Source organism: Microbacterium aurantiacum, from assembly GCF_040532595.1.
Classification (GTDB): domain Bacteria; phylum Actinomycetota; class Actinomycetes; order Actinomycetales; family Microbacteriaceae; genus Microbacterium; species Microbacterium chocolatum_B.
Genome location: NZ_JBEVYX010000001.1, coordinates 1670339 through 2126412, shown reverse-complemented (window position 1 = coordinate 2126412; position 456074 = coordinate 1670339). Strand labels below are relative to the sequence as shown.

At 70.1% G+C, this 456074-nt stretch carries 405 protein-coding genes, 2 pseudogenes and 1 riboswitch (2 of these 408 running past the window's edge); of the genes and pseudogenes, 170 read left to right on the top strand and 237 right to left on the bottom strand.

Annotated elements, in window-relative coordinates:
- From ABXJ56_RS09990 to coaA, 3 genes are all read right to left on the bottom strand, one after another.
- A protein-coding gene (locus tag ABXJ56_RS09990; RefSeq protein ID WP_353999520.1) for an LPXTG cell wall anchor domain-containing protein crosses the window boundary here: on the bottom strand, window positions 1-3879 show its 5' portion. Its footprint begins 1473 nt before the window's first position; the window shows 3879 of its 5352 coding nt (coding positions 1-3879); its start codon is at window positions 3877-3879; the stop codon falls past the left edge of the window.
- Between the two features lie 332 nt (window positions 3880-4211).
- Entirely contained in the window at window positions 4212-6065 is a 1854-nt protein-coding gene (gene glmS, locus ABXJ56_RS09985; RefSeq protein WP_353999519.1) for a glutamine--fructose-6-phosphate transaminase (isomerizing), read from the bottom strand.
- Between the two features lie 253 nt (window positions 6066-6318).
- The gene (coaA, locus tag ABXJ56_RS09980; RefSeq protein ID WP_053548550.1) at window positions 6319-7281 is read right to left on the bottom strand and encodes a type I pantothenate kinase; all 963 of its coding nucleotides are present in this window, start codon (window positions 7279-7281) and stop codon (window positions 6319-6321) included.
- Window positions 7282-7422: 141 nt separating this feature from the next.
- Here coaA and ABXJ56_RS09975 point away from each other — a divergent pair, with 141 nt between their 5' ends.
- The 4 genes from ABXJ56_RS09975 to ABXJ56_RS09960 all read left to right on the top strand — a co-directional run bounded on the left by ABXJ56_RS09975 (window position 7423) and on the right by ABXJ56_RS09960 (window position 11444).
- Window positions 7423-8364 carry a Ppx/GppA phosphatase family protein gene (locus ABXJ56_RS09975; protein WP_353999518.1) on the top strand — a complete coding sequence of 314 codons (942 nt, stop codon included), beginning with the start codon at window positions 7423-7425 and terminating at the stop codon, window positions 8362-8364.
- A gap of 183 nt (window positions 8365-8547) precedes the next feature.
- Window positions 8548-9318, top strand: a complete 771-nt coding sequence (locus ABXJ56_RS09970) for a TetR/AcrR family transcriptional regulator (RefSeq protein ID WP_353999517.1) — start codon at window positions 8548-8550, stop codon at window positions 9316-9318.
- A 375-nt stretch (window positions 9319-9693) separates the two neighbouring features.
- Window positions 9694-10212: a hypothetical protein gene (locus tag ABXJ56_RS09965; RefSeq protein WP_353999516.1), complete on the top strand. Its 519-nt coding sequence runs from the start codon at window positions 9694-9696 to the stop codon at window positions 10210-10212.
- A gap of 308 nt (window positions 10213-10520) precedes the next feature.
- The gene (locus ABXJ56_RS09960) at window positions 10521-11444 is read left to right on the top strand and encodes a TetR/AcrR family transcriptional regulator (RefSeq protein WP_353999515.1); all 924 of its coding nucleotides are present in this window, start codon (window positions 10521-10523) and stop codon (window positions 11442-11444) included.
- A gap of 171 nt (window positions 11445-11615) precedes the next feature.
- Here ABXJ56_RS09960 and glmM read toward each other — a convergent pair whose 3' ends face one another.
- The 4 genes from glmM to ABXJ56_RS09940 form a co-directional block, all read right to left on the bottom strand.
- A complete protein-coding gene (gene glmM / locus ABXJ56_RS09955; RefSeq protein ID WP_353999514.1) occupies window positions 11616-12977 on the bottom strand; it encodes a phosphoglucosamine mutase in 1362 nt (453 codons plus the stop codon).
- A 14-nt stretch (window positions 12978-12991) separates the two neighbouring features.
- Window positions 12992-13465 (bottom strand): 30S ribosomal protein S9, encoded by a 474-nt coding sequence (gene rpsI, locus ABXJ56_RS09950; protein WP_353999513.1) that lies wholly within the window; start codon window positions 13463-13465, stop codon window positions 12992-12994.
- Between the two features lie 25 nt (window positions 13466-13490).
- Window positions 13491-13937 (bottom strand): 50S ribosomal protein L13, encoded by a 447-nt coding sequence (gene rplM, locus ABXJ56_RS09945; RefSeq protein WP_353999512.1) that lies wholly within the window; start codon window positions 13935-13937, stop codon window positions 13491-13493.
- A gap of 393 nt (window positions 13938-14330) precedes the next feature.
- A complete protein-coding gene (locus ABXJ56_RS09940; protein WP_353999511.1) occupies window positions 14331-18521 on the bottom strand; it encodes a DUF5979 domain-containing protein in 4191 nt (1396 codons plus the stop codon).
- 682 nt (window positions 18522-19203) lie between these two features.
- Between ABXJ56_RS09940 and ABXJ56_RS09935 the strand changes: the two genes are divergently transcribed.
- Entirely contained in the window at window positions 19204-20223 is a 1020-nt protein-coding gene (locus tag ABXJ56_RS09935; RefSeq protein ID WP_353999510.1) for a serine hydrolase domain-containing protein, read from the top strand.
- On the opposite strand, the gene ABXJ56_RS09930 is transcribed toward ABXJ56_RS09935, so the two are convergent.
- The 7 genes from ABXJ56_RS09930 to thiM form a co-directional block, all read right to left on the bottom strand.
- On the bottom strand, window positions 20202-21416 hold the full coding sequence (locus ABXJ56_RS09930) for a hypothetical protein (protein ID WP_353999509.1): 1215 nt from the start codon (window positions 21414-21416) through the stop codon (window positions 20202-20204). The genes ABXJ56_RS09935 and ABXJ56_RS09930 overlap by 22 nt on opposite strands.
- A 355-nt stretch (window positions 21417-21771) precedes the next feature.
- Window positions 21772-23163: a DUF2254 domain-containing protein gene (locus tag ABXJ56_RS09925; protein ID WP_353999508.1), complete on the bottom strand. Its 1392-nt coding sequence runs from the start codon at window positions 23161-23163 to the stop codon at window positions 21772-21774.
- A 942-nt stretch (window positions 23164-24105) separates the two neighbouring features.
- On the bottom strand, window positions 24106-24837 hold the full coding sequence (locus tag ABXJ56_RS09920; RefSeq protein ID WP_353999507.1) for a CPBP family glutamic-type intramembrane protease: 732 nt from the start codon (window positions 24835-24837) through the stop codon (window positions 24106-24108).
- 25 nt (window positions 24838-24862) lie between these two features.
- Window positions 24863-25408 (bottom strand): hypothetical protein, encoded by a 546-nt coding sequence (locus ABXJ56_RS09915; RefSeq protein WP_353999506.1) that lies wholly within the window; start codon window positions 25406-25408, stop codon window positions 24863-24865.
- A 104-nt stretch (window positions 25409-25512) separates the two neighbouring features.
- On the bottom strand, window positions 25513-27105 hold the full coding sequence (locus ABXJ56_RS09910; protein WP_435404974.1) for a bifunctional hydroxymethylpyrimidine kinase/phosphomethylpyrimidine kinase: 1593 nt from the start codon (window positions 27103-27105) through the stop codon (window positions 25513-25515).
- 26 nt (window positions 27106-27131) lie between these two features.
- Window positions 27132-27803 carry a thiamine phosphate synthase gene (thiE, locus tag ABXJ56_RS09905; RefSeq protein WP_353999504.1) on the bottom strand — a complete coding sequence of 224 codons (672 nt, stop codon included), beginning with the start codon at window positions 27801-27803 and terminating at the stop codon, window positions 27132-27134.
- Entirely contained in the window at window positions 27800-28636 is an 837-nt protein-coding gene (thiM, locus tag ABXJ56_RS09900; RefSeq protein ID WP_353999503.1) for a hydroxyethylthiazole kinase, read from the bottom strand. The genes thiE and thiM overlap by 4 nt, the downstream gene beginning before the upstream one ends.
- Window positions 28628-28719: riboswitch (TPP riboswitch) on the bottom strand. Its footprint overlaps the gene before it by 9 nt.
- Before the next feature lie 362 nt (window positions 28720-29081).
- Between thiM and ABXJ56_RS09895 the strand changes: the two genes are divergently transcribed.
- Entirely contained in the window at window positions 29082-29261 is a 180-nt protein-coding gene (locus ABXJ56_RS09895) for a hypothetical protein (protein ID WP_353999502.1), read from the top strand.
- Window positions 29262-29383: 122 nt separating this feature from the next.
- Here ABXJ56_RS09895 and ABXJ56_RS09890 read toward each other — a convergent pair whose 3' ends face one another.
- From ABXJ56_RS09890 to ABXJ56_RS09865, 6 genes are all read right to left on the bottom strand, one after another.
- Window positions 29384-30142: an FAD:protein FMN transferase gene (locus ABXJ56_RS09890; protein WP_353999501.1), complete on the bottom strand. Its 759-nt coding sequence runs from the start codon at window positions 30140-30142 to the stop codon at window positions 29384-29386.
- 47 nt (window positions 30143-30189) lie between these two features.
- Window positions 30190-30735, bottom strand: a complete 546-nt coding sequence (locus ABXJ56_RS09885) for an FMN-binding protein (protein WP_353999500.1) — start codon at window positions 30733-30735, stop codon at window positions 30190-30192.
- A gap of 41 nt (window positions 30736-30776) precedes the next feature.
- Window positions 30777-32216 carry a ferredoxin reductase family protein gene (locus tag ABXJ56_RS09880; protein ID WP_353999499.1) on the bottom strand — a complete coding sequence of 480 codons (1440 nt, stop codon included), beginning with the start codon at window positions 32214-32216 and terminating at the stop codon, window positions 30777-30779.
- Window positions 32213-32644, bottom strand: a complete 432-nt coding sequence (locus ABXJ56_RS09875) for a hypothetical protein (protein WP_353999498.1) — start codon at window positions 32642-32644, stop codon at window positions 32213-32215. The genes ABXJ56_RS09880 and ABXJ56_RS09875 overlap by 4 nt, the downstream gene beginning before the upstream one ends.
- A 120-nt stretch (window positions 32645-32764) precedes the next feature.
- Window positions 32765-33772: a sensor histidine kinase gene (locus tag ABXJ56_RS09870; protein WP_353999497.1), complete on the bottom strand. Its 1008-nt coding sequence runs from the start codon at window positions 33770-33772 to the stop codon at window positions 32765-32767.
- The gene (locus ABXJ56_RS09865; protein WP_353999496.1) at window positions 33769-34449 is read right to left on the bottom strand and encodes a response regulator transcription factor; all 681 of its coding nucleotides are present in this window, start codon (window positions 34447-34449) and stop codon (window positions 33769-33771) included. Before ABXJ56_RS09865 ends, ABXJ56_RS09870 begins: the two co-directional genes overlap by 4 nt.
- Window positions 34450-34636: 187 nt before the next feature.
- Here ABXJ56_RS09865 and ABXJ56_RS09860 point away from each other — a divergent pair, with 187 nt between their 5' ends.
- Window positions 34637-35344 carry a VIT1/CCC1 transporter family protein gene (locus tag ABXJ56_RS09860; RefSeq protein WP_353999495.1) on the top strand — a complete coding sequence of 236 codons (708 nt, stop codon included), beginning with the start codon at window positions 34637-34639 and terminating at the stop codon, window positions 35342-35344.
- Between the two features lie 132 nt (window positions 35345-35476).
- On the opposite strand, the gene ABXJ56_RS09855 is transcribed toward ABXJ56_RS09860, so the two are convergent.
- From ABXJ56_RS09855 to ABXJ56_RS09830, 6 genes are all read right to left on the bottom strand, one after another.
- A complete protein-coding gene (locus ABXJ56_RS09855; protein WP_353999494.1) occupies window positions 35477-35983 on the bottom strand; it encodes a DUF6328 family protein in 507 nt (168 codons plus the stop codon).
- A gap of 268 nt (window positions 35984-36251) precedes the next feature.
- Window positions 36252-36803: a hypothetical protein gene (locus ABXJ56_RS09850; protein ID WP_353999493.1), complete on the bottom strand. Its 552-nt coding sequence runs from the start codon at window positions 36801-36803 to the stop codon at window positions 36252-36254.
- Window positions 36804-36978: 175 nt separating this feature from the next.
- Window positions 36979-37599 (bottom strand): TetR/AcrR family transcriptional regulator, encoded by a 621-nt coding sequence (locus ABXJ56_RS09845; RefSeq protein ID WP_353999492.1) that lies wholly within the window; start codon window positions 37597-37599, stop codon window positions 36979-36981.
- Between the two features lie 55 nt (window positions 37600-37654).
- Window positions 37655-38971: an ABC transporter permease gene (locus ABXJ56_RS09840; RefSeq protein WP_353999491.1), complete on the bottom strand. Its 1317-nt coding sequence runs from the start codon at window positions 38969-38971 to the stop codon at window positions 37655-37657.
- A complete protein-coding gene (locus tag ABXJ56_RS09835) occupies window positions 38968-39684 on the bottom strand; it encodes an ABC transporter ATP-binding protein (RefSeq protein ID WP_353999490.1) in 717 nt (238 codons plus the stop codon). The genes ABXJ56_RS09840 and ABXJ56_RS09835 overlap by 4 nt, the downstream gene beginning before the upstream one ends.
- Window positions 39685-39822: 138 nt before the next feature.
- The gene (locus tag ABXJ56_RS09830) at window positions 39823-40692 is read right to left on the bottom strand and encodes a type II CAAX endopeptidase family protein (protein WP_353999489.1); all 870 of its coding nucleotides are present in this window, start codon (window positions 40690-40692) and stop codon (window positions 39823-39825) included.
- 33 nt (window positions 40693-40725) lie between these two features.
- Between ABXJ56_RS09830 and ABXJ56_RS09825 the strand changes: the two genes are divergently transcribed.
- From ABXJ56_RS09825 to ABXJ56_RS09730, 20 genes are all read left to right on the top strand, one after another.
- Window positions 40726-41325, top strand: a complete 600-nt coding sequence (locus ABXJ56_RS09825) for a low molecular weight phosphatase family protein (RefSeq protein WP_353999488.1) — start codon at window positions 40726-40728, stop codon at window positions 41323-41325.
- Between the two features lie 190 nt (window positions 41326-41515).
- Entirely contained in the window at window positions 41516-42019 is a 504-nt protein-coding gene (locus tag ABXJ56_RS09820) for an Asp23/Gls24 family envelope stress response protein (protein WP_353999487.1), read from the top strand.
- Window positions 42016-42204 (top strand): DUF2273 domain-containing protein, encoded by a 189-nt coding sequence (locus ABXJ56_RS09815; protein ID WP_353999486.1) that lies wholly within the window; start codon window positions 42016-42018, stop codon window positions 42202-42204. The genes ABXJ56_RS09820 and ABXJ56_RS09815 overlap by 4 nt, the downstream gene beginning before the upstream one ends.
- Window positions 42201-42542, top strand: a complete 342-nt coding sequence (locus tag ABXJ56_RS09810) for a hypothetical protein (RefSeq protein WP_353999485.1) — start codon at window positions 42201-42203, stop codon at window positions 42540-42542. Before ABXJ56_RS09815 ends, ABXJ56_RS09810 begins: the two co-directional genes overlap by 4 nt.
- Window positions 42539-43135, top strand: coding sequence for a DUF6286 domain-containing protein (locus tag ABXJ56_RS09805; protein ID WP_353999484.1), 597 nt, complete (start codon window positions 42539-42541; stop codon window positions 43133-43135). The genes ABXJ56_RS09810 and ABXJ56_RS09805 overlap by 4 nt, the downstream gene beginning before the upstream one ends.
- Window positions 43132-43746: a hypothetical protein gene (locus ABXJ56_RS09800; RefSeq protein WP_353999483.1), complete on the top strand. Its 615-nt coding sequence runs from the start codon at window positions 43132-43134 to the stop codon at window positions 43744-43746. Before ABXJ56_RS09805 ends, ABXJ56_RS09800 begins: the two co-directional genes overlap by 4 nt.
- 12 nt (window positions 43747-43758) lie before the next feature.
- Window positions 43759-43941 (top strand): hypothetical protein, encoded by a 183-nt coding sequence (locus tag ABXJ56_RS09795; RefSeq protein WP_353999482.1) that lies wholly within the window; start codon window positions 43759-43761, stop codon window positions 43939-43941.
- An 8-nt stretch (window positions 43942-43949) separates the two neighbouring features.
- On the top strand, window positions 43950-44258 hold the full coding sequence (locus tag ABXJ56_RS09790; RefSeq protein ID WP_353999481.1) for a hypothetical protein: 309 nt from the start codon (window positions 43950-43952) through the stop codon (window positions 44256-44258).
- A gap of 73 nt (window positions 44259-44331) precedes the next feature.
- Window positions 44332-44595 carry a GlsB/YeaQ/YmgE family stress response membrane protein gene (locus ABXJ56_RS09785; protein ID WP_353999480.1) on the top strand — a complete coding sequence of 88 codons (264 nt, stop codon included), beginning with the start codon at window positions 44332-44334 and terminating at the stop codon, window positions 44593-44595.
- A 217-nt stretch (window positions 44596-44812) separates the two neighbouring features.
- Window positions 44813-45829, top strand: a complete 1017-nt coding sequence (locus ABXJ56_RS09780) for a LacI family DNA-binding transcriptional regulator (RefSeq protein WP_353999479.1) — start codon at window positions 44813-44815, stop codon at window positions 45827-45829.
- Window positions 45830-45893: 64 nt separating this feature from the next.
- A complete protein-coding gene (locus tag ABXJ56_RS09775; RefSeq protein WP_353999478.1) occupies window positions 45894-47558 on the top strand; it encodes an ABC transporter substrate-binding protein in 1665 nt (554 codons plus the stop codon).
- Window positions 47559-47620: 62 nt separating this feature from the next.
- Window positions 47621-48598: an ABC transporter permease gene (locus ABXJ56_RS09770; protein ID WP_353999477.1), complete on the top strand. Its 978-nt coding sequence runs from the start codon at window positions 47621-47623 to the stop codon at window positions 48596-48598.
- A gap of 11 nt (window positions 48599-48609) precedes the next feature.
- Window positions 48610-49620, top strand: coding sequence for an ABC transporter permease (locus tag ABXJ56_RS09765; RefSeq protein WP_435404973.1), 1011 nt, complete (start codon window positions 48610-48612; stop codon window positions 49618-49620).
- Window positions 49617-50534 (top strand): ABC transporter ATP-binding protein, encoded by a 918-nt coding sequence (locus ABXJ56_RS09760; RefSeq protein ID WP_353999476.1) that lies wholly within the window; start codon window positions 49617-49619, stop codon window positions 50532-50534. The genes ABXJ56_RS09765 and ABXJ56_RS09760 overlap by 4 nt, the downstream gene beginning before the upstream one ends.
- The gene (locus ABXJ56_RS09755; protein ID WP_353999475.1) at window positions 50531-51580 is read left to right on the top strand and encodes an ATP-binding cassette domain-containing protein; all 1050 of its coding nucleotides are present in this window, start codon (window positions 50531-50533) and stop codon (window positions 51578-51580) included. Before ABXJ56_RS09760 ends, ABXJ56_RS09755 begins: the two co-directional genes overlap by 4 nt.
- A complete protein-coding gene (locus ABXJ56_RS09750) occupies window positions 51577-53076 on the top strand; it encodes a glycoside hydrolase family 32 protein (RefSeq protein WP_353999474.1) in 1500 nt (499 codons plus the stop codon). The genes ABXJ56_RS09755 and ABXJ56_RS09750 overlap by 4 nt, the downstream gene beginning before the upstream one ends.
- A gap of 41 nt (window positions 53077-53117) precedes the next feature.
- Window positions 53118-54530, top strand: coding sequence for a glycoside hydrolase family 32 protein (locus tag ABXJ56_RS09745; RefSeq protein WP_353999473.1), 1413 nt, complete (start codon window positions 53118-53120; stop codon window positions 54528-54530).
- A gap of 130 nt (window positions 54531-54660) precedes the next feature.
- Entirely contained in the window at window positions 54661-55410 is a 750-nt protein-coding gene (locus tag ABXJ56_RS09740; RefSeq protein WP_353999472.1) for an EAL domain-containing protein, read from the top strand.
- Window positions 55411-55504: 94 nt separating this feature from the next.
- Window positions 55505-56341, top strand: coding sequence for an alpha/beta fold hydrolase (locus ABXJ56_RS09735; RefSeq protein ID WP_353999471.1), 837 nt, complete (start codon window positions 55505-55507; stop codon window positions 56339-56341).
- Complete coding sequence (locus ABXJ56_RS09730) at window positions 56338-57702, top strand: diguanylate cyclase (RefSeq protein ID WP_353999470.1); 1365 nt, start codon at window positions 56338-56340, stop codon at window positions 57700-57702. The genes ABXJ56_RS09735 and ABXJ56_RS09730 overlap by 4 nt, the downstream gene beginning before the upstream one ends.
- Here ABXJ56_RS09730 and ABXJ56_RS09725 read toward each other — a convergent pair.
- On the bottom strand, window positions 57683-58282 hold the full coding sequence (locus ABXJ56_RS09725) for a TetR/AcrR family transcriptional regulator (protein ID WP_353999469.1): 600 nt from the start codon (window positions 58280-58282) through the stop codon (window positions 57683-57685). The genes ABXJ56_RS09730 and ABXJ56_RS09725 overlap by 20 nt on opposite strands.
- 4 nt (window positions 58283-58286) lie before the next feature.
- Window positions 58287-58871 carry a sugar O-acetyltransferase gene (locus ABXJ56_RS09720; protein ID WP_353999468.1) on the bottom strand — a complete coding sequence of 195 codons (585 nt, stop codon included), beginning with the start codon at window positions 58869-58871 and terminating at the stop codon, window positions 58287-58289.
- 107 nt (window positions 58872-58978) lie between these two features.
- Here ABXJ56_RS09720 and ABXJ56_RS09715 point away from each other — a divergent pair, with 107 nt between their 5' ends.
- Window positions 58979-60229, top strand: a complete 1251-nt coding sequence (locus ABXJ56_RS09715) for an MFS transporter (RefSeq protein ID WP_353999467.1) — start codon at window positions 58979-58981, stop codon at window positions 60227-60229.
- On the opposite strand, the gene ABXJ56_RS09710 is transcribed toward ABXJ56_RS09715, so the two are convergent.
- Together ABXJ56_RS09710 and ABXJ56_RS09705 are read right to left on the bottom strand one after the other, a co-directional pair.
- Window positions 60216-61238: a TerC family protein gene (locus ABXJ56_RS09710; RefSeq protein WP_353999466.1), complete on the bottom strand. Its 1023-nt coding sequence runs from the start codon at window positions 61236-61238 to the stop codon at window positions 60216-60218. The genes ABXJ56_RS09715 and ABXJ56_RS09710 overlap by 14 nt on opposite strands.
- A gap of 171 nt (window positions 61239-61409) precedes the next feature.
- Window positions 61410-61712: a helix-turn-helix transcriptional regulator gene (locus tag ABXJ56_RS09705; protein ID WP_353999465.1), complete on the bottom strand. Its 303-nt coding sequence runs from the start codon at window positions 61710-61712 to the stop codon at window positions 61410-61412.
- A 106-nt stretch (window positions 61713-61818) separates the two neighbouring features.
- Between ABXJ56_RS09705 and ABXJ56_RS09700 the strand changes: the two genes are divergently transcribed.
- The 4 genes from ABXJ56_RS09700 to ABXJ56_RS09685 are packed head-to-tail and all read left to right on the top strand — an operon-like array spanning window position 61819 to window position 67011.
- Window positions 61819-63342, top strand: a complete 1524-nt coding sequence (locus ABXJ56_RS09700; protein WP_353999464.1) for a proton-conducting transporter transmembrane domain-containing protein — start codon at window positions 61819-61821, stop codon at window positions 63340-63342.
- Window positions 63339-65861, top strand: coding sequence for a DUF2309 domain-containing protein (locus ABXJ56_RS09695; RefSeq protein ID WP_353999463.1), 2523 nt, complete (start codon window positions 63339-63341; stop codon window positions 65859-65861). Before ABXJ56_RS09700 ends, ABXJ56_RS09695 begins: the two co-directional genes overlap by 4 nt.
- Complete coding sequence (locus ABXJ56_RS09690; RefSeq protein WP_053548601.1) at window positions 65861-66178, top strand: P-II family nitrogen regulator; 318 nt, start codon at window positions 65861-65863, stop codon at window positions 66176-66178. The genes ABXJ56_RS09695 and ABXJ56_RS09690 overlap by 1 nt, the downstream gene beginning before the upstream one ends.
- Complete coding sequence (locus tag ABXJ56_RS09685; protein ID WP_353999462.1) at window positions 66175-67011, top strand: DUF6671 family protein; 837 nt, start codon at window positions 66175-66177, stop codon at window positions 67009-67011. Before ABXJ56_RS09690 ends, ABXJ56_RS09685 begins: the two co-directional genes overlap by 4 nt.
- A 34-nt stretch (window positions 67012-67045) precedes the next feature.
- Here the strand turns inward: ABXJ56_RS09685 and ABXJ56_RS09680 are convergent, their stop codons facing one another.
- The 4 genes from ABXJ56_RS09680 to ABXJ56_RS09665 all read right to left on the bottom strand — a co-directional run bounded on the left by ABXJ56_RS09680 (window position 67046) and on the right by ABXJ56_RS09665 (window position 71152).
- Window positions 67046-67990, bottom strand: a complete 945-nt coding sequence (locus tag ABXJ56_RS09680) for a glycoside hydrolase family 43 protein (protein ID WP_353999461.1) — start codon at window positions 67988-67990, stop codon at window positions 67046-67048.
- Window positions 67987-68820 carry a carbohydrate ABC transporter permease gene (locus tag ABXJ56_RS09675; RefSeq protein ID WP_353999460.1) on the bottom strand — a complete coding sequence of 278 codons (834 nt, stop codon included), beginning with the start codon at window positions 68818-68820 and terminating at the stop codon, window positions 67987-67989. Before ABXJ56_RS09675 ends, ABXJ56_RS09680 begins: the two co-directional genes overlap by 4 nt.
- Window positions 68821-68894: 74 nt before the next feature.
- The gene (locus tag ABXJ56_RS09670; protein ID WP_353999459.1) at window positions 68895-69854 is read right to left on the bottom strand and encodes a carbohydrate ABC transporter permease; all 960 of its coding nucleotides are present in this window, start codon (window positions 69852-69854) and stop codon (window positions 68895-68897) included.
- The gene (locus ABXJ56_RS09665; RefSeq protein WP_353999458.1) at window positions 69851-71152 is read right to left on the bottom strand and encodes an ABC transporter substrate-binding protein; all 1302 of its coding nucleotides are present in this window, start codon (window positions 71150-71152) and stop codon (window positions 69851-69853) included. The genes ABXJ56_RS09670 and ABXJ56_RS09665 overlap by 4 nt, the downstream gene beginning before the upstream one ends.
- Before the next feature lie 138 nt (window positions 71153-71290).
- Here ABXJ56_RS09665 and ABXJ56_RS09660 point away from each other — a divergent pair, with 138 nt between their 5' ends.
- The 5 genes from ABXJ56_RS09660 to ABXJ56_RS09640 all read left to right on the top strand — a co-directional run bounded on the left by ABXJ56_RS09660 (window position 71291) and on the right by ABXJ56_RS09640 (window position 78456).
- On the top strand, window positions 71291-72310 hold the full coding sequence (locus ABXJ56_RS09660; protein WP_353999457.1) for a LacI family DNA-binding transcriptional regulator: 1020 nt from the start codon (window positions 71291-71293) through the stop codon (window positions 72308-72310).
- A 37-nt stretch (window positions 72311-72347) separates the two neighbouring features.
- Window positions 72348-74183: a glycoside hydrolase family 2 protein gene (locus ABXJ56_RS09655; RefSeq protein WP_353999456.1), complete on the top strand. Its 1836-nt coding sequence runs from the start codon at window positions 72348-72350 to the stop codon at window positions 74181-74183.
- Window positions 74184-74300: 117 nt separating this feature from the next.
- Window positions 74301-75860 carry a polysaccharide biosynthesis tyrosine autokinase gene (locus ABXJ56_RS09650; protein WP_353999455.1) on the top strand — a complete coding sequence of 520 codons (1560 nt, stop codon included), beginning with the start codon at window positions 74301-74303 and terminating at the stop codon, window positions 75858-75860.
- An 8-nt stretch (window positions 75861-75868) separates the two neighbouring features.
- Window positions 75869-76765, top strand: a complete 897-nt coding sequence (locus tag ABXJ56_RS09645; RefSeq protein WP_353999454.1) for a hypothetical protein — start codon at window positions 75869-75871, stop codon at window positions 76763-76765.
- Entirely contained in the window at window positions 76762-78456 is a 1695-nt protein-coding gene (locus ABXJ56_RS09640) for a sugar transferase (RefSeq protein ID WP_353999453.1), read from the top strand. The genes ABXJ56_RS09645 and ABXJ56_RS09640 overlap by 4 nt, the downstream gene beginning before the upstream one ends.
- A gap of 708 nt (window positions 78457-79164) precedes the next feature.
- On the opposite strand, the gene ABXJ56_RS09635 is transcribed toward ABXJ56_RS09640, so the two are convergent.
- The 5 genes from ABXJ56_RS09635 to ABXJ56_RS09615 form a co-directional block, all read right to left on the bottom strand.
- Complete coding sequence (locus ABXJ56_RS09635; protein WP_353999452.1) at window positions 79165-80382, bottom strand: hypothetical protein; 1218 nt, start codon at window positions 80380-80382, stop codon at window positions 79165-79167.
- Between the two features lie 247 nt (window positions 80383-80629).
- Window positions 80630-81700 (bottom strand): hypothetical protein, encoded by a 1071-nt coding sequence (locus ABXJ56_RS09630; protein WP_353999451.1) that lies wholly within the window; start codon window positions 81698-81700, stop codon window positions 80630-80632.
- Window positions 81701-81702: 2 nt separating this feature from the next.
- Window positions 81703-82899 carry a lipopolysaccharide biosynthesis protein gene (locus tag ABXJ56_RS09625; RefSeq protein WP_353999450.1) on the bottom strand — a complete coding sequence of 399 codons (1197 nt, stop codon included), beginning with the start codon at window positions 82897-82899 and terminating at the stop codon, window positions 81703-81705.
- Complete coding sequence (locus ABXJ56_RS09620; protein ID WP_353999449.1) at window positions 82896-83948, bottom strand: glycosyltransferase; 1053 nt, start codon at window positions 83946-83948, stop codon at window positions 82896-82898. The genes ABXJ56_RS09625 and ABXJ56_RS09620 overlap by 4 nt, the downstream gene beginning before the upstream one ends.
- The gene (locus tag ABXJ56_RS09615; RefSeq protein ID WP_353999448.1) at window positions 83945-85087 is read right to left on the bottom strand and encodes a glycosyltransferase; all 1143 of its coding nucleotides are present in this window, start codon (window positions 85085-85087) and stop codon (window positions 83945-83947) included. The genes ABXJ56_RS09620 and ABXJ56_RS09615 overlap by 4 nt, the downstream gene beginning before the upstream one ends.
- A 753-nt stretch (window positions 85088-85840) precedes the next feature.
- On the opposite strand from ABXJ56_RS09615, the gene ABXJ56_RS09610 reads away from it, so the two are divergent.
- From ABXJ56_RS09610 to ABXJ56_RS09590, 5 genes are all read left to right on the top strand, one after another.
- Entirely contained in the window at window positions 85841-87118 is a 1278-nt protein-coding gene (locus ABXJ56_RS09610) for a glycosyltransferase family 4 protein (RefSeq protein ID WP_353999995.1), read from the top strand.
- A 24-nt stretch (window positions 87119-87142) separates the two neighbouring features.
- Window positions 87143-88189 (top strand): GDP-mannose 4,6-dehydratase, encoded by a 1047-nt coding sequence (gene gmd / locus ABXJ56_RS09605; protein ID WP_353999447.1) that lies wholly within the window; start codon window positions 87143-87145, stop codon window positions 88187-88189.
- Window positions 88186-89169, top strand: a complete 984-nt coding sequence (locus tag ABXJ56_RS09600; protein WP_353999446.1) for a GDP-L-fucose synthase family protein — start codon at window positions 88186-88188, stop codon at window positions 89167-89169. The genes gmd and ABXJ56_RS09600 overlap by 4 nt, the downstream gene beginning before the upstream one ends.
- 24 nt (window positions 89170-89193) lie before the next feature.
- On the top strand, window positions 89194-89478 hold the full coding sequence (locus ABXJ56_RS09595) for a Dabb family protein (RefSeq protein ID WP_353999445.1): 285 nt from the start codon (window positions 89194-89196) through the stop codon (window positions 89476-89478).
- A gap of 113 nt (window positions 89479-89591) precedes the next feature.
- Window positions 89592-91604, top strand: coding sequence for an acyltransferase family protein (locus ABXJ56_RS09590; protein ID WP_353999444.1), 2013 nt, complete (start codon window positions 89592-89594; stop codon window positions 91602-91604).
- An 18-nt stretch (window positions 91605-91622) separates the two neighbouring features.
- Here the strand turns inward: ABXJ56_RS09590 and ABXJ56_RS09585 are convergent, their stop codons facing one another.
- The 11 genes from ABXJ56_RS09585 to ABXJ56_RS09535 all read right to left on the bottom strand — a co-directional run bounded on the left by ABXJ56_RS09585 (window position 91623) and on the right by ABXJ56_RS09535 (window position 104662).
- Complete coding sequence (locus tag ABXJ56_RS09585) at window positions 91623-92489, bottom strand: universal stress protein (protein ID WP_353999443.1); 867 nt, start codon at window positions 92487-92489, stop codon at window positions 91623-91625.
- Between the two features lie 144 nt (window positions 92490-92633).
- Window positions 92634-93809 (bottom strand): DUF4185 domain-containing protein, encoded by a 1176-nt coding sequence (locus ABXJ56_RS09580; protein WP_353999442.1) that lies wholly within the window; start codon window positions 93807-93809, stop codon window positions 92634-92636.
- 59 nt (window positions 93810-93868) lie between these two features.
- A complete protein-coding gene (locus tag ABXJ56_RS09575; protein WP_353999441.1) occupies window positions 93869-95986 on the bottom strand; it encodes a hypothetical protein in 2118 nt (705 codons plus the stop codon).
- 13 nt (window positions 95987-95999) lie between these two features.
- Window positions 96000-96809, bottom strand: a complete 810-nt coding sequence (locus ABXJ56_RS09570; RefSeq protein WP_353999440.1) for a carbohydrate ABC transporter permease — start codon at window positions 96807-96809, stop codon at window positions 96000-96002.
- A gap of 2 nt (window positions 96810-96811) precedes the next feature.
- Complete coding sequence (locus ABXJ56_RS09565; protein ID WP_353999439.1) at window positions 96812-97687, bottom strand: carbohydrate ABC transporter permease; 876 nt, start codon at window positions 97685-97687, stop codon at window positions 96812-96814.
- A 3-nt stretch (window positions 97688-97690) separates the two neighbouring features.
- Window positions 97691-98962: an ABC transporter substrate-binding protein gene (locus tag ABXJ56_RS09560; RefSeq protein ID WP_353999438.1), complete on the bottom strand. Its 1272-nt coding sequence runs from the start codon at window positions 98960-98962 to the stop codon at window positions 97691-97693.
- A 103-nt stretch (window positions 98963-99065) separates the two neighbouring features.
- Entirely contained in the window at window positions 99066-100940 is a 1875-nt protein-coding gene (locus ABXJ56_RS09555; RefSeq protein WP_353999437.1) for a class I mannose-6-phosphate isomerase, read from the bottom strand.
- Window positions 100937-101902, bottom strand: a complete 966-nt coding sequence (locus tag ABXJ56_RS09550) for an ROK family protein (protein ID WP_353999436.1) — start codon at window positions 101900-101902, stop codon at window positions 100937-100939. Before ABXJ56_RS09550 ends, ABXJ56_RS09555 begins: the two co-directional genes overlap by 4 nt.
- A 72-nt stretch (window positions 101903-101974) precedes the next feature.
- The gene (locus tag ABXJ56_RS09545) at window positions 101975-102970 is read right to left on the bottom strand and encodes a LacI family DNA-binding transcriptional regulator (RefSeq protein WP_353999435.1); all 996 of its coding nucleotides are present in this window, start codon (window positions 102968-102970) and stop codon (window positions 101975-101977) included.
- Between the two features lie 172 nt (window positions 102971-103142).
- Window positions 103143-103556, bottom strand: coding sequence for a GlcG/HbpS family heme-binding protein (locus ABXJ56_RS09540; protein WP_353999434.1), 414 nt, complete (start codon window positions 103554-103556; stop codon window positions 103143-103145).
- Between the two features lie 41 nt (window positions 103557-103597).
- Window positions 103598-104662, bottom strand: a complete 1065-nt coding sequence (locus ABXJ56_RS09535; RefSeq protein WP_353999433.1) for a Gfo/Idh/MocA family protein — start codon at window positions 104660-104662, stop codon at window positions 103598-103600.
- A gap of 14 nt (window positions 104663-104676) precedes the next feature.
- Between ABXJ56_RS09535 and ABXJ56_RS09530 the strand changes: the two genes are divergently transcribed.
- On the top strand, window positions 104677-106107 hold the full coding sequence (locus tag ABXJ56_RS09530; protein ID WP_353999432.1) for an ROK family transcriptional regulator: 1431 nt from the start codon (window positions 104677-104679) through the stop codon (window positions 106105-106107).
- An 86-nt stretch (window positions 106108-106193) separates the two neighbouring features.
- On the opposite strand, the gene ABXJ56_RS09525 is transcribed toward ABXJ56_RS09530, so the two are convergent.
- The 7 genes from ABXJ56_RS09525 to ABXJ56_RS09495 form a co-directional block, all read right to left on the bottom strand.
- Entirely contained in the window at window positions 106194-106919 is a 726-nt protein-coding gene (locus ABXJ56_RS09525) for a cysteine hydrolase family protein (RefSeq protein ID WP_353999431.1), read from the bottom strand.
- A 31-nt stretch (window positions 106920-106950) separates the two neighbouring features.
- The gene (locus ABXJ56_RS09520) at window positions 106951-107649 is read right to left on the bottom strand and encodes a gluconate 2-dehydrogenase subunit 3 family protein (protein WP_353999430.1); all 699 of its coding nucleotides are present in this window, start codon (window positions 107647-107649) and stop codon (window positions 106951-106953) included.
- A gap of 20 nt (window positions 107650-107669) precedes the next feature.
- Window positions 107670-109355, bottom strand: coding sequence for a GMC family oxidoreductase (locus ABXJ56_RS09515; RefSeq protein WP_353999429.1), 1686 nt, complete (start codon window positions 109353-109355; stop codon window positions 107670-107672).
- A gap of 91 nt (window positions 109356-109446) precedes the next feature.
- Window positions 109447-110622, bottom strand: a complete 1176-nt coding sequence (locus tag ABXJ56_RS09510) for a sugar ABC transporter substrate-binding protein (protein WP_353999428.1) — start codon at window positions 110620-110622, stop codon at window positions 109447-109449.
- A gap of 47 nt (window positions 110623-110669) precedes the next feature.
- A complete protein-coding gene (locus ABXJ56_RS09505; protein ID WP_353999427.1) occupies window positions 110670-111704 on the bottom strand; it encodes an ABC transporter permease in 1035 nt (344 codons plus the stop codon).
- Window positions 111704-112726 (bottom strand): ABC transporter permease, encoded by a 1023-nt coding sequence (locus ABXJ56_RS09500; RefSeq protein ID WP_353999426.1) that lies wholly within the window; start codon window positions 112724-112726, stop codon window positions 111704-111706. The genes ABXJ56_RS09505 and ABXJ56_RS09500 overlap by 1 nt, the downstream gene beginning before the upstream one ends.
- Window positions 112723-114318, bottom strand: a complete 1596-nt coding sequence (locus ABXJ56_RS09495) for a sugar ABC transporter ATP-binding protein (protein WP_353999425.1) — start codon at window positions 114316-114318, stop codon at window positions 112723-112725. Before ABXJ56_RS09495 ends, ABXJ56_RS09500 begins: the two co-directional genes overlap by 4 nt.
- Before the next feature lie 404 nt (window positions 114319-114722).
- Here ABXJ56_RS09495 and ABXJ56_RS09490 point away from each other — a divergent pair, with 404 nt between their 5' ends.
- The gene (locus ABXJ56_RS09490; protein WP_353999424.1) at window positions 114723-115307 is read left to right on the top strand and encodes a hypothetical protein; all 585 of its coding nucleotides are present in this window, start codon (window positions 114723-114725) and stop codon (window positions 115305-115307) included.
- Between the two features lie 7 nt (window positions 115308-115314).
- Here the strand turns inward: ABXJ56_RS09490 and ABXJ56_RS09485 are convergent, their stop codons facing one another.
- Window positions 115315-116094: a FadR/GntR family transcriptional regulator gene (locus ABXJ56_RS09485; RefSeq protein ID WP_353999423.1), complete on the bottom strand. Its 780-nt coding sequence runs from the start codon at window positions 116092-116094 to the stop codon at window positions 115315-115317.
- A gap of 107 nt (window positions 116095-116201) precedes the next feature.
- Between ABXJ56_RS09485 and ABXJ56_RS09480 the strand changes: the two genes are divergently transcribed.
- Genes ABXJ56_RS09480 through ABXJ56_RS09460 form a run of 5 tightly spaced genes read left to right on the top strand, consistent with a single transcriptional unit; the run spans window position 116202 to window position 122061 of the window.
- The gene (locus ABXJ56_RS09480; protein ID WP_353999422.1) at window positions 116202-117290 is read left to right on the top strand and encodes a sugar ABC transporter substrate-binding protein; all 1089 of its coding nucleotides are present in this window, start codon (window positions 116202-116204) and stop codon (window positions 117288-117290) included.
- Window positions 117291-117292: 2 nt separating this feature from the next.
- A complete protein-coding gene (locus ABXJ56_RS09475; protein ID WP_353999421.1) occupies window positions 117293-118810 on the top strand; it encodes a sugar ABC transporter ATP-binding protein in 1518 nt (505 codons plus the stop codon).
- The gene (locus ABXJ56_RS09470; RefSeq protein WP_353999420.1) at window positions 118807-119784 is read left to right on the top strand and encodes an ABC transporter permease; all 978 of its coding nucleotides are present in this window, start codon (window positions 118807-118809) and stop codon (window positions 119782-119784) included. Before ABXJ56_RS09475 ends, ABXJ56_RS09470 begins: the two co-directional genes overlap by 4 nt.
- Before the next feature lie 52 nt (window positions 119785-119836).
- Window positions 119837-121333, top strand: coding sequence for an amidase (locus ABXJ56_RS09465; protein ID WP_353999419.1), 1497 nt, complete (start codon window positions 119837-119839; stop codon window positions 121331-121333).
- Complete coding sequence (locus ABXJ56_RS09460; RefSeq protein ID WP_353999418.1) at window positions 121330-122061, top strand: 5-oxoprolinase subunit PxpA; 732 nt, start codon at window positions 121330-121332, stop codon at window positions 122059-122061. Before ABXJ56_RS09465 ends, ABXJ56_RS09460 begins: the two co-directional genes overlap by 4 nt.
- Window positions 122062-122145: 84 nt before the next feature.
- On the opposite strand, the gene ABXJ56_RS09455 is transcribed toward ABXJ56_RS09460, so the two are convergent.
- Window positions 122146-122916 carry an immunoglobulin domain-containing protein gene (locus tag ABXJ56_RS09455; protein WP_353999417.1) on the bottom strand — a complete coding sequence of 257 codons (771 nt, stop codon included), beginning with the start codon at window positions 122914-122916 and terminating at the stop codon, window positions 122146-122148.
- Between the two features lie 214 nt (window positions 122917-123130).
- Window positions 123131-123469 carry a hypothetical protein gene (locus tag ABXJ56_RS09450; RefSeq protein WP_353999416.1) on the bottom strand — a complete coding sequence of 113 codons (339 nt, stop codon included), beginning with the start codon at window positions 123467-123469 and terminating at the stop codon, window positions 123131-123133.
- A gap of 245 nt (window positions 123470-123714) precedes the next feature.
- Here ABXJ56_RS09450 and ABXJ56_RS09445 point away from each other — a divergent pair, with 245 nt between their 5' ends.
- The gene (locus ABXJ56_RS09445; RefSeq protein ID WP_353999415.1) at window positions 123715-125100 is read left to right on the top strand and encodes an HNH endonuclease signature motif containing protein; all 1386 of its coding nucleotides are present in this window, start codon (window positions 123715-123717) and stop codon (window positions 125098-125100) included.
- A gap of 115 nt (window positions 125101-125215) precedes the next feature.
- Complete coding sequence (locus tag ABXJ56_RS09440; RefSeq protein ID WP_353999414.1) at window positions 125216-125902, top strand: hypothetical protein; 687 nt, start codon at window positions 125216-125218, stop codon at window positions 125900-125902.
- A gap of 199 nt (window positions 125903-126101) precedes the next feature.
- Here the strand turns inward: ABXJ56_RS09440 and ABXJ56_RS09435 are convergent, their stop codons facing one another.
- Together ABXJ56_RS09435 and ABXJ56_RS09430 are read right to left on the bottom strand one after the other, a co-directional pair.
- Entirely contained in the window at window positions 126102-130475 is a 4374-nt protein-coding gene (locus ABXJ56_RS09435) for a hypothetical protein (protein ID WP_353999413.1), read from the bottom strand.
- Between the two features lie 321 nt (window positions 130476-130796).
- A complete protein-coding gene (locus tag ABXJ56_RS09430; protein WP_353999412.1) occupies window positions 130797-133478 on the bottom strand; it encodes a LuxR C-terminal-related transcriptional regulator in 2682 nt (893 codons plus the stop codon).
- 299 nt (window positions 133479-133777) lie between these two features.
- On the opposite strand from ABXJ56_RS09430, the gene ABXJ56_RS09425 reads away from it, so the two are divergent.
- The 3 genes from ABXJ56_RS09425 to ABXJ56_RS09415 all read left to right on the top strand — a co-directional run bounded on the left by ABXJ56_RS09425 (window position 133778) and on the right by ABXJ56_RS09415 (window position 135675).
- Window positions 133778-134308: an NADPH-dependent FMN reductase gene (locus ABXJ56_RS09425; RefSeq protein ID WP_353999411.1), complete on the top strand. Its 531-nt coding sequence runs from the start codon at window positions 133778-133780 to the stop codon at window positions 134306-134308.
- Window positions 134308-134811, top strand: coding sequence for a flavin reductase family protein (locus ABXJ56_RS09420; RefSeq protein ID WP_353999410.1), 504 nt, complete (start codon window positions 134308-134310; stop codon window positions 134809-134811). Before ABXJ56_RS09425 ends, ABXJ56_RS09420 begins: the two co-directional genes overlap by 1 nt.
- Before the next feature lie 126 nt (window positions 134812-134937).
- Entirely contained in the window at window positions 134938-135675 is a 738-nt protein-coding gene (locus ABXJ56_RS09415) for a GntR family transcriptional regulator (RefSeq protein WP_353999409.1), read from the top strand.
- 49 nt (window positions 135676-135724) lie between these two features.
- On the opposite strand, the gene ABXJ56_RS09410 is transcribed toward ABXJ56_RS09415, so the two are convergent.
- The 9 genes from ABXJ56_RS09410 to ABXJ56_RS09370 all read right to left on the bottom strand — a co-directional run bounded on the left by ABXJ56_RS09410 (window position 135725) and on the right by ABXJ56_RS09370 (window position 146204).
- Entirely contained in the window at window positions 135725-137059 is a 1335-nt protein-coding gene (locus tag ABXJ56_RS09410; RefSeq protein WP_353999408.1) for an NtaA/DmoA family FMN-dependent monooxygenase, read from the bottom strand.
- Window positions 137060-137084: 25 nt separating this feature from the next.
- Complete coding sequence (locus ABXJ56_RS09405; RefSeq protein ID WP_353999407.1) at window positions 137085-137798, bottom strand: ABC transporter ATP-binding protein; 714 nt, start codon at window positions 137796-137798, stop codon at window positions 137085-137087.
- 71 nt (window positions 137799-137869) lie between these two features.
- Window positions 137870-138736, bottom strand: coding sequence for an ABC transporter ATP-binding protein (locus ABXJ56_RS09400; RefSeq protein WP_353999406.1), 867 nt, complete (start codon window positions 138734-138736; stop codon window positions 137870-137872).
- A complete protein-coding gene (locus ABXJ56_RS09395; RefSeq protein WP_353999405.1) occupies window positions 138733-140376 on the bottom strand; it encodes an ABC transporter substrate-binding protein in 1644 nt (547 codons plus the stop codon). Before ABXJ56_RS09395 ends, ABXJ56_RS09400 begins: the two co-directional genes overlap by 4 nt.
- A 67-nt stretch (window positions 140377-140443) precedes the next feature.
- A complete protein-coding gene (locus ABXJ56_RS09390; protein WP_353999404.1) occupies window positions 140444-141319 on the bottom strand; it encodes an ABC transporter permease in 876 nt (291 codons plus the stop codon).
- Window positions 141319-142425, bottom strand: coding sequence for an ABC transporter permease (locus tag ABXJ56_RS09385; protein ID WP_353999403.1), 1107 nt, complete (start codon window positions 142423-142425; stop codon window positions 141319-141321). The genes ABXJ56_RS09390 and ABXJ56_RS09385 overlap by 1 nt, the downstream gene beginning before the upstream one ends.
- A 265-nt stretch (window positions 142426-142690) precedes the next feature.
- Window positions 142691-143938 carry a 2-hydroxyacyl-CoA dehydratase family protein gene (locus tag ABXJ56_RS09380; RefSeq protein WP_353999402.1) on the bottom strand — a complete coding sequence of 416 codons (1248 nt, stop codon included), beginning with the start codon at window positions 143936-143938 and terminating at the stop codon, window positions 142691-142693.
- Window positions 143935-144969, bottom strand: a complete 1035-nt coding sequence (locus ABXJ56_RS09375) for a 2-hydroxyacyl-CoA dehydratase family protein (RefSeq protein ID WP_353999401.1) — start codon at window positions 144967-144969, stop codon at window positions 143935-143937. Before ABXJ56_RS09375 ends, ABXJ56_RS09380 begins: the two co-directional genes overlap by 4 nt.
- Window positions 144966-146204: a CaiB/BaiF CoA transferase family protein gene (locus ABXJ56_RS09370; RefSeq protein ID WP_353999400.1), complete on the bottom strand. Its 1239-nt coding sequence runs from the start codon at window positions 146202-146204 to the stop codon at window positions 144966-144968. The genes ABXJ56_RS09375 and ABXJ56_RS09370 overlap by 4 nt, the downstream gene beginning before the upstream one ends.
- A 146-nt stretch (window positions 146205-146350) precedes the next feature.
- Between ABXJ56_RS09370 and ABXJ56_RS09365 the strand changes: the two genes are divergently transcribed.
- Window positions 146351-147262: a PaaX family transcriptional regulator gene (locus ABXJ56_RS09365; protein WP_353999399.1), complete on the top strand. Its 912-nt coding sequence runs from the start codon at window positions 146351-146353 to the stop codon at window positions 147260-147262.
- A gap of 3 nt (window positions 147263-147265) precedes the next feature.
- On the opposite strand, the gene ABXJ56_RS09360 is transcribed toward ABXJ56_RS09365, so the two are convergent.
- From ABXJ56_RS09360 to ABXJ56_RS09305, 12 genes are all read right to left on the bottom strand, one after another.
- Window positions 147266-148447 (bottom strand): cytochrome P450, encoded by a 1182-nt coding sequence (locus tag ABXJ56_RS09360; RefSeq protein ID WP_353999398.1) that lies wholly within the window; start codon window positions 148445-148447, stop codon window positions 147266-147268.
- Between the two features lie 13 nt (window positions 148448-148460).
- The gene (locus ABXJ56_RS09355; protein ID WP_353999397.1) at window positions 148461-149702 is read right to left on the bottom strand and encodes a cytochrome P450; all 1242 of its coding nucleotides are present in this window, start codon (window positions 149700-149702) and stop codon (window positions 148461-148463) included.
- Between the two features lie 7 nt (window positions 149703-149709).
- Complete coding sequence (locus ABXJ56_RS09350; RefSeq protein ID WP_353999396.1) at window positions 149710-150756, bottom strand: ABC transporter substrate-binding protein; 1047 nt, start codon at window positions 150754-150756, stop codon at window positions 149710-149712.
- Between the two features lie 132 nt (window positions 150757-150888).
- Window positions 150889-152643 (bottom strand): ABC transporter permease, encoded by a 1755-nt coding sequence (locus tag ABXJ56_RS09345; RefSeq protein WP_353999395.1) that lies wholly within the window; start codon window positions 152641-152643, stop codon window positions 150889-150891.
- 3 nt (window positions 152644-152646) lie between these two features.
- Entirely contained in the window at window positions 152647-153825 is a 1179-nt protein-coding gene (locus tag ABXJ56_RS09340) for an ABC transporter ATP-binding protein (protein WP_353999394.1), read from the bottom strand.
- Between the two features lie 215 nt (window positions 153826-154040).
- Window positions 154041-154826 carry a glucose 1-dehydrogenase gene (locus tag ABXJ56_RS09335; RefSeq protein ID WP_353999393.1) on the bottom strand — a complete coding sequence of 262 codons (786 nt, stop codon included), beginning with the start codon at window positions 154824-154826 and terminating at the stop codon, window positions 154041-154043.
- A 149-nt stretch (window positions 154827-154975) separates the two neighbouring features.
- Window positions 154976-155386: a DUF1428 family protein gene (locus tag ABXJ56_RS09330; RefSeq protein ID WP_353999392.1), complete on the bottom strand. Its 411-nt coding sequence runs from the start codon at window positions 155384-155386 to the stop codon at window positions 154976-154978.
- 32 nt (window positions 155387-155418) lie between these two features.
- A complete protein-coding gene (locus ABXJ56_RS09325; protein ID WP_353999391.1) occupies window positions 155419-156075 on the bottom strand; it encodes a response regulator transcription factor in 657 nt (218 codons plus the stop codon).
- A complete protein-coding gene (locus ABXJ56_RS09320; RefSeq protein WP_353999390.1) occupies window positions 156072-157376 on the bottom strand; it encodes a sensor histidine kinase in 1305 nt (434 codons plus the stop codon). Before ABXJ56_RS09320 ends, ABXJ56_RS09325 begins: the two co-directional genes overlap by 4 nt.
- Before the next feature lie 117 nt (window positions 157377-157493).
- Window positions 157494-157733, bottom strand: a complete 240-nt coding sequence (locus ABXJ56_RS09315; protein ID WP_353999389.1) for a hypothetical protein — start codon at window positions 157731-157733, stop codon at window positions 157494-157496.
- Between the two features lie 108 nt (window positions 157734-157841).
- Complete coding sequence (locus ABXJ56_RS09310; protein ID WP_353999388.1) at window positions 157842-158465, bottom strand: putative glycolipid-binding domain-containing protein; 624 nt, start codon at window positions 158463-158465, stop codon at window positions 157842-157844.
- Window positions 158462-159004, bottom strand: coding sequence for an NlpC/P60 family protein (locus tag ABXJ56_RS09305; RefSeq protein ID WP_353999387.1), 543 nt, complete (start codon window positions 159002-159004; stop codon window positions 158462-158464). The genes ABXJ56_RS09310 and ABXJ56_RS09305 overlap by 4 nt, the downstream gene beginning before the upstream one ends.
- A 127-nt stretch (window positions 159005-159131) precedes the next feature.
- Here ABXJ56_RS09305 and ABXJ56_RS09300 point away from each other — a divergent pair, with 127 nt between their 5' ends.
- Window positions 159132-160544, top strand: coding sequence for an HNH endonuclease signature motif containing protein (locus tag ABXJ56_RS09300; protein ID WP_353999386.1), 1413 nt, complete (start codon window positions 159132-159134; stop codon window positions 160542-160544).
- Window positions 160545-160815: 271 nt separating this feature from the next.
- Here ABXJ56_RS09300 and ABXJ56_RS09295 read toward each other — a convergent pair whose 3' ends face one another.
- Genes ABXJ56_RS09295 through ABXJ56_RS09265 form a run of 7 tightly spaced genes read right to left on the bottom strand, consistent with a single transcriptional unit; the run spans window position 160816 to window position 169606 of the window.
- Window positions 160816-162027 (bottom strand): acyltransferase family protein, encoded by a 1212-nt coding sequence (locus tag ABXJ56_RS09295; protein ID WP_353999385.1) that lies wholly within the window; start codon window positions 162025-162027, stop codon window positions 160816-160818.
- A gap of 10 nt (window positions 162028-162037) precedes the next feature.
- A complete protein-coding gene (locus ABXJ56_RS09290) occupies window positions 162038-163537 on the bottom strand; it encodes a S8 family serine peptidase (protein WP_353999384.1) in 1500 nt (499 codons plus the stop codon).
- Window positions 163534-165672, bottom strand: coding sequence for a glycosyltransferase (locus ABXJ56_RS09285; protein ID WP_353999383.1), 2139 nt, complete (start codon window positions 165670-165672; stop codon window positions 163534-163536). The genes ABXJ56_RS09290 and ABXJ56_RS09285 overlap by 4 nt, the downstream gene beginning before the upstream one ends.
- Window positions 165669-166199, bottom strand: coding sequence for an acyltransferase (locus tag ABXJ56_RS09280; RefSeq protein ID WP_353999382.1), 531 nt, complete (start codon window positions 166197-166199; stop codon window positions 165669-165671). Before ABXJ56_RS09280 ends, ABXJ56_RS09285 begins: the two co-directional genes overlap by 4 nt.
- Window positions 166196-167500, bottom strand: coding sequence for a wax ester/triacylglycerol synthase domain-containing protein (locus tag ABXJ56_RS09275; protein ID WP_353999381.1), 1305 nt, complete (start codon window positions 167498-167500; stop codon window positions 166196-166198). The genes ABXJ56_RS09280 and ABXJ56_RS09275 overlap by 4 nt, the downstream gene beginning before the upstream one ends.
- Window position 167501: 1 nt before the next feature.
- On the bottom strand, window positions 167502-168437 hold the full coding sequence (locus tag ABXJ56_RS09270) for a glycosyltransferase family 2 protein (protein WP_353999380.1): 936 nt from the start codon (window positions 168435-168437) through the stop codon (window positions 167502-167504).
- On the bottom strand, window positions 168434-169606 hold the full coding sequence (locus ABXJ56_RS09265; RefSeq protein WP_353999379.1) for a glycosyltransferase family 4 protein: 1173 nt from the start codon (window positions 169604-169606) through the stop codon (window positions 168434-168436). The genes ABXJ56_RS09270 and ABXJ56_RS09265 overlap by 4 nt, the downstream gene beginning before the upstream one ends.
- A 292-nt stretch (window positions 169607-169898) precedes the next feature.
- On the opposite strand from ABXJ56_RS09265, the gene ABXJ56_RS09260 reads away from it, so the two are divergent.
- The 5 genes from ABXJ56_RS09260 to ABXJ56_RS09240 are packed head-to-tail and all read left to right on the top strand — an operon-like array spanning window position 169899 to window position 175504.
- The gene (locus ABXJ56_RS09260) at window positions 169899-170753 is read left to right on the top strand and encodes a hypothetical protein (protein ID WP_353999378.1); all 855 of its coding nucleotides are present in this window, start codon (window positions 169899-169901) and stop codon (window positions 170751-170753) included.
- Window positions 170754-170767: 14 nt separating this feature from the next.
- Window positions 170768-172303: an O-antigen ligase family protein gene (locus ABXJ56_RS09255; RefSeq protein WP_353999377.1), complete on the top strand. Its 1536-nt coding sequence runs from the start codon at window positions 170768-170770 to the stop codon at window positions 172301-172303.
- Entirely contained in the window at window positions 172300-173157 is an 858-nt protein-coding gene (locus ABXJ56_RS09250) for a glycosyltransferase (RefSeq protein WP_353999376.1), read from the top strand. Before ABXJ56_RS09255 ends, ABXJ56_RS09250 begins: the two co-directional genes overlap by 4 nt.
- A complete protein-coding gene (locus tag ABXJ56_RS09245; RefSeq protein WP_353999375.1) occupies window positions 173154-174623 on the top strand; it encodes a lipopolysaccharide biosynthesis protein in 1470 nt (489 codons plus the stop codon). The genes ABXJ56_RS09250 and ABXJ56_RS09245 overlap by 4 nt, the downstream gene beginning before the upstream one ends.
- A gap of 26 nt (window positions 174624-174649) precedes the next feature.
- On the top strand, window positions 174650-175504 hold the full coding sequence (locus tag ABXJ56_RS09240) for an SGNH/GDSL hydrolase family protein (protein WP_353999374.1): 855 nt from the start codon (window positions 174650-174652) through the stop codon (window positions 175502-175504).
- Here ABXJ56_RS09240 and ABXJ56_RS09235 read toward each other — a convergent pair.
- The 6 genes from ABXJ56_RS09235 to ABXJ56_RS09210 all read right to left on the bottom strand — a co-directional run bounded on the left by ABXJ56_RS09235 (window position 175501) and on the right by ABXJ56_RS09210 (window position 182490).
- The gene (locus tag ABXJ56_RS09235) at window positions 175501-176499 is read right to left on the bottom strand and encodes a glycosyltransferase (protein ID WP_353999373.1); all 999 of its coding nucleotides are present in this window, start codon (window positions 176497-176499) and stop codon (window positions 175501-175503) included. The two genes, ABXJ56_RS09240 and ABXJ56_RS09235, sit on opposite strands and share 4 nt — an antisense overlap.
- Before the next feature lie 58 nt (window positions 176500-176557).
- Window positions 176558-178030 carry a sugar transferase gene (locus ABXJ56_RS09230; RefSeq protein ID WP_353999372.1) on the bottom strand — a complete coding sequence of 491 codons (1473 nt, stop codon included), beginning with the start codon at window positions 178028-178030 and terminating at the stop codon, window positions 176558-176560.
- A 155-nt stretch (window positions 178031-178185) separates the two neighbouring features.
- A complete protein-coding gene (locus tag ABXJ56_RS09225) occupies window positions 178186-179388 on the bottom strand; it encodes a glycosyltransferase (RefSeq protein ID WP_353999371.1) in 1203 nt (400 codons plus the stop codon).
- Window positions 179385-179942 (bottom strand): acyltransferase, encoded by a 558-nt coding sequence (locus ABXJ56_RS09220; protein ID WP_353999370.1) that lies wholly within the window; start codon window positions 179940-179942, stop codon window positions 179385-179387. Before ABXJ56_RS09220 ends, ABXJ56_RS09225 begins: the two co-directional genes overlap by 4 nt.
- An 8-nt stretch (window positions 179943-179950) precedes the next feature.
- Window positions 179951-181225, bottom strand: a complete 1275-nt coding sequence (locus ABXJ56_RS09215; protein WP_353999369.1) for a polysaccharide pyruvyl transferase family protein — start codon at window positions 181223-181225, stop codon at window positions 179951-179953.
- 29 nt (window positions 181226-181254) lie between these two features.
- Window positions 181255-182490, bottom strand: coding sequence for a hypothetical protein (locus tag ABXJ56_RS09210; protein ID WP_353999368.1), 1236 nt, complete (start codon window positions 182488-182490; stop codon window positions 181255-181257).
- A gap of 402 nt (window positions 182491-182892) precedes the next feature.
- On the opposite strand from ABXJ56_RS09210, the gene ABXJ56_RS09205 reads away from it, so the two are divergent.
- The 3 genes from ABXJ56_RS09205 to ABXJ56_RS09195 are packed head-to-tail and all read left to right on the top strand — an operon-like array spanning window position 182893 to window position 184130.
- On the top strand, window positions 182893-183342 hold the full coding sequence (locus ABXJ56_RS09205; protein WP_353999367.1) for a MarR family winged helix-turn-helix transcriptional regulator: 450 nt from the start codon (window positions 182893-182895) through the stop codon (window positions 183340-183342).
- Between the two features lie 46 nt (window positions 183343-183388).
- The gene (locus ABXJ56_RS09200; RefSeq protein ID WP_353999366.1) at window positions 183389-183811 is read left to right on the top strand and encodes an organic hydroperoxide resistance protein; all 423 of its coding nucleotides are present in this window, start codon (window positions 183389-183391) and stop codon (window positions 183809-183811) included.
- A 58-nt stretch (window positions 183812-183869) separates the two neighbouring features.
- Complete coding sequence (locus tag ABXJ56_RS09195) at window positions 183870-184130, top strand: DUF3072 domain-containing protein (RefSeq protein ID WP_353999365.1); 261 nt, start codon at window positions 183870-183872, stop codon at window positions 184128-184130.
- 16 nt (window positions 184131-184146) lie between these two features.
- On the opposite strand, the gene ABXJ56_RS09190 is transcribed toward ABXJ56_RS09195, so the two are convergent.
- The 4 genes from ABXJ56_RS09190 to ABXJ56_RS09175 form a co-directional block, all read right to left on the bottom strand.
- The gene (locus ABXJ56_RS09190; protein WP_353999364.1) at window positions 184147-184830 is read right to left on the bottom strand and encodes a hypothetical protein; all 684 of its coding nucleotides are present in this window, start codon (window positions 184828-184830) and stop codon (window positions 184147-184149) included.
- Window positions 184831-184833: 3 nt separating this feature from the next.
- Complete coding sequence (locus ABXJ56_RS09185) at window positions 184834-185502, bottom strand: hypothetical protein (RefSeq protein ID WP_353999363.1); 669 nt, start codon at window positions 185500-185502, stop codon at window positions 184834-184836.
- A gap of 96 nt (window positions 185503-185598) precedes the next feature.
- The gene (locus ABXJ56_RS09180) at window positions 185599-187029 is read right to left on the bottom strand and encodes a dihydrolipoyl dehydrogenase family protein (protein WP_353999362.1); all 1431 of its coding nucleotides are present in this window, start codon (window positions 187027-187029) and stop codon (window positions 185599-185601) included.
- A 71-nt stretch (window positions 187030-187100) separates the two neighbouring features.
- On the bottom strand, window positions 187101-187454 hold the full coding sequence (locus ABXJ56_RS09175) for a winged helix-turn-helix transcriptional regulator (RefSeq protein WP_353999361.1): 354 nt from the start codon (window positions 187452-187454) through the stop codon (window positions 187101-187103).
- Window positions 187455-187532: 78 nt separating this feature from the next.
- On the opposite strand from ABXJ56_RS09175, the gene ABXJ56_RS09170 reads away from it, so the two are divergent.
- The 4 genes from ABXJ56_RS09170 to ABXJ56_RS09155 all read left to right on the top strand — a co-directional run bounded on the left by ABXJ56_RS09170 (window position 187533) and on the right by ABXJ56_RS09155 (window position 190507).
- Window positions 187533-188183, top strand: a complete 651-nt coding sequence (locus ABXJ56_RS09170; RefSeq protein ID WP_353999360.1) for an FMN-dependent NADH-azoreductase — start codon at window positions 187533-187535, stop codon at window positions 188181-188183.
- 75 nt (window positions 188184-188258) lie between these two features.
- Window positions 188259-188972, top strand: coding sequence for a spermidine synthase (locus tag ABXJ56_RS09165; RefSeq protein WP_353999359.1), 714 nt, complete (start codon window positions 188259-188261; stop codon window positions 188970-188972).
- A gap of 98 nt (window positions 188973-189070) precedes the next feature.
- Entirely contained in the window at window positions 189071-189940 is an 870-nt protein-coding gene (locus ABXJ56_RS09160; RefSeq protein ID WP_353999358.1) for an AraC family transcriptional regulator, read from the top strand.
- 126 nt (window positions 189941-190066) lie between these two features.
- A complete protein-coding gene (locus tag ABXJ56_RS09155; protein ID WP_353999357.1) occupies window positions 190067-190507 on the top strand; it encodes a VanZ family protein in 441 nt (146 codons plus the stop codon).
- Window positions 190508-190601: 94 nt separating this feature from the next.
- Here the strand turns inward: ABXJ56_RS09155 and ABXJ56_RS09150 are convergent, their stop codons facing one another.
- Entirely contained in the window at window positions 190602-191084 is a 483-nt protein-coding gene (locus ABXJ56_RS09150; RefSeq protein WP_353999356.1) for a DUF4916 domain-containing protein, read from the bottom strand.
- A 127-nt stretch (window positions 191085-191211) separates the two neighbouring features.
- On the opposite strand from ABXJ56_RS09150, the gene ABXJ56_RS09145 reads away from it, so the two are divergent.
- Together ABXJ56_RS09145 and ABXJ56_RS09140 are read left to right on the top strand one after the other, a co-directional pair.
- Complete coding sequence (locus ABXJ56_RS09145; RefSeq protein ID WP_353999355.1) at window positions 191212-195003, top strand: chitinase N-terminal domain-containing protein; 3792 nt, start codon at window positions 191212-191214, stop codon at window positions 195001-195003.
- Window positions 195004-195094: 91 nt separating this feature from the next.
- Window positions 195095-195295, top strand: a complete 201-nt coding sequence (locus ABXJ56_RS09140; protein ID WP_353999354.1) for a hypothetical protein — start codon at window positions 195095-195097, stop codon at window positions 195293-195295.
- Window positions 195296-195310: 15 nt separating this feature from the next.
- Here ABXJ56_RS09140 and ABXJ56_RS09135 read toward each other — a convergent pair whose 3' ends face one another.
- Window positions 195311-196159: a tryptophan-rich sensory protein gene (locus ABXJ56_RS09135; protein WP_353999353.1), complete on the bottom strand. Its 849-nt coding sequence runs from the start codon at window positions 196157-196159 to the stop codon at window positions 195311-195313.
- Window positions 196160-196316: 157 nt separating this feature from the next.
- Here ABXJ56_RS09135 and ABXJ56_RS09130 point away from each other — a divergent pair, with 157 nt between their 5' ends.
- Window positions 196317-197024, top strand: a complete 708-nt coding sequence (locus ABXJ56_RS09130) for a GOLPH3/VPS74 family protein (RefSeq protein ID WP_353999352.1) — start codon at window positions 196317-196319, stop codon at window positions 197022-197024.
- A 19-nt stretch (window positions 197025-197043) separates the two neighbouring features.
- On the opposite strand, the gene ABXJ56_RS09125 is transcribed toward ABXJ56_RS09130, so the two are convergent.
- The gene (locus tag ABXJ56_RS09125) at window positions 197044-198540 is read right to left on the bottom strand and encodes a protein adenylyltransferase SelO (protein WP_353999351.1); all 1497 of its coding nucleotides are present in this window, start codon (window positions 198538-198540) and stop codon (window positions 197044-197046) included.
- 33 nt (window positions 198541-198573) lie between these two features.
- Complete coding sequence (locus ABXJ56_RS09120) at window positions 198574-201081, bottom strand: helix-turn-helix transcriptional regulator (protein WP_353999350.1); 2508 nt, start codon at window positions 201079-201081, stop codon at window positions 198574-198576.
- Window positions 201082-201375: 294 nt separating this feature from the next.
- Between ABXJ56_RS09120 and ABXJ56_RS09115 the strand changes: the two genes are divergently transcribed.
- From ABXJ56_RS09115 to ABXJ56_RS09080, 8 genes are all read left to right on the top strand, one after another.
- A complete protein-coding gene (locus ABXJ56_RS09115) occupies window positions 201376-202059 on the top strand; it encodes a SipW-dependent-type signal peptide-containing protein (protein WP_353999349.1) in 684 nt (227 codons plus the stop codon).
- A complete protein-coding gene (locus ABXJ56_RS09110) occupies window positions 202056-202694 on the top strand; it encodes a signal peptidase I (RefSeq protein WP_353999348.1) in 639 nt (212 codons plus the stop codon). Before ABXJ56_RS09115 ends, ABXJ56_RS09110 begins: the two co-directional genes overlap by 4 nt.
- Window positions 202695-202705: 11 nt before the next feature.
- Entirely contained in the window at window positions 202706-203440 is a 735-nt protein-coding gene (locus tag ABXJ56_RS09105) for a hypothetical protein (RefSeq protein ID WP_353999347.1), read from the top strand.
- A gap of 8 nt (window positions 203441-203448) precedes the next feature.
- The gene (locus tag ABXJ56_RS09100; protein WP_353999346.1) at window positions 203449-205170 is read left to right on the top strand and encodes a choice-of-anchor G family protein; all 1722 of its coding nucleotides are present in this window, start codon (window positions 203449-203451) and stop codon (window positions 205168-205170) included.
- 128 nt (window positions 205171-205298) lie between these two features.
- A complete protein-coding gene (locus ABXJ56_RS09095) occupies window positions 205299-209069 on the top strand; it encodes a phosphodiester glycosidase family protein (protein WP_353999345.1) in 3771 nt (1256 codons plus the stop codon).
- 151 nt (window positions 209070-209220) lie between these two features.
- Entirely contained in the window at window positions 209221-209364 is a 144-nt protein-coding gene (locus ABXJ56_RS09090) for a hypothetical protein (RefSeq protein ID WP_353999344.1), read from the top strand.
- 50 nt (window positions 209365-209414) lie between these two features.
- Entirely contained in the window at window positions 209415-209774 is a 360-nt protein-coding gene (locus ABXJ56_RS09085) for a hypothetical protein (protein WP_353999343.1), read from the top strand.
- Window positions 209774-210502: a MerR family transcriptional regulator gene (locus ABXJ56_RS09080; protein ID WP_353999342.1), complete on the top strand. Its 729-nt coding sequence runs from the start codon at window positions 209774-209776 to the stop codon at window positions 210500-210502. Before ABXJ56_RS09085 ends, ABXJ56_RS09080 begins: the two co-directional genes overlap by 1 nt.
- Window positions 210503-210509: 7 nt before the next feature.
- Here ABXJ56_RS09080 and ABXJ56_RS09075 read toward each other — a convergent pair whose 3' ends face one another.
- Together ABXJ56_RS09075 and ABXJ56_RS09070 are read right to left on the bottom strand one after the other, a co-directional pair.
- Complete coding sequence (locus ABXJ56_RS09075; protein ID WP_353999341.1) at window positions 210510-211682, bottom strand: GDSL-type esterase/lipase family protein; 1173 nt, start codon at window positions 211680-211682, stop codon at window positions 210510-210512.
- Between the two features lies 1 nt (window position 211683).
- The gene (locus ABXJ56_RS09070) at window positions 211684-212286 is read right to left on the bottom strand and encodes a small multidrug efflux protein (RefSeq protein ID WP_353999340.1); all 603 of its coding nucleotides are present in this window, start codon (window positions 212284-212286) and stop codon (window positions 211684-211686) included.
- Between the two features lie 85 nt (window positions 212287-212371).
- Between ABXJ56_RS09070 and ABXJ56_RS09065 the strand changes: the two genes are divergently transcribed.
- A complete protein-coding gene (locus ABXJ56_RS09065) occupies window positions 212372-212914 on the top strand; it encodes a cysteine hydrolase family protein (protein WP_353999339.1) in 543 nt (180 codons plus the stop codon).
- A gap of 17 nt (window positions 212915-212931) precedes the next feature.
- Here the strand turns inward: ABXJ56_RS09065 and ABXJ56_RS09060 are convergent, their stop codons facing one another.
- From ABXJ56_RS09060 to ABXJ56_RS09045, 4 genes are all read right to left on the bottom strand, one after another.
- Window positions 212932-214119 (bottom strand): glycosyltransferase, encoded by a 1188-nt coding sequence (locus tag ABXJ56_RS09060; protein WP_435404990.1) that lies wholly within the window; start codon window positions 214117-214119, stop codon window positions 212932-212934.
- A 2-nt stretch (window positions 214120-214121) separates the two neighbouring features.
- A complete protein-coding gene (locus ABXJ56_RS09055) occupies window positions 214122-214697 on the bottom strand; it encodes a helix-turn-helix domain-containing protein (RefSeq protein WP_353999337.1) in 576 nt (191 codons plus the stop codon).
- Window positions 214698-214850: 153 nt separating this feature from the next.
- Window positions 214851-215279: a YdeI/OmpD-associated family protein gene (locus ABXJ56_RS09050; protein ID WP_353999336.1), complete on the bottom strand. Its 429-nt coding sequence runs from the start codon at window positions 215277-215279 to the stop codon at window positions 214851-214853.
- 44 nt (window positions 215280-215323) lie between these two features.
- Entirely contained in the window at window positions 215324-215848 is a 525-nt protein-coding gene (locus ABXJ56_RS09045) for a hypothetical protein (protein WP_353999335.1), read from the bottom strand.
- A 28-nt stretch (window positions 215849-215876) separates the two neighbouring features.
- On the opposite strand from ABXJ56_RS09045, the gene ABXJ56_RS09040 reads away from it, so the two are divergent.
- Complete coding sequence (locus ABXJ56_RS09040) at window positions 215877-216341, top strand: GNAT family N-acetyltransferase (RefSeq protein WP_353999334.1); 465 nt, start codon at window positions 215877-215879, stop codon at window positions 216339-216341.
- A 24-nt stretch (window positions 216342-216365) separates the two neighbouring features.
- Here the strand turns inward: ABXJ56_RS09040 and ABXJ56_RS09035 are convergent, their stop codons facing one another.
- The gene (locus tag ABXJ56_RS09035) at window positions 216366-217316 is read right to left on the bottom strand and encodes a diacylglycerol/lipid kinase family protein (RefSeq protein WP_353999333.1); all 951 of its coding nucleotides are present in this window, start codon (window positions 217314-217316) and stop codon (window positions 216366-216368) included.
- Between the two features lie 51 nt (window positions 217317-217367).
- Complete coding sequence (locus ABXJ56_RS09030) at window positions 217368-218174, bottom strand: DeoR/GlpR family DNA-binding transcription regulator (RefSeq protein WP_353999332.1); 807 nt, start codon at window positions 218172-218174, stop codon at window positions 217368-217370.
- A 205-nt stretch (window positions 218175-218379) separates the two neighbouring features.
- Between ABXJ56_RS09030 and ABXJ56_RS09025 the strand changes: the two genes are divergently transcribed.
- The 6 genes from ABXJ56_RS09025 (at window position 218380) to ABXJ56_RS09000 (ending at window position 224808) form a co-directional block, all read left to right on the top strand.
- Window positions 218380-219684: an ABC transporter substrate-binding protein gene (locus ABXJ56_RS09025; protein WP_353999331.1), complete on the top strand. Its 1305-nt coding sequence runs from the start codon at window positions 218380-218382 to the stop codon at window positions 219682-219684.
- Window positions 219685-219815: 131 nt separating this feature from the next.
- Window positions 219816-220745 (top strand): carbohydrate ABC transporter permease, encoded by a 930-nt coding sequence (locus tag ABXJ56_RS09020; RefSeq protein WP_353999330.1) that lies wholly within the window; start codon window positions 219816-219818, stop codon window positions 220743-220745.
- A gap of 1 nt (window position 220746) precedes the next feature.
- On the top strand, window positions 220747-221652 hold the full coding sequence (locus ABXJ56_RS09015; protein ID WP_353999329.1) for a carbohydrate ABC transporter permease: 906 nt from the start codon (window positions 220747-220749) through the stop codon (window positions 221650-221652).
- A gap of 42 nt (window positions 221653-221694) precedes the next feature.
- Window positions 221695-222558, top strand: a complete 864-nt coding sequence (locus ABXJ56_RS09010; RefSeq protein WP_353999328.1) for a ketose-bisphosphate aldolase — start codon at window positions 221695-221697, stop codon at window positions 222556-222558.
- A gap of 43 nt (window positions 222559-222601) precedes the next feature.
- Entirely contained in the window at window positions 222602-223813 is a 1212-nt protein-coding gene (locus tag ABXJ56_RS09005) for an ADP-dependent glucokinase/phosphofructokinase (RefSeq protein WP_353999327.1), read from the top strand.
- Window positions 223810-224808 (top strand): class I mannose-6-phosphate isomerase, encoded by a 999-nt coding sequence (locus ABXJ56_RS09000; protein WP_353999326.1) that lies wholly within the window; start codon window positions 223810-223812, stop codon window positions 224806-224808. The genes ABXJ56_RS09005 and ABXJ56_RS09000 overlap by 4 nt, the downstream gene beginning before the upstream one ends.
- A gap of 14 nt (window positions 224809-224822) precedes the next feature.
- Here the strand turns inward: ABXJ56_RS09000 and ABXJ56_RS08995 are convergent, their stop codons facing one another.
- The 4 genes from ABXJ56_RS08995 to ABXJ56_RS08980 are packed head-to-tail and all read right to left on the bottom strand — an operon-like array spanning window position 224823 to window position 229881.
- Window positions 224823-225752 (bottom strand): carbohydrate ABC transporter permease, encoded by a 930-nt coding sequence (locus tag ABXJ56_RS08995; RefSeq protein WP_353999325.1) that lies wholly within the window; start codon window positions 225750-225752, stop codon window positions 224823-224825.
- Window positions 225749-226867: a carbohydrate ABC transporter permease gene (locus tag ABXJ56_RS08990; RefSeq protein WP_353999324.1), complete on the bottom strand. Its 1119-nt coding sequence runs from the start codon at window positions 226865-226867 to the stop codon at window positions 225749-225751. Before ABXJ56_RS08990 ends, ABXJ56_RS08995 begins: the two co-directional genes overlap by 4 nt.
- Window positions 226868-226885: 18 nt before the next feature.
- Complete coding sequence (locus ABXJ56_RS08985) at window positions 226886-228205, bottom strand: extracellular solute-binding protein (protein WP_353999323.1); 1320 nt, start codon at window positions 228203-228205, stop codon at window positions 226886-226888.
- A 44-nt stretch (window positions 228206-228249) separates the two neighbouring features.
- Window positions 228250-229881 carry a GH39 family glycosyl hydrolase gene (locus ABXJ56_RS08980; RefSeq protein ID WP_353999322.1) on the bottom strand — a complete coding sequence of 544 codons (1632 nt, stop codon included), beginning with the start codon at window positions 229879-229881 and terminating at the stop codon, window positions 228250-228252.
- A 168-nt stretch (window positions 229882-230049) separates the two neighbouring features.
- Here ABXJ56_RS08980 and ABXJ56_RS08975 point away from each other — a divergent pair, with 168 nt between their 5' ends.
- Window positions 230050-231084: a LacI family DNA-binding transcriptional regulator gene (locus ABXJ56_RS08975; protein WP_353999321.1), complete on the top strand. Its 1035-nt coding sequence runs from the start codon at window positions 230050-230052 to the stop codon at window positions 231082-231084.
- 11 nt (window positions 231085-231095) lie between these two features.
- Here ABXJ56_RS08975 and ABXJ56_RS08970 read toward each other — a convergent pair whose 3' ends face one another.
- Both ABXJ56_RS08970 and ABXJ56_RS08965 read right to left on the bottom strand, forming a co-directional pair.
- Window positions 231096-231536: a MarR family winged helix-turn-helix transcriptional regulator gene (locus ABXJ56_RS08970; RefSeq protein WP_353999320.1), complete on the bottom strand. Its 441-nt coding sequence runs from the start codon at window positions 231534-231536 to the stop codon at window positions 231096-231098.
- Between the two features lie 13 nt (window positions 231537-231549).
- Window positions 231550-232182, bottom strand: coding sequence for an NAD(P)-dependent oxidoreductase (locus ABXJ56_RS08965; protein WP_353999319.1), 633 nt, complete (start codon window positions 232180-232182; stop codon window positions 231550-231552).
- 71 nt (window positions 232183-232253) lie between these two features.
- Between ABXJ56_RS08965 and ABXJ56_RS08960 the strand changes: the two genes are divergently transcribed.
- Window positions 232254-233273, top strand: a complete 1020-nt coding sequence (locus ABXJ56_RS08960; protein ID WP_353999318.1) for a DUF998 domain-containing protein — start codon at window positions 232254-232256, stop codon at window positions 233271-233273.
- 23 nt (window positions 233274-233296) lie between these two features.
- Here the strand turns inward: ABXJ56_RS08960 and ABXJ56_RS08955 are convergent, their stop codons facing one another.
- Together ABXJ56_RS08955 and ABXJ56_RS08950 are read right to left on the bottom strand one after the other, a co-directional pair.
- Entirely contained in the window at window positions 233297-233800 is a 504-nt protein-coding gene (locus tag ABXJ56_RS08955; protein ID WP_353999317.1) for a hypothetical protein, read from the bottom strand.
- Complete coding sequence (locus ABXJ56_RS08950) at window positions 233797-235065, bottom strand: glycoside hydrolase family 32 protein (RefSeq protein ID WP_353999316.1); 1269 nt, start codon at window positions 235063-235065, stop codon at window positions 233797-233799. The genes ABXJ56_RS08955 and ABXJ56_RS08950 overlap by 4 nt, the downstream gene beginning before the upstream one ends.
- 213 nt (window positions 235066-235278) lie before the next feature.
- On the opposite strand from ABXJ56_RS08950, the gene ABXJ56_RS08945 reads away from it, so the two are divergent.
- The gene (locus ABXJ56_RS08945; protein WP_353999315.1) at window positions 235279-235710 is read left to right on the top strand and encodes a hypothetical protein; all 432 of its coding nucleotides are present in this window, start codon (window positions 235279-235281) and stop codon (window positions 235708-235710) included.
- A gap of 13 nt (window positions 235711-235723) precedes the next feature.
- On the opposite strand, the gene ABXJ56_RS08940 is transcribed toward ABXJ56_RS08945, so the two are convergent.
- The 6 genes from ABXJ56_RS08940 to ABXJ56_RS08915 are packed head-to-tail and all read right to left on the bottom strand — an operon-like array spanning window position 235724 to window position 245434.
- Complete coding sequence (locus ABXJ56_RS08940; protein ID WP_353999314.1) at window positions 235724-238489, bottom strand: alpha-L-rhamnosidase; 2766 nt, start codon at window positions 238487-238489, stop codon at window positions 235724-235726.
- Window positions 238486-240300 carry a glycoside hydrolase family 3 protein gene (locus ABXJ56_RS08935; RefSeq protein ID WP_353999313.1) on the bottom strand — a complete coding sequence of 605 codons (1815 nt, stop codon included), beginning with the start codon at window positions 240298-240300 and terminating at the stop codon, window positions 238486-238488. Before ABXJ56_RS08935 ends, ABXJ56_RS08940 begins: the two co-directional genes overlap by 4 nt.
- Entirely contained in the window at window positions 240297-241145 is an 849-nt protein-coding gene (locus ABXJ56_RS08930) for an ATP-binding cassette domain-containing protein (RefSeq protein ID WP_353999312.1), read from the bottom strand. Before ABXJ56_RS08930 ends, ABXJ56_RS08935 begins: the two co-directional genes overlap by 4 nt.
- Window positions 241142-242911, bottom strand: a complete 1770-nt coding sequence (locus ABXJ56_RS08925) for a dipeptide/oligopeptide/nickel ABC transporter permease/ATP-binding protein (RefSeq protein ID WP_353999311.1) — start codon at window positions 242909-242911, stop codon at window positions 241142-241144. The genes ABXJ56_RS08930 and ABXJ56_RS08925 overlap by 4 nt, the downstream gene beginning before the upstream one ends.
- A complete protein-coding gene (locus tag ABXJ56_RS08920; protein ID WP_353999310.1) occupies window positions 242911-243852 on the bottom strand; it encodes an ABC transporter permease in 942 nt (313 codons plus the stop codon). The genes ABXJ56_RS08925 and ABXJ56_RS08920 overlap by 1 nt, the downstream gene beginning before the upstream one ends.
- 55 nt (window positions 243853-243907) lie before the next feature.
- Window positions 243908-245434 carry an ABC transporter substrate-binding protein gene (locus ABXJ56_RS08915; RefSeq protein WP_353999309.1) on the bottom strand — a complete coding sequence of 509 codons (1527 nt, stop codon included), beginning with the start codon at window positions 245432-245434 and terminating at the stop codon, window positions 243908-243910.
- A gap of 113 nt (window positions 245435-245547) precedes the next feature.
- Between ABXJ56_RS08915 and ABXJ56_RS08910 the strand changes: the two genes are divergently transcribed.
- Window positions 245548-246147, top strand: coding sequence for a TetR/AcrR family transcriptional regulator (locus ABXJ56_RS08910; RefSeq protein ID WP_353999308.1), 600 nt, complete (start codon window positions 245548-245550; stop codon window positions 246145-246147).
- An 11-nt stretch (window positions 246148-246158) separates the two neighbouring features.
- Here the strand turns inward: ABXJ56_RS08910 and ABXJ56_RS08905 are convergent, their stop codons facing one another.
- On the bottom strand, window positions 246159-246977 hold the full coding sequence (locus tag ABXJ56_RS08905) for a nitrilase-related carbon-nitrogen hydrolase (protein WP_353999307.1): 819 nt from the start codon (window positions 246975-246977) through the stop codon (window positions 246159-246161).
- A gap of 129 nt (window positions 246978-247106) precedes the next feature.
- On the opposite strand from ABXJ56_RS08905, the gene ABXJ56_RS08900 reads away from it, so the two are divergent.
- From ABXJ56_RS08900 to ABXJ56_RS08885, 4 genes are read left to right on the top strand one after another with little or no spacing between them, the layout of a single operon-like run.
- Window positions 247107-247343 carry a hypothetical protein gene (locus ABXJ56_RS08900; protein WP_353999306.1) on the top strand — a complete coding sequence of 79 codons (237 nt, stop codon included), beginning with the start codon at window positions 247107-247109 and terminating at the stop codon, window positions 247341-247343.
- The gene (locus tag ABXJ56_RS08895) at window positions 247340-248824 is read left to right on the top strand and encodes a purine-cytosine permease family protein (RefSeq protein ID WP_353999305.1); all 1485 of its coding nucleotides are present in this window, start codon (window positions 247340-247342) and stop codon (window positions 248822-248824) included. The genes ABXJ56_RS08900 and ABXJ56_RS08895 overlap by 4 nt, the downstream gene beginning before the upstream one ends.
- On the top strand, window positions 248821-249921 hold the full coding sequence (locus tag ABXJ56_RS08890; RefSeq protein ID WP_353999304.1) for a Zn-dependent alcohol dehydrogenase: 1101 nt from the start codon (window positions 248821-248823) through the stop codon (window positions 249919-249921). The genes ABXJ56_RS08895 and ABXJ56_RS08890 overlap by 4 nt, the downstream gene beginning before the upstream one ends.
- Before the next feature lie 15 nt (window positions 249922-249936).
- Window positions 249937-250560, top strand: coding sequence for a TetR/AcrR family transcriptional regulator (locus ABXJ56_RS08885; RefSeq protein WP_353999303.1), 624 nt, complete (start codon window positions 249937-249939; stop codon window positions 250558-250560).
- 106 nt (window positions 250561-250666) lie between these two features.
- Here the strand turns inward: ABXJ56_RS08885 and ABXJ56_RS08880 are convergent, their stop codons facing one another.
- Both ABXJ56_RS08880 and ABXJ56_RS08875 read right to left on the bottom strand, forming a co-directional pair.
- On the bottom strand, window positions 250667-251266 hold the full coding sequence (locus ABXJ56_RS08880) for a hypothetical protein (protein ID WP_353999302.1): 600 nt from the start codon (window positions 251264-251266) through the stop codon (window positions 250667-250669).
- 166 nt (window positions 251267-251432) lie between these two features.
- Window positions 251433-253160 (bottom strand): sigma-70 family RNA polymerase sigma factor, encoded by a 1728-nt coding sequence (locus ABXJ56_RS08875; RefSeq protein ID WP_353999301.1) that lies wholly within the window; start codon window positions 253158-253160, stop codon window positions 251433-251435.
- A 159-nt stretch (window positions 253161-253319) separates the two neighbouring features.
- On the opposite strand from ABXJ56_RS08875, the gene ABXJ56_RS08870 reads away from it, so the two are divergent.
- The 3 genes from ABXJ56_RS08870 to ABXJ56_RS08860 all read left to right on the top strand — a co-directional run bounded on the left by ABXJ56_RS08870 (window position 253320) and on the right by ABXJ56_RS08860 (window position 257057).
- On the top strand, window positions 253320-254630 hold the full coding sequence (locus tag ABXJ56_RS08870) for a UDP-glucose dehydrogenase family protein (protein WP_353999300.1): 1311 nt from the start codon (window positions 253320-253322) through the stop codon (window positions 254628-254630).
- A 20-nt stretch (window positions 254631-254650) separates the two neighbouring features.
- On the top strand, window positions 254651-256444 hold the full coding sequence (locus ABXJ56_RS08865) for a DUF4012 domain-containing protein (RefSeq protein WP_353999299.1): 1794 nt from the start codon (window positions 254651-254653) through the stop codon (window positions 256442-256444).
- 70 nt (window positions 256445-256514) lie between these two features.
- Complete coding sequence (locus ABXJ56_RS08860; protein ID WP_353999298.1) at window positions 256515-257057, top strand: cell wall protein; 543 nt, start codon at window positions 256515-256517, stop codon at window positions 257055-257057.
- Window positions 257058-257066: 9 nt separating this feature from the next.
- Here ABXJ56_RS08860 and ABXJ56_RS08855 read toward each other — a convergent pair whose 3' ends face one another.
- A complete protein-coding gene (locus ABXJ56_RS08855; protein WP_353999297.1) occupies window positions 257067-257522 on the bottom strand; it encodes a VanZ family protein in 456 nt (151 codons plus the stop codon).
- Between the two features lie 554 nt (window positions 257523-258076).
- Here ABXJ56_RS08855 and ABXJ56_RS08850 point away from each other — a divergent pair.
- Together ABXJ56_RS08850 and ABXJ56_RS08845 are read left to right on the top strand one after the other, a co-directional pair.
- Window positions 258077-258835, top strand: coding sequence for a cohesin domain-containing protein (locus ABXJ56_RS08850; protein WP_353999296.1), 759 nt, complete (start codon window positions 258077-258079; stop codon window positions 258833-258835).
- The gene (locus ABXJ56_RS08845) at window positions 258832-260739 is read left to right on the top strand and encodes an amidase family protein (protein WP_353999295.1); all 1908 of its coding nucleotides are present in this window, start codon (window positions 258832-258834) and stop codon (window positions 260737-260739) included. Before ABXJ56_RS08850 ends, ABXJ56_RS08845 begins: the two co-directional genes overlap by 4 nt.
- Before the next feature lie 62 nt (window positions 260740-260801).
- On the opposite strand, the gene ABXJ56_RS08840 is transcribed toward ABXJ56_RS08845, so the two are convergent.
- The 4 genes from ABXJ56_RS08840 to truA form a co-directional block, all read right to left on the bottom strand.
- Window positions 260802-262364: a chitinase gene (locus ABXJ56_RS08840; protein WP_353999294.1), complete on the bottom strand. Its 1563-nt coding sequence runs from the start codon at window positions 262362-262364 to the stop codon at window positions 260802-260804.
- A complete protein-coding gene (locus ABXJ56_RS08835) occupies window positions 262361-264691 on the bottom strand; it encodes a glycosyltransferase family 2 protein (protein WP_353999293.1) in 2331 nt (776 codons plus the stop codon). Before ABXJ56_RS08835 ends, ABXJ56_RS08840 begins: the two co-directional genes overlap by 4 nt.
- Window positions 264692-264779: 88 nt before the next feature.
- The gene (locus ABXJ56_RS08830) at window positions 264780-265502 is read right to left on the bottom strand and encodes an endonuclease/exonuclease/phosphatase family protein (RefSeq protein ID WP_353999292.1); all 723 of its coding nucleotides are present in this window, start codon (window positions 265500-265502) and stop codon (window positions 264780-264782) included.
- An 89-nt stretch (window positions 265503-265591) separates the two neighbouring features.
- The gene (truA, locus tag ABXJ56_RS08825; RefSeq protein ID WP_353999291.1) at window positions 265592-266431 is read right to left on the bottom strand and encodes a tRNA pseudouridine(38-40) synthase TruA; all 840 of its coding nucleotides are present in this window, start codon (window positions 266429-266431) and stop codon (window positions 265592-265594) included.
- A 37-nt stretch (window positions 266432-266468) separates the two neighbouring features.
- Between truA and ABXJ56_RS08820 the strand changes: the two genes are divergently transcribed.
- On the top strand, window positions 266469-267473 hold the full coding sequence (locus tag ABXJ56_RS08820) for a glycoside hydrolase family 6 protein (RefSeq protein ID WP_353999290.1): 1005 nt from the start codon (window positions 266469-266471) through the stop codon (window positions 267471-267473).
- Between the two features lie 169 nt (window positions 267474-267642).
- The gene (locus ABXJ56_RS08815; RefSeq protein WP_353999289.1) at window positions 267643-268623 is read left to right on the top strand and encodes a response regulator transcription factor; all 981 of its coding nucleotides are present in this window, start codon (window positions 267643-267645) and stop codon (window positions 268621-268623) included.
- A gap of 35 nt (window positions 268624-268658) precedes the next feature.
- On the opposite strand, the gene ABXJ56_RS08810 is transcribed toward ABXJ56_RS08815, so the two are convergent.
- Entirely contained in the window at window positions 268659-270140 is a 1482-nt protein-coding gene (locus ABXJ56_RS08810) for a glycosyltransferase family 2 protein (protein ID WP_353999288.1), read from the bottom strand.
- A gap of 101 nt (window positions 270141-270241) precedes the next feature.
- Here ABXJ56_RS08810 and ABXJ56_RS08805 point away from each other — a divergent pair, with 101 nt between their 5' ends.
- Both ABXJ56_RS08805 and ABXJ56_RS08800 read left to right on the top strand, forming a co-directional pair.
- Window positions 270242-271870 carry an ATP-binding protein gene (locus ABXJ56_RS08805; protein WP_353999287.1) on the top strand — a complete coding sequence of 543 codons (1629 nt, stop codon included), beginning with the start codon at window positions 270242-270244 and terminating at the stop codon, window positions 271868-271870.
- Window positions 271870-273042 (top strand): hypothetical protein, encoded by a 1173-nt coding sequence (locus tag ABXJ56_RS08800; RefSeq protein ID WP_353999286.1) that lies wholly within the window; start codon window positions 271870-271872, stop codon window positions 273040-273042. The genes ABXJ56_RS08805 and ABXJ56_RS08800 overlap by 1 nt, the downstream gene beginning before the upstream one ends.
- On the opposite strand, the gene ABXJ56_RS08795 is transcribed toward ABXJ56_RS08800, so the two are convergent.
- Together ABXJ56_RS08795 and ABXJ56_RS08790 are read right to left on the bottom strand one after the other, a co-directional pair.
- A complete protein-coding gene (locus ABXJ56_RS08795; protein ID WP_353999285.1) occupies window positions 273020-273637 on the bottom strand; it encodes a hypothetical protein in 618 nt (205 codons plus the stop codon). The genes ABXJ56_RS08800 and ABXJ56_RS08795 overlap by 23 nt on opposite strands.
- A 43-nt stretch (window positions 273638-273680) precedes the next feature.
- A complete protein-coding gene (locus ABXJ56_RS08790; protein WP_353999284.1) occupies window positions 273681-274541 on the bottom strand; it encodes a universal stress protein in 861 nt (286 codons plus the stop codon).
- Between the two features lie 143 nt (window positions 274542-274684).
- Between ABXJ56_RS08790 and ABXJ56_RS08785 the strand changes: the two genes are divergently transcribed.
- Window positions 274685-276622, top strand: coding sequence for an acyltransferase family protein (locus ABXJ56_RS08785; protein ID WP_353999283.1), 1938 nt, complete (start codon window positions 274685-274687; stop codon window positions 276620-276622).
- A 46-nt stretch (window positions 276623-276668) separates the two neighbouring features.
- On the opposite strand, the gene ABXJ56_RS08780 is transcribed toward ABXJ56_RS08785, so the two are convergent.
- From ABXJ56_RS08780 to ABXJ56_RS08610, 35 genes are all read right to left on the bottom strand, one after another.
- Entirely contained in the window at window positions 276669-277625 is a 957-nt protein-coding gene (locus tag ABXJ56_RS08780) for a GNAT family N-acetyltransferase (protein ID WP_353999282.1), read from the bottom strand.
- A gap of 72 nt (window positions 277626-277697) precedes the next feature.
- A complete protein-coding gene (gene rplQ, locus ABXJ56_RS08775) occupies window positions 277698-278264 on the bottom strand; it encodes a 50S ribosomal protein L17 (RefSeq protein WP_353999281.1) in 567 nt (188 codons plus the stop codon).
- 45 nt (window positions 278265-278309) lie between these two features.
- Complete coding sequence (locus tag ABXJ56_RS08770) at window positions 278310-279299, bottom strand: DNA-directed RNA polymerase subunit alpha (protein ID WP_353999280.1); 990 nt, start codon at window positions 279297-279299, stop codon at window positions 278310-278312.
- A 138-nt stretch (window positions 279300-279437) separates the two neighbouring features.
- Window positions 279438-279836 (bottom strand): 30S ribosomal protein S11, encoded by a 399-nt coding sequence (rpsK, locus tag ABXJ56_RS08765; protein WP_013583990.1) that lies wholly within the window; start codon window positions 279834-279836, stop codon window positions 279438-279440.
- Between the two features lie 31 nt (window positions 279837-279867).
- The gene (gene rpsM / locus ABXJ56_RS08760) at window positions 279868-280242 is read right to left on the bottom strand and encodes a 30S ribosomal protein S13 (protein WP_353999279.1); all 375 of its coding nucleotides are present in this window, start codon (window positions 280240-280242) and stop codon (window positions 279868-279870) included.
- Window positions 280243-280522: 280 nt separating this feature from the next.
- Window positions 280523-280639, bottom strand: coding sequence for a 50S ribosomal protein L36 (gene rpmJ / locus ABXJ56_RS08755; protein WP_005050492.1), 117 nt, complete (start codon window positions 280637-280639; stop codon window positions 280523-280525).
- A gap of 67 nt (window positions 280640-280706) precedes the next feature.
- A complete protein-coding gene (infA, locus tag ABXJ56_RS08750) occupies window positions 280707-280928 on the bottom strand; it encodes a translation initiation factor IF-1 (protein WP_017201569.1) in 222 nt (73 codons plus the stop codon).
- A 151-nt stretch (window positions 280929-281079) separates the two neighbouring features.
- Window positions 281080-281763: a DsbA family protein gene (locus tag ABXJ56_RS08745; RefSeq protein ID WP_353999278.1), complete on the bottom strand. Its 684-nt coding sequence runs from the start codon at window positions 281761-281763 to the stop codon at window positions 281080-281082.
- 41 nt (window positions 281764-281804) lie between these two features.
- Complete coding sequence (map, locus tag ABXJ56_RS08740; RefSeq protein ID WP_353999277.1) at window positions 281805-282644, bottom strand: type I methionyl aminopeptidase; 840 nt, start codon at window positions 282642-282644, stop codon at window positions 281805-281807.
- Window positions 282645-282646: 2 nt separating this feature from the next.
- Window positions 282647-283237: an adenylate kinase gene (locus ABXJ56_RS08735; protein ID WP_353999276.1), complete on the bottom strand. Its 591-nt coding sequence runs from the start codon at window positions 283235-283237 to the stop codon at window positions 282647-282649.
- Window positions 283234-284556, bottom strand: a complete 1323-nt coding sequence (gene secY / locus ABXJ56_RS08730; protein WP_353999275.1) for a preprotein translocase subunit SecY — start codon at window positions 284554-284556, stop codon at window positions 283234-283236. The genes ABXJ56_RS08735 and secY overlap by 4 nt, the downstream gene beginning before the upstream one ends.
- Window positions 284557-284698: 142 nt before the next feature.
- The gene (gene rplO / locus ABXJ56_RS08725; protein WP_353999274.1) at window positions 284699-285268 is read right to left on the bottom strand and encodes a 50S ribosomal protein L15; all 570 of its coding nucleotides are present in this window, start codon (window positions 285266-285268) and stop codon (window positions 284699-284701) included.
- Complete coding sequence (gene rpmD / locus ABXJ56_RS08720) at window positions 285268-285453, bottom strand: 50S ribosomal protein L30 (protein WP_020098644.1); 186 nt, start codon at window positions 285451-285453, stop codon at window positions 285268-285270. The genes rplO and rpmD overlap by 1 nt, the downstream gene beginning before the upstream one ends.
- Window positions 285453-286142, bottom strand: coding sequence for a 30S ribosomal protein S5 (gene rpsE / locus ABXJ56_RS08715; RefSeq protein ID WP_353999273.1), 690 nt, complete (start codon window positions 286140-286142; stop codon window positions 285453-285455). The genes rpmD and rpsE overlap by 1 nt, the downstream gene beginning before the upstream one ends.
- Window positions 286139-286498 (bottom strand): 50S ribosomal protein L18, encoded by a 360-nt coding sequence (gene rplR, locus ABXJ56_RS08710; protein ID WP_053546362.1) that lies wholly within the window; start codon window positions 286496-286498, stop codon window positions 286139-286141. The genes rpsE and rplR overlap by 4 nt, the downstream gene beginning before the upstream one ends.
- Before the next feature lie 2 nt (window positions 286499-286500).
- On the bottom strand, window positions 286501-287037 hold the full coding sequence (rplF, locus tag ABXJ56_RS08705) for a 50S ribosomal protein L6 (RefSeq protein ID WP_353999272.1): 537 nt from the start codon (window positions 287035-287037) through the stop codon (window positions 286501-286503).
- A gap of 6 nt (window positions 287038-287043) precedes the next feature.
- Window positions 287044-287442, bottom strand: coding sequence for a 30S ribosomal protein S8 (rpsH, locus tag ABXJ56_RS08700; protein ID WP_053546364.1), 399 nt, complete (start codon window positions 287440-287442; stop codon window positions 287044-287046).
- Window positions 287443-287533: 91 nt separating this feature from the next.
- A complete protein-coding gene (gene rplE / locus ABXJ56_RS08695) occupies window positions 287534-288127 on the bottom strand; it encodes a 50S ribosomal protein L5 (protein WP_353999271.1) in 594 nt (197 codons plus the stop codon).
- A complete protein-coding gene (rplX, locus tag ABXJ56_RS08690; RefSeq protein ID WP_053546366.1) occupies window positions 288127-288486 on the bottom strand; it encodes a 50S ribosomal protein L24 in 360 nt (119 codons plus the stop codon). Before rplX ends, rplE begins: the two co-directional genes overlap by 1 nt.
- A 4-nt stretch (window positions 288487-288490) precedes the next feature.
- Entirely contained in the window at window positions 288491-288859 is a 369-nt protein-coding gene (gene rplN, locus ABXJ56_RS08685) for a 50S ribosomal protein L14 (protein ID WP_053546367.1), read from the bottom strand.
- Between the two features lie 3 nt (window positions 288860-288862).
- Window positions 288863-289192 (bottom strand): 30S ribosomal protein S17, encoded by a 330-nt coding sequence (rpsQ, locus tag ABXJ56_RS08680; protein WP_053546368.1) that lies wholly within the window; start codon window positions 289190-289192, stop codon window positions 288863-288865.
- Window positions 289192-289506: a 50S ribosomal protein L29 gene (gene rpmC / locus ABXJ56_RS08675; RefSeq protein WP_353999270.1), complete on the bottom strand. Its 315-nt coding sequence runs from the start codon at window positions 289504-289506 to the stop codon at window positions 289192-289194. Before rpmC ends, rpsQ begins: the two co-directional genes overlap by 1 nt.
- On the bottom strand, window positions 289506-289925 hold the full coding sequence (gene rplP, locus ABXJ56_RS08670; protein WP_067354305.1) for a 50S ribosomal protein L16: 420 nt from the start codon (window positions 289923-289925) through the stop codon (window positions 289506-289508). The genes rpmC and rplP overlap by 1 nt, the downstream gene beginning before the upstream one ends.
- Window positions 289925-290683: a 30S ribosomal protein S3 gene (rpsC, locus tag ABXJ56_RS08665; protein ID WP_053546370.1), complete on the bottom strand. Its 759-nt coding sequence runs from the start codon at window positions 290681-290683 to the stop codon at window positions 289925-289927. Before rpsC ends, rplP begins: the two co-directional genes overlap by 1 nt.
- On the bottom strand, window positions 290683-291078 hold the full coding sequence (rplV, locus tag ABXJ56_RS08660) for a 50S ribosomal protein L22 (protein ID WP_053546371.1): 396 nt from the start codon (window positions 291076-291078) through the stop codon (window positions 290683-290685). The genes rpsC and rplV overlap by 1 nt, the downstream gene beginning before the upstream one ends.
- Window positions 291079-291104: 26 nt before the next feature.
- Window positions 291105-291386, bottom strand: a complete 282-nt coding sequence (gene rpsS / locus ABXJ56_RS08655; RefSeq protein ID WP_184750200.1) for a 30S ribosomal protein S19 — start codon at window positions 291384-291386, stop codon at window positions 291105-291107.
- Window positions 291387-291398: 12 nt separating this feature from the next.
- A complete protein-coding gene (gene rplB / locus ABXJ56_RS08650) occupies window positions 291399-292238 on the bottom strand; it encodes a 50S ribosomal protein L2 (RefSeq protein WP_053546373.1) in 840 nt (279 codons plus the stop codon).
- Between the two features lie 25 nt (window positions 292239-292263).
- On the bottom strand, window positions 292264-292584 hold the full coding sequence (gene rplW, locus ABXJ56_RS08645) for a 50S ribosomal protein L23 (protein ID WP_053546374.1): 321 nt from the start codon (window positions 292582-292584) through the stop codon (window positions 292264-292266).
- Window positions 292581-293240 carry a 50S ribosomal protein L4 gene (gene rplD / locus ABXJ56_RS08640; RefSeq protein ID WP_236967967.1) on the bottom strand — a complete coding sequence of 220 codons (660 nt, stop codon included), beginning with the start codon at window positions 293238-293240 and terminating at the stop codon, window positions 292581-292583. The genes rplW and rplD overlap by 4 nt, the downstream gene beginning before the upstream one ends.
- Window positions 293241-293242: 2 nt before the next feature.
- Window positions 293243-293902, bottom strand: coding sequence for a 50S ribosomal protein L3 (gene rplC, locus ABXJ56_RS08635; RefSeq protein WP_053546376.1), 660 nt, complete (start codon window positions 293900-293902; stop codon window positions 293243-293245).
- Window positions 293903-293912: 10 nt separating this feature from the next.
- Window positions 293913-294221, bottom strand: a complete 309-nt coding sequence (gene rpsJ / locus ABXJ56_RS08630) for a 30S ribosomal protein S10 (RefSeq protein ID WP_013584016.1) — start codon at window positions 294219-294221, stop codon at window positions 293913-293915.
- A gap of 452 nt (window positions 294222-294673) precedes the next feature.
- Window positions 294674-294889 (bottom strand): Rv0909 family putative TA system antitoxin, encoded by a 216-nt coding sequence (locus ABXJ56_RS08625; RefSeq protein WP_353999269.1) that lies wholly within the window; start codon window positions 294887-294889, stop codon window positions 294674-294676.
- Window positions 294890-294932: 43 nt separating this feature from the next.
- Entirely contained in the window at window positions 294933-295931 is a 999-nt protein-coding gene (locus ABXJ56_RS08620; RefSeq protein ID WP_353999268.1) for a class C sortase, read from the bottom strand.
- A gap of 76 nt (window positions 295932-296007) precedes the next feature.
- Window positions 296008-297489, bottom strand: a complete 1482-nt coding sequence (locus ABXJ56_RS08615) for a SpaH/EbpB family LPXTG-anchored major pilin (RefSeq protein ID WP_353999267.1) — start codon at window positions 297487-297489, stop codon at window positions 296008-296010.
- Between the two features lie 128 nt (window positions 297490-297617).
- Complete coding sequence (locus ABXJ56_RS08610) at window positions 297618-300623, bottom strand: prealbumin-like fold domain-containing protein (RefSeq protein WP_353999266.1); 3006 nt, start codon at window positions 300621-300623, stop codon at window positions 297618-297620.
- A gap of 507 nt (window positions 300624-301130) precedes the next feature.
- Between ABXJ56_RS08610 and ABXJ56_RS08605 the strand changes: the two genes are divergently transcribed.
- Together ABXJ56_RS08605 and ABXJ56_RS08600 are read left to right on the top strand one after the other, a co-directional pair.
- Entirely contained in the window at window positions 301131-302222 is a 1092-nt protein-coding gene (locus tag ABXJ56_RS08605) for a glycosyltransferase family 2 protein (protein ID WP_353999265.1), read from the top strand.
- A gap of 19 nt (window positions 302223-302241) precedes the next feature.
- Window positions 302242-302394: a hypothetical protein gene (locus tag ABXJ56_RS08600; RefSeq protein ID WP_156305084.1), complete on the top strand. Its 153-nt coding sequence runs from the start codon at window positions 302242-302244 to the stop codon at window positions 302392-302394.
- A 54-nt stretch (window positions 302395-302448) separates the two neighbouring features.
- On the opposite strand, the gene tuf is transcribed toward ABXJ56_RS08600, so the two are convergent.
- The 14 genes from tuf to ABXJ56_RS08530 form a co-directional block, all read right to left on the bottom strand.
- Entirely contained in the window at window positions 302449-303642 is a 1194-nt protein-coding gene (gene tuf / locus ABXJ56_RS08595) for an elongation factor Tu (RefSeq protein WP_353999264.1), read from the bottom strand.
- A 156-nt stretch (window positions 303643-303798) separates the two neighbouring features.
- Window positions 303799-305913, bottom strand: a complete 2115-nt coding sequence (fusA, locus tag ABXJ56_RS08590) for an elongation factor G (protein ID WP_353999263.1) — start codon at window positions 305911-305913, stop codon at window positions 303799-303801.
- A gap of 74 nt (window positions 305914-305987) precedes the next feature.
- Complete coding sequence (gene rpsG, locus ABXJ56_RS08585; protein ID WP_053546383.1) at window positions 305988-306458, bottom strand: 30S ribosomal protein S7; 471 nt, start codon at window positions 306456-306458, stop codon at window positions 305988-305990.
- Between the two features lie 5 nt (window positions 306459-306463).
- Window positions 306464-306832, bottom strand: coding sequence for a 30S ribosomal protein S12 (gene rpsL / locus ABXJ56_RS08580; RefSeq protein WP_018187369.1), 369 nt, complete (start codon window positions 306830-306832; stop codon window positions 306464-306466).
- A gap of 275 nt (window positions 306833-307107) precedes the next feature.
- Window positions 307108-307638 carry a hypothetical protein gene (locus tag ABXJ56_RS08575; protein ID WP_353999262.1) on the bottom strand — a complete coding sequence of 177 codons (531 nt, stop codon included), beginning with the start codon at window positions 307636-307638 and terminating at the stop codon, window positions 307108-307110.
- On the bottom strand, window positions 307635-309503 hold the full coding sequence (locus ABXJ56_RS08570; protein ID WP_353999261.1) for a DUF5684 domain-containing protein: 1869 nt from the start codon (window positions 309501-309503) through the stop codon (window positions 307635-307637). Before ABXJ56_RS08570 ends, ABXJ56_RS08575 begins: the two co-directional genes overlap by 4 nt.
- Complete coding sequence (locus ABXJ56_RS08565; protein WP_353999260.1) at window positions 309503-311965, bottom strand: DUF3488 and transglutaminase-like domain-containing protein; 2463 nt, start codon at window positions 311963-311965, stop codon at window positions 309503-309505. Before ABXJ56_RS08565 ends, ABXJ56_RS08570 begins: the two co-directional genes overlap by 1 nt.
- Window positions 311962-313332: a DUF58 domain-containing protein gene (locus tag ABXJ56_RS08560; RefSeq protein ID WP_353999259.1), complete on the bottom strand. Its 1371-nt coding sequence runs from the start codon at window positions 313330-313332 to the stop codon at window positions 311962-311964. Before ABXJ56_RS08560 ends, ABXJ56_RS08565 begins: the two co-directional genes overlap by 4 nt.
- Window positions 313329-314294, bottom strand: a complete 966-nt coding sequence (locus ABXJ56_RS08555; RefSeq protein WP_353999258.1) for an AAA family ATPase — start codon at window positions 314292-314294, stop codon at window positions 313329-313331. The genes ABXJ56_RS08560 and ABXJ56_RS08555 overlap by 4 nt, the downstream gene beginning before the upstream one ends.
- Before the next feature lie 49 nt (window positions 314295-314343).
- Window positions 314344-320319 carry an Ig-like domain-containing protein gene (locus ABXJ56_RS08550; RefSeq protein ID WP_353999257.1) on the bottom strand — a complete coding sequence of 1992 codons (5976 nt, stop codon included), beginning with the start codon at window positions 320317-320319 and terminating at the stop codon, window positions 314344-314346.
- Entirely contained in the window at window positions 320319-321461 is a 1143-nt protein-coding gene (locus tag ABXJ56_RS08545; protein ID WP_353999256.1) for a serine/threonine-protein kinase, read from the bottom strand. The genes ABXJ56_RS08550 and ABXJ56_RS08545 overlap by 1 nt, the downstream gene beginning before the upstream one ends.
- Before the next feature lie 108 nt (window positions 321462-321569).
- Window positions 321570-322223 (bottom strand): spermidine/putrescine ABC transporter substrate-binding protein, encoded by a 654-nt coding sequence (locus tag ABXJ56_RS08540; protein WP_353999994.1) that lies wholly within the window; start codon window positions 322221-322223, stop codon window positions 321570-321572.
- 58 nt (window positions 322224-322281) lie between these two features.
- Window positions 322282-322779, bottom strand: a complete 498-nt coding sequence (locus ABXJ56_RS08535; protein WP_353999255.1) for a hypothetical protein — start codon at window positions 322777-322779, stop codon at window positions 322282-322284.
- Window positions 322776-323843, bottom strand: a complete 1068-nt coding sequence (locus ABXJ56_RS08530) for an ABC transporter (RefSeq protein WP_353999254.1) — start codon at window positions 323841-323843, stop codon at window positions 322776-322778. Before ABXJ56_RS08530 ends, ABXJ56_RS08535 begins: the two co-directional genes overlap by 4 nt.
- A gap of 134 nt (window positions 323844-323977) precedes the next feature.
- Here ABXJ56_RS08530 and ABXJ56_RS08525 point away from each other — a divergent pair, with 134 nt between their 5' ends.
- A complete protein-coding gene (locus ABXJ56_RS08525; RefSeq protein WP_353999253.1) occupies window positions 323978-324565 on the top strand; it encodes a hypothetical protein in 588 nt (195 codons plus the stop codon).
- A 10-nt stretch (window positions 324566-324575) separates the two neighbouring features.
- Here ABXJ56_RS08525 and ABXJ56_RS08520 read toward each other — a convergent pair whose 3' ends face one another.
- Window positions 324576-325211: a hypothetical protein gene (locus tag ABXJ56_RS08520; protein ID WP_353999252.1), complete on the bottom strand. Its 636-nt coding sequence runs from the start codon at window positions 325209-325211 to the stop codon at window positions 324576-324578.
- Window positions 325212-325487: 276 nt separating this feature from the next.
- On the opposite strand from ABXJ56_RS08520, the gene ABXJ56_RS08515 reads away from it, so the two are divergent.
- The gene (locus tag ABXJ56_RS08515; RefSeq protein ID WP_353999251.1) at window positions 325488-330473 is read left to right on the top strand and encodes an ExeM/NucH family extracellular endonuclease; all 4986 of its coding nucleotides are present in this window, start codon (window positions 325488-325490) and stop codon (window positions 330471-330473) included.
- A gap of 606 nt (window positions 330474-331079) precedes the next feature.
- On the opposite strand, the gene rpoC is transcribed toward ABXJ56_RS08515, so the two are convergent.
- The 4 genes from rpoC to ABXJ56_RS08495 form a co-directional block, all read right to left on the bottom strand.
- A complete protein-coding gene (gene rpoC / locus ABXJ56_RS08510; protein WP_353999250.1) occupies window positions 331080-334955 on the bottom strand; it encodes a DNA-directed RNA polymerase subunit beta' in 3876 nt (1291 codons plus the stop codon).
- Window positions 334956-335001: 46 nt separating this feature from the next.
- On the bottom strand, window positions 335002-338499 hold the full coding sequence (gene rpoB, locus ABXJ56_RS08505; protein WP_353999249.1) for a DNA-directed RNA polymerase subunit beta: 3498 nt from the start codon (window positions 338497-338499) through the stop codon (window positions 335002-335004).
- A gap of 249 nt (window positions 338500-338748) precedes the next feature.
- Entirely contained in the window at window positions 338749-340353 is a 1605-nt protein-coding gene (locus tag ABXJ56_RS08500) for a 5-oxoprolinase/urea amidolyase family protein (RefSeq protein ID WP_353999248.1), read from the bottom strand.
- Window positions 340347-341102, bottom strand: a complete 756-nt coding sequence (locus tag ABXJ56_RS08495) for a 5-oxoprolinase subunit PxpA (protein WP_353999247.1) — start codon at window positions 341100-341102, stop codon at window positions 340347-340349. The genes ABXJ56_RS08500 and ABXJ56_RS08495 overlap by 7 nt, the downstream gene beginning before the upstream one ends.
- A 52-nt stretch (window positions 341103-341154) precedes the next feature.
- Between ABXJ56_RS08495 and ABXJ56_RS08490 the strand changes: the two genes are divergently transcribed.
- From ABXJ56_RS08490 to ABXJ56_RS08480, 3 genes are all read left to right on the top strand, one after another.
- Window positions 341155-342015 carry a spermidine synthase gene (locus ABXJ56_RS08490; protein ID WP_353999246.1) on the top strand — a complete coding sequence of 287 codons (861 nt, stop codon included), beginning with the start codon at window positions 341155-341157 and terminating at the stop codon, window positions 342013-342015.
- 76 nt (window positions 342016-342091) lie between these two features.
- Window positions 342092-342619, top strand: coding sequence for a tetratricopeptide repeat protein (locus ABXJ56_RS08485; protein WP_353999245.1), 528 nt, complete (start codon window positions 342092-342094; stop codon window positions 342617-342619).
- 34 nt (window positions 342620-342653) lie between these two features.
- Window positions 342654-343142, top strand: a complete 489-nt coding sequence (locus tag ABXJ56_RS08480) for a SprT-like domain-containing protein (protein ID WP_353999244.1) — start codon at window positions 342654-342656, stop codon at window positions 343140-343142.
- Here ABXJ56_RS08480 and ABXJ56_RS08475 read toward each other — a convergent pair.
- Window positions 343129-343770: a 2-phosphosulfolactate phosphatase gene (locus ABXJ56_RS08475; RefSeq protein WP_353999243.1), complete on the bottom strand. Its 642-nt coding sequence runs from the start codon at window positions 343768-343770 to the stop codon at window positions 343129-343131. The two genes, ABXJ56_RS08480 and ABXJ56_RS08475, sit on opposite strands and share 14 nt — an antisense overlap.
- A 69-nt stretch (window positions 343771-343839) precedes the next feature.
- Between ABXJ56_RS08475 and ABXJ56_RS08470 the strand changes: the two genes are divergently transcribed.
- Window positions 343840-344370: a hypothetical protein gene (locus ABXJ56_RS08470; RefSeq protein WP_353999242.1), complete on the top strand. Its 531-nt coding sequence runs from the start codon at window positions 343840-343842 to the stop codon at window positions 344368-344370.
- Window positions 344371-344454: 84 nt separating this feature from the next.
- Here ABXJ56_RS08470 and ABXJ56_RS08465 read toward each other — a convergent pair whose 3' ends face one another.
- The 4 genes from ABXJ56_RS08465 to ABXJ56_RS08450 all read right to left on the bottom strand — a co-directional run bounded on the left by ABXJ56_RS08465 (window position 344455) and on the right by ABXJ56_RS08450 (window position 348772).
- Window positions 344455-345966, bottom strand: a complete 1512-nt coding sequence (locus tag ABXJ56_RS08465) for an ABC transporter permease (RefSeq protein WP_353999241.1) — start codon at window positions 345964-345966, stop codon at window positions 344455-344457.
- Window positions 345963-346781: an ABC transporter ATP-binding protein gene (locus ABXJ56_RS08460; protein WP_353999240.1), complete on the bottom strand. Its 819-nt coding sequence runs from the start codon at window positions 346779-346781 to the stop codon at window positions 345963-345965. The genes ABXJ56_RS08465 and ABXJ56_RS08460 overlap by 4 nt, the downstream gene beginning before the upstream one ends.
- 96 nt (window positions 346782-346877) lie before the next feature.
- On the bottom strand, window positions 346878-347534 hold the full coding sequence (locus tag ABXJ56_RS08455; protein ID WP_353999239.1) for a response regulator transcription factor: 657 nt from the start codon (window positions 347532-347534) through the stop codon (window positions 346878-346880).
- Complete coding sequence (locus ABXJ56_RS08450) at window positions 347531-348772, bottom strand: sensor histidine kinase (protein ID WP_353999238.1); 1242 nt, start codon at window positions 348770-348772, stop codon at window positions 347531-347533. Before ABXJ56_RS08450 ends, ABXJ56_RS08455 begins: the two co-directional genes overlap by 4 nt.
- Before the next feature lie 196 nt (window positions 348773-348968).
- Here ABXJ56_RS08450 and ABXJ56_RS08445 point away from each other — a divergent pair, with 196 nt between their 5' ends.
- The 7 genes from ABXJ56_RS08445 to ABXJ56_RS08415 all read left to right on the top strand — a co-directional run bounded on the left by ABXJ56_RS08445 (window position 348969) and on the right by ABXJ56_RS08415 (window position 356175).
- Entirely contained in the window at window positions 348969-349817 is an 849-nt protein-coding gene (locus ABXJ56_RS08445) for a nitrilase-related carbon-nitrogen hydrolase (protein WP_353999237.1), read from the top strand.
- An 11-nt stretch (window positions 349818-349828) separates the two neighbouring features.
- Complete coding sequence (gene hydA, locus ABXJ56_RS08440) at window positions 349829-351265, top strand: dihydropyrimidinase (protein WP_353999236.1); 1437 nt, start codon at window positions 349829-349831, stop codon at window positions 351263-351265.
- A gap of 10 nt (window positions 351266-351275) precedes the next feature.
- Window positions 351276-352292, top strand: coding sequence for a TIGR03842 family LLM class F420-dependent oxidoreductase (locus tag ABXJ56_RS08435; protein WP_353999235.1), 1017 nt, complete (start codon window positions 351276-351278; stop codon window positions 352290-352292).
- A 35-nt stretch (window positions 352293-352327) separates the two neighbouring features.
- Window positions 352328-353236 (top strand): ABC transporter permease, encoded by a 909-nt coding sequence (locus ABXJ56_RS08430; RefSeq protein ID WP_435404989.1) that lies wholly within the window; start codon window positions 352328-352330, stop codon window positions 353234-353236.
- Entirely contained in the window at window positions 353233-354069 is an 837-nt protein-coding gene (locus ABXJ56_RS08425; RefSeq protein WP_353999233.1) for an ABC transporter ATP-binding protein, read from the top strand. Before ABXJ56_RS08430 ends, ABXJ56_RS08425 begins: the two co-directional genes overlap by 4 nt.
- Entirely contained in the window at window positions 354066-354923 is an 858-nt protein-coding gene (locus ABXJ56_RS08420) for an ABC transporter permease (protein ID WP_353999232.1), read from the top strand. Before ABXJ56_RS08425 ends, ABXJ56_RS08420 begins: the two co-directional genes overlap by 4 nt.
- Before the next feature lie 79 nt (window positions 354924-355002).
- A complete protein-coding gene (locus tag ABXJ56_RS08415; RefSeq protein ID WP_353999231.1) occupies window positions 355003-356175 on the top strand; it encodes an ABC transporter substrate-binding protein in 1173 nt (390 codons plus the stop codon).
- 27 nt (window positions 356176-356202) lie between these two features.
- On the opposite strand, the gene ABXJ56_RS08410 is transcribed toward ABXJ56_RS08415, so the two are convergent.
- Window positions 356203-356811 (bottom strand): response regulator transcription factor, encoded by a 609-nt coding sequence (locus ABXJ56_RS08410; protein WP_353999230.1) that lies wholly within the window; start codon window positions 356809-356811, stop codon window positions 356203-356205.
- A complete protein-coding gene (locus ABXJ56_RS08405) occupies window positions 356808-358043 on the bottom strand; it encodes a sensor histidine kinase (RefSeq protein WP_353999229.1) in 1236 nt (411 codons plus the stop codon). Before ABXJ56_RS08405 ends, ABXJ56_RS08410 begins: the two co-directional genes overlap by 4 nt.
- Window positions 358044-358210: 167 nt before the next feature.
- Here ABXJ56_RS08405 and ABXJ56_RS08400 point away from each other — a divergent pair, with 167 nt between their 5' ends.
- Window positions 358211-358696, top strand: coding sequence for a hypothetical protein (locus ABXJ56_RS08400; RefSeq protein WP_353999228.1), 486 nt, complete (start codon window positions 358211-358213; stop codon window positions 358694-358696).
- A gap of 93 nt (window positions 358697-358789) precedes the next feature.
- Here ABXJ56_RS08400 and ABXJ56_RS08395 read toward each other — a convergent pair whose 3' ends face one another.
- Window positions 358790-359761: a diacylglycerol/lipid kinase family protein gene (locus tag ABXJ56_RS08395; protein WP_353999227.1), complete on the bottom strand. Its 972-nt coding sequence runs from the start codon at window positions 359759-359761 to the stop codon at window positions 358790-358792.
- An 83-nt stretch (window positions 359762-359844) separates the two neighbouring features.
- Window positions 359845-360291 carry an Lrp/AsnC family transcriptional regulator gene (locus ABXJ56_RS08390; RefSeq protein WP_353999993.1) on the bottom strand — a complete coding sequence of 149 codons (447 nt, stop codon included), beginning with the start codon at window positions 360289-360291 and terminating at the stop codon, window positions 359845-359847.
- A gap of 183 nt (window positions 360292-360474) precedes the next feature.
- Here ABXJ56_RS08390 and ABXJ56_RS08385 point away from each other — a divergent pair, with 183 nt between their 5' ends.
- Genes ABXJ56_RS08385 through ABXJ56_RS08375 form a run of 3 tightly spaced genes read left to right on the top strand, consistent with a single transcriptional unit; the run spans window position 360475 to window position 363707 of the window.
- Window positions 360475-361902 carry a DUF6421 family protein gene (locus ABXJ56_RS08385; RefSeq protein ID WP_353999226.1) on the top strand — a complete coding sequence of 476 codons (1428 nt, stop codon included), beginning with the start codon at window positions 360475-360477 and terminating at the stop codon, window positions 361900-361902.
- A complete protein-coding gene (locus ABXJ56_RS08380; RefSeq protein WP_353999225.1) occupies window positions 361899-362609 on the top strand; it encodes an SDR family NAD(P)-dependent oxidoreductase in 711 nt (236 codons plus the stop codon). The genes ABXJ56_RS08385 and ABXJ56_RS08380 overlap by 4 nt, the downstream gene beginning before the upstream one ends.
- Window positions 362610-362642: 33 nt before the next feature.
- Window positions 362643-363707: a threonine aldolase family protein gene (locus ABXJ56_RS08375; protein WP_353999224.1), complete on the top strand. Its 1065-nt coding sequence runs from the start codon at window positions 362643-362645 to the stop codon at window positions 363705-363707.
- Window positions 363708-363732: 25 nt separating this feature from the next.
- Here the strand turns inward: ABXJ56_RS08375 and ABXJ56_RS08370 are convergent, their stop codons facing one another.
- The 5 genes from ABXJ56_RS08370 to ABXJ56_RS08350 all read right to left on the bottom strand — a co-directional run bounded on the left by ABXJ56_RS08370 (window position 363733) and on the right by ABXJ56_RS08350 (window position 368327).
- The gene (locus ABXJ56_RS08370) at window positions 363733-364578 is read right to left on the bottom strand and encodes an ABC transporter permease (RefSeq protein WP_353999223.1); all 846 of its coding nucleotides are present in this window, start codon (window positions 364576-364578) and stop codon (window positions 363733-363735) included.
- Window positions 364565-365518: an ABC transporter ATP-binding protein gene (locus ABXJ56_RS08365; protein WP_353999992.1), complete on the bottom strand. Its 954-nt coding sequence runs from the start codon at window positions 365516-365518 to the stop codon at window positions 364565-364567. Before ABXJ56_RS08365 ends, ABXJ56_RS08370 begins: the two co-directional genes overlap by 14 nt.
- Before the next feature lie 74 nt (window positions 365519-365592).
- Entirely contained in the window at window positions 365593-366768 is a 1176-nt protein-coding gene (locus ABXJ56_RS08360) for a LolA family protein (protein ID WP_353999222.1), read from the bottom strand.
- 51 nt (window positions 366769-366819) lie between these two features.
- Window positions 366820-367653, bottom strand: a complete 834-nt coding sequence (locus tag ABXJ56_RS08355) for an AlbA family DNA-binding domain-containing protein (protein ID WP_353999221.1) — start codon at window positions 367651-367653, stop codon at window positions 366820-366822.
- 59 nt (window positions 367654-367712) lie between these two features.
- On the bottom strand, window positions 367713-368327 hold the full coding sequence (locus tag ABXJ56_RS08350) for an NUDIX hydrolase family protein (protein ID WP_353999220.1): 615 nt from the start codon (window positions 368325-368327) through the stop codon (window positions 367713-367715).
- A 61-nt stretch (window positions 368328-368388) separates the two neighbouring features.
- Here ABXJ56_RS08350 and ABXJ56_RS08345 point away from each other — a divergent pair, with 61 nt between their 5' ends.
- The 15 genes from ABXJ56_RS08345 (at window position 368389) to ABXJ56_RS08275 (ending at window position 388058) form a co-directional block, all read left to right on the top strand.
- Window positions 368389-369045 (top strand): alpha/beta hydrolase, encoded by a 657-nt coding sequence (locus ABXJ56_RS08345; protein ID WP_353999219.1) that lies wholly within the window; start codon window positions 368389-368391, stop codon window positions 369043-369045.
- A gap of 266 nt (window positions 369046-369311) precedes the next feature.
- Window positions 369312-371000 (top strand): ABC-F family ATP-binding cassette domain-containing protein, encoded by a 1689-nt coding sequence (locus ABXJ56_RS08340; protein WP_353999218.1) that lies wholly within the window; start codon window positions 369312-369314, stop codon window positions 370998-371000.
- 315 nt (window positions 371001-371315) lie between these two features.
- Window positions 371316-376094 (top strand): ATP-dependent helicase, encoded by a 4779-nt coding sequence (locus ABXJ56_RS08335; RefSeq protein ID WP_353999217.1) that lies wholly within the window; start codon window positions 371316-371318, stop codon window positions 376092-376094.
- Window positions 376087-376944 (top strand): DNA-formamidopyrimidine glycosylase family protein, encoded by an 858-nt coding sequence (locus ABXJ56_RS08330; protein ID WP_353999216.1) that lies wholly within the window; start codon window positions 376087-376089, stop codon window positions 376942-376944. The genes ABXJ56_RS08335 and ABXJ56_RS08330 overlap by 8 nt, the downstream gene beginning before the upstream one ends.
- A 247-nt stretch (window positions 376945-377191) precedes the next feature.
- On the top strand, window positions 377192-378361 hold the full coding sequence (locus ABXJ56_RS08325) for an ABC transporter ATP-binding protein (protein ID WP_353999215.1): 1170 nt from the start codon (window positions 377192-377194) through the stop codon (window positions 378359-378361).
- Window positions 378362-378452: 91 nt separating this feature from the next.
- Window positions 378453-379637, top strand: a complete 1185-nt coding sequence (locus ABXJ56_RS08320) for an ABC transporter substrate-binding protein (RefSeq protein ID WP_353999214.1) — start codon at window positions 378453-378455, stop codon at window positions 379635-379637.
- The gene (locus ABXJ56_RS08315) at window positions 379630-380574 is read left to right on the top strand and encodes an ABC transporter permease (protein ID WP_353999213.1); all 945 of its coding nucleotides are present in this window, start codon (window positions 379630-379632) and stop codon (window positions 380572-380574) included. The genes ABXJ56_RS08320 and ABXJ56_RS08315 overlap by 8 nt, the downstream gene beginning before the upstream one ends.
- Window positions 380571-381476 (top strand): ABC transporter permease, encoded by a 906-nt coding sequence (locus tag ABXJ56_RS08310; protein ID WP_353999212.1) that lies wholly within the window; start codon window positions 380571-380573, stop codon window positions 381474-381476. Before ABXJ56_RS08315 ends, ABXJ56_RS08310 begins: the two co-directional genes overlap by 4 nt.
- Window positions 381477-381515: 39 nt before the next feature.
- On the top strand, window positions 381516-383171 hold the full coding sequence (locus ABXJ56_RS08305) for an amidohydrolase (protein ID WP_353999211.1): 1656 nt from the start codon (window positions 381516-381518) through the stop codon (window positions 383169-383171).
- Window positions 383172-383283: 112 nt separating this feature from the next.
- Window positions 383284-384720 (top strand): NAD(P)/FAD-dependent oxidoreductase, encoded by a 1437-nt coding sequence (locus ABXJ56_RS08300; protein ID WP_353999210.1) that lies wholly within the window; start codon window positions 383284-383286, stop codon window positions 384718-384720.
- Window positions 384717-385070: a cupin domain-containing protein gene (locus ABXJ56_RS08295; protein WP_353999209.1), complete on the top strand. Its 354-nt coding sequence runs from the start codon at window positions 384717-384719 to the stop codon at window positions 385068-385070. Before ABXJ56_RS08300 ends, ABXJ56_RS08295 begins: the two co-directional genes overlap by 4 nt.
- Window positions 385071-385188: 118 nt before the next feature.
- Window positions 385189-386184 carry an endonuclease/exonuclease/phosphatase family protein gene (locus ABXJ56_RS08290; RefSeq protein WP_353999208.1) on the top strand — a complete coding sequence of 332 codons (996 nt, stop codon included), beginning with the start codon at window positions 385189-385191 and terminating at the stop codon, window positions 386182-386184.
- A gap of 13 nt (window positions 386185-386197) precedes the next feature.
- On the top strand, window positions 386198-387019 hold the full coding sequence (locus ABXJ56_RS08285) for a hypothetical protein (RefSeq protein ID WP_353999207.1): 822 nt from the start codon (window positions 386198-386200) through the stop codon (window positions 387017-387019).
- A 34-nt stretch (window positions 387020-387053) separates the two neighbouring features.
- A complete protein-coding gene (locus ABXJ56_RS08280; RefSeq protein WP_353999206.1) occupies window positions 387054-387410 on the top strand; it encodes a hypothetical protein in 357 nt (118 codons plus the stop codon).
- Between the two features lie 51 nt (window positions 387411-387461).
- A complete protein-coding gene (locus ABXJ56_RS08275) occupies window positions 387462-388058 on the top strand; it encodes a dihydrofolate reductase family protein (protein WP_353999205.1) in 597 nt (198 codons plus the stop codon).
- Here the strand turns inward: ABXJ56_RS08275 and ABXJ56_RS08270 are convergent, their stop codons facing one another.
- Window positions 388059-388790 (bottom strand): alpha/beta fold hydrolase, encoded by a 732-nt coding sequence (locus ABXJ56_RS08270; RefSeq protein WP_353999204.1) that lies wholly within the window; start codon window positions 388788-388790, stop codon window positions 388059-388061.
- A 70-nt stretch (window positions 388791-388860) separates the two neighbouring features.
- Here ABXJ56_RS08270 and ABXJ56_RS08265 point away from each other — a divergent pair, with 70 nt between their 5' ends.
- Window positions 388861-389577: a helix-turn-helix transcriptional regulator gene (locus tag ABXJ56_RS08265; protein ID WP_353999203.1), complete on the top strand. Its 717-nt coding sequence runs from the start codon at window positions 388861-388863 to the stop codon at window positions 389575-389577.
- Here the strand turns inward: ABXJ56_RS08265 and ABXJ56_RS08260 are convergent.
- Complete coding sequence (locus ABXJ56_RS08260; RefSeq protein WP_353999202.1) at window positions 389574-391238, bottom strand: PucR family transcriptional regulator; 1665 nt, start codon at window positions 391236-391238, stop codon at window positions 389574-389576. The genes ABXJ56_RS08265 and ABXJ56_RS08260 overlap by 4 nt on opposite strands.
- An 89-nt stretch (window positions 391239-391327) precedes the next feature.
- Between ABXJ56_RS08260 and ABXJ56_RS08255 the strand changes: the two genes are divergently transcribed.
- The 4 genes from ABXJ56_RS08255 (at window position 391328) to ABXJ56_RS08240 (ending at window position 395417) form a co-directional block, all read left to right on the top strand.
- Complete coding sequence (locus ABXJ56_RS08255; protein ID WP_353999201.1) at window positions 391328-392815, top strand: CoA-acylating methylmalonate-semialdehyde dehydrogenase; 1488 nt, start codon at window positions 391328-391330, stop codon at window positions 392813-392815.
- 54 nt (window positions 392816-392869) lie between these two features.
- The gene (locus tag ABXJ56_RS08250) at window positions 392870-394231 is read left to right on the top strand and encodes an aspartate aminotransferase family protein (protein WP_353999200.1); all 1362 of its coding nucleotides are present in this window, start codon (window positions 392870-392872) and stop codon (window positions 394229-394231) included.
- A 162-nt stretch (window positions 394232-394393) separates the two neighbouring features.
- Complete coding sequence (locus ABXJ56_RS08245) at window positions 394394-394801, top strand: transferase (protein ID WP_053546441.1); 408 nt, start codon at window positions 394394-394396, stop codon at window positions 394799-394801.
- A gap of 37 nt (window positions 394802-394838) precedes the next feature.
- On the top strand, window positions 394839-395417 hold the full coding sequence (locus ABXJ56_RS08240; RefSeq protein ID WP_353999199.1) for a thermonuclease family protein: 579 nt from the start codon (window positions 394839-394841) through the stop codon (window positions 395415-395417).
- Window positions 395418-395475: 58 nt separating this feature from the next.
- Here ABXJ56_RS08240 and ABXJ56_RS08235 read toward each other — a convergent pair whose 3' ends face one another.
- Window positions 395476-395901 (bottom strand): DUF1304 domain-containing protein, encoded by a 426-nt coding sequence (locus ABXJ56_RS08235; protein ID WP_353999198.1) that lies wholly within the window; start codon window positions 395899-395901, stop codon window positions 395476-395478.
- Here ABXJ56_RS08235 and ABXJ56_RS08230 point away from each other — a divergent pair.
- Entirely contained in the window at window positions 395900-396703 is an 804-nt protein-coding gene (locus tag ABXJ56_RS08230) for a LysR family substrate-binding domain-containing protein (RefSeq protein WP_353999197.1), read from the top strand. The two genes, ABXJ56_RS08235 and ABXJ56_RS08230, sit on opposite strands and share 2 nt — an antisense overlap.
- Before the next feature lie 747 nt (window positions 396704-397450).
- Here ABXJ56_RS08230 and ABXJ56_RS08225 read toward each other — a convergent pair.
- The 4 genes from ABXJ56_RS08225 to ABXJ56_RS08210 are packed head-to-tail and all read right to left on the bottom strand — an operon-like array spanning window position 397451 to window position 402794.
- Window positions 397451-399979, bottom strand: coding sequence for a CHAT domain-containing protein (locus ABXJ56_RS08225; RefSeq protein ID WP_353999196.1), 2529 nt, complete (start codon window positions 399977-399979; stop codon window positions 397451-397453).
- Between the two features lie 60 nt (window positions 399980-400039).
- The gene (locus tag ABXJ56_RS08220) at window positions 400040-401665 is read right to left on the bottom strand and encodes a S8 family peptidase (RefSeq protein ID WP_353999195.1); all 1626 of its coding nucleotides are present in this window, start codon (window positions 401663-401665) and stop codon (window positions 400040-400042) included.
- A gap of 51 nt (window positions 401666-401716) precedes the next feature.
- Window positions 401717-402187, bottom strand: a complete 471-nt coding sequence (locus tag ABXJ56_RS08215) for a hypothetical protein (protein ID WP_353999194.1) — start codon at window positions 402185-402187, stop codon at window positions 401717-401719.
- A gap of 1 nt (window position 402188) precedes the next feature.
- Window positions 402189-402794 carry an RNA polymerase sigma factor gene (locus tag ABXJ56_RS08210; protein WP_353999193.1) on the bottom strand — a complete coding sequence of 202 codons (606 nt, stop codon included), beginning with the start codon at window positions 402792-402794 and terminating at the stop codon, window positions 402189-402191.
- 102 nt (window positions 402795-402896) lie between these two features.
- Between ABXJ56_RS08210 and ABXJ56_RS08205 the strand changes: the two genes are divergently transcribed.
- Window positions 402897-403637: a GMP synthase gene (locus ABXJ56_RS08205; protein ID WP_353999192.1), complete on the top strand. Its 741-nt coding sequence runs from the start codon at window positions 402897-402899 to the stop codon at window positions 403635-403637.
- A gap of 34 nt (window positions 403638-403671) precedes the next feature.
- Here the strand turns inward: ABXJ56_RS08205 and ABXJ56_RS08200 are convergent, their stop codons facing one another.
- The 7 genes from ABXJ56_RS08200 to xylA all read right to left on the bottom strand — a co-directional run bounded on the left by ABXJ56_RS08200 (window position 403672) and on the right by xylA (window position 410519).
- Entirely contained in the window at window positions 403672-404475 is an 804-nt protein-coding gene (locus ABXJ56_RS08200; RefSeq protein WP_353999191.1) for a tryptophan-rich sensory protein, read from the bottom strand.
- A 63-nt stretch (window positions 404476-404538) separates the two neighbouring features.
- On the bottom strand, window positions 404539-405051 hold the full coding sequence (locus ABXJ56_RS08195) for a glutaminase (protein WP_353999190.1): 513 nt from the start codon (window positions 405049-405051) through the stop codon (window positions 404539-404541).
- Window positions 405048-406250, bottom strand: coding sequence for a cation:proton antiporter (locus tag ABXJ56_RS08190; protein ID WP_353999189.1), 1203 nt, complete (start codon window positions 406248-406250; stop codon window positions 405048-405050). The genes ABXJ56_RS08195 and ABXJ56_RS08190 overlap by 4 nt, the downstream gene beginning before the upstream one ends.
- Before the next feature lie 65 nt (window positions 406251-406315).
- On the bottom strand, window positions 406316-407014 hold the full coding sequence (locus ABXJ56_RS08185) for a GTP pyrophosphokinase (protein WP_353999188.1): 699 nt from the start codon (window positions 407012-407014) through the stop codon (window positions 406316-406318).
- Window positions 407015-407037: 23 nt separating this feature from the next.
- Window positions 407038-407919 (bottom strand): transposase, encoded by an 882-nt coding sequence (locus tag ABXJ56_RS08180; protein WP_353999187.1) that lies wholly within the window; start codon window positions 407917-407919, stop codon window positions 407038-407040.
- 76 nt (window positions 407920-407995) lie between these two features.
- On the bottom strand, window positions 407996-409309 hold the full coding sequence (gene xylB, locus ABXJ56_RS08175) for a xylulokinase (protein ID WP_353999186.1): 1314 nt from the start codon (window positions 409307-409309) through the stop codon (window positions 407996-407998).
- A gap of 1 nt (window position 409310) precedes the next feature.
- The gene (gene xylA / locus ABXJ56_RS08170; RefSeq protein ID WP_353999185.1) at window positions 409311-410519 is read right to left on the bottom strand and encodes a xylose isomerase; all 1209 of its coding nucleotides are present in this window, start codon (window positions 410517-410519) and stop codon (window positions 409311-409313) included.
- 116 nt (window positions 410520-410635) lie between these two features.
- Here xylA and ABXJ56_RS08165 point away from each other — a divergent pair, with 116 nt between their 5' ends.
- The 8 genes from ABXJ56_RS08165 to ABXJ56_RS08130 all read left to right on the top strand — a co-directional run bounded on the left by ABXJ56_RS08165 (window position 410636) and on the right by ABXJ56_RS08130 (window position 427522).
- The gene (locus ABXJ56_RS08165) at window positions 410636-411643 is read left to right on the top strand and encodes a LacI family DNA-binding transcriptional regulator (RefSeq protein ID WP_353999184.1); all 1008 of its coding nucleotides are present in this window, start codon (window positions 410636-410638) and stop codon (window positions 411641-411643) included.
- Between the two features lie 1576 nt (window positions 411644-413219).
- Window positions 413220-413561, top strand: a complete 342-nt coding sequence (locus ABXJ56_RS08160) for a substrate-binding domain-containing protein (protein WP_353999183.1) — start codon at window positions 413220-413222, stop codon at window positions 413559-413561.
- A gap of 154 nt (window positions 413562-413715) precedes the next feature.
- A complete protein-coding gene (locus tag ABXJ56_RS08155) occupies window positions 413716-414369 on the top strand; it encodes a hypothetical protein (RefSeq protein WP_353999182.1) in 654 nt (217 codons plus the stop codon).
- A 738-nt stretch (window positions 414370-415107) separates the two neighbouring features.
- On the top strand, window positions 415108-416379 hold the full coding sequence (locus ABXJ56_RS08150) for a hypothetical protein (RefSeq protein ID WP_353999181.1): 1272 nt from the start codon (window positions 415108-415110) through the stop codon (window positions 416377-416379).
- Window positions 416380-416601: 222 nt separating this feature from the next.
- A complete protein-coding gene (locus tag ABXJ56_RS08145; protein ID WP_353999180.1) occupies window positions 416602-421266 on the top strand; it encodes an ATP-binding protein in 4665 nt (1554 codons plus the stop codon).
- 86 nt (window positions 421267-421352) lie between these two features.
- The gene (locus ABXJ56_RS08140; protein ID WP_353999179.1) at window positions 421353-422543 is read left to right on the top strand and encodes a hypothetical protein; all 1191 of its coding nucleotides are present in this window, start codon (window positions 421353-421355) and stop codon (window positions 422541-422543) included.
- 309 nt (window positions 422544-422852) lie between these two features.
- Window positions 422853-426233: an endo-1,4-beta-xylanase gene (locus tag ABXJ56_RS08135; RefSeq protein WP_353999178.1), complete on the top strand. Its 3381-nt coding sequence runs from the start codon at window positions 422853-422855 to the stop codon at window positions 426231-426233.
- A 59-nt stretch (window positions 426234-426292) separates the two neighbouring features.
- Window positions 426293-427522 carry an ROK family protein gene (locus tag ABXJ56_RS08130; RefSeq protein ID WP_353999177.1) on the top strand — a complete coding sequence of 410 codons (1230 nt, stop codon included), beginning with the start codon at window positions 426293-426295 and terminating at the stop codon, window positions 427520-427522.
- Here the strand turns inward: ABXJ56_RS08130 and ABXJ56_RS08125 are convergent.
- A complete protein-coding gene (locus tag ABXJ56_RS08125) occupies window positions 427494-428492 on the bottom strand; it encodes a LacI family DNA-binding transcriptional regulator (RefSeq protein WP_353999176.1) in 999 nt (332 codons plus the stop codon). The genes ABXJ56_RS08130 and ABXJ56_RS08125 overlap by 29 nt on opposite strands.
- 168 nt (window positions 428493-428660) lie before the next feature.
- On the opposite strand from ABXJ56_RS08125, the gene ABXJ56_RS08120 reads away from it, so the two are divergent.
- From ABXJ56_RS08120 to ABXJ56_RS08095, 6 genes and pseudogenes are all read left to right on the top strand, one after another.
- Entirely contained in the window at window positions 428661-429953 is a 1293-nt protein-coding gene (locus ABXJ56_RS08120; protein WP_353999175.1) for an ABC transporter substrate-binding protein, read from the top strand.
- A gap of 2 nt (window positions 429954-429955) precedes the next feature.
- Window positions 429956-430969: a carbohydrate ABC transporter permease gene (locus ABXJ56_RS08115; protein WP_353999174.1), complete on the top strand. Its 1014-nt coding sequence runs from the start codon at window positions 429956-429958 to the stop codon at window positions 430967-430969.
- Complete coding sequence (locus ABXJ56_RS08110) at window positions 430966-431859, top strand: carbohydrate ABC transporter permease (protein ID WP_435404966.1); 894 nt, start codon at window positions 430966-430968, stop codon at window positions 431857-431859. The genes ABXJ56_RS08115 and ABXJ56_RS08110 overlap by 4 nt, the downstream gene beginning before the upstream one ends.
- Before the next feature lie 103 nt (window positions 431860-431962).
- Window positions 431963-434257: a beta-glucosidase gene (locus tag ABXJ56_RS08105; protein WP_353999990.1), complete on the top strand. Its 2295-nt coding sequence runs from the start codon at window positions 431963-431965 to the stop codon at window positions 434255-434257.
- A 126-nt stretch (window positions 434258-434383) separates the two neighbouring features.
- Window positions 434384-435787: an aspartate aminotransferase family protein gene (locus ABXJ56_RS08100; RefSeq protein WP_353999173.1), complete on the top strand. Its 1404-nt coding sequence runs from the start codon at window positions 434384-434386 to the stop codon at window positions 435785-435787.
- 77 nt (window positions 435788-435864) lie between these two features.
- Window positions 435865-436167 (top strand): annotated as a pseudogene (locus tag ABXJ56_RS08095) (hypothetical protein); the annotation flags it as partial.
- 191 nt (window positions 436168-436358) lie between these two features.
- On the opposite strand, the gene ABXJ56_RS08090 reads toward ABXJ56_RS08095, so the two are convergent.
- The gene (locus tag ABXJ56_RS08090) at window positions 436359-436676 is read right to left on the bottom strand and encodes an ATP-dependent DNA ligase (RefSeq protein ID WP_353999172.1); all 318 of its coding nucleotides are present in this window, start codon (window positions 436674-436676) and stop codon (window positions 436359-436361) included.
- Between the two features lie 119 nt (window positions 436677-436795).
- Here ABXJ56_RS08090 and ABXJ56_RS08085 point away from each other — a divergent pair, with 119 nt between their 5' ends.
- Window positions 436796-437875 (top strand): SDR family NAD(P)-dependent oxidoreductase, encoded by a 1080-nt coding sequence (locus tag ABXJ56_RS08085; RefSeq protein WP_353999171.1) that lies wholly within the window; start codon window positions 436796-436798, stop codon window positions 437873-437875.
- 51 nt (window positions 437876-437926) lie between these two features.
- Here ABXJ56_RS08085 and ABXJ56_RS08080 read toward each other — a convergent pair whose 3' ends face one another.
- The 11 genes and pseudogenes from ABXJ56_RS08080 to ABXJ56_RS08030 all read right to left on the bottom strand — a co-directional run bounded on the left by ABXJ56_RS08080 (window position 437927) and on the right by ABXJ56_RS08030 (window position 446729).
- Window positions 437927-439486 (bottom strand): SLC13 family permease, encoded by a 1560-nt coding sequence (locus tag ABXJ56_RS08080; protein WP_353999170.1) that lies wholly within the window; start codon window positions 439484-439486, stop codon window positions 437927-437929.
- A 93-nt stretch (window positions 439487-439579) separates the two neighbouring features.
- The gene (locus ABXJ56_RS08075; protein ID WP_353999169.1) at window positions 439580-440752 is read right to left on the bottom strand and encodes a cystathionine gamma-synthase; all 1173 of its coding nucleotides are present in this window, start codon (window positions 440750-440752) and stop codon (window positions 439580-439582) included.
- A 140-nt stretch (window positions 440753-440892) separates the two neighbouring features.
- Window positions 440893-441840 (bottom strand): annotated as a pseudogene (locus ABXJ56_RS08070) (PLP-dependent cysteine synthase family protein); the annotation flags it as partial.
- Window positions 441841-442260: 420 nt separating this feature from the next.
- On the bottom strand, window positions 442261-443121 hold the full coding sequence (locus ABXJ56_RS08065; protein ID WP_353999168.1) for an SDR family oxidoreductase: 861 nt from the start codon (window positions 443119-443121) through the stop codon (window positions 442261-442263).
- Window positions 443122-443206: 85 nt separating this feature from the next.
- Complete coding sequence (locus tag ABXJ56_RS08060; protein WP_353999167.1) at window positions 443207-443554, bottom strand: hypothetical protein; 348 nt, start codon at window positions 443552-443554, stop codon at window positions 443207-443209.
- Window positions 443555-443597: 43 nt separating this feature from the next.
- Entirely contained in the window at window positions 443598-443813 is a 216-nt protein-coding gene (locus tag ABXJ56_RS08055; protein ID WP_353999166.1) for a hypothetical protein, read from the bottom strand.
- An 86-nt stretch (window positions 443814-443899) separates the two neighbouring features.
- A complete protein-coding gene (locus ABXJ56_RS08050; RefSeq protein WP_353999165.1) occupies window positions 443900-444163 on the bottom strand; it encodes a hypothetical protein in 264 nt (87 codons plus the stop codon).
- Window positions 444150-444482, bottom strand: coding sequence for an ATP-dependent DNA ligase (locus ABXJ56_RS08045; protein WP_353999164.1), 333 nt, complete (start codon window positions 444480-444482; stop codon window positions 444150-444152). The genes ABXJ56_RS08050 and ABXJ56_RS08045 overlap by 14 nt, the downstream gene beginning before the upstream one ends.
- 175 nt (window positions 444483-444657) lie before the next feature.
- Window positions 444658-444960: a hypothetical protein gene (locus ABXJ56_RS08040; protein WP_353999163.1), complete on the bottom strand. Its 303-nt coding sequence runs from the start codon at window positions 444958-444960 to the stop codon at window positions 444658-444660.
- Between the two features lie 7 nt (window positions 444961-444967).
- On the bottom strand, window positions 444968-446143 hold the full coding sequence (locus ABXJ56_RS08035) for an alcohol dehydrogenase catalytic domain-containing protein (RefSeq protein ID WP_353999162.1): 1176 nt from the start codon (window positions 446141-446143) through the stop codon (window positions 444968-444970).
- Window positions 446144-446276: 133 nt separating this feature from the next.
- Window positions 446277-446729, bottom strand: coding sequence for an SRPBCC family protein (locus tag ABXJ56_RS08030; RefSeq protein ID WP_353999161.1), 453 nt, complete (start codon window positions 446727-446729; stop codon window positions 446277-446279).
- A gap of 199 nt (window positions 446730-446928) precedes the next feature.
- Between ABXJ56_RS08030 and ABXJ56_RS08025 the strand changes: the two genes are divergently transcribed.
- Together ABXJ56_RS08025 and ABXJ56_RS08020 are read left to right on the top strand one after the other, a co-directional pair.
- The gene (locus tag ABXJ56_RS08025) at window positions 446929-447240 is read left to right on the top strand and encodes a sugar ABC transporter ATPase (protein ID WP_353999160.1); all 312 of its coding nucleotides are present in this window, start codon (window positions 446929-446931) and stop codon (window positions 447238-447240) included.
- Between the two features lie 41 nt (window positions 447241-447281).
- Window positions 447282-447524 (top strand): hypothetical protein, encoded by a 243-nt coding sequence (locus tag ABXJ56_RS08020; RefSeq protein ID WP_353999159.1) that lies wholly within the window; start codon window positions 447282-447284, stop codon window positions 447522-447524.
- A 42-nt stretch (window positions 447525-447566) separates the two neighbouring features.
- Here the strand turns inward: ABXJ56_RS08020 and ABXJ56_RS08015 are convergent, their stop codons facing one another.
- Window positions 447567-448532: an intradiol ring-cleavage dioxygenase gene (locus ABXJ56_RS08015; protein WP_353999158.1), complete on the bottom strand. Its 966-nt coding sequence runs from the start codon at window positions 448530-448532 to the stop codon at window positions 447567-447569.
- Between the two features lie 114 nt (window positions 448533-448646).
- A complete protein-coding gene (msuE, locus tag ABXJ56_RS08010; RefSeq protein WP_353999157.1) occupies window positions 448647-449276 on the bottom strand; it encodes an FMN reductase in 630 nt (209 codons plus the stop codon).
- A gap of 215 nt (window positions 449277-449491) precedes the next feature.
- Between msuE and ABXJ56_RS08005 the strand changes: the two genes are divergently transcribed.
- Window positions 449492-449836 carry a hypothetical protein gene (locus tag ABXJ56_RS08005; RefSeq protein WP_353999156.1) on the top strand — a complete coding sequence of 115 codons (345 nt, stop codon included), beginning with the start codon at window positions 449492-449494 and terminating at the stop codon, window positions 449834-449836.
- A gap of 45 nt (window positions 449837-449881) precedes the next feature.
- Here ABXJ56_RS08005 and ABXJ56_RS08000 read toward each other — a convergent pair whose 3' ends face one another.
- Together ABXJ56_RS08000 and ABXJ56_RS07995 are read right to left on the bottom strand one after the other, a co-directional pair.
- Window positions 449882-450703, bottom strand: coding sequence for an ABC transporter permease (locus ABXJ56_RS08000; protein WP_353999989.1), 822 nt, complete (start codon window positions 450701-450703; stop codon window positions 449882-449884).
- Window positions 450704-450756: 53 nt separating this feature from the next.
- Window positions 450757-451731 carry an ATP-binding cassette domain-containing protein gene (locus ABXJ56_RS07995; RefSeq protein WP_353999155.1) on the bottom strand — a complete coding sequence of 325 codons (975 nt, stop codon included), beginning with the start codon at window positions 451729-451731 and terminating at the stop codon, window positions 450757-450759.
- 146 nt (window positions 451732-451877) lie between these two features.
- Between ABXJ56_RS07995 and ABXJ56_RS07990 the strand changes: the two genes are divergently transcribed.
- The 3 genes from ABXJ56_RS07990 to ABXJ56_RS07980 are packed head-to-tail and all read left to right on the top strand — an operon-like array spanning window position 451878 to window position 453905.
- Complete coding sequence (locus ABXJ56_RS07990) at window positions 451878-452447, top strand: NADPH-dependent FMN reductase (RefSeq protein ID WP_353999154.1); 570 nt, start codon at window positions 451878-451880, stop codon at window positions 452445-452447.
- Window positions 452448-452455: 8 nt separating this feature from the next.
- Window positions 452456-452812: a TraR/DksA family transcriptional regulator gene (locus ABXJ56_RS07985; RefSeq protein ID WP_353999153.1), complete on the top strand. Its 357-nt coding sequence runs from the start codon at window positions 452456-452458 to the stop codon at window positions 452810-452812.
- Window positions 452813-452816: 4 nt separating this feature from the next.
- On the top strand, window positions 452817-453905 hold the full coding sequence (locus ABXJ56_RS07980) for a YihY/virulence factor BrkB family protein (protein WP_353999152.1): 1089 nt from the start codon (window positions 452817-452819) through the stop codon (window positions 453903-453905).
- Window positions 453906-453929: 24 nt separating this feature from the next.
- Here ABXJ56_RS07980 and ABXJ56_RS07975 read toward each other — a convergent pair whose 3' ends face one another.
- On the bottom strand, window positions 453930-454349 hold the full coding sequence (locus ABXJ56_RS07975; RefSeq protein WP_353999151.1) for a PRC-barrel domain-containing protein: 420 nt from the start codon (window positions 454347-454349) through the stop codon (window positions 453930-453932).
- 218 nt (window positions 454350-454567) lie between these two features.
- Here ABXJ56_RS07975 and ABXJ56_RS07970 point away from each other — a divergent pair, with 218 nt between their 5' ends.
- The 3 genes in view from ABXJ56_RS07970 to ABXJ56_RS07960 are tightly spaced (at most 10 nt apart) and all read left to right on the top strand, a layout consistent with a single transcriptional unit that may run on beyond the window.
- Entirely contained in the window at window positions 454568-455104 is a 537-nt protein-coding gene (locus ABXJ56_RS07970; RefSeq protein WP_353999150.1) for a thioredoxin family protein, read from the top strand.
- Between the two features lie 10 nt (window positions 455105-455114).
- Window positions 455115-455855 (top strand): cytochrome c biogenesis CcdA family protein, encoded by a 741-nt coding sequence (locus tag ABXJ56_RS07965; RefSeq protein WP_353999149.1) that lies wholly within the window; start codon window positions 455115-455117, stop codon window positions 455853-455855.
- Window positions 455845-456074, top strand: the beginning of a protein-coding gene (locus ABXJ56_RS07960; protein WP_353999148.1) for a response regulator transcription factor. Its footprint extends 574 nt past the window's final position; only the first 230 of its 804 coding nucleotides appear in the window; the start codon lies at window positions 455845-455847; the stop codon falls past the right edge of the window. The genes ABXJ56_RS07965 and ABXJ56_RS07960 overlap by 11 nt, the downstream gene beginning before the upstream one ends.

The following is a 456074-nucleotide window of genomic DNA, read 5'->3' as shown; positions in this document are numbered from 1 at the left end:
GGCCGGGTCGGCGCGCTCCCACTGCGCCATGTCCTCGGCGATGTTCACGACGTCACCGGTGTGGAAGAGGTACTGGAGGTTCAGGTCCGCCCGCTCCGCCAGAAGGTACTCGTGCATGGCGAGCTGGTGGTGGTAGAACGTCTCGTTGTAGTACTGGGTGTCGGACTCCCACGCGAAGGTGAAGTCGTACTCCGCGCGCGGGGTGTCCTCCGGGTGGTTCGGCTCGATGACGCTGTCCCGCGCCGAGAGGTTCTCCCCGGCGAAGCCCTCCGAGTGCTGCACCAGCACGGTGACGACCCCGTCGGCGACGTGACCGGCGACCGGCACCATCGCCTCGAGCGTGAACGCGGTGGGCGCCCCGTCGGTGGTCAGCGCGCGGTCGAACTCGTGCCACGCGCCGTCGGTGCCGAGGACGTACAGGAGCACCTTCGCGTCGGCGTTGGCCGAGCCGTCCCAGCGCACCCGCACGCGGGCGTCGTCACCGGCCTCGGCCGGAACCGCCACCTCGAACAGCTGGTACGGGAACGCGGTGTCGGAGGTCTGCGTGGCCGCATCCTCGTCCCAGCGGCCGATCTGCGCGGCCTCCTCCGCCGTCAGCGCGCGGGCGGCGCTCCGGTCGGTCGCGAGCGCCGTGCCAGTCTCGCCGGTGAACGCCTGGATGCCCTCGCCGATCGCGGGACGATACGCCTCGCGGAACGCCACATCCAGCACGTCGCCGGTCGGGTCGGTCGCGCGGGCGGTGAGGTCGATCTCCTCGTCGTCGGTGAACACCGCACCGTCCTCCGGCGAGAGGAGCTCGTTGCCGGGCTCCTCGACCGGGGTCGCGAACACGACGGTGCGCTCGGCGACGTTGCCCGCGGCATCCGTCGCCCGGAACAGCACCGTGTGGTCGCCGTCGCCGAGCGAAAGGGACCCGGTCCGGTACGGCAGCTCGATCGCGCGCCCGTCGAGGGTGGCGGTGAGCGCCGCGACGCCGGCTCCGGCATCCGTCGCCTGACCGTCGATGACGAACTCGCCCTGGTACAGGCGGCCCTCCTCGAGGTCGGTGGTGATCTCCGGCGCCGTGTTGTCGACGTTCACGGCGACCTCGACGCTGTTCTCACCGGATGCCGCGCCCACGCGGTGCGGGCCGTCGGCGACGGTCGTGGTGTCCCACGTGTAGCCGACCGCGGTGCGCGCGTCCGCGGGGATGGTGAAGGTGCCGTCGAAGTTGTCGAGGCGCCCGGTGCTGTCACCCATCGGCAGGATGCGGGTGGGATCGTCGTAGCCGGCCGGGGTGAGGGTGCGACCGTCGGGCAGGATGAGGCGGACGCCGCGGATCGAGAAGTCGTCGTTGTTCTCGTTCAGGTCGATGCCGGGCTTGGCCTTGGTCCCGGCCCAGACCCCGATCGTGACCTCGTCGCCTTCGAGGTACGACACCGGGACCTCGACCGAGATGGTCTCCCAGTTCGCGTAGGTGCCGCGCTCGAAGATGTGCAGGACGTCGTCGCCGATGAGCACGCCGTTGCGGAAGAGGTTGTCGGTGCCGCTCGCCTCGAAGGCGAACACCGCGGGGCGCTCGATGCGCGGGGCGGCCTCGACTTCGGTGCCGTCGATCGAGAGGCGGAGGTCGGTCGGATAGACCGTGCCGCCCGCGGCGACGTCCACCTGTCCGGCGAGCCACTGGCCGTCCTCGAGCTGCAGTCGCACCGGGGAGGTGTCGACGCCGGCGACGGCGACGCGGGTCGTCTCGGTCTCGGTCTGGTTACGGCCGTCCCGCGCGATCACGCGGTACTCGAACCACGCCTTGCCGGTGAGGTCGACCGCGGGGATCACGTAGCGGTACGTCTGCCCGTCACGATCGGCGAGCAGGTCGAAGCGGGTCGGCGCCTGATCGAGGTTGCTCTTCACCTCGAGGGTGACCGTCCGCACCTGCGCGTCGTCGGTGATGGTGTGGACGATCGGGAAGTCCGCACCGGGCGCGATCTCGGCGGCCGTGGTGTCGGTGACGACCGGGGCCGTGGTGTCGGCGGGAGCGATCATGAGTCCCGGCTCGACCTGCTCGGCGTAGACGGCGCCAGGGGTCGCGGCCGCGGTGCCGAGCTTCGTCTGCATCGTGAGGTCGGCGCGTCCGGCGGCGTACTGCACCGGCTGGTCCGCGGTGGTGTCGTCGACGCCCCCGAGGTTGTAGTACGCGCGGTTGACGCCGAAGCCGGTGTTGGTGACGATCTCGAGACCGCGGGGCGAGCCGTTGGCCATGCCGCCGGAGGCGATCTCGAAGAGCGACTCGTCCGCCACGAGCGTGCTGCCGAAGTGGGTGTTGAAGTCCGCGGCGGTGAGGGCGTCGTTCGCGCCGTTCTTGATCCAGAAGACGATCGTGCCGCCGGAGGGGATGACCGCGTTCCGGTTCGTCGCGGGCCAGAGCACCGCGTTGGAGTTCGTGAGGTCCTCGAGCGGATACAGGTACTTCAGGCTGTAGTCGCGGAAGTCGATCGGCTCGGTCGTGGCGTTGTAGACCTCGATGAACTCGTACGCGTCGGCGCCGGCGATGTTCGCGGTGTCGGGCGCGACCTCGGTGATCTGCAGCGGCGCCGTGACGAGAGTCGGGTCGGGCTCGCGGACGATCGGGGCGGGGACGAGCGCCTCCGGGTCGACGATGCCCGGGGTCGCCGGGGCGAGCTCGCGGAGGGTGGCCATCGCGGTCGAGGCGCCGTCGGAGGGCAGGCGGTAGTCGACGCCGAGGCCGTTGCCGACCTGGGCGGCGAGGTAGCGCGCCTCGCTCAGGACGGTGTCGCCGGCCTGCAGCCGGATGCCGCGCTCGGCGCTGTTGGCGAAGCCGGCCTGACCCGTGACCGGGATGACGGTGTAGTCGGCGGCGGCGGTGGCGTCACCGGCCTCGGCGGCGTAGAACGCGCGGAAGTCGGCGTCGGTGAGGCCGTCGGTGTTCGGGGAGTACTGCAGCCAGAGCACCGCCACACCCCCGGCGGGGATCACGGCACCCGCGGGGTAGGCGAGGTCCTTCTCGGCGGTGAGGTAGTCGTAGACGACGCGGACTCCGGCATCCGTCAGATCGATGTCGCGCGCGGTGGTGTTGACGATCTCGACGAACTCGTACGCGTCGGCGCCGACGTTGTTCGGCGCGAACTCGGTGACGAGGAGGTCACGGGCGACGAGCGGTTCCGCGACGGGTTCCTCGGGCTCCTCGGGGGCGGGCGGGGTCAGCGTGCCCTCGTTCAGGATGCCGGGGGTCGGCGCCGCGAGGGTCTGCAGGACCGCGGCGCTCGTGCCGGCCGCCGGCGCCTGGAAGACGACGCCCTGGTCGGTGGCGAATCCGCCCGACGGGGCGAAGGAGCGGCTGATCTCGGCACCCGGCGTCGCGATGCGGATGCCGCGGTTGCCGCCGTTGGCGATGCCCGCCTGCCCCTCGACGCGGACGACGTCGTACGCGGCATCCGGCTGGGTGGCGGCGAAGTGCGCCCGGAAGTCGTCGACCGAGCGGGCGAAGCTGTCCACCGTGGACGTCGTGTAGCTCAGCCAGAAGACCACCGTCTCGCCGGCGTCGATCGTCGTTCCGGACGGGATCGTGAGGCGGACGTCGGAGCCGCGGTCATCGGAGTCGCCGAAGATGTACGAGAATCCCACGCCCTCGGCGTCGAGGTCGATCGCCCGGTCCGAGGAGTTGTGCACCTCGAAGAACTCGTAGTCGTCGTAGCCGACGTTGTCGCCGACGATCTCGGTGACGAGGAGGTCCGGGATGCCGGCCGTGGCGGTGAGGGCGCTTCTCTCGGCGGCGGCGGCGGGGACGGAGAGCCCGACGAGGCCGAGGACGAGGGCCGGCGCGAGGGTGGCGGCGAGGACGGAGCGGGAGGTGCGGGCGGAGCGGGAACGCAGGCGTGACATGAATCGCTTTCGTGTGGGGGTTCCCCGTCACGCTAGGGATCCCGCCCACCGGGAGCGGTCGCCGCGGTGAACCGCCGGTGAACGCCCCGCGAACGTCGCGTGCGCGGCGTCGGGATGCGGTTGGCGGGGCGTCCCGCCGAGAACGCGGGAGATTTCGCCGTTCCGGACGGATGCCGCGGCCCGCCGCCGCGTGTCGTCCCGCGTTTTCGACGCGGGAGCCGCGGTTCGGCGCGGCGGACGGTGAAACGCCGGGGTGAAATCGACGTCACGGGCGGCCACAGGGGCTCTGCACGTCGGTTTCGCCCCGGCGTTTCACGCCGAGCGCCTCGCGCCTACTCGACGGTGACGGACTTGGCGAGGTTGCGCGGCTGGTCCACGTCCAGGCCCTTGGCCGTCGCGAGTCCCATCGCGAAGATGTGCAGCGGCACGACCGCGAGCAGCGACTGCGTGATCGCACCGGTCAGGGGGATGCGCAGCACCTCGTCCGAGATCGGCAGGACTGCGGCATCCCCTTCCTCAGCCACCGCGATGACGCGGGCGCCGCGGGCGTGGATCTCGCGGATGTTCGACACGACCTTCGAGTGCAGCACCGGCGACTCGCGCGGCGAGGGCACCACGACGAAGACGGGCTGGCCGGGCTCGATGAGCGCGATCGGTCCGTGCTTGAGCTCGCCCGCCGCGAAGCCCTCGGCGTGGATGTAGGAGATCTCTTTGAGCTTCAGCGCACCCTCGAGGGCGATCGGGTAGCCGACGTGACGGCCGAGGAAGAGCACCGAGCGGGTGTCGGCCATCCAGTGCGCGAACTGCTCGATGTGCGGCTGCTCCTCATCGAGGATCTGCTGGATCTTCTCCGGGATCTGCTCGAGCTCGGCGACCTGCTCGGCCACCTGCTCGGCGGTCAGCTCTCCGCGGACCGTCGCGATGTGCAGGGCGAGGAGGTTCAGCGCGGTGATCTGGGCGACGAACGCCTTCGTCGAGGCGACGGCGACCTCGGGTCCGGCGTGCGTGTAGACGATCGCATCGGACTCGCGCGGGATCGTCGCGCCCTGGGTGTTGCAGATCGACAGCGTCTTCGCGCCGCGCTCGCGGGCGTACTTCACCGCCATGAGCGTGTCCATCGTCTCGCCGGACTGGCTGATCGAGATGACCAGGGTGTCGGGGCCGATGACGGGGTTCCGGTAGTGGAACTCGTGCGCGAGGTCGACGTCGACGGGCACGCGCGCCCACTCCTCGAGGGCGTACTTGCCGACCATGCCGGCGTAGGCGGCGGTTCCGGCGGCGATGACCACGATGCGCGAGATCCCCCGGAAGAGGTCGTCGAGTCCGTCGAGCTCGGGGATCGCCACGGCGCCGTCACGGATGCGGCCGCGCAGCGTGTTCGCGACGGCCTCGGGCTCCTCCGAGACCTCCTTGGCCATGAAGCTCGACCAGCCGCCCTTCTCCGCGGCGGCGGCGTCCCACGTCACCTCGAACGGCTCGACCTCGACGGCGTCGCCGGCGAAGTCGGTGACGGTGACACCCTCGGGGGTGATCGCGACGATCTGGTCCTGGCCGATGGCGAGGGCGTTGCGGGTGTGCTCGACGAAGGCCGCGACATCCGATCCGAGGAAGTTCTCGCCCTCGCCGAGTCCGATCACGAGGGGCGAGTTGCGTCGCGCACCGACGACGAGACCGGGGTGGTCGGTGTGGACGGCGAGGAGCGTGAAGGCACCCTCGAGGCGGCCGACGGTGGCGCGGAAGGCGGCCTCGAGGTCGCCGTCGTGGGTGCGGTACTCGCGGGCGAGGAGCGCCGCGGCGACCTCGGTGTCGGTCTCGCTGAGGAAGACGTGGCCCTCTTCGAGGAGCTCTTCCTTGAGCGGGGCGTAGTTCTCCACGATGCCGTTGTGGATGACGGCGAGCTTGTCGTCGTCGGCGAGGTGGGGGTGGGCGTTGGCGTCGGTCGGTCCGCCGTGGGTCGCCCAGCGGGTGTGGCCGATGCCGGTCGTGCCGGCGGGCAGGGGGTGGGACTCGAGGTCGTCGCGGAGGACGGCGAGCTTGCCGGCCTTCTTGCGCATGCCGAGGTCGCCGCCGTCGTCGATGACGGCGATGCCGGCGGAGTCGTATCCCCGGTACTCCAGGCGCGACAGACCCGCGAGGAGGATGGACTGGCTGGGCCGCGGGCCCACGTAACCGACGATTCCGCACATGGGCCCAATCCTAGATCTGAGGAGGGTGGGAGCTTGCCGCATGCCCCGCGGGGCGGGTGCGCGAGGCATGCCGTACGCAACTCCTCAGATCCGGCGCGGCGCCCCCCAAACAACCCGATCGGGCCGCGTCGCGCGCGGATCGGAGGAGTTCGGTACGCGGCGGATGCCGCACCCGCGCCCATGCGGCCCGCCCGACGCCGTCCGACCCCGCTGCCCGAGGCCCGCCCGACGCCGTCCGGCGAGCGCCGGAGGGTCAGAGCTTGCGGAGGAGGACCCGCTCGACGGTGTGGTCGGCGGCCTTCTGCAGCACGAGCGACGCACGGTGCCGGGTGGGCAGGACGTTCTCGACCAGGTTCGGGAGGTTGATGGAGTTCCAGAACCCCAGGGCGGTGGACTCCGCCTCGGCGTCGTCGAGTTCGGCGTACACGTTGAAGTACGAATTCGGGTTCGCGAAGGCGCCGCTCCGCAGCTTCATGAAGCGCTCGACGTACCACTGGGCGATGTGGGCGGGGTCGGCGTCGACGTACACCGAGAAGTCGAACAGCTCACTCACCGCGACGTCGTTCGGTGCGGGCGGCGGCTGCAGCACGTTCAGTCCCTCGACGATGACGACGTCCGGCCGGCGCACCGTGATGGACGCGTTCGGCACGATGTCGTAGTGCATGTGCGAGTAGAACGGCGCGCGCACCTCGTCGGCCCCGCTCTTGACGTCGGTGAGGAAGGAGACCAGGGCGCGCCGGTCGTAGGACTCGGGGAACCCCTTGCGCGACATGAGTCCGCGACGCTCGAGCTCCTCGTTCGGGTAGAGGAACCCGTCGGTGGTGACCAGGGCGACCCGCGGTGTCCCCGGCCAGCGGCTCATGAGCTCGCGGAGCAGGCGCGCGATCGTCGACTTGCCGACGGCGACCGACCCCGCGACGCCGACGACGAAGGGCGTGGTGGTGTCGGGCTCGCGGAGGAACTCGGACGTGTCCGCCCCGAGCCGCTTCGTCGTCTCGGCGTAGAGCGACAGCAGGCGGCTGAGCGGGAGGTAGACGTGCTTGACCTCGTCGAGATCGAGCCGGTCGCCGAGCCCCCGGATCTGCAGCAGCTCGGTCTCGGACAGCGGCTGCGCCATCCCCGCCGCCAGCCGCGCCCAGTCGTCCCGGGCGATCTCGCGGTACAGCGACAGCGCCGTGGGCGCGGGTGCGCTCGCGAGCGCGTCTTCTGTCGACATCGCGCCCATCGTAGTCGCGCGGCGGGCGCGCGCCGTGCCCGATCCGACGCGCGTCGCGCGCGGCATCCGTCTCCCCCGCCCTCTCTCGCTTCCCGCGCCGCGCGACGGGCGCCGGATGCCGCGCCCACTACGCTGAAGCGCGTGCGCCTGGGAGTCCTCGACATCGGCTCGAACACCGTCCATCTGCTCGTCGCCGACGTCCGACCCGGTGGCCGGCCGCTCGCCACGACGAGTCAGCGAACGGTCCTGCGCCTCATGCGCTACCTCGGACCGGACGGCGCGATCACCGAGGAGGGTGTCGCCGCCCTCGAGCGCGCGGTCGCCGATGCCCGCGCCGTCGCGACGAAGGAGGGTGTCGACGAGCTCCTCGCCACCGCCACGAGCGCGGTGCGCGAGGCCGCGAACGGCGTCGAGGTGATCGCCCGCATCGAGGCCGCGCTCGGTCAGCCTCTCCAGGTGCTCGGCGGCGAGACCGAGGCCCGCTACACCTTCCTCGCCGTCCGCCGCTGGTTCGGGTGGTCGGCGGGTCAGATCCTGCTGTTCGACATCGGCGGAGGATCGCTCGAGATCGCCGCCGGGGCGGATGAACTTCCGGATGCCGCGGTGTCGGTCCCGCTCGGGGCGGGACGCATGACCGTGCAGTTCCTGCCGTCCGACCCACCCGACATGGCCGATATCGGTCGGCTGCGCGAGCACGCTGCGGAGACCCTGGCACCGGTGGTGGACATGCTCCGCGGCCACCCGCGTCCGGATCACGTCGTGGGGTCGTCCAAGGCGATCCGGTCGCTCGCGAAGCTCGCCGGCGTCCCGATGCCGGGGTGGTCCGGCATCGAGCGCATGGTGCTGCCGCGTAAAGAACTGAAGGCATGGATCCCGCGGCTCGCACGCATCCCCGCTGAGGCGCGGCAGGAGCTCCCCGGAATCACGGCCGACCGCACCTTCCAGATCGTCGCCGGCGCGGTGGTGCTGCATCAGGCCATGAAGGCACTCGACATCGACGAACTCGAGACCTCGCCCTGGGCCCTGCGCGAAGGGGTGCTGCTTCGGTACATCGAGTCGCTGTCCTGGCACCCGGCATCCTGAGCCGCCGCTACACCCCCTGAACGCATGGCGTCGCGGGCGGCGCGCCCGTCGCGCGCACCCCCTGATGCGTCTGCGCGGATCGGCCTAGGATGGGGCATCCGCGTGACGACTCCGCCCACGGTTCCATCGACAGACATCTCGCAGAGGACCGCATGCCCACCCTTCCTTCGCTCCGCCCCGCCCATGGCTGACTCGAGCGCGGCGGCGGGCCGCCCTCGCGCCGCGCGGATCCCGCAGGAGGAGCTGCGCGAGCGGCTTCTCGCCGAGGCCGAGCGCATGCTCGACGGCCGCGGCCTCGGCGTGAACGCCTACCCGCTCAACATGGAGGACCTCATCCGCCAGGTCGGGGTGCCGCGCAGCTCCGCATTCCACGCGTTCGGCAGCAAGGAGAACCTCTTCTTCCAGCTCGCCCTGCGGCTGCTCTCGCCGTCGAGCCCGCTCGCCACACGCTTCGCGGGGCTCTTGACCGACAGCGTCGAGGCGGTCGTCGCCGAGAACGGCGCCCTGATGACGGATGCCGAGGGCAGACACGCCCTGCTCCGGGAGAGTGTGCGGCGGGCCCTCCCGCAGATGCACGAGACCCTCGTGCGCGCCCCGCGGTGGCGGACGTTCCGCGCCCTGTCGATGTCGCTGGACAGCTTCCCCGATTCCGAGCGCGACGAGCTGCGCGCCCGTCTCGGCACCATCCAGGAGATCTACCTCGACACGATGGCCGCCGCCTACGCTGCGACGTTCGAGCGCTTCGGCGTGCGGATGCGCCCGGGCCTCTCCATCGCCCATTTCGTGACCTCGGCGTCCTCGACGCTCGAGGGCGTGGCGACCGGTCCGGCGTTCGGTCAGCCGCTCACCGCGGAGTGGGTCGGTCTCCCGGGCATTGACGGCGCCGACGTGCAGTGGCACCTCTCGGCGATCGCGTTGATGGCGCTCGTCGACGGGATGACCGAAGCGGTCTGAGCACCGAAGCGGATGCCGCGGCGAGACGGATGCCGGGGCGGGCGGATGCCGGGGCGGAGAGAGCGGCCGGAACGGGGGCTGGTCCGGTATCCACTCCCCAGAGAACACCGGACCAGCCGCACATGAGCCTTACTCCCCAGCAACGGCTCGACGCTCGAAGGCGTCGGGCACGACTCACGGCTCGTCGAGAGTAAGTGACCCGACCGACCGCGGGCAATGGCGCGGAGACGACCTGAGGGAAATCTTGGGGCAGCATTCAGGTTCCGCGAGCCCACGGGCCTCCCGCGGGGTATCAGGCGGGTGCCACAATGCTCCTCATCGGCAGGCGAGCCCTGCTGCACGCCTGCCGACACCTCGCCGACACCTGGAGCCCTCATGCGATCACCCGACCCGCACACCCCTTCCCGCGCCCTTCGCCGCCCGCTCCTGCTCGTCGCCGCGACGGCGGTGGCGGCATCCGCTCTCCTCCTCTCCGGATGCACCAACCCGATCGACCAGCTCGTCCAGGGCGGCGTGCAGGACGGCGTCGAGCGCATCATCGAGGAGCAGACCGGGTCCGACATCGAGATCGACACCGGCGGGGGCGCGTCGCTCCCCGAGGGGTGGCCCGCCGAGATCCCGGTTCCGGAGGGCAGCCCGATGTTCTCGATGGCGGCCGAGGGCGGGTATCAGGCGACCTTCGAGGTGACGGATGCCGCGGAGGGTGAGCGCATCAAGGATCAGCTCGTCGCCGACGGCTACGTCATGGAGGGCGAGACCGACATGGGCCAGATGAAGATCTGGATCCTCGCCGGGCCGGAGTGGCGGGTGTCGCTGTCGGCGATCCTGCCCGACGAGGGAGACACGAGCACGCCGCCGAGCCTGACCTACCTGGTCTCGCCGGTCACGAGCTGACCCGGCCGGCGGCCGATCGACCGCTTCGCAGAAGAAGAGCCGACCCGGCGCGATGGCCCCCCGGTCATCACGCCGGGTCAGCAACGCGGCCGAATGCTCACCCCCAGGCCTATGCGTCGAATTCGACCGCGTAGACAGCAAACATCGGCAGGAACGAGACTAGACGAAGAACCACCCCGATTCAAGACTTTGGATTCACAGTCCATAGGTTCATGACCTCGGGTTACGGTTCTCGGACTGCGGGCGTCCCGAAACGCCCGCGGTACGCCCTCGCCCACACGTTCCACGCACCCGAATCGAAGCCCAGAATGGTCCCTTCCGCGTCCCCCCGCGCGCCCCGCACCCCCGCCTCCGACACGACCGCAGCTGCCGAGGCCCCCGACAGCCGCACAGGCGCCGAGGGCCCCGCACGCCCTCCGCGTGCACCCCGCCTCAGCCGCGAGGAGCTGCGCACGCGCGTCCTCGCGGCCGCCCACGACATGCTCGGCGACGACGGACTCACCGTCGGGCTGCACCACCTCAACATGGAAGAGCTGATCCGTCGCGTGGGAGTCCCCCGCAGCTCGGCGTTCGCCGCGTTCGGCGGCAAGGAGCAGCTCATGACCGATCTGATGGTCGACACCCTCCGCCCCCGCCTCGCCGACGGAGGAGCCCTGTCGATCGCCTCCGACGGATCCGTCGCCGAGGTGCGCCGCGTCCTCGCCGAGAACGCGCATCGGATGACGGATGCCGCGGGCCGACCCGACCCGGCCGGCGGCACGGTCGTGCTCCGCGAGGCGGTGCGGGTGGCGCTGGTCCGGAACTTCCACGACACGATGGGCTCGTCCGAGTGGAAGAGCTACATGGCCCTGTCCGTCTCGGTCAACAGCCTGCCCGAGAACCGTCGGGAGGTCGTCGGCGACGTCCTCCGCGAGACCGACACCGTCTTCCTCGAGCGGATGGCGCGGTTCTACGAGCAGATCTTCGCCGTGGTCCACCGCCGTCCGCGCCCGGGCGTCACGTACCGCCAGCTGGTCACCGCAGGGGCATCCGTCGTCGAGGGTCTCGTGAGCCGCGCGCTGATCGGCTCGGAGTCGTTCTCGGACGACATGAGCGGCCCGGGACTCGACGGCGACGAGGTGCCGTGGTCTCTCGTCGCGACGGCGTTCTGGGCGCTCGTGGAGGGTCTGAGCGAGGAGATCCCCGTCTCGCGCGCCGGCGCACCCGAGCACGACGGCGTCCTGAGCCGCTGACCCCCGGGGCCTCCGCTCCACTTCCGCGCCGTCGGTGGCGCCCTCCTGCGGGTCGCGCAACGCGACACCCGCAGGAAGGCGCCACCGAGGGCGGTTCACGTGTCGCCTCTTGCGGGTCGCGCAGCGCGACATCCGCAAGAGGCGACAAGTGAACGGAGGGGAACCGGTTCGTCAGAGGGCGAGGCGCTCGCGCACGACCGCGGCAAGGGTCTCCGCATGACGCTTCGCGTCGTCCTCGGAGGCCGCCTCGACCATGACGCGCACGAGCGGCTCGGTGCCGGACGGGCGCAGCAGCACCCGCCCCGCGTCGCCGAGTTCGGCGGTGGCGGCGGCGACGGCATCCGTGAGTCCCGGATCGTCCGAGACACGCGTGCGATCGACGCCGGAGACGTTGATGAGCACCTGCGGGTAGACCGTCATCACCGACGCGAGCTCGGCGAGGGTCTTGCCCTGGCGCACCATCTCGGCGGCGAGGTGCAGGCCCGTGAGGAGGCCGTCGCCGGTCGTGGCGTAGTCGCTCATGATGACGTGGCCGGACTGCTCGCCGCCGAGCGAGAAGCCGCCCTCGTTCATGCGCTCGAGGACGTACCTGTCTCCGACGGCCGTCGTCTCGACGCGGATGCCGTGCTCGGCCATCGCGCGATGCAGGCCCAGGTTGCTCATGACGGTCGTGACGAGCGTGTCGTCGACGAGGCGTCCGCGGTCCTTCAGGGCGACCGCGAGGATCGCCATGATCTGGTCGCCGTCGACGATGCGCCCCTGGGCGTCCACCGCGAGGCACCGGTCGGCGTCGCCGTCGTGCGCGATGCCGAGGTCGGCGCCGGCGTCGACGACCGCGCGGGCGAGCTGGTCGAGGTGGGTCGACCCGACACCGTCGTTGATGTTGAGGCCGTCCGGGTCGGCGCCGATGACGGTGACCTCGGCCCCGGCGTCGCGGAAGGTCTCCGGCGACACTCCGGATGCCGCGCCGTGCGCGCAGTCGAGCACGACGTGCAGTCCGTCGAGGGTGTTCGGAAGCGACCCGAGCAGGTGCACGACGTAGCGGTCCTCGGCGTCGGCGAATCGACGGATGCGGCCGACGGCGGCCCCCGTCGGCTGGAGCTTCGGCTGGGTCAGCGCCTCTTCGATGCGCCTCTCGACGACATCCGGGAGCTTCACTCCCCCGCTGGCGAAGATCTTGATGCCGTTATCGGGGGCGGGATTGTGGGACGCCGAGATCATCACGCCGAAGTCGGCGTCGACGTCGCCGACGAGGAAGGCCGCAGCCGGGGTCGGGAGCGTACCGGCATCGAGCACGTCGACGCCGGACGAGGCGAGGCCCGCTTCGACCGCGGCGCTCAGGAAGTGCCCCGAGATGCGCGGGTCGCGCGCGACGACGGCCGTGAGGCGCTTGCCGGCTGCCCGGCGCGCCTCGGCCGTACGCCCCTGGCCCAGGACGACCGCGGTCGCCTGGGCCAGGGTGAGTGCGAGTTCGGCGGTGAGGACCTCGCCGTTGGCGAGGCCACGCACACCGTCCGTGCCGAATAGAGGCATCGGAACCCGCGTGATCAGCGCTTCGAGTACTGAGGCGCCTTACGGGCCTTCTTGAGACCGGCCTTCTTGCGCTCCTTGACGCGCGCGTCGCGCGACAGGAAGCCGGCCTTCTTCAGCGTCGGGCGGTTGTTCTCGACGTCGATCTCGTTGAGCGCACGGGCGATGCCCAGGCGCAGCGCGCCGGCCTGACCCGAGGGGCCACCGCCGTGGATGCGCGCGATGACGTCGTACGCGCCCGCGAGGTTCAGGACCGTGAAGGGGTCGGTGACCAGCTGCTGGTGCAGCTTGTTCGGGAAGTAGTCCTCGAACGAGCGGCCGTTGATGGTGATGGTGCCGGTGCCGGGGACCAGGCGCACGCGCGCGATCGCCTGCTTGCGGCGGCCGACGGCCGCACCGGGAACCGAGAGCACGGGGCGCTCGGTCGCGACGGCGGTCTCGTCGACCGGGGTCTCGGTCGAGAAGTTGGTGGATTCTTCGATGTTCGCCACGAGTATGTCCTTGTCTGTGCGGCGCTTACTGGGCGACCTGGTCGAGGGTGTACGTCTTGGGCTGCTGAGCCGCGTGCGGGTGCTCGGCACCGACGTAGACCTTCAGCTTCGACAGCTGCTGGCGACCCAGGCTGTTCTTGGGGAGCATGCCGCGGACGGCCTTCTCCACGGCGCGGACGGGGTTCTTCTCGAGGAGCTCGGAGTAGGTGACCGACTTCAGGCCGCCCGGGTAGCCCGAGTGGCGGTAGGCCTTCTTCTGCTCGAGCTTCTGGCCGGTCAGGGCCACCTTGTCGGCGTTGATGATGACGACGAAGTCGCCGGTGTCGACGTGAGGGGCGAAGGTCGGCTTGTGCTTCCCGCGGAGGAGGGCGGCCGCGTGCGAGGCGAGGCGTCCGAGGACGACGTCGTTCGCGTCGATGACCAGCCACTCGCGCTGGATTTCACCAGTCTTCGGGGTGTAGGTGCGCGTCACAGTAGTGCTGCTTTCTTGATCGAACGGAGAGGTTCGTGAATCCCACTCCGGGGTCCTTCCGGTGGGGAAGAAAACCAGTGGAGGGCTCACGTTCGCGGTGCCGGGTCAGCTGAGCCGGACACCAAAGGTCAACCTTACGGCATCCCGGGGCGCCGGCCAAACCGGCGGCGGGCCGGGCCGGCGGTTTGGGTGGGCCGGGGCGGGGCGGGCGGGGGGGGGCGGGGGGGGGGGGGGGGGGGGGGCCGGGGCGTAACTCCTCAGAAACGCCACGATCCGGGCCGGAAAGGTGCCCTGCGGCATCTCTCCGGCCCGGATCGGAGGAGTTCGGTACAGCGTCAGCCGGTCACCCGGGCGTCAGCCGGCCACGCCGGGCGTCAGCCGGTCACCCCGGCCTCAGACGATCGCCCGGGTGCGGCGCACCCGGAGGATCACCAGCGCGGCGCCCGCGGCGAGCAGCAGCGCACCGAGGACGGCGATCGTGCTCCACACGAACGTCCCACCGGTGACGGCGAGCGCCGGAACCTCGTCGATCGTGTTGGTGAGGGTGATCTCCGCCGTCCCCGCCTCGCGCGCGGCCAGCTCGACGGTCGCCGTGGCACCGTCGGCCGCGAGGGTGACGGTGTCGTCCTCGACGGCCCAGGACGCCCCGGCCCAGCGGACGGTGTCCGGCAGAGTCGCTTCCCGTTCGACGAGGGTGAGCTCGACGCCGATCGGCAGGTCGGCGACGACCGTCTCCGCCCCGGCGCGCACCTCGACGGCGCGCTCCTGCGCGTCACCCAGGAGGTCGGTCCACGTCACGGTCACCGGGAAGACCGTGCCCGCGGGCACCTCGCCCGCCCCGGCGCCGTCCAGCGCCTTCACCAGCGTGAGGTCGCCCAGGGTCGGTACCGCGGTGTTCACGAGGCCGATCGCGGCATCCGTCGCCGCCTGGATCGTCACCAGAGCCGAGCCGTCCTCGAGCACACGGATGCCGTCGCCCGACCACTCCGGAAGCGCCCACGTGAAGCTCGCCCCGTGCGCGGGGTCGATCTCGGTGAGGGTCACCTCCGTCAGGTGCGGCAGGTCCTGACCCAGCGCGACGGGGGTGCCGTCCGTGGGGACGGTCAGTTCGACCGACTGCGCCGTCTCGCCGGCATCCGTCCACTCCGTCCAGGAGGCCACGACCGTGACCGTCTCGGGAAGATCGGGGTGGTCGGCGCGGATCCCCTCGACGGACTTCGCCACCGTCAGGGTGCCCGGGGCCCAGTTCGCCTCGTTCAGCACGGTGACCAGCGTCGAGTCCGACTGCAGGTCCGACACGATGACCGTCGCGCTGCCGTCGCCGTTGTCGCCGACGTTCGTGCCGGTGATGACGATGTCGCCCCAGCTGACGGTCGGGATGCCGGGGCGCTCGCCCTCGGTCAGGGTGACGACCGTGCCCGCGGGCAGCTCCTCCCCCAGCGACGTCGGCTCGACGGCGTTGATCTCGAGCTCGCGCGTCTGGGTCTCGCCCTCGGCGTCGGTCCACGTCGCGGTGACGGGGAAGGTGACGCCGGGGTCGACCTCGTCGGCGGCGGCTCCGGCGATCCCCTTCAGGATCCGGATGCCAGCGGTCGACGTCGCGGCGTGGTTCTCCAGCGACACGAGGGCCTCCGCGTCACGCCCGATGACGACCTTCGCACTCTCGCCGTCGACGGTGACACCGGCGCCGGACCACACCGGCGCGCCCCACGCGATGCTCGAGCCGTCGACGAGCGGCGTCTCGGTGAGCGTCACGACGGTGCCGATGAGGAGGTTCTCGCCGAGGGGCACCGGGGTGCCGTCGACCGGGACGATCAGCGTCTTCTGTCCGTCGACGCCGTCCTGGGTCCATGTCGCGGTGACGGTGACGTCGGCGGGGACGGCGGGGTTCTCGGCCTGCGCGCCCGTCACGGTCTTCTCGAGGAGGAACGTGCCGACCGTGCGCTCGACGGTGTTCACGACCGAGATCACGCCGGCCTCGGTGGCGAAACCGGGCTCGACCAGGATGCTCTCGGGCGTGATGGTCGCCGGCGACCAGGTCAGGATGTCGTCGTCCTCGGGCAGCGTCTCGCTGAGGGTGACGGTCGCCCCGACCGGCAGGTCGGCCAGGACGTAGGGCTCACCCGCGGTGACGGTGAACGTCCGGTCCTTCTGGGCGGGGAACCCCTCGCCGAGCGCCGAGACGTCGATCGCCGCGGTCAGGCTGTAGCGCTGCCCGGGGTCGACCCGGTCGGCCGCGCCGCCCTCGACCGACTTCGTCACCTCGAGCGATCCGAGCTGCGCGGTATTGGTGAGGGAGACGTCGATGTTCGCACCCGGGGTGAGGGATGCCGTGGCGACCGCCCCGTCCTCGCTCACCGCGACATGCTCGGCCGCGGCGAAGCGGGGGGTGCCGAACGTGACCCCCGGAACGCTCGGGAACGTCGGCTCGCTGAGCTCGGCGGTCCAGCCGGTTCCGCGGGAGTTCGGACCGCTGACGGGGTCGCCGTTCAGCGGGACGCGCAGGTCGTACTCGATCTGCACGGTGCCCTGCGGGTCGATCTCCTTCACGTGGACGGTGAAGACGGTGTCGTCGGCGACGAACGCGGCACCGGGGGTGTCGGCGAGGCTCTTGGCGATCGAGACCGAGCCGCGCGTGACGCCTTCGCCGGTTCCGCTGCCGCGGTTGTTCTGCACGACCGACTGCGTGTAGGTCAGGCCGTTCAGCTCGGCGGTGTTGCCGTAGCGCGTGCCCGGGGCATCCATTCCTCCGCTGGTGGTGCAGGTGGTGTACGTGACGAGGTACTGGTATTCGCGGCTGAACCCGGTCTCGGTGCCGCCGCCGGGGAGCGCAAGGGTCGGACGCGGCACGACGACCGTGAACTGCGGCTCGCCCGTCTCCGGGTCGACGCCGAGGGTCGCCGTCGCGCTCTCGGTGAGATCGACGGTCGGCAGGCCCCCGCCCGCGATCTGGTCGATCGCCTGCACCCGCAGGCCCAGGCGCGCGGCCACGTCCTCACCCGTGCCGCACACCTCGTGCGCGCCGGTGAGGGTGTCGACGATCGTGAGGTCGCTCTCGAGCGCGGCGAGCTTCTGGCCCGGAACGCGGACGCTCCAGTTCATCGTCGTCTGCGGGAAGTAGCGGATGCCGTCGAGGGTGACCGCGGAGGTGTTCACCGCACCGCCCTTGCCCTCCGAGCGGCCGGGGACCTTGGTCTCGGTGCCGGCCGTGGCGAGGTCGACAGTCGCGGAGTTGCCGAAGGCGGTGCCGGACTCGGGCAGACCGTCGGTCGTGGCGTAGGTCTCGTAGGTGATGAGATACAGGTGCTGCAGCGGCTGGAACGCGAACTCCGCGCCCTCCTTGATCGCGAGCGACGCCTCGAAGGATCCCGCGGTCGTGGACACCGGAGTGATGTCGAGCTGGTTGGTGATCTCGCGCTGACGGACGGTGCTCGGGCCGTAACGCTCGTAGACGCGGATGCCGGACACCGTGGTGTCGCGGACCTCGTGGGGTCCGGTGAGTGTGTCGGCGAGGGTGAAGGCGTCCTTGCCGACGAGGTGGTCGCCGGAGACGGTGACCGTCCAGCGTATGGTGCCGTTGCGCTGCGCGCCGCCGAGGACGGAACCGGACTTGGTGATGGTGCCGGAGAACGCCCAGTCCTGGGTCACGCCGATGACGCCGGAGCGCTGCCCGCGCTCACCGAACGCGGCGATGAACGCCTCGTTCTCGTAGACGGTGCCCTTCGGGTCGATCTCGCCGTCGGGGGTGCAGGTCGTGTAGGTGATCCGGTACGTGACGGTGCGCTCGAAGCCGCCCTCGGGGGCGGTGAGGTCGATGGCGAAGTCGTAGGGGGCCTCGACATCCGTCGCGATCGCGGCGATCGAGGTGACGTCGGTGGTGGTGGATCCGCGGACGGTCTGGACGCGCAGCCGCGACGGGTCGCAGAGGACGTGATTGTCGCCGAGGTCATCGAGGATGCGGACCGTGTCGTTGCCGGCGAGGCTGGCGCCGGGGACGTTGATCGTCCACGTCATCGACCACTTGTCGGCATTGAGCGAGCCGGACTTGTCCCAGTCCGTGGGCAGGACGATGCCGTCCGAGATGCCGCCGTCACCGGGGAGATCGACCAGGACGAGCTCCCCGTTGAGGTTGAACTCGAGCGCCTCCTCGGTCGTGGCGAGGACGGCCTCGATCTCGAGCTCGAACGTGCCCTTGACCTGCTCGGGGCGGTCGATGACGGCATCCGACAGCGTGCATTCGGCGATGCCGGTGGCGGGATCGGTGAGGCATGAGCCCCAGATCGTGCCGTCGGCCCCGAGGAGCTGGAACGGGATCGCCTCGGGGAACGCGAGCTCCGGCGGGAGGCCGACCGTGAAGGTGTCCCCCGGCTGCGGGTCGGCGTTCGTGGCGTCCCATGCGCCCTTCAGGGTCAGGATGTCGCCGATCGTGGCCTGGCCGCCGTCGATGCTCTCGACGGTGACCGGGGAGACGACAATGGCGGGATTCGGCGCGGCGATCGCGGCGGGTGCGCCGACGATCACCCCCGAGAAGACGACGGCAGCGGCAGCGAGGGCGCCGATCCATCTCGACAAATGCGTACGCACGTGTTTCACCTTTGTTCCGGGTCGTATTCCGTACCGCGGGCGCGACGATTAGCGCCTCGGATAAGGCGCATTTCCTCACAATCCCGAACGGCATTGTGCGCGAGAAGCGCACGACGAAGAGACCCTTCATGGTGCGTCATCGCTGCGGCGCGCCAGGCCGAGCGGCGCCGCACGACACCCCCAGGTGTGGCACGGCGAGAATTCCCCCGGCGCTGATCGCGCGCTTCTGTCGAACTTATCGGCTCCCATGCACGCATGCGCAATTCACGGCGTGTCTCAGTTTCCCCTCAAGACAGCCTTTCTCCCGCGCAAGAATTCGCGGCGAATTCATCGGTGCCCCGTCACGAAATGGGTGGATTCGCGTCTTATCTCCGAGGGAAATGACCCCCCTGCGGGGGTCACCACCGCCGACGCCGGCGGCTCCCCGGTGACGTGCCGGTGGCGGCGGATCGCGACCGGCACGGCGTGCGCGTGGCGCGGCATGCGGCCCGCGACGGCGTGCGCGTGGCGCGGCATGCGGCCCGCGGCCCGCGGCGGCGTACCGTACGTAACTCCTCAAAATGGACGTGATCGCGCCCCGCAGGGTGCCTGATGACACGCGTCGGGCCCGGATCGGAGGAGCCCGGCACGGCCGGGGCGGCGCACTCGACACCGGAAAGCCCTTTCTGGATAGGGTCGGACGATGGCCATCACAGACTTCCCCGCCCTGTTCGCCGCCCTCGACGACGCCGCGCGCGGTTCGGGCTTCGACGGCGTCGTGTCGGTCGACGTCGACGGCGACCTCGTGGGAGCGCGCGCGTACGGCTTCGCCGACCGCGCCTTCGGCGTCGCCAACACGGTCGACACGCGATTCGGCGTCGCGAGCATCGCCAAGGGGTTCACCGCCGTCGCGGTGCGGGCGCTGATCGCCGACGGCACTCTCTCCGCCGACACCGCGGTCCGCGGCATCCTTCGCGATGACCTGCCCCTCATCGACGATGCGGTCACGGTCGAGCAGCTGCTCACCCACACCTCCGGGATCGGCGACTACCTCGACGAATCCGGAGACGGCGAGGTGACCGACTACGTCCTCGACGTTCCCACCCATCGCCTCGACACGACCGAGGCGTTCCTCGCGGTGCTCGACGGGCGCCCCCAGGTCTCCGCGCCCGGCACCGCGTTCGCGTACAACAACAGCGGCTACGTCGTGCTCGCCCTGGTCGCCGAGCGCGCGAGCGGCATCCCGTTCCACGATCTGGTGGAGCAGCGCGTCTTCGCCCCCGCCGGGATGGAGCGAAGCGGATATCTCCGCATGGACACCCTCCCCGGCGACGCCGCGCGCGGCTACCTCTTCGATGATGACGACGACCGCACGAACGTCCTCCACCTTCCCGTGCGCGGCAGCGGCGACGGCGGCGTGTACACGACCGCGGCCGACCTCAGCCGGTTCTGGCGGGCGCTCTCGGACGGAACCCTGCTGCCGAAGGATGCCACGGACGACCTCGTGCGTCCGCGCGAGACCGTCGATGAGGAAGACCTGCGCTACGGCGCGGGGTTCTGGCTCGACCTCGACGGGCCGGGCATGCTCCTCGAGGGATACGACGCCGGCGTCTCGGGCCGGTCACGATTCGATCCCGAGACGCGCGCGACCGTGTCGATCGTCGCGAACACGTCCGAGGGTGCGTGGCCCGTGATCGAGCGCTACGTCGAGCTCACCGGCTGACGCCGAACCCGCTCGTCGAGCCGCTCGCGCTCCCAGGTCGGAACGCGCAGGAAGTAGTCGTGCGAGAAGAGGTCGATAGGCACGTCGACCTCGGACTGCGTCGGGTCGACGAGCTCGTGCGGCAGGTCCGTCTGCGCGAAGGTCGTGCGCGAGCGCGGCGGGCGGACGCGGCTCGCGAGCGTGTCGGCCAGCACGACGAGATCGAACCGGGTGCGCAGGACGATGACCCGATCGACGGCGCGGCGGATCGCCGCCCATTCCTCCGGCATCCGCTCGACCGCCGGCGCGTGCATCAGCACCAGCACGCGGATGCGCTGGCCGACGGATGCCGCGTTCAACGCGACCGTGCCGCCATGGCTGTGGGCGTAGACGACGTCGAGGGTGTCGGCATCCGTCGCGGCGGAGGCCCAGGCGATGAGCGCGCCGCCGGCGGCGCGGCGGGCGGCCTCGGAATACTGTCCGGACCAGGTGAAGAAGCCCGGCCCGTCGTAGAGGTTCCGGCCGACGCGCGCGCCGAAGTAGGCGTGCAGCGGCGCGCCCGGGACATACCAGCGCGAGCCCGTGTCGCCGAGCAGCGCGAACGTGCCGTGCACGGTGGTGCTGACCGCGGTGCGCGAGCGGGTGGGGACGGTAGGCGCGGCGGGGGTCTCGGGAATCGCGGGAGTGCGCGCGGCGGCCGGTGCGGCGGGGGCGGCGGCCGGTGCGGCGGGGGCGGCGGCTGTCGCGGCGATCGCCCGCGCAAGCGGATCGGCGGATCGGGTGAGCCGCGCGAGCGCGGTCACCGCCCCGGGGTGGTCCGGCATCATCGCGTGGAGGGAGGCGGCCGCCGCCGCGGCCTCGACGGGGGCGGTGTCGCGGAGGCGACCGGCGAGCAGGCGGGTGAGGCTGACGGGGTCGCCCGTCGCGGCGATCCGCGCGTGCAACGCCGCAGCAGCGGGAAGGTCGATCGGGTCGTCCGCGGGAGCGTGTGTCCCGTGCGGGTCCGGCGGGCCGACGGCCGGCGCGTCGAGCGCGTCGCCCTCGGGAGGGGCTCCGCTCACCGACGACGTCGCCATGAGAAGGTACTGCGCCGCGCGAGAGAAGGCGGCGGTGTCCGCGACCACCTCAGGCGACGCGACCGCCGACGCAGCGGCCCGCGCGTCCGCCGCGGCTGACGCGAACGCGGCCATGCCGCGCGGAATCTCCCGACTCATGCCGCTCCTTCCGGTCCTCAGCCTCGTACGTCGCGCCCGTCTCCCCGGCACGCCGTACCGAACTCCTCCGATTCGGAGCAGAAACCTCCGGAACCGGCTCTTCCGGCCCGCAGCCCGCTGAGTCGACGGAGTTCGGTTCGTCTCCGCCCGGTGACCGGCAGGTGCCGGCCCGGAGACGAGCCCGATCCCGCCTGCCGCCGCGACAGCGGGTGCACCGACCGTCGTGTACCGAACTCCTCCGATCCGGGTCCGAAACCGCCGAAACCGGCCTGCCCAGCCCGCACACGGACGGAATCGAGGAGTTCGGCCCGCCTCGACCCCGCGACCGGCCGGCATCCGGCCGTCGGGCGACCGGTCACAGCCCGTGCCGCGCACGTACCGCGGCGATGGCGGACAGCCCGCGCTCCGTCGACGCCGGGTCCGATCCCGACCCGGGTCCCGTCTGCGCGGCGAGGGCGTCGAGTTGGCGGGTCAGCGCGGCGCGGACCGCGGCATCCGTACTGAGCGTGGCGATCTCGTCGACCGCCTGCACGAACCGCGCGACCACGGCCGGATGTTCCCCGCCGTAGTGGCGCACCGGGCTCAGAGCCGCGTCGACCTGCTCATCGGCGCCGGGTGAGACCGTGAGCACGCGTGGTGCCCCGTCTTCCCCGGCCAGCACGCGCGGGAACACGGGCATGTCGACGACGCGCGTCACGATCGCGCTCAGATGCCCGAGCGCGTGGACGGCCGTGGTCGGATCGTTCACGCCGGGCGACAGCGCCCGCAGTCCGATGTCGACGATCTGTTCGACCCCGTAGTCGATGTCTTCGGAGGCGGTCCGCTCGTACCCGATCCCGTACGCCGCGCGGATCGCGTCATCGATCTCGGCCTGCCGCTCCCCCGCGCGGCGCTCGGAACCCGGGGTGGAATGGGGTTGGACATCCCACCATGCCGCGAGCGGCATCCCCGCCACGATGTTCGCGCCGACGCGCACGCGTTCCTCGATGACGAGGTCGTGATCGCTCGCGATCTCGACGAGACGCGCGTGACCGTGCGCGGTGACGAATCCGCTCGATGTCGATTTCGTGAGGTGCGACGCGTCGGGACGGATGCCGGGCTCTCGCGCGCCCTGCGCCGCGCGATTGCGGGCCGAGACCCGGTCGATGGTGCGGTCGGTGTCGGCGTGGATGTCTTTGAGCATCGTCTCGACCCGCAGCTGCGCGGCGAGGTGCGCGAGGAAGAAGACGAGGGTGCCGACGCTCACGAGCGTCAAGACGAATGCGAGGGTGACCGAGATGCGTGGGACGAATTCCGGGATCTGCTCGGTATCGGACCGCACCGACCGGAGGACCGTGAGGGAGTAGGCGAAGGTTCCGAGGAAGGCGGCGAGCGTCCAGTGCACCTGGCGATCGCGGGCGAAGAGGCGCAGGACACGAGGAGACGCCTGACTGCTGGCGAGCTGCAGTGCCACCACGGTGAGTGAGAACGTCAGCGACGTCACGGTGATCAGCGACCCGGCGATCGAGGACAGGACGGTGCGGGCCGTCTCCGCGCCGCCGTTGAAGACGAGCGAGTCGACGGTGTCGGGGAGGGATTCGTCGACGACGATGTCGAGCTGCGGCATCACGATGCCGACGAGGACCGCGAGCACGACGACGGTGAACGGCACCGGCCACAGCCGAGACTCGATCGACTCGTTCACCCGCGCCCACCACCCCCGTCGCCGCGCGTCGGTTCCGGAAGTGGCGCGGGTGGAGGAGCTCATGGCTCGATCCTCTCCCGGGCCGTCGACGGATGCCGGACCCTTGCGGACCGGTGATGCGAGGGGTAGCGGGCGGCGGGGGCCGGTCCGTAGGGCCGGGCGGCCGGCGGGGGCCGGGGCCGGCGCGGGCGGCGGGTTGGCGCCGGTCGGCGTACCGGACTCCTCAGATTCGAGCGTCCCCGCACGGAGACGGGCATGTCCGGCGGTGGTCGCCCCGAAAAGGAGGAGTTCGGTACGCGCGCACACCGATATCGGATCGTTGAACCGCCTCGCGGCCCACGCCCCGGCATCCGGGCGTACAGTTCTCGCACGGAGGATGCCCGATCCTCCCGCTGGATACCCCTGGGGAGGGGGATCTGTGATGGACGACGTCGTCTCCGCAGTCATTTTCATCGCCGCCGCGATCGCGCTCTGGATCGCCGGAGCGGTCATCGTCGGCATCCTGATCGGCGGCATCATCCGTCGCCGAGATAGGTGACGTCCGGGCCGCTCGCCCGCGCGTCCTCACGGGACAGGTGGGCGCGGTCGCGCGGACGGAACTCCTCAGAAGCGCCGGCCGCGCGACCGAAAGACCCCGGGAAGCGACCTCGCGCCCCGAAAAGGAGGAGTTCGGTACGGCACGGCGCCCGCTCGGCACGGCGCCCGCTCGGCACGGCGCCCACTCGACACGGCGCCCACTCGACACGGCGCCCACTCGACACGGCGCCCGCCCGACACGGGCGAGACGGCCGACCGCACCGGCGATGACCCTCAGGCAAAAATGAAGCGGCCCGCGGTGGGGGGCCGCGGGCCGCTGTCCGTCCGGATGATACGAGTCGCACCCGAAGCGACGATCGAGGACGGACATGAAGAGCAGGCTGGGGTCCGTGCTCTTGGGCTCCAGCCTACGCACCGGTCATCGCCGACGTCTGTAGGCCTTTCGGGGGACAAAACGGCCCAAAGCGGTTAGAGAATGATGAGAAGGATGCCGATCGCGTTGAAGAGGGCGTGCGCGACGAGGGCTCCTCCGATGCGTCCGGTGGCGAGCGCGAGGACGCCGCACCCGATGCCGATGCCGACCGTCCCGACGAGGAGACCCGCGGGCGCGAACGGCCCGAGCGTCACCAGGTGCAGCGCGACGAACGCCGCTGTCGACACGGCCACCGCGACCACCGACGCGAGCCCGCGCCCGAGGGCGCCCGACGCGTCGACGAGGGCGCGCAGCATCAGCCCGCGGAAGAAGACCTCCTCCACCACGGGTGCCACCACCACCGCCCCGAGCACGCTGACCGCGACGACGCCCGCCGACGCGCCGAACGGACCGCCGAGGGTTCCCGTCGTCGGTTCGACCACCTCGACGGCGGCGCGCACGACGAGCGCGATGCCCACACCCAGGGCGGCGTCACTCCATCGCCACGGGCGGATGCCGAGCACCCGCGTGATCGCGCCGCGCCCTGCCCACCGCGCGGCGACGACTGCACCCGCGGTGAGCGGAACCGCGACGAAGGCGAGGGCCAAGAGCTGTCGTTCGAGATCGCCGAGTGCCCAGAACCAGCCGGCGCCGGCACCGTCCGCACCCGCACCGTCGTCGGTCCACAGCAGGAGGGCCGCGGTCAGGAGCCACGCGCCTGCCGCGACGGCGAGCGCAAACGACGGCCGGGTGTAGGCCACCCGGCCGTCGTTCGTGAGCGTGGTCACCGCGGGGTGCGCGGAGCCGACGAGGTCAGACGCGCGATGCGCGGCGACGGGCAGCCGCCGCAGCGACCGCGATACCGCCGACGCCGAGCGCGCCGACGCCGAGCCACAGGGCAGCTCCCGGGACGCCGCCGCCGGTGGCGGGCAGGCCGCCCTCGGATCCGGTGCCGCCGGAGGCCGAGCCCTCGACGACGGTGATCGCCAGCGAGTCGGTGAAGGAACCGAACTCGCCGCCGTCCTGCGTGACGGTGATCTCGTACTCGGCCGCGGTCGGCGGGGTGAAGGTCGCCGAGGTCTCACCGTTCACGACATCCTTCGTGACGGATGCCGAGCTCACCGCGGACGCGGAGACCGAGGTGAGGGTCACGCCCTGGACGACGCCGGGGCCGGTGACGGTGAAGGTGGCGGGAAAATCGTCGTTGAACGCGACGCAGTTGATCGTGGCCGACTGGCCGACGGCGACGGTTCCGGGGCTGACGGTGCAGCCGATGTCGACGGGATAGGCGTGGGCCGCGGAAGCGCCGGTCAGAACGATGGCACCGGCAACTGCGACAGCCGCGAGGGATTTCTTCATGGGGAGTTCCGTATCTTTTGGGGAGTGGTTGTGTAGCGACCCTCGGGCAGGTCTATGTCCGAGCAACCATAGCGACTCTCAGGAAAAACGCAGAATCGCCGCAGTTACAACCCGGTAACGATCGCGTGCCGCTGCCGTGACGCATGCGCGCGCATGCTTCCGGCCTCGGCGAAGAACGCCACCTCGTGCCGGGCCGAACGCTGGAACGCTTCGAGCATCGCCGCGCGCGTCGGCTCGTCCGCGCCCGCCGCGGCTCTCGTCGCGAGTGCTATCGCCCGTTCGGTGGATGCGGCGAACGCCACGTCACCGTAGGTGTCGAGCCAGGAGCGATAGGGGTGTTCGGCATGGGAGAGAGCATGCAGGCGGGTTCCGACATCCTGATACAGCCAGAAGCAGGGCAGGAGTGCCGCGATGAGCACGCCGTAGTCGCCCCGCGCGGCGACGGCGAGCAGGTGGTCGAGGTACGCGATCGTGACGGGCGCCGGGGCGACGGCATCCGCTCCCGGCGTGCGATCGAGGCGAACGCCGGCCGCGACCTCCCCCGCCATCTCCTCCCCCAGCCAGCTCGCGTGCAGCTGCATCTCGGCGGCGAGCGCCCCGTGCGCGCCCAGCGCCCAGAACGCCTGCGCCTCCTGATCGGGCGCGAGGCGGCTGGCTTCGGCGAGCACCCGCGCGTAGTCGCGGAGATACAGCGCATCCTGGGCGAGGTAGGCCGTGAACTCGTCGCGGGCGAGTGTGCCGTCACCGAGCCCGCGGACGAACGGCAGCGCATCGATCGCGGCACGCTCGGCCGCGATCGCGTCCCACCACTCCGCGCGCACCTCCGCGGCGGTCGGTCGGGTCGAGAGCCCGCCGCGCGTCCAGAGCCCCGCGAAATGGCTGACGGGGCCGTTCCCGCTCCCGACCTCGAGCTCCGCGCCGTGCCGGATGCTCTCGGCCAGCCAGCGCTTGCTTTCCGCCGTCGCCGTCGTCCAGTTCCCCGACTGCGCGACGCGGGTCGCCAGGGCCGCCGACAGCGAGCAGCCGGTGCCGTGCGTGTTCGTCGTGTCGATCCGGACGCCGGCGAACTCCACCACGTCGCCGCCGGGAAGCACGAGCGCGTCCGGCATCCGCTGCCCGGCGTTCCCGTCCTCGAGGTGGCCGCCCTTGGCGAGGACCCGTACCCGGTGCCGATCCGCGACGCGCGCTGCCTGCGCGAGAACGCCGGCCCAGTCCGTCGCGACCGGTTCGCCCGCGAGGATCGCCAGCTCCGGGATGTTCGGCGTCACCAGATCGACCTGCGCCGCCAGCTCCCGGAGTGCCGTCTCGGCTTCGCGATCGAGCAGGCGGTCACCGCTCGTGGCGATCATCACCGGGTCCAGCACGACCACCGGCGGACGCACCCGGGTCAGCCACTCCTCGACCGCGCGGATGACCTCGACCGTGCCGAGCATCCCGATCTTGACCGCGTCGATCGCGACGTCGTCCGAGACGGCATCCAATTGCTCCGTGAGGAATTCCACCGGCGGCATATGCACCGACCGCACACCGCGCGTGTTCTGCGCGACGAGCGCCGTGACGGCCGCCATGCCGTAGCCGCCGTTCGCCGCGATGCTCTTCAGGTCGGCGTGGATGCCCGCACCGCCGGTCGGATCCGTGCCGGCGATACTGAGCACCCGGGGTACAGCCCGGGGTCCGGCGCGAGGGGTATCGCGCATCCCCGCCTCGCGTCCGCCCGCCCCGCTCATCCGCCGACCTCCCACGCGCGACGCAGCTCTCGGGCAGCGGATGCCGGGTCCGCCGCCGCGCACACCGCCGACACCACCGCGGCACCGGCAGCGCCCGCCGATCGCAGCTGCGGCAGGTCGGCAGCGGTGACGCCCCCGATCGCGACGGACGGCACCGCGACGGATGCCGCGAGCTCGGCGAACCGCGCATGCCCGAGCGGTGCGGGGGCATCCTTCTTCGTCTGCGTGGCGTGAAGGGCGCCGATGCCGACGTAGTCGATGCGCGCGGGACTCGAGGCGGCGTCGGCGAGCTGCGCCGGCGTCGCGGCGCTGAGTCCGAGCACGGCGTCGCCGCCGATCAACTCGCGCACGACCGGCGCGGGCAGGTCGGACTGGCCGACGTGCACGCCGTGCGCGCGGCCTGCGAATCCACTCGGGAAGGCGCGGCGCGCGGCGAGATAGACGTCGACGCGGTCGTTGACGAGCAGCGCGACCTCGTCGGGCAGCGCCTCGGCCAGACGGACGACGGTGTCGAGGAACGCCGCCGCCGCGGCATCCTTCTCCCGCACCTGCACCGCGGTGACCCCGCCCCGCGCGGCGGCGACGGCGAGGTCGACGAGGTCGTGTCCGGCATCCGTCGCCTGGCGCGTGTCGGTGACGAGGTAGACGGACAGGTCGAGACGGGTCACGCGCCCGCCTCCCCGGTCGCGTCGGTCGAGATGACCGCAGAGCGCCGCAGGGCATCGCCGTCGACCTCGGCGAGCGCGTCGAGGAAGCCCACCGCGAAGCTGCCGGGACCGCCCGCCCGCGCGGCCGCGCGCTGCGCGGCGACCGTGTACACCGTGATCGCGGCGACCGTGGTCGCAAGGCGGTCGTCGTCGACGGCGGCGAATGCGGCCATCACCGCGCCGAGGGCGCAGCCGCCGCCGGTGACCTGCGTCAGCAGCGGGGTGCCGTTGGAGATCCGGACGCTCTCGCGTCCGTCGGTCACGAGGTCGACCGGCCCCGAGACCGCGACGACGCCACCCGTCTGCGCGGCGAGGGCGCGGGCGTGCGGCTCGGCCGCGGCGAGATCGTCGGCGGCGTCGACGCCCCGTCCGCCCGCACCGGTGCCCCCGACCGCGATGATCTCGGAGGCGTTCCCGCGGATGATCGTCGGCCCGGCATCCCGCAGCTCGAAGCCGAGCGGCGTCCGGACCGGGAGCGCACCGACGGCGACCGGGTCGAGGACCCACGGGGTCCCGGCATCCGTCGCCGATGCCACCGCCTCGCGCATCGCGGTGCGCTGCTCGGCGGTGGGGGTCCCGAGGTTCACGAGCAGCCCCGAGGCGATGCCCGCGAAGGGTCCGGCCTCGTCGGGGATGTCGACCATCGCGGCCGACGCCCCGAGGGCGAGCAGGGCGTTGGCGGTGAAGTTCACCACGACGCTGTTGGTGATGCAGTGCACGAGCGGCGCGGACTCCCGCACCGCCTCGAGCGCATCGACGGAGAATTCGAGCAGGTGCTGTGGCGTGCGCGTCATGCGCGACATCCCTTCGCTAGTACGAACTAGATCAGGTTCGACGGGTGTTCTCTCAGCCCCGCGGGGCACCCCGTGTCACGTGTTGCGCTCCACCCTACCGAGGCTTCGGATGCCGGGGCCCGGCGGGGCGGGACGGCGCCGCAACGCGGTGAAGAACGCGGGAGATTCGGCCGTGCCGGCGGCGTGTCACGGCCGGAAGCGTCGATTTCTCCCCGGGGTTTCACGAGGTCCGGCCCAGACCACCCCCGACTGGCATCCTCTACGGCGCGCCGAGGCGGCCGATGCCGTCGCGCCATCCTCGGCCGTCTCCTGTCAAGAACGCGGGATGCCCGGGCCCCGGCACCCAGCCGCACGCCCCGAAGCGGCCGCTCGCCCCGCGTTCTTCACCGCGTGGACCGGCGCACGGCCCCTGGCCCCGCGGGCCCCGCCGGGTTACTCTCGCGGCATGCCCTCCGACCCGCGCCGCCCGTCGTTCTTCGCCCGCGTCCGGCAGTTCTTCTGGCCGGCGACCGAGACCTACGACACGCGCCGGACGGGCGGTGCCGAGCCCGGCATGCCGCAGCCGCACCACGACCCCGCCACCGACCAGCGCCGCAACGGCAGTATCGGCGGCCACGGCGGCTGATCGGGCAACACCCAGAGACGCACCCGCCGTGAAACCCTGGGGCGATCCGGTCACTCCAGCCCTGTTCCCGGCCCGAAATGGCCGGTTTCACCCCAGGCTTTCACGTCGACCGGAGACGACTATCACGCGGCGACGTGGGTCGAGGTCACCTCGACCCCACCGAGAAAGCGTCGCACCCGCCCGTCCGGGCTCACCACGACACCCGACGCCTCCGGGATCCGCCCCACCCAGGACAGGTCCTCGAAACCCGCCACCACGGCGGCAGTGGCGAACACGTCGGCGCGGGCGAGGCTGTCGGCGACGACCGTCGCGGACGCCACACCTGCCGCTGCAATACCCGTGCGCGGGTCGACGATGTGGGCACCCCGCTCCGCGGTTCCGGATGTCGCGACGGCACCGGTGCGCACCGGAACCGTCGCGATCACCCGCGCGGTGTCCGCGGGGTCGACGATGCCGACGTTCCATGTCCAGTCCGCGCCTGCCGCTGTGAACAGCTGCATGTCACCGCCGACGGTGAGACCCGCGGCGATCACGCTCCCCGGTCGGTCGAGCAGCGGCGCGAGCCACGCCCGTGCCGCGCGCTCGACGGCCCATCCCTTGACGAGCCCGGTCGGGTCGAACACCCCCGCGATCGCCGCGCGGAAGAGCCCTCCCGTCTCGCGCTCGGCCGCCGCGCACGCGGTGACGACCTCGGAGTAGAGCGGGTCCGCGTCGGCGACCTCGAGTTCGCCGCGGGCGATACGGCGGAGGTCGGAATCGTCTCGATACGTGGAGAAGACCCGATCCGCTCGCTGAAGTTCGGCCATGCACCCGTGGACAGCCTCGGTGAACGCGACGGGCGTGACCTCGCCGATCACGTGGATGCTCGCGGTGGTTCCCATCACCGGAGCGGCATGCACGTGCCGAGGCGTACGTCGCCACTGCCCGTTCATGACCGCGCCTGGTCGAGCGCGCTCTGCAGGGACTGGGTGTATCCGTCGCTGGTGTACGTGGCGCCGGACACCATGTCGATCTCGGCGGACTGCGCGTCGATCGTCTCGGACACGAGCACCGGGAGGGCGCGCTCGTTGATCTGACGGTCGCGCGAGTTCCCAGACGGATACTGCGGCACCTGCACGTCGGTGATCTGCCCACCCGCCACCGTGATCTGCACCTGGACCGGGCCGTAGCGTGTGCTCCCCGCGGTGCCGGTGAAGGTGCCGTCCGTGAGCCCCGTGCTCGCGGCCGCGGATGCCGCATCCGTCGCACCCGCCCCCGCATCGGTCGCACCCGTCGCGGCCCCCGACTCCGTCGCGGCCGCAGACCCTGAGGCCGTCCCGTCCGATCCGGGCGTCGCCGCCGTGGCGTCCGCTGCTGCGGACGTACTCGCGGTGTCGAGCGCGGCGGCCGGTGCTTCGACGTGGGACGTGCGGTACCCGAAGAGCAGCACGAGGCCGCTCAGGGTGACCAGGACGCTGTAGATGATCTTCTTCATGACGAGCTCCAGATGTCGATCCGGCGGCGTTCGGATGCCGGTCAGATGCTGAACGATTCGGTGTGGATGCGCGCCCGCGGAACGCCCGCGGCGCGGAGGTCGGCGACGACGGCGTCCATCCACGCGGGCGGTCCGCAGACGTAGGCGTCGTAGTGCTGCAGGTCGGGTGCGAGGTGGCGCAGCGCCTCACGCCCGCTCCACCGTGCGTGCGTGGACGGGAGCCACGTCGATCCGGATGCCGCACGACGCCCGGTCAGCGGCACGTGCCGCACTCCCCGCTCCCGCACGAGCCGCGCAGTGGCGTCGGCGCGCAGCGCTGCGCCCGTGGTGGAGTCCCGGGTGATCAGCGTCGCAGCGCCGGGCGCGTAGGTCTCCACCTCCAGCAACGACACGAGCGGAGCGACGCCTGCGCCCGCGCCGATCATCAGCAGTTTGGGGGCGGTGCGCGCCTCGCCGGTGAGGTGCCCGTAGGGTCCCTCGACGAGGACCCGCGTCCCGGGCTGCAGCCGCGCGAGTCGCGCGGTTCCGTCTCCGACGACGTGGGCCGAGATCGACAGACGTTCCCCGGTGGGAGCGGCCGACAGCGAGAACGGGTGCCCTCGGGTCCAGCCCGGTCCGTCGAGGAACCGCCAGACGAAGAACTGTCCGGCCCGCGCCCGGAGCCCATCGAGCCCGCGTCCGCGCATGTGAACCGTGACTCCTGCGTCGCCGTCGGCCTCGACATCCGTCACACGGATGCCGTGACGCACCGACCGCGCGAGCGGCAGACCGATCCGGAAGACCAGCACCGCCGCGGCGGCCGCGGCCCACAGCGTCCACCAGTACACCGTGGCCGCGGGCGACGCGGTGAAATCGGCGCCGGTCCACAGTTGGTGCGGCAGGGCGACGCCGACGCCCAGGTAGGCGTAGAGGTGCAGCAGGTGCCACGACTCGTAGCGGAGGCGGCGGCGCGCGCGGCGGATCGAGGTGACGGTGACACCGATGACGAGGAGGGTCCCGACCGTCGCGAGGAGCATGCCCGGGTAGTCCCAGACGAACTCCCACAGCTGCGCGAGCGGGCTGATTCCGGCCGCGATGGCGTACCCCGCCACCAGCAGCGCGATGTGGGCCAGCATGAGCCAGAACGACCAGAAGCCGGTGGTGCGATGGGCACGAGTGAGGGCATCGCGACCGAATCCGCGCTCGAACAACGGCACGCGGGCCATGAGCAGCACCTGATACAGCAGCAGGTTCGACGCCACGAGCCCGGCGAGGCGGCCGAGCGTGTTCAGCGCCTCCGCGCCGCCGGCCAGAACGGCGTCGATGCCTCCGCCGAGCACCCACAGCAGTGCCACAAACAGGCTGGTGCCCCAGAGGAACAGCACCGCGCCCAGGTTCCAGGCGGCGATGGTGCGGCGCCGCGCGCCGAGGGGAACGGATGCCGGCAGGGTCGGCGCCGCGGGGTCGGTCGGGGCGGTCGGGGCGAAGGTCGGCGCGGTCATGGTGTTCCTCGATCCCTACGATCCGTCGGTGTCGGCGCGGCGTCGTCGGCGTCGTAAGCCGGGCCGTCGCCGTCGCCCCGGGCGTCGTCGTCGTGGTCCCCGTACGGGCGCTCGCCGTCGTCGTGCGGTCGCTCCCCCAACCTTCCGACACCGTCGCCTGCGGGCCGGTCGGATCGCTCACCGACCGATGTCGCGGATCCGCTCGCGGCGGAGATCCCCCAGCCCCCGGCGAAGCCGACACCGAGGAGGAGCACGCTGGCCACCGACGCAGCGGTGATCAGCTGCCACCGCGGCCTCGGCGGTCGCGGCGAGGGGCTCGCAGCGGTGCCGCGGACGTTCGCGTCGCGTGCGTCGGCGGGGTCCGCGGGCAGCGGATCCTCGGGGCTCCGGGACGGCACGGTAGGGGTGTCATCGGGTGTGTATGCCATGACGACCACGGTCTCCGGCGCATCCCAAGACGACGCAAAGAAAGCCGCGCTCACAGCGAACGCAAGGGTTCGCCAGGCGGATCCCTCAGGAGCGGCTCCCGGGGTGAGCGCCGTCGCGGGTCAGCGCGCCACCGGAAGCGTCAGCAGGAACGAGGTGCCCGCGGCGGAGGTCGACTCGAGAGCGACCGATCCCCCGAAGCGGTCGGCGATGTCACGGACGAGCGCGAGGCCCAACCCGTGCCCGCCGGACTCGATCGCCCCGATATCCGCCCGCGCGAAGCGATCGAAGATGCGGGCGGGATCGATTCCGGTGATGCCCGGGCCGGAGTCGATGACGCGGATCTCGATCCCCGCATTCGTCCCGGCGGCGCGAATGCGGACCTCCGATCCGGCAGGGGCGTACTTGAGCGCGTTGTCGCCGAGAGCAGCCAGAGCGCGGACCACGGCGACGCGGTCGGCAGCCACCGCGAGGCCGTCGGCGACCTCCGCCACGAGCGCCACCCGGCGTTCCTCCGCCCGCGGGGCGAGGAGCGCCAGTGCGTCCTGGACCGCGGGAGCCAGGTCGGTGCGGGCGCCACCCGCTCCCACCTGGGCGCCGGCGGACTCGGCCGAGAGGAGCAGGTCCGAGAGGACGGCATCCATCGCCTCGGTGTCCCGGCGGAGATCGCCGAGCACCGCGCCGACGTCGCCCCCGCGCTCGGCGCGGTGCTGCGCGAGCTGCACGCGACTGGACAGGGTCGTGAGGGGTGTCCGCAGCTCGTGGCTCGCGTCGGCGACGAAGGTCCGCTGCACCTCCAGCGCCTCGGCGAGGGGCTGAGCGGCGCGGCGTGCGACGTACCAGCCGATGACGGCCAGCACGACGACGCCGATCACCCCGACCAGGATCGACAGGGGAATGGCGTCGTCGAGGTCGATCACGCGGCCGCCGCGCTCACCGTGCTCCTCGAACTCCGCGCCCGGCGGCCGCGGTTCTTCGCGCGAACTCGCGAACAGGCCCGCGACGGTCACCGTGGTGAGGATCGCCATCACTGCCGCCGAGGCCAGTCCCACCCACAGCCCGGCGCGGAGCGCGGCGCGCTGCACCCGCCGGCGATCCGCCTCGATCGCGGCATCCGTCCGCCCGGTCATCGCGGACCTGCCGCGCGATAGCCGCGAGCCCGGACCGTCTCGATGATCTCCGGCGTACTCTTGCGGCGGAGGTAGTGCACGTACGTGTCGACTGTTGCCGCGGACCCGCCGGGGAAGACCGCGTCGAGGATCTCTTCGCGCGAGAACACGTGGTCGGGGCTCGAGGAGAGCAGCTCGAGGACGGCGGTCTCGGCCGAGGTCAACGAGACCCGCAGCTCCGTCGGTGAGTAGAGGGCCTGGCTCGCGGGGGTGAACAGCCAGTCGCCGAGCTGCCGTCGATCGCCGGCGCCGCGGGCCCGGCGGAGCGCCCGGAGACGCGCTCGGAGCTCGGCGAAGTCGAACGGCTTGACGAGGTAGTCATCCGCTCCGGCATCCAGCCCCGACACCCGATCGTCTACGGACCCGAGCGCGGTGAGCATGAGGAGGGGCGTGGTGATCCGGGCGGTGCGGACCGCAGCTATCAGCTCAGTCCCCGACATCGCAGGGAGCCGCCGGTCAATCACCATGGCGTCGTATCGGCGATGGAGAGCGAGATCAAGGCCTGCCTCTGCACCCGCGGCGTGGTCGACGTCGTACTCGTCGCTGAGGACCTCGACCGCGATCTGGGCGATCTCGGGCTCGTCCTCGACGTAGAGGAGACGGGGACGCTCCGCGGCGCGGCCGGACAGGGTGGACACGTTCTCAGTATCCTCACCCCGCTGACGATCGGCTATGCGTGGGCGAGGTGAAAAACGCGGGAGATTCCGGCCGATCGGGGTGCATCCGGGCCACGGGGTGTCGATTCATCCCCGGGCTTTCACACCTATCGATCTCCAGTGGCGCTGGCGGCACCTGCGACGCCCGCCGCGGGTCTATCGTGAGCGCATGGCAGGGCATGCGGACGAACCGCACGGCGCGGGTATCGCGGGACGGTTGAACTGGCTGCGGGCTGCGGTCCTCGGAGCCAACGACGGGATCGTCTCGGTCGCGGCGATCGCCGTCGGCGTGGCCGCCGCCACGCCCGACCTCGCCGCGATCGTCCCGGCATCCTCCGCGGCGCTCGTCGGCGGTGCGATCTCGATGGCGCTCGGCGAGTACGTTTCGGTGAGCAGCCAGAGCGACAGCGAGAAGGCGCTGATCTCGAAGGAGCGCGAAGAGCTGCGGAGGATGCCCGCCGAGGAGCTCGATGAACTCACCGAGCTGTATCGCGCGCAGGGCCTGTCGGAGGCGACCGCGCGCCAGGTGGCGGTCGAGCTGACCGAGCGCGACGCGCTTCGCGCCCACCTCGCCGCCGAACTCCACATCGATCCCGACGACCTGGTGAGTCCGTGGCGGGCCGCGATGGCGTCCGCGCTCGCGTTCGTGAGCGGCGGCATCCTGCCGTTCCTGACGATCCTCCTCCCGGAGTCCGTGCGGATCCCCGTGACCTTCGCGCTCGTCATGGTCGCCCTGGCCGCCACCGGAGCCCTCGGCGCGAAACTCGGCGGCGCGCGGCCGCTGCGGGGCACGCTGCGGGTGGTGATCGGAGGGGCGATCGCTCTCGCCGCGACCTTCGCGATCGGCGCTCTGCTGAACACGGCCGGCATCGTCTAGCCGGGCCGTCATCGCCGGTCGGCCTCCCAGTCCTGGTCCCGGTCCCCGGTGCCGGTCTCGGTGAAACCCTGGGGTGATTCGGTCACTCCGGCGCCGTTCCCGGCCTGACATGGCCGGTTTCACCCCAGGGTTTCACGACAAGCGGTCGACACCGGTCGCCGAGGCAACCGGGCCGGGTCGGGTCACCGCCCACAGCGCGACTCCCGCCCCCACTCCGAGACCGAGAGCCACGAAACCGGCCACCCGCGAGAGGGTGAAGTCGAAGATCAGGCTGCAGACCCCGGCGACCAGGAGGCTGACGACGACCGTGTTGGCGATGAGGTACCGGTTGGCGATCCGGACGACGTCGACCTTCTGATGCCGCCGGAACCGCGATCGGTGCAGCACCACCGGCACGAGACCGAGGAAGGTCGCGGCGGCAGCCAGCGCCACCAGCGTCAGGTACAGCCCGAGCTGGTAGGCGTCGAGGTCCTCGAACCGCGACTGGAACGCCACCGCGAGCAGAAACCCGCTGATCAGCTGGGTTCCGGTCTGGGTCACCCGCAGTTCCTGCAGGATCTCGTTCCAGTTGCGGTCGGCCCGCTCGTTCGCCGATTCGTCGCGCCCGTCGGGCGACACGTCGTCGCTCCGCTCGCTCATGGCCGCGATCATAGCCACGCGTGCCCCGCCGGCGCCGCCCGTTCGTGTGAAAGCGCGGGGTGATTCCGGGCCTTCGCCGTCACTTCCAGAGCGAAGTGGCCGATTTCACCCCACGGTTTCACGTGAGAGGCACGTGAACCCCGGGCCACGGCCGCCCGCCGTCGCGACACCCACACCGTCGCGACACCCCGACCCCGACACCCCGCCGCCGGGCACGACGAAGCCCCCGGGTCTCCCCGGGGGCTTCGTCGAATGCGTTCCGAGAACGTCAGCTCTGGACGGCTGCCGCGCGGCGACGTGCCACGGCGGCGGCGACGGCGATGCCGCCGAGGCCGAGGGCCCCGACGCCGAGCCAGACGACCTCACCGGCGACCGAGCCACCGGTGACGGCGAGGCCGCCGCCCGAGGCCGAGCCGCCCGTTCCCGTGCCGGACGCGGCCGGGAGGGTCTCGCTGGCGACCGTGGTGCCGTCGGCGTCCACGACCGTGATCGAGTACGACGCGGTCTGCGGCGGGGTGAAGGTGGCCGAGACGGCGCCGTCCTCGCCGGCGGTCTTGGTGACCGAGGCGGAAGCGGATGCCGAAGCCGAGGCGACCGAGGCGATCACACCGGGGGTGACCCCGGGGCCGGCGACGGTGAAGGTGGTGGGGCCGGCGGGCAGGCCGACGCAGGAGATGACGGAGGGCGTGCCCGCGGTGAACGCGGCGGGCGAGACCGTGCAACCCGCTTCGGGGTCGACGGGGTAGGCGAATGCCGGGGTTGCGGAGCCGAGCGCGATGACGCCGGCAACCGCAAGAGCGGCGGCTGTCTTCTTGAGCATGGGACTCCTCTGAGTCTCGAGAGTGCTGATTGCTGGGGAGGTGTACTTCGATAATCAGTACGGTCGGGACTACGGCGGCCCACGCCCAACCTTAGCGGCAGCTGAATGCCGCCTGTGTTACATGACGGTAAACATCGCCTGAGGTCGCCGCGGCGGCCGAATCATCCTCGAAACCTCACCCGAGCTTGCCGAGCACCCGCCCGAGCTGCTCCTGGATGGCCGCCGGGTCGATGACCGGGGCCTCCCCGGCCATGACCTGTCGCGCCCAGGCTGTGCCGATGTGCCGCATGAGCCCGGCGAGCAGGTGCACGATCAGCTCGGCCTCCGCGTCGCGATCGGCGTCGCTCTCGTCCGGCCACTGGGTGCGCAGCCGCAGCCGCAGGATCTCGACCAGCTCCCCCTCGAGGCCCGACAGCCGCTCCATCTGCCGCGCCATGAGTGCCGGTGTCGTCCCGACCGCCTGGATGCGCCGCGCGAGGAACGCCGGGTCGGCCTGCACGTCCGGCGGGGCCATCGCGACGACCCCGGCGAGTCCCGCGAGCAGAGGACCGTCCGAGACGATGAACTCCCGCGCCGCCCGCTCGTCGATCGCCGGAGGCTCGGGGCCGAGGAGGGCGGCATCCTTCGTCTTGAAGTGGTTGAAGAACGTCCGCTGGCTGACACCGGCCCGCTCGCAGATCATGTCGACCGTCACCGCGTCGTAGCCGTGCGCGAGCACGAGCTCGGTCGCGGCCCGCTCGATCGCGCCGCGCTTCTCGAGCGCGTCGCGTCGCAGGCGCGGCGGTGGGGTCGACATGATCCACGAACTCCTCAGTGATCGAAGCGATCGAAGCGACCGAATCGATCGGACGTCACTCGTACCGTAGCGACTCGATCGGGTCCTGCCGGGCGGCGCGGCGCGCGGGCAGCGCTCCCGAGACGAACGCGATCGCCATGATCACCAGCACCACGGTCAGCACCGTGGTCGGCTCGAACAGCAGGATCTGGAGGCCCGGCAGGTCCGCGAGCAGCGTGCTCGCCCCGGCCGAGATCGCCGAGCCGACACCGATCGCAGCGAGCGCCCCGAGCGCGGCGCCGAGCAGCCCGATGATGACCGCCTCGAGGCTGAACAGCCCGAACACGCGGCCGTTCGACATGCCCATGGCCTTCATGAGTCCGATCTCGCGGGTGCGCTCCTGCACGCTCATCAGCAGGGTGTTGACGATGCCGAAGGATGCCGCGAGCAGCGCGATCGCCGCGAACGCGCTCAGCACCCCGATGATCCCGTTGATGACGGTCTGGATGACACCCAGCTGGTCTTCCACGGTCTGTCCGGTGAGATCGGATGCCGAAAGCTCCGCCTTCACGTCGGCGATCGTCTCGTCCGACACGGCGCCGTCGGCATCCGTCTCCAGGGTCGCGACCGCGATCGGCCACGCTCCGGGCTGGCCCGGGACGGCCTGTGCGTCGGCGATCTCGTCGACGAGCGCGGCGTTCGCGCCGGCGCCGGCGGCCAGGAGGCTCTCGCGGGCGATGCCGACGACCTCGGCCGTGGTCTCCTGCGAGGCCCGCTCGACGTCGGTGTACCCGAGGGTGACGGTGGCGCCGATGGCGTCGTCGGCCGAGTCGAATCCGAACGCCGCGACGTAGTCCTCGGGCAGGACGACCTGGGCGTCGCCGCTCTCGGCGTCGAGCTGGGCACCCGCGACGAGGTCGCTCCGCCCGATCGACGAGGTCGGGTTGACGGTCACCTCGAACCGATCCGCCGCGTCCGCCGAGCCGGACGACCCCGTCCCCGCCCCCGCCGCGATCCAGTCGACGGCGATCTGGCTGACCGCCTCGACCCGCTGGACGCCGTCGATCGCGGCGATCGCGTCGAGGTCGTCGTCGTTGAGCAGCGTGCCGGATCCGAGCGGGTTCGCCGCGCCCGCTTGCTCGCGCCCGTCGGGGTCGTACTCCGCGGGGCCGTCGCCCTCGGGCACAACGGCGGCGGGGCTCACGAGCAGGATGTCGCCCGTGCTGACGGTCGCGACCTGGCGCTCGACGTAGTCGTTGACGCCCGCGCCGAGGGCGGTGGTGAGGGTGAGGGTGAAGGCGCCGACGAAGAGGCTCAGCACTGTGAGGGTGGTCCGCAGGCGGCTGCGGAAGGCGTTGCGTCCGGCCGAGCGGACGAGGTCGGCGGTCTTCACGCGGCCACCCCCGCGGTCTGCTCGGCGACGATGCGTCCGTCGGCGATGGTGACCGACCGGTAGCAGCGCGCGGCGAGGTCGGCGTCGTGGGTGACGACGACGAGGGTGATGCCGCGGTCGCGGCGGAGGTCGAAGAGGATCTGCTCCACCTGCGCACCCGTCGCGCTGTCGAGGTTGCCGGTGGGCTCGTCGGCGAAGATCACCGAGGGTTCGCCCACGAGGGCGCGGGCGATGACGACGCGCTGTTTCTGTCCGCCCGAGAGGTCGGTGGCGCGGTTCTTCGCCTTGTCGGCGAGGCCGAGCGCGTCGAGCGCCTCCATCGTGCGCACGCGGCGCTCCTTCGCCGGCATCCCGGCGATGACGAGGGGCAGGCTCACGTTCTCGAACACGGACTGCGTGGCCGTGAGGAAGAACTGCTGGAACACGAAGCCGAACTCGGCGTTCCGCAGACGGTTGAGCTCGCGCACCGACAGGGTCGCGGCATCCGTTCCGTTCACTTCGACTCGGCCGGAGGTCGGCCGGTCGAGCAGGGCGAGCAGGTGCATGAGCGTGGACTTGCCGGATCCCGACTTTCCGACGATCGCGAGCGACTGCCCGCGTTCGACGGAGAGGTCGACGCCGCGGAGGGCGTGGAAGGCGGTGTCGCCGCGCCCGTAGGTGCGGGTGAGCGCGTGCGTCCGCAGGACGGCCGGCGGGGGTTCGGACAGGGGCATCTCGCTTCTCCTTTTCAGTGCCTGCGTCTTAAAGTGCAGTCACTGCAATATAGAGGCGCACGGATGCCGCCCGCCACCGTTTCGGGGCGCACCGACGAAACGCTGGGTATTCACACAGCGAGCGAGCGAGCGGCGGGCTCAGCCGAAGAGTGTGCCCACCAGCGCCAGCGCGACGAAGACCGCGTTGTACGTGACGTGCAGGAGCACCGCGGCCCAGATCCGGCCGGTGAGGAGCACGAGGGCTCCGCCGACGCCGGCGACGAGGACGAGCCCGACGACCGCGTCGACGCCGAGCGCGCCGGCGAGACCGTGGACGAGCACGAACGCGCCGGTCGTCACGAGCAGCGCGCCGATGCCGGCGGCGAGCTTTCCGACCGGGCGGCGGAGCACCGTGTAGAGGGCGACAAGCACGACGCCGTGGAAGAAGAACTCCTCGAGCACGGGGGCGATGAGCACCGCGCCGAAGCCGTCGACGACCAGCCAGGTCGAGGGCAGCTGCCCGTCGAAGACCGCATAGGAGGGGAATGCGGTGTCTCCCCCGCTCGCGGCGACACCGCCCTGGATGAACCGGATCATCACGCCCAGCGTGATGCCGAAGAGCAGATCGACCGGCCGGAAGCGCAGCAGCCCCGCCGGGCGCGACCGCGCGAAGCCCCACACGACCGGGACGGCGAGCGCGATCCACAGCACGACCGCCGCGAGCACGGTCGCTCCCGGCAGCACGACGCCGATCGCGGCCGAGCCGAGCAGCCCCGCGCCGAGGGAGAACAGCGCGATCGCGAGGAGGCCCTCGCGCCAGCGCGCGACGGTGGACCCGCCCTGGCGCCAGTCGTTCCGGCGCATGCGACGGCGGCGCGAGCGCGGAGCCGCGGCATCCGCCCGCTCATCGACCTCTGCGGACACGGCACCCATCTCGGCAGCATCCGCCGCAGGCACCGCCTCGGCGGTGTCGGTCTCGGTCGCCTCGGCGGTGTCGGTCTCGGTCGCCTCGCTAGTCTGGTCCGGCACGCGCCCACGCTACCCTGCCCCGGAGGCCCCGCCATGTTCGAGATCCTCACGGTGTGCACCGGCAACATCTGCCGCTCGCCGCTCGCGCAGCTGTTGCTCGACGCGCAGCTCGCCCCGCTCGGCGCCCGGGTCACCAGCGCCGGCACCCGCGGCGCCGCCGACGCGACAATGACTGCCGAGGCGATCCAGCTGGCGACGGATGCCGGCATCCCCCGCGAATCCGCGACCGCCCACCGCGCGCGCTACCTGACCGAGGCGATGACGGACGGCCCCGACCTCCTGCTGGCGATGACGCGCGAGCACCGCCGCACTCTCGCCGAGTATGCGCCGGGGCGCCTGCGCCACACCTTCACCGTGCGGGAGTTCGCGCGCCTGGCGGCGACCCTCGACGACGCCACGATCAGAGAGGCAGCGGATGCGGCGGGCCCCGAGCCCCGCGATCGGGTGCGTGCGATGGCGGCGGCCGTCGCGTCGTACCGCGGAGTGGCCGAGCCGCTCGCCGACCCCGCCGATGACGACGTCGTCGACCCGTACCGCCGGTCGTGGCAGACCTACCAGCTGTCGTCGCAGCAGCTGACGCCCGCGGTCGACGAGGTCGTCCGCGCCGTCCGCCTGGCCGTCGCCCCCGCCTGACCCCCCGAGAAGTCTCAGACCTCGAAAAGACGCCCTCACCAGGCGAAAGTTCCCGACCACGCACGCGGTCGGGAACTTTTTTGTGACGTTTTCCTCCCTGGGTGACTCCTATCCCCGAAGCGAACAACAGCCGCTTCGAGGCGCTGGCGCGAGACGCCGCGCCCTCAGACATCGATAAGAGGAGAGATTCATGGCTGACACTAAGAACGACACCACCACCCCCACCCCCGCCGAGGTCACCCCCGCGGCCCCCGCCGGTCGCGTCGACCGTCCGGCCTCCGCGACCACCGCGGCCGGCACCACGCAGGCCACCAGCGGCGGGTCGACCACGATCGCCGACCACGTCGTGGCGAAGGTCGCCGGCATCGCCGCCCGTGAGGTCCGCGGCGTCTACGCCCTCGGCGGCGGCGGAGCCCGCGCCTTCGGTGCGATCCGCGACGCCGTCAACGCCACCGACCTGACGCAAGGTGTGCGCGTCGAGGTGGGCCAGACCCAGGCCGCGGCCGATCTCACGATCGTCGTGGAGTACCCGACGCCGATCCACGCCGTCGCCGCCGAGGTCCGCTCCACCGTCGCCGGTGCGATCACCCGCCTCACCGGCCTCGAGGTCGTCGAGGTCAACATCGAGGTCAACGACATCCACGTTCCGGGTGACGACAACGACGATGACGACACCGAGGCGCGTGTCGCATGAACGCCACCGTCATCGGCGCCCTGATGGGTGCAGTGCTCGCATTCGCGGCCCTCGTGTTCGGATTCTGGGGCTTCCTGCTGGTCGCCCTGTTCATGGGAGTCGGCGCGCTCGTCGGCCGTTTCGCCTCCGGCAAGGTCGACGTCCGCGGACTGACCGACGCCCTGACCGGACGCCGGTCGTCGTGAGCGGGGCCGCCCCGGGCCGGATCGTCGTCCGTGACCGGGTGACACAGAAGGTCACCGAGGCGGTTGCCGCATCGATCATCGGCGTGGACCGGGAACAGGTCAGCGCCACCGTGAGCGGCTCCCGTGGAGCCCTCGGGGTGCAGCTGCGGTCCCCGTTCCCGGTCCCGCCGCTCGACGACACCGCTGCGATCGCCGCCGCCGGCCCGGTCCTCGACCGGGCGGCGGAGGTGCAGACGGATGTCGCGCACCGCCTCGCCGAGATCCTCGGCCGGAAAGTCGTCCGGGTCGACGTCACCATCACGGGTGCCGTCACCCCCACCAGAAGGAGAGTCCAGTGAGCAGTCCCGTCCTCCGACGGGTCGTGCGCCGCGAGACCCACTCGCCCCGCACGGTCGCGATGATCGTCGCGGTGATCGTGGTGATCCTCGCGCTCGTCTACGTCGGCACCGAGATCGTCCTGAGCGTCCTCGGTCAGCCCGCACTCCTCCTGGGCCCGGCCGCCGCCTTCACGGGCGTCGTGGGTCTTCCCACCGACATCCCCGCGGGCATCAGCATCGCAGCCGGCGGGGTGATCGCCCTCCTCGGCGTGATCCTCGTCATTCTCGCGGTGACGCCCGGACGCCTGTCCAAGCACGCTCTCACTCCCGCGGGCGAGGCGAAGGACGACCGCGCGATCGTGGCCGACAACGGCGTGATCGCGGCATCCGTCGCCCAGCGCATCAGCGAGAACACCGGCCTTCCGCGCGACCAGGTGCGCGTGGGTGTCGCCCACCGCCACGTGGACGTGACCATCACCCCCGGGTTCGGCGAGCAGATCGACCGTGACGAGATCCGTCGCGTGGCGGATGCCGAGCTCCAGTCGTACGGGCTCGCCCCGGCCGTCCGCACCTCGGTGCGGGTCGAGCAGAAGAAGGAAGAGGTCGTGCGATGAACAGCACCAATCGAGCCCTCAACCGCATCGTCCTGCTGATCCTCGGGATCGTGCTTGTGGGCATCGGCGGAATCGTCGCCACCGCGGCATCCGTTCCCGTCGTCGCCGACACGTGGGTCACCTCGGCCGAGGCCGTGCAGCAGTGGGCGACCGGCGCGTGGGAGTCCACGCAGATCGCCGGCACGCAGCTCACCTGGGTGGCCGTGGCCCTGCTGGCCGCCTTCGTCCTGCTGATCGCCCTGCTCATCACGCTCGTCGTCCGCGGCGTCCGCGGCCGTCGCCAGACCGCCTTCGGCGCCACCGGCTCGAACGGCGAGGCAGGTCGCGTCACCGTGACCGAGGGCTTCGCCAGCGACCTGCTGAAGAACGCCCTCACCGAGCGCGACGAGATCCTCACCGCGAAGGTGACCGCCAGCGAGATCAAGAAGCAGCCGGTGCTGCACGTGAGCGTCACCCCCCGGCAGAACACCTCGCCGGTCGCCGTCGCCGAGACGGTCGACCAGCTGGTGACGAACCTCGCCGCCCTCACCGGACGGCAGCTGCCGACCTACATCTCGGTCCACTCCGGCCTCCGGGCCCGCCTGGCACACGACCAGCGGCGCCTCAGCTAAGGAGCACCACCCATGCGCAACACCATCATCATCGTCGGCGTCGTCGCGATCGGCGCGTACGCTCTCGGCCGCTGGAACGACCCCGAGGTCCGCAAGGAGCGCGAGCGTCAGGCGAAGCAGCTCGCCAAGAAGTACAAGCGCACCACGAAGGACCTCGAGAAGAAGTCCAAGAAGCTCAAGAAGAAGTTCAGCTGAGGAGCATCATGACCAACGCAGACAACACCCCCACCGAGAACATCGTCGACGACACCAAGGACACGCTCCGGAGGGCCGCCCGTGACGCCGCCGCGTCGACCGAGTCGTTCGGCGACGACATGGCGGATGCCGGAGCGAAGGTCGCCGACCGGATCTCCGACGCCGCCGACGCCCTGAGGGGCAAGAACGACACCGTCGACACCGTGATCGACAAGGCGACCGGCTTCGTCAAGGACCACCCGACGCTGACCAAGGTCATCGGCGCCGTCGCGATCGCGGTCGTCGCCTCGGGCATCGCCCGGCGCATGAGCCGCTGATCGGGCTCCTGCTCACGCCCGGCATCCGCTCACTCCCCGCACCCATCCACCAGGCACATACAAGGAGCACCCCATGGGCTTCATCGGATTCCTCATCCTCGGCCTTCTCGCCGGCGCCATCGCCAAGCTGATCCTCCCGGGCAAGCAGGGCGGCGGCTGGTTCATCACGCTGATCCTCGGCGTCGTCGGTGCCCTCCTCGGCGGATGGCTCGGCGGCCTCATCTTCGGCGTCAACCTCAACGAGTTCTTCTCGCTCTCGACGTGGGCGCTCGCCATCGGCGGGTCGCTCATCGTCCTGCTGATCTACGGCCTGATCTTCGGCCGTAAGAAGGCCTGACACCCACCCGCAGTCATGCCGCGCCGCGCGCGGGCGATATCCGAACGGATGCCGCCCGCGCGCGGTTTTTCCGTTCCCGGCGGGCACCGGCACCGTCTCGAGATCTCGCCGCGGCTGCGGTCTTGACGTTGCCGACTAACGCGGGTTAGTCTGTCCAGCATCCCCGGCTAACCCGCGTTAGTCGATTCGGAATCCGCCACCGACGAAGAGGCTCGACGTGTCGAAGACGACCCGCAAACAGATCACGATGAAGGATGTCGCGCTCCGCGCCGGCGTCTCGCGCACCGCGGTCTCGTTCGTCCTGAACGACCGCCACTCCGTCACCCTCAGCGAAGAGACCCGCGACCGCGTGCTCGCGGCGGCGTCCGCACTCGGCTACCGCCGGAACGCCAGCGCCCGCGCCCTCGCCCAGCAGCGCAGCGACTGGTACGGACTGGTCACCGAAATCGTCACGGCCCCCTTCGCGGTGAACGTGATCAAGGGCGCGCAGGATCGCGCACTCGTCGACGAGAAGTACCTCCTCATCGCCTCGACCGAGTCCGACCCGGCCGTGGAGCAGGCCGCGATCGAACGCCTCCTCGAGCAGCGCGTCGAGGGCATCATCTACGCCGCGACGTGGCACCGCGCCGTCACGCTCCCCGAGATCGCCCGGGAGGTGCCGACGGTCCTGGTGAACTGCTTCGACGCCGAGGGACGCTTCCCCGCGGTCGTCCCCGACGAGCACGCCGGCGGGCGTCGGGCGACCGAGCGGCTCCTCGCCGCCGGGCACCGCCGCATCGGGCTGATCAACCTCGACCCCGCCATTCCGGCCGCCGTCGGCCGACGCCTCGGGTACCACGAAGTGCTGCGGGAGGCGGGGATCACTCCGGACGAGAACCTCGAGATCCCGGGGCACGCCACGGCGCACGGCGGCTACGACGCGGCATCCGCTCTGCTGGATCTCGCCGACCCGCCCACGGCGATCTTCTGCGCGAACGACCGCATGGCGATGGGCGCGTACGACGCCATTAAAGAACGTGGTCTGCGCATCCCCCACGATGTCGCCGTCATCGGCTTCGACAATCAGGAACTCATCGCGGAGTACCTGAGGCCGGCACTGACGACGGTTGCACTGCCCTTCGAACAGATGGGCGCCCTCGGCGTGGATCTCCTCGCCGCCACCATCGCGGGTGAGTCGACCGCCACGGAAACCGTGACGGTCGACTGCCCGCTCCTCGAACGCGTGTCGGTGTGACTGGACATCTCGACCGACACGCTCTCCCTTCCGCTGGACAGCAGAAGAAAGGAACTCCATCATCATGACATCACAGCGAAAAGCGTTCCTCGCCGCGATCGGACTCGCAGCCTCCGCGGCGCTCGCCCTCTCCGGGTGCGCCGCGGGCGGTGACGCGGCCGAGACCCTCGACGGGTCGCAGCTCCTGACGATCCCCCGCGAGGACATGGGGACCTTCGACCGGAACTTCAACCCCTTCGCCAACCCCGACTTTCCGATGACGCAGCAGGCGATCTACGAGTCGATGCTCGTCTACAACCCCGCCAACGGCGAGACGACGCCGTGGCTCGCGACCGACTGGGAAGTCGACCCCGACAGCACCGGTATCACCTACACCCTTCGCGAGGGCGTGCTGTGGTCCGACGGCGAGCCGTTTGTCGCCGACGATGTCGTGGTCTCGTTCGATCTGCAGCGCGAGCTGCGGGGCGGATTCGACTACATCGACGAGGTCACCGCGGTCGACGAGCAGACCGTGCGGTTCGACTTCTCCGAGCCGTTCTCTCCGGCGCTGCTCGACATCGGACAACAGTCGATCGCCCCGGCCCATGTGTGGTCGGAGGTGGAGGATCCCACGACCTTCGCCAACGAGGACCCCGTCGGCACGGGCCCGTACACCGAGGTCGCGAGCTTCCAGACGCAGTCGTTCGACCTGACGAAGAACCCGAACTACTGGCAACCCGAAGCGCAGAAGATCGAAGGCATCCGCGTGCTCGCGTTCGCCGGCAACGACGGCGCGAACCTCGCCGCCGCGAACGGCGACGTCGACTGGGCGCCGCAGTTCATCCCGAACATCGACGAGGCGTACGTCGCGAAAGACCCCGAGAACCGCTTCTACTGGTTCCCGCCGACGGGCTCGATGATCAACTGGCAGTTCAACACCACGCTCGAGCCGTTCGACGACCCGAACGTGCGGAAGGCGCTGTCGATGGCCGTCGACCGCGAGCAGGTCACCGCGATCGGCATGCAGGGCTACACGACACCCGCCGACTGCACCGGACTCTCGGGGGCGTACGACGCGTGGCGCGACGAGGCGGTGGTCGAAGACTGCTCCTGGACCGAGCGCGACCTCGAGGGCGCCGGAGAGCTGCTGGATGCCGCGGGCATCACCCTGAACACCGACGGCCAGCGCGTGCTCCCCAATGGCAGCCCCTTCTCCTTCGCCTACGCGGTCGGCTCGACCTCGAGCGACTGGGTGTCGGTGGGCAACGTGATCGCCCAGAACCTCGCCGACATCGGCGTCACCGTGACGGTCGACGCGAAGGACTGGGGCGAGGTCTCGGCCAGCTACGAGAACGGCACGTTCGAGTCGGGCATCGTGTGGTCGGCGGGCGCTCCCACGCCGTACCAGTTCTACCGCGGCATCATGTCGACCGAGACGGTCAAGCCCGTCGGCGAGCAGACCTTCGAGAACTACCACCGCTACGGCAACGAGGAGGCCGACGTCCTGCTCGACGAGTTCGCGGCGGCATCCGACGAGGCGTCCCAGCGGCAGATCATGAACGAGCTCCAGGCGCTCTTCGCCGACGTGGCTCCGGTGGCGCCGCTCTTCCCCGGCCCGGAGTGGGGCGCGGCGAGCACCGAGCGCTTCACCGGCTGGCCGACGGAAGAGAACCCGTACGCCACGCTGTCGACCCGCTCGCGCACCACGGTGCTCGTGCTGACCACTCTCGAACCGGTCGTCACCGACTGAGACCGCCGTCGTCCTGCCGCGTCCGCCACGGGCGCGGCAGGATCCCGGCGAGGAGCCGACACATGAACTACATTCTGCGGCGCTTCGGGTTCTACCTCGCGGCGTTCTGGGTGTCGATCACCCTCAACTTCTTCCTCCCCCGCCTCATGCCGGGCGACCCCGTCTCGCGGATGGTCGCGCGCCTGCAGGGCGAGATCCGCCCCGATCAGATCGAGGCGCTGCGCACCTCGTTCGGCCTCAGCGACGCACCGCTGTGGGAGCAGTACGCCCGCTACATCGGGCAGATCTTCACCGGAGACCTGGGCTTCTCGATCTCGCGCTTCCCCACCCCGGTGGTGGATGTCATCGGCAGCGTCATCGGCTGGACCTTCCTCCTCGGGTTCGTCTCGCTGATCATCGCGGTGATCATCGGCAACGTCCTCGGCATCCTCGCCGCGTGGCGGCGGGGCAGCGTCCTGGATTCCGCGGTGCCGCCGGTGCTGATCTTCATCGGATCGTTCCCCTACTTCTGGCTCGCCATGGGCCTGCTCTACGTGTTCGGGGTCACCCTCGGCTGGTTCCCGCTCCGTCACGCGTTCGCCGTCGGCAGCACGCCGGAGCTCTCCTTCGCCTTCATCGGCGACGTGGCGTACCACCTCGTGCTCCCAGCCACCTCGATCGTGCTGGTCTCGATCGGTGGATGGATGCTGGGCATGCGCAACACGATGATCGCCACGAACGCCGAGGACTACATCGTCATGGCGGAGGCGAAGGGCCTCCGCCCGAACCGGATCATCTACCGGTACGCAGCCCGCAACGCCCTGTTGCCGTCGGTGACGGCGTTCGGGATGTCGCTCGGCTTCATCGTCGGCGGCGCGCTGCTGACCGAGGTCGTCTTCGCCTACCCCGGCGTCGGCTATCAGCTCCTGTCGGCGGTGCAGAACCTCGACTACCCGCTGATGCAGGGGCTCTTCCTCACGATCACCACCGCCGTGCTGATCGCCAACTTCTTTGTCGACATCGTGTACGTGCGGCTGGATCCGCGCGTGCGCGTCAGCTGATCGGAGGCGTCATGTCACTGGCACAAGACCCGCGCGCGATGGCCGAGCTCGACCTCGGCACTCCCCCGGCGCCCGACGGCCGCACCGTCACGGCGTCCCCGCCCCCGCGTCGTCGCACCGGTCGCGGCTTCATCCGCGGCCTCTTCCGCAACGGCAAGGCGATCGCCGGCGTCGTCATCCTCGCCGTCTTCGCCCTCGTCGCCCTCGCCGCGCCCGTCCTCGCCCCGGGCGACCCGACCCTGATCCAGGGGCTCGGCGCCCAGCCGCCGTCGGCCGAGCACTGGCTGGGGACGACCGCGAAGGGGCAGGACGTCCTGGCCCTGAACATCTGGGGTTCGCGCTCGTCGCTCTTCGTCGGTTTCGTCGTCGGGATCGCCGCGACGCTCATCGGCCTCCTCGTCGGACTCGCCTCGGCCTACTTCGGTCGCGCCGTCGACAACGTCCTCTCGCTCGTGACGAACGTCTTCCTCCTGCTTCCCGGGCTGCCGCTGCTGGTGATCCTCGCGGCGTTCCTGCCGCAGGGGCTCGGCACCGTCATCATCGTGCTCGTCATCACCGGGTGGGCGGGCTCGGCCCGCGTGCTCCGGGCGCAGGCGATGTCGATCCGCGGCAAGGACTTCGTCGCGGCGGCGCAGGTGACGGGCGAGAGCGGGGTGCGGATCATGTTCCGCGAGATGCTCCCGAACATGGCGTCGATCGTGATGAGCACGTTCCTCGCGTGCGTGATCTTCGGCATCGGCGCCCAGGCGGGCCTCGAGTTCCTGGGCCTCGGCGACATCAGCACCATCAGCTGGGGTACGAACCTGTACTGGGCTAGCAACGACGGCGCCCTGCTCACGGGGGCCTGGTGGGTGTTCGTGCCTCCCGGCGTCTGCATCGCCCTCGTCGCCTTCGCGCTGGCGCTGGTGAACTACGGCGTCGACGAGACGACCAACCCGCGCCTGCGGCGCCCCCGCCGTCGCACCACCCCCGATGCCCCGACGCGGGTCGCCCCGCGTGCCCGGAAAGAGGCCCGCCCATGAGCGCTCCGCTGCTGGAGATCGACGACCTGTCGGTCGAGTATGAGACCGAGGCACGCACGGTGCGCGCGGTCGATCGGGTATCGTTCTCGATCGCCGAGCGCGAGGTGTTCGGCCTGGCCGGAGAGTCGGGGTGTGGCAAGTCGACGATCGCGAACGCGATCCTGCGGCTGCTGCGCGACCCCGCGGTGATCTCGAGCGGATCGATCCGCTTCGACGGCACCGACGTGCTCGCCCTCTCGCCGGACGAGCTGCGGGCCTTCCGCTGGCGGCGTGTGGCGATGGTGTTCCAGAGCGCGATGAACTCGCTCAACCCCGTCATGACCATCGGCGATCAGATCGCCGACATCTTCACCACACACGAACGGATGCCGCACAAGGCGGCGCTGGCGCGGGCGGGCGATCTGCTCGATCTCGTCGGGATCCCCCGCGACCGACTGCGGTCGTACCCGCACCAGCTGTCCGGCGGAATGCGGCAACGCGTCGTCATCGCGATGGCTACGGCGCTGCGGCCACCGCTGCTGATCATGGACGAGCCGACGACGGCGCTGGATGTCGTCGTGCAGCAGGAGATCATGGCCCAGATCAAGGACCTGCAGCAGGAGCTCGGGTTCGCGGTGCTGTTCATCACCCACGACATGTCGCTCATGGTGGAGCTCTCCGACCGGATGGCGGTCATGTACGCGGGACGGTTCGTGGAGACCGCGCCGGCGCAGCAGATCTTCACCGATCCGCGGCATCCGTACACCCGCGCGCTGATGAACGCCTTCCCGCCCCTGACGGGCCCCCGCGAGCGCCTGCAGGGCCTCGGGGAGGGCGTGCGGTTCCGCGACATCCCCGACCTGCAGGAGGTCACGCCGGGTCACCGCGTGGCTCCGTTCTCGAACACGACGCTCATCGAGGAGGCGCGCTCATGATCACCGCGGCGACACAGACCCCCGTGCTGTCGGTGCGGGGCCTGGAGAAGACGTTCACCGTCGGCGGCGCCCTCTCCCGCTCACGAGTCCGCGCGCTCGGCGGGGTCGACCTCGACATCGCACCGGGCGAGATCGTGGCGCTCGTCGGTGAATCCGGCAGCGGCAAGTCGACCCTCGCGCGGTGCATCGCACGGCTCGAGCAGCCCTCTGCGGGCACGTTCCTGTTCGAGGGCGAGGACATCATGGCCACGCAGCGCCGGCGCCCGACCCGGGCATACCGGTCGGCGGTGCAGATGATCTTCCAAGACCCGTTCGGGTCGCTGAACCCGGTGCACCGTGTCGAGCACTTCCTCGAGCGGCCGCTGCGTCTCCACGGCGTCACCGGCCGCGGGCCCGGCGGGCGCGCGGCGATGGACCGGGCGAAGGCGCGGCTGATGGAGAAGGTGGGGCTCCCTGCCGAGATGCTTGAGCGCTACCCGCATGAGCTGTCCGGCGGGCAGCGTCAGCGCGTCGCCATCGCCCGCGCCCTTGCCGTCGACCCGCGGCTGATCCTCGCCGACGAGCCGACCTCGATGCTCGATGTGTCGGTGCGGATCGGGGTGCTGAACCTCATGCGGGCGCTGTGCGAGGAGCAGGGCATCTCGATGCTCTACATCACGCACGACCTCGCCTCGGCGCGGTATCTCGCCGACCGGATCGTGGTGATGTTCGCCGGCGAGTTCGTCGAGAGCGGCAACGCGATGGACCTCCTCGCCCACCCGGCGCATCCGTACACACGGCTGCTCATCTCGGCGGTGCCCGACCCCGCCCGGCGCACCCCCTTCGACCCCGACGAGCGTGCCCGCCTTCGCCGCGAGGTGCTCGCCCCGACCGCATGCGATCACGGGTCCGCCGAGAGCGCGTGCAGCGAGACCACCGCGATCTTCCACCGGGTGGACGATTCGCGCGACCACCTCGTGCGCTGCAGCCGCTACGCCCCGCCGGCGGATGCCCCGGGCACTGCCCTCCAGCTGTCCTCCCCGAACGACCAGAAAGGCGCCGCATGAGCGCGCACTCCCCCGCCCCCACCCTCGACGACGCGCCGGCGCCCTCCGCAGAGATGCTCGAACGCGCTGCGCGCGACCCGCACCGTCCCGCGTTCCACTTCGTCTCGCCCTCCGGGTGGCTGAACGACCCGAACGGCCTCGTGCAGCGCGACGGCTGGTACCACCTCTTCTACCAGTACAACCCCGAGTCGCCCGTGCACGCCCGCATCCACTGGGGGCACGCGCGCAGCCGCGACCTCGTGCACTGGGAGCACCTGCCCATCGCCCTCGCGCCGAGCGACGGACCCGACGTCGACGGCTGCTGGTCGGGCGTGTTCGTCGACGACGGCGGCGTGCCCACCCTGGTCTATTCGGGGCGCGCGGGCGGGATCGAGCTGACGTGCGTGGCGACGGGCTCGGACGACCTCCTCGAGTGGCGGAAAGACCCGGGCAACCCGGTCATCGCGGCGCCCCCGAGCGATCTGGATGTGACGGCATACCGCGACCACTGCGTGTGGAGCGAGACGGATGCCGCGGGCAGACGCCACTGGCGCCAGATCGTCGGGTCCGGCATCCGCGGCGTCGGGGGGACCGCGCTGCTGTACGAGTCGGACGACCTTCGCTCGTGGCGCTATCTCGGTCCTCTCGTCGTCGGCGATGCTGAGAACGCCGCGCGCACCGCACCGGACTGGACGGGCACGATGTGGGAGTGCGTCGACCTCTTCCGCGTCGGCGACACCGACGCGCTGGTCTTCTCCGCCTGGGATGAGGGCGTCACCCACCACCCGCTGTATTGGACCGGCAGCTACGAGGGCAACCGCTTCACCCCCGAGGCGCTGCACCGCCTCGACCTCGGCGGCCGGTTCTTCTACGCGCCGCAGTCGATGCGCGACGAAGCGCGCCGTCGGGTGATGTTCGGCTGGATGCAGGAGGGACGCCCGGATGCCGCGTCCGTCGCCGCCGGCTGGTCGGGGGTCATGTCTCTCCCCCGCGTGGTGACCGCGCGCGCTGACGGATCCCTGCACCAGGCGCCGGCGCCGGAGATCGACGACCTGCGCGAGGAGGTCCTGTTCGACGCCGCGCCCACCGCCGCCCTTACGGAGGTCGCGACCTCGCCGATCCGCGGCGACCAGCTCGACCTCGAGCTCGTCACCCCGGTCGCCGACGGCGAGCGCATCGCGATCTCCGTTCGCGCCACCGAGGACGGGGCCGAGCGCACGGTCTACGTCCTGGAGCGCGTCGACGGCGCCCTGCACTTCTCGCTCGACCGCGGGTCGTCGAGCCTCGACACCACCGTCGACGTCCGCTCCCTCGGCGGCCGCATCCCCTCCGACGCGGCGACCGACCCGGTGCGCGTGCGGATCATCGTGGACCATTCGGCGCTCGAGGCGTTTGTGAACGGCGTCCCTCTCGCGGCCCGGGTGTATCCGACACGCCCTGACGCCCTCGGCGTCGCCGTCACCGGCGCCCCGGCCGCCGCGCGGGTCCGCGCGTGGCACATGGCGGCCGCCCGATGACACCGGCACCAACCTCCCAGCGCCCCTGGTTTCATCCGAGCGTGCCCGACAACTGGAAGAACGATCCCCAGCGGCCGATCTTCCTCGACGGCGAGTACCACTACTACTACCTCTACAACGCCGACTACCTCACCGGCGGGGCGGGCACCGCGTGGCGTCGGGCGACGACGCGCGATCACGTGGTGTTCCACGACCAGGGCGTGGCGATACCGAAGAACTCCGACACCAACGGCGACTGCTGGTCGGGCTCGCTCGTCGTCGACGAGAGTGACACCGCCGGTTTCGGCCCGGGGGCGGTGATCGCGCTCGTCACGCAGGCACCCGGCGGTGTGCAGGGCCAGTACCTGTGGTTCTCGGTCGACGGCGGTCGCTCGTTCACCCCGGGCGGCACCGATCCCGTGCTGCCCAACCCCGGCGTGCCCGACTTCCGTGACCCGAAGGTCATCTGGGATGCCGAGCGCTCGCGCTGGTTTCTCGCCAACGCCGAGGGGCACGAGCTCGGGTTCTACACGTCGCCCGATCTGCGGCGATGGGAGCGGGTGGGATCGTTCGTCCACGACGATATCGGCCTGCTCGAGTGCCCCGACCTGTTCCGCATCGTCGCTGACGACGGCACGATGCACTGGGTGCTCGGCACCAGCGCCAACGGCACCCACCGCGGTCTGCCGCCGACGTATGCCTACTGGACCGGCGCGTTCGACGGCGTCTCGTTCATCCCCGACCACGACGAGCCCCGGTGGCTCGATCAGGGCTTCGATTTCTACGGCGCGGTCACCTACGCCCACCACGACGACGCCGGCGTCGAAGACCCGCACCTGCGCCACGCGCTGGGGTGGGCGAACTTCTGGGACTATCCGCACAACACCCCCACCCTCGTCACCGACGGCTACAACGGCGACGACATGATCGTCCGCGATCTCACACTCCGCCGCGTCGGCGACGGCTACGCGCTAGCGTCGGCGCCGACAGCGGCGCTCGCCGATCACGTCACGGCGACCCACCGCCTCGGCGACATCGCCGTGGACGACCCCGTCGACCTCGACGTGCGGTCGCTCGCCTACGACCTCACCTGCGAGGTGCGGTGGAACGCCGCCGAGCCGCCCACCGGCGTCGGGCTCGAGGTGTGCCGGGCGCCGGGCGGGGGCCGCCGGGTGAGCGTGGAGATCACGGATGCCGGCACCGCCGCCGCCGTCGACCGCCGCGAGACGGTCTCCCCCGCGGGCGGGCGCACGGAGTCGCCGATCGATGCCGCCGACGGGCGCGTCAGGCTCCGCCTCCTCGTGGACAGGACGAGCGTCGAGGTCTTCGTCGGCGACGGCACGGTGGTGCACTCGCACCGGGTGTTCCCGCTGGCGAGCGATGACGGCATCCGCCTGATCTCGCGGGGCGCTCCGGCCGTCTTCCGCGATGTCATCGTGCGGGAGGTGGACGCCCGCCCGCGCGCGTCGCGCTGAGCCCTACCGATACCTCCTCCTCGCCTCCACGTCAAGACGCAACACCGATCCGCGGTGACTGCGACTCTGGTTCCACGCTTCCGCACCCGCACCCTGCGCCGCCGAGGCCGGAGCCGAGGTTGAACCCACCATGACGCGAACCGCCGAGATGTCCGACGCCCTCCAGGGCGCGGTCGGACGTGGCGAGATGGTGCCGTGGTTCCAGCCGCAGTACGACCTCCGCACCTACCATCTGGTCGGTGCCGAGGTCCTCTGCCGATGGGAGCACCCGGAGTGGGGGCTCGTCCGCCCGAACGACTTCATCCCGCTGGCCGAGGAGATCGGCGTCATCGACGAGATCGGTCAGTGCATGACCGAACACGCCCTCACCGCGATCGGCGAGTGGGGCATCGACATCTCGGTGAACGTCTCTCCGGTGCAGCTGGAGAGTGCGGAGTTCACCCTCTGGCTCGAGGACTCGCTGGCACGCCTGCGGCACCCCGCGAAGCGACTGACGGTGGAGATCACCGAGGGCCGGGACCTCGGCGACGTCCCGCCGCTCGTCGCCCGCCTGGACCGCCTCCGGAGGCACGGCGTGGGCATCGCGATCGACGATTTCGGTGCGGGTCACGCGTCGCTCGCGCAGGCTCGCCGCCTCCACGCCACCGAGCTGAAGATCGATCGCCACCTGACCGGTGATGACTCCCCCGAGACCACCGCGCAGATCGCGAAGGCCGTGGCCTTCGCGCGCGACGCGGAGCTCCGCACCGTCGCCGAGGGCGTTGAGACCACCGCGCAGCTGCACCGGGTGCGTCAGCTCGGCTGCGACCGCGGCCAGGGGTACCTGTGGAGCCGTCCCGTCCCGAAGGACGAGATGGCCCACATGATCGCGACCGCCTGAGCGGCGCTGACCAGGACTTACCCGTAAAGTGAACCCCACGTGACCCGTCGGACGCACCGTGCGTCTCTCCGAGTTGGGTAGAGAGCCGATCGCCATGACCATCACGGAAATCGACATCACCCCCGCGGCGAGCAGCGGAGATCCCCTGCTCCGCAACAACGTCACGGTGACCGGCAGCACGATCGGACCGACCGTCGTCTTCGCCCACGGTTTCGGCTGCAGCCAGGAGACGTGGAACCTCGTCGCCCCGCAGTTCGAGGCCGACCATCGCGTCGTCCTGTTCGATCACGTCGGTGCCGGCAGCTCGGACTGGAACGCGTACGACCGGGTGAAGTACGACTCCCTCGACGGCTACGCCTCCGATGTCATCGAGATCCTCGAGTCCCTCGAAGCCAGCGACGTGATCCTCGTCGGGCACTCCGTCGGGGCGATCGTCAGCGTCCTCGCGGCGAACCGCGCGCCCGAACGGTTCCGCGCTCTCGTGCTGGTCAGCCCCTCCCCGTGCTACCTCAACGACGGCGACTACCTCGGCGGTTTCGACAACGCCGACCTCGAGGCGCTCATCGAGTCGCTCGAGGCCAACTACCTCGGGTGGTCGCAGCAGACCGCGCCCGTGATCATGGGGCAGCCCGACCGGCCCGAGCTCGGCGAGCGCCTCACCGACAGCTTCTGCCGAGTCGACCCCGCGATCGCCTCGCACTTCGCGCGCGTCACCTTCCTTTCCGACAACCGCGCCGATCTGGCCCGGGTGACCGTGCCGACGCTGGTGCTGCAGACGCGCGAGGACGCCATCGCGCCGCCTCCCGTCGGCCGCTATGTGCACACCGCCATCCCCGGCAGCCGGTACGTGGAGCTCGACACGAGCGGGCACGTGCCGATCCTCTCCGCTCCCGACCAGGTCGTCCGCGGCATCCGGGAGTTCCTCCCGTGAGCACGACGGATGCCGCCTGGTACGACCGCGCCCCCTGCGGCCTGATCGCCACCGACCTCGACGGGACGATCGTCGACGTCAACGACACCCTTCTGCAGTGGACCGGATACGACCGGCGGGCACTGGTCGGCGCGTCGTTCACGGCGCTGCTCGATCGCGGCAGCCAGATGTTCTTCGAGTCGCGCTACCGTCAGCTCCTGCATCTGCGGGGCACGGTGAACGAGCAGTTCCTGACCCTCCGGACCACCGCGGGCGCCGATCTGCCCGTGCTGGTCAACGCCGCGCGAGATGAGGATGCCGCCCTCATCCGCTTCGCGATCCTCAACGCCACCGAGCGCGTGCGGTACGAGCGGGAACTCGTCGCGGCCCGTCGGATCGCGGAGGAGTCCGCCCAGCGCGTGCGGATCCTGCAGGAGGTGTCGACCGCCTTCGGGGTGAGCGCCACCGACGAGGATGTCGCCCAGACCTTCGCCGCCGTCGCCCGCGAGGCGTTCTCCGCGCGCGAGACCGGGGTGTTCCTCCTCGACGACGACGGCGCGCTGACGCTGACCGCCGGCGCCAACCCGCTCGACGGAAAGGTCGGCCCCGTTCCGGAGCTCGAGCAGACGAGCCTCGTCACGGTCGTCCACGACGATGACGCGAACTTCCCCGAGGTGGCCGAGGCGCTGCGGAACGAAGACCTGTCGAGCCTCAGCATCATGCCGCTGTCGGCCGAGGGCGAGCGGCTCGGTGTGCTGGTGTGCTTCTTCGCCGCCCGCTCCGACTTCGACGCCCACTTCTTCGACCTGCAGCAGGCGCTCGGTCGTCAGGCGTCGCAGACCCTGCAGCGTGTGCGTCTTCAGCGTCAGCTCGCGATGCTGGCCCTCCACGACCAGCTCACCGGCGTCGCCAACCGCCAGCTCCTCCAGCTCACCCTCGATGAGGCGCTCGTCACCGCGTCCAGCGCGCGGGAGTGCCTGGCGGTGCTGTTCCTCGACATCGACGATTTCAAGAGCATCAACGACTCGTTCGGGCACGCCACCGGCGACCTCGTCCTGGTCGAGCTCGCCACGCGCCTACGCGACGGCGTCCGCGCGCACGACGTCGTCGGCCGCATCGGCGGCGATGAGTTCGTCGCGCTCTGCCCGAGCACCGACGCCGTCGCCGCCGAGGCGATCGCCGAGCGGATCCTCGCCGTCTGCCGGAAGCCCATCACGGTGCCGAACGGCGTCATCTCGGCATCCGTCAGCGTGGGCCTGTCGCTGTACGACCCCGCCGTCGACACCCTCGAGACCGGTGCGCAGCTGCTCGTCCGAGCGGATGCCGCCATGTACGACGCCAAGCGCGCCGGCAAGGACCGCGTCACCGTGAGCGCCGCGTAGCGGAGCCCGGCCGGGCGGTGATCCGGGCGACCGCCTCCTCGACCTCTCGCGGATCGCGGGCCTCCGCGTCGAGGGCCCGGTGGATGGTGAGCCCCTCGATGAGGGCGTCGAGCATGCGCGCCGTCTCGGGATCGAAGTGGTGCTCGAGGGCGGCGCGGCTGCGCCGCATCCACGCGCTCGTGATCGACCGATAGGCGGGGTCGCGCGCGGCCAGGGTGCACAGCTCATGCGAGAGCACGAGTTCGCGATTGTCGCCGAAGACGTCGTCGAGGATGATCGCGATGACCGCGGCTTTCGCGGCGTCCTCGCTGTCGACCGTCGCCATGCGCCGTTCGAACCGATCGCTGATGGTCGTCGCGAAGCGAGTGAACGACGCGTGCAGGAGGTCGCTCATGCCGGCGAAGTAGTAGGTCATCGCTCCGAGGGGAACGCCCGCCTCCGCCGCGACCTTGCGGTGCGAGGTGCCGGCCACCCCGACCCGCGCGATCACCTCCAGGCAGGCGTCGATGATGCGGTCGCGCCGCTCGGGATCGTTCGGCCGCCCCCGCCGCGACCCGCTCTCTGGTGACACTGTCGGCATCGGGTCAGTCGATCGAGCGGATGACGCGGGCGGGGTTTCCGACGGCGACGACGTTCGCGGGGATGTCCCTCGTGACGACGGAACCCGCGCCGATCACGGAGTTCTCGCCGATCGAGACCCCCGGGCACACGATCACGCCCCCGCCGAGCCATACGTTGTCACCGATGGTGATCGGCTGCGCGGCTTCGAGCTTGTCGCGGCGGGGCTGCGGCTCGATCGGATGCGTGGGCGTCAGCAGCTGCACGTTGGGCCCGATCTGGCAGTCGGCGCCGATCGTGATGGCGGCGACGTCGAGAGCGGTGAGGTTGTAGTTGACGAAGGTGCGCGGGCCGAGGTGGATGTTCTCGCCGTAGTCCACGAAGAGCGGCGGCGTGAGGTACGCACCCTCCCCGAGCGTGCCGAGCAGGTCGCGGAGGATCTCGCGAGCACCCGGATCCTCGGCGAGCTCGGCGCGGTGGTACTCGTCGGCGAGCCTCATGCCGCGACGGTGCAGCCGCCCGCTCTCCGGGTCGTCGGCGATGTACAGGTCTCCGGCGAGCATCCGTTCCCGGTTCGTGCGCGAGTCACCGGCGAAGTAGTCGACAGCCATGCGACGAACCTACCCCAGAATGTGTACGAACGTACCAACTCTGTGTACGATCGTGGATTGTCGCGCGGACTGTTCCACCGCGCCGCGCAGGAAGGCCCGCACGCGCCGTGTACTCGCTCCTCCTGGCGATCATCTACATCGCCTTCATCAGCCTCGGACTGCCCGACTCGCTCATCGGCGCGGGCTGGCCGGTCATGCATCGCGACCTCGATGTGCCGATCGGCGTGGCCGGCATCCTGACCATGATCATCGCCGGCGGCACGATCTTCTCCTCTCTCGCCTCCGAGCGGGTGACGCGCCGCTTCGGCGTCGGACTCGTGACCGCGGTGAGCGTGGGGATGACCGCAGCGGCGCTCATCGGCTTCTCCGTCAGCGGAGAGTTCTGGATGCTGTGCGTCTGGGCGATCCCGTACGGCCTGGGTGCCGGCGCGGTGGACGCGGCCCTCAACAACTACGTGGCCGTGCACTACGCCGCCCGCCACATGAACTGGCTGCACGCCTGCTGGGGACTCGGGGCGTCGATCAGCCCGTTCGTCATGAGCTGGTCGCTCACCGCCGGACTCGGGTGGACGAGCGCGTACCTCGTCATCGGTCTCATCCAGGTGGCGCTGACCCTCGCGCTGCTGACCAGCATCCCCCTGTGGGGGAAGGTGCACACCGTCCGTCCGCCGGATGCCGCGGATGCCGAAGAGGGCCCCGCGAACCCCGACGCAGACATCGAGGCCGCCGACACCGCCCCCACCCCGGCGCGCGCGCACGTCCCGCTGTCGCGCGCGGTGCGGATCCCGGGAGTGCCGCTCATCCTCGCGGCGTTCTTCGCGTACTGCGCGCTGGAGACCACCGCGATCCTGTGGGCATCGAGCTACCTCGTCGCCGATCGCGGGGTCTCCCCGGCCACCGCCGCCGCCTTCGCCTCCCTGTTCGTGCTCGGCATCACGGCGGGGCGGTTCCTCGCCGGGTTCGTCGCCGACCGGATCGGCGACCGGTGGATGATCCGCGGCGGATTCATCGCGGTCGGGGTGGGCTCGGTGATGCTCGCCCTACCGGTGGGGACGGACGCCGTCGCCCTCGTCGGACTCGTCGTCGCGGGCCTGGGGTCCGCCCCCATCTATCCGGCGATCATCCACTCCACCCCGGTGAACTTCGGCCGCGAGAATTCGCAGGCCGTCATCGGCATCCAGATGGCGTCGGCCTACGCCGGGTCGACCCTCGCCCCGCCCCTGTTCGGGGCGATCGCCGCGGTGACGGGGATGGGGATCTTCCCCGTCTTCCTCCTGCTCCTCGTGGCGTTGGGCCTGGTGATGTCCGAGCGCCTCAACGTCCGCGTGCGCGGGCGCGACACCGTCACCGCCGCGTAGCCGACGCCCGGCGGCGGAACACCGGCTCGGCCTCGGCCTCCTCCTCCGCGGTGGCGATGCGGAAGGCACCCGCCGCCTCGGTCTCGATCGCGCGTCGCCCCTGTCCGCGGGTGGCGCGGAGGCTCACCACGATCGACACGGTGATGATCGTCGCGACCACGGCGAGGCTGACGGTGGTCGGGATGTAGAGCACGTCCAGGAGCAGCATCTTGATGCCCACCCAGATCAGCACGAACGACAGTCCGACCTTGAGGTACACGAACCGGTGGATGAGGTCGGCGAGGAGGAAGTACATCGCGCGGAGTCCGAGGATCGCGAACGCGTTGGCGGTGAAGACGAGGAACGGCTCGGAGGTCACGGCGAAGATCGCGGGGATCGAGTCGACCGCGAAGACGATGTCGGTGATCTCCACCAGGACGAGGACGGCGAGGAGCGGGGTCGCCACGACCACCCCGCCCTTGCGGATGAGGAACTTCTGGCCGTGGTACGCGTCGGTCATCGGGACGAAGCGACGGAAGAGTCGGAGCACCCGGGACTTCTCGGGGTGGACGTGCTCGTTCCGCGAGCGGAACATCCGCCACCCGGTGTAGATCAGGAACGCGGCGAAAACGTAAAGCACCCACGAGAAGTTCTCGATGAGCGCGGCGCCTGCGGCGATGAAGATGCCCCGGAAGACGAGGGCGCCGAGGACGCCGAGGAACAGCACCCGGTGCTGGAACTCGCGGGGCACGGCGAAGGCGGCGAAGATGATCGCCCAGACGAACACGTTGTCCACCGCCAGCGACTTCTCGATCAGGTAGCCGGCGAAGTACTGCTGGCCGAACTCGGCACCCCAGATCGTCCAGATCACCACGCCGAAGGCGACGCCGAGGGTGACCCACACGACCGACCAGACCGCCGCTTCCCGCACACCGATGACGTGGGCCTTGCGGTGCGCGACGAGGTCGATGACGAGCATCGCGAGGATGACTCCGAGGACGGCGAACCACGCCCACAACGGAACAGACATGAAAAAACCTCCGCTTGTCGCGAAGGTCTCATCGGCCCGCGGGCCCTGCGCACCGGATCCCGCCGAGGGATCGTACTGACGATGCGGAGCGAGGATTACTCCCCTTCTGCGGGATAGATAACACGACATCGGTGTCGTGTGTCAAGTCGAAGGAGAAATCCCGCCCGAGCGTCAGGTCGCGGTGTCCTCGCGGTCCGCCGGCTCGGCCGCGAACGCCTCGAGCAGCTCGCCGATGTGGTGCCCCTTGTCGAGCGGATGCCGGAGCGGTCGGTCCGGGTTCAGGCGGTAGACGTTGCGCCGGCCGACCCGTTCGCGGGAGAGGTAGCCCTCGCTCTCGAGCTCTCCGACGATGCGGAGCGCGGCCCGCTCAGTGATCCCGACGAGGGTCGCGATGTCCTTCAGCAGGATCTCAGGATTGGCCGCCACGCACAGCAGCACGTGCGCGTGGTTGGTCAGGAAGGTCCACTGCGCCATCCGCTCAGCCTACCCGCGCGCCCTCGGAGACCGGATGGTGAAAACACGACTATCAAAACCTGCTATGTTTTTCGTGTTTTAAGAATCCGGTCATGAAAGGCGTCTGATGGAACTGGTGCTGATCGTCATCGCGCTTGCCGCCCCCTGGGTGGGCACGGTCCTGGCCGCCGCCCTCCGCCCCGCCGAGCTCGGGGCGCGCGCCGCGGTCTGGACGGGCGGCATCGGGACGGTCGCCGCCGTCGCGGCCGCGATCGCCGCCGCCCTCGGCCTCACCTCCCCCGCGGGCGCCGCCGATGCGCTCGCCCACGTGATGCTGATCCTCGTGCTGGGCCTCAGCGCGCTGATCCAGGCGTACGCGCTGCGGTACCTCCGGGGCGATCTACGGCAGCGGTGGTTCGCCGTGTGGGCCGGGACACTGACCGGCAGCACCGCGGCGCTCGTCACGGCGCAGACGGTCGTGGTCTTCACCCTCGCCTGGGTCGCGGCGGGCCTCTCGCTCGTCCTGCTGCTCGCCACGTACCGCGCGCTGCCGCAGGCGCGCCAGGGGGTGCGCCGCGCGGCGTGGAGCTTCGCGGTCGCCGACACGCCTCTCGTGATCGCCGTCGTCGTGGTCGTGATCGCCGCGGGGGGCGACATCCGCCTCGACGACCTCGCCACCGTCGCGGCCGCCCTCCCGGACACCACCGCGGTCGCGCTCGCCCTCCTCGTGGTCGCGGCGGCCCTCGGACGCTCCGCGCAGATCCCCTTCCACCGCTGGCTGCCGGCGACCCTGTCGGCGCCCACGCCCGTCTCGGCGCTGCTCCACGCCGGGGTGGTGAACGCCGGCGCGATCCTCCTCATCCGCTTCTCGCCCCTGGTCGCCCCGGCCGCCGTGGCAATGGCGGTGGTCTTCACCGCGGGGGCCGCGACGCTCGTGTACGCCACGGTGCTCCGCCTGGTGAAGACCGACGTGAAGGGCCGGCTGGTCTACTCCACCGCGGGGCAGATGGGCTTCATGATGATGGCCGTAGGCCTCGGGGCGTTCGCCGCCGCCGTCTTCCACCTCGTCGCCCACGGCCTGTACAAATCGGCCCTCTTCCTCTCCGCCGGCACGGGCGTGGCCGCGGGTGCGGAGAAGCGCACGTGGCCCGCCCCGTCCCCCGCCACCGTCCGGACGACCACCGCCGCGGTCCTCATCGCGTCGGCGCTGACGATCGGCGTCCTCGCCGTGGGCAAGACGGTCGTCGCTCCCGCCGCGACCCCGGTGAGCCTCGCCCTCCTCGCCTTCCTCGCCTGCACCGCGATCGTCGCGGTGGCCACGGGACTTCGCCGACGGATGTCGCTCCGCACCGTCGCGGCGTCGGGCGCCGTCGTCGCGGTCCTCGGCCTGTCGTACATCGCCGCGGTCGGCTGGTTCGAGCAGCTGATCCCCACCCCGGCCGGGACGCAGGCGCCGTCGCCGTGGCTGCTGGTCATCCCCGCCGCGCTGCTGATCGGCATCGAGCTGATGAGCCGGTCGCCGCGGTTCGCCCCGGCCCTCTCGTCCGCGCTGTACGCCCGCGCGCTCGCGGCCTCGACCGTCCCCACCCCCGACCCGCGCGGCGCGACCCGCCCGCGCGCCGCCGCACTCACCACGGAGGTCGCACGATGACTCTGCTCGTCCAGGCGCAGGTGGCCCAGGCCGCCCGCGACACCGTCGCCGGTTGGCCCATCGCGTCGTTCATCGCCGTGAACCCGCTCGCCCCGTATGAGGCGACGCGCTTCGATCACGCCGCGGCGCCCGGCACGCACCTCACCCTCCCCGTCGCGGCGTACCGCGCCGCGTTCGCCTCGGGACGCATCACGCGGGACGACCTCGTCGTGGCCCTCCGCGCGCGGGGAGCGGAGCTGCGGGAGGTCCCGCCGCTCACCGGCGCGCTCGCCCACCTCACCCCCGACGACGTCCTGATCGAGGACATGCTGCACACCGACACCCCCGCCGCGCCCGCGGACGACGCCGCGACCCCGGCCGACCCGGTCGCCGACCTCGTCGTCCCGTGGCTCGCGGCGTTCCTCGACCCCGACCCGCAGTGGCGGCTTCCCGAGCGCGACCGGGGCTTCTATGCCGCGTGGCGCGCGCTGGCGAGCCACGACCCGCGGCTGTCGCGGCCCGTGCGCCGGAAGCTCCGGGACGCGCCCGAACAGGCGTCCGCGGCGATCGCCGCGTGCTTCACCGCGTGGGGCACGCGCGACGCCGATCGGGTCGCGCTGCTGACGGCGGAGCTCGCCGCCCTCCCCGGGTGGACGGGATACCTCAAGTGGCGCAGTGAGCACGACGGCGACATCGACCTCACCGAGTACCTGGCGGTGCGGCTCACCGTCCGCCGCCTCCTCGACCTCCCGCCGAGCATCGACCCGCACCCCGCCGACCCGGGCGCCGCCACCGCCTCCGCACCGGCTCCCCACCCCGGCGCTGAGGTGCACGCCCGCGCCGTGCGCCTCGCCGACGCCCTCGCCCCCGGGGCGACACCCGCCGACGTCGCGACGCTCGCGCGGCTCCTCGCGCTGCATCCGCTCGACGATCACCCGTTCACGTGGCAGGCAGCGTTCGAGGGCCACTACCGGCGCGAGCTCCTCGTGTCGCTGACCACCCCGACCCCCGCGCCGCTTACCCCGCACACGCAGGTGGTGCTGTGCATCGACCCGCGGTCGGAGGGGCTCCGGCGGCACCTCGAGACGGATGCCGGGATCGAGACGTTCGGGTTCGCCGGGTTCTTCGGCGTCCCCGTCCGCTTCGCGACCTACGAGGGCCGCGGCTCGATCGACTCGCTGCCGGCGCTCTTGCAGCCGAAGCACGCCGTCACCGAGGCTCCCGCCGACGCCGACCGGGCGAACGCCCGCACGCGCGGACTCCGGGCGCTGGATGCCGCCTCCCACTCGCTGCACGTCACCGAGAACGCCACGGCGACCCCGTTCGCGCTCGCGGAGGCGACGGGGTTCCTGTTCGGGGTGTCGTCGGTCGTCCGCACCCTCGCGCCGACGCTGCATCACACGCTCACCCGCCGGTGGCGGGACCGCATCGCCCCACCGGTCGACTCCCGCGTCACGATCGCGTCGGCGTTCTCCGTCGAGGAGCGCGCGACGCTCGCCGAGGCGGGGCTGCGGATGATGGGACTCGGCCGGTTCGCGTCGCTGGTCGTCCTCGCCGGACACGGCTCGGCGAGCACGAACAACCTGTACCAGGCGGCGCTCGACTGCGGCGCATGCGGCGGCAACCCGGGGGCGGTGAACGCCCGGGCGGCGGCCGAGATCTTCAACGACCCCGACGTGCGCGCGATCCTCGCCGCGCGGGGCCTGGAGATCCCCGCGGGCACCCGGTTCGTCGCGGCGCTCCACGACACCGTCGCCGATCGGGTCACGATCCTCGACCCGCACCTCATCCCCGACTCGCACGCGCCGCTCGTGGCCGACTTCACCGCCCGGGCGGATGCCGCGGCCGACGGCCTCGTCCGCGAGCGCGCCGTCGATCTTCCCGGCGCCGACCCGAGGGACTCGCTCGCGAAGCTCCGGGCGCGCGCCCACGACTGGGCGGAGGTGTATCCCGAGCTCGGTCTCGCCGGGAACGCCGCGATGATCATCGGCCCACGCGAGATGACCCGGGGCGCGAACCTGCGCCGGCGAGTGTTCCTGCACTCGTACGACGCCGCCCTCGACCCGGAGGGTGCGGGGCTCGAGACGATCCTCACCGCGCCGGTCGTGGTGGCCCAGTGGATCAACCACCAGTACTACTTCTCGACCCTGAACCCCGACACCCTGGGTGCCGGTACGAAGACGATCCACAACGCCATCGGCGGCATCGGCGTGCTCGCCGGGCACAGCGGCGACCTGCAGCGCGGACTCCCCCGCCAGTCGGTCGCCGTGGGCGACGCGCTGCTCCACGAACCGCTCCGCCTGAGCGTGGTCGTCCAGGCCCCGATCGACCGGGTGTCGGCGATCGTGTCGGGCAACCAGGTACTCCGCGACCTGTTCGACAACGAGTGGATCAGCCTCACCGTGCGCTCCACCGCCGATGACCCCTGGCGGACCTACACCGCCCTCGGCTGGGCTCCGACGCCCACGCCCGAGACCACCATGACCCCCACCCCGACGCCCGCCGCGCCCCGCACCCTCACGAGAACGGAGACCCCGTGATGCACGGACTCACCAAGATGATCAAAGTCGAGATCGTCGTGCCCGGAAAGGATGCCGCCCCCATCCGATCGCTGATCACCGCGTCCGGCGCGACGGGGTACACGGCGGTGTCCGGAGTCTCCGGCCTCGGCCACCACGGCCCGCACTCCGGGGCGCTGCTGTTCAACGACTACGACACCCTCACGATGCTGATCACGGTCCTCCCGCCCGAGCGCGCGGACGACCTCATCGGCGCGGCGAAGGAACTCCTCACCACCCGCAGCGGGGTGATGTTCGTCACCGAGACCTTCGTGAGCAGGCCCGAGTACTTCCAGTGACCGCGTCGCCGTACCGCGGGGAGGTCATCGCCTTCGCCACGATGCACGGCAAGGAGCGTCTCGCCCGCGACGCGTTCCGCGACGTTCTCGGCGCACGCGTGGTGGCGCCCGCCGGGCTCGACACCGACGCGTTCGGCAGCTTCTCCGGCGAGGTTCCGCGCACGCGGAGCCCGCTCGACACCGCCCGCGCGAAGGCACGGCTCGCGCTCGACACGAGCGGCGCGACCGCCGCACTCGCGAGCGAGGGGAGCTTCCGTTCCGACTTCGGATGGCTGACCCGGCACCAGGAGCTCCTGGTGTTCGTCGACGACGTGCGGCGGATCGAGCTCGTCGAGGCGTTCGCCGGGCCAATCGAGCTTCCGCCCGCCCGCGACGTAACAACCGGGGAGCGCGCGGTCGCGTTCGCCGAGGCGATGGGCTTCCCCCGCCAGGGCGTGATGGTGCACGCCGACCGCGCACAGGGGACGGAGGTGGCGAAGGAGCTGCGGACGCCGAACGCGCTCGCAGCCCACGTCGACCGCCTCGCGCGAGCGGGCGCCTCACTCACGATCACCCCGGACTACCGCGCGCACCGCTCCTCCGCGCGCTCCGAGGTGATCCGCCGCCTGTGCCTCCGGATGGCGGAGCGCCTCGCGGCCCCGTGCCCCGCGTGCGCGACGCCCGGGTACGGCCGCACCGACGTGCGCCGGGGCCTCCCGTGCGGCGACTGCGGTGAGCCGACGTCGCTTCCGCTCGCGGATGTCCACGGCTGCGCCGCCTGCGACGCGAGCCACCTCGTGCCCCGCACGCCGTCGCGCGCCGAGCCCCGATGGTGCGACCGCTGCAACCCCTGAGGCGTGCGGGCCACGCGCCCGCCAACGCGGGGTGTCAGCCGAGGACGGGGACGTCACCGTCCCAGCGCAGCGGTCCGACGTGGAGCATGCGGTACGTGTACGACGAGTCCCACCCGTGGAACAGCAGCCGATGGTTCCCGTCCGCCGCAACGACGACGTCCTGCCCGCCGGGCCCGCGAACGGCGCCTTCGAGCGACTCCGTCGAGACCCATGGGCCGTCGGCCTTCTCCCAGGGCCCGGTGAGCGAGTCGGCCACGGCGTATCCCATGGCGTACTCGTCACCCTCGTAGGAGTTGGCGGAGTAGATCATGGTGAATCCGCCATCGTCGTGGGCGACGATCGTGGGCGCCTCGATGAGCGTTCCCTCCCACGGCTGATCCTGCTTCAGCATCCGCGTCGGCTCGCCCGCGAGGGCGAGCCCGTCGTCGGTCAGCGGCGCCGTCTGCATCCACGTGTCCACGCCGATCGCGTTGCCGTCGTTCTTCCACACGAGGTGCCAGGTGTCGTCGACCCGGACCGTCGTGGCGTCGATGGCCCCGCCCTCCTCGGGCGGACAGACCAGCATCTCGTCACCCGCGACCTCGAAGGGGCCGAGGGGGTCGTCCGAGACGGCGACCCCGATGCACTGGAGCGCAGGTTGGAAGTTCGTGGCCGTGAAGTACATCACGTACCGGCCCGCCTCGATCTCGACGACCTCGGGCGCCCACGTCTTCCTCGGGATGATCCACAGCGGAAGATCCGGCAGCGCATCCGCCTGCATCTCCCACGTCTCCAGGTCGTCGGAGACCGCGACGGGGACGTTCTTGAGGTTCGCGTGAGACGAGTACGCGACGTACCTGCCGTCGGCGACGATGACATCCGGATCGGCGAAGTCGTCCCGGATGACCGGGGCGAACTCCGGCCCGGTCGCGCACCCGGTGAGAGATCCGGCGGCGAGGAGCGCGATCAGCGACGCGCCGACGGCGTGACGGACCCTCACCCCTTGATCCCCGACTGCGAGACGCCCTCGACGATGAAGCGCTGCAGGGCGACGAAGAGCAGGAGGACGGGGGCACTGGCGACGACGGCGCCGGCCATGAGCAGGTCGTACCGCACCGCGTTCGCGGACTGCAGCGTCGACAGTCCGGCCGGCAGGGTCTGCACGTCGGGACTGAAGAGCACGTAGACCGGCCAGAGGAAGTCGTTCCAGTTGGTCAGCAGGGCGAGCAGACCGAGTGTGGCCAACGCCGGCTTGGCGAGCGGGAGCACGATGCTGACGAAGGTTCGCAGCCGGTTGGCTCCGTCCAGACGCGCGGCCTCCTCGAGCTCGACCGGTATCGACAGGAAGAACTGCCGCATCAGGAAGACGCCGAATGCACCGGCGGCCGTCGGGACGATCACGGCGATGAGCGAGTTGAGCCAGCCGAGTTCGCTCACGATCGAGTAGTTCGGGATCACGAGGATCACCGGGGGCACCAGGAGCGTCGCGATGACCGCCCCGAAGACCAGACCCTTGCCGCGGAACTGCATGCGCGCGAGCGGGTACGCGGCGAGGGACGCCGTGATGACGACCAGGACCGAGTGGGCGACCGCCGCGGTGACGCTGTTCAGGAACCACGTGAAGACCGGCGTCGACGCCGACCCGAGGATGGTCTGATACGCCTGGAGCGTCCATTCCTCGGGGATCCACGTCGGGGGGACGCTCGTCGCGTCGGCGCGCGTTTTGAACGACGTCAGGATCATGAAGGCGAGCGGGCTGACGAAGAGGAGCGCGACGATCGTGAGCACGACCATGCGGGCGATGGCCTTGACGCGTGACGAGGCGCTCACGCGTCTTCGGCCGGGGATCGTCGACACAGCGTCGACGTCGGAAGTGATCGGGCCGGATGTCGTGGATGCCGAGGTCATTGAGAGGCTCCCTTGCGCTCGCGGAACAGCCAGAAGACGATGACGCTCAGGCCGATGAGGAACAGCGTCAGGATGTAGCTCATGGCAGCGGCGTCGCCCATCTTGAAGTTGCGCAGGCCCGTCTCGGCGATCTGATAGATCGCCGTCCGCGTCTCGCGGCCCGGCCCGCCCTGGGTCATCAGGTAGGACTGGCCGAACATGTTCGCCGATGCGATGAACGTGTTGATGGTGATGAAGGTGAGGATCGACCGCAGACCGGGCAGCGTCACGTGCCGGAACTGCTGCCATCGACCCGCGCCGTCCATGCGCGCCGCCTCGTACAGCTCCGCGGGGATGTCCTGGAGGGCGGCGAGGTAGATGATGGCGTTGAAACCGAGGGTCCACCACACGGTGACCCCGACCAGTGCCACCCACGCCGCCGGGACGGAGCTCAGCCACGCGGTGTCATCCGGCAGGCCCAGCAGCCCGAGGTAGTGGTTGACCAGGCCGATGTTGTTGTCGAGGAGGTACCGCCACAGCACGGCGACGACGGCGACGCCCAGCACGTACGGCGCGAAGTAGACGGCGCGGAAGAAGTTGCGGCCGGGGAACTTCGCGTTCATCAGCAGCGCCACCAGGAGCGGGATGACGAGGAGGAACGGCACGCTCAGGACGGTGAAGATCGCCGTCGCGCGCATCGACTGCCAGAAGATGCCCGACGTGGTCGACCCCGGCGTGAACAGTCCGATGTAGTTGTCCAGACCGACGAACGGCTTGCGGGGCAGCGTGTAGTCCCACTGGTGCAGGCTCATCCACAACCCGAGCACGACCGGCAGGATGACGAACGCCATGAACAGCACGAGATACGGGGCGAGGAACAGCCACGGCGTCGCACGGTGGTGATCGCGCAGCGGGCGCGCGGGCGCGCTCGCCGTAGCGAGAGCGCCCGCGCGAACGGGAAGAGTGGTCCGGCTCATTCTGCGAACGTCGCCAGGTTCTCTTGCATCAGCTGGGTCGCGCGGCCCTCGGCCTCTGCCAGGACGTCGCCGGGGTCGCCGGCGCCGAGCACGCCGTCGGCGACAGCCAGCTCCAGCGTCTCAGCCTGCACGGTGCCGAGCCCGGGCACGGTGGGGGTGAAGCGCATGTCGTCCAGTGCCGCGGCGATCGGCTCCTGCGGCATCCCCTCGAGAGCACCCGCTTCCAGCACCGACTGGCGTGCGGGGATCATTGCGGCCCCGGCCCAGTCCTCGGAGTGCTCGCTCATCCACGCGATGAAGACCTTGGCGGCGTTCATGCGGTCGGCGTCGTCCTGGCGCGGCAGGAAGAATTGGTGCGAGGAGGCCCACGTCGCCGCTTCGCCTCCGATGTTCGGGACGGGTACGCCCGCGTAGGGCAGCCCGGACTCCTCGAGATCGTTGAACTGCCAGATGCCGTCCCACGTGATCGAGGTCTCACCGTTCTTGAAGGCCACGTACTGCGCGTCGATGGCCACATCGGAGGGGCTGTACCCGTCGTCGATGATGCTGCGCATCCACTCGAGCGCTTCGACACCGGAGTCGTCCGCGAAGGACGCGGCCGATCCGTCCGCAGCGTACGGCTCCCCGCCGAACTGCCAGTCGAGCGTCATGAACATGAGGTGGCCTGGCCAGCGCGCGGGAACCCAGAACGGCGTGTCGTATCCCGCCGCCTGCAGCGCGTCCAGCGCCGCGGCGAAGGACTCCGCATCCGTCGGGACCTCCGTGATTCCGGCGGCCTCGAAGTGCTCCGTGTTGTAGTACATCGCGAGCGAGTGGATATCCAGCGGGATGCCGTACCGCTGGTCGGCGTAGACGCCGGCGTCCCAGACGGTCTCGGTGAAGTCGGCGGCGTCCAGACCCAGATCGTCGACCATGTCGTCGAGGGGCAGGATCACCTGACGCGCGGCGTTGGATCCGAGCTGGTCGAAGTGCATGACGCCGACGTCCGGTCCCTCTCCGGCGGTCACGGCGGCGGGGAGCCGCTGGTAGAAGTCGGCCCACTGCATGGTGTTGGACTCGACGGTGATGTTGTCGTGCTCCTCGTTGAAGCGATCGACCATCTGCTGCATGAACGGGCCGTCACCGCCGGTGAAGCCGTTCCAGAACGACAGCGTCACCTCCGGACCGTCGTACTCGCCCGTGAACTCGCCGCCGGTCGACGGCGCACCTCCGCCGCTGCAGCTGCTGAGCACCAGGGCGGCCGCGATGGCCGCCGTTCCGGCGAAAGCCGCGCGACGACGTCGTTGGGACAGTGTCATGGAGTCCTCCTCGTTGAAAACGCACCCGCAGCGGCGCTGTTCTCCGCTGCGCTTCGGCAACTGTACAGCGCTGTAAACGTCCGCGCCAGTGACCGAGCAAAATAGGCGGACATAAGATGTCCCCGGAAGGAGGCCTCCATGCCTCGAGTGCGCCTCGTCGACGTCGCCGAACGGGCGGGCGTGTCGATGAAGACCGTCTCCAACGTCATTCACGACTACCCGCACGTCGCGCCGCCGCTGCGCGCGCGGGTGCAGGCGGCGATCGACGAGCTCGGCTATCGCCCGAACCTCACCGCCCGTCGCCTGGCGACGGGCCGGACCGGGATGATCGCTCTCGCGATGCCCGAGATCGATCACCCCTACTTCTCCGAGCTGTCCCGCTCGATCGCCGAGGAGGCCAAGGGCCTCGGGCTCCGCGTCATCTTCGAGCAGACCCTGGGCGAGGCCGACGCCGAGCGCGCCGTGCTGCACGACCGCGAGGCGGGACTGGTCGACGGCGTGATCTTCCACCCCGTTCAGATGGGGACGATGGAGATCGCCCGCCTGGCGCCGGATGTCCCCGTCGTCCTGCTCGGCGAGTCCGCGATGCCCGTCACCAGCGACCACGTGATGATCGACAACGTGGCGGCTGCGGCCGACGGCGTGGCCCTTCTCCTCCAGAGCGGCCGGCGGCGGATCGCCTTCCTCGGAACGGTGCGCGACGACATCACCGGATCGACCGGTCAGCGTCTGCTCGGCTACCAGGAGCAGCTGATCGCCAGCGGCATCACCCCTGATCCCACCCTCGTCCTCCCGGTCGCGGGCTTCTCGATCGAGGACAGCCGAGACGCCCTGACGCAGGCGATCGAGAGCGGCATCCACTTCGACGCCGTGCTCTGCCGCGACGACAAGTTCGCCATCGGCGCGCTGAAGTCCCTGGCCGCGGCGGGCCGATCGGTTCCCGACGACGTCGCGGTCGTGGGTTGGGACGACACCCACCTCGCGGGCTACAGCTCACCCACGCTGACCTCGGTGGCACCAGACAAACGGGCACTCGCGCGCACGGCGCTGGGGCTGCTGAAGGAGAGGATCGAGGGGTTCGCCGGTATCGGCCGCCACCGGGTCGTGCCGCACAGCATCTCCGTGCGGGAGAGCACCCCTCCCGTCGAGACCGGCTGACTTTACAGCGCTGAAAAGATCGGTCATGATGTGTCCCATGGCCGACGACGTCTTCCCCCGAGCAAGCCGCCAAGACGGCACCTACCCGCGACCCCAGCTGGTCCGCCCGCAGTGGCGCAGCCTCGACGGCCCGTGGCAGTTCGCGCACGACGATGCGAATGTGGGCATGCACGACGGCTGGGCCGAACCCAGTCACACACTCGGCCGCACGATCACCGTGCCGTTCCCGCCCGAGTCGGAGCTCTCCGGTATCGGAGACACCGCCCACCACCCGGTGGTCTGGTACCGGCGGCGGATCACCGCCGAGGACATCGCCGCGGCGGGCTGGTCTTCGGGCATGAGCTTCCTCCTCCACTTCGGCGCGGTCGACTACCGCGCATCCGTGTGGGCCGACGGACGTCTCCTCGGCACCCATGAGGGTGGCCACACCCCGTTCACGGTCGACGCCTCCGCGCTCGCCGAGCGGGGCCCGTTCGATGTCGTGGTCCGCGCCGAGGACGATCCCGATGACCTCGAGCAGCCTCGGGGCAAGCAGGACTGGCTGCCGGACCCGCACGTCATCTGGTACCACCGGACCACCGGGATCTGGCAGTCGGTGTGGCTGGAAGCCGTTCCGCGCCTGCACGTCTCGCACCTCTCATGGGAGACGGACCTGGCCTCCGGCGCCGTGCTCCTCGACGTCGAGCTGAGCGGACGCCCCACCGCGCCCGCCACCGAGGTCTCGGTCGACCTCTGGCGGGACGGGGCGCGACTGGCGCGGGTCAGCCGGACAGTGTCCGAGCCGCGCGAGCGCATCGTCATTCCTCTGCCCGCTCTGACCAACGGCCAGGGCTACGAAGAGCTGCTCTGGTCGCCCGAGCACCCGCGTCTCATCGATGCGGTGATCGGACTGCGCATCGATGACGTGGACGTCGACACGGTGACGTCGTATCTGGGCATCCGAAGCGTCGCGGTCGACGCCGGCCGCCTCCTGCTGAACGATCGCCCGCGCCCGGTCATCGCCGTGCTCGAACAGGGGTATTGGCCGCAGTCGCACCTCGCCGCACCGAGCGCAGACGCCCTGCGCGCCGAAGTCGAGCTCATCAAGGAGCTCGGATTCACCACGGCTCGGGTGCATCAGAAGATCGAGGATCCGCGCTTCCTCTATTGGGCGGACCGTCTCGGCCTGATGGTGTGGGAGGAGCTCCCGAGCGCCTACCGGTTCTCGCCGACCTCGGTGGCGCGCCTCAGCCGCGAGTGGACGGAGGCCATCTCCCGCGACAGGTCGCACCCGTCGGTGGTCGCATGGGTTCCCATCAACGAGAGCTGGGGGGTCCAGCAGGTGGCGCATGACCCGCGCCAGCTGGACTTCGTGCGCGCGCTCTTCCACCTCACCCGCGCGCTCGACAGCACCCGTCCGGTGATCTCGAACGACGGGTGGGAACATGCGGACTCCGCGCTGCTCACAGTGCACGACTACGAGAACGACCCCGCGGTTCTCACCGAGTCGTATCGGGATGCCGGCGCGGTGGCGGCCACCGTGGCCGGCGTCGGCCCCGCGGGTCGGCGCATGCAGCTCCTCGATGGGGAGCAGACCCCGGGCCTCTCGAGTGCGCCGGTCGTGGTCAGCGAGTTCGGCGGCGTGACCTACGCGCCGAACGCCGAGATCGAGACGTGGGGGTACGCGGTGGCCGAGTCCGCCGAGGACTTCGAGTCACGTCTACGTGGGGTGTTCGGCGCGCTGCAGGCCAGTGCGGTGCTCGGCGGCTACTGCTACACCCAGCTCACCGACACGTTGCAGGAAGCGAACGGCCTGACCGATGAGCACCGCTCCCCCAAGCTCCCGGTCGAGGTGATCCGCTCGATCGTCCTCGGGACGTCGACGCCTGCGTGAACCCGCCCCACCCGCCGTTTCCTCTCCTGCTACGTGCGCGACTCCTGAGCGAAACATGAGCTGTGACATGATGTGCGGACTGGGGCTGTGACCACAGACGCAACACGAGAGGTGGGCATGGAGCTCACGGATTACATCCGCATCCTGCGAAAGAACTGGCTGATCATCGTTCTGGCGACCGTTCTCGGCGTCGGCGCGGCAGCCGGTTACTCCCTCACCAGGACGCCCATGTACGAGGCCCAGAGCACGGTCTTCGTGTCGTCGCAGGCCGGTAACACGATCCAGGATCTGCAGCAGGGGTCGAGCTTCACGCAGGCGCGCGTGACGACGTACACGAACCTCGTCTCGACTCCGATCGTGATGAACCCGGTCATCGCCGAGCTCGGTCTCGGCGTCACCGCCGACCAGCTCGCGGGCATGGTCTCGGCCAACAGCCCGCTGAACACGACGCTCATCGCGATCACGGTCGAGAACTCCGACCCGATCCTCGCCGCCAACGTCGCCAACGCCCTCGCGGCGAGCCTCACCTCCGCGGTCGAGGCCATCGAGACGCCCAACGGCACCGACACGAGCCCCGTCCGCCTCACGCGGGTGAAGGATGCGATTCCGCCGCTCAGCCCCTCGAGCCCGAACGTTCCGCTGAACATCGCGCTCGGCGCCCTCGTGGGTCTCGCCCTCGGTGTCGGTGTGGCCGTGCTCCGCGCGGTGCTCGACACCAAGGTCCGCTCGCCCCGCGACGTCGAGCTGGTCACCGACCGCCCGATGATCGGCGCGATCGCATACGACCCGAAGGCGAAGGAACGCCCGCTCATCGTGCACGCCGACCCCCTCAGCCCCCGGGCCGAGTCGTTCCGCGCGCTCCGCACCAACCTTCAGTTCCTCGACATGGGTGGCCGCGCGTCGTTCGTCGTCACATCCAGCCTCCCCAGTGAGGGCAAGTCGACCACCGCGATCAACCTCGCCATCGCCCTGGCGGATGCCGGCAAGAAGGTCGCCCTGCTCGACACCGACCTCCGCAAGCCCAAGGTCGCCGAGTACCTCGGCATCGAGGGCGGGGCCGGCCTCACTGATGTGCTGATCGGCCGCACCCGCGTGGGCGACGTCATGCTCCCGTGGGGCAAGCGCAGCCTCTTCGTCCTCCCCGCGGGCAAGATCCCGCCGAACCCGAGCGAGCTGCTCGGTTCGCCGCAGATGCACACGCTGCTCGAGGTGCTCGAGCGCGACTTCGACGTCGTCATCTGCGATGCTCCCCCGCTTCTCCCCGTGACGGATGCCGCCATCCTCGCCAAGGCGACCAGCGGCGCGATCCTCGTCGTCTCGTCCGGCCGCCCGACCCGCCATCAGCTCGGCGGCGCGATCGATGCCCTCGAGACGGTGGACGCCAAGGTCGCCGGTCTCGTCATGTCGATGGTCCCCACCCGCGGTCCCGACTCGTACGCCTACGGCTACGGGTATGGCTACGGATACGGCTACATGCAGGAGCCCGCGAAGAAGGCCAAGGCCGCCAAGGCGCCGAAGCCCGCGAAGGGCCCCAAGCAGTCCCGTCGCGGACAGCAGGACGCCGCGCCGGTGCAGAACGACGCCGCCATGGCCGCGGAGCTCGGCTTCGGTGACACTCCCCCGCAGATGACGGACGCCTCCCCGCCGACACCGGCGCTGCGTTCCGAACGCTCCTGACCGACGGCGTGCACTCCCCAGCTACTCCCTCGTCAGCGCGATGGCTTGCCATCGCGCTGACGGGCGTCCTCGCGGTCGGTGTCGGCGTACTCGCGGTCGCGGCCTACCAGCATGCGAATCCCGACCTCTCCGACCTCTCGGCGGAGCCTGCCCCGACGTTCGACCTCGGCGTCGAGACGACCGAGCCGACACCCGAAGTGACACAGACCGCCGAGGCGATCGCCCGCTCGGAGGAGCGCTTCCTCGCGATCGGTGACGGCGTCTGGTGGCGCGCGACCGCCGGATCCTGCGGTACCACCGAGCCGCTCGTCGAGCGCTCGACGGATGCCGGTGCCAGCTGGATCGACGTCACTCCCCGCTACCGGGCCATCGGCCAGATCGCGAGCCTCGACCCGCTCGCCGGCACGGAGGCCGAGATGGTCGCGGCGATGGGCGAGGCGTGCGAGACGCAGGCGCTCCGCACCTACACACAGGGCACCTACTGGGACTCGTACCCCGACGTCCTCCCCGCGATCCGCTACATCGACCCGCTCGACCCCATCGTCGTCCACATCGGTGGCGGACAGACGACCGAGGCGCCGTGCGCCAACCCGACCGGACTCCGCGCGAGCGGCGACGTCGTCGCGCTGATCTGCGACGGCACCGCCCACCGCTGGATCGACGGTGCCTGGCAGCCGATCGAGGTCGCGGGGGCGACCGCGCTCGCTGCCACACCGCCGTCGCTCCTCATCGCGCACACGGATACCGCGTGCCCCGGCGTCGCGATCACCGAGGTCGCCGACACCACGGCGCTGGTGGGTTGCCTGCCCGAGGCCGATCCGTCCGCGCCGCTGGCGCTCACGCGTGACGGCGAGGCAGTACGAGCGTGGTCGGACGAAACCGTGAGCGAGGTTGCAGCGCCATGAGCGAGCCGGGGGGCATCGGGGAAGTGAACAGTGGGGAACGTCGCGTAACCGACGCCGTCACGCAACAGAGCGGTAACAGCGCCCGTAGTAACCTGCACGAAGGCTGGGAGCCAGAAAGGCAGGTGCAGTTGACGTCTGACACACGCGTCGCCGAAGCAACGACCGCTTCGAGCAACACGAGCGAAGATTCGATTCCTGCACCGGTTACCGCCGCACCGCCCGTCAGCGCGCGCGGTGACGCCGCCGGCTGGCGCCGCAACTACAGCCGCATCCTCTGGTTCAGCGACCTGTTCGTCCTTGCGTGGGCCGTATACGGGTCGCAACTGCTGTGGTTCGGCTTCGGCAACGTCGAAGTCGCCATCCGCGCCGATTCTCGCATCACCGAGTTCTCCTATTGGTTGTTCTCCGGTGGCCTAGTCCTCGCCTGGATGTGGGTGCTGGCACTCGTCGACTCACGGAGCTATCGCACCGTGGGCACGGGTAACGCCGAGTACGTCCGCGTCGTTGATTCGAGCCTGCGGCTGTTCGGCGCGATCGCGATCATCGCCTTCCTCACCCGGGTCGATGTGGCTCGTGGATACCTGCTCATCGCGCTCCCCCTCGGCATCGTCGCGCTGCTTCTCACCCGGTGGCTCTGGCGCCAGTGGCTCATCGCGCAGCGCATGCGCGGGAACTACTCCGCGCGCATGATCCTGGTCGGATCCGTCGACTCGGTGACCCAGGTCGCGCGCGAACTCCAGCGCGCCCCGCGTGCCGGCTATACAGTCGTCGGCGCCTGCACCCCGAGCGGCGCCGTGGGAGACGTGGTCCCCGGGACGAGCATCCCCATGATGGGGAGCGTCAACGCGGTCGAGCGGGCGATGGAGCTCACGGGCGCCGACACCGTGGCGGTAACCAGCACCGATGAGCTTCCGCCGGACAAGGTGAAGCAGATCTCGTGGGGCCTCCAGGCTGGTCGCCAGCACCTCGTCCTCGCGCCGAGCATCATTGACGTAGCCGGCCCACGCCTCCACACGAGACCAGTCGCCGGTCTCCCTCTGATTCACGTCGAGACACCGCGGTTCAGTAAGGGTCAGCTGTTCCTGAAGCGAATGTTGGACTGCTCAGCGACCTTTGTCGGGGTGATCCTCCTGAGCCCGTTGCTGGCCTTCCTGGCGATCAGCATTCGGCTTTCGTCCGAGGGTCCCGTGCTGTTCCGGCAGACGCGCATCGGCCGCGGTGGCAAAGAGTTCACCATGCTGAAGTTCCGCTCGATGGTGCCGAATGCGGAGGAGCTCCTGGAACAGATGCACCGTCAGCGAGCTGCGCAAGGCATTGACTCGGGGAACGAGATCCTCTTCAAGATGAAGGACGACCCGCGGGTGACGCCGATCGGTCGCATAATGCGACGGTATAGCCTCGACGAGCTTCCTCAGCTATTCAATGTCCTGGGTGGCTCTATGTCTTTGGTGGGTCCCCGCCCGCCGCTGCCGAGGGAGGTTGAACAGTATGCCAGTCACGTTCACCGACGATTCCTCGTTAAGCCCGGAATCACTGGGCTATGGCAGGTGAGCGGGAGATCTTCGCTGTCATGGGAAGAAACCGTGCGACTTGATCTCTCCTACGTGGAGAACTGGACCATGCTCGGGGACGTTGTCATTTTGACCAAGACCGCGCGGGCCGCGCTCGCCCCTGGAGACACTGCTCACTAGCCGCGCTCATTAATCACTTTGATGCCGATTGGGATTCGGGAACACCAAGACCGAGACGGACAGTGAATACCACCGAACGGACTCGAGTCTAGAAGACACGAACGATGAGCGGCCCACGCGTGGCACGACCTTGGCCTGCTATCCCCGCGCCGGCCGACTGTGCCGTGCTTCCCGAGTTCGCGGCGGACCAGCCGACACCTTCCTGCGCTATCGCGGACATCTAGCAACCCTCGGAAGCCACCTCCGTTGACCGCTCCCGCGCCAACGGCTTCGACCTGCGACCCGGCCCCCTTCGGAACACGACCCAACGACATCCAAGAGCCCTCATCACAACCGTCAAGGGACCTGCTCCGTCGCTTCGACTCATTTGCAACCGTCGCGGACAGCGGGATCGGACGTTGGTCGTCCTCAGACGGGCCGGCTGTTGTACGCGGCGGGCATCGAGGATGCACGACGGACAAGTCGGGTCCGGGCGGCGGACTCAAGCCGGCAACGGCCCGCGGTAGGACTGTGGACGGTCGAGAGCCTTGCGCTCGCGACGGTCCCTCAAGTGAGCGCAGCGTCTCCACGGCCACCTCGGCGAGGGCTCGCGCGTCGAGATCGAGCGCGCTTCGCGCCGCCCAAACCGGCCGCCATCAGCTCGTGGGAACTAGACAGCGCAACTCTGAATCAGACCCAGAGCGCTTCACGTTCGACCGCGCGTCTTCGTCATCGATCCCGCGAGCCCTCGACCAGACCGCTGGCCGCCAACCTATCCATCTGCCGGCCGGTGGGCTTCGAGCACACAAACCAACTGAACAGAATCACAGCAAGGGTGGCAGCCGCCTGGATGAGGGATCCGCGGAGCAAGAGGATCATATAGAAGGGGAGAATAGCTCCCAGGACTGTGGGCGCGCCGCTTCTGTCAATCTCACCGTCGTTGTGCTGATCGGCGCGCCGCATGAGGAATCCAAGCAGAATCATGCCCACGACGACTGCGAGCCACGATCCGTTGATATACAGCTCGGCGGGCAGAGGCGCCGAAAGATTATCGAAAGAGTACCCTCGAGCGTCGGCAAGTAAACTCCCAGTGCCTTGAGGTTTTGCCTCCCATAACGACCTGGGTACCCAAAACAGAAGCACACCTAGAAGCTGGTTGCCCCACGAGATCCCGTTGGTTTCGACCCACCAAACAGTGTTCAGGATCTGTCCAAATCCGTCGAAATCAGCTTCTGCAAGTGATGAAAGCGGGCCCTGAACCTCGAGCACCGTATCCGTGGTCCGGCGGAACGTGTCCAGGAGGGGAAACACCAGTACGAGCGCACCAACTGCCGACAGCGATGCCATTCTGTACCGCCGCCTTGTCTTCCAAAGCCAGCCGCCAAGCAGCCCCAACAAAACGGTTCCAAAGACATAGCGTGGCGCGCCCACCGGGTTGACGATGATCAACAGCAACAGCGTACCGATAACGGCCAATAGCCAGCGGAAGAGACCAAACCTCACCCCTGCTTGATGCCGGGAGTATAGATGGGCAACAACTGCGACCAGCAATCCCATGGTCACAAACGCGGTGATTACCACCCGCGTAGAGTCGTCGCCGAGAACCGCCGCTGACGCGCCGGCTCGATCGGTGCGACTACTGAACAAGCTGCTGAGGCCGACTACAGCGACGTACGCGGACGCACCCATGAGCAAGACTAGAAGATATGCCTGTGTGCGCTCGGGACTGATAGCTCTCAATGGCTCGACTTCGCTCCGAGTAAAGTCATGACGCCGGGCGAGAGCACTACCTATAATGAGTGCAAACTGGCTCACCAATATGATCCACACGGCGTGAACATCAAACTGATGATAGAGATTTGGCGTCGTACCAGGATCGATCTGTTGGCGAAGTTGAACTAGTGGCGCCAGCCCGAGGAAGACGTAGTAGAAGAGCCAAGTCGCCATCTCGAATAGGTGGCGGCTTCGTGAGCCGACTACCCACGAGAACCGCATAGCCGAAATGGCTAGCGGCAGCAGGACCCATCTCCAAGCGGTCGTCTCAGGCGAGGATGTGTTCGCTACGACTACGAGGGGAACTAGCCCCGCAAGGGTGATCAGGGTGAATGTGCCAAGCAGTAAGTCAGGCTTGGGCACGCTCGTCGACCGGCGTGCTCGCCCCTCAGCAGATCGTCTACTTGTTTGCCTCATGCTGTCAACCGCGCAGTTTGAAGCGCGAGGACGAGCCGCCTGCATGCAGCCGAGCTGTTTCCAAGGCAGATCTAGCGCGGATGCCTGCCTGCTTTAGTTCTGCACGAACCCTCATACTTTGCCTGAGAGCATCGCTCACCGGTTGCTGGCTGCCCAGCACATCCTCGTCCCCGTAGGCGGAAACATCGACACCCGCGGCTGCAAAGTGCGCAACGGCTTTGTCAGCCCGCACCCGAGAATACGCGACCGGTAGCGCTCCTTCTGCGGCGGCCATGACTAGCACATGAAGCCGATCGCTGAGTACGGCCTTGCTCCGACGATAGATCTCCCGAACATGGCTCTCGTGAGTCGGTGATGACACATCAGCATCCCAGACGGACGACTCGCAGGCCATGGCGGATGCGCCCTCTCGAGCCCAATCGTTGTCCGCCTCCACCTGCGCGAGAAACACCAGGCGGCATCCGTTCACCGCCGCGTCGGCTCGGAGAACGCCGAGCGCCTCGATCGACGGAGCCTCTCGATCCCCCCTAACTGAAACAACGATCGTGTCGCGCGCAGAGGGGTCGTCATCAGTGTCCGGGATCTCGGAGAAGGCGATATCTGGCGACCTAACCGCTGTGCGAGCCTTCGTTGGGATGTCTCGGCGCCACAACGTCAAGTTCGCGGTGTGGGTAAAGGCCCGGTACAGCGCGCGTCCGCTGCGGTCACTCCTCGCGAGCGCTCTCGGCAACTGGATGACGCGCCCTCCGAACAGACGCACCAAGACGGCGAGCAACGCGTGTGCACCCGCCCATGGATAAAAGGGACGGGTCAGGGAGAATTCGCCCGGCTCCACAACTAGGACAGGCCGACTAGGTAAAGCCCGAACTAATGCCTTCAGCCATACCCGAGAGCTCGTGAAGACCACGTCGGATGGATCCAACTCAAGGTCTTCGAGCCACGCACCGCGGCCACTTCCCACATACACGTGAGGGAGCCCCACCGAACGGCACCACTCGAGGCCCAGACGCCTGATGACCGTATCCCCGACGTTGCGGAAGGGGCCAGTAACGGCGATGAAGACGGGTTTCGTCACACTCAGCTCCTAGCTTTGAGTCGCACTAGCAGAACCACCAGAGCCACGGCCTGGAGGAAGCACGCCGCTGAGTAGCCGACCGCGGCCCCAACGGCCGCCCCCAGTATCGCTCCTAGCGCCACTGACCCGAGGACCAGAGTCGCCGCTACGGCGGCCACATGGCCAACCACTCGGGCCGAGCCGAGCCCTTGAATGGCGGCGCCTGCCATCATCGAGAACGTGAGGAAGAAGACACCCACGCAATAGATCCTTAAAGGCTGAACGGCGCCCAAGTACTCGTCGCCGACAATTACCGGCACAAGCCAACCCGCAAGGGCGACGATGACAACAAGACCCAGGCCGGTAGCGGCAAGCGTAACGAGCTGCAAAAGGAGCCCCCTGCGAAACCACGACCAGCCCCGCGAAGCAAACTTAGGGAGAAGAACAGCAGATACCGCAGACCCGACCATAGTGGCGGGCGAACTGACTCTCGAGGGTACCGCGAAAAGACCCGCAGCACCGGGGCCGGCGGCGAATGCAACCACCGCGACGTCCTGATTGCGTAGCTGCGTGGCAATCGTCTCGATCCAATAGGGTCGCGCAAGTCTGAGAGTCAGCAACCGAGACATCGAAGCGTTGGATGCGGACCCGCCGACTGGGGTTATCGCTCTCAGCGTCGCGTTCACGCCTGCTTCCGCGACTACGTACGCGACTGCATAGCTGAGCACGGGGTTAACTCCAAGTGCATACATGAGGACAAACACAGCAAGGAGAACCGCCCGCCGCAACGTCAGCGACAGCCCGAACACACGTGTCCGCCCTCGAGCCAACGTGATTCCCTGCCATACGGCCGAGTTGCGCTGCGCGACTGCGCCGAGAGCAAAGGGGACCATGAGCCAGAACCGTGGGTCCAGCGGCGCGAGCGCAAGAAAGACAGCGAGCAACCCGGCCCCAAGGATCACCCCAATGAGGGAGTTCAGCCTCACAACTCGCCGCACTTCGTCTGCCGCGAGACCGGCGGCAAGCTCGCGAGTGACATACGGCCCAAGTCCCATACCAGCAATTGCCGATACGAGGAGAATCACACTCTGCACGGCGACCGCGAGACCAAAATCGGCAGGCCCTGCCCACCGCGCCAGAAGGACCATCGACAGGGCCTGTAGCAACGCTGCCCCAAACCGGCCACCTATCAGGCCACCGTATGTCACTACCGCTTTCATGTGCCTGACTCAGCACGCCTCGCGGGCGCTATGCTCACTGATTCCCGGCGAAATCTTGCTGCGGTCAGGTAAATCAGACGGTAAGTTTCGGGAGACATGACCCCCAGCAAAGCCCGAAGGGCTCTCTTGGGCTGTCGGGCGAATTGACTCCGCAGACGCTTGCCACGAACCCCGCCCATTTCGTACAGCATTTGGCGCAATTCCGCTGAACTAGGTCGCCCGAAGTGGCCAGCTCGGCGAGACCACTCGTTTAACAGTGGGATCGTGCAGAAACGGAGAACGAAGCCGTCGATCGTATCGTGGCCGATCGCCCCCTCTCCCGCGGTAACCCGTCTAGCAGCGCTCGCACAGAAGGCAAGGTCTGTCCACCGATAGTCCTTGCTGTGAAGTATGGAGCCCGACCGCATAACGTACGAGTACAACACTCCGGTCACGCACACCACGCGTTCGGCTCTCGCCGCAATCGCAAGGATACCCCCGAGATCAGAGTGAGCACGGGTACCGGGAAACGGTTCCGCTCCAAGCAAATCCCGCCGGAACAACTTGTTCCACAAATGGCCCTGTACTCTTCCGTCCAGTATCGCTCGAAGCAGATCTTGCCCCGTAGAACCGGAGTGATGGTCTGCGTCCGCGATGGTCCCGATCCATTTGCCGTCAACATCAACACGGCGCGCGTTGCACAACACTACGTCGGCGTTACTCTCGACCGCTTCGGAATGCATGACGTCCACGATGCCGGGGTCCCACTCGTCGTCGATGTCCGCAAACCAGATGTACTCTGCACTTGCCGCGGAAACGCCTGCATTTCTGGCCGCAGCCACGCCAGCGCCGATGCCTTCCATGTTGATAAGCCTGACTCGCGGAGCTACTTGGCCAATGATTTCGCTCAGCTCACCCGCCGCTAGGTCAGTTGAATTGTCATCGACGAGAATAAGTTCAGCGATGTTTCCGCTCATCACGTTGATCTTTCGAGGAAGCGCGCGCAAGAACTCCCTTGAGTTGCGGAAAGCCATTACAAGCGAGACCGTCGACGCGTAGCCCGAACTCACGCGCCTACCTCTTCGTATGATTTTTCCAGCTGCCGCGCAACGGCATCCATGGAGAAGATCTCCGCTACTACGCGGACCGCTTGCTCCTGAAGCGACCGACGATACGGCGCATCCTCGATCAGGCGCGCAACCGCTGCCTTAAGAGAGGCGAAATCGTGCCCAACGACTAGCCCACCGCCGTGCTCTCGCAGTGTAGGCGCCAACCCGCAGCTCTCCGTGACCACGACCGCCAAGCCGGCCGACATTGCCTCGAGGACCGCCATTGGGAATGGTTCGTTTACGGAGGGTAGAACGAAGATGTCATGCTGGCTCAAAAATGTGATTGCCTGATCGGTGGCGATCGGACCACCTACGCGTACATTCAGTCCACGAGCAATCAACTGGCCGGCTCGAGCATTGAGCCGTGCGTACTCCCCTCCGTCTGGACCCCGAACCTCGAACTCTGCGATCACTCCCTCATCGTCGAGCTGAGCCGCCAAGTCGAGCATAAGCTCGGGTCTTTTTCGAGGATGCAACCTCGAGAAATAGACCACCTTCACGCGCTCGTCTCCCGCGCCCGCGGCGGCGAGCGTGTGGGGATCGATGTACGGCACACCATTGATCAGGTGTTGCAACTTCCCGTCCGATTCGAGTGCGGGAAACTGGCACCCCATGTCCGACTTCTCGTTGTCCGTGAGGTAAAAGACCCGACGGCTATCGTTCACTACCTTCCGTGTGACGAGCGCATCCAGCGGCCGCGATAACGGGTGGCGACTCTTCTTAACCATGCCGTGGGTCTGCAGGAAGTAAGGCGCCCGTTGCCTTCGGGCCTGGAGCGCTGCGCCAAGAGTGATGAGATCGCGCCCCATGTGTATATGTTGCACGTCATAGTACTGTCCATTTTGCACCAGGTATTCACGAAGGTCATCACTACGCAAGAAGGAGAAAGACTGCGAGCCCACGGTTCGTGACACCCTGAATAGCTGTGCTGGCACCCCGCGAATTTCTGCGGGTGGTTCAGCGTATCCACGCTGGCCCGCAACGATGTGGACATCATGACCGCGGTTCTGCAAAGCCACGGCTTGATTGATCGCTACCGTCGTGGGCCCGCCGAATTCACCATTTGGAGTGACTAGAGCGACGATCATCGCGATCTTCACCGGGTGTGCTCACCTTCGAATCTATGACGGCGATAGACCGCTGGTTGTCCTGAGCCGTAGACACACCCATTGGCGACCCGCCCTCTGACAACAGACATCGGCTCAATTACGGCAGATCTACCAATATGACTTCCCCCAAGAACCATGCACCTGGCGGTAACCCAAGCTCCGTCCTCGATGACGATGGGCGATGAGACAGTCCTCATATCTCGCGCAGCTGAGTGGCTACCCGTCGTGATAAAAGCTTCCTGCGACACCACCGCGTCTCTTCCGATGGTGACGGGACTTCGGTTTGATATCCAGACGCCTTCTCCTATCCAGGAGTCGTGCCCAACCGTCAGGTTCCAGGGAAACCGGATCCTGACTCTCGGTCTGATAATCACCCGATCGCCAACCTTCGCGCCGAACGCTCGTAGAGTCCACCTGCGAACAGCTGAACTCGGTTGCATGGAGTTCGACACCAGCAGCGCTCCGGCGATCTGCCATGCGGCCATCCAGAGTCGGTTTCGTCCCCAACCGGTGTCGGGTATAGGGACACTGCGCAACGGAATCACGCGGTCCGATTGTGTGGACTCACTCATTTCATCGCTCCTCATTCGGTCCGAACCCCGCTACCCGGATGTTGGCCTGGCACGTCGAGACTAGATGGCTCGGCGCCAACCCACGCTCGGCGTGGCTGCGCGGCGGCACTGACCAGCACCCTTCCCTTGCCCGTAACCACACCGAAATCCTTTGGACGATAGCCTCGTGGCTATGACTCCCCCGTCAGACGACGTGCTGATGCTCGGCATGAACTACCCACCTGAGCCGACCGGCATCTCGCCGTACACCGGTGCCATGGCTCGTGGACTTGCCCGCCGAGGCTTCATCACCCGCGTCCTGACGACGCATCCTCATTATCCGGACTGGAAAGTAAAGCCAGGTTACGGGCAGTGGTCACGGAACGAACATCTCGACGGCGTGGACGTCACGCGGCTGAAGCACTACGTCCCGAATCCGCCGAAGGGGATCCGACGCCTGGCATCCGAAGCGAGCTTTGGTGCACGCCTTCTGGCCCAGAGATGGGGGTCTCCGAACGCCATCGTCGTTGTTTCGCCGGCGCTCGTGTCGTCCTGGCTCGCGTCCGTAAAGGCCAAGCTCCTTCACCGCAAGACACCGCTCATCGTCTGGGTACAGGACCTCTACACGCTAGGACTGTCCGAGACGGGCCAGGCGAGTGGACTCGTCGTGAAGGTCATGGCGGCGCTCGAGGGGGCGCTGCTCCGACGTGCGGACACGGTCGTCGTCATCCACGACCGCTTCGCTGCACGCGTCTCCCAGGACTTCGACATCCCGCGTGAGCGCATCGAGGTGATCCGCAACTGGACTCATCTCCCGCCGGCACCCGACGTCGATGTCGCCCACGCTCGGTCACGGTTCGGATGGCAGGACGGAGAGACGATCGTCCTGCACGCCGGCAACATGGGCGTGAAGCAGGGCCTCGGGAACGTGGTCGACGCCGCCCGCATCGCAGAGCAACGCGGGGATCGCGTCAGATTCGTCATGCTCGGCGGGGGATCCGAACTCGCCTCGCTGAAGGCTCAGAGCGTCGGGTTGTCGACGATCGAGTTCATGGCGCCGCTCGACGATGATGACTTCGCAGCTGCCTTGGCCAGCGCGGACTGCCTTCTGGTCAACGAACTGCCGGGGGTTGCCGAGATGGCGGTTCCGAGCAAGCTCACTTCCTATTTTTCGGCGGGGCGCCCCGTCGTTGCCGCGACCGACGTGACCGGCATCACCGCAGATGAGATCCGCACGGCCGATGCGGGAGTCGTCGTGCCGGCGGGGCAACCCCACGCCTTGCTTGAGGCCGTGACCGCGCTCGCTTCCGACGAGGACCAAGCCCAACGCTTCCGCGCCAACGGCCGCCACTACCGCTCCACCGTGCTCGATGAAGAGTCCGCAATCGATCACTTCACACAGATGTTGATGCGTCTTATCCCCAGCAAGAACCGCATCACCGACGCCGTCTCCACCACGGCATCGAACTGAGTACAACAGAAACGGAGCAGGCCCTTGGCCAAGCGCGCACTCATCACCGGAATCACCGGTCAGGACGGTTCCTACCTCGCCGAACTCCTCCTCAGGAAGGGCTACGAGGTCCATGGCCTCATCCGCCGGGCCTCGACGTTCAACACGCATCGGATCAATCACCTGTACGTCGACCCGCACGAGCCGGACGCCAAGCTCTTCCTGCACTACGGTGACCTCTCCGACGGCGCCCGCATGGTGACGCTGATGAGTGAAATCAACCCGGATGAGGTGTATAACCTCGCCGCGCAGTCGCATGTGCGGGTGTCGTTCGATGAGCCCGAGCACACCGCCGACACCACCGGGACCGGCACGATCCGTCTCCTCGAGGCCGTCCGCCTCTCGGGAATCAAGACCCGCTTCTACCAGGCCTCCACGTCCGAGCTGTATGGAGCGACCCCGCCCCCGCAGAACGAGGAGACCCCGTTCTACCCCCGCTCCCCGTACGGTGTCGCAAAGCTGTATTCGTACTGGATCACGAAGAACTACCGTGAGGCGTACGACATGTTCGCGGTGAACGGGATCCTGTTCAACCACGAGTCCCCGCGTCGTGGGGAGACGTTCGTGACCCGCAAGATCACCCGTGCGGTCGCGCGAATCAAGGCGGGGGTGCAGAAGGACATCTACCTCGGCAACCTCGACTCGATCCGCGACTGGGGGTACGCGGCGGAGTACGTCGAGGGCATGTGGCGGATGCTGCAGGTCGACGAGCCTGAGGACTTCGTTCTCGGCACCGGTGTCGGATACACGATCCGCGACTTCCTGGAGACCTCCTTCGGCCACGTCGGTCTGGACTGGCAGGAGTACGTCAAGTTCGACGAGCGGTACCTGCGTCCCACCGAGGTCGACGCGCTCATCGGCGACCCGTCGAAGGCCGCGGACAAGCTCGGATGGGTTCCCACCATTGACGGGAAGGAACTCGCGAAGCTCATGGTCGATGCCGACATCGAGGCCCTGGAGAAGGGTCCGGAGTGGATTGACACCGTGAAGCTCGCGTCGTGGGGAACCGCGGACGCGGTGGCGGCGCGATGACCACCGCCAGCGACGGTGTGGATTACACCCCGGGGGAGCTCGACCGGGACGCCACCTTCTACGTCGCCGGTCACCGGGGACTCGTCGGGTCGGCGATCGTTCGCCGCCTCGAATCGGCCGGGTTCGACCGGGTCGTCGGGAAGCCGTCCGCGGAGCTCGACTTGAAGGACCGGGATGCGGTGTTCGCGTACATGGGTGAGATCAAGCCGAAGTACGTGGTGCTGGCCGCGGCGAAAGTGGGCGGCATCCTGGCGAACTCCACCTACCCCGTCGACTTCCTCAGCGACAACATGCGCATCCAGACGAACGTTCTGGACGCGGCAGTCGCGAACGATGTGGAGCGGGTGCTGTTCCTCGGGTCGTCCTGTATCTACCCGAAGTTCGCCGAGCAACCCATTCGCGAAGACTCGTTGTTGACGGGTCACCTCGAGCCGACGAACGACGCGTACGCGATCGCGAAGATCGCCGGGATCCTTCACACCCAAGCCGTCCGCCGCCAATACGGGCTCCCCTGGATCTCCGCGATGCCCACCAACCTGTACGGGCCGAACGACAACTTCTCCCCCAAGGGGTCCCACGTCCTGCCAGCACTGATCCGCCGGTATGACGAAGCAGCCTCCTCGGGTGCGGCGTCGGTGACGAACTGGGGCACGGGGACACCGCGGCGGGAGTTCCTCCACGCCGACGACATGGCCGATGCGTGCCTGCACCTCCTCGAACACTACGACGGCCCCGCACAGGTCAACGTCGGCACCGGGTCAGACGTCACCATCCGCGAGATTGCCGAGACGATTGCGACGGTGGTCGGGTTCGAGGGTGACACCGAATGGGACACGACCAAGCCCGACGGAACGCCGCAAAAGCTTCTCGACGTGTCTCAGCTTGCTGAGGCGGGGTGGACCGCTCAGATCTCCCTCGAGGAGGGACTGGAGCGGACCGTGGCCTGGTACCGCGACCACGCCGACGCGCTGCGGCAGTAGACCCACGGTTCTGCGGAGACGCGCGTGACCTATCGACACATCGTGCTCTTCCGAGTCCATGACGATGTCGACGGTGACCGAGTGACCGAAGCCATCAACCGGCTTCGGTCACTCGGCGTTCTGGCCGGCATCCATTCCTGGCGAGTCGAGCTATCGCTCGATGTACGCAAAGGGCGAGTCATCATCGAAGACGGGGCGTTTATCAATCCGGAAGCGTTTGAGGCGTTCCGGGAGGACCCGAGGCATGCAGAGGTTGCGGCGATGATGTCCAAGTTCTCGGACTGGTGGATCGGCGACATCGCGGAATAGGGCCTGGTGGTTGTCGACGGGTCATCCGACATCCGAGGCCCGCCCGCGCGACGCGTGGGCTAGCCCAGAACAGACGAAACGGACTCGACATCAGCGACCAATACAATCACCGGGTGCTCACGAATCAGGAGACAGCCGTTGCTGACCCAACGTCGCGTTTTCGGACGGACATTCAGGGCCTTCGCGCCCTTGCGGTAGGCGCCGTTGTCTTGTACCACGCGGGAGTTCCCTTCCTTCCTGGCGGATACGTAGGCGTCGACATCTTTTTCGTGATCTCAGGTTTCCTCATCACGAGCCACCTGCTCACGGGTCTTCGCAGAGATGGAAGAGTGCGTTTTGCGAGCTTCTACGCGAAACGTGCGCGGCGAATCCTGCCTGCCTCCTTCGTTGTGCTCAGCCTCTCGGTCGTCGCAGCGCTGATCTGGTACCCGCCGCTACTGATGCGTGAGGTTTGGCAGGGCGCTCTCGCGACAGCGTTTTACGTCCCCAACATGCTCTTCGCGGCTCAGGGAACCAACTATCTCGCCGAGACGACTCCGTCATTGTTCCAGCACTACTGGTCCCTCGGCATCGAGGAACAGTTCTATCTCGCATGGCCGCTCGTGCTGTCGCTTGGGTTCGTCTTCGTGAGGCGCCCGAAGTTTCTGTTCATGCTCATCTCCGGCTTGGTCATCGTCTCCTTTGTTGCCTGTGTGCTCCTAACCTTCCGATCACAGCCCTGGGCGTTCTTCGCGCTGCCCACGCGCGCGTGGGAACTGGGCGTGGGCGGTCTCGCAGCTTTCATCCTCACCTATCGGCCACAAGTTCTCACGGGTCGGACCGCGGCCATCACTGGGTGGATGGGCATTGCCACGCTGGCGGGGTCTGTGCTCCTGTTCACAAGCGAGACCTTGTTCCCGGGGTACTGGGCCGTTGTGCCCGTAGTCGCTACGGCGGCAGTGATCGTAGCGGGGGATAGCCGCGCACCACTCAGCCCGCAGGCGATTCTCTCGACTCGTGGGATGCAGTTCATTGGGCTGATCTCCTACTCCCTGTATCTCGTTCACTGGCCGTTGCTGCAGATCCCGCAGGCGGCAGTTGGATTCGAGAACCCACTCCCGCTGTGGGCCACGCTGATCCTCGGAGCCATCAGCTTCCCCGTTGCATGGTTGCTGTTCCGCTATGTCGAGGAGCCAGGACGGACCGTTGCTTGGCTCGCAGCGGCACGTCCGCGACGGAGTCTCATTGCGGCCGGCGCGGCTTCGGTGCTCGTCGCCGTCGCCGCCACGGGCGCGCACCTTTACTCAGAGAGCAAGCCACTACATGCCGGCGATGCAGCGACATCAGCTGAGGTCACTAGCCCCCCGAATTTCACCACCTTCGTGCCGTCGAACCTCGCGCCCTCCCTTCGATCTGTGTCAAAGGACCAACCCCAGGTGTACGAGGACGGGTGCCACCTCAACTTTACCGACACGGTATCGGGCGCCTGTGTATACGGCGACGAGAACGCCCCGCAGATCGCTCTCTTTGGTGATTCGCATGCGGCGCAGTGGTTTCCGGCACTCCTCACGTTCGCGGAAGAACACGGCTATTCCGTGGCGAGCTATACCAAGAGCGCCTGCCCGTCTGTTTCGGCATCAGTCCTGCGCAATGGCTCCCCTTATTCGGAGTGCTCGCAGTGGCGAGATTCGACGATCGAGATCTTGAACGCTACCCAGCCCGCTCTTGTTGTGGTCTCGAACTCCGGGAACGCATCGCTGGCGGACGCCGGCACCACATCAACCTGGGGTCAAGCGCTCGGCGGGACGATTGGCAGCCTCCGCTCCCCCGTAGCCGTCATCGCGGACACACCGAACCTCGGCAACACCCCTGCCGTGTGCCTATCGGCCAACCTCCACAGCGCCCAGGAGTGTGGGGCGCCTCGCGACGTGGCTCTAGGCTCGCCGGAGAGCGAAGAGGAGCAGCGCGTAACTCAGGAACTTGGTGTTCCTTACGTAGACCTCAACGACTACATCTGCTCAGAGGAACTTTGCTCGCCGATCGTCGGCAACACACTGGCGTATCGGGATGCACACCATCTGACGGCTACGTTCAGCGCACAGCTCAGCGAGGTCCTCGGCGAGCGGTTGACTCTAATCCTCAATTGAAAGCGGCGCGCGGTTTCGTTAGCGCACAGCGACCGTGACCGCGGTGACGTTCTCGAGCACCACGGCGCTGGTCGAGCCGAGGAAGAGGCGGGCGAGGCCGCTGCGGCCGTGGGTGCCGACCACCGTCAGTCGCGCGGAGGTCGAGGCGTCGGTGATCTCGGTGGCGGCGTCTCCCTCGATGACGTGGAGACGCACCTCGAGGTTCGGGTACCGCGTGCGCGCCTCCTCGGCCATCGTCTGCGCGAAGGCCTCAGTCGGAGCCTGGAGGTCGTAGGGCATCGGGTCGTAGGCCATGGTGACGTCCATGGAGGTCGGCACCGGCATCCACGTCGACACGATCGTCAGCGGTTCCCCGAGTCGCGTTGCCTCGTCGGCGGCGAAGGCGAGGGCGCGGTGGGAGACGTCGGAGCCGTCGACTCCGACGACGACACCGGAGCGTCCCTCCGGGGCGAGGTCGGGGACGACGGCGACGGAACAGTGGGCGTGCGCGACGAGGTGACGGCTGAGGTGCCCCCGCTCACGGTCACCGCCCGGGACGTGGTCGGTGCCGATCACGAGGAGCGCGGCATCCGTTGCCGCATCGGGGAGGGCGCGGTCGACGTGGGCTCCGTCGGCCACCTCGACCGTCACGGTGAGGCCCTCGTCGCGGAGGGGCTGCGCGAGCGACTCGAGGGGTGCGATGGCGTGCGCGTCGCGGCTTTCCGGAGCATGCGCCTTCGGGTCGACCACCGACACCAGCTTCAGGTCGGCACCGGTCGCGCGGGCGCGCTCGGCGGCCCAGGCGAGGGCGGGGTGGGAGTGGTGGCCGTCGGGACGCACGCCGACGACGATGAGCGGGGAGGACGGTGCTGCGGCATCCGTCGGGAGTGCGGAGGAATCCGTCATGAGGCCCAGCGTAGGGGGCGGGGGTGGTGGCCGTGTGGTCAGGTTCGGAAAGCCGCGAGGGCGCAGATGGTGAAACAGCGCGGCGCCACCCCGACTGCATTGTCGGAGCGGCGCCGCCGCGGTTGATCGGCCTCCGCCAGCGCGTCAGTCCACGGTCAGGGTCACATCGAGGAAGCGCGGCCGGTAGATGCTCGCGTCGTCGTAGACATCCCCCACGTTGTCGAAGGTGTTGACGTTGTAGGTGACGAGCAGAGTGTCGCCCTCGCGGAACTCGGGGTGCTCGTGCGCGTTGTAGGTGAACACGTCGCCGTCACCGTACGAACCGAACGGGCCAGTCTCAGGGGTGCGGTACAGCTCGCCGGCATCGACGAACGGTCCGGTGGGTTCACACGCCACCTTCGCGACGATGCGGCTGTCGAACGGGAAGGTCGTGTCGTGCGTCACCATCAGCCACCCGTCGCGGAACGGCGCGACACTGAACTCGTTGGCGACATACGACGCGACCGGAGCAGCGTCCGCCTCGTGGGGCGACCACCGCTGACCGTCCCAGAACCGCCAGATGCCGTCGAGACCGCGCGTGCCCGAGGTGCGGGCGACGAAAGCCGACCGCACACCGTCGATGTCGGTGATGCCGTACACGAGCGTGCGGTTGCCCGCCTCCTGGGTCCACGAACCCCAGTTGATCCCCGTCGCGGACGGCAGATCTTCGATGCTCTGCAACTCGAGGGTGTCTTCGTCGAGAATTGCGAGCCGGTTCGCCGTCCAGCCGAAGTCGAAGCCGCCGGGACCGAACTTCTCGAACTGCAGCAGGGGCACGTGCACCGTGCCTCGACGGCCCGCGGTCGGGTCGCCGATCCAGTGCCACTTGCCGTCCTCGGTGGGCGGGATGACGCTCTCGGGCGCCTCCGGTGTGCCCCCTGTGACGGTGCGGAGAGTCTCGCCGTCGTCGACGACGATCGAGTTGTTGACGAAGACGGAGTCGAGGGGCCGAGACCCGTCATCATTCACCTCACCGAGGAAGGTGTCGGAGAAGAACCACCCCGTCTCACCGCCGGGGAGGGGCAGCGAGTACGTGCTGTCGGCCCCGGTCCACTCGCCACCGGTGTTCGCGTACGTCTCGAAGCGCTCGGTGAGCGCATCGTTGATGCTGACCTCGGCGGTGATCGTGGCGCCGGCGAGCGAGCACTCCCCCGCCTTCGCACCGGGGGCGGGAGAGCCCGGCGAGGCGTGCGCCGCCCCCGGAACCATGAGCGCGGCCACTGCCACCGTTGCGGCGGTGATGGTGCTCGCCCGAAGCCATCCTCGAACGTCGTTGTTCATGTGCTTTTCCTCTCATCGAAGCGCCGCGGCGCGGCATCCGTTGGCTGATGGGGTGTGTCTCACGGAACCGCGTCTGTCACCGTGCCGTCGGCGGCGATGTCGACGAGCCGGTCGCCCACGCGCAGACCGCGCAGGGTCGCCGAGCGGTCGATGAGCGCCACCGGTCCACCGGCGTGCACGGTTCCGTCGACCGTCACGCTGACCCCGAACAACGCCTCGACGATCAGGGCCGTCCACGCCCCGGACGATGAGCAGGCCCAGTCGATGATGTACGGCAGCTGCGGCGGCGCCTTCCGCGCTCCGCCGTTGATCGGCGGAACCGCCTCGGGCACGAAGTGCGCCTGACCCATCGGCCCCTGATTCGCGGTGCACGCGAGACCGTCGAGCCAGCCCACCAGCACGTCCTCGGCGCCGAGCTCACGCAAGGCGCGACCAGCGTCGGCCGGCCAGGCCGGATACGCACCGTTCCATTGGTGGTCCGGTCGCACGCTGAAGCTCGCGTCCGGATCCCACGGAGACAGGGCCCGCATCCACGTCTCGGTCTGGAGCTCGCGCTGGAAGAACGCGACCATCTCGGAACGCGTCTGCTCGTCGAGATCGCCCGCGATCGTCGTTCCCACGATCGAGAAGTCGTAGCAGTGCCGCACGGGCAGTTCCGTGCCGTCGGGCTGGCGGGCAGCGAAGAAGCCCTCGCCGCGGCGATACAGCGACAACACGTGGGGCAGCAGTTCGTCTGCGCCGCGGCGCAGGTCGTCCGCGCGCGGGTCACCCACCCGCTCGAGGATCTCGGCGACCGTGCGCATGCACCACACGTTCGCGGCGTTGAGGCTCGCCACCTCGTGCGTGTAGGAGCTCACGCACTCGAGGAGGTTGTCGATCTCGCCGTAGTCGGCGAGCGCCGTCCCTCGCCGGAGCTCGCGCCACGCCGTCGCCCACGCCACCAGCGAGTCGCGCACCGTGCCCTCGGGCGTCTCTTCATCGAGGAATCCATCGTCACCGGTGACGCGCAGGTAGTCGTGGACGAGCCGCGTCATCGCGTAGTCATTCACCGAATACCAGCGACCGACCGGGCCGCCCGTCAGGGAGGAGCTGCCGAAGTGTCCGTGGATATCGAGGGTGATCCAGTGCAGCAGCTGACGACGCATCTCGGTCGGATCGAGCAGGGCATGACTGAGTGAGCTGAGGCTGTAGTCCCAGATGAACGTCGTCGTGCCCCAATAGTTGGGCATGAGGGTGTCGTAGCTGCGACCGAGCACGTTCCCCGGGAAGTCGCGCCGGAACCAGATCAGCCCGAGCGCTGCCCACCAATAGATCCGCCGCAGTGACTCGTCGCTCGTCTCCAGCCTTGGCAGGTGCCCCGAGAACTCGCTGTTCCCGGGGGTGAAGGTCGCCTCGAGCTGCGCGTTCCAGAACTCCTCCGCAGCGGCCACGACGCCGGGGACATCCGCGACGATCGCGTCGAAGTCCGCCTCTGCGACAGAGACGTCGGCGCCCACGACGTGGACGTATCCGACGCGGGCCGAGGCACCGGCGTCCATCGTCATATCCACCGAGACCGAGCCGCCGCGACCATTGCCTCCGAGCCCGACCTCGAGGCCATCGGCCGGCGACGCGACGCCGCTTCGTGCGTAGGATGCCGGGGCGTCGAGCCCCTGGATGCTCACCGCCGAGGCATCCGGCGCCACGAAGCGGATGCGATCGTGCTCCACGGTCGCCACGGTCTCTGCGCTCGGCGATTCCGCATCAAGCCACGCCCCGGCGGCGCGGGTGACACGGGCCGACAGCGAGAGCCCCAGGGTGAGGGTGCGGGCCCTAGCACCCGTGTTGCGGACGTGGATATCGACGACCACCGCGGGACGCCCCGGAACACACGCGGTGATGGTCTCGATCTCGAGCCCCGGAAGCGTGGCCGAGCGCGTCACGCGATCGGGACGCCAGGTGTGGCTGACCTCCGCCCCCCACGATGCGAAGACCCGACCGTCGACGAAGAGGGTCGCCGTCTGCGCGAGACCCTGCGAGACCGGCGGGAACTGCACGGCGCTGACCGCAACGAGGTCATGATCGACGCGGACGGTGCCGAGGAAGTTCGTCAGCCCCGCGGGGGCGATCATGTCGTCGAAGTGGTGGGTGATCTCGTCGGCGACGAGGTCGTGGACGGTCGGGATGGGCGACAGCATGGGAAGCTCCAGGTCAGTACTGCCCGAGCGCAAGTCCGCGGGCGAAGAAGCGCTGGGTGCAGAGGAAGAGGATGACGGTCGGCAGTGACACGAGGATGGCTGCGGCGAGCACCGTGGAGATCTGCGCGCCGCCGTAGGTGCTCTGCATGCCGGACAGGGTCGTGACGATGGGGCGGACGTCGTCGGACTGGCTGAGAGTCAGGCCGAGCAGCAGGTCGTTCCAGATGAAGGTGGCCTGCAAGATGAAGATCGCAACCAGGGCGCTGCTGGCCATGGGGAGATAGACGCGCAGGAAGATGCGCCACGTCGTCGCCCCGTCGAGCACCGCCGCTTCGAACACGGAATGCGCAACGCCGGTGAAGAAGTTGCGCATCACGAACGCGGCGAAGGGGACCGAGATCACCGTGTACACGATCACCATTCCGAGGCGGGTGTCGAAGAGTCCCACGCGCGAGTAGCCGTCGAACAGCGGCAGCAGGATCATCTGCAGCGGGAAGATCGACCCGCCGAAGATAGCCACGAACCACGCGAATCCGTGCTTGAGTCGCAGCGCGACGATGGCGAACCCCGCCGCCGCACCGACGAGGACGGCGATAGCGGCCGAGACCACCGCGTAGATGACGGTGCTGGTGACACTGTTGCCGAGCCCCGACAGGGTCAGAGCGTCGGCGACATTGCGGAAGAGCGAGAAGTCGGTCGGGATCCACGCCTCACTGCTGGTGTACAGCTCAGGCGCCTTCATCGCGTTGACGACGAGAAGGTAGACGGGGATCAGCCAGATGATCCCGAAGACGACGAGGACAGAGGTTCTGAGGATGCGCATGGTCACATCTCGTGCTTTCGAGAGAGTTGCTGGCGCAGGTACAGCACCGAAGCGATCAGCGTGATGACCGTGAGGAAGACGGCGATCGCCGAGCCGAGGCCATAGTCGCTGTTGTTGAAAGTCTCGCGATACATGGTGAGCGCGAGCGTCTCGGACGAGCGGCCGGGTCCCCCTCGCGTCATCCCCAGGACGATGTCGAAGGTCTTCAGGCTCGCCACGATCGACAACCCGATGACGACGGCGGAGAGCGGGCGCAACATCGGCCACAGGATGCTGCCGAACAGCCGGAGGCCGCCGGCACCGTCGATGCGCGCGGCCTCGAGCGGCTCCTTCGGGATGGACTGCAGCCCGATGGTGAAGAGGAGCGCGTTGACGCCGACTCCCTGCCAGGCGGAGGCGAGGATCATGACGATCGTGTTGAGCGGAGCGTCCAGAAGCCACCGGGGCGGATCGGCGATCCCGATCACGGCCAGTGCTTGGTCCAGCGCGCCGCCCGAGGACAGGATGAACGACCAGATGACGCCCACACCGATCCCCGACACGGCGTACGGGATGAGGAAGGGGAGCCGGAGCCAGATGCCGCCGGCGAGGTTCCAGGTGAGCAGCGCCACGGCCAGACCGAGCCCGACCGGGACGATCAGCGTCCCGACGACCCACAGCAACGTGTTCGACAGCGACCCGACGAAGGAGGCGTCGGTGACCATGTCGACGTAGTTGTCGAACCCGATCCATTCCGGCGACCCGAGGCCGTTGTACTGGGTGAAACTGAGGAACACGGTCCACAGGAGCGGCAGGTAGAGAACCACCGCCACCATGATCACGCCCGGGGCGATGAAGCCCCGGGCGGACCACTGGTACGACGTCTTGCGTTCGGCCACCGATTACTCCTGGTCGGCCCAGTACGCGTCGGCCTCCGCCTGAATCGCCTCGAGGTACGGCATGGGGTCACCGGGATTGGCGATGAATGCGCCGAACTGCTCCAGGGCGACCGTCAGGATCGGGGTCGGCGTCGCTTCGAAGTAACGGTCGTAGAGCATGTACTCATCCGACGCGATGGCGGTTCCCAGTTCGGCGAGGATCGGGTCCGACACCTCCGCCTGCGGGTTGAACGCCACGTCGCCGTGCGCCTCGTTCCACGCCGTCTGCGCCTCGGGCGACATCCACCACTCGCTGTAGGCGAGACCCATGTCGCGTTGCGGCGAGGACTCCGCGACGCACAGCGGGCCGGACTCGACGGCCACCGGCGTTGCGGGGAGTGCGTCGTTGACCGCCGGGATCGCGAAGATCCCATAGTCGGTGCCGGCCTCCGCCCCCGCTCCGGCGAGGTTGCCGGAGAAGAATGTGCCGAAGTTGATCATGGCGTAGTCGCCCTGACGCAATCCGACCGCCGGATCGGTCGAGCTTCCCGGGTCGCTGAACCACCCCTTGTCCTGCTCGTCCACCCAGATGTCCATGATCTCGACGATGCGCGGATCGGTGTACGAGACCTCGCCGGTGGACAGGCCCGTGTAGAGGTCCGGATCGGTGCTCGCCACGAGGTGCTGGAACCACTGGAAGGTGAACAGCTGACTCGTCTGGTAGTACGGGGTGACACCGTTGTCGCTGAGGGTTGCAGCGACCTCGTTCAGCTCGTCCCACGTCGTGGGGACCTCCACGCCGTTCTCTTCGAAGAGACCGACGTTGTAGTACATCACCCAGTAGGCGATGTTCATGGGCACGCAGTACTGCGCACCGTCGAAGGTGTACGAGTCGCGCAGGTCCGCACTCACCCAGCCCTCGTCGACGGCCGTCGACCAGATGTCGGTCGTCTCGGCGACGAGCCCCTGATCGACGAGCTCCTTCAGGGAGTCACCGGTGTGCCAGGTGAACAGGCCCGGCGTCTGGGACGTGCGGAAGGACTGCTTGATGAAAGCGTCGTACTGGTTGGCGTCCGAGTATCCGCTCACCTTCAGCGCGATGTCGGTCGCATCTTCGCTCGTGACGTTGAGGGACTCGAAGTCGGGCTTCCAGGCAGCCTTGTCGGTGTAGAAGTCGAGTGTGCCGGTGGTCTCGCCGGACGATTCGCCGGTCGAGCCTCCGGAGCACCCGGCCAGAGCCACCCCAAGGGCGGCGACCGAGGCCACGGCGATTGCTGTGGAACGACGGTGAGACATGTGAACTCCTTCGTTCAGATTGGTATCGTTACCAACCATGAGGCGACGCTACCAGGGAGGGGAAAACGTCGCAAGCGGTAACGACGCGTTTTCGGGTGGGTATTCAGTTGTGACGAGGGGTGGGCTGCGCGGTTGAGCGGTCCTCGACGAAGGTTCCGCGAACATACGCCTTGATCGTCGCGAAGCGGGCGCTTCGCGATCTGTCCGTCTTCTCGATGACGTACGAACCGACGGCAGCGGGGACGATGAACGTCTCGGCGTAGTGGACGACGAACGGCGCGAAGTCGCCACTCGGGCTGACGACGCGGACTTCGTCGCCCTCGACGAGGTTGAGCACGTTCACCGTTCCTCGCGTGTCATGAACGGCCCGGTCGGTGAACCAATGCCGTCGAGTTTCGATGAACTCGAGTTCGTGCAGTCCCGTGCGCTCTTCGGTGACACCGTCGGCCTCGGAGACCACTTCGACCTGATCGAGAAGGTGATCTGCCACCCACCGTGAATCGCGGTTCCACTGGATGTTGGCCTCGCCGTGATCCAAATGCACCGGCCGCGGAACCCCATCGAGTCCGACGCGACCCCAATCCCACAGCTTGAAGGTGAAGATATAGGGCGTCGCTGAGATCTCCAGAACCATCGAGTCGGCGCCCGAGCAGTGCACGGTCCCCGCCGGGATCGAGAAGTGGTCGTGCTTCCGAGCCGGATAGGTGTTCACATACCGGGCCGCGTCGAACGGTGCCTCACCGCTCGTCGCTCGCCGCAAGTCCTCCATCATCCGCGCGGGCTCGACATCGTCGCGCAGTCCGAGATAGACCACGGCGTCCTCACCGGCATCCAGCATGTAGTAGCTCTCGTCCTGCGTGTAGTGCATACCGAAGGTGCGCTGGATGTAGTCGGTGAGCGGATGCACCTGAAGACTCAGGTTGCCGCCCTCCATCGTGTCGAGGAAGTCGAAGCGGATGGGGAACTCGGCACCGAATCGCGCGAACGTCCGCTCACCGAGAAGCTCCGCGGGTCGAGTGAGCACGAGGTCGAGAGCGGGAAGCTCGATGACTCCGCCCTCCCCCTCGAGCAGCAGAGAGTTCTCCTCGGGAACGCAATCGAAGCACCAGGCGTAGTTGGGTGCGGAAGGGTCGAGGCCGATGACACTCTTCATCCACTGACCACCCCATACACCGGGGTCGAAGAACGGGACGACCCGGAAAGGCCGCCGCGCGGCATCCGCCATCGCCTGCCGGAACGCGGCCCCCGAGATCATGCCCGCGGGCAGCCGGTCTGGCGAGGGCGCAGACGGCGCGATCGCATTGCCGTCGATCACCGCGTCGATCCGCTCGAACAGATCCATCTTGTGGCGATCAGCCGCACGCCACTCCACGAAGAAGCCGCGCTTGTACTTCCGGAGCGTGTCCTCACTCCCGTTGTCAGCGCGCCAATTTCCCGCGCCCGCGCGCTGCCGCTGTTGGATCTCCCATCGAGCCATGTCGACGAGAACGACGACCGGGTCGCGCCCGGTGGCGAGAAGCGGCGCGATGATCGCTGCACCCCACCCGACGACGACGGTCGGGCGCCCCGCCCCGGAGACGTCTCGGGCGAGGTCGGCCATGCGCTCGTGGTCGTAGAAATCAGACACCCGCGCGTGACTCATCACCCCGAAGACCCGATCGTCGGTGAGGTTCGCCGCGATCATCTCGTCGATGCGATGCGACGGCAGTGCCGCGTCCTCGCCGTTCCGGATCGTCCAATCGGGAAGGGCAGCCGAGATCTCGCCGATGAGAGTGGGCAGGTGCACGCCCGGGTAGGCGTCGACGAGGAGGACGGGGGCATCACTCTCGGCAGACTCGACAGCCTGGTGGGCGAGGGAGCGCCACGCCTCCGCACCGCGGAGGATGCGCTCCCCTTCCGGGAGGGCGACGGTGGGCTGCGTGTCGTAGCCGCCCTGCCCGGTATAGCCCTGGGACATGTGGTCGATCGCGCCGTTCACTGCGCTCCCGTCTTCTCGGTGGACATGGCGTCGGCCGGCACATGGCGGTGCCCGGCGAGGATGGCGAGCCCGTACAGAACGGACAGATGCGGATCGGGCGGCACGACCACAGGCGGGCGGAACGCCGTCGGCCACAGGTGCGCGTGCAGATAGTGCTCCAGCGGCTGACGCACTCGCTCACCCGCGCGGAGGACTCCGCCGGTGAGAAGCACGACCTCGGGGTCGTACATGTGGCACAGCGTCACCGCCACCGCACCCCAGACCCGGATGAACTCGTCGGCGACGGCGTCGTCTGCGGCGGTTCCCGCGGCGAAGAGCTCCGCCAGCGTGTGAGCGGAGACGTCGCGCCGATCACGGAGGGCAGTCGAGGAGGCGAGGAGCTCGGCGCACCCCCGATTGCCGCAGGGGCAGCGCTCGCCCGTGACGTCTACGGTGACGTGCCCGCCGAGTATGCCCGCGTGCGCGTGAGCACCCCGGAAAAGGACGCTGTCCAGCATCGCCGCTGTCCCGACGCCCGTGCCGAGGGTGATAACGACGGCGTTTTGCGGCCGCGGGTCGCTGAGCGAGGTGGCCGTGCCGAGACTTCCGACGAGGGCCGCGCGGGCGTCGTTCTCGATGACAGCGCGCTCGACGCCGAACACCTGACGGCTCCATGCCGACAGGTCGAGAGCGCGAAAGTCGTCGTACTTCTCGTGGGCGTGCAGCATGCGGCCGTCGCGATCAACGACGCCCGGCACGGCGATTCCCACACCGTCGATCACGCCCCCGGCGTCCCCCAGTCCGATCTGCAGCGACCGGACGGCCTCGACCGTAGCGGCGAGATCTCCTCGGGTGCGCTGCGCAGGGACGGAGACGGTTGCATCGAATACGGGTGCGCGATCAGGCGTCGCAGCATGAGTGGCGTCACGGGTGAGTCCCACCTTGATGTCGGTCCCGCCGAAGTCGATCGCGATCGTCGTCATGTCACCTCCTCGCGTCACGTTTGGTAACGATACCAGAGTCTGCGAACAAGTGCTGATTCTTCGGTCCGGCGCTCAGACGGCGGTCGGGCGCAGGTGGACAGGGAGGACGATGTCGCGCGCCGACTGGTCGGCATCACCGTCCAGTCGGTCGAGCAGGAGGCGAGCCGCGCGACGCCCGAGCTCACGCGGGTCGTGCTCGACGATGCCGACGAGCGTCGGAACCACATCCGAGAGCTCGAAGTCGTCGAAGCTGACGAGCGCCGGCGCGGCCGCGGCATCCAGGCGGCCGTCTCGCACTCGACGCGTGATCTCCGTCACCGCGCCGACGGTATTCCGGTTGTTCGCGCAGAAGATCCCCGTCGGCGGTTCGTCGAGATCGAGCAGCCGGGCAGCCACGTGCTGAGCCGACGCCACATCCTGCTGCCCCGGCAGGGCAAGCTTCGAGTCGACCTCGACCCCCCTCTCCGCATGCGCGGCGACGAAACCGTCGTAGCGTCGGCGCCCGGTGTAGATCGAGCGCGTGTTTCCGAGGTAGGCGATCCGACGGTGGCCGGCGTCGAGCAGAGCCATGGTCGCTGCGTACGCCCCGCCCGCGTCGTCGAGCACGACGCTGTCCGCGTCGACACCCTCGACGCGTCTCGACGCGAGCACCACCGGCACACCCTCTTTTCTGGACCTCGCGAGATGCACGCCGTCCGTGTCCGTCGGAACCACGATGAGCCCCTCTACGCGACGCCCGAGAAAGTCATGCACCAGTTGCTGTTCGCGAGCACCGTCCTCGGCTGTGTTGCCGAGGATGATCCGACGACCGGTCCGCGCGACCTCCTCCTCCACCCCGAGAGCGAACGTGCCGTAATAGGGGTTCGCGATGTTCGTGATCGCGACGCCGATGAGCCCGCTCGTCTGCCCCGGACGGATGCTGCGCGCGTTCTCGTTGCGGTAGTACCCCAGCTCCTCCACCGAACGAAGCACGCGCTCCTGCACGTCGGGCCGCACGTTGGTGCCACCCGCGAGCGTGCGAGACACGGTCATGGGGCTGACGCCGGCATGGGCCGCGACATCCTTCACGGTGAGCCTCTTCGCACGCCCGTCGGCAGGACGTCGACGCGAGGGTTGGCCGGTGTCGCCGGAGACAGGGGCGCTGTCGTGAGAGGCCGCCATGCTGGGTAACGTTATCACCCGCCCTCGGCCTTGGCACGAGGGTGGTGGCGATCTGCCCTCGGCACCTGGTTCGGTGCAACTACACGCTCGCGTGGCGGGCGATCGCGGCCTTCAGAACGGCAATGTCTTCGTCGGTGGTCCCACCCGAGATCCCGAGGCCGAATCGCTCACCGCTCGAGACGGTGAAGGGTGCTCCCCCACCGAAGGCGATCAGCTTCGAGCCGGAATTCACCGCAAGACCGAAGAGCGGACCGCCTGGCTGCACCTGGTCCGTGAGCTCCTCTGTGGCGACGGCGAACGTGGCTGCGGTGTACGCCTTGCGAAACGCCATCTCGAGCGAGTGCATCGGTGCCCCGTCCATGCGATGCAGCAAGGCGGGATTGCCGTGGATGTCGACAACGCTGGCGACGACGGCGATCCCCACTCTGGCGGCTTCCTCTTCGGCGTAGCCGGCGATGGCCTTCAGTTCAGACAACATGCGCTTCCCTTTCACGGTTATTCTGACTCCGGTGATCTCGACCAGCGGGCGCCAGCTCAGTCCGCGGAGGTGCGGGTCACGCGCTCGAGGATGTCGACGACCTCGGTGGCTTCCTCGAGCGAGACCGGCAGGTCTCCCTCCCCGCGAACGGCCGCGGCGGCGCGCCGGTAGAACTCCGGGTAGTCGCCTCGCTCGATGGGCACCCGCCGCCGGGAGATTCCGGCGGGGCCGTCGGTCTCCAGCCAGCCGAACCCCTCCTCCGGCGTGACGCCGTACTCGGCGTCCCCCGGGACCACACCCGCGGCCAGCGCGGGCTCCTGACCATCGAGGCCGTAGGTGGTGAACGACCCGCGTGTTCCCAGAACGCGGAACCGCGGTCCCAGCCCGCGACTCACGCGGCTCATCAGCAGACGGGTTTCGACTCCGCCCGCATGCTCGATGCTCACGCGCGAGTGATCGTCGTTCCCGCCGCCTCGCACACGGCGAAGCGTCGCGGACGCCTCGGCCGCCGGGCCGAACAGCACCAGGGCCTGATCGATCAGATGGCTCCCGAGGTCGTACAGCACTCCACCCGCCTGAGGGATCGGCAGCTGATCTTTCCAGCCGGATGTCGCCACAGGTGCCCAGTGCTCGAACGCCGACTCGAACGAGAACACCTCGCCGAGTTCTCCCTCGGCGATGAGCCGTTGGATCGTGAGGAAGTCTCCGTCCCAGCGGCGATTCTGGAACACCATGAGCGGGCGCCCCGCGGCTTCGGCGGCCGACTTCAGGGCGGCGGCCTCCGCAACGGTCGCAACGAACGGCTTGTCGATGACCACCGCGGCACCGGCGCTGAGCGCTTGCGTCGCGAAGTCCACGTGCGTGTCGGGTGGGCTGGACAGGATGACGAGGTCGACGCCGCGCTCTTCCGCCCACAATTTGTCGAAGGATGAATGAATGCGGGCGTGGGGGTGCGCCGCGCGCGCCTCGGCGTGACGAGCGGCATCCGCCGTGACGATCGCCACCACCTCGAAATTCTCGTCGCTGGCGAGAAGAGGGGCATGAAACACCTTGCCGGACAGCCCGTATCCGACGATCGCGGTCTTGATCGGACTCAGCACTGAGTCGTTCAGGGGGCTCATGTCACTGATGCTAGGTGCGCACGCTGGTTTTGCGCAACCATAAATTAAACCAACAAGGGGATAGTATGGCGTCGACGACAGAGCCACCGTTCGCGCCCGCGCCGCCTCATCGCCGCGAAATGGAGAAATACTCCGACGGTGACATGGAGGCAGCCATGCAGGAACCAGAAGATCCGGCGGACCGGGACGGGCCCCAGCGCTTTCGTGCGGTGAAGGGCTCGAACCTCGATCGACTGCGCGCGTACAACCTGTCGGCGGTTCTGACGAGCCTCCACCACGACGGCCCCCGTTCGCGGAGCGGCCTCGCCACTGCGACCGGCCTGAACCGCTCGACGGTCACCATTCTGGTCAACGAACTGATCGACCTCGGTCTGGCGGTGGAGCCGGTGCGCTCCGCCGACGACGGAGCCAAGAAGTCCGTTGGCCGGCCGAGCGTCGACGTCGACGTCAGCGACCACGTGTTCGCCATTGCGGTCGCTCCCGAGGTCGACGCCATCAGAGTCGGCGTCGTCGGGTTGGGCGGACGTGTGCGGAAGATCATCCACTACGACACCGGTTCCGTGTTGACGATGCGCGAGACGGTGTCGATTGCGTCCGTCATCATTCAGGGCATCCTCACGATGCTCCCGGAGAATGCCTCCGTCGTCGGAGTGGGCGTGGCCGTCCCGGGTCTGACCAACGACGAAGACGGCTCGGTATCTCTCGCACCGCAACTGGGGTGGCGGTCGGAACCGCTCGCCTCTGAGCTCCGGGACGCAACCGGACTGCCGGTCCGCGCAGCCAACGACGCGCATCTCGGACTGCTCGCAGAGATCAGCTTCGGCGGAAGCTCGCACGCCGGGAGCGCCATCTACCTGAACGGCGGGGCAAATCGCATCGGCGGCGGAATCATGTCCGGCGGGCACCTGCTGAAGGGGTCGAGCGGATACGCCGGCGAACTCGGCCACTTCCGCATCCGCAGCGGAGGAGACCGCGATTCGGCCGGTCTTCAAGGCACGCTGGAGTCCGAAGTCAATCGCGATGCCCTCGTCGACAGTCTCGGCCTCGACCGACGCGACTTCCATCGACTCGATGAAGAACTGGCACGGCGGAGAAGCCCGCGCACGCAAGCGGAGGTCAACCGTCAGATCGACGCCCTCGGCACGGCTCTCGGCACAATGGTGACGATCTTCAATCCGGATCTGATCATCCTGGGCGGATTCCTCGGTTCCCTGCTCGACGCGGAGCCGGTGCGACTGCGCAACGTCATCGCCCGCGAGTCCCTGGCGCCACAGCTGTCTGCCGTGCGTATCGTCCGCCCCACTCTCGGGGCGGAGAATCTGCTGATCGGGGCTGCCGAGCTGGCATTCCAGCCGTTGCTTTCCGACCCCGGGAACGCGGACTGGCTCGTACGCGCCTCCGAGGCGGAGGCCGATGCCGGCGAACACATCGCCGAGACGCGATAGCCCTCCCGCCGCCGACGAGGTGTCGAAGGAGCGTTACGACGAACGACGTCGGGGGCGGTCACATCGACCGCCCCCGACGACCCGCGTCAGCGCGACGCTTCGATCAGCGCGAGGAACTCGTCTGTGGTGAGAACGTCGGCGTACTGCGCCTGCATGTTGCGAAGCCCCTCCCAGTACTGCCCGTACCCGTCGGGCACTTCGTGGTCGAATTCCGGGTTGCGTCCGTGCCAGTTCAGCGGGATCGCGGTACCGGCGTCAGCGACGACGATCACCTTGTAGCCCAGCTCGAACCCGTCGCGCGCCGTCGTCGGAACACAGTTGCCCGTCGACGAACCGACGATCACCAGATACTCCGTGTCGGCGGTGATCAGCCAGGAGTTCAGCGGCGACTCGAAGAAGCTGCTGTTGCGGTGCTTGCGGAGCACCGCCTCACCCTCGGCCGGCACGAAGCCGTCGCACAGAGCTCCATCGAACGTTCCGTGGTTGAACGGAGAATCCGGCTTCTTCCAGTCCGGATACTTCACTCCCCACAGACCGATGTCGTAGCCGTTGGGGTCCATCCCCCACATCGACCAGTTCACGGTGAGGTTGTTGGCGCGAGCGGCGTCGAGACACCGCTTCGCCTGCGTGAGGGTCTCCTCACCCGAGGGCGCGCCACCGACGCTCTGGACGTAGTCCGCGCCGCGCTTGTCGAGACACAGGTTCTGGACGTCGAGCATGTGCACTGCTGTCCGCGTCAGGTCGATCTTGTCGGGGACGAGTCGGTACGTGCGGTCGACGTACCTGTCCAGCTTCTCTGCGAAGTTCGCCATTGTCGTGTAGTTCCTCTCTCTGGGTGTCGCGTCACTGCAACGGTTCGTAGTGAAGGAGCAGGTCGCTCCAGTCCCACTTCTCGGCGAAGTACGGCGCCGTGGTGTACGAGCCGTCCATCGTGTCTTTGAGTGATTCCGGGCCGGGGAACCCGATCACCTTCCAGCCGACCCGATCCTTGTTTCCGCCGTACACGGGATCGGAGTAGAACCCCTGCCGCACGTGGAGGCACAGGGTCTCGAAGAACGGTTTGCCCTGATCGGTGTTTCCCTGGAGCCGGGAGTAGAACACCGCGTGCTCATCCAGACGCACGTGCACCGGCTTGGGCGCCCCGCTCAGCTCGACCAGCACGCTGTCCTGCGTCTCCTCGTCGGCACGGGCGAAGTCGTCCGCCCCGTACTGCCGGGCGAGCCGGTCGAGCTCGACCACGCCGTCGCGATACATGCGCTGGAACACCGCGTTCCGGGCGCGCGCGGCGTTCGCTTCGGCACCGGCGAGCTGCAGGAACCCGCTGCCGTCGGCGGCGGCGTAGATGTAGTCGATGCCCGACAGGTATCGGTCGATGAAGACGATCACGCGGGCTTCTCGAGCACCCGGGTCGTGGTCGGTGGGAATGATCCTCGCGGCCGCGGCCTCGATCGTCTCCCACTCATGCTCGCTGAAGAAGAGCCGCTCCTCACTGTCGGGGTCGATCCGCAGGTCGAGCTTCTGCCATTCGGACTTGGATGTCATCGCTGTACTCCTTACGTGTGTCAGTTCGATGCGCCGACGGGCTCGAGCACCAGGCGCTCGCTGCGACCGCGCAGGTAGGTGTGGGCGATGTAGTCAGCCGCCCGCCATGAGTGCGCCATGATCGTCAGCGTCGGGTTGACTCCGAGCGCCGTGGCGAATCCCGATCCGTCGAGCACGAAGAGGTTCTCCACCGAGTGCGCCTGAGCCCACTCATTGAGCACCGACTTCGCGGGGTCCGTTCCCATGCGCACCGTGCCGTGCTGGTGGCACGCGTTGCCGGTGAACTCCTCGCCCAGATACACGGGCATCGTCCGCACCGCGCCGGCTGCTTCGAGGATCTCGACGTTCTTGTCGATCTGCCACCGGCTCATCGCCGTGTCGTTGGCATGCGGCTTGTTCGTGATCCGTGCCACGGGGAGGCCCCAGCGGTCTGTCACCGTGGGATCCAGATCGACGCGGTTCGTCTCCTGCGGCAGGTCCTGAAGGATCATGCCGATCTTCATCGAGTGCAGGAAGTAGTCGCGGTCGGCATCCTTCGCCGCCTCACCCCAGATCGGCTTGCCGGGAAGGATCGGGTTGATCGGCTGACCGATCTGCGTCGTCGCGATGATCCCGCCGCCGATGTGCCCACGAGACTCATCGGTCTCGTAGAAATGCATCGAGCCGCCGCTCTGGTAGTTGCCGGTGAACCCGTTGAGCGGGTCGGACACCTCCTTGTCGAACAGGCCGACGGCGAACAGGTACTCGTGGAAGGTCGCGTTCTTGCCGACCAGACCCGAGTCGTTCGCGATGCCGTCCGGGAACAGCGCGGACTTCGACAGCAGCATCAGGCGCGCCGATTCGATCGCGCCGAGGGCGAGGATGACCACCCGAGCCCGCTGCTCCTCCTCCGAGCCGTCCGGGCGGACGTAGATGACGCCGGTGGCCTTGCCGTCGGGTCCGACCGTGACTTCGCGAACGAAGCTGTCGGCGCGCACCTCGAACCGGCCTGTCGCCAGCGCATCGGGGATGTAGGTCGTGGCAACCGTCGATCGCGTCTCGGTCGGGTCACCGTACTGGTTCCAGAAGCTCGTGCGGTTGACGGCCTTACGCCCGAGCTCGTTGCGCTCGGTCAGGTGGCTCATCGGCAGCGGCATCGCGTTGACCCCGAGCTTGCGGCATCCCTCGTAGAACTTCTCGCCGAACTTCGTCGGCCCCAGAGGACCACTGGGGTAGCGCCGCGATCGGAAGCCCGCGCCGACCTCCGCGCCGTCGAGCCCCGAGATGCCGTAGCTCCACTCCACCTTCGTGAGGTACGGCTCGAGGTGCTCGTAGCGGTAGGGCCAGTCGGCCAGGCTCGCGCCGTCGATATCGCCGTGCAGCGAATGCATGACGAAGTCCGACGGTCGCGGGCGGGGGGTCCAGCCGGCCATGTGGGTCGTTCCTCCGCCGACGGCGGACGGCACCGGCGAGAAGTTGAAGATGCGGCTCTCGGAGTTCTCGTCGCGACGCACGGTGCGCGGCATCAGGTCGACGTCAGGCCACAGATAGCTGCGGTTCTGGAACTTCAGCTCGTCACCGGAGTAGTGCTCGCTGTTGCGGAGCCAGGGGCCTTTGTCGAATCCGACGACGGAGTAGCCGGCTTCAGCCAGCACCTTCGCTGCGGGTCCACCGCCGGCACCGAGACCGACGATCACGACATCGACCGCGTCGAGTCGAGTCACCATTTCTTACCTCTTTCTAGTCGTGCGATGGTCATGTCGACCGTGGATGACCGGGCGGGTGCCCTCCGGGGAGCCAGAGCACCCGCCCGATGGTTCAGTAGCTGCCGTTGCCGGCCAGCGCGTCGGCGATTTGCCCCTGCGCCCAGTCGACGTTGCTCCCATCGACGACGACGGTCGGGATGCGGATGAACTGCGAGACGGCCATGCCCAGCACCTCGTGCTCGAAGAGCGTGTCGATCATGGTCGTGCCCATCTCGATCGAGTTCACGTCGACCGTCGCGGTGAGCTTCCCTTCCCGGATGGAGTCCATGCCGGAAATGAGGCCGTCCGCACCGATGGTGATGATCCCGTCGGTGCCGTCCCAGTGCTTCAGGCCCGCCAGATCGATCGCCTGCGAAGCGCCCAGCGCCATGTCCTCGTTCTCTCCGTAGATCGCGTCGACCTCGGGGAACTTGGTGAGCAGATCCTGCGCGGCAGTCAAACCCTTGTCCCGCACGTATCCACCGTCAGCGGAGCCGACGATCGTGAGGCCGGGGAACTCCTCGATCGCCGCCTCGAATCCCTGCTGTCGCAGCTTGGTCCAGTTCGACCCCGACGGACCGAGGATCTGGATGATCTGGCCCTCTCCGCCCAGCAGGTCGGCGACGTACTGCCCGGCGACGTAGCCCGACTGCCACCTGTCGTCGTACCCGATGTTCGAGACGGTGAAGAGGCCACCGGTCGGGTCGTCAGCCTGCGACGGGTTGTCGAGCTCTTCCGTCGAGTTGAACTGGTAGAAATCGACGCCCGCCTCAGAGCCTTGCTCGTAGATCTCCTGCATGGTCGAGTGCGGGGCCGCCGAGCAGACGAAGACCGCGTCGAAGCCGTTGGAGATGAAGTTCTCCACGATGCCGACGGCCTCGACACCCGAATGCGCGTCGTTGAGCGCACCCTGGCGCGACCATTCCCAGCTGACGCCGTAGCAGTCCTGCAGCTCCTGCATCCGGTTGTGGGCCGCCTTCTCCACCTGCGTGTAGAACTCCGACAGGATGGGCGGCGTGTAGCCGATCTTGATAGTGCGACCGTCGACTGCCGCGGTGATCGCAGCCTGCGTCTCCTCACTGCCGCAGTCGGCCCCGGAGCCTCCGGATCCTCCGTTGGCCGTGGTGGTGGAGGTCGCGGTCGTGCAGCCTGCGAGCACGAGCGCGAGCGTGCTCACCAGGACGACGCCGCTCAGCCGCGCCGAGGCGCCGCGTCGCCCGCCGATGGCGGTCTCGATGTGGTGTGACATGTGATTCCTCTCGGTTTCCGCCGGCTTCCGCCGGCGATCGGGTTCTCTCAAGCCGCTCTGCTTGCGAGATGTGCGGTCCGCCTGCGTAGGACGCCCGCGCGAACTTGGTCGCTGATGAAGTTGGCGCCGACGGCGACGAGGAGAATCACGCCGATGACGATCTTCTGGAAGCTCGACGGCACGCCGGCCAGGTTGATGATGTTGATCGCCAGCGCCAGCGTCAGCGCCCCGAGCACCGCACCCAGCACGCGCCCTCGACCACCCATCAGGGAGGCGCCGCCGATGATGGCCGCGGAGATCGCCTGGATCTCGTAGCCCGTGCCGAGGTCGGCGGGCACGTTGTTGTTGCGCCCGGCGAGGATGATTCCGGCGATCGCGGCGCATGTGCCGCTCACGATGTAGGCCTGCGTCTTCACCCAGCGGACCGGGATGCCGGACTGGCGGGCAGCGACGGCATTGCTGCCGACGGCGAAGAAGCGCGTTCCCAGGGGTGTGCTGCGCAGGAGCCATCCGATGATCAGCGCCAGGACCGCGGCGATGATCATGGGCAGGGTGATCGGCCCGAGCAGCGGTTGCAGCCCTCCCACGAGACGAAACTCGGGGGTCATGTAGCCGATGATCGGCACACCCTGCGTCCAGATGTAGAGCACGCCACTCGCGAAGCCGAGCGTCGACAGCGTGGCGATGAAGTCGGGCAGACCGACCCTCGTCACCAGGAAGCCGTTGAGCAGGCCCGCGGCGATGCCGACGACGATCGCTGCGATGAAGGCCAGGAAGACGGGAGCGCCCAGTCGCATCGCCGAGGCTGCGGCACCGGCGGCAAGCGCCATCACCGCGCCGACGGAGAGGTCGATACCGCCGGAGATCAGCACGACCGTCACCCCGATGGCGAGGATCATCACCGTGATCGAGCTGCCGAGCAGGTTGAACAGGTTGTTGCCTGCGTAGAAGACCGGCAGCGCGACGGCGGCGAAGATCGCGAACACGATCAGGAGCACGGCTACGCCGAGGATCGGGTCGACGAGGATCTTGTCGAGGACGGCACGGGGGTGGATGTCACGACGGGTGGTGCGTTCAGACATCAGCGGACTCCTTCCTCGGAAACACGACGTTCGTTGACGGCGGCCGCCGTTCTCGCCAGGGCGCCGCGCAGCAGCACCCGCCTCACCTGCCGGTCGAAGACGACGCCGAACACGATCGCGAGCGCCGTGACGATGCTGAAGTAGACCGGGTCGACGTTGTTCAGGCGGAGCCCCTGCTGGATGGTCAGCAGGAAGAGCCCGCCGATGAGGGCGGCCCAGACGTTGCCGATACCTCCCGCCAGCGCGATTCCACCGACGACGGCGCCGGCGATCGCGGTGAATTCGTACCCGATGCCGAGGAAAGCCTGCACCGCGCCCAGGCGCGAGGCCAGCAGCACACCGGCGACGCCGGCGAGGAGGCCGCTGACCACGAACGTGAAGAGACGGACCCGGGGCACGCTCACGCCGGCGACGTTCGACGCCTCCGCGGAGACGCCGATCGCGTAGAGCCGGCGACCCGTGACGGTCTTCGACAGGACAAGGTGCGCGATGAGGAACAGGCCGAGGGCGACGACGAACGAGATCGGAATGCCGAAGACGCCCCCACGGGTGATCGCGGCGAACCCTGGTGTCGTCACACCTTGCAGTACCGCGGCCTGCGACAGCACGACGAGCAGTCCGGCCGCGATGTTGAGCGTCGCGAGGGTGGCGATGAAGTCATCGATGCGCAGCACCGCGACGAGGAATCCGTTGAGGAGACCGAAGAGCAGCCCCGTCAGCGCGCCCACGGCAACGCCCGCCCACAGCGGTGCGCCGCCGACGAGCGTCACCATCGTCGTGCCTGCGCTGAGGCCGGCCACGGTACCGACAGACAGGTCGATGCCCCCGCCGACGATGACGATCGCGACGCCCAGGGTCAGCAGAAGAATGGGGGCTGCGTTGGTCAGGAAGTTGTCGATCGTTCCTGGGCTGAGGAAAATCGGGTTCAGCACCTGGAAAACGATGACGGCAGCGATGAGGATGAAGGTCATCGGGATGCCGGGGATGTTCAGCATCCGGCGGACGGTGGCGGAGGGGTTCATTCGACTGCTCCCGCCGCGCTCAGCGAGAGCACGCGTGTCTTGAGCTCGGCGAAACCGCCGGCCGCGATGGTCTTGGGGATGTCCCGGATCTCACCCACGATGCGTCCCTTCTTCAGTACGAGCACGCGATGGCTGAGCTCGAGCAGTTCTTCGAATTCCGACGCGATGAGGATCGCGGCGCCGCCGTCGGCAGAGAAGTGCCGGATCAGCGCGTGGACGTCGACCTTGGCCGACACGTCGATCCCCTGGGTGGGCTCGTCGAAGATCAACAGGCGCGGCGAGGTGTTGAGGCAACGGGCGACCACAGCCTTCTGCTGGTTGCCACCACTGAGGTTGCCGATGCGGGTGTCGTAATCGGGGGCCTTGATGCCCAACCGCGTGCCGTACTTCTCGGCCAGCACCTTCTCGCGCCGCGCGCTCAGCCAGAACCTCGCTCGGCTCACCGTGGAGAGTTTGGAGATCGAGATGTTCGACGCGATCGACAGGTCCGCGAGGATGCCGAGCTGCTTGCGGTCCTCCGGCAGCATCGCAAGCCCTGCTCGGTACGCCGACGACGAGGATCGCGGGGCGATCCGCTTGCCGTCGAGCTCGACCGTTCCCGCTGTGCGGGGGTCGAGTCCCATCAAGGTGCGCGCGATCTCGGTTCGTCCCGCGCCGGCGAGTCCCGCCAGCCCGACGACCTCTCCCTCGTGGACATCGAACGAGATGTCGCGCGCGAGCGTGCCGCGGCTGAGCCCGCGCACCGACAGAACGACCGGTGCATCATCGAGCGGAGTGAGACGGTTCAGGTGGCGGGTGTCTCCGGCGCCGAACTCTTCTCGCTGGTCACCGAACATGTGCGTCAGCAGCTGGTCGACGCTCGTATCGGCGATCTGAACCGTGGCCACGCTGCGGCCATCGCGGAAGATCGTCGCCCGGTCGGCGAGCCCTGACAGCTCCTCGAGGTGATGCGTGACCCAGATGAGAGCGACGTGGCGGTCGCGGAGAGCCCGCATGTACTCGAAGAGCGACGCCCGCTCGGCATCCTCGAGGCCCGACGTGGGCTCGTCGAGGATGAGCACTTTCGGGTCGAACGCGAGCGCCTTCACGATCTCGAGCGAGCGCTTCTTCAGCGCTCCGAACTGCGACACGGGTGTGCGCAGGTCGGCATTCGAGATACCGAAGTCACCCGCGAGCTCACGGACCCGCTCCTCCATGCGCCGACGATCGGACACCAGCGGCATCCCGAGCACGCGACGCTTCTGCTCACGGCCCAGGAAGATGTTGTCGAGGGCCGACAGCGCGGGGACGAGCGACAGCTCCTGATAGATCGTGGAGATGCCGGCCAGGATCGCGCCGTGCGGTCCGGCGACGGCCAGCGTCTCGCCGTCGAGCACGATGGTCCCGCTGTCGGGCTTGGTCGCCCCCGAGATCACCCCGATGATCGTCGACTTTCCTGCGCCGTTACCCCCGAGCAGCGCGTGTATCTCGCCGCGCTGAACCGAGAGAGTTGCCCGGTCGAGGGCTGTCACGCCGTCGTAGTGCTTCGTGATCTCGCGAGCATCGAGCACCGGTGCGGTGTCATCGAGACGATTTTGGGCGTCGTCAGCCATGCCTCAGCTCCTTTGCCGTGGGCGGTGGGGTGCGTCCCGATCGGGTAGTGGGACGCTCAAGTACAAATAATCCACACTTCAACGTAAATAGCAAGCATGGCAACGCGATCGTGACCTACGGCACGGCCCTAGAGCAGCGAATGAGGGAGTAATGAGAGCACTAAATCCCAGGTCGGGCACCTAATTCGACCGCCATAGCGCCAATTCATGCCATGGAGGCCGAAGTTATCTACACGCGTTCGACTTTTCTCTCCTTCAAGAACTATTGGACTCATAGACCAAAGCGACGTGACCGCAGCGGGTCCCACCCTCCAGCGGGAAGAAGCTCGGCCGGAGGGTCGACGACGGCGCGTTCGCCCGCCAGATGAGGGCGGGGGGGGTGGTGTCTGCCCTACGGTGGGGCGATGGGTTCAGGGCAGGCGTGGTTGGCGCCGGGGGCGGAACAGCTCGATCGTCTCGAGACCGATGAGCGGGACGCGGCGGACTTCGTCGACTACATGCCGCTGTGGATCCGTCAGGCCGGCTACCCGGGCGGAGAGGCGCGGATCAATCGACGCATCAAAGACCATCTGGTCCGCGACTGGCAGGTGCCGCGCCTGCCGGGGCGGGGCCGGCGAGCAGGGCGAGAGCGCTACGCCAGCGGCATCCCATGGTCGGAGGACGCGCGGCGCCTTCTGTTCTCCCGCGACACGGACGAGAAGCTCGCGGGCGGTCTCGTCTTCGAACACGTGCGTCCGCTGAAGAACACCGTTGCCGAGTTACGGGCGTCGTATGTGGCCGGGGAGGGCCGGGACCCGGCATCCATGCTGGCGTTGCTCCGACGGCTCCACGTCGGGTGGTGTTTCGCGGTGGTCTCGAAGCGCGATCGGGTGCCGCGGGCGTTCGCGGACGGGGCGGACCCGGTCTTGAAGTTCGCTGAGATCGCCGGGCGCGCGGCGGGATTCATGATTCTCCGCGACGATCCGCGGTTCGGGGACCGGGAGTGGTGAAGGATCTCTAGCGGTGGGTCGGCCGCATGGGCGGCAGAGTCGACACCAGGACGCTGTCAGGGCTCGTCTCCTTGAGCGCCTGTCGGCGGGTGTCGTCGAGATAGCCGACATGGTTCTGGAAGGCCGCGCGCGCCCCGTCGGGGTCGCTCGCCGCGATCGCCAGGTAGATCGCCTCGTGCTGCTGAGACACCCGCTCCCGGTCGAGCTGGTCGACGAAGACGGAATTGGTCGCGGGGCGCGCGAGGTGTACTGACGTCATCGCGAGCTCGAGGATGGGATTGCGTGCTGCGCGCGTGATCGCGGTGTGGAAGGCCAGGTCGAGGTCGAGCCACTCCGGCATCGGAAGCGACAGATCCGTGCTCGCATCCACCGCCTGCTTGATGGCCGCCAGATCGGCGTCATCACGTCGAAGCGCCGCGAGCTCGACGCAATGCATCTCGAGCACCCAACGCGCTTCATCCACGTCGCGGACCGACACGTTGCCGGCGCGGTACCAGAGCTGAATGGCGTCGGCGAGCTGCTCGGCGACCTCCTCCGAGTCGGGCACGGCCACGAATGTTCCGCCATTGCTCCCGCGGGCCGAAACAACCAGGCCCATCGCCGACAACAGCTTCAGACCTTCTCGTGCGGTCGCTCGGGAGACGTCGAAAGCCTCCGCGAGCTCAGCCTCGGAGGGGAGGCGTTCGCCCGGCGACCAGACGCCGTCAGAGATCGCGGTGCGCAGCTGACGCGCGATCTGGCCTGACGCGTCCCGTCTCCCCAGGGGCGCGGGCGTGAAGCCTGTCATCCGTCTCCTTCGTCCACTGCCTATCGAAACACATGGTTTACACGACAGCCATCATGAAGTAATAATTCGAACGTTGAATGTTAGACAATCAACCTGAGAGGCCCGACATGAAGCGTTACCTCCTACCCCTGGCCGCACTGCTGTTGTCTGCGACCGCCCTTGCCGCCTGCAGCGCCCCTCCGGCGCCGAGCGATACCACCGCACCCACGGCCGCGGCCACAGCCGTCGCAGATGGCTCCGCCATGACGACGACCATCGACTATCTCGACGCGGGCCTTCCGGACCTCGGGGGTGCCACGATCGCCTACCTGACCGAGTGCGCCACAGCCAATGCCTACTGCCAGACGCGCCTGGACGGCGCTCAGGAGATGGCCGATGAGGCGAACGCCGAACTCGTGGTCTTCGACGCGAACTTCGACCCCGCCACGCAGCTCTCGCAGGTGCAGGATGCCGTGCAACGCGGCTTCGACGGCTACCTCTTCTCCCCCGTCGCATCGACGTCCGGATGCGCCGACCTCGACGTGCTGCTCGACACCGGCAAGCCTGTCGCAACGATCAACAGCCCGGTCTGCGGGAATCCCGACTACACCGAAGGCACCGTCGGGTTCGTGGCCATGCAGACCGAGTCCTTCTTCACCGAACACGTCATGAATGCCTTCGCCTCGTGCGATGGCGAGTGCGAAGCGGTTGCGGTCGGCGGCTTCGTCGGGAGCGACCTCTTCACCCGATGGGAGAGCGCGATCGCGGCGGCCGCTGCCGAGTACCCGAACGTCACGGTCGTCTCCGATCAGCCCGGCAACTTCGACCCCGCGACGGCTCTCACGGTCGTCCAGGATGCGATCGCGGCAAACCCGGACGTCTCGATCGTCGTCTCGTCGTGGGATGACATGACCCGCGGAGTCGAGCAGGCCATCACGGCAAGCGGCAAGACGCCGGGCACCGACGTACGCATCTACAGCGTCGGCGGCACCACCGACGGCGTCGCGAAGGTCGCCGACGGCACATGGAGCGGCACGTCGGTGCTCCTTCCCTATGAAGAGTCCGCCTACGGATTCGTTCAGCTCGCCCGCGCGATCGACACGGGAGAGCCGACGCCCGGCTTCACCTTCCTCGGTGACGCGCCCGTCGTCGTCGACGGGCCCGGCTCGATCTTCGTCACGAGCGACAACGCCGCGACCTTCACGCCGGAGTACTGAGCATGAGCACCCCCTCGTCCGGAGAGCGCATCGCCCTGTCGATGCGAGGACTGCGCAAGGCATACCCGGGAGTCGTCGCGCTCGACAGTGTGAGCCTCGACGTCTTCGCCGGCAAGGTCCACGGGATCGTCGGTGAGAACGGAGCCGGAAAGTCCACTCTCATGAAGACGATCGCCGGAGCTGTCACTCCGGACGAGGGGGCCGTCCTGGTCGACGGGAAGACCATGCCGACCGGTGTCCACGCCGCAGGCGCGGTCGGCGTCGCCATGATCTATCAAGAACTCACGATCATCCCCGAGCTCACCGCCTGCGACAACGTCTTCCTCGGGGATCCCCCGAGGAAGGGCGTCGTCCTCGCCCACCGCCGTGCTCGAGCGCGCTTCCGCGAGATGAGCGAGCTGCTCGGCCTGGACATCGCGCCCGGCATCCGTGCCGGTTCGCTGTCGACCAGCGCGCAGCAGTTGCTCGAGATCATGCGCGCTCTTGCCCGCGATCGGCGCATCGTCGTGATGGACGAGCCGACGGCATCCCTCGGCCCCGCCGATATCGAAAGGCTCCACGGGATCATCCGCGACCTTCGCGACCGCGGAGTAACGGTGCTCTACGTCTCACACGACCTCGACGCCGTCCTCGACGTCTGCGACACCGTGAGCGTTATGCGCGCGGGACAGTTGGTCACCACGGCCCCCGCGTCGGAATGGACGCACGGAGCTCTCGTCACCGCCATGGTCGGCGCGATCTCACCGCCCGACCCTCGGACGCCCCGAGAGCAGGAGCACACGATCGTCCTCGACATCCGCGGCATGCGAGGGCCCGGCATCGACCTTCCGGAGCTGACCGTGCGCGCCGGCGAGATCGTCGGCCTCGCGGGACTCGTCGGCTCGGGACGCTCCCGCCTCCTCGGCGCGCTCGTCGGCTCGCGCGACCTCGACGCCGGCTCGATGGAGATCGACAACGCCCCGGTCGCGTGGCCGCGCTCGCCCCGAGCCGCCGCGCGTATCGGAATCGTCCTCGCGCCCGAAGACCGCAAGGCTCAGGGACTCGTGCTCGACCGGGCATCGAGCTGGAACGTCGCCATCGGCGCCTTCGCCCGCGCCGCAGGCGCCGTTCGCGTGACCGGCCGTCGCATCGCTCGGTGGGCGCAGCCGTTCACCACGCGCGCGGCGCTCCCCGAGCACCGACTTTCCGTTGCCGTCGGGACGCTGTCCGGCGGCAACCAGCAGAAGGTTCTGCTCGCACGCCAGATCAGTCGCGCCCCCCGTTGCCTGTTGCTCGACGAACCGACACGAGGCATCGACATCGGCGCCAAAGCACAGGTGTTCGCGATGCTGCGATCGCTCGCCGACGACGGCCTCGGCGTCATCTGGGCCAGCAGCGAACTCGAAGAGGTCGCGCGCTATTCGGATCGCGTCGTCGTCCTCGCTGGGGGTCGCGCCGTCGCGGAGCTTCCGGGCGGCTGCGACGTGCACGACATCCTCACCCACTCGTTCTCACGCTCCGATAGGAAGGCTGCGGCATGAGCCTTGCCACCACCCCCACCGCGCCGACCACGGGCCGCGACGCCCTCATCTGGCTTCGTTCTCACGGCGTCGTCCTCGCGCTCATCGTGCTCGTCGCGATCGTCGCGCTCGCGCAGCCCGCCTTCCTCGCCCCCGGCAACCTGATGAACATCCTGAGCCAGTGGGCACCCGTTGCGATCATGGGCGTCGGTATGACCTACGTCGTCATCACCGGCGGATTCGACCTGTCGGTCGCCGCCGTGTTCGCGCTCGGAGGGGTCGTCGCCGCAGGACTCGGACAGACGATGCCGCCGCTCGTCGCCTTCGTCGTCGCGGTCGCCGTCGGTGCCGCCGCCGGGCTCCTCAACGGCGTCATCGTCACCGTGCTGCGCGTCAACCCCTTCATCGCGACCCTCGGCAGCTCGCTCATCCTCGGCGGCGTCGCTCTCGTCGTGACAGCGAACCGCCCGTTTGTCGTCACGTTCGCCGATTTCGGCATCCTCGGATCCGGGCGCTTGCTCGGCGTCCCCTACTCGGGGATGGTTGCGATCCTCGTCATGGTCGTCGGCGGACTCGTCCTCGCCTACACCGCCTACGGCCAGAACGTCTACGCGGTCGGCGGCAATCTCGAAGCCAGCCACCTCGCCGGCATCCACACCACTCGCGTGGTGAGCCTCGCCTACGTGGTCTCTGGTGCGTGCGCCGGACTCGCGGGCGCCATCAGCGCGTCCCAGTTGAGCTCAGCCCAGGCCAGCATGGGCGCGAACCTCCTGTTCGACGTGCTGACCGTCGTCATCGTCGGGGGGACGTCGCTCGCCGGGGGCAAAGGCGCGGTCTGGCGAACGGCAGTCGGAGTCGGAATCCTCGCCACGCTCCAAAACGGATTCAACCTGCTCGACGTCGATCCGTACTACCAGAACATCATCAAGGGCCTCATCATCATCGCTGCACTGGCCCACGTGCGCTTCCCGCGACGCATCAGGCCTTCCGCTTAGACCTGGCGTCGCCACCATCCACCCGCAGACTCGATACACAAAGGAGAACAGCATGTCCGCACCTCAGATCGAAGAACTGACGATCGCTGCCGCCCACGAAGGATTCCGCTCCGGCGCCTTCACGGCCCGTGAACTGGTCGACGCCTACCTCGACCGCATCGCCGCCGTCGATGCCGCCGGGCCGGCGCTGAATTCGATCATCACCGTCGCCTCGGATGCCCGCGACCAGGCCGACCGACTCGACGCCGTGTTCGCGCGCACCGGAGAGTTCATCGGGCCACTGCACGGCGTGCCGATCGTCGTGAAGGACCAGATCGAAACGGCGGACATCCCGACGTCCTTCGGCAACGTCGCCGCAGCCGAGTACGTTCCGGCGCAGGATGCGACGGCGATCACGAAGCTCCGCGACGCAGGAGCGATCATTCTCGGGAAAACGACCCTGCCCGATTTCGCGACCTCGTGGTTCTCGACCTCCTCGCGCAGCGGTGTCACGAAGAACCCCTACGACCTCGCACGCGACCCTGGCGGATCCAGCAGCGGCTCGGCGACGGCGGTGGCCGCCAATCTCGCCCTCGTCGGGATCGGCGAAGACACCGGTGGCTCGATCCGCCTGCCCGCGTCGTTCTGCGGCCTCGTCGGCGTCCGCGTGACGCCCGGACTCATCAGCCGCGCCGGCATGTCGTCGCTCGTCACCCCGCAGGACACCGCGGGCCCGATGACTCGCACGGTGGAGGACTCCGCCCGACTCCTGGACGTGCTCGTCGGGTTCGACGAGCGAGACGAGTTCACCGGTGCCGTCGTCGTCGACGCCGGCGGCGCGAGCTTCACCGAGGCGGCGGCCCCGCGTTCTGCCGAAGGGCTGCGCCTCGGCGTCCTCCGTCAGGCCTTCCCCGACGTCGCAGACCCCGACGGCGCCCGCGCGGCATCCGTCCTCGAGGCGGCTCTGACGCGCCTCGCCGAAGCCGGTGCCGAGCTCGTCGAGATCGCGATCGACCGACTCGACGAGCAAGTCGGATTCACGTCTCTCTACACGACACGATCGCAGCAGGATATGAACGCGTTCGTGGGCGCGCGCCCGGATCTCCCGGTCGAGTCGATGGGCGCCATCGTCGCGGCGGGCCAGTACCACGAGAAGCTCGACCTTCTCGAAGCCATCGTGGCGGGCCCGCTCGACCCGACCGACGACCCGGCGTACCTGGAGCGTGTCCTCGCGCAGACGGCATTCCAGCGTCAGGTGCTCGGCATCATGGCGGTGCACGACCTCGACGCGATCGTGTTCCCCGACTCGAAGCTGCCGGCACCCACGCACGCCGACATCTTCGCGGACCGCTGGACGTGCCTCACCTACCCGACCAACACCGTCATCGCGTCGCAGCTGCTCTTCCCCGCCATCACCGTGCCGGCCGGCTTCACCGAGGACGGACTGCCGGTCGGGCTCGAGATGATGTCCGCTCCCTACTCGGAGCGTGCGTTGCTCGGCGTCGCGTCGGCGGTCGAGGGGGCACTCGCTGCCCGCCGTGCACCCCACTTGGATGGGAATGATGCATGAGACCCGTCACGGTCAACGCCGACCTCGGCGAGTCCATCGGCATCCACTCGTTTGGAAATGACGATGACCTTCTCGCCATCGTCGACTCGGTCAACATCGCCTGCGGCATGCACGCGGGAGACCCGAGCGAGATGCGGCGGGTCATCGAGAAGTCGGTCGAGCGTGGCGTGACGATCGGTGCGCACCCGGGTCTTCCCGACATGGTGGGCTTCGGCCGACGAGCAATGGCGTTGGATGCCGAGGAGGTGCGCGATCTCGTGCGCTACCAGGTGGGTGCACTCGCTGCCTTTCTCGACGCCGCCGGCGCACCCCTCCACCACGTGAAGCCGCACGGAGCCCTCTTCGGGATGACTCTCGCGGACGTCGAGCTGATGCGCGGAGTGTGCGAGGTCGCGCTCCAGTTCGACGTCGGTGTGTATGGCCTGCAGGGAACCGCTCATGAGGAGGCGGCGCGCGATGTCGGAGTGCCCTTCTTCTCGGAGCTCTACGTCGATCTCGACTACGACGACAACGGTGTTCTGATCATCGAACGGCGAGCACGACCCACCGACGCGAGCGCGGCGCGAGAGCGGGTGCGGGAGGCTGTGGATGGCAGAGCCTTGCGGACCGCCTCCGGCCGCGTGCGTGATGTCAGCGTCGATACGGTGTGTGTTCACTCGGACCTGCCGAACGCTGTCGAGATCGCGCGGGCTGTGCGAGGGGAAATCGATTCCCTGACCCGCGCGTAGTTGACCAGCGTTCGCGCGATGGGCGCCCCGCGTGCGCGTGGGGCGCCCGTCGTGTCGTGCGCATCGCGGTCTCGTGCGCTGGAGTCAGCCGGCTCGATGAGCGCGGCGGCGGACGACGAGCAGGGTTGCCGCCCCGCCGAGGAGGAGCGCACCCCCGAGGGCGAGGGTCGACCACGCGGGATCGGACCCGGTCGCCGCGAGGACGCGGGCGGGCGCATCGGCGTCGGACGCGGCATCCGTTGCGGGGGTGTCGTCGGAGTCGGAGGGGGTTCCGGCGTCCGGGTCGGCACTTTCGGTCGGCTCGGGGGTGGGAGCCTCGGTCGGCTGGGGCGTCTGTGTCGGGTCCGGGGTCGGCTCGGGGTCGGGGTTGGGTGCCGGGTCGGGGTTCGGCTCGGGATTGACGAACAGGCCCACCTGCTGCGACCGGATCTGACCGTTGCCGTTGGTGAAGGCGACGAGGATGGCCGTGTTGGTCTGACTGCGCGTCACATCGCTAAGGGTGAGCGTCGTGGACGTCGCCCCCTCGATCGGCTGGAAGATCGCGTTCTCGGCCGTCAGCTCGTACCACTGCACGATGTCCCAGTGGGTCGCGGCGGCGGTGAAGGTCGCGTCCTCCCCCTCGAAGACGACCTGACTCTGCGGCTGCTCGGTGATGACGGGCAGGCCGCCGATCTCGGGGGCGGGAACCTCTTCTTCGCCCGGGGAGGATTCCGGCGCGGGTGACACGGGGGTCTCGATGGGCGCGGTTTCGGCGGCCATCGCGGGGCTCGAGGAGAGCGCGACTCCCCCCAGGACGAGAGCGGCGATGGACAGGGCCGCGATGCGGCGACGCGGAGCGGCAGTGGAACGTGTCATGCGGGTCGGAGACTCTCTCGATGGGCGACGAGCAGTCTCAGGTGTGCGCAGGGCGCGGCATCCGTGGGGGGGTGTCGCGTGACGCGTGAGCGGTCTCGCCGGCGGCGGTCGGGTGGGGCCACCGTACGGGCGCCAGGCTCGGGCGAGGTAGTGCCGGGGTGAGAGAGGCGGGTGGGGAGGGTGAGGGGCGTGGGCGAGCGGGGTTGCTTGGGCGTCAGGCGGTTTCGCCGTCGGCGGCCTCGATGATCTCGCGCATGAGCTGGACGGTGATCTCTTCGCGGGTTCCGTCGACCCACTCGTGGAGGGTGAACGGGACGCCAAGGCCGTCGAGGTAGTCGACGGTCTTCTCCAGGCGGGGGACGACCTCGATGTGGTCGTTGCCGAACAGGGTTGCGGTGAAGACCGGCTCGCCGGCGCGGATTGCGCGACGTAGCTCGGGGGTGGAGCGTCGCGTAATGCGGTAGAGCGCCTGAAGGACCACGCTCGGGAAGTCAGGGGTTCCGTCGAGGGTGAGGGAGATCGCGTTCTGGGGGGCGTTCTGGGGCGCGGGCATGGGTCCATTCGATCATGCGGGGGTCGCCGGGGAGCGACGCTGCGGGTCGTCCCGGTCTCGGTACGTCCGCTGCGCGGACACTCGACCACCCGATTGCGGGAGGAGCACGGGGATTCGAGTAGCCGGGCTCGCGAGAGGCGTATCTAAATTCGATATTCGCTACCCACAGGCGGGATCAAAGCCTAGTCATTGTCGTACCTCTGTTCTATACTTTGAAGACGGAACACTGACCGAGACGAGAAGCCATGGACGAGACTTCGGAGCCGGTGGGCGACAGCGATGGTCGTGATGCGGTGGCTCGGGCGACGGCGGAGTTCGTCGACGAGATTCTCGAGGCTCGTCGTGTGACCGCGGAGGGGCAAGCGCGTGAGGCCGCCGCGATGGCGAAGGCGTATGCGTACGCGCAGGAGCAGACCGCGTGTCTCGGGTCGACAACGGCCAAGGCGCGGGAGATGCCGTTGCGGGCGATGGCGGCGGAGATCGGCGCGGCCACGCGGGTGAATGACAGTACGGTGCAGAACCGGCTGTTCGAATGCCACCGACTCGTGACGGAGTATTCCCCGACGTTCGAGGCGTGGCGGGCGGGGAAGGTGTCGCAGGCGCACACGAAGGTGATCGTGGAGTTCGGTGCCGACCTCCCGGACCCGGACGCGCGCGCGGCGTACGAGAAGGACGTGCTCGACTACGCAGTGAAGACCGCGACCGGTCGGTTGCGGCCGTACGCGCAGCAGGTGGCGGACAAGCTCAATCCGCGGACGGTGCAGGAGCGGCACGAGGTCGCAGCCTGTAAGCAGCGGGTGTTCGTCGAAGACCTCCCCGACGGGATGTCGATGCTCGGAACGATCGCACCCTCCGCCTACGTCCACGGAGCGTATGACCGCGCGACTCAGGAGGCGCGGGAGATCAAAGCCGCCGACCTGCGGGCCCGACGGGAGTACGCCGAGCGGCGGGCGCGCGGTGAAGAGGTTGAAGAGCCGTGGTTCGACGAACGGACGCTGGATCAGATCCGCGCGGACGTCGTGATGGACATGCTCCTCACCGCTGCACCGACGATCGACCCCACCGGCGGCGGGCTCGCCGCGATCCGCGCGAGCGTGCAGGTCAGCATCCCGGCGACGACCCTGGCGGGGACGACGTCGGGTGGGGCGGAGTTGAACGGGAAGTGCGCGATCGACCCGGCCACGGTGCGAATCCTGACGGGGAACGCGCCCGGGTTCGACCGGGTGTTCCTCCACCCCGTCACCGCCGAAGTGTTGACCACGGACCGGTACACCCCGACCGCGGGGTTGAAGCGGTTCCTGCAGGCCCGGTACGTGCGGTGCGCGTTCCCCGGATGCCGGCGACCGGCGATGCGATCCGAGATCGACCACCACCAGGAGTACGCCAACGGCGGGAAGACAGACGGAGACAATCTCGGGCCCTGCTGCACCCGTCATCACGTCACCCGACACGCAGCGGGATGGACCGTTCAGCAACTTCCCGGCGGCAGGCTGAGATTCACCGCACCGTCCGGCAAGGTCTACATCGAAGACCCACCACCCAGGGTGATGTTCATCCCCGATTCTGACCCCGAACCGGATCCCGGTTCCGAACCGGATCGCGAATCGCCTCCGATCATTCCGCCGTTCTGATCATCGGCGTCCGCGCGTTCCTGAGATGGCTGCCGCGGGGTCGCTCCGCGACCCCTTGCCCTCGACGGGGGTAACCCACGTCGGACCGAGTAAGACGTATGGCTAGAGTCGTGCGGTGGACCTCAGCGATGCGACAACGTCGCTCAACGTCTTCTTGGCGCTCGTCGGCGTCGTCACCCTGGCGGCAGTAATCACATCGATCCGACCGGTGCGCGCATACATCGGCGAAGACACCGCGAACCTCGTCAACGTCAGCCTCGCCACCATCGCCGCACTCGGAACCGCCACCCTCGTCATCATCGAGTTCCGGAACACCCTCGGCGGGCTCGCCGGCATCACCCTGCTCGCCCTCGGAATCATCGTCGCGACAATCCTGTTCGTCCTCGCCTGGCGCGCGTGCACGCGTGGCGGAAAGTTCGCGCTCGCGATCTGCGCCGCGATTGGCACGACCGCACTCGTGGCGATCGCGCAAGCGTGGGCGTGGGGATTCGTCTGGGCGCTGTGGGCGATCATCCTGTTCGCGCTACTGCCGACCGCGCTCACCCGTCACCGTCCGGAGCGCGAAACCGGAACGGGAGGCGGCGTCGCGCTCCTCGTCGGAATCGTCGTGCTCGGGGTGCTCTGCGCGGTGGGACTCGAGGCATCGGGGGTATCGGCCCCCTGGCGGTTCGCGATCCTCGCCGAACTGACCGTGTACCTCGCGTGGCTAGGGACCTGGCACGCCGGCCACGGGGCAGGCGTGGCGACGGGGGCTTCCGCGGCTGAGGCGGCGTCGGAGGGGGACGGCATCCGTCAGGGGTGACGACGCGGAGCGAGGTTGGCCGGGACTGACGTTGCGGGTCGTCCGGGTCTCGGTACGCCCGCTGCGCGGGCTACTCGACCACCGGGAGATGGCGGCGGGCGCGGGATCCGGGCGTGGGGGGCGGTACGGGGCTCTTGTGGCCGACGCGGACGTCGTCACCAGACAGAGTGGTGACGACGTCCGCAATCGACGGATGGAATCAGTCGGCGCGAGGCCTACGAGTGCGGGCGATCGCCCCTGCGACGACGAGCGCGATGCCCGCAAGCGCGAGGAACATCCACGGCCACGCATCCGCTCCTGTAGTGGCGAGATCGGGGTCGTTCTGCGCATCCGAACCGGACGAGCCCTCACCGGGGGTGCCGGATCCGCCGCCGTCGCCGCCGTTGCTGCCGCCGCCGTCGTCAGAAGCGGAGTCATCGACGGCGTTGACGCGCACGATCAGGCCGCGCTCGTCACCGGTGTTGTCCGACGCGCGCAGCACCGCATACAACTCCCGCGTCCCGGCCTCGGGAGCCGTGTAGTCGACCACCGCCGACGCCACCCCCTCGGCTCCGAGTCCACCGAGACGCTTCACGGCCACGATGTTCCCCTCGGAAGGGTGACCGTCGTAGACGGTGACGATCTCGTGCGACGCGGTGTCACGCTCGGCATCCGCTTTCAGCACGATCTGCGCCGTCTCGCCCACCGTGACCTCGGGAAGCGCGCTCTCGCTGTCGAGATCGAACGTCGCCGCGTCGGTCGTGATCACACCGGCGCCGGCGAAACCGACCTGCGCGTCACTCGCGCCCGCGGCACCCTCGGGAACGACGGACACGAGCCCGAAGCCCTGGTTGTTCTGGCCACACACGAGGGTCTCGGCCTCCCCGGTTCGCGGGTCGGTCAGCGTCACGTCGCCCTGCACCGAATCGGCCGGGCACACCGTGTCGGGAGTTCCCGCCCATCCGTGGATCTCGTCGATCGTGTCGTCCTCGTCGAGCACGACGAAGATGCGCCAGCTCTGCGCGCCGCCGCCGGCCGCACCCTGCGCGGTCCACTGCGGCGACGACACGGTGAGGCTCTCCTGGGGCTGGATGTCGGAGGTGACCGTCGTGGTGCCGATGTCGACCGGCTCGCCGATGATCGTGTTGTTCGCATCGATCGGAACCGCCGAGAACGACACGGTCAACGGATCGGTGATCGGGACGAGGCTGTAGTTGGAGACCTCGACGTCGAACACGACCGGGTCGCCCACCTCGGGGCTGGAGCCGTAGGGCACGCCCGACGTCGTCGGGTCGTCGCCGTCGGGCAGTCGCGGGGTGAAGCCCCGCAGCTCCTGACGGTTGTCCAGCGGAACCCACTGGACGGTGCCGAGGTACCCGATGGGCCCCCGAACCAAGACGGTCGCCCCGGGCATGTTCAGTGCCGGATCGGGCTTCTGCCCGTACACGCGTGTCCAAAACTCCCGGCCCTCCGCGTTGGCGGTGAGATCGGTGCCGTAGGTCACCCGGACCGCGCCGTCCGCGCCGTAGTAGTACGCGGCGCCGAACTCGTAGCCGAGGTCGGCATCCACTTCCGGAACCGACAGGGCGAACGTGGTGCTGTGCGTGTTCGCCGTCGACCCGCTCGTCGACCCGGTGAACATCTGGTTCGTGCTGAAGCCCGCGGACAGAGAGCCCTCGAGGTCGGCGGATTCGACGAAGGGAATTCCGACCTTGGCCTCGACGCCGCCCTCGACGTTCAGATCGAGGTTCCAGCCCTTCTCGGACGTTTCGGAGGTGCTGGACGAACCCGACACGGTCGTCGTGAGGTCGACCGATGTCTCGGTGCCCCCGACGCCGATCTGCTCGTTGAACAGCGAGGCGTCACCGGTGGTCGTCGTGCCGTCCGCAGCCACAGACGTGAACTGACCGACGACGTCATCGATCGGCACCTGGCCGTTGACGAGCCGCGGGTACGACAGTGCGTTCCCGTTCTGCCAGCTGGCGCTGAAGTAGTCGTTGCCCTTGCCGGCGAGGTCCGCCTGCTGCGGCGTGCCGGGAACGACGACATCCCAGTAGCCGTAGCAGCCGTCGTCGCAGCCGGAGCTCGCGGCATCCGGGCGATCCCAGGAATCGACCGAGATCACCGGGTAGCGGGTGACCTGGTAGTCCTGCACGATCGCGTTGACGATGTCGTCGTCGCCGGTCTTCGAGCTGATCGTGAAGTCGGTGCTGTAGCCCGCCTGCGAGGTTGCACTCCCCAGCGAACTCCAGGATGCCCCCAGCTTTCCGGAGAGCTCGCCGCTGATCTCGCCCTTCTCCAGGAACGGGATGCCCGCATCGATCGTGGCCTTGACGTCGGCCTCGGCGCTCAGGTTGTAGGCCTGATTCGACTGCTGGGACGTCTCGTTGTTGAACGCGCCCGTGCCCGAGGTCCCCATCTCGAGGTTGAAGTCCTGGTTGCGCGAGATGTTGAGGAACTCTCCGTCGATCCAGTCGCTGTGCCCGGGAGGCTGCCCTCCGATCAGGCTCATCGAAGTGAGCTTCTGCACCGTGAAGACGACCGGATCGCCGAGCTCGAGCGTCTTGCCACCGGGGTCGTAGGAGGTGAGGTCGAAACCGCTCACCGCCAACGTCTCGCCCCCGTCGACCGTCACGGCCTGCGTGGTGACCGAGGGCGGCTCATCGACGTCTGTCGGCTGGATCAGGAGGAGCTGGTCATCGTTCGCTTCGCCACCGACGAGGGAGAGCGCGATGCCCCACTGCGCGTCGTCGCCCCCGCCGCCACCGGCGAAGCCGCCGACCGCCATCGAGACGCTGAACGTCTCATAGAGCGGGGGAAGGGAGACCGTGTCAGGGAAGAGGAACGCGAGTTCCCCGTTGAGCAGTCGCGCGACGGTCACCGCCTGCCCGCCGTCGGAGTCGGGGTGCGTGATGGCGAGCTGGCGGCTGCCGGAGCCGTCCACCGTGTCGAAGAACTGTCCGCTCTCCACGCGCACGCCCGAGTTCGCGTTCTCCCATTGCGCCGAGTACGCCACGTCGTCGACCCGGATCCGGGTCACATCCGACACCGACAGGTCGGTCCCGCTGAGGGTGATCCGACTCACGGCCAGACCGATGTAGCCGGAGTCCGCGGCATCCGGACCCACCCAGGCGATCTCCTGCAGTCCGTCACCGTCGAAGTCGTACACCGACATGTCGGCGGAGGCCAGCTGGTCGGTCGAGAGGCTCACCGGCAGCGTCTGCGGATCTCCGACCCGCGTCAGTTCGCGCTGCTCCTCACCACTCGCGGTGTACTCGGCCACGAAAACGGTAGGAGTGCCGGCGTCATCCACGTACGCGACGACGATCTCAGGCGTTCCGTCCTGATCGACGTCGGCGGTGTCCACCGCGAGGGGCAGCATCGCGCCGGCCGCGGTGCGACCTGGCGTGATGCCGGTGTCGATCGTCGTCACGAGACGTCGGTTGAGTCCGACGTTGTAGTCGACCACTGCGAGGGCGAGCTCGGAGTTCGGCTTCACGTAGGCGACCACGGCTTCGTCCCGGCCGAGTCCCTCTGCGCCGGCGACACCGTCGAGGTCGGCGACGGCGAGGTCGAAGACGGTATCCGTCGCGGCCGGAATCTCGAACGAGACGGATGCCGGGATCTCGTCGGGCTGCTCGACAGCGACGAAGTCCCACTCGAAGGGGGTGCCGCTCCCGAACGCGCTGGTCGTGATCCCGAACCCGGTTCCGTCGTACCTCAACGCCTGTCCGTGCGACCAGTTGAAGATCATCGACCCGCCGTCCCCCTGGGGGATGAGGCGCCACAGCTGGTGCTCGCTGTCGTTGCACACGGCGGTCCAGGGGTTGCCGAACGGGATCGGCTGGGTGAGGCACGTCCCGTCCGCGCGGTTGACGAGCTGGAAGACGACGGCGTCGTCGGCGACGTCCAGGTGCGCGATGGCCGTCCACTGCTGCGTCAGGTCGGACTTCTCGGCGCCGTTGCTCGACGCTGCGTAGAGCGGCGCGACGGGGTCGGAGCTGGTCGCGATCACGTCGTCGCTCGACGCGCGACTGCGGATGAGGTAGGTCTTGCCCGGCTCGAGGTCGTCCTCGGGCGGCGCGTAGGTGGTGTAGGTCCCGATGGGTTCGGCGGCGTCGCTCGTGGACGTCAGCTGCAGGATGCCGACCGACTCTCGACCGTTCCCGTCGAGCAGGCCTTCGGTCGCGGCGAGGAGGAGGCTTCGTTCGGCGAAGGGGGCCGTGAAATTGCCCGCGGCGGTCCGCGCACCGAGGACGGTGCGATCCGGCTCCGGTGACGACCCGCGCGGGTCGGGCTGGGCCAGGGTGGCCAGTGCCGTGTTGGTGTCGTTGGTGACGCGGCGGTAGCTGTTGGCGTTCAGCGTCGTCGAGAGCAGGAGCTCGTCGTTGGCGAATGCGACCCGCTCGCCGAGAAGGGCCTCGGCGGGGAAGTCGTTGCCGTCACCGTCGGTGGTGGTCGCGTCGAAGGGCTCGATGGCGAGGAGCGGCGCGGCGCTGCTCGGCGCAGCGGCGAACGCGAAGCCCACGGCGACGGCGGCGGTGGTGGCGAAAGCGAAGATGCCGCGGCGCGCGCGACGATGAGCGAAAGACATGTGTCGGGAAGGACCTTCTGGCGATTCGGGTCGAGACAGAGTGCGGTGGCCCGAACGTAGCCGTGGGTGGAGCCCGCGCCGAAGCCCCAGGGTGAGTGCTGCGCTGTTTCGGGGTGAGGCGGGCGAGGGGTGTAGCCTCCCGGGGTGGGCCAAAGCCCCCTTTTCCGGCGCCGGTCTCACCTGCCCCCCAGCAGCGGTGACCGTGCGCCGCCGCCCACCCGGGGAGGCAACGGGTATCGACGCTAGGGGCGGGGTTGCGGCGTGACCGATTCGGAGGATGAGGGAGAGGCGCCTTTGGGGTGAGGCGGGGTAGACCGGGTCTCAACGGACGGACTGCACCGCTTCTTCGCGGGAGTTGACGCCCAGCTTGCGATAGATCGAGCGGGTGTGGGTCTTCAGGGTGTTGACGCTCACGTGCAGGGTCTCGGCGATCTCGCCGGCGGTCTTGCGGGTGCCGAGAAGGTCGAGCACAGCGCGCTCGCGGTCGGAGAGCATCGAGATGGGTCCGGACGTCGCGGCCGGGCGGGCGGCGCGGGCGGCGAGCTCTTCATGGGCGGTCCCACGCTGAAGGTGATCGGCGAGGAGCTGACGGACCGCCGGCTCGGCGCCGACGAACAGGCGATCGAGACCCTCGCGGTCGCCGATCTCGAGGGCTTGCTCGCACAGCTCGTGCGCCAGCCGTTCCGCGCCCCGCTCGGCGTGGACGAGAGCGGCGGTGAGCATCGTCGCGGCGCGCACGTACGTCACCTCACGGTAGGGGCCGAGTCCGCGGAGCATCTCCAGAGCCCGCTCGGCGTCGCCCGCGCGACGGATGAGCTCGGCGAAGACCATGGTCACCAGCGGAAGGTTGGAGGCGGTGTGGCGCTCGGCGATCGCGACGGCGTCGTCGGTGCGACCCCGGGAATCGGCGAGCGCGGCGTCGGCGAGATCGCGGAAGGCCCCCCACGAGACTCCGTGACGCTCGCCGCGCGGGAGCGTGTCGAGCTCGATCGACGCGCGCGCGGCGAGGCGATCGTCGTGGGTGCGCGCCGCGGTGAGGGCGAGCATGACGGCGGCGACGCCCCGGAACGAGGGCGCGGCGCGCTCGCCGCTCACGGCGCGGATGAAGTGCCGCGCCGCCGTTTCGTGATCCTCCGCCCAGTAGGCGATGATCCCCATCGCGACCGTCGTCGCTCCCCCGCCGTTGGCGAGCCAGGGGCGGTCATCCTCCGCGGCGGCGCCGAGTCGGTCGAGGACGCGGCCCGCATCGCGTAGGGCCCCCGCCCACGCCAGGGTGAACGACAGGAGCCTGCGCGCACGGGTGGCGAGGATCTCATCGCCGACGGCATCCGCTTCGGTGACCGCCGTGCGGAGCTGGTCGATGGTGCGCGCCGGGGTGAGGCGGTGACGCATGCCGGCCCAGCCGAGGAGGAACAGCAGGGCCGCGTGGACGTGGCGGTCGATCTGCGTGTCGGCGATGAGTCCGGCGTGCACGCTGTCGGCCGCGGCGGCGAGCGCCGCCCGGTCGTCGAGGAGGAACAGCTGCGCGCGCGGAAGCGTCATCGCGAACGCGGCGTCGGGGGTGGCGCCGGCGCGAGCGACCGCCTGCGCGAGGAAGGTGCGGGCCGCGTGCGGGGCGCCGAGGATGTCCGCGGCGCAGGCGCGGATCAGGAGGATCGCGGGGTCGTTGTCGAAGGGCGTCGGAAGGGCGGCGCAGATGCGATCGAGGGCGGCGGTGTCGGCCTCGATGACGATACGCACCCAGTGCTCGACGATGACGCGGGCGACCTCCTCCGACTCGTCGGCGCGCTGCCAGTGATAGATCGCACCGAAGGGGTCGTCGCGCTCGAGGTGGCGGGCCGCGGCGCGGTGGGCGCGGGCATTGCGCGCGGGGTCTTCCTCGTCGGAGATCGCGCGGCAGAGCTTCGCGAACAACGGGTGCCAGCGATAGGTGGTGGGGTGGCTGGGGGCGGTGACTTCGGTGGCGTCGGTGGTGTCAGCGGGCGTGGGAGTGTCGGCGGTGTCGCTCGCGGAGAGGAAAAGGCCTCCGCGGGTGGCGCGCGCGAGGAGGGCAGCGGCATCCGTGCGTCCGGTGAGCGCCTCAGCGAGCGGAACGGTGAGCTCCTCGCACACCGCGGTGTCGAGGGCGAGGCGTCGAAGGTCGTCGGGGATGTCGCGCATGACGTTGTCGCGGACATAATCGCGGAGGAGGGCGGTGGTCGTCTGGGCACCGGTGTCAGGGGCGCCCGCGAGACCGGGGCGCCTGCGGCCGGAGAGTCGGGCGAACTGGACGGCGATCGGCCAGCCGCCGGTTCCGGCGAGGACGTCTCCGGGGAGGGGTGGGGTAGGGGTGTCCACGTCGGTGGCGGTGGTGGCGTCGGTGTCGGAGAGGACCGCGGCGATCTCGGTGACGTCGAACGCGAGCTGGGCGTCGGTGATGACGGTATCCGGAGTTCCGAGCGTCCACCGGGCGAGACGGGCATCGATCGAACCGGTGCCGACGAACACCAGCCGGAGCTGCTCGGGGCCGGCGTCGATGAGAGCGCCCAGAAGTCCGCCCGTGAGGGCATCGCCGGCACGCTGAGCATCGTCGATCACCAGGAAGACCGGCGCATCGACGCCAGCGAGGATGTCGTGGAGCGCATCGAAGACGACCCCTCCCCCGGCTTCGGCGGGGTCGACGGCAGCAAGGGCGCTGAGGCGCGAATCCGCGGTCGCGAGGGATTGCAGCGCGCGAATCACTCGGCTGCCGAGGCGAGACGGCTCATCGTCGTAGGTGCCGAGGGAGAGCCAAGCGACTCGGCGTGGGTGCCCGGCGGCCCAGCCGCTGACCGCGGAGGTCTTGCCGAAACCGCTCGGCGCACGGACCACGGTGATCCGGTGCGCGCGGACGCTCGCGTCGATCGCGTCGTGGAGACGAGGGCGGTCGAGCGTGTGCGGTTGCGGGCGCGGAGGGGCGTAGCGGCGCGTGGCGGTGGGCGGGCTCGGGGCGAGCTGGCGCGAGCTCTGGACGGGGTTCGACAACGAAGACATCCTCCGCGGGAGTGGGTTCGACGCGGATTCGGGCGCCGCGGACCTCGTGCCACTCTATTGCGCGGCGTGGAGGGTGGGACTGCAGCCCATCGTGCCGCGAGTCGTTATCCCTGGATGGTTCGACGACTGTGCCGGTGTCGCGCAGTAGTTGGATGAGGGTCCAAAAAGATTCCTCTCATCAGGACTTTCCCACACAAGGCCGACGATGGCAGGCCGCGCAATCGACGGTAACTCCGGTTTCATTCCAGCGAAACCCCGCGGCGGTCTACTTGTCACCACAAGGAGGCTCCATGAAAGTCACTGTCGTCGCGGGAAACCCCAAACCCGCTTCCCGGACGCTCGCCGCGGCCCACATCATTGCCCACGCCCTCACGGGGCGGGAAGCGGACGACGCCGTCGATGTCGTCGAACTCGGTGCCGGCCTCCTCGGCTGGGGTGACCCCGCCGTCGCCAACGCCGTCGCAACCGTACGCACGAGCGACCTCGTCATCGTCGCCTCGCCGACATTCAAGGCCACGTACACCGGCATCCTCAAACTCTTCCTCGATCAGTTCGACACCGGCACCGGGCTCGCGGGGATCACCGCCGTCCCCCTCATGCTCGGTGCCGGCCCCGCCCACGCCCTCGCCCCGGAGCTCCTCCTCAAGCCGGTCCTCGTCGAGTTGGGTGCGATCTGCCCGACGCAGGGGCTGTACCTGAGCGACAAGGCGTACGACCAACCGGGCGTGACGGACGCATGGATGGACCGATGGGCCGTCACTGTCCTCGGCTCGGCGTCCGCCTCCCCCGATACGACGCACCTCACACGAAAGGGACTCTGATGCTCAACCCCTACTCCACCGACTCTGCCGATCCGGCGCTCCTCCGGCAGGCCTTCTCCGGGTTTCCCTGCGGCGTGGCGGCCCTGTCCGCCGTCGTGAACGATGAGCCCGCGGTGCTCGTGGCGTCATCGTTCACCGTCGGGGTGTCGCAGGACCCACCCCTGGTGATGTTCGCGGTGCAGAAGTCCTCGAGCACGTGGCCCATGCTGTCGACCGCACAGTCGATCGGCGTCTCGATCCTCGGAGCAGACCACGCACCGATCACCCGGCAGCTCGCCTCGCGCGACAAGGCCAAGCGGTTCCTCGGGGTCGAGACGCACGTATCCGAGACGGGCTCCGTCTTTCTCGACCGAGCCCCGATCTGGCTGGACTGCTCCATCGAGCACGTCTACCCCGCCGGCGACCACGAAATCGTCGTATTGCGTGTGACCGGGCTTCTCAGCGACTTCTCGCACAGCCCGCTCGTGTGGCACCGCTCGGAGTTCACCACTCTCGCGGCCTGAGCATGTGCGCTGCGCGACCCGGGACACAGGGAGTGTCCCGGGTCGCGTTACGTCGGTGAAACCGCCGCGCGCTTTCGCGAAACCCGAACTCCGTACAGTCGCACCAGGGAGCGGGAGGAGTCGCCCATGCCGGAACCGACCGAGCACCCACGTGCACACGGAGGATCCGCACGCGGGGCGCAGATATCCGCACGTCGCGTGCGGGACCTTCTGCTCGCCGCCATCCGAGCCGGTCGGATCACCCCGGGGTCGTCGCTCAACGAAGAGCACCTCATGCGCACCTACTCGGCCAGCCGAGGCGCGGTGCGCAACGCGCTGTCGCAGCTGACGAGTATCGGCATCCTCGAGCGGCGCACGCGCGTGGGTACCCGACTGGTCGAGGCCGGGGTCCGCATCGGGGTCGCGGACTTCGCGTTCGGCGAGCGCGGTGGTGTCTCCATCACCGTCCTCGAGCAGCGTCTCGTTCCGTCCACTCCGCTCCTTCGCGAGCGGCTGCAGATCGACGATGAGGTCGTACGGATGGTGGAGAACTCGTTCACCTTCCACGACGAGGCGATCGGCATTCGCACCGCCTACTTCCGACCGTCGATCACCAGCGACCCGACGTCTTTGCGCGGTCCGCTGACTATGTCCACCGTGATGCGTGACTTCTTCGGAGCGGAGCCGGGTCTCGTCTACGCATGGATTGGTGCCGAGCCCTCCGACGCCCGCACGAGCCGGATCCTCGACATCGACGAGGGCGCCCCTCTTCTACGGCGGGAGCTGATCTACCTCGACACGGACGACGTCCCGATCCAGGTCGTCTTCGACGCCTTCCGGGCGGACCGGGTCAGTTTCGACCGGGGGCCGATCTCCTTCGACTGAACGCGAAGAAGGGGCCCGCCGCACGAGGTCGGCGGGCCCCTTTTGACGGTCAGAACTCGCGGAGGTGATCCCGCAGGGTCGTGCCGGTGTAGCCGTCGCGGATCAGTCCCCGCCGACGCAGCACGGGAGCGAGACCGTCCGCCATGAGGGCGAAGTTCATGCGCGTCGTCGGCATGTAGATGAGGAAGCCGTCTCCGCCGATCTCGTCCATCAGCTCCTCCATCTTGTCCGCCACCGTCTCCGGCGAACCGATCAGACCCATGTCGCTCGTCTGGTGCGACGTGGCGACCACTTCGCGCAGCGTCTTGCCCTCGGTGTTCTCGAAGAGGTTCGCGATAGAGGTGTGCTCGCCGTTCTGGCGCGAGAGGTCGATGTCCGACACCAGGGTGTCGGGATCGATTCCGCCGAAGTCGATGCGTCCACCCGAGGTGTACGACATGTTCCACAGGTTGTACTCGACACCTTTGTCGGTGGCCTTCCACCGGTTGTAGGCCTCGAACTGCTCCTGCGCCTCGGAGTCGGTCGCAGCGATCCACGGAGTGGCGAGGAAGAGGAACTTCACATCGTCCGGGTTCCGGCCGTATGACGCCACACGCGCGCGCATGTCGTCGCGGTACGCCCGACCTGCGGCGCCGCTCTTCACCATCGAGATCATGGTGTCGTCGTACCGCGCGGCGAGCTCGCGACCCGCCGGCGAGCTTCCCGCCGAGCAGATCGGAGGCGTCCGCTGTGGGCCCGGGATGGTGTTCAGAGGTCCACGGGAGGAGAAGTAGGTGCCCTTGTGGTCGATGGGATGCACCCTCGTGTGATCGGCGTACACACCGGCGACCGGATCGGCAACGACAGCGCCTTCCTCCCAGCTCTGCTGGAGGGCCAGGACGACATCGACCCACTCCATCGCCATCGCGTACCGCTCGTCGTGGGCGAGGTGCTCGTCGTAGCCGAAGTTCTGCGCCACACGGTCGGTGACACTCGTGACCACATTCATCCCGACCCGGCCCTGCGTGAGGTGATCGAGGGTGGTGTACAACCGGGCCGCGAGATATGGCGGGTACTGGATGGTCGAGACGGTGGGGATGATGCCGATGTGCTTCGTCGCGCGCGTGAGCAGGGGCACGAGCGGCATCGGATCGTTCTTCGGCGCCATAAGCCCGCGACGCAAGCTCGTATCGGCCGAGCCGTTGTAGCTGTCCTCGACCATCGCGGTGTCTTCGAAAAGGATGTAGTCGAAGCCCGCCCGCTCGAGGCTGGTCGCCATGTCGATGTAGATCTGGGGATCCATCCAGTCATTGACGTTGTTGCCGACCCAGGGGCCGTCGCCGTTGGTCGTGCTCCACGGGTGAATGCCGAAGCCGTCGCCGAGGAACCATGCGAGGTGGAACATCTTTCTCCTATCCGGTGGGGGTGGATCAGCGGGCGGGCCGCGCCGATTCCATTTCTCGATACGCGCCGACGAGGGCGCGAGTGTAGGGATCTGTCGGACGGGCGAGCACCTGCGTAGTGCGGCCCGCCTCCGCGACGGCACCGCGATACATCACGATGAGTTCGTCGGTGATGAAGGCTGTGGCCGGAAGCCCGTGCGAGACGAAGAGCAGCGCCGCGTCGCTCTCGACGCTGTAGCGCTTAAGCAGGTTGAGAACCGCGCCCTGCACCGACACGTCGAGGGCGCTGACAGCCTCATCGCACACGAGATACCGCGGCCGCACGAGGAGTGCCCGCGCAATCGCCATCCTCTGTCTCTGTCCGCCGGACAGCTGCGCCGGGCGTCGATCGAGCAGGGCAGAATCGATGGCCAGTTCGTCGACCAGCTCCTCGATCGCCGCGTCGCACTCGGGCCGCGTCCAGCCGCCGAGGCGCTGCCCCGGCATCCGCACGGATTGACGGATCGTATAGCGGGGGTCGAATGCGGAGGTCGTGTCCTGTGCGATGAGCTGCACACGGCGCCGATAATCTCGCCGCCCGCGAGCGGTGGACAGGGCAGAGCGCAGATCCTGGCCATCGACATGCACCGTTCCCCGCGTCGGGCGGTCGAGGCCGGCGATGATGCGAGCGACCGTGGACTTGCCCGAGCCGCTTTCGCCGACGATTCCGACACGACCGCCGGGAGGAACGGCGAAGGTCACCGAGCGCACGGCCTGTGTCCGATGGAAGTCGCGCCCGAGGTCGGTGACCCGGATGCCGACGTCTCCGACGCTCACGCCGCGGCCGTCCGCTCGCTCAGCGCGCTCGACTGCAAGGTGGGGAGCTGGGCGAGCGTGGCGGTCTCGAGCGTCGGCACGCACGCGAGGAGTCCGCGCGTGTACTCCTCCTGCGCGCCGTCCAGCTTCGCGGAAGAAATCGTCTCCACGATGCGCCCTCGATGCATCACGACGGTGGTGTCCGTGAATCGGCGGCACAGCTCGATGTCGTGCGTGATCATGAGGAGCGCCGTGCCCTCACGGTCGGCGACGTCGACCATCAACTGCATGGTGGCCACCGCGAGAGTCGCATCCAGCGCGCTCGTCGGCTCGTCCGCGATCAGGAGCGTCGGCTGCGAAGCCATCGCGATCGCGATCATCACCCGCTGCCGCATCCCTCCCGACAACTCGGTCGGCCGGGCGCGCATCACCCGGTCCGCGTCGCGGATGCCGACCGCGCCGAGTCGATCAGCCGCCGCCACACGTGCCGCACGGGCCGAAATGCGCTCCGTCGTCCGCAGCACGGCGATCAGCTGACTTCCGATGGTCCACACCGGGTCGAGGGAGTGCATCGCATCCTGGAAGACCATCGACATCCCCGACGTACGCACCGGAATGCGAGGCTGCCGACGCGGGTCGACGGAGCGGTCGAGCGGTGCGCCGCGGAAGTCGAGGCGCGCAGCACTGACCGAGCCGGCCAGCGGATCGAGGAACCCCGACACGGCGTTCGCCAGACTCGTCTTCCCCGACCCGGACTCGCCGACGATCGCCATCTTCTCCCCCGCCCTCAGGGTGAAGGAGGCATCCGCCACCGCGGTCACACCGCCGTAGGCGATGCAGAGATCGCGGACGTCGAGGACGACGTTTCGCGTGTCGACGGTCATTCCGACTCCAGGGTCAGCTGCGAGTAGTCGATGACGTTGTCGGTGCGGAACACGTACCCGCCGACGTCGGTTCCGAAGGCATTCAGCGGCTGGACATAGCCGACGTACACGGTGGGGAGCTCCGTCTGCAGAACGCGCTGCGCTTCGTTCCACCACTGACCGGCCTCCGGCGTGAGCGGGTCGCCGACGGCGTTCCCCGCCGCCAGAGCGTCACTGAACGCGGCATCCTCCCAGTTGGGCCAGTTGAGTGGCGAGCCGGGAGTGTAGAAGAGCGACAGGACATACGGCGGCGACTGCACGATCGCGTAGTCACGTCCCATCGATGCCTGGAAAGACTTCGAGGCGAGCCCCTCCTGGAAGACCGCCGAGCTGACCGAGTCCACCGTGACGGAGAAGCCCGCGTCGGCCGCTGCGGACTGAATCAGCACCGCCGTCTCTTCCAGGTCGGGAACCGCCGAGTTCACCGTGAGCGTGAACTCGACCGGCTCGGTGTATCCGGCCGCGTCGAGGATCTCCTGCGCCTCGACCGGGTCGTGCTCGGGTGCGGCGAGACCCTCGCCGTCGAAGCCAGGCGCGGCGTCCGAGAGGATCGAGTCGACGGGGTCGAGACGCCCCCGGTAGACGTCATCGATGATGTCGCCGTAGGGAATGGCCAGCGAGAATGCGCGCCGGACCTCGGGGTCGTCGAACGGCGCCGCGGTCGTCAGCAGCGGGATGTAGACGAACGCGTTGGTCGGAACGGTGAAGATCTGCGCGGCCCCGCTGTCGGCGAGGTCGATCTGGTCGGCGGGACGCAGCTGGGTGGCGATCTGCGCGTCGCCACTGCGGACGAGGTTCGCGCGTTGTCCGGCATCCGGGACTACCCGCTGGACGATCGTCGTGATGTCGGGCTCACCGAGAACGTAACCGGGGTTCGCAGTATAGACCATCTGCTCGCCTGGTGTGTAGTCCGTGAGCTCGTAGGCACCGAACCCGTAAGAGGCGTTCGTCTCAGACCACGTCACCGCGTACGGGTCGTCCTCGGTGGCGTGCTCGATGAGGACGGTCGAGTCGTAGATGTTGTACGGCTGATTGGCCAGCATCGACAGGAGCGTGAAGCCGTATCCGGGATCGCTGATGGTGATCGACACCGTCGACTCGTCGATCACTGAAACCTGCGTATCGGGGTCGGTGAGTGCCGGAGCGGAGACGAACGGGACGACGCTGGTGGGCGTCTCGAACTTGCGCTTGATCGAGAACAGGACGTCCTCCGCAGTCACCGGGTTCCCTGCGACGCTCATGGCGTCGGGATCGAGGTAGAACGTGTAGGTGAGACGGTCGTCGCTCACCTCGTACCGTTCGGCCAGGAGAGGCTCGAATGAGAACAGGTCCTGCGAGGCCGACATCTCGCCCTCCCCGGCTGCGTACGGGTTCCGGATCAGGGTGGCGCCGGTGTTCGCCCAGAACTCCCCCGCCTCGTACCCGGTGGCACTGGTCTCGTAGCTGAAACTCGGCGGCTGGGCGGCGGTGACGATCACGAAGGCGGAGGGCTGCTCCGAGGCGGAGGATCCGCAGCCGGCGAGGACCAGTGCGGTGAGGGCGACTCCGGCGACGGCGAACCGACGCAGGCGGGCCGGGGTGCGGCGGGTGGGGGACATCATGCGGGCGGGTCTCCTTGAGGCGGGTGCGGAGGGATGCGGGGGTGGAGCGAACCGGCGATGACCGGGGTCAGGTGCGGGGTCGGGTGAGGCCCGCGATGAACACCGACGCCGCCCAGACCGACAGGCCGAGAGCGACGGCGGGGAAGAAGAAGGGCCACCAACGCCCGACCACGGCATCCGTGGCGCCGCTGGAGAGCATGCTCCCCCACTCGGGAGCGGGCACCGGGACCCCGACGCCCAGGAAGCCGAGCGCGGCGCAGAAGATGATGCCCATGGCGAAGATCGCGGAGGTGTTCTCGATGGTGGAACGCCATGAGTTCGGGAGGACGTGCCGGAAGACGATCTCCGCTTCGCTCTCTCCGGCGAGACGCGCGGCGTCGATGTAGGCGTCCGACCGGGTCTTCAGGACCTCCGTGCGCATGAGCCGCGCCTGGAAGGGCACGAGCACCAGAGCGAGGGACAGGACGATCACGACTGGGTTCCGTCCGAAGAACGACACCAGAACCAGCCCCGCGATCATGATCGGTATCGCCTGGACGAGGTCTACCGCACGGGTGAGGACCCGAGCGAGGAGTCCGATCGGCCCCCCGTGCGACTCGTACATGCCGGCAACCAGGCCGATCAGCATCCCGAATGCGGTGGCGATGAGCGTGATGGCCAGTGCCATGGGGATGTTCAGTGCGAAGGCGGCGACGACCCGAGAGAAGACGTCGAGACCCATCGCGTCGGTCCCGAACCACCGCTCCGCCGACGGCGGCTGCGAGCTGGTCCCGACCACCCGGGTGGGGTCCGAGGTCACCAGGAGCGGACCGACGACGGCGAGCAGGATGACGATGGAGAGCGGCAGACAGTGGAGCACCAGCGACGTGCGAGGCGACAGACGGCGCCGACGGCGCCGCGGGATGACGGCATCGAGGTCTGCTCCGGCGATGGCAGCGGCCATCATGCCCCCTTTCCGGTTTCGACCCGGCGACGCGGGTCGAGTGTCATGGTGAGGATGTCGACGGCGAGGTAGATCGCCAGGCACATCGCCGCAACGACCAGGAGGAACGATCGCAGCGCGAAGATGTCCGATGCGTTGACGGCGTCCACCGCGTATTGACCGAGACCGCCGAGAGCGAAGAGGGATTCCAGCACGACGGCTCCGCCCAGAAGGAGGCCGAACATCATCCCGAGCATCGCCACAACGGACGGCAGGGCTCTCCGGTAGATGCTGAGGAGAACGGTGCGCCGCGACGCGCCCGATGCGATCCGGAACTTCGTCGACGGTTCGTCGATCGCGTGATCGAGGTTGATGATGAGCGTCTTCATCAGCAGCGGCGCGTGGGCGACCATCATGACGATCACCGGCAGCGCGAGCCGAGAGGCGTAAGAAGATGCCGCACGTCCGTCGCCGGCGATGAGCGCGTCGAGGATCGGGAACCCGGTGACCTGCGCGGGGGCGATCAGCATCGGATCGAGTCGACCCGACGGGGCGGGAGCCCATCCGAGAACGGCGAAGAAGAGGTAGATGAAGGCGATGCCGATCACATACTCCGGCAGCGCGCCCGCCGAGCGGGCGTAGCCGAGAAGGATGCGGGAGACGCGGTTCGCACGGTGAGTGACCACGTAGTGCGACAGCAGGAGAGCTACGACGGATGCGACCAGAAGACCCGTGAAGACGAGCTCGAGGGTGGCCGGGATACGAATCGCGAGATCGGCGGCGACGGGCCGGCCGGTGGCGATCGAGGTGCCGAGATCGAGCTGCACCAGCGATCCGAGGTAGGTCGCCAGCTGCTCCCCCAGAGATCCGTCGAGGCCGTACGAGGCACGGGCCGCCTCGAGGTCGGCTCCCGTCAAACGACCGCCCGTCGCGATCACGACCGGGTCGCCGGGGATGAGCCTCACGAGGAAGAAGGAGACGAACACGAAAACGATGAGGTTGGCGCCGGCGAGGAGGAACGCCCGGATCAGCCACCAGCTACGCCGGATCCCGGTACTCACCCGGCGCTCCGGATCGACGGACGTGTCGGCGAGCAGCATGGGTGCGGTCTGCTCAGCAACGCTCATCGGGCACCTCCTGGGTCAGGCGCAGTCCTCAGGGAATGCCGATGCCGGATCGGAGGAGGAACTGCGAGTGGTGCCACCTTGGCAAGCCGGTGTTTCGCGCTTCCTCGCGAGGCGCAACGGTTCTATTGCGCGACCTCGCCGGCGTCCATGAAGCTCCTTAAGCCCAGATCAGACGCTCTTCTCTCGGCGATTGCGCTACTCGCGCGCAGCCGAAGACTGCATACCCAGGGGAAGTGGATCACCCTCGAAGCCACACCGCGAGGTGTCAGGGCGTCTCGCCGCCCACGCGCTCGTCGAGGAAGACGCGGATGCGATCCTCGAGGTCGGAGCCGCGCCCGTCGGCGTTGTTGGCGCGGATCTCGAGTACGGGGATTCCGGCATCCTCGAGCTCTGCTGTGATGAATGCTGCGCCCGGGGTATCGTCGGCGACCAGGTGCACGACCCCGTCGACCCCGTGCGCCTGCGCCTCTTTCGCGTACCACTGGCTCGACCACGGCGGCACGTAGAGCTGGTCGGTGATGCCGACGAAGCGGGCCGCGAGCGCACGGAGCGGATCCGGTCCGTACCGGACGTAGCCGTCGGCGGCGATCGCGAGATACATCGACCAGACGAACACCGCGCCGTGCGACTGCTCGAACGCGCGGTAGAGCCCCACGTCGTACCAGAGCCCCCGCCCGACCCACATGAGTCGTCGGCGCTCGTTCGCGGCGACGGTCGAGCCGGCGTCGATCCGCTCGGCCACCTCGTCGTGCAGGCGGCGGGCGGCCTTGACCGCGTACTCGGTGCCGCGGTGCCACTGCGGGATCATCACGGCGGGAATCGAGTCCCCGACAGCGACCGGGGTCGGGCGGGCGGCGGCGATGAGATCACGCGTGCGGCGGTTCCACTCGGCCTGCTCATTGGAGAGATCCATGATCTCGCACAGCCGATCCCTCTCGAAGGGGCGGCCGGTGCGATCCTCGAGCCAGCCGATGAGCTCGGCGCACTCGCGCTGCATGAGGTCGATCCGGTCGTGACCGAAAGCCCGTTCCCAGTCGTGCGGAACGATCTCCCACCATCGATCGGGAACGGGGTCCGCCCCCGTCCGCGAGAGGAAGTACGCGTGGGTTCCCGGCCGCGCACCCCACAGCTCGAAGATGCGGTGGGCCGCGTCTCCCCCGCGCTCGCAGATCACGAATCGAGGATTGGGCAACCCGCCCCAGGGCTGGTCGTCCGCCGGCAGATCCTGCGCGCCCAGCGGCAGCGCGTCGTACTGCCGGCTCGCGTCGGGGAGGCCCCGCGCGCGCAGGCGCTCCAGAGAGGCGGGTCCTCGACGCTTCGCGGCGATGATCGATGACCACCACTGGTTGACGACGTAGGGGATGTCGAACGCCCGGAGGATCTCGTGGGGCACGTCGGCGTTGACGAGAGCGATCGCATCGCCCCTCGCCGCCCGCTCCCGAAGGCCGTCGAACCACGCTCGTTGATACAGCACGACCTCGGCCGCAGCGCGGAGGCGCCCATCGCCGCTCACGCCGCCCCCACCGCGTCGGGGGCGACGGGACCGATGAAGGTCCGACCCTCGGCCTCGACAGCGGCCCGCTGCGCATGCGCATCCCACTGCGGCCCCTCGTCGCCGACGCGCGCGAGGGACAAGACGGTGTCGGCGCGGCACTCCCGGGCGAGCCGGGCGATCGACGCGGATCGATCCGCGATCGACCCGAATCCGACGGACGGTGACCGGCGGGCGAAGTCGTCGACCAGCGCGGTGATGACCGAGGAGGGTTCGTCGGAGGGATACGCCGCCCGACCGATCCACTCGGCGTCACCCGTGTCATGATCGTCGCCGACGATGGTGGCACCGCCCCGTTCGAGCGCCGACAGGACGGCCGGGTCGGCGACGGAGCTGCCCGTCAGCACGACGAGCCACCGCCCTCGGTCGGCGGCGTGCGGGGCCGCGATCGACGCGGCCGCGCGGATCTCGGCGGCGGCGTCCTCGGGCGGTGTTCTTCGAGCGATGCTGCGCAGTCGCGCGATCTCGGCGGCTGGGATCACGCCGGGATCCTCGCGACGCCGGATGCGGAGCGCGGCGAGCGCGTCACCGAGGTCGAGCTCCGAGCGGGCCGCGCGGGACTGCGCGTCGTCGTCGAGCCGCGCCCCGCACGCGCTCCGCAGATGTTCCCCGAGCGTCTCGAGCTGCCTCCGGTTGAACTCGGCGACGGCGGGCCCGGGCAGGCGCTGCAGGTCCAGGAGGTGCACGGGAACCGTCAGGGCGCCCGTCCTGACGAGCATCCGCAGCACGTAGAAGACGCGCAGCGAAGCCTGACCGTCGTGTGAGACGACGATCAGGGGGACATCGTCGAGCTCGCGCGCGGCGATCCTCTCCAGCATCCGCCCGAGGATCTCGATCGCCGCACCGTCGACCTCGCCCAGCAGGTCACGCGCCCGCGCGCGGCTGTCGTCGTCGACGGAGGACCCGTCCGCGACGAGCCGCTCGGGCGTGGCTCCCGCGGCGAGGACGAACTGTCGCGGCACGTCGCCGCCGATCGTCAGCACCCGGGTCACAGCACTCCCCCGGCGCGCAGCTCGGCGATGCGCGCGGGCGAGTACCCCAGTTCGTCGCGGAGGACGCGGTCGGTGTGCTCTCCCAGCTCGGGTGCGCTCGCCGCGAGCCGCGCGGGCGCCCCGGAGAACACGATCGGCACGCCTGTCCCGTACAGGCCGTCGTGGTGACCGAACCGCGGGTGCACGAGCGGCACGACTTCGCCGCGGTCCTGGACGAGCGGATCCCGGACGGCTGCGGCGGTGTCTCGCACCGGAGCGGCGGGGACACCGCAGGCGACGAGCCGAGCGACCGCATCCTCGACCGTGTGCCCTCGCGCCCACGCTCCGATCAGCCCATGCAGATCGTCGGCGTGGGCGACGCGGCCGTCGCGGTCGGCGAAGCGGACGTCATCGGCGAGGTCGGCGCGCCCGATGGCCTCGAAGACCCCCGTTGCGAAGTGGTCGGTCGGCGCGCAGAGGGCGAACCAGCCGTCGCTCGCCTCGAACGTGCCGAATGGGGCGAGACGCGGGACATGGTCGCCCGTCCGGAGGGGAAAGCCGACATCCTCCAGCGCGTCGAACGGCTCGCACGCGACGAGCGAGGTGAGCGCACCGAGCATCGACACGTCGACGTGCTGACCCGCGCCGGTCTCGCGCGCGTGGACGACGGCGGCAAGGGTGCCGATGACGGCGTACAGGGGGGCTGCGAGATCCGCGATCGGCAGCCCGAATCGGACGGGTCCTTCCCCCGTGCGGCCCGCGGTCATCATGACGCCGCTGAGCGCCTGGATGATCGTGTCCATCGCCTTGTCGTCGCTGCCGGCATCCTGCGCGCCGAATCCGCTGATCGAGGTGTAGATGAGGCGCGGGTTGACCGCACTCATCGTCGGGTAGTCGATGCCGAGCCGTTTGGTGACCCCCGCGCTGTAGTTCTCCACGAGGATGTCAGCCCGCTCGACGAGCGCGGTGAACACCTCTCGCGCATCGGAGTTCTTGAGATTGAGCGTGACGCTCTCCTTGCCGCGACCCCGCGACATCATCGACACCGACATGTCTTCCGGTGCTGTTCGTCGCACGCTGAGACCGTCAGCGGTGAGGTAGGGCGAGTTGCTGCGCGCGGCATCGCCACCGCGCGACGGGTTCTCGATCTTGACGACCCGCGCACCGAGGCCGCCGAGCAGCAGAGTGGCGTACGGGCCGGCGAGCGCCGAGGTGAGATCGAGCACCAGCATTCCGTCGAGCGGTCGTCGTGTCATGTCTCCGTCTTCCTCGTCCGGATCAATGTGTGACACATTATAGGACGATCGTCTTTGCATGTGTAATAGTTGAACGCGTTGAGACGGACGTCGCACGTCGTCCGGTCTGAGAAGGTGGTACTCGCCGAGACCGAGAGGGGGCACGTATGTCAACGGAGAGCGGCCTTCCGCACGAGATGCCGCGGTCGGCGACCGGCACCGACCCCCAGCATCTGCTGATGACCCTCCTGGGCGACTACTGGCGCGGCAACGCGGAGCCCATCCCCTCGCCGGCCCTCGTCGAGCTCCTCGGCGAGTTCGGCACCACCGAGAGCTCCGCCCGCCAGGCCATCCATCGCCTCACGCAGCGCGGTCTCCTCGAATCGTCGAAGCGGGGCCGATCCACCTTCTACGCCCGCTCCCACTCCACGAGCGTCGCCACCGCTGAGCGCCTCCGTCGCGCGATGGGCTTCGGCGTCGGCTACCCCGAATGGGACGGCCGCTGGACCGTCGTCGTCTTCTCGGTGCCCGAGAGCCAGCGCGACGTTCGCCGCCTCCTGCGCAACGGACTCCGCGAGCGCGGCTTCGCGCTGCTGCAGGAAGCGGTGTGGGTGACACCCCACGACCGGGGCACGGAAGCGGTGGAGCTGCTCGACAAACTGCAGGTGACGACCGGATCCGTCATGCGATCAGAGCTCATCGAGCGCCCGGGCTCGACGGCGGGTCTCGGCGAACCGTTCGAGATCGACACGCTCGAGAGCGAATACCGCCAGTTCATCGCCGACTACGAGAACGAGGTCGGCCCCGCCGCCGAAGGACTGCTCGGCCCCGCGGAAGCGCTTCTGCTCCGGACGCGCCTCACCGGGCGCTGGCTCGGATTCCGCTTCCTCGACCCGGAGCTGCCGCGCGCCCTGCTGCCCGAGGAATGGCCGCGTGATCGTGCACGCGAGATCTTCGTGCGCATCTACGACTCGCTCGGCGCGCCGGCGGAGAGCCGCTTCGGCCAGATCCTCGCGCGGCATGACCCGCGCCTGGCGGAGCTCACGTCGCACCACGTCTCCAGCGACGGACACCGCTGAGGGTCAGATCGCGACCCTCAGCCGCACCGACTGCGCGCCGACCTCCGGCATCCGCGTGCTGACCGGCTCGCCGACGAGCTCGAGCCGGCGCGTGCGTGTGACGATCTGCTCGAGGGCGATCCGCAGGCTCAGCCGTGCGAGACCCATGCCGATACAGCGGTGCCGCCCCCGGCCGAACCCGAGATGGCGGGCGATGTTCGGCCGGTCGAGGACGAACGCATCGGGGTCGGGGTAGACCGCCTCGTCGCGGTTCGCCGAAGCGTAGACGAGTGTGACGGGTTCATCCGGCAGGATCGTGCGGCCGTGGAGTGCGACGGGCTCCGACACCGTGCGCGCGAACCCGCGGTAGGGCGTGTACAGCCGGATGAACTCCTCGAGCGCGGCGGGCACGAGCGTCACGTCGTCACGCAGACGCGCATGCAGTTCGGGGTCACGCGCGAGATGGACGGCGATCCCGCCGAGGAGGATGGGCGGCGCGACGAGTCCCACGACGAGCGACTGCCGCAGCGCGCCCACCACGAGCTCCCGGTCCAGCGGCTCGCCCTCGAACGACTCGTCGAGCAGCGAGCTGGCCGGATCCTCCTCGACCGGTCGCGGAGACCGTTCGCGATCGGCGACGAGGGCGCGCGCCATGTCGTACATCCGCTCGCTGTGCCGTGTGACGGCATCCCCGTCGGTGCGCCGCCACGCGTCCACCCAATCCGAGGATGTCTCGGCGAGACGGGGGACGTCCGCCGGGTCGAGGTTCAGCCACTCGGCGGCGGTGTAGGCGGGATACAGCGTCCCGAAGCCGACGCAGATATCTCCCCCGCCGCCGTCGAGGTACCGGCCGAACTCTCGCTCAGCATGCATCCGCAGCCGAGGCTCGAGCCGCTCCAGGCGCCCGGCGTGCAGCGTGCGGTCGAGGGCGCGGCGGAAGGGCGAGTGGGCCGGCGCGTCGAGGTTCAGCGGAGGACGACGGATGCCGCGCGGGTCGCTCGGGACGACCGCGCGACGCGACGAGATGAACAGGTCGGCGTTGCGCGCCGCGGCCTCGATGTCGTCAAAACGCGTCAGCGCCCAGAACCCGCCGTACGCCGACGAGTGCGCCACCGGACACCGCCCGCGAAGCTCGCGGTAGGTCTCGTGCGGCGAATCGAAGGTCTCGACGGCGGTCGCGTCGAAATCATCGGGGAGGTCGCGCATCGCACTCACCGGATCACGCACGCACGAAATCGAGCGGCACCGAACGCGTCCCCCACTCGGCCCAGATGGCCATCTCGGGCTCACCCGCGCTCGTGAACGACGCGCTGCGGGCGAGCACCTCTTCGAGCGTGATCCGCATCATCATGCGCGCGAGCGGCGCGCCCGGGCAGCTGTGGGTCCCTCGTCCGAAGGAGATGTGCTGAGCGATGTTCGGCCGGTCGAGGACGAACCGCTCACCGTCCGGAAAGACGCTCTCGTCGCGATTGGCCGACGTGTAGACGAGGGCCACCGGATCCCCTTCACGGATGAGCTCGCCGCCGAGTTCGACATCCTCCCGCGCCGTGCGAGCCATGCCGCGATAGGGCGAGTACAGCCGGAGGAACTCCTCAATCGCCGCGGGGATCCGGTCGGGCTCGGCGCGCAGCAGCGCCTGCAGTTCCGGATCGCCCGCGAGGTGGACGAACATGTTGCCCGTGAACACGCTCGGCGCCACCATGCCGGTGACGATCAGCTGCCGCACGCATCCGAGCACCATCGCGGGCGGCAGCGGCTCGCCCTCGTAGGTCGCCTGGATGAGAGCCGTCGTCAGGTCGACCTCGGGATCCAGCGGCTCGGCATGGCGGGCATCGATGATCGACTGCGCGATCTCGTAAAGCTTCCCGCTCAACGACCTGACCGTCGCATGGTCGAGCACCTGGATCGCGTCGACATAGCGGCCGGTCACGGTCTTGATCAGCTCGGACGTCTCGACGTCGAGGTTGAAGAAGCGCGCGAACACGAACGCTGGGAAGCGATGCGCGTAGCTGCGGCAGACGTCGGACCAGCCCGCGTCGATGAGCGGATCCAGCAGCTGGACCGCGGCCTCCCGGACGTGCGGCTCGAGCTCGCGCATGCGCGGCGGAGTGAACGCCTTGTTGATGACGCGGCGGTACGACGTGTGCTCCGGCGGGTCCAGGTGCAGGGGCGGCCTCACCCCCGTGAACGCGAACTTCGGGATCGCGTTCTGCGAACTCGTGGTGAAGCGGTCGATGTCGGTGATCGCAGTGAGCACCTCGTCGTAGCCGAGCAGGGCCCAGAACCCGTCGTACTCCTGACTGCGGGCGACGGGCCGCTCGGCCCGCAGCCGCGCGAACTCCTCGTGAGCGCTCGTGAACGTCTCCGGCTCATCGGGCACCGGGTCGAAGTCGTGGTCGGCGCGCCGGGCGGCGAGCGCCGCGGGATCGTCGAAGCCGAAGGGGCAGCGTCCGTCGGTCATTGCACCCTCACAGGCCGAGGAGTTCGTTGATCTCGGCGCGACGGTCGTCGGGCACGGGCGCCGGACGCACGTATCCGTCGACGAGGTTGGTACCCCACGGCGAGCTGGCCCCCGACTCTTCGGCAAGGAACGCGCTGCCGTCCTCCGACAGCAGGTAGTGGGCGAACAGCCGCGCGGCGTTCGGGTGCGGCGCGTCGCTCGAAATGCCGAGGCCGATCTCCGGACCGGTCGTCGGTCCGAGACGCACAGCCTCGACCGGAGCACCCTGCGCCTGCAGCGTGTCGACGATCGCGAAGACTCCCGGGTGAGACAGCGATCCTTCACCCGCCGCGACGCCCTGCGTCGTGTTCACCGCACTGTTCATCCACGTCGGGTCGTTCGCAGCGATCCCCTCGAGGAACTCGGGGCCGTATTCGTCGATCATCAGCGACCAGAACGACAGGTTCGCGGGCGAGGTCCCGGGCTCGGCGAAGAGCAGCTCGCCGGCGAAGGCGGGATCGGCGTACACCTCCCATGAGTCGGGAGCGGTCTCGAGCACCTCGGTGTTGTAGACCAGCTCGGTCGGCACCATGCTGATGATCGGCGTGCCGTCCTCCTCGACGAAGTCCGCCGGGTAGTCGGCGGGGAAGCCGGGGACATCGGCTTCGGTGACGGGCGTCAGCCAACCCTCGCCGAGAGCCTCGGCGTAGAACGGCGAGTAGGTCAGCATGATCGTGTCGGCCTGCACCGCCCCCGCGTTGGCCTCCGCGGCGAATCGTTGCGACAGGTCGGCCGAGACGAGGCGCAGGACCGTCACATCGACACCGTAGGTCTCGGTGAAGCGGTCGGCGACCGCGCGGAGGACCCGCTCGTCGACGATGCCGTACAGGGTCAGCGTCCCCTCCTCCTGGGCCGCCTCGATGAGGCTCTGCAGTTCGGGGTCGTCCACGGGCGCCGCGTTTCCGCCATTGGCGTTGCCGCCGCCTGCGCCGCCGCCGCTGCATCCGCTCAGCATCAGGGCGCTCGCTGCCAGCGCTGCGAACAGCCCCATCGCCCGCGTGTTGATCTTCTTCATCGCCGTGTCTCCTTCGATACGTGTGATCCGCGGTTCATTCCGCGGGTGGTGCGGGCTGTGGCCTCGCCGTCGAGGCCACAGCCGATCGGCCGCCGTCGGGGGCGGAGGACGAATGTCGTCGGGTCGCTCACGTCAGCCGACCTTCGCTGTGATGCCGTACTTGGACTTCCGGCGCGTGTACCAGAGCACGAGCACGAGGACCGTCCCGGTCACGAGCACGAGCACCGTCGACAGCGCCGCGAGAAGGGCGTACGAGCCGCCGTTGAAGACCTCGAGGATCCGGAACCCGACGACCGGGTTCGACGTGCCCGCGAGAATGGCGGATGCCGTCAGGTCACCGACCATGCGGATGAACAGCAGCGCCCATCCCGCGACGAGACCGGGGATCATCAGCGGCAGCAGAACACGCCCGAAGGTGCGCAGCGGCGACGCACCCGCGACCGCCGAGGCCTCGGGGAGCTCTTTGCCGACGCCCGTCACCGCGGCATCCGCGGCGATCGAGGCCTGCGGCAGGTAGAGCGCGAGATACCCGATGAGGAGGATCGCGAGCGTACCCGACAGGTAGAACGGAGGGCCGGCGAAGAGGAGGAGGACACCGACCGCGATGACCATGTTCGAGATCGCAGCGGGCAGCTTGATTCCCGCGTCGAGACCCCGAGCGAACGCGGTGCGCGTCCGGTGGATGTAGAGCGAGACCATCGCGGCGCCCAGGATGCCGATGAGCCCGCCGACGACGCCGAGGCCGAGGCTGTTGGCGAGCGCCTCCCGCGTGAGTCGATCGGCGATGACCGCGGTGTGGAAGGCATCGAGGCTGAGGCTCGACCAGTCGATGTTGGGGGTCCAGAACCCGTTGAGCGACACGAGCACCAGCGCGATGATCGGCAGAAGCGTCGAGATGAACACGTAGAGCATGACCCCCGCGCGGACGGGCCAGCGCCAGACACCCAGCCGCGTGACGTTCGACCGGGCGCCCTTGCCGGTGATCGTCGCGTAGCGGCCGCTGCGCAGAACGCGCACCTGCAGAAGATACGCGAGACCCACGAAAAGCACGATGAAGGCGCTCAGGCCGACCGCGACCTCGGTGTCGGGCGGGTAGGTGAACGTGAGCAACTGCACGATGCGCACCGAGATGAGGTCGATGCCCGCAGGCGTGCCGATGATCGAGGGGATCGAGAACATTCCGAACCCGAACCAGACGCACAGCAGCAGCCCCGCGCCGATGCCGGGCATGACCGCCGGGATCGTGACGCGTCGAAGCGTCCGCCAGGCCGAGGCGCCGCTGAGGCGCGAGGCCTCCTCGAGGCTCGAGTCGAAGTTCCGCAGACTCGCCGACACGTTCATGTAGATGAAGGGCACGGCGTAGACCGCGAAGACCCAGATGAGTCCGTACCAGGAGTTGATGTCGAAGGGGCCTGAGTCGCCGATGTCGATGCCGACGAACCCGAGCCCATCGCGGATCCACGAATTGGCAAGCCCTGCCCGCGGCGCGAGGAGCATCGTCCACCCCACGGCTCCGGCGACGGGTGGCAACAGGAACGGCAGGAGGGGCAGCGCGTCGGACAGGATCCCCATCCGGGCGTCGGTGCGCTCGTTGATCCACGCCAGCAGCACCCCGATGACGAGGGCGACGAGGCTCGAGGCGACGACGACGATCACCGTGTCGAGCAGGAGGCGACCGAGATCGGGAACGGCGAGCGTCCGGCGGATAGGTTCGAGCGTGAACTGTCCGTCGACCCAGAACATGCCGACGACGACCCGACCGAGCGGGATCACGACGATCGCAATGAGCGCGAGGGCGATCGCGATCGTGACGGCGTCGAAGACACTGATTCGCTTGCGACCGCGACGCACGGGCCGCAAAGGCGTCGTGGAGATGGTGGCGGTCACGGCTCAGACCTCGGCCGTCTGCACACCGGTCGAGTCCTCACGCGGAAGAACGAGGACGTCCGACGGCTCCGCCGATACCCAGATCTGCTCGCCCGCGGTGATGCTCTCGGCGCGAGGACTCCACAGTCGAGCCTCGAGGTCGCCTGTCCGGAGGGCGAACTCGGTGTGCGAACCGACGAACATCGCCGTCTCGACGGTCGCGCGCCAACGATTGACGCGATCGGGCTCGATCGCGTCGGCGTGGCCGCGCTCGGGGCGCCACAGCGCCACGGCCTCGTCGCCGACCGCGAGCCCGGGGGCCGGCTGAGTCGACACGACGCGGCCGTGCGGCGTGTCGACGACAACGCGACCGCCCTCGGCCTCGATGACCCGCCCCTCGATCTCGTTGATGGCGCCGATGAACTTCGCGACGTAGCGGCTGGCCGGCCGGTGGTAGATCTCGTGCGGCGTCCCGAACTGCGCGACGCGCCCGCGATCGACCACAGCGATGCGCGACGCCAGCTCCATCGCCTCGGTCTGGTCGTGGGTGACGAAGATCGCCGTGAACCCGAGGGCGCGCTGCATCGACGCGAGCTCGATGCGCAGATGCTCACGCACCTTCGCGTCGACGTTCGAGAGCGGCTCGTCGAAGAGGATGAGCTCGTCCTGGCTGACGAGGGCGCGAGCGAGCGCCACGCGCTGCTGCTGGCCACCGCTGAGCTGACTGGGGTACTGCGCCGAGAGCTCGGGGATCCCGACCTGCGTGAGCGCCCCCTCGACCCGCTCCTTGATCTGCGTTCTGCTCAATCGGCGCGAGCGGCTCTGCAGCGGGTACGCGACGTTCTTGAACACCGACATGTGCGGCCACAGCGCGTACGACTGGAAGATCATGCTGATCCCGCGCTTCTCGGGCGGCTGAGCGACGTTGCGCTCGGAGGAGTAGCGCGTGACGCCGCCGATGTCGATGCGACCCCGATCGGGCTGCTCGAGTCCGGCGATCGTTCTCAGCAGCGTCGTCTTGCCGCATCCGGACGGTCCGAGCAGGACGACAAATTCGCCCTGCTCGACATCGAGGTTCACATCGTCGATGGCGCGGACGGTCGAGCCGTCCTGTCGGCGGAACTCCTTGCTGAGGCCGGCGATCTGCACGGCCGGTCGGACGTTGAGGTCCGTGGCCTCGCCCGCAGCAGCGCGCCGCGTCACTGGACCTTCATCACTCCGGGTGGCAGCCGCGCCCATGTCGAATCTCCGTTGATCGCATTCTCGATGCGGTCATCGGTCATCGACTCCCGCATGTACGACATTTAGCGTAACGATCGTTACAACTAGTGTCAACGATCAGCGGCGAGCGTGGCGAACGACAAGCGCGGGGCGCGGCATCCGCAGTTCGGATGCCGCGCCCCGCGCTTGTCGAGAGGTCAGTAGGCGGCGGACTGGCCTCCGTCGATCGGGATGACCGTCGCGTTGACGTAGGACGCGTCGTCGGAGAGGAGGAACGCAACGACGGCCGCGATCTCGGGAGCCTCGCCGTAGCGCTTGGTGGGGTTGGCCTGGATGAACTGCTCGGCCGCACCGCGCGGGTCGTCTGGGTCGAGCTGCTTCATGGAGTTCTCGACCATGGGCGTCCAGATCGCGCCGGGCGCGATGGCGTTCAGGCGGATGCCGAACTCTCCATACTCGACGGCCGAGTTGCGGGTCAGGCCCACGACGCCGTGCTTCGCGGCGGCGTAGCCGGACTGGCGTCCGATGCCGCGGATGCCGCCGACGCTCGCCGTATTCACGACCGCGCCGCTCCCCTGCGTGCGCATGACCTTCAGCACCTTCTCGAGACCGAGGAAGACGCCGCGGAGGTTGATCGAGACGACGCGGTCGAACTCGTCCGCGGAGAAGTCCTCTGTGAGGTTCTGCTTGCCCTCGATGCCGGCGTTGTTAAAGAAGCCGTCGATGCGGCCGAGGGTGGACAGGGTCTCGTCGACGTAGCGCTGCGTGTCCTCCTCGCTCGAGACATCGGCGGTCACCGTGAGGAGCTTCGCGTCGGGGGCGACCTCGCGGACGGCATCCGTCGTCGCCTTCAGTCCCTCCTCGGAGAGGTCGACGAGGGCGAGGTTCGCTCCCTCGGAGGCCAGGCGGACGGCGCTCGCGCGGCCGAGGCCGGAGCCGGCGCCGGTGATGAGGACGGTGCGGTCGGTGAATCGTTCAGTCATGTGTCTCTCGCCTTTCGTATCGCGGGGCCGCGGGTCGGGTCCGGTTCGGGTCCGGCATCCGGGGCCGGCATCCACTGTTCCACCGGGGCGTGGGGCATGCGGCCGGTTGCGCTTCGGGCGAAGCGGAGCTACGCGGGCGGGCGGGAGGCTCAGTCGGCGCCGGGGACGGTCAGCGCGATATCGAACACGTCGCCGGTCACGCGCGCACCGTCGAAGACCGCGTCTTCGTCCATCGTGGCGAGGACCCGTGGGTCTTGCGTCGCGGCCGCCGTCCCTCGATCCCGCACCTCTCGCGACGGCCACACGGTGACCGAGACGACGACGGATTCGGATGCGGCCGCTCCGACGACGTCGGCGACGCTTCGGAGCTCGCCCTCCTCGTAGGAGGTGCCGTCGGCGTGAAAGTCGGCCTGATCGGCGGACGCACTCGACTGCCAGTAGTCGGTCACGCTGAGGGCGCCGTGGTCGCGGTAGATGGCCGCCATCCTGCGCGAGAACTCGACGTACGCGGCTCGGCGATCCGTCGGCACCGGCACGACCGTGATCTCAGCGATCGTCATCCGTCACTCCTCTGCTCACCCTTGTCGGAACCCTAGCCCCGACCGGCGCGGAGGAGGAGGGCTGCGGCCTGGGTGCGGCTCTCGACGCCCAGCTTGCCGAGCACGCGGCTCACGTGGGTCTTCACGGTGGGGATGGAGAGGAACAGCTCGGCGGAGATCTCGGCGTTCGACGCCCCGCGCGCGACGGCCTGAGCGATCTCGAGCTCGCGCGGCGTGAGCGAGGCGAGCGCCTGCTGGTCGGCGGCGTCGGGAAGGCGGGTGTGATCGGCGGCAAGCCGCATCACGGTGTCGAGCACCCCCGGCGCAAGGACGGGGCGGCCCTCCGCCGCGGCGCGGATCGCGGCGACGAGCTCCGACGGCGGGGCGTCCTTCAGGAGGAAGCCGCGAGCACCGGCGCGGAGGGCGCGGACGACGTCCTCGTCGGCGTCGAAGGTCGTCAGCACGATGATGGCCTGCGCCGGATTCCGCGCGATCTCGCGGGCGGTCGCGGTGAGGCCGTCGCAGCGCGGCATCCGGATGTCCATGAGGACGACGTCGGGGCGGTGACGGGCGATGACCGCCTCGGCCTCGAGCCCGTCCGCCGCCTCGCCGACGACGGTGATGCCGGCGTCCGTCCCGAGGACGAGACGGAGCGCCGAACGCACCTGCGGGTCGTCGTCGACGAGGACGACGGTGACGGCATCCGTCATGCGGTGATCGACCACGGGAGGGTCACCTCCACGCGGAACTCGTCGGGGCCGGTGGTGAGGTCGAGGGTGCCGTGGACGGCCCGGACGCGCTCCTCGATGCCGATCAGGCCGAAGCCGGGGGTGGTGGGGGCGGTGGTCGGGATCGTGGGGTCGGTGGGGTTGGTGGGGTTGGTGACGGTGATCGCGAGGCTCTCGCCGACCGTGCCCGCGACGGTGAGGGTGACCGGCGCACCCGGGGCGTGACGGCGGGCGTTGGTGAGGCACTCCTGCACGATGCGATACGCGTGGCGGCTGGTCGTGGGATGCAGCGTCCGGGTGTCGACGGTGACGCGAGTTTCGACGGGGGTGGCGGCGGTGGCGGTCGCGATCAGGTCGTCGAGGTCGTCGAGGGTCGGCTGCGGGCGATCGGGTGCGGTGTGTTCCGTGTGCGGTCCGGGGTCGCGGCTTTCTGGGGCGCGGACGACGGCGAGGATGTCGCGGAGCTCGCTGAGGGAGGCACGGGCATTGTCGTGAACGGTCTCGACGACCGCGTCCCGCTCGGCGGGCTGCAGGTCGTCGCGGTACCGCAGCGCGCTCGCGTGCATGGCGGTCAGGGAGAGACGATGCGCGAGGGAATCGTGCATCTCGCGGGCGATGCGGGCGCGCTCGTGGTCGCGCGCGGCGTCCTCGCGGAGGCGCTGCTCCTCCTCGACCAGCGCGGCCTGCGCGCGGAGGGAGGCGACGAGGGCGCGGCGGGATCCGATCGAGACGCCGATGGCGACCGCGACGGAGAGAAGGAGCGCGACGATCACGAGCGTCAGCGCGAGGTCGACGGGGGTGAGCGGGAGGCCGACGAGGTCGATGCCGAGGAGGGCGGCGGCGGCTCCGGACACGAGCCAGACCGCGATCGCGATGGCGATGTCGCGGGTCTTGCGATGGGTGGCGAGCGACACGAGCGCGAGCAGGGCGGCGGGCACCGCGAACGAGGACGCGGCGGCGATGACCGCGAGGAGGATCGCGATGGTGAGCGGCGCGAGGCGGCGGAGGGTGACGAGCCCCACGGCGAGGAGGCCGAGGAGGAGGTCGAGGAAGAAGAGGCCCGCGAAACGCAGGGTGGTGTCATCGGCGCCGGAGTCGACGCTGAGACCGAAGTTGACGACGAAGAGCCCGAGGCCGGCGAGGAACACAGAGGCGACAACAGCGACCTCGAGCCAGATCCGGCGGGCGCGGGTGGGTGCGGACGACTTCGCGGGCGTGGCGGCAGGGGTGGGGGTGGTCGGGGGCGCGGGGGTAATTGCGGGCGCGGGGGTGGTCGCGGTCATGGGTTCAGCGTAGGAAGCGGGATCGCGCGAGGGCATCGTCCGAAAGTGTCACATTCCGGTGGGGCGTGGGGCGGCAGGGCTGAGGGAGGGGCGCCGTGACGGCCGAGCTAGTCGACGTCACGGACGGGATGGGATTTCGACGCCGAGAAGCGAGAGCAGCCCGTAGACCACCCCAAGAATGATGCCGGCCCAGCCCATCACCCGCATCTGCTTCGTCACCTCGTCCACGGGCCTTCCACCCCAGTACCAAGACCGGTACGCACGTCGCGCGAACCACTGAGCGCGAAGCACGAGGAGAGTCGACAAGGCTGCCCAGACGGCACCGAAAGACATCTGCACGATCTGCCACTGCTCCATAAGGACACATTAGGCAGTGAGGCTCGCGTCACCGGGAGATCGAAGATCGCGGTGACGCGACTACCGACGGATTTCGCGGACGAGAGGCGCGGGAGGCGTGGGGGCGGATCAGGGCTGACGGAGTCTGCGAGCGAGGTCGGGGTAGTCGACGACGAAGCCATCGGCATCCGTCGTGATGTGGGCGGAGAAGTCGCCGCTGCGGAAGGACACGGTCGTCGCGTCGACGGCGCCGTAATGCTGCTCGCTGCGGAGAACCCGGAGCGAGGGGACCTCGATCCAGGCCATCACGAGCGGAGCGTGAGCGGTCGTATCGGTGGGGCCGTCGAGCAGGTGAAGCCGGCGGATGGGCATTGTGTTCGTCACCGGGCAGAGGCCGAGATCGCAGTCGAGCGCGCCGCGGAGATCGATGTCGGGGGCGATGCCGGGCGGCAGCAGGTCGGTGTCGCCGTGGGATTCGGCGTGGGACGTCCACTCCCCCTCGGCGGAGCGCTCGAGGTGGAGGAATCGCCGCCATCCTTCGCCGTGGACTGCGACGTCGATCGTGCGGGTGAGCCACCCGTCAGCGGCGTCGAGGTTCCACGACAGGGCGTACGCGGTCGTGGTCGAGGAGCCGAACGCGGTCATGCCTTCGTCATCGAAGCGCACGGCGGCGCGGTCCACGCGGGCCGGGTCGTCCGTGCCCTGCCAGGCGAGGGTGCGGGAGCGTGGTTCGACAAGGCCGGAGTGGGTCATGGGTCGATCATCTCGGTCGGTCCCGACGTCGCCGCCTCTCGATGGCCCGCGAGCACGTGGCGCTGCTGTTCGACGGCGGCGGCTGCGGCATCCGTCGCCCAGCTCGCGGGCCGGCTGCCGTCGAGAACTCGAGAGAGAGGCGTCCACCCGGTGGCGGAGAGCGCGTCCCAACCCGCGGCGGGCGTGAGCGCCGGCAGCGACGAAAGGTCGTCGATGCGCACTCTGTCCCACGCGTGGATGATCCGGCCGTCGCCCATGCTGAGCCCGACGTGGCCCCAGTCTCGCCGAACCCCCTGGATCACACCGACGCTGCGGAAGAAGACGAATGCACCGAGCGGTGGCGGGTCGGAGCTGCCGGCCGCCCCGTACAGCCGCGCCGACTCGGAGGCGTAGTCGCCCCCGAAGATCTCGATGTTGTTCGCGCGCTCGACGGCGTCTTCGACGAAAGCGAGGCAGCGGGTCGTGTAGTCCGTGGAGCCGAGATGCTCCTCGGCCCACTGCAGCGCGTTGCGGGCGATCGTGTCGACATCGGCGGTCATCGGGGAAGCCTATCGACGGCAGGGGGTGGCTCACGTCATGTTCGATAGTGGGTGCGCCGTGTTAGATGCCAATGTCGGAGGTACGTTCTAGTCTGTGATCACCTGGAACTGATCGAGATGGGAAGCCATGGACGAGACTGCGGAGCCGGTGGACGAGACTGCAGAGCCGGTGGACGAGTGCGATGGTCGTGATGCGGTGGCGCGGAAGACGGCGGCTTTTGTGGACGAGATTCTCGAGTCGCGGCGGTTGGTGGCGGAGGGGCAGGCGCGTGAGGCCGCGGCGATGGCGGAAGCGTACGCGTTCACGCAGGAACAGACCGCCCTGCTGGGGTCGGCGACGGTGAAGGCGCGGGAGATGCCGTTGCGGGCGATGGCGGCGGAGATCGGTGCGGCGACCCGGGTGAATGACAGCACGGTGCAGAGTCGGTTGTTCGAGTGCCACCGGTTGGTGACGGAGTACGCCCCGACGTTCGAGGCGTGGCGTGCCGGGAAGGTGTCCCAGGCGCACACGAAGGTGATCGTGGAGTTCGGGGCGGACCTGCCGGACTCGGACGCGCGCGCGGCGTATGAGAAAGACGTGCTGGATTATGCGGTGAAGACCGCGACGGGCCGGTTGCGTCCGTACGCGCAGCAGGTCGCGGACAAACTGAACCCGCGGACGGTGCAGGAGCGGCACGAGGTCGCGGCGTGCAAGCAGCGGGTGTTCGTCGAAGACCTCGCCGACGGGATGTCGATGCTGGCAACGATCGCGCCGTCCACCTATGTCCACGGGGCGTTCGACCGGGTGACGCGGGAGGCGCGGGAGATCAAGGCCGCCGACCTGCGGACCCGGCGGGAGTACGCCGAGCGGCGGGCGCGCGGTGAGGACGTCGAAGAGCCGTGGTTCGACGACCGCACCCTGGATCAGATCCGCGCGGATCTGGTGATGGACATGCTCCTCACGGCCGCACCGACGATCGACCCCACCGGCGGTGGACTCGCAGCCATTCGCGCGACGGTGCAGGTCAGCATCCCGGCGACCACCCTGGCGGGGACGACGTCGGGTGGGGCGGAGCTGAACGGGAAGTGCGCGATCGACCCCGCGACGGTGCGGATCCTCACCGGCAACGCTCCCGGGTTCGACCGGGTGTTCCTTCACCCCGTCACCGCCGAGGTGTTGACGACGGATCGGTATACGCCGACCGCGGGGTTGAAGAGGTTCCTGACGGCCCGGTACGTGCGGTGCGCGTTCCCGGGATGCCGGCGACCGGCGATGCGATCCGAGATCGACCACCACCACGAGTACGCCAACGGCGGCAAGACCGACGGCGACAACCTCGGCCCCTGCTGCACCCGACACCATGTGACCAGACATGCGGCGGGATGGACCGTCGAACAGCTCTCCGGCGGACGGCTGAGATTCACCGCACCGTCGGGGAAGGTCTACATCGAAGACCCGCCACCGCGAGTGATGTTCCTCCCCGATCCGGATTCGGATCCCGATCCTGGTCCGGGGCTCGAGCCCGAACCTCCTTCGGAACCGGCGAGCCCGCCGTTCTGAGCCCGGCCGCGCCTGGTCCTCGGATTTCGGCGCCACGCGTTCCTGAGGTGGCTGCCGCGGGGTCGCTCCGCGACCCCTTGCCCTCGACGAGGGGTATTCGGCGTGCGTTCGGCGGTGCCGCGCGGGAACGTGTCGGTCGCGCACGGGTCTCGGTACGCCCGCTCCGCGGGCTACTCGACCACCGGTGGGTGGCGCCGATCGTGAGGTGCGCGGCGCCACGGGGAAGGGACGGCGCGCGGGGGAAGGGTCCGAAGCGCGTGGGTCTTGCTCGCTAGTCGGGGACGGGCGACGGAGCGGGATCGGGGCGCGCAGCGGGCCTGGTGCGAGCCGAGATGGTGCGACCGATGCGACGCGCCAGAAGATAACTGGGACGCTCGACGACGCGAAAGAAGACCTCCGCCATGAGCAACGCGACGGGAATCGTGATGAAGAGCACCGAGCCGGCAACAGGCGGTTCGCCGATCACCCGACCGAGCGCAACGATCATCGGCTCGTGCACCAGATAGAGACTGAACGACCGCGTGCCGAGCCACCGCAGCGGCGTGACGCTCAGCGCCGCCCCGAGCCCGGGCGAAGCGATCACGAGAAGCACCGCGAGCAGCGCGCCGACGACTTGCAGTACACGCGTCATCGGCGCCAGCGCCTCGATCACCGCCGACTCGACCGGGAGAACGAAGACCGTCCAGTAGCTCATCATGCACGCCGCGGCGACGACTCCGACGATGACGAACGTCAGGCGCGCATTGCGCAGCCGATCCCGCCACGCGATCACCCGCTCCCACTCCATCGCGAGGAGGCATCCGAGCGCGAAGATCGGCATCTGGAACAGCGCCGACATCGCGTACGGCCGCTCGATCGGCCCCTCGTACGCACCGACCGTCATGACGATCAGAAGGAGAGCGATCTTCAGCGGCAGGAACTTCCGCAACCGTAGGGCGAACAGCAGATAGAGCGGCAGGAGGAGTGAGAAGAGGACCTCCCACTTCAGCGACCACAGGACAGTGTTCGTCCAACCGGGCTGAGCCGGAACGACCAGGATCAGGTCCCTCAGCACGGCGATCGGGATGGGGTCCTGGTGGATCTGCACGAACGCACTGCCCTCCGCCAGCCGCGGCGTGAACAGGATCCAGGCGATCGCGAGCACGACGGAGGCCCAGACCGGCAGGTACAGGCGCACCAGCCGACTCGGATAGTACGCACGCCACTGCACTCCCCGCTTCCGGGCGGGAAGACACAGGACGAAGCCGCTCAGGACGAAGAAGACGTAGACGGCGACCGTGCCCTCCCACGCGAGGTGAAGCGGCGAATACGTCAGCCACCACATGAGGGGATCGGCATCCGTCGGACGAGGATCGACGAACGGGTCGACGAACGCGCTCGACAGCAGCAGCGAGTGCAGGATCACCACCACGAGCGCAGCGACGCCTCTCAGTCCGTCCAGCCCGACGATGCGGTCGGGCGGAGCCGCCGACACGGACGACATGAGATCCGCCTCAGTTCGCGATCGTGATCGAGACGACGGTGCTGACGCCGACATTGCCGGCGGCATCCGTCGCCCGCGCCGTCAGCGGATACACCCCGTTGCGGTACGACCGGGACGAGAGCGTCGCCGTCCACTGACCGTTCGACTGCCGGGTCGCCGTCGCCAGTCGCGTCGAGCCGGACCAGAACGAGACACCGGTGACGCCGACGGCATCCGTCGCGGTGGCCGCGACCGTCACCGTGCCACTGACCGTCGCCCCGTTCTGCGGCGAGACGATCGTGACGGCGGGCGCTGTCACGTCAGGCGTCGGAGTGGGAGTCGGCGTCGGCGTCGGCGTCGGGGTCGGGGTCGGGGTCGGGGTAGGCGTGGGAGTCGGGGTTGGGGTGGGCGTGGGAGTCGGGGTGGGCGTGGGCGTGGGCGACGGGGTGCCGCCAACCGGGACCACGGACGCGAGGTAGCCGTACGTACGACCCGGAGTGGGGTTCGTCCGGGGGTCGCCCTGGAACACATGTCCGCGCTGCGCCGCCGCCTCGGCCTGTGCGCGCAGGATGCTGATCATCTGCGCGGGCGTTTTGCCCACGCACGCGCCGCCGGGAAGAAGGCAGGTGAGGGCGACACCGCTGACGGCGGCAGCCGACATGCTCGTGCCCGACTGGATGAACCCGTAGCGATTGCCCTTCGTGGTCGTGTACGGGCACATTCCGGGAGCCGCGAGGATGTGCGCGGCATCCGCCGTCGACACGGCGAAGTTCGAGTTCAGCGATGGCCGATCGTCGAGGGTCGACACGGAGCACGGTGCCGTTCCGAGACCCCCGGGGCGTCCGTCATAGTCGGCCATGTTGGTGGCCGTGAGCACCTCGTCGTAGGCCCCGGGCACGGTCGTGGCCATGTCGACGCCGGAGTTGCCGGCCACACTGACGACGAGGATGCCCGCCGCCGTCACCCGGCAGACGGCCTGGTGCAGCAGGTCGCCGCTGGACCGTCCGCACTGGCCGTCGTCGACGCCGCGGGTGCCGAGGCTCATGTTGACGACCTTGATGTTGCGGGACGCGGCATTGGCGAGCACCCAATCGAGCCCGCAGACGAGCGACGCGATCGTGCCGCTGTTCTTGGCGTCGAGCGACCGCACCGAATAGATGGGCGCCCCGGGTGCGACACCGACGATGCCGGTGTCGTTGTCGTAGGCGGCCATGTAACCGGCGACCGCGGTGCCGTGACCGTTCCCGTCGTCCGCGGTCCCGCTCGGGAGGCAGTTCACCCCCTCGACGAGGTTGTAGTCGGGGTGCTGGCTCACCCCCGAGTCGATGACGGCGACCGCCGGCCCCGTCCAGGGCTGGCCCGCGCCCGCGCCGACGGCGAGAGGGCCCTGCGGCGCTTCCACTCCCCCGATGACACCGCCGACGACCTGCGTCGACGATCCCGCCGCGGGCGCGGCCCCCAGTGGTGCGATGATCAGCGCGATCACCGCTGCGGTGGTCGCGAGCGCCGTAGCGCGGCGTGTGCGGATCATGGTCGACGTTCCCCTCGTCGTGCGGATGGTGTGGTGTCGCGATGGCGCCGGAACGCCCGGTAGGCCTGTTCGGTCTGGGCCGCGATTGCCGGCCAGGCGAAGTCCGCCAGGTTCGGCCGTGCGGTCGCGTCTCGTCTCGCAGCGCGGTCGAGCGCCTCCCGTAGACGCTCCGCGGTGAGCTCCCCGTCGAAGAGATCGACCCAGCCGTCACCGACATCAGCCCGCAGATCCTGCATCGCGCCGAGATCGGGCACGAGGACGGGGCGACCGGCGGAGAGGGCGAGGATCGCCGACCCGGAGTTCTGCACGCGGCGGTAGGGCAGGACGACGAGGTCGCACGCCGCGAGGTAGGCGGGGAGATCGTCGTCGGCCACAAAGCCGAGGTGGAGAACGATCCGGGCGTCGCCCTCGGCCGCGGCGCGGATCTCGTCAGCGAGATCCGCGGGAGCGTGACCCGCGATCACGAGCGTGGCATCGTCCGGGAGGCGGCGGAACGTCTCGACGAGGTGCCGCACGTTCTTGTAGGCGCGGATCTGGCCGACGAAGAGCAGCACGGGCCCCGCCGTGGGCAGTTCGAGGCGTTCGCGCGCCCGGGCGCGGGAGATCCCGAAGTCGTACGCATCGCGGTAGTCGCCGTGACGGGTGACGGCCGCCGGCACGGCTTCGAGCGCCGGATACGCGGAGACGGCCGCCTCGATCCCGCTCGGGGAGAGGGCGAGGATGCCGTCGAGGTTCTCGAGCAGGAGTCGGTGGGCGCGATCACGCAGGCGGGCGCTGGACCGCTCCTCGTGCGCCTCGACGTTGTGGACCGTCCACACGAGGATGGCTCCGCGCCGTCGGGCGGCCGCGAGCGCCGAGTAGAAGAGGGTGAGACGAGCGACGTGGATCACGCGACGCCGGCCGGAGAGGAAGGAGAGGTCGGGCCAGTGCAGGTGGATCACATCCACGCGGCCGAAGGCCACGCGCGCGTAGCTGAGGTCACGCACCAGCGCCCCGCGCTCGGCGAGTGCACCCGCGAGCTGCGCGGTGTAGGGGTTGGCGTGCGCGGTGCGGAACGCGGGCTCCGCCTCGACCACCAGTCGCCGCTGCGGGCGACGCCGGATCGCATCCTGCGCCGGCGGCGTGCGGTCGAACAGCGCGACCTCGGCATCCGGATAGCCGCGACGCCAGGATGCGCGGAGCGCCCAGGCGTCGCGCCAGGTGCGGCGGGAGGATCGCGTCCGACGCTCGAGTCCCGCGCGGACGCCGGTCCCCGCCTGCAGCAGAGCGACGCCGACCCGCGCGCGCCACGGGCGCCAGGTCGTGTCGAGGAGGGTGACCTTCCCCGCGAGGACCATCGCCATCTTGCGCCCGGACGACGCCGTCGAGCCGCCGACGTCGTGCTGGATGACCGCGTCGGGGACGATGACGGGGCGATACCCCGCCCGTCGCGCACGCGCCGAGAACTCGGCATCCTCGCCGTAGAGGAAGAAGAGCTCGTTCATGCCGCCGACGGCATCCCAGGTGGCCCGCCGAGTGAGGAGCAGGCATCCCGTGATGATCGGCACCTCGCGGACCGAGTCGCGCTCCCACCGGCCGAGCGACTCGGGATCCCAGACGCGCGACGTGCGGAAGACGGTCGAGGCCATCGTGGCGAAGGTGAACAGCGACCACAGGCTCGGCGCACCCCAGCACGAAGAGCGGTCGACGCTTCCGTCGGCGCGCACCGTGCGTCCGCCGTAGACGCCGTACTCGGGGTGCGCCCGCGCGAACGCGGCGAGCGCTTCGAGGGATCCCGGGAAGACCGTCGCATCAGGGTTCAGCAGGAGGACGAAGTCACCGCTGCCGGCGCGGACACCGCGATTGACGGCACGGGCGAACCCGGTGTTCTCACCGGCGACGAGGACGACGACCTCCGGGAAGCGTTCGATGAACGCCTCCGCGCTGCCGTCCGCCGAGCCGTTGTCGACGACGATGACCGTCAGGCCCGCGATGCCCTGCGCCAGGACGGATGCGATGCACTCCGCCGTCCGCTCCCGCGTGTTGAAGTTCACGATGACGACGTCGATCGTGACCGTGGAGCGGGCCGCGGTGACCGGTGCGGAGGCCGGTGCGGGCGCTCCCATGGCCTCGGCGGCGATGATCGTGTCGGTCATGCCGCAGCCTCCGGTCGGTAGCCGAGCACCTTCGCCGGCACTCCACCGACGATCGCGTGCGGTGGGACGTCCTTCGTGACGACGGCACCCGCGGCCACGATCGCTCCCTCGCCGACGGTGACGCCGGCGAGGACGACGGTGTCGGCCCCCAGCCACACTCCGGGACCGATCGTGATGTCGCGCTCGATCTTCGGCTGATCCATCACGGGGATCCCTCGCACGGTGGCGTAGTTCGACGCCGTCAGCGTCACCCGCGGCGCGAGGAGGCACTTCTCCCCGAGCGTCACGCGGCCCGTGGCGTTCCCGGCCCAGATCGTCGAGTACTCGCCGATGTGCGTGCCGGCACCGATCTCGATCCGCTCGGCGTTGCGGAAGGACACGTTCGGGGCGAAGGTGACGCGGCTGCCGCGCGTGAGCAGCGGGACCTGGCGGACGTGCGCATAGCCGTAGAAGTGGAGCAGACGGAAGGCGTGCAGGTAGACGCGCGGGTCGAGGATCGATCCGAGGGCGCGGAGGTAGCGCTTCATCCGGGCACCGCCGCGGTGAGTTCGCCGACGAGGACCTCACGCACCCGGGCGAGCGCGCCGTCGATGTCGAGCTCGGCGCGTCCCTTCGCGGTGACGTAGAGCTTCCCGTCGTAGCTGAGAGCGAAGAGGTTGAGCTCGTCGCGCGCGTCCACCGCCGGGATCACGATGAACCGTCGGAGCGGCGCACCCAGGAGGAAGCGCTCGTCGTCGACCCAGGGGACGTACGTGGCGTAGCCGACCGTGCGGCCCACCGGCTGCGGGTCGGATTCGATCCGCGCGACGTACCGACGGATCTGCTTGCGCACCGCGGCGACGAGCTCCGTGACCGGCACACCAGGTTCGCCGTGGACGCGCAGCATGCTGACGTGGTTGCGCACCGTGCGGTCGCCCTTCTCGCGCCGCGACACCGGCAGCGCGACATCCAGCCCGCGGTCATCGTCATCGACCGCGCGCATCGCGGCGGCGACGAGGAGCTCGGTGATCGAACCGCCGTGCGCCGAGGCCACCGCGGTCGCCGCGTCCAGCGGGATCTCGACGAAGCTCACCCGGCCGGGCGGCAGATACCGGGCGGTGAGTCCCCGGCGGCGGATCAGCCACTCCTTGATCGGGCGGACGTTGCGCCCCAGCATCCGTCGGACGCGCCGATCGAAGGGCTTCCGCCAGTACTCGTGCCAGCCCGCGCGGAAGGACGGCTGCTCCCTCACCCAGTCCACGGCCACGCGGAACGGAATCAGCGCGCGCGTCCGCGGCGGTCGCCCGAGGGCGATGGGCGCCTCGGCCGCCGCCGAGCCGACGGCGGTGTCGGACGCGAAGAGGGTGAGCGTCTCGAACGCCCACTTTGCATCCCCCATGACGTGATGAAGACGCATGCCCATCGCCACCTCGCCCGAGGTCAGTCGCGTGAACGTGACGTCCCACACCGGGCGGTCCTGCGGCAGCGGGTCGCCGTCGGCACCGACGAGGTGCGCGAGCGTGCGCGAAGAGAGCTCGACCACCTCCTCGCGGATCGTCACGTGCCGGCGCACATCGAAGTCGGGATCCGGCACCCACACCGGGGCCGTGAGACCGAGCGGCGCGCGCACCATCTTCTTGCGGAGGTCGGGGACCGCGGCGATGCGGAGCTCGACGAGCGCGAGGATGCGCTCCCGGTCGAGCGCGCCGTCGGCGGCGAGAAGCGGCGCCGCATCCAGGACGAGCGCTCCCCCGGTGTGCGCTGCGCGGTAGTTGATCGAGGTCCACGCGTGGGTCTCGTCGAGGATGCGCATCACCTCGAGATCGACCGGGACCGATGAGCGCGCCATGTCAGCTCCGTTCCGAGATCAGAAGCCCCGACGCGTCGAGGGCCGGGAGGCCGCGGCGCTGCCACGGCGGGACGAAGCGTTCCCCCACGATCGGCGTGCGCCACATCGTCCTCGCACCCACCGCCATGCCCCGAAGGAGGGCGACGTCGTGGGCGACGGAGCGACGGCGGCGAAGACCGCGGGCGATCCGGACGAGGGTGCGTCCTTTCAATCGCCACCCGAGGCGCAGGCCGAGCACCGGATGCGTCCGCAGGTGCTTCACGAGGTAGGCGCCGAGGCCGCGGCCGTACCCCTCGTGCAACCGGACGTAGGCGTCGCCCGCGCGCGTATTGGTGTGCCGAACGAGGCAGTCGGGCTCGTGGACGATGGACGTGCCCGCCAGAAGCATCCGCGTGAAGATGTCGAGATCCTCCGCGCCCGCCATCGGCTGACCGGCACCGAGCGCGTCGTCGAATCCCCCGATGCGCAGCACGACCTCCCTGCGGAAGGCCATGACCGCGCCGTGACCGGCATCGATCCCCGTGACCGGGCGCTCGTAGCGCGACCGGCGGTGGTACGGAGCGTCCTCGGCGACGGTGTGGTCGAGCATGCGGCCGGTCACGGTGGCGACCCGCGCCTCCGCGAAGTGCGGGAGCGCCGCTTCGATCCAGCCGGGGGCGGGATGGCAGTCGTCGTCGGTGAAGATGACGATCGGGCTGTCCGCGGCGACGAGGCCGGCGTTGCGGGCGATCGACAGGCCCCGGTGGGCGCGCACGTAGTCGACACCGGCATCCGCCGCGACGTCCCGGGTCTCGTCGGTCTCGGAGCCGCTGTCGACGACGAGCACGCCCACCTCGGGCGGCGACGCCTCCTGGACGGAGGTCAGCGCGGCGCGGAGCATCTCGGGCCGGTCCCGCGAGCAGACGATCACCGTGACGTCCTCGGGTGCCGGGCTCATGCCGCCACCTCGTGCCCCCGCGGCACCTCGCTGCCGCGGGCGAGGGCGTAGGCCTCGCCGAGCCGAGCGGCCGCGACCTCCCACGTCAGCGCCGGGGCGTGCTCCAGGCACGCGGCGCTCATTCGCGTGCGGAGCGCGGGGTCGGCATCGAGGACGTCGAGGTGGCCCCGCAGGGCATCGACGTCACCCGGGGTGTGGACGAACCCGTGGACGCCGTCCTCGAAGTCGGCTCCGGCGGCGGAGGAGACGAGCGGGATGCAGCCGGCACCCTGCGCCTCGTAGGTGACCAGGGCGCTCCCCTCCTCCAGCGTCGGGAGCAGCAGGACGTCCGACGCGGCGAGCACCGACGCCACGTCGTCCGAGAAGCCGACGGTCCGCACGCCCGGAAGCCCGAGGTCGTCGCGGAGGAGCTCGGCGTAGCCGGGCAGCATCCGTCCGACGACGGTCAGCTCGCCCGCGCGCGACGCGGTCGACGCCTTCCAGGCGGCGAGGGCGTGGTGGAGTCCCTTGCGGGGCTCACCGAGACCGACGTACACGGCGCGGAGCGGGCGATCACCCGCGCGCGGGCGGACGCGCCGGCTCCCCGGGCGATAGCCGTAGCGATGACGCAGGATCCGATCGTCGGCGAAGCCCGCGGCGCGGAAGGAGTCGGCCACCGGCTCGGAGGGGGCGAGGATCGCCGTCGCGGCATCCCACTCCGCCTGCTCCATGCGCAGGTGCTCCGCGTTGGCGGTGTGCGCGGTGCGGACCCGGTCCTCCAGACCGAGACGCGCCACCTCCGCGGCGACCACCCTCCACGCGTGAGCGGTGTGCGTGTTCGGCGCCTCGCGCATCACCGCCGCGCCGACCTCGCGCCCCGCCGTCGCCGCGGCGCCCGCGCCGAGCGGCCACAGATGCACGACGTCCGGACGGAGCGCACGCACGCGCCGCGCGGCGCGGCGGTCGTGCCACACGAACGCCCGGTCGCGACCCACCGCGCGATGCGGGATGCGGCGGCCGGCGACGCTCAGCGTGAGCGTCACCGACGCCGCCTCGACTGGTCGCGCGAGGCCCGCCGCCACGACGTGCACCTCGTGCCCGGCGCGCGTCAGGCCCTCGACCTGGTTCCAGGCCGTCCATCCGATCCCCGGTGCCCCCAGGACATGCGGAAACGAAAAAACAACTCGCACGCCACACCCCCAAAATGTGCAAGCGATCCCCCTGTCGGCCCCCGCCGACGCTTGACTATGGACACGCGCGTCGGCGGTGTGCAAGCCGAAATCGGCATCCGTCACCGAAAGCCCCGCAATGTTTACACGGCGACGTCATCCGTTAACACGCCCGCAACTCCGACGGCGTTCTCGTCGCTCATGGTGGTAGGGCGTGGACGCCGATCTAGGGGTGGCGGCCACCGATCCGATGCCAGGGGGGCATGACGCTTGGGGCGTCGTGCGGCACGAACTCGGTCCAAGGGGGACAAAATTGGAAACTCCGCGCTATCTCATCATCCTGTGGCGGTCGAAGTGGCTGCTGCTGGTCGGACTCGTCATCGCGACGCTCGGCGGGCTTCTCGCCGGGTTCACGCTCGTGGACGGACAGGTCGTCCCGCGATCGGAACAGGCGTATCGCGCCTCGACCACCGTGCTCGTCTCCAGCCAGACGCAGCCGATGTATCAGGCGGTCATTCCCGGGCAGGAGGTCGTGGAGGGGCAGACGCTCGCCACCGACGTCGACCTCACGCAGAAGGCGATCCTGTACGCGTACATGGTCAGCGGCCTGCAGATGCGCGACGGCGTGGCTGATCAGATCGGTCAGCTCTCCGACACGGAAGACCTCACGGCCCTGCGCCGGACGACGCAGCCCGGGGGCGACGAGTCGTTCCCCGGCCGCTACGTGCTGCCGATCATCGATGTGGTGGGCGCCTCCACGGACCCCGATCGCGCCGAGCAGATCAGCGCCACGGCGACCGATCTCTTCCTCACCCAGGTCGCCGCCGAACAGGAGGCCGCGGGCATCCCCGAGGCCGAGCGGGTCGTCATGAGCGTCCTCGACGAATCCGGCGCCGTGGCGGAGGAGGGCAGCAACCCGATGATCCCGGTCCTGGTGACCTTCCTCGGCATCTTCCTGCTCTTCGTCGCCGCCGCCTTCCTCATCGCGGGGGCGAAGGGATCGCGCGAGCGCAAGCGGGCCGCGCGCGACGCCGCGGCGATCGACGAGGACGAGCCGGGCGACGAGTCTCCGACCGAGTCGCCGCGCATGCGGCGCGGACGGTCGTCGGCGCTCCAGCCCGACCCGGTCGAACGCGCCGATGATCGCGAGCCGACGACCGTCGGCTGACACGGATCCACTCGATGTCTGTGGACAGCGCCTCCCGCACCGGGACGGCGCCCCCCGACGATCTCGCCGTGCCGGCGTGGCGTCAGGTGACGGCCGCGGTGATCCTTGCGGCGACGGGCCTGGGAGCAGCCCTGGTGCTGCCCCCGCTCGTCGCCGGGGGGCTCCTCCTCGTCGTCGCCGTCGTCATCCTCGCCCGTCGCATCCTCTTCAGCCGGCTGGGTCTGTTCGGCCTCTTCATCGCCGTGCTGATGATCTTCCCCGTGCGGCGGTATGCGCTGCCGATCCCGCTGCCGTTCGCTCTCGAGCCGTACCGCGTGCTTCTGCTGGTGCTCATCGTCGCGGTGCTGGGTGCCGTGCTGGTGGACTCGCGCCGCACCTGGCAGCCGGTCGGCTTCGGCTGGCCGATCGGGATCTTCGTGGCGAGCCTCGTCATCTCGATCCCCGCCAACGGCGACGACCTGGTGCGGGAGGGGCTGGCCTCCACCGCCGCGGGGTCGCTCCTGAACTACGCCCTGCTGCTGTCGCTGTTCTACGTCACCCGCCAGGTGATCTCCACGCACCGGCTGGTGCTCGGCCTCCTGAACGCGCTGGTGTGGTCGTCGGTCGCGGTGGCGTTCGCCGCTGTCATCGAACGCGTCACCCGGATCAACCCGTTCCTGCGGCTCCACGAGGTCCTGCCGCTCGATCTCATCGCCACCGACAGCGAGTCCTTCCGAGCGGGGGGATTCCGCTCCTTCGCGTCGTCGCAGCATCCGATCGCCCTCTCGGTGATGCTCTGCATCCTCATCCCGATCGCGATCTATCTGATGCGGTACAGCCCGTGGCCGCGGCATCCGATCAACCGACGCGTGGTCTACGGGCTCGCGATCCTGATCATGCTCGGCGGCGTGCTGTCGGCGGTCTCGCGGACGGCGATCATCGTGCTGGCGGTGATGCTGCTGCTCACCCTGATCCTGCGCCCGTGGCTCGGCATCACGCTGATCGCGTTCTCCTTGCCCGCACTCCTGGCCGGGATGCTGTTCGTGCCGCGGATCGTGAACACCATGCTGCTGTCGTTCCTCGACCTCGATGCGCTCATCGCCTCGCAGCAGACCTCGCCGGGATGGCGGGGCGCGGGGCGCCTGGCGGATCTCGGGCCGGCGATGGACGAGTTCGCGGAGAACCCCCTGTTCGGGACGGGGGTCGGCAGCCGCATCGTCGTCGGTGACGACCAGAACGCCTTCATCCTCGACAACCAGGTGCTCGGCACGATGCTCGAGACCGGCGTGGTCGGCGTGATCGGCCTCGCCGCGCTCTTCGTCGTTCCCGCCATCATGCTGCTGCGGTGGAGCTTCACGGTGGCGCGCGACGACCTGGAGTTCGCGATGCTCGGCTTCGCGCTGACGGTGAGCCTCGCGGGCTTCTGCGCGGCGATGTTCTTCTACGACGCGTTCGGCTTCTACCAGACGCTCTTCGTCGTCTTCATGCTGCTCGCCGTCGGCGGGTGGTTGATCACCGCGAGCCCGCCGGCGCTCCGCGTCCGGGAGTCGAGAGAACGGCTGCTCGCGTGAGCACGGCGAGCATCGTCATCCCCGCCCACGACGAAGGCGCGGGCATCGCCGCGCGTCTCGGACACATGCTCGCGGACGCGGCGCCGGGAGAGTTCGAGGTCGTCGTCGTGGCCAACGGATGCCGCGACGACACCGCCCGGCAGGCAGCATCCGTGCCGGGAGTGACGGTCGTCGAGATCGCCGAGGCGTCGAAGATCGCCGCGCTCAACGCGGGGGACGACGCCGTCACGGCGTTCCCACGGCTGTACCTCGATGCCGACATCGGGATCGACACCGGGACTCTCCGCGCGCTCGTGCGGCTGCTCGCCGCGGCCGACGAGCCGTGCGCGGCGGCGCCGACGCTGCAGGTGGACGCCCGCCGCAGCTCGTGGGCGATGCGGCAGTACGTGCGCGTCTGGGAGCTGTCCGACTATCGCCGTGACGGACACGTCGGCTCGGGCGTCTACGCCGTCAACGCCGCCGGTCGCCGTCGGTGGGACCGCTTCCCGGACGTGATCGCGGACGACCGGTTCGTTCAGCAGCAGTTCGATCCGTCCGAGCGGCGGACCTCCGAGGGGACGTTCACGGTCCGGGCGCCCGCGACCATGCGGGCGCACCTTCGACGGGCCACCCGCATCGACCTCGGCAACCGCGAGCTCGGCGCTGTCGCGCAGCGGGCCGCGCCGGTTCCCGCCCGGGTGCGCTACGGGCGGCTCCTCTCCCGGGTCGCCCGACGTCCCGCGCTCTGGGTCGCGCTGCCGATCTACGTCTACGGCTATGCCGTGCCGATGCTGCGTGCGCGCCGCGCCCTCCGCCGCGGACAGCACGTGCCCTGGGCGCGCGATGCCTCCGTCCGCGACGAGGTGGCCGCGTGAGCCGCGCCACCGGCGAGCGCAGCCTCAGCCAGACCGCTTCGCGCGGGGCCGCGGTGACCGCGAGCGGCCTGTGGCTGAAGACGCTCCTGCAGCTGGGCTCGACGATGGTGCTCGCGCGCCTGCTCGACCCGCGCGACTTCGGCCTCATCGCGATGATCATGGCTGTCGTCGGCGTTGCCGACCTCGTCCGCGATTTCGGGATGACCGGTGCGATCATCCAGGCACGCACCCTCACCGCCCGCCAGTGGTCGAGCCTGCTCTGGTTCTCGGTGTTCCTCGGCTCGGGGCTCATGGTGGTCACCGCCCTGTGCGCGCCGCTCATCGCCGACCTCTACGACGAGCAGCGCCTCGTCATCCTCACCCTCGCGATCGCGCCGACCCTCCTCATCAACGCCATCGCGATGCCCATGCAGGCAGCCGCCCAACGCGACATGCGCTTCGGCACGCTCGCCCTCATCGACATCGTCGCGATGGCCGTCGGGGTGGTCCTCTCCATCGTCGCCGCGTTCCTCGGCTTCGGCGTGTGGTCGCTCGTGATCTTCGCCGGCGCCGGCCAGGTGTATCGCCTGATCGCGCTATGGGTGGTCACCGACCTGCGGTGGGGCCTCCCGCGCATCTCGCGCGACATCCGATCGCTGCTGAGCACGGGAGGCAGCATCTTCGGGGTGCAGCTGCTGAACTACGCCGCGCGCAACATGGACAACGTCGTCATCGGCGCGAACCTGGGGCCGGCCGCGCTCGGCCAGTACTCGCGCGCCTACTCGCTCTTCCTGCTCCCCCAGCAGCAGCTGAACGGTCCGATCGGCCGGGTCGCGCTGCCGGTGCTGAGCCGGCTGCAGGAAGACGGGGAACGCTACCGCCGCTACGTGCGCGGATCGCTCGTGATCATCGGCTACCTGTCGCTGCCGACCTACGCGATCGCGGCGGCCGTCGCGCAGCCGCTGATCCTGCTGCTGCTCGGCCCCGGATGGGAGCTCGCCGCGACGGCCTTCGCCCTGCTGGCGATCGCGGGGGTCGCGCAGGCGATCGGGAACGTTCAGGGGTGGCTGTACATCACCCTCGGACGCGCGCACCGGCAGCTCGTCTACTACCTCATCACCCGCCCCCTCGTCATCGCGATGTTCTTCGTCGGGGTGTGGTGGAACGGGATCGAAGGGCTCGCGCTCCTCTACGGCCTCACCACCCTCGCCCTCCTCGTGCCCGGATTCTGGGCGGCGACGAGCGGCACGTTCGTCCGCGGCTGGAGCGACATCTGCCGGCCGCTCGTGCGCCCCGCACTGATCACCCCGCTGACCTTCGGGGCCGCGTGGGCCGCCGTGTCGGCGACGAGCGCCCTGCCCGCGATCGTGCAGCTCCTCGCCGGCGGGTTCGCCGGACTCGGCATCCTGATGCTCGCGCTTCTGATCCCCGCCTACCGACGGGATGCGCGCGAGATGCTCGCATTCGTGCGGAAGGCCCGCTCGTGACGCACCCACGCCGCCGAGTTCACGCCGTGCGGACCCTCTGTGCCGCGCTGACGCTCGGGGCCGCCCTGGCGGTCACGGCATGCGCGCCGGGCTCCGCCGACCCGGTGCCGATGGCGCCCACCGGGTCGGCGGTCGAAGCGGCCCCCGGGCCGATCGCCGTGATCGGCGACTCGATGGCGCTCGGGGTGAACTCGTGCTCCGACGTGGGCGAGTGCCCCGCCGCCTCCTGGGCCCTCGGAGACGACCCGACCGTGGCGTCCGTCTCGGCACGCCTCGCCGAGCGGGAGGGCGCCGCGCGCTCGCACGTGTGGGCCGCGAAGAACGGCGGCACCGTCGCCGATGCGATCCGTCTCGCCGACAAGGCGGTCGCGGAGCGGGCGGGGATCGTGCTGATCCTCATCGGCGCGAACGACGTCTGTCGCCCCGACACCGCCGCGGTCACCCCCGTCGCGGACTTCGGGGCGCAGTACACGACCCTCATCGACACGGTGCGGGCGGGCCTGCCCGACGCGCAGATCGTCGCGCTGTCGATCCCCGACGTGATGCGCATGTGGGATCTCGGACGCGACGACCCGGAGGCCACCGCGCGCTGGAACGCATCCTCGTCCTGCCGATCGCTGCTCGCGGACCCGGCATCCGACGCAGCCGTCGATGTGGACCGCCGCGCGGGCATCGACGAGACCGTCCGCGGCTACAACGCCGCCATCGCCGAGGCCTGCGAGGCGGATGCGCGGTGCGTCCACGACGCCGGTGCGATCCACGCACTGGATTTCACGGCGACGGACATCTCGTCGATCGACTACTTCCACGCCTCGGCATCCGGTCAGGCGAGGGTCGCCCAGGTCGCCTGGGAGACCCTCGCGCAGACCTTCGACGGCTAAGCGGGGCGCGCAGCGACGCCCGCCGCAGGCGAACCCGCTCGCCGGCTGCGTTTGGGCGCCTGGAGCGCGATGGGGCCGGCTTCGGTGACCTCGACCGTGCGCGCAGCCGCCGCCAGGAGCATCTCCATCGTCAGCGCCTCGGGTGACGCCTGGATCGCCAGACCCCTTCCGTCGAACTCGGCGGCGATCTGCAGCTGGTGGTCGTCGACGTGCTCGCCGAAGCGCGCGAGGCGAGGCACCAGCACGGGGGCCTTCCCCTGCTCGAACGCCGAGATCGCCGACCCGGTCCCGGAGTGGGCGACGACGACATCCGCCTCACGGACCGCCGCGACGAGCTCGTCGTGCGGCACGCGCGCCCGCCCCTCGATCCCCCACCGCGTCACATCCTGCGTACCCGTCTGCCAGAGCACCTCGTCGCAGTCGGCGAGGAGCGGCACGAGCGCGTCGTACAGACGATCGAAGCCGTAGCCCTCCTGCGTGCCCACGGTGACGACGGCCTTCCTGATCCGCTCCGGCGTCGGACGCGCGGGCCCGGGCTCGTACGCGTCGAAGATCGAGCCGCGATACTGCCAGCGCTTGGACTCCCACCCGCGGTACTGCGTGTACGTCGCGACCTTCGACTGCGTCGCGACGATGCGTCCGGTCACCGACGGGCCCGCCGCCCGCGCGGCACTCTCGATGTAGTGGGCCTCGACGCCGCGACGGGCGAGATGCGGCAGCGCAATCACCGCGGGGCTCGACCCCGTGCTGAAGACGCGGTCGAAGTCGTACTCGGCCGCAACGTCGAGGAAGAGCGCGCGGAACCGCCTCAGGCCCGCCAGATCCCGCGGTGCGACGAACGGCCCGAAGTGGACGTCCCGATCGGCGAGCAGAGAGCGGCTGAGCCCGTTGTCGAAGGTCACCCAGACCTGTTCCTCCGGTCTCACTCCGAGTCTCGGAGCGAGCGTGTGCAGCTGCTTCAGGTGTCCCCCACCCGAGCAGATCATCAGAGCCATCCCCATGGCTTCCCCCAGTTTTCGATTGATGTGTCGTGTGCGGTGCGTCCGCCTCCCGTCAGTACGCACCCTCGGGTTTGAACATCTGCACCACCGTGCGCCCCAGGAGCACGATGTCGCCGGTCACCGACCAGTTCTCGACGTAATAGAGGTCCAGCCGGATGCTGTCCTCCCACGACAGGTCGGATCGCCCGCTCACCTGCCAGAGGCCGGTGATGCCGGGCTTGGTCAGTAGCCGTCGGGTCTCGTGTCCGCGATACTTGCGGACCTCCGTCGGCAGCGGCGGCCGAGGCCCGACGAGACTCATGTCGCCGCGGAACACGTTCCACAGCTGCGGCAGCTCGTCGAGCGAGAAGCGCCGCAGCACCCGCCCGACGGCCGTCACGCGCGGGTCGTCGCGGATCTTGAACAGGACGCCGTTCCCCTCGTCCGCGTCGGCGATCGCCGTCAGCCGGTGCTCGGCATCCACCACCATCGAGCGGAACTTCAGCATCGTGAACGACGTCCCGTCCACCCCGACCCGCTCCTGACGGAACAGGGCCGGGCCCCCGTCCCGTCGCACCAGCAGCGCGATGGCGGCGAGAAGCGGAGACAGGACCACGAGCGCGAGAGCGGAGAGCACGACGTCCAACGCCCGCTTCAGGGCGTACGCCGTTCCCGTGAACCGCGGCAGCTGAACGTGCACCATCGGCAGACCCTCGATGGGACGCAGGTGGATGCGCGGGCCGGCGACGTCCGTCAGCCGGGACAGGAGGATGAGTTCGGCGCTGGAGCGCTCCATGGCCCAGCCCAGCTCGCGGATGGCGGAGCGCCCCCCGGGCAGCTCGCCCGCGATGACGATCGCCCGCATCCGTGCGGTACGGGCGGCGTCCACGAGCTGGGAGTACGGCACGGTCGGCAGCGACTCGAGCCGCCGGGCGACGTCGTCGTCCGCGCCGGCCAGACCGTCGGTGAGGCTGATGCCGACGGCGGTGTAACCCGCGTGGACGTGACGACGAAGCTCGGTGACGGCGCGATCCACGTCGCGGGCGCGACCGACGACCAACGCCCCGGTGAGGGCGCGACTCCGACGACGCAGCTCGGTGAGGGCCCGCCGCCACAGCAGCCGGTTCAGGACGAGGAGCACCAGTCCGGTCGGCAGAGCCACCGCCACATAGCGACGCACCGCGCCGATGTCGAGCAGGTAGTACGCGATCGCCACGCTGCCGAAGGTGACGAAGGTCGCCGCCAGCACGCGCTGGTACTCGGTGGCGCCCTGCCCGAGGATCCGCTGCGCGCGACTCTTGGTCGCCGACAGGGCCACGAGCCACGCCGCGCACAGCAGCGCGGTCGTCGCCAGGGTCGACGCCTCCATGACGCTCCACCACTGCCCCGCCGGGCCGAAGGAGAGGGTGCTGGCCAGCAGCACGGATGCCGTGATGGCCGCGATGTCGCCCACGACGATCCCGCGGACGAGTCGTCCGTACCACATCATGCTCAGCGGCTGTCGCGGGATCGTCTCGACGAACCCGTCCGTGCGCGTCGAGGTCATCGCCGCCCCCGTACGTCGGGAATCGTCGATCGTGCTGAGAAAACGATGATGGTGCGCACCAGGCCCCCCAGGGTGCTCATGAACCGGGGAACCCCCGTTCCCCGCGTGAATGCTATGCCGGGGCGTCGCCCCCGCGACATCCCGAAGACGACTCTTCATACACCCGAGCGCGACTCTTCACCTCGGCGAAACAAAGCCGATCTCGTGGTCACATCCAGCAGCGCCGCGTGCCGCGCCGACCAGCTGTTCTGCGCGATCCACTCGACCCTCTCGTCCTCGGACGCGACCCCCATCGCGAGGGCGGCATCCACCGCCTCCCCCATCTCCGCGGTGCCGCCCGTCAGCAGCACGCGCGGGCCGAGGCTGCGGACCGGCGGCAGGTCGATGGCGACGACCGGCAGCCCCGCGGCGAGGTACTCGTAGACCTTCAACGGGCTCATCGCCTCCGTCAGCGGCGTCCGCCGATGGGCGAGCAGGGCGGCATCCGCGTTGCGGAGGGCCGCGACGAGCTCAGTGCGCCCGACGCCCGGCTGGATCCAGACGTTCCGCCGGTCGCGCAGCGGCGCGACGGCGGCCTCGTCGCCGACGGGACCGAGGAGCACGATGCTGAGCTCGGGTCGCGAGGCGGACAGCGCGAGGATGCCGTCCACGTCCAGGCGCGCGTCGAGCGTCCCGACGTAGAGGGCGCGCGGCCCGGGGATGCGCGCGAGCCACGCGGGAGCCTCGGGACGCGGCCCGAGCCACTCCGCCGGATCGATTCCGTTCGGGATGACGCGCGCCGGCCCTCGGGGATCGATGCGGTCGACGATCTGCTGCGACACCGCGACCACCGCGATCTCCGACTCGCTGATCTGGCGGTAGGCCGCGCGGAACGCCGGCCGGTACCGCGCACGGTCGTCGGCGCTCAGCCAGTCGTCCCGCCCGAAATAGGTCACCGTCGAGGCCCAGGCGAAGGGCGCGAACGCCGCGACGAGGGGATTCGTCGTCAGCACGCACGGCGCGACGAGCCCGAGGCGGTCCGCCTCCTCGCGCAGCACGCGGTCGTACGCGCGCATGGACGCGACCAGTCCCCGCGGGGACAGGGGGTCGGCGCGCGACAGACGGACGGGCTGGACCAGGCGGCGGGACGACGTCTCGGGAAACCGCGCGTCGCGTCCCGTGATCCGCCGAACGCTGTGCCCGAGGCGCGAGCGCCACGGGTTCGCCACGAGCAGGCGCCCGACGCGCGGATTCGTCATGAGCGTCTGCAGGATGCGATCCGGCGGGCGCATCATCCCCCGCTGCACGGCGTCGTTGTACGTCTCGTACGAGAACGTGAAGACGTGGTCGCGTGCGACCTGGTCTCCGGCATCCGTCATGATGCGGCCCTGACCTCTCGGAGCACACGGGCGGGCGCCCCGACCGCGACGGTGTGGGCGGGGACGTCGCGTGTGACGACGCTGTTCGCCCCGATGACCGCGCCCTCGCCGATCGTCACGCCGGGCATGACGACGACGTTCTGGCCGAGCCACGCCCCGGCGCCGATCCGGACGGGAGCGACCCTCACCAGCGGCTGATCGCGGATCGGCACGCCGACATCGTCGAAGCCGTGCATGTGATCGGAGATGTAGACCCCGCGCGCGAGATCCACCGCATCGCCGATCGTGACTTCGCGGACCGCGGTGATCGAGGTCTGGTTCATCCGCACGCGGTCGCCGAGATGGATCACCGGAGTCCCCTCGTCCACGCGCGGCACCATGAGCCAGGACGACGGGCCGACGAGCACCGAGCGTCCGATCTCGATGAGATGCGGGTTGCCCGTCCGGAAAGGGAGCAGGATGCGGCTGCCCGCCCCGAAGGAGGCGAACCCGCGCGCGACGAACGCGCTGAAGAGCGCGTCGCGCACGCGCTGCGCCTGCTGGAAGGCCGTCATGCCGGTGATCACGGCCGCGTCACCGCACCGCGGGGTGGGCCCGAAGTCGAGGTCTCGGAGGTGGCCGGGGGGATCGGGTGCGGTTCTGCCGACAGACCGTGCACGTTCTCGGTCGCGAGCGCGCGGACGTGCGCGGCCCGCGCCGACAGGTGTGCGCGTGTTCCGGGCTGCGAGGCGGTGACCAGGGCGGCCTCGACCCGGGCCGCGAGATCGGGTCCCGGATCCACGCACAGGTACGGCGCCTCGAACAGCGTCATCAGTCCCTCGACCTTGCCCTGGGTGGCCAGGGTCACGGCGGGGGTTCCCGCCATCAGCGACATGACCGCGAGGTGCATGCGACCGGTGACGACGAGGTCGGCCTCCGCGGCCATCCCGCGGATCTGTGCGGGTGGCAGGAGCCGATCGACGAGCGTCACGCTTCGTCCGTGCGCCGCATCCGACCAACCGGTGGCGAGTGCGGCGCACAGCGGGACGTCATCCGCACCCGCACGGGACACGTGCGGCACGAGCACCACGTCCAGGCCGCGGTCGTGCAGACCCGCGATGACGCCGCGGTACTCCCGCTCGACGTCGTCGCCCCCGCCGATGAGACCAGAGGCGTTCACCAGTGCGAAGCGCGCATCCCCCGCGTAGCGACGGGCCGCGGCATCGTCCGTCGAACGGGCGAGGAACACCAGATCCGCCGTGTCGGTCACGGTGAGGACGTCTGCGCGGGCTCGCGCCGATGAGACCGGGTCGCGCACGAGCAGGGTCGCTCCGGCATCCGCTGCCCGGCGGAGCGCACGGAGGGCGACCGGGTGCGGCCGACCGTTCCAGCTGAATCCCAGAATGCGCACGGGCCAGCCGCGGGCGGCGAGGTTCTCGGCGACGATCGCGCGGGTCACGGAGGCTCCGAGCACGTAGGCGCCGTCCATGATGTCGGCGCCGATGATGCTGACCGATCCCGCGTCCCGGAGCGCGCGCGACAGCCGCCGCGCGTCGCGCGCGTGGCCGATGGCGGTCCCGTAGATGAGCGCGGGGAGCGGGAGGAGCGACATCCGGTCCGACAGATGCGGCGGGATGTCGATGTCGGCGACCGACCGGACGACGACCACCACCGCGGCATCCGTCGCCTCGACGAACGCTTCGACGAGCGCCTGATCGCCGATGTTCCCGCGCCCGGGCGGCGCGATGAGGAAGGCCGTCGTGCCGCCGCGCGGACGTGCCCGCAGCGACACGCGGTCGACCGCGCGGATCAGCGGCCCCGCCTTCAGGGCGCCCCGCACCTGTTGTTTCACCCGCATCAGCTCCCCCTTGCGATCTCGGGTATGGACTACTTCCAGATGGACCTCAAGACGTCATCGGTCGGCACCGGCGAGATCGTGTCGAACCCGTCCGCGGACATGGTCGTCGCGCCGGCGTCGAATGCCCCGTCGGTCACGGAGGGCGCCTGCGCGCCGATGACCGTGCTCCCGCTCACGGTCTTCCAGGTGCCCCGCAGCGGCCCGTAGAAGGTGGACCCGGATGCCGACAGGATGTCGACCGTGCCGGAGCCGTTGACCGCGGACGGGTAGCCGGAGGTGAAGTCGTTGGCCCCCTCGGGAAGCGGGAACCGATCGAGCATGTAGCGACCGCCGACCACCAGCGACGAGTCGAACAGGATGTCGGAGGCCCCCGGGTAACCGATGAACGCCGCGTTCGTCGACGCGAAGATCGCGGTGTCCCTGAAGACGATGCCGCTCATGCCCTCCGAGCCGGACAGCTGGAGGGTGTCGACGTGCGCCGATGAGCCCGCCGCCTTGTACGACGGCGCGATGTAGGACCCGATCACCGCGACCCGGTCGATGCGCTGACCGGCCGTACGGAACGCCCACGTGTCCGCGTCTGCCGCGCGCGCCTCCGGAGTCACGCACTCGACCAGGTCGACGTCGGCCGTCGGCTCGCTCGAGTTGCCGGTGATGTTGAAGGCCTGGCCCTTGGACCAGGCCCAGGAGAAGTCCTGGACGGCCGACAGCACGAGGGAGTACGGCGCGAGCCAGAACCCGAGGAAGGTCACCCCGCGGACCCGGTCGAGGCGGATCGAGGCGCTGAAGGTCACCGATCCGACGCCGTCCCGAGGACTGATCAACACGCGGGTCTTCCGCCGGGCGGACCCCACATTGGAGAGCACCGGCTTCGCGGTGGAGCCGGCACCGAACCCCGGAAGCGTCCCGGGGCGGACGAGGATGGCGGCGTTGCCGTTGGGTGCGACGGCGTTGGCGCGTTCGATCGCGGCGGCGATGGACGACCAGGTCGGATCCGCCTCGACCACGAAGGCGAAGCGATCCTTCCGCGTCGGCGTGCGGGCCGGCCAATGCGTCCCCGTGGGCCCGAATCGCTGGACCGTGATCGAGGCCGTCTGCACCTTGAGCTCGGGCCCGTCCTCGAGGACGAGGTCCTGCGGCGGGGCGGCCGAGCCCGTGGGTACCGCCGATGGACTCGGCGACGGCGTCGCGACGGAGCATCCGGCGATGAGAAGCGGTGCACCCAGCAGAGCGGTCAGAGCGGTGCGGCGAGACAGATCGGGCATAGCGGGCCATCCCGTCGATGATGAGCGCCACCGCCCCCGCGGTGGTGCGACTGTGATCTGATGCACACCCTAGACGGGGGGATGATGCGGGGAGGTTACGACGGAGAGAACCCGTGTTAACGCTCGGAGGGCGACGAGGGGCCCGCGCCCTCTTCTTCCTTGCCGGAATCCCAGTCCTGCTCGATCGCGGCGTCCTTGTCCAGGTCACGCCCTCGGAACACCGACATCAGTGCGTACAACGCGCGCTGGAACACCGAACTCCCTCTTCCCAGACGGCTGGGGGGTCGCCGACGAGAGCGTCGAGGCCGCCTGTGATGTCTCCACCCTAACGCGCCGGGGCGTCAGAACCGCGGAACGACGGTACTGGTTGTGCGCAATTGAGTTGCGTGCAATGCTTATTGCATGCCCATCACCCCGCTCGACGAATTCGTGTGCTTCGCGATGTACTCCGCGTCGCACGCGACGACGCAGGCCTACCGCGAGGTGCTGAAGCCCTGGTCGCTGACGTACCCGCAGTACCTGGCGATGGTGGTCCTCGCCACCGGAGAGCGCACCGTCAGCTCCCTCGGCGAGGAGCTGAACCTCGACTCGGGCACCCTGTCGCCGCTGCTGCGCCGCCTCGAGACGCGCGGGTTCGTCGAGCGACGGCGTGACGACCGGGACGAGCGCGTGGTGCGCGTCTCGCTGACCGAGGACGGACGCCGCGTGCACGGCGAGGTGATGGGCGCGGTGGGCTGCCTCGTCCCGGCCTTCGTCGACAGCGGGCGCAGCGTGCCGGAGCTGCTCGAGCAGCTGGCCGCCATCACGGCGAACATGCGTGCGCTCGCAGCCGACCTCCGCGCCGCATCCTGACACCCTCCTCTACGACCTTCCCCTCCCCCGATTGAAAGGAATCCCCATGGAGACTCTCTACACCGCAGAAGCACTCGCGACCGGTGGAGGCCGCGACGGCCACGTGCGCACCGCCGACGGCATCCTCGACACCGACGTCCGGATTCCGAAGGAGCTCGGCGGCGCCGGCGGCGCACCGAACCCCGAACTGCTCTTCGCCGCGGGCTACGCGGCCTGCTTCCACAGCGCCCTCCAGAGCGTCGCCCGCGCACAGAAGGTGACCATCGACGGCTCGAGCGTCGGATCGCGCGTCGCGCTCGGATCGAACGGGAACGGCGGCTTCGGCCTCGCCGTCGCACTCGAGGTCAACATCCCCGAGCTCGACCACGCCATCGCCCAGCAGCTGGCGGATGCCGCACACCAGGTGTGCCCGTACTCCAACGCCACGCGCGGCAACATCGAGGTCACCGTTACCGTCGTCGACGACTGATCCGTTGCGGCCTGTCAACCCCGGGTCCGGTGTCGGCGGCCGCGCCTACCGTCAACGCATGTCCACAACGAACACTGACCCCGCCGACGACCGCGAGATGCTCGGCGCCACCGAGCCCGATGCCGGTTCCGACAACTCCGCGGAGAAGGACCCCTCGACGTGGGTCACGGGCGACGAGCCCATGACCGGTCCGCAGCGGTCCTACCTCGACACCCTCGCCCGCGAGGCCGGGGAGCAGGTGCCCGCCGACCTCACGAAGGCCCAGGCGTCCGAGGAGATCGAGCGCCTCCAGGAAGCGTCGGGGCGCGGCCAGAGCTGAGAACTCCCGCAGTCCCTCAGCCCGCGAGGTCGTCCAGCCACGACGAGCGCAGCCGCAGCGCGCGCTCGGTCGTGGCGAGGACGACCGCGAGGGTGACGGCGACGTTCCCGGCCGTCGACAGCCGGATGGGCGACGTGAACGTCCCGACCGCGTCGGCGATCTGAGGGATCTGCGTCAGGGTCTCCACGAGCTGCGGCACCGCGATGCAGACCCCGACGATCACGACGACGGTGGCGAGCGCCCCGATCGCGCGACTGAGCGCCGGATGCCGGTGATGCAGGCGCGCCCGCAGACCCTCGGCCGACCGAGGGTGCGGGTCGAGCTGACGTTCGTCCCCGGCATCCGTCACGAAGTGGCAGCGACGCAGACCCGTCGTGCGCGCGGCGACCTCGATGTGCCCGCCGGCGACCGCGAAGCGGGCCGGCAGCCTCGACACCGCCGTCTGCGCACCGTCACGGTAGAGGCGCGCACGGACCTCGCCGTCGTCGCGGTCGCCGAGCTGGCGGACGTCGACGGCGTACGTCGTCATGATCGGGATCCCCGCGGGGCTGACGCCGGCGGGGCGGTCGAGGAGGAAGAGCGACCGCGTCAGGATGTGCCACCAGCGGTACGGCGGAAGCGGCCGGCCGTCACCGGGCTTCGCGCGGCGCTCGGCGAAACGAGCGCGCCAGGACGGTGAGCGACGATTCGGCGTGGACATGAGTCAGAGGAGGATCTGGCTCAGCGGGTGGACGAGGTAGCGCAGCGAGTACGCCTCCCAGAGCGCACCGACGACCAGGAGCGCGAGCGCGGGGAGAGCAAGCAGCCCGATGCTTCTGAGCCCCTGAAGGTACCCCCGGCGCCGGTTCGTCGCCCCGATACGGCGGGGGAAGAGCCAGTTGCGGCCGAGCAGATACGCGCCGAGGAGGAACAGCACGTACGCCTGCAGCTCGATCAGTACGGTGAGCGCGTGCGGGATCATCGCGACCCACCCGACCGGCGTCGTCTGCACGAGCGTGATACCGGTCTCCACGGCCCAGTAGCCGAAGAAGGCGAGCCCGGCGAAGGGCACGACGAGGGACGGCAGGACGATCGTGAACAGACTCAAGCGGAACACGTTCACCGCGAAGATCACCAGCGCGAACAGCGGCGCGGACTCCGCGACCGCGCGGACGAGCTCGCCGGTGCCGTCCGCCTCGAGGGCCTGCGCGCGGGCGGCGGGCAGCTCGGGGAAGATCATGCCGAGCGCGAACCCGAGGGCGACGAGGCCGTAGGCGGCGAGGGTGAGGATCAGGTAGACGCGCGTGTTCTCCCGGATGAGGCGGAACGGGCGGCGCCAGAACGGAACCGTGGACGGCCTGCGTGCTGCTTCGGGGAGGTGCGTGGTGGGCATGTCTCCATCGCACCGGATGAGGCCCTCCGCCGGGAGTGCCGGGGCGTCACGTTCCGTTGTGACATCGGTCACGGGTGCGCCGTGCGGGCGCCGCGGTCACGACGGCGAGGCGCTCTCGGGTGTCGGAGCCGCCTTGAGGAGGTCGCGCGCGGCCACGCCGACGATCGCGGTGTAGGTCGGATAGGCGAACTTCACGGCCGCGAGCGAGGACACGTCGGCTCCGGCGGCCATCGCGGTCGTGACGGCCTGGATGACCTCGACGGCGTTCTCGCCCACCGCGTGGGCGCCGAGGATGAGCGAGCGGCGACTGTCGGCGATGAGCTTCAGGAACCCGACCGCGCGATCGTCGATGATCGCCCGCTCGAGCCGGTCGTAGCGCGCGAGGGCGACGACGCACTGGGGGTCACGCTCCCGCGCCTGCTCTTCGGTGAGACCGACCGAGGCGTAGTCGGGGTCGGTGAAGGCCCCCACCGGCAGGAGGTGGTGCGGGGTGGCGCGATTCGCGCCGAGGACGGCGTTCTCGGCCGCCGCCTCGGCCTCGAACTGGGCGGCCTGGACGAGCATGTCCTGCCCCGTGAGGTCGCCGACGGCGAAGATGTGCGGCGCCGACGAGCGGAAGTAGCGATCGACGGCGACCGCGGAGCGCTCGATCTCGACACCGGCCTCCTCGAGACCGAGACCCTCGACGTTCGCCGGCCACCCCGCCGCCATGATCACGACGTCGAAGGCCGCGCTGGTCGGGTCGTCGCCGTCGGCCTCACGCCAGGTGAGGAGGATGGTGCCGTCGGACTGCTTCTCGAGGGAGTCGACACCGGCGAGACCCGTCCGCACGGTGATGCCGAGGCGCGTGAACTCGCGCGTGATCGCCTCGCTCACGTCGGGGTCGGACGGCATGAGGATCCGCGGGGCGACGTCGAGGAGGGTCACCTCCACCCCGAACGAGTCGAGGATCGTCGACACCTGCGCGCCGGTGTTGCCCCCGCCGATGATCGCGACCGACCGCGGCAGCTCCGTCACGGCGAGGATGTGCTCGGGGAGGAGGGCGTGCTCGGCGCCCGGGATCGGGAGCACCCGGGAGTGGCCGCCGACGCAGAGGATCACCGAGGCCGCCGTGACCTCGGTGGGAGCGGCGCTCGCGCCGACGAGACGGAGGGTGTCGGCATCCGCGAACTCGGCCGTCGTATCGAGGCGGACGTCGACGCCGGCCGCGTGCAGGCGTGCGAGATCAGCCTTGCTCTCGCGGACCAGATCCACCCGCTCCCGCACGAGCGTGGCGGTGGCCGACCAGTCGAGCTCGGGATCGGACACGCGGATGCCGTACGCCCCGGCCGCGCGGATCTCGCGCATGAGACGCGCGGCCTTCGCGAGCGCGCGCGTCGGCACGCAGCCGGTGTTCACGCAGGTGCCGCCGACATGGTCGGCGCGCTCGATGAGGACCACGGACGCCCCCAGCTCGGCGGCACGGAGGGCGGCGGCGATGCCTGCGGGTCCCGCTCCGACGACGGCGACGTCGAACTGCTCGGTCATTTCGTCTCCCTCGGGCCCCTCCCCGACGGGGTGGGTCGTGACCATTCTGGCGCGGGCGAGCACGCGCAGGGTCAGCGAGGGTCGTGCGCTCCCGGTTCGACGGCGAGGTTGTCGCGAGCCCAGACGCCGAGCTGCTCCAGCACCGGCATGAGCCGCTCGCCCTGGAGGGTGAGGGCGTAGCGGACGGCGACGGGTGGGCCGGGATCGACGTCACGCGTGACGAGAGACGTCTCGGCGAGTTCGGTGAGCCGATCCGACAGCATCGCGTCGCTGATGCCCTCGACGGTGCGCTTGAGGGTCGCGAAGGACACGGGGCCGGTGCTGAGGGCGTCGAGGATCATCCCGTTCCAGCGCTTGCCGAGGACGGAGAACGCCAGCGAGATCGCCGCGTCGCACGCGGGACCACCGTGTTCACCTTTGGCCATCCCTCGATTGTAGTAGTGCTATCGTCTGCGTAGTCGCTATGGTTTTAATAGTTACTCTTATTCTGAAACGGAGATCCAATGACCCTTTTCCGTCTGGACGCCAGCATCCTTCCCGCGACTTCCGCGAGCCGCGAGCTCGCCGACATGGTCGAAGCGGAGTGGACCGCCGCACACCCGGCATCCGATGTCCGTCGACGTGACCTGTCACTCGAGCCGGTGCCGGCCACGACATGGCGCGATGCGGTGCAGGGCGGGTTCACCCCCGAGGACGGCCGAACGCCGGACCAGCGCGAGGCGATCGCGCTCGCGCAGGAACTCGCCGCCGAGGTGCTCGATGCCGAGGGCTTCCTCTTCGCCGTTCCGCTGTACAACTACGGCGTCTCGCAGCACTTCAAGACCTGGTTCGATGTCGTGTCCACCGTGCCCGGGCTCGACCCGCAGGGGACGGCGCTGCGTGGCAAGCCGGCCACGCTCGTGACGGTTCTCGGCGGCAACTACGCCCCGGGAACGCCCAAAGAAGGCTGGGACCACTCGACCGCATGGCTGCGCCGCGTCCTCACGGACGTCTGGGGACTCGACCTGCGCATCGTGCACCGCCCCTTCACCCTCGTCGGCGTGAATCCCGCCCTCGACGCCTTCCGCGAGCCGGCCGCCGAGCTCAAGCGCGAAGCGGAGAGCGCGGCCGTTCGGGCCGGACGCGAGCTCGCGGAGCTGCGCGGCGCCTCCTGACCCCGCGAGGCGGCTCGAGGACAGCGTCCGTCAGGCACACCGCATCAGGCGGCATAGCGTGGAGCCTGGCGACGGATGGAGAGTGCGATGATCGCGCGGATCGAAGAACTGGACTGGCAGCCGACCCGCATGGGCGACCTCTCCTTGCGGCGACGGACGGATCCCGCCACGGGAGAACTCATCTACGAGGTGAAGCTCGGCGAGGAGTTCCTCATGTCGAGCCTCTTCACCGTCGCGGAGGAGGAACTGTCGACGCTCGGCCTGGCCGCGGCATCCGGTGACCGGCTCGACGTGCTCGTCGGCGGACTCGGCCTCGGATACACCGCTGTGACGGCGCTCGCCGATCCGCGCGTGCAGCGGGTCGACGTCATCGACGCCCTGCCGGCCGTCATCGACTGGCACCGGCGCGAACTGCTCCCGGTGTCGGCGACGCTCGTGCGCGACGAGCGGACGACGCTCATCCACGACGACTTCTTCGCCGTCGCGCGACGAGAACCCCGCGGTGACGACCGACAGTACGACGTGATCCTCCTCGACGTCGACCACTCCCCACGCCACACGCTCGACCCGAGCCACGCGGATCTGTACACGGTCATCGGACTCACCGCGCTGCGCGGTCATCTGGCGGCCGACGGCGTGTTCGCACTGTGGTCGGACGACCCCACCGACGAGGCGTTCCTGCGCGACCTCGAGACCGTCTTCGCGACAGCCGAGGCGCACGAGGTGCGGTTCGCGAACCGCCTCACGGGCGGCACGTCGTCCAACACGGTGTACGTCGCGACAGCGTGAAGGGTGTGCGCGAGGCGCGCGGGACTGATCGCATCGGATCGCGATAGTCGGGTGAGGCCGGGGCCGACCGCGCAGAGTGGAGTGCGAAGGGAGACACCGTGATCGCCGAACTGAACCGCCTCGTCGATATGGTCGACGACCATCTGTCGGACGACATCGACGTGGCCGCGTTCGCCGCGGCGCACGGGACGACGGAGTACCACCTGCGCCGGATGTTCTCGGCGCTGACCGGGATGCCGCTCTCGGAGTACATCCGGCGCCGGCGCATGACCGTCGCCGCCGCCGACCTCACCGGCACCGATGATCTGCTGACCATCGCAGTGCGCCACGGATACGGCTCGGCCGAGGCGTTCGGACGCGCGTTCCGCGCCGTGCACGGCATCAGTCCCGGCGACGCGCGCCGTCACGGCAGCTCCCTTCGTTCGCAACAGCAGCTCAGGTTCCACCTGACCGTCGAAGGGATCACCTCCATGGACACCCGCATCATTGATCGCCCCGCCTTCCGGCTCGTCGGCCACGCCGCCCGCGTGCCCCTCATCCACGAAGGCTCCAACCCGCACATCGCCGCCCACATCGGCGGGATTCCGGCATCCGAACACGAGCGCCTGAAGGCGCTGAGCAGCACCGAGCCGGCGGGCCTGTTGCAGGTGAGCGCGGACGTCGATCCGGACTACACCGAGGGCACCGACCTGACCTACCTGCACGGCGTCGCGGTCGGCGAGGGCGGGGACGCGGGCCTGGAGGGACTCGACGTGATCGAGGTGCCGGCCGGCACGTGGGCGGTGTTCCGCACCGAGGGTGAGCACCCGGCCGCGCTGCAGCAGGCGTGGGCGGCGACGGCGACCGAGTGGTTCCCGTCAAACCCCTGGCGCCTGCGCTCCGGGCCCTCCGTCGTCGCCGTGCTCGAGCGCTCGGAGGACTTCCGCACCGCAACATGCGAGCTGTGGCTGCCCGTCGAACGCGCCTGAGCAGAGTACCGGTCACCCGGCGATTGCCCCGAAAGAGCCTGTGCGGGGCCTGCGAGAGCGGGGCCTGCCGCGGATGCGCTCGTAGCCTGTGACCACTCGACTCCGACTCGACCCCGAGGGACCGCCGTGACGACCGCCGAATCCCGCGCCACCCGACCGACCTCGTCGTGGCGGGCGGCACTGGTCGTCGTGTCGACGGTGTATGTCGCACTCGTTCTGTGGATCACCCTGCGTCCACTCCCCTGGGCGGTCGAGGGCAACCAGACCGCGTGGGGCGTCCTCAACCCCGCCGCCTGGACCGACATCGACGCGTGGGTGTCAGGGCGACCCATCGAGGTCCTCGCGAACGTCGCGATGTTCCTCCCGGCGGGGATCCTGGCCGCACTGCTCCTCCGGGGCCCGATGCGGCTGATCGCTCCCCTCGCCCTCACGGTGATGATCGAGGTCGGGCAGATCCTCCTCGACGACCGCATCTCACACCCCCGCGACCTCGTCGCGAACGCTCTCGGCGCCGTGCTCGGCCTGATCGTCGTGGGGGCCGGCATCCGGATGGCGGGCAGGCAGTGAGCAGTCTCGGGAACAGGAAATCAGGCGAGAACAGGACGATCGGTCACGGTGTCGCCTGTTCTCGTCGGATCGCCTGATCTCGACCAGCCTGTGATCAGGCCAGGCCCATCCGGTCGAAGAGGGCGCGACATCCGGGCCAGAGGTCGTCCGGCAGGGCATCGGTCGGGAAAAAGGCGAAGTCGAGCGCCTCGTTCCGCGGGCGGGGATCGCCGTCGAGGGTGATCGTGAACGACAGGCCGATCGCGTGCTTGCGGGGATCGTCGCCGAAGACCGTGCCGTCCGCGGGCGCGATGGCGGGAGGGAACCACTCGTAGACGAACGCGGGCTGCGGGTTCAGCGGCACGACGGGCTCGAGGTCCAGCGTGTCGCGGGAGTGGCGACGGATGGCGGCGGCGATCGTCTCGCCGCGCTGGATGCGTCCCCCCAGGTGGCACCACACGCGGCCGTGCGGGGAATCCCGCAGGATGAGGCCGATCTCGCGGCGCCCCGCGGCCTCGCGGACGGGTACGAAGTCGACGCACGCGATGGGCATCGACTCCTCGATCCGGGCGTACAGATCGGCGGGAAGGAACGTCATGGCTCGATTCTGGCGCGGATGAGAACTGCGGGAGAAACCGAGGATTCCTTGACGCGAAACTGCGGGAAGGGCCAAGATGGGACTCAGCTTGGGAAACGCTTTCCTTAACTGATTCGAGGGAGATTCAGTGACTGCTCTGCGACGCACGCCCCGTCTGCGCACCGCGATCGCCGCTCTGGCAGGCGGTGCGATCGTCGCCTCGGGAGCACTGGTGGCGGCGCCGGCTGCCGCAGCGGCCGAGGAGATCGACCTCAGGTTCGATTTCGGCGGCCCCGCGTCCCCCGTCGCCGACGGCTGGACCGGCATCCATCCGGGATCGACGTACAGCGCCGAGGCCGGGTACGGATTCACCGTGGCGCCCGGAGCGTTCCGCGACCGCGGCGGAGACGACCTCGTCGGGCGCGATTTCACCATCGCCGGCAGCTCCACCTTCGCCGTCGACGTGCCGAACGGCACGTACGAGGTCACGACGTGGGCGGGCGACCTGATCGCCGGCAACCGCACGGCGTTCGACATCGAGGGGACCGCGTTCTCGGGTCCGCGGACGGCGAGCGGCGTGGTGCACGAGGAGTTCTTCCCCGAGATCACCGTCGCCGACGGGCAGCTCACCATCTCGGCATCCGGCGACGGACGCATCAACGGCATCGTCGTGCAGACGCCGCTGCCCGCACCCCTCGCACTCGCCACCTCGGTGAATGCCGACGTCCCCGTCGTCGCGCTCGGGTGGGAGCCGGTCGACGGCGCCACGGGCTACACGATCTACCGCACCGCGCCCGGGGGCGAACTGGCCGAGATCGCCACGGTGGCGGCTCCCTTCGACGGCGCCACCCCGCCCACGTACGTCGACAGCGACGTCGAGCTCGGCGAGAGCTACGACTACGCCGTGGCGACGGTGAAGGGCGAGCGGACCTCCCGTGCCGGCGAGCGCGTCACCACCTCCGTGACCGACGCCTCGGTCGCACCGCCCGCGCAGCCGACGGGCCTCGCGACCACCGCGATCGAGCGCAACAGCATGACCATCGCGTGGGGCGGCGTCGAGGGCGCCGTCCTCTACAAGGTCTTCCGCTCCACGCGCGACGACCTCCCCTTCACCGAGATCGCCCGGGTGAGCGAGCCGACCTACACCGACACCGACGTCCTCACCACCCGCCCCTACCTCTATCGGGTCAGCGCAGTGAACGCCGGCGGCGAGTCCGAGCAGTCCGGGGTGCTCGTGACGGATGCCGCCACCACGCTGGTGCGGAACGTGGAGTACCTCGACCGCTCCCCTGTCGCGGTGACGACGGATGCCGGCGTCTACCTCGGCTGGCGCCTCCTCGGCCTCGACGACCGCGACCTCGGGTTCTCGGTCTACCGCGACGGCGTGAGGATCACCGACGCGCCGATCACCGACACGACGAACCTGGTCGACCCCGACGGCACCAGCGAGTCGACCTATCTCGTGACCGCGCAGATCGGCGACCGCGAGGTCTCGGTCACGGACGAGTTCGGGGTGTGGGCATCCGGCTACCTCGACATCGCGCTGGACACCCCGGCGCCGCAGACGATACCCGACGGCAGCACCGCGACCTACGCTCCCGGCGACGGCACGGTGGCCGATCTCGACGGCGACGGGCAGTACGAGCTGATCTTCCTCTGGAACCCCTCGAACGCCAAGGACAACTCCCAGTCCGGCTACACCGGAAACGTCTACATCGAGGCCGTGCGTCTGGACGGTACGAGCCTGTGGCGCATCGACCTCGGGCGGAACATCCGCGCCGGCGCGCACTACACCCAGCTCGAGGCGTTCGACCTCGACAGCGACGGCCGCGCCGAGATCGCGGTGAAGACCGCCGACGGCACGATCGACGGCGAGGGCACCGTCATCGGCGACCCCGACGCGGACCACCGGAACTCCGGCGGCTACATCCTCACCGGCCCCGAGTACCTCACCGTCTTCGACGGCGAGACCGGCGCCGCGATCGACACCGTCGACTACCTGCCCGGCCGAGGCAACGTCGCCGCGTGGGGCGACGGGTACGGCAACCGCGTCGACCGGTTCCTCGGGGGCGTGGCCTATCTCGACGGCGAGAACCCGTCGCTGGTGATGAGTCGCGGCTACTACACGCGCTCCGTCATCGTCGCGTGGGATCTCGTGGACGGACGTCTCGTCGAGCGCTGGACGTTCGACTCCGACGAGGCGGGCGCGCAGTACGAGGGACAGGGCAACCATCAGTTCACCGTCGCCGACGTCGACCGGGACGGCCTGGACGAGATCGTCTTCGGCGCGCTGACGATCGACGACGACGGCACGCCGCTGTACAACTCGCGCCTGTTCCACGGCGACGCCCTGCACGTCGGAGACTTCGTCACCGACCGCCCGGGCCTGGAGATCTACAGCGTCTTCGAGAGCCCGAGCGGCAACGGCGGCATCATCGCGGCGATGCGGGATGCCGAGACCGGTGAGATCCTGTGGGCCAATGAGGGCAGCCGCGACACCGGCCGCGGCGCCGTCGCCGACATCGACCCCACCTCGCCGGGCGCGGAGGCGTGGAACATCGGCGGCGACTTCGCGTGGAACTCCCGTGTCGGCACCCTGAACGCCGCCGACGGCGCGGTGTTGTCGACCGACATCCCCGCGGCGAACTTCGTCACCTGGTGGGACGGAGACCTCACCCGCGAGATCACCGACCACGACTACGACACCGCCATCTCGGCGGGCGTCCCGACGATCTCGAAGTGGGACCCGGCGGCGCAGGAGGAGGTCGAGATCGCACGGTTCGAGGGCACCCTCACGAACAACACGACGAAGGGCAACCCCGTCATCCAGGCCGACCTCTTCGGCGACTGGCGCGAGGAGGTCGCAGTGCGGCTCGCCGACGGCAGCGGCATCCGCATCCACACGACGACGGATGTCGCGGACACACGGATCCCGACCCTCATGCACGACTCGCAGTACCGACTGGCGGTGGCGAACCAGAACTCCGCGTACAACCAGCCGCCGAACCCGTCGTTCTTCCTCGGCGCCGGCATGGACGAGCCGCCGATGGCCGCGATCGCGTACGTCGGTGCGCCCGCGGACGACGAGTCGGCGCCGGTGATCGACGGGATGCCGTCGGGCATCGTCTCGGTCGATGAGCCGCTCGCTCTGGCGGTGACCGCCGACGATCCCGAGAGCGGCGTGCGGACGCTCGCGGTGACCATCGACGGCGTCGAGGTGCCGGCATCCGGCGAGGTGATCCTGTCGGAGTTCGGGATCGAGGGCGACGGGCGCGAGGTCGAGGTCATCGCCACCGCGGTGAACAACGCGGGACTGGAGGCGACCGAGACCTCGACCGTGCTGCTGGTGCCCGGCGCCGCGACGGCGGCACCCGGCCGCGGGACCCTGTCGAACACGAGCGGATGGGACTACGGCCTGCACGACGGGAACTACGACGTCGTGATGAATCTGTGGTGGGGCGTGCCGGGGACGGTGTTCCGTCTCTTCGAGAACGGCGAGCTGATCGAGACGCGCGTGCTCGAGCCGACCGCGGGGATGTCGCAGACGACCGGGCTCCGCATCGAGGGCAAGCCCAACGGGCGCTACGTCTACACCGCCGAGCTCGTCAACGCGCGCGGGGTCACCGAGACGACGTCGACGACGGTGGTGGTGAACGCCGCCGCCCCCGGGAAGCCCGTCGTCTCGCACGACAATTGGGATCGCGACGGCGACTTCGCGGTGACGGCGAACCTCTGGTGGGGCACCAACGCCGACGCCTACGACATCCTGCTCGACGGCGAGGTCGTCGCCTCCGGTGACCTGGACGCGGCCACGCCATCGGCCCAGCGGGTGCGCGTCGAGCTCGAGGGCGTCGCGGCGGGCACCCACGAGCTCGTGGCGGTGTTCCGCAACGCGGCCGGGGAGACGGCATCCGCTCCCGTGACGGTCACGGTGCGGTAGGGCGGACGGTGCGATAGGAGGGACCGAGCGGTGGGAGGCACCGTGCGGTGGGGTACCGTGCGGTGGAGGGCACCGGCGCTAGCGTGGAGGAATGGCCGACTCCGATGACACGACCGACAAGCGCCCGAACGGCATCGCCCTCGGGCTTGCACTGGGGCTCCCTTTCGGTGCGGTGTTCGGGCTCCTCATCCTGGACAGCATCGCGATCGGCGCGAGCCTCGGGCTGCTGGCCGGCATCGTCATCGGGGTGCTCATCGACGCGCGCGGACGGGCACGAGGAACCGACGGGTAGCCGGCGAGCCGGTCGTCAGCGGCCGACGGCACTCCCGCGGTGGGCGCGATCGTGGCGGATGCGGGCGACGACGGTCGCGACGACGATCAGCACGACCGCGACGATGGCGGCGATGCCCGTGCCGGGCGAGTAGGGCTCGTCGGTGAAGCGTGCGACCGCGACCCACGCGATGCCCCACGTGAGCGACAGAGCCGGGGCGATGCGGCCGCCGCCCCAGAAGGCGAGGGCGATCCCAATGAGCGCGGCGACACCGAGGACGAGCGAGGACCAGAACTCCGGCGCGATGCCGAAACCGTCGAAGCCGGTCGCGACGAGGATCGCGGTCGCATTGGCGGCGGTGGCGATGATGACCCAGCCGAGGTAGAGCCCGATGGCACCGTCGGCGACGACGATCTCGACCTTGTTCTTCGGGGTCGTGCGCCGGAGGATCACGAAGATCCGGCAGAGGACGACCAGGAGCGCGGCGATCACCGGAAGGCTCAGCCACAGGAGATCGGCCTGGACCACGCCGATCCAGACGGCGTTGAGGATGAGGGATGCCGCCACCCACCAGCCGATCCGCGCCTGGCGTGCGTCGTTCCGCTGCGCGGGGAGGGCCTGCCAGATCGCGTACGCGAGCATGCCCGTGTAGATGACGCTCCAGATCCGGAACGCGCCGGTACCGGGCGCGATGAGCGTCGAGTCGGAGTTCAGGAACCCGCCCGCCGCCTCCTGGATCGGCGTCCCGAAGAACGCCCCCGACCCGATGAAGGCGGCGACGATCGCGAGGACGGAGCTCACGAGGATGATGATCTGCTGCGCGATCCCCCGCGAGGGTGCGGTGCGGTCGCGGCGGTCGGCGCGCGTCTTCGCTGTCGTGGACACGGGTGGCTCCTCTGGGTCGATCAGCTCGGGGCGAGCGGCGCCGGCGGGCGCGGTGGGCGAGAGTCTTGCTTATCTCTTCCTACCCGCGGCGCGCGGCGGATGCAGGGGGTTGCGCACAGCTTGACCCTGTGGTGGGAACACGGTGTTCCCTGGAGTCATGAGCGCTGACCGATCCCTCTCCACCGAGCCGATCCCCGCCGAGCCGTCCCTCGTCGAGGACGTGCTGCTGCTGCTGTTCCAACCGGATTCGGGAACCATCGCCGGGGAGAACATCCTCTTCTACGTCCTCGGCGGCGCCGCCGTCGCCGACCTCGCCCTGACCGGGGCGATCGCCGTCGACGACACGCGCCTGTTCGCTCGGCCCGTCTCGACGACGGCGGAGGAGCGACCGGCGGACGAGCTTCTCGCCCCGGTCTGGGACTACCTGCAGAAGAAGCCCCGCGACGTGCAGACGGTGCTGGCCGCGGTCGGGCCGAACCTGCGCGAACCGGCCCTCGATCGACTCGTCGCCCGCGGCGAGCTGCGGACCGAGACCCGCAAGACCCTCGGCCTCTTCTCTTCCACGCACCACACGCTCGACGGCGACCGTCGCGCCCGGCTCCTCGCGGCAGTGCGCGCTGCACTCGTCGACGGCGCCGACCCCGATCCGCGCACCGCCGCGACCGCAGGGCTCCTCTCCGCGAGCGACACCCTCCCCTGGTTCGACCGCGAGATCCCGTGGAACTCGACCGTGTACACCCGGGGGAAGGAGTTCGAGAAGGGCGACTGGGGCGCCGCCGCCGCGGCATCCGCCGTCGCACGGACGGTCGTAGCGGGCGTCGCGAGTTCCCTCGTCATCGCCGGGGTGGTCTCGAGCCGGCCGTGAGACGACCCGGCGGGTCCCGTCAGGTCCCGCAGTACGTGACGTACGGGCCGAAGGCGTCCGGGGCCGGTTCGGCGTAGCGCTCGAGCCCCGGACGGGCCGTGAACGGCGAGCGGACGGCATCCGTCAGCCGGTGGAGGAGCGCCAGATCACCGGTGTCGGATGCCGCAGCGAGCGCCTCCTCGACGAGGTGATTGCGGGGGATGTAGAGCGGATTGACCCGGTCCATCGCGTCGGCGTCCGGCGCGAGCGCGAGCCAGCGCTCGAGCCACAGGTCCAGGGGACCGGGGTCGGCGACGAGAGCGCGCAGCGGCGCGGCATCGCCGCGGGCGGCTGTGGCGAGATGCCGGAAGAAGAGCGTGTAGTCGGCGCGGGCGAAGGCGAGGAGGTCGAACAGGTCGGTGACGAGGGACGGCACGGCGTCCTCGTCGCGGTCCTCGCGGGCATCGGCGAGACCCAGCTTGGCGCGGATGCCGACCGACCACGCCTCGTTGTAGGCGGGGCGGTAGGCGTCGAGGGCGTCCTGAGCGACCGAGATGGCGGCATCCGTGTCGTCCGCGAGGAGCGGCAGGAGGGCCTCGGCGAGGCGGGCGAGGTTCCATTCGCCGATTCCGGGCTGATTGCCGTACGCGTAACGGCCCTGGCGGTCGATGGAGCTGAAGACGGCGCCGGGATCGAAGGCGTCCAGGAAGGCGCAGGGGCCGTAGTCGATCGCCTGGCCTGAGAGCGTCATGTTGTCGGTGTTCATGACGCCGTGGACGAAGCCGACGAGCATCCACCGCGCGATGAGGTCGGCCTGGCGGGCGATGACGGCGTCGAGGAGCGCGCGGGCGCGGTCGGTCGGGGTGACGGCGGCTGTCTCGGGGTCGTGGCGCTCGATCGCGTGGTCGACGAGGCGTACGAGGACGTCGCGATCACCGGACGCGTTCGCGTGCGCGCTCGCGAAGACGACGCTGCCGACGCGGAGGTGGCCGGCGGCGGTGCGGGCGAGGACGGCACCCGGGAGGATCTGCTCGCGGACCACGTCGCGGCCCGTCGCCACGACGGCGAGCGACCGGGTCGTCGGGATGCCGAGCGCGTGCATCGCCTCGCTGACGACGTATTCGCGGAGCATCGGCCCGACAGCCGCATACCCGTCCCCGCCGCGGGCGAAGGGTGTCGGTCCGGAGCCCTTCAGGTGCAGGTCGTGGATCGTGCCGTCCGGCGCGGTCAGTTCGCCGAGGAGGAGCGCCCGCCCGTCGCCGAGACGGGGGTTGTAGCCGCCGAACTGGTGCCCGGCGTAGGCCTGCGCCACCGGGCGGGCGCCGACGGGAGGGGCGGTTCCGGTGAGAAGCCCGATGCCCTCCGGGCTGCGGAGGAACGCCGGATCGAGGCCGAGCTCGGTCGCGAGCGCGTCGTTGAGGACGAGGAGCTCGGGTGTCGGCGCCTCATCCGCGCGCCACGCGACCGCCATCTCCGGCACCGCGTCGGCGAACCGGTGCGTGAGTGTGACGGATGCCGTGCGGGTGGGCGCGTCCATCCTTCGAGCGTACGTCCCGGTTCCGTCTCGCGGTCAGGAACGGGCGGATGCCGGGAGCCCGACGCGCTCGCCCAGGTCGCGACGGGAGGTCGCGCCGATCTTGCCGCGCGCCTGGTAGATGTGCGACTCGACGGTGCGGACCGAGAGGAACAGGCGCTCCGCGATCTCGCGGTTCGACAGGCCCCCGGCGATGAGGCCGGCGATCTCCACCTCGCGCCGCGTCAGGAGATCGACGGCGGTGGACCCCGACCATCGCGGGCCGGACGCCGGGCCCCGAGACGCCGACGGCACCCGCGGGATCAGCGTGCGAGTGAACACGGCCTGCAGCTCGGCGGGACGTGGATCCTGTGACAGGGCCACCGGCGGGTCCGCGAGAAGTCGCGCCAACGGGGCCCTCCCCGCGAGCACCGCACGTTCGTTCTCGAGCTGCGATCGGCTGCCGTCGACATCGAGGACGACCGCGCGATACAGATCCCGAACCCGCAACATGGGTGTGTCCCGCGCCGTCGTGAACGACAGCGCCTGCCGGACCGCGCGCGCCGCCTCCTCGAACCGCTCGTCCATGGCGTCGATCACCGAGTGGGCGGCGGCGCACGCGTGCCGCAGGGCGAGCGGGCCGTCCGCCCACACCGTCTCGACTCGCTCGGTGATGTCCCTCGCCTCCCGTGCGCGCCCGTGCTGGGCCAGGAACTGTGCGATCCACAGCTTCACGCCCGCCACCGCCATGTCGCGCCGGACGGGGGCGAATCGCGTCCGGGCGGCATTCAGGTTCGCCAGTGCGGCGTCACTGTCCCCGCGCACCGCAGCCGAGAGCGCTGTCGCAAGTCCGGCGATGCCGATCACCCGCTCATCGCCCTCCCGAACGGCGCGGCGCCGCTCGCGCGCGAGACGCTCGTCGATACCCGGCGCGTCCTCCCCCAGAACCAGATGGGTGATCTGATCGACGAGGAGGATCCAGAGGCGGTCGGTCGTTCCGAGGCCCGGGATGCCGCCCTCATCGATCGCCTCCTCCACGCGTTTCAGCAGCCGGATGGCGCCGTCCGCATCCCCGAGCTGTCCGCGCGCGTACGACTCCATCAGCCAGGCGGCGACCCGCCACATCCCGGTCGCCGCGGCGGCTGCGCGATGCGCCTCGTCGCGTGCCCGGCGCCAGTCGAGCGACCAGGCCAGAGCGTCGACGCGCGCGAGCGACACCCTCGGGTCGTCCTCGCGCGACACGCCTCGGGCGAGGGCGGTCCGCATCTCCCTGGCGCGGGCACCGTGGCCTCGGGCCTCCCATGTTCCGGTGACGATGAACGCGCGGGAGAGGTCGGCCTCGTCCCGCACGTCGCCCTCAGGGACGAGTTCGATCCGGGTGTCTCCCGCGCACACGCGCGCGTGGACGAGCTCCAGCCGGAGACCGACGTCTCCGGGGTCCAGCGCCAGTCCGACCGAGGCGTACGCCTCCGCCAGCGCGTGCCGGCCCTGGTCGTTGCACCACCGAGCAGCGTCACGCAGCGCCCTGCGGCGCAGTTCCTCGGACGCGGGAGCGGGCAGAACCTCGTCACGGAGCACCCGATCGGCGATCGCGGCGGCGATCGGCGCGCTCCACCACCCACCGTCGGCCTCGAGCATCCGCAGGAGGGCCGCGTCGACGAGCGCCTGCACGCGCTGCGGACCGAGTTTCCGCGCCGCCCCGTCGGCCAGGACGGGATTGGCCCACAGGGCGCGCGCATCGGATCGGTCGCGGTGGAGGAACCCGGCCGACCGAAGCTCGTCGATCTCCTGGACGGGGCGCATCCGCCCGGCGTGGGAGGACGCCAGGCCGGGGAAGCGATGCACCAGAACGAGCGTCGCCAGGTGCCCGTCGTCGAGCGTCGCGAGGTGCGCCATCACCGCGCCCCCCAGCCGGGTCCATCCGGGCGCCTCACGGACGGCGACGAGAGGGTCTCGCCCCTCGCTGACGGCATCCGCGGCGAGCCGCTCGAACTCGTACAGGAGGGCGCTGGATCCGTTCGCCATCCACACGATCGCGTCCACGGTCACATCGTCGAGCACGCCATCCACGCCGTCGCGCAGGAGGCTCGACGCGTGCTCCTCGGTCAGCGGTGGAAGATCGATGCGGCGCGCGAATCCGCGGCTCCCCAGGTCCAGCAAGGCGCGCGTCACGGGGTCGAAGGTCTCGCGGACGACTGTCGGCACCTCTACGGCGAAGCAGATCACCGCATCCCGCCGGCACATCGCCTCGGTGAGCACGGATGCCGTCTGCTCGTCGAGGTCCTGCGCATCGTCGATGATGAGCACGGTCTCGGGCGGCGGAAGCTCCTCCGCGGTCAGAAGCGGCCGCCCCTCCGACGCGATGGCGCGGATCAGCCGAGTCGGGATGCCGCGGTCGGCGAGGTCTCTCACGACGCGATCGACGGTCGTGGTCTTCCCCGCCCCGACCGGGCCGACGAGCACCACGGATGACCGCGCGGCGAGCTCGGCGACGACGTCGTCCGGCTCGACGCGACGCGGACTGCGCGCGACATCGACCCCACCGGGGGAGTCCGCTGCCCTCATGGTTCCCCCCGCGATGGCATTGGCTCGGTGTGGACCTCACCATAGCGATCGCCTCGGGAATTGTCTGTCCCTTTTGCGCACCTGATCCCCGTAATCCGCACCTAGGTAGTGGGGGGGACTACGGGTTTATCCCGCACATCCGGCAAGCGATTACCGTCGCGCACTGGTGTTCGCACGGGTTCCCGGCGCCCTCGCTAGCCCGTCGCGGGTTCTGCTCGCCAGGCTCTCCAGCGCGGGTCCTCCCACCCGCCCGTCGAGCAGCGGCACGGCGGCTTGCAGATGATCGGAGTTTTCATGGAGCAGCAGCAGCGCCGGACCGTCCGGCGCCGGATCTTCGCCATCGCCGCCGGTGGCGCGGCTCTCGGACTGGGCGTCGCGGCGACTCTCGCGGCGTGGACCGACACCGAGTGGGTGTTCGGCGGAGACGGCGACGGAGGACCCGGCGTCGGGACGTCCACCTTCGCGATCGAGCAGAACACCGACGCGCCCGACTTCGATCCGGGCCTCTGGGTGGACGAGCCCGAGAACCCGGGCGGCGAGATGGTCTTCACCGCCGACGGCATCCTCGGCACCGACCTCTCTCCGGGCGACAGCGTCTACGCGTCCGTCGCCCTTCGCACGAAGGCGACCTCGATCGCGGGAGACGTCGAGCTCCAGCCGGCCGTGCCGGCAGCGGGCATCGCCGCCGACGACCCCGACGGGCTCCTCTTCGCCGCACTCGACGTCCGCGTCGCCACGAGCGCGACGGCCTTCCCCTGCAACGCCACGGCCTTCACGGGCGGCGCGACGGTCATCGCCGACGGAGACCTGGCGACCACCGGCGGCTCGGCCACGCAGGCGCTCGCGGAGGAGTCCGGGTCGGTGCAGTACTACTGCTTCGAGGTGACGCTCCCCGAGTCGGTCAACGACGAGGCCGACCCGTCGGTGTACATGGACCGCGCGGTCGCCCCCGCCTGGGAGTTCGTGGCCACCTCGTGAGCGACCTGGTCACGGCATCCCGCCCCTTCGCGGCGCACGCCGCCGCGTCGTCCCGTCACTCCGCGGCTCCAGCCTCGGACGCCGACGCGGTCGCTCCGATGGAGCGGATGCGGGATGCCGTGACCACCGTCTTCGGATGCCTCGGCATCCTCACCGTCGCCTGGCTCGCGGCGAGCGCCGTGTGGGGCCTCGGGATCATCGTCTTCGTCACCGGTTCGATGGCCCCCTCGCTCCCCACCGGCGCCGCCGCGGTCACCCGGACCGTGGCGGCCGGCGATCTGGCGGTCGGCGACATCGTCACCGTCCGCCGACCCGACGCGAACGTGCAGGTGACCCACCGCATCGTCGACATCGCAGCCGTCGCGGCGGATCCCGACGCCCGCAGCCTGACGCTCCGCGGAGACGCCAATGCGAACGCCGACCTGAAACCGTACGTCGTCACCGAAGCGGCACGCGTCCTCGTCGGCGCCCCCGGCGTCGGCTGGGTCGTCATCTGGGCGAAGACGCCCGCGGTGATGCTCGGCGGCGCCGTCCTCATCGCCTTCGTCGTGGCGTGGGCGCTGTGGCCCGCGCCCGCTCGTCCGACATCCGACGATGATGCGGATGCCGAGCCGGAGCCCGTCGGCCGATCCTGAGCAGGAGAACAATGTCCCACCCCCGCCGCCCCCGCGGTCGGCGCGGCAGCGCCCTCTTCGTCGCCGCGCTCTCGCTCGCCTCGCTCGGCATCGGCTCCGTCCTCGTCGCCGACGCCGCCCGCGCCGCCTTCGTCGATGTCCCCCCGACCGGCGCCCCCGGCCGCCTCGTGCTGTCGGCGGACCCGTACCCCGCCGAATTCCTCGACCTGAGCCCCGGAGACCCGGCCTTCTGGCAGATTCGCGCCCGGCTGGAGGACGCCACCCGCGCCACGCTCGCACTGGAGCTCCGAAAGAGCGGTGCCCTCGCGGCGTATCCCCGGGGCCTCGTGATGCAGGTCGACGTGTGCGACGCCCCCTGGTCCGATTTTCCGACCGCGCCGACGTGCCTCCCTGGAGCCCGCGCCGTCACGGTCGCGACCCCCGCCGACGACTACACGGCGTCGTCGCCCACGTTCGAGCTGCGTCCGCTCACGCCGTCGGCCCCGCAGTATCTGCTGGTGACCCTCTCGCTGGAGGACACCGCGGCCGCACGGTCGGACGAGGCGCTCATGGGGCTTCGCGGCCAGATGGGCGTGGGGCTCACCGCGACATCCATCGACGATATCCCCGTCCCGGTCGGACCACCGGACCGGCTACCCGCCACCGGATTCGACATCGGCATGCTCCTCGGCGTCGGCGCACTCGCGCTCGGCATGGTGGGGCTCGGCGCGACGATGCGCCTCGCACGTCAGGGAGGACGCTCATGAACCGGCGGATGCGCGGAGCCCTCGCGGCGGCCCTCGGTGCCGTGCTCGTGATCCCGCTGAGCGTCACGGCCACCACGGCGAGCTGGAACGACCGGGAGTGGGCGTACGGCGGACCGATCGGCACCGGGTCGCTCGAGTGCGACGGATCGACCGCCTTCGACACACGCTCGCGGGGCACGTTCCTCGCCGGGCAGCTTCTCGGGGTCAATCTCGACGCGCTCGCGGAGCTGGAGGAGATGCGGCTGACGGTGAACGCCGACGGCACGGCCGTCCCCTCGCCCGGGGACGCGATCGATCTCGGTTCGACGCCGCCCACCTACACGTACGCGAATCCGTTCGATGTGACCGCGCTCGGAATCGTGGGCGTCGACCTCACCGGGTTCACCGTCGGCCTTCCCGGCGCCGCTCTGGGCGCCGCGAACCAGTGGGCGCAGGGGTCGTCGAGCGGCACCGCCGCGGGGGCATCCGGTCTCATCAACGACTCCGGTGCCGTGCTGGTGTCGGACGACACCCCGCCCGATCAGCTGCCGACCCCCGGACGGATCGACATCACCGCGCTCCTTCCGGCGATCGCCGGTCTGAACACCGCGACGCTCGAAGTCGGCGCCGTCGCCGCCAGCTCCCAGATCGACGGATGCGCCGCACTGCGCGAGCAGATCTGGGGCATCGCCCCGCCGGCGCCGGTCGTGCAGCGCGATTACGGCATCGCGGGGCTCGACGTGGTCGTCGACGCGCCCGCGGTCGGCGCACTCACCGGTGCGGTCACCGCCGGTGTCGCCGACCTCGAGGATGCCGTGGCCGCGCTCGTGGGGCAGAACGGCCTGATCGCGCAGACGCTGCGCACCAACCTCGCCCTCGCCGTCCCCGGCGTCGCCGCGGCGAGCGTGACGGGCACCGTGACCATCTCCGGACTCGACCTCGACGCGACGATCGCGCCGTTCCTCGACCTCACCCTCGACGGCAACGGATTCACGATCGACCTCGCGAGCGGCCGCATCCTCTTGGACATCGAGCGCCTCAGCGGGCCTCTCAACAACGCCGACCCCAACACCGAGCTCGTCCTCGACGCGAGCGTGGTCAACGACATCGTCGCCGAAGCCGGCATCCTGCTCGACGAGTGGAGCACCGATGTCACCGACGCGATCCGGGCCGCGATCCGGGGTGCGCAGCTCGAGATCAGCTTGACGACGTCGGTATCGGCGGTCGGATTCACGCTGGCGTCGGTAGCGATCACGCTGGATGCCTCGATCGGTGACGTGGTCGACGGAAACGCCACGATCTCCGTCGCTGCAACGGCCGCGGGCGGACTTCCGGGAACGATCAACACACTCCTCGGACTGGCCGGTCTGCCGAATCTCACCTCGATCCTGTCGCTCCTGAACGGATCCGGCGGGGCCCTCACCACCGCGCTCGTGAACCTCCTCACGACGGAGCTGATCAACAGGGTCACCACACTCGGCGCGACCCTGTCCGCCCTCTCCACTCCGGTCGTGAACGCCCTCGCCGGCCTGGTGAACGCCCTGCCGTCCGTGGTGTCGCTGATGGTGAACGTCCAGCCCGACCAGCCCGGCGCTCCCCCCGGATCGACGTACATCGAGCCGGGACCGCGATCGACCGCCGAGTACGCCGTGACGGCGCTCCGCCTAGGCCTAGCGGACTTCGACACCCCCGCCGACATCGCCCACGTCCGCTTCGCGACGGGCTCCGCCGGTCCCGTCACCCTCCCCTGACCCGCGCACCTCGCGTTCACCTGGAGGTCACCGGATGGGTCGGGTCGATACGTAGGGTCGCCGCGCCGGCCTTTCCGACCGAGTGAGGTTCGGCACCACTCCCCCACTCGAACCGGAAGGTGTTCCACTTGCCTGCGCTCGATACTCGACGCTCCTCGCTGCCCGCACCCCGACGCCGTCGTACCGGCACGGCTCTCCTCGCCACCGTCGTCGCCGTCTCGGCAGTGGGAGCGGGCACGCTCGCCCCTCCCCCTGCCCTCGCCGCCTCCGCGGCCGCCGACCTGGACCTGAGCGGCGGCGACTCGACCCTCTTGACGTCATCGTCGCAGATCCTCGCCCCCGGCCTCGAGCTCACCGACTTCCGTCGTCTGCAGCCCGCCGGATGGGTCACCGGGCACGTCATGCGGGCCGATCTGACGACGCCGACCCTGTCGCTCGACGTCCTGGATGCTGGATCCGTCACCGGTGGCGCCACCCTCAGCGACCAGATCGCGGGCACGGGCGCCGTCGCCGCCGTCAACGGCGACTACTTCGACATGAACAACTCCACTGCCCCCGTCGGCACGAACATCTCCCCCTCTCAGGGCGTGCGCACCCTCGCGCCCGACACCCGCCCCGCGTTCACGATCGCCGACGGTCTCGCCGCCGTCCAGGCACTCACCTCCGCCGCGACCGTGACGATCGACGGCACGACCCACGACGTCAGCGGCGTGAACAGCCCCGCCGTCGGAACCGGCGGCATCGGCTGGTACACCCCGGCCTGGGGCACCCATACCCTCGCCCGCCCGCTCGGCGCCCCCGCCACCGTGGTCACCCCGATGACGAAGGTCACCGTCGAAGGCGGCGTGGTCACGCAGGTCAGCACCGATCCGGCGTCGGTGGCCGGTGACGCCGCGATCGCCGAGGGCACGGGCGTGCTCATCGGCCGGGAAGCGGGCGCCGCCACCCTCGCGACCCTCGAAGTCGGCGATACGGTCGACGTCGCCGTATCGGCATCCGCGGATGTCGACCTCGCCGTCAGCGGATCGCAGCGCCTCATCGTCGACGGCGAGCAGACCGACGCCGATCAGGTCGAAGCGTCGCGCACCGCCGTCGGCGTCAACCGCGACGGCACCGAGATCACGGTCGTCACGATCGACGGCCGCGCCGGCGACAGCCGCGGCATGACCCTCCGCGAGCTCGGCGACCTGATGCTCGACCTGGACGTGCACAACGCCGTCAACCTCGACGGCGGCGGCTCCACGATGCTCGCCGTCCGCGAGCCGGGCGAGACCGACGCATCGATCCGCAACCGGCCGTCCGACGGGAGCGAGCGCGTCGTCGCGAACAGCCTCGCGTTCTTCTCCACCGCCGAGGCGGGCGTGGTCTCAGACGTCCGCGTCTCTCCCGCGCTCGATGTCACGGATGCCGATGCGGTCTTCCCCGGACTGCACCGCACCGTCTCCGGCACCGGAGTCGACGACAACCTCGCCGGGGTCGCCGTTGCGGGCACGTTCTCCGCGTCGACGGATGCCGCCGCGCGCGTGGCGTCGTCGACCGAGGCCTCCGCGCAGTTGGAAGGCCTCACGCCCGGCACGGCGACCGTCTCGTTCACCGCCGACGGAAAGACCGCCAGCACGCAGCTCCGCGTTCTCGGGGCGCTCGAGCGGATCCGCCCGAGCGCCACCGTGGTCGCTCTGTCCGAGCCGGGCCAGACCGCGACCGTACGACTGACCGGGCTCGACGCCGACGGCTTCAGCGCCCCGATCGAGACCGGTGACGTCACCGTGGAGCACGGCGCCGACGTCACCGTCGAGGCGACCGGGCTCGGTGAGTTCACCGTCGCGCCCGTCGTGGACAGCGGATCGGCGACGGTGACCTTCACCGCCGGTGGACGCAGCGCCGACGTCGCCGTCACCGTGGGCTACCGCACGATCGGCATCGCCGACTTCGCCGATGCCGCCGAGTGGACCGCCGGTGTCGCGCGCGCGACGGGCACCCTCACCCCCGCAACGGGGCCCGAAGGGCAGCCCGCCCTGACGATGTCGTACGACTTCACCACCTCCACCGGCACCCGGGGCTACTACGCGATCGTGCCGGGCGAGGCGGCCACCGGCGGTCGCGTTCTCGAGGGTCAGCCTCAGGCGCTCACGCTCTGGATGCACGGCGACGGGTCAGGCGCCTGGCCGCGGCTGCAGCTGAAGACCGGCGTGGGCACCACCATCAACCTCGATGGGCCGATGGTGGACTGGACCGGATGGCGCCAGGCCCGCTTCACCGTCCCCGCCGGCACCGCGTACCCGTTGACCTTCCAGCGCGTGCGCATGATGGAGACGCGCCCGGCGGCGAGCTACCAGGGCGAGATCACGATCGCCTCGCTCGAGTCGGTGGTTGCCCCCGACGTTGACCAGCCCGTCGCAGCCCGCGTGTTCGACCCGGCGATCGTCGCCGACGGCTCGGTCGACGACCGGGCGCAGCGCATCGCCGTGATGAGCGACGCGCAGTTCGTCGCCCGCAACCCCGACAGCGACCTCGTCCAGGCCACGCGCGACACGCTGCGCGAGATCGTCGCGGCCGAGCCCGACTACCTCGTCATCAACGGCGACCTCGTGGACGAGGCATCCGTCGCCGACTTCGAGCTGGCCGCGCGCATCCTGGACGAAGAGGTCGGCGACCGGATCCCCTACGTGTACGTGCCGGGGAACCACGAGATCATGGGCGGAGCGATCTCCAACTTCATCGACGCGTTCGGTGAGCCGTACCGCTCGGTCGACCTCGGCGGCACCCGCATGATCACCCTCAACAGCGCCGCGGGATCGTTCCGCGCGTCGGGCCTCGAGCAGCTGCGCTTCCTCGAGGAGCGCCTGGATGACGCCGCCGCCGACCCGACGGTCACCGGGGTGCTCGTGTTCTCGCACCACCCGGTCGACGATCCGCTGGCGACCAAGGCCAGCCAGCTGTCGGACCGGACGGAGGCGGCGCAGTTCGTCGAGACGCTGACGAGCTTCCGCGCCGAGACGGGGAAGTCGGCCGCAATGGTCAACGGTCACGTCGGGGTCTTCGACGCCACCAGCTACGACGGCGTCAGCCGCATCCTCGGCGGCAACGCCGGCAAGGGCCCCTCGGGCACTCCGGATGCCGGCGGCTTCACCGGCTGGACCATGCTGGGCGTCAACCCCGGCTCGGGCGTCGTCGGGTCGTCGCCGGAGGTGGTCGTCGACCGGATCCGCTGGATGCAGGCCGAGACCAAGCCGCGCGTCGAGTCCCTCGCGGTCCAGGCCCCGTCCGTCATGGAGGTCGGCGAGACCGCCGCCGTGTCGGCATCCCTCACGCAGGATGGCGGCCGCGTCGTCCCGGTCGCCTGGCCGGTGTCGGCCGAGTGGGGCGGCGAGGGCGTGGACGTTGTCGGCGCCTCGGGCGTCGACGCCACCGCGCGCGGTCTGACCTCCGAACTCGAAGCCGCGGCCGCCGGCGCGCTGCGCGCGAACCCGGCGACGGGCGAGGTCACGGCCGTCGCTCCCGGTGAGGCCTCGCTGTCGGTGACCGTGAACGGGGTCACCGAGACCGTCGCGGTGACGGTCGTCGGGGAGGAGCCGGGCGAGCCGGAAGAGCCCGGCGACGGGTCGGGCAACGAGCCCGGAGATGGCGAAGAGCCCACCCCCGCGCCGGCCCCGACGCCCGCACCGACGGATTCCGCCTCGCCCGCACCGGCGCCCGGGACCGGTGGCACCGACGGCAGCGACACCAACGGCGATGGCGCGGCGGTGGGTTCGCCCTCCGACGACCCGCTCGCCGTGACCGGCGCGGATCTCGCCCCTGCTCTGTGGGCGGCGTCCCTCGCGCTGGTGCTCCTCGCCGGGGGCGTCGGCGCCCGTCTCTGGTACGTGCGTCGCATCCGCGCCACCCGCAGCGCGGTCTGAGTCCGGATCCACGAGAGCCCCTGGCGCCCCTTCGGCGTCGGGGGCTCTCCCCGTCCCGCCCATGCACACGTGCGGACGCACGGCAAGCCCCTCGCCCACCAGCCGAGAGGGGTGTTCGGTAGGAGCAGCATCCACCACCCAGGAGGTCTCCATGAACGACGACCGGCAGCACGAGAACGACACCGACAACAGTGCGGCATCCGCCGGCTCGGAATCCCCCGAAGAGGGTCAGGCGGCGATGAAGGTTGCCGAAGAGGCCGCCGAGGGCGGTGACGCGCAGGGCGCCAGCCGCTAGCGTGTGAGCAGTCGCCCGCGAACGACGGGCGCGACCCCTCGGGAGCTCGCATGAACCGTCCCCTCGGCGTCACCCTCGTCGCCATCGTCGCGTGGCTGAACGGCTTCTTCCAGATCATCGGCGCGATCTTCGTCGTCATCGGCGGACTCCTCATCACCCCGGTCGCCCTCATCGGCTGGCTGAGCCTGGCGATCGGGATCATCACGCTGGTCGTCGGCGTCGGCCTGTGGAAGGGCAATCCCACCGCCCGGACCATCGCGATCATCGTCTTCTCGATCACGATCATCCTGGGCGTGATCAGCCTGTTCTCCGGCGAAGGTTTCTGGTCTGTGCTCGCCGGGTCGTTCCTGTCGATCGTCGGACTGATCCTGCTGTCGACCCGGAACGCGCGGCGCTACTTCGCGCGCTGATGGCCTGGAGCACACGCGAACTCGCCGACCTCGCCGGCACGACGGTCAACACCGTCCGGCACTACCACCGGCTGGGTCTGCTCGCCGAGCCCGATCGGCGGTACAACGGCTACAAGCAGTACCGCACCGAGCACCTCGTCGCCCTCCTGCGCATCCGCCGGCTCGTCGACCTCGGCGTCCCGCTCGCGCAGGTCGGCGACGTCAGCACCGACCGCCTGACGGCGACGGAGGCCCTGCGCGAAGTGGACGCCGAGCTCGAGGCGAAGATCGAGCGTCTCCAGGAGGCCCGCTCGGCCATCGCCACGATCCTGCGGGCCGAGGCCCCGGCCGATACGCCGGCGGGGTTCGAGGTCGCGGGGTCGCGCCTGTCGAGTGCCGACTCGTCGATGATCCACCTGTACTCGCGACTGTACGACGAGGACTCCCTCGCCGACCTCCGCGAGATCGTCACGCACGACGAGGATCCCATCGGCGCGGAGATCGATCGACTGCCCGCGGATGCCGACGAGCAGACGCGACGGGAGCTCGCCGAACGCCTGGCGCCGAGCCTCGCCCAGAACCTCCGCGACTACCCCTGGCTGCGCGACCCGGGAGACCGCCTCACGCGGGGCGAAGAGGCGACGCGCGACACGGTCGTCGAGGCGATGCACGAGGTGTACAACCCCGCGCAACTCGAGGTGCTCGCGCGCGCGAGCATCCTGGCGCACGCGATGGTCGCCGACGACTGACGACGGCTCAGCCCGCCGCGCGACCCGGTGCGTCGGCGGAGAGCAGCCCCCGCGGACCGAGAGCGAGATCGGCGAACCGCTCTCCGATGAGGGCGTGCCCCTCCGTGCTCGGGTGCAGGGCGTCCGGCAGGGGCACCGCCGCGGCATCCGCTTCGCCGTAGAGTCGCAAGCCGTCGAGATACCGCAGCTGCGGGTCATCGCTCCGCGCGGCGACCACCTCCGCGAGTGCGTCGCGGATCACGCGGAGCGTGAGCCGCCCCGCCGCGACATCCGCGGGGTCGCCGGTGGCGATGAACCGCATCTCCCCCGTGGCCCACCCCGCGGGATCCACCGCCCCGGGACCGGGGGTGTCCTCGTGGATGCCGCAGAAGAGGGGCGACACCAGGAGGAGCGGCGTGTCCGGGTGACCGTCCCGGATGGTGTCGAGGAACCCGTGCACCGCGGGGACGAAGCTGCGCCGCCGCATCGCGTCGAGATTCACGACGTTGATCCCGAGCTTGACGCTGATCAGGTCGGCGGGGGTGTCGCGGATCACCCGTGCGACGAACGGGTCGACGAGCGGGCTGCCGCCGAAACCGAGGTTGTGCAGCCGCACCCCCGCGCGACGGGCGGCGACGACCGGCCAGATCCGCGTCGGCGTCGTCGCGTTCGACCCCTGGCTGATGGAGCTGCCGTGGTGCAGCCACACCGGCCCCTCGGTCGGGGCCGGCCGCAGCGGGGCGTCAGCGCGGAGCGCCACCAGCTCGACCTGCTCGTTGTGCGGGAGCCAGATCTCCACGCGCTTCTCACCGGGCCCGGGCAACGCGATCTCGACCTCGTCGACGCCGCCCGGGATATGTGTGCTCGCACCCGTCTGCATGTCGAGCTCGACCGCATCGCCCGCCTGCAGCGCCTGCGAGCCGACCAGGACGTCATCGACCACGACGTCCACCACCCCGCGCGGGCGCGGCAGACCGCGGTAGGCGACGCGCGTCGCGTGCAGATCGAGCGCGAACGAGGTCGCACTCGTGATGACGGAGAGACGGATGCCGGAGGGCTGAGCCTCCATCATCGTCAGCTGCGGATCGGCGTCGCGCCGTCGGGCGTGCGCCGGCAGTCGGTGCGGCCGCAACCCGCGGTCGGTGCGCTCGAGCTCGGTGGCGCCGAGGATGAGGTCGGGGGTCAGGTCGATCGCGTCCATGTCACGCCCATCCCAGCACAGTCACCAGCCCGAGCGCCGCCGCCGCGACCAGTCCGGTCCACAGCACGATGGCCACCACCTGCCACAGGATCACCCAGCCCTTCCGCACGCCCGAGGCGACGAAGAACGCCGCCGTCAGCTGCGTCGGGAGGGCGAGCGGGGCGATGAGACTCGCCCCGGGAACGCCGAACCGCACCAGCCAGGCGCTCAGGCGGCGGCGGCCCTTCGCGGTCCGCGACGGCTTCTCGGCCGGGTGGGCGGGGTCGGCGGCACCGACCGGCTCGGCAGCACCTGCGGAATCAGCGGGGTCGCCTCCGGAACCGGCACCCACACGCACCGGCTCCGCCTTCCGCGCACGCCGGGCGACGACGGCGGCGCGCGCGCGGGCGCCGAAGACCACGACGAGCACGACGGAGAGGATGTTGCCCGCCGCGCCGGCGATCGCGGCGACGAGCGGGTTGATGCCGACGAGGATTCCGAGCGCCGCGGAGCCTTCGCCCTCGACGTACGGGATCATGCCGATCGCGGCGACGAGGAGGGGCTGGACGAACTCGGGGAACCCTGCGACGAAATCCTGGAGACCCTGATAGGGACTGGCGGACATGACACTCCTGCTTTCACTGACGGTTGACGGGAACCCTCAGTGGACACCGTGTTCTCAGAACACAGTCAAGCCGTAGTGTGAGCGCATGGCCGCCACGCTCGTCATCGTCGACATCCAGAACGACTACTTCCCCGGCTTCGCCTTCCCCCTGGTCGGGGCGGATGCCGCCGCCGCACGCGCGAGTGAGCTCCTCACCGCGTGGCGCGAGCGCGATGCGCCGATCGTGCACGTGCGGCACGTGTGGGACGGACCGGATGCCGCCTTCCTGCGTCCCGACACGGAGGGCGCGGAGATCCACCCGCGCGTCGCCCCGGAGGGCGACGAGGTCGTCGTCATCAAGGAGCATCCGAACGCCTTCCGCGAGACGCCGCTGGACGGCATCCTCACCGCTCTCGACACCCGCGACCTCGTCGTCTGCGGCATGATGTCGAGCCTCTGCATCGACGCGACCGTCCGCGCCGCCGCGGACCTCGGATACGCCGTCACGGTCGCGCACGACGCCTGCGCCGCGCCGGACCTCGCCTTCGACGGTGAGACGGTGCCGGGTCGGCAGGTGCACGCGGCGTTCATGGCCGCCCTCGCGGACAGCTATGCGACGATGACCCCTGTGCGCGCGCTCGTCGCGTAGAGGGCGACCGGGAGGCGCTAAGAGCCCGCGATGACCTCGAGGGCGGCATCCGTTCCGCGATCGTGCGGCATCCGCGCGGCGACCTCCGCGACCGCGGCGGCGTATCGCGGGGCCGCGGCGAGCGCGTCGTCGAGCCGATCGGCGGTCAGCCGCCGGGCGGGGATCGCCGCGGGGCCGAGAGCGCGACGGTGCAGCAGGGCGCCCCAGAACGGCTGATCGGCGATGAAGGGGACGACGATCGACACGGTCCCCGCGCGGAGGGCCGCCTGGACCGTGCCGATCCCGCCGTGGTGGATCGCCGCGACCGCGCGCGGCAGCACGAGGTCGTGCGGCACCATGTCGACGACGAGCAGGTCCTCGCCCCGCAGGTCGTCGGCGACGGCGAGGCCTCCGAGACCCGTCGCCATGAGGAGGCGGTGACCGGCACGACGCGCGGCGTCGACGACGGCCCGCGCCCGCTCGCGAGGGTCGCCGGCGGCCATCGACCCGAAACCGGCGTAGGCGAACGGCCCCGCCTCGACGAAGGCGGCGATCTCCGTCGGCAGGCGAGCGGATGCCGGGGCCGTGTCGTGCCACGGCCCCGTGAGGTGGACCGAGGGCGGCCAGTCGTCCGGTCGCGGGAGGAGGGCGGGGCTGATCGGGAGCAGCGTCGCCGCGGGCGGGGCCGGCCGCCGCGGCACCCGCGTGCCGAGGAGCCCCGCGGCCTCGCGCAGGTCGCGACGGAAGAGAGCGGCCGCCCCGGAGGCCGCCCGGTAGGTGAGCCGATTGAGCGGACCCAGGTCGGCCGTCACGGTACCGGCGGCCGCGAACGCACGCGTCGGTGTGACGGCGGGCACCATCTCGACCAGCACGTGGGGGATGTCGAGCGTCGCGGCGATCAGCGGGGCAGACAGCACCTTGGGGTGGGCGACGACGACGTCGGGCCGGAAGTCCAGGGCGATGCGGGCGGGCTCGACGATCACCTTCCGCATCGCGGGCTTCACCGCGCCCCGGTAGTTCGCGATCGCGGCGCGGACCGACACCCCCTGCGCCTGGATGAGGTGCGAGTAGTCCACGCCGAGACTCACGAGGTCGATGCCGTCCGCAGCGACCCCGGAGTTGTCGGGAGCCGCGACGCGCACCGTGTGTCCTGCGCGTCGCGCTGCCCGGGCCAGCGCGACGAACGGCTCGACGTCACCGCGGGACCCCGCCGTCACCAGCAGCATCCTCATCGCGCGTCCTCCAGCCGGGCGTCCGCCATGAACCCGCGGGTGAAGACCTCGGCGAGGGGCCCCGCGATCCGGCGGATCCCGGCATCCGTTCCCTCCGCCCACTCGTCGAGGCGTCGACGCCACGCGAAGGGCGCGAGCCCCAGGACGACGAGCGCGACGGCCTGGCCGTCGCGATCCTCGGCGGGTCGGATACCGCTGCCGGGGTCGTCGATCGCGGCGCGCGCGAGGGCGACGAGGCGGGCGAACAGCCGCCTCGCGCTGTCGGTGTCATCGTCGAGGGTGGCGGCGAGATAGGGCCCGAAGGTCTCGATGACGACGTCGAGCGGGGCGCGCTCGCCGGCCAGTTTCGCGCTGATCGCCGACTCGACGCGCGCGTCGCACTCTTCACGCAGCGCGGCCTTCGAGCCGAAGTGGTGCGTCAGCAGAGCCGGACTCACGTCCGCCGCGGCGGCGATCTGCCGCACGGAAGCGGACGCATACCCCGCGGTGGTGAAGCATGCGAACGCGGCGTCGACGATCCGGGCGCGCGCCGTGCGGTCGGCGCGCGGGTCTGTGGAAGCTACTGTACGCATGTACAGCATCCTGTACGGCCGTACAGAGCCGCGCAAGCGCGGGCGCATGCGGTGACCGGACGTTCACGTCAAACGCCGGGGACGAATCGACGTTTCGCCCCCCTGGAGCACCCCGAAACGCCCGAATCTCCCCGCGCATTCACGCGGAGTCGGTCAGCTCAGCTTCGCAACGATCGCGGCGATGCGGCGTGCGCGGGTCTCCGGCGCCTTCGCACCCTCGACGTTGGTCACGTGCGCCTTCTTCGCGCTCGGGGCGAGGGTCTCGAAGGCAGCGGTGACACCCGCCTCGGCGAGTGCGGCGGCGAGGTCGTCCGGAAGAGCGACCGTTCGCGGGGCGGTGTCGAGCGCGAGGTCCACGACGATCGCGTCGCCTCCCGCGAGTCCCGTCGCCGCACGCTTGTCGGACGAGAACGGCAGCAGATGTCGCCCGCCCATCACGGCCAGGGTGCTCGGATAGGCGAACCCGTTGACGGTGACCGTGACCGCGGCCCGCTTGCCGCCGCCGAGCGCCTCCACGATCTCCGGCGGCACCTCGATGCCGGTGTTGTTGCCGATCTGCGACAGCGTCGTCTCGAATCGCATGCGGCGAGTGTGCCAGAGCCGCGGCATCCCCGTCGAGGGCTCCGTCAGCCGGATGCCGACCCCTCGGCCTCTCGACGCTCTGCGAGACGCCGCTTGCCCTCCTCGCTGTAGGCGAAGGAGCGCGTCCAGTTCCTGATGAACGCCGCACGGCGGAAACGCAGCGCCGACCAATCGTCGTCGAGCGCGACCTGTCGGACGGGCTCGAATCCGGCCACCCCCATCGAGTGCCACCCCGTGTCGCGGTTGAACTCGCAGACGTAGTTCTTGGAAGTGGCCTTGGGGTAGGCGATCCACACGACGGCGTCCCCGGTCGTCCCGACACCGACGCGCTCGGCGATCGCGTCCACCTCCGCCTGGGTGGTCGCGAAGCCGAGGACGAAGCCGGCATCCTTCGCGTCGACGAGCGACCGCCGCACGTCCCGATCGGCCTCCAGCGCGGCGACGAGGTCGTCGAGCTGGGGCGGCACGTTCACGACGAAGACAGGATCGGCGGATCCGACGTTCAGCTTCGCAACCAGCGGATGCACGACTGCTCCTTCGATCTCGTGGGTGAGGACATCATCGCGCATCGGGTGCGCCGGGGGCAGACTGCTGCGCATGAGCATGCCCACCGAGGTCCGTGTCGCCGGCGTCGCGGACGCCGACGCGATCGGACGCCTTCTGTTCGACTTCAACACCGAGTTCGACAGCGCGACGCCGAATGCCGCGACCCTTGCCGACCGGTTCTCCACGCTCCTGGTACGCGACGATGTGCGGGTGCTGCTGGCCGGCGATGCAGCCGGCTTCGCCTTCCTCACCCTCCGCCCCACGCCCTACAGCGACGGGCCGCTGGCACAGCTGGAGGAGCTCTACGTGCGAGCCGACCTCCGCGACCGCGGCATCGGCACCGCGCTGCTCACCGCGGCGATCGAAGAGGTCCGCGCGCTCGGCGGCGAGGAGATCCACATCAACGTCGATGAGGTCGACGTCGACACGCGTCGCTTCTACGAGCGGCACGGTTTCACCAACATCCAGCCGGGTGAGGACTATCGCATGCTCTGCTACCTGCGCGAGCTCGTTTGAGACCGGCGAAGATCCCGACCCGGGTCAGCGGACGCGGATGGCGCCCGGCTGCAGCGTGACCTCGAACTCGCCCGTCTTGCCGATGCCCTCGCCGTCGATCTCGAACTCGCGCGGGTCGGGCAGGGTCACCCGGATGCGGCGGGCCCGGCCGTGGGTGACGGCCTCGGAGTTCGTCGCCTCGTCCTTGTTCCCGATCAGGCGCCCGAGACCGTTGTCCCACACCATCGTCTTCAGCGTCCCGAGCCATTCGCCGAGGCCCTCGGCGCTCAGCAGCAGGTAGTCGAGCTCGCCGTCGGAGGGATCGGCATCCGGCATCAGGGTGAGCCCGCCCTGCAGGGTGCCGCAGTTGGCGATCAGGAGCGTGTGACCCTCTTCATCGCGACCGGGGAGATCGTCGGCGGTGAGGTGGAACGGCACGATGTCGCTCGCGGTCAGCGCCCGCCCGAGCGACTCGACGTACGCCAGCCATCCCGCACGCGCCTTGAGGTCTTCGTTCGTCTCGGCGATCATGTGCGCGTCGATGCCGAAGCCGATCATCACCACGAACGCGTGGCGCTCCTTGCCCGCCTCCAGCTCGACGTCGACCCAGCCGACGTCGACCGGCAGCGCGTCGCCCGAGAGCGCCCGCTCGACCGCGGCGGCCACGTCGTTGATCGGCACGCCGAGGTTCCGGGCGAGGAGGTTCCCGGTCCCGAGGGGCACGACGCCGAGGTCCGCCTCCGCCTTCGCGTCGGCGAGCGCCTCGGCCACCGCGCGCACCGTCCCGTCACCCCCGGCGACGATGATGAGATCGGCGCCGGCGGCCAGCGCCCGGGTGGTGGCGCCCTGACCGGGGTCGTCGACGGTGGTCTCGAACCACGACACCTCGGCGTCACCGACGGTGCCCGCCTTCTCCTGCACCTCCGCCAGGGCGTCGGCGAGGACGTCCTTCTCGGTCTTGGACGGGTTCCACACGACGGCGATGTGCGCACTCATGGCACCATCATGCCCGCCCGGAGGCCGATCACGCGGGGGGATGCGGCGCGGTCACGGAGTGAGTACAGTCACTCCCGCGTTCTGCAGCTCCTCCGCCAGCTCTTCGGACGGCTCCTCATCGGTGACGAGGTAATCGGCACCCTCGAGCGGGGCGATCTGGGCGAACAGCCGGCGGTCGAGCTTGGTGGAGTCGGCGAGGATGACGGTGCGCTCGGCGCGCCGGGTCATCTCGGCCATCATCGAGGCGTCGCCGAGGTTCGAGGTCGAGTAGCCCGAACGGTCGACGGCGCCCACCGCGACGAGCGCGAGATCCGCACGAATGTCGCCCTCGAGGTTCGCCGCACTCATGGGCAGCGCCACCGGACCGGTCGTCGCCTGCGTGAGCGTGCGCACCGCGCCCCCGAAGACGTAGAGGTCGCGGAAGGCGTTCGGTGAGAGCTCCGCGGGGATCCGCAGGTTGTTCGTCGCGATCGTGAGGTCGCGGTGATTGCGCAGAGCCCGCGCGACCGCGAGGGTCGTCGTGCCCCCGTTCAGCATGATCACCTGGCCGTCCTCGACGAGTTCCGCGGCGAGCTTGGCGATCGCCTCCTTCTCCCCCACCTGCATGCGCAGGCGGACATCCAGGCCGCGGTCGCGGCCGGGGGTGTCGCTCGCGCTCACCGCGCCGCCGTGGGTGCGGACCACCACCCCCTCGCGGTCGAGCTGGTCGAGGTCGCGGCGGATGGTGTCGATCGACACCGAGAAGTGCTCGGCGAGATCGGCGACCGTGACCCGGCCGACCTCCTCGACATACGCGGCGAGGTCCGCCTTGCGCCCTGCGGGGAGTCGCCGGCCTCTCTGCGTGAGATGCGCGTTCATGCGGTCATGCCTAGCACATCCGCCGGAATTCGAGGGAAGAAGTTGCAAGAAACAGCAGGATCGGCCCGCACCGATGCAGAAACGAGATCTTTTTCTGCGAGTTTCTGCTTGACGACCTGTCGCAAACCCCGGCATACTCTTGCGTAAAGAGGCATTAAACGGCAGATCTGCGCGTGATGCCGCATGAATCTCGAAGGAGAGAACCATGGCAATCCCACATCGGCTCCCCCGCAGGACGGCCCTGCTGGCGGGACTGGCAACCGCTACGGCATCCGTCGTCGTCCTGGCCGGATGCAGCTCGGGCGGCGGTGGCGGCGGGGACGACTCCGGCGCCGACGGCGACGTCACGATCGAGTTCGCGCAGTGGTGGGAGCCCGAGCTCCCCGACGGCTCGTTCCGCGCCCTCATGGACCAGTTCGAAGAGGCCAACCCCGGCATCACGGTCGACCTGGTCAGCGGCCCCTACGCCGCGACCAAGGAGCAGCTGTTCGCGGGGGCGGCGTCCGGCACCATGCCCGACGTCGTCGGCCTCGACGGCGCATGGGTCAACGACTTCGCGAAGCAGGGGGTCATCACCGACCTCACCGCGCTGATGAGCGAGGCCGGGTACGACGACTCCGAGCTCGCGAGCCAGATCCAGGTCGACGGCAGCACCTACATGATCCCGGTCGTGAACTTCGTCTACCCGATGTTCACGAACGACGCCATCCTCGCCGAGGCGGGTGTCGACGCCCCTCCGGCGACCCGGAGCGAGTTCGCCGAGGCGGCCGAGGCGATCACCGCCCTCGGCGACGACGTCTCCGGCTGGGCGCTCCCGCTCTCGCTCGAAGCCCCGAACGGCGTGCAGAACGACGTCATGTCCTGGGTGTGGGCCTCCGGCGGCTCCATGCTCGCCGACGGTCAGCCCGACCTCACGAACGAGGCCGTCACGAGCGCGTCGGAGTACATCGCCGACCTCTGGGAGGCCGGCGTCATCGCCCCCGGAAGCTTCACGATGAAGGAACAGGACAAGGTCGAGGAGTTCACCAACGAGCGCGTCGGCATGATGATCGACACGCTGTCGCACATCAACCTGATCCGCGAGTCGAACCCCGACCTGCAGTTCTCCATCTCGCCCATCCCCGCCGAGGACGGCTACGACGGCGAGCGCGGCATCCCCTACGCCTCGTGGGGCATCGGCGTCGCCGAGAACAGCGAGAACAAGGAGGCGGCGTTCAAGCTCGTGGAGTTCCTCATGAGCGCGGACGTCAACTCCGAGCTCTCCACCATCGCGAACGCCTTCCCCGGCAACACCGAGTCGGTTCCGGACTTCGTGGACGACGACGAGCTGTTCGCTACGGCGTTCGAGATCTACCAGGCCGGCTACCCCGCGAACGAGTTCACCGGCCTCCCCGTCGCGGAGGAGCTGATGCGCCTGTTCGGCGAGCAGTTCCAGGCGGCGCTGGACGGTCAGCAGACCATCCCGGACGCCCTGGAGAAGGCGCAGGCCGCCTGGGAGTCCGAGTTCTGATCCGCTAGCCCTCCCCCGGGCCCGCACGCCCGGCCCCCGAGCCCGGGTGCCGTCACCACGGTGGCGGCACCCGGCCCACCCCCTCATCCGCCCCCAACCGAACCGGCAGCCCCGAGAAGGACGACGACGTCATGACTCTGCGCAGTTTCGCAGCCCCGGACACCGAGACCCTGGTGACCGGCGCCCCCCTCTCGAGAAAGCGACGCCAGCTCCGGCGCGCAGCCGAGTCCTACGCGTACCTCGCGCCGACCCTGGTGCTGCTGTTCGTGCTCATGGTCATCCCGATCGTGATGGTCATCGGCTACTCGTTCCAGGACCGCGCGATCATGGGCGGCGAGCCCGAGATCGTCGGCTTCGACAACTACCTGACGGTCCTCACCGACAGCGGCTTCTGGCGCGCGACGTCGAACACCCTCTTCTTCACCATCGTCAGCGTCGCCGTCCACCTCGTGCTCGGCATGACCTTCGCGCTGCTGCTGAACTCCAAGCTCATCGGCGTCGTCCCCCGCGCGATCTTCCGTGCCCTGTACGTCCTGCCGTGGCTGTTCACCGCGGCCGTCATCGCGGTGCTGTGGCGGATGCTGCTCGCCCCGAACGGCGTCATCAACTTCCTCCTCAACACGGATGTCGAGTGGCTGGCCAATCCGCAGCTCGCCCTCGGCACGGTGACCTTCATCAACATCTGGGCCGGGTACCCCTTCTTCATGGTGAGCCTCCTCGCCGGCCTCCAGGGCATCCCGGGCGACCTCTACGAGGCGGCGACCGTCGACGGCGCTGGTCCCGTCCAGCGGTTCTGGAACGTCACCGTCCCGCAGCTGCGGCCGATCATCATCAGCCTGATCCTGCTCGACCTCATCTGGACCTCGCAGCAGTTCGCGCTGATCTGGATGACCACCGGCGGCGGTCCCATCGACGTCACCGAAGTGCTCAGCACCTTCACCTACAAGCTGGCCTTCGCCCGCTACGACTTCTCGCTCGCCGCGACATCCGCCGTCCTGGTGCTGCTGATGTCGATGGTGCTGGCGATCCTCTACGTCCGCCACCAGAAGGCGAGGGACTGACATGTCGCGCACCGCCGTCACCACCCCCACCGCGGGGTCCCGCACCCGACGGGGCACCCCGCCCCGCACCAGCCGGGCCACCCGCACCCGCATCGCCCGCATCGGCGTCGTCGCGGGCCTCCTCCTCGGCGCCGTCTTCGCGGCCGGTCCGGTCCTGTGGATGCTGTCGAGCTCGTTCAAGTCGAATACCGAAATCTTCGAGCTTCCCCCGCGCCTGGTCACCGAGTCGTTCTCGTTCGACGCCTACATCGCGATCCTGACCGACCCCGAGGCCGTGCGGTTCTTCCTGAACAGCTACATCGTCGCCGGGGCGGTGACGATCCTGACGCTTCTCGTGGCGATCCAGGCGGCGTACGCATTCAGCCGGTTCGAGTTCCGCGGCAAGCGCATCCTCAACGTCGTCATCATCAGCGTGCAGGCCGTGCCGCCGATCACGCTCCTGATCCCCTACTTCGGCCTCGTCGTCGCCCTCGGGCTCTACAACACCTATCCGGGCCTCATCTTCACCTACATGGTGTTCACGCTCCCCTACGCGATCATCATGATGACCGGGTACTTCAACACCCTGCCCCGCGAGCTGGACGAAGCCGTGCGGGTCGACGGCGCCGGGTCGTTCACCGCCCTGTGGCGGGTGCTCGTGCCGATCTCGGTGCCCGGCATCGTGTCGGTCGGCATCTACACGTTCATGATCGCGTGGAACGAATACCTCTTCGCCCTCACCCTCACCCGCACGACGGACATGCGCACCGTCCCCATCGGCATCCAGCTCCTGATGGGACAGCACTCCTACGAGTGGAACCAGATCATGGCGATGAGCGTGCTCGGCTCCATCCCCGTGCTGATCCTCTTCCTGGTGCTGCAGCGCTACTTCATCAGCGGACTGACCGCGGGCTCCGTCAAGAGCTGACGACGCCCGACCCTCGACCCCACCCAATAAAGGAGAACCCCCGTGCTGTACACCGGCAAATCCATCCTCGACGTCGCCAACGAACACGGCTTCGCCATCCCCGCCTTCAACATCAGCGACTGGGCGATGTTCAACGGTGTGATGGACATCAGCGAGGAGCTCGATGCTCCGGTGATCATCGCGATCCACCCGGACGAGGTCAGCCACATCACCACCGACCTCATCCCGGCGATGCACGCCCGCGCTCACCGCTCGAGCGTGCCGGTGGCCATCCACTGGGACCACGGCGGCACCTACGAGCAGATGATCACCGCGATCCAGGCCGGCTTCACCTCGGTGATGATCGATGCGTCGCTGCTGCCCTTCGAGGAGAACGTCGCGCTGACGAAGAAGGTCGTCGACGCCGCGCACGCCGTCGGCATCCAGGTCGAGGGCGAGCTCGGCACCATCGGCGCGAACGACAGCTACGGCGAGTCCGGTGCGGCCGAGATCATCTACACCAACGTCGACGACGCGGTCCGCTTCGTGGAGCAGACCGGCGTCGACAGCCTCGCGATCGCCATCGGCACCTCGCACGGGCTCTACCCCGCGGACAAGAACCCGGAGCTCCGCCACGACCTCCTCGAGCAGATCAAGGCCGCCGTCGGCATCCCGCTGGTCCTCCACGGCGGATCGGGCAACCCCGACAGCGAGCTGGCCCGGGCGGTGTCGCTCGGCATCAACAAGATCAACATCTCCAGCGACATCAAGGTCAGCTACCACAACCGCATGCGCGAGATCCTCGGCACCGACGTCCGCCTGCGCGAACCGAACGCGATCCAGCCGGAGCCCATCGCGGCGCTGAAGGCCACCGCGGCCGAGAAGATCCGCCTGTTCGGCGCGGACGGCAAGGCTCCGCTGTACTGAGACACGCGGGACCGGATCCGGAGAATCACGAAGGGGGGCGGGCATGACGAGGAACCTCGTGCTCGGACTCGGCGGCACCGTCGACTACGAGATCGCGTGGGACGCCGCGGTGTTCGACACCCTGGCCGAGACCTACCGGATCGGCGTCGGCGACCTGACGACGACCGCTCCGCTGTCGGATGAGCGCGCGCTCGTCGTGGCGATCCTCGCGTTCGCCACGACGGGTGCGGGCGGCGAGCGCTTCATCGCCTCGTCGGAGATCATCGAGCAGTTCGCCGCTCGCTTCGACACCGCGATCACCCTCGGCGGGACCGGGGTGCGGGCAGGCCTCGCCCTGGAGCGCCTCGGTGTCCCGAGCGTGCAGCACCTGGTCAGCATCGACGACACCGTGCGGAGGCTCCTCCCCCCGAGTCTCCGCACGGTGTGCTCGGCGACCGAGGACACCCTCGACCCGCACCTGATCGTCCAGTTCCGTCCCGGCGACCGCATCCGCCTGACGGATGCCGACCTCACCGTGCCCGCGGCGAACCGGCTGATCGTCGCCAACGACCCGCCGAACCGCAGCATGGCGATCGCGCCGGAGCTCGGCGCGGAGGCCGCGTCGGCATCCGCCTTCCTGGTGTCGGGCTTCAACACGATGCAGGATGCCGCGCTGCTGGCTCGCCGGCTCGAGGACCTCCGAGCGGCGATGACGCACCTCCCAGACGATGCGCTGGTCTATTACGAGGACGCCGGGTTCTACGACCGCACCCTCGCCCACCGGGCACGCGCGGCCCTCCTCGACCGCATCGACGTCTACGGCATGAACGAGGACGAGCTGCAGGAGTACGTCGGGCGCCCCGTCGACCTCCTCGACGCGTCGGCCGTCGCCGCCGCGCTCAGCGACGCGCATCGGCTGATCCCCGCACGGGCGCTCGTCGTGCACACGCGGTACTGGGCGATCGCCGTGGGACCGGATGCCGCGCAGCACCGCGCCGCCCTCGACAGCGCCGTCCTCCTCGCCGCCACCCGGTACCGTGTCGGCGACGCACTGCGGTCGGACGACCTCGCCGTCACCGCTGCGGAACCGCGGCACGCCGAGGGCGCGGCCGTGGCCGCCGCCGTCGAGGGTCTCCTCCCGGGCGCCGTCGGCGTCGCGGCATTCGACCTCGCCGTGCCCCAGCCGACCACCATCGGCCTGGGCGACACCTTCGTCGGCGGCTTCCTCCTCCCCACCGCCCTCGCGGCGCGGGCGGCGGACGGGGCGACCGCGTGATCGTCGCGCTGGGTGCAAACCGGCCTCCCGAGCGCTTCTACCGCGGCGGTGCGCGGATCGCGCGTTTCCGTGGCGGGGCGGATGCGGCCTCCCACGAGCCGGAGGACTGGATCGGGTCGGTCACCGCCGTCGCGGGCCACGAGTCGCAGGGGCTCACGCGCCTGCCCGACGGACGCCTCCTCCGCGACGCGATCGCCGCCGACCCGGAGCACTGGCTCGGCGCCCGGCATGTCGCGCGATGGGGCGCCGACCCGCAGCTGCTCGTGAAGCTCCTCGACGCGGGGCAACGCCTCCCCGTCCACGCCCACCCGAGCGACGCCTTCGCCCACACCCATCTCGGGCGCACGCACGGCAAGGCCGAGGCCTGGTACATCCTCGAGGGCGGGATCGTCCACGTCGGTCTCCGCGAGGACGTCGATCCCGCCGCGCTCTCCGCACTCGTCGCCGCGCAGGACACCGACGCACTCCTCGGACTCCTCCACGCCGTCGAGGTCTCGCCGGGGGACGTCGTCTGGGTGCCGCCGGGCGAGCTCCACGCGATCGGAGCAGGGGTGTTCCTCCTCGAGCTCCAGCAGCCCGAGGACCTCTCGATCCTGCTCGAGTGGGACGGCTTCGCCCTCGACGGGATGCGCGAGGGCCACCTCGGTCTCGGATTCGACGTGGCCCTCCGCGCCGTGAACCACCGCGCCCGGACATCCGACGAGGTCGGCGCCCTCGTCCGCCGCGCCCCGGCATCCGGTTCGGTGTTCCCCGCCGCAGCCGACGCGTTCTTCCGCCTCGAGCGTCATCGGATCGGCGACGGCGGGGCGGATGCCGCGACCCTGGAGGCCGGCTTCGCCGTCGTCGTCGTCACCGCCGGCCAAGCGGACCTCGACGGGCTCGACGCGCCCGCCGGTGCGACGCTCCTCGTCCCGGCCGCCGCCGGCGCGATCCCGGTGCGCGGGAGCGGGGACGGAGACGCGGAGGTCCTCGTCGCCCGACCCCCGCGCGCCTGAGCCGGGCGCGTCGCTCAGCCCTTGATCGCTCCCGCCATGACGCCGGAGACGAGCTGGCGTCCGGCGAGGGCGAGGACCACCAGCAGCGGCAGGGCCACGAGGAACACACCCGCCATCACCAGGCCCGTGTCGGACGTGAAGGCTCCCTGCAGCTGCGGTACCACCAGTGGCATCGTCAGCTGCGAGCGCATCACGACCGAGGGCCAGAAGAAGCTGTTCCATGACCCGATGAAGGTGAACAGCGCCAGTGTCGCCGCCGCGGGACGCGCCGCGGGCAGGGCGATCGACCAGAACGTCCGGAACATCGACGCCCCGTCGACGCGAGCCGCCTCGACGAGCTCGTAGGGAAGGGCCTCCTGGAGGTACTGCGTCATCCAGAACACCCCGAACGCTCCGACGAGCCCGGGGACCGTCAGCGCGAGGAGCGAATCGATCCAGCCGAACTCGTTCATCATCACGAACATCGGGATCGTCCCGACCTGCGCCGGGATGATGAGCGTCGCGAGCACCGCGATGTAGAGCGCGTGGCGTCCCCGGAAGCGGAGCTTCGCGAAGGCGAAGCCGGCGAGGGTGGAGAAGAACACCACCGACGCGCTCACGGTGACCGCCACCAGCAGCGAGTTGAAGAAGGCCAGCCACAGATTGAACTGCTCCGCGGCGAACACCTCGGCGAAGTTCTCCCACAGCTGGAGGGTCGGCAGCCATCGCGGAAGGCTCCCCACGGCCCGCGTGATCTCGGTCGTCGTGGACGAGCCGTACATCGCCGCGGCGTAGAGCGGGAAGACCGACAGCACGATGACCGCGCCGAGGAAGAGGTAGGTCACCCACCCGGGACGCCGCGAGGACGGGTTGTGAGCCGCGATCGGCCGGCCCCGGTCCGCGCGCTTCTTGGCGTAGCGCGCGGCGCTCGGCCCCGCGGTGTTCTCGATGAATCCGGTGCTCATCGCCGTGCCCCCTCTGCCGAGACGTGTTCCTTCGCCACCTCGGAGGACATCTCGGCCTCCGTCGCCGGTGACACCGATGTCTCGTCGTGCGCGGCCACCGTCCGAAGCCGCCAGCGACGCAGCAGCCCCGGCCCCTTCGGCGCCCGCGGTGCGTCGGAGGAGGAGATGGCCCGCGTCAGCAGCAGGTTCGACACGGAGATGACCAGGATGATGAACGCGAAGATCCACCCCACCGCTGCGGCCTGACCGAGGCGGTCCTGCCACTCCCCGAAACCGAGGTTGTAGAGGTAGAGCATCACGGTCGTCCACTGGTTGTTGGACCCGCCCTGTCCGCCGTTGGTGCCTCCGCCGTCGAACAGGCGCGCCTCGTCGAAGATCTCGAGCCCGCCGATCGTCATCGTGAGGATCACGAAGATCAGCGTGGGACGGATGCTCGGAATCGTCACCGAGAAGAACTGCCGCATCCGTCCCGCGCCGTCGACCGTCGCCGCCTCGTACAGATCCCGCGGCACCGCCTGCATCGCCGCGAGGAGAATCAGCGCGTTGTACCCCGTCCAGCGGAACACCACCATCGACCCGATCGCGACGTGCGAAAGGAATCGGTCCTGGAAGAAGGGGGAGCTGCTGTCGGTGAACAGCCCCAGGGCCTGAAGGTTCGGCACGAGGATGCCGAACTGTCCGTAGACCTGACCGAAGATCATCGACGTCGCCACGGGCATGACCACGAACGGGATGAGCACGCTCATCCGCCAGAAGGTCTTGGCCCGGAGGTTCTGATCGAGGATCGCCGCGATCATCAGGGCGAGGATCAGCTGCGGGATGCCGCCGATGAGGAAGATCGAGATGGTGTTCTCCAGCGACCGCCAGAACAGCGGCTGCCGCAGCACCCACGCGAAGTTCTCCAGCCCGACGAACTCCCCCATCCCGGTCCGCCGATGCCAGTCGTGCAGGGCGACGACGACGTTGAAGAACAGCGGGAACGCGCCGAACACGGCGAACAGGAGGAAGAACGGCGAGATGTACAGGTAGGGCGAGAGCTTGAAGTCCCAGCGCGAGACGCGCTGCCCCCACCCCACCCGTCGCACACGGCGGGCGATCTCTGCAGAACGGGCCATCGTCGGATCCGTTCAGCGTCAGTCCGCGGTCGAGAACCCGAGGGCCTCGAACTCGCCGACGACGGAGTCCCACGCCTGCTGCGGGGTGGCGGTGCCCGCCTCGACCTGGAGGATGCCGCCGGTGACCAGCGTCTGGATGCCGGCGAAGTTCTCACCGCGGAATCCGCCGGCCGCCGCATCCCCGGCCGCCTCGGCGAGGCCACCGTAGACCTGGCCCAGCTGCTGACCGCCGTAGAACGGGTTCTCGGTGTCGGCGATATCGGGGCTGGAGATGGCCTCGAGCTGCGAGGGGAACTGCCCGGTCTCGTAGAACCACTGCACCGCCGCCTCGGGCGAGGTGAGGTAGTCGGCGAGGGTCACGGCCCATCCGGTGTTCTCACCGGTGGCGGGAACGGAGAAGAACGACCCGCCCCAGTTGCCGCCGCCGTCGGGGAAGGTGCTCGAGACGCGCCAGCCGTCGACGCCGTCGGCGTTCTCGGCGATGATGCCCGCCATCCAGGCCGGCGAGACGACGGTGGCCCACTGCTCGTTCTGGAACCCCGCACCCCAGTCGGCGTGTCCGATCGGGATCCCGGCGGAGACGCCGTCCTCGGCCGCCTCGGCGAAGGTGAGGAAGAGCTCCTCGATCTGGGCGTTGTCGGCCATGTTGTAGGGGAGGCCCGACTCGGGGTCCTCGAAGGCCGCCGGCAGCAGGTTGATCGCGGCCTGGAACGCGCTGGAGAGGGAGTCGACGAAGTAGTTGTCGGCGACGGCGATGTACTCGCGACCGGCGTCCAGGAACGACTCCCACGTGGCGGCATCTCCGCCGATGAAGGAGCCGAAGGTGTCGAGGTCGCTCGCCACGCCCGCGGCATCCGTCATCTCCTCGTTGAAGGCGATGCCGAGCGGCCCGATGTCGGTGCCGTATCCGGTGATGACGCCGTCGACCGATCCCTGCGTGACCTTCCAGTCGACCCAGCGACCGGGGATCTCCGGCAGCTCCACCCAGTCCTCGGGGACCGCCATCATCTCGGTCCACCAGTCCAGCTCGATCAGGTGCACGTCGGACAGGCCCGCGCCGTTGGAGGACAGGCCGTTGCGCAGGACGGTCTGAGCCGATGCACCGTCGGGGAAGGAGTTGACGACGACCTCGATGCCGTACTCCTCCTCGAACGAGTCCAGGAGGTCCTGGGGGAAGTCCATCCAGGCGGCGACGGTGAGCTCGGCCGGCTTGTTGTCCTCCGTCGCCTCCTCGGCGGTGCCGCCGCCACCGCCCCCTCCGCCGGAGCAGGAGGCGAGGGTGAGGGCCGCTGCCGCGGCGACGGCGAGGGTGCCGACCCGCTTGTGGGTGCTGATCATGGTGAATCCTTTCGTGACGTCGTTGTACGGGGATCGGGGTGGAGTCAGTGCGCGGCGCGCGCGAGCGACATGACCGCCCACGGCGCCAGGTCGATGTCGATGCGTAGGATGCCGTCGTCGTCGACGACGAGCGTGCGGCGGTCGAGGGCATCGGCGACGAGGCGCAGCTCGACCTCCTGCGCGCGCGTGAGGTTCAGCGGCTCGCCCATGCGGTGCCAGGCGCCGGCGACATCGCCGTGGTCGGGGTCGAGGATCTCGGCGGCGTAACGGTCGCCGGGGGTGAGCCCGGTCACGACGTGCGCGACGCGTCGGTCGGGTCCTTCCTCGGCCCACCGCAGGGTCTGGGTGAACGACGTCGCGGCGCCGACCGAGGCCTCCCCCATCGACTCGGGGTAGTTGAAGAACACGGCCGCGAGCGCGTCGTCGCCCGTGCGGGTCAGGATGCCGTCCTCTGTCTGCAGCAGGATCCGATCCCCCAGGCGATTCAGCATCTCCATGGCGTGGAACGTCGGCTTGTGGATCCCCTGCTCGGTGACGAAGCCGAACCCGCCGTGGAACGGCCCGATCCCGCCGCCGCCCTCCTCGAAGACATCGGTGAAGGTCCAGTAGGCGATGGAGTCGGCCAGATCGTGACTCTGCAGGAAGGCGCGGGTGATGTAGGTCGCGGCGTAGACGGTGTCGTGCATGAAGTCGCGACTGGAGGGCGACGTAGACCACTCGGTGACGTGCACCGCGGCATCCGGGTACGGAGAGTCCGCGATCAGCTGCTTCATCTGCAGCAGGTCGTTGCGGGTCGCGTCGCGGTCTCGGCTGATCGCCCGTCCGACGCCCTGCGTGTCGAAGGCGTAATCGGTGGGGTACAGGTGGGTGGAGAGGAAGTCGATCGGGAGGTCGCGCTCGGCGCAGTAGTCGATGAGCTCGCGGATCCACACGGGCTTCCACGGGAGTCCCGCCGGGTCCTCCGCCTCGGCGGTCGCGGCCTCGACGGAGCGGTCGTGGTACTCGCCGTCGTAGCGCGCGTCGGGGACGAAGACCGACGACGACGGGCCACCGACCCGCAGAGCGGGGTCGATCGCCTTGAGCGCGCGGGCAGTGGCCGCGTACAGCTCGAAGTACTCCGTCCGCGTTCCGGTCCAGAAGTGCGGGACGAGGTTGGGTTCGTTCCACACCTCGAACGGCCACGCGCGCACCTCGTCGATGCCGTAGCGCTCGATCCAGTGGGTCACGGTCGCCGTCACCAGGTCCACCCACGCCCCCATGTCGGTCGGCGGGCTGCAGTGCGCCTTCCACCAGAAGAGGGTCTCGGTCTGCGTCGCGAGTTCGCGCGGCATGAAGCCGAGTTCGACGAACGGGCGGGCGCCGGTGGCGAGGATGGCGTCGAAGACCTTGTCGACGTAGGCGAAGGTGTACACCGGCGCGGGCAGCGGGGTCGGCGGTCCGAAACCTCCGCCGTTCGCGGTGCGGTAGACGAACATGTCGTCGTGGAACAGCCCGTGGAAGCGCACGTATCGCGCTCCGAGCGTCGACACCGCCTCCCGGAAGTGGTCCTGCCAATCGGCCCGGAGCGCCTCGTTCGCCCGACCCGCTCCGAGGCACACGCTCCACACGTGATGCAGTCGGCGCTCGTCGGAGGCCCGACCGTCGACGGTCAGAGCGGTGGGGGCGACAACGGTCACGGATGAGCTCCTTCGATCATGGGTGCACAGCCGACTGTGGCTGGAGCACTGCGAAAATGTTTCGCAACGTGTAACGTACCCTCATGGTAGGCAGTCGCTCTGAACCTGTCAACCTCCAACCCTCCCGCTGAGGTGCATTGGCGAAACACTTTCGAGTAAGGTGCGGGAATGATGGGTGATCGGTCGTCCCGCGCAACTCTGACGGACGTCGCTGCCGCCGTCGGTGTGTCCCGCGCCACGGTGTCCAAAGCGCTGAACGGCCGGGGAGACATCTCCGACGCCACGCGCGAACGGGTCCTCGCCGCCGTGTCCGAGCTCGGCTATCGCCCCACGACCGCACCGGACCCGTCCGCGCGCCGCGCCCTCGTCGTCGTCTTCGACATCCCGGCCTCGCCGTACATCCTCGGCGTGCTCCAGGGTGTGGTCGCGGCTGCCACCGAGAGCCGGATCGACCTGCTGACCCGCTTGGCGCCGAGCAAGGACGCCCGCACGGAGCACGCGGTCGCCCGCGAATGGGTCGCCGAACAGCGGGCCGCGGGCGCGATCGGCATCGTCGGCCTGACCCTCTCGGAACCCGATGCACTCGTGGCCGCCGCCGGGAACGAACGCCTGCCGTTCGTCATCGTCGACCCCGTCGACGTGCACCAGCGCAACTCCGTCAGCGTCGGCTCGAGCAACTGGGCCGGCGCCCGGGCGATGACCGAGCACCTGCTGTCACTCGGGCACCGCCGGATCGCGTGGCTCGGTGGCCCCGAAGCCTCAGACGCGGCCCGCGACCGTCTGTACGGATATCAGGCCGCCCTCGACGCCGCAGGAATCACGGTCGACCCGGCGCTCATCCGCGCCGCGCAGTTCGCCGTCGCCTCCGGCACCGTCCACGCGCACGAGATCCTCGCCGCGCCCGTGCGCCCGACGGCGATCATGGCCGCCAACGACGAACTCGCCGTCGGGGTCCTCGCCGCTGCCCACGAACGGGGCATCCGCGTTCCGGAGGACCTCAGCGTCACCGGGTTCGACGACACCCCGCAAGCGGCGTGGACGACGCCCCCACTCACGACCGTGCACCAGCATTTGGAGGGGATGGGAGCGATGGCGGTGCAGACCCTGCTGGTCATGGCCGAGGGACGCGAGCCCTCCTCCCGGCACGTCGAGCTGGCGACCTCCCTCACCCTCCGCGAGAGCACCGCACCCCCGCGTGCCTGAGCCGGGCGCGTCTATGCGCCTCTCGCGACCGCACCGAGGCCCTCGGCGACGTGCGTGAGAGCGTCGTCGTCGAGCACCGCGAACAGCGGCGCCATCCGTCGGACGACTGCGGCCTCGAAGGTGTCGACCTCCGCCGCCGCGTCCGGAGTCAGAGCGAGCACCCGCGAACGACCGTCGGACGGGTGCGGCGCCGTCTCGACCAGGCCCTCGCCGCGCAGCCCGTCGACGAGCTGCGTGACCGCGCCCGCGGTGATGCCGAGGGCCTCGGCGAGGCGCGCGGGCGTCACCGGCTCGCGTGCGTGGGCGAGGAGGTACAGCGCCCGCACCTGGCTCGCCGTGAGCGACACCCCGGCGAAGGGACGCTTCTGCTCCGCCCGGATCACTCCGCCGAGCACGGTCACCGCGTCGAGGATCGCGCCGATCCGGATGGCACGATCCTCGTCCACTGGCATGAAGGGCAGTCTCTCACGCGCTCACGAACGGCATCCGATGCAGGAAGGTGCGATCCTCGACCTGGGCCACGAGGACGTCGGCGAGGTCATCGCGGGAGATCTGCGTACTGGCGTCCACCCCCACCCACCCGATGCGCGCGCGCCCGACGCCGGGCGCCTCGGTCAGCCTCGGCCCGCGCACGACCGTCCACTCGAGCCCGCTCTCCCGAAGGACCTCGAGGTGGCGCCGCGCATCGGCGAGCACCGCACCGGAGAGCACCGTCAACAGGAATCGGATGACGCGATCCGCCGCCTTCGGTCGATCCTCGGGCGCCGGGAGGCCGCCGCCGGAGAGCGACACGATCCGCGTCACCCCGTGCGCGCGCATCGCCGCGACGATCGCCCTGGTGCCCCGCTCCTGCAGGTCGGGAGGAGAGCCCTTCACCTGACCGAAGACGCTGAGGACGGCATCCGACCCGGCGACCGTGCGCTCGACCGCGCCGGCGTCGAGGACGTCGCCGCGCAGCACTGTCAGCCGGTCGCCCTGGATCGTGAGCTTCGCCGGATCGCGCACCAGCGCCCGCACCGCATACCCCGCCGCGAGGGCACGCTCCACGACCCGCCGCCCCGTCCTGCCCGAACCACCGAACACCGCTATCGTCGTCACCCTTTTACTTTAGTGGCTAAATCACCTCGGCAGCTCTCCCGCAGCGGACCCGGGTGTGCCACGATCACCTCATGAAAGCGCGGGTCGAATCCGAAGCCATCTACGCGGCCCTGCTCTCGGGCGCGCTCGGCGGGCTCGCCGGTCTCCTCCTCGGCCTCTTCGGCTCCGGACTGCCACTCGCGGGCGACGGATCCCTCGGCCGCATCGCCGGGATCGCCGCCGGGACCGCCGGGCTCGTCGCCGCCGGTGTCGGCTACTGGCGCGCGCGACGGCTCCCCGGGCAGGAGTGGCGACTGGCGTTGTCGTCGTGGCGCTTCACCGTGAACACCGTCTCGGTCGCGCTGGTGCACGGCATCCTCGCCGCCGTCGCGGTCATCGCCGTCTTCCTCGTGCTGAGCCTCGGCTTCGTCGGCCTCGAGGTCGACGCGTTCTGGGCGATGGTCCTGCTGGGCGTCGCCGTCGGGCTCACGGTCTACATGGTCTATCTGTCCGTATCGCGGATGTCGACGCAGCGGATGTCGAGCCTGCTGATGTCGTTCGTCGCCATCGGCACGCTCACCGCGATGGTCACCAGCCCCGACCCGCGGTGGTGGGAGATCCACTTCAGCCAGTTGGGCACCTTCGGTGACTTCTCCAGCCTCTTGTTCAACGGCACGCTCATCGTCGGCGGTCTGCTGGTCACGTCGTTCGCGGTCTACCTCGCAGCCGACATCCGCGCCCTCGCCGACAGCGGCGAGCTGCGTTCACCGCGGGGCGAGCGCCTGGTGCCGACCTTCTTCGTGATCATGGGCCTCATGCTCGCCGGCGTCGGCCTCGTGCCCGTCGACGTGAGCCTGCTCATCCACAACCTGTGCGCCTCGGGCATGGCCGTGATGTTCCTCGCCCTCCTCGTCGGCGGCCCGTGGCTGCTGCGCGGAATGCCGCGCACGTACTTCGTGGCGTCGTGGACGTTCCTCGGCGCCATGGTGGTCTCCACGGTGCTCTTCGCGGTCGGGTTCTTCGGTCTCACCGCGTTCGAGATCGTCGTCTTCGCCCTCATCTTCGGGTGGATCGCGGTGTTCATCCGGTTCCTCGGCAGCGCGCGTCACTGAGGGCGGCGTCGATCGGGTCGCCGTCAGGGCGTCGTCATCGGGTAGGTCTCGACGGTGAACGACGCGAACGGGAACGGGAAGACATAGGTGCCCTGTCCGTCCAGTCCCCACAGCGGCATGAGCCAGAACCACAGCTGAGCGACGACGGCGCCGACGATCGCGACGATCATCACCACCCGCGCCGTCCGCCGCAGTGTGCGGATCGCGTCCCCCTCGCTCTGCGCCCGTCGGAGCACCCGACCGATGGCCCAGAGCACCGCGCCGCCGAAGAAGGCGAACATCAGCGGACTCGGCCCCACCGTCATCTGCACGCACTCGGGCACGACATCCGTCACGAGTCCATTGCCGTCGACCATCCGGCCGGAAGAGTCGCGGCCGCCGGAGCATCCACCCCTCGTCGCCGACGAGAGCACCGAGTATGCGATGCCCGTGAGGATCACCGTCACCAGCAGCGCTCGGATCTGCGCGATCACCCGCGCTCCGGCGATGGCCGGCATCGCGGTGAGAGTGTCATCGGCGCGGGTCATCGGTCGCTCCGGCCGGCCATGAGGGGATAGGCGGCGAGATCGCCGACGGATGCCGTGACCCGGAGGTCCGCGCCCCGGGGCGCGATCGCGGCGGCGTAGAGCCCGGCCTCCGACGCGAGCTCGAGGACGGGACCGTCGAGGATCAGCCGCACGGGCCCGGCGGCGGGGACGGTCGCCTCCGCATCGCCGATGCGGACCCGGACGGCATCCGGAATCCTGTTCACCGTCACCACATCCGCACCGCCCGAGCTGACCCGCAGCTCACCCTCCGCGCCCTGCCACACGATATCGGCGGCGAGCCCGTCCACCGCGCCGTCGACGGCGAGCGGTCCACGGTGCGCGTCGACATCCGGGTGAGGCGTGGCGACGAGTGCGCCGTCGGGCCGGCCGTCCAGGACCGACAGCCGGAAGGGAACGCTGTGCGCGCCCGCCCAGCCGGCGGCCTCATCCGCGATGCCGCGGATCCAGAACACCAGGCACGGCATCCCCTCGGCATCGAAGAAGAGCGACGGGGCGTAGTAGCCCTCGCCGTAGGTGAGGCGTCCCCACGAGGCCGCGTCGAACCGCCCGTCGGCGTAGCTGCCGGTGGCGTATCCGGCGTAGTGGAGCACGTCGCCCTCCCAGACGGAGGACACCATGACCTCGACGCCGTCGACGCTCACGAACTGCGGGCACTCCCACAGCGCCCCCATCCAGACGGGATCCGTCTCGTCGCGGGAGCGCTCGAGCGTCACGCCGCCGTACGTCCAGGTGCGAAGGTCGGGAGACGTCCACGACAGCGCCATCGCGATGCCCTCGCGGTGCTCACCACCGAGGAACATCCGCCATCCCTCGCCCTCGCGGCGCACGACGGGGTCGCGGAACGAGGTGAGATCGACGCCCGCCGGCGCCTCGACGACGGCCTCGCCCTTCTGCCACTCGGTCCAGTCCTCGTCGAGCGGGTAGGCAGCCCGCACGCGCCCCATCGCGAAGTTCGGCTCGGACGTCGCGGTGTAGAAGGCGACCGTGTCGGCGGGGTCCTCCGTCGTGACGATGCAGCCGGTCCAGATCCCGTCGTCGCCGTCACCCGGGGCGATCGCGACCGGTCCCTCCGTCAGCGACAGGAGGTCGGACCCGCTCGCGTGCCCCCAGTGGCAGCCCGGCGCCCAGGTGGTGCTGTCGGGCACGTACTGGAAGAACGCGTCGTACCGGCCGTTCCGGAACGTGATCCCGTGCGGGTCGTTGATCCATCCGCGGGTGGCGGTAAAGTGCAGGGTGGGGCGCATCAGGCCATCCTCCCGGCCGCCGGGCGATCGCGCCAGCCGGCGTGGCGGCGGGGGCTCGTGCTCAGGGGGCTGGGCGCCGGAAGGGTGCCGGTGAAAGGCTGGGGATTTTCTAGCACTTCCCGCCCGAAAACCACCCCCGGGTGTCGATTCAACCCCGGGCTTTCACGCCGTTTCGGGGTAGCCGTCTGCGCAGCGCAGACCTAGCGTGGGTGGATGAGCGTCCGCATCGTGCACCCCGTCGCCAAGATCGGTGTCGTGCTGGGCATCGGCATCATCGCCACGCTCGCCGCCCCACTGCTCGCCGCCGCCACCGGCTCCGGCGATCTCGCGCGCCTGGTCGGTCAGGCGCTGTCGATCGCCGGGATCCTGTGGTGCACGCGGGTGTTCCGCGGACCGAGCGAGGACGTCCGCGCGCCGCGGGCGTGGTGGCGCGCCACCGAGAAGCCTGCGGCGGGTTTCGTCGTCGGCGCGGTGCTGCTGTTCTCCATCGCGAACGTCGCACTCGCAGATCCCGCTCCGCGCGCCGCCACCGCCGCCGTCTCGGTCGCCCTCTACCTCGTCACCGCGGCGTGGTTCTTCCAGTCCTCCGTCCGGCTCGCACGCCGGTCGACGCCGGCGAACGGCGCTTCGACGATCTCGAGATGAGCCTCCGCGGCGCTCATCCCAACCGGGCGAGGGCTCCGGCGATCTGCCCCATCACGGGACCGGGAACGTCGAACAGCACGGCGGCGAGAGGACTCCGCAGAGTCCAATCCGTGCGGCTGCGGATGCGCGCCGCCAACTCCGGATCGGCGCCGCGCAGCGTGTCGATGACCGCGCGGTAGGCGGCTGCCGAATCGGCCACGACCCGCACGGGCGTGCCGAGGTTCCACCCTCCTTCGGGACCGGATGCCGGAGCCGCGGCGTTCGCCACGACCCACGTGTGCTGACCGGACCCGATGTCCTCGCCTTGCAGGCCGGGCACATCGAGCTCGGCGCGGGAATGCGCCGGAACCTCGAGCGAGACCTCGATGCCCGCGTCCGTCCTCCTCCATCCGGCCGCGACCGTGCCCGCGACGGTGTCGATGCGCGCAGAGGCGTGGTCGATGCCGGGCAGGAAGACCGGTGCGAACCTGATCCGGCGGTACCCGGGTTCGGTCGGGGTGACGCCGACCAGCCGTCGGTAGAACCAGTCCACCACCGCGCCGAGGGCGTAGTGGTTGAAGGAAGTCATCTCCCCGGGGTTGATCGATCCGTCCTCGAGCATCGAGTCCCACCGCTCCCATACGGTGGTGGCTCCCATCGTGACGGGGTGCAACCACGAGGGTGACTCCTCCTGCAGCAGCAGACGGGCAGCCGCGTCGACGTGTCCGGCATCCGTCAACGCGTCGAGGATGAGCGGGGTGCCGACGAATCCCGTCGCGATATGGAACGCTTCGCGCCGGGTGACCTCGGCCAATCGGTCGCCCAGGGCGGTGCGCAGCGCGGGCTCATCGACGATTCCGAACGTCAGCGCGAGCGCGTACGCCGTGGGCGCGTCGGACATCATCCGTCCCGCCGCGGTAACGAACGTCCGCGCGAATCCCCCACGGGACCGCGCGGCCGCGGCGGCGTAGCGTGCCTCGTCGTCGTCGCGCCCGAGCTCGCGTGCCGCGCGCGCCGTGAGCTGCGCAGAGCGGAAGAGGTAGGCGGTGGCGACGATCGCGGCGTCGACCTTGGAGGCACCGGGCTGGTCCGGCGGCGCCGAGGGATCCAGCCAGTCCCCCAGCTGCGAGTCGCCCTGCCACACACCATCAGGTCCCGCCGCTGCGATGAGCTGATCGGTCCAGGCGCGCATGCTGTCGTACTGTCGCGTGATGATCGCGTGGTCGCCGAAGCGGTCGGCGAGAACGGAGGGGACGATCGTCGCCGCATCCCCCCACGCCGCGGTCGGGCCGACGGGGAAACGCAGAGCGTCCGGCACGGTGAAGGGAACGACCCCGTCCAGGGCCCGCTGCGCGATCTCGAGGTCGCGCAGCCAGCTCCCCAGCATCGCATCGCAGTCGAAAAGGGTCGCCGCCGTCGGCGCGAACACCTGGGCATCGCCCGTCCACCCCATGCGCTCGTCCCGCTGCGGGCAGTCCGTCGGGATGGAGAGGAAGTTCCCGCTCATGCTCCACACGACGTTCTCGTGCAGGCGGTTCAGCAGCGCGTGCGAGCTGTCGAACCAGGCCGTGCGCACCATGTCCGTGCGGAGCACCACGGCGGTGATCGCGGCCGGGTCGACTTCTCCGGGCCACCCGTCCACCTGCGCGTAGCGGAATCCGTGGAACGTCCCGCTCGGCTCGAACACCTCGTCCACGCCCCCGCCCGCGAGGATCAGCCGGTCGGTCGCGTCGGCCCGGCGCAGGGGACGGATGCCGAGCTCGCCGTCCTCGAGCACCTCCGCGTGCCGCAGCACGATCTCCGTGCCCGCCGGCCCTGAGACGCGCACCCGCAGGCGCCCGACGAGATTCTGCCCGAAGTCCAGGAGCACCGCCCCCGACGGCGAGCGCAGCACCTGCTGCACCGCGATCTCGTCGACGCGGCGCACCGGCTCCACCGCCCGCATCTCCGGGACGACATCGTGCACGACGACGGCGGCAGGAGCCCACGCATCGGGACGGCGCCGGCGGTCGATCGTCTCCCCGGCGTAGATGCCGGATGCCCTGACTTCACCGCCGGCAGACGCCTCCCACCCGGCATCCGTGACGATGATCTCTTCGGATCCGTCAGCGTAGTGCACATGCAGCTGCAGCGCCGCGGCCGGCTGCTCGCCGTAGATGCGGGTGCCCTGACCGCCGAACCCGTACTCCTCGGTGTACCAGGCTCCGGTCAGCGCGATGCGGATCTCGTGCGCGCCGGCGGTGAGCAGCGCCGTGACGTCGACGGCGTCGTGCAGGATGCGCTCTCCATACGTCGTCCATCCCGGCGAGAGCACGGTGTCGTCGATGTCGCGTCCGTCGATCGAGACCGAGAGGGCGCCGAGCGCTGTGGCGTAGAGGGTCGCGTGCGCAACGGGGGTGCCGACCTCGATCGTCCGGCGCAGGAGCGCCGGCTGCGCCGGACGTTCGGGGGCGGCGAGGCCGATGAACTGCGCCCGCCATTCCCCGGGCGCGAGGGCCCCGAGGCGCACCTCGTGGGGCGCGCTCCAGTCGGACCACTCGCCGACGGTGTCCGAGACGCGCACCTCCACGCGGTGCACGCACCGCGGCATGAGCGGCGGGAAGGGCCAGGCGACGAATGCGTGATCGGAACCCTCGATGCGCGCGGTCGCCTGTCCGTCGAGGCGGATCTCCGCAGCCCCCTGCTCCCAGCCGGGCTGTTCAGACGCGTCGACGATCCAGCTCAGCCGCGGCTCGGCCACCGCTACGAACGGATTGTCGCGCCGGTACTCGGCCCGCAACGCCGCCACGCGCGCGCTCATGCCTGCGCACTCCCGCCCCGCGCGCTCCACCCGATCGGGAAGAGCGGGTCCTCCGTGTCCGACGGAACGTCGGGGCGGCTGCGTCGCACGGCGTCCATGCTGCGCGGGAGCTCGAACGGCAGGCGTCCGACCGGCTCGACCTCGCCCGTCAGCGCCGCGATCACCGCAGCGTCTCCGGCACCGAAGTCGCCGACCAGAGCAGCGACCGCGTCGGCGAGAGGGGTGAGGATCGCGGGGCGACTGAGCGTGACCACGAGCACCACCGGCATCCGCTCTGCGAGCGCGCGGATGCCGTCGACGACGGTGGCGTCGAACGCGAGCGACCCCTGCTCCATCGAGCTCTCGAGGAAGTAGGTGTCACGGGGCTCGAAAGGCGCGCCCACACGCACCACGGCGATCTCCGCGTCCTCGGGAGCGACGACCTGCCATCCCGCCGGGACCGCGGCCGGCGCGATGTCGCGCAGGTGCACGCGGAGCTGCGGGCCGAGGGGCAGGATCCCGTCGCGGTCGGTGAGGACCGTCATGGCCTGCGACTGCGCGCGAGCCCCGAGCGCGATGTGCTCGGGAGAAGCGACGAACCCGTCCCTGCCCCCGGTGGTCGCATCGCCCTCCGCATTCGCGCGCCCGTCGACATCCGCCTCATCCAGCAGACCGAGTTGCAGCTGGAGGCGCACCATTCGCGTCGCCGACGCGTCGACGCGGGCCGTGTCGATCTCACCGCGATCGATCAGTTCCAAGACCAGAGCCGGGTCGTTCTCCCCGCCGAGCTGGTCGACGCCCGCGTCGAAGAGACGCCGAACACGCTCGATCGGCGACAGGTGCTCCACTCCCCATGCCCGCGCCGGGAACGGCTTGCCGAAGACGGTCGCGTCGGTGACGAGACCGAAGTCGCTGAGCACGACGCCGTCGAAGCCGAGCCGCTCACGCAGAAGTCCGGTGATCAGCTGGCGGTTGAAGGCGAAGCCGACCTCTTCGATCCGCTCTCCGTTCAGGTCCAGACCGACCGGCATGCCGTAGTAGGGCATGATCGCGGCCGTTCCCGCCTCGATCGCGGCGCGGAAGGGAACGAGGTGATCCTCGAACCGGCCGCCCGGGTACACCTGCTCGCGGCCATACACGAAGTGCGGGTCCTCGCCGTCCCTCTGCGGCCCGCCGCCGGGGAAGTGCTTCGTCGTCGCGGCGATGCTCTCCGGTCCGAGCTGGGCCCCCTGCAGCCCCTCGAGGTACGCGCGGACCAGACGGGCGCTGTGCTCGGGGTCGGCCCCGAAACTCTGCGCCTGGCGCGCCCAGCGCGGCTCCGTGGCGAGGTCGATCTGCGGGTGCAGCGCCATCCGGATGCCGAGGGCCCGATAGTCGGCACGCACGACCTCGCCGAAGCGTCGGACGAGGTCTTCGTCCCCGATCGCGCCGAGCCCGATGGGTTCCGGCCATTGCGAGACGCCGTCTGCCCGGTGGCTCGCGCCGTCGTTCTGGACGAACGAGTGACGCGGATCGGTGGAGAAGACGATCGGCAATCGCGACCCGGTCGACCGGGCGAGTGCCTGGAGATCGTCGAGCGCCTCGCGGACATGCGCCACCGGGGGGATCGCACCGAGGCAGAAGTAGCGGATGCCGCGCTCGACGATCAGCTCGCGCAGCGAGGGGCCGAGGGGTGACGGCTGGTCGATCTCGACGGGCGAGCCCACGAAGATCATGGGGTGGACCAGCAGTCCGACGCGCTCCGCCACGCTCATCCCCTCGACGATCGTGCGCGCGCGCACGTCGATGTCGGTCGATGATGAGGTCGCGGCGCTGAGTGTGGTGCCGGTCATGCGGCGTTCTCCGTCTGGGGTCGGGTGCGGGCGAACTCGGCGCGGCGCTGGGCCTGCGCGCGGGGATCGGCCACGGGTGAAGCCAGCAGAAGACGCTGGGTGTAGGGATGGGCCGGGGCGGTCGTGACCTGCGCAGCCGGACCGTGCTCGACGATCTCTCCTCGGTACATCACCGAAACGCGGTGGCTCATGACCCGGACGACGTTGAGATCGTGGGAGACGAAGAGATACGCGACCCCCGTCCGCTGCTGCACCTCCTTCAGCAGGTCCAGCACGCGCGCCTGGGTCGTCAGGTCGAGTGCGGAAACGGGCTCGTCGCACACGATGAGCGCCGGTTCGAGCGCCAGAGCGCGAGCGATCGCCACGCGCTGGCGCTGTCCCCCGCTGAACTCGCGGGGGAGCCGACGCACCGAATCCGACGGCATCCCGACGAGATCGAGCAGCTCCGCGATCCGCGCCGCGGCGTCGCGGGCGGCCATCCCCTGCGCGCGCAGCGGCTCGGCGAGCGTGTCTCCCACGGTCAGGGAGGGGCTGAGCGAGGAATACGGGTCCTGGAAGATGACCTGGATGTCGTTCGAGAGCGCGCGCCGCTCCCTACTCCCGAGGTGCGCGATGTCGCGATCGCGGTAGCGGATGACGCCGGCGGTCACGGGCGCGAGGCCGAGGATTGCGCGGCCGAGCGTGCTCTTTCCCGAGCCGGACTCGCCGACCAGTCCCACCGTCTCGCCCGGCCGGATATTCAGGCTCACGCCCGCGAGTGCGCGGAAGGAGCGTGACCGGAGACCCCGGGAGACGTAGGTGACCTCGAGATCCTCGATCTCAAGCAGCGACGAGGACGCGGTCATCGCGACACCTCCGAGGTGGTCAGGTCCTCGCGCGGCGGGGCATCGTCGAGGAGGGCACCGAAGAGAGCCCGGGTGTACGGGTGACGGGGCTCGTCGAAGACCGCCAGGACCGGCCCCGTCTCGACGATCGACCCGGTGCGCATGACCGAGACGCGGTCGGCGAGGTCGGCGACGACGCCGAAATTGTGGGTGACGAGGAGCATCGCCGCCCCGGTCTCACGCTGTGCATGGCGCAGGAGTTCCAGGATCTCGGCCTGCACCGTCACATCCAGCGCCGTCGTGGGCTCGTCGGCGATGATGAGCGACGGCTCGCACGCGATCGCTCCGGCGATGAGCACGCGCTGCGCCATCCCTCCGGATATCTCGTGCGGGTAGGCACGGAAGGTCCGAGCGGGATCGGGGATCCCGACCTTGCCCAGCAGCTCCAGGGCGCGCGCCTTCGCCTCGCCACGAGGAAGTCCGAGAACGACCCGCATCGGCTCGACGAGCTGATGCCCGACGGTGTACGAGGGGTCGAGGTTGCTCAACGGCTCCTGCGGCACATATCCGATGCGGTGGCCGCGCAGGCCGGCGAGCGTCGCCGCGTCCGCGCCGGCCAGCTGGGTGCCCTCGAAGGCGATGCTGCCCGAGACCACGGTGCCGCCCTGTGGGAGGAGGCCCAGGATCGACCATGCGGTCTGGGTCTTGCCCGACCCGGACTCCCCGATCAGGGCGTGCACCTCGCCGGGGCGGATACGCAGCGAGATCGCGTCCACCACCGTCTTCCACCCGCCCTCCACCGGGTAGGCGACGGAGAGGTCGCTCACCTCGAGCAGCGGCGACGCGGTGTCCGGGCTCTCGGCGTGCACGGTCGGCGGTTCCGGTCGTGCATCCGGCGCAACCCAGCCCGCGGATGCGCGGCGGACCTTGTCGCCCGCGAGTTCGAGCTCGTCCCGCAGCGCCGTGCCGAACAGGGTGAAGGCGATGCAGGTCAGCGCGATCGCCACGGTCGGCCAGATGAGCAGGGTCGGCGCGCGGAAGATGTTGTAGAAGCCCTCGGAGAGCATTCCTCCCCAGGTCGGCAGCGACGGATCCCCGAGACCGAGGAAGTCGAGGGTGGCCTGGATGCCGATGCCGACTGCGAAGACACCCGACGTCAGCAGGATGGCGGGGGCGCGCACCGCGGTGAGCACATGCCGCCCGATGATGCGCCAGTCGCTCAGACCCGCGACCCGCGCGGCGTCGATGTACAGCTCTTCGCGCACCGCGCGGACGGCGTTGAAGACGACGCGGTAGTAGGAGGGCGCGACGATGACGCCGAAGATCGCCATGATCGTCCACATCGACGGGCCGATGACCGCGCGCGCAGCGAGGAGCACGACGATCCCGGGCAGCGCGAGCAGAAGACCCGCTGCCCACGCGATGATCGAGTCGGCCCACCCGCCGCGGTATCCGGCGATGAGACCGGCGGGGATGCCGAGGAGGGCGGCGACGACGACGGTGATCGTCGCGCCCGCAAGGCTGACCGAGGTGGCCACGACCAGTCGAGACAGGACGTCGCGGCCCGCGCTGTCGCCACCGAGGAGGTACTCCGTACCCGGCGGGAGGAACACATTCGCGAGCACCGCCTTGGTCGGGTCGAACGGGACCAGGAAGGGCCCGACCGCGGCCACGAGGAGGACGAGGAGCAGGAAGCTCGCCGCGATGACGCCGAGCGGATTGCGCAGCATCCGCGCGGCGATCGAACCGCGCGGCGCCGGCGGCGTGGGGATGGAAGTGGTGGTCATCAGCTGAGCCGCACTTTCGGGTTGAGCCAGGCCTGCGCGAGGTCGACGGCGAGGTTGACGAGCACGACGATGACGGCGGTGACCAGGATGACGCCCATGATGAGCGGAACGTCACCCCGCGAGGTCGCCGAGATCGCGGACTGCCCGAGGCCGGGGAGGGAGAACACCTGCTCGACCACGACCGCACCGCCGAAGATGATGACGAACTGCAGGCCGAGCATGCTGAGGGCGGGCCCCGCGGCATTGCGCAGGACGTGACGATAGACGACGCGCCGGTCGGGGAGGCCACGGGCGCGGAGCGTTCGGACGTAGTCCAGCCGGAGCGCGTCGATCATCGAGCCGCGCACCTGCTGGGCGACGGCGGCGATCGCCCCGACGGACAGCGCGATGACCGGGAGGGTGATGGTGGCGAGCCACCCGAGAACCGAGGCCTCGGGGCGGACGTAGCCGGTGGCGGGGAACCATCCGAGGTTCAGCGCGAAGATGACGACCAGGATCAGCGCAAGGAGGAATCCGGGGATCGAGGCTCCGACGACCGAGAGGACCTGCACCGAGCGGTCGGCCGCTCCTCGGCGCCCGGCGGCGAGCGCACCGATCACGATCGCCACGATCGCGGAGAGCACCACCGCACCGATGGTGAGTGACAGAGTCACCGGCAGACGCCCGACGACCGCGTCCGCCACCGGCTCACCCGTGAACCAGGAGCGACCGAAGTCGCCGGTCAGCGCGGATCCGGCCCAATCGGCGAACTGCACCGCGATCGGCCGGTCGAGTCCGAGTTCGGCCTCCTTGCGAGCGACGGTCTCCAGCGATGCGGTCTGGCCGACGATATTGCGCGCGGTGTCGCGCGCACCGAGATAGAGCAGGAAGAAGGCGGCGACGGCGAGCGTCACGACCGTGACCGCTCCCTCGAGGAGCCTGCGCAGGATGTACGGGATCATGGGTGTCTTCCGTTGGCCGGAGCGGGCGGTGCGTCCGCCCGCTCCGGCAGGCGGTCTACTGTGCGGGGGTGATGTTCCAGAGGTAGGGCACCGCGTTGTCGCTCTGCATCTCGACGGCGGTGTCCGCGTTGGTGAGGAAGGTGCTCTGGTTGCGGAACACCGGGGCGTACCAGGCCTGCTCCACGATGTAGGCGTTCAGCTCGGCGCCGATCGCTTCGGCCTCCGCACCCTCAGCGGTGCGCAGCTCGGTCATGAACTCCATGATCTGCGGGTCTTCGACCCGGAAGGGATTCCACGTCGACCAGGGGAGCATCGAGAACTGCATCGTCTGCCACGGCGTCGGGTCGACCTGCAGCTGCATCGAGAAGGCCTCGTAGCTGCCGCCCAGGAGCTGACCGAAGAAGTCGTCTCCGGACATCTCCCACACGACGTCGAAGCCGCCTTCGCCGAGCTGCTCGGAGTAGAGCGCGAAGGTCGATTCCGGCACGAAGTCGCTCGAGGGCATCGTGATCGTCACGCCGTCCGGGTACCCCGCCTCGGCGAGCAGCTCCCGCGCACGCTCGGGGTCGTAGGGGTAAGCGTCGTCGAGCGCGTCCACGTACGCGCCGGACGTGGTCGAGAAGACCTGGGTCGTCGGGGTGCCGTAGCCCCCGGCGAGCGCCTGGACGAGGCCCTCTCGATCGAGCGACAGGTTGAACGCCTGGCGCACCAGGGGGTCTCCGAGAGCCGGATTGAGCGTGCCGTCGCGATCGGCGAGGACGAATCCGGTCCAGGTCTGTTCGATCAGATTCGCCGTGTAGCCGGCCGCCTCGGCCTCCGGGATCTGCGTCGGGGTCTGAGCGTTCGTCGCATCGACCTGGCCGCCCTTGACGGCGTTCATGAGGGCCGTCGCGTCGCCATAGACGTTCATGACGATCTCGTCGTAGTGCACGGACTCGGGATCCCAGTAGTCCTCCTTCGCCTCGAAGACGTAGGTCGAGCCGGGGACGGTGTCCGAGGCGTCCAGCGTGTATGGTCCCGTGCCGATCGGCGTCGTCTGCGCGTCCGGAGAATCCCACATCGCCGACCCGCCGACGAGCCCGGCGTTCTGGGTCAGATAGGTCTCCATCGCCGGATCGGGCTCGGACAGGACGATGACGACGGTGCCGGCGTCGGGCGTCTCGACGCTCTCGACCGCCGCGAGGAAGCCGGCGTTCTCGCTGGTTCCGTCGCGGAAGCGCGTCAGCGACTCCGCGACGACCTCCGAGGTCAGGGCCTCGCCGTCGCTGAACTCCACACCCTCGCGGAGCGTGAGCGTGAGTTCGGTGCGCTCGTCATTCCACACCCACTCGCTCGCGAGGCCGGGGACGACCGTGCCGTCCGGCTCGGCACGCAGCAGCGTGTCGTAGACCGCTTGGAGATACGGGGACTGGTTCGCCCACGAGGCCTCCCATGGGGCGAAGGACGTCAGCGGCGTGACCATCCCGAGACGAAGCTCCGCATCCTCGGTCCCACCTCCCGGCGTCGAGGAGCAGCCGGCGAGAGCCAGCGCGGAGACGGTGCCGAGTGCGGCGAGGGTGAGGGCGGTCTTACGGTGCGTCATCGCACGTCCTTCCGGGTACAGGTGATTGCGACTGCGGCGTCGAGCCAACGTCGTCACGCTAACACCAATTTCTTAGTACGCAAAGGTTTTTACCGTGTTGTTATCTTGATGCGATGGCGACACCGGCGAAAGCCCGCGGGGAGTACCGCAAGACCGCTCAGCGGCGAGAGCAGATCGTGGACGCCGCATTCTCCGTCTTCGCGCAGGTCGGCTTCAGCAGCGCCACGGTCGCGGAGATCGCCAAGCGCGCCGGCATGACCGCGCCCGGCCTCACCCACCACTTCGCCAGCAAGACCGAGCTCCTCGAAGCCGTCTTCGAGCGCCGCGACCTCGACGCGCAGACCCGCCTGGAGGGCCGCAGTGGCCTGGACCTCCTGCGGGGGCTCGTAGCGATCGCCGAACGCGATGAGGCCGACCGAGATCTGACCCGCATGTTCGCGATCATCGCCGCAGAGGCCACGGACGTCGATCACCCGATGCACGAGTACTTCAAGGATCGCTATGCACTGATCTACGACAACGTGCTGTCGAGCTTCATCCAGCTGCAGACCGATGGCCTGCTGCGGGACGACATGCTCCCCGCCGACGCGGCTCGGACGTACGTCGCCCTCTCCGACGGCCTCCAGCTCCAAGCTCTCTATACCGGTTCCGGCATACATCAATCCGCGGTCATCCGCCGCATCCTGTCGGGCTTCCTGACGGTCCCGCTGTAGCCCGCAGACGCTCACCCGCGCGCGAGGTCGGGGCCGTACGTGTTCACGGCCCGCGCACGGAGGATCGCGTCGAGCGGGATCCGCGCGACCGCGACATCCTCGCCGTCCCCCAGGAGCACGGCGTGACGACCGAACGGCGTCGCGATGCAGCTGCGGCCGGTGAAGCCCGGGCCGCAGTGGTTGGCGTAGGCGATCGCGACCCCGCTCTCGAGGGCGCGCGCGGGCACCTGGAGCATCGAAGTGAGCGACGCCGAGTAGTGCCAGGCCTCACCGAGACCGTCGACGCCCCCCTCGGCATCCGGCACCGCGGTGGGGATCAGAAGGATGTCGGCGCCCGCGAGCGCCTGCGCCCGGGCGAACTCGGGGAACTCCACGTCGTAGCAGATGCCGCCGCCCCACGTGACGCCCGTCCAGGCGAACGGTGGCGGATAGGCGTCGGCAGGCGTCATCCATGCCCGCTCGACCTCGCCGAACAGGTGCCGCTTGCCGAATCGCACGAGCTCGCCGGCATCCGGGTCGAACAGGGAGGCGGTGATGCGGTGCACCTCGCCACCTCCCACCGCGACAGCCTCGACACTCGAGGCGACGAGCGCGATCCGCTCCGCGCGCGCGATCGACGCCAGCGCATCGCGGACGGCCGCGCCGTCGTGGCGCCACGCGCGGTCCGGGGCGTAGCCGGTCGCGAAGAGCTCCGGGGTCACGACGAGGTCGGCACCGAGTTCGCGCGCCCGCGCGGCGAGGCGGGCGAGGGTGGCGAGGTTCCGGTCGACGTCATCGACGACCGCCTCCGACTGCGCCACGGCCACCACGGGGGCCACGAGATCATCCATTTCGTCCTCCTGACGCAATCATCGTTGACACCCGCGACCTGACGCCGCCATGATGTCACAAACCAAAACGGATTTGGTTTAGCCCCCCACTCTCCACATCCGTCCGCCTCACCCGAACAGAGGATCACCATGCCGACACACAGACGTGCCGCCGCCGGCATCACCGGCGTCGAGTTCGAACGCGCGATGATCGCCGGTGGAACCGAACCCGCCGTCGCCTCGGAGCTCGAGCGGCGCATCGCCGTCATCGAGTCCGCAGAGAGGGATGACGATTCCCGCCGCCCCTTCACCGGGGTCGAGCTGACACTGTATGTCGGCGTCACCGTGGCCGCTGTGGTCATCGGCGCCGTCATGGTGATCCTGTGAGCGCGCGCGACTCGAGGGCGTCGGGCACCCGCGCCGCAGCCCGGCGGGCCTCCGCTCGGGACCGCGCGCCGCTCGCGGATCCGATGCTCTCCAGCGAGCACGTCTTCGGCACCTTCCCGCTGCTGAAGAACGAGCGCACCTGGAGCGCGCTGGACTTCACGTGGGTGAACACCGCTCTCGCGATCGCGACCTGGGCCTTCCTGGTCGGGGGCTCCACGGCCCTTCTCGTCGGATTCCAGGCCGGCATCGCCGCAATGCTCATCGGCAACGCGATCGGGCTGTGCATCATGGTGCTCGCCTCCGTCGTGGCGTCTCAGCGCTGGGGCTCCGAGCAGTACACGCTGCTGCGTGGCGCGTTCGGAGTCGTGGGCGTCGGCATCCTCGTCTTCACCGTGATCCTCATCACCGAGATGGGCTGGTCCTCTCTCCTCGCCGTCATGGCGGGCCGCGCCACCAGCCAGGTCGCCGCGACCGTCACCGGCGCCGAGCTCGACCAGTACGGACCCGTGGTCACGATCGGCGGGCTCGTCGCGATCCTGCTCGCGTGGTGGGTGCTCTCGCGCGGTCCGGTGACCATCGGGCGGTTCAACGCCTACATCGCTCCGGGCCTCGCCGTGATCACCGTCATCATGATGGTGTTCCTCGTCATCAACACCTCGTGGGGGACCCTCTTCACCGCCGCGCCCCTCGCCCCTTTCGACAACGACGTGCTGAACTTCATGATCGCGGTGGAATTCAACGCCGGTGTGGGTGTCTCCTGGTACCCGGTGATGGGATCGCTCGCCCGCATGACGCGCACGCGCAAGGCGGCCGTGTGGCCGGCCTACGGCGGCCTTCTCATCGCCACCCTCATCGCGCAGATCGTCGGCATGGCCGCCGCGCTCACCCTCGGCGACTCCGACCCGACGGTGTGGATGGTGCCCTTCGGCGGCGCGGTGCTGGGCGTGGCGGTGCTCATCTTCATCGCCTTCGCCAACATCACCTCGATGTCCTCGATCGTGTACTCGACGATCCTGGCGATCCGTCAGTCGTCGGGGAGGCTTCTGGCGCGCGTCCCCTGGAAGGTGCTGACCGCGGCGTTCTTCGTGCTCCCGGCGATCATGACGTTCTTCCCGCAGTTCATGTACGAGCAGTTCATCGTCTTCGTCACGCTCTCGGGCGCCTTCCTCGCGTCCGTCTGCGGCGTGGCCCTCGCGGACTACTTCTTCCTTCGGAAGCAGCGGATCGACCTGCGCGAGATCCACCTCGGCCAGCGCGGGACGCTCTACTCGTTCCGGACCGGTGTCAACTGGGCCGGCATGATCTCCCTGCTTCTCGGCGCGATCTTCTACCTGTGGCTGTACAACCCGATCACACTGGAGACGCAGCCGGCGTTCCTCGTCGTCACGGCATCCGTCCCCGCCGCCGTCGTCGCGGCGGTGGCCTACCTCGCCCTCACCGCCGCGTTCTACCGCACCCGCCCCCTGGAGGTCACCCGATGAGCGAGACCGTCACGACCACCGCCGCCGTCTATACCGGGTCCGAGCGCCTCGATCTGCGGAAGGTCACCCTGCGCGCCCCGGGACGCGGCGAGGTGCGCGTGCGCATCGGCGCCTCGGGCGTGTGCGGATCCGACCGCCACGTCCTCGACGGCGATTGGCAGATGCCGACCCCGACGATCATGGGCCACGAGGGCGCGGGCGTCGTGGAAGCCGTCGGCGAGGGCGTCAGCTCGCTCGAGATCGGCGACCACGTCATCATGACCTGGTTCTACCCGTGCGGCACGTGTTCCAGTTGCCGGCAGGGGCGCACATGGGTGTGCACCGGGTCGCGCTCGGAGGAGTGCCTCCTCCCCGACGGGTCAACCCCGACGACGATCGACGGCACCCGGGTCTATCCGTACCTGGCCGTCGGGTCGATGAGCGAACACGTGGTCGTCGCCGAGCAGGCCGCGATCCGGGTGCCCACCGAAGTGCCGTTCGACGTCGCCGCGCTCATCGGGTGCTCCATCGCGACCGGCGTCGGCGCGGTCGTCAACGACGCCCGCGTCCAGGCGGGGCGCTCGGCCGTCGTGATCGGAGCCGGAGGCGTCGGCCTCAGCATCATCATGGGTCTGGCCCTCGCCGGCGCGAGCCCGATCATCGCGGCCGACGTGAACGAGGACGCCCTCGCCCTCGCGAAGCAGTTCGGCGCGACGCACACGGTGCGCTCCGGATCCGACCTCGCCGATCGGGTGCGCGACATCGTGCCCGACGGAGCGGACTTCGCCTTCGAGGCGATCGGTCGCCCCGATACGATCGCCCTGATGCCCACCACCCTCCAGCGCGGCGGCACCGCCGTCATCGTCGGACTCCCCCCGCAGGACCGGCCCGTGCCGATCGACGCGCTCGCTCTCGCCGAGGAAGGCAAGGCGCTGCTCGGATCGAACTACGGCGGCACGGTGCCGGCACGGGACTTCCCGATGCTGTCGCGCCTGTACCTCGACGGCAAGCTCCCGATCGACCGGCTCATCACCAACCGGTTCGCCCTCGCCGACGTCAACGACGCCTTCGACCTCATGCGCGCCGGCGCCAAGGGACGCAGCGTCCTGGTCCTCTGATCCGATCGGACACGGATGCCCCGCCCCTCGCAGAACATCCTCTCGACGAGCGCGATCGCCCGCGCGGCGCTCGCGCTCGTCGAGGAGAAGGGCGACTTCACGATTCCCGGCATCGCCCGGGCGCTGAAGGTGAATCCCTCCTCGCTCTACCATCACCTCCCTGGCGGGCGCCTGGAGATCGTTCACCGGATGCGGGAGGAGCTCTACGCGCGCATCGACGTGTCGGCCCTGCGTGACGTCACGCGGTCACCGGAGGTCCGTCTCCGCACGTGGATGCGCGACGTGCGCGCCGCCCTCGCGACGGCACCCGGAGTCGTGATCATCCTGGTCTCCGCGCCCGTGCAGGATGCCCTCACCCTGGTGATCTACGAGGTCCTGTTCGAGATCCTCCGCGACATCGGCATCCCGGTCGACCGCCGGATGGCCTTCGCTGCCATGATCGACGCGGTGGTCCTCGGTTCGGCCGTGGACGCGGGTTCGCCGGTGCCGCTGTGGCGGGCCGACCCCGACGAGAATCCCGAGCTCTATGCGCTGGCGCCCCAGGACGACGATTCGCGTGCATCGGCGGGGTTCGCCCTGGCCATCGACGTCACCGTCGCTGCCGTGCTCGCCGCTGCCGTGACACCGACAGCGGGGTGAAAGGCGCAGGAGATACCGATGCCGGCGGCCCTCAGACCGGCCCTTAAGGTCTGGATCTCCCGCGTTCTCGACGGATGGCGGTCCGTGACCGACCGGGCGCTGGCCGTCAGTCGACGCGGATGACCCGGCCGTCGAGGACGTCGAGGTAGATCTCCACGTCGTCGGCGAAGCCGATCTCCCACGCGACGGTGTCGCCCTCGGTCGTGAGGTCGGCGTCGTCGAGGCGCGCGCTGCCGGTGTACTCCGACACGGCGATCCCGATCGCCTCCGAAAGACTGATCTGGACACCGTTCAGGCGCCCGGCATCCTCGCCGTCGAGCGAGTCATCCCGTTCGCTGCGGAGGACTTCGGAGCCGGCGGCATCGACGATGACCTCGAACTCCTCGTTCTCGACCGCGACGCGGACCTCCCAGTTGCCGCCGTCTTCGTCGTCCAGCTCGAAGGCCATCCCCCCGGCGGTGCGCTCGGCGAGATCGACCGCGGTGCGCGCCGCCTCGTACTGCGCGACCGCATCGCCGTCCGCATCCGAACCATCCGTCGGAGCGGATGCCGACGGGGTCGACTCTGCGGGCGGCGCGCCCTCCGCCGACGGTGCCGGGCCCACGGGATCGACGGGCTCGGGCGGGGAGCAGGACGTCAACGCGAGGGCGGTGGCGGCGAGCGCGACGGCGAGCGTGCGACGGACAGGGAAGGAAGTACGTGCCATACGCCCACTCTGGACCCAGGTGCCACCTCTCGGAGGTGGCTTGTCCCCCACCGGGGGGCGTGCTAGCCGGGCGCCGGGCGCCGGACCCCCCAGAGGTGGGGATGCCGCTCCCCACGGCATCCCCACACCTCAGAAGACGAAGCTCCGGCACGACGGTGACGCGTCGTTACCCGTTCGTGATGTCGGCCGGCGCCTGACGGAGAAGGGCCCACAGACGCATCTCGCCCAGGGGACCCTCGGTCGTCGATTCCCCGATCCCCGCGACGTAGGCGAATCGGACGACCGTGTTCTCGAGGAGATCCCGGGCCCGCACAGGCACGTCGAGCCGGCCATGCCCCTCCGCGTCGAGGATGGTCCGCACCGGGTCGCGGTCGCCGATGCGCACGGAGACCTCCGCATCCGGAGCCCCCTCGAGGCCGAGGTCGACGACCAGGCCCCCGTCGGTCCATCGCGCGGTGCCCACCCCGATCGTCGGGATTCCTTCGGGAAGGAGGGGGACGGGCTCCGGCGCGGGCTCGGTGGGTGCGGGCGTCGGCTCCGGCGCGGACTCCGAGGGTGCGGGCACCGGCTGCGGTGAGGGCCGGCCCGGGGGCGCCGACGACGGCGCGGGGCTCGGCGACGTCGGGGGCGCGGGAGGGAGTGACACAGTCGGCGCGACCGGCGCCGTCGGCGGCGCCGACGGCGAGGCCGCGGGCGGGGGATCGACGGCGGGCTCCGCCGCGAGCTCCGGCGGTGCCACCGGCGCAGACGGCGCGACCGGCGCGGGGACGGGGACGGGGACGGTACCGCTCTCGGCATCCGTCTCCTCCGTCGAGACCGACAGCGCGTCCGCCGGCGGCGCCGAGTCGGCGTCCGCCGGGGCGAGCGAGACCGCCGCCGCCGCGACGGCGATCGCCACGATGCCCACGGCCGCGGCGACACCGACCCACACCCCGGCGGACGCGGTCCCGGCCATCGTGGCGGCCGCCGCCCCACCCGCCGAGGACCCGCTCGCGGACGCCCCTCCCGCGGATGCCGCCCCGCCGGACGCCGGATCCGCGCTCACCGGCAGCCCCGCCGCCGCGGCCTCGGCCGCCGACGCCGCCCCGCCGCCGTGCGACCAGGCTCCGTACGATGCCGCGCCCGCCGCGCCGAGGACCAGGGGCAGGAGCACAGCCCGCAACCGCCCGGAGACGTCCCTCGCCTCCTCGGCGACGATGACGCAGCGCGCGCAGCCCGCCAGATGCACCTCGATGCGTTTCCGCTCGGGGCGCGATCCCCGTCCGCGTGTGTAGGCGCCGAGGGCGGCGACGGTCGCGCGGCACTCCGAGTGATCCGCGAGACCGCGCAGATGCGCCTGCACCCACGCCTGACGGAGACCCTCGCGCGCACGCGAGGCGAGCTGAGCGGTCGCATTGGGGGTCATGCCGAGGATCCGCGCCACCTCGGTGTTCTTCCGCTGCTCCACTTCTCCGTACCAGAGCACTTCCTGCCAGCGCGCGGGGAGCGACGCGAACGCCGCTCCGGTGAAGCCCCGGTCGAGCTCCCGATCGTCCTCCCCGTCGCTCTCCCGCGGGTCGGGCTCCTCGTCGAACGCGTCGTGGGGGTCCTCGCGATGTCCTCGCCCCCAGGAGGCGGCGATGTTGCGCACCGACGCCAGCAGGTACGGCCGGAACGCGCCCTGCGGACCCTTGCCGCGGCGCAGCGCCGACAGGATGGAGGCGAAGGCCTCCTGGACGAGGTCGTCGGGGTCGAACGTCGCGGTCACCGCGACCGCCGCCGCCCGCGCCGCGCGGTGATGGCGGGCCCACAGGCGCCCGTACGCGGCGTCGTCACCGGCGCGCACCGCCGCGATCAGCTCCGCATCCGGCGGGTCCGAGGCGCCGACCGCACCCGTCTCGTCTGAAATCCCCACGCTCACAAGACGCACTCCCCCGTGATCCATTATGCGACGGCCGACGATTCGCGTGACGATCGCGCGAAACGTCCGTGTCACGCGCGTCTGGTAGAGATGTAAGGCTTGTCCCGGCCCATCGGCCTCCCCTGCACCCTCACCCTCACCCCAGGAGATCACGTGCGACTTTCTGTCATCGGATGCGGTTACCTCGGCGCCGTCCACGCGGCGGCCATGGCCTCCATCGGTCACGACGTGGTCGGTATCGACGTGGACGAGCGCAAGATCGCCGCGCTCTCGAAGGGCGAGGCCCCGTTCTTCGAGCCCGGGCTGCAGGACATCCTCACCGAGGGCATCGCCTCGGGGAAGCTCCGCTTCACCACCGACATGGCGGAGGCCCGCGGCGCCGCGGTGCACTTCGTCGGCGTCGGCACGCCGCAGCAGAAGGATGGCTACGCCGCCGACCTCACCTATGTCAACGCGGCCGTCGAGGCGCTCGTCCCCTTCCTCGCCGAGGGCGACATCGTCGCGGGCAAGTCGACGGTCCCCGTCGGCACCGCCGCCGCCCTCACCGAGAAGGTCGCCCCGACGGGTGCGACCCTGGTGTGGAACCCCGAGTTCCTCCGTGAGGGCTGGGCCGTCCAGGACACCATCGACCCCGATCGGCTCGTCGCCGGAGTCCCCGACGGCGCGGCCGGCGAGCGCGCCGCCGACGTCCTCCGCGAGGTCTACCACCCCTCGGTGGCCAAGAACACGCCGTTCATCGTGACCGACCTCGCCACCGCGGAGCTCGTGAAGGTCGCCGCCAACGCGTTCCTCGCCACGAAGATCAGCTTCATCAACGCCATGGCCGAGATCGCCGAGGTCACCGGCGCCGACGTCACCACGCTCGCCGACGCGATCGGGCACGACGCCCGCATCGGACGCCGCTTCCTCGGCGCCGGCATCGGCTTCGGCGGCGGCTGCCTGCCCAAGGACATCCGCGCCTTCTCGGCCCGCGCCGAAGAGCTCGGCCGGGGCGAGTCGGTCGCGTTCCTCCGCGAGGTCGACGCGATCAACCTCCGCCGCCGCGACCGGGCCGTCGAGCTCGTCGTGGACGCCCTCGACGGGCAGGTGTTCGAGCGGAAGATCGCCGTCCTCGGCGCGGCGTTCAAGCCGCACAGCGACGACATCCGCGACTCCCCCGCCCTCGACGTCGCCGTCCGCCTCAAGGGGCTCGGCGCCGACGTCGTCGTCACCGACCCCGAGGCGATCGAGAACGCCCGCCGCATCCACCCGCAGCTGACCTACGTCACCGATCTCGACGAGGCGCTGCGCGACGCGGATGCCGTCATCGTCGTCACCGAATGGGACGAGTACCGACGCGAGCTCGACCCCGCCCACGCGGCCTCCCTGGTGTCGGGCCGCGTGATCGTCGACGGACGCAACTGCCTGGATGCCGCCGCCTGGCGGGCCGCCGGCTTCACCTACACCGGGATGGGTCGCCCCTGACGGTTCCGTAGGCTGGGCTCGTGACGACCCCCGCACTCCCCCGCCCGGCGCGCGTCGCCGGACGCGTGTTCGTGATCGTCCTGGCCGTGCTCGTGGGCCTCACGGTCCTCGCCGCGGCGTGGATCGGCATCCGCGGCGCCCTCGCGTACGGCCATCTGCGCGACGCGCAGACCGCGGCGGTCGCCGCACGCGAGTCCCTCTCGGACCCGGCCACCGCCGCCGATGCGATCGCGACGATCTCGACGGAGACGGCCGCCGCGCACGGTCTCACGAGCGACCCGGTCTGGCGTGCCGCCGAGGGCGTCGCGTGGATCGGGCCGCAGCTGCGCGCCGTCTCGACGGTCGCCGCCTCGCTCGACGAGGTCGCCGGCTCGGCACTGGCCCCTCTGGTCGACGTCGCCGCGTCGTTCTCGGTGGACTCCCTCGCCCCCGTCGATGGGCGCGTCGACCTCGCCGCGTTCACCGCGCTCGAGGAACCGGCCGCTGCGGGAGCCGCCGGAGTGCGCAATGCCGCCGCCGCCCTCGACGGCCTCGACCGCCCCGCCCTGCTGACACCGCTCCGCGACGCCGTCGACGAGGTGTCCGATCTCCTCGACGAGGTGCAGGTCGGCGCGGGCGCCCTCGCGCGCGCCACCGCCTTGATTCCGGGCATGCTCGGCGCAGACGGCCCGCGCAACTATCTCATCCTGTTCCAGAACAACGCCGAATGGCGCTCCCTCGGCGGGATCCCGGGGGCGGTGGCCCTTCTCTCCACCGACGACGGACGGATGTCGCTCACGGCGCAGGAGTCCTCCGGAGATTTCCCGACCTACGACACCTCCGTGCTCCCCCTCGGGCCCGAGGTGCAGGGGATCTACGGCGAGCGCCCCGGCCGGTGGATCCAGAACGTCACGCAGCTGCCCGACTTCCCGCTCGCGGCGCAGCTGGCCCAGGAGATGTGGGCGCGCGAGCACGACGGCCAGCGGGTCGACGGGGTGATCGCGATGGATCCCGTCGCCCTGTCGTACCTCCTCGAGGCCACCGGCCCGGTGGAGCTGCCCACCGGCGACGTGCTCACCAGCGAGAACGCCGTCCCCCTCCTCCTCAACGAGGTCTACCTCCGCTACGAGAACCCGTCCGATCAGGACGACTTCTTCGCGCTCGCCGCGGCATCCGTCTTCGACGCCGTCTCCTCCGGCGGATTCGCCCCCGCCGACCTGGTGGGCGCGCTCGCCCGCGCCGGCGACGAGCGCAGGCTCCTGCTGTGGAGCGGCCACGAGGAAGACCAGACCCTCCTCGCCGACACCACCCTCGCCGGCACCCTCCCCCGAACGGATGCCGATGTCGCGCGGTTCGGGGTGTACCTCAACGACGGCACGGGGTCGAAGATGACCTACTACGCCGGGGCCGACACCGTGGTCTCCTGGGCCGCCTGCACGACCGGCCCGCGCGGGGTCACCGGTCAGGCGGAGCTCACCGTGACCGTCCGCAACGACGCCCCCGCGGATGCCGCGGCTCTCCCGAACTACATCACCGGCGGGGGGAGCTTCGGTGTGCCCCCGGGGGTGGCCCGCACGGTCGGATACCTGTACCTGCCCACGGGATTCACCCTCGCCGAGGCGACGATGAGCGACGGCAGCGGCTTCGGCGGCGGCATTCACGACGGCCGCCGGGTCCTGACCTTCTCGGTCGACCTGGCCCCCGGCGAGAGCGCCACCGCGGTCGTCCGCGCCGACACCGCCGAGCCCTCGGCCTCCGTGCTGGAGGTCGTCCAGACACCCGGGGTGACGACGGACGCCGTCCCGACCGCGGCCTGCGGAAGCGCCGCGTCCTGACGCGATCGTGACCGTTCTCTCATCCCGTCGACACGGGACGGTCATACCTCCCGCTTAGACTTGGCGAGCCATGAGACGACTCCCCACGTTCTTCGCCGCCTCGACGATCGCTGCCGTCGCGGCTCTGAGCGTGCCCGCCGCAGCTCACGCCTCGACCATCTACCCGCCGTCGGGGTCGTGCACCGCGACGCCCGCCACGGCCACTCCGGGCGGCACGACGCTCTTCGCGTGCGACCCCGCCACGTTCTCCGCGAACGAGCCGGTGACCATCACCGTCACCGGCGAGAACGGTTCCGACGCCGTCATCGGCATGATCCGCACCGTCTCCACCGCGAGCGGCGACGCCGTCTCGGCCGCCGACGGCTCGCTCGCCGGCGTCCGCATCAGCTTCCCCGCCGACGCACGCGGCACCTACAACATCGCCGCGTTCTCGTCGACGTCTGCCGGCGGCACCTCCGCGGTCTCGGTCACGAACCCGGACGGGAGCCTCCCGGTGACGGGCTTCGACAGCGCGACGATGACCGGCCTCTGGATCGGCGGGGGCCTCCTCCTCGTCGCCGGCGCCGCCCTCGGCGTCGTGGCGGTCGTGCGCCGCCGCCGCGACAGCCTCTGAGCCTGCCGTTCAGCGACGGGATGCCGGAACAGGCGGTCGCAGCGGCATCGCCGTGACCGGCACCGGATGCTGATGCTCGCTCTGCAGCCAGCGGACGAAGACCACGACGAGCACGCCGACGCACGCCCCGGCCATGTTCGCGATGATGTCCAGCAGGCTCGGCGTCCGCCGGTCCAACAGCAGCGCCTGCGCGATCTCGATCGTCAGCGTCGTGAGGAACCCGAGCGGGAGCACCAGCCACGTCTGCCGCACGAGGAGCGCGACGAGGACACCGAACGGGACGAAGAGGGCGATGTTGGCGACGAACTCGATGCGGTCGTAGGTCATCAGCGGGACCAGCCGCGTGATCGCCCGCAGAAGGGGCCCGGCACCACTGTCCACCGGCACCGGCCAGAAGGCGATCGCCGCCAGCACGGCGGCATAGGCCAGCAGCACGAGGGCGGGCAGTCTCGAGCGGTGCGGCATCCCGCCGAGCCTAGCCGCGCACCGCGTCCCCTCGAGGACGCCGTGTTTCCGGGACGTGAAATCTCGCGTGCGGCGATGGCAGCACGGCGCGCACCTCAGTACGGTGTGGGGCAGATCCGCCCGCACGCGCTGCGTTCCCAGCCCGCAGCCCAGGCCGTGTGCATCGTGCCCCGACCGCGGTCGGGTTCAGGCCCCTCTCGCGCTTCCGCACTCCCCCATCTGCGGTCCGCGCGAGAGGGGCCGCCCACGCGCGGAAAGTGGTGCGGCCCGCGGTGGGGAGACCGCGGACCGCACACCCGTCTGTAAGATGCCGAGGCTCGCACCCGAAGCAAGCCGTTCGGCGACGGGGAGGTGAGGATGCTGGGGACACCCTCCCCTCCAGGGTAAGCGACACGCGGGCCCGGCCACAGCCATCGACGCGCCGGGGCCCGGGCCGTCTCACCTCGCGACACCGGCGCGCAACATCGGGCAACCACCGGGAAATCCGGTGGTGCCAGGGTGGGCGGCATCCCGAACCCCGGTGCATCCCCCCATCCGGAAGGACTCGCTCCCGCATGCCCGAGAACACCCCCGCACGGCGTCCGCTCCGACGACGCTCACGCGCCGTCGCGGCGCTCGCCGCCGCCTCCGCCCTCCTCGGCGGCTCCCTCGTCCTGGCTCCCGCCGCGGTCGCGGCCGAGGCCCCGCCCACCATCGGTGCGGTGACCCTCACCGCACCGGCCGCGGCGGACGAGGGCGACACGGTCGAGATCGTCCTCGCCGTCGACGCCGCCACGGACGTCTTCGCCTACGAGGTCGCGATCGCCTACGACCCGTCGCTCCTCGCCTTCGTCGACGGCGCGAGCACCTTCCCCGACGGTGGCTTCGACGCCGTCGACGATGACGCCGGCACCGTCACCTTCACCCACACGCGCCTCGGCACCTCGCCGGGCCTGACCGGCGCGCAGGAGCTGGTGTCCTTCTCCTTCACCGCCCTCGGCGGCGGAGCCGCCGCGATCACCGTGACCGACGCGACGTTCCTGAGCGCCTCCGGTGCCGCGATCGGCCTCCCCGAGGGCGCGGTCGTGTCCGCCACCACCGAACTGACCGCCGCACCCGAGCCGCCGAGCCCGTCGCCGACGCCGACCGCCTCGGCGACCACGACGCCGGTCGCACCGACCGACGAGGCCACCCCCGCCCCCGGCACCGCCGGTCCCCCGCTCGCGGTGACCGGTCAGGATGCGACGACCTGGATCGTCGCCGGAGTCCTGGCGGCGGCCCTCGTCGCCGCCGGCGTCGTGATCGTCCTCCGCCGTCGGACGGTGACCCGATGAACGCGCGCTCCGCTTCCTCGACCTCTCTCGCATCCGCCCCCACGACCCGGAGGACCCCCGCGGTGAAGACCCCCACCACCCGCGCGCTCGCGACCATCGCGATCGCCGGCACCCTGACGGCCGGCGCGGTGACGCTCCCCGCCGCCGCCGTCGCCGACGAGGCGGCATCCGCTCCGTTCCTGATGCCCTACTACACCGAGCTCGACCTCACCGGCGACCACCAGGTCACCGCGGCCGATCTCGACGTCATCGCCTCCGCCTTCGGCACGACGTCGACGGATGCCGGATGGGCGGCGGTGTCGAAGGTCGACCTCGACTCCGACGGCGTCATCACGGTCGCCGACCTCGCCGCGGCGTCGCAGCGCATCATCTACGACGACGGGCCGTTCGAGCTCGTCGAGGCGTCGGTGATCGAGATGCAGGCGGCGATGAACGCCGGGGTCACCACCTCGGTCGAGATCACCCAGGCCTACATCGACCGCATCGCCGCCTACGACCGCGTCGCACAGGGCGAGGGGCAGCGGGCGCTGAACTCGATCGTGACGGTCGGATCCGCACCGGCCCTCGCCGCCGCGGCCGCCGCCGACGCCGAGCGCGCCGCGTCGGGCCTGACGAGCATGCTGCTCGGCATCCCGGTCGCACTGAAAGACAACTACAACACCCTCGACATGCCCACCACCGCCGGCTGCGGATGCTGGGACGGCAACCAGACGACCACCGACGCGTTCATGGTCGAAGGTCTTCGCGCGGGCGGCGCGGTCATCCTGGCCAAGGCGAGCATGGACGAGTTCGCCGTCAACCTCTCCTCCACCTTCAGCGCGGGACAGGCGGCGGGATCGACGCTGGACGTGTCGAGCCCGTACAACACCGCGCGCAACGCCGGCGGCTCCTCCGGCGGCACCGGCGCGTCGATCGCGGCGAACCTGGCCGCCCTCGGCTTCGGCACCGACACCGGCGGGTCGATCCGCATCCCGTCCAACTACAACCAGCTCGTCGGCGTCCGCCCGACCGTGGGTCTGGCCAGCCGGGACGGCATCGTGCCGCTCGCGCTGTCGCAGGACACCGGTGGTCCCATGGCCCGATCGGTCGTGGACGCCGCCGTCGCCCTCGACGCCGTCGTCGGCATCGACGACGGCGACCCGGTCACCGCCCGCCAGAGCGGGCTCGTGCCCGCGTCGTACACCTCCGAGCTGTCGGCCACGGCACTCGAGGGGACGAAGATCGGCTACGTCCCGGCGATGATCGGCTCCAACGCCAGCACGGTGCGCCTGTTCAACGCCGCCCTCGCCGACCTGCGTGCGCAGGGCGCCGAGGTCGTGGAGGTCGCCACCCCCGAGGGCTGGGCGGCGATCCTCGCCGAGGGCAGCGGTTCGGGCCCGGAGTTCAACCACGACCTGCAGATCTACATCGACGCCTACCTCAACCCGGCCGTGACGGCGCGGAGCCTCGCGCAGATCAGTGAGTCGCCGAACATCATCCCCAACCGCGGCATCACCGCGAGCAACCCGAACAACGCCACCTACGTCTCGCGCTCCCGCGTCACCGCCGAGGCCTACGAGGCATGGGCGGGACCGGAGGGCACCCACACCCTGCAGCTGGCGCGCGGCAAGCAGATCGTCACCGCGATGATGGAGGCCGAAGGGCTGGACGCCCTCGTCTACCCGACGGGGAACCCCTACGGCACGATCGGGACGAACATGCGCCTGAGCCCGAACACCGGACTCCCCGCGGTCACCGTGCCGATGGGTCAGGCCGTCGACGGCGAGCCGATCCCCGGAGGCGGAGCCAACATCGAGTTCCTCGGTCGCGACTTCTCCGAGGGCACGCTCCTCGGCTTCGCGTTCGACTACGAGCAGGCCACCGGCCACCGCACGTCGCCGACGCTGTACCCGGCGCTCGACTGACACCCGTCGCAGAAAGACGCCGAGGCCCGGCATCCGTCACAGGATGCCGGGCCTCGGCGTCGTCACGGGGTGGCGGTCGGGGTCGGGGTGGCCGTGGGCGCCGGTGCGAGCACGCGCCATGGCGAGCGGTCGTGATCGGTGAGGCCGGTTGAAGGGTCGTCCCCCTGCGTCCACCACTTCGCCACGTAGGGCGTGCCCTCGAACCGGACCCGGTCTCCGGCGGTGTAGATCTGCTCCGGCTCCCACGCGGGGTAGGTCCCCTCCGGCACGGTGGGCGGCGCGTAGGGCAGATCGTTGGGCATCACCGGGCCGACGAGCGTCCACGGGGTCTCGTCGCCGGCGAGTGTGGGATCGTCGGGCTCCGCGCCGCCGAGCGTCCACCATTTGGCGCTGTAGACGTTGCCGTGCCACACCACCCGCACACCGCTGGAGTACGACACGTCCGGCGACCAGATCGGGTACGGGCTGGTCTCCGGATCGTCCGGCACGGGGGTCGGCGCCGTCGTCGGAGCCGCCGGGGTGGCCGGCATGCCGTCGAACCCTTCGGACAGGATGCCGGCGAACGACTCCCCCTGCTGGTCGATGCCGCTGCACGAGTCCGAGACGATCTGGACGTCCGGGTAGTTCGGGCCGCAGGTGCGGTCGCGGTTGAGCGACCACATCGACATGCGTCCGAGTGCCCGCTCGGCGGCGAACGCGTGCAGCAGCTCGGCGTCGCGCAGGGTGAACACCTCGCCGGCGATGTCGTTCTGACCGATCATCGGGGTGACCCCGAGGATCGCCCACGCCCCCTCGGGCGGGAGCTCGACGTCCATCCGGTCGTAGAGGGTCGTCAGCTGGGCGCGGGTCGCGGTGGCCGCATCGATGGCGACCTGGCCCATCGAGCGGTCCCCGAGGTCGGTGTTGTAGTTCATCGTCATGATGTTCACCCCGGTGAGGTCCACTCCGGACGCCAGCATCTGGCGCACCACCGTGAGGCCTTCCTCGGTGAGGCCGTCCATCGCCACCGGCAGGGTCAGCCAGACTTCCAGCGGCTCCCCGGCACGCTCGTGCTCGCGCTGCAGCTGCGCGACCGCGGCGGCGCGGCGGTAGCCGGCGGCCTCGTCGCTGAGGTTGGCGTACTCCAGATCCAGGTCGATGGTCCCGACCCCGTAGCGGTCGATGACGTCGCGGTAGGCGGCGGCGACCTCCCCGGACGTCTCGCAGGCGCTCGCGAGCTCGGTATTGATGGCGCCGCCGAAGGACACCACGACATCGGCGCCACCCTGGCGCAGGCGCGCCACCCGACGGTCGAGATCGAGCTCGCGCTCGGCCGCGTCGAGACTGTAGAAGGTCCCCCAGGACGGCTCGCACACGTCCGCGGCCTCGGCGACGACGAAGGCGAGCACGATCGCGGCGTCCTCCGCGACGACCGGGGTGTCCGAGACCGCGGCCGCCGGCACGTCGAAGTAGCCGCCGAACCACCGGGGCCCCGCCACCGTCGTCTCCGCCGACGCCTGGCGTCCGAGGACGGCGCCCACGACGAAGGGTGCCGCAACCACGGCCGCGACCACGGCGACCGCCGTACCCACCCTCCAGGGCGACAGCCGCTTGCCCGCGTGGCGTCCCCGCGATGCCGCGCTCACGAGCGCACCCCCGGTGCCGGGTGGCCCTGCCGGAGCACCGTGCGCCAATCCGGGCCCTCGTCCTCGCTGTCGGTCGCGCCGGCACCCGCGGGCGCGGCATCCACCCACATCCAGTCGGTCAGCCCGATCCAGGTGTCCACGACGGAGTTCCGGATGCCGATGTTCGCCAGGATCGCCCACCCACCGCAGAAGGCGTTGAATGCGGAGAAGGCGAGAGTCCCCCACGCCCCGTCCGTCCAGCTGCGCCACGCGACGAAGAGCGAGAACCCGACGATCGCGTACGGAGCGACGACGTACAGGAGCTGCGTGGCGGTGCGGTCCTTGACCTTCGGCGTCCGCGCAAACGGGATCTTCTTGCCGGTGAGACCCTGCTGGATGGACTTCAGCACACCAGCGATGTTCACGGGCAGGAGGATCAGGTTGAACCCGTAGATGCGGAAGATGTCGGTGCGCTTGTACCCGCAGTAGTGCAGGTCGCTGGCCATGGCCAGGAAGTACGGCAGGGCGCCGATGAGCACGAGAGGGCTGACCAGGCGGCTGTCATAGGGATAGGCGAGGAGGAAGACCAGACCGAAGCTCGCCCACGCGATGGACGCCATGTAATTGGCACGCAGGGCGATCTCGCCGATCGCCATCGGCTTGTGGGCGAGACGGTGCGCGCGCATCTGCCGCCAGAACTTCGGCAGGATCAGCAGGCCGCCGTTCGCCCAGCGGCGTCGCTGGACGACCAGTGTGCCGAAGTCGGGCGGCGTGGCCGAGTAGCTCAACCGCTCGGGGTAGTTCACGAGCGTCCAGCCGTGCTCGCCGAGATCGACGCTGGACTCGGTGTCCTCGATCACGGTGCGGTCCTGCACGTAGCGGCGGACCTCGAACCCGTCGACGGTGTCGATCTCGAGGATGTCGTCGAGCGCCTCCATGCGGATCACCGCGTTGGCGCCCACCCAGAAGGTGGCGTTGTGCGCCGTCATCCCCTGATGGAGGATGTGCTGCACGTCGGTCGTCGCACCCGACAGCCGCTCGACCCGCGTCGGCGCCCCGCGGAACGAGGAGTACGGCGTCTGGGTCACGGCGACCTTGGCGTTCTCGGGCTGCTCGAGGAAGTGCACCAGGCGCAGGCAGTAGTCGCGCAGCAGAACCGAGTCGGCGTCGAGGGTGAGGACGAAATCCGAATAGGGCACGTCGAGGTCGGCCTCGGCGGCGGTCGTCACCGGACGCAGCAGCAGACCGAGCTCGGTCTGCTGCTCGGCGAAACGCCCGCCGAGCAGGCCGATGTAGGAGTTGAGGTTCATCGCCTTGTTCGCCTCGTGCGACAGCGATGCGTAGCGCTTGCGCTCGAAGGAGGTCACTTCGGCGGAGAAGATCCACACCAGGCGCCGGAACAGTTCGCGCACCCGCTCGGCGGGGACGCTCGCCCCCTCGTCGAGAGCGGTCATGACCGCGCCGGCCGTGGCGTCGAGGTCGTCGGCGAGGCCGAGGACCACCTCGTCGACGAAGAAGTCGTCCACGTGATCTTCGCGTGCGTGCGTCGCCGCGAGGGCGCGCAGCCAGTCGACAGCGGCGGTGTAGGCGTCCACGAGCCGGACGAGCAGGTCTTCGTCCGCCTGTCCGGATGCCGCGATCTCGGTCTCGCACCGCTCGAGCGCCTCCCGGAACTCGGCGGCGGGGCCGGCGAGCGCCCGCGTGATCTCGGGTCCGATGCGACGGGTCTCGTCGAGTTTGGCCGCCACGGCCGGATCGGACGGGTCGGGGGCGTCGTCGATGAGGAGGACCACCCGCATCGAGGGATACTCCTGCAGGGCCGCCGACCACAGCGTCGTGCGGATCACTCCCGGCTCTTCGGCGTAGGAGGGAACCAGCACCGTGAGGGGGCCATGGCTGAGGGAGAAGTGCCGATCGAGCTCCGCCCGGTCGGCACGACGGTGGCGGGCGAAGCGCTCGTACGCTCCCTGTCGCGCGACGAGGTACATGAGGGCCGAGAACGTCAGCACGCTGATGACGAGCAGGTAGGAGACCGCTTCGATGACGCGCCAGGTGGAGTCGAAAGCTCCCGCGAACAGGAGGGTCACGGCGACCGTGAGCATGTACAGGGCCCAGACCGACACCGTCACCCAGATCGCCACCTGCCCCCAGATGAGCTTGGCGGTCGACGGGCGGCCGTGGACGGCGGGCAGCGGCGGGCGAGGCCGCTCGGTTCCCCACTGCCGTCGGCGCCGTCTCGGCGGTTCTGCGGGTGCAGCGGGCGGGGCGTCGTCCTCGAACGCGGCGACGGCCGGGGAGGGGCTGTCGGCGTCGGGGAGGCGCGTCGGATCGTCGGCGAGATCGACCATCGGCGGTGTTCACTTTCGCGGGGAGGGTGCCGCTTCACGGTCGCGGCCGATCAGACTCTAGGGCCGAACCGCACCGCCGCACAGGGCGTTACCGCTGATCTTGTCCTTCTCTTGATCCCGCGTTGAGGTTCGCCGCCTTCCGCGTCAGCGGCCTGGCCGTCACGAGGATCGGCAGGTGATCGCTGTCTCCCTGCGGGAGGGTGCGGACGCGGTCGATCTCGAACCCGATCGACGTGGCGAAGTCGTAGTGTCCGCGGAAGAAGCGGTAGCGGGTGTAGGTGCGCGAATCGCTGAGGTTGAGTTCGTACCCCTGCTCGCGCACGCGCTGACCGAGGTTCTCCTTGAAGACGGGGTAGTTGTAGTCGCCGACCATCAGGGTGGGGAGGCCGTCGCCCATGAGCTGCAGCTCCGACAGGGCGGTGCGGATCTGATGGCGACGGAGGGAGTTGAGCGCCGTCAACGGCGCGGCGTGGAACGAGGCGACGATGACCTCGTGCCCGTCGTCGATGTCGTAGAGCTTCACGCCGAGCAGACGCTCCTCGGCGGGCTTCAGCACGCGATCGTGCAGGGACTTCTTCAGTGCCATCATCCGCACGTCCACCGCGCGGAAGGTGTTCTCCCGGTAGTACACCGCCAGGCCCAGTCGGTTGCGCTGGGTGGAGTCGGCCAGGCGCAGCCCGTCGATGCGCTCAGGGATGTCGCTCGTGTCGGCTTCCTGCAGGCACAGCACGTCGGCCGCGTGACGCTCGACGAGGTGCGCGAGCTCCCCGACGGCGCGGTGCTTGCGCAGGTTGTACGAGATGACTTTCATGACGGGGACAGCCTAGGACTCCCGCATGACGATCAGGTATCGCGGGCGCGGATCCTTCGTGTACTCCCAGGTCTCGGCATCCGCCCGCGTCAGAGCTCGCGACGGGCGCGCGTCTGCTCGGCGCGGAGCGACAGCAGGTCGTCGGCGGGGTAGCCGACCTCGGTGAGGGTGAGGCCCCGCGCGGCCAGCACCTTCACCTCCGGGACCCGCTCCCGCCCGTCCCGGATGCGCACGACGTCCTCGGGCAAGAGACGCCCCTCGCCGACGGCGACGCACGCGCCGACCAGGGCGCGCACCATGCTGTGGCAGAACGCGTCGGCCTTCACGTGCGCGCGGAGGACGCCCTCGGCGTCCCTCCGCCAGGAGAACTCGAGCAGCGTGCGGATCGTCGTGGCCTCCTCGCGCGGCTTGCAGTAGGCGGCGAAGTCATGGAGGCCGATGAGCGCCCCCGCGGCGGCGTCCATGGCGTCGGCGTCGAGCCGGGTGCGGACGAACGTGGTGCGATGGCGCTCGAGCGGGTCGTACGCGTGGTCCGCGATCCGGTACTCGTATCGACGCCAGACGGGCGAGAAACGCGCGTCGAACCCGTCGGGTGCCGACCGGACGCGACGCACCGTGGCGTCGGCGTAGGAGCCGAGGGCGCCGTTGACGCGACGGGCGAGCGCCGCGACACCACGATCGTCCTCGTCCTCTCGCGCGCGCCCGCGCGAGAGGCGACCGACCTGCGCGTCATCGAGATCGAGGTGGGCGACCTGGCCGCTCGCGTGCACTCCGGCATCCGTCCGCCCGGCCACCACCAGCCGCACCTCTCCCCCGAGGATGCGGACGAGGGCGTCCTCCAGCGTCTGCTGCACCGTACGGAGCCCCGGCTGCCGGGCCCACCCGCGGAAGTGGGTGCCGTCGTAGGAGAGGTCCAGGCGGAGGCGCACCCGTTCAGCCTACGGTGGGCGCGGGTAGAGTCCGAGGGTGAGAAAGCGCGGGCGAGTCCTCGGGACGGTGGGCGTGGCGCTCCTGGGAACGGCGGGAGTCGCCGTGGCCGCCTTCGCGATCTGGCAGATGCTCTTCGCGGCTCCCGCCGGGCCGCAGCCCCCCGCCCCCGGCGACGCCCTCTTCGTCTCGCCGGACTCCTTCGCCGCCCGTGCCGCCGCCGAGGGCGGGGAGGATGCGGCTTCCGAGGCAGCCGCGTATCTCGCCGCCCAGCCGACCGCCGTGTGGCTCACCCCCGAGACCTATCCGATCGGCAGCGTCACCGCCGCCGTCGAGGGGATCCTCGCCCAGGCCCGCGCGCAGGACGCGACGCCCGTCCTCGCCGTCTACGGTCTCCCCGATCGCGACTGCGGCAACTTCTCCGCCGGCGGACTGGACGCCGCGGCCTACCCCGGGTGGATCGATGCCATCGCCGCCGGGCTCGCCGCAGATCCCGCGCAGAGCGCGGTCGTGATCCTCGAACCCGACGCCCTGGCGCTCGACTGCGACGAGCCGGAGGTGCGCACGGCGCAGATCGCCGACGCAGCCTCCCGGCTCGCGGCGGAGAACACCTTCGTCTACGTCGACGGGGGCCACTCCAACTGGCGGTCGGTCCCGGAGATGGCGACCCTCATCGCCGAAGTCGCCGAGGCCGCCCCCGGGTCGATCCGCGGATTCGCCACCAACGTCTCGAATGGGAACTCGGACGCCGACGAGAGCGCCTACGCGCGGCAGCTCGTCGGTCAGCTCGAGGCCTGGGGTTTCGACGACCTCCACGCGGTGATCGACACCTCGCGCAACGGCGCCCCGCACACCGGCTCGGAGTGGTGCAACGTCCGGGGGCTCCGCGTGGGAGCGGTCGGCGGCACCTGGGGAGACGACGTGATCGACACGAACCTGTGGATCAAGCCCCCGGGCGAGAGCGACGGCACCTGCAACGGCGGACCGCCGGCGGGTGCGTGGTGGCCGGAGGCCGCGGTGGAGCTGACCCGCGACATCCTGTGACGCCGGGGCCCGGGACGCCGATAAGCTGACGAGAACGTGGACCGCAGGTCCATAACAATCGGGTGGGGGTGCCCGTCCGCTGTGTACCATGGCGCTGACCCATGGCTCCTGAGGTGTCGCACCCCGCGGCCCCACCGCGCTCCACTCCCCTCACCATCGAGAGATCCCCATGAACGACTCCAGCGGCGTCCCCAAGACCGCGGTCATCGTCGAAGACGACGCAGAGATCCGCCACCTCCTCGTCGAGGTCTTCGAAGGAGCCGGATTCTCGACGGTCTCGGTCGGCAACGGCATCGACGGCGTGCAGGCCGTCCTCAGCTACCAGCCCACCGTGACGACGCTCGACATCACGATGCCGGGCATCGACGGCTTCGAGGCCGCGCGACGGATCCGCCAGCAGAGCGACACGTACATCATCATGCTCACCGGCCTCAAGGACGAGGCCGACCTCGTCCTCGGACTCGGGTCGGGCGCGGACGAGTACCTCACCAAGCCCTTCCGGCCCCGCGAGCTCCGCGCGCGCCTGGACGCGATCCTGCGCCGCCGCGAAGCTGCGCAGGCGGCCGGCACGGGAGCGACGGCCCCGCCCGCTCCTCGTCAGGAGCAGGTCGGGCCGTCGTTCCCGGGTGGCCGCAACACCGCTGCGCGACACGGTGTGATGGATGCCGGCTCCGCCGCCTCCCCGACGGCGGTGCCGGCATCCGTTCCTCCCCCGCCGTCAGAGGCCTCCGCGACCGTGGTGATCGCGGAGTCGGGTAGCGAGGTCCCCGCCTCGCCTGCCTCGAACGGCACCCTCGAGCACGTCGGGTCGGCCGCGGTGCGGCACCGCGACCTCGCGCTCGATCCTGATTCGCGCATCGTCGTGATCGACGATCGCGAAGTCGATCTGACCCGCACGGAGTTCGACCTCCTGGCCACGCTCATGGAGTCCAAGCGTCGTGTGCGGACCAAAGCCGATCTCACCCTGGTCCTGCGGGGCGAGTCGTACGTCACCAGCTACTTCGTGGGCGAGGCCGACAAGCGTGCCATCGAAGCCCACATGACCAACCTCCGGCGCAAGCTCGGCGACTCCCCCACCAACCCGCGCTACATCGAGACGGTGCGCGGGGTGGGCTACCGCCTGACGGCGGAGGCCGGCTCGCCGGCGTGAGGCCGCGAGGACCCCGGCGCCCGTCACCCGGGCGCTCATACCTGGAACCCCTGGTGGCGGCGGATCAGCTTGAAGAACATCATGAGCGTCTGCAGGACCGTGATGACGCCGACGATCGGCCAGCCGACCCACAGGATGGTGGACTGCGCGACCGGCGGGAGCATCACCCAGATGACGGCCATGGCGATCAGGGACGCGATCAGCAGCACCAGCGGCACCCAGTAGGTGCTGCCCCCGCCCTTCTCGGCCTTGGCCTGCATGGCCCAGTTGTCCACCTTCTTGCGCGACAGGAATCGGGTCCACGAGCGCAGGAAGTGGCTGATGCGCACCCACATGAACACCTCGGCGGGGGCGACGAGCCCCGCGAAGAGGACGTCACGGGCCGTGCGGTCCTTCATGGTGAAGGCGATACGCATGTTGAGCGCGACGGCCATCGCCGGCGGGATGAGCCACCACGGCGAGAAGACGAACGCACCGATGGACAGCGAGCCGGCCAGGAGCACCAGGAAGGCGACGCGGACGAAGAAGTTCGTGAGCATGCCGATGTTCTCGAACCAGCGCAGGCGCAGGTTGGGGTGCAGCGGCTGACCCTTCGTGTCGCCGCGCTGTCCCGGCCACATCAGCTCGATGGCGCCGTAGGTCCACTTCACCTGCTGCGCGTCGTACGAGCGGAGCGTGGTCATCCCACCGACATCCGCGCGGGCGAACGGGCTGATCTTGGTGAGGTATCCGGCGCTCTTGATCTGCAGCGAGAGGAGCGAGTCCTCGACCTCGCTATCCTTCACCCAGGGGGTGGACTGGTGGTTCTGCACCATGACATCGCGCAGGGCCGCGGTGGAGAAGATCGAGAACTGTCCGCCGAGCACGGCCATGTTCCGGCCACGCAGCAGGTTCTGCATGTTGAACGCGGCGAACTGGGTGCGCTGCCCGGAGATCAGGAACTTCGCGACCGCGCCCTTGATCGGGCGGTCGTCGATGGAGTAGATCGCCGAGATGCCGCCGATGCGGCTGTCCGACATGGCCTCGCTCTCGAGGTACTCCACAGCCTGACGGTCGGCGATGGTGTCGCCGTCGACGCCCAGCAGGTAGTCGTAGCCCTCCACCAGCGCGAAGCCGTAGTTGAGGGCCCCGACCTTCTTGTCCGGGTTCTTGCCGATGTCGTGGACGAAGACCTCGGTGAACTGCTCGCCGAGCTCGGTGACGACCTCGTGCGGACCGCTGTACCGGGAGGCGATCTTCACCGTCTTGTCGGAAGTGTTGTTGACCACCACGTGGATGACGTCCGGGACCCGCGTCTGACCGAGGAGCGACTCGATGACGTCGGCGATGGACTCCTCCTCGTTGTACGCGGGGATGACGCAGCCGATGGTCGAGCGGCCGACGATCGCGTCGTCGAGGACCGACTCGAACTCCCGGTCGATCTCGCGCTCGACCGGCTCGGTCGGCTCCAGCTGCTCGATGACGGTGCGGGCGAGTGCACCGCGGCGCACGAGGGCGGTGGGGGGAGTCGTTGTCATGCAGATCACTCTGCCCGCTCGACCGCAAGGCGTCGCCGACGGGCCATGAGCGCTTCCGCAAGGAAACCTCAAGACGACCGCAACGCCCGGAGCGTGCGGTGATGGACACCATTCGCGTCTCCGGTCGCACCCGATCCATCTGGCTGACCCAGCTCTCCCTGGCGGGCGCCGTGATCGTCATCGCGCTGATGGCGATGATCCTCGCACCCGAGTTCTTCGGGCAGCTGCACTTCATCGTCGGCACCGCGGTGATCGTCGGGCTGGCGGCTTTCACCATCGGGGCGCCGTGGGACCGGTGGCCGAAGCTCGCCGTCCTCGCCGTCCCGTTCCTGGACGCCGTCGCCATCGGCGTGCTCGCCTTCGGCACCGACCTGCGTCTGAGCTTCCTGTGGGCGTTCCCCGTCATGTGGGCCGGGATGCATTTCCGCCTGCCCGTGCTTGCCGTCATGCTCGGCGTGATCACCGGCCTCATCTGCCTGGAGATCCTGAACAACACCCCGGGGGCCACCGCACTCCGTGTCTTCATCGTGATGTCGACGCTGGCCTTCATCGGCATCACCGCCCACCTGGCGATGCGGCAGGTGCGGGCATCGAGACGTCTGATGGCGCGACAGGCCTCCCGCCTGCACGCGACGGTCGAGCGCCGCTCCGAGCAGGAGCGCCGGACGAACGAGATCCTCAACGCCGTCGACATCGGCGTCGCCCGGGTCGCGACGAGCGGGCCGACACTGTCGGTGAACAGCACCTACGGCCGCCTGTACGGCATCGATCCGCGCGACCCCGAGCAGCCCGCCCGATCGGTCGAGTACTCCGGACACCGCGGGATGCCGATCCCGCCCAGCGACCGGACCCTCACGCGCGCGCGGAGAGGCGACACCTTCCACGACCAGCGCGTGTGGATCTTCACCACGGACGGCGAGTGGCGGACGCTGTCCGTCACGGCCAAGCGCCTGCGGTCCTCGGCCCACGAGGACGAGACCATCCTCCTCCTGGTGCACGACGTCACCGCCGTCACCCACGCTCAGCGGGAGCGCGAGCGCCTCGCCGCCATCGCCTCGCACGAGCTGCGGCATCCGCTCACCGTCATGATCGGCACCGCCGAGCTCGCCCTCGAGGACGACAGCATGCCGCCCAAGGCCGTCGAACGGTTCCAGAAGCTCCTCGACGCGAGCGAGCGGATGCTGGAGATGACCCAGCAGATGCTGGGGCCGCGTTCGGCCGTCCGCTCGGAGGCTCCCCCGGCCGACCCCTCCCCCCGGGAGGAGACCGACCTCCAGCCGATCCTGATCGATTCGGTCGCCTCCTACGAGCAGGTCGGACGGGCCAAGGACGTCCGCGTCTCCCTCTCCACCACCGGGCGCCTCCGCGCGGTGGTGGATGGATTCCGGATGCGGCAGGTCTTCGACAACCTCGTCAGCAACGCCGTGAAGTACACCGAGGCCGGCGGCGAGGTCGAGATCAGCGCGGGCCTCGAGGGGGCCGACGTCGTGGTGAGCATCGCCGACACCGGGATCGGGATCGCCACCGAGGACATCCCCCGCGTCCTCACCCCCTACTTCCGCACGTCCGTGGCGAAGAAGACCGCCGCGGGCACCGGGCTCGGCCTCGGCATCACGAAGGAGATCGTCGAGGCGCACGGCGGCTCCCTCACGATCGACAGTGCGCTCGGCGAAGGCACCGTCATCACCGTCCGTTTGCCTCGCGGGGGCACCGCGGAGGAGGGAGCCTGATGGACATCTTCCGGACGATCGGGACCACCGACTTCGGCATCTGGCAGGCGGTCTTCGCCGCCGCGGCCACCGCCATCACGGTCGGGATCGCGTTCCTGCGCGCCCCGAGCCGCGCCACCCTCTACTGGACCTACGCGTTCACCCTGGCCCTCGTGTCCACCTTCGGCGTGATCGCGGCTCAGATCGCGGAGAACGAACCCGCACGGGCCTTCGCCCTCGGGCTCCTCCTCGGCGCCCCGGCCACGCTGTGGTCGGGCTTCCGCGCCCACCGCGGCGTGCGCGCCCACATCTGGGTGGGCCCCGCCCTCGCGCTCCTGATCGCCGTCGTCCTCACGGTCGCGGCCGGCTCGGAATGGTTCGCCACCGCGTACCGCGTCTCCTACCTGCTGGCTGCGCTCTCGGGTGGGCTGTTCCTGTGGGAGTGGAACCGGATGCCGGACCGGAGCGACCCGGTGATCTGGCCCTTCGGGGTGGTGACGATCCTGTTCGTGGCGATGGGGGTCGCCGGCGCGATCGTGCGTCTGTCGACCCGCCCGATCGACGAGGACTTCACCGTCACGCGTCCGCTCTCCGCGGTGGGCATGCTCGTCTACATCGTCACGGCGCTCATCGCGATCCTCGGACTCACCGTCGCACGTCGGGCGACGGGCGGGTCGACGCCCCTCATCGACCGCCAGTTCGCGGCGTTCCGCGACACCGCCGACGCGCGGCTGCAGCGCGCGCTCCCGACCAGCGAGGTCTGCTCGGTCCTCGTCGTCCGGCTCGACGATCTGAATCAGCTGCGCACCACGCTCGGCGCCGAGGAGATCGGCGCCGTCACGGAACGGATGGTCGAAGCGCTCCGCACGACAGCCGGGGCGGGGACCCTCGTCTCACCGACCGCGGAGGGCGCCGTCGCGGTCTTCGCGGCCCGGCCCGAGGGAGCCACGCGCGACCTGCTGCGCCGACTTCTCCGCGCCGTCGGCGATCTCGAGGTGGACTCCCGGATGCCCGTCCAGCTGTCCGCGAGCGCCGGCTGGTGCTCGACGACCGTCGGGGGGTACGACCTCGACGCCCTGCTCTTCATCGCGCGGGGGGCGGCCGAAGTCGCGCAGGAGCGCGGCGGCGATCAGTGGGAGCGCGCGGACGGCAGCTTCATCGAGCGGCTGGTCACGGGGCTGGAGGAGCGGTGAGGGCCACGGTGAGGACGTCCGTGGCGGTCTGCTTGGCGTAATCGGCCGAATCCGGCGCCGTCTGCATGAGGAAGTCGTACGTGATCTGCAGGATCACACGGTCGGCCTCCTCGGGGACCGCCCCGATCTGGAACGTCTGCGAGTAGCTCTGCGGGCTGAGGACGAGGTACCCCGGGTTGACCGTCGCGGTGTCCGTCTGCGCGGCGAGCGGCGCCAGCTGCCCGGTGGCCGTCGCGGGGATCGCCACGACGCTCGCCTGCTGGAGGTACACCTTCTTGCCGTCGTCGGGGGTCACGGTGGTCGTCAGCGACATGTTAAGCGGCTTCAGGGCCCCCGGCGTCCACTGATCCATCGACAGCGGCGACCAGTAGTCCACCGTCGCCGAGACGGCGCCCGCCTGCAGCTCGCGCTGCGTCGACCCGCTCGAGAGGTCGTTGGGGACCGGCGCGGGAACGGTCGCGGTGGGCGAGCCGGTGGGGGCGGTCGTCGACCCGCCCGGCTCCTCCCACGGCGGAGTGCCGCATCCGGTGAGCGCCGCGCCCGTGGCAAGGGCGACGGCGAGCGCGATCGAGAAGCGAAGCGGGGGAGTGCGCATGGTCTTCCGTCCGTGAGAGGCCTTCGGCCAGTGTAGGGCCCCCTCAGCGCACGATCGCGACGGCGCTGGGGAGCCGGCGCAGCACCTCCTCGCTGACCGAGCCGAGGAGGAAGCGGGCGATCGCGCCGCGGCCGTGCGAACCGAGCACCGTCAGGCGCGCGCGGCGCGCGTACACCTCGATCGCCTCCGAGGGGTAGCCGCGTTCGACGTGGCGTTCGATGCGCAGATCCGGGTACGTCGACGACAGGCCGGCGAGGGAGAGCCCGAGGCTCTCCTCGGCCAGGCGGGCGAGGGCGTCGAGGTACTCCGGTGGGTACAGACCCGGATTCCGGGAGACCTCCATCGGGTTCCACGCGATGACGGTGACGAGCGTCTCGCCGAGTCGGTCGGCCTCGGCGGCGGCGAATCCGATGGCGCGCTCGGAGAGGTCCGAGCCGTCCACGCCGACGACCACGCCCGACCGCGGACCCGGGTCGGTGTCGGGCACGACGACGACGGGTGCATGGGAGCCGGCGGCGATGCGGATGCCGTGCGGTCCGCGGGCGGGTCCCGCGTCGCCGCGGAAGTCGCTGCCGATGACGAGGAGCGCGGCATCCGTCGACGCCTCGATGAGCTTCGCGACGGGGTTCCCGTGGTCCACACGCACGCGGACGTCGAGGCGGTCGGGGTGGGCGGCGATGAGCGCGCGCGCCTGCGCCTCGAGCTGGGCGTGGAGATCGTCGACGGCCTGCTCGACGAGGTGCGCCTCGCCGATCGTCCCCACGGCTCCGCCCACGATGGAGAAGAGCAGCAGTCGCTGACGGCGGTCGAGGGCCCGGTCCACCGCCCACGCGATCGCGCGCTGTCCGGAGCGTCGACCCGCCTCACTGTGGAGGGCGACGCCGACGACGATGGTGTCCTTCATGATGACCTCCTCCGGTCTCCTCCACGCTACGTCCGGGTCCCGCCGCCGCACGGGGACCTTGGTCCCGGCGTCGCCTCCGGAACTCCCAGCGTCCGGTCGTACACTGTCACGCGCCGTCTCTCGACCCCGGCCGCTCCCCCTCGATGACGTTCACCGCGCCCCGTCCGACCGCCGCCCGCTTCGCCGGGCTGGACGGTCTGCGCGCCGTCGCCGTGATCCTCGTCGTGGTGTACCACCTGTTCGGTCCGGCACTGCTCCCGGGCGGGTTCCTCGGTGTCGACGTCTTCTTCGTCATCAGCGGGTTCCTCATCACCTCGCTGCTCCTCCGCGAGCTCGCGGCGACGGGCGGCATCCGTCTGGTCGAGTTCTGGCGCAGACGCGCGCGACGCCTGCTGCCCGCGCTGCTGGTGGTCCTCGCGGTCTGCACGACGCTCGCCGGCCTCATCGGCGGTGACGTGCTGCGCGGGCTCGGCTGGCAGGTCCTCGGCGCCCTCACCTTCAGCTTCAACTGGATCGCCCTCGCCGGAGACACGGGCTACTTCGCCGCGACGACGACCGAGGTCTTCCGAAACGTCTGGTCCCTCGCCGTCGAGGAGCAGTTCTACCTCCTGTGGCCGCTCGTGCTGCCCCTGTTCCTGCTCCTGCCGAAGCGCTCGTGGCGCGCCTCGGCGGCCGTGGCCCTCGCCGCGCTCAGCGCCGCGGGCATGGCGCTGGTGGTCGCCGGCGGTGCGGGCGCACCCGCCGCCTCGGATGCCGTCACCCGCGCGTACTTCGGCACCGACACCCACGCCTTCGGCATCCTGCTCGGGGTGGCGCTCGCCTTCGCGCTCCCCGCCCTCCTGGACCGGCTCGGAGACGATCGCGGGCGGCTGGCCACGGGCGCGGGCGTGACGGCCGTCAGCGGCGTGATCGTGCTCGCGCTCCTCCCGGCGGGCGACGGCGTGGCGACCTTTCCCGGCGTCCTCTTGGCCGCGAGCGCCCTGACGGCGGTGGCGATCCTGTCGGCCGCCGTGCCCGGCTCCCGGCTGGGAGGTGCGCTCGACGTGGCGCCGCTGCGCTGGGTCGGCGATCGCTCCTACGGGATCTACCTGTGGCACTGGCCGCTGCTCGTCCTGGCGCTCGCGTGGGTGCGCGGCACCGGGCCCGAGGCGGGCGTGCCCGTCGGGGTGGGCCTGGGCGTGCTCGTGGCGACCCTGGGCGCGGCCGAGCTGTCGTACCGGTTCGTGGAGACCCCTCTCCGGCGCGACGGGTTCCGCGGCACCGCGTCGCGTCTCGGCACCGCCCTGCGCGGATCGGCGCGCGTCCGCGCCCGCGCCGTCGGTGCGGTGGCCGTGACGGCCCTGTTCCTCGGCGGGTCCAGCGTGGCTCTGGCCGCGGCTCCCGCCGAGACCTCCTCCGAAGCGGTGGTGTCCGCCGGAGCGGCGGCGCTGGAGGCGGCGGAGGAGAGCTCTCCCCACCCGGCCCCGTCCCGGACGACCGCACCGTCGCCCGCGCCCGCGGTGAGCGCCCCCTCACCGACCCCCGTCGCCGGCGAGGAGATCACCGCCGTCGGCGATTCCGTCATGCTGGCTGCCGCTCCGGGTCTCCTCGAGGAGCTCCCCGGCATCCAGGTCGACGCGGCGGTGTCGCGGTCGGTGTGGGCCGGGCCCGGCATCCTGGAATCCCTCGCCGCGCAGGGCCAGCTCCGCCGCTACGTGGTCGTGGCGCTCGGCACGAACGGCCCCGTCGACACCGCCGTCCTGCAGCGGATGGTCGACGTCGCCGGTCCCGATCGCGACGTCATCCTCGTCAACGCCTACGCGCCGCGCGACTGGATCCCCCAGGTCAACGCCGATCTCGCGGCGTTCGCGGCGGAACACCCGCGCGTGAGCATCGCCGACTGGTCGGGGGCGATCGCGCCGCGGGAGGATCTGCTGGCCGGTGACCGCATCCACCCGGGCGAGGAGGGCGGCCGACTCTTCGCCCGGACCGTGGAGGCGGGTGTCACCGCCGTCGAGCACGCGCGCGCGGCCGCGGAGCACGACGCGCAGATGCGCGAGTACCGCCGACTGCACCACGCCGAGGTCCGCATCCCGCAGTGACGGATGCCGCGACGGACGGCGCCGCGCCGGAGGCCCTGCCGTCGGCTCAGAAGCGGTCGACGAGCGCCTGCTGGCGGTGCGTCGCACGGAAGCCCAGCCGCTCGTACAGCGTGTTCGCACCCGTCTTGCTCGCGGTGTCGACGTCGAGGACGGCCTGCTCGAGCCCCGCGCTCCGGGCCGCGTGGAGCGTGCGGGCGATGACGGCCGGGGCGAGCCCTCTCCCCCGCTCGTCGCGGATGACGCCGATGAGGTCGATGTAGGTGTTCGGCGCGCCGAGCGCAGCCCAGTCCTCCTCGTTGACCGACGCCAGACAGAACGCCACCACGCGCCCGTCCCGCACCGCCAGAGTGGAGAGATCGGGTCGGAGGAAGGGCCCGTCGACGAACTTCGACCAGCGCTCCGTGGTGCTCGGGAGACTCCCCCAGTGATCCCGGAAGGCGTCGTTCCGAGCCAGACGCACATCCTCGGACCGGTCCGGGGAGTAGGGAACGAGATCGACGCCGTCGGGAGAGGCGACGTCCTCGAGCGGCGCGGACAGATCGCGCTGCATCGAGCTGAACCACCGCTCGGTGCGCAGCCCCCGCCGCTCGCCCAGGTGCACGGCATCCGTGTTCGCCTCATCGACGTACTGGAAGATCGCCGCGGGCCCGTCGGCTCCGGTGGCCGCGATGAGCTCCCGGGTGCGCGTGTGGCTCCACGCGAGAAGCTCTCGACCGATGCCCTGTCGCCGGCGGTCGGGACGGACGGTCCCCTGCAGGTAGCCGTGGATCCCGGCGGACGTGTCGGGGTGCACCATGGCCCACGCGAAGCCGACGATGTCACCCGCGACGTCGACGGCCACCCGGGTGTCGAGGGCCGGATCGACGTGAGACAGCGCGAACACGTCCGCGAGGTCCTCGCGCGGCGTCACCCACGTGGGGTGGTCGATGCGATCGGCGGCGACGACCACCGCGTGGATCGCGTCGAGGTCGCCGACGGTGGCGGGGCGCAGGCTCGTGGTCATCCCTCCAGCGTACGCACGAGACCCGCACCCCGAAAACGGGATGCGGGTCTCGTGGTGATCGTCGACGCGGTGTCAGGCCTTGTCGTCCTCGACGGCGTCCTCGGCGGCGGCCTCGGCAGCCGCGCCCTCCTCCGGCGACTCCGCGCCGGCCTCGGCGGCGGTGTCGTCCGCAGCGGACTCCTCGGCGACCGGAGTCTCCTCGGCGGGGGTCTCCTCGGCGGGGGTCTCCTCGGCGGCGACCGGGGCGGCCGCGCGCTTGGTGGCCTTGGCCTTCGGCTTCACCGGCTCGAGGACGAGCTCGATGACGGCCATGGGGGCGTTGTCACCCTTGCGGTTGCCGACCTTGGTGATGCGCGTGTAGCCACCCTCACGGTCGGCCACCAGCGGCGCGATCTCGGTGAACAGGACGTGCACGACTTCCTTGTCACCGATGACGCTGAGCACGCGACGACGCGCGTGCAGGTCGCCGCGCTTGGCGAACGTGATGAGACGCTCGGCCAGTGGACGCAGGCGCTTCGCCTTGGTCTCCGTGGTCTTGATGGACTTGTGCGTGAACAGGGCGGCGGCCAGGTTCGCCAGCAGCAGACGCTCGTGTGCGGGGCCGCCTCCGAGGCGGGGTCCCTTCGTGGGCTTGGGCATTGTGATTACTCCAGTGGGAAAAGTCGGTCAGGTGAGCCGAAGGACTCAGGCGTTCTCGTCGTCGTAGCCGCCGTAGAAGTGCGCGCCGTCGAACCCGGGAACCGAGTCCTTGAGCGACAGCCCGAGCGAGACGAGCTTGTCGCGCACCTCGTCGACCGACTTCTGGCCGAAGTTGCGGATGTTCATCAGCTGCGTCTCGGAGAGGGCGACCAGCTCCGAGACGGTGTTGATGCCTTCGCGCTTGAGGCAGTTGTAGGAGCGGACCGAGAGGTCGAGGTCCTCGATGGGCATCGACAGCTCGTTCGAGAGGACCTGCTCCACGGGGGCGGGTCCGATCTCGATGCCCTCGGCCTCGACGTTCAGCTCGCGGGCGAGGCCGAACAGCTCGGTCAGGGTGCGACCTGCGGACGCCACGGCGTCGCGCGGGGCGATCGAGGCCTTGCTCTCGACATCCAGGATCAGCTTGTCGAAGTCGGTGCGCTCACCGGCACGGGTGGCGTCGACGCGGTAGCTGACCTTGAGGACCGGCGAGTAGATCGAGTCGATCGGGATCTGACCGGCCTCGGCGTACTCGTTGCGGTTCTGCGTGGCCGAGACGTAGCCGCGGCCGCGCTCGATCGTGAGCTCGAGCTCGAAGCGCGCGGTGTCGTTGAGGGTGGCGATGACGAGGTCGGGGTTGTGCACCTCGACGCCCGCGGGAGCGGAGATGTCGGCGGCGGTGACCTCACCGGCGCCGGTCTTGCGCAGGTACGCCGTGATGGGCTCATCGCGCTCGCTGGAGACGACCAGCTGCTTGATGTTGAGGATGATCTCGGTGACATCCTCCTTGACACCGGGGATGGTGCTGAACTCGTGGAGGACGCCGTCGATGCGGATCGAGGTGACGGCGGCACCGGGGATCGACGACAGCAGGCTGCGGCGCAGCGCGTTGCCGATCGTGTAGCCGAAGCCGGGCTCCAGCGGCTCGATGATGAACCGGCTGCGGAACTCCCCGATCTTCTCCTCGGTCAGAGTGGGACGCTGTGCGATGAGCACGATGTGTTCCTTTCGATCACGTGCCCGCTATATGACACGTGCGGTGAATGAGGTGTTGAGTTGTTCTCGAGTCCCGATCCGCCGTCGCACGGGCGAACAGCATCGCCGCGCGACGGCGGATCGAGACGGAAAGGAATGTCAGACGCGGCGGCGCTTGGGGGGACGGCAGCCGTTGTGGGCCTGCGGGGTGACGTCCTGGATCGAGCCGACCTCGAGGCCGGCGGCCGTCAGCGAGCGGATCGCGGTCTCGCGACCCGAGCCCGGACCCTTGACGAAGACGTCGACCTTCTTCACGCCGTGCTCCTGCGCCTGGCGCGCCGCGGACTCCGCGGCCATGCCGGCGGCGTACGGGGTCGACTTGCGCGAGCCCTTGAAGCCGACACCGCCCGAGGACGCCCAGCTGATGACGGCGCCGGAGGGATCGGTGATCGAGACGATGGTGTTGTTGAACGTCGACTTGATGTGGGCCTGACCCACGGCGATGTTCTTCTTCTCCTTGCGGCGCGGCTTGCGCGCTGCGGACTTGGCCTGTGCCATGTGCGTGTTCTCCTAAACCCTGGGGCCGCGCTTAGCGCGCCTTCTTCTTGCCGGCGACGGTGCGCTTGGGGCCCTTGCGGGTGCGCGCGTTGGTCTTCGTGCGCTGACCGCGCACGGGGAGGCCGCGACGGTGGCGCAGACCTTCGTAGGAACCGATCTCGACCTTGCGGCGGATGTCGGCGGCGACCTCACGGCGAAGGTCACCCTCCACCTTGTAGGTGCCTTCGATCTGGTCGCGGAGGGCGACGAGCTGGTCGTCGCTGAGGTCCTTGACGCGGATGTCGTGGTCGATGCCGGTGGCGGCGAGGACCTCATGCGAGCGGGTACGGCCGATGCCGTAGATGTAGGTGAGCGCAATCACCACGCGCTTGTCGCGCGGGATGTCGACGCCGGCAAGACGTGCCATGTCGTTCTCCTGAGGAGTCGTGCGAAGGTGTGGAGCAGCATCGGTGCCCGGGCCTTCGTCCCGAGGTGTCCCCCGCCGCGCGGGTTCTGATGCTGCCTGTGTGCCCGGTGATCGAGTAGCCGGCGCAGCCGGCGTACCGAGATCGGGGTCGTGCGTGTGGAGTTGTGGGTGGTGCGGTGAGAGCCGGGGGTTAGATCTCGATACACCGCGCCGGAGGCGCGGCACTCGATCCTGACCCGAGTCGCATCAGCGCGGCTGTGCCGCGGTGATCCGACTCGCGTCAGCCCTGGCGCTGCTTGTGACGCGGGTTGGACTTGCAGATCACCATGACTCGCCCGTGGCGACGGATGACCTTGCAGTGGTCGCAGATGGGCTTGACCGAGGGGTTGACCTTCATGATTTCTTCTCTTCGCTGTCTTCGCCCCCGCCGACCAGGCCTGCGGAGGCGTTACTTCTCGACCGGTCTAGCGGTAGCGGTAGACGATGCGTCCGCGCGTGAGGTCGTAGGGCGAGAGCTCCACGACGACACGGTCCTCGGGGATGATGCGGATGTAGTTCTGCCGCATCTTGCCGGAGATCGTTGCGAGGACCTTGTGTCCGTTGCTCAGCTCGACGCGGAACATCGCGTTGGGCAGGGCCTCGGAGATCACGCCCTCGATCTCGATGACACCGTCTTTCTTCGCCATACGCTCGCTAACACTTCGTGCAGACCGGTCGGTCTGCGGTGGATGGGAGTCGGTGCTGTGGACACGCCGATGAAGGCGCAACGCACCAAAGATCAAGCATACGTGATAGTGGATGCCGCGGCAAATGGGCGCGGCATCCCCTCACACGCGCTCAGCCGAAGAGCGTCGCGAGCTGGCCCGGGGCGGGGATCTCGGCGTTGGAGATCACCTCGCCGTTCACCGTCAGCGTCGGCGTGGCGATGCCGGCGGCGCCCGGCTGCACCGGAGTCTCCTGCGTGATCGACCCCACGTAGCGGGAGTAGGTCTGATCCGTCACGCACGCGTCGACGCCGTCGACACCCACGGAGGAGGCGATCGCGAGGATCTCGTCGTCCGTGAGGCCCGCGGTCGCCTCTGCGGGCTGCGCCGCGAACATCGCCTGCAGGAAGGGCAGAGCGGCACCCTCGTCCGCCACGGCCACGCAGTACATCGCGTTGGCGGCGCGGGTGGAGAACTCCGTCCCCTGCGACTGACGGTCGAGGATCGAGATGGGGTGGATCTCGAGGGTCGTGGAGCCGTCCTCGACGAGACCGTCGATCTCGGGGCCGTACGCGGCCTCGAAGTCGCCGCACACCGGGCACATGAAGTCGATGTAGGTGGCGAGGGTGTTCTCGCCGTCGCCGACCGAGATCGCGCCCGTCTCGGCGTTGATGTTGGCGGCCTGCGGGGCTTCCCCGGGGCCGGTCGCCGCATTGTTCAGCACCACGACCAGGGCGCCGACGGCGACGATCGCCACGACGACAGCCGCACTGACCCAGACGGCGAACCAATTGACCTTGCGCGCAGCAGCAGCCATCATCTTCCTCTTCCGAACCTCGTCGAACCGAGCGCCGGGACTCAGGCGATCGGCTGGGGGGTGACGCCGAACGGCGCGAGCGCCTCGGCGCCGCCGTCGGGCGCGGTGAGCACCCACACGCCGCCATCATGCACGGCGACGCTATGTTCCCAGTGTGAGCCGGCTGTGCCGTCGACGGTCGACACCGTCCAGCCGTCGTCCTCGACCTCGGTCTCCTGGTCGCCGATGACCACCATGGGCTCGATGGCGAGCACGAGGCCGGGACGCACCTCGGGCCCCGGGTCGCTCACCCGGTAGTTGAACACCGACGGGGACTCGTGCATCTTGCGTCCGATGCCGTGGCCGACGTAATCGCGGAGGATGCCGTAGCCGCCGTCCGGTGCGTGGTCCTCGATGTACCCCTCGATGGCCGCGCCGATCTCGCCGAGGTGACGCGCCGTGGCGAGGGCGGCGATCCCCGCCCAGAGCGACCCGCGCGTGACATCGGACAGCCTCTCGCGTTCGGCCACGACACCCGGGCGAGCCGGATCGTCCAGGACGACGGTGAAGGCCGAGTCGCCGTTCCACCCCTTGTAGAGGGCGCCGCAGTCCACCGAGAGGATGTCCCCCGCCTCGAGCACCCGCTCCCCCGGGACACCGTGGACGACCTGCTCGTTGACGGAGGCGCAGACGGTGTGGCGGTAGCCGCGCACGAGCTGGAAGTTGCTCGTCGCTCCGCGCTCGGCGATCACGCGCGCGGCGGCGGCATCCAGCTCACCCGTGGTGACGCCCGGGGCGACGAGCTCTCGGACGGCATCCAGCGCCGCGGCCGTGATCAGCCCCGGCTCGATCATCGCCCGCAGCTGCGCGGGGGATTTGTAGATGGAACGGCGGAGCACCACGGTCAGCCGACGCGCACGAGGCCGCGCGCCTCGAGCGCCGCGACGATGCGCTCGGTGATCTCATCGAGCGAGCCGACGCCGTCGATGGGCACCACCGCGCCGCGTTCGCGGTACACGTCGAGGATCGGGGCGGTCTCGCGCTCGTAGATGGCGAGGCGGTTCGCGATGATCTCTTCGGTGTCGTCGCTGCGGCCCTGCTCGGCGGCGCGCTGCGACAGCCGGGAGATGCTCTCTTCCCGGGGGACGTCCAGTTCGATGACCGCATCGAGCTGCTCGTCGCGATCGGTCAGGAACGCGTCGAGGTCGCCGACCTGGCCGAGGTTGCGGGGATAGCCGTCGAGCAGGAATCCGCCCGCCGCATCGCCCTGCGACAGGCGCTCGCGCACCACCGCGCTCGTGAGCTCGTCGGGGACGAGGTCCCCCGCTTCGATGATGGCCTTGACCCGCTCGCCGAGCTCCGACCCTCCGGAGACGGCGGCGCGGAACATGTCGCCGGTGGAGATCGCAGGGATGCCGAAAGCCTCCGCGATCCGCACCCCCTGGGTGCCCTTGCCCGAGCCCTGCGGCCCGACGATCAGCAGACGCGTGGTCATCGCAGAAGCCCTTCGTAGTGACGCTGCTGCAGCTGCGCGTCGATCTGCTTCACGGTCTCCAGACCCACACCGACGATGATGAGGATCGAGGCACCGCCGAAGGGGAAGTTCTGGTTGGCACCGACGGTCGCCAGCGCGATCAGCGGCAGGAGGGCGATCAGACCGAGGTAGATCGATCCCGGCGCGGTGATGCGGGTCAGGACGTAGTCGAGGTACTCCGCCGTCGGACGACCCGCGCGGATGCCGGGGATGAAGCCGCCGTACTTCTTCATGTTGTCGGCGACGTCGACCGGGTTGAAGGTGATCGCGACGTAGAAGTACGTGAAGCCGATGATGAGGAGGAAGTACACCAGCATGTAGATCCAGCTGTCACCGTTGGTGAAGTACTGCTGGATCCACGCCACCCAGCCCGGGATCTCCTCGCCCGGCTGCGGCTGGTTGAACTGCGCGATGAGCGCCGGGATGTACAGCAGCGACGAGGCGAAGATGACGGGCACGACGCCGGCCATGTTGACCTTGATGGGGATGTAGGTGTTCGTCCCGCCGTACGTGCGGCGTCCCACCATCCGCTTGGCGTACTGGACGGGGATGCGGCGCTGGGACTGCTCGACGAACACGACGAGGGCGATGACCACGACGCCGACGGCGATCACGAGGAGGAAGACCTCGAAGCCGCGGGCGAGCCAGATGGAACCGAGGGCCGAGGGGAACGTCGCCGCGATCGAGGTGAAGATGAGGAGCGACATGCCGTTGCCGATGCCGCGCTCGGTGACGAGCTCGGCGAACCACATGATGAGGCCCGTGCCGGCGGTCATCGTGATGATCATCAGCAGCTGCGCCCACCACACGTCGTTCGTGAGGAGCTGCTCGCACTCGGGGATGCCGGTGACGCCGAAGAGCTGGCCCGACCGGGCGACGGTGACCAGGGTCGTGGACTGCAGCAGAGCGAGGGCGATGGTGAGGTAGCGGGTGTACTGGGTCAGCTTCGACTGCCCCGCCTGCCCCTCCTTGTAGAGGGTCTCGAAGTGCGGGATGACCACGCGCAGGAGCTGGGTGATGATCGTCGCGGTGATGTAGGGCATGACGCCCAGCGCGAAGATCGACAGCTGCAGCAGCGCACCGCCGGAGAAGAGGTTCACCAGGGACAGCAGGCCGTCCGTGCCGCCGGACTGCGCGAGGCATGACTGGACGTTCGGGAAGTCGACGAACGGCGTCGGGACGTGGGCACCGAGCCGATACAGCACGATGATGCCCAGGGTGAAGCCGATCTTCCGCCTCAGGTCGGGTGTGCGGAAGATCCGCGCGATGGCGCTGAACAAGAGCGTTCCTCCAGTGGGGATGACGGCGCGCTCGCAGGCGCACCGTCACAAGACTAGCCCAGCCGGTCCCGCACGCGTCAGCGTCGGATCTCGCCGGGGACGACAACGGGGGCCGGAGAAACTCTCCGACCCCCGTTCGCCATTACTTGACGGTGCCGCCTGCGGCGACGATCTTCTGCTCCGCGGAGCCCGAGACCTTGTCGACCGACACGTTCAGTGCCACGTCGATGTCGCCGGTGCCGAGCACCTTGACCTTCTCGTTCTTGCGCACCGCGCCCTTGGCCACCAGGTCGGTGACGGTGACGTCTCCGCCCTTCGGGTAGAGCTCGGCGAGCTTCTCGAGGTTGACCACCTGGTACTCCACGCGGAACGGGTTCTTGAACCCGCGCAGCTTCGGGGTGCGCATGTGCAGGGGCATCTGCCCACCCTCGAAGCCGACCTTGACCTGGTAGCGGGCCTTGGTTCCCTTGGTACCGCGACCGGCCGTCTTACCCTTCGAACCCTCACCGCGACCCACGCGGGTCTTGGCGGTGTGGGCGCCCGGGACGGGACGCAGGTGGTGGACCTTCAGCACGCCGGGGCGCGAAGCCGCGACATCCTTCTTCGCCTCCGCCTTGGCGGGGGCCTTCTTGGCTGCCGGCTTCTTGGCGGCGGCCTTCTTGGGCTCGGTCGCCTCGACGACGTCGTCCTTCTTCTCAGCCTTGTCGGCCATCAGTCGATCTCCTCAACCTTCACGAGGTGCGCGACGGTCTTGATGTATCCGCGCGTCTGCGCGTCATCGGGGCGGACGACGGAGTCGTTGATCCGCTTCAGACCGAGCGAACGCAGCGTGTCACGCTGGTTCTGCTTCTCGCTCACCTTGGACTTGACCTGGGTCACCTTCAGGCGCGCAGCCATCAGACACCTGCCTTCGCGGACGCCGTGGCCTCGGCCTCGGCACGGACGAGACGGGCGGGGGCGACCTGATCGAACTCGAGACCGCGACGCGCGGCGACCGCGCGGGGCTCCTCGAGCTGCTTCAGGGCCTCCACCGTCGCGTGGACGATGTTGATCGTGTTCGACGAGCCGAGCGACTTCGAGAGCACGTCGTGGATGCCGGCGCACTCGAGCACGGCGCGCACGGGACCGCCCGCGATGACACCGGTACCGGCCGCAGCCGGACGCAGCAGCACGACGCCGGCGGCAGCCTCACCCTGCACGGGGTGCGGGATGGAGGAGCCGGTGCGCGGCACGCGGAAGAAGTTGCGCTTGGCCTCTTCGACACCCTTCGAGATCGCCAGGGGGACCTCGCGGGCCTTGCCGTAGCCGACACCCACCAGTCCGTTGCCGTCGCCGACGACCACGAGCGCGGTGAAGCTGAACCGACGGCCGCCCTTGACGACCTTCGACACGCGGTTGATGGTCACGACGCGCTCGAGGAACTGGCTCTCGCTGCGGTCGCGGCCACCGCGGTCGCGGTTGGGGTTGCGCTCACGACCACCGCGACGCGGCTCGCGCTCGGCGGGCGCATCGGCGGCGGGCGCCGCTGCCTGCTCGGTAGCGGTCACTTCGTTCTCCACCTTCTGGTTGTTCACTGCATCGCTCACAGGTTCAGACCTCCCTCACGGGCGCCGTCCGCGATCGCTGCGACGCGACCGGCGTAGCGGTTGCCACCGCGGTCGAAGACGACGTCGGAGACGCCGGCGGCCTTGGCGCGCTCAGCGAGGAGCTCGCCGACCTTGCGGGCCTTCGCGGTCTTGTCGCCGTCGAACCCGCGCAGGTCGGTTTCGAGCGTGGAGGCGCTGGCCACGGTGTGGCCCTTGCTGTCGTCGACGATCTGCACGAAGACGTGACGTGCGGAGCGCGTGACGACCAGACGGGGCCGCTCGGCAGAACCGACGATCTTCTTGCGCAGGCGGGCGTGACGACGCGAACGCGCCTGAGACTTTGTCTTGACAGCCATCGTTACTTACCACTCTTTCCGGCCTTGCGACGCACGACCTCGCCGGCGTACCGCACACCCTTGCCCTTGTAGGGCTCGGGCTTGCGGATCTTGCGGATGTTCGCAGCCGCCTCGCCGACGGCCTGCTTGTCGATCCCGCTCACGGTGAGCTTGTTGTTGCCCTCCACCGTGAGGGTGATCCCGGCCGGCGGCTCGATCAGGACGGGGTGCGAGAAGCCGAGGGCGAACTCGACCGAGCTGCCCTTCTGCGCGACTCGGTACCCGGTGCCGACGACCTCGAGGCCCTTGGTGTAGCCCTGGGTCACGCCGACGATGTTGTTGTTGATGAGGGTGCGGGTCAGGCCGTGGAGCGACCGCGACTCGCGCTCGTCGTCGGGACGGGTGACGAGCACCTGGCCCTCTTCGACGGAGACCTCGATGGGGCTGGCGACGGCGAGCTTCAGCTCACCCTTCGGGCCCTTGACGGAGACCTCGCGACCCGCGACCTCGACGGTCACGCCCGCGGGGATGTCGATGGGAAGACGTCCGATACGCGACATGTCAGATCACCACACGTAGGCGAGGACTTCCCCACCCACGCCCTTCTGCTCGGCCTGACGGTCCGTGAGGAGACCGGAGGAGGTGGACAGGATCGCGACGCCGAGGCCACCGAGGACGGTGGGGATCTCGGTCGACTTCGCGTAGACGCGGAGGCCGGGCTTGGACACGCGCTTGATGCCGGCGATCGACCGCTCGCGGTTCGGGCCGTACTTCAGATCCAGCGTGAGGGTCTGTCCGACGCGGGCGTCCTCAACGCGCCAGTCGGCGATGTAGCCCTCCTGCTTGAGGATGTCGGCGATGTGGGTCTTGAGCTTGGAGCTCGGCAGCGACACGGTGTCGTGGTGCGCCGAGTTCGCGTTGCGCAGACGGGTCAGCATGTCTGCGACCGGGTCTGTCATCGTCATGGATAGCTTCTTTCGTTCATGAGGTTTCGCCGCGCCGTTCCACGACGGGCGACCTTCCATGGGTGCCCCCGAGCCCCGGGGGCGGGGGTTTTCAGGCCTTGGCGTCTTCCGTGCGGAAGGGGAAGCCCAGGTGACGCAGCAGCGCCCGACCCTCGGCATCCGTCTTCGCCGTGGTGACGATCGTGATGTCGAAGCCGCGGACGCGGTCGATCTTGTCCTGGTTGATCTCGTGGAAGACCGACTGCTCCTGCAGACCGAAGGTGTAGTTGCCGTTGCCGTCGAACTGGTCGCCCGACAGACCGCGGAAGTCGCGGATGCGGGGCAGCGCCAGGTTGACGAGGCGGTCGACGAACTCCCACGCGCGGTCGCCGCGGAGGGTGACGTGCGCGCCGATGGCCTGACCCTCGCGCAGCTTGAACTGCGCGATGGACTTGCGGGCCTTGGTGACGACGGGCTTCTGACCGGTGATCTTGGTGAGATCGTCGACCGCACCATCGATCACCTTGCTGTCACGAGCGGCCTCGCCGACACCGGTGTTCACGACGACCTTGACCAGGCCGGGGATCTGCATGACGTTGGCGTAGCCGAACTCGTCCTGCAGAGCCTTCTTGATCTCGGAGTTGTACTTCTGCTTGAGGCGGGGCTGGGTCTTGCCAGCCGCCGCGGCAGTCGCGGTGTTGCTCATCAGAGGTCCTTGCCTGACTTCTTCGCGTAGCGGACGCGCACGGTGCGCTTCACGCCGTCCTTCGTCTGCTCCTCGACGCGGTGGCCGACACGGGTCGGCTTCTTGGTCGAGGGGTCGACGACGGCGACGTTGGAGATGTGGATCGGGGCTTCCATCGTCTCGATGCCGCCCGTCTTGGTTCCCCGCTGGCTCTGGCCGACGCGGTTGTGCTTCGTGACGTAGTTGACGCCCTCGACGATCACGCGGTTCTGCTCGACGAGGACCTCGAGGACCTTGCCCTGCTTGCCGCGGTCGCCGCCCTTGTCCTGCTTCTTGCCAGTGATGACCTGAACGAGGTCACCCTTCTTGATCTTGGCCATGCGGTCAGATCACCTCCGGTGCGAGCGAGACGATCTTCATGAACTTCTTGTCACGGAGCTCACGACCGACCGGTCCGAAGATACGGGTGCCGCGGGGCTCCCCGTCGCTCTTCAGGATGACGGCGGCGTTCTCGTCGAACTTGATGTAGGAACCGTCGGGACGACGGGTCTGCTTGACGGTGCGGACGATGACGGCCTTGACCACATCGCCCTTCTTGACGTTGCCGCCGGGGATCGCGTCCTTGACCGTGGCGACGATGATGTCGCCCAGGCCCGCGTAACGCCGGGCGGAGCCGCCGAGCACACGGATGGTGAGCAGCTCCTTGGCACCGGTGTTGTCGGCGACCTTGAGGCGGGATTCGTTCTGAATCATGGGTTACTTCGCCTTCTCGATGATCTCCACCAGGCGCCAGCGCTTGGTGGCGCTGAGCGGGCGGGTCTCGTTGATGAGGACGAGGTCGCCGATGCCGGCGGTGTTGCCCTCGTCGTGCGCCTTGACCTTCGACGTGCGGCGGATGACCTTGCCGTACAGCGGGTGCTTCACGCGGTCTTCGACCTCGACGACGATCGTCTTGTCCATCTTGTCGCTGACGACGTACCCACGACGGGACTTGCGGTACCCGCGGGCGTCCGCGTCGCGGACATCGTGCTCAGCGTGCTCGTGACCGGGCTCGACGGCCTGGTCGGCCTTCTTGGCGGTGGCCATCACTCAGCCCCCTCTTCCTTGGTGGCCTCGGCGGAGTCCGCCTTGGTGGCCTTGGTCTTCTTGGCCTTGGTCTTGGTCTCCACGGGCGCGGGAGTGGCACGGATGCCGAGCTCGCGCTCACGGATCACGGTGTAGAGCCGCGCGATGTCGCGCTTGACGGCGCGGATGCGACCGTGGCTCTCCAGCTGGCCGGTGGCCGACTGGAAGCGCAGGTTGAACAGCTCTTCCTTGGCCTTGCGCAGCTCCTCGACGAGGCGCTGGTCTTCGAACGTGTCGAGCTCGCTCGGTGCGAGCGTCTTGGTGCCGATCGCCATTACGCGTCGCCCTCCTCGCGCTTGATGATGCGTGCCTTCAGCGGCAGCTTGTGGATGGCACGGGTCAGGGCCTCACGAGCGAGTTGCTCGTTGACGCCGGCGACCTCGAACAGGACGCGACCCGGCTTGACGTTTGCGACCCACCACTCCGGCGAACCCTTACCCGAACCCATGCGGGTTTCGGCGGGCTTCTTGGTCAGCGGACGGTCGGGGTAGATGTTGATCCACACCTTTCCACCACGCTTGATGTGACGGGTCATCGCGATACGCGCCGACTCGATCTGTCGGTTCGTCACGTACGCGGGGGTGAGGGCCTGGATGCCGAACTCGCCGAAGGAGACCTTCGTGCCACCGGTCGCCTGGCCGTCACGCTTGGGGTGATGCTGCTTGCGGTACTTGACCTTGCGGGGGATGAGCATTACGCCGACGCTCCTTCTGCCACGGGGGCCTCGTTGCGAGGACCACGGCGACGGTCGCCGCCGCGGTCGTCACGACCGCGGGACTTCGGCGCGTTGGCCTGCTCGCGGGCGAGCTCCTTGTTGGTGAGGTCGCCCTTGTAGATCCACACCTTCACGCCGATGCGGCCGAAGGTCGTCTTGGCCTCGTAGAAGCCGTAGTCGATGTTCGCGCGGAGCGTGTGCAGGGGCACACGACCCTCGCGGTAGAACTCCGACCGGCTCATCTCGGCGCCGCCGAGACGGCCCGAGACCTGGATGCGGACGCCCTTGGCGCCGGCGCGCTGCGCGCCCTGCAGGCCCTTGCGCATCGCGCGGCGGAACGCCACACGAGCGGAGAGCTGCTCGGCCACACCCTGCGCGACCAGCTGCGCGTCGGCCTCGGGGTTCTTGACCTCGAGGATGTTCAGCTGGATCTGCTTGCCGGTGAGCTTCTCGAGGTCGGTGCGGATGCGCTCGGCCTCCGCACCGCGGCGGCCGATCACGATGCCGGGACGCGCGGTGTGGATGTCGACGCGGACGCGGTCACGCGTGCGCTCGATCTCGATGTTGCTCACGCCCGCGCGGTCGAGGTTCGACTGCAGGAGCTTGCGGATCTTGATGTCCTCGGCCACGTAGTCGGCGTAACGCTGGCCCGGCTTCGTCGAGTCCGAGAACCAACGCGACACGTGGTCCGTGGTGATGCCGAGGCGGAAGCCGTACGGGTTTACCTTCTGGCCCATTACTTGCTCGCCTTCTTCGTGGATGCCGGAACCGTCTCGTCGACCTCGGGGGTGGACAGCACGACGGTGATGTGGCTGGTGCGCTTCTTGATCTGGAAGGCCCGACCCTGCGCGCGGGGCTGGAAACGCTTGAGCGTCGTGCCCTCGTCGACGTACGCGTTCTTCACGTACAGGTCGGACTCGTTCAGGTACTCGCCGTCCTTGTCGGCCTTGACGCGAGCGTTCGCGATGCCGGCGGCGACGAGCTTGTAGATGGGCTCGCTCGCACCCTGGGGCGCGAACTTGAGGATGGCCAGGGCCTCCTCGGCCTGCTTGCCCTTGATGAGGGCGACGACACGACGAGCCTTCTGAGGGGTCACGCGGATGTGTCGCACGCGTGCGATGGACTCCACCATTTCTCTCTCCTCTTCGCACCGCCGCGTCAGCGGCGGCGGCCCTTCTTGTCGTCCTTCACGTGGCCGCGGAAGGTGCGGGTGGGCGCGAATTCGCCCAGTTTGTGGCCGACCATGGTCTCGGACACGAACACGGGGATGTGCTTGCGTCCGTCGTGCACGGCGATCGTGTGGCCGAGCATGGCCGGCACGATCATCGAGCGACGGGACCAGGTCTTGATGACGTTCTTGGTGCCGGCTTCGTTCTGCGAGACCACCTTGCGAAGCAGGTGCTCGTCGACGAAGGGGCCCTTCTTAAGGCTGCGAGGCATCTTCCTCTACTCCTACTTCCGCTTCTTGCCGGCGTTGCGACGACGGACGATGTACTTGTCGCTTTCCTTGTTCGCGTGACGGGTGCGGCCCTCGGCCTGGCCCCACGGCGAAACAGGGTGACGACCACCGGAGGTCTTACCCTCACCACCACCGTGCGGGTGGTCGACCGGGTTCATCGCGACACCGCGGACGGTCGGGCGGACGCCCTTCCAGCGCTTGCGGCCGGCCTTGCCCCAGTTGATGTTCGACTGCTCGGCGTTGCCGACCTCGCCGACGGTCGCGCGGCAGCGCGCGTCGACGTTGCGGATCTCGCCCGAGGGCAGACGCAGCTGCGCGTACGGGCCGTCCTTGGCGACGAGACGCACCGAGGTGCCGGCCGAACGGGCGAGCTTCGCGCCGCCGCCCGGGCGCAGCTCGATGGCGTGCACGACGGTACCGGTGGGGATGTTCTTCAGCGGCAGGTTGTTGCCCGGCTTGATGTCCGCCGAGGCGCCCGACTCGACGACGTCGCCCTGCGACAGCTTGTTCGGCGCCAGGATGTAGCGCTTCTCGCCGTCGAAGTAGTGCAGCAGCGCGATGCGCGCGGTGCGGTTGGGGTCGTACTCGATGTGCGCGACCTTGGCGTTGATGCCGTCCTTGTCATTGCGACGGAAGTCGATGACGCGGTACTGGCGCTTGTGCCCACCACCGATGTGGCGGGTCGTGATGCGGCCCTGGTTGTTGCGACCACCGGTCTTGCTCAGCGGGCGGAGGAGCGACTTCTCGGGCGTCGATCGGGTGATCTCGGCGAAGTCGGCCACCGACGAGCCGCGGCGACCCGGGGTCGTGGGCTTGTACTTGCGAATAGCCATGTTCTTGGTCCTCTGTTCCGCGGGGTCAGCCGACGGCCGTGAAGATGTCGATGGTGCCCGACTTCAGCGTCACGATGGCGCGCTTGGTGTCCTTGCGCTTGCCGGTGCCGAAGCGGGTGCGGCGTGCCTTGCCGACGCGGTTGATGGTGTTCACCGCGGCGACCTTCACACCGAAGATCTTCTCGATGGCGAGCTTGATCTCGGTCTTGGAGGCACGGGGGTCCACGAGGAAGGTGTACTTGCCCTCGTCGATGAGCGAGTAGCTCTTCTCGGACACCACCGGCTTCAGGATGATGTCGCGCGGGTCCTTGTTGCCCGCGGTCTGCAGAACGTTGTCGGCGCTCATGCGGAGACCTCCTCGGTCGCCGTCTTGGACGCGACGAAGGCGTCGTAGGCGGACTTGGTGAAGACGATGTCGTCGGAGACGAGCACGTCGTAGGCGTTGAGCTGGTCGAAGGTCAGCACGTGGACGTACGCGAGGTTGCGCACGCTCAGGACGCTCAGCTCGTCGGTGCGGTCGATGACCACCAGCACGTTCTTGACGGCGCCGAGGCCGGACAGCACCGCAGCGGCAGCCTTGGTCGAGGGCGCGCCCTCGATGCCGAAGGAGTCGACGATGTGCAGACGCTGGCCGCGTGCGCGGTCGCTGAGCGCACCCGCAAGGGCGGCGGCGATCATCTTCTTCGGGGTGCGCTGGCCGTAGTCGCGCGGCTTCGGGCCGTGGACGATGCCACCGCCGGTCATGTGCGGCGCGCGGATCGAGCCCTGACGGGCGTTACCCGTGCCCTTCTGCTTGAAGGGCTTGCGGCCGGCACCGGAGACCTCGCCACGACGCTTGGTCGAGTGGGTTCCCTGGCGGGCGGCGGCGCGCTGGGCGACGACGACCTGGTGGATGAGGGGGATGTTCGTCTTGACGTCGAACAGCGCGGCGGGCAGGTTCACGGAACCGGCCTTCTTGCCGTCGGTGGTGACGACGTCGAGCGCGAGCGTGGAGTCAGCCATGATCAGGCACCCTTCACTGCGTTGCGGACGTAGACGATGCGGCCGCGCGCACCGGGGACGGCGCCCTTGACGAGCAGCAGACCCTTCTCGGCGTCGACGGCGTGCACCGTGAGATTGAGGACGGTCACGCGCTCGCCACCCATACGGCCGGCCATGCGCATGCCCTTGAAGACGCGGCTCGGGGTCGACGAGGCGCCGATCGAACCGGGCTTGCGGTGGTTGCGGTGCGCACCGTGCGAAGCGGAGACGCCCTTGAAGTTGTGGCGCTTCATGACACCCGCGGTGCCCTTGCCCTTGCTGGTGCCGACGACGTCGACCAGCTGGCCGGCCTCGAAGACGCCCTCCGCGGTGAGCTCCTGACCGAGTGAGTAGTCAGCGGCATCCGCGGTACGGATCTCGGTGAGGTGGCGACGCGGGGTGACGCCGGCGGCCTCGAAGTGGGCCGTCAGGGGCTTGTTCACCTTGCGGGGGTCGATCTGCCCGTAGGCGATCTGCACGGCGTTGTAGCCGTCCTTCTCCGGGGTGCGCACCTGGGTGACCACGTTGGGGGCCACCTCGATGACGGTGACGGGAACGAGCTTGCCGTTCTCGTCCCAGACCTGGGTCATGCCGAGCTTGGTGCCGAGCAGGCCCTTGGAAACCTTTTCGTTGATGTGTGCCATGTCGATCGCCTCAGAGCTTGATCTCGATGTTGACATCGGCGGGCAGGTCGAGACGCATCAGCGAGTCGACGGCCTTGGGCGTCGGGTCGATGATGTCGATGAGGCGCTTGTGGGTGCGCATCTCGAAGTGCTCGCGGCTGTCCTTGTACTTGTGGGGCGACCGGATGACGCACACGACGTTCTTCTCGGTCGGCAGGGGCACGGGGCCCACCACGGTTGCGCCCGCACGGGTCACGGTGTCGACGATCTTGCGGGCCGACGAGTCGAGGCCGGCGTGATCGTACGACTTCAGGCGAATGCGGATCTTCTGTCCCGCCATTGTCTGCTCACTCTCTTTCCGCGTCATACCTCGAGGGCATTGGACGCACGATGGCGCTTTCGCGCCAGGGCACTTCTGCACCGCTTGCGCAGTGCGTTGCTGCACCGCTGTTCTGATGTCAATCCGGATGCCGCGCCGGAGCGCCGCATGTCCCGGCATCCGTCCCCGCCCGCGCACGACCGCAGAGCGTTCATGTGGGGGGTGTGGATGTGGTGGTTCTGCTGCCCGCGGCCTAGGACCTTGCGCGAGACCCGTGAAGAGTCGTGCGCCGCCTATGCACTGCCCTGGCAGTGATCCGGGACGCACCAGTGGGCACCCCGGAATGTGGAACCTCACTAGTCTACGTGCGGCCCGGGCGTGTCGCAAACTCGGGCGTGTCGCACCGGCGTGTCGTCCGTTCCGACGACGAAGGGCCCGGTATCCACCGGGCCCTTCGTGCTCGAAACGGACGGCTACTCGTTGCCGATGGCTTTGTCCGCGGCGTTCCGCGCGTTGTCGACGTGCTCGTGCACGCCCTCGGGGGCGACCTTCTTGACGAACTCGGCCGCGGCGTCGAGGACCGAGTCGGAGACCTCCTCGGCCTTGTCGGATCTCACCGCCTCCTGGATCTTGTCCTTGTTCTGCTCCAGGAACTGCTTGCCCTGATTGACCAGGTCGTCGATGGCCATGGCCCCTCCTTCGCTTCGGTGCGCGACCCCCGCGCAGCTGGGTTCATTGTCCCGGTGCGGACGCGCCGGGGGAAGAGGTTCCGCCGTCGAACTCGCCCGGTCGCCACGAGGCACGCCGCGCCGGCGCGGCGGCCGCGCGCGCGGGCACCGGACGACCGCTCCACCACACGTAGAGCGAGAGCAGCGCGGCGGCACCGGCGAGGCCGACGATCCAGGTCGGGAAGCCCGGGATGTCGGGGGTCGCGCCCGCGCGCGCCACGTCCTCGGGCGGGGTGGGGAGGAGCCGCTCGCCGGTGACGAGGATCCGATGACTGTTGATGCCCAGCGGGGTGCAGGTGACGAGGGTCACCAGGTCCTCCCCCGCGAACGGGTACAGCGTCTCGGTCTCGTCGGGTGCGACGACCTGCGTATCGCGCACGCGGTAGGTCAGCACCTCGCCGAAGACCTCGACGGTGAAGGTGTCGCCGACGACGACCCGGTCGAGGTTCGTGAACAGCTCCGCCGAGGCGAGCCCACGGTGGGCGGTGAGGACCGCGTGCGTCCCCGTCCCCCCGATCGGAAGTGCGGTCCCCTCGAGGTGGCCGACCCCGCGCTCGAGGACATCCTCGGTGGTGCCGTGGTAGATCGGCAGGTCGACGTCGATCGCGGGGATGCGCACGCGCGCCATGAGCCCGTCGTCGTCCGCGGCGAGCAGCCCCTCGTATCCCGCGCCGGCGTCGTCGGACTGCGGGATCCGCTCGTCGGGGTCGAGGAACGCTCCGCCGGTCAGGGCGGCGTTGTAGTCGGCCGCGCGGGCGAGCTCGGCCGCGAGCACGTCGGGCCCGGCGACTTCGACCTCGTGCGCGTACTCGTCGATGCGGAGGGACTGCTGGTACTGCGACATCCACGCCGCGGCCGCGGGGTACAGCAGCACCCCGACCCCGAGGAAGCACACCACCGCGATCACGAGCGGGACGACCGGAAGCCGCCACCGCGCGCGGCGGGCGCGACGGGTCGGCGGCGGATCGGCCGGAGCCTCGGGGCGGATGGCGGTGAGTGTCATCGGGGAGTCCTTCGTGGAGAACGTGGTACTCCGCGGCGGGGGCTCAGCGCCCCCGCCGCGGAGAGCGGGTCGTGCGTCAGGCGCGCACGCGGCGGCGGGCGATCACGACCGCCGCGCCGGCGGCGATGAGCACGAGGGCTGCGCCGGCGATGCCGAACATGACGGCTCCGTCACCACCGGTGAGGGGCAGGATGGGCGGGGGCACCTGGGTGTTCAGCACCTTGACGACCTCGGCCTTCTCGATCGAGCCGGGCTTCACCGTGACCTTGATCGGGGTCGTGTCGGCGGTGTAACCGACGGGGGCCTTCGTCTCCACGAGCCAGTAGTCCTTGCCCGCGCCCTTCACGCCGGCGAAGAGACCGTCGACGGTGAGGTTGCCGGATGCGTCGGAGACGAACGTGGTCTTGCCGTTGACCGACACCGGGCTGGTGCGGGCGATGGCGTCGGCCTCGCTGGTGAACACCTGGAACTCGGCATCCTTCAGTCCGGTCTTGACCTCGCCCGACTGTGCGTACTTGAAGACCTTCAGCGCACCCCAGTACGTGACGTCCTGGGAGATGACCTTCGCGTCGTTGACGTAGAGGGTGACCGTGTTCTCGATGGAGCCGTCGCCGATCTCCTTGACGGTGGTCTTCACGGTCGCGGTGACCGTGCCGCCCAGCGCCTTCTCCTGCAGCACCGCGAGCCCGGCCGGGGTGAAGACGACCTTGAGGTCTCCGGCGGCGCCAGTCGCGGGAGCGGTGACGGTGAAGGAGCCGTCGGGCAGGGTGACGGGCGCACCGGTGCGGTCGGTGACCGCGACGGAGGCGCCGGCGTAGCCGAGACGGGCGTCGAGGGTGTCGACGATCTCGAAGCGGTTGAGCGAGCGACCCGCGCCGACGTTCGGGATCTCCGCGGCGACGGTCCAGCTGATCTCGCTGCCGAGACCCGTGGCCTTGGCGTCGTCGACGGTCTTGGTCACACCGGTGAGCGAGTTCTTCGGGTACACGTTGACGTCGTAGAGCCAGGTGTTCTTCTGCGTCGCCAGCGGCACCGTCACCAGGAACGGCGGCGTGGAGATCGCGATCGGGTTCGCCCCCGCGTCGACCTCGGAGACGACGTAGACGCCGAGCGGCAGATCCGCGAATCCGACGATGCCGGCGGCGTCGGTCGGGCCCGAGGTCACGACGGTCGTCGGGTAGGTGGTCGACCCTCCGGTCACGACACCGTCGGCCGAGACCTTCAGCGTCGCCGCGGTGGTCCACCCGGCGTTGGTGGTGAGGTCGATGCCGTCCACCTTCGCGATGGAGAACGTCACGCCCTGCAGCGGGGTGAGGTTCTTCAGCTGCTCCTCGGTGAGCTTCGTCCCGTCGTTGGGCAGGCCGGTGGCCTGGTCGGGCTCGGCGTACTTGTGGATCGTCACCGACCCCTTGGCCTTGGGGTCGATGTTCGGGCCGTTCGGCGTCTCCGTGGCCGAGGCGGGCGACGCGAGGGCCACCGCTCCGATCATGGCGATCGTGACCGCGCCGACGGCGGCGACCACGCGGCGTCCCCAGCCGCCGTTGGTGTTGGTTGTCATTGTCTGTACTCCCCAGTTTTCTTCTTCAGACAGGTGATGGTGCGGGTGATTCGGGTTCGGGTGTGAAGTCGACGGCTGCACCGAGCCGTACGTGTGTGATCCGTCGCGAGCGGTGAGCGGATGCCGCGTCACACGCTCCGGCGGAGGGCGAATCGGCTTCGCAGGTTCCAGGCGGCCAGCGCCCCGGCCAGCAGGAGCACGGCGAGACCACCCAGGAGGAAGGCATCCGTACTCGCGCCTCCCGTGAGGGGCAGGACCACCGCGGGCACGCGGTCGTTGACGAACCGGTAGGTCGCGTGCGTCCCGGCCGGGACGGTCACCCGGTCGCTGTCGACCGCGACCCAGGTGCCGTCGTCGAGCTGACGCTCCAGCGCGAGTTGGCGGTAGGCGATGGCGCCGTCGCCGGCGGTCGGCGCCTCCGACAGCGTGTAGACGGTTCCGGGCTTGATCTCGAAGGTGTTCGCCGCGCCCGGCTGCGATGCTCCGACGGCGGTCTTGGCCGTGAGACCCGAGCCCGTGCCGGGATCGGCGGTGAGCGTCCAGTCACCGGGCGGAAGCGCCTGACCGACGACCTCCTTGAGGAGGGTCAGCTTCGCCGTGGTGTTCACGATCGTGCACTCGACGGTCTGCCCGAGCGGCACGGTCACCGTGGAGGAGGCCACGGGCACCGTGGCGGACCCCGCGAGGCACGTCCATGCGCCGGCGGCGACGTACTCCTTCGGGCCGCCTGCCTCTGCAAGCGTGTAGGCGACTCCCGCGGAGACGGCACCGGAGACGGGCTTGTCGGTGCGGTAGGTGCCCGAGGGCCCCGCGAGCGCGTTGCTGCCCGCCGGCTTCGTGGCCGACAGGGTCCACGCGTCGGTGGCGGCCGAGCCGTAGCCGACCGTCTTCACAAGGCTGAGGGTCTGCGTGCAGGTCACGACGTTCGTCATCGTGAAGGCGTTGGCTCCCTCGGCGAGGGTGGCCGTGTACGGCAGGGACGCGTTGACGTCCTTCCCGGCCGCGCGGGTGAGGGCCTTCGAGGTGAGCACGCAGCCCGGGAGAGCGGTCCGGTCGATCGTGACGTTCTCGTCGAGGGCGACGGTCGCGCCGGAGACGTATCCGGTCCGGGCGACGCCCCACTGCGCCGACTGACCGCCGATGGTCGGCGATGCCGACAGGCCCGCCGGGACAGCGGCCGCGCCGGGCTCGGCCGGCTCGCGGTAGGTGCCGATCACGACGCCCGACGAGTCCTTGACCTGCCAGACCTTGTCGACCGTGACCGTCGCCTCCTTCTTCTTCTCCGTGTTGGTGAAGACGCAGGAGAGCTTCTCGGATGCCGTGGACAGTCCGGTGATCGTGACGCTCTTGCCGTCGACGACCGTCTGGTCCTGGAGGGGGCCCGCCCCGATCGCGCACTGGACCTTCGTGAGCGTCCAGCCGGTCTGCAGGGTCTCGGTGAGCGTGACGGAGGCGGACTGCCCCGTCGGCTGGGTGAAGCGCAGCGTCCAGTCGGCGGTGCCGTTGACCCCCGCGGTCGTGGTCTGGGTCGCCGTGCCCTGAAGGGTGCCGTCACCGGCGGTCTTCGCGGCGGTGAAGGCCCACCCGCCTGCCGTGGTGGTGGTCTTGCCGCCGGCGTCGATCGTGGTCTTGCTGACCTCGATCGGCAGCTGGCAGGTGGCCGCCTGCACGATCTGGGCGAGCTGCTTCTTCACGTCGTCCCAGCTGGCGGTCTGGAAGTAGTCCGACCCGAGGGATTCCCCCGACACCGCGCGCAGGTTGGCTCCCGCGCCGGTGATGCCGTTGCCGACGCCCACGGCGACCACACGCGTGCCGGCGCTCTTCAACGCGTTCGCCGCGTACAGCGGCGCCTCGAGGGAGCGCAGGGTCACGTCGAAGGAGCTGACGGACGAGCCGTTCAGGATGTAGTTCGGCGCGCCGTCGGTGATGAACAGGACCTGGTCGTAGTCGTGGGTGCCGTTGACGTTCTGGATCGTCGACAGCGCGGCATCCCAGTTCGTGGCGTTCTGCGATCCGCCGGGACGGCTGGTCGGGATGAGGGAGGCGTAGTTCGAGGGCAGGAGGGCGGGTCCGGTCGAGCCGTAGTGCCAGCCGTTGCCGTTGGTGCTGGCGTTCGTGCCGAAGCCGAGGATCGAGACCTCCGCGTTCGCGTTGCGGAGGAGCTCCAGCACCCCGCCGCTGCTGACCAGCGCGTTGCGGAACTGCGTCCACTGCGCATCGGTGATCGACGCCGACTGGTCCAGCACCAGCGAGATGCGCAGACGCTCGGGCTCGCACTTGGCCGCGACGACCGGGTTCTTCCACGAGTTCGCGACGGCGCCGAAGGAGGCGCCCTGAGCCGTGGTGATGGAGTTGCCCAGCTCGCTCGAGGAGATCTGCGTCCCCCCGTTGGTGGTGGTAGACGTCATCGGGACGGTGATCGACGCGTCCGCGGCGACGGCGGTCGTGAGGCCGACGAGGTACTGACGGGCGGTCGGGCCCTGGTAGCTGCCGAGGAGGAGCTGCGGGTTGATGTAGGTCTTCGCGGCGTCCGAACCGGCGACGGGCGTATCCTCCACGACCCAGAAGCGCTTGCCCTTGTTGGTGCCGCCCGCGTCGGGGATGGTGATGGTGCACGCGCCACCGGCGACGATGGTGCAGGTGTAGTCGGTGGAGGACTGCGGGCCGGCCGCATAGGTCGTGTAGGTCCACAGGCGGAAGCGTGCGCCCACCGTGCCCGCGTAGTCGGTCCCGATGGTCTCGGCGACGGTGCCGGCGAGCGTGGTCGGGTTGGCGAGGGCCCGCTTTCGGACCACGACGCTCATGGACGAGGTCGTCACGGTCATGGGGGCGACCGTCTGCGTGGTCACGCTGGTGGACCGCACCGCACGCGTCGGCGCGGTCGGCGTCGGCTCCGGCGTTGCGACCGGCGTCTCGGTCGCGGCGGGCGACGTGCCCTCCGCGGGCGTCGGGTCGGGCGTCGTGGTCGCGGCATCCGTCGGCGCCGAGGGCTCCGTCGGCGTCGCCGTCGGCGTCGGCGTCGGCGTGGCGTCCGCCGCGATCGCCGGCGCGGCGCCGACGACGACGAGCGCCGCGATCACCGCACCGGCGACCGAGGTGAGCGCAGTGCGCGTCCTCGAGCGCCGACGCTCCATCGAACGTCGGTTTTCGGCGCGCGTCGCACCATTGCTGATCTGCATGAGCCCCCCAGTGGCACAGGCATACAGAACGGCCCCATCCTGCGCCCCTCGGGTGTGGGACGCAGGTCCGTTCAGGGATCACCCTGCGGCCCCATCCCGCGTCGCCTTCGGGTGGCGTCGCGGGTCCGCATCGCGGTGATCCATCGGGAACGCTACCGGACGATCGGACGTCGTATCCAAAGGTCCCCTGCCCATTTCGCCTAAGGGTTTCTCAGTTTTGGACCGCACCTGAGAGCGATCACACTCACGGTCGGCTCGGGGAACGCGCAAGTGACACACCGTCACCTCAAACCTGCCGAACGTTTTGCTCAAGCCGGGGCCGGAGTCGCTTCGCGGGGCGTACTTTTCTCTCACCGGAACGCTGGGGAGCGGGAAGGTGACGGCCGGGTGACCCGAAAGCCCGGCGACATGGGGCGTGCCGCGCGACCGACGGGCGTGCGGCACGGAGTACTGGGGACCGTCATGACATGTGTTGCACCGACGCGAGCGTCCGCTTCCGTCCGTCCGAGCAGAATCACCGCGCTGCTTCCTGCGCACAACGAGGCCGGGACGATCCGTGGGGCGATCACCGCGCTCCGGTCTCAGACGCGTCCACCCGACGCCATCATCGTCGTCGCCGACAACTGCACCGACGAGACCGAGCAGATCGCCCGTGATGAAGACGTGGACGTCTATGCGACCCGGGGCAACACCGACAAGAAGGCGGGCGCACTGAACCAGGTCCTGGCGATCCTGCTCGCAGAGCTGGATGACGACGACGTCGTGCTCGTCCAGGACGCCGATTCGATCCTGGACCGCGTCTTCATCGACGAGGCGATGGAGCGGCTGGCGGACCCGAGCTACGGCGCGGTCGGTGGCGTGTTCCGCGGAGACGACCGTCGCGGCTTCGTGGCGCACCTTCAGCGGAACGAGTACGCACGATACGCGCGCGATGTGGCGCGGCTGAAGGGGCGGTGCCTGGTCGTGACGGGCACTGCCGCTCTCTTCCGCGTCGCGACGCTCCGACGGATCAGCGCAGCGCGACGCAACGGCCGACTGCCCGCCGGTGACGGCCGCGGCGGCGTATACGACACGACCGTCCTGACCGAAGACAACGAGATCAGCTTCGCGATCATGCACCTCGGCTATCACATCATCTCACCCAGCACGTGCACCCTCGTGACCGAGACGATGCCGACATGGAGGGCGCTCTGGGATCAGCGGCTCCGGTGGAAGCGAGGAGCCGTGGAGAACTGCGTGCAGTACGGCCTCACACGCGTCACCTGGCGCTACTGGGGTCGACAGCTGCTCGGAATGCTCGGGGTGCTGGTGACTCTGCTGTACGTGGCGACGATCGTCGTCGCGCTCGCTTCCGCATCATTCGTCATCCATCCGGTGTGGTTCGCACTCACGGGCGTCTTCGTGATCGAACGGGTCGTGACCGTCCGATACCGCGGGTGGAAGCACATGCTCGCCGCGGCGACGATGTACGAGCTCGTGCTCGACGGATTCCTTCAGCTCGTCCAGGGCAAGGCGTACCTGGACGCCGTGACTCGGCGCCGCCGGCGCTGGTGAGAGAAAGGATGGGGAGCACATGTACAACCCGAATGCTGCATTGGCCGCCACCGGGGGCGGCGCGCTTGTCGCCGGAGCGAACGGCGTCTGGTGGCTTCTGGCCGCCTTCGCCCTGATGGCCGCGGGCACCGCGGTCATGCGCATCGTTCCACGCAAGACCGACCGCCCGTGAGGATGACGAAGGCCCCCGGGGAGATCCCCGGGGGCCTTCGTGCGGAACGGATCCTTACTTGAGGATCTTCGTGACCGTGCCGGCGCCGACGGTGCGGCCACCCTCACGGATGGCGAAGCCGAGGCCGTCCTCCATGGCGATGGGCTGGATCAGCTCGACCGTCATGTCGGTGGTGTCGCCGGGCATGACCATCTCGGTGCCCTCGGGCAGCGAGATGACGCCGGTGACGTCGGTGGTGCGGAAGTAGAACTGCGGGCGGTAGTTCGTGAAGAACGGGTTGTGACGGCCGCCCTCCTCCTTGGACAGGATGTACGCCGTGCCCTCGAAGTTGGTGTGCGGGGTGACCGAACCGGGCTTCACGACGACCTGGCCGCGCTCGACGTCGTCGCGCTTGAGACCGCGCAGCAGCAGACCGCAGTTCTCGCCGGCCCACGCCTCGTCGAGCTGCTTGTGGAACATCTCGATACCGGTGACCGTGGTCTTCTGCGTCGGGCGGATGCCGACGATCTCGACCTCGGAGTTGATGGCGAGGGTTCCACGCTCGGCGCGGCCCGTGACGACGGTGCCACGACCGGTGATCGTGAAGACGTCCTCGATGGGCATGAGGAACGGCTTGTCCTTGTCACGCACCGGGTCCGGGATGGACTCGTCGGCGGCGTCCATCAGGTCAAGGATCGACTGGACCCACTGCTCGTCGCCCTCGAGGGCCTTCAGGCCCGAGACGCGGATGACCGGAGCGTCGTCGCCGGGGAAGCCCTGGCTGGACAGCAGCTCGCGGACCTCGAGCTCGACGAGCTCCAGGATCTCCTCGTCGTCGACCATGTCGGCCTTGTTCAGGGCGACCATCAGGTAGGGCACGCCGACCTGCTTGGCGAGCAGAACGTGCTCGCGGGTCTGCGCCATCGGGCCGTCGGTGGCGGCGACCACGAGGATCGCGCCGTCCATCTGAGCGGCACCGGTGATCATGTTCTTGATGTAGTCGGCGTGACCGGGGGCGTCGACGTGTGCGTAGTGACGCTTGGGGGTCTCGTACTCGACGTGCGAGATGTTGATCGTGATGCCGCGCTGGCGCTCCTCGGGAGCCGAGTCGATCGACGCGAAGTCACGCTGCACGTTGGTGGCCGACGGGAACTTGTCGGCGAGCACCTTCGAGATCGCTGCGGTGAGCGTGGTCTTGCCGTGGTCGACGTGACCGATCGTTCCGATGTTCACGTGCGGCTTGGTCCGCTCGAACTTGGCCTTAGCCACTGGGTCCTCCTAGGACAGTCGTGTAGATCCTCCGGGCACTGGATTGCGACCGGTCTTCTACGGGATTGGTTTCCACCCTAGTGGGTGGGGGTGATGCTGATTCTGTGAAGTTGTGAGGCCCGGATGCCGGGGCTTGCGTCCCGGCATCCGGAAGTGTTACTCGCCCTTGTTCTTCTGGACGATCTCGTCGGCGACGTTGCGCGGCACCTCGGCGTAGGAGTCGAACTCCATCGAGTACACCGCACGGCCTGAGGTCTTCGACCGCAGGTCGCCGATGTAGCCGAACATCTCCGACAGGGGGACGTTGGCCCGGACGACCTTCACGCCGGCGGCATCCTCCATCGACTGGATCTGACCGCGACGGCTGTTCAGGTCGCCGATGACGTCACCCATGTACTCCTCGGGAGTACGCACCTCGACGGCCATGATCGGCTCGAGGATGACGGGGTTCGCGCGACGGATGGCCTCCTTGAAGCCCATGGAGCCGGCGATCTTGAACGCCATCTCGGACGAGTCGACGTCGTGCGAGGCACCGTCGAGCAGGATCGCCTTCACGCCCACCATGGGGTAGCCGGCGAGCACGCCGACGTTCATGGCGTCCTGGAAGCCCTGGTCGGTGGGGCCGATGTACTCGCGCGGGATGCGCCCACCGGTGACCTTGTTCTCGAACTCGTAGATCTTGTCCGCCGTGACCTCGAGGGGCTCGATGGTGAACTGGATCTTCGCGAACTGGCCGGAACCACCGGTCTGCTTCTTGTGCGTGTAGTCGTGCTTCTCGACGCTCTTGCGGATCGTCTCGCGGTAGGCCACCTGGGGCTTTCCGACGTTCGCCTCGACCTTGAACTCGCGCTTCATGCGGTCGACCAGGATGTCGAGGTGGAGCTCGCCCATGCCCTTGATGACGGTCTGACCGGTCTCGGCGTTCTGCTCGACGCGGAACGTCGGGTCCTCTTCGGCGAGCTTCTGGATCGCGAGACCCAGCTTCTCCTGGTCGGCCTTGGTCTTGGGCTCGATGGCGACCTCGATGACCGGCTCCGGGAACGTCATCGACTCGAGGACGACCTGGTTCTGCGCGTCGGAGAGGGTGTCACCGGTGGTGGTGTCCTTCAGTCCGATGACGGCGTAGATGTGACCGGCGGTGACCGAGTCGACCGGCATCTCCTTGTTGGCGTGCATCTGGAAGATCTTCCCGATGCGCTCCTTCTTGCCCTTGGTCGCGTTGACGACCTGGGCGCCGGAGTCGAGGTGTCCCGAGTAGACGCGGATGTAGGTCAGGCGGCCGAAGAACGGGTGCGTGACGATCTTGAACGCGAGCGCCGCGAAGGGCTCGTCGCGGTCGGCGTGACGCTCGATGACGATCTCTTCGTCCTTCGGGTCCTTCGCCTCGATCGCCGGGACGTCCAGCGGGGAGGGGAGGTAGTCCACGACCGCGTCGAGCATCGGCTGCACACCGCGGTTCTTGAACGCCGAGCCGCACAGCACGGGGTAGACCTCGCTGGCGATCGTCATCTTGCGGATGGCGCCCTTGATCTCCTCGTGGGTGAGCTCTTCGCCGCCGAAGTACTTCTCGAGCAGGGCGTCGTCGGACTCGGCGACGGTCTCGAGGAGCTTCTCGCGGTACTCGTTCGCCTTGTCGACGAGGTCGGCCGGGATCTCCTGGATCTCGTACTTCGCGCCCATGGTGACATCACCCTTGGCGTCTCCGGGCCAGACGAGCGCACGCATGTAGACCAGGTCGATGACGCCGACGAAGTCGTTCTCGGCGCCGATCGGGATCTGCAGCACGAGGGGCTTGGCCTTCAGGCGGTTCACGATCGTGTCGACCGTGAAGTAGAAGTCGGCGCCCAGCTTGTCCATCTTGTTGACGAAGCAGATGCGCGGGACGTCGTACTTGTCGGCCTGACGCCACACGGTCTCGGACTGGGGCTCGACGCCCTCCTTGCCGTCGAAGACCGCGACGGCACCGTCGAGCACGCGGAGCGAGCGCTCGACCTCGACGGTGAAGTCGACGTGACCGGGGGTGTCGATGATGTTGATCTGGTTCTTTTCCCAGAAGCAGGTGACGGCGGCGGAGGTGATCGTGATGCCACGCTCCTGCTCCTGCTCCATCCAGTCGGTGGTGGCGGCGCCGTCGTGGGTCTCGCCGATCTTGTGGTTGACGCCCGTGTAGAACAGGATGCGCTCGGTCGTCGTCGTCTTTCCGGCATCGATGTGCGCCATGATGCCGATGTTGCGGACCTTGTTGAGGTCGGTGAGCACTTCTTGTGCCACGGGGTGTCTTCCTTACCTTGGTGTCGGACTGTGCCGGCCGGAGGGTTCGCCTCCGGCCGGCGACAGGGGTGCTGTTACCAGCGGTAGTGCGCGAAGGCGCGGTTCGACTCGGCCATCTTGTGGGTGTCTTCGCGGCGCTTGACCGCGGCTCCCAGGCCGTTCGAGGCGTCGAGGATCTCGTTCTGCAGACGCTCGGTCATCGTCTTCTCACGACGGCCCTTGGCGTAGCTGACGAGCCAGCGCAGCGCGAGGGTGTTCGCGCGGTGCGGCTTGACCTCGACCGGCACCTGGTAGGTCGAGCCGCCGACGCGGCGGGACTTGACCTCGAGGGTGGGGCGGACGTTGTCGAGCGCCTTCTTGAGCGTGGCGACGGCGTCCTGGCCGTTCTTCGACTCGACGCCCTGGAGGGCGTTGTAGACGATCGACTCGGCGAGCGACTTCTTGCCGTCGACGAGGATCTTGTTCACGAGCTGGGTGACGATGGGGGCACCGTACACCGGGTCGTTGACGACGGGCCGCTTGGGCGCGGGTCCTTTACGAGGCATCTGACTCAGCCCTTCTTCGCGCCGTAGCGGCTGCGCGCCTGCTTGCGGTTCTTGACAGCCTGGGTGTCCAGGGCTCCACGGACGATCTTGTAACGGACACCCGGGAGGTCCTTCACACGACCGCCGCGAACGAGCACGAGCGAGTGCTCCTGCAGGTTGTGGCCCTCACCGGGGATGTACGCGGTGACCTCGGTGCCGTTGCGGAGCTTCACACGGGCGACCTTGCGCATCGCCGAGTTCGGCTTCTTCGGGGTGGTGGTGTACACGCGAGTGCAGACACCCGCCTGCTGCGGGTTCGCCTTCAGCGCCGGCGCCTTGGTCTTGGTGACCTTCGGCGAACGGCCCTTGCGAACCAACTGCTGAATGGTTGGCACGTTCTCTCCTTGTCGGCTGCGCGGGAATCCTCCCGCGCAGGGTGCTGCACGGTGACAGCGTTGTGGTTTCACCACAGATCCACCCGGAGCGCGGCGGAACCGTCGCGCGTCGTATGGGGGGATATGCCGTGGGGGTGGCCTGTTCGCAGACCGGTCCCGTTCGTGAGGTGCTGCGGCCGGCATCCGTGCCGGGGCACGGCGGACGGCGCGCAACGCGCACACCCGCTCAATGATACGCGCCGCGGGCGGGGCGGGCAAACGCGCGCAGGAAGTGCTCAGGCGAGGGTGAGCAGGATCACCCCCGCCGCGACCGCGGCGGCGACGACGACGGCCGCGAGCACGACGGCGACGACGAGGCGGCGACGGGCGCGACGACGCCGGCGGCGTTCGGCGGCGGCGGTGTCGAGGACGGGCTGGATCGGATGCCGCTCGGGAGGGGTGCGCTCGGCGAACGCCGCACGCATCGGACGGGCGCCGTAGGACTCCGGGGGTGCGCCCGTCACCGGGGCGGATCCGCGGGGCGCCGTGCGGGCGGACGGCGCGTCGTGGCCGGGGGTCCGTCGCCCCGACACCTCGGTCTCGTCGGGCGGCGGAGCACCGTCGGCGCGCCCGCGTCGGGACGCGATCTGCGTGTCCTCCTCGGGCGCGCTCGCGTGGGTACGGCGCGCGGCGACCTCGGTCCTCTCGTCGACCGCGGGGGGCGCGGCGTCGACGCGGCGGCGCGCGGCGATCTCGGTGACCTCCGGCTCCGTCGCGGGAATTCGCCGACGGACGGGGGCGGTCTGCTCGTCGAGCGGATCGCTCACGCGTCGGTCCGCACAAGCCGGATCTCCGCATCGCCCAGGAGGAAGCGGTCACCCGCCTCGATCTCCTCGCCGGGAGTCGCCTCGACCTCGGTCCCCATGAGCGTGGCGAAGACCACGCCGTTGGTCGACCCGAGGTCGGTGATGTACCAGCGGTCCTGACGCAGGACGAGACGCGCGTGGGTCTTCGAGACGGTGCCGTCGTCGACCGCGATGAGCTGCGCGCGCGGGTACGCGGCATCCGGGGCCGGACGCCGACCGAGGAGCACCGTGTCGGACGCGATCGTCACGGGCGTCCCGCGCGGGGGCACCAGCGACCACTGCGTGCGACGGCGCCGGGCGATGATCGTCTCGTCCGCCGGCTCGTCGGGGATCTCGGGCCGCACGTGCAGCGCCGAGACCGACGTGCGCGCCGACCGCGGCGCGCCGGCGTCCGGTGCGCCGACGATGGCCGAGACCTCGCCGGACAGCTCGGGGAAGGCATCGGATGCCGGAAGGCGCGACCGCCGCGGAGCCCACGGCTCCTCCGTGCCGCCGCCGTCGCGATCGCCGTCGTCTCCGGCACCGGCGGCGGGAGCGGGCAGTCGCGTCACCGGCGGAGGCGTGAGCGGCGGAACGGGGGCAGCGGGCGCAGCGCCGGCGGAGACCGGCGCGGGTGCGTCGGTGACGGCACCGGTGACCTCGCCGGTGAACTCGTCGTTCGCCGAGATCGCGAATCCCTCCCACGGCTTCCGGGAGACGGGCTCGGGTTCCGGTTCCGGCTCGGGCTCGGGGTCCGGCTCGGGGGCCTGGGCGACCGGCTCGGGCTCCGGCTCCGGCTCGGGGGCCTGGGCGATCGGGTCGGGCTCGGGTTCCGGCTCGGGCTGCGGTTCCGGCTCGGGTTGCCGCACGCGAGGCTGCGGCGCGAACGCGGGCGGCAGCGGTTCGACGGGGCCCGTCAGCCAGGCGATGAGCGGATCCGCCGCGGCGGGATCGACCGGCTCCTCCACGCGTGTGCGGGACACCGGGATCGCGGCGGTCGGCGCCGCCGCCTCGACGGGATCGGGCTCCGGTTCCGGCGGGGCCGCGGGCTCCGATGCAGGTACGGGCTCCGGTGCAGGTACGGGCTCGATCACCGGGTTCAGCCCGGGCTCCGGCGCCGGGGCGAGCTCGGGCTCGGGTGCGGGAAGGGCAGCGGAAGCGACGTCCCGCGCCGGTTCGGCATCCGGCGCCGGGTCCGGCTCGGGCTCGGGCTCCGCCGCAGCGGCCGGCGCCGGCGTGGCGACCGGGTGCCACCACGCGGCGGCCGCGGGGCGACCGACCTCCGTCGCGCCGTCGACCGCGTCCTCGCGATCGGCGCGAGCCGGGGCGGGGAAGGGCCAGGGCTCCGGCTCGGGGAGAGCGGCCGAGGCGTCCGCGTCGATGCCGCGGGAAGCGGCGTCCGGGGCGGGGAAGAGCGGGCGCTCCTCCGGGCGCGGGGTGCGTCGCGGACCGGCCGGGGCGGCGTGCTCGGCGGCACCGAGCCAGCGCGCCGACCCGAAGCCGACGACCGAGGCCCACACCGGGAAGAAGAAGGCCGCGAGGACGGTGACGCCCGCGGGGAGTCCGAAATCGACCCCGACGCGATAGCAGGCGACGATGATCGCGACCCAGACGAAGATCGGCCCGACGGGGAACAGGAGCCACAGCAGGAGCAGCCAGCCGGACATCCCGGCCAGGCGCAGAAGCACGACCTGGTTGAGGATCGGCACCCACGCCTGCCACCCGGGGCGACCGGTCTTGCGGAACACCGCCGCGAGCGCGAGGGCGGTCCAGACGTAGAGGGCGACGCCCACCACGAGGGTGATCATGCCGAAGACGACGGCGGTGGAGTCTGCGGTGGCGTTCATCATGCCTGACGCGCGGGCATCGGGACCCGGCGTCTCCCCCTCTCGGAATCGCGTGCACCCGCATCGGGTGACACCTGACGCACGAATGACCTCAACGATACGGTCCGCACGATCCGGCGCCAGACACCGCCGTCGCGCATCAGCGTCCGACGCTCCTCATCGACGAGCTCCCAGTACCGGGTGGTCTCCGCCGGCGTCGGTTCACCGCCCGAGAAGGCGGCGCGGTCGGCGGCGACCGCGAGCTCGTCCCCGTGCGGCGTCGCCCAGCGCGCCGCCAGTTCGGTGCGGGTCAGGATGCCGGGAGCCGAGCGCCCCGCGTCGACCGCGGCGTCGACGTACTCCTCCCAGCCGCCGGCGATCCGGGCCCCTCCGTCGGGGGCGCGCCGGCGTCCGCGCCGACGCGCCGCCTTGGCGGCGAGGACCAGGGCGAACGGGCCGAGGACCAGCAGCAGAGCGAGGAGGGTGAGACCGGACACGCGCAGGATCGGCCACAGCCACGACAGGTCGGTCCCGGCGGCCTCCTCGTCGCGATCGTCGGAGGCGGAATCCTCCTGCACCGGGTCGGGAGGGACGACGTCCTCGACGGCGTCGGGGAGGACGTCGGTGACGACCTCCGGGTCGCGCTGCTCCGTGACATCGAGGCTCGGCGACTGCGCGTACTGCGGGCTTGCGTCCAGCGCCACCCAGGCGCCGCCCGCATCCTGCACCTCCACCCACGCCGCGAGATCGCCGGCGCGGCAGACCCCGTCGTCACAGGAGCTGAGGCCCGCGGGCGCGTCGAGGCGGGCGCCCACGACGACCCGCGACGGGAAGCCGAGCTCCTGCGCGATGAGGGCGGCGGCCACGGCGAACTGCTCGTCGTCGCCGACGGCGGCGACGTAGTTCCCCGACGCCTGCGCCCGAGGATCGTCCTCGCGCTCCAGCAGGCGGGTGAACATCTGATCGACGCGCGCGAGCGAGTGTCCGGAGGCGCTCGGCTGGAAGCGGTAGTCGTCGAGTTCGGCCACCCACGCCGGCTGCTCCTCCCCCACCGAGAGGGCGTGGCTGAGATAGCCGCGTTCGCGCAGGAGCCCGACGAGCTGCTCGAGGGCGGCGCCGTCCTCGCCTACGCGGTGGCGCTCGACCCACGTGCGCAGGCTCTCGGGCACCTCGACGGTGGCGGATGCCGCGCCCGGGGCGATCGCCGACCCCAGCGCGATCGGGGCGGGCTCGACGGCACGCAGACGATACCGGTCTCCGTCCTGCCATCCGCCCTGGACGGTCTGGACGGCCGCGTCCGCGCCCGAGCTGTAGTAGAAGCGATCGGCGAGGGCGACTGCGCGGGGCCCCTCGAACTCCGCCTCGACCAGGCGGCCGGCCGACGGCATCCAGATGCCGGGGAGCTCGCCGACCACGATCGTGGCGTCGACCGCGGCGCCCTCCCCCGCCGCGCGCACCGCGGGCACCCGGACGAAGCGGGAGGGGGCACCGGAACCGGTCCGGAACACCTCGCCGTCGTAGCTGTCGAGCACGGCGAGGCGCACGCGTTCGGGCGCCGCTCCCCCCGCCTCGACGGTGAACAGCACGTCGTCGATCCGTTCGTCGTCGAAGAGGGCGCGATACTCCGCGAGAGGACTCGTCGCGGCCGTGAGGGAGACCTCCGGCCCGACCGCCCATCGCAGCGTCTGGCGTTCGAAGCCCGCCGCGGTGATCGGCACGATCGCTCCGGCGACGACGACGGCTCCCGCGAGCATCGCAGCTCCCAGCGCCACCCGACGCCGGTCGGATCCGCGGGCGCGGCGCCCGACCTGCACGTCGCCGGACTCGGCGGCGCGGGCGAGGGCCCGGACCCGCTCGTGGTGCGTGCGCCAGGCGAGCCAGGCGAAGCACGCCAGAAGTCCGGCGATCCCGAGCGCGCTCTCCCGCGGGGCGGCGAGGGTGACCGGACCGAGGACCAGGGGGTCGCTCACGACGGTGCGGCCGAAGAAGAGCCCGAACCCGAGCATCGCGAGGCCGACGGGGACGGCGAGGAGCGCGACGCGGCCCTCGTGCCACGACAGGCGGAGGAGCGCGACGGTGCCGACGACGAAGACGACGAGCGCGGGGACGAGCAGGTTTCGGTAGGCGCCGACGGGGAGGTCGACGGTGAGGAGGTCCTTCCACGCCAGGACGAGACCGGCGCCGAGCTCGCCGAGGCCCCGCAGCAGGTCGGCGGGACCTCCCAGGCGACCGGGGACGGCGAGGGGCACACCGAGGACGAGCACGGCCCCGGCGGTGACGGCGGCCGTCGCCGCGAACCGCCACCGGAGCAGGGCCGTCCCGACGGCGATCCCGGCGGCGGCGAGCACCGAGACGGCGACGAGGATCGCGAAGGGCGGCCCGGCGTAGATCGGCCACGCGGCGACGGCGGCGAGCCCCGCGATCGTCGCCGAGAAGACCGAGCCGGCCACGATCGCGGCACGCGCCGTCGTCCGGCGGCTCACGACGTCGCCCCCCGCAGCAGGAGGCCCGAGAGATCGTCGAGGGTGCCGACGGTGAGCACGGTGAGGCCCGTGAGGGCCCGCATCCGCGGGTGGGCGCGCTCGTCGCACACGACCGCGACGACCGCGGTGTCGACCGGGAAGGCGAGGGCCGCTTTCTGCAGCGCCGCGAGCGGAACCGTCGAACCGGTGACGAGGACGGCGACCGACAGGCGCTCCTCGCTCTCGGCGGTGAGCCGGCAGACGTCCCCGATCGCCATCGTGCTCTCGAGCATCTCGACCCCGCTGAAACCGTCGAGCATCGGGCGAGGAGCGGATGCCGGCACCCGCCGGATCGCGCGCAGTCGCCCGCGGACGACCCGGGGGATCTCGGATCCGGTCACCACCGCGACGTCGCGGGCGTCGCGGATGGCGCGCAGGCCCAGCGATGCGGCGCAGGAGACGGCCAGCTCGTACTCCTCGGCGTCGGCGTACTCGGTGCGGGCGGCGGAGAGGACGACGGCCATGCGGGAGCGGCGCGACTCCTCGTACTGCCGCACCATGAGGCGGCCCGTCTTGGCGGTGGACGCCCAGTGGATGTGACGGCGCGAGTCGCCGGGGGCGTACTCGCGGATCGCGTGGAAGGACATGTCCGCGTCGACCAGGCGCCGGGTCGGGCTCCCCTCGAGGTCGCGGATGAGACCGGCGCTCGTGGAGGGGAGGCCGACGGTGCGGGGGTGGACGTAGATCTCGTGGACGTCCTCGAATGCGTGCTCGCGGCGGAGCAGGGCGAGCGGGTCGGCCCGCACCGTCGTCGCGGGTCCGACGGTGACGACCCCGCGGCGGAGGCCCGGGAGCGACAGCTCCTGGGCCACCTCGTTCCCGGGCCGCAGGAACGGCACACCGACCTCGACCAGTCCCTGCCCGACGGGGACGTCGATGCGCCCGGGGAGGGCGGAGCGCGCCGCGACGTTGCGCACCACGACGCGGCCGGTCACCCCCGTCCCGGCGACCACGCGCTCGTGGGCGAGGTCCAGATCGACCGCGTAGGAGCGGGCGCCGAAGAGGAAGGGGGTCGCCACGACGAGCAGCACGAGCGCGACGACTCCCGCGATCATCCACTCGAGATACCCGAAGCGGATGCCGAGCACGAGGCCCGCGGTCGCCGCGACGAGCATGAGGGCACCGGCGGGGCGGACGGTGCGACCGAGCCACGCCACGGCGCGACGGAGCGCGTGGACGGTCGCGCGCCACGCGGAGGCCGCCCACACCGCCGCGCGCAGGAGCGCGCGATCGCGCCCGCTGACCGCCGACGTGGCGGTCAGCTCGCCGCGCCCGGTGGTGCCGGTGGCGGCCGAGGTGCGGGTGAGGCGGGACTCGGTGAGACTCATACGGCCTCTCGGCGACGGGGCGGCGCGACGTCCAGCAGCACCTGACCGACGACCGCCTCCTGGGTGACGCCGTCGAACTCCGCCTCGGCCTGGAGGATCAGACGGTGCGAGAGCACCGCCACGGCGAGCGCCTTCACGTCATCGGGCGTCGCGTAGGTGCGCCCCTGCGCCGCCGCACGCGTGCGGACGGCGCGGGTGAGGGCGAGCGCGCCGCGGATGCTGACGCCCAGGCGCACCTCGTCGGCGGCACGTGTGGCGTCCACGAGCCGCGCGATGTAGTCGAGGACGAGGGCGTCGACGTAGACCTCGGCGGCGAGGTCGGCCATGCCCGCGAGCACCTGCGGGGTGACGATCGGGGTGAGCTCGGCGGTGTCGATCGCCGCGCCGTCGAGGATCCGCACGGTGGCCGCGTGGTCGGGGTAGCCGAGAGAGGTGCGCATCATGAAGCGGTCGAGCTGCGCCTCGGGCAGGCGGTAGGTGCCGGCCTGCTCGACGGGGTTCTGCGTGGCGAGGACGAGGAACGGCTCGCCGACGGGGCGGGTGACGCCGTCGATCGTGACGCGGCCCTCCTCCATGACCTCCAGCAGCGCCGACTGGGTCTTCGGGCTCGCGCGGTTGATCTCGTCGGCGAGGACGATGTTGGCGAAGACCGGGCCGGCGTGGAACTCGAACACGCCCTGCTTCTGGTCGTAGACGCTGATGCCGGTGATGTCGCCGGGGAGGAGGTCGGGGGTGAACTGGATGCGGGTGTTGGTCCCCTGGACCGACTGCCCCATCGCCCGCGCGAGCGAGGTCTTGCCGGTCCCCGGCACGTCCTCCAGCAGCACGTGGCCGTCGCTCAGCATCGCAGTGAGCACGAGCTCCACCACGTGGCGCTTGCCCAGCACCGCCCGCTCGACGTTGTCGGCGAGCTGAGAGAAGGTCTGCGCGAACCAGGTCGCCTGCTCCTGCGTGATCGTCATGGGGTCCTCGTCGTGCGTCGTGGTGTGGATCGGGGAGAGCGGATGCCGCTCAGGGGTTCGGGGCGGGCTCGGGGTCCGTCTCCGGGGCGGGCGGCGGCTCGGTCGGAGTGCAGCTCGCCGTCACGGTGCCGGTGGCGTTCTGCAGCCCCCAGCCCTGGGCGCTCCAGTCGACCGTCACCGTCGTCTCCATGCGGGCGGCGGCATACGGGACGGTCCAGCTGTCGGCCGTGCGCTCGAGCACCGCCCCGGAGGCGTCGAAGAAGCGGAGGTCCGCGTTGCTGAACGTCACCGCCGCGCGGCCGCCGCCGGGCGCGTTCGAGGAGTCCCAGGTCCGCCCGAGCTCGCCACCGCCGACGCAGGACGAGATGCCCCACGTCGCCTGCACCTGGTAGGGCGCACTTCCGGACCGCGGGGTCACCCGGGCCCAGTCGCTCGGCGTCCCCCAGAACTCGTGGACGTAGCGCACCGCGATCTCGGGGTCGGCGCCGAAGCGTGTGCTCGGGAAGCCGCCGAACTCGACGCGGTTGCGGTTGGGGACGCGCTCGTCCGAGGTGGGCTGCGCACGGATGAGCCACTCGGCGCGCTGGTCCACGACGTTCGGCGCCGGGTCGACGGCGAAGGTGTACCCGCGGGGGGCCCTGCCGGACTGCTGCGCCCGGACGGATGCCGTCGCCTCGGTGCGGCCGAACACCCGCTCGCCGACGACGGACTCCACGCACGTGACGAAGCGGTACTCCTCGCCGTCGGTGAGTCCGGGGAACGAGGCGGTGGCGCCGTCGGGTCCGGTCTGGCAGCGGTCGCCCTCGCGGACGATGCCGTAGCGGAGGGAGGACCCGTCGCCGTTGAGTCGCGCGGTCGCCCGCGCGGTGACGGTCGACGTGCCGTCTCCGTTGGAGACCGAGTCCAGCACCAGCTGCGCATCGCGCGGGGCGCCGACGCCGTTGCCGGAGACCGTGATCGACCCGCCCGAGGGGCTGCCGCCGAGCCCGGGAGGGAGGTCGAAGCGCGAGAACGGCGTGATGGTGATCGGCGAGGTCGTGTTCGTGCCGATGCGGTAGCTTCCGACCTCGACGCGGGTCTGGCCGCGTCGGACGCTCAGACGCTGGGTCTCGCCGGCGGGGCTGGTGATCTCGAGGTATCCGGTCTCGTTGGGGTCGATCCCGTCGATGACGAGCGAGACGACGTTGCCCGCGCCGTCGCGGGTCTGCACCGGGGCGACCTGGACCTGTCCGGGCGCGTTGGGGGCGGCGTACGCCCACGCGGTCGTCCGCACGCCCGAGCGCGACTCGCCCACGGCGTTCACCGCGACGGCGTCGTACTGGCGCTGCTCGCCGTTCGGGGCCGGGATGGAGGGGCAGACGCCGTCGCTCGAGCACTGGGCCACCACCGCGCCGCCGCTGCGCACGACGAAGCCGCTGAGTCCCGGGTACGCCGAGCGCGCGGCGCCGGGGTCGATGCGGAGGGTGACCGAGCCGTTCTCGAAGCCGACCTGCCCGATGCTCGCGGGCGCCTTGGGGTACCCCTGCAGGTCCAGCAGCAGGCGGCCCTCGCGATCGCCCGCCGTGGCGCGGCCCTGGGCGTCGCGCACGGTGAAGGCGGCAGAGCACGTCGCGCCCGGGGCATCCGCGCTCCACGAGGCCGTGACCGTCGTTGCGGAGGCGATCGAGAAGCTCACCCCGATGCACTCGCCCGTCGGGCGGACGCCGGTGAGCTCGAGGGGCGTCCGCGGAAGCGGGTTGACTTCGCCGGAGGCGCCCACGACCGAGATGCTGCACGACGAGCCGGCGGCCTGGGAGCACTGCTGGGCGACCGATCCGCCGCGCGGCAGGGTCGAGGGCGCCGCGCCGACCCGCAGGATGAGGCGTCCGGGCGCGGTCTGCGCGTGGCTCGGCACGGTGACGACGGCGGCCTCGTCGCGGCCGGGCATCGCGTCGTCCTTGCCGGTGACCGTGACGATGCTTCCCGCGAGCGAGACGTCGAACGAGACCCCGCCGTAGTCGAGGGCGTACTGGATGCCGTCCCAGTCCTCGCGGAGCTGCCAGGTCGTGAGCGTCCGCAGATCGAAGGTCGCCGTCTCGCCCGGGCCCACCGTGAGGGAGCCGGCGCGCAGCTCCGGCTGCGGATCGAGGGCGACCACGATGATCGGCACGGAGAGATAGGTGAAGTCCTCCGTCCCCGCCAGGCGCACCGGCACGCGGCACGAATCCGACCAGGGCGCGCCCGCGCCGGCGTCGTACCGGATGCGGGTGCCGCCCTCCAGGCGGCACACCGCCTCGCCACGGGCGCCGGAGGATCGGACGTCGGGTCCGATCTCGACGGTGCTGCCGCGAGGGCGCGCCACGAGGTCGGCCATGTCGAAGACGACCGATTCGAGTTCGTCCACCTCGGGCGGGACCGCCCCGGCGCGCAGCGCCAGCGTCAGATCGGCGTCACCCGGGACCCGGAGGAACGCGTACGTCTCGATCTCGCCCGACGCCCCCTCACCCGACACGCGGAACGGGATGAGGCGCGTGCGCTCGGGCAGCTCGCCGCGCAGCCGCGTGCCGGTGACCTCGACGTCGTCGATGTCGCCCCACAGGGCGACGTCGAGGTCGCCGACGTCGCCCGACGCCCACGTCGCCGTGCCGTCGAGGACATCGACGCCCTCGAGGAAGTCCTCGCGCGTCTCGGCCGTGAGCACCGTGTCTGCCACGATCGGGTAGTCCGGCACGCTCTCGCGCACCACGCGCACCACGATGCGTCCGCGCGCGGTGTTGCCGGAGCTCGACTCCAGGTCGTACAGGAACGTCATCGTGGCCGGTTCGGTGCCCGCCTCGATCTCGAGCGACGTGTCGTCCCGCGAGAGGATGCGCTCGGCCAGCCGCGTGTATTCGGCGGTGACGGCGCCGTCGGCATCCGTCTCGGGCAGGTCCGGACGCACGTCCGTGAGGGTCAGGGTGCCGAGGGTGGGATCCACGTCGTTCGCCAGCGGCGAGACGCGGATGGTGTTGCCCTCGCCCGCCTGCACCTGCACGTAGTCGGTGTAGGTGACGGGGCTCGGGTTGGTCTGCCCGTCGAGGACGCCCACGCGCACCGTCCCCTCCCCCGTGGCGCCGAAGGCGTCCACGACGCGATAGCGGAACGTGACCTGCCCACGGTCGCCCGGGACGCTGGTGTAGACGATCCCGGCCCCGTCGGCGGCGATCGTCGCCGCACCCCGCTCGGGCTGCTCGAGGATGCGGTCGAGCGTGACGGCGTCACCGTCGGGGTCGACGCCGAAGCCGTCGAAGTCGATGCGGGTCGTCTGGCCGCTGAGGACGCGCCCCTCGAGGGTGTCGGCCACCGGCGGACGGTTCGCCTCCTCGTCGAGGACGCGCACGCGCACGGTGGCGTCGTCGGCGAGCGAGGGGGCGCCGGTCGTGTAGACCGAGTAGGTGATCGTGTAGTCGCCCGGCTCCTGCGGCGCGAGGTAGCGGACGACGTCCGATGACGCGAAGGCGAGCGCGTCGGGGGACGACGAGACGACGGATGCCGGGTTGAGCGTCGGACGTCCGCCGGCGGGGGCGACGTCGTTGGCGAGGACGGGGATGTCGATCTGCGCCCCGGCGCGCACGACGACGCGGTCGTCGACCGCGATCGGAGCGAGCTCCGGCGCGGGCGGGAGGAGGTACACCGTCGCCTCGCCCTCGACGCGGGCGCCCTGGTCCTCGGTGCCGTCGCTGACGACGTAGCGGACGGTGCCGAGCCGCCCCGGTTCGCCGGATGCGGTCGAGCCGGACACCCGCAGCTGGTTCTGACCCACCGCGTCGACGGAGAGGACCGCGCCGGGGTCGGCGGCCGTGGTGACATCGCTGAGGAGGAGCACGCGGCGCGTCGGATTCGATACGGCGGCGAAGATGTCGAGGGTGGCGTCCTCCTGCGGGTGGACGAAGGCCACGACGGGCGAGGTCGCCAGCTCCGCCGGCGCATCGGCGGGGAGGAGGGTGATGCGCGTCGTCCCCGTGGCCTCGGTGGAGCCGTCGGTGACGGTGAAGTCGACGCGGTACGTCCCGGGTTCACGCGCGGTGAAGTCGAAGCCGGTCGTCCCGCCGGTGACCGTCGCCGTCGCCGCGGCGTCGTCGAGGACGCGCACGGACTCCAGCGACAGCGAGCCGGTGGTCCCGGACACGTGCGGGGCGACGTCGACGTTGATCGCACCGCCGACGACGTCGCGGACGGCGAAGGACTGCACGGCCAGGCGCGGCTGGGGTGAGACCCGGACGACGAGCTGACGCTCGGTGGTGTTGCCGGCGGTGTCGGAGACGGTCACGGCGAGGTCGATGAGCTGCTCCCCGCCGGCCCCGTCGTCGGAGTGCTGGTAGACGACGTCGCCCGACGGGGTCGCGGCGACGCTGCCGATGCCGGATCGGTTCTCGACCGAGAGCAGGAGGAGCGGGTCGGACTCGGGGTCGACCCAGCCGGGGAGGATCGGCACGGTGACCGTGCCGCCGCGCGCGACCTCGGGGGCCGGCCACTCGACGAGGCACTTTTCCACCCCGCACCACACCGGCGCGGTGTCGGTGTCCTCCCCCACGACGGTGAGGGTGACGGTCGTCGGCTCCGAGGCGAGGCCGTCGGCGGTCGTCCCGTCGGTCACGCGGTAGGTGAAGGTGGCGGATCCGGTCGCGCCCGGCTCGGTGCGGACGGCGAGACGCTGGGCGTCGTCGGTGACGGTGACGGTGCCGAAGCCGGGATCCAGGCCCGTGACGGAGGTCGGGTCGATGCTGAGGACGTCCTCGTTCGGGTCGTGGTCGTTCATCAGCACCGGCAGGGTCGACAGGCTCCCCGCGCGCACCCCGAAGGCGTCGGGTTCGGCGACGGGCGGCTTCGGGTCCAGCTGCACCGGCAGCTGCTCCTCGGCGGGCACGGCATCCGGATCCACCCGGTCATCCAGCGACCAGTTCTGACTCGAAGGCACGAGCTCCCCGTCCGGCACGGTCCAGGCCCAGCCCGAGCGCGTCTCGTTGAGGATGATCGAGCCGCCGCCGTCGACGAACACGGGCCGGCGCTCGTCGCCGAGCGATTCGCCGCCGTAGTCGAGGGTGCGGGGCTCGGCATCCGATCCCCAGAGGATCCCCGTGCCCTCCCCCTCGGGCAGCCACGCCGCGTAGACCTCGCCGTCCCGTTGGATCGGCTGGGCGGGGATGCCGAGGACCGTGGCCCCGGTGCCGAAGGCGATGTCGGCGCTCGACCCGTCGAGGGCCACGCGCACGAGCGCGGTCTCGGTGGCGACGAAGATCTCCTCCGCCGCGGACGACGGCTCGGCGACCGTCATGGCGCCGGTGGCCGGGAGAGGCGCCGCGTCCTCGGCGTCGCGCAGCCACATCCGACCGGACTCGCCGTCGACGACCGCCCAGGTGTCGCCGGCGGCGGTGACCGCGGGAGCGGCGATCTCGTCGATCTCGAGCGCGTCGCGCCCGCGCACCTCGCTCCGGCCGATGTCGTACCGGAGCACCGAGGCGTCCGTCCGGGAGTAGGCGAAGAGGACGCCGCGATCGTCGATCGCCACGGCATCGGCAGTGTAAGCCGGGGCGTCCTCGTCGGTGGTCGGGAAGGGGTCGAGCGCGCGCGGCTCCTCCCCGCCGAGGATGCCGACGTAGACCGTGCCGGAGTCGGTGAGGTAGGCCACCCGATCACCGGAGGCCGCGACGTCGATCGTGCCGGGGGGCGTGGAGTCCGAGGCTCGGAGCGCCTCCTCGTCGAGGTCGGCGGGAAGGGCTTCGTCGATACGGGTGATCTTGCTGAAGGAGTCGCTGAAGAGGTAGACCCCGGCGGGAGAGGACACCACCGCGTCGGGGTTGCTGATGCTGCGGACGGTGTCGAGCTCTCCGACCGCGGTGTTCACCCGCGCGTAACGGCGGCCGTCACCGGTCTGCAGAGCCCAGACAGACGTCGAGGCCTCGGGCGTCTCCTGCGCGTCCAGGCCCGGCCACACCACCGCGATCCCGACGACGAGGGCACCGGCGGCGACGCCCGCGGCGAGGGCGGCGATCGTGCGGCGGCGCATCAGAACACCCCCACGGCCCACAGGGCCCCGATGACCGCGCCCACGGCGACGACGAAGGACAGGCCGGCCGCGATCCACGGCACCGCGGTGCTCGCGCGTGGCCCCCGCGGGACCGGGGTGGAGATGTCCGTGTCCTCGTCTCGCGCCAGGGAGGTGACATCCGCACCCGGGCGTCGCTTGCGGCGGTTGTCGCGCTCGAGCTGCGAGCGCACCGGCCCGCGGAGCGAGGAGTCGGCGAAGTCGACCGGAGCGCCCGCGGGCGCCCACTCGTCGTCCGGGATCTCCAGGCGGGTGATCGACAGGGCGAGCTCGGCCTGCACCCGCTGCAGCGCCTCGGCGAACGCCCGGGCCGAGGCGAAGCGCTTCCCGGGATCGCGCGCCATGGCCGTCGCGAGCGCGACCTGGAGCGAGGCCGGCACATCCGGCCGGGGGATGTCGGTGTACGCCGCGCGGGCGATGCGGCGCCGCAGCTGTTCCTTGGTGTTCTGGCCGCGCTCGCGCCGCTCGAACGGGCTGTGCCCGGCCAGGAGCGAGTACACCGTCGCGCCCAGGCTCCACACCTCGCTCGAGATCGTCCCGGCGGTCTGCTCGGCGATCACCTCGGGCGCGCTCCACGGGATCGACATCGCCAGCACCTCCTCGGCATCCCGCCGGAGGAGGGAGGAGGAGATGCCGAAGTCGGCGAGGACCGGTGCACCGAAGGTGGTGATGAGGATGTTGCTGGGCTTGACGTCGCGGTGCACGAGGCCCGCGCGATGCGCGGACTCGAGGGCGCCCGCCATCCGCACACCGGTGGCGAGCACCTCTTCGACGGGCAGTCGCTCCAGCCGGTAGCGCTGCGCGAGCGAGCCGGGGCAGTACTCCATGACGATGTAGGGACGCCCGTCGGCGGAGATCCCGGCCTGGTACACGGTCACGATGGCGGGGTGCGCCGAGAGGTGGGCGAGCACGTCCGCCTCCGCATTGAACATGCGCCGCAGCTCCGGGTCGCGCACGTCGCTCGGCATGACCTTGACCGCGACGTTCCGGCGCGGCATGTCCTGCTCGTAGAGGAAGACGTCGGCGAACCCGCCCGAGCCGAGGGGACGGACGTACGTCAGCCCCGGCAGGATCGGGGGCGCGGAGGGGAGGCGTGTGGACACGTCACCTCCTCGCTCGGACGCCCGCCGGCGCGCGGAAGCACTCGCCGGGGAAACCCGGACATGCTAACAAACCGCGCCCGCGGGTACGCCTTCGCCGCCGCGGGCCCCTCACGCGCCCGGGTCGCGTGGGTCGAACGGCGCGTCGAGCGAACGCGTCAGCTCGTCGAGCATCGCGGCGATCTGCGGCTCGACATACTGCGTGATCGCGGTCTGCACGCGCAGCCGGTGGTGGAGGAGGATCGTGCAGACCTCCCGTCCGACCATGTTGGCGTAGTCGTCCGCGAGGGACACCTCCTGCCGGAGCGCCGCCTTCGCCTCGTCGGTCAGCGGCGGGAGCGCCGGGATGTCGGCATCCACCTCCTCGGCGAGACCGGCGATGGTGAAGAGGAAGGGGGCGCCCGGCTGCGGCTCGGGGTCCATCGGCAGGCCCTCGAACTCGGGCTCGAGCCCTTCGCCGGGAAGGTAGGAGCGCGCGCGGTTGCGGGCCGCCTGCTGATCGAGTTCGGCCTGCAGCATCGGCAGGTTCTGTGCGGTGTACTCCGCGACCGAGCGGTCGACGATCGTCTTCACGCGGGTGGAGAGGCCGTGCTGCACGCCGTGCGGCACATCGGCGCCGAGCCCGACCGCCGAGAGCACCGGCGAGCCGAAGCAGCGTCGGCACGGGGCGACGCGGCCCCGGTGCGTGGCCGGTTCCCAGCGCGGCAACCACGCCAACCAGGCGTCGACGGCCTGGCTGACCTGCGTCTCGAGCGAGCGCTCCACGGTCCCACGGTAGCCCGTCGGGCGTGTCATCCGCGGGATTCCGGGCCTCGACGCGCGTCTACTCGTCGTCCTGCTCGCGCTCCCACGGCCACTGGGCGCGTCCGCCGCGTGTGCGCACGAGCGCGATGCCCGCGGCGGCGGCCACCAGAGCGGACGCCGCGACCACGAGACCGAACCACCCGGTGACGTGGCGGAAGACGACAGCGGACGCGATCCCGAGCTCGCCGCCGACGAAGAGGACGCCGAAGGCGGCGATGAGGGGATAGGCGAGGAAGCAGGCCAGAGCCGTCCACAGGGCCGGGGCGTAGCCCGGCTGCGGGCGGCGGATCCCCGGGCGGAGCGTGAGGAGGAACGCCAGCGTCGCGCCCGCCATCGCCAGGATCCCGGGGATCTGACCGAGCCCCGGCTCGGCGATCACACTCTCGTCGAGGAGCAGGCTCGTCATGCCGAGCGCGAAGATCGCGAGCGCGAAGAACGTCGCCGTCGACAGAACCAGGGCCAGCCGAGGGCTCATCGGCCCCGGCTGACCCTGGTCGTGGTCGTGGTCGGACGTCACGCGCGGACCAGCTGCGGTCCTGCCTCGAGCGTCCGCTCGTACTCCCGCTGCGCCTCGACGTTGAGCTCGGTCACGCGCTTTCCGCGCGCGGCGACCCAGGCCCCGAACCAGATCGTCAGCTCGCGGCCGATGATGAAGGCCGCGATCGCGCCCGGTGCGAGAAGCTGCTCCTCCACGAGCGCCGCGCCCTCGCGGGCGGTGAGCATCCAGAAGGGCGCCTGGAAGAGCTGGCCGAGGATGTGGCCGGCGTAGGCGGCGGCGCCGACGACCAGACCGAAGATGACCCACTGCCCCCAGCGACCGCGATTGATGATCGCACCGAGGAGCCAGAAGGCGAGGAAGAAGACGACGGTGGGAACCCACAGCGACCACGTGCCGAGCATCGCGAGCGTCTCGGTGCCGATGTTCTCGCCGCCGACCTCGCCCGCGATCGCGCGGAAGGCGATCCACGCGCCGAGGTAGAGGACGGCGAAGGCGAGCGCGGCGAGGAGGCCGATCGCACCAGCCGCGGCGCGGTTGCCGCGCGGTCGGGGCGCCTCGGGGGCCTGGACGAAGATCGGCTGCGGCGCGAAGGCGGTGGTGGCCGCGGCTCCCGCACCGGCTCCCGCGGCGGCGGCGCCGTAGGCCGGCTCGCTCGCGGCGCCGTAGGCCGGCTCGCTCGCGGTGACCGCGGGGGCGTCTCTGTCGGGAACGGCCTCGTAGGCGGTGGTCGCCGCGGTCGAGTCGTGCGCGGGAGCGGCGGCCGCGGCGGCGGCGGTCTCGTCGTACGTGACTGGGGTCGCGGCGGGGGTGTCGTACGACAGCGACGCCGCTTCCTCCGAGTCCCACGGGTCGGGTTCGGCGGCGGGCGCGGTCGCGGCGGGGGCGGCATCCGTCGACGCCGGGGTGTGCGCGGTGGCCGGGTCGGCGTTCTCGGACGCGACGGGATCGTGGTGGACGACGGGCGGGGCGGATGCCGCGGCCTCGGCCTCGGCCAGGCCTTCGTTGGCGCGACCGACGACGTCACCGTCGGCCGTGGTCGGCTCCTCGACCGGCTCGCCGTAGGACGACTTGGGGTCACTCATCGAAAGCACTCCTCACGCGGGTTCGGTTCCGCCTCTGCAGGCTAGCCTCTGGTACGGCCGGACCCGTGGAGGCGTGCCGCGTCGAGGGATGTCGGGCGCGCCGCGAAGGCGCTGCGCGTTGTTAAGGTGTGGTGATGGACCTCTCCCCCGCACGCATCGTCGCGTCCGCGGCATCCGTCCTCGTCGTGCTGTCGCTGGCGGCCTGCGCTCCCGAGCCCGACGATTCCGCGACGCTTGGCCCGACACCGTCGGACACGCCGACGCCGATCGTGACCCTCACCCCCGATGCGACCCCGACGCCGCTCGCGCAGATCCCCGACGACTGCCGGTCGATGCTCACCGAGACCGTGCTCGCGCAGCTCGAGGACGTCCCCCTGAACGACCCCGAGGCCGGGGTGTCGACCGGGCCGCGACCCGACGGGTCGCTCGTGTGCCTGTGGCGCGACCCCGGCGCCGACACGACGTTCCTGCAGACCACGATCAGCGGCCTCGCGCGCGGACCGGCGCTGGACCTCCTCAACGACCTCGCCGACGAGCAGGACTTCACCTGCTACACGCCCGACGGCGGCACCCGCTGCGAGAAGACGTGGGAGAACGAGACCTATCCCGTCACCGACGGCCGGACCCTCTTCTGGCGCGACGGCATCCTCATCGACACGACGTTCTCGAACCTCGCCCCGTCCGGGTACACCTCCGCGATCATCGCCGGCATCTGGGGCTGATCCGCCGGGATCACCAGCCCCAGATGTGCTTCTCCAGGCGCGCGTCGAACTCCTCGGGGTAGCCGCCGTCGGCGGCGGTGACGATCCACATGCCGTCGCGGAGGATGTGGTGCTCGCTCGCACCCGAGGCACCGGCCGCGCTTCCGCGGTCGCAGCGCAGAGCGTCATCGGTGCGGGCGCACGCGAAGCCCTGGCCGCGCAGCGCCGCGTCGGCGAGGCCTGCGGCATCGTCCCCCACGCGGGCGAACGAGGTCGTGATCGTCCCGGCATCCGACGTCCACGCGCACGTGACGACGACGTCGGGGGCGATCGCATCGACCAGGGCGTCGGCTCCGGTGGGCGGTGCGTCGGTGCTCTGATCGAGCAGAGACCCTCCGCGCCAGGTGAGCTCGCTCCAGAGGCTGTCGGGGTAGGCCGCGCGGCAGTCGACGCCGCCGTCGGCGAGGGCGCGTCGCACCTCGCCGTCGTCGCTGTCGAGGGAGGCCGCCTGGCGGGCACTCGCGTCGCGGAGGGTGTCACCCACCCACGTCACCGACACCGGGATCATCGGTGCGGCCAACCACACCAGTGCCCCGACGACCGCCGCGCACAGGATGCCGACCGGCACCGCGATCCAGCGGTTGCGTCCCGCGACCCGCGCCATCATCCGCCCTCCCGAACGTCCTCCCCCACGGTACGCGCGGGGTCCCGCGAGGCGGGTGCGGCACGCGCGCCGGCGACCGGCTGCGTCACGAAGTTATCCACAGGTGGTCCGGCACCCCGTGCCGATGTGTCTAGGATCGCGTCTCATGCGCCCGCGCGACGGTGGTTTTACCTGCCGGACACACGAGCGTAAGAATCCGTGCGTTTCGCGAGCCTACGGTCGCACAATCGCGCTGATTCAGCCGTCACCGAAACCTGCGTTCTGACACCGAGGAGATCCATGTCCGTCCCACCCCGCTCCGGGAGGCGATCGCTCCTCGCGACCGTCGTCGCCGCAGCCCTCGCCGCCGCCGGCACCCTTGCGCCGCTGCCGGCCGCAGCCGCCGAGGGCTCTCGCGTCCTCATCAACGAGGTGTACTTCAAGGGAGGCAGCGCCAACGCCGCCTACTCGAGCAAGTTCATCGAGCTCTACAACGACAGCGACGTGGCGCAGAGCCTCGACGGCTGGTCGGTGCAGTACAGCCCCGCGACGCGCGCCGCGGGTGCGCAGCCCTCGGCGTCGAACACCGTCGCCCTCTCGGGCGAGATCGCCGCGCGCGACTACTACCTCATCGGACTTCCGGGCAACGGCGGTGCGAACGCCGTCGGCGCGGCGCTCCCGACGCCCGACATCACCGGATCGATGAACCCGGGGGGCGAGAACGGCGTCGTCTGGCTCGCCTCGACCACCGACCGGCTGGGCCTTCCGACGGGCGACATCGCCGGCGTCGCGAACGTCGTCGATCTCCTCGGAACCGGTACCGCGAACACGTTCGAGGGCGCCGCCGCCCCCGTCACCGGCGGCAACTCCGTCCCCAACTCCCTCGCCCGCACCGGCTTCGTCGACAGCGGCAACAACGCCGCGGACTTCAGCCACCCGGCCACGATCACGCCCCAGGCCTCGGCATCCGTCACGCCCGACCCGGAGCCGACCCCGGAGCCGACCGGCGACCCCGAGCCCACCCCCACCGGTGAGCCGACACCCACCGCGGAGCCGACCGAGCCCGGAACCCCCGTTCTGACGCCGATCCGCGAGATCCAGGGCACCGGCGACGTCAGCCCCCTCGTCGGCTCGACGGTCACCACGCGCGGCGTCGTGACCGCGGCGTACAAGACCGGCGGCTACAACGGCTTCACCATCCAGACCCCCGGCACCGGCGGACCGCTCGACCTGTCGACGCACACCGCCTCCGAGGGCATCTACGTCTTCTCCTCCGCCGCGACGGCGAAGGTCGAGATCGGCGACCACGTCGAGGTCACCGGGCCGGTCGTGGAGTTCAACGGCCTGACCGAGATCTCCCCCACTTCCGCCGCCGGTGTCACGGTGCTCGACGAGCCCGCGGAGCCGGTCACCCCGGCCGAGGTCGTGTGGCCCGGAACGGATGCCGAGCGCGAGACGCTCGAGTCGATGCTGCTGGCGCCGCAGGGCGACTACACCGTGAGTGACGTCTACTCGACGAACTTCTACGGATCCATCGGACTCGCCTCGGGCACCACGCCCCTGCTGACCCCGACCGAGATCGCCGCGCCCCGCTCGGCCGAGTACGACGCCGCGGTCGCCGACAACGCCGCCCGCAAGGTCACCCTCGACGACGGCGCCTCGATCAACTTCAACAGCAACGCGAACAAGTCGGTCCCGCTGACCTACCTCTCGACCACCGACCCGGTGCGTGTGGGCGCTGCGGTGACCTTCACCGCTCCGGTGGTGCTGGACTTCCGCAACGATTTGTGGAACTTCCAGCCGACGCAGCACCTGACGGCCGAGAACGCCGCCGACGTGCAGCCGGTGACCTTCGAGAACACCCGCACCGCGGCGCCGGCCGAGGTGGGTGGCGACATCCGCATCGCCGGGTTCAACGTGCTGAACTACTTCACCACCACCGGCGCCGACGCGATCGCCGCCGGTGCGAGCTGCACGTTCTACAACGACCGGGCGGGCAACCGCATCACGGTGAACACCTGCAGCAACGGTCCCGCCCCGCGCGGTGCCGCCGACGACGCCAACCTCGAGCGCCAGCAGGCGAAGATCGTCGCCGCGATCAACGCCCTCGACGCCGACGTGGTCTCGCTCGAGGAGATCGAGAACTCCCTCATCTCCGGCACCGACCGCGACGTCGCGGTGTCCACCCTGGTGGACGCCCTGAACGCCGCCCTCGGCGACGATGTGTGGGCGTTCGCGCCCTCCCCGGCATCCGTTCCGGCCGGAGAGGACGTCATCCGCACCGCGTTCATCTACAAGAAGGATGCCGTCGAGCTCGTCGGCGACTCGGTGATCGACGGCGATGCGGCGTTCTCGAACGCCCGCTACCCGCTCGCTCAGGCGTTCGCCCCGGTCGGCGGCGGCGAGGACGACGTCTTCGTCGCGATCGTCAACCACTTCAAGTCGAAGGGCTCGGGCTCGGGTGCCGACGCCGACCAGGGCGACGGGCAGGGCGCGTCCAACGCCTCGCGCGTGGCACAGGCCGAGGCGCTGGTGGAGTTCGCCGAGGAGCTGCAGGTCGAGGCGGAGACCGACTACGTCTTCCTCATCGGCGACTTCAACTCCTACTCGCAGGAAGACCCGATGCAGGTCTTCTACGAGGCCGGCTATGTCAACCAGGGTGCGGAGAAGACGGACAAGTACACCTACTCGTTCTCCGGCCAGAGCGGCTCGCTCGACCACATCCTGGCCTCCCCGGCCGCGGATGAGCTCGTCACCGGCGTCGACATCTGGAACATCAACGCGGCGGAGTCGATCGCGCTGGAGTACAGCCGGTTCAACTACAACGTCACGAACCTCTACGACGCCTCGCCCTACCGCTCCTCCGACCACGACCCGGTCGTCGTCGGCCTCGCCTTCCCCGAAGACGAGGAGCCGGGGACGGTCGACCTCAACCTGCTGAACATCAACGACTTCCACGGTCGGATCGACGCCAACACGGTGAAGTTCGCCGGAACGGTCGAGCAGCTGCGCGCGGAGTACGGCGATGAGAACACCCTGTTCCTCTCCGCCGGCGACAACATCGGGGCCTCGCTGTTCGCGTCGGCGGTGGCGGAGGACGTCCCGACCCTGGACGTGCTGAACGCGCTGGAGATGGCCGCATCGGCGGTCGGCAACCACGAGTTCGACCGGGGCCTGGACGACCTCACCGGTCGGGTCGCGGACGTCGCGGACTTCCCGTACCTCGGCGCGAACGTCTACGCCAAGGGCACGCAGGACCCGGTGCTCGACGAGTACGCGCTGTTCGAGGTCGACGGTCTGACCGTCGCCGTCATCGGCACCGTCACCGCGGAGACCGAGACGCTCGTCTCGCCCGGCGGGATCGAGACGATCGAGTTCGGCGACCCCGTCGACGCGGTGAACCGCGTCGCAGCCGAGCTCGAGGGTGTCGCGGACGTCATCATCGCCGAGTTCCACGAGGGCGCCGGCGACGGCGTGGTCGAGGGCTCGACCCTCGCCGAGGAGGTCGCCGCCGGCGGTGTCTTCGCCAAGATCGTGACCGAGACCTCTCCCGCGGTGGACGTGATCTTCACCGGCCACACCCACAAGCAGTACGTGTGGGACGGCCCGGTTCCGGGCACCGACACCACCCGTCCGATCGTGCAGACCGGCAACTACGGCGAGCGCATCGGCCAGGTCGTCCTCGAGCTCGACGCCACCGACGGTGCGGTGATCTCGTACGAGGCCCGCAACGTCTCGCGCATCGGCGGCGAGAATGCGCCGACCGACGCGCAGCTCACGGAGCAGTACCCCCGCGTCGCGGAGGTGTCGGCGATCGTCGCCGACGCCCTGGCAGAGGCGGCTGTCATCGGGAACGAGCCGATCGGTTCGGTGACCGCCGACATCACCAGCGCCTTCGCCGGCGGCAGCTACGTCGACGGCGTGTACGTCGGAGGTGCCCGTGACGACCGCGCCAGCGAGTCGACTCTCGGAAACCTGGTCGCCGAGTCGCTGGTGTCGAGCCTCTCCGCTCCCGAGCGGGGCGGCGCCGAGATCGGCGTCGTCAACCCCGGCGGTCTGCGCGCGGAGCTGTTCTACGCGCCGGACGGGGTGGTCACCTACGCCGAGGCCAACGCGGTCCTGCCCTTCGTGAACAACCTGTGGACGACGACCCTCACCGGGGAGCAGTTCATCCAGGTGCTCGAGCAGCAGTGGCAGCCGGAAGGCTCGAGCCGCTCCTACCTCCAGCTCGGCCTGTCGTCCAACGTGTCGTACACGTTCGACGCCGGGGCGGCACGCGGTGAGCGCATCACCGGTGTGTGGATCGACGGCGAGCCGATCGATCCGGCCGGGGAGTACCGCATCGGGTCGTTCAACTTCCTCCTGCAGGGCGGCGACAACTTCACCACCTTCCGCGAGGGAGCCGACACGCGCGATTCGGGTCTGGTCGACCGCGACGCGTGGATCGACTACATCCGCAGCAATTCGCCGCTGAGCCCGGACCACTCGTCGCGCGGTGTGCAGGTGACCGGCGTCCCGGCATCCGCCGAGCGCCTCACCGACATCTCGTTCCAGGTGTCGGGTCTCGACCTCACGTCGCTCGGAAGCCCCGCCAACACCACGCTCGTCCCGAGTGTGGAGGGCAGCGCGGCGACCTTCGCTCCGGTCACGGTCACGAACGGTGCGGCGACGGTGACGATGACCATCCCGCTGGACGCCCCCGCGGCGACCACCGTGGTGCTCACGGCGCCTGACAGCGGAACCGAGGTGCGCCTGTCGCTCGCGGTCCGCGACATCCTGGAGCCGGTCGACCCGGAGGAGCCCGGTGAGGGCACCGAGCCGCCGGCGACCACGCCGACCGCCCCCGGTGTCGAGGAGCTGACGCCGGACCTGCAGGGCCCGAGCGCGGGCATCGCCGGCGACATCGTCGCCGGCGGCACCATCACCGTGCTGGTGGGCGAGCAGTACGCCGGCCAGTGGGTCACCGCGTGGCTGTACTCGACGCCGCAGCAGCTCGGCGGCTGGCACCTCGTGCAGGCGGACGGCACCATCTCGGTGACGCTCCCGAGCGACGTGTCCGGTCAGCACCGTCTGGTGATCCTGGACGCCGAGGGCAACGTCCTGGTCTGGTACGACCTCGACATCCCCGCCGCGGGTGGACAGCCCGCGACCGGCGGCCAGAACGGTGGCCTCGCGGTCACCGGCGGCGAGCCCGGTGACCTGACCGGCCTGTGGCTGGCCGTGATGCTGATGATCGGGGCGGGAGCCGCCCTCCGCATCGGCAGCATCCGACGCCAGCGGGCCTAGCACCCCACGACGAAGCGCCCGGCGGGTTCCGACCCGCCGGGCGCTTCGTCGTTCCCGCCGCGCGCAGGCTCCCCGCCGCCGGGCGTACCGTACTCCTCCGACCCGACCCCGAGACCCCCGGAACCGGCCCCACAGGCCCCTACGCCCCCGAATCGGAGGAGTTCGGCACGCCGGGCGCGCGCGGCTCGCGGCACCGGGTCACCCGCAGCCCCGGCGCCGGACCCGCGGACGTCGTGAGCCCCGGCCGGGCCGAACTCCTCCGATCCAGCCCCGAGACCCCCGGAACCGGCCCCACAGGCCCCTACGCCCCCGAATCGGAGGAGTTCGGCACGCCGGGCGCGCGCGGCTCGCGGCACCGGGTCACCCGCCCGCCCGCCGCCGGACCCCGGGACGTCGCCAGCCCCGGCCGGGCCGAACTCCTCCGATCCAGCCCCGAAACCCCCGGAACCGGCCCCACAGGCCCCTACGCCCCCGAATCGGAGGAGTTCGGTACGTGGGGCGGGCAGACTCCCCGCCCAGCCACCACCTTCGGGGCGGGACCGAACTCCGGGCGGGAACGACGAAGGGCCCCGGCGGAAGCCGGGGCCCTTCGGGACGTACCTCAGGTCAGTTGTAGGTGCCCGGGGTGAAGTCGTCCGTGGAGAAGCTGTCGAAGTCGACGTAGCTCAGGTCGGCGTCGCTGTACGCACCGTCCGAGGCGAAGATGCGGTTGGGGTACCGCTCGCTCTTGGCCTCCTCCGTCGCCTCGACCGTGACGTTGCGGTACTTCGCAAGTCCCGTTCCGGCGGGGATGAGCTTTCCGATGATGACGTTCTCCTTGAGGCCGACCAGGGGGTCGCTCTTGCCCTCCATCGCCGCCTGGGTGAGCACGCGGGTCGTCTCCTGGAAGGAGGCGGCCGACAGCCACGACTCCGTCGCAAGCGACGCCTTGGTGATACCCATCAGCTCCGGACGACCCGACGCCGGGCGCTTGCCCTCACCGACGGCCTCGCGGTTGATCTGCTGGTAGCGCTTGAAGTCCACCAGCTCACCCGGGAGCAGCGTCGTGTCAGCGTGGTCGACCACGGTGACCTTCCGCAGCATCTGACGCACGATGACCTCGATGTGCTTGTCGTGGATCGGCACACCCTGCGAGCGGTAGACGCCCTGCACGCCGCCGACGAGGTACTTCTGCACCTCGCGGGCACCCATGACACGCATGACCTCCTTGGGGTCGAGCGTGCCGACCTGGAGGGGCTGGCCGACCGTGACGTGCTGGCCGTCCTCGACCAGGAGCGTCGCGCGCTTGAGCACGGGGTAGACGTGCGGCTCGTCGCCGTTGTCGGGCGTGAGGATGACCTTCTTGCTCTTGTCGGTCTCGTCGATCGTGATGCGGCCGTCGGCCTCCGCGATCGGCGAGGCACCCTTCGGGGTGCGCGCCTCGAACAGCTCCTGCACGCGGGGAAGACCCTGCGTGATGTCATCCGCGGATGCCGAACCACCGGTGTGGAAGGTACGCATCGTCAGCTGGGTACCGGGCTCACCGATCGACTGGGCCGCGATGATGCCGACGGCCTCGCCGATGTCGACGATCTTGCCGGTGGCCAGCGAACGGCCGTAGCACTTCGCGCAGACACCGACGGCCGAGTCGCAGGTGAGGACCGAGCGCACCTTGATGCTCTCGACACCCGACTCCACCAGACGGTTGATCAGCACGTCGCCGACGTCGTCACCGGCCTCGGCGACGACCTCGCCCGCCGGGTTGACGACATCCGCCGACAGCGTCCGCGCGAACACGGAGTTCTCGACGTTGGCGTCCTTGACCAGCTCGCCGTCGGCACCGGGCGCCGCGATCGGCAGCTCGAGACCCTTGGTCGTGCCGCAGTCCTCCTCGCGGATGATGACATCCTGCGAGACGTCCACCAGACGACGGGTCAGGTAACCCGAGTCGGCGGTACGGAGGGCGGTGTCGGCCAGACCCTTGCGGGCACCGTGGGTGGCGATGAAGTACTCCGCGACCGACAGACCCTCGCGGTACGAGGAGATGATCGGACGGGGGATGATCTCACCCTTGGGGTTGTTCACCAGGCCTCGCATACCGGCGATGTTCCGGATCTGCAGCCAGTTACCACGCGCACCGGAGGACACCATGCGGTTGATGGTGTTGTCCTCGGGGAAGTTGGCGCGCATCGCCTGCTGGACCTCGTCGGTGGCGGCGGTCCAGATCTTGATGAGCTCCTGACGACGCTCGGCGTCGGTGGTGAGACCCTTCTCGAACTGGCCCTGGACCTTCGCGGCCTGCTTCTCGTAGCCCGCGACGATCTCCGCCTTGTTCGACGGCGTGAGGATGTCGCTCAGCGCCACCGTGACACCCGAGCGGGTGGCCCAGTAGAAGCCGGCGTCCTTGATGCGGTCCAGCGTCGCCGCGACCTCGACCTTGGGGTACTCCTCGGCCAGCTTGTTGACGATCTGGCTGAGCTTGCCCTTGTCGGCCTGCTCGCGGACGAACGGGTAGCCCTTGGGCAGCGCGTCGTTGAAGATCGCCTGGCCGAGCGAGGCGTCGAGGAGCCCGTGACGCTCGTAGCCCTCGGGGGCGTCGCCCTCGAGGAACGTGAGCCCGGGAACGCGGATGCGCACCTTGGCCTGCAGATCGAGGGTGCCCTCGTCCTTCGCCAGGATCGCCTCCGAGACCGAACCGAACACGCGGCCCTCACCGGTCGCACCCTCCTTGACCGTGGTCAGGTGGTGCAGGCCGATGATCATGTCCTGCGAGGGCAGGGTGACCGGGCGGCCGTCGGACGGCTTCAGGATGTTGTTCGAGGCGAGCATCAGGATGCGGGCCTCGGCCTGAGCCTCGACGGACAGCGGGAGGTGCACGGCCATCTGGTCACCGTCGAAGTCGGCGTTGAACGCCGCGCAGACGAGCGGGTGGAGCTGGATGGCCTTGCCCTCGACGAGCTGCGGCTCGAACGCCTGGATGCCGAGGCGGTGCAGCGTGGGCGCGCGGTTCAGCAGAACCGGACGCTCGCGGATGATCTCCTCGAGCACGTCCCACACCTCGGGACGGGTGCGCTCGACGGCGCGCTTGGCGGCCTTGATGTTCTGCGAGTGACCGAGGTCGATGAGGCGCTTGATGACGAACGGCTTGAACAGCTCGAGCGCCATCTGCTTAGGCAGACCGCACTGGTGCAGCTTCAGCTGCGGACCCACGACGATGACCGAACGGCCCGAGTAGTCCACGCGCTTTCCGAGCAAGTTCTGGCGGAAGCGACCCTGCTTTCCCTTGAGCATGTCGCTCAGGGACTTCAGGGCGCGGTTGCCGGTACCCGTGACGGGGCGACCGCGGCGGCCGTTGTCGAACAGCGCGTCGACGGCCTCCTGCAGCATCCGCTTCTCGTTGTTGACGATGATCTCGGGGGCACCGAGGTCGATCAGGCGACGGAGGCGGTTGTTGCGGTTGATCACGCGACGGTAGAGGTCGTTCAGGTCGCTGGTGGCGAAGCGGCCACCGTCGAGCTGCACCATCGGGCGGAGCTCCGGCGGGATGACCGGGACGACGTCCAGGACCATGGATGCCGGGCTCATGCCGGTCTGCAGGAACGAGTTGACGACCTTCAGGCGCTTGATCGCGCGGATCTTGCGCTGACCCTTGCCCTCGGAGATCTGCAGGTGGAGGCTGTCGGCCTCGGCCTGCAGGTCGAAGGTCTCCAGGCGACGCTTGATCGACTCGGCGCCCATGTGGGCCTCGAAGTACTGACCGAAGCGGTCCTGCAGCTCGTGGAAGATCTCGTCCTCGCCCTTGAGCGCGCCGACCTCGAGCGTGCGGAACTCCTCCCACACGCGCTCGAGACGGGCGATCTGGTCGTCCGCGTTCTTGCGGATGGAGGACATCTCCTTCTCGGCGGCGTCCTTGACCTTCTTCTTCTGGTCGGCCTTGGCACCCTCGGCCTCCAGGGCGGCGAGCTCGTCCTCCAGCTTCTGCAGGCGCGTCGCCACGCGGGCGTCGCGACGGTCCGCAAGCGTCTTCAGCTCGAGACGGATGTTGTTCTCCTGCGTGGCGAGGTCGCGGTGACGCGCGTCCTCGTCGACGGAGATGACCATGTACGCGGCGAAGTAGATGACCTTCTCGAGGTCCTTCGGCGCCATGTCCAGCAGGTATCCGAGCCGCGAGGGCACGCCCTTGAAGTACCAGATGTGGGTGACGGGAGCGGCGAGCTCGATGTGACCCATGCGCTCACGACGGACGGAGCTCTTGGTGACCTCCACGCCGCAGCGCTCGCAGACGATGCCCTTGAAGCGGACGCGCTTGTACTTTCCGCAGGCGCACTCCCAGTCGCGGGAGGGCCCGAAGATCTGCTCGCCGAAGAGGCCGTCCTTCTCCGGCTTCAGCGTGCGGTAGTTGATGGTCTCGGGCTTCTTGACCTCGCCGAAGGACCAACGACGGATGTCGTCAGCGGTGGCCAGGCCGATGCGAAGCTGATCGAAAGTAGTTGATTCGAGCACTAGTTCTCAGTTCTCCTGTGAAGAATTCTGTTTCGGACCCGGCGGCTTAGATCTCGTCGATCGACGAGGACTCGAAGCGGCTGGAGATGTTGATGCCGAGCTCTTCCGCGGCGCGGAACGCGTCGTCATCCGTGTCACGGAGGTTGACCGCGGTGCCGTCGGCCGAGAGGACCTCGACGTTCAGGCAGAGCGACTGCATCTCCTTCATGAGGACCTTGAACGACTCGGGGATGCCGGGCTCCTGGATGTTCTCGCCCTTGACGATCGCCTCGTAGACCTTCACGCGGCCGAGGATGTCGTCGGACTTGATCGTCAGGAGCTCCTGGAGCGCGTACGCGGCGCCGTAGGCCTCGAGGGCCCACACCTCCATCTCACCGAAGCGCTGTCCACCGAACTGCGCCTTACCACCGAGCGGCTGCTGGGTGATCATCGAGTAGGGACCCGTGGAGCGCGCGTGGATCTTGTCGTCGACGAGGTGGTGCAGCTTCAGGATGTACATGTAGCCGACCGAGATGGGCGCCGGGAACGGCTCGCCGGAGCGGCCGTCGAACAGCTGCGTCTTGCCCGTCGAGTCGATCATGCGGACGCCGTCGCGGTTGGGGAGGGTCGAATCCAGCAGACCCGCCAGCTCGGACTCGTACGCACCGTCGAACACCGGGGTGGCGACCTTCGTGCCGGGGGCCGCCTCGCGGGCGATCTCGGGCAGACGGGCAGCCCACTCGGGGTCGCCCTCGACCTTCCAGCCCTGCTTGGCGATCCACCCGAGGTGGAGCTCGAGCACCTGGCCGAAGTTCATGCGGCCGGGGATGCCGAGCGGGTTGAGGATGATGTCGACCGGCGTGCCGTCCGGGAGGAAGGGCATGTCCTCGACGGGGAGGATCTTCGCGATGACGCCCTTGTTGCCGTGGCGTCCGGCGAGCTTGTCGCCCTCGGTGATCTTGCGCTTCTGGGCGATGTAGACCACGACGCGACGGTTGACGCCCGAGCCGAGCTCGTCGTCGCCGTCCTCGGCGTTGAACTCCTTGACGGCGATGATCGTGCCCTGCTCGCCGTGGGGCACCTTCAGCGACGTGTCGCGGACCTCGCGGCTCTTCTCGTTGAAGATCGCGCGGAGCAGGCGCTCCTCGGCCGAGAGCTCGGTCTCGCCCTTCGGGGTGACCTTGCCGACGAGGATGTCGCCGGGGCGGACCTCGGCGCCGATGCGGATGATGCCGCGCTCGTCGAGGTCCTTCAGCAGGTCGGGGCTGACGTTCGGGAGGTCGCGGGTGATCTCCTCCTTGCCGAGCTTCGTGTCGCGGGCGTCGACCTCGTACTCCTCGATGTGGATCGAGGAGAGCGTGTCGTCCTTCACCAGGTCCTGGCTGAGGATGATCGCGTCTTCGAAGTTGTGACCCTCCCACGTCATGAACGCCACGAGGAGGTTCTTGCCGAGCGCGAGCTCGCCGTCCTCGGTCGCGGGGCCGTCGGCGATGACCTCGCCGGCCTCGATGCGGTCGCCCGCCGAGACGATGACGCGCTGGTTGTAGGACGTGCCCTGGTTGGAGCGGTCGAACTTGCGGAGGAAGTACTCTTGCGTGCCGCCCTCGTCGAGCTGGATGGTCACGACGTCGGCCGAGACCTCCAGGACGACACCGGCCTTCTCGGCGGTGACGACGTCACCGGCGTCGATGGCCGCGTAGCCCTCCATACCGGTTCCGACCACGGGCGACTCGCTGCGCAGCAGCGGGACGGCCTGACGCTGCATGTTCGCACCCATGAGGGCGCGGTTGGCGTCGTCGTGCTCGAGGAAGGGGATGAGCGAGGTCGCCACCGACACCATCTGGCGCGGCGAGACGTCCATGTAGCCGATCTCCTCGGCGGGGATGAGGTCCACCTCGCCGCCGATCTTGCGGGCGAGGACGCGGGTCTCCTGGAAGTGGCCGTCGGCCTTCAGGGGGGCGTTGGCCTGGGCGACGATGAAGTCGGCCTCTTCGCTGGCGGTCAGGTAGTCGATCTGGTCGGTGACCCGGCCGTCGACGACCTTGCGGTACGGCGTCTCGATGAACCCGAACGCGTTGATGCGCGCGAAGGACGCGAGCGAGCCGATCAGACCGATGTTCGGGCCTTCGGGGGTCTCGATCGGGCACATGCGGCCGTAGTGCGAGGGGTGGACGTCACGGACCTCGACGCCCGCGCGCTCACGCGACAGACCACCGGGGCCGAGCGCCGAGAGGCGACGCTTGTGGGTCAGGCCCGCGAGCGGGTTGTTCTGATCCATGAACTGCGACAGCTGCGAGGTGCCGAAGAACTCCTTGATCGCCGCCACGACGGGGCGGACGTTGATCAGTGTCTGCGGGGTGATCGCCTCGATGTCCTGCGTCGTCATGCGCTCGCGGACGACGCGCTCCATGCGGGACAGACCCGTGCGGACCTGGTTCTGGATGAGCTCGCCGACGGCGCGGATGCGACGGTTGCCGAAGTTGTCGATGTCGTCGACGTCCAGGCGGATCTCGGCGGGCTTGCCGGCGCGGGTGCCGTCGAACGTCGTGTCACCGCGGTGCAGACGAACGAGGTACTTGATCGTCGCGACGATGTCCTCGACGGTCAGCACCGAGTCGGACAGCGGGCCGGTGAGGCCCAGCTTCTGGTTGATCTTGTAGCGACCGACCTTGGCCAGGTCGTAGCGCTTGGAGTTGAAGTAGAAGTTGTCCAGCAGCGCGCGGGCGGCCTCGGCGGCGACCTGCTCGCCCGGACGGAGCTTGCGGTAGATGTCGCGGAGCGCGTCTTCCTTGCTCAGGATGGTGTCCTTCGACAGCGTCTCCTCGATGGAGTCGAAGCCGGCGAACTCGGCGAGGATGTCCTCGCTGGTGAGGCCCAGGGCCTTGAGGAAGACGGTGACCGACTGCTTGCGCTTGCGGTCGATGCGCACGCCGACCTGGTCGCGCTTGTCGATCTCGAACTCGAGCCAGGCACCGCGGCTGGGGATGATGCGCGCCGAGACGATGTCCTTGTCGGAGGTCTTGTCGGGCGTCTTGTCGAAGTAGACGCCGGGCGAGCGGACGAGCTGGGAGACGACGACACGCTCGGTGCCGTTGATGATGAAGGTTCCCTTGTCGGTCTGGAGCGGGAAGTCGCCCATGAAGACCGTCTGCGTCTTGATCTCACCGGTCTGGTGGTTCATGAACTCGGCCTCGACGTAGAGCGGGGCGGCGTAGGTCTTGCCGCGCTCCTTGCACTCCTCGATGGAGTACTTCTCGGGCTCGAGGTAGGGGTTCGTGAACGAGAGCTGCATGGTCTCGCTCAGGTCCTCGATCGGGGAAATCTCCTCGAAGATCTCCTCCAGTCCGCTGATCTCGGGGACATCGGTGCGGCCGGCGGCCTTCGCCTGGTCGACGCGGGCCTTCCAGGTCTCGTTGCCGACGAGCCAGTCGAAGGACTCGGTCTGCAGCGCGAGGAGGTCGGGGACCGTCAACGTGTCGGAGATCTTGGCGAACGAGAGGCGGGAAGCTCCGCGTCCGTTCTTGAGGGTGGTGGCAGGGGTGGATGCGTTGGGCGCAGCAACCAAGGGGATTACCTCCGTGGGCCCGAGAGGGCTCGTTTCCTTGTCGTCAGGTGGAGTGCTCGATCATTCCCCGAAAACCCGCGCGTCACGCCGTACCGCGAGGCACGGGCACGCAGGCACCGCCGACCACCATATGAGGGCAGGGGGAATCCAAGAGCGCAAAGACCCACTATACGTCTCGCGACGCGCCATGTCCAGCGGGATCCTTGAAATCGATCGGATGCTGCGGTATAACTCCGCGCGCGCCGCCGATCATCCCCCTCGCGCGTGACGGAACCGCACCCGCGTCCCGGGCCGCGCCTGACCCAGCGCGTCGAGCGCGGCATCCGTCGCCACCGCGATGACGGGGTAGCCGCCCGTCACCGGTCCGTCGCGCCCGAGCACGACCACGCCCCCGCCGGGCGGGACCTGCAGGGCTCCCGGCACCATCGGCTCACTCGGCAGCTCTCCTGCGACGGCGCGGGCGAGGTCGGGTCCGACGAGACGGATGCCGACCCGATCGGCGTCGGCGGTGACGGTGAAGACCTCGGCGTACAGGGCGTCGCGCGCCGCCGCGGTGAACCAGTCCGCGCGGGGGCCGGGGTGCACTTCGACGACGAGGTCGTCGAAGCCGCGGGCGTCGAACGGGATCACCTCGCCGACCGGGATCGGCGCCTCGGGCTCGGCGCCGATCGCCAGGACGTCGCCGTCGGCGAGCACGGCGGGCCCGAGTCCGGAGAGGGTGTCGGTCGCGGAGGAGCCCAGGACGCGGGGCGCGTCGACGCCCCCGCGGACGGCGAGGTAGGCCCGCACCCCGGACGTCAGGGGCGCGATCTCGAGCGTCGCCCCCGCCGGCCAGGCGTGCGCGGCGGCGGGGTCGCACGCGTGCCCGTCGATCGAGAGCGCGCGTCCGGCCCCGGTGACCGCGACCCACGCGTCGCGTTCGGCGACGGCGCGGAAACCGCCGAGCGTCACCTCGACGCCGGCCGCGGCGGCGGGATTGCCGAGCAGACGGTTCGCCAGATGCAGCGCGCCCCGGTCGGTCGCGCCGGATGGTGAGACGCCGATGCTCGCGCGGCCGGGCCGCCCGGCATCCTGGATCGTGGAGAGGATGCCGGCGCGCTCGACGCGGATGCCGGCACCCGCGGCGCGCGCCTCGCCCGCCTGAGGCGCGGCCGCCCGGACGACGGGGAGGGCCTCGACCTCGCGGAAGCGCACCCGCCGCCCGGGTGCGAGCAGGGCGGGCGGATCGGCGAGGGGATCGAACAGGACCGCGGCGGTGCGCCCGATCAGCCGCCAGCCGCCCGGCGTCGCCCGCGGATAGGCACCGGTGAAGCCCGCCGCGAGCCCCACGGCGCCGGCGGGCACCCGCGTGCGCGGCGTGGCCAGGCGCGGGACGTCGAAGGGCCAGTCGGGGCTCTCGAGGTAGCCGAAGCCCGGCGCGAAGCCCGTGAAGGCGACCCGCCATCGGGCGTCGCGGTGACGGGCGACGAGGGCCTCCGCGCTCATGTCGAGCAGCCGCGCCGTCTCGGCGAGGTCCTCGCCGTCGTACACGACGTCCAGGTCGATCGCGGCCTCGTCGCGCTCGTCCTCCGGAGGGGTGACGGATGCCGCGGCGGTGCGGACCCATCGCTCGGCGCGTGCGAGCGGCAGGGCGCGCGGATCGACCTGGACAAGCAGCGTCCGCGCGGCCGGGACGAGGTCGATCACCCCGGACGGCGGGGTCGCGCCCAGCCGCCGGAGGAGCTCGCCGACGCCACCCGGGACGACGTCGAGGAGGAGCGCGGCGTCGCCGAGCGGTCGGGCGGCGACCAGGAGTCCGGCATCCGTCCGGGGCGGCTCCGGCGGCTGCACCGGCGCGGACGCGTCGTTCACCACGGCGCCCGCACGCTCACGCCGGCCGCGTCGAGCGCGGCGCGCACGGCGCGCGCCATCGCGAGGGCGGCGGGTGAGTCACCGTGGAGGCACAGCGACACCGCGCCGGTGTCGAGGACGCCGCCGTCGACGGCGACCACCGTCCCGTCGCGGGCGAGGCGCACGGCCCGCGCGGCGACCTCGACCGGGTCGTCCAGCACCGCGCCGGGTTCTCCGCGCGCGACGAGGGCGCCGTCGGGACGGTAGGCGCGGTCGAGGAACGCCTCGGCGAGGAACGGGAGCCCGTGCGCGGCCGCGGCCGCCGACACCGCACCCGGGAGCCCGAGGATCGGGAGCCCACGGCCGATGCGGTCGGCCCGCGCGGCGACGGCGCGGGCGAGGGCGGTCGCCTGGGCGGGGTCGGCGCGGACGGCGTGGTACAGCGCGCCGTGCGGCTTGACGTAGCGGAGGTCGGCGCCGGCGGCGAGGAGGGCGTCGAGCTGTCCCCCGATGCTCCGCTCGAGCTCCTCGGCCGGGATGCGCAGGGCCACGCGACCGAAGTTCTCCGGGTCGGCGTACGACGGGTGGGCGCCGACGGCGACCCCGAACCGCGCCGCGCGCTCGACCGAGGCGCGCATCGAGGCGGCATCCCCCGCGTGGCCGCCGCACGCGACGCTGGCGCTGGAGACGACGGCGAACAGCGCCTCGTCGTCCGCGGTGGGCACCCCCGCGATCGTCTCGCCGAGATCGGCGTTCAGGTCGATGACGGCCATGCCTCCACGGTATCCCCGCGGCCGGTCGGGAGTGCCGACTAGCGTGGTCCTCATGGGACGCACGCGGGAGCAGCCGACACCGTCGCGACGTCTCGGCGACGGCACGCTGGCCCGGGTGGTCCCCTCCGCCTACGCCGGCGGGTTCGAGCTCGACGTCGACGGCACCCCGCAGTCCCACGTCGATCTCGACGACCCGACGCACCTGCACTTCGAGTACGTCGCCCGCATGGGGGCGGTCATCGACCAGCTCCGGATGCCGGGGCAGCCCCTCACCGCCGTCCACCTGGGCGCCGGGGCGCTGACCCTGCCGAGGTACGTCGAGGCGACGCGACCGGGCTCCCGACAGCAGGTCATCGAGCTCGAGGCGGAGCTGTGGGACCTCGTGCGCGAGGAGCTGCCGCTCCCCCGCGGCGCGTCGGTGCGCGTGCGGATCGGCGACGCGCGGGCCGGCATCGCGCGCCTCCCCGCGAGCCTGCGCGGGCAGGCCGATCTGGTCGTCTCGGACGTGTACTCCGGCGCGCAGACCCCCGCGCACCTCACCACCGTCGAGTTCTACCGGGAGGCGGCGGACCTCCTCGCCCCGGACGGCGTCCTGCTCGTCAACGTCGCCGACGGTGCGGGGCTGGAGTTCGCCCGCGGCCAGGTGGCGACCGTCTCGCACGTGCTCGCGCACGTCATCGTCCTCGCCGAGGTGCAGGTGCTGAAGGGCCGGCGCTTCGGCAACCTGGTTGTCGCGGCATCCGCGCGTCCGCTGCCGACGGCCTGGCTCCCGCGGCTCCTCGCGGCCGGCCCGCACCCCGCGAAGATCGCCGAGGGGGCGGAGGTCGCCGAGTTCGCCCGCGCCGGCCGCATCGTGACCGACGGCTCGGCGACGGCGTCGCCCAAGCCGTCGTCCTCGCTCTTCGAGCGCTGACCCGGCGTGGCACGACCGGCGTTCGTCGACCGGCGTTGCACACTGGTGGGGGCCGATCGAACGGGAGGAGTGCATCGTGAGCTACATCCAGGGATACGACCCCGACACCCTCCGCGAGATCGTCGACCCGCGGCACTGCAGCGACCGCCTCGACGAGATCGGCGAGCAGCGCAGCCTTCCGGCGCTCCTCGAGCGCGTGTGGCTGCTGAAGGTGCTCGGTCGCCCCGAGGACGCCCTGTCGATCTCGGACCAGTCCGTCCGCGTCGCCCGCATGGCCGGCACCCGCAAAGACCTGTTGCGCGCCCGCATCCTCCACGCCACCGTGCTGCAGGCGCTCCGCGCGTACGCGGCCGCCGAGCAGGAGCTCACCGCGTGCGCCGACGAGGCCGAGGGCCAGGGCTGGTCGGCGATCGCCGCCTTCGCCTACCAGCACCGCGGCAAGGTCCACTACGACGAGGGCGACTTCGACAGCGCCCGGCGCGACTTCAAGCGGGCGCTGTTCCTGCGTCAGGAGTCCGGCGTCCCCGACGACCAGCTCGAGTCGACGCTGCTGGCCATCGACGCCGCCGACCGCCGCCGCGTGGTCGGCTCCGTCGCCAGCTGAGCGCGGTGTCCGAGGCCGGACCTAGCCTTCCTCCATGTCGGAACTGCATCGTGTGCGCGGGTGGGCGCACGCCCTGATCGCCCTCCATCTCGACGAGAGCTGGACGTTCGGGTTCGACAACGCCAAGCGGCGCGCCGGGCTCTGCGACTACCGCGCGCGGCGCATCAGCGTGTCGCGCTACCTCGCCGCGCGGTACAGCGACGACGAGAACCACCAGACTCTGCTGCACGAGGTCGCGCACGCCCTCGCGGGCCCGCACGCCGGGCACGGACCGCAGTGGAAGAAGGTCGCGCGCGAGCTCGGCTACGTCGGCGGCACGACGCACCACGGCGAGACCGCCGTCGAGCTCGCGCCGTGGGTCGGGGTGTGCCCCGCCGGTCACGTCGCCTACCGGCACCGTCGCGCCAGCCGGCCGACCTCCTGCGCGAAGTGCGCGCCGCGCTTCGACCCGGCGCATGCGTTCACGTGGACACGGCGGGAGATCACCCGCGCGGCACGCGACGCAGCCCTCACTCCCCGCTGATCACGGCGGCGGAGAAGGTCCCGTCGACCAGGCGCGGCGCCGCGGATGCGGCGTCCAGCGTCGCCGCGGCGAGGACCTGCTCGCGCGCCCCGTCCGCGAGGAGCCGCTGCCCCGACCCGGCGGCGGTCAGCAGGTGCCGGACCGCCGGACGCAGCCCCTGGAAGGCCGCGCACGCGGCGGCGGCCTCGGGCGAGGTGTGGTCGATGCCGAGGGCGGCGAGGGCGTCGATGATCGCTCCGGCGCCGAGCTCGTCCTCCACGGCGAAGCGGATGCCGCCCTCCGGCGCCTGCTCCCCCACCGCGATCAGCGACACGCTGGTGCGGTCGCCGCGGGTGCGCTGCGCGGCGACCACGGCCTCGGCGATCGCGCGGGCGGTGCGGAGGCTTCCCAGGAGCACTCCCGCGCCGGCGTCGACGGCGACGGCCACCACGGCCCCGGCATCCGGGAAACGCTCATCGAGCTCGGCGCGCGAGAAGGACGCTCCCGCCTCGAGCGCGTCCGACGCGGCGGTGCCGGCTCCGAGCACGTCGACGACGACGACGAGGTCGGCCGGGGCGAGACGGGCGAGCCCCGCGAGACCCCAGTCGAAGCGGACCTGGTAGCGATGCTGATCGAACGATGACGACACCCCGATACCTTACGATCCCCCTCGCCGCCAGCGGGTCCTGACGATGACGCCGGATGACAGACTGAGCGCATGCGGGTGCTGCTGAAGTTCACCATCGACTGCGATCCGGATGCCGCCTGGCGGGCGCTGCATTCCCCCCGAGCGGTGTCGGAGCTGTACGGGCCGATGGTCGACATGGAACCGATGTCTCCCGAAGGCCTCCCGACGACGTTCTCGCCCGGCGACGACATCCCGGTGCAGTTGACCGCGCTCGGCGCGATTCCGCTCGGCCGGCAGCTCATCCACGCTTCGGAACGGATCGTCGACGAGCCGGCCGGCCGGGTGCGGATCTTCCGCGACAGCGGCATCCCGCTCACGGGGCCCCTCGCGGCGCTCGACGTGTGGGACCACCAGATGGCCGTCTCGCCGGTTCCCGGCCGCCCCGATCAGGCCCTCTGGCGCGACCGCCTGGTCATCAGCGGGGCCGCCGCGCCGGCCCTCTGGCCGATGCTGTGGACGGTGTGGCAGTGGCGCGGCGCGCGGATCCGCGCGCTCGCGCCGACCTGGGCCCACGACCCGGCGTCCGATCGGGCGGCGGAGGCGGCATCCGACGAGGACTGAGTCAGCCCGCGCGCGTTCGAGTGACGGCTGTGGCCGCCTCCCGACGCAGGAAGCGGCCACGACTGCCACCTGAACGGCTCCGGGTCAGCGCCCGGCGGGGCTCAGCGTGCTTCGCGCACCGCGGCGACGGTAGCGACGGATGCCGCGCGGACGGTGCGACTCGCGTGGAGCCGGCGCTCCCCCGTCCTCGCGCAGCGCCTCGACGGGGGTGACGTTCGTCGCGAGCCGGGTCGGTGCGACCGCGGCGAGCAGGGTGAGGACGGCCGTGGCGATGACGATGACCGCTACCGGCCCCCACGGCACCGCGGGGAGCACGAAGGTGGGCGTCGACCAGGACGGCGGCATCGGGATCGCCCCGAACAGCGACTGCGCGGCGACCCAGCCGTAGAGGATGCCGAGCACGAGGCCGGTGACGGTCGCGGTGATCGTCACGTGCGCGGCCTCCAGCAGCACCAGCCGACGCACCTGCGGATCGGTCACGCCGAGGGCGCGGAGGAGTCCGAGCTCGCGGCGGCGCTGCAGGATCCCGAGGGTCAGGAGGTTCACCAGCCCCACCGCGGCGATGACGGCGGCCACGGCGACGAGTCCCATCATGATGCCGCTGAAGGTGTCGAGGAGCGCCGACAGCTCCAGGGGCGCCTCCCCGCCGCCCGACGTCGCGATGACGCTCTTGGTCGTCTCGCCCGCCACGCCGAACATCGTCACGAGGGCGACCCCCATGACGACGCCGATGGTCATCCGGCTGGACCGCTCGGGGTGGCGGAGGGCGTTCTCGGCCGCGAGCCTCGCCATCGCCGAGCGCCCGAACAGCCGGCCCACGGCGCGGAGCAGCGGCGGCATGAACAGGGTCGAGGCCCCGGCGAGCCCGGAGAAGGACAGCACGCCGCCGAAGAACGCGACGACCACACCGAACGGGGTGACGAAGCCGATGAGGATGCCGCCGGCCAGCAGCGCGAGCCCGCAGACGAGCAGGACGATCGCCCCGAGGTTCCGGGTCCGCCGGGCGCGCTCGTGCGTGTAGGGCTGTTCGACGGCGCCGCCGAGCGCCTGCAGCGGGGTGACGGTGAGGACCCGCCGCGAGCCCGCCCACGCGGCGGCCCACGTCGTCAGCGTCACCGCGACCGCGGGGAGGACGAGCACCGGCTGCACGACCGGGTAGTCCACGGACGGCACGCCCAGGACCAGCTCGGCCACCGCGATCCCGAGGGCGCTGAGGCCGATGCCGGCGGCAAGGCCGATCAGCGCACCCCAGAGGCCCGCCGACAGACCCTGGCGACCGATCTCGGACCGCTGCGAACGGGCCGAGGCGCCGATGAGGCGCAGGAGCGCGATGCGACGCGTGCGCCCCGCCACCACGGTGGCGAACGTGTTGGCCGTCACGATCGCCGCGACGTACAGCGCCACCCCCAGAAGGAGCGCCGAGAGGATGCCGAGCACGAGCGCCAGGGTGTCGCTCTCGCCGATGAAGGGGTCGGCGCGCAGGAGCGCCGCCAGGTATCCCGTCGCGCTCAGGAGCACCACGCCGAACGCCGTGGAGATCGCCGCGACGAGGATGCTCGCCCCGGTCCCGCGGCCCTCACGGACGCCGGCGCTCACCGGAGCGCTCCGGCGGAGGCGGCGGTGCCGGCGGGCGCGGCGTCCGTCCGCGTCTCCGCACCGGACTCGGCGGCGAGCATGTACGCCGAGATCTGCTCGGCGGTCTGGCGCGGCTTGTCGGCGACGAGATGCCCGTCGGCGAGGAAGAGCACGCGGTCGGCGTGCGCGGCGGCGACCGGGTCGTGGGTGACCATGGCGATCGTCTGGCCGTGCGCGCGGCTCGCGTCGGCGAGGAGGCGCAGCACCTCCGCGCCGCTGCGGCTGTCGAGGTTGCCGGTCGGCTCATCGGCGAAGACGAGGTCGGGGCCGGTGGCGAGGGCGCGCGCGATCGCCACGCGCTGCTGCTGACCGCCGGAGAGCTCGTGCGGGCGGTGGTGCAGGCGCGAGGAAAGACCGAGCCGGTCGACGAGGTCGTCGATGCGGCCCCGCTCCAGGGCCGTCGGCGCGCGCCCGTCGAGGTCGAACGGCAGCAGGATGTTTCCGAGCGCGGTCAGGGTCGGGACGAGGTTGAAGGACTGGAAGACGAACCCCACGCGCCGCCGACGGAGGATCGTCAGCTCGAGGTCGCTGAGACCGGTGATCTCGGTGTCGCCGAGCCACACCTCGCCGCCGGTCGGTGCGTCCAGGCCCGCCATGATGTGCATCAGGGTCGACTTGCCCGACCCCGACGGTCCCATGATCGCGGTGAACTCCCCGCGTCGGATCGCCACGTCCACGCCGTCGAGGGCGCGGACCTCGGCCGAACCGTCGCCGTAGGTCTTGGTCAGTCGGTACACACGGGCCGCGAGGCCCAGCTCGTTCATCGTCGTTCGCATGCTTCGACGCTACGAATCGGCATCCGTCCACCGCGTCGGTCGCGGGTCGCATCCGCGTACTTCGGAAGGATGATCTCCGCGGCCTGCGACCGTCTGCTACACCAGGGCGTGGTCGAAGGCGAAGACCACCAGCTGCACGCGGTCGCGGAGGCCGAGCTTCGTGAGGATGCGGCTGATGTGGGTCTTCACCGTCGCCTCCGACAGGAACTCGCGCGCGGCGATCTCGGCGTTGGAGAGCCCCCGGGCGGCGAGGGCGAAGATCTCGCGTTCCCGGTCGGTGAGCTGCCCGTAGGTCTCGGGGACGGCGGGGGCCGGTCGCGCGGCGCCCGCCCCGACGTGGGCGAAGAGCTCGCGCGTCGCGGAGGCGGCGATGACGGCGGATCCGGCGTGAACCGTGCGGACGGCGGCGAGGAGGAACTCCGGATCGGCGTCCTTCAGCAGGAACCCGCTCGCGCCCTGCCGGATGGCGCGCGCCGCGGCCTCGTCGAGGTCGAACGTCGTGAGCATCACGACCCTCGGTGGGGCGTCGTCGCGCAGGAGCTCGGCGGTGGCGGCGAGACCGTCCATCACCGGCATCCGGATGTCCATCAGCACGACATCCGGTCGCGTCGCGCGGACGACCGTGAGCGCCTCCGCCCCGTCGGAGGCCTCGCCGACGACCGCGAGGTCGGGCTGCGAATCGACGAGCATGCGGATGCCGGCGCGGAAGAGGGCCTGATCGTCGACGAGGACGACGCGGATGGGTGCGGTCATGGTGCTTCCCGGGAGAGGGCGGTCGAGGCGGAGGAGACGGGGAGCACGGCACGGACGGCGAAGCGCGGGCCGTCGGCTCCGGCGTCCACCTTGCCCCCGACCAGCTGCGCGCGCTCGCGCATGCCGATGAGGCCGTGCCCGCGCGGGAGGTCGCCGCCGGGTGCGGCGTCCGTCAGTGCCGGCGGGTGGACGGGCGCGGCGATCGCGTTGTCGATCTCGACCTCCACGCGCTCGGGCAGCCAGCGCAGCCGCACCTCCACGGGGGAGGAGTGGTCGCCGTGCCGGAGGGCGTTGGTCAGCGCCTCCTGGACGATGCGGAAGACGGCGAGCTGGATGCCGGCGGGTGGGTCGCCGGTGGGCATCGGGTCGACGTCCACCCGCAGGTCGACGCCGGCCTCGCGCACCTGGGCGTAGAGCCCCTCGAGGTCGGCGAGGGTCGGCTGCGGGCCGTCGGACTGCGAATGGCGCAGCTGCGTCAGAAGGAGCCGGACGTCGGCGAGCGCGTCCCGCGCGGTCGCCGAGATGGTCGCGAGCGCCGCCGGGGCGGCGGCAGGGTCTGCGGCGGCGGCGTACCGCGCACCGTCGGCCTGGGCGATCACGACGGCGAGGGAGTGCGCGACCACGTCGTGCATGTCGCGGGCGATGCGCACGCGCTCGGCCTCGGCGGCGGTCTCTGCGCGGGCGACCTCGCGCTCCTGCCGCGTCTCGCGGGCGCGGCGGGAGGTGCGCACGAGCGCGCCGATCGTCCACGACAGGCCGAGTGCGAAGACGGCGGCGACCAGCACGACCGCGGCGACGGGGAGGGTCTCCCAGCTGACCGGAGCCCCGCCGGAGAGCGGGCCGACGAACAGGTACACGGTGCCGATGCCGGCTCCGGCGACCGCGGAGGCGAGGCCCACCCAGAAGACCTGACGGGTTCCGTACGCGGCGGCGGTGTACAGCACCGCGAACACCGCGGCATCCGAGAAGCTCGGAGGACGCCCGAAGCCCATCTGCAGCACCGCACCCGCCCACGCCGCCCCGAGGGCGATGCCGGGCGCGACGCGCCGGACGGCGAGTGCGGCGGCGAACACGAGTGCGACGGCGATCCCCGGGACGGCGGCGAGCGTCGTCCCCACGCGCTGCTCGAGTCCCGCCCACGGCACGATCTGGATCTCGACGGGCAGCGCGATCGCGAGGAAGCCCACCGCGATGACGACGTCGATCACGACCGATCGGACGGGCAGCGCACGGAACACCCACCCCACGCTATGCGGTCGCCCTCCCCGCGGCATCCGTCTCCCGATGTATCCCACCCCTCCCCCTCTGACGGGGGCGCACGCGGGACCCATTGCCGCGGGTCCCGGGAGGCTTTACTGTCGCGACACAGGCCGAAACCGACGGGAAACGTGTTCGCGTCAGGATCAGGTTTCGGGCACGGCGGACGGAGAGACGATGACGACGGTGCGTGCAGCCATCACCCAGACCACCTGGACGGGCGACAAGGCCTCCATGCTCGACAGACACGAGGGCTTCGCCCGGGATGCTGCGGCCGAGGGCGCCCAGGTCGTGTGCTTCCAGGAGCTGTTCTACGGTCCGTACTTCGGGATCACGCAGGACAAGAAGTACTACCGCTACGCCGAGCAGGCCGACGGTCCGATCGTGCAGCGCTTCGCCGCCCTCGCGAAGGAGCTCGGCACCGTCATGGTGCTGCCGATCTACGAAGAGGCCGAGACCGGCGTCTACTACAACACCTCCGTCCTGGTGGATGCCGATGGGACGGTCCTCGGGAAGTACCGCAAGCACCACCTCCCGCACCTCGACCGGTTCTGGGAGAAGTTCTACTTCCGCCCCGGCAACCTCGGCTACCCGGTCTTCGACACCGCGGTCGGTCGCGTCGGGATGTACATCTGCTACGACCGCCACTTCCCGGAGGGATGGCGGGAGCTGGGTCTTGCCGACGCGCACATGGTGTTCAACCCGAACGCGACCAAGCCGGGTCTGTCGAACCGGCTGTGGGAGGTCGAGGGACCGGCCGCCGCCGTCGCGAACGGCTACTTCGTGCTCCAGCCCAACCGTGTCGGACGCGAGGACAACGAGTACGGCGACCTCGCGGTCGACTTCTACGGCACGAGCCAGGTCATCGACCCGCGCGGCGACTTCGTCGGCGAGCGCGGATCGGGCACGGAGACGGAGGTGCTGATCCGCGACCTCGACATGGACATGGTGCTCCAGATGCGCGACGACTGGCAGTTCTACCGCGACCGCCGTCCCGACTCCTACACCCGGATCGCGAAGCCGTAGGGAGAGGGCACATGACCACGACACTCATCACCGGCGGCACCGTCGTCTCGGCCACAGGGCGCGGCCTCGCCGACGTCCTCGTCGACGGCGAGACCATCGTCGCCGTCCTCCAGCCCGGCTCCGCGCTCCTCGGAACGGATGTCGCCGCCTCGGTCGACCGCGTGATCGACGCGACCGGCAAGTACGTCATCCCCGGCGGCATCGACGCCCACACCCACATGCAGCTGCCCTTCGGCGGCACGTCCGCCAGCGACACGTTCGAGACCGGGACGCGGGCGGCGGCGTGGGGAGGGACGACGACGATCGTCGACTTCGCCGTGCAGACGTACGGCGGGAACGTGTTCGAGGGGCTCGAGCGCTGGCACGAGCTGGCGGCCGGCAACTGCGCGATCGACTACGGCTTCCACCAGATCATCGGCGGCATCGACGACGCCTCCCTCGCGGCGATGCCGAAGCTCATCGACGAGGGCATCTCGAGCTTCAAGCTCTTCATGGCCTACCCGGGCGTCTTCTACTCCGACGACGCGCAGATCCTCCGGGCGATGCAGGTGAGCCGCGAGACGGGGCTGCTCACGATGATGCACGCCGAGAACGGCCCCGCCATCGACGTCCTCGCCGCCCAGCTGGTGGAGCAGGGCAGGACCGACCCGTACTTCCACGGGGTCGCCCGCGCCTGGCAGATGGAGGAGGAGGCCACCCACCGCGCGATCATGCTCGCCAACGTCACGGGGGCGCCGCTCTACGTCGTCCACGTGAGCGCGAAGCAGGCCGTCGAACAGCTCGCGTGGGCCCGCGACCGCGGCCAGAACGTCTTCGGCGAGACGTGCCCGCAGTACCTCTATCTGTCGCTCGAGGAGCAGCTGGGTGCGCAGAGCGACGAGTGGGGCGCGTTCGAGGGCGCGAAGTGGGTCTGTTCCACGCCGCTGCGCTCGCGCGCCGAGGGTCACCAGGACCACATGTGGCAGGCCCTCCGCACCAACGACCTGCAGATGGTCTCCACCGACCACTGCCCCTTCTGCATGAAGGATCAGAAGGAGCTGGGCCTCGGCGACTTCCGGAAGATCCCCAACGGCATCGGGTCGGTCGAGCACCGCATGGACCTCATGTACCAGGGCGTCGTCACCGGCCGGCTCACCCTCGAGCGCTGGGTCGAGCTCACCTCCACGACCCCGGCGCGCATGTTCGGCATGTACGGCCGCAAGGGCGTCATCCAGCCGGGGGCGGATGCCGACATCGTCGTCTACGACCCGAACGGCCACACCTCCATCGGGGTGAACAAGACGCACCACATGAACATGGACCACTCGGCGTGGGAGGGCTACGAGATCGACGGTCACGTCGACACCGTGATCTCCCGCGGCAAGGTGATCGTCGACGACGGCGCCTACCTCGGCTCCCGGGGCGACGGACGCTTCGTCAAGCGCGGACTCACGCAGTACCTGACCTAAGGGATCCCGCATGGACTTCGGAGTCGTCCTCCAGACCAACCCGCCCGCCGCCCGCACCGTGCAGCTCGCCAAGCTCGCCGAGGCGCACGGGTTCAGCCACGTGTGGACGTTCGATTCGCACCTCCTCTGGCAGGAGCCGTACGTCATCCACTCCGCGATCCTCGCCGAGACGAACCGGGTGACGGTGGGGCCGTTCGTGACGAACCCCGCCACGCGGGACTGGACGGTGACGGCATCCGTCTTCGCCACGCTCAACGAGATGTACGGCAACCGAACGATCTGCGGGATCGGCCGCGGCGACTCCGCGGTGCGCGTCACCAACGGCAAGCCGGTCACGATGCGGGAGCTGCGCGAGTCGATCCACGTGATCCGCGAGCTCGGGAACTCGCGACCGGTCGAGTACAACGGCGCGACGATCCGGTTCCCGTGGAGCCGTGGATCCGCGCTCGACGTGTGGGTCGCCGCCTACGGACCGCTCGCGCTGAAGCTCACCGGTGAGGTCGGCGACGGGTTCATCCTGCAGCTGGCCGACCTCGACATCGCCGCCTGGATGATCAGAACCGTGCGGGAGGCCGCGGCGAACGTCGGCCGCGACCCCGACTCGATCGCCTTCTGCGTCGCGGCTCCGATGTACATCGGCACCGATCTCGCCCACATGCGCGAGCAGTGCCGCTGGTTCGGCGGAATGGTCGGGAACCACGTCGCCGACATCGTCGCGAAGTACGGCCACCACGGGGAGGTCCCCGAGGCGCTCACCTCTTACATCGCCGGGCGCCAGGGCTACGACTACAACACCCACGGGAAGGCCGACAACGATCACGTCGACTTCGTCCCCGACGAGATCGTCGACCGGTTCTGCATCCTCGGCACCGCGGACGAGCACATCGCCAAGCTCGAGGCGCTCCGCGCGATCGGCGTCACGCAGTTCGCCGGTTACCTCCAGCACGACAACAAGGAGGAGACGATGCGGGTGTACGGCGAGACCGTGATCCCCGCCCTCCAGACCCACCTGACGGCGAAGTCGTGACCTCGGCCCCCGCCAGCAGCCCGACGCGCTGGAGCATGCGCCGCCAGGGCGAGCTGCGCGGGTGGGTCGCGGCCGGGTGGGGCGCCCTCGGCATCCTCGCCGTCCTCCTCCTCTGGGAGGTGTACAAGTTCCTCGGCCCGGCGGAGGGCGTGACGATCGGCGCGGTCGAGGGCGAAGCGGGATCGGGGCTGCTCATCCTCCCGCGGACGCACGACCGGGCGATGCCGCACGTGTGGGACATGGTCGCGCGCCTGTTCCAACCCACGAGCGGCGGCGACACGCCCCCGCTGTACATGTCGGTGATCTCCGCGGCGCTCGTCACGCTCGGGATCGCCGCCGTCGGCTGGCTGATCGGCGTCGCCGTCGGGGCGCTCCTCGGGCTGCTGATGCAGCGCTGGCGGCTGGTCGAGTGGGGGCTCCTCCCCTGGATCGTGGTGAGCCAGATCGTGCCGCTCATCGCCTTCGCCCCGGTCGTCAACGCCATCGGCATCCAGATCGATCGCGGCGGGACGCCGTGGCCGCAGTGGCTGTCGGTGGCGATCATCGCGTCGTACCTGGCGTTCTTCCCCGTCGCGATCGGGGTGCTCAAGGGGCTCGGCTCACCCGACCGCATCCACCTCGACCTGATGCGCACCTACGCCGCCGGCTACTGGCCGACGCTGCTGCGCCTGCGGCTTCCCGCCGCCGTCCCCTACCTGCTGCCGGCGCTCCGCCTCGCCGCCGCCAACGCGGTGCTCGGCGCCGTCGTCGCGGAGGTCTCGATCGGTATACGCGGCGGGATCGGACGGATGCTGATCCAGCTCGCCGGTCAAGCATCCAGCGACCCCGCGGCTCCCTGGGGTCCGACCTTCGGATCGATCGCGCTGGGGCTCATCGCCGCCGGCTCGGTCGCGCTCATCGGGCTGGCCCTGGCCAACTACCGCAGAGGAGAAGCCGCGGCATGACGACTGCGCACACCCCCGCCCCGGGCGTCCCCGCCCCGGCATCCGCCGAACCCGCCGTGCGCGCCACCGGCGTCGGGAAGGTGTTCCCCACCAAGACCGGCGAGGTGGTGGCGCTGACCGGTGTCGAGCTCGAGGTCGCGGCGGGCGAGTTCGTCTCGCTCATCGGACCGTCCGGATGCGGCAAGTCCACGCTCCTGCGCCTCATCGCCGACCTCGATCAGGCCACCAGCGGTGACCTGCGCATCTTCGGCAAGCCCGCCGGCAGAGCGCGGATCGACGGCGACTACGGCATCGCGTTCCAGCAGGCGGGCCTGCTGCCCTGGCGGACGGTCGCGGCGAACATCGCCCTGCCGCTGGAGCTCCACGGCACCGGCAAGGCCCAGCGCGCGGATCGGGTCGCGGAGCTCGCCGAGCTGGTGGGTCTCACCGACTTCGTCGACCGTTACCCCGACCAGCTCTCCGGCGGCATGCAGCAGCGGGTCGCGATCGCCCGCGCCCTGGCCTCGCGGCCGAAGCTCCTGCTGATGGACGAGCCGTTCGGCGCCCTGGACGAGATGACCCGCGAGTACCTGCAGTCCGAGCTCGCCCGCATCGCCGTCGAGACCGGGGCGGCGGTGGTGTTCGTGACCCACTCGATCCCGGAGGCGGTGTTCCTCTCGGACCGCGTCGTGGTGATGAGTCCGCGCCCCGGCCGCATCACCGACGTCATCGTGACCGACCTGGGCGATGACCGTGACGAGGCCCTGCGCGAATCCCCCGCGTACTTCGCCCACGTCACCGCCGTCCGCGAGGCCCTCCACGGCGCCCCGGTGGAGAGGGCGAACGAACGATGACGGCACCGGCACCGGTCTCCGCCCCGGCATCCGACATCGTCTCGGGCCTGGATGCGGGAAGCGCCCCGCGACGGGGCACGCGCCGGGGTGGACGGGCGCTGCCGGGATGGCTGAAGGTCGTCGCCCCCGTCGTCGTGGGTCTCGCGATCCTCGCGGCCTGGATGTTCTGGGTCGACGTGCTCGGCACCGCGCCCCGCATGCTCCCGAGTCCGATCGCGATCGCGGCGGAGTTCGTGCTCCGGTGGAACATCATCGCCGACGATATGGCGGTCACCGCGACCAACGCGCTCGTCGGACTCGTCGCGGGGTCGATCATCGCGATCGTCCTGGCGGCGCTCGCGGCGACGATCCGCCCCATCGACGGGATGCTCGCCCCCCTCGTCTCGGCCCTCGCCGTGATCCCGATCGTGGCGATCACCCCGATCCTCAACACGATGTACGGCGCCTCGAGCCAGTTCGGCCGGCAGGCGGTGGCGACGATCGCCGCGTTCATCCCCGTGTTCGTCACGGTGCTGCGCGGATTCCGGCAGACCCGCCCGGTGCACCGCGACCTGCTGCGGGCATCGGCGGCGTCGCGCGCGCAGACATTCCGGTTCCTCACCCTCCCCACGGCCCTGCCGTACCTCATGACGGGCCTCCGGATCGCGAGCTCGCTCGCGGTCATCGCCGCGCTCGTCGCCGAGTACTTCGGCGGCCCCGCCGACGGCATCGGCACCGCGATCGCCACGTACGCCAAGTCCGGGCGCGCCGCCCTCGCCTGGGCGTACGTCGTGGGCGGGATGCTCATCGGCCTCGCCTTCTACCTCATCACCTCCCTCCTCGAGCGCTGGGCGACGCGGCGATCGCCCGTCTGAGTCCGCTCCCTCCGCACCTGCACCACTCCTGCACCACTCGCACCTGCACCACCCCTGCATCACCCGAGAAAGGAACAGCATGAGACACAGCATCCGTCGCACGCTCACCGCGGCATCCGTCGTCACGGTCAGCGCGCTCGCCCTCTCCGCCTGCGCGGGATCGTCCGACTCCGGCACGGGCGGCGACTCCGGCGACGGCGAGACGATGACCTCGGTGTCGCTGCAGCTGCAGTGGCTGCCGCAGGCCCAGTTCGCCGGCTACTACGTCGCCCTCGACCAGGGCTATTTCGAGGACGAGGGCTTCACCGACGTCGAGATCCTCCCCTCCGGCGGCGACATCGTGCCCCAGGACGCCCTCCTCGCGGGCGAAGTCGACTTCGCCATCGCATGGGTGCCGAAGGTGCTCGGGAGCCTCGAGGCCAGCGGCGCCGAGCTCACCGACATCGCGCAGGTCTTCCAGGACTCCGGGACCCTGCAGGTGTCGTGGGCCGACAGCGGCATCGAATCGGTCGCCGACTTCGAGGGCAAGCGCATCGGATCGTGGGGCTTCGGCAACGAGTGGGAGATCTTCGCGGCCATGGCCGAGGAGGGCCTCGACGCCTCGACCGTCTCGATCGTCACGCAGGACTTCAGCATGAATGCGCTCCTGGACCGCGATGTGGATGCCGCGCAGGCGATGACCTACAACGAGTGGGCGCAGATCCTCGAGGTCGTGAACCCCGAGACCGGCGAGCTGTACCAGCCGGAGGACTTCGACGTCGTGTCGTACCAGGACACCGCGGGCGCCATGCTGCAGGACGCGATCTGGGCCGACACCGAGCGCCTCGAGAACGACCCCGCCTACGCCGACGCGGCGGTGCGCTTCCTCAAGGCCGTCATCAAGGGCTGGGTCTTCGCACGGGACAACCCGGAGGAGGCCGCGCAGATCACCTACGACGCCGCGATCAACGCGGAAGCCGCCTTCCCCGTCGGCCCCACCCACCAGCTGTGGCAGATGAACGAGGTGAACAAGCTCATCTGGACCGGGGGCGAGTTCGGCGTCATCGATCAGGCCGCGTGGGATCAGACGGTGGCCGGCGCGCTCGCCGCGGTCAACCAGGACGGCCTGAACCTCATCACGGCCGAGCCCCCGGCATCCGCCTTCTCGAACGAGTACATCGAGCAGGCGCTCGCCGAACTCCAGGAGGAGGGCGTCGAGGTCGCCGGAACCTACACCCCGATCGAGGTGACCCTGACCGAGGGCGGCCAGTAGCCCCGGCCAGGTGCCTGGGGGCGGGGGCTAGATCCAGCCCTGCTCCCAGGCGCGGTCGGCGGCCTCGTGGCGGGAGGAGGCGTCGAGCTTCATCATCGCCGCGGAGAGGTAGTTGCGCACCGTTCCGGGCGCGAGGTGGAGGCGATCGGCGATCTGCTGCACGCTGTGTGCCGAGCGGCTGTGGCGGAGGACGTCGAGCTCGCGGTCGGTGAGCGGACTCCGCTCGGCCGTCAGCGCGACCGCCGCGATCTCCGGATCGATGTAGCGGCGTCCGGCGGCCACCGTCCGGATGACGTCCGCGAGCTCCTCCGCCGGCGTCGACTTCGGCACGAACCCCGACACCCGGGTCGCCAGCGCCCGCCGCAGCACCCCGGGGCGGGCGTGGCGGGTGACGATCACCACGCGCGACGGCACGCTCGCCAGGATCTGCGCCGCCGCCTCCAGCCCGTCGGCCTCGGGCATCTCGAGGTCGAGCAGGCACACATCCGGCCGGTGCTCCCGCGCCTGTTCGACGGCACGGATGCCGTTCTCCGCCGTCGCGACGACCTCGATGTCGGGCTCCAGCTGCAACAGGGCCACGAGGGCGCCCCGGATCAGGTGCTCGTCGTCGGCGACGAGGAGACGGATGCCGCTCATGCGCGCGCCCCGGCCGTCGACGGTCGCGCGACCGTCGGCACCGTCGCGCGCAGGACGAACCGGTCACCCTCGTGCGCGGCATCCAGGCTCCCGCCGAGGGCGACCATGCGCTCGCGCAGCCCGGCGATGCCGCTGCCCGCGTCGACGGAATCGCCGCCCGCCGCCGCGCCCGCCGCCGGGGCCGCCGCCGGGGCCGCCGCGTCGTTGGTGATCGTCAGCGTCCAGCCGCCCGCCGTGGCCACGACCGTGATCTCGACCTCGGTGGCCTCGCTGTGGCGCAGGATGTTCGTCGTCGCCTCACGGACCGTCAGCGCCAGCGCGCTGCGGGTCGCGTCGTCGTCGGGGAGCGCCTCCACGCGCAGCGTGCACCGCGCACCGGAGGCGCCGAGCACCTCGCGGGCGTTGTACAGCTCGTCATCCAGCGATACCTGCCGGTAGCCGGCGACGAGGGAGCGGGTCTCGGCCAGCGCTTCGTGGGCGATGGTCCGCACGTCGCGCAGCTGCGTACGCGCGGCCTCGACATCGACCGGCAGAAGACGCTCGGCGAGCTCGGCCTTCAGCGAGATGACCTGCAGGTGGTGGCCCTGGATGTCGTGCAGATCGGAGGCGAACCGCAGGCGCTCGCGGGTGACGGCGAGCGCCGCCGCCGTGCGCCGATGCCGGTCGAGCTCGAGCACGACCTCCCAGAACCACACGCTCGTGAGGAGCATGAACGGCACGAACGCAGCGTAGATCACCGTCGCCCATGCGCTGCCGGGGTCGACGAGGAACGCGCCCGGGGGGACGGGGGTGATCCGCTCGGCGAGGACGGTGTGCCCCACGAGGAGGATGACCCCGAGTGCGATGAGCTCCCATCGGCGTCGGCGCCCGACCAGGCACGCCGCGACGCACAGCGCTGCCCACAGCGACGCCGCGCCGAGGAGGGCCCCTCCGGGGGCGAAGAGCGTCAGCACCCACACGGCCGTCGCGGGCACGAAGAGGGCGAGAGAGGCCCCGATACCGGGCATCCCGGATCCGCGGCCGCCGCGCAGGTACCAGCAGAAGCGGATCTGCACGACACCCGCCACCAGCTGCAGCACGATCGCGACGCTCATCGCCGCGTTCGGTGCCGCGGCGAGCGGGGGGAGCATCATCAGCGCGACGAACCCGGTGAAGAAGCCCACGAAGGCCACGATCGAGCCCAGGGTGTAGAGCCACGTCGTGCGGACGTTCCGGCGATGATCCACGGTCACGTCCCCGAGGGTAGACCAGTGACATCTGTCACGGTCGGGCGTGGGAGAACGCCCGACCGTCGATGATCCGGGGACACTGCCGCCGCGGCATCCGTTCGCGAAGGATGGTCATCGAGGCGCTTCCGGCGCCGCAGAGCCACCGCCCCGACACCCGAGAAGGACTCCCCATGATCGCCGCCCTGCAGGACTTCGCCGCTTCGTTCCCCGAGTACATCTCCTGGCTCGGCGTGATGCTCGTCTCGGCGATCCCGTTCGTCGAGTCGTACTTCGGCTCGGTCATCGGCGTACTGATCGGCCTGCCGACGCCCGTCGCGATCGCCGTCGCGGTGATCGGCAACGTCGTCTCGATGCTCGCGTTCGTGTTCTCCGCGCATCGGGTGCGCACGAAGGTGATCGCGGGCCGGGGAGGCGCGGATGCCGCACCCGAGGAGTCGCCGCGCCGCGCGAAGCTCCGGCGCGCGTTCGACCGCTACGGCGTGGCCGGGGTGAGCCTGCTGGGTCAGACCATCCTGCCGAGCCAGATCACGTCGGCGGCGATGGTGTCGTTCGGCGCGAACCGCAACGCCGTCATCCTGTGGCAGATCGTGTCGATCATCCTGTGGGGCACCGCCTTCGGCATCCTCGCGACCCTCGGCGTCCAGTTCGCCCGCTGACGCCGGGCGCCCACCTCTGGCCGCGGGACTGCATCCTCCGGTCGAGACTGCACGCCGCGCACGCAGTCTCGACGGGGAGATGCAGTCTCGCGGTCACGGGGAGGTCACGACCGACAGGGCGGCGGGGACGCGGCGGAGGTGCAGCGTGAACCCGGTCGCGGAGGCCTTCTCGAGCTCGCCGTCGTGCACCCACGCGGCCTGGTCCGCGTCGGCCGGGCGCACGCGCAGCTCCAGGGCGTCCACCAGGCGCCGCTCGACGTCGCGCGCCGGCGGGAACACGCGCACCGCACGCAGCACAGCCCGCGTCCGCCGCCCGAACGCCAACGACGCCAGCGCCCGCAGTCGCCCCCCACGGGCGTGGTGGATGCGGATGTCGAGCGTGCCGGCATCCGGCTCGGAACGCTGCAGCGTCGCGACCTGGTCGGACGCGTGCAGGCCCACGCCGATGAAGACCGACCAGACGCGCGCCCGGCGACCGTCCACGACGATCTCGGTGGGCTGGGCCTCGGTGATCTCGTCGGAGGCGGCGACGAGGGCGCCGAGCCACTTGCCGAGCGACTGCCGCCGCTCGCGCTCGTCGATGAGACCCGCGTACAGACCGAGGGACGCGGCGTTGAGCACCGTCTGCGGCTCGCCGTCGTCCACACGCACCTCGAGCACATCGATCGCGCGGACGCGACCGTTCCGGAGCGCGGAGAGGGCTGCGTCCGGCCCGTCGATGCCGAGCGCGCGGGAGAAGTGGTTGAAGGTTCCGCCGGGGACGACCCACAGCGGCAGCCCCTCGGACCGGGCGATGTGCGCCATCGCCGAGACCGACCCGTCGCCGCCGAGGACCCCGAGCATGCGGGGCGGATCGTCGCCCGCGGTCGCCGCGGCCACGACATCCGCCATGTCCTCGTCCGGCTCGAGCTCGCGCACCCGCGCGGCCGGGAGTTCGCGCAGCAGGCGCGTTCCGGGATCCGCGCGCAGGGTGGACGCGCCCGCACGCCTGTTGCGGAGCACGAGCAGGCCCGCACCGTCCGGTCCGATCTGCGGAGGGTGCCCGCCTGCCTGTGCGTCCGTCATCGGTCGAGGCTACTCGCCGCGGATCCCGCGGCAAGGGGGCTTGTGCATCGAGGCCGGAGGCCCATCCCCCTTCGAGCGGAAGGTCAGGCGGGGAGGACCGGGCGGTGCTCGAAGAAGGTCTGCAGGACCACGGTCGTGCGGGTGTTCACCGACGCGGTCTGGCGGATCTCGCGGATGAGCTCCTCGAGGTGCCGTGGTGTGGCGACCCGGACGAGCAGGATGTAGCTGGCGTCGCCGGCGATCGAGTGGCATGCCTCGATCTCACGCAGGTGCTCGAGCAGTTCCGGCGCGTTGTCGGGCTGACCGGGGTCGAGCGGCGTGATCTCGATGAACGCTGCGAGGGGCTTGCCGACGGCCTCGGCGTCGACGACCGCGCGATAGCCGGTGATGACGCCGCGGGCCTCCAGACGCCGCAGGCGCGATTGGACGGCCGAGACCGACAGCCCCACCGCCGCCGAGACGTGGGCGAGCGTCGCACGGCCGTCGCGGGTGACCTCGGCGACGATCGCGGCGTCCGTCTCGTCGTCCAGGCGGGCCCGGGAGCGCTCCGGGGCAGAGGGGTCGACCCGCTGATCAGTCATGCGGGCACGGTATCAGCCGCCGTGGTGACAGCCGATCATTATCCGGCCAATGTTTGATTCTGCCGGAATTCTTCCCGTAGCATGTACCCGCGACGACATCCGTCCTCCCTGCTCGCGTCGATCGGAGGCCTCATGCCCCTCACCACCGTTCCGGCCGCCACCGCGCGTCCCGCCGCCGCGCACGCCGCCGCCGGCGTCGAAGACTCCGCGGCCTGGCTGAGCCTCAAGGCCGCCGCGACCGCCCTCCAGCCGCTGCAGGTCTCGGACGGGTCGATTCCGGATGCCGCGCGCCACGACGACGCCGCCGCCCACGTCGAGGCGATCGTCGCCGCCCTCGACGAGCTCCGCCCCTCCTTCCCCCACGACGACGCGTACCTCCGCGCCTCGGCGGCGGACTTCGCCCGGTGGCGGGACGAGGGATTCGGCGTGCCGGACTTCCTTGACTCGCTCGCGGCGTTCCAGCCGCAGCAGCACCGGGTGGACGGCATCCGTCACCTCGTGATCTTCCCGATGTACACCCAGAACGGCTCGCGCGACCGGCACGTCGAGGCGGTGCTGGTGGAGGTCATCTGGCCGGAGTTCATCGCGCAGCTCGAGGCCGGCGACTACGGCAACGCCCTGTTCGTGTCCCTGCGGTTCATCGACTTCACGCCCGGCTACGACACCAACTCCGCGGTGCTCTTCCCCGAGACGGTCGCGATGCGGGAGATCCCCACGTTCACGTGGGGCGCGATCTTCCAGGACCGCGAGGCCGCGCGCTACCGGCGCGTCGTCCGCGCCGCCGCGGAGATCACGAAGCTCGACCTCCCCGCCGACGCCGCCGCGATGCTCGACGACCAGGAGCTCACCGAGAAGACGTTCGTGATGTGGGACATCATCCACGACCGCACCCACATGCGCGGGGACCTGCCCTTCGATCCGTTCATGATCAAGCAGCGGATGCCGTTCTTCCTGTACTCCCTCGAGGAGCTGCGCTGCGACCTGACGGCCTTCCGCGAGTGCGTCGGCATCGCCGCGCGCCTGCGCGCCCGGGTCGAGGCCGGCGAGACGCTCGACGCGACCGAGGCCGAGACGCTGCAGCACGCGGTCCTCGTGCAGTACGCGGTGATCTTCGACCGCATCTTCCGCTTCGCCATCACCGGCTCGCGCGTGCGCAACTACGACGGACTCGGTGGGCAGCTGCTCTTCGCGTGGCTGCACCAGCGCGGTGTGCTGCACTGGACCGACACCGCGCTCGCCTTCGACTGGGACGAGGTCCCGGCGGCGGTCATCGCCCTCGGCGACGCGATCGATGAGCTCTACTGGCGCTCGATCGACCGGCCGAAGGTCGCGCACTGGCTCGCCGCCTACGACCTCGTCCGCGGCGTCGTGACCCCGCACCCCGCGTCCGCATGGGCACGCGGGCTGAGCGACGAGATTCTCGCCGGGGCCCCCAAGGGGTACACCGACGCGGTGCTCCCCGACGAGTTCCCCCTGTCGATGTTCTTCGAGGCGCTGGAGAAGAAGATGCGTCCGGTCATCGCCTCCACGACCGGGATCACCGGGCGGACCCCCGCGTGAGCGGCGCCGCCGAGACCCCCGAGAAGACCCGCGCCGTCCGCGGCCGGCGCGTCGTGATCGCCGGCGCCACGAGCGCGTCGGGCCTCGCGTGCGCGCGCGAGCTCGCCGCCGCGGGCGCCGAGGTGATCGCCGTCGGGCGGGATGCCGCGCGCCTGACCGCGCTCGTCGACGAGGTGCGTGCGGCGACCGGTCGCGAGGTCGTCGCCGAGGTCTGCGATCTGACCGACGAGGCCGCCGTCGACTCCCTCGTCGCGCGGATCCACGCGGCGGGGGGACCCGTCGACGGTGTCGTCCACCTCGTCGGCGGGTGGCGCGGCGGGGGTGGACTCGCCGGCCAGACCGACAAGGACTACCGCGCGCTGGAGCCCGCGCTCACGAGCCTCCGTCACGTCTCGCGCGCCGTCGACCCCGACCTGCAGGCGTCGACGGCGGGGCGTCTGGCGATCGTGTCGAGCACCTCGGTCGAGCGTCCGCTCGCGGGATCGGCGAACTACGCGGCTCTCAAGGCCGCCGCGGAGGCCTGGACCCGCGCGGTCGGCCAGGGCTACGCCAAGGCCGCACGGGATGCCGGCGAGGCGCTGCGCGCGGCATCCGTCATCTTCCGCGTGAAAAGCCTCGAGGGCCTCGAGGCCGACCTCGGCCGGGCCGTCGTCGCCCTCTGGGAGGCGTCGCCCGACGACCTCTCCGCGCCGATCGCCCTCGGCTGAGCCGAGCCCGCCACCCCGACTAGATTGGACGAAGTGAGCACCCTCCACGATCGCGCCGTCCGCGGCTTCGCCTCTGACAACTATTCCGGCATCCACCCGGAGGTCCTCGCCGCGATCGCCGCGGCCAACGAGGGCCACCAGGTCGCCTACGGCGAGGACGCGTACACCGCTCGCCTGCAGGAGGTCTTCGCGGAGCACTTCGGTGACGGCGTCGAAGCCTTCCCCGTCTTCAACGGCACCGGCGCGAACGTGACGGGTCTGCAGTCGATGCTGCCCCGGTGGGGTGCGGTGATCGCGGCCGGGACGGCGCACATCAACGTCGACGAGGGCGGCGCGCCCGAGAAGGTGGGCGGGCTGAAGCTCCTCACCGTTCCGACCGAGGACAGCAAGCTCACCCCCGAGCTCATCGACCGCGAGGCGTGGGGCTGGGGCGACGAGCACCGCGCGCAGCCGCTCGTGGTCTCGATCACGCAGTCCACCGAGCTCGGCACCGTCTACACCGCCGACGAGGTGCGCGCGATCGCCGATCACGCGCACGCCCGCGGCATGCGCCTGCACATGGACGGCGCCCGCATCTCGAACGCCGCGGCCGCGCTCGACCTGCCGCTCCGGGCCTTCACGCGCGACGCCGGTGTCGACGTCCTCAGCTTCGGCGGGACTAAGAACGGCGCGATGCTCGGCGAGGCGATCGTGGTGATGGACCCGGCCGCCTCCGACGGCCTCATCTACCTGCGGAAGCTCAACATGCAGCTCGCGTCGAAGATGCGCTTCGTCTCCGCGCAGCTCGTCGCGCTCCTCAGCGACGACCTCTACCTCCGCAACGCCCGGCACGCCAACGCGATGGCCGCGCGCCTCCGCGCCGGCGTCGAGGCGGGGATCGCCGACGGATCGATCCGCGGTGTCGGCTTCACCCAGGCGACGCAGGCCAACGGCGTGTTCGCCACGCTCCCCGACGGTGTCGCCGATCGCCTGCGCGCGTCCTTCCGCTTCTACGACTGGGATGCCGCGAAGAACGAGGTCCGCTGGATGTGCAGCTTCGACACCACCGAAGCCGACATCGACGCCTTCATCGCCGCGATCGCGCGCGAGACCGCCTGAGCGGCCTGTCACGCACCCGCGCGGGTCAGGTCAGGATGTCCTTGCGGGCGAAGCGCCAGAGGGCCGCGCCGACGAAGACCACGATGTAGGCACCCTGCAGCAGCGCGTTATGGGCGAAACCGTCCCACACGATCGGGGCGCGCAGGAGATCGCCGAAGTCGAGCCACCGGTCGGTGAACAGCCACGGATGCAGCGCCTCGAGCTGCGGGATCGCCCCCACGATCTGCGCCGCAACGGCGAGGATCGCGGTCGCGGCCATCGCACCGATGGGCACCGAGGTGAGGGTCGAGAAGAACAGTCCGATCGCCGCCAGCCCGCACAGCGACAGCGCCGCGTATCCGGCTATGAGGAGGACGCGGCCGACGCCTTCGGCCACCGAGACCTCGCTGCCGGTGAGCAGCGTCACGGGGCCGACGGGGAAGAGGATCCACCCGACGATCGTGCCGACGACGACCACGAGCACCGCTGCCGTCAGGCAGAACACCACCGCCCACGCGTACTTGACCGCGAGGAGCCGGGCGCGTCCGGAGGGCACGAGGAGGAGATAGCGGAGGGTGCCGGATGCCGCCTCCCCCGCGATCGCGTCCCCCGCGGCGACGCTGACGGTGAGCGGCAGGAAGAGCGGGATCGCGACCGTGAGGGCGGCGAGCGCGACGAAGAGCCCGTTGCCGGTGATCTGGTCGAGGAACGCCGGCCCCCGGCCCGGGGACGAGCTGCCGGCGATGCGGATCGCGACGCCGAGGAGGATCGGGATCAGCGCGAGGGCACCGAGCATCGCGAGCGTGCGGCCACGCCGGAACTGGGTGGCGAGTTCGTTCGCGAACAGGCGCAGCGTGCCGCCCGGGCGGATCGCGATCTCACGCGACGACATCGAATCCCTCCCCCGTGAGTTCGACGAACCGCTGCTCGAGGCTCGACCCGACCACCTCGAACCCGCGGACGCGGACGCCCGCGGCGACGAGGGCCGCCACGATCTCCTCGGGGGCCCGCTCCTCCGACAGAGGGGCGACGACCAGGTCCCGATCGGATGCCGCGGCCTCGGCATCCGCCGGCATCGCCAGTGCGGCGAGGGCGGATCGGGCGAGGTCGGTGTCGGGGGTGTGGACGCGGACGCGCGGCTGGGCGCCGGTGCGGCGGAAATCGTCCAGCGTCCCCTGCGCGACGAGGCGCCCGCCGCTCATCACGCCGACGTGCGTGCACAGCTGCTCGACCTCGGCGAGGAGGTGGCTGGAGACGAAGACGGTGGCGCCCTCCGCCGCGAGCGCGCGGACGAGGGCGCGCACCTCGCGCGTCCCCTGCGGATCGAGGCCGTTGGTCGGCTCGTCGAGGACGAGGAGCTCGCGCGGTGCGAGAAGAGCCCCGGCAAGGCCCAGACGCTGCTTCATGCCGAGCGAGTAGGCGTGGGCCTTCTTGCGCGCGGCGTGCGCGAGTCCGACCCTCTCGAGCGCCGTGGCGACACGGGCGCCGCGGGTCGCGGGGTCGCTCCGACGGTCGGCGGCGTCGAGCCGGGCGAGGTTCTGCGCCCCGGTGAGGAACGGCGCGAACGCCGGCCCCTCGACGAGCGCGCCGACCCGCGGCAGCACGCGATCGAGCCCCGCGGGCACCGCGGTGCCGAGGACCCGGGCGTCGCCGGACGTCGGCCGGATGAGACCGAGCAGCATCCGGATCGTCGTGGTCTTGCCCGACCCGTTCGGCCCGAGGAAGCCGAACACCGCCCCGCGCGGGACACGGAGGTCGAGATCGGAGACGGCGGTCTGCGCGCCGAAGCGCTTGGTGAGGCCCCGCGTCGCGATCGCGAGGTCGTCGGCGATCGCGCCCGGGTCGTCCGGGGTGCCCGGGTCGTCCGCGCTGGCCGGGCCGTCCCCGGTCACCGGGCCGTCCGCGGTCACCGGGTCGGGGCGTCGGCGGCCGCGGCGGCGACGAGCGCGTCCACCGGCACGGCACCGGCGAAGACCCGCCCGTCGTCGGTGAGCAGCACGGTCACGAGCGCCGTCTGCAGCACCCGGCCGCCGTCGACGGCCGTCGTCACCGAATCGAGCAGCGCCGTCTGATCCGGGGCGAGCCCCGCGATCGGGTCGCGCTCCCCGGCGGGCGCCGGGATCTCGACGATCGTCGCCCACCCGTCGCCGCTCACCCGGGGCTGTGCCGAAGCCGGGGGCGTCGGCTTCTCGGCGTCGGCACGGGAGTCGGCATCCGTCCACACGGGCAGGTCCTTCTCCTCGACGGTGATGCCGGCGCCGGGTTCGAACGACAGCGCCGCCGCGTCGGGTGCGGCGAAGGAGACGTCGGTGAAGGCGATCTCGAACGCCGGCTCGCTCGCGCCGCGTGCGGTGACGGATGCCGCGAGGGCGGCGCCCGTCTCACCGTCGACGGCGAAGCGCAGCTCGCCGACGAGCGTGTCGTCGGCGCGCGGGGTGAGGACGAGTTCGTACGCGTCTCGACCGGCGACCCGGCCGTCGGACCCGACGGACACCTCGGTGGATTCGTCGAGGTCGGCGAGCGCCCGGTCGATCATCTCCTGGGGGGTGGGGAGCTCGGCCTCGACCGCATCCTCGGGCTTCTCGCCCGAACCCTCCGGCGCGAGGAAGCGGGTGGCGGTCTGCGACTCGCTGTCCACGAACCACGCCTCGCCGGCGGCACCGTCGACGTAGACGTTGCGCTCGGCGAGTTCGTCCAGCACCTGCAGGCGCGCGCGGTCGCCGTCGAGGTAGACCTTCGCGGTGTGCGTCCCGGTCACGAGCTCGAGGAGGTCGGCGATGTCGGCGGCGCGGGAGTCGGCATCCGTTCCCGGGTCGCCCGGCGATCCGCCGCCGAGCGCGTCGGTGACGGCGCCGAGGTCGGGGAGGCCGAGGGCGGAGGTCTGCTCGAGGGTGCCCGAGAGCTGGTCGACGTCGCTGTCGGCGGCGAGGGCGAGGAGCTGCTCGGGCGTGAGGTCGGGAAGATCGACGCTGCCGCTCGCGGCGAGCGGCACGAGGACGGCGGCACCGACCGCGGCGGGCACGGCGACCGCGGCGGTCCAGGCGAGAGCCCGGCGGGAGGGCAGGGAACGACCGGAGGACATGCTGTCAGGCTACGCCGGTCTCGGCGCGCTGACCGGGGTCACAGCGAAGACTCAGCGGGTGGGGCCCGTGCCCGTGAGGGCGCCGAGGACCGACGGCCGCCAGTGGCGCGCGACGTAGTCGACGGCCTCGTCCACGCCGAGCGAGCGGGTGGAGTTGCCCACGCGCACCCAGAGGTCGGTCGAGCCGCCGTCCTTCGCCACCGTGAGGAACACGGGCTTCGGCGAGGGCGGGCAGTTCACCGCGCACACCGTGGCGCCCGCGACCTCGGTGAACTGCAGGCGCGGGAGTGCGGCGGCGTTGCGTCCGAGGAGGGTGGAGAGCAGGTCGCGCAGCCACAGCTCGAACCGGTCGTGGTCGGGGGTGCGGAGTGTCGCCAGGTCGCGGTCGAGACCGACGGCGCGCCCCTCGTCGGAGGCGCCGATGACGAGCACACCGCCCGCGCTGTTGAGGAACGCCGCGACGGTCTTGGCGATCGCCATCTCCATACGCGGATCCTTGCGGTTCTCACGGATGTTCCAGCGCGCGGTCTCCTTGAACTCCACCCGGTCGCTCTCGCCCGCCGCGAGCACGGCCGGGACGTCCACGTCGACGCGGCCCCGGCGGATCCACGCCGCGATGCCGGCCACGAGGGCCGAGAGGCCCACACTGCACCCGAACGCGAGCAGGATCGTGGTCGGCATCCACAGGCGCAGCCCGTAGAAGAAGATCCCCGACAGCAGCAGACCGACGCTGATGCCGAGGAACGACACGATCGTCAGGGTCCGCAGCTCCAGCGCGATACGGCGCCCGAACAGGCGACGGATCACCCGCGCGACGACGTAGGCGACGAGCAGGACGACGGGGAGGGCGACGGCGAATTCGACCAGGAGCGGGCTGTGCGGCATCCGGAGTCCGTGTCTGTGGGCGGAGGAGCGTGGGCGGAGGTGCGTGGGCGGAGGTGCCGTCAGCGCAGGGCGCCGACGCTCGCGAGCGCGAGGCGGATGAGGGTGCCGCGACCGCCCTCCATCTCGGCGGCGAGGGCGTCGGATGCCGCCTCCTCCGGCGAGAGCCACGTGACCTCGAGGGCGTCCTGACGCGGCTCGCACGTGCCCGTGACCGGGACGACGAAGGGCAGCGACACGGCGTGCTGACGATCGTCGTGGAACGCGCTCACACCGGGGATGGGGAAGTACTCCGCGACGGTGAAGGGCACCGGCTGCAGCGGAAGGAGCGGGAAGGCCATCGGGCCCAGGTCGTTCTCGAGGTGACGGAAGAGCGCGTCGCGCACCGTCTCGCCGTAGCGGACGCGACCCGACACGATCGTCCGCGTCATCTCGCCCACCGGTGTGGCGCGCAGCAGGATGCCCACCTGGGTCACCGTGCCCACCCCGTCGGTGCGGACCGGGACCGCCTCGACATAGAGCATCGGCATCCGTCGACGGGCCTCGGCGAGCTCGACGTCGCTCAGCCATCCGGGGTTCGTCGAGCCCGAGGAGGAGCCCGGACCGAAACGGAGCGGATCGTTCGCGGCGCCCTCGCCGCGCTCGTCGGGGTCGGGATCAGGCGTGCGGACCGGCATGACTCCTGTATACCCCACGGGCGGCGCGGGGATGTCGGAGGTCGGTGGGACACTGGACGGCATGTCCGACCCGGTCCTCGATGAGAACGCCGTGCGCTGGTCGGCGGATGCCGCAGACCGCGCCGACCGCCCGCTCCTCGTGCTGCTGCACGGGTACGGCTCGGATGAGGCCGATCTCTTCGGGCTCGTCCCGTACCTTCCCGACGACTTCGCCGTGGCGGCGTTGCGCGCCCCGCTCGCTCCGCCGTGGCCGGCGCCCGGCTACTCGTGGTACCCGATCGAAGGGCTCCAGGGCCGCGACCCCGACGCCGTCACGGCGGCGGCGCGGGCGGTGACGGCGTGGATCGACGCGCAGGGTGCCGCGCATCCGCGGGTGGGACTGCTCGGGTTCTCGCAGGGCGCGGCGGTGGCGATGCAGGCGATGCGCCTGCAGCCCGGTCGTTTCGCGTTCGGGGTGAACCTCGCCGGGTACGTGACCCCCGGCATCCTTCCCGGCGATGACGTGCTGCGCGAGGAGCGTCCGCCGGTGTTCTGGGGTCGGGGGTCGCATGACGACGTCATCCCCGATGCGCTCGTCGCGCACACCACGGCGTGGCTGCCGGAGCACAGCGACCTGAGCGGTCGCGTCTACCCGGGCCTCACCCACAGCGTGTCGGCCGAAGAGCTGGCGGACGTGCACGTCTTCCTGACCAAGCGGCTCGCCGACGACCCGGAGTGAGGGCGCGCCCCGGAGCCTGGCGCACCTGGCGCACCTGGCGCACCTGGTCAGGGCACGGGCGGCCTGGTAACGTGGGCGGCCCTGTTCCCGACCGTGAGGACGAACCGGTGAAGCTGATCGACGCATCCGCGCTGTAATCGCGCTGCTCCGTCGAACCCCGACGTGCCGCGCACTCTCTCTGCGCTGAGCCGTCGACGTCGCTTCCCGCCGGTCCCCCGGTGTTCGAGCGCACTCCGGTGTCAGCGCACGCCGACACCGGAGGCCTCATGCCATCTTCTTCTCTTCCCATCTCCGCGGGTACGCCCGCGCCCGCCGTCGTCCTGGACCGCCTGAGCTTCTCCTGGCCCGACGGCTCCCCCGCCGTCGATGCCGTCTCGGGGGCGTTCGGCACCGGACGCACGGGACTCGTCGGCCGCAACGGTGCCGGCAAGACCACGCTCCTTCGCCTCATCGCCGGAGACCTCTCGCCCGACAGCGGCATCGTCCAGCGGACCGCGGATGCCGCGTTCCTGCCGCAGCGTCTGACGCTCGACGTCGACCGGCCGGTCGCCGACCTGCTCGGGGTCGGTGCCGCGCTCGGTGCGCTGCGGGCGATCGAATCCGGCGACGTCGACCCGCGCCACTTCGACGCCGTCGGCGACGACTGGGACATCGAGGCCCGCGCCGGGGCGGCCCTCGCCGAAGCGGGCCTGTCACCCACCCTCCTCGACCGCTCCGTGGGTTCGCTCTCGGGCGGTGAGGCGATCGTGGCGGCCGTGGCCGGCATCCGTCTCCGGCGCGCGGGGATCACCCTCCTCGACGAGCCGACGAACAACCTCGACGGCGCGGCGCGGGAGAGCCTGTACGCGCTGGTGCGGGCGTGGCGGGGGACGCTGATCGTGGTCAGCCACGACACGACGCTGCTCGATCTCATGGACGACACCGCCGAGATCCACGAGGGGACCCTGTCGGTGTTCGGCGGGCCGTACTCGTCGTGGAGGGCGTGGCTGGACGCCGAGCAGGATGCCGCGCGACAGGCCGAGCGGGCCGCCGCCCAGGCGGTGCGGCGGGAGAAGCGCGACCGCATCCAGGCCGAGACGACCCTCGCCCGCCGGACGGCGATGGGGAAGAAGGCGCAGCGGAACGCGCGCGTGCCTCCCATCGTCGCGGGCGGGAAGATGCGGGCGGCCCAGGTCTCTGCGGGGAAGCTCCGCGTGGAGAAGTCCGCGCGGGAGGACGCGGCGCGCGCGACACTCGCCGCCGCCGAGCGACGCGTGCGCGACGAGGACGCGGTGCGGATCGACCTGCCGGACCCGGCCGTCCCCGCCAGCCGGCGCATCGCCACGCTCGGCGACGGTGACCGGGAGTGGGTGATCCAGGGGCCCGAGCGCGTCACGCTCGTCGGGCCCAACGGCGTCGGGAAGACCACGCTGCTCGAGACGTTGGTCGCCTCGGCCGCCGTACCGAACTCCTCAGAAATGCGCCGAATCCCGCCCGGCGGGCCCGAGTCCGGCCCCGACGCACCGGATCGGAGGAGTTCGGTCCGGTGCGCCGCGCACACCGACCGCGTCGGCTACCTGCCCCAGCGCCTCGACGGGCTGGACGACGACGCATCAGTGCTCGCCAACGTGAGCGCCGCGGCGCCCGGCATCGGCGACGTCGAGATGCGCAACCGGCTGGCGCGGTTCCTCCTCCGGGGTGCGATGGTCGAGCGTCCGGTCGCGGCGCTGTCCGGCGGCGAACGCTTCCGCGTCGCCCTCGCCCGGCTGCTCTTGGCCGATCCCCCGCCGCAGCTGCTGGTGCTCGACGAGCCGACGAACAACCTCGACCTCGACACCCTCGACCAGCTGGTCGCGGCGCTCGCCGCGTACCGCGGCGCGCTGCTCGTGGTGAGTCACGACGAGGGGTTCCTCGCCCGGCTGGTTCCCGACCTCACCCTTGTGCTCGGTCGGGACGGGTCGCTGCGCGAGCGCTGACGCCCGGGCCGGGCGACGCGGGCCGATCGCCCGGCCGGGGCGGACCTAACTCCTCACAAACGCGCCGAAACCCGGCCCAGGGCCCCGGAAACGGCCCGGACCGGCCGGATCGGAGGAGTTAGGTGCGACCCGACCCGCAACCCGGGACGCGCCGAAACCCGGCCCGGGGCCCCGGAACCGGCCCGGACCGGCCGGATCGAAGGAGTTGAGTACGACCGGGTCGGAGGAGGTGCGGCGGCGGGATCGGAGACATCAGGCCCGGGCCGCCCGGCGCAACCCCGCCCGGATGTCGGTGGGGAGGGCGAAGATGGGGGGATGAGCGACGTGCTCGAGCGGTTCGGTCCCGCGACCCGGGACTGGTTCCGTGGTGCCTTCGCCGCTCCGACGACGGCGCAGGCGGGCGCGTGGGAGGCGATCTCCGCCGGACGGCACGCGCTGGTGGTCGCCCCGACGGGCTCCGGCAAGACCCTGTCGGCGTTCCTGTGGGCGATCGACCGCGTCTTCCGCGAGAAGCCGATCCCCGCCGCCGAAGAGGCCACCGGCCGCAGGAAGCGCCCGCGGCCAGACGACACCCCCGCCACCCGCGTCCTCTACATCTCCCCCCTCAAGGCCCTCGGCGTCGACGTCGAACGCAACCTCCGGTCGCCGCTCGTCGGCATCGAGCAGTCCGCGCGCCGCCGCGGCATCACGGTTCCGCCGGTGCGGGTCGGGGTCCGCTCGGGCGACACCCCGGCGTCGGAGCGGCGATCGCTCGTGCAGGATCCGCCCGACATCCTCATCACGACCCCCGAGTCTCTCTACCTGATGCTCACCAGCGCCGCGGGCGAGACCCTGCGCGGTGTCCACACCGTCATCGTCGACGAGGTCCACGCGGTCGCGGCCACCAAGCGCGGCGCCCACCTCGCGGTGAGCCTCGAACGTCTCGACGCTCTGCTCGAGGCGCCCGCCCAGCGCATTGGCCTGTCGGCGACCGTGCGTCCGATCGACGAGGTCGCGCGCTTCCTCGGCGGGGCGGCCCCCGTCGAGATCGTCGCCCCTCCCGCGTCGAAGGCGTTCGACATGAAGGTCGTCGTCCCCGTCGACGACATGCTGAACCCGCCTCCCGCTCCCGGTTCGGACCCAGCGCCACCGCCACCCTCGACAAAGGGCGACACGGATGCCGCACCCATCGACGAGGACTGGTTCGGTGACGGATCGACGGGCGCCCCGACCACCGAGATCACCGGGTCGGTATGGCCGCACGTCGAGGAGGCGATCGTGGATCGCATCCTCCAGCAGCGGTCCACCATCGTCTTCTGCAACTCCCGGCGTCTCGCCGAGCGCCTCACCGGGCGCCTGAACGAGATCTACGCCGATCGCCTCGGCCTCGACCTCCCCGACCCGACCGTGCCGGCCCAGATGATGGCGCAGGCGGGCGTCACCGCGGGCGCCGACCCCGTCCTCGCCAAGGCGCACCACGGCTCGGTCTCGAAGGAGCAGCGGGCGATCGTGGAGGACGAGCTGAAGTCCGGCGTGCTGCGCTGCGTCGTCGCGACCTCGAGCCTCGAGCTCGGCATCGACATGGGCGCGGTGGACCTCGTGATCCAGGTCGAGGCGCCGCCGAGCGCGGCATCCGGACTCCAGCGCATCGGCCGCGCCGGCCACCAGGTGGGCGAGGTGAGCCGCGCCGCCCTCTTCCCCAAGCACCGCAGCGACGTGCTGCACACCGCGATCGTGACCGAGCGGATGCTGGCGGGGAAGATCGAGGCGATCGCCGTCCCGCAGAATCCGCTCGACATCCTCGCGCAGCAGACCGTCGCGGCGTGCGCGCTGGCGCCGCTGGAGGTGGAGACGTGGTTCGAGACGCTGAAGCGCAGCGCGCCGTTCCGCGCCCTGCCGCGCTCGGCGTACGAGGCGACCCTGGACCTGCTCGCCGGCCGGTTCCCGTCGGACGAGTTCGCCGAACTCCGCCCGCGCCTGGTGTGGGACCGCGATCACGGCACCCTCACCGCGCGCCCCGGTGCGCAGCGCCTCGCGGTCACGAGCGGGGGGACGATCCCCGACCGCGGCTTGTTCGGCGTGTTCATCGCCGGGGAGTCGCAGAACGCCCGCGTCGGCGAGCTCGATGAGGAGATGGTCTACGAGTCTCGCGTCAACGACGTGTTCACGCTCGGCACGACCAGCTGGCGGATCGTGGAGATCACCCACGACCGCGTCAACGTCCTCCCCGCCTTCGGGCAGCCCGGCAAGGTCCCGTTCTGGCACGGCGACGGCATCGGCCGCCCCGCAGAGCTCGGCGAGGCTCTCGGCCGGTTCTCCCGCGAGGTGTCCGCGGCGGGGCCGGAGAAGGCGCACGAGCGCCTCGTCGAGGCCGGCCTCGACGACTACGCCCGCGCGAACCTCCTGGCCTACCTCGACGAGCAGCGGGAGGCCACGGGCACGCTCCCGACCGATCGTCAGCTGACCGTTGAGCGCGGGCGCGACGAGGTCGGCGACTGGCGCGTGATCCTGCATTCCCCGTACGGCATGCAGGTGCACGCTCCGTGGGCGCTGGCCGTCAACGCCCGCATCCGCGAGCGCCTCGGCGTCGAGGGCTCGGCGGTCGCGAGCGACGACGGCATCATCGCCCGGATCCCGGATGCCGAGGCCGAACCTCCCGGCGCCGAACTCTTCGTCTTCGACCCCGACGAGCTGGAGCAGATCGTCACGGCCGAGGTCGGCGGCTCCGCCCTGTTCGCGTCCCGCTTCCGTGAGTGCGCCGCGCGCGCGCTGCTGATGCCGAGACGGAATCCCGGCAAGCGCACCCCGCTCTGGCAGCAGCGCCAGCGTTCGGCGCAGCTGCTCGAGGTCGCCCGCCGGCATCCGACGTTCCCGATCATCCTCGAGACGCTCCGCGAGGTCCTGCAGGACGTCTACGACGTCCCCTCCCTTCTGCGTCTCGCGCGGAGCATCGGCGAGCGCCGCATCCGCCTCGTCGAGACCGAGCCCCCGCAGCCGTCCCCGTACGCCCGCGACCTTCTCTTCGGGTATGTCGGCGCATTCATGTACGAGGGCGACTCCCCGCTCGCCGAGCGCCGTGCCGCGGCCCTGTCGGTCGATCCGGCGCTCCTCGGCGAGCTCCTCGGCACGATCGAGATGCGCGAACTCCTCGACCCCGAGGTGATCGCGCAGTTCGAGCGCGAGACGCAGCGTCTGGCGCCGGACCGCCGTGCCCGCGGTCTCGAGGGCGTCGCCGATCTGCTGCGCATCCTCGGCCCCATGGATGCCGCGGAGGTCGCCCTCCGACTCGAGCCGTCCGAGGGCGCCGAGGCCGCGACCGTCGCGGAAGCGCAGACGCTCCTCGACGAGCTGGTCACGGCGCGTCGGGCGATTCCCGTGGGCATCGCCGGCGCCTCCCGGGTCGCCGTCATCGAGGACGCCGGACGCCTGCGTGACGCAATCGGGGTCGCGCTTCCTGTCGGCATCCCGAACGCGTTCCTCGAGCCGTTCCCCGATCCGCTGGGCGATCTCGTGGCGCGGCACGCCCGCACGCACGCCCCGTTCACGGCGCAGGATGTCGCCGAGCGTCTCGGCATCGGCGTCGCCGTCGCACGCCTCACGCTCCAGCGTCTCGAGTCGGCCGGACGCGTCTCGAGCGGCTACTTCCTCCCCGACGCCGCCCGCACCGCCGGCGCCGGCCGCGCCGCGAACGCCGACGAGGTCGAGTGGTGCGACGCCGAGGTGCTCCGACGGCTCCGGATGCGCTCGCTCGCGGCGATCCGCGGCAGCGTCGAGCCCGTGTCGCAGCAGGCGTTCGGGCGGTTCCTCCCCGTCTGGCAGCACGTCGCGCGCCCGCTCGAGGGCGTCGACGGCGTCCTCTCCGTCGTCGAGCAGCTCGCCGGCGTGCCGATCCCGGCGAGCGCGTGGGAGTCCCTCGTGCTCCCCTCGCGCGTGAAGGACTACACACCCGGCATGCTCGACGAGCTGACCGCGACGGGCGAGGTCGTCTGGTCCGGTCACGGCAGCCTCGCCGGCCGCGACGGCTGGATCGCCCTCCATCCCGCGGACGCCGCGCCGGTCACGGTCACCCGGGACCCGGATGCCGAGGCCCCGTCGCCGGACTCGCTCGACGCCCGCATCCTCGACGCGCTCGACGGCGGCGGCGCGTATTTCGCCGCGCAGCTGCGGACCCTCGCCGGGGCCGACAACGAGATGCAGGTGGTCGAGGCGCTGTGGCGCCTCGCGTGGGCCGGGCACGTGACGAACGACACGTTCGCGCCCGTCCGCACCCTCGTCTCGGGCGGCGGGCAGGCGCACCGGGTCGCCCGCCGTGCCCCGCGCGCCCGTATGTACCGCGGTGCGTCCGTCGGCGCCACCCGCACGCCCACCCCCGCCCGCACGCCCCCCTCGGGCGGGCGCTGGTCGCGCCTCCCCGAGCCGGAGACGGATGCCGCGGTCCGCGCGACCGCCACGGCGAGCCTGCTGCTCGATCGCTACGGCGTCGTGACCCGGGGTTCGGTCCAGGCCGAGGGCGTCCCCGGGGGATTCGCGCAGGTGTACCGCGTGCTCGCGGGCTTCGAGGAGGCCGGGCACTGCCGCCGCGGGTACGTGGTCGAGAAGCTCGGCGCCGCCCAGTTCGCCGCGTCGACGACCGTCGACCGGCTGCGTCAGTTCGCCGGCCTCGCCGACCCACCGCCCCGGCGGACGGTCACCCTCGCCGCCACCGATCCGGCGAACCCGTACGGCGCGGCGCTGTCGTGGCCGGCGCTCGAGGGCATCTCCCACCGCCCGGGCCGGAAGGCCGGCGCGCTGGTCGTCCTCGTCGACGGCGCCCTCGTGCTCTACCTCGAGCGCGGAGGCAAGACCGCGCTGGCCTTCGCCGACGATCCTGCGCTCCTCACCGCCGCGGCCGCCGACCTGGCCTCCACCGCCCGCGCGCGCCGCCTCGACACCCTGACGATCGAGCAGGTCAACGGCACCTTCGTGCACGGATCCGAGTGGGGACGGGCGCTCCGCGACGCGGGCTTCGTCGAGTCGCCGCGCGGGCTCACCCTGCGGCGCCTGACTCCCGGTGAGACCGAGAGGCGCGCGCGGTCGACCGCCGACGCGCCTCCGGAGGATCGCGCGCGTGCCTGAGGGCGACACCGTCTTCCGCGCCGCCCACCGGCTGGATGCCGTGCTCGCCGGTGCGGAGGTGACGCGCTTCGAGCTGCGCGTGCCGCAGGTGGCCACCGTAGACCTCACCGGCCAGCACGTGCACGGGGTCGTGCCGAGGGGGAAGCACCTCCTCCACCGGATCGGCGACACCACCGTCCACTCGCACCTGAAGATGGAGGGCGAGTGGCACGTCTACCGCCGCGGGGAGCGGTGGCGCGCTGCGGGCTTCAAGGCGCGCGCCGTCATCGGCGGGCGCGCCCCGGACGGTCAGGAGTGGGAAACGGTCGGCTTCGACCTCGCCGACATCGCCGTCGTCCCCACGCGGGAGGAGGATTCGCTGGTCGGGCATCTCGGCCCGGATCCGCTCGCCGCCGACTGGGACCCGGTGGAGGCTGCCCGACGCGTGGCGGCCGATCCGCGCGCGATCCACGTCGCCCTGCTCGATCAGCGCTCGGTCGCGGGCTTCGGCAACGAGTACGCCAACGAGATCCTCTTCGTCCGCGGCGTCCACCCCTTCACCCCCACCGCGCAGGTCGATGTCGCCGCCGCCATCGACCTCGGCACGCGCATGATCCGCGCGAACCGCGACCGCTCGGGGCGCACGTTCACCGGAGACAGCCGCCCGGGGCGATCCACGTGGGTCTACCGGCGCGAGGGCCGCCCCTGCCGCCGGTGCGGGACCCTCATCGAGGGCGGGTCGCTCGGCGCCGACCCCACGCGCGAGCGCATCGTCTTCTGGTGCCCCCGGTGCCAGCCCGCACCCGCCGCGACGACCCCGGACGCCACCCCCGGCGCGACCCCGGACGTCACCCCCGACGCAACCGCCTAGGACCGACGATCTGTCAGGGCTCCTGCCCCCGACCCCGTCCCTTCGCCGGTGCGCACGGCGAAACCGCGCGGTTTCCTCCCCGTTACATAACCCCGGACGATCTGTCAGACAGCCCATCTGGGCACCGCGGTTCGTCCGGTTCGCGGGGCGCCGCATTGCGACCACGACGGCGCGCCCTATTGAATACCCCACACACCCACCCGTCCGCGCACCGGCGCGCGGACCGTCAGCAGGAGGAGTCCCCCAGGTGACGACGGCGACCGACGCAGACCACGCTCCGCCCACCCGTTCGGCCGACGATGAACGCGGTCGGGTGTGGCTGGACGGAATCACCAAGCGCTACGGCGACCAGGTCGCCGTCGACGATCTGTCGCTGGCGATCCAGCCGGGCGAGTTCATCTCGCTGCTCGGTCCTTCCGGATGCGGCAAGACCACGACGCTGCGGATGATCGCCGGGTTCGAGCACCCGGACGAGGGCGACATCCTCATCTCCGGCACCTCGGTGCTGAACACCCCGCCCTACCGCCGCGACGTCAACACGGTGTTCCAGGCGTACGCGCTGTTCCCGCACCTGAGCGTGGCGGAGAACGTCGCCTACGGTCTGCAGCAGCGCCGCACCCCGAAGGAGCAGATCCGCGAGCGCGTGTCGCAGGCGCTGGATCTGGTGCAGATGCGGCGTTTCGCCGACCGGAAGCCCACTCAGCTCTCCGGTGGCCAGCAGCAACGCGTCGCGCTCGCCCGCGCCCTCGTGAACCGTCCCGCCGTCCTTCTCCTCGATGAGCCCCTCGGCGCGCTGGACCGGCAGCTGCGCGAGGAGATGCAACTGGAGCTGAAGCTCCTGCAGGCGCGTCTCGGGATCACCTTCGTCTTCGTCACGCACGACCAGGGCGAGGCGCTGTCGATGAGCGACCGCATCGCGATCATGCGCGCCGGCCGCATCGAGCAGCTCGCCGACGCCGACACCGTCTACGCCCGGCCGGCATCCGCCTACGTCGCGGCGTTCGTCGGGCAGCAGAACTTCTTCCGCGGGCCGGTCACCGCCGGCGGGGCCGCGATCTCGAGCCCGCACGCCACGGTGCAGTCCCCCGATGCGACCCTCGCGGGTGTCGCGCAGGGAGAAGCCGCCGTCCGTCCGGAGTACATCCGGATCGAGAAGGATGCCGGCACACCGGTCGCCGACACCAACGTCGCCCGCGGCTCCCTCATCGGGGTCTCGCACCTCGGCGACACGATGCAGTACCTCGTCGAGCTCGGCGGCGATCAGAGCATGCTCGTGCGCCGCCCCACCCCCGAGGCGCCGTCCCTCCGCGTCGGCGACCCCGTGGTCTGCACGTGGGCCGCGCACCACGTGCTGCTCTTCCCCGCTGATGACTCCGCCGTCCAGGGCGGCTACGTCGCCCCGCCGACCTCGCTCTGACCCGACCGAACATCACACCCGCACACCCCACCCGAACGCACGACACCGCACCCGACACCAGCACCCGACACGCGACCCGACTGGAGACCCGATGCCCGCCTCTCGCACCCCCATCCGCATCCTCGCCCCGGAGGCCGCAGCGCCCATCATCATGCGCGAGGTGTCCCGCCGTCGGTTCCTGAGCATCGCCGCCCTCACCGGCGGCGCCGCCTTCCTCGCCGCCTGCTCGCCCGGCGGCGGCAGCTCGCCCGCCCCCCAGGCCACGGGCGGGGCTCTGGAGAGCAACCTGTCGGTGTACACGTGGGGCGACTACGACTCCCCCGACGTGGTGTCCTCCTTCACGGCAGACCTCGGCCCGCGCGTGACCCTCGACTCGTACTCCTCCAACGAGGAGCTCATCGCGAAGCTCATCGCCGCCCGCGGCACCTCCGGGTACGACATCGTCGTCCCCACCGGCGTGTTCGTCCCGCAGATGATCGAGAACGGGCTCCTCACCCCGCTCAACAAGGACCTCCTGCCGAACATCTCCAACATGGACCCGGCCTACCTCGGCCGCGCGTGGGACCCGAACAACGAGTACACGATCTGCAAGGCGTGGGGCACCACCGGCTACACGTACGACAAGACCGTCATCACGCGCGAGCTCACCACCTGGGCGGACTTCTTCGACGCCGCGCAGAACGAGGCGAGTGGGCGGACCTCGATGTCGGACGATCCCGCCGCCATCATCGGGTCCTACTTCTGGGCCAACGACATGGACTGGAACACCGAAGACCCCGACGAGCTGGAGGCGTGCCGCCAGTTCCTCGTGAACGAGATCGCGCCGCACATCTCCGCGTTCGACTCCTACCCGGGAACCAACGCGATCCCGCAGGGCACCCAGGTGCTCGCGCAGGGGTGGAACGGCGACTCCCGCCTCGGCATCCTCGAGTCGCCCGACCCCGAGCGCTGGCAGTGGGTTCTGCCCGGCCCCCTCACCGAGCTGTGGATGGACAACTGGGCGATTGCCGAGGGCGCACCCAACCCGGAAGCGGCCCACGCCTTCATCAACTTCTCGATGACCCCCGAGAACCTTTTCCTCAACCTCGACTACATCGGGTACCACGTGGGCGGCAAGGACATGGAGACCGAGGCTGTCGACGCCGGACTCGAGTACACCGACATCATCTTCTTCACCCCCGAGCAGCTCGACACGATGCGGGAGCAGGTGCTCAACGACTCCCAGACCACGCGCGTGGAGATCTGGAACGAAGTGAAGGCCGCCGCGGGTGCGTAATCGCTCGACGGGCGCCGCGCTCGCCGTTCCGGCGTGGGCGTGGCTGCTGCTGTTCTTCGTCGCCCCCGTGGGGATGGTGATCTGGTTCAGTTTCGGCTACAAGCCCGGCGTCTTCGGCACGCACGCGAACGACATCCTCTCGTTCGACCGGTACGTCGAGGCGCTGTCGCCGACGTTCTTCGCGACGTTCACCAACACCCTGTGGGTCGGCATCCTCGGGACGATCCTCTGCTTCGCGATCGGGATGCCGGTGGCGTACTGGATGGCGTTCAAGGTCAACCCCGCGCGGCGGGGCCTCCTGATCGCGCTGGTGCTGGTGCCGTTCTGGACGAACTTCCTCGTCCGCACGATCGGCTGGCAGGTGATCCTCGCCCCGGAGGGCTGGATGTCGCAGATCCTGCAGAGCGTCGGCATCATCGACGGCCCGCTGGCCCTGCTCTACACGCGCACCGCGGTGCTCATCGGCGTGGTCTACAACTACCTGCCGCTGATGATCCTGCCGCTGTTCGTCGCGTTCGACCGCGTCGGTCCCACGCTCCGGGAGGCGTCGAAGGATCTGGGGGCGGGCAAGGTCATGACCTTCCTCCGGGTGACTCTGCCGCTGTCGCAGCCGGGCATCATCGCGGGCGTGCTGCTGGTGTTCATCCCCCTCATGGGCGACTACATCACCGCCACCGTCCTCGGCGGTGCGCGCGGCAACATGGTGGGCCAGCTGGTGGCCAGCCAGTTCCAGACCGCGCAGAACTGGGCGCTCGGGTCGGCCATGGCCGTGCTGCTGATGCTCGTGATCACCCTCACGATCGGTGTCGCGGCCGCGCTCATCTGGCTCGTGAGCATGCCGTTCCGCAACCGCAACCGCCTGGTCCTGGGCGCGGCGCCCGACCAGGCCTCTCCGGCAGCGCCGGCGCAGCCCGTCCGCGAGGAGGTGCGGTCATGACCCAGACGACCACCGAGACCATGCTCCGCGCGCAGTCGACCGCACGGGGCCGGCGTACCCGCGCCCGCATGACCGGGTCGGACATCGCGCTCCGGGTATGGGGCATCCTCGTGATGCTGTTCCTCTTCGCCCCGATCATCGTCATCGTCATCTACTCGTTCAACACCGGCCGTCTGCTGGTGTCGTGGGGCGGGTTCGGCTTCGACGCCTTCCTCACGATCGTCGAGAAGCCCCAGATCCAGAACGCGGTGCGCGTGTCGATCGTCACGGCATTCATCGCCGCGATCATCGCCACGGTGCTGGGCACCCTCGCCGGCATCGCGATGTCGCGGTACCCGGGCAAGTGGGTGTGGTGGTTCCTCGCGCTCCTTCTCCTGGTGTCGGTGACGCCCGAGATCGTCGACGCGGTGGCGCTCCTGCCGTGGTTCGTCTTCCTCGGACAGGATGCCGGGATCGCGATGTTCAACGACGGCATCGTGCGCCTGTCGGTGGGTTCCTCGCTGTTCGCCACCGCCGTGGTGTCGTACATCGTCCGGGCGCGCCTCGTCGGACAGGACGCGAACCTGGAGGAGGCCTCGGGCGACCTCTACGCGACGCCGTTCACGACGTTCCGACGTGTGACGCTGCCGCTCGCGATGCCCGCCGTCCTCGCCGGGTTCCTGCTGGCGTTCACGCTGAGTTTGGACAACACGATCATCGCCGCGTTCGTGCAGGTGTCCGGTACGACCCCGTGGCCGGTGTACGTCCTCAGCGCGCTGCGCTCGGGCCTCCGACCCGAGATCGCCGCGGTGTCGACGATCATGCTGCTGCTGACCCTCGTCGCGCTGGCCGTGGTCGCACTGGTCCTGCGTCGCGCCGGCGACTCGGCGACGCAGATCGCCCGCACGATGACCGGCGGCTGAGCCCGCCCGCACGCCGACCGACACCCGCGGAGGAATCCGATGCACCACGCCGATCTCGTCTTCCACGGGGGTCCGGTCTTCACCGCCGACAGGGTGCGCTCCCGCGCGCACGCCGTCGCCGTCTCGGGCGGACGGATCGTCGCCGTGGGCGGGGACGCGGTCCGCGACCTCATCGGGCCGCGGACGGAGATCGTCGACCTCGGCGGTCGCCTCCTCGTCCCGGGGTTCCAGGACGCGCACGTCCATCCCGTCTGGGGCGGGCTCGACATGCTCCGCTGCGACCTGGCGGACTACGGCGACGCCCCGCAGTACCTCGCGGCGATCGACCGCTACGTCTCCACCCACCCGGACGAGGAGTGGATCCTCGGCGGCGGGTGGCAGATGTCGGCGTTCCCGGGCGGCACGCCCACCGCGGAAGCCCTGGATGCCGTGACCGGCGACCGTCCCGCGTTCTTCCCCAACCGCGACGGGCACGGCGCGTGGGTCAACTCCGCCGCCCTCCGCGCCGCGGGCATCGACCGCGACACACCGGACCCGGCCGACGGGCGCATCGAGCGGAACTCGGACGGCACTCCGAGCGGCACCCTCCACGAGGGGGCGATGGCGCTGGTGAACCGCCTCCTTCCGGAGGAGCCGCTGGAGCGGATGACCGAGGCCCTCCTCGTGGGGCAGCGCTACCTGCACTCGTTCGGGATCACGGCGTGGCAGGACGCCATCGTCGGCCCGTACGGCGACGCCGGGGACCCGGGACCGGCGTACCTCCGCGCGGCCGCCGACGGCACGCTGACCGCCCGGGTCGTGGGCGCGCTGTGGTGGGACCGCGCGGCCGGCGTCGAGCAGATCCCGATCCTGCAGGAGCGGCGCGAGCGCTACCGCGGCGGGCGCTTCGCCGCCACGAGCATCAAGATCATGCAGGACGGCGTGGCCGAGAACTTCACCGCCTCGATGCTCGAGCCCTACTGCGACGGGCACGGGCATCCGACCGACAACTCCGGCATCTCGTTCGTCGACCCGGAGGTCCTGTCCGAAGCCGTCCCGCTGCTCGACGCCGACGGGTTCCAGGTGCACTTCCACGCGATCGGCGACCGCGCCGTCCGCCAGTGCCTGGATGCCGTGGCCCGCGCGGTCGAGCGCAACGGCCGCCATGACAACCGGCACCACATCGCGCACATCCAGGTGGTCCATCCCGACGACATCCCCCGCTTCCGCGAGCTCGGCGTCGCGGCGAACATGCAGTCGCTGTGGGCGACCTACGAGCCGCAGATGGTCGACCTCACCCTGCCGTTCCTCGGCGAGCCGCGGAGTGCCTGGCAGTACCCGTTCGGCGACCTGCTGCGCAGCGGCGCCGTGCTCGCCGCGGGGAGCGACTGGTCGGTGTCGTCCCCCGACCCGATGGCCGCGATCCACACCGCGGTGAACCGCAAGGCAGCTCCCGGCCACGAGGAGGGCGAGTACGACGCCTTCCTCCCCGAGCAGACGATCGACCTCGCCACGTCGTTGGCGGCGTACACCGCGGGGTCCGCGTGGGTGAACCATCTCGAGGCCGACACCGGCTCGATCGAGGTCGGCAAGTACGCCGATCTCGCGCTGCTCGACCGCGACCCGTTCGCCGGCCCCGTCGAGGAGATCGGGGCCAGCCGCGTGCTCCAGACGTTCGTGGAGGGGGAGCGGGTCTACGCCGCCGACGACGCGTGATCCTCGGACGAGTCGTCCGGCCGGCGAGGATTCTCGCGACGGGACGACGGCGCTCGGTCGATGCCGAGCGACCAGGATGGAACCACCGAGAACCCGAGAAAGGGTGATACCCGTGGGCACCACGGTCTTCGAACGAACCCCGCCCGCTCCCCGCGTCATCGCGCACGCGCTCGCCGGAACCCGGCAGAGCGTCTTCTGGCTCGACGACCTCCCTCCCTCCCGGCCCCGCGCGCACTTCGCCGGTGAGGCGACCGCCGACCTCGTGGTCATCGGCGCCGGGTACACGGGCCTCTGGACGGCGCTGGCCGCGAAGCGCCGCGACCCGTCCGCCCGCGTCGTGATCCTCGAGGGCAAGCGCGTCGGCTGGGCGGCATCCGGCCGCAACGGCGGATTCTGCGAGGCGAGCCTCACACACGGTCGCGACAACGGGCTGTCCCGCTGGCCGAACGAGATCGACCGGCTCGACGAGATGGGCCTGGAGAACCTCGACGCCATGGGCGACGACATCGCGCGTCTGAAGATCGACGCCGACTGGGAGCGCACCGGGTCGCTCGGCGTCGCCATCGAACCGCACCAGCTGGAATGGCTCGACGAGTGGGCGGAGGATGCCGCCTCCCGCGGCGAAGAAGGCGTCGTCCGCCTCGACGAGCAGCAGACCCGCGCCGAGGTGAACTCGCCCACCTATCTCGGGTCGGTGTGGGAGAAGCGCTCCACCGCGCTGGTGCACCCCGGGAAGCTCGCCGCGGGCCTCGCCCGCGCGGCCGAGGAGGCCGGGGTGCAGATCTTCGAGGAGTCTCCCGTCCACGCGCTGGACGACGACGGCGACCGCCTGAAGGTCGTCACCCTGCGCGGCCGCATCACCGCGCCGCGCGTCGTGCTCGCCACGAACGTCTTCCCCTCGCTTCTCCGTCGCAACCGCCTGATGACGGTGCCGGTGTACGACTACGTCCTCATGACCGAGCCGCTGACCGATGCGCAGCTCGGCGAGATCGGGTGGGGCTCCCGCCAGGGGCTCAGCGACCTGGCGAACCAGTTCCACTACTACCGCTTGAGCCGCGACAACCGCATCCTCTTCGGCGGCTACGACGCTGTCTACCACTACGGCCGGCAGGTCCGGCAGCGCTACGAGGACCGCCCGGCATCCTTCGAGCGCCTGGCCAGCCACTTCTTCACGACGTTCCCGCAGCTGGAGGGACTGCGCTTCACCCACCAGTGGGCGGGCGCGATCGACACCTCGACGCAGTTCAGCGCGTTCTATGGCACCGCCCGCGGCGGACGCGTCGCCTACGCCGCGGGCTTCACGGGCCTCGGCGTCGCCGCGACGCGCTTCGCCGGCGATGTCATGCTCGACCTGCTGGAAGGCAAGCAGACCGAGCGCACGGAGCTGGAGATGGTCCGCAAGCGCCCCCTCCCCTTCCCGCCCGAGCCGGTCGCGGCCGTCGGCATCAATATGACGCGCTGGTCGCTCGACCGCGCCGACCACGATCGCGGACGCCGCAACCTCCTCCTGAAGACCCTCGACGCCCTCGGACTGGGATTCGACTCGTGAGCCGGCTCGTTCCCGGCCAGGCGACGGATGCCGCGTCCCTCCCGGCCCCGTTCGTCCCCCTCGACCCCGACCTCGTCGTCTCGGGAACCCCGACGACCCGCTTCGTCGACCTCGACGAGACCTCCCACCGGACCGTCGGGGTGTGGGAGCACACCCCGGGCGTCTCGACCGACGTCGAGGCGGACGAAGTCTTCGTCGTCCTCGCCGGGGACGCGACCCTGAGCTTCGACGGCGAGGATGCGCCGCCGCCCCTCGTCCTCACCCCGGGCGTCATCGTGCGGCTGTCCGAGGGGATGCGCACGACCTGGACGGTGCGCGAAACGCTGCGGAAGGTCTACATCTCGCCCTGACGCGCCGCAATCCGATTCGAAGCGCGGGGCTCGGCATCCGTCTCGAGGATGACGCCCTTTCGCGGACGTACATCGGTATGCCGACGCGGTGCGCGGATCGTGCTGGCACGATCGACGAATGGAGACGTCGACGACCGCTCGTGTGCGCCCCCGCTCGCGTCGCCGGGTCGTCTGGACGACGTTCGCGATCGCGGTCTCCGCCGTGGCGGCGGTGCTCCCGCATCTCGAGATTCCCGGGATCGCGGCGGTCCCCGTCGCTCAAGCGCTCGTCCCCGTCGGGGCGGTGGGTCTCCTCATCCTCGCCGTCGCCTCTCTGCTCTTCCGATCGTGGACGGCCGCGGCTGCCTTCGTCCTCGGCGCGGTGGTCAGCGTCATCCCGACGCTGGCTCCCCTGCACGCGGGTGCGGAATGCGAAATCGACAGGCGGGCGACGGTCCTGTCGTTCAACGCGAAGTTCGCGGATGCCGATCCGGTCGCGGTGTCCGATTTGATCCGCACCACGGAGCCGATCGCGGTCATCCTGCTGGAGACGAGCGAACCGCTGATCGACGCGATCCTCAGCGCGCACGACCTCGCCGATGCATTCCCCCACCGCACGCGCGAGGTCTCGTCGGGGCAGGCGAGCGGGAGTGTGATCCTGTCCGCCTACCCGCTGTCGCGCGAGGAAGACGTCCCCGGGAGCGAGTTCGACCAGGTCAGCGCCGTCGCGACCGTGCCGGGCGCGGGCGACGTCCGGATCGCCGCGGTCCACCCGCCGCCGCCGGTCTGGCAGCCGAACGGGTGGCGCGACGGTCTCGACGACATCGCCGCCTGGGTGCGCGACAGCCCCGACGAGACGCTCATCGTCGCCGGGGACTTCAACGCCTCGTTCGCCCACCCCGCCCTGCGTCGGCTGGCTTCGGATCTGCGTTCGGGCGCCGAAGCGGCGGGACCGATCCCCTGGCCGACGTGGCCGGAGGAGAAGGCGATCCCCGCGTTCACGGCCATCGACCACATCTTCGCCCGGGGCGCGACACCCCTCGAGTGGAGCACCGTCGCCATCGCGGGCAGTGACCACCGCGCCGTCGTCGCCGAGTGGGGCATGTGTACTGGACAGGCCGATCCCGCTCCGTGAGACGATCGGGAACGTGAAGCCTGCCGTCCGCGCCGAGCTGGAAGCCCTCCGTCTCCGCGCCTACGGGCCCGCGCCGGACATCGCCGAAGACCCGGCGGCGCTCCGGCGGCTCGCGGAGCTCGAGAGCTGGGCTCGGCATCGGAAGCCGGGGCCGGAGCCGGAGTTCGACGAGGAGTCTGGGCCGGAGGCGGCAGCCGCGGCATCCGCTCGGACCGTTGCGGAGGAGGAGAGTTCCGAGGAGAAGGCGGCGCCCGTGTCGAACACGGAGAGCCCGCCCGAGCGCCCCCGCTCGTTCACGGCCGCTCTCGGGCGCCTCTCCCCCCGTCGCCTTCCCCGCGTCGCGTGGGTCGCGTGGACTGCGTCCCTCATCGCGGTGGCAGCACTCGCCGCGGTCATCACTTATGGCCTGGTGAACATCGCACCGGTGGCCGTCTCGCAGGGCGCGCGCCAGATCGCCACGCTCGAGCCCGACCCGTCGCTGCGGGTTCCGACCGGCTGGTTCGGGGCGGGCGCGAGTTCGCACGCGTACCGGTTCTTCGGCCTCACCCTCTTCGAGACGACCCAGGGGATGTACGGCTCCACGAGCGGGGAGTGCCTGACGATGGTACTCAGTTCGGATCTGCCAGCGGATGAGGAGTCCGTGCGGGACGGCTTCTCCACCGCGGGGCCCATCTACTCCGGATGCCGGGTCGGCAGCTTCCCCGCGACCATCTCCGTCGGGGTCGACAGCACCTCCCCTCTGGAGCTGCGGGCGCAGTTCCCCGGTGCGTCTCTGCAGTTCATCAAGGACGGCGATCGCATCGGCGTCTTCCTCGGCACGTCGGATGCGGACTGACCGATGGCGACCCCTGTGTCGTAGCGTGGCGACCATGGGACGAGACCTGACCGAACGCGAACGCGCCGCCCTGACGTTCCTGGTCGATCACGCCGTTCCGTTCGCGGGCGACCCGCCGGTCCCCGACGACACGCGGCGTCGTCTGCGCGACCAGATCCCCACGACCCGCGCCGGCGCGCGATGCAGCTGCGGCACCTGTCCCTCGATCGAACTCCAGGATGCCGCGGGGGTGACTCCGGTCGGTGGCTCGCGGCGCGTCCTCACCGCCGAGGGCCCCGGCGCTTCACTGCTGCTGTTCATCGACGACGACCGGCTCAGCTACCTCGAACTCGCCCCGCACGGCGATGACGTCGTCGCCGAGTTCCCCCCGGTCGAGGCGCTCACGGTCTGAGCACCGCCGATCAGGTGGACAATCAGCAGCGAACCACAGGAAGAGGAACGCATGGCACGTGAGCTCGTCTACACCGGCTTCATCACCCTCGACGGTTCTGTCGATTCGCCCGGCGGGGCGGTCGAGGGCCATCCCGGGGGTGGATGGGTCTTCGACACGGAGTTCGTCGAGGACGCCTTCGCACTCAAGGGCGAGGAACTCGCCGACACCACGGCGCTGCTGTTCGGGCGGCGCAGCTACCAGGCGTTCGCGCCCTTCTGGCGGGAATCCGAGGATCATGCCGCGTACCGCGACCTGCCGAAGTTCGTCGTGTCGACGACACTCGCCGACGACGACCTGGTCGACGGATGGGGCGAAACCATCATCCTGCGCAGCCTCGACGACGTCCGCGCTCTCACACAGACCGACGGCGGTGCGATCTTCGTGCACGGAAGCGCCGAGCTCGCCCGACACCTCGGCGAGGCCGACCTGATCGATCGGTACAACCTCCTGATGTTCCCCTACCTGCTGCCGGGCGGAAAGAACCTGTTCGGAGACGCCTCGACCGACCGTTCAGGGGCGCACGTCGATCGTCGCACGCTGTCGCTGCGCGAGTCCGAAGCCTACTCGAACGGCGTGGTGAAGCTCGTCTACGACGTCCGCCGCTAGCTACCGCGTGGCCTCGACGCGGATGGTCTCGGCGAGGTCGGCGGTGCGGCTCCACATCGGCCAATGACCGGTCGGCAGGTCGACGACGGTGACGTCGTCGAGGAGGGCGACCTCCGCGAACATTGGATGCCCGGCATCCGCCAGCTCCCTGACCTGCGCGCTCGGGAGCGAGCAGCACACCAGCGTCGTCGGCACCGCGTGGCGCTGCGGGTTCGACAGCGCGATCGGCTGGCGGAGCACTGGTCCGGGTTCGGGAACCGCTCGCGTGCGGAACCGTTCGAGGTCGCCCGCGCTCAGACCCTCGAGGCTCGCCTGCTGTGCGAGCGCATCGAACGGCGGCAGCGGCAGCTCCGCGACCGCGTCCGGCAGGTCGGGAGCGAACGCGACGCCCGGCGCCGCCGGTCCGGAATCCACCCACACCACGCGGCGAACAAGCTCCGGATGCCGATCGAGCACGATGCTGACCGGCGCGTTCGCGCCGCTGTGGGCGACGATCATCGCCGGAAGGTCGGCGGCGTCGGCATCGGCGAGGGCAGTGAGGATCGCCTCGACCTGATCATCCAGGGTGCGGGTCGTGCGTGCGGGATCGGCGGGATCGAGGCCGGGGAGGGTCATCGCCGTCGTGCGCTCCCGCGCGGGATCGAGGTGCTCGGCGATCTCGTCCCAGGCCCACGCTCCCAGCCAGTGGCCAGGGATGAGAAGGACGGTCGGGGAGGCGTTCGTCGTCGTCATGGCTCCACTGTGCGTGACACCCTCGGCATCTGTATGTCACCATTTCTGACATGAATTCGGGACGCGATCGATGAAGCGCGCCGAGCGGCTCCACGCGCTCACCGAGGAACTCCGCCGCGCGGGCACCCGCGGCGTGACCGCCGAACGGCTCGCCCGCGACTTCGCCGTCTCGGTCCGCACCGTCAAGCGCGACCTCGCCGCGCTGGAAGCCGGCGGCGCCCCGGTCTGGTCCCGCCCCGGCCCGGGCGGCGGCTACGGACTCGCCGCCGGCTCCACGCTCCCGCCGATCAGCTTCTCTCCCGCGCAGGCGGTGAGTCTGCTGGCGGCCGTCGCCGCGGCACCCGATGCGCCGTACTCTGACCTCGCCGCCGCGGGCGTCCGGAAGATCGTCGACGTGCTCGACCCCCGCACGCGCGTCCGAGCGGAGGCGCTGGCGGGTCGCATCTGGATCGACGCCCCACCACCCGCCTCCCGGGCGATCCGCTCGGCGCTCGAGGAGGCGATGGCCGATCAGCGCGTCGTGCGCATCCGATACGTCTCGGGCGACGGGGCGCCGACCGTCCGCGACGTCGAGCCTGTGCTCTTCGCCTCGACGAACGGTCGCTGGTACCTCATCGGGTGGTGCCGCCTGCGCGACGCGATGCGCTGGTTCAGCGTGTCGCGCATCGAGCGGGCGACCGTCACCGGCGCGGCATGCAGCGGTCATACGGTCGCCGAGGTGGGCGAGCCGCCGCCGCACGCGCGGCCCGTGTACCGCGAGCGCCCCGAGACGACCGCGGCGGGCTAGCGACCGGCCGAGCGGCGCACCAGGAGCGCGAGGTGCAGCGCGGTCTGCGTCTCGCCGTCGTCGAGGTCGGCATCCAGCAGCTCCTCGATGAGCGAGATGCGCTGGTAGAAGACCGACCGCGAGAGGTGCGACGCGGATGCCGCGGCGGTGCGGTTGCCGGGGTGCGCGAGCATCGCCTCGAGCACGTCGAGCAGGTCGCCGCCGCGCCCGAGGTCGTGCATCACCAGCGGGGCGAGCATCTTCTCGCCGTGCTCGAGCACCCGCGGGTCGTCGCGCAGCGCCGTGACGAGCTGGACGAGCGGTCGGTGCTCGGCGCGCCGCAGCTGGACCTCGCGTCCGGCCCGACGGCGGCGTCCGCGGGCGAGGTCGACGGCCTCGTGGAGCGACGCGAGCGCCTGCTCGAGATCATCGCCGCCGCGCCCCACCGACACGGTGAGCCGCTCGAGGTCGGCGACCGGACCCGCCGCTCCCCGGGCGAACTCGCGCGCGGCGTCGTCGTCGAGTTCGGACCCCGCGGGGAGCGACAGAAGGATCGTCGCCGAGGGCGCGGGCACCCCCTCGGCGGGGGAACCGGCCACCGCGCGTCCGCCGATCGCGCGCGCCGCGGCATCCGCCGACTCCGCCGTGACCGGCGCACCCGAGAGCACGAGACCGTACAGGTGCGCCGCATGCAGGGGCAGCCCCGCCGCCTCCAGACGCGCCGAGGCTCCTCCGAGCCCGGCGAAGCGACCCGCGAGGAGTCCGTCGACGAGGCGACGCCGGCCGACCCTGCCCCACTCGTCGTCATCGGCGCCGGCCAGGCGCCCGACGGCGAGGGCGATCGCGCCCTGCTCGAGCACGGCGGCGCGACCCGCGGCGTGGTCCGGACCCGGGAGCGCGATCAGGTGCCCCCAGCGGATGCCGCGCGCCTCGACCGGGACGATCAGCCAATCCTCGCTCGACCCGACTCCGCCACGCGCATCGCGCAGCTCCGCCCGGCGATGGGCCGAGCGCGAGCGGAGCTCCCAGTCGGTGAAGAGCTCCTCCTCCAGCGCCAGCGGGACCTCGGCGGCGACCACCTCGTGCCCGAGGTTCTCCAGCACCACCGGGGCCTGAAGTGTCTGGGCGAGCTGGTTGACGATGAAATCCGCCGGCGACCCGCGCAGCACGAGCGCGGTGAACCGCTCCCGTACCTCGTCTCGGGCGCGGAGCGCGTCGGTCTGACCGGTGATGATGCGGCTGTGGACCGCTTCGGTGACGGTGACGAACTTCACCTCGCGGTGCAGGACGATGAGCGCGAGCCCGCGCTCCTGCGCCGCTTCGCGCACGACGGTCGGCGGGTAGCGGTAGTGCGTGCCGAGTTCGAGCACGATGCCGGCGGATCCGGCATCCGCGAGTCCCGCCACGAACGCCCGGAGCTCCGCCGGCTCGGAGGGCCACGACGACCCGGTCGACAGCAGCAGCTCTCCGCCGTTCAGCAGGCGGGCCACGCCCGCGCTGTCGGAGACGTGCAGCCAGCGCACCCGCGCGTCGAGGGCGGCGTCGCCGACGAGCACCTCCGGAACACCCTGCGCGACGGCATCGAGCGCCAGCACCTCCCGCACCGTGGGCAGGGTCGGCGAGTCGGACCGGGATGCCGGACGATCCGTCTGGATCGCCCGATCTTCGCGACGTTCGGGCATCACAGGAGGATCTTCCGCTCTGACAGGCTGGGACGCACTCACCCTATTCCATGCCCGGTCGATCTGTCCGGAGACCCCAGGAGCTGTCGATGAGCACCGTCCGCCACCACATCAACGGAGCCGAGGCGGGCGAGGCCGCCCGCACCGGCCGCATCTACGACCCGGCCACCGGCGCCGTCGCCCGCGAGGTCGCCTTCGCCGACACCGCCGAGGTGGAGGCCGCGATCGCGTCCGCCCGCGCCACCCTCCCGGGCTGGCGCGCGACGGGTCTGGTGAAGCGCGCGGACGTCTTCTTCCGCCTCCGTCAGCTGCTCATCGAGCGCCAGGACGACCTCGCCGCGATCATCACCGCCGAGCACGGCAAGGTGCTCAGCGACGCCAAGGGCGAGATCAGCCGCGGCATCGAGAACGTCGAGTTCGCCGCCGGTCTCGTGCACCTGCTGAAGGGCGAGCGCAGCGAGCAGGTCTCGCGCGGTGTCGACGTGCATTCCGTCAAGCAGCCCGTGGGCGTCGTCGGGGCGATCACGCCCTTCAACTTCCCGGTCATGGTGCCGCTGTGGATGATGAGCTCCGCGATCGCGTGCGGCAACACCGTCGTGCTGAAGCCCAGCGAGAAGGACCCGAGCGCGTCGATCTTCCTCGCCCGCCTGTTCGAGGAGGCGGGCCTCCCCGCCGGCGTCCTCAACGTCGTCCACGGCGACAAGGTCGCCGTCGACGCGCTGCTCGACTCCCCCGACGTCCGCGCGATCAGCTTCGTCGGCTCCACGCCCGTCGCCCGCTCGATCTACGAGCGCGGCACCGCGCAGGGCAAGCGGGTCCAGGCGCTCGGCGGCGCGAAGAACCACATGGTCGTCATGCCGGATGCCGACCTCGACGGAGCCGCGGATGCCGCCGTCTCGGCCGCCTACGGCTCCGCCGGCGAGCGCTGCATGGCCGTCTCGGTCCTCGTGGCGGTCGGAGACGACGTCGCGGACGCGCTCGTGGCGAAGGTCGCCGAGCGCGTGCAGGGCCTGAAGATCGGCCCCGGCACCGACCCCGCGAGCGAGATGGGCCCCCTCATCACCGGCGAGCACCGCGACAAGGTGGCCTCGTACGTCACGGGCGCGACCGCGGAGGGCGCCGAGGTCGTCGTCGACGGCACGACGGTGGAGTTCGATTCGAACGGCTTCTTCATCGGCGTCTCGCTGGTCGACCGCGTCCGCCCGGGGATGCGGGTCTACGACGAGGAGATCTTCGGCCCCGTCCTCTCCGTCGTCCGCGTGCAGACCTACGCCGAGGCCGTCGAGCTGATCAACGCCAACAGCTTCGCCAACGGCACCGCGATCTTCACCCGTGACGGCGGCACCGCCCGCCAGTTCGAGATCGACATCGAGGTCGGCATGGTCGGCATCAACGTGCCGATCCCCGTGCCGATCGGCGCGTACTCGTTCGGCGGGTGGAAGAACTCCCTCTTCGGCGACTCGCACATGTACGGCCCCGAGTCGATCCACTTCTACACACGCTCCAAGGTCGTGACCACCCGGTGGCCCGACCACACCCCCACCCAGGTCGACCTGGGATTCCCGAGCAACCACTGACACCCCGGCATCCGACGCCCCGCTTCATCGACGCCCCGCCCGACGGAGACCCTCATGACCAGCATCCTCCCCTCCGACCTCGACACCGACCAGCGCGTGCGCGCGGATGATCGCGGGCACGTGTTCCACTCCTGGAGCGCGCAGGCCCTCATCGATCCGCTGCCGGTCGCCGGCGGGGAAGGGGCGACGTTCTGGGACTACGCCGGGAACGCCTACCTCGACTTCAGCTCGCAGCTGGTGAACCTCAACCTCGGGCACCAGCATCCGGACCTCGTCCGCGCCATCCAGGAGCAGGCGGGGCGCCTCGCGACGATCCAGCCCTCGATGGCCAACGACGTGCGCGGCGACCTCGCCCGACGCATCAGCGAGGTCGCGCCCGAGGGCATGTCGAAGGTGTTCTTCACCAACGGCGGCGCCGACGCGAACGAGAACGCCGTCCGCATGGCGCGCCTGGTGACCGGTCGCCGGAAGGTCCTCTCCGCGTACCGCAGCTACCACGGCAACACCACCACCGCGATCTCGCTCACCGGCGACCCGCGGCGCTGGGCCAACGAGCCGGGCGACGGGTCGGTCGCGCACTTCTTCGGTCCCTACCCGTATCGGTCGGCGTTCCACTCGTCGTCCGACGAGGAGGAGGCCGAGCGTGCGCTCGCGCACCTCGAGCAGACGATCATCCTCGAGGGCGCCTCGACGATCGCCGCGATCATCCTCGAGACCGTCGTCGGCACCAACGGCGTGCTGATCCCGCCGCCCGGATACCTGCAGGGCGTCCGCGAGCTCTGCGACCGCTACGGCATCGTCTACATCGCCGACGAGGTCATGGTCGGCTTCGGACGCATCGGCGAGTGGTTCGCCTTCCAGGCCTACGACGTCGCGCCCGATCTCATCACCTTCGCCAAGGGCGTCAACTCGGGATACGTGCCGCTCGGCGGCGTGGTCATCTCCGACCGCATCGCGGCGCACTTCGACACCGTCGCCTTCCCCGGGGGCCTCACCTATTCCGGACACCCGCTGGCGTGCGCCGCGGGAGTGGCGACGTTCGAGGTGTTCGAGCGGGACGGCATCCTCGAGCGCGTCCGCGACCTCGGCGCGCGCGTCGTCGAGCCGCGCCTGCGCGAGATGGCGGCGCGGCATCCGTCGGTCGGAGACGTGCGCGGCCGCGGGCTCTTCTGGGCCATCGAGCTCGTGCGGGACCGCGAGACCCGCGAGCCGCTCGTGCCGTTCAACGCCGGCGGGAAGGATGCCGCGCCCATGGGCGAGGTCGCCGCCGCGTGCAAGAGCGGTGGCGTGTGGCCCTTCACCCACTTCAACCGGCTGCACGTCGCGCCGCCGCTCGTGATCGCCGAGGACGAGCTGACGCGCGGCCTGGACGTCATCGACCGCGCGCTCTCGGCCGCCGACGCCTACGCCCGCTGACCCCTCGCGCGGGCGTCGCGCGGGCCGCGGCATCCGTTCTCCCCTCCGCACCGAATATTCCTTGCATCGGGTGCATCCGAGAAGACCGATTCACAGGAATGAATAGTCACAGGGATCGGTTGTTCCTGTACTCGGTACACGATCCGTCGGAGGAGGGGCCTCGTGGGTAAGAACTACATCGACATCGAGAACGACCAGGGCGAAACCCTGCGTTACCGCAAGCACGCCAACGGCCGGGGGCTGATCGCGCACGGCGCGAAGGTCCACGCCTCGGCTCTCGTCGAAGCCGGCGCCTACGTCGAACCCGGCGTCCGCGTGGCCGAAGGCGCGTTCATCGGCAAGGGGGTGTGGATCGAGTCCGGCGTCATCATCGGACCTGGCGCCCGCATCGCGCCGCACGCCCACGTCGGCCCGGACGCCGTCATCGGCGGGAACGCGAAGATCGGCATCCGGTGCGAGATCGGCGCCGGCGCGAAGGTCGCGCCCGGTTCGATCCTTCCCGACGACGAGTCCGTCGCCGCGGGGAAGACGCTCATCACCGACCGTCGCGGGCTGCGCCACATCGCCTGACCACATCCCTGGGGGTGGCGGCGGCTAACCTGTCGCCGTGAGCCCCCTCGGACGACGTCGCGCGCGCCGGCGGGTCCTCCTCGCCTCTTCCCTCGCCGGTGCGCTGACGATCGTCGTTCTTGTTCTTGTTCTCGTTCTTCTTTCCGACCAAACCGTCGGTCCTGCGCCGGGTGTCCCCTCCCCACCTGCGCAGTCCGAGCTGGTCGAGATCGTGTCCGTCACGGACGGCGACACCGTGCGTGCCCGCAGTCTCGTCGGTGACGGCGTGCTGTCCGGCGTCCGCGACGAGCCGGTCCGCCTGATCGGCATCGACACCCCCGAAGTGCGACCGGACGTCGAGTGCGGCGGCGCCGAGGCAACACGCGCACTCGAGGACCTGCTGCCGGTCGGGTCGCGCGCCTGGGCGTCGGCGGACGTGGAGTCGCGCGATCGATACGACCGGGTCCTGCTCTATCTCTGGACGGAGGACGGCACCTTCGTCAACCTTGCTCTCGTCGCCTCGGGCGCGGGCGTCGCACTCGAGGTCGAACCGAACTCGCGATACGCCGACCTCTTCGCGTCGGCCGAGGCATCCGCCCGGGACGCGGATGCCGGGGTCTGGGGGTCGTGTCGCTGAAGCGTCGCCGGTGTGGCCGCAGGGGTGTGGCCGGCGTCGGCGTCGGCGGCGGTGTCGGTCAGGGGGTCGGGGCGGGTGCGCCCGCGGTGACCCCGGAGATGATCGTGAGCACGAGGCCGATCGCCGGGAGCGTCCCCTGGATGAGTGCGGGACGGAGGTATCGCGCGCCGGACGTGACCAGCACGAGCGCGGCGGCGAGCATCGACGCGAGCGCGAAGACCACCAGGGTGAAGCCGGCGACGGTGGTCGCGGCATCCATCGTCCACCACAGGACGAGGCCGACGACGGTTCCGATGGCGAGGAAGAGGTTGTAGAAGCCCTGGTTGTAGGCCATCGGCCGGGTCGCGTCGGCGGTGGCCTGATCGCGCACCCCGAAGCGGCGCCAGACGCGGGGTTTCGACCAGCCGATGCTCTCCATCACGAAGATGAGGACGTGGAGCGCCGCGGCGAGCGCGGCCACGACGGTGGCGAGGATCGCGATCATGGGGGAACTCTACGAGCGGGCTACGCTGTGCGTCATGGTCTCCGGCGGCGGTTCACGCAGAGGAACGGGTTCCGGCGGCAAGCCGGGGCGCCGTCCCGCCCCCGCACGGTCGGGGAAGCCCGCCCCGGGGACGAAGCCCGCGGCTCGGAAGCCCGCACCTCGGAAGACGAAGGGCGCCGAGGTGGCGGCATCCGCTCCTCCGCCGCTCGGGTCGATCCGGCTCGGCGCCGTGCCGGGAGCGACGCCGGGCAAGTGGATCGACACGTGGAACACCCGCGTGCCGCACGCGCCGCTGGTGCTCGTCGAGATCGCGGCCGCCGATCAGCACCGGGCGCTCTTCGACGGTGCGGTGGATGCCGCGATCGTGCGCCTGCCGATCGCCGATGCCGATGACCTGCACGTCATCCCCCTATACGAGGAGATTCCCGTCGCGGTGTTCGCCGCCGACTCGCACCTCGCCGCCGCGGACGAACTCGGCCTGGACGACCTCGCAGGCGAGGTCGTCGTGGTGCCCGCCGACGACGTCCTCCGCGCGGAGGTGCCCGGTGCGGTCGCGCCGCGATTCGCCGCGCCGGCCGACACGGCGGACGCGGTCGCGATCGTCGCATCCGGCGTCGGGGTGACGCTGATGCCGCTGTCGCTCGCGCGCGCGAACCACCGTAAAGACGCCCACCACCGACCGGTGCGCGACGCGCCCCGGTCTCCCGTGGGCCTCGCCTGGCTCCGCGACCGCACGACGCCCGAGATCGAGGCCTTCGTCGGCATCGTGCGCGGCCGCACCGCCCATTCGTCCCGCTCCTGACCCGAGCCCGGGTCTCAGCCTCGGCTCCGACCCCGGCCCCGCCTCGCGTCCCGAACTCCTCAAAAAGGGCGCCGATTCGGCCGTCAGACTCCGAGACCGGGCTTCCGACTGCAGATCTGAGGAGCTCGGTACACCCCGCCCGCCGCACCCGGCTCACCGCCGACGCACCGCTGGCGGTGCCGCTAGCCGGCCCGCGCGCGGGGTGCGCCGAACATCCCGGGCCTAACTCCTCAGAAGCTCGCCCGAACCGGGCCGCAGGCCCCGAAACCGGGTCTTGGGACGGAGATCTGAGGAGTTCGGTACGGTCCGCCCGCGGCACCCGGCTCGGTGCCGACCGGAGACCGCGCGCCGGACGACCGGGCTCAACTCCTCAAGAACGGCGACGAATCGGCGCGCAGGGCCCGATATCGGGCGTCATGGCGCGGATCGGAGGAGTTCGGTACGCGAACCGGGCCGGTACGCGCCCCGCGCGAGCCCCGCGCGAGCCCCGCGCGAGCGCCGCGCGAGCCCCGCGCGAGTCCCGCGACCGGCGCAGACGAAGACGGGGGATGTCGCCGACCTGGGTCTCTGCGACATCCCCCGCGGAGCCGGCCCTCGGAAGTCCACGTCCCCCATGGTTTCTTCCGGCCCCCAGTATCCGATGCCCCCCGGCATCGAACTGCGTGAGCCGCTCCGATGTGGAAGAGCCTCCCGCCACCGCCCTGATACACCCCGTCCAAAACTTTTTCCGGACGCCGCGAATCCGCCTCAGAACCCCGAGCCGTGCACCTGGAACGGCGCGATGATCCCCGTCCGAGCGGATGCCGCAGCCAACGCCTCGGCCGGCGCCCGCCCCTCGGCGAGCGCGACGTGCACCGCCCCGAGCAGCTCGCACGCGTCGTCGTCGGCGACGATCACGGGCGCGGCGATGACGCTCCGCGCGCCGGCGTGCAGCCACACGCGGCTCATGCCGATGGCCTCCTCGCCCCACCGGACGGCCGACCGCCCGCCCTCGCACGCGGACAGCACCACGAGCGACGGCACGCGCGGCATGAGGTCGACGTCGTATCCGAACAGGGTGCCGTCGCCGAGCTCCAGCCCGGAGAAGAGCGGGTTGTCGGCCGCGTGCCGACCGTGCGCGGCGATGTGCAGCGTGTCCACCTCGCCTGCGAGCGCGATGGCATCGGCGACGGATGCCGCGTCTCGCACGCATGCGTCGACCCACGCCGCAGCTCCGATCGCCACCTCCTCCGCGCCCCGCCGCGTCCGTGGCCCCACCGCGAACCCCGCCCGACCGGCAACCCCCGGAGCCCCCTCCCGCGCAGGCACCTCCCGGTCCGCGACCCACCGCGACGCGGACGCTGCGAGCGTCGTCACCCGATCGCGGAACGCGGGCAGCATCGTCCACGGGATGCCGCTGAGCACACCGGGAGCGGTGAGCACGAAGCGCCGCGTGCCGGCGGCCGCGACGGCGTCGTCCGCCAGAAGCGCCGACAGCCGCGCGAGCCGCACGTCGAGCGAGCGCCGCACCACCTCCCCCATGCGTCCGCGGATGGATGCCGACATGTCGAGGTCAGACCGGAGTCCGGGCAGCATCCCCCGCACCTCATCCCACCCGGGCACCGGCCGCAGCCGCACCCCCTCCGCGGTGAGCACGAGCACGCTCATCCGGTCGCCGGTGAAGACATACGAGAGCATCGCGGTCTCGCGATCGAGTACCGCCTGCACGTCCGCGACGGACGCTCGGGCCCGCGCCGATGCCGCCGCGACGTCGACCCATTGCCGCTCACGCACGCGCTCCTGCAGCGCTCGCACGCGCGGATCCGCCTGCCACTCCGGCCCCTCACTGCGCAGCATCCGGAGCTCGGCGAGATCGCTGGCGAGCGCGGGATCCGGCGGAGGACGCAGCGGCACGACCTGAGCGGCGGCGTGCCGCGCGCGCTCGGACCACTCGAAGACCACGTCCGGCCGACCCGATCGGACCGCCGCGTCGAGTCCCGCGCTCAGAAGTCCCGTCCCGTGCATCGCGGTGGACGTATGCAGGTCGATGCTGCCGAAACCCGCCCGCCAGGTCTCGAGCTCCGCCAACCCCTCGGCGGCATGGCGCCGAGCCCTGCCCAGCTGCCCCCGAGCCGCAGCTCGCACCGCGCGCACTTCGTGGGCGAGGAGGCGCACGTCGAGGCTCGCCGCCCGCGGCACCCGCACCGGCGGCACCCGATCCGCTGCCTCCCGCTCCGGCTGCATCCGAACCGGCCCCGCCTCGCCCAGCATCTGCTGCCGCGCCTGCCACAGCGCGAAACTCAGCCGCACGGATGCCGCGTCACTGCGGAATCCGTGCCGCTCGAGGTCAGCGGCCACCGCGTCGACCTCGGCGGCGTCGGGAACACGGTCGGGCGCGGCAACCCGCCGACCGCTCGTGGTCACCGCCCCGCCACGCAGATCGGCGAGCACGCGGACGCCGTCTGCCCGCGCCGCCCACGCCGCATTGTCGAGCGTCCGGAAGCGATCCGCGGCGTCCGCCGCGACCCGTCGCGCCACGTCGGCGTCGTGCACCAGCAGCGATCGTGCCAGCTGCAGCTCGGTCTCGGCGCGCGCTTGCGGCATTCCCTGCGCGGCGAAGAGCTCAGCGGCGGAGCGGAGGAGCTCCTCGGCCTCGCGGACCGAACCGGCTTCGCGCAACGCCTCGGCGCGGTCGGCGTCACCGACGGCCGCAGCGACCGGGGAGACCGCCCCGGCGACGGGCCGCGCGAGCGCCATGTCACGCAGGGCGGCGACGAGGTCCCCCTCGAGCAGGGAGATGTACCCCTCGTTGTGCAGGGCCTGCGCCGCGTCGACGCCCAGACCCGCGGCCCGGAAGATCCCCGCCGCGGCGCGGATGTCCTCCCGAGCACCCCGGAGCGCGCGGCGATGGATGCGCACCAGACACCGGTTGACGAGCAGGTTCGCCACCTCCGGGCTCGACACGTCGAGCACGTCGATCGCGCGGCTGAGCCACGCGTCGGCGTCGTCGAACCTCCCGCGCTGCTCGGCGATGCTGCCGAGCTGCCCCGCGGCGAGCGCGTACGTCGCGGGGTCGATCCCCTCGACCACCAGCGCCTCGCGGCAGAGCATGTCGGCACGCTCGGGTTCCCCGAGGCGCGCCGCGACGTAGCCCAGGGTGCCGAGCACGCGCGATCGGAGGTTCGGTTCCGCGGCGCTCAGATCGACGCGCCGCAGCACCTCCTGCGCGTCGGCGTAGCGCCCGTCGTTCGACAGGCGCACCGCTTCGGCGTGGAGCGCGTCCCCCGTGCTCTGCATCCTCTCATCATGGCGCGAGTGGAGCGGGGCGTGGAATCGCGAGCGGAGCGGGGCGCGGGATCAGTGGGCGTGACGACGCCGCTTGCGGAGGTCCTTCTCGAGCGACGCCCACTCGGAGTCCAGCACCTTCACGCGCTTCGCGACGTCGAGCTCGGCTTCGGCGAGCGGCGCGCAGAGCGCGGCGGCGAGGCGCCCCGCGACGTACGGCGCCGCGAACGACGTCCCGCTCCAGAGGGCGAAGCCGCCGGTGAAGTCGTCAGGGTCGATCGTCTCCCGATGGAGTCCCTCGCGGTCGTCGCGCGTGCCGGCCTGCACACCTCCGGTGATCGGCGGCGCCGTCGAGACCACCCCCGCCCCCGGGGCGAAGGTGTGCACCCACGCGCCGATGTTGCTGAACAGCGCCACCGTGTCGTTGGGGTTGAGCGCTCCGACCGACAGGTGCGGCGCAGCCTTCGACGGTTCGGCCACGTGGAAGTCCGACCCCGGCCAGTTCCACAGCGCCGCCGGGAAGGTCGGTCGATCGGTCGCCTCGTTCCCCGCCGAGCACACCACCGCGCACCCGAGCGAGCGGGCGAGGGCGAGCAAGTCGCTCAGAGCCCGGTCGAAGAGCTCGTCCTCCGGAGTCTCGTGGTAGTACCCGACCGAGAGGCTCAGGACGTCGATCTTCTTCCCGCCCTCATCCGCGGGCGTTGCCATCCACTTCACGAGCGACCGCACGGCGTAGACGAACGCGCCCTCGAGGAGCGTTCCCTGGCTGTCGGCGATGCGCACGGAGATGAGGTCGGCGTCGGGACAGACCTGGCGGACGATGCCGGCGATGAACGTCCCGTGCCCCGCAGCGAGGTCGAGTTCACCGTCGTAGGCGCCCGAGACGTCGCCGATGGTCTCGGGGTCGGTGGCGGGGTCGTCGATGCCGATGACGTGGCCGTCGACGACCGGGTTGCGCGTGACGATGTCGTCGGGCAGCCACGCGTGCGTGCCGCATCCGGTGTCGAGCACCGCCACGACGGGACGCCGCCCCTTGTCGGACACGTGGACCCGACGCTCGGGCGCGGGGCCGATGTACTGCACCGGCTGCCGCCCGCCGCTGCCCGGGTCGGCGTAGCTGTCGGTGCCCGGCGCGTTCGTCTTGCCGTAGGGGTTGGTCTTCCCGTACGGGTTCGTCTTCCCGTAGGGATTCGTCTTCCCGTAGGGGTTGGTCTTGCCGTACGGGTCGATGCTCAGGATGTGGTCGAGGCCGACGCCGGGCACGAGGGTGCCCGTCCGGGCGCGCGCGCGCTGCAGCAGCCGCCACGCGTCGATCGGCGGGACCGGCTGGTCATCCCGGTCGGGGCTCGGCTGGGGGAAGATGTCCACGCGATACAGGGTCGGGATGCCGTAGTCGTCGCGGCCGCGACGGGCGCGGTCCGCCGCCACGTCGATCTCGACCGATGAGCCGTCGAGGTTGTGCAGGCTGACCCCCCACCCGAAGTCCTGCGCGGCAGGGCGCAAGACGTCCAGCACGTCGCCGAGCCGGTCGTCGACATTCACCAGGAGGTGGTCCAGCGCGTAGTCGGTGGGGTAGGCCCGCACTCCCTTGACCGGCTCGCTGTTCGGGTCGAGCGAGGCACCCCGGTCGCGCGCGGCGTCATAGCGCGCCCGCCAGTTCGGGTAGCGCGGGCCGTCGGGCGGGGAAATGTCGGACATCGGTGTCTCCTCGGATCGGGTGGGTCAAGTCATAAGAAGGGCAGGGACGGCTCAGAGCTCGAACTGCGGGGTCTGGAACTCGCGGATGCCGTCGCCCGTGCGGACGACGAGGATCAGCCGCGCGAGGCCCGGGGTGACGTCGTCGAACGCGAAGCGGCCGTGCTCGGCGGCATCCCGCGTCCATTCCTGGTCGCCGCGGACGAGGCGGATCGCCAGCGGATCGGCGTCCACCCACCCGTCGACGCGGCGCGCACCCTTCTCGGTGGCGCTGATGTGGAGGAGCACGCTGGTCTTCCCGTCACTGAACTGCAGTGTGGCGGTGTCGTTCTCACCGCGCACCGCGGCCAGATCGTCCGCGGAGGAGGTGAGGGTGAGCAGCGCGTACTCGCGCGACAGGTCGTGCACCGCGACGGCGGCGACCATCCGGTCGATGAGGTCGGCGGGAACGGGATCGACCGTCTCCCACACGTGCCGGAGGCGGGCGAACAGCGCCGCGTCGGCGGCGATGTCGTCGTTGTCCATGTCAGTTCCCTTCCCACCCGTCGCGTTCCAGCGACGAGCGGAGCTTGGTCAGGCACCGGCCGCGGGTGGGGCCGATGGATCCGATGGGCATCGCGAGGTCCTTCGCGATGCGTGCGTAGTCGGGACGGTCGTCGAACGCGATGATGCGCAGGAGTCGGCGACACCGCTCGTCGAGGGTGGCGAGCGCGCTCCAGAGCCGCCGCGAGCGGTCGGCGTCGACGGCGACCTCTTCGGCCGAGTCCTCCACCGGCAGCTTCTCCTCCAGCGCGGGAGCGTCGACGGCGTCGGCACGCCCGTGGGCTTTGCCGACCTTCCACGCCTCGCGTCGCGCGCACATGGCGAGCCACCCCGAGATCGCCTGCGGGTCCTGGATCGTCGCGTGCGTGCGCACGAGCGTCAGCCACGTCGTCTGCACGACGTCCTGCGCGAGGGCGTGGTCGAGCCCGTAGGAGCGCACGACGTGCCACAGCGGCGGGGTCATGAGACGCACGAGGTCGTCCATCGCCCGCGCGTCGCCTTCCCGCCACCGCACGAACAGCGCGGCGGCTCGCTGCCACCGAGCGGGTTCCGTAGGGTCGACGGACGTCTCGGCGCCGGGTTGCGTCATGACGACCATTGTGTCCACACGACCACAGAGAGCGGAAGGCGCGGGCTGATACATGACGTGCGCGAGAATTCCGCGGCACCGCGCCGACCTAGACTTTCAGGCATGATCTCCGCGAAGCTCCTCTACGTGTGCGTGCGTCCCCAGGCGGATGCCGCGGCGGCGGAGTACGAGTCGTTCCGCAGCGCCATGCGCCTGCAGCCGGAGCACCTCGACCGCGTCGACCTGGTGCGCGAGCTCCTCCCCGAGGACGCCGTCGACCGGTACGCGGGCTTCGTCGTCGGCGGGAGCCCCTACAACGTCGCCGACCCGGAGGAGACGAAGACCGAGCAGCAGCGCGCCGTCGAGGCGGGCCTCGAGCACCTCGCCCAGGCGGCCGCCGACACCCGCCTCGCGGGACTGTTCACGTGCTTCGGCATCGGCGTGGTCACGCGCCTCCTCGGCGGCGACGTCACCCGCGCCTACCCCGAGGGCACCGGCCCGGTGGCGGTCGAACTGACCGAGGCCGGTCGCCGTGATCCGCTCTTCGGCCCCCTCGCCTCCCGCTTCACCGCGCTCACCGCCCACAAGGAGGGCACGGGCGCTCCCCCGCCGGATGCCGTGCTCCTCGCCACCGGAGACGCCTGCCCCGTCCAGGCCTACCGGGTCGGGACGCACCTTTACGCGACGCAGTTCCACCCCGAGCCGACGCCGGCAGACTTCGTCGAGCGGATGAAGGTGTACCGGAACGACGGCTACTTCGACGCCGACGCGTTCGACGCGACCGCGGACCGCGTGCTCGCGGCATCCGTCACCGAACCCCTGCGACTGCTCCACGCGTTCGCGAAGGCGTTCGGCGAGGCCTGACGCCGGGCCCGACGCCGCGCACCGGCCGAGCCGATCAGGCGCCGGCGTTGCTGACCTGCGCGGCGCGGTCGATGACCGTGCCCACCAGCGGCACCGCGATCACGATGACGGCGACGACGATCGCGGCGATCCCGACGACCGTCGACTGCGGTTCGGTCACGAGCCGCCCGACCGCGAGCCACGACAGCCCCCACGCGAGCGCGAGCCCCGGGGCGATGCGCCAGCGGCTTGCCCACGCGATCCCGACGCCGATGACGGCGACGACCGCCAGCACGGCCACCGCGACGATCTCGCCGGCGGCCTCCCACTCGGCCGGCGCGGTCACGGTCAGCCACGCGGTGGTGTTGGCGACGGTGGCCAGCGATACCCAGCCGAGGTGGAGCCCCGTCACGCCGTCGATGAGGAGCGAGTCGAGGAGCCCGCGGCCGGGCTCTGTCACCGTCCGACGGAAGGTCACGCACAGCGCGACGAGCAGCAGCACGATCCCGGCGACGGTGAGCGGCAGCGTCGTGAACTGCGCGAGCACGAGCCATAGACCGTTCAGCACCGCCGTGATCGCGACGAGCCACCCGATCGCGCGCTGACGGTCACGCGTGCGCTGGGAAGGCAGGGCCTGCCAGATCGCGTAGGTGATGAGGAGGATGTAGATGACGCTCCAGATCGAGAACGCCGGCGTCGCCGGGGCGAGGAGCGAGGCATCCGCGTCGAGGGCGCCGTCCTGGAGGTCCTGCACCGGGGTGCCGCCGAAGGCGCCCGTTCCCACCGCCGCGGCGATCAGCATGAAGACGACCGCAGAGATCACGACGATCTGGCGGAGGAGGTCGCGAGGGGCGTTCATTCCCTGAGAGTACGAACGGATGCCGCGCCCGCACGCCCCTTGACAATGCGACGCCCGAGGGGATCAGACGTTGCCGGCGGCTCCGGGCGGGTCCAGCAGCAGGCCGATGCGGTCGGAGAGGTAGGTCTCGAGCGGCATCCATCCCCCGGCGGCACTCCACCGGATGCTCGGGATGCCGTCGCGCATCGCGAGCGGTCCGGATGCGCCACCGGCCTCCACGGCGGCGAGGTCGAGGGGCGTGTAGTCGAGATGCAGGGTGGCTCCTTCGGCGAAGCCGCCCCGGAACGCCGCGGCCTGCAGCGCGGCGCGGGCGCGCTGGGCCTCGGCGGTGAACCCGCGCCGGACCTCGGCGCGCGAGCGCAGGATGTCGCCGATCGCCGCGACCTCGACGTCGCCACCCGAATCCCCAATGAGAAGCGTGCCGACGTGCCAGGCCTCCCCACGCGGGACGATGCGCGGCGCCCGCCCCATCCCGAGGAAGCGTTTGGGCACGACGAGTTCGCCGAGGCCGTCCCGCGGGATCGGCACGAGGCGCTCGCGCGCGCGGTCGAAGAGCGCGCCGAAGACCCCGGTCACAGGAGGTCGTCTTCCACGGGCGCGGCCGAGCGCTGCACCCGCTGGCCGCGCACCGCCATGCCGATGAGGGGGAAGAGGAGGACGGTGAGCATGCCGGCGCCGATGAACATCGCGGCCTGCCCCGAGGTGAGCACCCCCTCGTCGACGCCGATGCCCATCACCGCGACGATGATCGGCAGACCCGTCGCGCCGAAGAACCCGACGGCGACGCGCTCCCGCCGGTCGGCGTCGACCGGGGCCGCGAGCGAGGCGGGCAGCCCTCGGACGAGGAGGAGCGCGAGCGCGATGGCCGGGACGCCGAGGAGCAGGATCGGCTCCGCGAGCAGCGCCTGCAGATCGAAGGTCACGCCGGTGTAGACGAAGAACACCGGGATCAGGAGGCCGAACGCGACGGCCTCGACCTTGCTCTCCACCGCCTCGCGCGCCGGCTCCGCGGCATCCCGCATGATCAGCTGCCAGACGATGCCGGCGGTGAACGCACCGAGCAGGATGTCGAGGTCGAGCACGATGCTGACGGCGACGAGCGCGGCGAGGATGAGGAAGATCACCCGGATCGCGAACTGACCCGAGGTGTGCAACGTCGCGTCGACGAAGCGGTGCATCGCCCCGCGCGGGAGGCGGAAGGCCAGCCAGATGGCGAGCGCGGCGAGGAGGGCGAAGAGCGCGAGGATCACGGTGGACAGCCCCGGATCGCGCCCGCCGAGGAAGATCGAGATGGCGATCAGCGGCCCGAACTCCCCCACCGCGCCGATGGCGCCGATCGACCGCCCGAACGGGGTGCGGAGGTCGCCGCTGTCGCGGAGGATCGGCAGCAGCGCCCCGAGCGCTGTCGACGAAAGGGCGATGCCGATGACGATCGCCGCCTCGCCGGGGTCGAGCGTCCAGCCCAGGGCGACGCCGAGTCCGAGGCTCAGGAGCCACCCGAGGCCGGCGCGACGACCGATGCGCCCGCGGAACGACCCGAACGCGATCTCGGTACCCGCGACGAAGAAGAGCATCGCCAGGCCGAACTCCGCCAGCGCCGCGATGTAGGGGCCGGGAACGGCCCACCCGAGCAGGCTCGGTCCGATCAGGATGCCGAGCATGAGCTCGAAGACGACGATGGGGATGCGCACCCACCGGCCGAGTCCGCGCGCGGCCAACGGCGCAAGCACCGCGACCAGCGGGATCAGCAGCAGCGTCGGCTCGAGGTCGTCCACGGGTTCAGGGTAGCGACCGCGGGGTGCCCGTCCTACCGTCGAGCACGGTCACGCCGCGTGCGCCGTCACACCGTGTGCACGGGCCCGACGCCCCCGCCGCGGATCTCGCGGTGGAGCCGCTCCATTCGCGCGTCGAGTTCCGCGGCGCTGTGCGCGGCATCCCGCAGGCTCTCGGAGAGCTCGGTCGGAACCTGCGCGTCGTACTTGTAGTAGATCTTGTGCTCGAGGCTCGCCCAGAAGTCCATCGCGATGGTGCGGAACTGCACCTCGACCGGCACGTCGAGGCGCCCGGTGGAGAGGTAGACCGGCACCGAGACGATCGCGTGCAGGCTCTTGTATCCGTTGGCCTTGGGCTGGGCGATGTAGTCCTTCGTCTCGACCAGGTGCACGTCGTCCTGGGCGGTGAGCAGGTCGAACAGTCGGTAGGCGTCGGCGGTGAAGCTGCAGGTGATCCGGACGCCGGCGATGTCGGTGATCGCCCGGCGGATCGAGTCGAAGTCCGCCTCGACGCCCTTCCGCTGCACCTTCTCGACCAGGCTGTCGGGGCTCTTCACGCGCGAGGTCACGTGCTCGATCGGGTTGTAGTCGTGGAGGAGGAGGAACTCCTCGCGGAGGATCGCGATCTTCGTCTCGATCTCGCGGAGCCCGAACTGGTACCCCATGAGGAAGCGCTGCAGCTCGTTGCGCATCTCGCGCAATTCCGCCGCCGAGACGGTGAGGGGCATGTGGTCGGGGTCGAACGCGTTCACCGCGGAGCTCGCCATACTTCCCACGCTACGGATGCCGGCTACGAGCCGCCTGGGAGATCCTCGCGCGCGGCCTCCGCGGCGCGGACGGCGCGGGTGACGGCGGTGGTCAGCTCCGCGTGCTCGGCCTCGGCCTTCTCCGTCTCCACGCGGGCGGCCTCGGCCTGCGCCTCGACGTCCTCCAGGTTCCGCCGGAGGTCGTCCGCGCGCTCGCGGAGGTGCGCGAGTCGGGTGCGACGGCGCTCGAGGTCGGCCTCGGCGGCGGCGAGCCGGCGTTCGGCATCCGCCTGTGCCCGCTCGGCCTCGCGCGCGGCGCGCTCCGCGGCTTTCCGCGCGCGCCGCTCGGCGAGGTCGTCGGGTGGCGGAGGCGGAGGCGCGATGCCGGGGAGAGATCCGCCGACGGCGTCGGCGAGGTCGGCGGGATCGAATCCGCCGGCCACCAGGGGTCGGACGAGCCGCCCGGTCATCACAGCGGCAGCGGCCGCGGCATCCATCACGGCGGCGTTGATCGTGGCGGCGATGTCGTCGCGCGCGCTCGCGCTGACCGTCACTCCGGCGTCCTCGGCGAGGGTCACGGCTTCGGCGGCGAGCGCCTGCACGAGACGGCGGCGCTGCCGGCCGAGTTCGGCGAGAGCTGCGGCATCCGCGTCGTCCTGCGCTTCGCGGAGCGCCGCCGACAGGGTGATCGCCTCGGCGAGGCGTCCGTCGCGGACGGCGAGGGAGACCACCCACGCGGCGACGGTGGGTTTCCGCAGCTCCCGCACGCGGGCGGCATCCGTGCGTCCGAGGTGGGCGGCACGATCGTTGCGGGCTGCGGTGAAGCGCTCGGGCGGGAGGGCGTAGAGCTCGGCCGCGATGGCGTCGATGTCGACCCCGGACGCGGCGTCGCCGGAGTCGGCGTCGGCATCGCGGGTGCGGGGCATGCTCCCATTCTGTGCGGCGTCGCCGCCGCTGACCACCCCGCCCGGCCACCCCGAGGGGCGCCGGGCGGGGCGATGGTCAGTTCGCGACGGCCGCGGCGGCCTGCCGCGCGGCACCGAGCGCGACGTACTCGCCGGGTTCGGGCACCTCGACGGGCACGCCGAGGACGAGGGGGGCGATGCGGCGCACGGCCTCGGACTGCGCCCCGCCGCCGACGAGCAGCGCCCGCTCGATCGGGACGCCAAGGGCGCGGAGGGCGTCCATTCCCGCCGACAGACCCGACAGCATCCCCTCGACCGCCGCGCGCGCGAGGTTCTCGCGCGTCGTGGAGGCCAGCGTCATCCCGGTGAGCGACGCGGTCGCGTCCGGGAGGTTCGGGGTGCGCTCGCCCTCGAAGTACGGCACGAGCGCGAGTCCGCCGGCGCCCGGCTCGGCGGCGAGCGCGAGGCGCGAGAGCTCGGCGTGATCGACCGCGAGAAGACCCGCGATCGCGTCGAGCACCCGTGCGGCGTTGAGGGTCGCCACGAGCGGGAGGTAGCGGCCCGTGCAGTCGGCGAAGCCGGCGACCGTCCCCGAGGGGTCGATCGTCCGCTCCTCGCTGACGGCGAAGACCGTGCCGCTCGTCCCGATCGACACGACCGCGTCGCCGGGGCGGGCGTTCAGGCCGAGGGCGGCGCCGGCGTTGTCGCCCGCTCCCCCTCCGACGCGCCTGCCCGCGGCGTCCGTCACCCATTCGTTCGGTCCGAGCACGCGCGGCAGCTGCGCGTCGCGCCCGAGCGCTGCCATCAGCAGGTCGCGGTCGTACTCGTCGCCGACGGATGCCGCGGGCCGGAAGTATCCGGTGCCCGAGGCGTCCGAGCGGTCGGTGACGAGCTCGGAGAGGTCCGGGCCGCGGGGCGACTCGTCGACCGGACCGAAGCCGCGGAGCCGCCACGTCAGCCAGTCGTGCGGGAGCGCGACGGCGGCAACGCGGGCGGCGTTGTCGGGCTCGGTGTCACGGAGCCAGCGGAGCTTCGTGATCGTGAACGACGCCACCGGGACGAGGCCGGTGCGCTCGGCGAGCGCGTCGGCGCCGAACTCGGCGATCAGGTCGGTCGCGGCCTGGGCGGAGCGGGTGTCGTTCCACAGCAGCGCGGGGCGGATGACCCGCCCCTCGGCGTCGAGGACGACCATGCCGTGCTGCTGCCCGCCGATCGCCCACGCGGCGACGTCGGCGTCACCGCCGGCATCCGCGATCGCCGCTTCGAGGGCGCGCCACCAGGCGGCGGGGTCGACTTCGGTGCCGGGCGGGTGCGACGCGCGTCCTTCGCGCACGATCGCACCCGTCTCGGCATCCGTGATGACGACCTTGCATGACTGGGTCGACGAATCGACCCCCATGACGAGCGTCATGTCAGCCGCGTGCTCCCATGAGGTGCTCGGTCGCCAGCTGCTGCAGGCGGACGAACCCGAAGCCCTTGCCGCCGAGGTAGACCGACGGGTCGAAGTCCTCGTAGGCGGAGCGGTCGGCGAGGAAGTCCTCGTACGACTCGCCCTCGTTGAGGGTCGGAACCGACAGCTCGTCGACGCGGGCGGCGGCGAGCGCCTCCTGCACCTCGGGGTCGGCGCGGAAGGCCGCGGCGCGCTCCTTGAGCAACAGGTAGGTGCGCATGTTGGCCGCAGCCGAGTCCCAGACGCCGGTCTCGTCCTCGGTGCGCGAGGGCTTGTAGTCGAAGTGACGGGGGCCGTCGTAGGCGGGGACGCCGCCGGGGCCGCCGTTCTCGAGCAGGTCGACCAGCGAGAAGGCGTTGTGCAGGTCACCGTGACCGAACACGAGGTCCTGGTCGTACTTGATGCCGCGCTGGCCGTTGAGGTCGATGTGGAAGAGCTTGCCGTGGAACAGCGCCTGCGCGATGCCGGCGGTGAAGTTCAGGCCCGCCATCTGCTCGTGGCCGACCTCGGGGTTCAGACCCACGAGTTCGGGACGCTCGAGCGAGTCGATGAACGCGATCGCGTGTCCGAGGGTCGGCAGCAGGATGTCACCGCGGGGCTCGTTGGGCTTCGGCTCGATGGCGAAGCGGATGTCGTAGCCCTTGTCGGTGACGTAGTCGCCGAGGAGGTTGACGGCCTCGCGGTAGCGCTCGAGGGCCGCACGGATGTCTTTGGCGGAGTCGTACTCGGCGCCCTCGCGGCCGCCCCACATGACGAAGGTCTTGGCGCCGAGCTCGGCACCGAGGTCGAGCTGACGGAAGACCTTGCGGAGGGCGAAGCGACGCACGTCGCGGTCATTGGAGGTGAAGCCGCCGTCCTTGAAGACGGGAGCCGAGAAGAGGTTGGTGGTCACCATCGGCACGGTCATGCCGGTGTCGGCGAGCGCGCCCTTCAGGCGGTCGATCTGCGTCTGACGCTCGGCGTCGGTCGAGCCGAAGGCGAAGAGGTCGTCGTCGTGAAAGGTGAGTCCGTACGCGCCGAGCTCGGCGAGCTTCTCGACCGCGTGCACGACGTCGAGGGCGGGGCGGGTCGGCCCGCCGAACGGGTCGGCTCCGTTGTAGCCGACGGTCCACAGACCGAAGGTGAACTTGTCGGCGGGGGTCGGGACAGGGCCCGAAGCCTGGGTGGTCATGGCGCTCCTTCGCGGTAATTGTTGCGGTTAACAACGTATCTCACGATCGGCTCCGCGTCCATCCCCCGCACCGTGCCGGTTCAGGGCCGTAACGCCGCCCGGGCTAGCATTCGAAGATGCCCGAAAAGACGCGCGTGACCCTCGCCGCGATCGCGGCCGAGGCGGGCGTCTCGCTCGCGACGGTGTCGAAGGTGCTCAACGGGCGCGCGGACGTCTCCGCCGCCACGCGCGAGCGCCTCGAGGAGCACCTGCGGCGGAACGGCTACACCCGGCGCAACGCCAGCCAGCGCTCCGAGTACATCGAGCTGGTCTTCCACGAACTCGAGCCCAGCTGGTCGGTCGCGGTCATCGAGGGCGTCGAAGAGGTCGCGGATGCCGCAGGCCTGTCGGTGGTGCTCAGCGTCAGCGGTGACCGCCACACACCGGCATCCGACTGGATCGACGGTGTGCTGCGCCGACGCCCGCTCGCCGTGGTGCTCGTCTTCAGCGACATCCATCCGCGCTATCGCGAGAAGCTCCGCTCGCGCGGGATCCCCTTCGTCATCCTCGACCCCGCCGGCGACCCGGCACCCGACGTCCCCTCCGTGGGATCGGCGAACTGGTCGGGCGGGCTCGCCGCCACCCGCCACCTCATCGAACTCGGGCACACCCGGATCGCCGCGATCACCGGCCCCGAAGACATGATGTGCTCCCTCGCCCGCGTCGACGGCTACCGCTCGGCGATGAACGCCGCGGGACTCGAGATCGACCCCGACCACATCCGCTTCGGCGACTTCCTCCCCGGCGAGGGCGAGCGCCACGGCGCTGAGCTGCTCGCCGGCCCGAACCCGCCGACGGCGATCTTCGCCGGCAGCGACCTCCAGGCGCTTGGCGTGATCGCCGCGGCAGCCGAGCGCGGGCTCTCGGTGCCCCGCGATCTCTCGGTGGTCGGATACGACGACATCGCCCTCGCGCGGTGGATGAGCCCGCAGCTCACCACCGTGCACCAGCCCCTCCGCCGCATGGGCGAGGAGGCCGCGCGCCTAGCCCTGCGCATCGCCGACGGCGAGCAGGCCGACACGATGCGCATGGACCTCGCTACGCACCTCATCGTGCGCGGCAGCACCGCGCCGCCCGCTCGGTGACAGTCACCAAGCCTGGCGGATGTGCCGGATGGAGTCAGACGAGTCTCGTCGCTCAGCGAGAAAGGACCGGCACCCGCTCCATCGTCGCGAGTGCCGATGCCGATCGTGAGTTCAAGTCCGTGTTTCGGGCGCTGGGGACAAGCGGTCGCGCGACTCGGCTCGACTCAGCGCGTCATCGCGTTGACGCGGGTTCTTCGACGGTCGCTTCCGAGCACGGGCCCGCCGATCGAGGAGAGCTATCTCGTGAGGGACGCGGGAATTGTTGGCGCCGGGGCAGGCGGCGCCACGGCGCGTGACCCGAGATCGACTGGGACTGCAAGGTATTCCCTGGGAAGCCACGACGGCGCTTCCACCGTAGGTACCGGCTGGCGCCGGCTGAACCAGTTGCGGCGTTTGCGGAGCGAGGTGGGCCCCGGTGTCTCGAGGGCGGCAAGAAGCGCGTCGCGGTCGGCGGGCAGGTGAGACCGTCGGTGTAGAAGGCCGTTGGCATGCTGGGTGGCCCCAGTGAGGTGGTCGCGAACCAAGGGCGCGTACTCGCGCCCAGCTCAACCACACCGGATACGGTGGCAGTCCGCTCCATTCGCCTCGTCCGGCGAGGTAGGTGGCGTGCTCAGCGTCTGCGCCGTACCACAAGCTACGGCCGGACCATTCGATACCGCGAACAACTTCCCCGCTCGCGTAGACGGCATCGACTGCCTTAGCGAACTCGACAAAGACCCCTTCCAGCGACCGTTGCCATCTCTCATCTTCGAGCGGGGCAGCAAACATCGTCAGGCTGCAGGCGGACACCACCGCGTGCGGGTCCCGTGCTCGGCCGATGCTGGCGTGTTGAACCGGGCTGGTGCCGCGCATATAGACAGAGTCGGTCTCCGCAGCAACGAAGGCGACGAAGGCTTCGTCGGCTCCGTCGTCCCATCGCTTCTTTAACGGCTCGTAGGACCCGTAGCGTCGCGGTAACGCCTCGGGTATGTGACGCCTCGCAGCGTCGACGAAAGTGCGAGCGACCCGTTCGGGTGCCATCTCTCCTACTCTCAGGTACCAGTGCACGTCGACGACCGAAACAAGTCCCGGCTCAGCTCGCGGCGCCAGCCGCGAGCGCCCTCGATGGAAAACATCACCCGCCTGCTGGTCAAGCGCCGCGCCTTCGATCGCCGTCGCTATCCGACGAGCGGCGCGGATCGCGTGCGGGATCTCAGATGCCGCTGATCCTTCAACTAACACCTCGACCATGTGCGTGGGCGCGAGGACTGCAGCGACCACTTCGTCAGGGATGTCCTCCGGGTCGACGAGGACCGGAGCGCTGACCGTGAATGAGTAACGGCGCCGCTTGCCCCGAACGACTATCAACGACCCGGCGTCGTCCTTCTCGACCGCCAGATCCGCCGCCGTGATCACATCGCGGAGCTCTGGAAGCTCGATGTCACGACCGTAAACATGGAGGTCATACGACATTCCGAAAAGACCCTTCTCGACCGGGCATGGAAGGCCGACAATAGCCCCTGCCAGCACTCCGCGCTCCCCCGTCCAGGGCACGCGTGTTGGCGAACGACAACCTCGCGTTCTACAACGGAGCGGCATGCCGGGGTGTCACGGCCGAGAGCCCGCCGGAGCACCCGGATCGCATCCTGAAGCGGCGCGAGTTCGCGTCGACGGCTACTGCTCGGCGATGAACGCCGCGGGGCTCGAGATCGACCTTGACCACATCCGTTTCGGCAACTTCCTCCCCGGCGAGGGCGAGCGCCACGGGGCCGAGCTGCTCGCGGGCCCGAATCCACCGACGGCGATCTTCGCCGGCAGCGGCCTCCGGGCACTCGGGGTGATTGCGGCGGCCGCCGCGCGCGGGCTCTCGGTACCGCGCGATCTCTCGGTGGTCGGCTACGACGAGATCACCTCGCGCGCTGGAGGAGCGCGCAGCTGACTATCGTGCACCAGCCGCTCCGCCGCGCGGGCGAGGAGGCCGCGCGCCTGGAGTCGGGCATGGCCGAGGGGGCAGGCGAACCGCGTCAGCGGAGCAGACCGCGCATTGCGCTCAGCGAAGGCACCGATCACCGACATACTCCTATGATCGCGACGTGGGCGAGAACACCGCGCGATCGATGCTCGGCCTCTCAAGCCCGCGACTGCTGACGACCGGTCGGGTCGAAGTCGCGTACGTCGCCGCGCGCAAGCACACCAGCCAGGTGCCGACCACGAGGTCCGAGGGTGCGGCCCACCAAGCGCACGCGTTGCGACTCGACGAAGCCCGCGTAGTTCTACTGAATAGGGCAGTCCGTCTAACGCCGAATGGAGACGCGCTCGTCACCCTGACGGTGATGCAGTTCTTCCTCGGCGGTGCAGTTCTCTTCGCCACCGCGCTCGCGATCGTGGTGGCCGCGACTACGGATTATGACAGCATCCTGTCGGTGGTCGGTTGGCCGATCGCTGCCCTAGCCATATCGTTTTCCTCGATGGTGATTGCTCTCCTGGTGGGGCTCCCCCTACGGCTGGTTCCTGCCCTCAGAGCACGATGGCTGGCACACGGCGAGTGGACGGTCGCGGGCGTGATCATCGGGCTGGCATCAACCATCGTCATCATCGCTGCCGCCCCGATGATCACGGTGGTCGACGAAACCGGCATCTACGAAGCCAGAGATATCACCTGGTGGGCGCAGCTCGGCGCCTGGTTTCTGTTCGCCTTCTCGATCGCCCATTTCGTATGGCCACTCAAATGGGCGCGACGGCTGTGAGCTCTACCTGGCGTTCTGGCAGTCCATACACACGCCCCTACGTCGGGGCGAGGAAGCCGCGCGCCTGGCGCTCCGCATCGCCGACGGCGAACCCGCCGACACCATGCGCATGGACCTCGCCACGCACCTCATCGTGCTCGGCAGCACCGCCCCGCCCGCCTGAGCGGGAGTCACCGACATGACGAAACCCCCGCGCGACAAGGTCGGCGGGGGCTTGTTTGGGTATCTCAGCTATCGCGGCTCATAGTCTGTGTCCTTCCCTCGGGATAGCGAATGTAACCCGCAGCGCGCACTTTGACAATGGGGAACCAGGGCGTCGCGCTGAAGCAGAGATGCCAATTGCGGCGGTGCGCGTTGATAGATCGTCATTCGGGCATTGCCCGTTGGCCGGACGGTGGCGTGCGCACGACGGCTGGGGTCAGGCCGCGCGCGCAGATGATTCGTTTCGATCGGGGAGCCTGAGCGATCGCCGCGAGATCGCCCGCGGTGTCGCGTGACGGGCCGGCGGATGACTAGACAGGTGCGCGAATTCTCCGACCTGAGCGATGGTCATCGGTTACCCACAGAACGCGATGCGGGCGATGAAGGCCAGCGATCACGCCGATCGAGTTGACCAGTGGGGTATTGCGTACGGGGATCTCCCTGCTGAGCAACGCATGTGTGATCCGGCGCGGCGGCCAGGTCGGAGGGTTGGGCTACGATCCCCACTGCGAGTGATTTCGGACGAGGACGGACCGATTGCCCAAGAAAGCTGACATCTCCGCGGACGCGCGCGAGCTTCTCAAAAGCGTGAAAGAGCGGTACCTCCAGTCACGGGACTTCAACGGCCTACATGTCCGTCGCGGCCGAAATTCCGATACCGAACTCGAGGCGGCGATCGAGCTTGTTACGGCCGGCCTTGTCCAGGTCGTCGGACCAAGCGACTACATGAATATCCACATCCGCCCATGGCCGTCGCGTCGAACTCCGGCCATGCAGGTCGAGGAAATTCGAGAGCTATCGGCGGATGCCTACGGCGTCGCGCTCTACCCCATGGCGAAAGCGATGAAGAGAGTCAAGCTCCCGAAGAGGTACGAGGACGCCCCGTTCGCTCGCGCAATGGCTCGCGGCAGATCTACCTTGGAGGTAGCGTTCTTCAGCGCCGACGTACTAGAGGGGTATCGCAATGACGCCCGGTTCCGGTTCGGGATGGGCGACTACGGCATCAGTTTTGGGCTCACAGATGAAGCATTCGACGACGAAGATAATCAGGGAAGGGACAGCGTCTCGCTTCTTCACTTGGGCTTCGCATACGACATTCGCGACCCCGCTCCGGGAGATCCGGAGCCGACGATCGTGCGCCGAGTCGCCGCCTTCTACGGCGACCTGAAGGACCTAAGCCCTGAGCATCAGCAACGATGGGCCAGCTATCAGGTCGACGATGAAGGTGTGGAGCCCCATCCTGTCTGGTTCGCGTCGCAAATGGGCAACTGGCCGAACGGCGTCGGTCCGTTCGAACGGCTGATTCTAGAGCTCAAGAATGTCAGCCTGCTGTTTGAGAACGTGTGGGGGGCGAAGCTCTTCCGGACCCACGGGACGCCCGACGACTTTGGCTGGATTCTGCGGGCCGACCAACGTGAGTGGGATCATTTCATTCACTCGCTCGACAAGCTTCTTTCGGACAACATCAACCATGCGGCCCTTGATAAGGCTGGAATCGCGAAGAAGAACGCTGCAGGACAGTCACTCGGCACCCTCGTGAGGCTCGAGCAATTCATGACCGAGAACGGCGTGTCGCTTGGGAAAGCGAAGTGGGCGCTGGCACCGCTCCGAGAGGTTCGAGCTGGACGGCAGAAGCCCGCCCACGCGCTACGAGTCAACGTCACCGACAAGACCTTCATCCGCAAGCAAGTGCGTCTGATGCACGACGTAAACGAGGTACTCATCAACATCCGAGATTGGCTGGCGAGCCATCCGCAAAATCGCGGATGGGGTGATCCTTCGTCCGGGTTGAAGGACTACCCGATCTAGAGTGCGCGTGGTAACCGGCTGGACGGCGTGGGCCCTATTCGAGTCGACACAGGCAATTGACCTCCTGACTTGCTCCGAGAGTGTGCTGGTCCCGCCTGGTCACGGCGCTGCTGGCGCCGGCGCGTCCTAGTGTCTTCTATATGGGTGAACGGTGCGGGGCGCACCGCCTACGACAAAGGACCGAGGCTGTTGAACTCGATTGACCTGCGGAATGTTCGGGCCATGGGGGGAACCCAAGCGCGAGGCTTCGAACACCTTTGCTTCCAACTACGCGAGCCAGCTCCCGAAGGCTGGACGACAACGAAGACTGGCGACCCGGATGGAGGGGTCGAGTGGTACTACACTGCGCCGTCAGGCGAAGTGTGGGGATTCCAGTGCAAGTTCGTTTGGAATGTCACCGATCTGATAAGCGCTGCGAAGTCCAGCTTTGACGCGGTGGTGAGAAACCGCGACGCCCGAAGGGTCAAGAGTCTGACGTTCTACGCACCCTTCGATCTCCCCGACGCTGCTGCGCGCACCACCCGCGGCAGACCGACCAAGAGCGCCCGCGCGCGATGGGACGACGCCGTACAAAAGTGGCTTGCTGCGCTTCCTGAATGTGACGAAGTCCGCATCCATCTCATCACCGAGGGGGAGATTCTCGAGCGCCTGCTGAAACCGGGCAACGAAGGGCGACGGAAATTCTTCTTCGACAACGAGTTCCTTTCGCGCCACTGGTTTGAATCTCAGCTTCGCAAGACCATCGCCCTCGCAGACGAGCGGTACACGCCGGAGTCCAACGTGGAACTCGTCATCGGACGCGACATCGATGGAGCACGTCGCGCTCCCAGCTTCGAGGACGTCATCGCTAACGCCAACGCGAAAGCCAGCGCGGCGTTGAGTGATCTCGCCAACACTATTGAGCACGACCGATCACACCCAGACTTTCCGACGTTCCTCGCCGATTTTGCCATCGAACTCGACAGGGTGCGACTGGCCCGCTTCATGCCGTCGGTGAACATCACCGATGGCCGTGACGACGGCCAGCTGGCGGCGTTGGCCGAAGCCGTTGACAATGTGCTCGCGCCGGTTGCCACGCTAGCCAACTCAGTGCCCGACGAGCAGGGGACGTCACCATTGGCTCCTGCAACGTATCAGCCCAGGACCGTGCGGCGAAGGATTGAAGCGCTCCACGAAGCTCTTTCGCTGCTGAAGAAGTTAGAAGTTACGACGGCTGTGGAGGCGGCGCGGACAGGTAGCCTCCTCATCACCGGTGAGGCTGGTCAGGGCAAGACCCACCTTCTCATCGACGCAACGCGGCACGCCTTGGAAGACGGGGATCTTGCCATCTGCGTTCTGGGCGAGGTGCTCGATGCTGGCCGTGACATCCTCACTCAAATCGCGGAGCACCTGGGCCTGGGCCCAATGAGCCATGATCGCTTCTTGGGAGCTCTCTCGGCCGCAGCCCAGACCACCTCCAGCCGCCTGCTTGTTTGTGTTGATGCGCTCAATGAATCCGCAGCGCTGGATCGCTGGCCAACTCAACTCGTCACACTAACCACAGAGCTGCGGAACTACCCCGAGTTGTCACTGGTTGTCTCGTGCCGATCGGACCTGGAGGGCGTTACTCTTCCGTCCGCGAGCAAGCGCGAATCGATGGGCCTGATTCAGCGCCGGCACCCCGGATTCCTTGGTCGCGAGCTGGAGGCGCTGGAGGCGTACTTTCGCGCCGTCCCCTCGGCTTGGCCAAAGGCTCCCCTGCTACAGCCAGACTTCAGCAATCCACTTTTCGTGAAGCTATACGCCGCTGGCTTCGATGGGCTTCCCCAGACCCAGATTGCTCAATACGACAAACATCGCTCCGCCGTGTTCGGCAAGTTCATCGCGTCACGCATCGAACGCATCAACCGGCACCTCCATCTCGATCCAACCCAACACAAGGTCGAACAGGCTCTCAAAGCGTTTGAATCCCGCTTGTCCCATCGCGCGACCGCGAAACTGCCCGACGCCGAAGCCAATGAGCTGTTCGAATCGTTCCTTCCCGATCGAACAAAGTGGCCCGACACGCTCTACCAAAAGCTACTGTCCGAAGGTGTGCTCGGGCGGGCGATGCTCTTCAAGGATCACCAACCCGTCGCGGCTGTTCAGTTTGCTTACCAGGCGCTCGGCGACTTCCGTATCGCGTCGACGGCATTGGCGGTCCACAACGCGGAGATCGACGCAGCTCGCAGCGGCCAAGCGGTTTGGAGCCAGCACGGTGGACTTCGGACTTGGTTTTGCAGCGCTGCTCCCAACCTGCAACGAGCCTTCGTCGTCCTCTATGCCGAGGCGACCGGCCAGGAAGTTCTCGATGGCCTTTATGCGGATCCGCACGACATCTTTGACGAGTGCGTGGCCACCAAGAGCTGGGATGGACATGAGATCTTCCGCGATGTGCTGGCAATCACAGTGGAAACGATTCCTCAGCGGCGGCCGGCGAGTGTGACTGAACGGACGCTTGAACTCGCACGCATCGGGCAGCACCCGAACTCTCGGCCCAATCTGTGGGACAGCGCGGTTGCTGTCGCCGCTGAACCTCACCACGTTCTCAATGCCGACAGACTGCACGCCATTCTCCTGAACGCGGGGCGGCTCAAGCGAGATGCATTCTGGATCGAGTACACCTGGCACCTCCTTTCTGACGACAGTTCTCCGCTACTTCGACTAATCAGGTGGGCGGAGCGGACTAGGACGCCAAGACACCTGACGCCGGCGGGAACTGCAGGAAGCGGCGCTCAAGGTGCCGACCCCGAGGTTGTTCGGCTCGCCGCTACGACGCTCACGTGGTTGCTCGTTTCGAGTAATCGGTTTGTGCGCGATCGAACCACCAAAGCGCTCACTCAACTTCTCCTTGGCCACGGCTCCGCGTTGTTGGCTCTGCTTAGCCGGTTCGGTGTGGAGGACGTGCGCCGAGTTGATGACGCTTATCTGATCCAACGACTGGTCGTTGTTGCATACGGGTGGGCGATGCGGGTCGGAAGGAGGGATCCGCGCACGTTGGCCAGCCTCGCCGAATTCGTCCGCGACAACATACTCGGTACCGACTCATTGGTGAATCGCCACTATCCAGACGTTCTCACGCGCGACGCTGCACAAGGAATCTTGGAGTTGGCTGCGCACGCGCTGCCAGAGTTCAAGACGGAGTCGGCGCCTCCCTACTCATCGACCCTTCCAGGAAATCCACCGACGGAGGAGGCGCTGAACGATCGTTACGAGCGAAGGCGTCGAGATCCATCTGGATCGGTTCAACCATCCTGGGCCAGCCTCTACCTCTCGATTTTCTCGATGGGAGACTTCGGACACTACGAAATCGAGCCTGCCGTCCGGAACATAAGTACCGTCCGACGTACTAGTCCTCGCCCCGTTCGCGACAGCAGGCACACCGAACCACGGAAGCTAATCAAGTCGCGTTGGGCCGCTTTCCTGCGAACGCTACCACCCGACCTCCGCTCTCGCGCCGAAGCACTTGAGTCGCAGGATGCGGCTGGTCTGGTTGGGTTCCTAGGCGAACTCGACGCCATCCAACGTGCGGCATTCGACGCCGCCTTCAAACGGCCCAGACGAGTTGCGCCGAGCACGATCAACGCCGTGTGGGCACGCCGTTGGATATTCAGCGAGGTGGTGAGGCTGGGGTGGACCCCAGAGAGGTTCGATGAAGTCGAGTCGCGCTTGACTCGGAATCACTCGCGCACCTCGCACAAGACTGAGCGCATCGGAAAGAAGTACCAGTGGATGGCGCTGTACCGTCTCCTCGCCAAGCTGCTCGACAATTACTACTTCATTCACCAGTACCGAGGCGGCGGCGACGACTACATTGGGGCGTGGCAACTCGGGTTGCGCGACATCGACCCGAGCCTTCCCCCAGCACACTTCAGTCCCCCCGATTACCATTACGACGATTCCGACCCGGAATGGTCCGTTTCGTCGACCCCAACGAGGGCCGAGGGGTCGACTTTCTCGGAGCAGGTCGCGATGCCGTGGGACTTCAAGTTGCGGCTCCTTCCGGACGGACACGATGCGGCGCGCTGGGTGCTGTCCGACACTGACCTGCCATCGCTCAGCGAACGGCTGATCCGCAACTCGGCGGATGGGAGACGCTGGATAGCTCTATCCGAGCACGTGACACATTCCGCACCGTCGAGTTCGGACTCTTGGGATGACGGGCGAGCAGAGGAGTGGAGTCACATCTACGCATGGCTGGTCAAGGACCCTGAGGCGGCGACCCTTGCGGCTGCACTGGAGAACCGCACGTTAATGGGTCGATGGATGCCGGAAGGCGGAGACCGCACGTCGAACTACCTCGGAGAGTTCAGTTGGCGAGCTTCCTGGGAGGACGTCGACGCTGACATCTCGGCAGGAGATGATGCCAGATTCGGTCGCGAGTGGGCCGAACTTGTCTCCCTCGGAACGGGGGCGCCAGCGGATGAGTCCGGCCTGTTCGTACTCCCCGCAAGTGTCGGATACCTATGGGAGGCGTCGGCCGATTGCTCGATCGAGGAGTCCGTCAACGTCACAATGCCCGCGGGAGCGCTATTGGACACTCCGACGATCTCGCGGCACCCAGACTCTCCCGATTGGTTTGATGGACCAACTCATATCGCTTCCTTCGTTCGCATCGGGACTAGCTCGACGCGCGGAGGCATTCTCTTGATTGCGGAGGACTGGCTGCGGGCGCGGCTCTCGGAGTTGGGCTGGGGGGTGGTCGTCGGGCTTCTCGGTGAGCGACGAGTTCTTTCGGGCGAGAGCAAGGTATGGCAGCAGTTCGACCACATCGCGCGCCTGGACCTGGCCGGCTGGACATTTGGGAAGCTTCGACCAGACCTGCAGTACGCGTACGACTACGTCGACGAGGATCCTCAAGAGGAGTAGGAGTCCGGCGGCTCAATCGAGAGACCGAGGTCGCTGGACCAGCCTTCTACGACTTCCCTGCCCCTCCATGTCAGAGTGGGTGGACCATGCGCACTCCTGGCTTCCACGCACGGCGCTGGCTGAACTCGAACCGCGACGACTGGTTTGAGTGGGTGAGCGGCCCGGCCTCGGCGCGCCTCGAGCGCATGGATCGCCTGTCGCACGCTGTGATGAGCATGACGCGTGACCTGATCGGACACGGCGGCGCGGCAGAACTCGTCGCCGCGCTCCCGGCAACTCTCGAGAGGTGCAACGAACTCGCATTCGACACTGATGTTGAGACGCTCGCCTACTCTGTCTGGCACCTCGTCGAGCGATACGTGCGAGTCATCGAGGTCTTGGATGACCTGCTACGCAGCGGCGATCTTCCGTTGCGCAAGACGCGACTCACGGCCCTGGAAGTAGGAGCGGGGCCGATGCCCGCACTCCACGCGGTGCGAGACTTCTACGCGGACCTTGCGCAATGGTCCCAAGCCCGCTCGGGCGCGGCGTCAATCGTTGGGGCCACACACCTGTACACACTAGATAGGAGTCCGGGCTGGGGACGCTTCAACCATTGCGTTGGCGAACGCCTGATGCATCTGGGCGATCAGGAAGGCCCTCACAAGTTCGCAACAGATTTCCTCGACTTCCAGTCATTCTCCGTGAGGGCAGCCCATCGCGGGGCTATCAAGCGCGCTGCAACACAGTTGTACACCGAATCGCTGGAGTGGGGGGAGAGTCGCCTCACGCTTGGAGAGGCCCGAAGTCAAGTCGGCAGCTCCCACAGCGGCCCGCCTGGCGCGATCGACCTGATGATCGTGTGCAACTTCCTCACCGAAACCTCGATGACGACTCAGTTCGAAAGCGAGATTGCCGAGTTGGCAAGGTCGCTCACCCCAGGTGGCGTACTAATGATGATCGGAAGCGCTTCAGACGACTACGACGAGATCTTCGACTCCCTCGATGCGATTGTCCAGCGAGCCAAGACTGTGAAACGCCTCGCACCTCGGCGACAACTCGTGCGCGTCAATTCCGATCTTCGCGAGCGCGTCACGCAAACTCTCGTGACCGTCCTCCGGGTTATCGAAGCCGGCGACCGCGGCGCATTCGACAGTGTGCGTGATCAACTCCCAAAGGACGTCCGGCACCCGGGCAGCACTCCCGTCAACCTGCCGCGGTTCAGGCTGGCGCTCTACAAGAACGAACGCCCCGGCGCGCTCACCGGTCGTGCCCGCCGAATGGCTCGGTTTGCGTAGACAGCGGTCCCGATCTTCCGCCCCGAACGAGAGACCGTGCCGCGCGCAAGCCGGTCCTCGATGGAATACGCCCAACCTTCCCGGTGCGGCTCAGCGCTACCGCATGAGATCACCCGAGGCGACGCCCGTAGGACCCGGTCGCAGGGGTGCCCGGTGAGGGTCCGACCTGTGCCGCACCATCGGCAGAGGGGGCCATCCCCCGCGTCGAAACTTGCGGGGTGTTTTCGTAACAGTTCCGTAACGGGGTGCCGCCAACGCGACTGCGCGGATTAGTTTGCGAAGACCACAAACTACGCGAAGGAGCGTTCTGTGAATCGACATCGGGTTCGATGGGGCGTCGCCGCCACTCTCACCACCGCCGCCCTGGTCTTCGCCCCCCTCGTACCCGCCGCCGCGGAGGACACCGTCCTCTCGGCCGTGGACTTCGAGGACGGCACGACCGGGCAGTGGGTTGCGAGCGGAGGAGACGACTCCACCCTTTCCGTGATCGACCTCGACGGCAGCAAGGTGCTGCAGGTCGCCGATCGCAACGCCGACTATGTCGGCATCCAAAGCCCCCTCGGAATCTTCGAGGCCGGCGCCACCTACGACCTGTCCGCCCGCGTGAAGCTCGCACCCGGCACCCCGGCCACCTCGGCCCGCCTGGTGATGAAGCCCGCGTACGAGTGGATCGGCAACACCCCGGTCTCGGCCGACGCGTGGACGACGATCGAGGGCAGCTACACCGTGCCCGAGGGCGCCGACACGTCGCAGCTTCAGCTCTACATCGGCACGAGCGACATCACCGACGTCCCCGCCTACACCTACTACGTCGACGACCTCGAGATCGTCCACGTCGGTGGCGACACCGGCGGCGGCGACAACGGCGGCGGCGACGGCGGAACCCCGCCGGGCGACACCGCCCTGTCGAACGACTTCGAAGAAGGCCTCGGCGGATGGGGCCCCCGCGACAGCGGCAGCGGCGCACCCACAGTGACCCTCGTGAACGACCCCGTGTTCGCCGGCACCGGCGCGGCCGCCCTCACCGGGCGCACCTCGCAGGGCTCGGGCCTCGGACACGACATCTCGTCGCTTACGGCGGAGACGACCTACGAGGTCTCGGCGCAGGTCCGCTTCGGCGCGGGTCAGCCTGCGGGCCCGGTGTGGATGACGCTCGAGCGCACCTTCGAGGGCGCGACCACGTACGCCACGCTGGCGCAGTTCACCTCGGTGACGAACTCCGGCTGGACCGAGGTGCGGGCATCCTTCCCGCTCTCCGCGTTCGACAGCGGTCGACTCTACTTCGAGACCGACTACAACGGCACGAACACCTCCGACCTGTACTTCGACGACATCGTCGTCTCGGTGCCGGAGCCGGCGGTGATCGAAGACATCACGCCGCTGATGGACACCCTCGACATGCCGGTGGGCGTCGCGATCGACCGTCGTGAGACCACGGGCGTCGCCTCCGAGCTGCTGCTCCGCCACTTCGACCAGGTCTCGGCCGAGAACCACATGAAGCCGGATGCCTGGTACGACGCGCAGGGCAACTTCCGCCCCAACCCCGAGGCGGACGCGATCATGCGCTTCGCGGCGGACAACGACCTGGACGTCTACGGACACGTGCTCGTGTGGCACAGCCAGACCCCGGCGTTCTTCTTCCAGGCCGAGGACGGCTCGCCGCTCACCACCAGTGAGACCGACCGCCAGATCCTCCGCGACCGGATGCGCACGCACATCTTCAACATCGCGGAGTACCTCGCCGACACGTACGGCGCCTACGGCGGGGGCAACCCCATTACGGCGTGGGACGTCGTCAACGAGGTCGTTTCGGACAGCTCGGAGTTCTCCGACGGGCTGCGCCGCAGCGAGTGGTACCGCATCCTCGGTGAAGAGTTCATCGACCTGTCGTTCCAGTACGCCGACGAGGCGTTCAACGAGGAGTTCGCCGCCCCCGGCAGCGACCGCCCCGTGACGCTGTTCATCAACGACTACAACACCGAGCAGTCCGGCAAGCAGACGCGCTACCTCGCTCTCATCGAGCGGATGCTGTCGCGCGGCGTGCCGATCGACGGTGTCGGCCACCAGTTCCACGTCAGCCTCGCAATGCCGGTCTCGGCACTCGAGGGTGCGCTGGAGCGCTTCACGGGCCTGGGCCTCACCCAGGCGGTCACCGAGCTCGACGTCACCACCGGAACCCCGGTGAACGAGGCGCTCCTCGTGGAGCAGGGCTACTACTACCGCGACGCGTTCCGCGTGTTCCGCGCCTACACCGACGAGCTGTTCAGCGTCACCGTGTGGGGCCTCACCGACGGCCGCAGCTGGCGCTCGGGCAACGGCGCACCGCTGCTGTTCGACGACCGCTACCTCGGCAAGCCCGCCTACTACGGCGCGGTGGACGAGGAGCTCCCCGCCCGTCAGCGCAGCGCCTTCGTCTTCGGCGGCTCGGTGCCGCTGACCGACGACGCGGCATCCGCCCTGGAGTGGTCGCTGCTGCCGCTGCTGCCGGTGGAGTCGATCGCGCAGTTCCAGATGCGCTGGGAGCCCGACGAGGCGACCGTGCTCGTGAAGGTCGACGACACCACGGCACAGGATGCCGACGGCATCGACCTGCAGCTCGGCGACACCGTCTACTCCGTCGCACGATCGGGCGAGGGCGACCGCGAGGCCGTCGTCACCGAGCGCGAGGGCGGCTACGACGTCGTCACCACGGTGCCGCTCGAGGGCGCACAGGAGGGCGACACGCTCGCCTTCGACGTGCGGGTGCGCGACGGCGAGACCACGCAGGGCTGGAACACCACGGGCCAGACCGGCATCATGACTCTGGTCGAGCCGGTGTCGTACCTGGCGATCCCCGAAACCGCCGAGACTCCGGTCATCGACGGTGAGATCGAGGCCGGATGGGATGCCGCACCGTCGGTCACCACCGACCGCCAGGTCTCGGGCACGGGCGGGGCGAGCGCCGAGGTGCGCACGCTCTGGCAGGGCAACAACCTGTTCGTCCTCGCCGAGGTCGCCGATCCGATCGTGGACGTCACGGGCTCCGACCCGTGGATCCAGGACTCGGTGGAGTTCTACCTCGACGCCGGCAACGTCAAGAACGGTTCCTACCGCTACGACGACATGCAGGTGCGCATCAACGCCGACAACACCCTGTCGTTCGGCACGGGCGACGAGCCGTTCCAGCGCGCACGCGTGGAGTCGGCAGCGGTCCGGGTCGAGGGCGGGTACGTCATCGAAGCGCGTCTGAGCCTGCTGGACTCCGGCGGCGAGGGGACGTTCCACGGCCTGGACTTCCAGGTCAACGACGCCTCCGAGGGCGCACGCACCGGCATCCGCAACTGGGCCGACCCGACGGGCGCGGGCTACCAGTCCACCGCTCGCTGGGGCGTGGCGCAGCTCGTGGCCGCCGACGTCGTCGTCGACCCGACGGATCCCACGGACCCGACGGACCCGACGGACCCGACCGATCCGGTCGACCCGACGGACCCGACCGATCCCACAGACCCGGGCACGCCCGGCACCCCCGGCGGCTCGGATGACGGCTCGCCGGTCGCCGCCCCGGGATCCGGCTCCGGCTCCGGCTCGCACCTCGCCACCACCGGCGTGGAGCTGCCCTGGGCCCTGGCCCTGCTGGCCGCCCTGTCGCTCCTCACCGTCGGCGGCATCGCCGTCCGGCGCGGGACGACGCTCCGGCGGATGACCAGCTGACCAGGTCATCGGGCCCGGCGAGACACGTGCTCGCCGGGCCCGATGCCTACACTGGTGCGATGAATCTCATGGGGCCGGGCGGCCGCCAGCGCAACCTGGCGTCGGTGCTGGGCCTCCTCCACCGGAACGGCCCCCTCTCCCGCGCGGCCCTGACCGACGCCACGGGCCTGAACCGCTCCACCATCGCCGACCTCGTCGGCGAGCTCTCGCGCTCGGGCATCGTCGAAGAGCGCGCCCCGGATCCTGCCCGCCGCGTCGGACGCCCCTCCCCCATCGTCGCGATCGACCCGCGCGTGGTCGCCGTCGCGGTCAACCCCGAGGTCGACGCGATCACCCTCGCCGTCGTCCGACTCGACCAGAGCATCGTCCTCCGCGAACGCCACGAGGTCCCCCGCGCCCCCGCGCCGGAAGAGACCGCGCGCCTCATCGCCGACCGCGTCGCCCACTGGCGCGCGAACACCATCCCCGACGCCGTCATCGTGGGTATCGGCCTCGCCGTCCCCGGTCTCGTCCGGGCCTCCGACGGCCTCGTCCGCGACGCCCCGCACCTGCACTGGCGCGACACCCCGCTCCGCGAACTCGTGGAGGATGCCGCGGGCCTTCCCACCCGCGTCGGCAACGACGCGAGCCTCGGCGCCATGGCCGAGCACCTCTTCGGCGCCGCGCGCGACGTCGGCGACGTCGTGTACCTCAACGGCGGCGCGAGCGGCATCGGCGGCGGGCTGATCATCGGCGGCATCCCGGTCGGCGGCGCCGACGGCTACGCCGGCGAATTCGGCCAGAACCGCCCCGGCATCGCCGACGAGGGCGACCGCCGCGCGACCGGCGGCGTCCTCGAGGACGAGGTGAGCCGCGCCCGGCTCCTCGACGCCGTCGGCCTCGACTCCGCCGATGAGCCGACGCTCGCCGCCGCTGTGGCCGCCGCGGTGGCGGGAGACGACCCCGACGACCCGATCCGCTGCGAGGTCGAGCGGCAGCGCCGCATCCTCGCGACGGCCCTCGGCAACGCGGTGAACGTGCTGAACCCCTCGGTCGTGGTGCTCGGCGGCTTCCTCGCGACCCTCGCCGAGGTCGACGTCGACGACCTGCGGGATCGCGTGCGGGGGCAGGCGATGTCCGCCTCCACCGAGACGCTCGAGCTGCGCTCGGCGTGCCTCGCCGAAGACCGCCTGCTCATCGGGGCCGCCGAGCTCGCCTTCGCCGGCATCCTCGCCGACCCCGCGCTGCCGACCGGCGCGGAGGATGCCGAGCGAGACCTCGTCAGCGGGGCGGCGCCGTCGTCTCCCTGACGATCAGCCGCGTCGCCAGCCCGATGTGGGTCGACTCGGGCGTCTCGCCGTTCATGAGCGCAACGAGGAGACCCGTCGCGGTCGCGCCGAGCGCCTGCATCGGCTGACGCACGGTGGTGAGTGCGAGGGAGCCCTGCGTGGCATCGGGGATGTCGTCGAAGCCGACCACGGAGAGATCCCGCGGCACGGCGATGCCCAGGCGCGCGGCGACCTCGATGACCGCGAGCGCCGAGAGGTCGTTGGCCGCGAAGACCGCGGTCGGGCGGTCCGCCGACTCCAGCAGCAGGCGCGCCTGCTCGCGCACCGTCTCGGGGTGGTACATGCCCACGCGCACGAGTGCCGGGTCGTACGGGATGCCCGCGTCGCCCAGGGCCCGCCGGTAGCCGGCATCCCGGAGGATCGAGGAGCGGAGGTCCGGGCGCCCGGCGATGAACCCGATACGGCGGTGGCCGAGCTCGATGAGGTACCGGGTCGCCTCACGCGCGCCGGTGAAGCTGTCGGACTCGACCGTGGGCAGGTCGGCGCGGCCGGTGTGCGGATCGACCGCCACGATCGGCACCTCCGCGGTGACGCCGAGGACCGTCGGGGTCACCATGATGACGCCGTCGATGAGGGTCCCGCTCAGGCGGCTGAGCGAGCGGCGCTCCCACCCCTCGCCGTTCGGCTGCCGGGAGCCGCTGTAGGCGAGGAGGTCGTAGTGGGTGTCGCGCAGGGCGCGCCCCACGCCCTTCATGATCTCGGCGCTGAACGGCTCGAAGTCGGCCACGAGCACCCCGATGACCCCGGTGCGCCGCGAGCGCATGCTGCTGGCGACGAGGCTCGACTCGTAGCCGAGCTCGGCGACGACGCGAAGCACGCGCTCGACCGTGTCGGCGGCGACGCCGTAGCGCCCGTTGACCGCTTTGGAGACGGTCGCGGGCGAGACACCGGCCGCCTTGGCGACGTCGGTGATGGTGGGGCGCATGCTCATGAACGCTGATCGTAGCCCGTTTTGAAAATGATTTCGAAAACGTTTGACATTGTTGGAAAGCCCGCGAAAAATGAGATCCGCCCGAGGGGTCCACCCACAGCAATCGGGCGTTCGCAGCGCACCTCGGGGATCGAGCGTGCACCTCAACGAAGAGAACAGGTGAGTCACATGAAGGCCAGAAGATTCGCAGCGGGCGCCGTGTCCCTGCTCGCCGGCGCGCTCGTACTGAGCGCCTGCACCGGTGGCGGCGGAAACGGCGATGCCGGCGACGGCAGCGTGAGCATGACCCTTTGGCAGAACTCCACGACCGGCCCCGGTCAGGCGTTCTGGCAGAACGCGATCGACACGTTCATGGAAGAGAACCCGGGCGTCACGATCGAGATGCAGTCGGTTCAGAACGAAGACATGGACGGTCTGCTCCAGACCGCCCTCAACGCCGGCGACCCGCCGGACATCTTCCTCCAGCGCGGTGGCGGAAAGCTCGCCGACATGGTCAACGCCGGCCAGCTGAAGGACCTCACAGACCTCATCTCGGACGACATCCGCGCCGAGATCCCCGAGGGCTCCTTCGCCGCCGAGACCTACCAGGACCAGATCTGGGCGATGCCCCTGTCGGTCCTGCCCGGTGGCTTCTTCTACAGCGAGGACGCGTTCGCCGCGGCCGGCATCGAGGAGACCCCCGAGACGATCGCCGAGCTCGAGGACGCCGTCGAGGCCATCAAGGCCACCGACATGGAGGCGATCGCCCTCGGCGCCCAGGACGCCTGGCCCGCTGCGCACTGGTACTACTTCTTCGCCATCCGCGAGTGCAGCCCCGCGGTGATCGAGGAGACCGGCGACAGCAAGGACTTCAGCGACGAGTGCTGGACGCGCGCCGCCGAGGACCTGCAGGAGTTCGCCTCGATCGAGCCGTTCAACCAGGGCTTCCTGACCACCCCCGCCCAGCAGGGCGCGGGCAGCTCGGCCGGCCTCATCGCGAACCGTCAGGCCGCGATGGAGCTCATGGGCGCCTGGAACCCCGGCGTGATCGCCTCGCTCACCCCCGACGAGCAGCCCCTCCCCGACCTCGCCTGGTTCCCCTTCCCCGAGATCGAGGGCGGCGATGGCCTCCCCGGCTCGATGATGGGTGGCGTCGACGGCTACTCGTGTGCCGCACAGGCTCCCGACGAGTGCGCCGACTTCCTGAACTTCGTCGCCAGCGCCGAGCAGCAGGAGCTGTACTACGAGGCGTTCCAGTCGCCGCCGGTCAACACCGTCGCCCAGGAGGCCGTCACCGAGCCCTACCTGCAGCAGATCCTCGAGGCGTACAACAACGCCCCGTTCGTCTCGCAGTGGCTCGACACCGTCCTCGGCCAGAACGTCGGCAACGCCCTGAACGTGGCGGTCGTCGACATGCTGGCGGGGAACAGCGACCCTGAGCGCTTCATCCAGACCGTCAACGCGGCGGGCGCGCAGGGCTGATCATGTCCACACGCGAGATGTCCTCCACGGACTCCGATCTCGCGCAGCACGACGGGGGCGGCGACACGTCGCCCCCGTCCGTGCGGCGGGGTAAGAGTCGTCCACGCGGCCTGGGTTGGAACGGCCGCCTGGAAGTCCTCCTCATGGTCGGCCCCGCCGTCGTCTTCTTCGTCGGGTTCGTCATCTTCCCGGTCATCATGGCCGCCTACTACGGGTTCTTCCGCTGGTCGGGCTTCGGCCCGGCGATCGACTTCGTCGGCCTCCGGAACTACTTCGTCATCTTCAGCGACCCGAACTTCCAGGCGGCCCTCGGGCACAACGTCTTCATCGTCGTGATGTCGCTCGTCATGCAGGGTCCGGTCGCGATCCTGCTGGCGCTGCTGCTCAACCGCAAGATGCGCGGTCAGTCCGTCATCCGCGTCCTGATCTTCGTCCCCTACGTCATCGCCGAGGTCGTCGTCGGCACGGGCTTCAGCCTGCTGCTCGCGACCCGCGGCGCCCTGAACGACTTCCTCGAGAACGCCGGTCTCGGCTTCCTCGCCTCGGACTGGCTGAGCGATCCCGCCATCGCCATCTGGACGCTCATGGCGATCCTCACCTGGAAGTACGTCGGCTTCGCCGTCATCCTCTTCCTCGCGGGCCTGCAGAGCGTTCCGGAGGAGCTGTACGAGGCCGCCGCGATCGACGGCGCCTCCTACTGGCAGATCCAGCGGCGGATCACCCTGCCGCTGCTCGGACCCACGATCCGCATCTGGGCGTTCCTGTCGATCATCGGCGCCCTGCAGCTGTTCGACCTCGTCTACATCATCTGGGGCCAGTACGTCGCCTCCGTCGCCGGTACCAACACGATGGCCATCTACATGGTCGCCACCGGTCGCAACGCCGGCAACTTCGGCTACGGCAACGCGGTCGCCGTGGTCATCTTCCTCATCTCGCTCGTCGTCGCCCTGGTCTACCAGCGCTACGTGCTGCGGCGCGACACCGCGGGCGCGATCACCGAAAGGGGTGCCGGATGAGCACCATGACCATCACCACTCGCCGCGCCGCCGACAAGCGTCGGGGCGGCGTCCGGCCGGCTCCCGGTCCGAAGCTGCCGTGGGGTCCGCCGAGCGTCTACTTCATCGCCCTGGTGGTCATCGGCCTCATGCTCGGCCCGGTGCTCTACATCATCATCGGCGGCTTCCGCAGCAACTCCGAGATCACCGTCAACCCGTCGGGACTTCCGACCGAGTGGCGCTGGGAGAACTACGCCAGCGTCCTGACGGCACCCCAGTTCTGGACGCAGGTGGGCAACTCCACGATCGTCGGCCTCGCCACCACCGCGGGCGCCGTCGCGCTCGGCCTCATGGCCAGCTACGTCATCGGCCGGTACAGCTTCCGCGGACGCGGCGCGCTATACGCGCTCTTCGCCGCAGGGCTCATGTTCCCCATCACGGTCGCCATCACGCCGCTGTACATCGTCATCCGCAACCTCGGTCTGATGAACAGCCTCCCGGGCGTCATCCTGCCGCAGATCGCGTTCGCGCTCCCGGTCACCATCATCATCCTGGTGCCGTTCCTGCGGGCGATCCCGGACGAGATCCAAGAAGCGGCGTACATCGACGGATGCGGTCGCCTGGCGTTCTTCTGGCGCATGGTGCTGCCGCTGGCGATCCCCGGCGTCATCACGGTGTCGATCCTCGCCTTCATCGGCAGCTGGAACGCCTACCTCCTCCCGCTGTTCATCCTCAACAACGAGGCGGCGTTCACGCTGCCCCTGGGCGTGCAGCAGTTCTCCTCCCAGTACTCCGTCGACACCGCCCGGGTGCTCGCCTTCACCTCGCTCTCGATGCTCCCCGCGCTGATCTTCTTCAGCCTGTTCGAGCGTCGGATCGTCGGTGGGCTCACCGGCGCCGTCAAGGGCTGAGCGCGGCATCCGCCCACGAAGCGCACCGGCTCGTCAAGAAAGCAGAATCGTGACCGTTCCCGCCGTTCCGGCATCCCCTCGCGTCCTCGAGCTCCTCGGGCGCATGACCATCGAAGAGAAGGTGGCCCAGCTCGTGGGCTTCTGGATCGACCAGGGCGACGACGTCGTGGCGCCCATGGCCGGCGAGATGAAGACCTCGACCCGGTTCGAGGACGCCATCACCGACGGCATCGGCCACTTCACCCGCGTCTACGGGACCCGCCCCGTGGACCCGCAGGCGCGGGCGGAGTGGCTGTGGGCCGAGCAGCGACGCCTGCAGACCGAGACGCGTCTGGGCATCCCCGCGCTCGTGCACGAGGAGTGCCTGACGGGCCTTGCGGCGTGGAAGGCCGCGACGTTCCCGACGCCCCTGGCGTGGGGAGCGGCCTTCGACCCGGACGCGGTCGAGGAGATGGGGCGGCTCATCGGCGCCTCGATGCGCCAGCTCGGCATCCACCAGGGCCTCGCCCCGGTGCTCGACGTCATCCGCGACCCCCGCTGGGGCCGGGTCGACGAGTGCATCGCCGAGGACCCCTACGTCGTCGGCACGATCGCGACCGCCTACGTCCGCGGACTGCAGGATGAGGGCGTCCACGCCACCCTGAAGCACTTCGTCGGCTACTCGGCGACCCAGGCCGGGCGCAACCACGCGCCCGTCCACGCGGGCCGGCGCGAGATCGAGGACGTCTTCCTCCCGCCGTTCGAGATGGCCGTCCGCGACGGCGGCGTCCGCTCGGTGATGAACTCCTACGCCGAGATCGACGGCGTCCCGGTCGCGGCGTCCCGCGAGTACCTGACCGAGCTCCTCCGCGAGCGGTGGGGCTTCGACGGGGTCGTGGTCTCGGACTACTTCTCCGTGGCGTTCCTGAAGTCCATGCACGCCGTCGCCGCCGACCTCGGCGAGGCCGCGCAGATCGCCCTCGAAGCGGGCATCGACGTCGAGCTGCCGACCGGGGACGCGTTCCTGGCCCTGGCCGACCGCGTCCGCGACGGCATCCTGAGCCCCGAGGTCCTCGACCTCGCGGTGACGCGGGTGCTCGTGCAGAAGGAGGAGCTCGGCCTGCTCGACGCGGACTTCTCGACCGCGCCGAGCGACATCGACCTGGACACCCCCGCCCACCGGGCGCTCGCACGTCGCCTCGCCGAGGAGGGGACGGTGCTCCTCACCAACGACGGCGTGCTCCCCCTCGCCCCGGGCACGCGCCGCATCGCCGTCCTCGGCCCCAACGCCGACAGCGCCGAGGCGCTCATGGGCTGCTACTCGTTCGCCAACCACGTCCTGGCCCACCACCCCGGGACCGAGATGGGCTTCGAGATCCCGACGGTGCTCGAGGCGCTCCGCGCCGCCCTGCCGGATGCCGAGATCAGCCACGCCGCCGGCTGCGCGGTCGAGGGAGAGGACACCTCCGGCATCGCCGAGGCGGTCGAGCTCGCTCGCGGCGCGGAGGTCGCGGTCGTCGTCGTCGGCGACCGCGCGGGCCTGTTCGGCCGCGGGACCGTCGGCGAAGGCAACGACGTCGAGTCGCTCGACCTGCCCGGCGCCCAGCGCGCGCTCGTGCAGGCGGTCGCCGCCACGGGGACGCCCGTCGTGATGGTGCTCCTCACCGGACGCCCCTACGCGATCGCATGGGCCGTGGAGGGCGACGCCCGCCCCGGCGCCGTCGTCCAGGCCTTCTTCCCGGGCGAAGAGGGCGGCACCGCTCTCGCGCGCATCCTGACCGGCGCCGTCTCGCCGTCCGGACGCCTCCCCGTCTCGCTGCCGCGGTCGGCGGGTGCGCAGCCCTACTCCTACATGCACCCGATCCTGAGCGGACCGTCGGAGGTCACGAGCGCCGACAGCACCCCGGTGCTGCCCTTCGGGCACGGCCTCAGCTACACCTCCTTCCGGCACGAGGATCTCACCGCGGATGCCGAGGTCCGGGCCGGACGGAGCTTCCGCGTCGCGGTCACCGTCCGCAACGACGGCGCGGTCGCCGCCGACGACATCGTGCAGCTCTACGGGCACGACCTCGTCGGGAGCATCACGCGGCCGACGGCGCAGCTCCTGGCCTACCGGCGCGTCGCCCTGCAGCCGGGGCAGTCGATGCGGGTGGCCTTCGAGGTGCCGACGCAGCGCCTGGCGTTCAGCGACCGCTCCTACACCCGCATCGTCGAGCCGGGTGACGTCGACCTGTGGGTCGGTCCCTCGAGCGCCGTCCGCGAGGCCACCGCGCGGATCTCGATCGTGGGCGACGTGCACCCCGTGCAGGCGGACGACCCGCGGGTCGCGACATCCGTCCTCTCGTCCCTCCCCCGTGCGACGGCGGTCGACTCCGACGCCGTCGCCGCGGGTACGCCGATCCCCGTCTCCGTCGGCTGACCCGCCCGTCTCCGCTCGCGGCCCCGGCGGACGGTTCGCCGGGGCCGCGAGCGGAACCGGACGATCCGTCACACCGGGCTCGCGGGCGCACGGGTATCGTCGGGAGGAAGCGAAGGAAGGCCCACCATGTCGATCTCCACCGACCGCCGCCCCCGAACCGAAGCCGAACTCCAGCAGATGGCCAAAGACCACCTCTGGATGCACTTCGCACGCCAGTCGGTCATGACCGACGGCCCCGGCGTCCCGATCATCGTCAAGGGCGAGGGGCACCACATCTGGGACTCGCAGGGCAAGCGCTACATCGACGGACTCGCCGGGCTCTTCGTCGTCGCCGCCGGGCACGGACGCAAGCGGATCGCCGAGGCCGCGGCCAAGCAGGCGGAGGAGCTGGCGTTCTTCCCCATCTGGTCGTACGCGCACCCCGCCGCGATCGAACTCGCCGACCGCATCGCCGACTACGCCCCCGGCGACCTCAACAAGGTCTTCTTCTCCACCGGCGGCGGTGAGGCCGTCGAGACGGCCTTCAAGCTCGCCAAGTACTACTGGAAGCTGCAGGGCAAGCCCACCAAGCACAAGGTGATCTCGCGCTCGGTGGCCTACCACGGCACCCCGCAGGGCGCGCTCGCCATCACCGGCATCCCCGCCATGAAGGAGATGTTCGAGCCGCTCACCCCGGGCGGATTCCGCGTGCCGAACACCAACTTCTACCGCGCGAGCGACATGGGCGCGCCCACCGGGAGCCTCGAGGAGTTCGGCGTCTGGGCGGCCGACCGCATCGAGGAGATGATCCAGTTCGAGGGCCCCGACACCGTCGCCGCCGTCTTCCTGGAGCCGGTGCAGAACTCCGGCGGATGCTTCCCCCCGCCCCCCGGATACTTCCAGCGCGTGCGGGAGATCTGCGACAAGTACGACGTGCTCCTCGTCTCGGACGAGGTGATCTGCGCCTTCGGTCGGATCGGCCACATGTTCGCGTGCGACGCCTACGGCTACCAGCCCGACATGATCACCTTCGCCAAGGCCGTCACCAGCGGCTACTCGCCCCTCGGCGGGACGGTCATCAGCGACCGGATCTACGAGCCCTTCGCGCACGGCGACCGCGCCTTCTACCACGGCTACACGTTCGGCGGTCACCCCGTCTCGGCCGCGGTCGCCATGGAGAACCTCGACATCTTCGAGGAGGAGGGGCTCCCCGAGCGGGTGCGCGAGAACTCTCCCCTGTTCCGGCAGACCCTGGAGAAGCTCACCGACCTCCCGATCGTCGGCGATGTCCGCGGCGACGGCTACTTCTTCGGGATCGAGCTCGTCAAAGACAAGGCGACCAAGGAGACCTTCGACGACGACGAGTCCGAGCGGCTCCTCCGCGGCTTCCTCTCCAAGGCCCTCTTCGACGCCGGGCTGTACTGCCGAGCGGACGATCGAGGCGACCCGGTGATCCAGCTGGCCCCGCCGCTGACCATCGGACCGAGCGAATTCGTCGAGATCGAACAGATCCTCCGGAGCGTCCTCACCGAGGCCTGGACGCGCCTATAGGCGACCCTCGGGGACACGTGTCCAAAGGCATCACCGGATGCCGCACACGATGCCCCCGGGGGGTTTAGAGTTCATTCGTGGGCACCATTTTCTACGGCGGATCCGACACCCCGATCCACATCGAAGACCGCGCTCTGGCGCACCTCAAGGTCGTCATCGCGACGAAGCTGCGGCGTGACGAGACCTTCACCCTGTCGTGGACGCACCCCGAGGACCAGCCGCGCGGTCGCAGCACGATCTGGCTGCACCCGGCGATCCCGCTGCGGTTCGTCTTCGACGACCCGGAGCCGACGGAACTCAGCCGCGAGTGGATCGAAGACCTGGCGAACTCGGCGAACTCGTCGGGCGGCATCACCCTCGTCGCCGAGCACTTCGACACCGGCCCCATCCAGGTCGTCTCCGACGAGGCCGCCGGCGGCGGCGGGGTGATCTCCGGCGACGGCGGCGTGAATCTCGGCAACGTCGAGGTCGATCACCTCGAGATCGACAAGCTCAGCGTCGAGAACGTCTCGCGCGGCGACGGACAGATCGAGAACTGACACCGACCCGGTTGCGCCGGGCAGCCCGACCCTCAGCCGCGCTCGGGGGTGTCGTCGGCGGGCGGCTCGGGCAGGATGTGCAGCCCGTGGGGTCCGCTCGCGGCGAGCATCATCGCCTCCACCCAGTGGCGGTTGATCCGCGGAGTGCGCCCGCCGTAGAAGTGGAACTGCATCGGCACGGACGGGTGCATCCAGAAACTGCGGCGACCCGACCCGTCGCCCATCTCGGCGTCGAACATGAACGACTCCGAACGCCGCAGCTTGTTCATCACCACGATCCGCAGATGCGCCAGCGTACGGTCGTCGATCTCGACCGATGTCGCGGTGGAGTCGTAGATGAACCTGCCCATGGGATGAGCCTACGGCGGGGATCCCCCACGCGGCGACATCGTCCCCTACCGGCCGCGCGGTGATCCGCGTAGCGTCGGATCAGGCCGATGATGCGGCCTCTCGACGACGAGGAGACCCGATGCGCGCACCGAAACCGCTGACCGCCGACACCTCCATCGCCGACTGGCTCGCCGACCCCGTCGGCAACGCGATCCTCACCGATCTGCTCGCGCAGGCCGGGCAGACCCCGGACGCGTTCAAGCCCGTGCGGCGCTTCGCGATCAAGCGCCTGGTCGCCCTCAGCCGCGGCGCGTTCACGCAGGAGATGCTCGAGGAGATCGTCCGGCGTGCGCAGGCGGGCGAGACGCCGGGGAGCGCACCGGGCGCGGGCGCGAGCGGCGACGTCGTGGACGCGGGACCCGAGTCTCCCGCCGCCGCGGCCTCGGCATCCGCCCCGGCATGGACCGAGCGAATCGATCGCGGCCGCTTCGCGGGCAGGACCGTGATCGTCACCGGCGCGGGATCCGGCATCGGACGGGCCACGGCCTCCCGGGTCGCACGCGAGGGCGGCCGCGTCGTCGCCGTCGACGTCAGCGCCGAGCGGTTGGACGCGCTCGTCGCCGCCCTCCCGGACGCCGACGTGGTGCCGCTCGTCGCCGACATCACCGACGACGCCGGCATCGCGGGCATCGTCGCCGCCGCGGGCGACCGGATCGACGCCCTCGCGAACGTCGCCGGGATCATGGACGACATGACCGGCGTCGGAGAGGTGACGGATGCCGTGTGGCAACGCGTCTTCCGCGTCAACGTCGACGGCACGATGAAGCTCATGCGCGCCGTCATCCCGACGATGCTCGCGCAGGGAGCGGGGTCGATCGTCAACGTCGCCTCGGAGGCCGCGCTGCGCGGCTCGGCGGCCGGCGCCGCCTACACCGCGTCGAAGCACGCGGTGGTGGGGCTGACGCGCTCCAGCGCCTTCCTGTACGCCCCGAACGGCATCCGGGTGAATGCCGTCGCCCCCGGCCCGACGATCACGAACATCCAGGCGTCGTTCGCCTCGCCGCTGGCCGCGGACCGCATCCAGACCGCCATGGTGGTGATGCCCGACCCCGCCGAGGCCGAAGCGGTCGCGGCATCCATCACCTTCCTTCTGTCGGACGACGGCGTGAACGTCTCGGGCGCCGTCCTGCCGAGCGACGGAGGGTGGTCGGCTGCCTGAGTCGACCTTCGGAGTCGCCGGCGGTCGGGTTCCGGCGGGCGGGCGGGCACGTCAGAAGGGCCAGATCAGCGGGACGTAGAACACCGCCATCAGCAGGAAGAAGATGGCCAGCGGGATGCCAAGCCGCCAGTAGTCGCCGAACCGGTAGCCGCCCGGCTCCATCACCATGAGGTTCGCCGGTGTCGCGATCGGGGTGAAGAACGCGGCGGCGCCGGCCACCGTCAGCGCCATCATGAACGGCTGGATCGAGAGGTCGAGGCTCGTCGACACCGCGGCCGCGATCGGAGCGACGATGAGGACCGTCGCGGCGTTGCTGATGAGCTGGCCGAGCACGAGGGTGAGCAGGCAGAGGGCGAACAGCGCCATGCGCGGTCCCGAGTCGCCGAGGAGGCCGAGCAGCCAGCCCGCGACGAGGTCGGCGGTGCCGGTCTCGAAGACGGCGGTCGACAGGGGGATCATGCCCGCGATGAGGATCACCGTCGTCCACGACACCGCCTGATACGCCTGGTTGACGCTGACCGCACGCGTGACGATCAGCGCGCCGGCCGCGAGGAGCGCGGCGGCGGCGGGCGGCACGAGACCCGTGGCGAGGAGGACGATCATGAGCCCGAGGATCACCAGCGACCGACGCGCACCGCGGCCGAGCGGCACCGAGCGGCGGAGCCGATCCGGCGCGTCGACGGCGAGCATGCCGGGGAGCGCGGCGTGCCGGACGAGGTCGTCCCACTCCCCCTGCATCAGGAGGACGTCGCCGACCTGCAGCACGATCTCCCCGCGGATGACCTCGTCGCCGCGTCGCGCGGCGAGGATGGCGAGGTCGCCACCCGGGGTCTTCATCCCGCACGCGATGCGCTCCCCGACGAGGGGTGAGCGCGGCCCGACGACGATCTCGGTCACGCCGCTCCGCGGGCCGATGATCGTGCCGGTGTCGAGCGAGAGGTCGTACTGCTGCCGCAGCAGCCGCGCGTGACGGGCCAGGTCGACGGGCATGAGAGCGCCCTCGCGCACCGGCAGCAGCCGGTCGCCGAGGAGGAGCAGGATCACGACGGTGCCGACGACGAGCGGGACCCCGACGAGCGCGAACTCCGCGTACCCGAAGGCGCGGCCGCCGTTCTGGGCGGCGAAGTCCGACACGATGATGTTCACCGGCGTCCCGGTGAGGAGAAGAAGCGAGCCCGCCGAGGCGGCGAAGGCCAGCGGCATCAGCAGGCGCGAGCTCGGGATGCCGGCGCGGGCGGCGACGACCACGACGAGCGGCAGGAGGGCCGCGACGGCGCCGTTGATGCTGATGAACGCGGTGAGCACCGCGACCAGCAGCGAGATCACGCCGATGAGGATGCCGCGGCGGGTGCCCGCCCGGCCGATGACCTTCTGCCCCGCCCACGCGGTGACGCCGGACGAATCGAGGGCCTCGCTCACCACGAAGAGCGCGGCGATGAAGAGGACCGTGGGATCGCCGAATCCGGCCAGCGCCTGCGGCAGCGTGAGCACGCCGGTGAAGAACAGCGCGAGCGCGACGCCGACAGCCACGACGGCGAGGGGGACGCGGTTGCTGATGAACGCCACCACCGCGATCGCCAGGATGACGAGCGTCGCGACGATCGGGTCCATGCCCTCAGCATGCCACCGTGGGCCCGGAGGCGTGGCGGCCGCGGGCCGGGACTACCCCGGACCGCGGCCGAGACGATTCAGAAGGTCAGCGCGTCACAGACCGGCGAGCGCGGCGTCGAGGTCGGCGAGGAGGTCCTCGACGTTCTCGATGCCCACCGACAGGCGCACCAGATTCTCCGGGACGGCGAGCTCGGTGCCACGGACAGAGGCGTGGGTCATCTCATCGGGGTAGTTCATGAGCGACTCGACACCGCCCAGCGACTCGGCGAGCTGGAACAGCCGCGTCGACTCGGCGAAGCGGCGCGCCGCCGCGGCATCCGCCAGCTCGAGCGACACGATGCCGCCGAAGTCGGACATCTGCGACGCGGCGAGCGCGTGCCCGGGGTGGTCGGGCAAGCCCGGGTAGTGGACGGCCGCGACCCGCGGGTCGGCGGACAGCTGCTCGGCGATGCGCTGCGCGCTCTCGGAGTGGCGCCGCATCCGCAGCTCGAGGGTCTTGATTCCGCGGGTCGTGAGCCACGCGTCGAGCGGGCCCGAGACGGCACCCACGGCGAACTGGAGGAACTTCGCCTTCTCGTACAGCGCGTCGTCGTTGAGGACGAGCGCGCCGCCGACGACGTCGGAGTGTCCGCCGAGGTACTTCGTCGTGGAGTGCACGACGACGTCGGCGCCGAGAGCGAGCGGCTGCTGCAGGGCCGGGGAGGCGAAGGTGTTGTCGACGACGACGAGGGCTCCGGCGTCGTGTCCGAGGCGCGCGAGACCGGCGATGTCGGTGATGCGCAGCATCGGGTTGCTCGGCGTCTCGACCCAGACGATCTGCGGCGCGCGTTCGGCGATCGCTGCGGCGACGGCATCCAGATCGCTCATGTCCACCACGCGGAGCTTCACGCCCCAGCCGCCGAGCACGCGGGAGAGGAGGCGGTACGTGCCGCCGTAGACGTCGTTGCCGAGCAGCACCTCGTCACCCGGGACGAGGGCGGCGCGCAGCAGCGCGTCCTCGGCGGCGAGACCGGACGAGAACGACAGCGCGTGCGCGGCGCCCTCGAGCGCCGCGAGCTGGGTCTCGAGCGCGGTGCGGGTCGGGTTGCCGCTCCGCCCGTACTCGTACCCCTGGCGGAGTCCGCCGATGCCGTCCTGCGCGTAGGTGGTGGAGAAGTGCACCGGCGGGATGACCGCGCCGGTGGTGGGGTCGAAGGCCTGGCCGGCGTGCACGGCGCGCGTGCCGAATCCGCGCTCGCGGGAGTCGCTTCCGTGGGTGTCGCTCATGCTCGGTCTCCTTCGCCTGCGGGGGCGGCTTCGGTCTCGGTGTGGGGGGCGGTGTCGGGGTGGGCGCCGGTGCCGGTGTCGGTCGGCAGGGAGGGGGTGCGGCCGGGGGTGTCGGATGCCGGGAAGACGGCATCCGGATCGAAGCCCTGCGCCCGCATCCAGTCGTCGTTGAAGATCTTGCTGAGGTAGCCGCGGCCGTGGTCGGGGAGGAGCACGACCATGACGGCGTCGGCGGGAAGCGTGCGGGCCGTGCGGAGGGCGCCGACGACGGCCATGCCGCTGGATCCGCCGACGAGGAGCCCCTCCTCGCGGGCGAGACGCCGGGTCATCGCGAAGGACTCGGCATCACCGACGCGGTGGATCTCGTCGACGATCGTCGGGTCGTAGGCCTTCGGCCAGATGTCCTCGCCGACGCCCTCGACCTGGTAGCCGTGGACGGGCCCGCCGGAGTACAGCGACCCCTCCGGGTCGACGCCGATGATGCGGACCGAGCCTCCGGAGGCCTCGCGAAGGTAGCGGCCGGTGCCGGTGATCGTGCCGCCGGTGCCGACGCCCGCGACGAAGTGGGTCACGCGACCCTCGGTGTCGCGCCAGATCTCGGGGCCGGTGGACTCGAAGTGGCTGCGGGGACCGTTCGGGTTGTCGTACTGGTTCGGCTTGAAGGCGCCGGGGATCTCCTCGACCAGCCGGTCGGACACCTTGTAGTACGACCGCGGGTCGTCCGCCTCGACCGCCGTGGGGGTCACGATGACCTCGGCGCCGTACGCCCGGAGGATCGCCCGCTTGTCCTCAGCGACCTTGTCGGGGACGACGAAGACGCATTTGTACCCGCGCTGCTGTGCGACGAGCGCGAGGCCGACACCGGTGTTGCCGCTCGTGGCCTCCACGATCGTGCCGCCCGGCTTCAGCAGGCCGTCGCGCTCGGCGGCGTCGATGATGTTGCGGGCGATGCGGTCCTTCGCGGAGCCGCCGGGGTTGGCGTGCTCGATCTTGGCGAGCACGGTGGCGGAGATGCCCTCGGTGACGCGGTTCAGTCGGACGAGGGGGGTGTCACCGACGAGATCGGTGACGCTCTGGGCGTAGCGCACGGTGGTTTCCTGGTCTGTCGGCGCCGATGGGCGCGGTCGTCGGGTTGCGAAAGAAGAGGGCGAAGCGAGGGCTTCAGCGACAGCAACGACGACAACGACAGGTCAGCACGCGCGACAGTCTAGCCGACTCCCGGGCACGCGCGACCGTCCCCGTCCAGTCGCCGCCGCGCGATGCGGGCGCTCGCGCGCACCGAACTCCTCAGATCCGACGCGTGTGTGCGCGCACACGCCGGAATCCGGCCGGCCGGGCGACGTTCCTGAGGAGTTAGCGCCGCAGGACCGTCCGGCCCGCCATGGCGTCGTGGGGGCGCCCGCGCGTACCGAACTCCTCACATCCGCCGCGTGTGCTCGCGCACACGCCGAATCCGGCCGGCCCGGCGACGTTGTTGAGGAGTGAGGTTCGCGTGACCGGGCGACGGGTCAGAGGGCCTTGCCGCCGGTGACCGACAGGACGGTGCCGGAGGTGTAGGTCGCGTCGTCGCTGGCGAGGTACACGTACGCCCCGGCGAGCTCGGCGGGCTGCCCTGCACGACCCATCGGGGTGTCGGCGCCGAACCGGGTCAGCTTGCCGTCGTCGAAACCCGTCGCGGGGATGAGCGGCGTCCAGATCGGGCCGGGTGCGACCGCGTTGATCCGGATGCCGACGGGGCCGAGCTCCTGCGCCATCGCCTTCACGAACGCGACCTGAGCCGCCTTCGTCATCGCGTAGTCGACGAGCCCCGGCGAGGGCTGGAACGCCTGGATCGACGCCGACACGATGATCGACGCTCCCTCCTCGAGGTGCGGCATCGCCGCGCGGGCGTTGAACAGCATCCCGTAGAGGTTGGTGCGGAACACCCGGTCGAACTCGGCTGTCTCGAGCGACTCGAGCCCGTCGCGGTCCTTCTGGTACGCGGCGTTGAGCACGAGGATGTCGAGTCCGCCGAGGGCATGGACCGCCTCGGCGACCACGTCGGTGGCGAACGCCTCGTCGCGGATGTCTCCGGCGAACGCGATGCCGCGCGTGCCGGCGTCTTCGATGAGGGCGAGGGTGGCGTCGGCATCCTCCTGCTCCTCCGGCAGGTGCACGATGGCGACGTCCGCCCCTTCCCGGGCGAAGGCGATCGCCACGGCCCGGCCGATACCGGAGTCACCCCCGGTGATCAGCGCCCGTCGTCCGGTCAAGCGACCGTGACCGACGTAGCTCGTCTCTCCGTGGTCGGGATCGGGCGCGGTCTCGGTGGTGAGGCCGGGCTGGCTCTGGCTCTGGGCGGGGAACTCTTCGGTGGTCTCGTCGGTCATGCCCACACCCTCACCCGGCGTCGCGCCTCCCGCCGAGGGGATTGACAGGACGCCGCGCCGCGCGTACGCGGGTGCGCGGCCGCTCTCAGCCGTCGATCGCCGGGGGCCCTGTCCCCTGCGCGAGCGCGAGGATGACGAGCATCAGGGCCAACGCCGACACAGCCATTCCGCCCATGATCACCGCGCTGGTCACTCCTCGCAGCCGACCCGCGGAGAGGAGGAGGGAGGACAGGACCAGCGCAACGAGGAGCGCTGCCTGCAACGTGATGCCGACCCACGCCGGCACCGGGGCGATCGGCACCAGGAACGCGAAGGTCACCATCGCGATGATCGCCAAGAGCCCGCCGGCGATCAGCCACGTCCAGCGGGGGCCGGACTGGAGAGCCACCTGATTCCGGACGCGCGTAGGGTCCGGCGATGGTGGGTTCGTCATGTGTGGTCCTCCGTCTTTCGATCGGTCAGCACCGTCGCGCGCATCAGTCGGCGGCGTTGATGTCGAAGTCGACGAAACGCTGGTCGTCGCTGGTGAGGTGGGCACGTAACGGCACGGGCACTCCGAGCGCACGCGCGATTTCGGCGCGCACGTGTCGGCTGAGATCACGATCGGGGGCGCCGCGCACCTCGTGGCGGGCACTGACGCTGAGATAGGGCCACCAGTTCTCGATCGGCGGCAGTGGGAGCGGCTCGTCCATTCGACCTCCTGCTGGCCAGTCTGCGCGCGCAAGGGAGGACGCCTGGAGGGGGTTGACAGCCTCCCCGCTCGCGCGTCAGGAGCTCATCACAGGTGGATCTCGTGCCCCTCGTTGTCCCACATCGCCCCGCCGGCCACCTCGGGTGCATCGTCGGGGATCGGGATGAGGGCGATCGAGACGCCGGCGGTCAGCAGCAGGTACGTCGGTCGCGGTTGTCCCTCCCCGTCGTTCACCTGCAGCCAGTGGGTGCCCTGCATCAAGCCGGTGGCGATCTCACTCTGCAGCTCGTCGAGCGACCGCCCGCCGACGCTGTAATGCTCTCCTCCGTAGACGATGTCAATGCGCTTCATCGTTGCCCCCATTCGATGCGGTCTCCATCGGCTCCGGGACGAGATACAGCCCTGCCGGGGAGTTCGCGGTGTACGCCAGAGCGTCCACCCAGGCCATGTTGAGCCGCGGCTTGCGGCTGCCGTAGTACTTGTAGACCAGAGAGCACCGGGGGTGCACCCACACGGTGGTGCGGCCGTCGCCGATACTCGAATCGTCCTTCCAGGTGAAATGGAACGGTTCACCCCGGCGGAGCTTCGCACCGATCACCAGCTGCAGGTGCGCGAGGGTGCGGTCCTCGAAATCCACTTTGATCGTGCCGTCGTAGATGAACTTGCCCATGAGGATCCCCTCGATGTCCGGACGTCCAGCCTCGCGGGATGCGAGGAGCAGCCCGAAGCCCTGACGTCACGATCGCACTCCCCCACCCCGTCCACCACCCTGTTGACGGATGCGGCCACACGCGGTAGCCCGCCGCCGCACACGGGGGCCGCAGACGCGCGGAGCCGCCATCCGATCAGGTGGCGGGGCGGCGCGTGAGCGGCGGGCGGGCCGGGATCGGCGCGGGTTTGCGGCCCGGGCGGATCGCCGCGCCGCCGGCGAGCTCTGCGGCATCCGTGAAGATGTCGTCGAGGCGCTGGTAGTGCCGCATCACGCCACCGGCGCGCACCCAGGCGGCGTCGTAGCCGCCGCGTTCTGACTGTTCGATGTAGGCGAGCACTTTGGAGGGGTCGCTCGCGGCCGCCGACCGGTCGCACAGACGCCAGGAGCGCGCGCTCAAAGCCTCCAGCACCAGGTGGCGGGCGGGTTCGGTCTTCATGGGTTCCTCATGTCGGTTGCAGGACGACCTTGATGCACCCGTCGTCCTTCTTCTGGAACTTCTCGTAGAGATCCGGGGCGTCGGCGAGGCCGGCCCGGTGGGTGACGAGGTCGTCGAGGCCCAGCGGGTCGTCGTCGGCCTCGGCGTAGGGGCGGAGGTCGTCGATCCACCGCTTGACGTTGCACTGGCCCATCCGCAGCGTGAGCTGCTTGTCGAACATCGTCTTCATCGGCATGACATCGCTGTCGCCGACGTACACGCCGCTGATGGAGATGGTCCCGCCGCGACGCACCATGTCCACCGATGCGTGGAGGGCGGCGAGACGGTCGACGCCGGTGTTCTCCATCACCGGTCGGGCGAGCGCGTCCGGCAGAGCCGCGGTCACCGCGTGCGCGGCGTGGGCGAAGGGACTCCCGTGCGCCTCGAGGCCTACGGCGTCGATGACGGCATCCGCTCCTCGGCCCTGGGTGTGCGCGATGACGCGCGAGACGTCATCGTCGCCCTCCCAGGCCTCGACGCCGTGCCGGACGGCCATCGCTCGACGCTCGGGCACCGGGTCGATGCCGATCACGCGGTGCCCGCGCTGCACGCCGATGCGCGCCGCCAGCTGCCCGACGGGACCGAGCCCGAGCACCACCAGGGTGGACGGCTCGTCGAGTCCGGTGTATTCCACCGCCTGCCACGCCGTGGGGAGGATGTCGCTGAGGAACAGGTAGCGCTCGTCCGGCAGATCGGTGCCCACGGGGATCGTGTTCTCGTCGGCGAGCGGGACGCGGAGAAGCTCTGCCTGCCCACCCGGGATCTGACCGTAGAGCTTGGTGTACCCGAAGAGCGATGCCCCGGTGCCGTACTGGTCGTTCTGCGTCGTCTCGCACTGCGACTGCAGTCCGCGGCGACACATGAAGCACCGCCCGCACGCGATGTTGAACGGCACGACGACGCGGTCGCCGGGGCGGAGGGTCACGACGTCGCAGCCCACCGCCTCGACGATGCCCATGGACTCGTGGCCGAGGATGTCGCCGCGGTCCAGGAACGGGCCGAACAGTTCATACAGATGCAGGTCCGAACCGCAGATCGCGGTGGAGGTGATGCGCACGATCGCGTCGGTGGGTTCTTCCAGCCGGGGATCGGGCTCATCGGTGACGGCGACATGACGTCGCCCCTGCCAGGTGACTGCCTTCATGGCCGAAGCATCTCCCGAGCACCTGACGACGGCCGAGGGGGTTGACAGGTGCGCGTGAGGAGGCGTACTCGTGCGCGCCGCGCACGCGATGATGCCCGCCCCGGCAGCGGGACGGGCATCAGCGTGGTTCGGGTCAGGAGACGTCGCCGCGCCAGGCGCCGGTCTCGCTGCCGCGCGACTCGATGAACTCCTTGAAGTTCTTCAGGTCCTTCTTCACCGCGTGGTCGTCGAGGCCGACGAGCGCGCCGACCTTCTCGGCCACACCCTCCGGCTCCCAGTCGAGCTGCACGGTCACGCGCGTCTCGTTGTCACCCAGACGGTGGAACGTGACGACACCCGCGTGGTGCGACTCGCCCTCCACGGTGGTCCAGGCGACGCGCTCGTCGGGGTGCTGCTCGCTCACCTTCGCGGTGAACTCGCGCTCCGCACCGGCGATCTCGACGACCCAGCGCAGGGTCTTGTCGTCCAGCTGGGTGATCGACTTCACGAAGCTCAGGAACCGGGGGAACGTCTCGAACTGCGTCCACTGGTTGTAGGCGGTGGACACGTCGACATCGACATCGACGGTTTCGATGATCTGGGCCATTGCGTGACCTTCCTCTCGTTGGGAGTGCCCATGCTTCCCCCTGCCCCGGCCGTCACGCAGGGGGTTGCCTTCCCCTGCCGCGCCTGTTATCGGGCTCGCTGATGTGGAATCGGCGCTAGCGCACGGCGCCCCGGCGGGCAAGCCCCTCGGCTCTCACAGCGACAGTGCCGAGAGTGGGCGAAGAGGAAAGGAGCGACGCATGAGCGACCCCGATCAGAACGAAACCCTCACCTCCGCGATACGCGGGACCGATGCGACCGCCGACGACGGATGGGACGCCGCCCAGCAGGACTGGGAGGCCTCCGACCGCGACATCCGGGAAGCCCCCGCCGAGGATGACACAGCCACGGGCGCCGATCCCGCCGAGTTGTCGTCTCCGCTGGACGAAGTGCCCGCCGAGGACCTCCCCGGCGCGAGCGCGCTGCCCGAGTCGCAGGGCGCCGATCCGGCCATGATCGACCTCGGCCCCGACGGCGAGGGCGATCTGTCGCCCGGCGATGACATGCGCTGAGCGCGCACCCCGACATCCGAAGATCCCCGAAAGGAGTCATCATGACCCACCACGACCGCCCTGAAGAGCACGCCGTCGACGACCACAGCGCCGACGGCTACGACAGCGGCACCGGAGACCCCGGTACCGATCGCGCCTCGATCGCCGAGACGCCGCCCGAGGACATCGCCGGTCACCCGAGCCAGGCCGAGGGCGAAGACCCCGACAGCCCAGCGAACGGTGACGACGGCGCGACGGGCCACCCGTCGCAGGCGGAAGGCGAAGACCCCGACCTCCGGGTCTGATCCGCACTCGGACAGCTCACTGACCGGAGCGGCTCCCGCGTCTCACGGACGTCCGGGGGCCGCTCCGGCGCTCGGCGTCGTCCCGGTGTCCACGCGCACCACGAGCGAGGCGGCGTATCCGGCCGAGGCGTCGCCCGTGACCGTCGGCATCTGCAGCGCGCCTCCGTCCTCGCCGAAGACGTTGTCGGAGGTCAGGCTCACCCCGGACAGGTTCCTCGCGGACCCGTCGTACGCCGGCAGGGCGTAGACCGTCTCGAGCATCGCCTGGGGGAGAGCGAGCTGCGATGTCGCGATCGCGTTGCCGGCATCGGTGATGGACGCGGCATCCGGGTACACCTCGAAGTGGATGTGCGGCCAGCGGCCCGCGTAGCACCCCGGGACGATCGTGGTGAAAGTGACCTGCCCGTCGGCATCGGTGACCTGCACGCCGCGCAGCCAGGTCTCGCCCTCGACCCCGTCGGAGTACATCGAGTACCGCCCCTGAGCATCGCAGTGCCACGCGTAGACCGCGACGCCCGCGAACGGCGCGTCGCCCGACGCCACGTCGGTGATGCGCAACGTCACCTCCGCCGGCACCCCCTCGACCACGGCGGTGCCTCCGAGGCTCGTGCGCAGGTCGCGGCGGATGATCCCGGACTGCTCCAGCACGTCCGGACCGTTGGACCCGTCGCCCGGGTAGGGGCCGGCGGTCTCGTCCGGGATCTCCCCGGCGGGAAGGACGGCGGATGCCGAGGCCGAGGGCGTGGACGTCGGTGTCGTGGTCCCCGCCGCCGAAGGGGTGGCCGATGCCGATGGCGTCGCAGCCGACGTCGCGAGCGGACTGCACGCGGCGAGCGCGACCGCTCCCGCCCCGAGGCCCACGATGCCGAGGATGCCGCGCCGACTGAGGAGGGTGCCGAGGTCGAACCCGATGCCCTGGTCGACGACCTCGTCGTCGGGTCGCGCGAGCAGCCTGCCCTGGTACGCCGGGCCGTCGGGGGTGTCGTCGGGGTCGGGGAAGCGGTTCATCTCGGTCTCCTGTCGTCGGCGAGGACTTCAGGATGCGCGGCGGTCTTTTCGGCGCCGTAGGGCGGACCTATGAACGCGCTATGGATGCCGGGCCGCCGGCGTCGCGCTCGTCGATCACCAGGTCGAGATGCGATCCGACGGGCGTGCCCGGCCGCCGTGCTCGAGGATCGGCAGCGCCCGCTCGACAGCGAGGTCGATCCGGTCGGAGACCGCGCCTTCGCGGAGCGTGTAGCCGTCGAAGTCCGACGTGCTGGCGTAGACGCCGAGCGGAAGCGTGAGCGCCTGGAAGAACCCGAACAGCGGACGCAGCTGATGCTCGATGATGAGCGCGTGCCGCTCGCCGCCGCCGGTCGCCGCCAGGAGCACGGGGCGCCCGACGAGTGCGTACTGCTCGACGAAGTCGAACAGGTGCTTGAACAGGCCCGTGTACGACGCGCGATAGACGGGGGTGCCCACGACGAGGAGGTCGGCGGTCTCGATCTGCTCGAGGGCGTCACGGGCGTCGGGCGGCAGCGCTTCGCGCGTCAGCGCCCCGGCGAAGGCCGGCCCGATGGACGTCACTTCGATGAGTGAGCTCTCGACGTCGAGGTGCGTGCCGACCCTGCGCAGGATCTCCGCGATGAGCGCGGTGGTCTTGCTGGGCTCGTGCAGCGAGCCGGACACCCCCACGACCCGCAGCGCGCGGCGGGGTTCGATGTCCGTCGGCGCGACCGGGGTCGCCGGCAAGGTCGGAGTCGTCGTCATGCCCCGACGGTACGTCCGGATGCCGCACGCGCGCGCGGTCGATGACACGGAACGTCGCAGAGCGACACGCAGCGTCATCCGAAGCCGTCGCCGGTCACACTCGCGCGCTGGTAGCGAACGCGCCATCGGCCGTCAACCCCGAGGCTCGGGACACCCTGTCCGGATATCGTCAGACCACACCGGGGAGTACGGAACGGCACGGAAGGCGGAACGCGATGAGCATCATGTCGGAGGCTTCGCTGGATCGGGTCGACACCGCCGGTCCGAGCGCGGCGGCATCGCCCTCGCCGATGCCGGAAGCACACGTGGAACGCCTGACGGACGACGTCTATGCCGTCACGATCGCTGACGACGCCATCGGCTTCATCGAGGTCGCGGGCCGCATCTACGTCGCCTCCGTCGGCCCGCGGCGCGACCGCGCCCTCGAGTGCGCGCAGACGCATTCGCTCGACACGGCCGCGCGGGCGATCGCCGAGATCCACGGGGCGACGGTCGCCGATGCCGCGACGTCGCGAGCGCGGCGCGTCACACGCGCGCTCTACCGCCCGCTCCCCTGCTGACGACACCGCGCACCGCGCCGGTGGCGGTTCCCGGCATTCGACCGGTCACCGCGACAGCGTGGCGAACTTCCGGATCGACAGCGGCACGAAGACCGCCAGTAGGACGACCACGCCGATGATCACGGTGGCGATGGGGTTCTGCGCCGGCCAGGCGTCGCCGACCGGCGTCCCAGGCGGGACGTTGCCGAACAGTTCGCGCGCCGACTGCACAAGCGCGGACACGGGGTTCCACTCGGCGAAGATGCGCAGCGGCGTCGGCAGGTTCTCACTCGGGACGAACGCGTTGGAGATGAACGTGAGGGGGAAGAGGATGAGGAAGGACGCGTTGTTGATGATCTCGGGGCTCTTCACCGACATGCCGAGGAACGCCATCACCCACGAGAAGGCGTAGGCGAAGAGCAGCAGGAGCGCGACGCCGGCGAGGAACTCGAGGAACGACGAGTTCACCCTCCACCCGACGAGCAGCCCCGTCCCCATCATCACCAGCACCGACAGCGCGTTGATCACGAGGTCGCCGTTGGTCCGCCCGACGAGCACCGCCGCACCGCTCATCGGCAGCGTGCGGAACCGGTCGATGATGCCGTCCTTGAGGTCCTGCGCCATCGCCGACCCCGAGTAGGTCGAGCCGAACACCACCGTCTGGGCGAAGATGCCCGCCATGAGGAACGACGTGTACCCGTCACCGGGGATGTCGATGGCGGCGCCGAAGACGTAGGTGAACAGCAGGACGAACATGATCGGCTGGATGAGCGAGAACAGCAGGATCTCGGGCACCCGGATGATCTTCATCAGGTTGCGCCACGTCGTCACCCACCCGTCGCTGAAGAACCGGGACAGGGGCGACCCCGCCTCGGGCCGGAGGGTCATCGTCGCCGCGCGGCCGCCGGCGGCGTCGGTCGCGGATCGGGACTCGGACGTGCTCATGCCGCCGTCTCCTCGGTGTCGTGCTCGGTCGCGCGCCCGGTGAGCTGGAGGAACACGTCGTCCAGAGTCGGGCGCCGCATGCCGGCGTCGTGCAGCGCGATGCCGTTTCGGGATGCCGCCGCGACGATGGCGGCGAGCGCAGCGGGACCGTCGTCGACGGGTACGACCCACGTGCGTCCTCCCGTCAGGACCGGCTCCCCCGATCCGTGAGACGCCAGGATGGCGCGCACCGCGTCGCCGTCAGCCTCGTCGACGAGGGTCAGCGCGACGCGCTGCCCGCCGACGGAGGCCTTGAGTTCGTCTGCGGTGCCCTTGGCGATGACCTTGCCGTTGTCGATGACCGAGATCGAGTCGGCGAGGCGGTCGGCCTCTTCGAGGTACTGCGTGGTCAAGAGGACCGTCGTCCCGTCGGTGACCAGCGTCTGGATGACGTCCCACAGCCCGAGACGGCTGCGCGGGTCGAGACCGGTCGTCGGCTCGTCGAGGAACAGCACGGGCGGGTTGATCACGAGGGCGCCGGCGAGGTCGACCCGTCGCCGCATGCCACCGGAGTAGCCCTTCACCGGGCGGTTGCGCGCCTCGGTCAGGTCGAACAGCTCGATCAGCTCCGTGGCCCGCTGCCGCGCGACCCGTCCCCCGAGATGGTAGAGCCGACCGACCATCATCAGGTTCTCGAACCCGGTGAGATTCTCGTCCACGGCGGCGTACTGCCCGCTCGCCCCGATCATCCGACGGATGCGCTCGGGGTCGGCGAGGACGTCCACCCCGTCGATCGTCGCGGTTCCGGCATCCGGCTTGATGAGAGTGGTCAGCGCCTTGACCGTCGTGGTCTTCCCCGCCCCGTTGGGGCCGAGCAGCGCGGTGACCGTTCCGCGCGGCACGTCCAGGTCGAGCCCGTCCAGCGCGCGCACCACCGGCGCACCCTTCGGGGTGTAGGTCTTGACGAGCCCGCGGGCTTCGATGAACGCCATGCGCGCGATGGTACTCCCGGCCGCCGACACGGTGGTTACAACCCTGTTTCCCGCGCCCATAACCGGATGCCCGCGCGTCGCGCAAGACCCTTCCCCTCGGCATCCGTGGACGAGAGGCTGGGCGCACGCTGCAGAGAGGAATCCCCATGACCACGCACACCGTCGGCTATTTCGTCGGAAGCCTGTCGTCGACATCGATCAACCGCACCCTCTCGAAGGCGCTCATCCGCCTCGCGCCGCCGGAACTGGAGTTCCGCGAGATCCCCATCGGCGACCTGCCCCTGTACAGCCCGGACTTCGACGCCGACTACCCGCCCGTCGCGACCGCCCTGAAGGACGCGATCGCCGACTCGGATGCGGTGCTGTTCGTCACCCCCGAGTACAACCGGTCGATCCCGGGGGCGCTGAAGAACGCGATCGACTGGGCCTCCCGACCCTGGGGGGAGAACTCGTTCGACCACATCCCCGCGGCTGTCATCGGGGCCTCCATCGGCCAGATCGGCACGGCGGTCGCGCAACAGAGCCTCCGCGGCGTGCTGAGTTTCTGCAACGCCCGCCAGATGACGAGCCCCGAGGCCTACATCACCTTCTCGGACGAGAAGTTCGGCGCGGACGGCGAGGTTCACGACGAGGGACTCGAGGGGTTCCTCCGCGACTACATGACGGAGTTCCGCGACCACATCGAGCGGGTCCTGACGGTCCTGCCCCGCGACTGAGGGAACGGATGCCGACCCCGCACGGCCCGACCGTGCACCTCGAGCAAGCGCGCGCCGCCGCTCGGGCGCGCCTCGCCGACCTCGACGCGCAGATCGCCGCGCTGCGTCGTGCGCGCATCGGCGAGTCCGACGACGACGAGCACGACCCGGACGGCGCACCGCTGTCGGGCGAGTGGTCGCGGCTCGAGGGCCTGCGCGCGGACGTCGAGCGCGAGCTGTCGGACATCGACGCCGCATTCGCGCGGGTCGATGACGGGACGTACGGGATCTGTCGCGACTGCGGTCGGGCCATCCCGGTCGGGCGCCTCGAGGTGCGCCCCACCGCCGATCGCTGCGTCACCTGCGCGAGCGCGCGAGGAGGGTGAGGGGATGACCGACGAGTCGCGAGCGGGCGTCCCCGCCCACCCCGGTCAGCTCCGCGGGGACACGTGGAGATACCTCCTGCGCCGCACGGTGAGGGAATTCATCCGCGACGGGTGTCCCGATGCCGCGGCGGCCTTGACCTTCTTCGCCGTCCTGTCGATCTTCCCCGCCGCGCTGGCGCTGATCGCGGTCGTGGGACTCGTCGGCGACAGCGAAGACGCCGTGACCCGGTTGCTCGACCTCATCGACCAGGTGGCACCGGCCGCCGTCGCCGAGACTCTCCGCGCACCGCTCCTCGACATCTCGGGAGCCACCGGCGCGGGCCTGACCCTCGTCATCTCGATCGTCACCGCGCTGTGGTCGGCATCCCTCTACGTCGGAGCGTTCGGCCGCCTGGTCAACCGCGTGTACGAGGTCGAGGAGGGTCGCCCGTACTGGAAGCGCAAGCCCGCGCAGATCGTGGTCACCATCGCACTCCTGGTCCTCGCGCTCATCGTCATCGCCGTGATCACCCTCTCCGCGGCGATCGCCCGGGCGCTCGGGGACGCGTGGAACCTCGGCGACGCCGCGATCGACACGTGGAACGTCGTGCGGTGGCCGGTCCTCGCGCTCGCCGCGGTGATCATGGTCACCCTGCTGTTCACGACGACGTCGAACGTGCGACACTCCCGGCTCCGGTGGGTGGCACCGGGTGCGCTCCTCACGCTCGCTCTGATCGGGGCCTCGTCCGCCCTGTTCACGCTGTACGTGTCGACCATCGGCGACTACGGACGCACGTTCGGGGCGCTCGGGGGCATCGTCGTGTTCCTGATCTGGCTCTTCCTGCTGAACCTGGCCCTGCTCATGGGCGTGGAGTTCATCGCGGAATTGGAACGCGGGCGACAGCTGCAGGGGGGCATCGCCGCGGAGGGTCGGGTGGAGCGCACGCTGCGCGACGACACCGCCATCGAGCGTCTGCAGGAGGAGACGCGGATCACCGTCGACCGCGGCGCGCAGATCCGCCGGGGCGAGGATCTCGGGCCGCGGCCGGACGGACTCGTCCGCCGTGCAAGGACTGCGTGGCAGTCGCTCCGCGCGTCCTCATCGGATCGTTGAGGTTCCGGCATCCTCCTCGAATTGTCAGCGGTAGTACGGGAAGGTCGGGTAGGCGTAGCCGGGACCCCACCACGCGCCGTAGCCGTAGTAGTCGAGGTAGTTCCCGTAGTCATGGCGCTCCTGAACGAGCCGCGGGTCGTACTCGGGGGCACCGGCGATCCTCTCGCGCGTCGGGTCGACGCGGACCTCGTCGTCGGTGATGGCGGTGATGGCGTCGACGGGCAGCAGGGTGATCTCGCGCCCGATCCCGAGGAATCCGCCCGAGGCGACCTCGAGGAAGCGGATGCGGTTCTCCGCCTCGTCGACGAGGAGGTCCTTAACGGTCCCGATGTCCTCCCCGTGCTGATCGCGGACGCTGCGTCCGCGCACGTCCTCATCAGGGTTGGCGACGGTCTCGTCGAGGTCGCCGAGCTTGCGCAGCGTCTCGTTCGTGCGGTCGTTCATCGTGCTCCTCCTTCGTCGAGGGTCGGTCGGTTGCAGGCCACGGTACGGAGGTGGTCTCGACCGGCTGAACCCCCTGGCGCGGGCTCGGAAGCCGTGTTAGGCCGGCGCCGCGGCACCCGTAATCGACTCGTAAGCTCCTGCCCCGCCGCGCGCGCGGGCACCGCACTACCGTGATTCCTGTCGGGCGCACCCGCCGCCCGGGATCCGAGGTCACCGCCATGCCGACGCGCACATCCGCCCCCGCCGCCCTGCTCCTCACGGCCGGTCTCGTCCTCTCCGGCTGCGCTGCAGCGTCGGATGCCGCATCCCCGACGGCATCCCCCGCGATGTCGGACGAGGCGATGTCGGACGAGGCGATGTCGCCCGAACCGACCGAGGCCATGGCGGAGTCGGAGTCGATGGACGAAGAGTCCACGACCGAAGAGCCGATGGCCGAGGAGACGATGACCGCCGGCGCCTACGTCGACTACACCGACGGCGCGATCGAGGCCACCTCCGGCGACAAGGCGCTGTTCTTCCACGCCTCCTGGTGCCCGCAGTGCCGCGCCCTGGACGAAGACCTCCGAGCGAGCGGCGCCCCGGACGGCCTCACCGTGTTCAAGGTCGACTACGACAGCCGCACCGATCTCCGCCAGAAGTACGGCGTGACCCTGCAGACCACCGTCGTCTTCGTCGACGACGCAGGCGAGGCGATCTCTTCGACCGTGCTGTACGACGACCCGTCGGTGGCGTCGCTCGTCGCCGCCGCGCCGTGAGCCACGGGCGATGACCGCGTCGCTCCTCGGAGCCCTCGCCGCCGGCATCCTGACCGTCGCAGCCCCGTGCGTGCTGCCGCTGCTGCCGGTGATCGTGGGCGGCTCGATCGTCCGCGGAGGCGACGCGCGCCGGGCCCGCTGGCGCCCCTTCGTGATCGCCGGCTCGCTCGCGGTGAGCGTGGTGGTCTTCACCCTCGCCCTCAAGGCCACGACCGCGCTCCTCGGCGTCCCGCCTCAGGTGTGGCAGATCGTGTCGGGCGTCATCATCATCCTCCTCGGCGTCGACCTCGTCGTTCCCGCCCTGTGGGACCGGGTGTCCACCCGGCTCCGTCTCCAGGCGCGCTCCGGCGCGGCGCTCGACAAGACCGTGTCGCGGCAGAGCGTCGGGGGCGACATCCTCACCGGCGCCGCCCTCGGTCCGGTCTTCTCCAGCTGCAGCCCGACCTACGCCCTCATCGTCGCCGTCGTCCTCCCCGTCTCGTTCGCGGAGGGGGTGTCGTACGTCATCGCCTACGCCGTCGGGCTCGCGGGGATGCTGCTGCTCATCGCGCTCCTCGGACGCGGTCTCGTCCGGCGACTCGGGTGGATGGCCGACCCGAACGGATGGTTCCGCCGCATCATCGGCGTGATCTTCATCCTCGTCGGCGTCGCCGTGATCACCGGCTTCGACAAGCAGCTGCAGACGTGGGTGCTCGACGCCGGCCTGTACGACCCGATCGCGCGTTTCGAGGAGTGGATCGGTGCCGGCTGATCCTCGGGTGCCGGATCCGCGGTCGCCGACCCCGCCGGATGCCGCCCTCCTCGGCCGCACCGTCCTCCTCGTCGACGACGACCCGACGGTCCTCGAGGTGTGCCAGGCGTACCTGGAGCGCGAGGGCTGGACGGTGGTCCTGGCGACCGACGCCTTCACCGCCCTCGACCGCGCCGCCGCCCTGCATCCCGACGTCCTCGTGCTCGACCGGATGCTGCC

What these genes read in the sequence shown, in the direction of transcription:
- glmS (WP_353999519.1), bottom strand. Translation starts at nt 6,065, where the DNA reads ATGTGCGGAATCGTCGGTTACGTGGGCCCGCGGCCCAGCCAGTCCATC.
- coaA (WP_053548550.1), bottom strand. Translation starts at nt 7,281, where the DNA reads ATGTCGACAGAAGACGCGCTCGCGAGCGCACCCGCGCCCACGGCGCTG.
- ABXJ56_RS09970 (WP_353999517.1), top strand. Translation starts at nt 8,548, where the DNA reads ATGGCTGACTCGAGCGCGGCGGCGGGCCGCCCTCGCGCCGCGCGGATC.
- ABXJ56_RS09965 (WP_353999516.1), top strand. Translation starts at nt 9,694, where the DNA reads ATGCGATCACCCGACCCGCACACCCCTTCCCGCGCCCTTCGCCGCCCG.
- ABXJ56_RS09960 (WP_353999515.1), top strand. Translation starts at nt 10,521, where the DNA reads ATGGTCCCTTCCGCGTCCCCCCGCGCGCCCCGCACCCCCGCCTCCGAC.
- glmM (WP_353999514.1), bottom strand. Translation starts at nt 12,977, where the DNA reads ATGCCTCTATTCGGCACGGACGGTGTGCGTGGCCTCGCCAACGGCGAG.
- ABXJ56_RS09935 (WP_353999510.1), top strand. Translation starts at nt 19,204, where the DNA reads ATGGCCATCACAGACTTCCCCGCCCTGTTCGCCGCCCTCGACGACGCC.
- ABXJ56_RS09930 (WP_353999509.1), bottom strand. Translation starts at nt 21,416, where the DNA reads ATGAGTCGGGAGATTCCGCGCGGCATGGCCGCGTTCGCGTCAGCCGCG.
- ABXJ56_RS09925 (WP_353999508.1), bottom strand. Translation starts at nt 23,163, where the DNA reads ATGAGCTCCTCCACCCGCGCCACTTCCGGAACCGACGCGCGGCGACGG.
- ABXJ56_RS09915 (WP_353999506.1), bottom strand. Translation starts at nt 25,408, where the DNA reads ATGAAGAAATCCCTCGCGGCTGTCGCAGTTGCCGGTGCCATCGTTCTG.
- ABXJ56_RS09910 (WP_435404974.1), bottom strand. Translation starts at nt 27,105, where the DNA reads ATGCGCGATACCCCTCGCGCCGGACCCCGGGCTGTACCCCGGGTGCTC.
- thiM (WP_353999503.1), bottom strand. Translation starts at nt 28,636, where the DNA reads ATGACGCGCACGCCACAGCACCTGCTCGAATTCTCCGTCGATGCGCTC.
- ABXJ56_RS09895 (WP_353999502.1), top strand. Translation starts at nt 29,082, where the DNA reads ATGCCCTCCGACCCGCGCCGCCCGTCGTTCTTCGCCCGCGTCCGGCAG.
- ABXJ56_RS09890 (WP_353999501.1), bottom strand. Translation starts at nt 30,142, where the DNA reads ATGGGAACCACCGCGAGCATCCACGTGATCGGCGAGGTCACGCCCGTC.
- ABXJ56_RS09885 (WP_353999500.1), bottom strand. Translation starts at nt 30,735, where the DNA reads ATGAAGAAGATCATCTACAGCGTCCTGGTCACCCTGAGCGGCCTCGTG.
- ABXJ56_RS09880 (WP_353999499.1), bottom strand. Translation starts at nt 32,216, where the DNA reads ATGACCGCGCCGACCTTCGCCCCGACCGCCCCGACCGACCCCGCGGCG.
- ABXJ56_RS09875 (WP_353999498.1), bottom strand. Translation starts at nt 32,644, where the DNA reads ATGGCATACACACCCGATGACACCCCTACCGTGCCGTCCCGGAGCCCC.
- ABXJ56_RS09870 (WP_353999497.1), bottom strand. Translation starts at nt 33,772, where the DNA reads ATGACCGGGCGGACGGATGCCGCGATCGAGGCGGATCGCCGGCGGGTG.
- ABXJ56_RS09860 (WP_353999495.1), top strand. Translation starts at nt 34,637, where the DNA reads ATGGCAGGGCATGCGGACGAACCGCACGGCGCGGGTATCGCGGGACGG.
- ABXJ56_RS09855 (WP_353999494.1), bottom strand. Translation starts at nt 35,983, where the DNA reads ATGAGCGAGCGGAGCGACGACGTGTCGCCCGACGGGCGCGACGAATCG.
- ABXJ56_RS09850 (WP_353999493.1), bottom strand. Translation starts at nt 36,803, where the DNA reads ATGCTCAAGAAGACAGCCGCCGCTCTTGCGGTTGCCGGCGTCATCGCG.
- ABXJ56_RS09845 (WP_353999492.1), bottom strand. Translation starts at nt 37,599, where the DNA reads ATGTCGACCCCACCGCCGCGCCTGCGACGCGACGCGCTCGAGAAGCGC.
- ABXJ56_RS09835 (WP_353999490.1), bottom strand. Translation starts at nt 39,684, where the DNA reads ATGCCCCTGTCCGAACCCCCGCCGGCCGTCCTGCGGACGCACGCGCTC.
- ABXJ56_RS09825 (WP_353999488.1), top strand. Translation starts at nt 40,726, where the DNA reads ATGTTCGAGATCCTCACGGTGTGCACCGGCAACATCTGCCGCTCGCCG.
- ABXJ56_RS09820 (WP_353999487.1), top strand. Translation starts at nt 41,516, where the DNA reads ATGGCTGACACTAAGAACGACACCACCACCCCCACCCCCGCCGAGGTC.
- ABXJ56_RS09815 (WP_353999486.1), top strand. Translation starts at nt 42,016, where the DNA reads ATGAACGCCACCGTCATCGGCGCCCTGATGGGTGCAGTGCTCGCATTC.
- ABXJ56_RS09800 (WP_353999483.1), top strand. Translation starts at nt 43,132, where the DNA reads ATGAACAGCACCAATCGAGCCCTCAACCGCATCGTCCTGCTGATCCTC.
- ABXJ56_RS09795 (WP_353999482.1), top strand. Translation starts at nt 43,759, where the DNA reads ATGCGCAACACCATCATCATCGTCGGCGTCGTCGCGATCGGCGCGTAC.
- ABXJ56_RS09790 (WP_353999481.1), top strand. Translation starts at nt 43,950, where the DNA reads ATGACCAACGCAGACAACACCCCCACCGAGAACATCGTCGACGACACC.
- ABXJ56_RS09785 (WP_353999480.1), top strand. Translation starts at nt 44,332, where the DNA reads ATGGGCTTCATCGGATTCCTCATCCTCGGCCTTCTCGCCGGCGCCATC.
- ABXJ56_RS09775 (WP_353999478.1), top strand. Translation starts at nt 45,894, where the DNA reads ATGACATCACAGCGAAAAGCGTTCCTCGCCGCGATCGGACTCGCAGCC.
- ABXJ56_RS09770 (WP_353999477.1), top strand. Translation starts at nt 47,621, where the DNA reads ATGAACTACATTCTGCGGCGCTTCGGGTTCTACCTCGCGGCGTTCTGG.
- ABXJ56_RS09765 (WP_435404973.1), top strand. Translation starts at nt 48,610, where the DNA reads ATGTCACTGGCACAAGACCCGCGCGCGATGGCCGAGCTCGACCTCGGC.
- ABXJ56_RS09760 (WP_353999476.1), top strand. Translation starts at nt 49,617, where the DNA reads ATGAGCGCTCCGCTGCTGGAGATCGACGACCTGTCGGTCGAGTATGAG.
- ABXJ56_RS09755 (WP_353999475.1), top strand. Translation starts at nt 50,531, where the DNA reads ATGATCACCGCGGCGACACAGACCCCCGTGCTGTCGGTGCGGGGCCTG.
- ABXJ56_RS09750 (WP_353999474.1), top strand. Translation starts at nt 51,577, where the DNA reads ATGAGCGCGCACTCCCCCGCCCCCACCCTCGACGACGCGCCGGCGCCC.
- ABXJ56_RS09740 (WP_353999472.1), top strand. Translation starts at nt 54,661, where the DNA reads ATGACGCGAACCGCCGAGATGTCCGACGCCCTCCAGGGCGCGGTCGGA.
- ABXJ56_RS09735 (WP_353999471.1), top strand. Translation starts at nt 55,505, where the DNA reads ATGACCATCACGGAAATCGACATCACCCCCGCGGCGAGCAGCGGAGAT.
- ABXJ56_RS09725 (WP_353999469.1), bottom strand. Translation starts at nt 58,282, where the DNA reads ATGCCGACAGTGTCACCAGAGAGCGGGTCGCGGCGGGGGCGGCCGAAC.
- ABXJ56_RS09720 (WP_353999468.1), bottom strand. Translation starts at nt 58,871, where the DNA reads ATGGCTGTCGACTACTTCGCCGGTGACTCGCGCACGAACCGGGAACGG.
- ABXJ56_RS09710 (WP_353999466.1), bottom strand. Translation starts at nt 61,238, where the DNA reads ATGTCTGTTCCGTTGTGGGCGTGGTTCGCCGTCCTCGGAGTCATCCTC.
- ABXJ56_RS09705 (WP_353999465.1), bottom strand. Translation starts at nt 61,712, where the DNA reads ATGGCGCAGTGGACCTTCCTGACCAACCACGCGCACGTGCTGCTGTGC.
- ABXJ56_RS09700 (WP_353999464.1), top strand. Translation starts at nt 61,819, where the DNA reads ATGGAACTGGTGCTGATCGTCATCGCGCTTGCCGCCCCCTGGGTGGGC.
- ABXJ56_RS09695 (WP_353999463.1), top strand. Translation starts at nt 63,339, where the DNA reads ATGACTCTGCTCGTCCAGGCGCAGGTGGCCCAGGCCGCCCGCGACACC.
- ABXJ56_RS09690 (WP_053548601.1), top strand. Translation starts at nt 65,861, where the DNA reads ATGCACGGACTCACCAAGATGATCAAAGTCGAGATCGTCGTGCCCGGA.
- ABXJ56_RS09670 (WP_353999459.1), bottom strand. Translation starts at nt 69,854, where the DNA reads ATGAGCCGGACCACTCTTCCCGTTCGCGCGGGCGCTCTCGCTACGGCG.
- ABXJ56_RS09665 (WP_353999458.1), bottom strand. Translation starts at nt 71,152, where the DNA reads ATGACACTGTCCCAACGACGTCGTCGCGCGGCTTTCGCCGGAACGGCG.
- ABXJ56_RS09660 (WP_353999457.1), top strand. Translation starts at nt 71,291, where the DNA reads ATGCCTCGAGTGCGCCTCGTCGACGTCGCCGAACGGGCGGGCGTGTCG.
- ABXJ56_RS09655 (WP_353999456.1), top strand. Translation starts at nt 72,348, where the DNA reads ATGGCCGACGACGTCTTCCCCCGAGCAAGCCGCCAAGACGGCACCTAC.
- ABXJ56_RS09650 (WP_353999455.1), top strand. Translation starts at nt 74,301, where the DNA reads ATGGAGCTCACGGATTACATCCGCATCCTGCGAAAGAACTGGCTGATC.
- ABXJ56_RS09640 (WP_353999453.1), top strand. Translation starts at nt 76,762, where the DNA reads ATGAGCGAGCCGGGGGGCATCGGGGAAGTGAACAGTGGGGAACGTCGC.
- ABXJ56_RS09635 (WP_353999452.1), bottom strand. Translation starts at nt 80,382, where the DNA reads ATGGCGACTTGGCTCTTCTACTACGTCTTCCTCGGGCTGGCGCCACTA.
- ABXJ56_RS09625 (WP_353999450.1), bottom strand. Translation starts at nt 82,899, where the DNA reads ATGAAAGCGGTAGTGACATACGGTGGCCTGATAGGTGGCCGGTTTGGG.
- ABXJ56_RS09610 (WP_353999995.1), top strand. Translation starts at nt 85,841, where the DNA reads ATGACTCCCCCGTCAGACGACGTGCTGATGCTCGGCATGAACTACCCA.
- ABXJ56_RS09600 (WP_353999446.1), top strand. Translation starts at nt 88,186, where the DNA reads ATGACCACCGCCAGCGACGGTGTGGATTACACCCCGGGGGAGCTCGAC.
- ABXJ56_RS09585 (WP_353999443.1), bottom strand. Translation starts at nt 92,489, where the DNA reads ATGACGGATTCCTCCGCACTCCCGACGGATGCCGCAGCACCGTCCTCC.
- ABXJ56_RS09580 (WP_353999442.1), bottom strand. Translation starts at nt 93,809, where the DNA reads ATGAACAACGACGTTCGAGGATGGCTTCGGGCGAGCACCATCACCGCC.
- ABXJ56_RS09575 (WP_353999441.1), bottom strand. Translation starts at nt 95,986, where the DNA reads ATGCTGTCGCCCATCCCGACCGTCCACGACCTCGTCGCCGACGAGATC.
- ABXJ56_RS09570 (WP_353999440.1), bottom strand. Translation starts at nt 96,809, where the DNA reads ATGCGCATCCTCAGAACCTCTGTCCTCGTCGTCTTCGGGATCATCTGG.
- ABXJ56_RS09560 (WP_353999438.1), bottom strand. Translation starts at nt 98,962, where the DNA reads ATGTCTCACCGTCGTTCCACAGCAATCGCCGTGGCCTCGGTCGCCGCC.
- ABXJ56_RS09550 (WP_353999436.1), bottom strand. Translation starts at nt 101,902, where the DNA reads ATGACGACGATCGCGATCGACTTCGGCGGGACCGACATCAAGGTGGGA.
- ABXJ56_RS09535 (WP_353999433.1), bottom strand. Translation starts at nt 104,662, where the DNA reads ATGAGCCCCCTGAACGACTCAGTGCTGAGTCCGATCAAGACCGCGATC.
- ABXJ56_RS09525 (WP_353999431.1), bottom strand. Translation starts at nt 106,919, where the DNA reads ATGGCGAACTTCGCAGAGAAGCTGGACAGGTACGTCGACCGCACGTAC.
- ABXJ56_RS09520 (WP_353999430.1), bottom strand. Translation starts at nt 107,649, where the DNA reads ATGACATCCAAGTCCGAATGGCAGAAGCTCGACCTGCGGATCGACCCC.
- ABXJ56_RS09515 (WP_353999429.1), bottom strand. Translation starts at nt 109,355, where the DNA reads ATGGTGACTCGACTCGACGCGGTCGATGTCGTGATCGTCGGTCTCGGT.
- ABXJ56_RS09510 (WP_353999428.1), bottom strand. Translation starts at nt 110,622, where the DNA reads ATGTCACACCACATCGAGACCGCCATCGGCGGGCGACGCGGCGCCTCG.
- ABXJ56_RS09505 (WP_353999427.1), bottom strand. Translation starts at nt 111,704, where the DNA reads ATGTCTGAACGCACCACCCGTCGTGACATCCACCCCCGTGCCGTCCTC.
- ABXJ56_RS09500 (WP_353999426.1), bottom strand. Translation starts at nt 112,726, where the DNA reads ATGAACCCCTCCGCCACCGTCCGCCGGATGCTGAACATCCCCGGCATC.
- ABXJ56_RS09495 (WP_353999425.1), bottom strand. Translation starts at nt 114,318, where the DNA reads ATGGCTGACGACGCCCAAAATCGTCTCGATGACACCGCACCGGTGCTC.
- ABXJ56_RS09490 (WP_353999424.1), top strand. Translation starts at nt 114,723, where the DNA reads ATGGGTTCAGGGCAGGCGTGGTTGGCGCCGGGGGCGGAACAGCTCGAT.
- ABXJ56_RS09485 (WP_353999423.1), bottom strand. Translation starts at nt 116,094, where the DNA reads ATGACAGGCTTCACGCCCGCGCCCCTGGGGAGACGGGACGCGTCAGGC.
- ABXJ56_RS09480 (WP_353999422.1), top strand. Translation starts at nt 116,202, where the DNA reads ATGAAGCGTTACCTCCTACCCCTGGCCGCACTGCTGTTGTCTGCGACC.
- ABXJ56_RS09475 (WP_353999421.1), top strand. Translation starts at nt 117,293, where the DNA reads ATGAGCACCCCCTCGTCCGGAGAGCGCATCGCCCTGTCGATGCGAGGA.
- ABXJ56_RS09470 (WP_353999420.1), top strand. Translation starts at nt 118,807, where the DNA reads ATGAGCCTTGCCACCACCCCCACCGCGCCGACCACGGGCCGCGACGCC.
- ABXJ56_RS09465 (WP_353999419.1), top strand. Translation starts at nt 119,837, where the DNA reads ATGTCCGCACCTCAGATCGAAGAACTGACGATCGCTGCCGCCCACGAA.
- ABXJ56_RS09460 (WP_353999418.1), top strand. Translation starts at nt 121,330, where the DNA reads ATGAGACCCGTCACGGTCAACGCCGACCTCGGCGAGTCCATCGGCATC.
- ABXJ56_RS09455 (WP_353999417.1), bottom strand. Translation starts at nt 122,916, where the DNA reads ATGACACGTTCCACTGCCGCTCCGCGTCGCCGCATCGCGGCCCTGTCC.
- ABXJ56_RS09450 (WP_353999416.1), bottom strand. Translation starts at nt 123,469, where the DNA reads ATGCCCGCGCCCCAGAACGCCCCCCAGAACGCGATCTCCCTCACCCTC.
- ABXJ56_RS09445 (WP_353999415.1), top strand. Translation starts at nt 123,715, where the DNA reads ATGGACGAGACTTCGGAGCCGGTGGGCGACAGCGATGGTCGTGATGCG.
- ABXJ56_RS09435 (WP_353999413.1), bottom strand. Translation starts at nt 130,475, where the DNA reads ATGTCTTTCGCTCATCGTCGCGCGCGCCGCGGCATCTTCGCTTTCGCC.
- ABXJ56_RS09425 (WP_353999411.1), top strand. Translation starts at nt 133,778, where the DNA reads ATGAAAGTCACTGTCGTCGCGGGAAACCCCAAACCCGCTTCCCGGACG.
- ABXJ56_RS09420 (WP_353999410.1), top strand. Translation starts at nt 134,308, where the DNA reads ATGCTCAACCCCTACTCCACCGACTCTGCCGATCCGGCGCTCCTCCGG.
- ABXJ56_RS09415 (WP_353999409.1), top strand. Translation starts at nt 134,938, where the DNA reads ATGCCGGAACCGACCGAGCACCCACGTGCACACGGAGGATCCGCACGC.
- ABXJ56_RS09410 (WP_353999408.1), bottom strand. Translation starts at nt 137,059, where the DNA reads ATGTTCCACCTCGCATGGTTCCTCGGCGACGGCTTCGGCATTCACCCG.
- ABXJ56_RS09400 (WP_353999406.1), bottom strand. Translation starts at nt 138,736, where the DNA reads ATGACCGTCGACACGCGAAACGTCGTCCTCGACGTCCGCGATCTCTGC.
- ABXJ56_RS09395 (WP_353999405.1), bottom strand. Translation starts at nt 140,376, where the DNA reads ATGATGTCCCCCACCCGCCGCACCCCGGCCCGCCTGCGTCGGTTCGCC.
- ABXJ56_RS09390 (WP_353999404.1), bottom strand. Translation starts at nt 141,319, where the DNA reads ATGGCCGCTGCCATCGCCGGAGCAGACCTCGATGCCGTCATCCCGCGG.
- ABXJ56_RS09385 (WP_353999403.1), bottom strand. Translation starts at nt 142,425, where the DNA reads ATGAGCGTTGCTGAGCAGACCGCACCCATGCTGCTCGCCGACACGTCC.
- ABXJ56_RS09370 (WP_353999400.1), bottom strand. Translation starts at nt 146,204, where the DNA reads ATGACACGACGACCGCTCGACGGAATGCTGGTGCTCGATCTCACCTCG.
- ABXJ56_RS09365 (WP_353999399.1), top strand. Translation starts at nt 146,351, where the DNA reads ATGTCAACGGAGAGCGGCCTTCCGCACGAGATGCCGCGGTCGGCGACC.
- ABXJ56_RS09360 (WP_353999398.1), bottom strand. Translation starts at nt 148,447, where the DNA reads ATGCGCGACCTCCCCGATGATTTCGACGCGACCGCCGTCGAGACCTTC.
- ABXJ56_RS09355 (WP_353999397.1), bottom strand. Translation starts at nt 149,702, where the DNA reads ATGACCGACGGACGCTGCCCCTTCGGCTTCGACGATCCCGCGGCGCTC.
- ABXJ56_RS09350 (WP_353999396.1), bottom strand. Translation starts at nt 150,756, where the DNA reads ATGAAGAAGATCAACACGCGGGCGATGGGGCTGTTCGCAGCGCTGGCA.
- ABXJ56_RS09335 (WP_353999393.1), bottom strand. Translation starts at nt 154,826, where the DNA reads ATGACTGAACGATTCACCGACCGCACCGTCCTCATCACCGGCGCCGGC.
- ABXJ56_RS09330 (WP_353999392.1), bottom strand. Translation starts at nt 155,386, where the DNA reads ATGACGATCGCTGAGATCACGGTCGTGCCGGTGCCGACGGATCGCCGA.
- ABXJ56_RS09325 (WP_353999391.1), bottom strand. Translation starts at nt 156,075, where the DNA reads ATGACGGATGCCGTCACCGTCGTCCTCGTCGACGACGACCCGCAGGTG.
- ABXJ56_RS09320 (WP_353999390.1), bottom strand. Translation starts at nt 157,376, where the DNA reads ATGACCGCGACCACCCCCGCGCCCGCAATTACCCCCGCGCCCCCGACC.
- ABXJ56_RS09315 (WP_353999389.1), bottom strand. Translation starts at nt 157,733, where the DNA reads ATGGAGCAGTGGCAGATCGTGCAGATGTCTTTCGGTGCCGTCTGGGCA.
- ABXJ56_RS09310 (WP_353999388.1), bottom strand. Translation starts at nt 158,465, where the DNA reads ATGACCCACTCCGGCCTTGTCGAACCACGCTCCCGCACCCTCGCCTGG.
- ABXJ56_RS09305 (WP_353999387.1), bottom strand. Translation starts at nt 159,004, where the DNA reads ATGACCGCCGATGTCGACACGATCGCCCGCAACGCGCTGCAGTGGGCC.
- ABXJ56_RS09300 (WP_353999386.1), top strand. Translation starts at nt 159,132, where the DNA reads ATGGACGAGACTGCGGAGCCGGTGGACGAGACTGCAGAGCCGGTGGAC.
- ABXJ56_RS09295 (WP_353999385.1), bottom strand. Translation starts at nt 162,027, where the DNA reads ATGTCGTCCGTGTCGGCGGCTCCGCCCGACCGCATCGTCGGGCTGGAC.
- ABXJ56_RS09290 (WP_353999384.1), bottom strand. Translation starts at nt 163,537, where the DNA reads ATGATCCGCACACGCCGCGCTACGGCGCTCGCGACCACCGCAGCGGTG.
- ABXJ56_RS09285 (WP_353999383.1), bottom strand. Translation starts at nt 165,672, where the DNA reads ATGACCGACACGATCATCGCCGCCGAGGCCATGGGAGCGCCCGCACCG.
- ABXJ56_RS09280 (WP_353999382.1), bottom strand. Translation starts at nt 166,199, where the DNA reads ATGAAGCGCTACCTCCGCGCCCTCGGATCGATCCTCGACCCGCGCGTC.
- ABXJ56_RS09275 (WP_353999381.1), bottom strand. Translation starts at nt 167,500, where the DNA reads ATGGCGCGCTCATCGGTCCCGGTCGATCTCGAGGTGATGCGCATCCTC.
- ABXJ56_RS09270 (WP_353999380.1), bottom strand. Translation starts at nt 168,437, where the DNA reads ATGAGCCCGGCACCCGAGGACGTCACGGTGATCGTCTGCTCGCGGGAC.
- ABXJ56_RS09255 (WP_353999377.1), top strand. Translation starts at nt 170,768, where the DNA reads ATGTCTGTGGACAGCGCCTCCCGCACCGGGACGGCGCCCCCCGACGAT.
- ABXJ56_RS09235 (WP_353999373.1), bottom strand. Translation starts at nt 176,499, where the DNA reads ATGGCTCTGATGATCTGCTCGGGTGGGGGACACCTGAAGCAGCTGCAC.
- ABXJ56_RS09230 (WP_353999372.1), bottom strand. Translation starts at nt 178,030, where the DNA reads ATGACCTCGACGCGCACGGACGGGTTCGTCGAGACGATCCCGCGACAG.
- ABXJ56_RS09225 (WP_353999371.1), bottom strand. Translation starts at nt 179,388, where the DNA reads ATGACGGATGCCGGAGACCAGGTCGCACGCGACCACGTCTTCACGTTC.
- ABXJ56_RS09220 (WP_353999370.1), bottom strand. Translation starts at nt 179,942, where the DNA reads ATGACGGCCTTCCAGCAGGCGCAGCGCGTGCGCGACGCGCTCTTCAGC.
- ABXJ56_RS09215 (WP_353999369.1), bottom strand. Translation starts at nt 181,225, where the DNA reads ATGCGGGTGAAACAACAGGTGCGGGGCGCCCTGAAGGCGGGGCCGCTG.
- ABXJ56_RS09210 (WP_353999368.1), bottom strand. Translation starts at nt 182,490, where the DNA reads ATGCCCGATCTGTCTCGCCGCACCGCTCTGACCGCTCTGCTGGGTGCA.
- ABXJ56_RS09205 (WP_353999367.1), top strand. Translation starts at nt 182,893, where the DNA reads ATGCCCATCACCCCGCTCGACGAATTCGTGTGCTTCGCGATGTACTCC.
- ABXJ56_RS09200 (WP_353999366.1), top strand. Translation starts at nt 183,389, where the DNA reads ATGGAGACTCTCTACACCGCAGAAGCACTCGCGACCGGTGGAGGCCGC.
- ABXJ56_RS09195 (WP_353999365.1), top strand. Translation starts at nt 183,870, where the DNA reads ATGTCCACAACGAACACTGACCCCGCCGACGACCGCGAGATGCTCGGC.
- ABXJ56_RS09190 (WP_353999364.1), bottom strand. Translation starts at nt 184,830, where the DNA reads ATGTCCACGCCGAATCGTCGCTCACCGTCCTGGCGCGCTCGTTTCGCC.
- ABXJ56_RS09185 (WP_353999363.1), bottom strand. Translation starts at nt 185,502, where the DNA reads ATGCCCACCACGCACCTCCCCGAAGCAGCACGCAGGCCGTCCACGGTT.
- ABXJ56_RS09180 (WP_353999362.1), bottom strand. Translation starts at nt 187,029, where the DNA reads ATGACCGAGCAGTTCGACGTCGCCGTCGTCGGAGCGGGACCCGCAGGC.
- ABXJ56_RS09175 (WP_353999361.1), bottom strand. Translation starts at nt 187,454, where the DNA reads ATGGCCAAAGGTGAACACGGTGGTCCCGCGTGCGACGCGGCGATCTCG.
- ABXJ56_RS09170 (WP_353999360.1), top strand. Translation starts at nt 187,533, where the DNA reads ATGACCCTTTTCCGTCTGGACGCCAGCATCCTTCCCGCGACTTCCGCG.
- ABXJ56_RS09165 (WP_353999359.1), top strand. Translation starts at nt 188,259, where the DNA reads ATGGAGAGTGCGATGATCGCGCGGATCGAAGAACTGGACTGGCAGCCG.
- ABXJ56_RS09150 (WP_353999356.1), bottom strand. Translation starts at nt 191,084, where the DNA reads ATGACGTTCCTTCCCGCCGATCTGTACGCCCGGATCGAGGAGTCGATG.
- ABXJ56_RS09140 (WP_353999354.1), top strand. Translation starts at nt 195,095, where the DNA reads ATGGCCGACTCCGATGACACGACCGACAAGCGCCCGAACGGCATCGCC.
- ABXJ56_RS09130 (WP_353999352.1), top strand. Translation starts at nt 196,317, where the DNA reads ATGAGCGCTGACCGATCCCTCTCCACCGAGCCGATCCCCGCCGAGCCG.
- ABXJ56_RS09125 (WP_353999351.1), bottom strand. Translation starts at nt 198,540, where the DNA reads ATGGACGCGCCCACCCGCACGGCATCCGTCACACTCACGCACCGGTTC.
- ABXJ56_RS09120 (WP_353999350.1), bottom strand. Translation starts at nt 201,081, where the DNA reads ATGAGGGCAGCGGACTCCCCCGGTGGGGTCGATGTCGCGCGCAGTCCG.
- ABXJ56_RS09115 (WP_353999349.1), top strand. Translation starts at nt 201,376, where the DNA reads ATGGAGCAGCAGCAGCGCCGGACCGTCCGGCGCCGGATCTTCGCCATC.
- ABXJ56_RS09105 (WP_353999347.1), top strand. Translation starts at nt 202,706, where the DNA reads ATGTCCCACCCCCGCCGCCCCCGCGGTCGGCGCGGCAGCGCCCTCTTC.
- ABXJ56_RS09100 (WP_353999346.1), top strand. Translation starts at nt 203,449, where the DNA reads ATGCGCGGAGCCCTCGCGGCGGCCCTCGGTGCCGTGCTCGTGATCCCG.
- ABXJ56_RS09090 (WP_353999344.1), top strand. Translation starts at nt 209,221, where the DNA reads ATGAACGACGACCGGCAGCACGAGAACGACACCGACAACAGTGCGGCA.
- ABXJ56_RS09085 (WP_353999343.1), top strand. Translation starts at nt 209,415, where the DNA reads ATGAACCGTCCCCTCGGCGTCACCCTCGTCGCCATCGTCGCGTGGCTG.
- ABXJ56_RS09080 (WP_353999342.1), top strand. Translation starts at nt 209,774, where the DNA reads ATGGCCTGGAGCACACGCGAACTCGCCGACCTCGCCGGCACGACGGTC.
- ABXJ56_RS09075 (WP_353999341.1), bottom strand. Translation starts at nt 211,682, where the DNA reads ATGGACGCGATCGACCTGACCCCCGACCTCATCCTCGGCGCCACCGAG.
- ABXJ56_RS09070 (WP_353999340.1), bottom strand. Translation starts at nt 212,286, where the DNA reads ATGTCCGCCAGTCCCTATCAGGGTCTCCAGGATTTCGTCGCAGGGTTC.
- ABXJ56_RS09065 (WP_353999339.1), top strand. Translation starts at nt 212,372, where the DNA reads ATGGCCGCCACGCTCGTCATCGTCGACATCCAGAACGACTACTTCCCC.
- ABXJ56_RS09060 (WP_435404990.1), bottom strand. Translation starts at nt 214,119, where the DNA reads ATGCTGCTGGTGACGGCGGGGTCCCGCGGTGACGTCGAGCCGTTCGTC.
- ABXJ56_RS09055 (WP_353999337.1), bottom strand. Translation starts at nt 214,697, where the DNA reads ATGCGTACAGTAGCTTCCACAGACCCGCGCGCCGACCGCACGGCGCGC.
- ABXJ56_RS09050 (WP_353999336.1), bottom strand. Translation starts at nt 215,279, where the DNA reads ATGCGATTCGAGACGACGCTGTCGCAGATCGGCAACAACACCGGCATC.
- ABXJ56_RS09045 (WP_353999335.1), bottom strand. Translation starts at nt 215,848, where the DNA reads ATGCGCGATGATGTCCTCACCCACGAGATCGAAGGAGCAGTCGTGCAT.
- ABXJ56_RS09040 (WP_353999334.1), top strand. Translation starts at nt 215,877, where the DNA reads ATGAGCATGCCCACCGAGGTCCGTGTCGCCGGCGTCGCGGACGCCGAC.
- ABXJ56_RS09035 (WP_353999333.1), bottom strand. Translation starts at nt 217,316, where the DNA reads ATGAGTGCGCACATCGCCGTCGTGTGGAACCCGTCCAAGACCGAGAAG.
- ABXJ56_RS09030 (WP_353999332.1), bottom strand. Translation starts at nt 218,174, where the DNA reads ATGAACGCGCATCTCACGCAGAGAGGCCGGCGACTCCCCGCAGGGCGC.
- ABXJ56_RS09025 (WP_353999331.1), top strand. Translation starts at nt 218,380, where the DNA reads ATGGCAATCCCACATCGGCTCCCCCGCAGGACGGCCCTGCTGGCGGGA.
- ABXJ56_RS09020 (WP_353999330.1), top strand. Translation starts at nt 219,816, where the DNA reads ATGACTCTGCGCAGTTTCGCAGCCCCGGACACCGAGACCCTGGTGACC.
- ABXJ56_RS09015 (WP_353999329.1), top strand. Translation starts at nt 220,747, where the DNA reads ATGTCGCGCACCGCCGTCACCACCCCCACCGCGGGGTCCCGCACCCGA.
- ABXJ56_RS09005 (WP_353999327.1), top strand. Translation starts at nt 222,602, where the DNA reads ATGACGAGGAACCTCGTGCTCGGACTCGGCGGCACCGTCGACTACGAG.
- ABXJ56_RS08995 (WP_353999325.1), bottom strand. Translation starts at nt 225,752, where the DNA reads ATGAGCACCGGATTCATCGAGAACACCGCGGGGCCGAGCGCCGCGCGC.
- ABXJ56_RS08990 (WP_353999324.1), bottom strand. Translation starts at nt 226,867, where the DNA reads ATGGCCCGTTCTGCAGAGATCGCCCGCCGTGTGCGACGGGTGGGGTGG.
- ABXJ56_RS08985 (WP_353999323.1), bottom strand. Translation starts at nt 228,205, where the DNA reads ATGATCAGCACCCACAAGCGGGTCGGCACCCTCGCCGTCGCCGCGGCA.
- ABXJ56_RS08975 (WP_353999321.1), top strand. Translation starts at nt 230,050, where the DNA reads ATGATGGGTGATCGGTCGTCCCGCGCAACTCTGACGGACGTCGCTGCC.
- ABXJ56_RS08970 (WP_353999320.1), bottom strand. Translation starts at nt 231,536, where the DNA reads ATGCCAGTGGACGAGGATCGTGCCATCCGGATCGGCGCGATCCTCGAC.
- ABXJ56_RS08960 (WP_353999318.1), top strand. Translation starts at nt 232,254, where the DNA reads ATGAAAGCGCGGGTCGAATCCGAAGCCATCTACGCGGCCCTGCTCTCG.
- ABXJ56_RS08955 (WP_353999317.1), bottom strand. Translation starts at nt 233,800, where the DNA reads ATGACCCGCGCCGATGACACTCTCACCGCGATGCCGGCCATCGCCGGA.
- ABXJ56_RS08950 (WP_353999316.1), bottom strand. Translation starts at nt 235,065, where the DNA reads ATGCGCCCCACCCTGCACTTTACCGCCACCCGCGGATGGATCAACGAC.
- ABXJ56_RS08945 (WP_353999315.1), top strand. Translation starts at nt 235,279, where the DNA reads ATGAGCGTCCGCATCGTGCACCCCGTCGCCAAGATCGGTGTCGTGCTG.
- ABXJ56_RS08940 (WP_353999314.1), bottom strand. Translation starts at nt 238,489, where the DNA reads ATGAGCGCGCGCGTGGCGGCGTTGCGGGCCGAGTACCGGCGCGACAAT.
- ABXJ56_RS08935 (WP_353999313.1), bottom strand. Translation starts at nt 240,300, where the DNA reads ATGACCGGCACCACACTCAGCGCCGCGACCTCATCATCGACCGACATC.
- ABXJ56_RS08930 (WP_353999312.1), bottom strand. Translation starts at nt 241,145, where the DNA reads ATGACCGCGTCCTCGTCGCTGCTTGAGATCGAGGATCTCGAGGTCACC.
- ABXJ56_RS08925 (WP_353999311.1), bottom strand. Translation starts at nt 242,911, where the DNA reads ATGACCACCACTTCCATCCCCACGCCGCCGGCGCCGCGCGGTTCGATC.
- ABXJ56_RS08920 (WP_353999310.1), bottom strand. Translation starts at nt 243,852, where the DNA reads ATGATCCCGTACATCCTGCGCAGGCTCCTCGAGGGAGCGGTCACGGTC.
- ABXJ56_RS08915 (WP_353999309.1), bottom strand. Translation starts at nt 245,434, where the DNA reads ATGACGCACCGTAAGACCGCCCTCACCCTCGCCGCACTCGGCACCGTC.
- ABXJ56_RS08910 (WP_353999308.1), top strand. Translation starts at nt 245,548, where the DNA reads ATGGCGACACCGGCGAAAGCCCGCGGGGAGTACCGCAAGACCGCTCAG.
- ABXJ56_RS08905 (WP_353999307.1), bottom strand. Translation starts at nt 246,977, where the DNA reads ATGGATGATCTCGTGGCCCCCGTGGTGGCCGTGGCGCAGTCGGAGGCG.
- ABXJ56_RS08900 (WP_353999306.1), top strand. Translation starts at nt 247,107, where the DNA reads ATGCCGACACACAGACGTGCCGCCGCCGGCATCACCGGCGTCGAGTTC.
- ABXJ56_RS08890 (WP_353999304.1), top strand. Translation starts at nt 248,821, where the DNA reads ATGAGCGAGACCGTCACGACCACCGCCGCCGTCTATACCGGGTCCGAG.
- ABXJ56_RS08885 (WP_353999303.1), top strand. Translation starts at nt 249,937, where the DNA reads ATGCCCCGCCCCTCGCAGAACATCCTCTCGACGAGCGCGATCGCCCGC.
- ABXJ56_RS08880 (WP_353999302.1), bottom strand. Translation starts at nt 251,266, where the DNA reads ATGGCACGTACTTCCTTCCCTGTCCGTCGCACGCTCGCCGTCGCGCTC.
- ABXJ56_RS08860 (WP_353999298.1), top strand. Translation starts at nt 256,515, where the DNA reads ATGAGACGACTCCCCACGTTCTTCGCCGCCTCGACGATCGCTGCCGTC.
- ABXJ56_RS08855 (WP_353999297.1), bottom strand. Translation starts at nt 257,522, where the DNA reads ATGCCGCACCGCTCGAGACTGCCCGCCCTCGTGCTGCTGGCCTATGCC.
- ABXJ56_RS08850 (WP_353999296.1), top strand. Translation starts at nt 258,077, where the DNA reads ATGCCCGAGAACACCCCCGCACGGCGTCCGCTCCGACGACGCTCACGC.
- ABXJ56_RS08845 (WP_353999295.1), top strand. Translation starts at nt 258,832, where the DNA reads ATGAACGCGCGCTCCGCTTCCTCGACCTCTCTCGCATCCGCCCCCACG.
- ABXJ56_RS08835 (WP_353999293.1), bottom strand. Translation starts at nt 264,691, where the DNA reads ATGGTCGATCTCGCCGACGATCCGACGCGCCTCCCCGACGCCGACAGC.
- ABXJ56_RS08830 (WP_353999292.1), bottom strand. Translation starts at nt 265,502, where the DNA reads ATGAAAGTCATCTCGTACAACCTGCGCAAGCACCGCGCCGTCGGGGAG.
- ABXJ56_RS08815 (WP_353999289.1), top strand. Translation starts at nt 267,643, where the DNA reads ATGAACGACTCCAGCGGCGTCCCCAAGACCGCGGTCATCGTCGAAGAC.
- ABXJ56_RS08810 (WP_353999288.1), bottom strand. Translation starts at nt 270,140, where the DNA reads ATGACAACGACTCCCCCCACCGCCCTCGTGCGCCGCGGTGCACTCGCC.
- ABXJ56_RS08805 (WP_353999287.1), top strand. Translation starts at nt 270,242, where the DNA reads ATGGACACCATTCGCGTCTCCGGTCGCACCCGATCCATCTGGCTGACC.
- ABXJ56_RS08800 (WP_353999286.1), top strand. Translation starts at nt 271,870, where the DNA reads ATGGACATCTTCCGGACGATCGGGACCACCGACTTCGGCATCTGGCAG.
- ABXJ56_RS08795 (WP_353999285.1), bottom strand. Translation starts at nt 273,637, where the DNA reads ATGCGCACTCCCCCGCTTCGCTTCTCGATCGCGCTCGCCGTCGCCCTT.
- ABXJ56_RS08790 (WP_353999284.1), bottom strand. Translation starts at nt 274,541, where the DNA reads ATGAAGGACACCATCGTCGTCGGCGTCGCCCTCCACAGTGAGGCGGGT.
- ABXJ56_RS08785 (WP_353999283.1), top strand. Translation starts at nt 274,685, where the DNA reads ATGACGTTCACCGCGCCCCGTCCGACCGCCGCCCGCTTCGCCGGGCTG.
- ABXJ56_RS08780 (WP_353999282.1), bottom strand. Translation starts at nt 277,625, where the DNA reads ATGACCACGAGCCTGCGCCCCGCCACCGTCGGCGACCTCGACGCGATC.
- rplQ (WP_353999281.1), bottom strand. Translation starts at nt 278,264, where the DNA reads ATGCCCAAGCCCACGAAGGGACCCCGCCTCGGAGGCGGCCCCGCACAC.
- rpsK (WP_013583990.1), bottom strand. Translation starts at nt 279,836, where the DNA reads ATGGCACAGGCCAAGTCCGCAGCGCGCAAGCCGCGCCGCAAGGAGAAG.
- rpsM (WP_353999279.1), bottom strand. Translation starts at nt 280,242, where the DNA reads ATGGCACGTCTTGCCGGCGTCGACATCCCGCGCGACAAGCGCGTGGTG.
- rpmJ (WP_005050492.1), bottom strand. Translation starts at nt 280,639, where the DNA reads ATGAAGGTCAACCCCTCGGTCAAGCCCATCTGCGACCACTGCAAGGTC.
- infA (WP_017201569.1), bottom strand. Translation starts at nt 280,928, where the DNA reads ATGGCGAAGAAAGACGGTGTCATCGAGATCGAGGGCGTGATCTCCGAG.
- ABXJ56_RS08745 (WP_353999278.1), bottom strand. Translation starts at nt 281,763, where the DNA reads ATGGCTGCTGCTGCGCGCAAGGTCAATTGGTTCGCCGTCTGGGTCAGT.
- ABXJ56_RS08735 (WP_353999276.1), bottom strand. Translation starts at nt 283,237, where the DNA reads ATGACCACGCGTCTGCTGATCGTCGGGCCGCAGGGCTCGGGCAAGGGC.
- rplO (WP_353999274.1), bottom strand. Translation starts at nt 285,268, where the DNA reads ATGGCCGACAAGGCTGAGAAGAAGGACGACGTCGTCGAGGCGACCGAG.
- rpmD (WP_020098644.1), bottom strand. Translation starts at nt 285,453, where the DNA reads ATGGCTGCGCGCCTGAAGGTGACCCAGGTCAAGTCCAAGGTGAGCGAG.
- rplR (WP_053546362.1), bottom strand. Translation starts at nt 286,498, where the DNA reads ATGGCTGTCAAGACAAAGTCTCAGGCGCGTTCGCGTCGTCACGCCCGC.
- rplF (WP_353999272.1), bottom strand. Translation starts at nt 287,037, where the DNA reads ATGTCGCGTATCGGACGTCTTCCCATCGACATCCCCGCGGGCGTGACC.
- rpsH (WP_053546364.1), bottom strand. Translation starts at nt 287,442, where the DNA reads ATGACGATGACAGACCCGGTCGCAGACATGCTGACCCGTCTGCGCAAC.
- rplE (WP_353999271.1), bottom strand. Translation starts at nt 288,127, where the DNA reads ATGAGCAACACCGCGACTGCCGCGGCGGCTGGCAAGACCCAGCCCCGC.
- rplX (WP_053546366.1), bottom strand. Translation starts at nt 288,486, where the DNA reads ATGGCCAAGATCAAGAAGGGTGACCTCGTTCAGGTCATCACTGGCAAG.
- rplN (WP_053546367.1), bottom strand. Translation starts at nt 288,859, where the DNA reads ATGATTCAGAACGAATCCCGCCTCAAGGTCGCCGACAACACCGGTGCC.
- rpsQ (WP_053546368.1), bottom strand. Translation starts at nt 289,192, where the DNA reads ATGGCCACCGCCAAGAAGGCCGACCAGGCCGTCGAGCCCGGTCACGAG.
- rpmC (WP_353999270.1), bottom strand. Translation starts at nt 289,506, where the DNA reads ATGGCGATCGGCACCAAGACGCTCGCACCGAGCGAGCTCGACACGTTC.
- rplP (WP_067354305.1), bottom strand. Translation starts at nt 289,925, where the DNA reads ATGCTCATCCCCCGCAAGGTCAAGTACCGCAAGCAGCATCACCCCAAG.
- rpsC (WP_053546370.1), bottom strand. Translation starts at nt 290,683, where the DNA reads ATGGGCCAGAAGGTAAACCCGTACGGCTTCCGCCTCGGCATCACCACG.
- rplV (WP_053546371.1), bottom strand. Translation starts at nt 291,078, where the DNA reads ATGGTGGAGTCCATCGCACGCGTGCGACACATCCGCGTGACCCCTCAG.
- rpsS (WP_184750200.1), bottom strand. Translation starts at nt 291,386, where the DNA reads ATGCCTCGCAGCCTTAAGAAGGGCCCCTTCGTCGACGAGCACCTGCTT.
- rplB (WP_053546373.1), bottom strand. Translation starts at nt 292,238, where the DNA reads ATGGCTATTCGCAAGTACAAGCCCACGACCCCGGGTCGCCGCGGCTCG.
- rplW (WP_053546374.1), bottom strand. Translation starts at nt 292,584, where the DNA reads ATGAGCGCCGACAACGTTCTGCAGACCGCGGGCAACAAGGACCCGCGC.
- rplD (WP_236967967.1), bottom strand. Translation starts at nt 293,240, where the DNA reads ATGGCTGACTCCACGCTCGCGCTCGACGTCGTCACCACCGACGGCAAG.
- rplC (WP_053546376.1), bottom strand. Translation starts at nt 293,902, where the DNA reads ATGGCACACATCAACGAAAAGGTTTCCAAGGGCCTGCTCGGCACCAAG.
- rpsJ (WP_013584016.1), bottom strand. Translation starts at nt 294,221, where the DNA reads ATGGCGGGACAGAAGATCCGCATTCGCCTGAAGTCGTACGATCACGCC.
- ABXJ56_RS08625 (WP_353999269.1), bottom strand. Translation starts at nt 294,889, where the DNA reads ATGGCCATCGACGACCTGGTCAATCAGGGCAAGCAGTTCCTGGAGCAG.
- ABXJ56_RS08620 (WP_353999268.1), bottom strand. Translation starts at nt 295,931, where the DNA reads ATGACACTCACCGCCATCCGCCCCGAGGCTCCGGCCGATCCGCCGCCG.
- ABXJ56_RS08615 (WP_353999267.1), bottom strand. Translation starts at nt 297,489, where the DNA reads ATGACAACCAACACCAACGGCGGCTGGGGACGCCGCGTGGTCGCCGCC.
- ABXJ56_RS08610 (WP_353999266.1), bottom strand. Translation starts at nt 300,623, where the DNA reads ATGGAGCGTCGGCGCTCGAGGACGCGCACTGCGCTCACCTCGGTCGCC.
- ABXJ56_RS08605 (WP_353999265.1), top strand. Translation starts at nt 301,131, where the DNA reads ATGACATGTGTTGCACCGACGCGAGCGTCCGCTTCCGTCCGTCCGAGC.
- ABXJ56_RS08600 (WP_156305084.1), top strand. Translation starts at nt 302,242, where the DNA reads ATGTACAACCCGAATGCTGCATTGGCCGCCACCGGGGGCGGCGCGCTT.
- rpsG (WP_053546383.1), bottom strand. Translation starts at nt 306,458, where the DNA reads ATGCCTCGTAAAGGACCCGCGCCCAAGCGGCCCGTCGTCAACGACCCG.
- ABXJ56_RS08570 (WP_353999261.1), bottom strand. Translation starts at nt 309,503, where the DNA reads ATGAACGCCACCGCAGACTCCACCGCCGTCGTCTTCGGCATGATCACC.
- ABXJ56_RS08560 (WP_353999259.1), bottom strand. Translation starts at nt 313,332, where the DNA reads ATGAGTCTCACCGAGTCCCGCCTCACCCGCACCTCGGCCGCCACCGGC.
- ABXJ56_RS08555 (WP_353999258.1), bottom strand. Translation starts at nt 314,294, where the DNA reads ATGACGATCACGCAGGAGCAGGCGACCTGGTTCGCGCAGACCTTCTCT.
- ABXJ56_RS08550 (WP_353999257.1), bottom strand. Translation starts at nt 320,319, where the DNA reads ATGCGCCGCCGCACGATCGCCGCCCTCGCCGCGGGCGTCGCCGCCGGT.
- ABXJ56_RS08530 (WP_353999254.1), bottom strand. Translation starts at nt 323,843, where the DNA reads ATGAGTGACCCCAAGTCGTCCTACGGCGAGCCGGTCGAGGAGCCGACC.
- ABXJ56_RS08525 (WP_353999253.1), top strand. Translation starts at nt 323,978, where the DNA reads ATGGACCTCTCCCCCGCACGCATCGTCGCGTCCGCGGCATCCGTCCTC.
- ABXJ56_RS08520 (WP_353999252.1), bottom strand. Translation starts at nt 325,211, where the DNA reads ATGATGGCGCGGGTCGCGGGACGCAACCGCTGGATCGCGGTGCCGGTC.
- ABXJ56_RS08515 (WP_353999251.1), top strand. Translation starts at nt 325,488, where the DNA reads ATGTCCGTCCCACCCCGCTCCGGGAGGCGATCGCTCCTCGCGACCGTC.
- ABXJ56_RS08495 (WP_353999247.1), bottom strand. Translation starts at nt 341,102, where the DNA reads ATGGCCGTCATCGACCTGAACGCCGATCTCGGCGAGACGATCGCGGGG.
- ABXJ56_RS08490 (WP_353999246.1), top strand. Translation starts at nt 341,155, where the DNA reads ATGGGACGCACGCGGGAGCAGCCGACACCGTCGCGACGTCTCGGCGAC.
- ABXJ56_RS08480 (WP_353999244.1), top strand. Translation starts at nt 342,654, where the DNA reads ATGTCGGAACTGCATCGTGTGCGCGGGTGGGCGCACGCCCTGATCGCC.
- ABXJ56_RS08470 (WP_353999242.1), top strand. Translation starts at nt 343,840, where the DNA reads ATGCGGGTGCTGCTGAAGTTCACCATCGACTGCGATCCGGATGCCGCC.
- ABXJ56_RS08460 (WP_353999240.1), bottom strand. Translation starts at nt 346,781, where the DNA reads ATGCGAACGACGATGAACGAGCTGGGCCTCGCGGCCCGTGTGTACCGA.
- ABXJ56_RS08455 (WP_353999239.1), bottom strand. Translation starts at nt 347,534, where the DNA reads ATGACCGCACCCATCCGCGTCGTCCTCGTCGACGATCAGGCCCTCTTC.
- ABXJ56_RS08445 (WP_353999237.1), top strand. Translation starts at nt 348,969, where the DNA reads ATGACGACGGTGCGTGCAGCCATCACCCAGACCACCTGGACGGGCGAC.
- hydA (WP_353999236.1), top strand. Translation starts at nt 349,829, where the DNA reads ATGACCACGACACTCATCACCGGCGGCACCGTCGTCTCGGCCACAGGG.
- ABXJ56_RS08435 (WP_353999235.1), top strand. Translation starts at nt 351,276, where the DNA reads ATGGACTTCGGAGTCGTCCTCCAGACCAACCCGCCCGCCGCCCGCACC.
- ABXJ56_RS08430 (WP_435404989.1), top strand. Translation starts at nt 352,328, where the DNA reads ATGCGCCGCCAGGGCGAGCTGCGCGGGTGGGTCGCGGCCGGGTGGGGC.
- ABXJ56_RS08425 (WP_353999233.1), top strand. Translation starts at nt 353,233, where the DNA reads ATGACGACTGCGCACACCCCCGCCCCGGGCGTCCCCGCCCCGGCATCC.
- ABXJ56_RS08420 (WP_353999232.1), top strand. Translation starts at nt 354,066, where the DNA reads ATGACGGCACCGGCACCGGTCTCCGCCCCGGCATCCGACATCGTCTCG.
- ABXJ56_RS08415 (WP_353999231.1), top strand. Translation starts at nt 355,003, where the DNA reads ATGAGACACAGCATCCGTCGCACGCTCACCGCGGCATCCGTCGTCACG.
- ABXJ56_RS08410 (WP_353999230.1), bottom strand. Translation starts at nt 356,811, where the DNA reads ATGAGCGGCATCCGTCTCCTCGTCGCCGACGACGAGCACCTGATCCGG.
- ABXJ56_RS08400 (WP_353999228.1), top strand. Translation starts at nt 358,211, where the DNA reads ATGATCGCCGCCCTGCAGGACTTCGCCGCTTCGTTCCCCGAGTACATC.
- ABXJ56_RS08395 (WP_353999227.1), bottom strand. Translation starts at nt 359,761, where the DNA reads ATGACGGACGCACAGGCAGGCGGGCACCCTCCGCAGATCGGACCGGAC.
- ABXJ56_RS08385 (WP_353999226.1), top strand. Translation starts at nt 360,475, where the DNA reads ATGCCCCTCACCACCGTTCCGGCCGCCACCGCGCGTCCCGCCGCCGCG.
- ABXJ56_RS08370 (WP_353999223.1), bottom strand. Translation starts at nt 364,578, where the DNA reads ATGTCGTCGCGTGAGATCGCGATCCGCCCGGGCGGCACGCTGCGCCTG.
- ABXJ56_RS08360 (WP_353999222.1), bottom strand. Translation starts at nt 366,768, where the DNA reads ATGTCCTCCGGTCGTTCCCTGCCCTCCCGCCGGGCTCTCGCCTGGACC.
- ABXJ56_RS08355 (WP_353999221.1), bottom strand. Translation starts at nt 367,653, where the DNA reads ATGCCGCACAGCCCGCTCCTGGTCGAATTCGCCGTCGCCCTCCCCGTC.
- ABXJ56_RS08350 (WP_353999220.1), bottom strand. Translation starts at nt 368,327, where the DNA reads ATGCCGGTCCGCACGCCTGATCCCGACCCCGACGAGCGCGGCGAGGGC.
- ABXJ56_RS08345 (WP_353999219.1), top strand. Translation starts at nt 368,389, where the DNA reads ATGTCCGACCCGGTCCTCGATGAGAACGCCGTGCGCTGGTCGGCGGAT.
- ABXJ56_RS08340 (WP_353999218.1), top strand. Translation starts at nt 369,312, where the DNA reads ATGCCATCTTCTTCTCTTCCCATCTCCGCGGGTACGCCCGCGCCCGCC.
- ABXJ56_RS08335 (WP_353999217.1), top strand. Translation starts at nt 371,316, where the DNA reads ATGAGCGACGTGCTCGAGCGGTTCGGTCCCGCGACCCGGGACTGGTTC.
- ABXJ56_RS08320 (WP_353999214.1), top strand. Translation starts at nt 378,453, where the DNA reads ATGCCCGCCTCTCGCACCCCCATCCGCATCCTCGCCCCGGAGGCCGCA.
- ABXJ56_RS08310 (WP_353999212.1), top strand. Translation starts at nt 380,571, where the DNA reads ATGACCCAGACGACCACCGAGACCATGCTCCGCGCGCAGTCGACCGCA.
- ABXJ56_RS08305 (WP_353999211.1), top strand. Translation starts at nt 381,516, where the DNA reads ATGCACCACGCCGATCTCGTCTTCCACGGGGGTCCGGTCTTCACCGCC.
- ABXJ56_RS08290 (WP_353999208.1), top strand. Translation starts at nt 385,189, where the DNA reads ATGGAGACGTCGACGACCGCTCGTGTGCGCCCCCGCTCGCGTCGCCGG.
- ABXJ56_RS08280 (WP_353999206.1), top strand. Translation starts at nt 387,054, where the DNA reads ATGGGACGAGACCTGACCGAACGCGAACGCGCCGCCCTGACGTTCCTG.
- ABXJ56_RS08275 (WP_353999205.1), top strand. Translation starts at nt 387,462, where the DNA reads ATGGCACGTGAGCTCGTCTACACCGGCTTCATCACCCTCGACGGTTCT.
- ABXJ56_RS08270 (WP_353999204.1), bottom strand. Translation starts at nt 388,790, where the DNA reads ATGACGACGACGAACGCCTCCCCGACCGTCCTTCTCATCCCTGGCCAC.
- ABXJ56_RS08265 (WP_353999203.1), top strand. Translation starts at nt 388,861, where the DNA reads ATGAAGCGCGCCGAGCGGCTCCACGCGCTCACCGAGGAACTCCGCCGC.
- ABXJ56_RS08260 (WP_353999202.1), bottom strand. Translation starts at nt 391,238, where the DNA reads ATGCCCGAACGTCGCGAAGATCGGGCGATCCAGACGGATCGTCCGGCA.
- ABXJ56_RS08255 (WP_353999201.1), top strand. Translation starts at nt 391,328, where the DNA reads ATGAGCACCGTCCGCCACCACATCAACGGAGCCGAGGCGGGCGAGGCC.
- ABXJ56_RS08250 (WP_353999200.1), top strand. Translation starts at nt 392,870, where the DNA reads ATGACCAGCATCCTCCCCTCCGACCTCGACACCGACCAGCGCGTGCGC.
- ABXJ56_RS08230 (WP_353999197.1), top strand. Translation starts at nt 395,900, where the DNA reads ATGGGGGAACTCTACGAGCGGGCTACGCTGTGCGTCATGGTCTCCGGC.
- ABXJ56_RS08235 (WP_353999198.1), bottom strand. Translation starts at nt 395,901, where the DNA reads ATGATCGCGATCCTCGCCACCGTCGTGGCCGCGCTCGCCGCGGCGCTC.
- ABXJ56_RS08225 (WP_353999196.1), bottom strand. Translation starts at nt 399,979, where the DNA reads ATGCAGAGCACGGGGGACGCGCTCCACGCCGAAGCGGTGCGCCTGTCG.
- ABXJ56_RS08220 (WP_353999195.1), bottom strand. Translation starts at nt 401,665, where the DNA reads ATGTCCGACATTTCCCCGCCCGACGGCCCGCGCTACCCGAACTGGCGG.
- ABXJ56_RS08215 (WP_353999194.1), bottom strand. Translation starts at nt 402,187, where the DNA reads ATGGACAACGACGACATCGCCGCCGACGCGGCGCTGTTCGCCCGCCTC.
- ABXJ56_RS08210 (WP_353999193.1), bottom strand. Translation starts at nt 402,794, where the DNA reads ATGACGCAACCCGGCGCCGAGACGTCCGTCGACCCTACGGAACCCGCT.
- ABXJ56_RS08205 (WP_353999192.1), top strand. Translation starts at nt 402,897, where the DNA reads ATGATCTCCGCGAAGCTCCTCTACGTGTGCGTGCGTCCCCAGGCGGAT.
- ABXJ56_RS08200 (WP_353999191.1), bottom strand. Translation starts at nt 404,475, where the DNA reads ATGAACGCCCCTCGCGACCTCCTCCGCCAGATCGTCGTGATCTCTGCG.
- ABXJ56_RS08185 (WP_353999188.1), bottom strand. Translation starts at nt 407,014, where the DNA reads ATGGCGAGCTCCGCGGTGAACGCGTTCGACCCCGACCACATGCCCCTC.
- ABXJ56_RS08180 (WP_353999187.1), bottom strand. Translation starts at nt 407,919, where the DNA reads ATGCCCCGCACCCGCGATGCCGACGCCGACTCCGGCGACGCCGCGTCC.
- xylB (WP_353999186.1), bottom strand. Translation starts at nt 409,309, where the DNA reads ATGACGCTCGTCATGGGGGTCGATTCGTCGACCCAGTCATGCAAGGTC.
- xylA (WP_353999185.1), bottom strand. Translation starts at nt 410,519, where the DNA reads ATGACCACCCAGGCTTCGGGCCCTGTCCCGACCCCCGCCGACAAGTTC.
- ABXJ56_RS08165 (WP_353999184.1), top strand. Translation starts at nt 410,636, where the DNA reads ATGCCCGAAAAGACGCGCGTGACCCTCGCCGCGATCGCGGCCGAGGCG.
- ABXJ56_RS08160 (WP_353999183.1), top strand. Translation starts at nt 413,220, where the DNA reads ATGCCGGGGTGTCACGGCCGAGAGCCCGCCGGAGCACCCGGATCGCAT.
- ABXJ56_RS08145 (WP_353999180.1), top strand. Translation starts at nt 416,602, where the DNA reads ATGGGGGGAACCCAAGCGCGAGGCTTCGAACACCTTTGCTTCCAACTA.
- ABXJ56_RS08140 (WP_353999179.1), top strand. Translation starts at nt 421,353, where the DNA reads ATGCGCACTCCTGGCTTCCACGCACGGCGCTGGCTGAACTCGAACCGC.
- ABXJ56_RS08130 (WP_353999177.1), top strand. Translation starts at nt 426,293, where the DNA reads ATGAATCTCATGGGGCCGGGCGGCCGCCAGCGCAACCTGGCGTCGGTG.
- ABXJ56_RS08125 (WP_353999176.1), bottom strand. Translation starts at nt 428,492, where the DNA reads ATGAGCATGCGCCCCACCATCACCGACGTCGCCAAGGCGGCCGGTGTC.
- ABXJ56_RS08120 (WP_353999175.1), top strand. Translation starts at nt 428,661, where the DNA reads ATGAAGGCCAGAAGATTCGCAGCGGGCGCCGTGTCCCTGCTCGCCGGC.
- ABXJ56_RS08115 (WP_353999174.1), top strand. Translation starts at nt 429,956, where the DNA reads ATGTCCACACGCGAGATGTCCTCCACGGACTCCGATCTCGCGCAGCAC.
- ABXJ56_RS08110 (WP_435404966.1), top strand. Translation starts at nt 430,966, where the DNA reads ATGAGCACCATGACCATCACCACTCGCCGCGCCGCCGACAAGCGTCGG.
- ABXJ56_RS08105 (WP_353999990.1), top strand. Translation starts at nt 431,963, where the DNA reads ATGACCATCGAAGAGAAGGTGGCCCAGCTCGTGGGCTTCTGGATCGAC.
- ABXJ56_RS08100 (WP_353999173.1), top strand. Translation starts at nt 434,384, where the DNA reads ATGTCGATCTCCACCGACCGCCGCCCCCGAACCGAAGCCGAACTCCAG.
- ABXJ56_RS08090 (WP_353999172.1), bottom strand. Translation starts at nt 436,676, where the DNA reads ATGGGCAGGTTCATCTACGACTCCACCGCGACATCGGTCGAGATCGAC.
- ABXJ56_RS08085 (WP_353999171.1), top strand. Translation starts at nt 436,796, where the DNA reads ATGCGCGCACCGAAACCGCTGACCGCCGACACCTCCATCGCCGACTGG.
- ABXJ56_RS08080 (WP_353999170.1), bottom strand. Translation starts at nt 439,486, where the DNA reads ATGGACCCGATCGTCGCGACGCTCGTCATCCTGGCGATCGCGGTGGTG.
- ABXJ56_RS08075 (WP_353999169.1), bottom strand. Translation starts at nt 440,752, where the DNA reads ATGAGCGACACCCACGGAAGCGACTCCCGCGAGCGCGGATTCGGCACG.
- ABXJ56_RS08065 (WP_353999168.1), bottom strand. Translation starts at nt 443,121, where the DNA reads ATGACCGACGAGACCACCGAAGAGTTCCCCGCCCAGAGCCAGAGCCAG.
- ABXJ56_RS08060 (WP_353999167.1), bottom strand. Translation starts at nt 443,554, where the DNA reads ATGACGAACCCACCATCGCCGGACCCTACGCGCGTCCGGAATCAGGTG.
- ABXJ56_RS08055 (WP_353999166.1), bottom strand. Translation starts at nt 443,813, where the DNA reads ATGGACGAGCCGCTCCCACTGCCGCCGATCGAGAACTGGTGGCCCTAT.
- ABXJ56_RS08050 (WP_353999165.1), bottom strand. Translation starts at nt 444,163, where the DNA reads ATGAAGCGCATTGACATCGTCTACGGAGGAGAGCATTACAGCGTCGGC.
- ABXJ56_RS08045 (WP_353999164.1), bottom strand. Translation starts at nt 444,482, where the DNA reads ATGGGCAAGTTCATCTACGACGGCACGATCAAAGTGGATTTCGAGGAC.
- ABXJ56_RS08040 (WP_353999163.1), bottom strand. Translation starts at nt 444,960, where the DNA reads ATGAAGACCGAACCCGCCCGCCACCTGGTGCTGGAGGCTTTGAGCGCG.
- ABXJ56_RS08035 (WP_353999162.1), bottom strand. Translation starts at nt 446,143, where the DNA reads ATGAAGGCAGTCACCTGGCAGGGGCGACGTCATGTCGCCGTCACCGAT.
- ABXJ56_RS08030 (WP_353999161.1), bottom strand. Translation starts at nt 446,729, where the DNA reads ATGGCCCAGATCATCGAAACCGTCGATGTCGATGTCGACGTGTCCACC.
- ABXJ56_RS08025 (WP_353999160.1), top strand. Translation starts at nt 446,929, where the DNA reads ATGAGCGACCCCGATCAGAACGAAACCCTCACCTCCGCGATACGCGGG.
- ABXJ56_RS08020 (WP_353999159.1), top strand. Translation starts at nt 447,282, where the DNA reads ATGACCCACCACGACCGCCCTGAAGAGCACGCCGTCGACGACCACAGC.
- ABXJ56_RS08015 (WP_353999158.1), bottom strand. Translation starts at nt 448,532, where the DNA reads ATGAACCGCTTCCCCGACCCCGACGACACCCCCGACGGCCCGGCGTAC.
- msuE (WP_353999157.1), bottom strand. Translation starts at nt 449,276, where the DNA reads ATGACGACGACTCCGACCTTGCCGGCGACCCCGGTCGCGCCGACGGAC.
- ABXJ56_RS08005 (WP_353999156.1), top strand. Translation starts at nt 449,492, where the DNA reads ATGAGCATCATGTCGGAGGCTTCGCTGGATCGGGTCGACACCGCCGGT.
- ABXJ56_RS08000 (WP_353999989.1), bottom strand. Translation starts at nt 450,703, where the DNA reads ATGACCCTCCGGCCCGAGGCGGGGTCGCCCCTGTCCCGGTTCTTCAGC.
- ABXJ56_RS07995 (WP_353999155.1), bottom strand. Translation starts at nt 451,731, where the DNA reads ATGGCGTTCATCGAAGCCCGCGGGCTCGTCAAGACCTACACCCCGAAG.
- ABXJ56_RS07990 (WP_353999154.1), top strand. Translation starts at nt 451,878, where the DNA reads ATGACCACGCACACCGTCGGCTATTTCGTCGGAAGCCTGTCGTCGACA.
- ABXJ56_RS07985 (WP_353999153.1), top strand. Translation starts at nt 452,456, where the DNA reads ATGCCGACCCCGCACGGCCCGACCGTGCACCTCGAGCAAGCGCGCGCC.
- ABXJ56_RS07980 (WP_353999152.1), top strand. Translation starts at nt 452,817, where the DNA reads ATGACCGACGAGTCGCGAGCGGGCGTCCCCGCCCACCCCGGTCAGCTC.
- ABXJ56_RS07975 (WP_353999151.1), bottom strand. Translation starts at nt 454,349, where the DNA reads ATGAACGACCGCACGAACGAGACGCTGCGCAAGCTCGGCGACCTCGAC.
- ABXJ56_RS07970 (WP_353999150.1), top strand. Translation starts at nt 454,568, where the DNA reads ATGCCGACGCGCACATCCGCCCCCGCCGCCCTGCTCCTCACGGCCGGT.
- ABXJ56_RS07965 (WP_353999149.1), top strand. Translation starts at nt 455,115, where the DNA reads ATGACCGCGTCGCTCCTCGGAGCCCTCGCCGCCGGCATCCTGACCGTC.